Genomic DNA, 461,373 nt, shown 5'->3' with positions numbered 1-461,373 from the left:
ATCACCGCGCTCTACTGTCTTGATGGATGGAGTCCCATTATCCTTCGCGCCTTATGGTCAACCACAATTGTCTATGGCACCTGTTTCAATGGGCAATATTGAATCTGTAGACGTTGTTCGTGGCGCAGGTTCAGTCCGCTTTGGGCCTCAAAACGTGGGGGGAATTATCAACTTTAATACCCGTGCAATCCCTGAAAAACTATCAGGCTCTGTTGGTTTAACCACAGAATTCGCCACAGGTACCGACCAACTCAAGTACAGTCCAAACCTGTTTATCGGCGGTACTATGGATAATGGTTTAGGTCTTGCGCTACTTTATTCAGGAACCAAAGGAAATGGCTATCGCGAAGCCAATAACGACATAGATATTGATGACGTCATGTTAAAGTCGTCATATCAATTTACAGATGCAGATTCGATTGCACTTAATCTGCATCATTATGAAGGCCGTGGCGAAATGCCTGAAGGCTTAACGACTGCGGATTATGCCAAAAACCCATACCAGTCAAACCAATACCGTAACTATTTTGCTGGCCGTCGTTCAGATGTTTCTGTTAAATACAGCCATAAAGATGAACTCAATAACTTTGAAATCCTTGGTTATTATGTCGATTCATTCCGTACCAGTGATCTAGAATCAGCTGTAGAAGGTACTGCAAATAGTCGAATTAGTAACTCTCCACGTGATTATAAATATTTTGGCATTGAACCGCGTTATTCACGCGCCTACACTTTGGGTAATATGAATAATGAAGTCACTGTCGGTTATCGCTACTTACAAGAAGACAGTTCAGAGTTTTCTGGTCGTACAGCGCCATATAATACTGCAACAGGCACACCGGGTGAACGTCTTGCCAACACCACTAGTGAAGGTGGAACCAAAGCGCATGCCGTGTATATTGATAACCGTTTTGGTCTAGGTGCACTAACCATCACTCCGGGTGTACGTTTTGAGTCTATTAAAACCCATAATGATTATACCGCTTATCAAAATGGTAAATTTATCAATACGGTGCATCCAAAAATCAATTCTGATGAGTTTTTACCAAGCCTTGCAGTGCAATACAATTTCAATGAACAATGGAATGTCTTTGCCAATGCAGCGGTTTCTTTTGGTCCTCAGCAATATAACCAGTTGGCTAAAGTCGAAAGCAACAAAGCTGTAACCACTTTAGATGGTCTGCATCCTGAAAAATCCAACAACTATGAAATTGGTACAAAATATCTCGGCAACGGTTTAAATGCTGAATTTACAGTGTTCTATTTAGACTTCGACAAAGAGCTATCACTAGAGCGCCCAGACACTATTGGAACAGGCATTTGGACCAATCTGGGGGCAACGACTCATAAAGGCGTAGAACTCGGTCTAAGTTATGACTTTGGCAACCTCTATGACTCACTTCAAGGCTTAAAAGTCTATAGTAATTATACCTTTACCAAAGCAATGTCTGAAGCAGGTAAATTTGCTGGTAAGGACTTACCGTATTATTCACGACATGTTGGAAATTTAGGGCTTGGTTATAGCTTTGACAAATGGTCTGTCAATGCAGATATGTTTGCTCAATCTAAACAACATGCGCCGGGTTCAGGCAATGTTTACCAAACCGTTGAAACGGCAGATGGTCGTACTGGTGATATCCCGGGTTATTCAACTTTTGCGGTACGTACTGGTTACGATTTTGGACAAGATTTTTACGGTTTAAAAGTTGCTGGTGGGATTAAAAACCTATTTGATCAAGAATACTTTACTCGTTCATCTGACTCTACAGGTGGTAAATACGTAGGACAGCCACGTACTTTCTATCTACAAACTTCTGTTGATTTCTAATTTTTTGAAAAACTTGTAGATTTACAAAGCATTTAAAACTAAAGCGCTAATCTCATAGATTGAGATTAGCGCTTTTTAATTACTTTTATTTGAATATATTCTATGATTATTCTCTTAAAATAGCAGTTAGAACAATCTGTAATGGAATACGAGACAATACTTCTGAGTTTAGGCTTCTTCGCTTTTTGTGCGGGTTTAATTGATGCTGCGGTGGGTGGAGGTGGATTGGTCCTACTCCCAGCATTAATGCATGCCTTTCCCAATCAAAGTCTCGCCACAGTTTTTGGAACCAATAAAATCATTGCCATGGCAGGCACTGTATCTTCTGCATTTGCTTACTTTAAGAAAGTTACGATCAATTGGAAACTTATACTACCCACAATGTTGGCAGCATTTATATTCTCTTTTTTAGGTGCAATGTCAGTTTCGTTGATACCTAAAGAGTTGATGCGTTATATCGTATTCTTTCTGCTGATCTTGATTGCAATCTACACCTTTGCCAAAAAAGACTTAGGTAAAATCCATACTGTGTTACAGACGGGTAAAAAGGAAATTGCGTTAGGTTTATTTTTTGGCGCCTTAATTGGATTTTATGATGGAATTTTTGGCCCAGGGACAGGCAGTTTTTTACTCTTTCTGTTTGTGAAAGTATTTGCTTTTGATTTTTTAAATGCTTCTGCATCTGCCAAGTTGGTCAATGTCGCCACCAATATTGCTGCCATGTTTTTCTTTATCCCTTCTGGGCATATTTTATGGATGGCTGGCATCATTTTAGCAGTTTGCAATGTTTTAGGCTCACTTGCGGGTACTGCTTTAGCATTTAAATATGGGAGTGGTTTTATTCGTATTTTCTTTTTAATTCTACTGGTGTTTTTAATTGGCCGAATGGGCTATGACTTATTTTTCAGTTAGCCATTGATTCTATAGTCAACCTGTCAAAAACTCAGACATAAGAATACAATTTCTCTCAATTAATATTTTTTAATTAAATCAATTGTATGGGAAAATAAATTGTTTGATTATAAAAAAGCTTGCAATGCCACACCTTACATTCAAAGTTTAAATCCCTTTGCGTAGGCGATGCCTCACTTTTCAGAGATGAAAAGATACCGTCTTAACTGTCAAGCAAATTATTTAAGGATTCATGCCTTATAATTTGCCTGATAAGGTTGTTGGTTTTTAAGAACACCATAGCAAAGATGAATTAACTTTCGCATAGCAGCAGCAATCGCTACCATTTTAGTTTTCCCTTTCGCTAAGAGCCGTTCGCTCAACTCTTTAATATGAGGATTGTACCGAGTTGCAACAATGGCAGCCATATATAAACCCGATCGAATTTTAGGTGAACCGGCTTTAGATAAGCGACTTTTTCCAAGCACAGAACTACCAGATTGTCTATGAATGGGAACTAAACCCACAAATGCAGCAGCTTGGCTTGCTTTTTCAAAAGAATGAGCACGTAAAAAAACAAGCATTAATAAACTGGTACGCTCAGCAATTGCTGGAATGCTTTCAAGAAGTTTTTGATCACGTTTAAGCTCATGGTCTTGATCAATATGGTTTTGAATTTGTGTATCTAGATTCTGAATTTGCCTAGTTAATGATTTAATATTGGTCTTAATAGACTTTAAAATTGGTACAACTATTAGAGTGGAGTTTGCTTTTTCCAAACGATTTTGTTCACGTTTTAAGTCGTTCGCAAGACTTGACCTTCTATCTAATAAAGCATTGAGCAATCGGATATTATCAGGAGTGGGTTGCCATAAATGTAAATCTACAGTCATTGCAAATCTCGCCAATACTTCACTATCGATTTTGTCAGTTTTATTAAGCTTAGAGATACTTTGAGCAAAATATCGAGTACGGGCTGGGTTAGCCACACAAACTTGAAATTTTAAATCAAATAAAAATTGAGCTAACAGTTCATGATAGACGGATGTTGCTTCCATTAAGGCTCTAGTTTCTTCAGCAACAAGACCAAAACGATTTAACCATGATAACAATTGATGAAATCCTTTATTGCTATTGGAAAAGCATTTAGTTTTTATTTTTCCACTAGAGTCATCAAGAAATAAACAACAATCGAATTTAGCTTTAGAAACATCAATGCCAAGATAAAACATAGCTTCACCTAATTATTGCTTGAATTAATATTAAAAAACCACAGTCTTTTCTTGTGAATGCAGCATCAAAGTGCTTAGCTACCGTCCAGATTTATGTCAGTGGTTAGGTGTAAATTGTAGGTTTAATCTTTTCAGGAAACTCGAAGTTTTAGTGACAAACCAAACTCTACAATTTACGTGTAGTGATAGCTAATCACTACAAAGAACAAGATACAAGATGACAAAAATCTTTTGCAGGGCGAGGGGCTACGTCCTGTACCCCCGCCCTACGGCGACATCCATGTCGCCCCACGGTAGGATCACCATCTAGGGTTCAAAAATACAAAAAATAAATTGATACCCAACGGTTTTTAAAAGTTCATAGAAAAATATAAGCTTCATTTATGGTCAATGACTTGATGCAAATCACTTGTATGAATAATTAATTGATTTGACTATAAATACATGCAAATTGAATAGAGCCTGCCAGAATAATAGTTCCTAAACTGAGGCCATAAAAAATGTTCAATAAACATTTTTCCAAAAATTTAAATCTTTTCAGCTTTATCTAAAAAGTATTGTGTGGCTTCAGTTAAATCCATATCTAATTCATTGGCAATAATGGCTAACCACCAAACACATTCACCTAACTTATGCTGCAACTCTTGCTGAGCATCGCCGTTGTGTAACCACTTCCCCGTCTGCGCCATGACTAATCTCCCAACCAATCCAGCATCAGATAAAAATGCCAACGCATCCTCTTGCACTGTCCATTCAGCATGATGATTTATTCGCTCTAGCTCATGATAACGTTCTCTGATTTTTACGGAACGTGCTACAACCTCATCAACCGTTATTTTATGATCCATCATTTTGCTCGTTTAAAAATTAGAGCTTACTTGATTTTGTAAAATTGATTCGATTAGAAATGTAATGCGTTCAAAATTGAGTGTGTAGCAATAATCGCTATTGATACACTTTTTATGAGTGAAGCGTTCAAACATAATTTTATAAAATGATTTTTCTCAAAAAAGCTAAGTAAAATCAGGACGTGCCCAGCGTTCACTCATATGCCAATTGACCAGATCAATAGCTGCATCACTTTCTAAAAATTCATTTTCATCTTCTAAAGCATCTTCAATCAACTGATATAAGTCATTGTCTAAATCATCTGAAAATTGTTGAAGTAAATCGGTAATCGAGTTGGCGACCAAAATCCCAACATCATATTCATGATCAATAAAGATCACTTGGCCAATTTGACCTACGGCGGTGGGTGCTAAATCCACATACAAACCTGTTCGCCCACCATCATGAGCAAACTGAATCCAATCTCGATGATGGGCGTTGGTTGGATTAATTTGTGGGTCAGCATGTTGAAGTACAAACAACTCATCAACGAGATCCGCAAGATCAGCACGTTTATTTTCAATATTGGTCAGCGATAAAAATTCCATACCATAAAATAAACTGCCTAAATTTTCCTCTTCATTCATCCCATTATGCCAACAGTACAACTGTTTAAAATCATCAGGTAAATGTTTAGAAAGTCTTTGTTCAAATTGTTCTATATCTGAAATACTTGCCGCAGGATTGAGTGATTGATTTGCGATCTTTGCAGCATGTTGCACTAACCAATTTTGTATATTTTCTAATTGTTTTTGAATCATGTTCTTCTCATTTATCTTAGGGTCTGTTGACATTTCATAAATGGCTTGCGTTGTAGGCTAAAATTGAGCAGGCAAGGCATGAAACGAAGAGAATAGCGAGACTATTTTCGAGTTTCATAACACAGGCTGAGATAATTTTAGCCACAACCCTCCGGGACTAGAGTGTTTTTTGCCGTTACGAGTTACCTTGCGAAACGTTGTTTCTCATCATTTAGAATGACTAAATTTCATACCCCGCGCCTAGTATCACCTAAAAAACACTCGCAGTCGCAAACGTAGACGAATTGTCAACAAACCCTTATAACAGTCAAATAAACTTTACTGAAAAACCCAATCATTGACAATAAAAAAGCCACTTAAAAGTGGCTTTAGCTTTAGCAAATCAACTATTTTTTAAATGGAAATGCATATTTCACAATACGTCCAAGGACTTGACCATATTGCTTAAACAAACTTGCATTGTTGTAGTTTAAACCATACTTTTTACATACCGCTTCAACTTTAGGCGCCATTTTACGATAGCGACGAGCAGGTACTTCAGGGAATAAATGATGCTCGATTTGATGGCTCAAATGACCTGTCAAAATATGAAATGCTTCTGAACCAGTTAAATTCGAAGAACCGCGAATCTGGCGCATATACCAATGTCCACGACTTTCATCCTGTAAAACAGTTTTAGGGAACACTTCGACATCTTTGGTAAAGTGACCACAGAAAATGATACTAAATGTCCAAATATTACGGATCCCATTGGCAACTAAATTACCTGTAAATACAGGTAAAGCTGCGGGGCCAGCAATCACGGGGAAGAAAAGATAATCTTTAAAAAACTGTTTACCAATTTTCTTCTGAGTCGGCTTCCACTCTTGTTTAAACTGCGCCCAAGTTTTACGTTTATAAACTAGTTTGCCAATTTCAAGGTTTTGAACCGCAACGCCCCATTGGAACAATAGACAGAACGGAATTGCGTATAAAGGTTGCAATAAAAAACCCGGTTTCCAACGTTGTTCTGGGAATAAACGCAATAAACCATAGCCGATATCATCATCCATCCCTTTGATATTGGTATAGGTATGATGCTTATAATTATGGGTCTGACGCCAGTTGTCAGAGGTTCCAACAATATCCCATTCGTAAGTTGTACCTTTAAAGCGTGGATCATTCATCCAATCATATTGTCCGTGCATGACATTATGACCGAGTTCCATGTTTTCCATGATCTTTGCAAAGCTCAGTAAACCTGTACCAAGTAACCATGCTGGTGGGAACCAACCCGCAAATAAGCATGCTCGGCCTAAAATACTGCTATAACGAATAGCGGCATATACTTTTTTGATATATTTGGCATCTTTTTCGCCAATATCATCTAAGACTTCTTGCTTAATCGCATCCAACTCGCGCGCTAAAGCATCCAGCTCAGTCTGGGTCAGTTCACGGTTTTTGGTGTTTTTAAAATATTGAATTTTAACTGGCATATTCATGATAAAACTCGCTTAAAGATCAATAACTAAATCAGTTTTGGCAGTATTCACACAAATTCTCAGTAAATTATTCGGTTCAAAATTTTCTTGACCATTGACTAAGTTTTTTGTGGCACCCTGTGCTTTATTACACGCGCATTTATTGCAAATCCCCATTCTGCAACCATGTTCTGGTTTGATATTTTGTTGTTCTAAGCCAACTAAAATGGCTTGACCTTTGGGGATTGCAACCACTTTATTGGATTTGGTTAATGTGACATTGATAAAACCTGTGTCATCAGAAATCACGGGGCTTAGGCTAAATGCTTCGCTTTTAAGTACTTTGGCCTGTTCAAACAATTGTTCAGCTGTTGCCACAAAACCTGAAGGACCACATACATACACTGTGCTTTGCTCAAGATTTTTAATGATATGTAAATATTCATTATTTAAACGTGCGTCTGCGGGTACTTCTTGGGTATAGAACACATCAAATTTAAAATCAGGATACTGTTGGGCTAATTGCTCGAACTGCTGTTTAAAGGCAACGTCTGCATTTTTCTTAACCCAATACATCAAATGCACTGGCTGACGATCAAGCTGCTGGTTCGCTGCCAATGCCTGAATCAAGCTATACATCGGCGTAATACCACTGCCCGCAGCGACCAGAATCAATGGACTGACAACTTGAGGCAATAACATATCGCCATAAGGTCGACCGAATTCAATCACCTCACCCACTTGGGCATGTTCAAACAACCAGTTACTCACAATGCCTTTTTCTACTTTTTTTACAGTGAGTAATATATGTTGCGTATCTAATTGAGTCAGACTATAGGTACGTTCATAACGACGACCATTAATTTCGACAGTGATCGGATGATGCTGCCCAGCTAACCCCATTTTAAACAAACGGTTAATTTTGATGGTTAAGCTGATCGTATCTGCGGCGGATTGTTCTTTTTCAACAATTTTCCCCAAAGCTTGTTGAACTGACCACAATGGATTAATTTTCTGTAGCCAAAAATTAGTCGTATTAGCCCCTAACACCATATCAAATATAGCGTTTACGGGAGATTTTTGCTTTTCAATAGCGTGCATACTAGGCTCACCATCTGAGTGATTTTTAATTATTATACACATGTATATATATTTGTATATACGTGTGTATTGTATCTAGACATTTCATTTATGTAATGACAAAGGCTATAATGAAGAAAATATTTTAACTATTTGATACTTTATGAATCCAACGTCCGTATTACCTCAGAACCCAGCTACCCTTCAAGATCAAATTCATGAGCTTGAAAAAGTTTCTGTACGTACTGTTGGACGCAAAGCGACAATTACCAAAGAAGAATTATTCCAAGCCGCCTTAAATTTGATTGGACCACAAAAAAGTATTTCCTCTTTAAGCTTAAGAGAAGTTGCCCGTGAAGCTGGGATTGCGCCAAATAGCTTTTATCGTCACTTTAAAGATATTGATGAGTTGGCGATTGAACTGATTGATCGTTCAGGTGTGGTACTGCGTCAAATTTTGCATGAAGCTCGAATCAAGGCAATCAGACAAAGCAGTATTATTCGTAGTTCAGTTGAAGTATTTATTGAACAGCTAGATGCCGATGAAGGCAATCTAAGCTTACTACTGCGTGAAGGTTATACAGGATCAAAGCAATATAAAATTGCCGTAGACAAACAACTTAATTATTTCCAACAAGAACTTCAAGATGATTTGATTCGAATAGAGCGCATCAATCACAGCAAATTGACTCATCCTGATTTAGTCGCTAAAGCCATTACTCAGTTGGTATTTAATATGGGTGCCAAGGTGATTGATTTGCCGATTGCTGAACGTAAAGAAGTCGCTGAACAAACCATGGTGATGATTCGTATGTTACTCGAAGGTTCGCGTCATTTAGACGAAGCGCAAATTAAATAATACCTATTCCTTCATAGCCTATTAAATACAAGTATCAAGACCTAATGATCAGTCACAATCAACAAAATATTCATGTAGGCATACTGGGTGTGACTGGCCGCATGGGACAAATGCTGGTTCAGGCCTGTCTCAATGCGGGACTAAACATTACTGTTGCTACAGCAAGAGTTGCAAGTGCAGCGATTGGTCATGAACTAGGGCAATATCTCAATCTAGCACCATTAAATGTGCTTATTTCAGATCGTTTGCAAGACGTCATTCAGCATTGTGATGTAGTGATTGATTTCACTACAGCAGAAGCATTATCGCAACATTTAAAAATTTGTCAGCACGCTAAAAAGCCGATGATTATTGGTATCACTGGTTTATCTGAGCAATTAAATCAACACATTGCTCAAGCCGCACAAGATATTGCTATCGTGCATTCAGGCAATTATTCCATTGGCGTCAATCTTAGTGTTGATCTGGTTCGAGTTGCTGCCCAATTATTAGGTACAGGATTTGAAGCTGAAATCATCGAAGCGCATCACCGGCAAAAAGTAGATGCACCGTCAGGCACTGCATTGATGTATGCAGAAGCGATTGCTCAAGTCAGAACGAAATTGCTCAATGATTTAGCGGTCTATCAACGCCATGCTCAGGTTGCTGAGCGAGCACCCCAACAGATCGGCTTACAAGCCATACGTGGTGGAGACATTGTTGGTGAACATAACACAATATTTTATGGTCATGGTGAACAGGTCGAAATCAAACATATTGCAAGCAATCGGATGAACTTTGCGACTGGTGCAATTCGTGCTGCAATGTGGTGTATGTCTCAACCCGCTGGCTTATATAACATGCATGACGTGATTCATTTGAATCACTCGCTTTAATAGCGCTCTATGTACTGCTCAATATACGCAGCATTAAAATTTTTCTGATCAATCGCATGATAGTGATCTTTTATCTTTCTATAACGTTTTTTTAAAGACTTTTCACCCAGTATTCAGACCAAATATTTTCACATTGAATTAAGCTTTGTATTTAAAAATAGCTATCTCACCGCGAGTTAGAGTGATATAAATCTAACTTGGTATTTTTATATTCCCCTATACATCAATTGTATAATTGAGCTCTATTCACATGAAACTGTTAAATGATCGTCAAAGTATTATTGCAAGTTACTTACTCATGCTGATCTTTTTGTCTTTACTGATTCCCTTGCATCTCTTAGCGTCATTTTTTGCAGGTTTTGTTGTTTTTGAAATCATCAATAGTTTAGGTAGCATTACAGAGAGATATATTGATGGTCAAAGAGCGCGCCTGACCATTAGCATTATCCTAGCCATTTTTATTATTTCTTTGATTGTGCTCAGCATTACAGGATTAATCAGCTTTGTTCAACATGATTTGCAAGGTGCGGGAATCAATGCCATCAGTGACCAAGTCGATAAAACCTTACAAAAGCTACAACTTGAAGTGGCACAATATATTCCCGGATTTATTCCTTATTCACTCACTGAATTAAAAGATCAAACCTTTGATTTAATCAAAGATAATTTATCAACCTTAAAAAGTACCGGAACAGGCTTTTTACATAATTTAGCCACTATGTTGATTGGTATGATTGTGGGGATCCTTGTCTCATTAAACCAACTGCGCCCACAACCTGATCAGCCAGAATTTAAGCGTGCCATGATCACACGTATTGAAAACCTTTCTTCATCTTTTAAAAATGTGGTGTTTGCTCAGTTTAAAATTTCGTTAATCAATACCTTTTTATTTTTGATTTTCTCTCACCTGATCCTCCCTGTTTTTGATATACACTTACCATTTGCCAACACCTTAGTGATCCTGACTTTTATTTTTGGATTAATTCCAATTGTCGGAAACTTACTCTCAAATACCATTATTGTTATGGCAGGTTTAACCATTTCAGTATCGACCGCTGGTATCGCATTACTTTATCTGATTTTTATCCATAAACTGGAATACTTTATTAATGCCAAAATTATTGGCACAAAAATCCATGCAGCATCATGGGAAGTGTTATTGGCAATGTTAGTGTTTGAGTCGTTCTTTGGCTTAGCGGGTTTAATTGTTGCACCCATTTTCTATGCCTATATCAAGTTAGAACTTAAACAAGCGGAAATGATTTAAAGCTGAAATGATCTAAAACATAAATCATTTGAGTCATCAAGAAACCCTTCTTTTTAAAGGTGTGAAGTATTCCTTTGTAAAGAAGAAAATTAAAAAAGCCTGAACTGATCAACCTTACCATTCAGGCTTTTTCCTAATAATACCAATGCAGTTAAAAACTTTTATTCCCAGACCACTTCTCGTTTCTGTTGTGCCCAAGCGTCTAAAAATGGCTCATAACGACTTTCAATTTTATTACGTTTAATTTTCATTGTTGGGGTAAGTAAATCATTTTCCATGGTCCATGGTTCATTGACTACGACAAAGAAGCTGATTTTTGCATGGGGCTCAAGTTCTTCATTAACCTTCACTCTTAATGCTTTTAAGGCGTTTTCAATTTCATCTCGCTTCGGGTTCTGCTTCAGACTGTTACGAATATCTTCAGCCAACATAATAAAGGCAACTGGTTGTGGTTGGCTTGAACCACCAATACATACAGATTCTATTAAGGCCTGATTTCCGATTTTTTGCTCAGTCGGAACTGGCATGATGTATTTGCCTTTACTTGTTTTAAAAATATCTTTAATTCGACCCGTAATTTTTAACCGCCCTTCTGCATCGATCTCGCCCAAATCCCCAGTACGTAAAAATCCATCTTCGGTCATATCTTCTGCAGTTTTTTCAGGATTTTTATAATAGCCCAACATAGTTCCAGGGCTTTTTACCAGAATTTCACCATTTTCATCAATTTTACACTCCACTTTAGGTTGGGCATGCCCCACATAACCACTGGCAAACTGCCCCACACGTGTCACATGCGAATAACCACAATTTTCAGTCATGCCATAGACTTCAAGTAACTCTAAACCTAAATTTCGATACCATAAAATAATATCTGTAGGTAATGGTGCCGCAGCAGTAAATGCATAACGGACATGATTTAGCCCGAGTTTAGTGAGTAATTTCTTTTTAACCAATTTACCCAACACAGGTATTTTGAATAAAATCTTTTGTATATGGAGCGGTATTTTTTCATTAACCCCCAAATAAAACTTGGTCCATAAGCGTGGTACCGAAAAGAATAGTGTGGGTTTGGCACGATTCAAATCTTCGACAAAGGTTTCAATTGAATTTGCAAAATACACGGTAAAACCGCAAACCATCAATGAAGATTGAATAAAAATACGCTCAGCAACATGTGCAAGTGGTAAATAAGATAAGGCCCGATCAGATGTTGTCACTTGATAAGTCAATCTGAGTTCACGAGCGCCAGATAAAAGCGTCGCAAAACTTTGCATAACCCCTTTAGGCACACCCGTACTGCCAGACGTATAAACGATGGTCGCTAAATCATTTTTATTGGGTAATACCGGGTTTTCTAGTGGCGCAACAGATTGCACAATATCATTCCATTGCGGTGCGTCGAATTCAGGTGATAATGCCAAACGCACACAAGCTAAATCTTGTGGAATGATTGTTTTTACCTCATTCCAGCTATCCGCTTTACCGTCCAATTTTCCAATAAATAAGAGTTTTGCTTCACTGTGGTTGAGTACATAAGCTGCACCTTCCGCATTGAGTGTTGGATAGAGTGGGACTGAGATATGACCTGACATCCAGATCGCTAAATCTGCCATAAGCCAATGCGCACTATTTTTACCATAAATTGCGATCGCACTCTTTTCAGGCAAGTTTAAAGACTGTAAATAACTCGCCATACTGCGAACTTGTTGTGCAACTTCCGACCATGTGTAATGCACCACATTGCCATTGGCCAATGGTTGCACAAACACATCTTTTTGCGGTAATTGCTTTTCCCAATGAAGTAGATAGTGCACATGGGTATCATGAAACTCAACAAAATCCTTGTTTTCCATATCATTTCTTCCATTATTTTAAGTTTTTATCTTGGCTATAGACGGTTGCTTTAGAACTTGTCTATTTGGATACACAATACTGAATGATCAAATTACATGGGTGAGTAAACTTTATCTCTAAGGAACAAATCGAGATCAAAGTACACTATTTTAATAGCATAAAAACGGTTGCGATGTATACAACAAACTCCCTGTAAATCCTTCATTGATTATTGTTGTAAAGTAGATCTCATCCAATGATACATGGCGTTTCTATCGCGTGGTGACATTGATGCATGGTCTATAGCCCCTCATACAAGATATGACCATATAAATGGTGCAATAATAGGAATTAATTTTTATAAATGGTTATAACTTTTACATTTAAAATCAAATAAATAAAAATAACCCTATAATTGATTATTTAAATATGCATAACATATACATCAAAAAAGCTCCCAAAGGAGCTTTTAGAATCTAGATAAAATTACACTAAATTAAGGTTTAACCACAACCAATACCTGAATCGCTTCTGGCGTCACAGAAACACCTTCCAATAGGCTTAAACCTTCTTTCTGGAATTTCTGTAAACGTTCAATTTCATCTGCACGGATACTTGGATTAAATTGCTTTAAATAGCTTAAACGATCAATTTCATATTGCCATTTGCTACCATAAATTTCTTTAGCTTGCTCTTTTAACTGCGGTAAAACACCTTTTGCAATATCTAAAGCTTGTGCATAGCGTTCTTCAATCACTTCACGACGTGCTTTCACCACTTGGCGACAGCTGTTGCTATCTAAATGATGCAAATACGGCTTAATAATTTCTGGATCAAGCTTAGCCGTAATATCCTGACCCGTTTCAGTCAATAACACTCGGATCAATTGTGTCGGCAAACTTGAAGGTAAATTTAATGCCTTCGGTGCAACCACATCCACTTTAAACCAAACTTCCAACAAGATCGTGCCTTGTTTAAGTGCATTGGTTTTAAGAATCGCAACATTGGTACTACCAAAAGATTGAGTCCGGATAATTTCCATCACACTTTCAGTAAACGGATGTTCAAGTGTTAAATATTGCGCGTCTTCACGGATCTGTGCTTGATCACGATAGAAGGTTGCAGTCATGCCCTCTTCGTCAATATCCAAACCTTGCACTTGCATTTGATCGGTTGGTTTAATAATCACCGTACCATTGCTTTGCTCATCAAAGTCAATGTTAGTCGATGCCATAAACCGCTTCATAAACATTGGTAACAAAGTATTGTCATCATAGTCTTCAAGCGCAGTAACAATTTCTTGTGCCACGATCGGACGACATGAGTTGTATTCCAATAAACGGTCACGACCATCTTGCAATTCAACTTCAAGTGCTTGACGCTGTACATTGACCGCTTCAAGAAGTTCTTCAAAGGCTTGGCCTTTATCATCCAATAAGCAATCTTTTAAATCGACAATAAAGTTTTCTTGTAAGGTTTGTGCTGTAGGCGAAATATTACTGAAAATATTCAGCGCTTCATTGTACCAACGGAACATACGCTCTTGCGCTGTACCGACAAGATAAGGCACATGAATCTGAATACGGTTTTCCTGACCAATACGGTCTAAACGACCAATACGCTGTTCAAGTACATCTGGATTTGCTGGCAAATCAAACAACACAAGGTCAGAAGCAAACTGGAAATTACGCCCTTCTGAACCAATTTCAGAACACAGTAAAATCTGTGCACCATAAGAATCTTCAGCAAAATAAGCCGCTGCTTGGTCACGTTCCAATAAGCTCATGCCTTCATGGAACATTGCGGTGCGGATACCCGCGTGGATACGTAAAGCATTTTCAAGTGCTTCAACAACTGGACCACTACGTGCAATCAGCAATACTTTTTTATGTTTTAAATCAGAACGTAATCGTTCCATCAACCACATAACACGTGGGTCTGTTTCCATCCATGCGCCATCAAGTTGCAGCTCTTCTGGCCACATTTGTTCGCGTAATTTTCCATCTTTAGACCAATTTTCTGGTGCTGGTAATGGTGCTGGTTGGCAATCACGTCCTGGGAAACCTTGAATTGCTTCACGGGTATTACGGAACAAGATACGACCAGTGCCATGACGGTCTAAAAGTTCATGAATTGCGCGGAAACGATGTTCAGGCTGATCTTCAATCGGATGACCTAATAATTTTTCAACCGCTGCCAAATGTTCCGCTTCAAGTGGCAAATCTGACATCAACACTTCAGCAATTTTAGCAGTGTGATGATATTGCTCTTCTTCATCAAGGAAACGATCAAGCGAACTAAAACGTTGTGGATCAAGTAACCGTAAACGGGCAAAATGGCTTTCTACACCTAACTGTTCAGGTGTTGCAGTTAAAAGCAGTACACCTTCAGTTTTTTCAGCAAGCTCTTCAACAAGGTCATAACGGTCATTACCGCCTTCCTCTTCACTCCACATCAAATGATGCGCTTCATCGACCACCAATAGATCAAAACCAGCTTCAATGGCTTGCTCACGCAAATCATCATGGTCAATCATCAAATCTACTGAAGCAATGATACATTGTTCAGTCAGGAATGGATTGAGTTCAGGATCATGTTCTTTGATTGAAGCTGTACGAGTCAGATCAAACAATGAGAAATTCAAATTGAAACGACGACGCATTTCAATCATCCATTGATATTGTAATGAATCTGGCACAAGAATCAGAATTCGCTCAGAACGACCGGTTTTGAGTTGTTGATGGATGATGAGTCCCGCTTCGATTGTTTTACCTAAACCGACTTCATCTGCAAGTAATACACGAGGTGCAAATCGCTTACCCACTTCATGGGCAATATACAGCTGGTGTGGAATCAAGCCTACACGCGCGCCAACCAAACCACGTAATGGTGACGTTTGCATATTGGCTTGCATTTGCATCGCTTCAATACGTAAGTCATACCATTCTTTATAGTCAATTTGGCTTGCCAATAAACGTTCTAAAGGCTTTGACAATTGAATTTGTGCGCCAATACGCGTTTCGTTTAATGCTTTCTTCTCTTGTTCACCATTATCCAATGTACGAATAACATTGTAACGAATCACACCACTGCGATCGTCTAAAGACTCGACAATCCACTTGATGCCTTCTTGGTCTTGAACTTCATCATTGATATTAAAAACAATACGAGATAATGGGGCATTATTACGTGCATAGACACGAGTTTCGTCACTTTTTGGAAAAAGAATACTGATTGAACGTTCATCGACGTCAATCAATACACCTAAACCTAACTCAGTTTCTGTGTCCGATAACCAACGTTGACCTATAGCAAATTGTTGCAATTTTTCCACCTTTATCTCATGTTAGGGCTAAAACACGGTTGCTCAAATCAGGAGAATATTTGAACAAAGTTTATACCCATTACGCAATACTTTTTGACATAAAGCTCATTAAATTTTGAGCGACTTAATTTCAACTTAAAAATCTAAACTAAAACGGAACTGGACAATCAAATTGTACAAGCTCCTCTGTTTTAGGATGATGAAAACTCAGTTGTTGTGCATGTAGACAAAGTCGTGGCATAAGCTGCTGTTGTTCTACAGTTGCATATAAAGTATCACCAATAATAGGATGTCCTAAATATTGCATATGCACGCGTAACTGATGTGACCGTCCTGTAATTGGTGTTAACTCAACACGGGTTACAGCCTGTCCTTGAATTTGAAAATGTTGGGTTGCTTTCCAATGTGTTAATGCAGGCTTGTTATGTTCTGGATCTGCAATATGTAAGGGTGGATGTTCTGGATCATAAATCACAGGAACATCAACTGTGCCTTCACCATGTAAAGTGCCAGCAACAACAGCTTGATAGGTTTTAGAGGTTTGACGTTCTTGAAACTGTCTAGAAATACTTTTTTGTCCCCATTTACTCAGTCCAAATACCAAAATCCCAGAGGTATCGCGGTCTAAACGATGAATGAGTAAAGTCTTAGGCTCGATTTTTAATAATCTGTTGATAACACAATCTTGTAAATCTGCTGTTTTTCCTGGAACTGTGAGTATACCTGCTGGCTTATGGATCACCATAAAATCATCATCACGATGGATCAGGTGTTCGGTTAGAAAATTACTCAAAGTTCAGTTCCAATGATCACGCAAACAAGCAGGCAATTCTAAGAATCTTGGAATGAAATTACAATCAAAATTATCTGATTTATTCGATTATTCTAAAGAAAGAATAATAAATCGTACAATTGCTTTAAATTCATTGGCAATTTACAAGACAATCAAAAACTTTAGATACATTTTGCCAATCAATTGTGGGGAAAGTGGATTAATTCATTGAAAAAATAAATTATTGTCTATTTTTTGGTAAGTTAAAAACTTAACACCCTATTTTTTTAATGGTATAAACAATACCTTAAGATTAAATGAGCAAAATATGAATAAATTAAATTATAAATCTACATTGTCCATTTGTATTATTTCCGCATTTGCCATGACCGGCTGTGCAACTTCAACCCTTTTAAAGAAAGACAATGGTGTTCGTACCCGTAATGTTCAAACCGTATTGGTCAATGATACGGTTTTAGCATTTGGCAAACCATCACAAGCAATTTCGGCCCTACCTTCTGACAGCATTGTCATTGCAGGGCAAAAAAATAGTTATGTCATCACCAGTGGTGGTGCTCGATTTGTCAAAGTGATCACAGGACTTGATCCAAAATTTATTCAAATTGATAAAGCGCTGACCTTCAATTCAGAAAAAAATGATGGGCATTTTTCAGGAACCCTACCACTCAAATATGTCAAACTTTCTGAAGATGTCACTAAACAAGATCGTGCATTCTTTATTGAAAATGGTGCAGAAGAATGTACCACCTCAAGTGATCAACGTCTAAAAGCGCAACGTTTCTGTTTTAACATTACCTTATCTGGTCTGGTTTACCCTTCTGCTTCTAATATTTCATCCCTAAAAGCACTGAGTAAACCCTATCAAGTCAGTATCTATACCACTCAAGAGGTAAAAGATTACTCAAAGGCTGGCAGTAAAACTGCAGATAAACTGGTGTTATTCCCTTTTGCTGTCGCTTTTGATGTAGTGACGTTACCGTTCCAAGCGCTTCATAAGATTTTTGATTGATTGAAAATAATTCAGGATATTGCATACAATATCCTGAATCTTAGCAAATATAAAAATACGATTCTCAATAGCATGATTCCACTTTCTTTTAACTATCTTTGGATTTTCTTTGTCGCTGGCTTTGGGACCATTATTTTTAGTCTATTTGCGATTGGATTAATATTTAGCTCAAAATTCAGAAATACCCTTAGGCATGGCAATATTTTTATTCAGTCTCTATTTGTCTGTAGTGTACTCTGCGTTTTTTTGAGCTTGATACTTTATTTCCTTGTTCTATATACAAAAAATGAGATTGAAAAAGAGCATCATTCCATACATAAAACATTAAGTTCGCCTGAGAAAATTTTAGGCATTCAAATGCCACAAGGGACTGAACTTGAATTATTTGCACCCGATCAATTGACCTCATTGAGACAAGCCAAATTTCCCCAACCCGTATTATTTGGAAAGCTGCAAATTAACAGCATGAAAATTCCTCGTGGTATTGATTTGGAACTTTTTGATGATCGTTCAACCACATTAATGGGTACAGGTAAGGATACGATCGAAGGTTGGAATTGTCAGCTGATGAGCTATATTCAAGTCTATTTAGATGATGCTGGCAACATCATTGGTTTAGAGCACTGTAATCTTGCTCAAGATACGCAGCTAGAAAATATTATACTTGTGGCACAGGCAGATATTGAACGTTCTAAATATCAAAAATATCCAGACAACTTTGTTTCTACAGATTACTGGCGGATTCACAATCCTCTCACCCAATACAAAGCTGTTTCCCTACAATGGGCAAATGTCTATTTGGATCAAAATAAACAACTCATCGGAATTGAAAATGGCACACTGACAGAAAAATTAACCTTAGGCGATATTCAATATCCAGCAAATACTGAATTCAATTTATTGGTTCATCCTTTAACACAAAATGAAACTTGGTTATTTACCCCGCCCAGTGATCAAAATGCGGTTGCTCGCAATGGCAAAGTCTATACGCATGATCAAACGATTTTTCAGCGCCCTAATGGCAAAATTGAACAAATCCTCAATAGCAATGATCCTAGAATTTTAGCCCGAAGAATGAATCACTAATGCTTAAATATTGATATTCCCAACAGTATAGGCATTTTTCAAGGTCTTTTATTTTTATCTCTAATATTTATTTACAATTATTCATTTCAATTTTCAAATTCTTGACCACATGCTTCGTGTATAACAATTTACTGCCATTTAAAGAGCAATAGAAGTTTGCTAGCCTAATTTACAAGGTCAAGAACTGGCTTTTAAACGAGATCAGCACGCATAAAATTAAACGCAAAGTACCAAAAATTAGATATTTTTTTTAATTTTTAAGCCGATTGATAAAAAAACAAACAAATTCACAAAGATTCTGTTGTAAAAAGCAACAAAATCTTTATAATCCAACTAAACAGACAAGTCTGTATAATTTGCTGAAAAAACGAATGACCAGTGCATTCAGAGGGTATAAGAATAAATATAAGAAGATGCTCCAAGCATCTCTTTACCGGATGATTTATTGTTATAACAATAAATCATCCGGTATATAAAAAACTTATCAGCAAAGCGCGATTCACTTCAAGTGGTCGCGCTTTTTTATTTTCAAGTTTGAGTGGTAAATTGAAAAGTCAAACAAGTACAGCGCATATTGGCTATGTTTGTAGTCTGCAATTATTCAACAAACTTAAACGTTAAACTGTACTCGGTTGGGTTAAAGCCAATTCCATCTGAATCAGGGTTTCTACCCGTCTCCAATAATCATCCAAACACACTTGCTGAGGATCTATTTGCGCCTGAATCGTCATTCCGTCAAGAAGACTCGACAAGAAAGAAGCGAGTTGAATATCTTGTTTAACACCTAAATGACGCAACGCATTACTCAAATGCCCTTTTAACCATTCTTTATAGTCAGTCGCAGGTTGAAGTGATGACGGATAAACTTTTGAAATTTCTTCTACGGCTTTTTGGAACATACAACCATTAAAATCTTCACTATGAAACCAGGCGTTATACCAAGTGAAGATGGCTTTAATATGAGATAAATAATCTTGTGGATCACATTTAGCGATTGCAGCATCTAATGATTCTTGCAAATTGAGATTTCTCGTGACCAAACATTCTTCAATCAATTTGGCTTTAGATGGAAAATATTTATAAAAAGTCATTTTTGCAACGCCAGACTCACTAATAATTCGGTCTATACCGATAGAATTATAACTATATGTATTAAAGAGATTCAACGCTGTATTAATGATGTCCTCTTTTTTTGACATTTGTTTATACCTGATGTACAAAAATTTAAGATTAAAATTAAAGCATTAGCTTATAAGAACAGCACATAAATACGAATTACTTCAAGTGTATGCTAAGAATTATATCTTAAATTCATATGAATACTGAGTTTTTATAAAAAAACATCAAGATGACAAAGGCAAGTATATGAAATATAAAATATTAAACCTGTATAAATACTAGCAAAACAAATTGTTTTTTACTATTATAAAAACGGCAAAATTAAAATTTTAATGCAGCATATGAGCATATTATCTTTCACGCAATCTGAACATACTCGTTTCGAGTTGCTGCATTTCATTCAAAATTCCTTGCAACCTGAATTATGGCAGCAAAATACTCAAGCTATCGCAAATTTAAAGCGACAAACACACTGTCATGTTTTATTTAAGCACCCGATATTAGTCCAGTTGAATCAAAGCCAGTTGACGCTTGAACAGCTTAAATTTATTCATATTAATTATTTTACGGCGATTGTTAAAAATTTTACAGATGCACTAAGCATGGTAATTTATCAAGCCGTTAGCCTCGAAAAAAACCATAATATTCATCCAGAAAATAGGATTGCAGCGAAAATATATGCACGCTATTTACTATCGCTCAACTTAATTGATGAACTGGGTTTCAATACACACCAACTCGAAAAAAGTGCTGCATCCAAATCACATCTGGTTTATTTTTTAAAATTGATGCAGCAGTTGGAATTAGATCCATTGGATCAGCAACAGACTGAAATAGACGCTTTTGCATTGGCCCAATTTATTCACCAACATATCAATTCTTATACAGAATTATTGCTTATTTTGGCGTGTACAGAGCTGCAAGTCATAAAGTTTAGTGAAGCACTCCGTAACAACATGTCGATTTACAACAGTAAATTTATTGAAGGTTACTACGCTTGTCATGGTTTGGCTGATCAAAATGACGCGACCCTTGCCAATGATGACAACCATCAAGATGACATTTGGACCCTACTGATACAATGCTATGATCAAAACGACCAACAGTATTTGGACCAAGTCCAGTCTGAGTATTTAGCACTCTGGAATAATTTCTGGAGCAAAATGGCAACGCGTATAACTGAAATTTAAACGCTTACTTCATGATGGTTTTTTGATCCCATTGCTGAGATCAAAAATACCTTATTGTGGATTTATTGAGCGTCATTGTAAGACGTGTTGAGTCGGCATATTTTGTTTACGTTCTTGTAGTGCTTTCTTCATCACCTGATAACCGCCGGTTAAGCCTAAAGTCGCCATAATCACAGCCACAATAATATCTGGCAACATGCTTCCTGTACCAAAAACCCCAATTGCTGCAAAGATTACGGCGACATTTCCAATCGCATCGTTACGACTACACAGCCAAACAGACTGCATATTGGAGTCACCATCTCTAAAAGCGTAAAGCACAAGGGCTGAAATCACATTGGCGATTAAAGCCAGTATACCAATCGCTCCCATGGTAATCGCTTCTGGCGGAATCCCTTTCGTATAGGCATAGATCGTTTTGCCGATCACTACAAAACCAAAAATTGCCATGATTGCCCCTTTAAATAAGGCAACGGTCGCTCGCCAATACAGCGTTGCGCCTAATACTGCTAAAGAAACGGCATAATTGATGGAATCACCAAAGAAATCCAGAGAATCGGCCCAAAGTGCAGAAGAATGTGCATACGCCCCACCAATCAGTTCAACAAAGAACATGGCAAGGTTAATAAACAATGCAATCCACAAAGCCGTTCTAAACTTGCTATTTGGTTTCTGTGGTGCAGGTTCATGACTACATGTACACGCCATGACACTTCTCCTTGATTCAATATAAATGGGCTGATCTGCTTATTTTTTTCAGTCAAGTTGGTGCTTTAAAGAAAATCAGCACATGCTTCAACAATGATGAAAAATTCAGCTATACTGCTATTTAAAACTATGGAGTTAGTCCAAGGTCAAGTTGATTCAGGAAAATAAACCATGCAGCAATACTTAATTAGTGATCTCGCTAAAAAAACTCAGCTGTCGACGGATACTGTGCGGTTTTATGAGAAAAAAAATCTGATCAGATCCAGTTATCGTGCAGATAATAATTATAAATATTATGATGATGAAACATTAAAGCGGCTTATTTTTATTAAACGTTGCCGCGCATTAGATATGACCTTACATGAAATTACTCAACTTTTAGAGCATCTACAACATCCTGAACAAGGTTGTAAAATCATTGACCAATTGATTGAAGAACATATTCGACATGTAGAAACTCGAATATATGAATTACAACATTTTAAATCGCAACTGCATGAATTACGTCAATCCTGCTCCTCGAACACCACCATTGATCATTGTCAGATTGTCAAAAAACTTGAAGCATCGGAATAATTTATATTGTGTTGAATGGGTCTTTCGGCTATTCCCTCTGCTGATTGAGCCCATGTGCCGATTTAAAAACAGTTTTGCGCAGCCATAGCGAAACACTAACCAACGCAATCAATACAGGGACTTCAACCAAAGGACCAATAATCGTGGTAAATGCGACAGGTGAAGCCAATCCAAATGTTGCAATGGCAACAGCAAGTGCCAATTCAAAGTTATTTCCCGCTGCGGTAAAAGAAATCGCTGTAGTTTTAGGATAATCATTGCCCATCCACTTGCTCATAAAAAAGCTCAGGAAAAACATCACCACAAAATACAGGGTTAATGGGATGGCAATTCGCAATACATCGAATGGTAGGCTAACCACATCCGCCCCTTTTAAACTAAACATCGCCACAATGGTAAATAACAATGCCAATAAACTCAGCGGACTGACTTTAGCGATAAAGGTTTGTTGATACCAGTCTAATCCTTTGCGTTTAACCAGAATGATCCGACTTAGAAAGCCCAATAAAAATGGGATACTTAAATAGATTAAAACCGCATGTGTAATCGTCCAAAAGCTGACATCAATAACTTTTCCTGCTACACCAAAATACGGTGGTAGAACTGTTAAAAACAACCAAGCATAAGTACTAAAAAAGACAATTTGGAAAATACTATTAAAAGCGACTAAAGCTGCGACATATTGATTGTCACCACCTGCTAAATTATTCCATACCAAGACCATCGCGATACAACGCGCTAAACCAATCAGAATTAAACCCGTCATATATTCAGGATAAGCATGTAAAAACACCATCGCTAAAACAAACATCAGGCACGGCGCGATTAACCAGTTTTGTAGCAAAGACAGCGCCAGCATTCGTTTGTCTTTGAAGACTTGCGCTAAGGTCGCATAATCCACTTTGGCAAGTGGCGGATACATCATCAAAATTAAACCTATTGCAATAGGAATATTGACTGAATCTAGGCTTAAACGATTTAAAGCCACCGAAGCTTGCGGGAAATATAAGCTGATGCAGATTCCTAATCCCATCGCAATAAAGATCCATAAAGTTAAATTGCGATCTAAGAAAGAAAGCCGCGAAGTGGACTGATCTGAGTTCATAACAGCTTACTCACAACAGCTGTTGATTTGGATCAAGTCTGAATTACCCATCGCTAAATTCGCAGTTTGTGCTGCAATTATGTTTAATACAGCATTGGCCCATTCTGGTAATTCAGGATTTAAACGGTAATACACCCATTGGCCTTTGCGTTGATCAAGTAAAATGGACAAATTTCTCAACAAAGCCAAGTGTCTAGAAATCTTTGGCTGGCTTAAATTTAAGGCTTCAGTGATTTCACAAACACAAACGTTCCCCTGTGCCAACACAATTTTTAAAATATCCAAACGAGTTGGGTCAGATAAGCACTTAAAGAAATCGGGTTGATCCATCGCAATTACTCAATTTTATGGTTTAGCATATTCACTATTGCGAATATACGTATATCCATATATAAATGCAATATTGCTTTTTAACAGAGAATCGATCAATGTCATCTCAAATTAAGATTTATCATAATCCTGCCTGTGGGACTTCACGCAATACCCTTGCACTCATTCGAAATGCAGGTGTCGAACCTGAAGTGATCGAGTATTTACAGTATCCGCCAAGCAAGGCTCAACTCATCGAGTTGATTCAGCAATCTGCTTTGTCGGTACGAGATGCAATACGTAAAAATGTTGATGTTTATAAAACCTTAAAACTAGATCAAACAGAATGGGCTGACGATCAGCTGCTTAATTTCATGTTGCAATACCCGATTTTAATCAACCGCCCCTTTGTCATGACTGAATTGGGTGTTCGTTTATGTCGACCATCTGAATTGGTTTTAGATCTCTTATCTGCGCCACAACGTGCTGCTTTTAGTAAAGAAGATGGTGAAATTATTATCGATCAGCAATTAAAAAGGCTTAAATAATTTTTTAGGGTTTTTCAAAACCCCCAATTAATTAAACATAAAATATTGAATATTAATAATTTTAATAAAAATTCATCCAATTAATCCTGAGTGTTTTACTAGGTTGAATCTTATTTTCAAACCCTTACAATAAAACCATATTTTTAGTATGCCTTTTAAATTTATATGAGCATCTCACACATTACTGAACTCCTATCACCAGCTGGATCATTGAAGAATATGCGTTATGCATTTGCTTACGGTGCCGATGCGGTATATGCAGGTCAACCTCGCTATAGCTTGCGAGTTCGTAATAATGAGTTTGATCATGATCATTTAAAAATAGGGATTGCTGAAGCGCATGCCTTAGGCAAAAAATTTTATGTGGTGGTGAATATTCAACCACACAATGCTAAATTAAAAAATTTTATTCGTGATCTTGAACCTGTGGTCGCCATGCAACCTGATGCACTGATCATGTCAGATCCTGGCTTGATCATGCTGGTTCGAGAAAACTTCCCACAAATATCCATTCATCTGTCTGTACAGGCAAATGCGGTCAATTGGGCAACCGTGAAATTTTGGAAAAATATGGGACTCACCCGTGTCATTTTGTCACGTGAGTTATCTATCGAGGAAATTGAAGAAATTAAACAGAATGTACCCGATATGGAAATCGAAGTTTTCGTACACGGTGCACTCTGTATGGCTTATTCCGGTCGTTGCTTACTTTCAGGCTATATGAATAAACGTGATGCAAATCAAGGCGCTTGCACCAATGCATGTCGCTGGGAATACAATATTCACGAAGCAACAGAAGATGCATCTGGGGATGTCATTCCAGTCCAACAACTGGAGACAGCATCAGACTGTTGCAACAATAAAGATGCCGACGAGCAACACGCCATACAACAACATCAATTTGGCGAACCGGTTTTATTACAACGTCATAAAGAAGACATGTTTGCTGCTGAAGAAGACCAACATGGCACTTACTTTATGAACTCTAAAGACTTACGTGCAGTTCAGCACGTAGACCGTCTAACCAAGATGGGCATCCATTCCTTAAAAATCGAAGGACGCACCAAATCTTACTTTTATTGCGCCAGAACAGCACAAATTTATCGCAAAGCGATTGATGATGCGCTACAAGGAAAACCCTTTGATCGGGCGTTAATGTCACAACTTGAAGGTTTAGCCAATCGAGGTTATACCGAAGGTTTCTTACGCCGTCATGTCCATGCTGAATATCAAAACTATGCAACGGGATCTTCTCAGTTTGATCATCAGCAATTTGTTGGTGAAGTGCTTGAACGCAACGATGATTACATCAAGATTGAGGTAAAGAATCGTTTTGTTGTGGGTGACTCTATGGAACTCATGACCACATCTGGCAACATCACATTTATTCTTCATGAAATTTTAGATAAAAACAGACAACCGATCATAGATGCAAAAGGCTCAGGATATATTGTAGAAATTCCAATTCCTGCCGATATTGATATGCAATATGCCTTATTAATTAGAAACTTACCAAATTCGACTGCTGATATTTCAGCATCATCATTGGCTTACCAAGCAGTTTAGGATATCGAAATGGCTTTAATGATTACAGACCAGTGCATCAATTGTGATATGTGTGTACCAGAATGCCCCAATCAGGCAATTTTTGAGGGCGAAAAGTTCTATGAAATTGATACACAGCGTTGTACTGAATGTGTCGGATTTTATGAACATCAAACCTGTGTGGATGTCTGTCCGATTGAATGTATTGTTCAAAATCCACAACATATAGAAAGCAAAGCGCAATTATTAAATCGCTTTCATTATCTAAGTTTGTTTGGTTAAGACAAAATGCGACACCAATTCTAATCTTGGAACGTATTTTGCTTAGTTAACGCATAGGTTCAAATAATAATAACAATAAAGAAAATGGAGCTGAGCTGTATGGCAACACAGCTCATGAAAAGGGGAAAACAACAACATTAGGGAAAAGCCAAGGTGTATTTGGGGAACACTTTGGCTTTTTTCTTATTTAAAAAATCACCTTTGATTTTAATTTCAAGATAGGCAATATAAGCAAAAAGCTAAGCGACGAAAAAAATTCATAGATCTTTATTCATGGGCAAAATTTTGCGAAAACTTCTCCTTACACCACTGTTTGACTTCATTTACAATAAAATCAGCATCTGGCAAAGTTAAAAAATAGTAATTCCATGCCGTTTCAACACATGGCGATACAATTTTCAGTCGCCCATGTTGTAAATCATTGGCAATCGAAATGCGGCTTAATAATGCAATACCCTGTCCAGACAATACAGCCTGAATTGCATGACTTTCTTGCGTATAAAATACCTGCGCTTGCCCTGCTTGAATATGTAAGCCTTGTTTTTCAAACCATTTCTGCCAATTGACTCGATTTGGACAGTATTCGTCTCCCCAGGTAAAGTGAATCAATGGCACAGTCGTCCAGTTCATAGTTGCAATATCCAAAGAGGGATGCCCGACAGCCACATATTCATCAACTGCAAATAATTCTGCATCAACATCTTGATAGCCCCCTGAACCATACCGAATGGCCAAATCATAGAGACCAGACGTCATGTTGACGAGGTCATAACTTGCATGTACCCGAAACATAATATTGGGAAAGCGACTTTGTAACTCTGGCAAATAGGGAATAATCCACTCACTTGCAAAGGATGGTGTTGTCGTTATGGTAAATAATCTTTGTTTATTTTGCTCAAGTTGAAACAAAGCAGTTTGAATCTGTCCAAAACCTGATTGCACATGCTTAAGTAAATACTCTCCTTCTGGCGTTAGGCTAATCGAGCGTGTACGCCGTTCGAATAACTGTATATTCAATTGCTGTTCCAGCTTCTTGATACGATGGCTTAAGGCGGTAGGTGTTAAAAACAATTGGTCTGCTGCTTTTTTAAAGCTGAGTTGTTCAGCGACATGCTGAAAGGCCAACAATTGCTCCAAGGAATTATGCAAAACCACCGAAGATCACCATATAAAATATAAATGAATTAGATTCAGTTATAACATGTATTTTTATCGTTTGTTGTTTTTTCCATATTCTATAAAAATCAATTTGAACAAACAACAAATTGAGTAATGATCATGGCAAATATACTTAAAATAGATACTAGTTTAAGAACAGGTATTTCAGGTACACACCCACATGGTTCTTTAAGCCGACGCTTAACCGCATTATTTATTGATCAATGGAATGAAATTGATTCATCTGTACAAGTTAAACATCGTGATTTAGGTCAAAACCCACCACCTTATATTGATGAAGAGTGGATCATTTCTGAATTTGGCTATGCAGAATCTGAAGAAAAGGCACAACAACGCCTACAACTGAGCAATGAGTTTATCGAAGAATTACATTGGGCAGATATTATTGTGCTTGGCGTACCGATGTATAACTTTGGCCCACCTGCACATTTAAAAGCCTATATTGATCACATCGTGAGAATGAATAAAACCTACTCATTTGATCTTAGCAAAGAGCAACCGTACTCAGGGCTGTTAGATCATCAAAAAACCATGATTATCCTTTCTGCCCGTGGTGGACATGACTTTGATTCAGCTGATGCGCCATTTCCCAATCATGCTGAACCCGCAATAAAAACAGCATTCAATTTTATTGGTATCGAAAAATTTCATGAAATTGCAATTGAGTATCAGGAATTTGGTGGCGAGTTGTTAGCACAATCGATCCAAGCTGCAGAACAAAAAACCATTGCACTTGTTCAAGATTTGCAACATTAACAAAGCTTATTTTCGCAAGCTCTATTCAATAGTATTCAATCTCCAACACAAAAAAAGGAATTGAGCTGTTAGCAACTCAATTCCTATCAAGGGTAAAACATGAGATAAATGTTAAGACAAGCCAAAGTGCTCATAACGGCACTTTGGCTTGCTTGTCAACGTGCAATCATTGAAAGATTATTGACCTGAACGAATGATGTAATCGAATGCAGATAAAGAGGCTTTTGCACCCTCACCAGCCGCAATGATGATTTGTTTATAAGGCACTGTTGTACAGTCACCCGCAGCAAATACACCTTTTACATTGGTTTCATTACGATCATTTACCACAATTTCATTACGGTTTGAAAGCTCTACAGCAGTTGCTTTTAAGAAATCTGTGTTTGGTAATAAACCAATTTGTACAAAGATTCCCGCAAGTTCAATGGTATGTAGTTCGTCTGTTGCACGGTCTTTATACTTCAACCCTGTCACAATCGAACCATCACCAATCACTTCTGTAGAGAGTGCATTCAAAATCACCGTGGTATTTGGCAAACTATTCAATTTATCTTGAAGCACTTGGTCAGCACGAAGTTGAGTATCAAACTCGATCAATGTGACATGTTCAACAATACCTGCAAGATCAATTGCGGCCTCTACACCTGAGTTACCCCCACCAATCACGGCAACCTTTTTGCCTTTAAATAATGGACCATCACAGTGTGGGCAATACGCAACACCACGTGTTTTGTACTCTTTCTCACCTGGTACATTCATCTCTCTCCAACGTGCACCTGTAGATAAGATGACCGTTTTTGATTCAAGTTTTGCACCATTTTCCAGTTCAACTTCAACTAAACCATGAGTTGTTTGATCCGCACCAACAATGTTTTTCACTTTTTGTAAGTTCATAATGTCCACACCGTACTCACGTACATGCGCTTCCATATCTGAACCAAACTTAGGACCTTGTGTTTTTTGTACTGAGATAAAGTTTTCAATATCCATGGTGTCCATGACCTGACCACCAAAGCGCTCAGAAACAATACCTGTGCGAATCCCTTTACGTGCAGCATATACCGCAGATGTTGCACCAGCAGGCCCACCACCAATCACCAATACATCAAACGCGTCTTTAGCATTCAGCTTTTCAGCATCTTTAGCCGCAGCACCGCTGTCCAATTTCGCAACGATTTCTTCCAAAGTCATACGACCTTGACCAATATGTTCGCCATTTTGGAAAACCATAGGTACAGCCAAGATTTTGCGCTCTTCAACTTCATCTTGGAAGAATGCACCATCGATCATGGTCGCTGTAGTGCCAGGATTATTAATTGCAATCAAGTTAAGTGCTTGAACAACATCTGGGCAGTTGTGACAGCTTAAAGAAACAAATACATCAAAATTTGCAGTCAGGTTTAAACCTTTAACTTGAGCCAAGATTTCATCAGAAACTTTTGGCGCATAACCTGAAACTTGTAATAAAGCTAAAATTAACGAGGTAAACTCATGACCCATCGGTAAACCAGCAAAGAATACACGAGGTTGTTCACCTACTTTTGCAATACCAAAGCTCGGTTTACGATCATTCTGACCATCGAAACGTGCAGTCACTTGATCTGACAGCGCAGCAATTTCAGTCACCAATTCTTTAATTTTATCTGACTTATCAGAACCATTTAAAGAAGCAACAATTTCAATTGGGCTCTCAAGACGCTCTAACAATGTTTTTAATTGAGCAGAAGTATTTGTATCTAACATGCTAACAATCTCCAAGGGAGTAAATTTCTTTCGTTGAATGTATATTACGTCTATTTAAAAAATAGATAAAACAGTTTGTTTTTATTAAATCAATCGGTTTTTTAGTTTAATAAAAATCAGCCACGTTCTCATCAGCATATCCCCCATTCTCAAATTCAAACTCTTTAATGCTGGTATATATATGGGCATTGGCTAGAAAATCAATAGCCATCCTCCCGACTTCCTCGAAACTTAAAATTAGATTAATTTTCAACAAAAATAATATTTCTTCGACCATCTCTCTACAAAAAATCATGCGCAGCCAAGCCACAAAGTTTTAAGCTAAATTTATGTTGTGGTTTCTCCAATTAAGTACAACAAGGTGTACTTATTCACAATTCCTGTATAAATAAGTGAAGAGGTAAAACAATGAAAATAGAGTTCGTATTCGATATCGTCTATCCAATGAGTTATGTGGCGTTTGAAAAACTCAAACAACATTGGAATCAACCCATGGCGAAAAAAATCGAATTATTACCTGTGCAAGTTTTACCAGAAATTCCAGAACAAGGCTTAGATGTTTATCAATACCTGACTGAAAGATATGGAACCAAAGAAGCCAATCGTAAACTTGATATGGCAAAATTTGCGGCTTATAGTCAAGATTTAACCGTGGATATTGAGCATATGAAGCGTATGCCCAATAGCCGTTTAGCCCATCAGGCGATATTGGCTTTAGATAATATCTTTGACCAATTCGCGTTAACGCAGGCTTTATTCCATGCCATATTTGCCCATGGTAAAGACATTGCCAACCCTGAAGTGCTGAAACAAATCATTGAAGGTATGGGCTTGGATGGTACGAAAGTTCTACGTTCTATTCAACATAAGGAAATCGCAGACAAACAAACTGAGATTACTCATTATGTACAAGGTTTCGGTAAACATCCTACGCCTTACTATATTGTGGATGGTGAAATTTGGGATAAAACCTTTGATACCTTAGAACTCAAAGACCTGATTACCAACCGAGCGAAAGATGTCGCTTAGGACAACGAGATTTAATTTTACAGCAATAAAAAAGCACTTTTGCTCATCGCAAAAGTGCTTTTTTATCAGGATTTTTACAAAGTATAAGCTTTGAAGTATTGCACTAACCGATACGATGACCAATTCGGTGTAAACGTTTGGCAATTCGACTTGCCACCCAATAAATCATCAAGCTAAAAAATAAACTGAGTGCTGAAATTCCCCATAAAACCTTTTCAACAATGTTCGACCAAAAGCTTGCACGACTCACTTGCGCTTCAACCCCTTGCGCAATCGGGGAAAGCGCTCGATTAAATACCTGATGTTGAATTGTCCATAATTGCTCAGGTTTAAAGCCGTATTCTAAAAAGCGCGAATCAGATTGCTCCGCTTTAATCAATTTTTCTGCATAAACCGTAGCCACGACCTTATCAACTGGTTTATGCATCAACGCGGTTTGTGCCAATAAATAGCTTTGTACTGTTTCAGGCGCATCCGATCTTTGCAGATATTGATAAATAGCGCTTTGCTGAATGTTTTGATCATATTTTATAAATGATTTTAACTCTTTGTCTTCATCATCTTTCAGATCATATTGCACATAAGTCAGACCAGACCAGAGTACAATCAAGGATAACAGCCATGCTACAAATTTAAGGATAAAAGATTGAAAGCGGACTTTAAAAAAGCGAACTTTTTTTAATACACCCACAATAATAAACGCGCCAATAAAAGACACTATTAATTTTAAGATCAACCAACCCAACCATGACAATGCATTCATGAGGTAGTCTGGTTGATGGATATATTCTCTTAACTGCTGATCTAGAATATATGGCAAGTGCAATTGATGAACCTGTTGTGCCACACCAAACAAGTTAAAAACCAATTCCTGTTGAAAAAAAACAGAAACTAAACTTGCGATACCCACAGAGGATAAAACCACAGCCGAAACCATCAAATTCCGCTTTCGATGCTGAAGTATTTTTAATCCATGTTCGATCTGTTGAATATCTACAGGATATTGAGTTTTTTCAGTCAACCTTTACACCTTTAGATGAGATTGTGCCAAGATTTAAGCTTTGGCTTAGGATTGATGTGTACTGGTATCTAATACCAACTGTTGCAAATTCGATTGAAGCGCTTTAATCCGAGTCGAAGCCTCTTCACGTTTTTGCATGCCCTCTTTCTGAATTTGAATGACATCATTTACAGTTTTAATCAGGGTATTTTGAACATGTTCAAGCGTTTCAATATCAATCACTGAACGTTGATTGGCTTTGGCAGTATCCACAGAATTTTGATGAAGTAAATCTGCATTGCGTTTTAATAGCTCATTGGTTGCATCATCAATCGTGTTGGCAAGTTGTACACTATTACGTTGCTCATTTAAAGAAATCGCCAAGCTGATCTGGTTTTTCCATGCAGGTAACGTAATATTTTTAATCGCATAAAATTTATCGACCAACATCATATTATTGGATTGAATAATACGAATCATCGGTAAGGTTTGCATTGCAGATTGTTGCAAGACTTGTAAATCACTGACCCGCTTTTCTAAATTGTTGGCTAAATGGTTAAGGTCATAAACACGCTGATTGGTTTTAGGATCTTGCTCTTGCTGAGATAAAGTGGCAATTTCTTGCTGCACTTCAACTTGCTTGATTCGACCTGCGGCAATATAAATACCCAACTGTCGATATTCCTCTTGAACCCCATTAAACATACGATCTAATGTATCTACCCGCGCTTTTAAACCTGTTTGTGATGTTTCAATTTCCTTGACCAATGAATCTATTTGCTCTTTGGTGGTATTAAAATGTTGATCGAAACTTTGCTTAGCACCTTTAAACTTACTGAGTATGCTTCCAATAAATCCTGAATTTTTTGATTGATTCAAAATGCTGGATGTATTCAATTGCTGAGCAACTTGCACAACTTCATTTAATTTTTGCCCAGTCACATCTAAGTCTTTATTTTTGACCAAGTTGAGTAATTCATCTGTATATGAGGATGTTTTGGTCGCAATATTTTTACCATATTCAGCTACGGATGCATGATTAATATTGGCTAGGTCTTTATGCGCATTAACAACCTCATTAAAATCTTCGGTGTTTAAACCTATTTCTTTCAAATTCAATTGTTCAAACTTTTGTAATTCCAACGGCGTATTGGATTGTTCAGTTAATGCTTGATGATTCGAATCACTCATACTTCTATCCTATTTATTTTCTAATGATTTCTTTAATGATTGAATTAATTTATCACGACTTTTATCCAATTCTTCAGTCGTTGTAAAAGAATTCTGCGCACTACTCTGTTTGACATGATATTGCCATGCAGGAATCAGCACATGTTGAGCTTCATTAAAGCGATCAAGCAAGCTCAATGAAAGTTGTTGTGTTAGCTGCATTTGTGCTAACGCAATATCATTACTGGCTTGTAGCGTTTGTAGCGTATTGACCTTCTTAGACAGCCGATCTGCAAAATTATCCAAGGGATGACGATGTTGTACAAAAGCAGGATATTCATGTAAAAATTCCTGCGCTGCACGAATATATTTCGCCATTTGCTCTCTTAAGCCATTGGCTTGCTGGAATCTTGCTTCCGACTTTTGAATTTCGATTTGTAATCTTTGACTCAAATGTTTGGCTTCATCAATTAAACTTTCTAAATCATTTAAATATTTGACTTGTCCAACACTAAACTCCAAATCCAAGCCTAACCATTTTTGTATCGCATTGAATTTACGTTGATTTAGCTTTTTCTTGGATGCAGATAATTGCTGAATAATTTGTGCAATAATTTGACTCAGCTTTTGCGTCAAACTTGGATCAATGGCTTTTAACAGTACCGATTGTGCTTGAATCAACTGATCGGCATACAAATTCAGTCGTGTTTGATTGTCGAGTAATGGAACCAAATCATTTCTTTTAATCGAAAGTAATTCATCAGAACTACATGAGATCTGTTCAAGCGGTGTAAGTACAGTAAATTGCTTCATATCAGTTCAAAATGAATAACTTTTCAATGATTTAAGGGAAATCAGTCAACAAACCCTTTCTATTTAAAACTTATAATACAAATTAGGAAGAAAGCCCATACAAATAGCAAAAAACATACAGATAGCAAAAAGCCAGTTTCTAAAAACTGGCTTTTTGCTATAACACAATGCGTTAAAACGATTATTTTAGGTATATTGAGTTTCCTGTTATTGCTTTGACTGTCTATTCGCTTGATAACGACGATAACCTGTCAGCCCTAACAGCCCAAGAAGACTCAACCAACCCAATGAACCACCGCCACTGACCCGTGGGCTTCCTGGCGCAGTACCTGAGTTTTTCAAAGTAACAGTAGCCGCTTCAACACTACTATTTTCAGGAGTAGAAATTTTCCCATCCGCATCATACACATAGTAGGTAAATTTATAACTAAATGGATCAAGTGTATTTCTGAGTTGGATATGGATTTTGCCACCATAGCAAGTATATTTATTGTCGCTACCAGGACAAGGCCCACTACGATCCGCGGTAATGACCACAGGATCGAGGTTTTTACCAATTCGAATTGGCAATTCAACCCCATCTGTATTGACATAAAATTTTGGTTTATTCGGCTTCTCTGTTAATGCAGCAGCATTACCATCACCATCATCATTTGCATATTGCAGTAGATCTACATCAATCGCTTTGGTTGAGCCTTGTTCAATATTAAATGTTGCATCTTTAGCAATAGGTGCAATATTGGTAAAGCTTCCAATCACATAGGCTGAAGAGCTAATGCTTGGATCTGTCTTTAACTCTAGTTTATAGCTACAGAATTCATTGTCACCTGATGGTGTAACATTGTCATCTATACGCCATAACATAATTCTCTTTAAGTCTTTATTCCATACACAATCGAATTTTGGCTCTTTTTTACCTACAAATTGTTTCTTATCATTTAATACGCCGACACCAAGTGGTTCTACAATCACATTATAATTGTCTGCACTTAAATGTTTTACCACTCGCACATCATTACCAGTAGCGTCTTTGGTTATAATTTCCGCAGGCAAATTGGCTACAAAAGGATCAACAAAGATCGTGCGATATTTCTGGTCTGATTTGGTGTATTTGATTAAATTACTATACAACTCTGATTGAATTTTATAAAAAGGAATATATTCTTGTTTGGTCGCTGGATCTGCAATCAACTTATTATAATTATCCAATATGTTTTGATAAGAATTAAGTGCCACAACAACCGAAGTATTACTTGCACTCAGGTTATTGGCAGTGAGACGTAAAACCTCTGTCGAGCCAATATCACATGAGTTTGCCACATCATTGGGACCATTTGAGTTCTCCGCAATCACGCGTGTAACACCACGCTGATCAACGCCACTACAGCCCGTATAACCAATATCAACCAAGTCTTTGTCTGTGCCTAAATTTTTAGGAAAATACATCGGCATAAAGCCTGTAGACTCACTCGGCGGTTCTATCTTATTTAAAATAGTCGTAAATGCAATATTACTCACATCAAATGTATGATCTTTATCCTCTTTCCTTACTTCCTCTGCAACCTCACATTGATCATCACCAGCAGCCAATTTTAAAGCATTGTATGTAAGCACTACACCTGAACCTTCAACTTTACTCACATCACCATTTGCATAACGGCAAGATTTTCCAGTATTGTAAGCCAAAATATTATTACTTAATGCTTTTATACCATTGTAACCATACAATAATGTTGCCCAAGCATTATTATTGACAATGGTATTACTGATTAGTGATAAAGAAGAAATATCACTAAAGTTAACCTTTCCTTGTGGTGTCAATTGGCTAAATTGAATGATACGACCTTGACTTGCACTTGCGATATTGTCAGTAATCGTATTTGCAGTAAAGGTCACTGTAGGTTGCCCACAAAAATTAAGCATGCTTAAACTATCTGCAGCACCATTACCAATAAATGTTACCCCACTCACGGCGATATTACGTTTGGTAAACTCTAAATTATCAGCACAGGTCATTCCAAGTACACTGCCCTGTTCAGCTTTATTAGCCTGAAATACACCATAATTTATGGTCAGAGAACTTGAAACATCATTTAAATAAATTGCCCCACCTGCTTTCGCATTGGAATCTATAATATTTACATTATTTAAGGTGAGTGCACCGCCAGCATAAATTGCTCCACCCACATTATTATTGCTGTCATTTAAACTCGAGCCATTTTTTAAAATTACATCATTCAGCGTTAGACTCGGCTTATTTTCATAAATGGTATTGAAAATACGTGAGTTACCTTGACCTGAAATTGTGGTTCTTATTGGGGTTGCAGCAGGGAAATTATTGGTCAATACATCTGGGCGACTATAATCACCTGGCTCTTTACCAATGATAGAAACATCTGAGTTGGGTCTTAATTCTTTAGTCAGCTTATATTCACCTGCTTCCAACTGAATCACATTGGGTACTGTTGAATAAACCTGTCCTGCACTACAGCCACCATAAGCTTTATGTGTTGCGGCGGCGTGTAACGCTTCTCTTAATGAACACTTGTCAGGATTTGTCCCATCCTCATCATCAAAGGTGGTTACATAAATCGTTTTATCTTCTGCCGCCATCAAAGACATGGTCGACAATACAACAAGTGTCAGAAATCCTTTTTTATAATTTTTCATGTGCAATCCTTTACTTATGCTTGATCCGTCGATAGCCAGCTAAACCAATCAGTCCAATGATTGAAAGAAATCCTAAACTTCCACCAGAGGTCTTTACTTTATAGTTTTTAAAATCATCTGGCTTTCTTTGTACAATTCGTGCAGGAATCGTAATATAAGGATTATCCGATTTATTAAAACTTGTGGTCGATGTCACCACATTAATTTTAAATTCATCTGAACCTTGCCATTGACCGTTCGGTGTATACACAATATCACCTGCCTGATTTATCGTCATGGTGCCTTTAGATGGCGTATTGGTTTGAATAATCTTTAAACAACCTATTTGCCAAGGCTTACCATTGTCATCCAATTCGCGATTAAAAATTTGTTTACACTTTTCAGCACTAACAAGTTCACCATCTTGTAATTGATCAGAGATTGAAAATTTAGCTGTTTCACCATATAAAATATCTTGCCCTACGGTCGAAATGTTTCCAAGATCAATCACCAGTTCAATCGCACCACGATCACATAATTCTGAATTGGAATTTCTCTGTTTACTTCGCTGGTCAAGAGTCGAACAAGCTGTTATTTTATCTTGAGGTTCTGGACCATGGTTAATAATCACAGAATCTTCAGCAGAATTATAACTCGGTAAAATTCTTGGTAAAAAATAACCTAAAGCTACACTCGGTGCCTCAGTAAATGGGCATAAAATCCCATTGCTACTATAGTCACACTTGCCTTCTGTGGTACTTCCAGCAATCAGTTGTATATTGCCCAAAGCTGTCGCTTTAAGACCATTACATCCTGAAGAATAGAGGTTATTTTTGATCTGCTCTGCTTCACCGCCAGCTACAATCGTACAATCTTGTGTACCATTTTTGGCAATAATACTATTTGCGACAAAACCTTTCTTTTGAGGGGCGTCTACAATAAGGCCCATGCTATTGAGGATCATGGTGATATTATTGAGCTGCATAGCATCGTAGACTTTAACCACATAGCCTTTATTGTTAAAAATCGTACTATTTTCAATCCCATAGGGCGCATTAGAACCAAAGGCTTTTAGTGCATCTTCAGAAAATTGATTTTGTGTTTCAAAGTTTGAACTTGTAGCATCAGTAACTTCATTATCTCGAATCAATGATTGTGTGATAACAAATGCAGGTAATTCAGTATAAATTACACCACCTTTTTCTGCTTTATTGCCTTTGATTAAGGTCTTGTTAATAGCAACGATACTTAATGCGGTATTCGCAGCATAAATACCTGCATTATAGATTGCACCACCTTCTTCAGCATGGCCATCTAAAAGCTGGCTATTACTTATCCCCAATGCTTCTTTGTTATAGATCAGGCCGCCTTGCTTAGCACATACATCTTGGCCACAGCCTTTCAGGGTAATTTCATCAAATGAAACTTTCAGCATTGCAGGTGGTGTCTCTGCTTTCTCATCTATATCTTTTTCGATCTGAAATAAACGTTCTTTTCCAACCATTTTAATAATGGCATTGTTTTTACCTACAAGCGTTTGTGTATTATTTACGTTACTTTCATAGGTCGAACCAAATGCGACATCCTTTAATATTCGGATTTGCTTATTCAGTGAATACTCTTTATTGCCTTGTAATATAATTTTTGCAGTCACCTCTTTGCCGCCACCACAACCATTATAGCCAGCTTCAGGCATTCCCTGATTGACGTATTCAACTGCTTCTCTTAATGAACACTGATTATCAGCTTTTACAATATCGTCTGTGGTAGTCACAGTAATATTTGCACTAAATGCCTGACCAGTAATACATAATAATCCTAAGCCTATGCCCCGTTTGAGCATTATAGTCTCCTTGATTTCTTTTAATTATTTCTTATTAGCCAGCATTACGCTTTGCTATCAGTCCTTTTTGCGTACTTTGTCACACACAATAAAAATTCTCAAGAATTTTCATCGGCCGATCTATTGACTTCACTTCTTGTGTTACGCGCACTCAACAATAGTAAAAATCAACTATTGTCGATATTCATCAATCAATGCATAGAGCTGTCTTAAAGTTGCATGAGATAATTTAGTCTTCTCACCCTTTAATAACTTTTCTAGCTGTTCAACAGACTGAAGTAGTGTACTCGTTTGATGTGGCCCATGTAATAGCAAATATTCCGTTATTTGTGGGTCAAAATGTACACCCCGACGTTCCAACACAGAATGCAATAAAGCATGTCGATCTGCATAGGACTGTCCACTCGGTACTTTTACACTGACTGCCTGAGTAAGGCGAGATTGTAGGTCTGGTAATTCTAGCTTTAATTCTATCGGCGCAAATCGTGATGAAAACACCAACTGTCCGCCATCTTCGTTATTGTTATTAATCAGATGAAATACCGCTTTTTGCCAATGTGGTACACCACTAATAGCCTCGATATCATCCAAGGCAACCAAATCATAGCTTTCTAATGAGGTAATTGCCTCGATGGGCGCATCAAGTAATTCTAACAGCGATACTTTAATCGCAGATTTGCCAATCTCTAAATAAGAATCGCAAATCGCCGTGAGTAAATGACTTTTTCCAGTTCCAGCACCACCATAGATGTAGAAACGATTCATCAGCCCTGCATGAAGCTGACGCACAGCATCAATTACAGGTCCCCAACCTGGCCCAGAAAAATCACTAATTCTGGCATCCAGTTGTGGTTCTATATCCAACTGTAATTGACGCATATATTCAAATCATTCCTAAAGTGGATTTTGATCATTTTTAATCGATTGATCAGTATCTTGCGTGTTTTTAACTTCAATATCAAGATCAACTTTGTCGCTTTCGACTGAAATTGTTTCAGTAGTGCCATTATTTTGTATGGTCACTAAAGTATCCTCTGCTTTAAAGAACTGACTTTCTTGATATAAATCTTTGAGATGCTTGAGTAAAACCACGATAACAGCTGCAACTGGCAGTGCGATCAACATCCCCACAAAACCACCCAACTGAGCCCCCGCAAGTACTGCAAATACCACAGCTACAGGAGATAAACCAATTTTATCGCCCAATAAGAACGGCTGAAGAATATATCCTTCGATGAGCTGCCCTACACCAAATACGGCCAGAACCATTAATAAATGTTTTGGATCTAGACCAAACTGGAAAAAACAAGCAATCACTGCCGCAATAATTCCGACACCAAAGCCAAGATATGGAATGATACTGCACAGCCCCGCAATCATACCAATAATTAATCCGACCTCTAAACCCACCAACTGCAAGCCTACGGCATAGACGATTCCCAATAAAATCATCACAAGGAACTGTCCTTTGACAAAAGCCCCCAAAACACTATGACATTCACCAACAATTTTAAGTACATTGCTTTCATATTGACGAGGAATAAAACTTTTCAAGTGTTCCAACATCCGCTTCCAATCAAGCAAGAAATAGAATGCAATAATTGGAATTAAAACAATTGTTCCGCCGATCGAAATAAAACTCAGTCCAGATTGGGCAATTTTTAAAGCCATCGCTTGGATACTGTCCGCACTATAGTTGGTCTGAACATACTCCATCACTACTTTAGAAATTTGGTCTGTATCCAATTCCATATGTTCAACATTGAAATTGTTGGATAACCACGGTAGGAAAGTAGAATTCACCCAATGTATTCCCGCAGGAATACTGTCACGGGCATAAATTAATTGTTTCCAAACCAAGGGCACAACAAACCATATTGCCCAAGTCAGTAACACGCCTATTCCAATAAAGACCACCGAAATAGAGAGCCACCTTGGTAAAACTTTTGACAGCTTATCCACCACTGGACTAAATAAATAGGCAACCAGAAAAGCCGCAACAAAAGGAATCACTACAGGTTTTAATAAATATAAAATCCATAAAACTAAAGCAATTCCAGCAAGGATAAAAATTCGTTTTAAAGTCCGATCGTGCATCGAATCACGCCTTTTTCAAATTTATTCGTTATGGAGGGGAAAATATTTTCATAAAGATAGCATTTTAGTGCAGAAATAACATAAGAGTTTCGTATATTCGGGTATAATCCCCGCGCGAATGCGGAGACTTCAATTATGAGCAACTCAACTTCTACCCCAAACACTGGTTTAAGCTATAAAGACGCTGGTGTCGATATTGAAGCGGGCGACGCACTTGTCGATCGAATCAAATCTGTCGCTAAACGTACAACACGCCCTGAAGTAATGGGTGGTTTAGGCGGCTTCGGCGCACTTTGCAGAATCCCTAAAGGTTATGAAGAACCTGTTCTTGTATCTGGTACAGATGGTGTCGGTACAAAATTACGTTTAGCATTGAACTTAAATCGTCATGACACGATTGGTCAAGACTTGGTTGCAATGTGTGTAAACGATCTTCTTGTATGTGGTGCTGAACCTCTATTCTTCCTCGATTATTACGCAACTGGACATTTAAATGTTGATGTTGCTGCAAATGTTGTGACGGGTATTGGTAAAGGTTGTGAGCTTGCAGGCTGCGCATTGGTCGGTGGTGAAACTGCTGAAATGCCTGGAATGTATGAAGGTGAAGACTATGACCTCGCAGGCTTCTCTGTGGGTGTAGTTGAAGCAAGCAAAATCATTGATGGTACCAAAGTAAAAGCAGGTGATGTTCTAATCGGCTTAGCCTCTTCTGGTGCACACTCAAACGGTTATTCTTTACTTCGTAAAATCTTAGACGTGAAAAACGTCGATTTAACTCAAATTGTAGATGGTCGTCCGCTTGCTGATGTTGCAATGGAACCAACACGTATTTATGTAAAACCAGTGCTTGAACTGTGCAAACAAGTTGATGTCCATGCAATGGCACACATCACAGGCGGCGGTTTACCTGGTAATTTACCTCGTGTACTTCCAAATGGTGCTCAAGCGGTGATTAATGAATCGTCTTGGCAATGGCCTGAATTGTTCAAACTTTTACAACGTGAAGGTGCTGTAGAACAATTTGAAATGTACCGTACATTTAACTGTGGTGTGGGTATGGTCATCGCAGTTGATGCTGCTGATGCTGACAAAACTATTGAAGTTTTGACTGCTCAAGGCGAAAAAGCATGGACAATTGGTCATATTCAAGAAAATGCGGCTTCTATTGAAGGCGCAGATGAAAAAATTCGTGTGATTTTTGCATAAGTCTCTCACATGATTAAAATTGCTGTACTTGTCTCAGGCAGTGGAAGTAACCTTCAAGCCTTGATTGATGCCAATCTTTCAGGGCAAATCGTGGGGGTCATTTCCAATAAACCTAAAGCATTTGCCTTAGAACGCGCTGCAAAAGCAGGCATTGCAACCACGGTGATTGAGCATAAACACTATCCTGATCGTGAAACTTTTGATGCTGTCATGCATCAACAATTACTGGATTGGGATGTTGATTTAGTCATTCTCGCTGGTTTTATGCGTATTCTCAGTGCCAAATTTGTCCAAGCATGGGAAGGGAAAATGGTCAACATCCACCCTTCACTATTGCCCTATTACAAAGGCATGCATACACATCAACGTGTTTTAAATACCGGTGATGTTTTACACGGGTGTACTGTGCATTATGTCACTGCTGAGCTAGATGCTGGACAAGCGTTAACTCAGGGTGTTTTAACAGTCGATCTACATGATAATGTGCAATCCCTTGCAGCACGTGTACATGTACTTGAGCATTTAATTTATCCTCAAGCAGTTGAGTGGATCTGTAACGGCACCATTCAACACTTGGAAAATGGTCAGGTTTTATATAAGGGACAAGCACTTAAACAGCCAATTCAATTTTGCCAGCTTTAAGTATTGCTTGATTTAAAATACTGTCGAAAAAAATGCATCCTCGGATGCATTTTTTATGGCTAAACGAAATTTTTTGTGCAGTAACCTTATATAACAATAGGTTTATAGCAGCACAGTCGCTTGAACTGCTGCGTTTGACATAAAAAGATTTGAATCAATTTATGGGAAAAACAGCTGACTTTTTAGCGATAGGTCCTAATAAAAAACCTTTATTTAGCGAGAGGTACAACCTGCCACTCATTCAACGACTGATTAATGGGTATTAGATAAATTCTGTTGAATCAGCTTTTTAATTAATTCAACTGTTTCAACTGGATGTTCCAAAGGAAACATATGTCCTCCAGCCGTCAGGGTAAAAGGAATATTAAATTTCTTTTTGGCAATTTGTGGAAATTTACGTTTTAAAAAAGGACTCTCTGAACCAATCACCAAATTTACAGGAACTTGTGGCTGTGGATGCGGTAACCACCAATAAGAAGGACCTGTTCTAAAAATTGCAACTTCAACATCTTTAGGAATAGTTAAAGTTACGCCACCACGAACATGGTCTTCTGTTAGCGCATAATCGATATAAGCCTGAAAGCAATCTGCATCAAAATGCTGATAAAACCCCTTTGGACGTAACAACTCTGCGGCTTGTTGACGTGATTCCCAATGATCTCGACGGCGTATGCTGAGATGCGCTGGTGTCATTGCATCGATTTTTTGAGGATAAAATTTCTTTGCAAGATTAAAAACCAAGGAGGCTGTCCCCATAATCAAAGGAGGATCCAATAAAATTGCTTGTTCAAATAAATCTGGGCGCTTAAATGAAGCCAAAAAGGTTGCCACAGCGCCTAATGAATGGCCTAAACCAATTACTTTACGTCCATTAGACTGTTGCACAATACTATCAATCACTTGATCTGCAAAATTCGACCAATTGCTATCAATCGGATAACGTTGATCTGTACCTAACAGAGAAACATAAATCACATCATATTGATCTTTCAGTAAATCAAACAGTTTGGTATAGACTGGAGATGGCACACCATTGGCATGGGCAAAATGAATAACAGGTTTCATGTGAGATAGGCTAACCATGTCTTGCTTTACACTCTAAATATGATGAATTGAAAATACTGTAGCTGATAAATAGGATTCAGTTAAACATTTTAAGTGAACTCCGTGCTCTTGTTTTGCACTTAGTAATGCCACTCAAATGAATTAAACAGGTTTAAAGCAGTTATAAAGGCTTAAGCTAACAAGAAAATAGCGCTTTAAGATTGTGCTTGGCTTAATTTTTCATTTTTCTTTTTTTTCATACACTTTGTTTTTACTTCATACAGGTTGGATCAGTAAACAGCAATGCTACCACTATATTACTGTTTACTGATCCATAAAACCTAGACTATTGCATTTTCACATCTTGGTTCATACCAAGTTTTTGGCTCACAGCTTCACCTAAGCCATTCCCCATTTCTGAACCTAAACGGCCTAGAACGGAGTCAAATGGGCTACGCTCAACTGTATAATTGACTGTCTTTTTCACTTTTAGTTCGCGTTTCAATGTTTCGATATTTCCTGCTTTATCTGCGATACCCAATTTAATGGCTTGGTCACCTGTCCAAAATAAGCCAGAGAAGATCGCTGGATCTTTCGATTTCAGCTTTTCACCACGGCCTTTTTTCACAGCATCGATAAAGTGATCATGAACATTGTCCAATAAAGCTTGAATATGCGCACGTTGTTCTGGATTAATCGGCTTGGTCATACTGAGTATGTCTTTATTACTTCCCGAAGTCATGGTACGGTCTTCAACACCTAATTTTTGGGCTAAACCATTTACACCATAGTTCGGCATAATTACACCGATTGACCCCACCAAACTCGATGGATTTACCCAAATTTCATCTGCTGCTGATGCAATATAGTACGCACCTGAAGCACCCATATCACCAATCACAGCATAGACTTTTTTCTCTGGATTCTGTTTTTTAAGATACTGAATCTCTTGCCAAATATCATCAGACTGAACCGGTGATCCACCAGGTGAATTCACATTCAATACAACAGCTTTGGCAGACTTTGCTTCAAAGGCTTTCTTTAATGATTTAATCGTATCAGTACTATTTACGCCTTGACTGCTTGAATCAATCGTACCAACAATATTGACCACGCCTAAATGATTCTCTGAGGTTATTGTTGCATCATCTGAACCAGATAATGAACAACTCTTACCCAGTGCAACTAAGACAAACAGAATATAAAGAAAAGTGAGTATTTTAAAGAAGATCCCCCAACGACGAGTACGACGTTGCTCTTCAACTGAAGCAAGCACAGCTTTCTCTAAGATCTTCCATTCCTGACCTGTAGGCTGTTGACCCGCAGAGGAATTCAAATTTGTATTGTCATTTTGAGGTTTCGGCGGCCAATCTGACATTTATACCATCCAAATTAATTATTCATGCTTCATTATATACACGGAATCCGTATAATCTATTTAATCATTACGATTTAACTTATAATAATTTGCTAAATCTCACCATTACTTAACTTCTGCATTAATTTTAGATCCAGATGACTGATAAACATAAGACTACAACTTCGCGACTCCTCAATTTTTTCAGCCGACTGCCGATCCCAATCGCGCGTTTTATCGCGCGTATTTTGGCAGGACTGGTCAATTTATTACATATCACAAAAACATCTGAAACCATTCGTCTAAATATTGAAATTTGTTTTCCAGATCTTGACAAACCTAAACGCGAGAAAATTACAGAACAGGCGATTCGTAACGAACTCCAATCTTATATGGAGTTCTTTACGGTTTGGGGTAGTTCCAATCAAAAAAATATCGATCGTATTCATCATGTTGAAGGTGAACACTATTTTCATGAGGCCATTGCTGAAAAAAAAGGGCTGGTATTGATCGTGCCTCATTTCGGTACATGGGAAATTATGAATGCATGGTTTGCCCAATATACCCAAATGACCATTATGTATGAACCGATTAAGGATGAAAGTGCGGATCGTTTTGTACGTGCAGCACGAAGTCGTGAAAATGCCACATTGGTTCCAACAGATGAGTCTGGGGTACGACAAATATTTAAGGCGTTAAAACAAGGTGGTACAACTGTGATTTTGCCTGACCATTCACCTCACCAAGGTGGAGAACTGATTGAATATTTTGGGATTCCACTCTCTTCGAGTAATTTAAGTGCCAAACTAATCCAAAAAACCAAATCCAAAGCACTTTTCTTATATGCAATCCGAAACGACAATCAAGGTTTTGATATGGTGGTTCAGCCGATTGATGAAAATATCTATCAGGTGGATGCCAATCAAGGCACACATATCATTTACACTGCGCTGGAAAAATTAATCTGCCAATATCCAGAACACTACCACTGGAGTTATAAACGCTTTAAAGCTCATCCAAAACTTAAACAAATTTATAATGTACCCAATAAAGAAGCGATGGAAATGGTCACTTCAGTCCGCAATGATGCGATTACGGAAAGTGAGCCACTTTAAAGTTTGGCGATAACCGGTCACCTCCATCTGCCCTTGCGGATTTAGCTTAAATTGAATAGAACCTTGTTCAATCGTGGTTTTGACTGGAATGTTCAACACCTCTAACCGTTTCAATACAATCGGATGTGGATGGCCATAACGGTTGGCATATCCAGCCGATACAATCGCAAGTTTAGGTTGTAACTGCTTTAAAAAGGCATAAGAAGAACTATTTTTACTGCCATGATGACCCAGTACTAAGACATCGACCTTTAAATCGGGATATTGTGTTAACAGCTTAAATTCTGTTTCCCATCCTGCATCCCCCATCAATAAAAAGTTTTGATATGACTTTGACTGAGGGACTTGGATATAGATCACACAAGACAGTTCATTTCGATCATAGGCAGCTTTACTTAGGCTATTTTTATCAGGTGCCAAAACTGAAATTCGAACATCTTCATATTGCCAATATTGTCCTTGATGGCAATAGTCAAAGTCATACAGGTTAAAACGTGCATCTGTTTCATTTGAATAGACTTTGTTCATTTTGATCACTTTCTCTATTTCTGCAAATGCACCACTATGGTCTTGATCTAAATGCGTCAAAACCACCTGATCCAATTGGGCAATCCCTTGTCGCATCAGATATGGAATGATGACATTTTTGCCGATACTAAATCTTGCTTCATCAAATGAACCGCCTGTATCAATCAGCATTTTATGTTGGGGTAGGTTTAAAAAAATAGCCTGCCCTTGCCCAACATCTATGATATCCAGTTGAAATATTGCAGAACTCTTATGCGAGATCACTAAGGGGATTAAACAGAGTATTGCCCAAAATTTTGGCAGCACACCTTTGGGCAAAAATAAAATAAACACAGCCAAAGCAATGCAAACGATTTCTAGAGAATTAAATGCCCACCAATTCAATTTAAAATTGAGTAGCTGATCTAATCTTTCCAGTAGGTACAGCAACATAGACAATAAAAGATCAGAAATCGTGAAAAGCCATAATCCCAAAGGTTCAAATAGCATACTTATACATGCGGCCAACACTTCAATGGGGACAATCAGTGCACCGATCATTGGAATTGCAAGCAAATTGCTCAAAGGTGTAATCCACGAAAATTGTTGAAAAATCCACAGCACCATTGGCAGTAATGCAATAAATATTTTCCATTGTGAATCAATTAATACCCGTATAAATAGCTTGGTCTTGGTCTTCCATGTCTCTACAGTTGGGAGAGCATGTTGTTGAACCGTTTGATAGACGCGAATCAAAATAAAACATGAACCAAAGGACAGCCAGAAAGCAGAAGATAAGATACTAAAAGGATCAAGCAGCAATAAAATACTAGCGGTCAATAATAAATGTTTAAGTGGTTGAATTTTTTGCTTGAATAAAATAATAACGCTTAGGATTGAGACTGTTAGCATGGTTCTTAATGCAGGAATTTCAAAACCAACAAAAGCACTATAAAACACCACACAGGCTAAAAATGGATAAACCAATAAATAAGGTTGTGGAATATTCAAAAAAATCTGTGGATAAACTTTTTTAATGATTGAATTAAATAGAAAGCAAAACAATGTTGCAAAAATTAATACGTGCGGCCCAGAGATTGCAAGTAAATGGGAAATACCCATGCTCTTAAACAGGTCTTGAGTTTCATTTGCCAAGAGACTTTCATCCCCTGTCAATAATGCGAGGACTAAACCCTTATTTTTTAATAAAGAATCGGCAATTAAATCGCGAAACTTTAAACGTAAGTTCTCGATACTAAGTTGAATTCTATATCGCACGCTATTTTGTTGCTCAACAAAGCTGCTATAGCCCAATTGCTTCACTTGATTTTCATCGATATGTTCAACTGACTGGGGCTTGAATACAGCCAGAATATTTTCTTGTAGAAACCATTTTTCTTTATCAAACACCCCAGCTACAGCATAACCATGAATCGGTTTGATATGCCCTGTAACCCGATAATATTGTCCCAGCTGGATCATTTCAGACTGTGAACCATCCAGATACATCAACATTTGTCTGACTTTGTTGGGTTCGAGTAGCAATACTTTTTGTTGGATACGCTGTTGAGCTTTTGGCAATTGAGTATTGGAGGATGAGTCTGTTTGCTTAATGCTATTTATGTTAGAAATATAAATAATTTTTTCAATTTGATGAGGTGGTGTATCACGTAAACTTAATCTTTTTTCGAGTGCGGAATCTGCATAATAAAAACCAAGGAGACCACTTGATATCCCCACAACACTGAGAGAAACCAACTTAAATACAACAGAATTGATCAAGCTATAGTTTAAGCATCGACCTACACATAACACTAGGCTTAATGCTAAGCTGATCCAAATCAAGAGATTTAAATAAGCGGGTGAATAATATCCCATAAACGAGATACCCAATATCCATCCGATTAAAGCAATGTACATATACATAGTTTTCTATTTATTGTTTTCAGTGTTTATTTATTGATTAAGCCCAATCAGATTGGGCTTAAGTCTAAAAATTATACATCAATTCAGCATGATATCATCAAAATAAATGCTGACTTAACCATCGATCCAGATACCATCTTGCATATGTAGGATTCTATCAGCTGATTTTGCCAGTTGCTCATCATGCGTCACAATCAACATAGCCATATTAAATTCCTCACGCAAATCACGCAGTAATTCAAAAATAGATTTTGCTGTTTTCCGATCCAAATTCCCTGTCGGCTCATCGGCTAACATCAACTTCGGTTGTGTGACCAAGGCTCGTGCTAAAGCCACACGTTGACGTTCACCCCCCGATAGCTCACCAGGTTGATGCGTTAAACGATGTGATAATCCAACCCGTTCAAGCAAATATTCAGCACGTTCTTTAACCTTTTTATATTCGGCATCTTTTCTTAACATCAACGGCATCGCGACATTTTCAAGCGCAGTAAATTCAGGCAATAAATGATGAAACTGATAAACAAAACCTAAATGTTCATTGCGTAAAAAGCCGCGTTCAGCTTCACCTAAGTTATCAAAACGTCTGCCATTTAAATTGACAAGACCTTGGGTAGGACGATCAAGTCCGCCCAAAATATGTAAGAGTGTGCTTTTACCTGAACCACTTGAACCCACGATAGAGACAAACTCACCTTGCGCGACTTGCAAAGATAAACCTGTAATCACGTCTACATGCGACTTACCATCCGTAAACGACTTATAGATATTTTGTGCCTCTAAAACCACTGGACTTTGTGTAGCACTATTCATAACGAAGCGCCTCTGCAGGTTGAATTTTAGCTGCTCGCAATGCAGGATAAATGGTTGCAATAAAGCTTAGGCCCAAAGACAAGCTGACAATCACCACTACATCTTGCCATCTTAAATAAGAAGGTAAGTAGTTGATAAAATAGGCATCGAATAAATGTAATCCAAATGCAGTATTCAACCAGCCAATAAAGTTACTGATTCCTAATGCAGAGATAATCCCCAAAATTGCACCAGCAACCGTTCCAACCACACCAATCACAGTCCCTTGCACCATAAAAATGCGGGTAATTGTTGCTGGTGACGCGCCTAATGTTCTTAGAATCGCGATATCTGATTTTTTATCCGTCACAACCATGACCAATGAAGACACAATATTAAACGCAGCAACAAGCACGATGAGGAATAACAATAGACTGACCATTGCCTTTTCCATTTGGATTGCGCTGAATAAATTACCATGCGTATAGGTCCAATCTGAGGCATAGAAACCGCTCGGTAACTCACGAACAATTTCATTGGCAACCTGTGGCGCTTGGAAAATATCATCCAATTTCATACGCACACCTTGTGCACCATCAGGTAGACGTAATAGCGTAGATGCATCATTGAGTGCGATGTAACCTAAACTCGAATCAACTTCCGCACCAATACTAAAAATACCGACAATTTTAAAACGTTTAAAACGGGGTACAACGCCTGCTGGCGAAGGAGTTGCTTCAGGTAAAACCAAGGTAACATTGTCATTTAGACCAAGGCCTAACGCATCAGTCATTTGTTTGCCTAGAACAATGCCATATTCACCTTTTTTTAGTTGATCTATGCTACCTTCCACCATATGATTTTGGATAATTGAAACCTTCTTTTCATATTGAGGTTCAATACCGGTCACCATGATCCCAGCGACTTGTCCTTGTGCGGTAAGCATACCTTGTAGTTGTGTAAATGGAGCAACACCAGTTACATGCTTATGTTGTTCAATTTTCTTTGCAAGCACAGGCCAGTCTGTTAGAATTTGTGTTGAAGAAACAGTGGCTTGAGGTATCATACCTAAAACACGGTTCTTTAACTCTCGGTCAAAACCATTCATAACAGATAAAACTGTAATCAGTACAGCAACCCCTAAGGTTAGACCGATCATGGAAACCAAAGCGATAAAAGAAATAAAGTGATTACTACGCCGTGCGCGAGTGTATCTCAACCCTATATACAGCGAGATTGGTTTAAACATACCATTCTAGTCCGAGGTGTTTTATGGAAGCGTTACAGCATCAAAATGAAGCAAATGAACGTCGTGTCATGTCACGAATCGATGCTGCGTTAAGGATCAACTATCAAATCATTTCTGAAGAAGTTGCGCTGAACGATCCATATGATGCTAATTTTGTATTACCGCGCTATTTTCTACTACTTGCAGAATTAGATCAATTTGATCATGCACTTCACTACGAATTAGAACAATTAAATGAAAAAGATCAACAAATTGCTCGAATCTTATCCTTATTCAACCAAAAGTTAAACCTTATTACTGGTTCTCTTTACGATTCTATTGTACAAACCATGTTACCAACGCCACAAAAAGTCAATTTTTCTGAAAGTGGCTTTAGTTTTACCAGTCAACAATACCTGAAACAAGGTAGCTTTATTCATGTCACCCTGAGTCATCCTGAAAATTTCTTCCATATTGCAGCAACTGCACAAATTGCGTACTCAGAACCTGCTGATAATGAGCAATATCGTGTAGGTGCTTACTTCATTACTTTACATCCACAAGATAAAGTCAAACTGGCTGAATGTATTCAACAGAACATCACCCTACAAAATAATTGATATTGCACATATGGACTCTACTTTATTCGCTTTTGCCTTGATTGCCTTAGGTATGGCACTCACCCCTGGCCCAAATATGATTTACCTGATCTCAAGGTCCTTGTGTCAGGGCAAAACTGCGGGAATGGTTTCATTGGGCGGCACAGCGCTCGGTTTTATATTTTATATGCTATGTGCTGCTTTTGGGATCACCGCTTTATTAATGACCATTCCAATTGCATACGATGTTTTAAAAATTGCTGGTGCACTCTACTTAATTTATCTTGGCTGGAAAGCAATTCGCTCTCCTCACTCGCCTTTTGAGATTGCCAGTCAACAGTCTTATTCTAATTCAAAACTATTTTTGATGGGCTTTTTGACCAATCTACTCAATCCTAAAATTGCGATGATGTACTTGGCTTTACTGCCACAATTTATCAAACCACACCAAGGCGATGTTTTAGTGCAAACGCTGAGTTTAGGTTTTGTGCAAATTGTGATTAGTCTACTCGTCAACATGCTGTTGATTTTTACTGCCAGTTCATTTACCCAATTTTTAAATCGTCATGCACTTTGGCTAAAAGTACAAAAATGGTTTATGGGTACGGTATTTTTTGGCTTAGCAACACAAATCATGCTGAGCTCCAAAAGATAAAACCAAACAACCTAATATAAATTTAAATGTTTTCAACAAGATGTAGCCGAACCAGCTATATAGTAATACGTATCAACGTATATCCAATGATATCCATCTTAGCCACACCCATAAAAAAACGACTCAAAGTGGAGTATTTACTTTGAGTCGAATGTACTGATTTAAAAAGTTTCTTTTTGATAAGCAATTATTCTGCCAACTTATGAATTCGCTTGGCATAACTTGAATGGGCAGAATGATCAAGCTTAGTCAAAATACCATCATCCCCCAAGATACGACGGGCACCTGTTTGCGCCCATTGCGGCAATAGAGCATAAGCACTATGTACTGTTTGCAAGTAATCAGGTACCGCAATAAATAACCGCGGCTTAATTAAAGCACTCACAACTGCATCGGCAACCTGCTGTGGTGTCACCGCTGGAATCGTTTTTGCCGCATTTTCTGTTCCAGCGGTGAGCTCTGTTAGCACTTTACTGGGTAAAATTGCAGTGAACTGAATAGCAGAATCACGAAACTCACCTGCAACTGCTTCGGTGAGACCAATCACAGCAAATTTAGTCCCTGAATAAACCGCAGAACCTGGTAAGGCAAAACGCCCTGCAAGTGAGGCGATATTGACAATATGGCCTTGTTTATATTTAAGCAATTCAGGAAGTGCCAATTGCATACCAATGATGACACCACGAAAGTTAATATCGATTTGTGCATCTGCTAAAGCGGGATCTTCATCCAGAAAAGCCCCCATCGGCATAATCCCCGCATTATTCACTAAAGCATAAAGACTGCCATAATGTTGAATGGTGTTTTGAATAAATTGAGCAAATGATTCACGATCACGCACATCCACTTTAAAAGCTTTGGCACCAATACGTTGTGCTTCTTTTTCAGCAAGTGCTAAATCGAGATCACCAATACTGACTTTTGCACCTTGTGCAATTAAAGCTTCCGCGGTAGCTAAACCAATACCACGTGCGGCACCAGTAATCGCAATCACTTTATCTTTTAATTTTTGTTTTTTAAACATTGCGTTATCCTTTATTTAAAATCTTGGTAAATTTCACATCCATACTCTTTTATAGGCTTGCCTCTTTTATGGACACGCCTCTTTTATAGACTGGAATATGATGAAAGTTAAAATCTCTTTTTCATACAACATCTTCTTGCTTTAAGCATGTGCTTGGTTCAGCTTGATGATCAATCAGATACTCAGCTAAATTAAAATGTTTCATCTTTTCTCGGAGTTTATAGGTTGACCATGGCCAAACTGTACTGTTACGTCCATTGCGATCAATAAAATAGCTTTGACATCCACCCTTATTCCATACTGTGGTTTGCAAAGCTGCTTGGACTTTTTCATTAAAAACTTTGGTGATTTTGGGATTTGGTTCAATGGTCTTGATGCCCAATTGAATTGACTGTTTCAAAGCATCGATAATGTAATCAAGCTGAGCTTCAATGATAATAAATGCTGAGGAACTCACAGCGACATTTGGACCAAACATCAGAAAGCCGTTTGGACAATTTTCTACCATTGTCCCCATATAGCCCTCAGGACTCCCCTGCCAAACATCTGACATACGCTGTCCAAAACGGTTATAGACACGATTGGCGATTGGCGGTTCTGCAATTTCAAACCCCGTACCCAGAATAATTACGTCAGCTTCACAATGTTCACCATTACTTGCAATTAAGGTATTGCCTTTAATTTCAGATAAACCGCTGGCAATCACTTCTACATTGTTTTGTGCTAAAGCAGGATACCAATTGTTAGATTGCAAAATACGTTTACAACCAATAATAAAATTGGGGGTTAATTTTTCTCGTAGTTGTGGGTTTTTAATATGGTAATTTAAATGCCATTTGGCTAATTTTTGAAATTGCTTCATAGCCGCAGGACTTTGAATTCCACCATTTATCGTTTCAAAAATTCCATAGACTGAGCCTCGCATCAGCTGTTGAGTCAGTGGTAACAGCTTAAACATGGCACGAACGGGTGCAAGTAATGGCATGTCAGACTTTGGCAAAATCCATTGTGCAGTACGTTGAAAGATCGTCAGTTGTTTAACTTGGGGTTGAATCTGCGGAACAAACTGGATGGCCGAAGCACCTGTTCCGATCACCGCAACCCGTTGAGCTGTTAAGTCCAAATCATGACGCCATTGTGAAGAATGGAAAATTTCCCCTTTAAAAGTTTCAATACCTTTAACATCAGGCAATACAGGTTCATGCATAGGGCCACAAGCAAGAATTGCAAATTGAGAACGCAACTCGCCCTGTTTGGTTTGAATAATCCAGCAATTTTCCACATCGGACCACTGTGCTTGTAAAGCTTCACGATTCAAATGCACATGTGGCATGACCTTGTACTTATCGACCACATCAAATAAATATTGTTTAATTTCTTTTTGCTGTGCAAAGACCCGTGACCATGCAGGGTTTTGTTCAAAAGAGTATGAATAGAGCGCGGATGGTACATCACAGGCACAACCCGGATAGGTATTTTCACGCCAGACCCCGCCCATTTCAGCAGCCTTTTCCAGCAATATGAAATCTTCAATCCCTGCTTGTTTTAATTTGATCGCAGCACCTAGACCAGCAAAACCACCACCTACGATAATCACTTTATAAAAGTTTTTATCTTTGGTACTTTTTTTCATTTGTTCCATGTTGAAAATCGCTTAGAATATAAACAATAGGAATACAATGTCAAAAACGGAATGACTTGTCAATTTCCATTGTTTAACAATTTTGAATATTTATTTGGTATTCTTTGCCTATGAATGAACCAACTTTAACTCGTGCAGAACGTCAACGTATCCAATTACAAGCTGATATTTTAGAAGCTGCGTTTTTAGAATTTTCTGAGCGTGGATACCATCAAACAGCAATTTCAGATATAGCCAAACGCTTAGGCATTGGTCATGGTACTTTTTATCGCCATTTTGAAAATAAACGCGATATCTTGCAGCATGTTATTTCTGATACCATGCAAAAAATCATGGCGTTGCTTACTGGTGAAAATGCACCTCAAGCAGTGAATAATATTGAAGAGTACCGTGAACAATGTCAGCGAATTTCTGAACGCTTCCGTCTTTTTGCACAAGAGAATCCTCTAACTCTAAAATTATTATTACTTGAAGCAACCTCGATAGATGCTGAAATGACCAGATTTATTCAAAACTTGATGCAAATGGCGGGTATTTTTACTGCCAACTATTTAAAGCATGGGGTAGATTCTGGCTTTTTTCGTGAGAATTTAGATTGTGAAAATACGGGGCATAATATCATTGGGATGATTACCAATGGGGCTTTACGCTTTTTAGCCAACCCTGAAGATCTTAAAGGTTTAAAAAACTATGGCGATTCGATTATTGAATTAATCATTGGCGGAGTTGCTAAGGCATCAGCCTGATTTATAGCAATCAACAGAATATAAATTAAACTGTTTTCTTTATCTCATTCAATCCTACGGGTTATGGTTATTTTGTGAAGACATGAATGTCACCCTTGGACGGAGATATAGCCTCAACACAGTTTTTCACTTTTTATCCTAAGATTGAAATAATACTTTAATTTACTTAAAAACTGTCCATAATCTATGTTATGGACAGTTTTTTAAAGAGAAAAACATACAATCATATTGAAGATAAGTTTGCATTTTTAAATGCTATTTTTTATAACGAATACAATTACGCCCATCTTTTTTTGCCAGATATAAATATTCATCAGCAGCTTTAAACACCTTATGGATGTCGGTAGAAATTTCAGGCCAATGCGCTATTCCTATCGACACGGTAATCGCAGGTATTTCTCCGATTGGCGTTACTTCTAATGCCTGCCGAATCCGTTCTGCAATATTAATGGTTAAATTTTGGCTATCGATAGGGCTTAGAATCACAAATTCTTCCCCACCAATCCGACAACAAACATCAATACTTCTGACACAATCTTTAATATTTTGTGCAGTCTTGGTCAGGACTAAGTCGCCTTTTTCATGTCCATATTGGTCATTAATTTTTTTAAAATAATCGATATCTACGGCGATAATTGCAAACGGTGCATCATTTTTCATTAAACGTTCAATATGCAACTCCATCCCTCTACGGTTATAAAATCCTGTTAACGGATCTGTATTTACATAATGATTAAGTGTGGAGATTTTTTTCTTAAAATTTGAAGAGCTCTGTAACAGTGAGCGTTTAAAATTTCTCACCTCATAATATAAGGCATCTACATTTTTAATTTGAGTTGCGGTCTCTGGATTATTGAGATGACTCGCCATGGTTGCTAAGCGGTTTAATGGTGCTGAGATATAATAGGATATCTTCCAAATAATCAAAAAGATTAAAATATAAAAACCAAGCATATAAGCAATAATTTTATAAATCAGATACGGAACTTTTTCTAAAAGCTTATGGGTTGGTTGTTGCGAAACAATGATCCAGTTGGTATGGCTTACTCGGGCAAAACCCGCTAAATTATCTACCCCTTTACTATTGATCAGTCTTATTTTTCCAATCATATGAGTAGACATATAGTTAAGGCCGGTATTGTCTGTTGCAAGAGTACCGATTCGACTCGCATCGGGATGAAAAATAATTTTTCTATTGCTATCCAATACATACATATAGCTGTCTTTATAGTTAAAGCTCAGTGTTAATAATTCATTAATGATATTTTTTTCTTTTAAATAAATTGCCCCACCAATAAAGCCCAGATATTTTTTGTTTTTATCAAAAATAGGCTGTGAAATAAAAACAATTAAATTGTTTTTGATTGAGTAATATGGGCTTGTGATCACCGTGTTTTGCGTTTCAATGGATTGTTTAAACCCAAGTGTTGTATTCACCACATTTTTATTAATGGCAATTTTTGACGGTGAATAATTCAGTACATGCCCGTATTTATCTGAAATAATCACACTGTCAAAGTAATTCGATTGAAATTTAAGTCGGTCTACTTCTGACTGTTTAAATTGCTCGTCATTAAATGAATCCCCCAGTAAAGTGGCACTATAATTTAACTGCTTTAATACAGTCTGAATTTGAGAATCCGTTTTTTGGGCAATCTTAGTGGCATATTCCATATTTACTGAAAGAGAAGTATCTAATAGTTCTTTTTTTTGAATAGAATAATTCACGAAAAGTGAAGCAATAAATAGAATGGCGATGCTGAATATTGCTAAAAAAAGAATAAGTTTTCTCAGATTTAACTTTAAACAAAATATGAGTTTTTTCAGTTTCATGAGGTCATTTGCAAAACAGCATTTGATTGAATTTTATTCTTTTTTACTTAGTATTACTACAATATTTTTACCATTGTTTAATTTATTTTCATGATTTTTAAATGGTTTCCCTTCACATCATTTTTAAGAAAATTTCTTGAAGATAATCATCTGGCTTTGGTCAATGGTGTTTTAGCGACTTTAACTCAGTATATAAACCATGCGAAAGTGTGCAAATGACGAATATATTGCCTCATAAAAATAAACTGAATAAGCTGTAAATTAAACCAGAAAAATACCTGTATTATTTTATTTCCCCATGGCTATATGCCTTTACTATAGGCACTACAGATATCATGAGGCTAACTAAGAATTGCTTGAAGTTGTACATCATTTTAGTGTGTTTCGAAAGTCATATGTTCTATTGAGTGAAATGCTTAAAATGATTTAAATCACACTATTATCTTTGTTTATTTTAACTGTTCCACCCTAGAAAAATTTAGGGAAAAACAAATAGAAAAGACACATGAATAAGAATTATTTTGCTCAATGGATGTATGCGCCTTTGAACAGAATATTTTGATCATCGTTACCTTCTAAAAATGATACTCTCGCCAACCGTATCTGACAGTTATCCATTTTATCGTATATCTGTCAGATTAAAGCTATATTTGGCTTTTAAGGATCACAAACCATCTTTGCTCTGTTTACATCCAATCACCATAATACTCGTAATAATATCACCTGGACCCGTCAGTGCTGTGATATTACAAAGGTATTGAGCATGCTCTTGTACAGCATTTTGATAGTACCCTGTTGGACGATATTGATTTTCATAAATAGCGCCAACAACCCCTTGTCCGCCGGTTTGACCCACGACACGCTGACCTGCATATTCAGTTCCCGTTTGTACAAATTGCTGTACGACACGTTGTGAAACAATCGAATTTTCCCACATTGCAGAGCCGCCCAATTTACTCGCTGGGACGCGATAAGTTGGTGAGCCAAAGATTCCGATTGCTTTATTTACATGTTGCCCAACCAATTTATCAGCAGCCTGTTGTACAGGATTAGGTGTTGAAACACAGCCTGTGAGTAACAAGCCGAAAGTAAATACAGTCCAAATAGCTGCGGCTCTATGTTTACCCCCTCTATTCTGGTGTTGTCGGCTATTGCTTGTACTGGTTGTCAATTGTTGTTTACTGATCATAAGAAAGTTTCCTTTTGCTTACGCTGGTGATTTATCTACACTAAAACCAATAAAATTTTTTATAAAACACTTCGATGCTTTAGACATCATGAGCAATCATAAATTATGGATCAAGATAATACTCAGCCCGCACATTGCCTTGTTCCAACTCATAAGCGCGTTCAGCCACACGTTCAAGCGACTGTCGGTCACAATCCAATGCGGTCAAGTTTTTACCTGAAGGTTTAACTGCATTTTCATCATCAAATGCAGCTTGATCGCATTGATCATCTTTAAAATTTTGCAAAGATCGCCACTCTGCTTGAGCATCAGTTAATCTGCTTTGTTGATATGCAGAGAGCTTAGGTGCTAGTTTTTTTACAGCCTGATTTAATCTTTCATTCTGACCTAAATGCTCTGCACTGATACACAGTTGCTTGTTCCCTGTGGTTTTTGCTGTATTTATACAGCTTTGGTAGGTTTTTGAGTATTGCAATGTCGGTGCAGCTGATAACAAAGTCGCAAAGCTACATAAGCTAGCAATGCTCAAAATATAGATGTATTTTGAGTATATTTTATTCATATTCTTAACTACTTTCTAAAAAGGTTTATTGCAGAAGTGTCTATAATTTATTCACATACTAGATATACTTTATAGTTTAATTCATGTGAAATTAAAACTATAAAAAGGCAAATACTTTACAAAATTTAAGCCATTTTATTCAGACTATATTTAGGTTTATCCATACAATTCGACCTTGCTAAAATTAAGACTATGAATTTTTTATCACATTGTATACTGAGCTAAAATAAAGCACTGCTTGGCCTGTAGTGCAAGATATCGCGTGAGATCAGCGTGTTGCTACTATCTAATTAACAGCACAAATCTATATGCAAAATAAGGCAGTACAAAGTTGATGCTAAGATGAACTCATATTTTTGAGATGTTATTACTGCGCAATACAAGACGCTATATAAGATAATTATTATTCAATAGATTGTGTAAATTCGCTGTTTAAATAGACTGTTAAAATACGTTTTAAACAGATAAAAAAATGACCTTAGCGAAGATACGCTAAGGTCACGCTTACAACAAGTAAATTAGCCTGGGAAAATACCGCGTTCCATACGTGCTTTTAAGATACGCTCACAACCTAAAATAAAGGCAGCCGTTCTTAAACTACATACTTTATCATTTGAGGTCTGCCATACGTCATTAATCGCTTGAACCATTAATTTATCGAGTCTTTGGTTGATTTCTTCTTCCGACCAGAAGTAGCTCGACATATCTTGAACCCATTCAAAATAACTCACCGTTACACCACCCGCATTACAAATCACATCAGGTACAACCGTAATACCACGTTGGATTAAGATATCATCTGCTTCTGGATAAGTTGGACCGTTTGCACCTTCAAGTACCAATTTTGCTGTTAATTTCTGTGCGCGTTCAACCGTGATTTGACCTTCCAATGCGGCAGGAATCAAGATATCCATTTCAACATCCCAGAAATCCTCATCACTAATCGCTTGAGCACCCGCAAAGCCACCCACACCTTGATTGCTTTCTAGATAGGTTTTTAAAGCTGCCAAATCAATACCTTGAGGGTTGTAAATAGTCCCTGTATGATCTTGAATCGTTACAATAATAGATTTTGAATCAGCAAATAGATATGCAGCTTCACTACCAACGTTACCAAAACCTTGGACAGCAACTCGTGCACCCTCTAAAGGAAGTTTAATTTTTGCAGCAACTTGTTGACCAGTAATAAATACACCACGGCCTGTTGCTTTAATACGCCCTAAAGAACCACCTAAATGAATTGGCTTACCTGTAACAACACCTGTTACGGTATGGCCTTGACCCGAAGAATATGTATCCATAATCCAGCCCATAACGTTGGGATTGGTACCAACATCCGGCGCTGGAATATCTTTTTGTGGGCCAATGATATGACTAATTTCACTAGTATAACGACGTGTTAAGCGCTCTAACTCACGTGGAGAAAGCTGGCGAGGATCAACACGAACACCACCTTTTGCACCACCAAAAGGTAGATTTAAAACCGCAGTTTTAATGGTCATCCATGCAGAAAGTGCCATCACTTCATTGAGATCTACATCTGGATGGTAACGAATACCGCCCTTACCTGGACCACGCGATAAGTTATGTTGAACGCGATAGCCTTCGAAATGACGGATTGTGCCATCATCCATCACAATCGGCACATCGACAATCAAAGCACGTTTTGGTCGCTTTAATGTGTCGACATAATCTTTCAGATGTTCTAAATATGGTGTAACTCGCTCGATTTGTTCGAGGTAGGTAGACCATGGACCGTTATTTTGAGAGATATAAGATAAATTAGACATACTTTGCTTATCCTTTTGATGAAGTCACTTGAATCATCAATCAAATATGTAGTTAAAAATGATATAAGCGGCTAATTTGGCAGTTCTGTTGTCCAAATCAAACCGCGGATTACATTCAGCCACATCAAAAACTTTGATCTTGCCAGTTTTTTTAATGGCTTCTAATAATGGGTCAAAAATAGATAAATCGATTCCTTTCACCGCAGGTGCGCTGACACCCGGCGCAATGCTAGCGTTAAATACATCAAGGTCAACCGTAATATACAAATAGTCTACTTTTTTAATAAAATTATTTATTCTTAAGATTAAATTTTCAACATTTTGCAGTTTTAATTCATAATCGTAAATATAATTACAGTTTAAACGCTCTGCTGTGTCAAACAAAATTTTAGTATTTGAATGCTTGGCAACACCGATACACATGTAGTTAAATTCTTGATGAAACTGTTGTGATAGTTTAGCTGCATTTAAAAAAGGTGTGCCTGAAGTGACCTGTTCAGCTTCACGTAAATCAAAGTGTGCATCGAAGTTAATAATGCCGATTTTCTTATTCAGATGATTATTTTGAATGTATTGAAATAAACCAGAAAAACTGCCAAAGGCAACTTCATGCCCACCGCCTAACACAATCGGCTTCATATCGGAATTTAAACTACGTTCGACTTGATGCGCCAATTCTGCCTGTGCTATTTCAAGTTCAGCGTTGTCACAAAGCACTGTGCCTAAATCGATAATGGTCACAGGCTGATGTACAGGTAAATTTGCCAATTGAGCACGAATCATATCTGGTGCATCTGCTGCACCTAAGCGTCCATGATTGCGTTTAACACCTTCATCTGAACTAAAACCAATAAAAGCAAAAGATGCCTGATGACTGGTATTGATCACTTGATGGAGACGAAGATGTGCATCACCTTCCCCATCTTGTCGTCCTTGCCACTTAAATGAATGATTCATTATTAATATCACTCTATAAAAATTAATCTCAAGCTGAGATCAAGATTTCATTTCCATGTTGGATGATTCGTTTTGATAAATCACCGCCCAACCAATACACAATCTCAGAAGGATGCTCAATATCCCAAGCAATAAAATCCGCCACTTTACCCTGTTCTAAAGTGCCATGCGTGTCTTGTAAGCCGAGTGCATAAGCGGCATGTGTTGTGACACCTGCGAGAGCTTGTTCTGGTGTTAAACGGAATAATGTACTGCCCATATTCAGCATTAAACGTAATGACAAGGCTGGTGATGTTCCTGGATTTAAATCACTGGATAATGCGATACGCACACCATGTTGCTGCAAACTGTCTAAAGGTGGATACTTGGTTTCTCTTAGAAAATAGAATGCTCCCGGCAATAACACTGCAACTGTGCCTGAAGCGGCCATGGCTTTGGCATCCGCTTCGGTCATGTATTCCAAATGATCTGCGGATAAAGCATGGTAACGCGCAGCAAGTGTTGAACCACCGAGAGAGGAAAGTTGTTCTGCATGTAATTTAACGGGTAAGTTTAATGCCTGAGCTGCTTTAAAAATACGTTCAACTTGCGCAGGTGAAAATGCCAAATGCTCACAGAAAGCATCGACTGCATCGACTAAACCTTCTTGATGCAGTTTGGGTAACATCTCGGTACAGATATGCTCAATATAAGCATCACTTTGATCTTGATACTCAGGTGGCAAAGCATGCGCTGCCAAACAGGTACTTTTTACGGTCATCGGTAAAGTTTGAGCGACTTGACGAATCACACGGAGCATTTTACGTTCATTGCTATAGTCCAGACCATATCCCGACTTGATTTCAATGGTGGTTACACCATCTTTAAGCATACAACGAATACGTTTGAGTGCCGAAGCAAGGAGCTGTTCCTCACTTGCTTCACGTGTTGCTCGTACAGTGCTTGCAATACCACCGCCACTCGCTGCGATTTCCGCATAACTGACACCTTGCAAACGTTTTTCAAACTCAACACTGCGATTTCCGCCAAATACACTATGCGTATGACAATCAATTAAACCAGGAGTCACCCATGCGCCATTGAGGTCAATGATCTCAGCATAGTCATCTACAGGAACATCTTTTTCTGCACCAATCCAGTGAATATGTTGTGCTAAAGTGACGATTGCAGCAGATTCAATACTGGAATATTGCCCATCTTGCATAGTTGCAATATGACAATTTGTCCAAAGTTTTTTCATTGACATTTCCTCTTGCTGCCCATGCGTTAATCACGCTTGGGCAGCTTCAGTTTCAGCTTTCCATTTCGACGTTTTGTTGAAGATCTGGTTTATCTTTTACTGAGTTTTGCTTGGGCTTCACCCATATCGTATAAGCAATCCAAAGTAAAACTAACCATGTTATACCGACATAAAGTGCAGGTCGCGAGTCTGGGAAATATCCCATCATGGCTAAAATAAACAACATAAATACAATGGCAAATGCAGGTGCATAAGGCCAGCCAATCACGGGGAAATCTAATGCTTTAATTTCTGATTTAGACAATTTACGACGCATACCCACTTGAGAAAGTAAGATCATCAACCACACCCAAACCGTTGCAAATGTTGCAATTGAGGCGATGATAATAAATACATTTTCAGGGATCAGATAATTAAGCACGACGCCGACAAGTAACACACCAGCCATCACCACCACAGTCATCCAAGGGACACCATTACGTGAAATTTTCTGGAACACTTGAGGTGCTTGTTTATGCTTAGACATACCATACAGCATACGCCCTGCACCAAATACATCACTATTGATCGCGGAAATTGCAGCTGTAATCACCACAATATTTAAAACAGTTGCTGCAGATTTGATGCCTAAGTTTTCAAAAATTTGTACAAATGGACTGCCTTGGCTACCAATTTGATTCCATGGGAAAATCGACATCAATACAAAAATTGTCAGAATATAAAAAAGTAAGATACGTACAGGAACCGCATTAATTGCACGTGGAATCGACGTTTTCGGATCTTGTGACTCACCCGCTGTGATCCCAATGATTTCGATGCCACCGAATGCAAATACCACAACAGATAAACAGGCAACTAAACCCATAATCCCATTGGGCATAAAACCCTCATGAATCCATAAGTTTTGAATACCAGGTACAAAGCCTGTGTGATCTGCATTGAAGCCATAGATCATTAGACCAAAACCACCCAAAATCATGGCAACAATAGCGCTGACCTTGACGATGGATAGCCAGAACTCGACTTCACCAAAGACTTTAACGTGGATCAGGTTAATTGCCCCTAAGAACATAATCAGCGATAAAATCCAGATCCATCGTGGCACATCGGGGTACCAAAACCCCATATAGATACCAAAAGCAGTCACGTCAGCCAAGGCGACAATGATCATTTCAAAGACGTAGGTCCAGCCTGTAGTAAAACCTGCTAAAGGACCAAGATAATTCGAGGCATATTCACTAAAAGAACCTGATACGGGGTTATGAACAGCCATTTCCCCTAATGCTCGCATCACAATATAAATTGCAATCCCTGCAACCATATAAGCAATTAAAACAGACGGACCTGCCATTTTAATTGCCGTTGCTGATCCATAGAAAAGCCCCGTGCCAATCGCTGAACCCAATGCCAAAAAGCGGATATGACGGGTGTTTAACCCCCGCTGTAATGTGGAGTGTTGTGACATTATAATCTCCAATCCTTGAGGAAATTTAGTTAGATTCGGTCACTCCATGTGACCGTTTTATTGATCACACTTCAGACAAGCTCGGTAGTAACTTCGCAATCAGCAGTTCGTTCAGACAACCACTTGCGAGCAATTCACTTGCTTGTTCGATATCTGGCGCGAAGAAACGATCTTCACTGTAATACGCCACTTGATCACGCAGAATTTTGCGGGCACGTTCAAGTTTAGGAGAGCTTTTCAATCCTTCACGGAAATCAAGTCCTTGACATGCACCTAACCACTCAACTGCGAGAATGCCGCGAACGTTATCAGCCATATACCACAAGCGTTTTCCTGCATTAGGCGCCATGGAAACATGGTCTTCCTGATTTGCAGAGGTCGGTAAACTATCAACACTGGCAGGATGTGCAAGTGCTTTATTGTCACTGGCTAACGCAGCGGCTGTTACTTGAGCAATCATAAAGCCCGAATTCACCCCACCATTGGCAACCAAAAATGGAGGAAGCTGTGACATATGGCGATCCATCATCATCGAAACACGACGTTCAGACAGTGAGCCAATCTCAGCAATCGCTAAGGCCAAATTATCAGCAGCCATTGCCACGGGTTCAGCATGGAAGTTACCTGCTGAGATTACGTCACCTTCTGCTGCAAACACCAATGGGTTATCTGAAACTGCATTCGACTCAATCGCTAATACTTCTGCTGCTTGACGAATTTGCGTTAAACAAGCCCCCATTACTTGAGGTTGGCAACGCAGTGAATATGGGTCTTGAACCTTGCTACAATCTTCATGTGAATGTGCGATTTCACTTGATTCAGTCAATAAGTCACGATATGCAGCGGCAACATCAATTTGACCACGCTGACCACGAACTTCATGAACACGTGCATCAAATGGTGCACGTGAACCGAGCATAGCTTCAACGCTTAATCCACCACAAACGGTCGCAGCAGCAAATAAATCTTCTGCTTCAAATAGACCACGTAATGCGTATGCTGTTGAAACTTGTGTACCATTTAAAAGTGCCAAACCTTCTTTGGCCGCTAAAGTAATGGGTTCTAATCCTGCAATTTTAAGTGCTTCAACTGCTGGTAACCATTCCCCTTTATAGCGTGCTTTACTTTCACCGAGTAAAACCAGAGACATATGTGCAAGGGGTGCTAAGTCACCTGAAGCGCCGACTGAACCTTTTAATGGAATATGCGGATAAACTTCTGCATTGATCAAGGCAAGGATTGCATCAATCACTTTAGGACGGATACCAGAAAAACCACGTGCCAAGCTATTGGCCTTTAACAACATAATTAAGCGAACCATCGCATCATCTAAAGGTACGCCCACACCAGCGGCATGAGAAAGTACCAATGAGCGTTGTAACTGTTCTAAGTCTTCAGGGGCAATTTTAGATGAAGCGAGTAAGCCAAAGCCAGTATTGATACCGTATGCTGTACGTCCTTCATTCACAATTTTTTCGACACATGCAACACTTGCATTGATGCCAGCATAAGCACTGTCATCCAGTTTAACTTTGATTGGATTTAAATACGCTTGGCGAAGATCTGCGAGTGTGAGCTTGCCTGGTTGAATTAAGAGTTCCATTTTGACGTCCTGTTTTGCGCTATATTGTTCTCTTACGATGCTGTTTACACAATTGCAAAAAGCATCGTAATGTCCTTGTCTTTTATTTGGTGATCATCGGCAAGTTCAAACCTTGCGCTTGGGCACATTCAACAGCGATATCATAACCAGCATCTGCATGACGCATTACGCCTGTTGCTGGGTCATTGGTCAACACACGAGCAATACGTACTGCTGCTTCATCTGTACCATCACAAACAATCACGACACCTGAGTGTTGAGAGAAGCCCATTCCTACACCACCACCGTGATGTAATGAAACCCAAGTCGCACCACCTGCTGTATTAAGTAAAGCATTCAGCAATGGCCAATCAGATACTGCATCAGAACCATCTTGCATTGCTTCAGTTTCACGGTTTGGACTGGAAACTGAACCTGAGTCTAAATGATCGCGACCTATGACGATTGGTGCTGAAAGTTCACCACTACGTACCATTTCGTTAAATGCCAGACCTAATTTTGCACGCAAGCCTAAACCAACCCAGCAAATACGTGCTGGTAAGCCTTGGAAGCTAATCCGTTCTCTTGCCATGTCTAACCAACGATGTAAATGTTCATCGTCTGGAATCAATTCTTTAACTTTTGCATCTGTTTTATAGATATCTTCTGGATCACCTGAAAGTGCAACCCAACGGAATGGTCCAATACCACGACAGAATAATGGACGGATATAGGCAGGTACAAAACCGGGGAAATCAAATGCGTTTTCTACGCCTTCTTCCTGCGCCATTTGACGAATATTATTGCCATAGTCAAAGGTTGGAACACCCATTTTTTGGAAATCCAACATCGCTTGTACATGCTTTGCCATAGATTGTTTTGCAGCTTTTACCACTGCTTCTGGCTCAGTTTTGGCACGTTGACGATATTCGTCCCATGTCCAACCAATTGGTAAATAGCCATTGAGAGGATCATGTGCGCTGGTTTGATCCGTTACCATGTCCGGATGAACACCACGGCGAACCAATTCAGGTAAAATCTCAGCTGCATTGCCATGTAACGCAATCGAAATCACCTTGCCTTCTTTGGTATAACGGTCGATACGCGCCAAAGCATCATCTAAATCTGTAGCTTGCTCATCGACATAACGTGTACGTAAACGGAAATCAATACTGGCTTGCTGGCATTCGATATTGAGCGAGCAAGCGCCTGCCAAAGTCGCAGCTAAAGGCTGAGCCCCTCCCATTCCACCTAAACCAGCAGTCAACACCCAACGACCTGTTAAATCACCGTTGTAGTGCTGGCGACCAGCTTCAACAAAAGTTTCATAGGTGCCTTGTACAATGCCTTGGCTGCCGATATAAATCCAAGAACCAGCGGTCATTTGACCATACATTGCCAAGCCTTTGGCATCTAGCTCGTTAAAATGTTGCCAATTTGCCCAATGTGGAACTAAGTTTGAATTGGCAATAAGAACACGTGGTGCATCTTTATGTGTTTTGAACACACCAACGGGTTTACCTGATTGAACCAATAAAGTTTCGTCATTTTCTAAAGTTTTAAGTGTTTCAACAATCTTGTCATAACATTCCCAATTACGTGCAGCACGACCAATACCACCGTAAACAACAAGCTCTTTTGGATTCTCTGCGACATCAGGATCAAGATTATTCATCAACATACGCAGTGGAGCTTCAGTCAACCAACTTTTTGCATTGAGCTTAGTACCACGAGGTGCGCGAATTTCTACATCACGAAATTTTGTTGTCGTTGTTGTCACAATAGGACTCCTTCCTTTGAGTTTAAACCAGCAAATTAAACTGCATTCACTGTATAGCAATGTACTAACTTGTATATACATCTATATACTACACAAATCTTTAATATTGAAAAGATGCTTTTCTAATTATTTTTAAAAAATTTTATAAACATATAAAATAAATAGATTTATTTTTCATAAAAATAAAAAAACGCAGACAACTTCAGGTTGTATGCGTTTAAGTAAAATCAATAAAATTTAGATTTTTGTGAGTTGTATTAGACAAGTTTGCTTTAAAAATTGCTGATTTAATGTGATAGCCTGCAATGATTTTTCATTTTCAAGTTTAAGGCTGTCCTGATGTTGCAAATGAAAAATCTGTTGACCAATTTCGATAACTAAAACTTCAACACTCTGATTAAAAATAAACATCACGTCAGAGGATATGGGGATTTCTAAAGCTTCTGGAGAGAAAATCCATTGATATTGTGCATCAAATTTTTTCGGATTATAAATCAAATTAAAATCGCGAATGTGCCCTGCCAGCAATTCACAACTGACCACACTGTCTCCACTAAACTCGATGGACTGCAATGTTTTTAAATGCTTAAAATCATCGTCTATACACAGTGAAATACCTTGACCCTGCAATACCGTCAAAAAGCGATTCATCCCATTAAACTTGGAAAAATCACCTGATGTTTTCACATCGGCCATCGAAATCCGCCAATCAAACTCAGCTAAGCTTTCACCGACACTACGGGCGATTTCAAGCGTATAGCCTTCACCATTTTTCCATCGCATTTTCTTATAGTCGCAGGCTTTTAAAAGCTCAATCATTGGGTAAATTTACCTTCCAAATAATAACGACTGCCAGGATAAATCAGCCTTGCACTGGAAATCAGTTGTTTATTGGACCATGTTCTGCGACGGATCAATAAACACGGCTCTGTTTTAGTTATTTTTAACCATTTACATTCTTGTGCTGAAGCAAGAATCGCAGTAACCACATGCTCACCTTCAGTAACAGGTGCTTTTGACATTAAATAGGCATTAGGCGTGATTGTTTTAAAATCTTGTGCCAAGTAATCTGGAATCAGTACGGGGTCAACTAAACGATCTTCGATCTGCACAGGCACATCATTTTCATAATGCACAATGATCGAGTGAAATAAGCGTTGTCCTTCTCGTATTTGCATTAACCGACTTTGTTCTTGATTGGCTTGAATTTGTTCAAGTACCAATACTTCAGCATGATGTTTATGATTTCTCGCAATAATTTCTTCTGCAATATTGTTCACATGAAATAATGCTGTACGACCTTGCCCTTCAGCCACAAAAGACCCAACACCTTGTATGCGAACCAATAAGCCTTCACTGGTCAGTTCGCGCAATGCACGATTGACTGTCATACGACTACAACCCAGTAAATTCACCAACTCACTTTCTGAAGGAATTTTTTTATTTACAGTCCATGTTCCTTCATAAATTTTTTGTGAAATCATTTGCTTCACGCGCAAATACAAAGGAACAGGACTATCTTCTTCTAGAGATAAGTCTAGATCATTGTGCTTTGACGCTCTTGACATTGGCTAAAACTCATACAAAATATTCGAAATCATTGTATCTTGAGTCGATGTTATTTGTATATACAAGCCTATACAAATAATCAGGATAAAATATCCATTACTCATCAATATCATTCAACTTATATCAATTTAATCATACCAAGTCTGTTTATAGCATGGTGATAACAATACCATTACCAAGTGAAGATTTTGCTTTTTACTCGTTTTTGTACATGTTGTTGCTATCGCGTGGCGACATAAATAAGGAGGCTTTTGCCTCCTTATTTATTCAATCAAATTAAAAAGTCTTTCTTAAACTCAACCAGTACTGGTGATTATCGCGGTCTTGCAACTGCTCTGGGGTATTTCCAATTGGAAAGGCAACTTCTGCATTGGCTTGAATATTCCATGCACTCGTCCAATTCAAACCTAAACCTGCACTACTGATTTGAACTTGATTATCGCCTGTTACACCTGCCCAACGCTTGGCATTCAATGTGACTTCTGCTGTATCGATAAATACTTTCGCTGTGAGCTGATGCTTTGCATCGGCAAACAGACTTTGTCTCAGTTCTGCCGTGGCCAAATAACCTGTAGAGCCTGCAAATTGACTCGATTCATAACCACGAACATTAAATGGACCACCACCTAGATATTGCTCTGCACTGTCTAGATTATATGGACTGTATTGTGCATAAATCCCCAAATAACCTTGTGTGCCCTTATTACTCAGGTTTTGTAAGCGTGACAGATTCAATGTAGCACTATAGTAGTCTCCAGCCGTCTTCGCTGTTTGCGCATCTAACGCCGCGGCATCATCATTTTTAAATTTCACACGACCATAACTGGTTGAAGCACCATACTGGGTTAAGCCTCCACCCAAGAATTGATCAAACTGAGAGCCATCCAGTCGGGCAGTCACCACATCAATATTTCGATGTTTGTAATATTGGTTGAGCTGAATGTCATCTTTCAGTTGTTTATGATCGTATTGTAAGCTGAGAAGGACTTCTGCATTGTTGGTCAATAAAGCGGGTTGGCTAATGAATACACTACTTTGTGCAGCACTTCCTTCTGCACCAATGTTTTTCAGCTCTTTTCCAAGTTCATAATCTAGATAAGAATAACTTGCGCCTGCCCGAGTACCCATTCCTGTAAAAGTAAAGGCATAACCCACACGTCCATAGTTCATGCGTTTACCCGCAGTCATCACATCTAAACTCAGTTCATCCCCTAAGCCTGCAAGATTGTTGGCCGAAATTCCAGCGGTTCCACGCACTTGACTGGTATAGCGATTACCAAAGTTATCTGCGCCAATATAACCATTCAACATGGCTGCATTTTGCACTTCAACATTCAGTCGACTACTTCCGACTGTTGCACCAGGGGTCAAAACATTTCGGGTATTGACCCCATTTAAACGATTGAGCAGTTTGAGTTGTTGTTGCATCTGGTCACTGTTGATCCTCTCACCTTGTTTTAGCGGCGCAACGGTTTGCTCTATGAGCCAGTTTTGCGTTCGACTTTGATTGTCAATCTGGGTTTGATCATAATACGCTTCGAGTACATTGATACGTACTACGCCCTGACTTAGATTCTGTTGAGGCAGATAAGCTCGGCTGTAGGCATAGCCTTGTTGTTGGTAGTAAGTGGTAATCTTTTGCGCAACTTGCCAAAGTTGCTGAAGACTCAATTGTTTACCTTCGGCATCCGCCACTAAGTGATGCAATTGCGCTGTGCTAAAACGACTATTTCCAGTGATTTCAATTTTGCGTACAGAGATTTGGATATCAGGTGAATTAGGTACGTTATTGCTTGCTGAACTTTCTACCTGAACAGCAGCCTGTGGTTCAAGGCTTTGTCCTTGTTGCTGTTGTTGTAGCAGTTGACCCGCATTAGGTGCTGGCGCTGCATAGTTACTGCTGGTCAAAAGCATCAGACAAGCAGCCACAGATGTTGCCAATATATTGTGTTGTTGTTTCATCAATTAGTGCTCCCCTGCCAAAATTTGAATACCTGCAGTGTTAACTCCACCTTGGCGTACATCTAAATCAACTGTCTTTAAGACGTTATTGGTTTCAGGCAAATAACGAGGTCGTTTGAATTGTATGGCTTGTAAATACGCTGCTGGGGTTAACAGATAAATATCAGCTGTGGTCACAGCGGTGGTATCCACAAGTTTGTAGTTTTGAGCATCTAAGCCACCTAGACTTAAACCTGTAATCGATACATTTTTTGCTTGCCCTGTGGTCGCACTGTCAAATTGTCCTGTTGCTGTTGCAACGTTTAAATTATCCCCAGCGTAGATGCCGTTGAATTGTGCGTTGCTGAGATTAAGCTCAGCGGCAGTTAATCCATTATAAGTACGATTGTTGGCCGTAATTCCAGCAATGTTTTGAATATTGGCTTGGCGAATATCTGCCGTAGTTTGTGCAGTGTTATTCACCAACTCGTAGTTGTGTGCATCTGCACCACTTAAACTGACACCCTGAATCGAGACTTGTTTTGCTATACCCACATTTTTATCACTGAATTGTCCAGTTGCTGAAGCAACTTTCAATTCATCGCCTGCAACCATACCGAGGAATTGTGCTGATCCAGTATTTAATGTTGCGTTGGTGGTTGCATCATAAATACGATTATTGGCGCTAATGCCTGTCACTTGGTTAATTTTAGCTTTCGCAATATCCAATGCACCATCAACAAAACTTAGCTCATAGTTCTTGTCTACACCCGTTGCGCTATTGCTGTATTTGCCAGCATCTTTAGCCGTAACAGTTGCTGAAACACCTGATAAGACTGATTCAGTTTCACCATTGACCAAACCTACCGCACTAAAGCCAGCAGCAGTTTGATCTTTACCGTTATAGACTGTATTTAAACTATTGGCGGTCACAGTGGCTTTCGCTTTAGCGATATCTAATGAGCCATCAATAAAACTAAGATCATAGTTCTTGTCGAGACCTGTTGCAGTATTGGTGTATTTGCCAGCATCTTTAGCAGTCACCGTTGATGAAACACCTGATAAGACCGATTCGGTTTCACCATTGACCAAACCTGTTGCACTAAAACCAATAGCCGTTTGGTCTTTACCGTTATAGACTGTATTTAAGCTATTGGCGGTCACAGTGGCTTTGGCTTTGGCGATATCTAAAGAGCCATCAACAAAACTTAACTCATAGTTTTTATCTATACCTGTTGCAGTATTGGTGTATTTGCCAGCATCTTTGCCAGTAACCGTTGCGCTTACACCTGACAATACAGATTCGGTTTCACCATTGACCAAACCTGTCGCACTAAAGCCAGCAGCTGTTTGACCTTTACCGTTATAGGTGGTTGATACACTATTGGCAGTTACAGTGGCTTTGGCTTTAGCGATATCTAATGAGCCATCGACAAAGCTTAGCTCGTAGTTTTTATCTAGCCCTGTTGCCGTGTTGGTGTATTGACCTGCATCTTTAGCAGTCACCGTTGCACTGACACCTGACAATACCGATTCAGTTTCACCATTGACCAAGCCTGTTGCAGTAAAGCCAGTAGCTGTTTGATCTTTACCATTATAAGTAGTTGATACACTATTGGCGGTCACAGTGGCTTTAGCCTTAGCAATATCTAATGAGCCATCAATAAAACTAAGATCATAGTTCTTATCTAGACCCGTTGCAGTATTGGTGTATTGGCCAGCATCTTTGCCGGTAACCGTTGCAGTTACACCTGACAATACCGATTCTGTTTCACCATTGACCAAACCTGTCGCACTAAAACCAGCAGCTGTTTGATCTTTACCGCTATAAACCGTATTTAAACTATTGGCGGTGACAGTGGCTTTAGCTTTGGTGATATCCAAAGAGCCATCAACAAAGCTTAGCTCATAGTTTTTGTCTAGACCCGTTGCACTATTGGTATATTGACCTGCATCTTGAGCAGTCACAGTGGCTGAAACACCTGAGAGTACTGATTCAGTTTCACCATTGACCAAACCTGTCGCACTAAAACCAGCAGCTGTTTGATCTTTACCGCTATAAACCGTATTTAAACTATTGGCGGTGACAGTTGCTTTAGCTTTGGTGATATCCAAAGAGCCATCAACAAAGCTTAGCTCATAGTTTTTGTCTAGACCCGTTGCACTATTGGTATATTGACCTGCATCTTTAGCAGTCACAGTGGCTGAAACACCTGAGAGTACTGATTCAGTTTCACCATTGACCAAGCCTGTTGCAGTAAAGCCAGTAGCTGTTTGATCTTTACCATTATAAGTAGTTGATACACTATTGGCGGTCACAGTGGCTTTAGCCTTAGCAATATCTAATGAGCCATCAATAAAACTAAGATCATAATTCTTATCTAGACCCGTTGCAGTGTTGGTGTATTGACCTGCATCTTTAGCGGTCACCGTTGCACTGACACCTGAGAGTACTGATTCAGTTTCGCCATTGACCAAACCTGTCGCACTAAAGCCAACAGCTGTTTGATCTTTACCGTTATAGACTGTATTTAAACTATTGGCGGTCACAGTGGCTTTAGCCTTAGCAATATCCAATGCACCATCAACAAAACTTAAATCGTAATTTTTGTCTAGACCCGTTGCACTATTGGTATATTTGCCAGCATCTTTAGCAGTCACCGTTGCAGTTACACCTGATAGTACCGATGTATCTTCACCATTCACCAAACCTGTTGCACTAAAGCCAGCAGCTGTTTGACCTTTACCGTTATAGGTGGTTGATACACTATTGGCGGTGACAGTGGCTTTGGCCTTAGCAATATCCAAAGAGCCATCAATAAGCGTCAAATCATAGTTCTTGTCTACACCTGTTACTGTGTTGGTGTATTGACCTGCATCTTTAGCAGTCACCGATGCGCTTACGCCTGAGAGTACTGATTCTGTTTCGCCATTGACCAAACCTGTCGCACTAAAACCAGCAGCCGTTTGATCTTTACCGTTATAGGTGGTCGATACGCTATTGGCAGTTACAGTGGCTTTAGCTTTCGCAATATCTAATGAGCCATCGACAAAGCTTAGCTCGTAGTTTTTATCTAGCCCTGTTGCCGTGTTGGTGTATTGGCCTGCATCTTTAGCAGTCACCGTTGCGCTTACACCTGAGAGTACTGATTCATTTTCACCATTGACCAAACCTGTCGCAGTAAAGCCAGCAGCAGTTTGATCTTTACCATTATAGGTGGTTGATACACTATTGGCTGTGACTGTGGCTTTAGCTTTGGCAATATCCAATGAGCCATCAACAAAGCTTAGCTCGTAGTTTTTATCTAGACCCGTTGCCGTGTTGGTATATTTGCCTGCATCTTTGGCAGTCACCGTTGCTGAAACACCTGATAAGACTGATTCAGTTTCACCATTGACCAAACCTGTCGCAGTAAAGCCAGATGCGTTTTGGTCTTTGCCGTTATAGGTGGTTGATACGCTATTGGCAGTTACTGTCGCTTTAGCTTTCGCAATATCTAATGAGCCGTCAACAAAACTTAGCTCATAGTTATTGTCTACACCTGTTACTGTGTTGTTGTATTTGCCAGCATCTTTAGCAGTCACGGTTGCTGAAACACCTGATAAGACTGATTCAGTTTCACCATTAACTAAACCTGTCGCAGTAAAGCCAGCAGCAGTTTGATCTTTACCGTTATAGACGGTATTTAAACTATTGGCGGTTACAGTGGCTTTAGCCTTAGCAATATCTAATGAGCCATCAATCAGCGTCAGATCATAGTTTTTATCAACACCATTCGCTTTATTGCTATAGCTACCAGCGTCTTTACCTGTTACTGATGCTGTAACACCTGAGAGTACTGATTCAGTTTCACCATTGACCAAACCTGTCGCAGTAAAGCCAGCAGCTGTTTGGTCTTTGCCGTTATAGACTGTATTTAAACTATTGGCCGTAACAGTGGCTTTAGCCTTAGCAATATCCAATGAGCCATCAACAAAACTAAGTTCATAGTTTTTATCTGCTCCACTGGCTTTATTCGCATAACTACCTGCATCTTTAGCAGTCACCGTTGCAGTTACACCTGATAAGACTGATTCTGATTCACCATTGACCAAGCCTGTTGCAGTAAAGCCAGATGCGTTTTGGTCTTTGCCGTTATAGACCGTATTTAAACTATTGGCAGTTACAGTGGCGTTGGCTTTAGCGATATCTAATGAGCCGTCAACAAAATTTAGCTCATAGTTTTTGTCTATACCTGTTGCGGTATTGGTATATTGGCCTGCATCTTTAGCAGTCACCGTTGCCGAAACACCTGATAAGACTGATTCAGTTTCACCATTGACTAAGCCTGTCGCAGTAAAGCCAGATGCGTTTTGGTCTTTACCGTTATAGGTGGTTGATACACTATTGGCTGTTACGGTGGCTTTAGCTTTGGCAATATCCAATGAGCCATCAACAAAGCTTAGCTCGTAGTTTTTATCTAGACCCGTTGCCGTGTTGGTATATTTGCCTGCATCTTTGGCAGTCACCGTTGCTGAAACACTGGATAATACGGATTCTGTTTCACCATTGACTAAACCTGTTGCAGTAAAGCCAGATGCATTTTGGTCTTTACCGTTATAGACCGTATTTAAACTATTGGCTGTGACTGTGGCTTTAGCCTTCGCGATATCTAGTGAACCATCAATCAGCGTCAGGTCATAGTTTTTATCAACACCATTCGCTTTATTGCTGTAGCTACCAGCGTCTTTACCTGTTACTGATGCTGTAACGCCTGTGAGTACCGATGTATCTTCACCATTGACCAAACCAGAAGCACTAAAGCCCGTTGCTGTTTGGTCTTTACCATTATAAATCGTATTTAAGCTATTGGCTGTGACTGTCGCTTTAGCCTTAGCAATATCCAATGAACCATCAATCAGCGTCAGGTCATAGTTTTTATCAACGCCATTCGCTTTATTGCTGTAGCTACCTGCATCTTTAGCAGTCACCGTTGCTGAAACACCTGATAAGACTGATTCAGTTTCACCATTGACTAAACCTGTTGCAGTAAAGCCAGCAGCAGTTTGATCTTTACCGTTATAGACCGTATTTAAACTATTGGCGGTCACAGTGGCTTTGGCCTTAGCAATATCCAATGAACCGTCAATAAAACTAAGTTCATAGTTTTTATCTACTCCACTGGCTTTATTCGCATAACTACCTGCATCTTTGCCTGTGACAGTTGCCGAAACACCTGTCAATACAGTTGTAATTTCACCATTGACTAAACCAGAAGCGCTAAAGCCAGCAGCAGTTTGATCTTTACCGTTATAGACCGTATTTAAACTATTGGCGGTCACAGTGGCTTTGGCTTTAGCAATATCCAATGAACCGTCAATAAAACTAAGTTCATAGTTTTTATCTACTCCACTGGCTTTATTGGCATAACTGCCTGCATTTTTAGCTGTGGTTGAAGCAGTAACAGCAGTCAGTACTGATTCTGTTTCACCATTGACCAAACCTGTCGCACTAAAACCAGCAGCCGTTTGATCTTTACCGTTATAGACCGTATTTAAGCTATTGGCCGTTACAATGGCTTGCGCTTTATGAATTGTTGCGCTTAAACCTGTAGGCTGACTAAAAGTATAATTTCCTGCATCCGTACCTGTTAAGTTATAGCCTGTTAAGATCACAGACCTGATTCCTGCATTCTTATCTGTAAATGTTCCTATCCCACTACCAGTCAATCCAACAAAATCTCCAGCAAACGGATTGATTGAAGCAGTGCCATTTAAAGTCGCAATAGCCAAACCATCATAAATTTTATCTGCAACACTTATTCCATTAATGGTTAAAACTGCTGGCGTTATATTGGCTTTAAGATTTGTCGGCTGTAGCAAGGTGTAATTTAAAGCATCTGTTCCAGTCAGCGTATAACCCGATACAATCACATTTTTATTATTGCCCACATTTTTATCAGTAAATGATCCCAATCCAATACCCGAAAGTGTCACTGAATCACCTGATAGCGCTGTCACTCCCGCAGTACCCGATAAGGTTGCTACTTTTGATGTATCATAGACTTTGTCAGCAGCGCTCAAGCCATTAATATTTAAATCTCTTTTCGCGATTGTTAATGAACCTGATCCACCATTTTCTTTATAAATTACATCATCGCCAAACTGTGTTGTATTTGCCGCGATTGGAACACCACTAATCAGGATTGAGCCATCATTTAAACTATAAATCCCTGCATTTTTACTGGTTGTCTTATAATTTAGCCCTGAAGCCAGCGTTCCAGAAGCTATCGATCCATCATAAATTTTGTCAGAAAAATTAGCGACAATTTCTGTGACCAAGGGCCTAAGGAAATGACGTAGTAACGGCGCAGATCGTCCTTCATAAATACGCCAAACTTTTCCTGTACCACCTGCATCATCAATATCCCAACCTGCAAAAGTAGAAATTTGCTGAAGTTCTGTTGTAGTTTTTCCTATACCACCAGCACTGCTTGTTCTTCCAGAAGTACTGGTGTTCCAGAAACTATTTGTGGTTGTACCATTACCACCGCCAACGAGACCACCAACATAGTCACTCCCAGTCACACTTCCAGAAGAATAGTTTTTGTCAACATTTCCACCATTGAACCCAACCAATCCTCCAACATACTGATTTCCGATGACTGTACCTGTTGCATAAGAATTGTTAATTTGTCCTGATATGCCACCAATTAAACCGCCAACATAATTATTTCCTGTCACAGCACCTGTTGCAAAAGAGGAACTTACAACACCATCACTATAACCAACCAGACCACCAATATAATTATTATTCGAATATTTGCCTTTTACAGTCACATTGGCATAAGAATTTAAAATATTTCCAGAATTATAGTTCCAGCCCACCAATCCGCCATATTGCTCGGTATTGCCTGTGACTAAGCCTGCATTGACATAAACATTATTAATCGTGCCAAGATTAATCCCCACGATCCCGCCTGTTTTTCCATAACCTGAAAAACTTATATTATTCAGTCCAACATTTTGTATAAGTGTATCTTGATGCGTAATCGCAAATAGTCCAATCCCCTGATACAAAGATTCAATACTTAATCCACTAATCGCATGCCCTAATCCATCAAATCGCCCACGAAAAGCCTGTTGTGATAAATCCATTGGACTTAAATTTGCATTATAAAAACCAATTGGGTCGAATCCAGTATAACCATTCCACTGCCATGTACTGCTGGCATCTATGTCTGCACCCAACACATAATTACCACTCAGGTTACCGTTGATCCCTTGTAAATCTTGACTTGTAGTCGAACCCTGCGCACCTAAAGCCGTAATGACTTGATAGTTAATGGTAGCAGCTGTTCCTTTTTGGGTACTAAAATTCTGCCCAGCCTTTAAGTTTATTTTTGCGCCATTGTTAATATAATAATTTGCGCTGGTATTGGCCGTGTTTTGTCCATATATCAAATTAAGTTTGCCACTATTATTGGTCGCTGTGATGTTGGCATTAATGTTGATGTCATTTTGTGCATTTAAAGTCAGGCTGTTCGCACTCCCCCAAGTCACATCAGCATTAACATTGATATCACCCTTCTGGTTACCCGTAGTGCTGGTTAGCAATATGACATTACTGGTTGCAAGACTGCTTGCTAAAGTAGTTGCGCCTATGCCGCTACTGCTTGCTGATGCATTACCCGAATTAATACTGAAATCGGTAGGGTCGATCAACCAGTTTCCAGTTTTCCCTCCATCAGAATGAGAGGACACTACTGTACTATTCTCAATCTTTACTTGAGCTGCGGAGGTTTCAATAAACCCGCCATCTTGACCATTTTTCCCTTCAGCTTTAAGCAGACCACTGACATTTGTTTCACCATTTTGCATATCACCTAACAAAATGATTTCACCTTTGGCATTTTGGCTTAAGCGATTGGCTTCAATAATCCCACTATGATTAACCACGGCTTTACTTAAACTGTCTTTGGCTTTTGCAGTTAAATATACAGCCCCATTATCGGCAAGAATTGCACCACCATTGTCCACCAAGCCTTTTAATACCCCTTGATCAACTTGGTACTGGGTGAGTGAACCATCCTGTAAAGCAAGAGTGACTTGATTGGCAGCGGTGAGATGAGTAACGCCATTCGGTGTCACAATAGAGCCGGTATTTTTAACATTGGGCGCAATCAGCGCAACCGTTCCACCTGATAAAGTTTGAATAGTACCGTTATTTTCTATCGTTGCTGTGCTATTGGCATTGGCTTTTAAAGTATATTTGCCATTTTGAATATCCGCATCGTTCAAACTTAAAGTTGAAGCAACCAAACCACCAACATTCACTTGAGCCGTCTTAGAAAAAACCACACCATTTGGATTGAGTAAAAACACCTGCCCATTGGCATTTAGACGCCCCATAATCTGCGATGCATTGCTATCCAAAACCCGATTAATGGCTATAGATGACTGGTTTTGCTGATTAAAATTAACCGTCGCATCTTGACCAATATTAAAAGTATTCCAGTTGGTCGAAAGATTTTGACTATTTTGATGAATATTTAAAACGTTGCCATTTTGGGAAATGTTGGCTGAACCTTGAGTGATATTGGCGCCTGTAGGCAGTTCAGTATTAGAAATTGCGGCATAAATCGATAACGGCAATAAAGCCAGCCCCCAAAAAGCCAATCGGATTAAATTTATCCCTGATGCTTTGTGAACACCGCCCTTCAGTGCGTTTTTATGGTCTGCAGTATTTTGTGAAGTGCTATGATTTTTCGCCAATTCTGAAACGGCTTGCCAACACCTAAGTTGTGAATTCCAAATAACTTTATAAATTTTATTCATGATAATCCCCAAATCTACTTTTTGATCAAATATCAATCATTAGATCAAATGGGGAAATATAGAGATATACCTGAAATTGGGTATTTTGCATGTATTAATTCACGTTATATATAACACAATATACACTGAATGAAATTATTCAGCGTTTATTGGAAAGAAAGCCCTATGCATCAGTTTTAAGCTAAACAAGCAATATAAAACCATGTTGCAATAAAAAAGCACCCGTAGGTGCCTATCTGATTATTTTCAATCAAAAGGTTAGTAATTGTGGATCAAGCAAATCCTTGATCAGATCAGATTGCAATACAGGTATATCTTGCGCTGATAGATTTTCAGCTTTATTAAAAGCGACCAATTCAGTATTTTTAGCATCATCGACAATGGTTGTAGCACTTTGATCAATTGTTCGAGCAAGCACATCATCAATCTGATTTGTAGTTAAATCATTAACTGAAGTCTTTGCCAACAATTCATCGACTGAAATGGCCGTGCTGTCATAAGAATTGGTATTGGCTACCTTGATATCGTCAACTTTGGTATTCTCAAGTGCATCTTGCAGTACAGTCGCTATGCTTGTACTGAGAATAGCTGAACTGCCAGCTATAGCAGTATGATCTAAATCTGAAACATTTGAATGGAGCTGCGAAAATTGATTTTCTATTGGTGTCGATTGCCCTAATACTTGAGCGCTACTTTCTGGCTCAGAATTTAAAACACCTGACCCAATCGCATCAGCACTTTTAGCTGAGTTAATATTTGAATCAGCTAAATCAGCATGAAAAGCTGACGCTTCATCAAAAACTGCCATTTTTGCAGCGATTTCGACTACAGTAAATGTTCGTGCATCACTCACTAAACTGGTATTCCCTGCTTTATCCGTTTGTACAGTGGTAATACTGTGACTCCCCAGAGTTAAATCATAAGCAAAACTATATGACCATTTACTATCTGCACCGACTGTGACCGTTCCAATCGCCTGATTATTGTCATAAATAATCAAAGTTGCCCCAGCTTCTCCGGTTCCCGAAATCACAGGCCGCTTGTCATCTGTGGCCCCATTTGCAGCAACAGAACCTACAGTTGCCCCCACATCATCAACCACATCTGTGATTTTCGGACTAGCAGGTGCGGTTACATCTTTGGTACCTGTTACAGAGCTAAGCGCTGACTGATTTCCAGCTGCATCTGTTGCATATACACTGCCAACTTTTGCTTCGGTCAACGCTGTTGAAAGTGTGACAGAATAATTTCCATTTGCATCCGTTGTTGCTGTGCCTAATAATTTATTTGCACTGTCATAGACTGAAATTTTGGAGTTTGCTTCAGCGGTACCCGTGATCACAGTGCCTTCAGCATTTAAATTGGCCACGGGTTTATCTGGCGCTAAAACATCTTGTCCAGCTTTAATTTCTACAGCACTCGACTTATTTCCAGCAGCATCTTCAATAATAATTTTGCCAGTCTTGCTTGCATCTAAAGCAGGAGAAATGGTGATATTGAATTTACCATTGGCATCTACAGTACCCGTTGCAATCACCACACCTGTTGAATCTTGAATAATCACTTTAGCATTTGCTTCTGCGGTTCCGTGTATTGAAGTCCCTTCTTTAGATACCTCAAACTTGGGTTGATCAGGTGCGATAGTATCTTTACCCACTTCAATATTATGTTTTTCTGATTTATTTCCAGATGCATCAATCGCTTCGACTGTACCGATCTGGCCTGCGGTTAAAGCAGGAGAAATGGCAACAGAAAATTGTCCCTGTGCATTGGCTTTAGCAGTACCAATCAGTTGACCTGCTGGGTCATATACATTAATTGTGGCATTCGCTTCTGCTTTACCAGTAACAATATTTCCTTGCTCATTTAACTGCCCTTGAGGCTCATTGGGTGCAATGGTATCTTTCGTGCCAACAACCGAGGTATAGGTTGAGGCATTTCCAGCTTTGTCTTTTGCATTGATATAATAAGTATTGTTGTTCAGCAAAGCCTCTGGCAATGTCAAAGAATAATTTCCATCTTTATCGACCACGGCTGTAGCAATCACTTTCTGGTTTTTATCAATCACATAAATAGTCGCACCCGCTTCAGCGGTACCCTTAATTTCAGTCCCCTCTGCATTCAAAGTTGCCGTCGGCGTTTTCGGTGCAATAATGTCGGTAATACCCTTTGATTGATTACTGCCCCCATCATCAATCAATGCCAAACCTAAACCAATTGCAGAAACAAGACCAACACCTGCTTTCACTGCACTTGAAGAAAATAGATTTGAAAATGAAAACTCAGGGGTTGAGTCTTCGTAGGCAGAGACTTGTTGAACAGCCGCAGTGTTGGCGCCTTCATAGAGTAAAGTGTCGAGTTTTTGCAAACCGCTATAGTCTGTAAATTTTCCATTGGCATCAAAGTGAGCAAGTGAGAAACTTCCATCTGCTTTGGGGAACGTTAAAGAATGCGTTGTGGTTGAATTGGCTTGAAAAAAACCCTCTAAAACAATTTGCTCACCATTGTTTAAACTAATAATCAGCTTATCGCCTAATCGCTCTAGTGTTTTCACATCTTGTTGTGTGACACCAATTTGAATAATAGCAGGTTGATCTAAACTGACCGTTTTTGCTTGAGAATCCTGTAGTAATATTTTGTCTTGTTTTGCAGCGACGACTATTCTTGTCATTTATACCTTCTATTGATTTAAAGTGTATTTTTTGAAAATTATACAGAAGGTATTTATATATACAAACGACTTAAACTGATTTCTGAATTATTTATAAAAATAGAAAATTCAGATACTTAAAAATAAGTAAGATAGCGCACAAAATCTTATTTAAACAATAAATATCCAGCATTCTTGTTGTTCACATATAACTTCACTCTTTAACAAAGCGCTTGAGCAAATTGTGGGGCATCATCCAAAATTTCAAACCAAGCAGCTTTGTTGTCAGTAAATGCATGTGAAACAATCTTGCCTTGAACAGGCTCATTTACAATGCCTACACGTAATCTCACGACCTCAGGTAGGTCTAAACGCGCACTAAATAATGGGGATGCACATCTTTTACAGAAGGTTCGCTTTTTATTTTCAGTGGCATAATATTCTTGAAACAATGCCTGTCCTTGAACAATCTCTAAATCTTTAGTCTGGATAGGAGCAATCGCCACAAATGCTGAACCTTGGGCTTTTTGACATTGCTGACAATGACAGACAAATATTTGAGGAATTTCACTATGAATTCTCAGTTGAATACCACCACAAAGGCATGAAGCTGTATACATTTTTATTCCTCTATATTGTGAGTAAACTCATTTTATCGATCAATTGTAACGCTTATAACTTATAAATAATCAAATGGATAACGTGAAAAAAGTTCAGGATGGATACGATTCACGGTATCTTGAAATTGCTCCAACTCCACCTTAGATAATGGATTTTTATCCAAGTGTTGTTCCAGCGCTTGCAGAAGTAAAGCAAATTGTAAAAATTGAAAAAAGTTGATTTGCATCGACTGAAACTGATCGCGTTTTAAATTCTCATCTAAGTCCATACCTAAATCATGATCATAGAATAAAATATCAAAACTATTCCGATCTAAAAACCATTCATCACCTTGACCTGTACGACCAATTTTCCATAGTTGTTGGGATAAATTTTCCACATGCTCTGCGAAATACTGGTTTTCCTTTATCGTAGTTTCATAGCCAAATAAATCAATATCAGGGGTAATTTCAGTATCGCTACACTGTCCTAAAAATTCGAGATAATAAGGATCTTGAAGAAAAGTCACAGTACTTTGAATGGGTTGAGTTCGCGGATTAAAGAGCTTAAGTATCTGTTTAAAATTGGTTTGCAGTTCAAACATTATGCGATCTCAAGGGTTGTTTTTGTTCTAAGCTTTTTGTTCCAAGTCATGCGCTCGATAAGACTTTAACGCCTCAATTTCAGTATAAATACTCGCTTGCAATTGATCACGAAATACAATCATATCGTCCATGTTTTCTATCTGGTCAATAGATAATCGTGGCATAAATTTAAAATAAAAAGGGATTCGCTTTGGAATAATATGCTTTGGAATCGAAGGAATAACTTCACCTTGTCTAAGCAATGAACCTATTTTGGGATTTGATAATATTTTATTAAACCACTTTTGTTTAAGCAGTACGTTTACGTCAAAAGCTAAATCAAAAACTTCATCACCACCTAAAGCCACAAAAGGAGCAATGTCATAACCAAATTCCTGAGCCAACTTTAAGAAACCAAAGCGTTGCTTCCAGATCAGTTGATAGGCTTCACCTTTACGTTTAATGACTTCTCGACCGCCGCCTGGAAAAACCAGAATCGAATAACCTTGTCGCATCGCTTCTTTGGCATATTCTTGTACACCATCAACCCCACCAACACGTTTAACCACTTCTTTCCAAATCGGAATATGAAAATGCATATGATCAGCTAAACTGACCACTGCGATTTTATGTTCTGTAAATAAATAATCAATCAGAATCGGAGAATCTAAAACACCATAGATGGTGTGATTACCGACATACATGGCTGGTTTATTCGGCACTAAATTTTCAGTACCTAAAAATGTTGGACGAAAGTAAAAGCGCTGTAAGCTGCTTATTAATCGAATCAATTTAGCGTTGTGTCGTATTTTCAAGGTTTTTTCAGTCATGCTGTATCTCTACAAAATACTTTTCAACATTATTTGATCTTAGCCTTAAGCGTATGACTCCTCCATTTTCAGGGAAGAGCTTTACACAAATAAAATAACTTAAATTCTTGACAATCTCCCCCCTCTTTTTCAAAGTAGCTGAACTGCGCTTTTCGCGGCGCAAGGAGGGAGATTTTAGAAAATTATAATTTAAGCAACATGCTTTTGCACAAGGATTGAACCCACAGAATAACCTGCACCAAATGAACACAGCACACCATATTCACCATCATTCACCTGATCAGCACTACGATGTAATGCAATGATCACACCTGCTGAAGACGTATTGGCAAACTCATCTAAAATGATTGGTACCAAATCAGGATCCGCTTCTGCAACTTCTTTGCCTACAATGAGTTTTAAAATTAATTCATTCATATTGGCATTGGCTTGATGCAACCAAAAACGTTTTACGTTTTCAGGTTGAATACTGTTCTTTTCCAATTGTGTAGAAATAATTTTCGCAACCAATGGACACACTTCTTTAAATACTTTGCGGCCATCTTGACGGAATTGCTTATCATCACGAGAAGTTAATTCTGAACCATTTAAGAAACCAAAATTATTTCGGATGTTATTGGAGAATTGGGTAAACAAATGGGTATCTACGATTTCAAACCCTGTTTTGCTGTCCGTTTCTTCAATAATTGAAGCTGTTGCAACATCACCAAAAATAAAGTGACAGTCACGTGAACGATAGTCAGTATGGCCTGAGGTAATTTCCACATTAACCAATAACACACGACGTGCACCCGTTTTTACAGCATCATAGGCTTGTTTTAAACCAAATGTAGCAGCTGAACACGCCACATTCATGTCATAGGCATAGCCCTGAATACCCAATGCAGTTTGAATTTCAATTGCAACAGCAGGATAAGCACGTTGTAAATTTGAACAAGCCAAAATCACCACATCAATGTCTTCTGCAGTTACGCCTGCATTTTCCATCGCTTGTTTTGCCGCAATTACGCCCCACTCTGCTTGGATTGAAAGCTCTTCATCTGAACGTTCTTCTAAACGTGGACGCAAGCGATTAATGTCTAGGACACCTGATTTTTCAATGACATAACGACGCTTTACACCTGAGGCTTTTTCAATAAATTCTGCACTTGAACCACGACGGGCAACAACTTCACCCGCTTCAATTTTTTCAGCATTTTCACTGTTAAATTGTTCCACATAAGCATTTAAACAATCCACCAATTCTTCATTGGTAATCACTTCTTCAGGATGGTACAAACCTGTACCTGTAATACGGATGCCCATGTAAAACTCCTTTTTTAAATTCACAAATATTTCAAATTATTTCTATTCTAACCGATTCCAAGCTTTTCCCATACTTTTTGTATTCTGGTTGACGAAATCGGCATCTTGGTTTTCATTGGTTGAGAAAATAATGAAATACGTAGTTCCTCAACCATGAAGTAGACTTCTTTAACACGAACATCCGACTTAAACTTAAACAGTTTATCCATCCAAGGATCTACTTCTTTAATTGCAGCATCATCACGATTTAGATTATTCGGCAATCGATCTAAACGCAATAACAATGCTTTTAAATAACGTGGATATTCCTGCCAAATATCGGAAGATTTTGAATAAACAAAATTGGATAAGTTCATTAAATCCAGTTGATCTTCAATATCATTCATATTTTTAGCAAATACATCTTGATCCAACATCAACAATTGCTGGCGTATTTCCTGCCATTGAATATAAATTTCACTGATCAGCTTTAATGCTTCCTGACCATGACTTAAAAATGACTTTTTCACATCTGCCATGACTATCGCAAATTCTTCAGCATTAATGGGTAAATCTTGAATTGCCATTTGTAATGTTGCGTACACCAACATTTGCTCAAGTTGCGCTTTATCACCCAAAGGAGAATATGCCAATGCCAGTGGCTTGGAAATTTGCTTTTTCAATTGACGAATCAAATCCCCCAATTGCATATGAATCAAACGAATTACGCCTTCACGGTGCTGCTTAATCGCTTCACTTTGATCATTAAAAGTCTGAATCACAATACCAGAGTCATCTTTCAACTCTAACTTAGCAAAGTCTTTGCTCGGGACCAGTGCCTGATATTGTTTAACCACAACCCCTGTCACCTTCTGAGAGGCCTCAAATACAAAGCTTTCAGGAAAAGTAGTAAACTCACCTTTTAACTGTTTGACGGGACTGTGTGTTTCAGTTCGACAACGTGCTTTGAGTTCGGCAAGATCACGGCCTTTTTCAATCACGCGGCCTTTTTCATCAATTACTTTGATAAATGGAATTAAGTACTGATCAATACGTTCAAAAGAAAAATCTTTACTGGTAATTTGTTCACCACGTAATTGAAATGCCAAAAACTCAAAAATATGCTGATGCAAATGTTGTGCATCAATTACTTTGATCAATTTATTGGCTGTATCTGGGATCGGCACCAAATTTCGACGTTTATCTTTTGGTAAGGCTTTTAATAACGCTTCGATTAAATCCAAACGCCAACCCGGAATTCCCCAAGACCAAATATTTTCATCAACTTGCGCTAAGGCCTGTACCGGAATTTTTACTGTTGCGCCATCTTCATCATGACTTGGATCAAAACGATAGCTGGCAGCTAAACGTAATTGTCCATTATGTAAATAATCTGGAAATTGTTGCGTGGTTGGACGATCATTCATCCATAAATCATCATCATCAACAAACAGATAACGAGGATTCTGCGGCTCTACTGTTGCTCGCCAATCTTCAAAACTACGCCGACTGGCAATTTCTGTAGGTACTTTTGCGGCATAAAACTGATAAATGGTTTCTTCATCAACGACCAAATCACGACGACGCAGTTTGTCTTCCACACGCTCAACTTCTTCAAGCTTTAATAGGTTGTGTTTTAAGAATGGTGGCGTTGTTCCCAAGTTTCCTGTGGTTAGTGCATCTCTTAAGAAAATTTCATGCGCAGCCAACTGATCCACTTTTTCATAATTGGTGGCGCGCTTCGGTTCAATGATCAGCCCAAATAATGAAATCTGATCATAAGCATTGACCACACCCGGTTTTTTCGCCCAATGTGGCTCAAAATAATGATGTTTTAATAAGTTAGGCGCAGCTAAAAGAATCCACTCAGGCTCAATTTTTGCCAGTGTGCGTAAATACACCTGTGAGGTTTCGACCATTTCAAATGCCATCACCCATGGGGTATTGGTTTTATGTAAGGTCGATGCAGGAAAAATTCGGGCTTTTTGCTGACGAACTGCCATAAAAATATTACGTTCGTCAGTTTTATTGGCAATAAAAGACAATAACCCTGTCAATAAAGCACGATGTAAATTTTCATAACTGGCTGTCTTTTCATTGAATGAAAGTTTTAAGCCCTGTGCTAAATCCAGTAATTGTTCATGCGTTTTCTTCCACTCGCGTAAGCGCAACCAGCTAAGAAAATGCTGTTTGGCAAAATTACGTCTTTTGCTTTCACTTAAAGTTTCACGATTTTCAGTCAGTGTATTCCACAGTTTAATATAGAATAGAAAATCTGAATCTGCTTCTTTAAATAATGCATGTTTTTGATCCGCCTGCATTTGCTTATCAGCAGGACGCTCGCGTGGGTCTTGTACTGCAAGCGCAGCAACAATAATTAAAACTTCATTCAGCACCCCAAAATGAGCACCACCGAGAATCATCCGTGCAAGGCGTGGGTCTATTGGCATTTTTGCCATTTGTAGACCGATTTTGGTTAAACTGTTGTTTTGAAGTTCGGCTTTTTTAGTAGCAGGTTGAGCAAGTTTTTTTACTTTATCACCATCTACTACTCCCTGTTGGGAAACCGCACTTTCACTTTGTGCAACCACTTGAGGAAAATTATTTGAATTTTGCACTTCATGGATAGCACCTAATTCAATCAGCAACTTACGTCCATCATTGACCAAACGATGGTCTGGTGGCTCAATAAAATCAAAATCTTCTACAGCACCTAAACCTAGACTTTGCATCTGTAAAATAACCGATGCTAAATTGGTTCGTTTAATTTCGGGTTCAGTAAAATCTGGACGACTTTGAAAATCATCTTCACTGTATAAGCGAATGCAAACACCTGGTGCAATACGACCACATCGCCCTTTACGCTGGTTTGCAGCAGCTTGAGAAATCGCTTCAATTGGTAAACGCTGCACCCGTGAACGATAGTTATAGCGAGAAATACGCGCAAAGCCACTGTCGATCACATAACGAATATTCGGTACAGTCAACGCTGTTTCAGCGACGTTGGTCGCGATGATAATACGTCGCCCACCACCAGAGGGATTAAAGATTTTCTGCTGTTCGGCTAAAGCTAAACGTGCATATAACGGTAAAATTTGCGTGTGTTTAGGACCAAATTTTTGTAAGGTCTCTTGTAGTTCTCGAATTTCTTGTTCAGTGCTTGAAAAAATAAGAATATCCGCATGTTCAGGATGTCCTTTAGATTCAGCATCCTTAAAACATTCTTCTACAGCTTGTACCACTGCGCGTGGTAAATTTTCTTCAAAATCATCAAAGTCATCATCATCACTGCCGCCGATCGTCATCTCAGAAATTGGACGATAACGCAGTTCTACTGGAAAGCTACGTCCTTCCACTTCAAAAATCGGTGCGCCATTAAAATATTCGCTAAAGCGATTCACATCTAATGTCGCTGAAGTAATAATGATTTTTAAATCAGGGCGCTTTTTTACCAGTTGCTTCAGGTAACCCATGATGAAGTCAATGTTTAATGAACGCTCATGCGCTTCATCAATAATAATCGTGTCATATTTATTTAAATAACGATCATTAGAAAGTTCAGCAAGAAGAATACCGTCCGTCATTAAGCGAACGATTGAATCATTTGATCCTTGTTCATTAAAACGCACTTTAAAACTGATGCTTTCACCCAGCTTCTCACCGACTTCTTCAGCAATACGTTGCGATACACTTCGTGCTGCCAGACGTCGAGGCTGAGTATGACCAATCATCCCAGTTAAACCACGACCTGCAAGCATTGCGATCTGTGGCAATTGTGTGGTTTTACCAGAACCCGTTTCCCCTGCAACAATAATAATCTGATGCTTTTGAATCGCTTCAATCAGTTTATCTGCATACTGGGTAACTGGTAGATCCTGATTGAGTTTAATTGTCGGTAGACTGGCTAATCTTTTTTTGACTTGATGATTTGATTTCTCAAATAGTTCTTGGAATTTTTCAGGATGAGCATCTTTTCCTTTTTTCAGTCGATTTAAACGATGGCGATCTCGTACCATAACCCATTGATCGACATTTAACTGATTTGGCACAGATGCATTATCCTAATACTTAAAATTGAACGGAATATTTTACGCTGTAAAGCACACGAGAGATAGTCCAATCAAAGTGAATTCATGTTTACGTTATACATGTATTATAAAAATAATATTTAAAAGCTGCTAAAGTTCACTCAACCAAGCAACTGTCTGTGGCTGCAAATACTCATATAGACCTAGATCTGTTGCGGTTGATCTACATCAATCAGGTAGCTTGAGGTGATGCTTAAGTACAAAACAGCACCACCCATATCATTGCACGCTATACAACATTGAAATGTGATGGAGTTAAAATTCAATTTATCTTATATGAACAAATTCTATACATTGAAATAAATTTTATATCTTTTTTAGAAATCGCCCTTGAAATATAGCCCCAGAAGCATCATGTTTGTAACAGATTAAAAAAGGATGCTTTGTCATTCAAACATCATCTTTATTTGCTTTAGTTGATGAAATACTGACAAAACAACGGTTTTTGGTAAAATGTATCTGGAGCACGCTAATTTGATTTTCCGATCTTAGCGATAAAAAAATACTATTTCCCCAATAATCTAAAATTCATTATTCTAGTTAAATATTAGATAAACACCTCAATCATGGAGATAATGATGAGCTTAATTAATACTGAAGTTAAACCTTTTAAAGCACAAGCTTTCCAAAACGGCCAATTCATCGAAGTTACAGAAGCCGATCTTAAAGGTAAATGGTCTGTAGTTTTCTTCTATCCAGCTGACTTCACTTTTGTTTGCCCAACAGAACTTGGTGACCTTGCTGACAACTATGCTGAATTCAAAAAATTAGGCGTTGAAATCTACTCTGTTTCTACAGATACACACTTCACGCACAAAGCTTGGCACGATTCTTCTGAAGAAATCAAAAAAATTGAATATGTAATGGTTGGCGACCCAACTTGGGTTCTTGCTAAAAACTTCGAAGTTTTAATTGAATCTGCTGGTCTTGCTGACCGTGGTACTTTCGTTATCGATCCTGAAGGTAAAATCCAAATCATCGAAATCAATGCTGGTGGTATTGGTCGTGATGCTTCTGAACTTCTTCGTAAAGTTAAAGCAGCTCAATATGTTCACGGTCATCCTGGCGAAGTTTGCCCAGCGAAATGGAAAGAAGGCGATGCAACTCTTGCTCCTTCAATCGACTTAGTTGGTAAAATCTAATTCTTGAATTAGATTAAACACATAAAAAACCACGCTTTTTAGCGTGGTTTTTTTGCATTAGATTTTATGTATAGGTTTTTTGTGTTTGTAGATTTTTATTTAATGCGACCAAATTGCAATTTCATATCCATCTAAATCTTTAAAATGAAAACGACGTCCACCTGGAAAACTAAAAATCTCTTGTACGATGGTTGCACCCGCCTCTTTCACACACGTTAAGCTTTGTTCTAATTGGGCACTGTACAAAACAATTAATGCACCACCAGAACTTTGCACATCATCAGACTGAGCAAAGCCCCCTTTTATCTCCCCAGAATCAAACTCACAATATTCAGGGCCAAAGTCGGTGAAAGTCCAGCCTAAGTTTTGATAAAACCTTTTACTTTGTACGACATCTTTCACCATAAATTCAATATAGTTAATGGAAATTTTTTGACGAGCCGCTGACTGATCCATCGATGTTTCTCCTTAAATTTATAAAATATTGTTCTACAGAAAACAAAATATGAGTCAATTGATAATACATTTAAACCACTGAATATAGGATAGCAAAAAATTATTTTTGCGTTGTTCTACTCAAATGATCAACTTGCTTGAGTAACTCAGGAATACGATATTTCCCATACATGGACTGTACATTATGTTTTGCTTGCGCTAGTTGTATGCCGATGGCAGAGACATATAATGGCTTAACACTTTGTCCACGTAAAATTTCAAATTCCTTTGGCGTTCCTCTAAACTCATTTTTGGCCACTCCAATCACAGGGATTTTATCAACTAAGGCAGCATATAAGTGCTGTCCTAAACCTGCTGTTTGTTCAGCGCCTAAATAGACATAGCCATCAATCACAATCATATCGATGGGTTCTTGCACCAAATCCAATAACGTTAAAATACACGGCAATTCACGTTTATAAAATTGACCTGACTCATAGTCAGCAATTGGTTTGATGGTGATAAGGTAATGATTCAATACAACTGAACTCGCCCAAGATTCAAATACTACACCAGCAACTTGTGCAGAGTTATCTGTATAGGCAACGTCTATTGCAAGAATCATGATCTACCTCTTAATGACTAATTAATGACTAAAATAAAATACCAATTTTCTCATTTACTGATGATTTTTTAAGTGTTTATCTTACCCAGAATCTGTAATGTCAAAATATGAATATCTTTAGCAGAATATAAACAGCTTTATTTACAAAACCACTATACATTTCTTTAAGTGAATAGACTAATTTCAAAAGATACAGAATACATTTTTCTGTAAAACAATCAAAAGTTTAAGGGGTTGCTTATGGGATCAATGATTACCGTGACTTCTTGGAAGTACAATGCTTCTTCACGGTATTTAAAAATTTTTTATAACAATGGTTCTGGTGAACTTTACCATCCTGTCCCAGAATTTATATACAATAATTTACTACGATGTAGTGATAAAACAGCATTCGTGCATAAATATCTAGAATACGATTTACATTTTAAGCGACTTTCAATTTTATAGTTTTTTAAGAACTGTGCTTTTAAAGCAAAGTCAGGGAGATTTCTCCCTGATGTAAAACTCGGTTAGTTTTTAAATGTCACCACAAACAGACCAGACCCAATCGACAAGGTTGTGGTCATAAACCTTTCATCTCGTTTAACTTCCATGATAAAGCTCTTTACTTCAGCAGCATGTGATATCACATTATCTACAATCAATACCCCACCATGCTCTACAAGCATCTTCTGTAAATATATCCAGTAATTTAAATAAGCATTGCGTTCAGCGTCCAGTAGAATAAAGTCATATTGTTCCTGACACTGTTCCAAGTATTTTTGTGCATCCCCTACCCAAAAATCAATCACGTCATCAACCTGTAACTCTTGAGCATGCAGTTGTGCTTGCTGAGTTCTTTTTTCATCGATCTCTAGCGTTGTCACCTTGGCACCTGTGACTTTGGCTGCATCCGCAAGCCACAATGTAGAGTAACCTGTTGATGTCCCGATCTCTAAAATTTTCTTAGACTGTTGAATTCTCACTTGCATGGCTAAAAACAATGCTGATTCAGGTTCGATATTTCGATAGCGTTTAATACGATCACACTGTGTAGCATCAAACTTAATAAAGGATTGATATAGTTCATTCAATCGTTGCAAAAATGGGTTACTTAAACTCATGTTTAGATCTTCCTTTTCACTATCATTGTTATTATTTCAATCATTTACGTCATTGCTATGACAATACATAGCTTTTGACAAGTTACATCGTTACGGTTTATTACGCGACTTTATCATTCAATAAAATCTAGCAAGTACAACTCAAACCTCATGTAAAAATTCAAATCTTGCTTGGACTTGACCATTTTCTAATGTGACTTGCTCACAAAACATTTCATAAGGTCGAACCCAGATTGAATAATCATCATATAAACATTGGTAAACCACAACTTTTTCACGGGTTTCACTGTGCGTTGCGACATGAAAGACTTGGTATAAATTACCTTTATAATGTTTATAAATTCCAGCTTTTAACATCTACACTCAACACTCTAAATACGATATCTATGTTATACAGGATAGCCAAAGAAAAAACTCGTCCGTAGACGAGTTTTTTATGCTTTTCAATTTTTAAATTAAGAAAAGTCTAAGCCTTTTTCAAATGCTTTTAACTCGTGGCGAGCCATTGCTAAGTTTGATTTAGAACGATCTAAAACAAGATAAAGGAATAAGTTTTCATTTGAATCAAGTGGGCGAATCAAATGATACTGTTTACCTAATGTAATTAAAATATCTTCAATTACATCATCTAATTTCAGTGCTTTTGCTACTTTACGCTTAGCACGAACAACTTCAGTATTACCTGCAGCTGCTAATTCTAAGTCTAAACCTGCACCTGCAGTCGCTAAAGATAAACCACTTTCGCTATCTACTAATGCAGCACAAACGAAACCATCGATATCAGTTAATTGATCTAGTGTAATACGAGCCATGAGCATCCCCGTTTCTTTCAACATTGTTGTTCGCTTTAGTAATTCAATTTTTATTTTGCTTTACTAAAACACTTTACTATTTAGCTAAAAATATTCATTTCTAACTAACATGGATAAATTAGTATTCTTTTTTTGAATACCCATTTAATTTTATTTGATAATCAATTTTAGTTAATTATTTCCCACACTCATTTTAATAGCATAAAAAATATTAACTATTCAATAGAAATTTAAAAAATAAATGACTAATTTGACTATTTAAAACTTTTGAAAAAACCCAACAAATACCAGATACAAAAAACCCAGTACAAATCTCATTTTTCAAAAAAAATGCAACTGAAGTTACATTTTTCACAATGGCTTATCTATATATTTCTCATCAGTAATTCTGAAGTAGATTTAAGCTCATAGAGCATCTGTCCCAATAAAATATCTTTGTTGGTCATCGCCACTAAAACCAGTGGATGCTTTGGATGAGGAATGGCTGTCAAAAGTGCTTTTCCGTTCTCAGCATCTAAGGTAATTGTTTGACATCCAACAAGATTGATTTCTGAAACAAATGCGGTTACTAGGGCTAAAATCGAACTACTCACTGCGGCAATCTTTCCAGAATTGCTAATATTTTTCTTGTTGACTAAAGCAATTTCAAACCCATCAGAAGTACACAACATGATGAACTCTACACCACTGACAGAGTTCAAAAGCTGCCTGATTTGTTTTTCAGCATATGCTACAAAATCATCAGGTACTTTTCGAGATGTGTTTAGGTCAAGCATATTCAAGAAAACCCCATAAATTAATTTGTAAATTCAGCATTTTCAAAAGCCGAAAACACAGGTTTTTCAGACTTTTTCCAGCAACAGAATTATTTGATATACTTCACATTTTACACTCAATTCTATCTGTTTTTATTGGCTTGTAAACATGTTTTTTCACTTTTAATTTAATTTTTTGAGCACTGATATTGCGCCACAAAGCTTCAAATTGTCAGATTTTTTTCAACAAGGTCACTTTCAAATAACTAATATCATAAATTGAGTGGATCTTAAACCTTATCTTGATTTAATTTTAACGATACAGCATTAAAACAAGCTTAAATTTTACCATTGTTTATTTTATTGATATTGGCAGTTAAACTATAAAATCAGTTTATTGATATTATATTAAGCTTTTATTAAAAGCAGATTTGTGCGCTATTATTCGATATAAGATAAATTGATCTTATAAAAACTTTACATTTTATTTTTTGATTTGGTTATTTTTTGTGTTTATATTTATTTCATCCAACTGCTGGATGCCAAAAATTAATTTAAAAAAGGTACAAGACAATGAATAAACTTCTACTCTCTCTTGGTCTGATTGCAACGATTGCACTTGTTGGTTGTAATAAAGATAAAGCGCCAGAAACAGGGGCGACCACAGGTGAACATGCTGAAAATGCCGTAGAACAAGCAAAACATGATGCAGAACATGCCGCTCAAAATGCAGCTGATGCGACGGCGAAAGCTGCGGATAATGCAGCAAATGCAACTGCGACTGCTGTCGATCATGCCGCTGATGCAACTGCACATGCTGCCGATGCAACTGTTGATGCTGCTAAAGATGCCACTGCAACTGCCGCTGGTGCTGTTGAAAAAGGTGCTGCGGACGTTAAAGAAAAAGCAAGCCAATAGTTTTAATCTGAAAAAAAGCTCCTAAATATAGGAGCTTTTTTATATTTGTCATATATTTAGATTATCAATGAATCAGCTTTCAGTTACTTGGAGTTTTGTTTATGCCACATTCTCATCACCTAGAGCAGCATTTTATACAACGTACAGGCTGGTTAAGAGCAGCGGTCCTGGGTGCAAATGATGGCATCATTTCTGTGACCAGTTTAGTGATGGGAATGGCAGCGAGTGGTGCGTCTAGTCACACGCTATTGATTACCTGTATTGCGGGATTGATTTCAGGTGCAACCTCAATGGCTGCCGGTGAATATATTTCCGTCAAATCTCAATCAGATATTGAAGCGGCGGATTTAAAAATCGAAGCTCGCGAATTAGAAAAAAACCCGCACTTAGAGCTTAAAGAACTGACTCACATTTATATTCAACGCGGTTTAGATCCCGAATTGGCACATCAAGTTGCTGTTCAACTCACAGAAAAAGATGCCTTAGAAGCGCATGCACGGGATGAAATTGGGATCAATGAAGCAACTGCGGCAAGACCATTACAAGCTGCTGGTTCTTCAGCCTTATCGTTTTCAATAGGTGCTTTGTTTCCGACATTGTCGATTTTGTTTAGTCCAGAAGCGTATTTAGAGAAGATTGTTTTGGTGGTTGGTATCTTATCGCTGGTCATACTCGGTGCCTTATCCAGCTATTTTGCTGGTACATCAATACTCAAGGGTAGTTTCCGTGTGGCGGTATGGGGAATTATCGCAATGGCGTTCTCAAGCTGGATTGGTTCTCTGTTCCAAGTCACTCCGATGTGATCTAAGCCTCTATAAAATAAGCTACACTCTAAAGGTGTATTTGAATTATATTTTTATAATAAATACCGAACATAATTTGCTTATTGCAATTGGCTTGGGCAAAGTAACTTAAAACTCAAGGAGCTTAAGTATGTCTTTATTAGAACAATTAGGGATAAAACATCCCATCTTACTTGCACCAATGGCAGGCGTTTCTACCCCACTATTGGCAGCGGAAGTATCAAATCAAGGGGCTTTAGGCGCTTTAGGACTCGGTGCAAATACCCTAGATTCTGCACTTCAGCAAATTCAAGAAACCCAAGCGTTAACACCACATCCTTTTCAATTAAATTTTTTCTGTCATGAATCAACAGCATTAAACACTGAATCTAATACGCTGTGGAGTCAACATTTAGCCGCTGAATTTAAAAAATTCGGCGCAAATCCTCCCACAGAATTAAAATGCATCTACCCGAGCTTTAAAGACAATGATGATTTTTTAAACCTGTGTTTAGATACTCAACCCAAAGCGGTAAGTTTTCATTTTGGTATCCCGCATCAATATCAAATTCAAAAATTAAAACAGGCCGGTATCATCACTCTAGTTTCTGCAACCAATCTGGCTGAAGCGCTGGCTATTGAAGAAGCTGGGATTGATATTATTGTGGCTCAAGGTATCGAAGCAGGTGGGCATCGCGGTATTTTTAACGCTCAAATTGATGGTGCAATTAAAACCTCAGATCTAGTCACACTTATCAAAAAACATAGCTCGCTGCCTGTCGTTGCAGCAGGCGGTATTATGAATGGGCAACAAGCCAAAGCCATGTTAAATCTTGGTGCTGATGCCGTGCAATTGGGAACAGCTTTTGTGCAATGTAAAACATCAAACGCCAATGTAGCATATCGCAAGGCCTTATTTGATCACCCACTCACTCAAATTACCTCAAGCATTTCAGGTCGCCCAGCACGTGGTATCATCAATCATTGGCAAGCGAGGATTGATCAGCCCGACCGCCCGCATGTAGCCGCCTACCCTTATGCTTATGATTTGGCAAAACAGCTAAATGCTTTCGCGGTGCAACATGGTGATACTGGCTTTGGTGCATTTTGGGCTGGAAGTAATGTTGGCCAGATTCGTGAATTAGAGGCTCAGGATCTGGTTAATCAATTGGTTGTGGAAATGAACCATTCTTAATGCTCAACTCAGCTGTCAATAGAAGCTGAACTGCAACAGCTTCTATTTATATTGATTATGCTTGGCTTTGTTCAACCAACATATACACCAAATCTAGTTCAGGACATGCATACCCCAATCCTGTCATTGCAGCAGTAATTTGCCCACGATGATGTGTGCCATGATTAAATACATGCATAAGTGTCGCAGCATAAGGCAAAGTCAGTTGTTGTCCAGAAACGCGTTTATAGGTTAAATCTGCATTTAAGGTTTTTTCATCTAACTGCTCTAGAAACTCAATCCAATTTTTTGACTTCTCTTGTAATTCATCCAGTAATGCTGTCTTTTTAGTTTGGATCATTGTATTTAATGCAATTGCAGGTGATATCCCCTGCTTAAAGCGTGAATACCAGAGATAATGTTCACCCAACAATAGATGATTCAAGGTGCCAACAATGCTTTTAAAGTAAAGACCAACATCTTTGTTAAAATCATCATCGGATACAGATTTTAAACTTTCACAAAGACGCTGGGTTGCCCAGATATTGTATTGTGCCAGTATTCTGAAAGAGTCTTTATTCATGACTTAAATAAACCATCATTGTGGGTATATGAAATATAATCAGCTTGATAAAAATGCCATTTTGACTAGAATAGCGACAAAATCAATAAAGCTAGCTTGATGCTCATGTTAAATCAAATTTTTTGCCAATCGGTGAATCATTTTCCACTTATTTGATTAAGTTTTAAATTTTTTAACAACTTATTCAAAATACAAGTGAGATTTATCATGTCTGCATATCATCAAATACGTGCGCTATATGACCGTGACACGATTACAGTTTATCAAGCCTATAACCAACAAATTGCACAATTGGCGGTACAACAACAAAAGTTTGTTTCGCCCTTTTCCTTTCACAGAATGACATGGATAAAACCTTCATTTTTATGGCTAATGGAAAGAAGTCATTGGGCAACAAAATCCAACCAAAATCATATTTTGGCAATCCGTATCAAACGTGATTTTTGGGAATATTTACTCCAGCAAAGTATCCATACCGACCCGACACTCTCTGCGCATAAAAATGGCGAACACTGGTTTGAATCTTTTGAAAATGCCAAGGTTCATATTCAGTGGGATCCTGAACGGAATTTAAAGGGAACTAAGCTTGAACAGCGTAGTATTCAAATTGGGATTAGTCGTTTTTTAATTCAAGCGTTTAACAACACGGCGATTCACTCAATCCAAGATATCACGCCTCTTGTAAATAAGATGGCGCAATTTCGACGTCTAGGACAGTATAAACACGCTGAAAAGCTCTTGCCTAAACAACGTATTTATCCTTTAAACGATGCATTAAAAAAACATTTGGTGATTGGTTGATTCAGTATGGGAGTTCGCTTCCATACTAATTACACCTTATTGATTACACATCCAATAAATTTAGCGACTCAACCTGTACATCACTCATCGTATTGCCTTGTTCAAGCAAGTGATTAAAGTAAGCCTCAACAACTTTTGCTTGTTCTATCGTGCTTTCCACTTTGTACATATTTTGACGGAATTCATTACTAGAATGTAAGCCTTTGGTGTACCAAGCAATATGCTTACGTGCAATTCGGCAACCCGAGTATTCACCATAGAACTGATAAAGTTCAGACAAATGGCCCAGTAATACGTGTTTTACTTCTTGAATATCTGGTGCTGCTAAATATTCACCGGTTTTTAAATAATGGGCAATTTCACGAAAAATCCACGGACGCCCTTGGGCCGCGCGCCCAATCATAACGGCGTCAGCACCAGTATAGTCCAATACATATTTAGCTTTCTCTGGACTGTCGATATCTCCATTGGCAATCACAGGAATAGAGAGCATCTGTTTGACTTCTTTAATCAAACTATAACGTGCCGTATTTAAATACATATCCTCACGGGTCCGACCATGTAAAGCTAAGGCTGCAATTCCTGCTTCTTCTGCTCTTTTCGCCACACGGATAATATTCTCATGGCCATTTAAAAAACCTAACCGCGTTTTTAACGTCACAGGCACATCAACCGCTTTTACCACTGCATCTAAAATTCGGGCAACCAAATCTTCATCTTTCAGCAATGCCGAACCTGCCAGTTTATTACAAACTTTTTTTGCTGGGCACCCCATATTGATATCAACAATTTGCGCCCCATTTGCAACTTGATAACGTGCTGCCTCAGCCAACTGATCTGGTTCAGACCCTGCAATTTGTGCTGAAATCGGTGCTAATTCACCATCAAAATTTGCCCGATATAAACTCTTTTTGGTCATACGTAAGGTCTGATCAGAGGTCATCATTTCACTTACCGCATGCCCAGCACCAAAGTATTTGCACAGTGTCCTAAACGGACGATCTGTGACTCCGGCCATAGGTGCAACGATTAAATTATTTGACAGTTGATAAGGACCAATATACATATATATTCATACATTTTTAGACCTTCATAGTATACTGCATCTGCCATAGTGGCTCATCATTTTCTGAGTATGTTTTCTTCGACATGAAAAAATTAGTTCGACATCACGCATTTCTTAAATCTTTCAGCGTGTTAGCTCTTTCTTTAAGCCTAGTCGCTTGTGGTAAAGGTTCGTGGTTTGCCAATGAAGATGATGAACAATTAAAACAAGAGCAAATCAGAAAACTGATTCCAAATCGTGTCAATCAACGTGACTCGTGGGCAAAAGACATCTACGATATTTCCAATGAATTAAAAATCCCAACCAACAAAGAAAATATCTGTACCATCATTGCAGTGGTTGATCAGGAATCTAACTTTGTTGCCAATCCTGTCGTGCCAGGTTTGGGGGATAAAGCGGTAAAAGAAGTCACCACACGTTTAAATGAAAAGTTTGAAGATAAACTTGGAACCACAATTGGTGGCACGGTTGCTTCATATTTTGAGAATGTTTTAAAAAATCAGCCCTCACCTGATGATAACTATTTAAAACAAATGAGTCGTGTCCGCACTGAAAAAGATTTAGACGTACTTTACCGTGAAATCTTTGATTATATGGCAAAGCATTATCATGTGAGTGCGCTGACAGGTGCGGCCAAATTTGTTGGACAAGATATTGCTGAAAAAATGAACCCAATCACCACATTAGGTTCCATGCAGGTTCATATCAATTATGCCAAAGAGCATAAACGTACCAGTATGAACATCAATGAATTACGTGATGATCTATATACTCAATTTGGAGGTTTATACTATGGAATTCATCGTTTAATGATGTATCCAGCAGATTATGATAAACCGATTTATCGTTTTGCTGACTATAACTCAGGCATGTATTCGAGCCGAAATGCCGCTTTTCAAAAAATGATCGATAAGCTCACTGAAGCTGATCTGGCACTCGATGGTGATTTACTTTCGTATGATAAAAATGGCGCCCCGCGTCCGGCAATTACAGATACAGAAAAAGCCCTCACTGCTTTATTTTCAAAAAATAATATTTTAGTCACACCAAGACAACTACGTAGTGATTTAAAAGACGAGAAGCAGCAAGATTTTGAAAAAACTCAAACCTATATTGCAGTGACTAAACTTTATAAGAATAAAACAGGCAAAGATCCAATGTATGCGATAATGCCTGAAGTTGTCATTTCTGGGCCTAAATTGAGTCGTGATTATAATACTAACTGGTACGCAAGCCGCGTAAACGGACGATATGAAACATGTATGCACCGAGCAAAACGTTTAAAAATTTAGCATTATTTGATTTTGACGGAACCTTGTGTAAAAAAGACAGTTTCACAGGGTTTATTTTCTATGCTTTATCAAAAAGACATATCGTAAAGCAAGGCATTAAAATTTTACCGTGGATTCAGGCTTATTATTTAAATATCTATCCTGCCAACTCCATGCGTATCAAATTATTTAATGCAATGTTTAAACAAGCCGATGCCAATGAAATTCAAGATATTGCAAATGAATACGCTCAACGTTTAGTTCGACAACTAGATCAAAATCTTTATCAACAGTTATTAAAACATCAGACGAATGGCGATGATGTTGTTTTGGTTTCAGCATCTGTAGATATTTACCTCAAAATCATTTGCCAAATCTTAGATATCGATTTGATCTGTACTGGAACTGAAGTCATAGATGGCAAATTTACTGGCAACTATTCCACGCCAGATTGCAGTTGTGAACAAAAACGACTTCGTATCTTAGAAAGATATGATTTAGATCAATATAATAAAATATTCGCCTATGGGAACAGTGAAGAAGATTTAGATATGCTTCATTTGGCCGACTATCAATATATGGTTGGTAAGGATCAGGTTTTACCCTATTTAGAAGATGAAAAAAAATTTGCGTAATTCAGCACTGAGATTTTTCAATGTCCTATATCAATATCATCATGCCACTCTCTGAATTCTATCCCTATATTCAACACGAGTTAAAGAAATATCAAATTGAAATGGCAATAGAATATTTTGATTCAAATCATAAAATTCAAATGAAAATTGCCACGCCTGATAATTTACAAGAACAACTTAGCCAATATGATCATCCTAATCTTGGCTTCTATTTTCTCGATCAAGCTCAAAACATCAGTAAAGATAAAATCTACAAAGATGAATACTGTATATATGCGATTGCAGGTGAAGGTGGTCGAGAAACAGAGGATACGTTAGAAAAAATAAGTTTAAGAATCATCTCAAAAACACCCGATAAAAATATTAAAAGTTTTTTTAGTGCGATCAAACGTAAATTAAATAACGATGAAAATTTTGGCAAAGGTGTACAAGGAGGCTCTCGCTTCCATGATCAACATTTTTACTTAAAGTCATGGGTCGGCCATAAAGTTTTTAAATCCGATCTATACAACGAAAAAGCACCATTAATCATACCCAAATAAAAACCCCGCCAAAGCGAGGTCATATTTCTTAGAAATCTTAAAGCCAATCAATAAATCGACATGTGATTACGATGAATCATTTCTAAAGAACGTGCTTCACCTAGCACCTGATACACTTTATCCGAAGCCAAACCTTTGACAGTTTCAGCAGAACGTGAACTAAAGTTCACCCGTCCAACCGCGACTCGATGACCATACTGATCAACACATTCCACAACATCACCACGATCAAAATGCCCTTCAACAGCTTTTACCCCGACAGGCAATAAACTACGATGGTTTTCTTTAATGGCTTTGACAGCACCATCATCTAAAACCAAACGCCCTGCAGTTTGAAGGTGTGCAGCTAACCACTGTTGATGTGCTGTAACACGGTCATCGTCGGTAATGAATAAAGTACCCAATAATTCACCCGCCATTAAACGAGCCAATACATTGTCACTTTCACCACTGGCAATCAGCGTTGGACAACCTGACTTGGCAGCCAGACGAGCAGCGCGAACTTTAGTCAACATACCACCACGACCAAACTTACCACCACCGCCTGCCATATCAAACAAGGTTTCATCCATTGCACGAACAGTATGGAACAATTTTGCATTTGGATTAGAACGCGGGTCTGAATCAAACATCCCTTGCTGATCAGTCAAAATGATCAGTAAGTCTGCATGAACTTGCCCTGCAACCATTGCTGCAAGCGTATCATTATCACCAAAGCGAATTTCATCAGTAGACACTGTGTCATTTTCATTGATTACAGGAATCACTTTCCAATCAATTAAATTTTGCAGTGCATCACATGAGTTAAGGTAACGACGGCGATCCGCAAGATCATCATGAGTTAACAAGACTTGCGCCGTTTGGATAGAATGCTTTTCCAACACGCTTGACCACGTATGAATTAGCCCCATCTGACCAATGGCAGCACAAGCTTGTAGACTGGGTAAATCGGTGGGTCGATTCTCTAGCTTCATACGAACCATCCCTTCAGCCACAGCACCTGAAGACACAAGAATAATCTCGTGTCCTGCATTGTGTAGATCTGCAATTTGTTTCGCCCAATGCGAAATTGCATCCAAATCTAAACCTTGCCCATTTGCTGTGAGTAAAGATGATCCGATTTTAACAACGATACGTTTTAAAGCCTTGAGCTGACGTTGCCCATCTACCACTTCTATCATCTTGTCCTCGGTCTTTCTTTTCTAAATGGGTATCTTTAGAAATGATAGATACCCTTAGAAATTAGCGTACGTAGTACACTTCCATTTCGCCATCATCCTCGCCATCGTCATCCTCATCATCTTCTTCCTCTGCCAAAATACCAGCAAGACGTTGTTGACGACGCATTTCACGATAAGCTTCTTTTGCAGCAATCGTTTGCTCACGTGTTTCAGCTTCAAGCTGATCACGGAATGCTTTCATTTTCGCTGCATACTCTGGATCTTCGTCTTCCAACTCACGTTGTTGCTCGATTTGATCCATGAGGTAATACACAACAGGTTTGGTACCTTCCTCAAGCAAGCCTGAAGTTTTAAATACAGGACCATCCCATTGTAATTCTTCAAGAATATGATTACACCATTCTTCTTGAGTATCATCAGTTAATTGATCAAGTTTGTTTAAAACAAGAACAATCGGTAATTGAGCCAATGTTGGTGAGAATTTTTTCAATTCTTCCACAATCGCTTTGGCATTGTAGGCAGGATCTGAACCATCAATCGGTTGTACATCGACAATATGCAAAAGAATACGTGTACGTGCCAAATGCTTAAGGAAGCGAATCCCTAAACCAGCACCTTCCGCCGCACCTTCGATCAGTCCAGGAATATCCGCCATAACGAATGAACGATGACGATCCGCATCGACCACACCTAAGTTCGGTACCATTGTTGTAAATGGATAATCTGCAACTTTTGGTTTAGCTGCAGATACTGCACGGATAAAGGTAGATTTACCTGCATTCGGCATCCCCAATAAACCTACATCCGCTAGAACTTTTAACTCTAAACGAATTTCACGGTATTCACCTTTGATACCATGTGTACATTTACGCGGAGAACGGTTGGTCGATGATTTAAAATGAGTATTCCCCAAACCACCATCGCCACCATGTGCAACTAAAACCTTTTGGCCATCTTCAACCAAATCACCAATAATATCGCCAGACTCTGTATCTACAATGGTTGTTCCTACTGGAACTTTCAGAATAACTGATTCACCACCACGACCAGCACAGTTTGCGCCAGCACCGTTTTTACCACGTTCAGCGCGAAATTTACGGGTATAACGATAATCTACTAAGGTACTGGTATCGTCGTCAGCTTGAATATATACGCTGCCGCCACGACCACCATCACCACCATCTGGGCCACCAAATGGTACAAATTTTTCACGGCGAAAACTGGCTACGCCATTGCCACCGTCGCCAGCCTCTACGGTAATGACTGCTTCATCAACAAAGCGCATGCTGCCAATCCTCTAAAATCTTTAAAACCCCATATTCTGCCATATTTTCAAAAATTTCTCGAATAGTATTATTCAGCTAAGCATGAATTTTCTTAAACATTTATTGTGAGAGGCTTGATAATGCATATTTTTATTCGATTTCGATTGTTTTTTATTCACATATTTTTCTATAATCAGTTAGCTGAAAATCAATAATTCAAAATTAAATCACGCTTATTTTAATGAATCTCACAATTTCTGTTTATTCGCATGCATTTTTTTGATTTTCGAACTTATACATTAATTTTAAGGAACACTCATATTGTCTATCGTCCAACTCAGTGCTGCGCTTGGACCCGCAGAATGTGAACTCGCTGTAAAATATACGCTTGAAGAAATACGCAAAGAAGCCAAAACAAAAAAGATCCGTCTCCAAACAATTGAAAGCCATACGACTCAATATGGTTATTCCTCGGTACTGCTCAGTGTCAATGAGGATGCCCGAACATGGCTCAATACTTGGCTCGGTACAATTCAATGGACTTTTCAAAGTCCAATTCGTCCACAACATAAACGTAAAAACTGGTTTGTAGGTATTGCGCTTTTCGATACACCGTTGCAACTCCCTGCAGATGACACCATCACTTTTCAGGCCTGCCGTGCTTCAGGTGCTGGTGGCCAGCATGTCAACACAACCGACTCTGCTGTCCATGCAACGCATGTTGCATCTGGAATAAGTGTAAAGGTCATGTCTGAACGGAGCCAACATGCCAATAAACGTGTGGCAAAAGAGTTGATTGCACTCAAACTACAACAACAGATGGAGAGCCAGCAAGCCCATCAGAAACACGCTCAACATTTACAACACGCGTTGATCGAGCGAGGCAATGCTCTACGCAGTTTTAAGAAGTAGAAATATTTTAAAAAGAGAATTACATGAAACAAAAACACTATAATTTAAAAAGTTTAGATAGCGAAATTTTAGATATTACAGCTATTGATGCAGATACATGCAAAATTTATATCGTCACCGAAAAAGGCTATTTATATTGCTACAACTTAACTCAACAGCAATTACAACAGTTATCCATAACGCCCCTTCCGCTTCCAGTTCTAAATAATCGAGAACTCCGTCATTACGGTACCCCTAAATACCAAATTAAATGTAGTGCCAATGGGAAATTTATCGCAGTTTATATCGATCATGGGCGATTTGGAGTTGTAATAAATACCCAAACACTGGAAACAGTTCTACACATTGATAGTCAAAATTATTATGAAGATACCGTATCTTTCTCATTGGCTTTTGCACAGTTCAATTCACAAGATATTTGTATTTATAGAAGTGACTGGAATCGACTTGAAGCATTTAATTTAAGCACAAATCAGCTTTTGACTGAGCGCTATATTGCAGCTTATGAAACTGAACCTCCTAAACACTATTTAGATTACTTTCATGGCGCGTTATATGTCAGTCCAAACAATGATTATATTTTAGATGATGGTTGGATATGGCATCCTGTAGCTTCTCCCAAAGTTTGGTCACTCAGTCAATGGTTTAAACATAACCCTTTTGAAAGTGAAGATGGCTCAAGTGTCCAAACATTATGTTATCGAGAAAACTGGAATGCTGTAATGTGCTGGCTTGATGATCAGCATGTTGCCATTTGGAATATTGAACTGTGGGATCAAGAAGAGTTTGACCTTAAACCTGAACCTAAAAATCGATCAGGAATACATCTTCTTTCACTCGCGAAAACTACGTGGGATGATGATTATTCAGCAAACTATTGGGAAATGCCCGAACAAACTCAACAAGTTTTTAATTTATATGCTGATCAAAATTTATTAATAATTGTAGGCGATAAGAAGATTACGACTTATGCCATTGCTGATCGAATCTTGTTAAATCAAATCGACAATTCACGTCCACAAAAGCAGCATAAGAGTAGACAAAGCTTACTGTCTTTTGCAAATAAAACCATTTATGAAACAAGCTATATCTAAATTTTGGCAATAAAAAAGGAAGCCTGAGCTTCCTTGATTTACAACACAATAAAATTAAGACTTCTGCAAATCCAATTGAGGTTGATTTGATTCTTCAAGCATTTTACGATCCACTTCAGCTGGGTTATTTAAAGCATCATTGAGCTTATCAACATCCAGCTTTCCGACCCACTTGGCAACCACAATCGTTGCCAAAGAGTTACCCACCAAGTTAGTCAATGCACGTGCTTCTGACATGAAACGGTCAATACCTAAAATCAAAGCCAAACCAGCGACTGGGATATTGCCTACAGCAGCCAAAGTTGCTGCCATGACAATAAAGCCTGAACCAGTTACACCTGCTGCGCCTTTTGATGAAATCAACAAGACTGCAAGCAAGGTAATTTCATGCCAAATATCCAGTTGAGTATTGGTTGCTTGTGCAATAAAGATCGCCGCCATAGTCAAATAAATAGAGGTACCATCAAGGTTAAATGAATAACCTGTTGGAATTACCAAACCAACCACAGACTTTTCACAGCCAGCAATTTCAAGCTTTTTCAGCATACGCGGTAATACAGATTCTGAAGACGATGTACCCAATACAATCAGCAATTCTTCACGAATCATACGAATCATTTTTAAAATACTAAATCCGCAGAAACGACTGATCGAACCTAAAATAATAAAGATAAACAACAAACACGTGATATAGAAACAAAGAATTAACTGTGCAAGTTGCGCTAAGCTACCAATCCCATACTTACCAATGGTAAATGCCATCGCACCAAAAGCACCAATTGGCGCAAGTTTCATGATCATATTCACGATGTTAAAGAACACATGCGAAATTTGATCAATCAATCTTAATACTGGTTTTCCAGCATCGCCCAGTTTATGTAATGCAAAACCAAACAATAAGGCAAATAAAAGAACTTGTAGAATTTCACCTTCTGCAAATGCACCCACAACGGTATTTGGAATGATATGCAAAAAGAAATCAACGGTAGACTGTGATGCACCTGATTCCACATACTTACTGATACCTGTGGTATCTAAAGTCGCAGGATCAACATTCATACCAACGCCCGGTTTGGCGATATTGATGACAACCAAACCAATAATCAGGGCAATGGTAGACACGACTTCAAAGTATAAAAGTGCAATACCACCGGTCTTACCCACTGATTTCATGCTTTCCATGCCCGCAATCCCACTGACCACGGTACAGAAAATCACAGGGGCAATAATCATTTTAATGAGCTTAATAAAAGCATCACCTAAAGGTTTGAGTTGTTCGCCTAAACCAGGAACACTTTTCTCTACACCATTGATCAATTGAGTACCACTTGGAAAGTAGTGCCCTACAATCACACCCAAAATAATGGCAACAATCACTTGAAAATAGAGTGACTTATACAGCGGTTTCTTAGCCATGATAATTACTTCTTTCTATATTTCTGTTTGAAGAAATATCCAATGTTAATGCTACCATTTGCTGACACAGCCCAAAATCCCGATAAAAACTTCTGGGAAGTCGGTTTTTAGCAAATAAAAATCCCTTCAGAAAACGACAGTTTTCCAAAACAATGACAACGAATGACGATGTTTAAGATTTATTCTCGCTGGCACCTTGGCCAAAAGAATAAATACAGAACAGGAGATAAAAAAATAAAACGCTCTTCAAGGCTATTTTAATTAATTTTTGATGATCAATCTCTATGCAAATGTTAATTTCGCCTAACATCTGTGCAATTTATGCTTAGACCTTAGTCTAATATCGTCTATATCTATACGATTCAGATCCATTTATGGCATAGTGTATTCCACTGTCTCCTCTCCCTTGATCCATTTGACATGAATACAAAACGCAATCTTTATAAAGACTTTGAACATCCTTTTGCGCAGTTTGTGCGAATTGTCGGTAAAGGGAAAAATGGTGCACGATCATTAACTTATGATGAAGCTTATCAAGCTTTTTCAATGATTTTGAAAAATGAAGTCTTAGACGTACAACTTGGCGCATTTTTAATGTTGCTTCGGGTCAAAGAAGAATCTGTAGATGAACTGACAGGTTTTGTCCAAGCGACCAAAGACCAATTGAATTTTCAACCACTTGCTGTGGATTTAGATTGGTCATCTTATGCGGGTAAACGCAAACATTACCCGTGGTTTTTATTGGCAGCATTAACACTTTCAAAGCATGGTTATAAAATCGTGATGCATGGTGCATCAGGCCATACCATGAACCGTGTCTATACTGAACAAGTCTTAGAATACTTGGGCTTTCCAATTTGCCAAAATGAAGCACAAGTCAAACATCAACTAGACACGCAAAATTTTGCCTATTTGCCTTTAAATGTAATTTCTCCGATCTTGGCAGATTTGATCAATCTTAGAAATGTGATGGGTTTACGCTCCCCGATTCACACACTGGCTCGTTTGATTAATCCATTCAATGCCAAAGCAACCTTACAGGCAATTTTCCACCCTGCTTATCGTAGTTCACACCAACAAGCTGCCTTTCAATTAGGTTATAAAAATAGTGCTGTGATTAAAGGTGAAGGTGGCGAGTTTGAGCGAAATCCTGATGCAAAAACCCTCATCTGTGGCATTCAAGATGGTGAACTTTATGAACATGAATTGCCTAAATTAACCGATAACCGTAGCCCCACAGAAGAACAGCTTGATCTCGCTGTTTTTAAAGCGGTTTGGGAAGGCCAACAAGCACATGAATATGGAGAAATTGCCATCACTGAAACAATGGGCATTGCTTTATATACCATGGGTATTGTAAATAACTATCCAGAAGCCATGAGTAAAGCAAAGCACCTTTGGAACACGCGTTTCTAATTTCATCTTTAAACACAAGCGTGAACGTTATTGATCACGCTTTTGGATAAAATAAAAATCAGCCCAATAGGGATAACTTTTCCCAGAAGAATGAATATTGATGAGTTGCAACTGATCACCCACTTTGACATCGATATTATTGGGTTGATAAGGACCAGATAAATAAGCATCTTTTTGCTTACCAATCAGACTTAAACAATACAGATGATGGGTTTTTATCTTTTTTGATGCGTCGGCTGTATAAGCATTACGGATCTTGATACCAATTAACAGCATGGGATAACCATCATTTTTAATTGATGTATATTGTGTGACTGGCATTTGGAAATTTTGACTTGCGGTTACGGTAACATCTAATAAACATTGAATACGTCTTGCATCACTTGTTCGCTCAGCGAATGCACTGGTCGAAATTGCAGTGATACAGAATAAACTGAGTCGAGTTAGCGTTATTGTTTTTAGTCGCGTTATTGTTTTGAGCAACTTGAGCATTTTAGCCTCTTTATCGTTTTTAAGATTTTTATCATGCTGAATATCTTTATCACCTTATTACGCACTTCTCGTTTGAACGTATTTATCGTTTTAACATATTTATCGTTTTAACATATTTATCGTTTTAATATCATCATGATTGAAACAGTTTAAATTTTATTGTTTTTTAAATTGAGTGTTTGAATCACAAAGTGAAACTACTCTGTGATTCAAGGGATCTTTTGCTCAGTTAGATAAAACGAATCGGTTTAAATTCTGGCTCAGGCACATGCGAATCACATTCCTCACCTTCTTCTTTATGCCCTTTATCGATATAACCTGTACGTTCTTTTTCAGGTATATTCTGATGTTCCCAAGCAATCACTGCTTGCATACAGGTTTGACGTTGCTCAGCAGTCAACGCCACACCATTTGGCCATTTACCAATTTCTACCGCAGTTTTTAAACGCTCAACAATATCAGCATCTAAAATAGAAAGCATCTGTTCAATATTCATGGTCAATCCCGCTGAAAAGAATCAAAATCTTGATTCCAGCCAAGTTTAGTACGACAAGCCATATAGAAGTCATAACCTGGTGGATGTAAAAGTATTAGTTTGAAGGGATGTTTACGAATATGCAAACTATCACCGACATTTAATGAAACGCTATGCTGACCATCGGCACTGACCATCGGCAACACCCGGTTTTCACGGATCAATATCTTAATTTCGCTTTGCCCACCCACCACAATCGGTCTTGATGACAACGTATGTGGGTGCATTGGAACCAAAGCAATTGCATCCATACTTGGATGTAAAATTGGTCCACCACCAGATAAGGCATATGCCGTTGAACCTGTCGGAGTCGATACAATTAAACCATCGCTGTGTTGGCGATAAACATATTGCCCATCAATGTTCAGCTCAAAATCAATCATATGTACAGATTTACCAGAATGAAGTACCACATCATTCAAAGCAATTGCATCATAAATTATTTCATTTTTACTGCGAATTTCAATTTCCAATAAAAAGCGACGATCAAGCTGAAACTCACCTTTTAAAACTTGATCTAACTTAAACAACACTTCAGTCGGTTTAATATCTGTTAAAAACCCTAAACGACCGCGGTTTACCCCAAGTACAGGAATATTGTATTTTACCAAGGCACGTGCAGCATGTAATAAAGAACCATCACCACCCACGACAATAACCAAATCAACCACTTCACCGAGCAGATTCTTACTGACAGTTTGTGTATTGGTATAAGGTACAAGTTGTGCTGTAGCTGTATCAAAAACTGGATGCAGCCCCAAACTTAATAAATGATCGTGTATAAGACAAAGCGTATCAACCACAGATGATTTATCTGGTCTTCCAATTAAACCGATATTACGAAAGGTCTTTGGTGAAATTTGCACAGATGCGGTAGCTCCACTGAAATTCTGAGATATAATAGCACTCTCAGTATATGTTTATAAAATCATTCATATACGAAAAATAACGAGAATGTTTAAAAAGCCTTTAAATTTGTGTATTTCACAGATTTATTATTGCAAAATTAAGAAAAGCTTCGCATGATTAGCGAAAATAAATTTGGGTATTATTATCTGTATATGAAGACCGAACGTGGTATAGGCTTAATTGCACTGATTTTTTGTGTATTAATTATTGCAGTATTTCTCGCATTTAGCGTCTACTTAATTCGCCTCGACAATGTTATTCGAGATAAGTTTGAAGGCAATCGTTGGGATATTCCTGCGAAAGTATTCGCTCGCCCATTAGAAATCTATGCAACTGCGCCAATTGCCCAAATAGAGTTTGAACAAGAACTCAAATTACTCGGTTATAAAAACAGTGATAGCTATACCAAATCGGGAACCTATATTACCCAACCGAATACAATTTACGTACATACACGTGGCTTTGACTTTGGTGACAGTGTAGATCCAGAACAAGTCCTACAAGTGACCTTTGCTGGTGATACAGTTACAGATGTAAAAGCCACCAAACCGACCAATACGGGAATCGCACGTTTAGAACCGATGTTGATTGGTGGTATCTACCCGCAACACAATGAAGACCGCGTCCTCATTAAATTAAATAAAGTTCCTAAACCTTTGATTGAAGCTTTAATTGCTACAGAGGATAGAAACTTTTATCGTCATCATGGTATTTCATTCCGTGGCACAGCGCGTGCGTTACTCAGTAATGTGACTGGTGGTAAACGTCAAGGTGGTTCAACACTCACTCAACAGTTGGTTAAGAACTTTTTCTTAACCCCTGAAAAGACCTTAAAACGTAAAGTGAATGAAGCCCTGATGTCGCTGTTATTAGAGCTTCATTACAGCAAAGACGAAATTCTAGAAGCCTATTTAAATGAAGTGAATTTAGGTCAAAGTGGTAACTATTCTGTCAATGGTTATGGCTTGGCTTCACAATTCTATTTCGGCTTACCGCTCAGTGAATTAAATATTTCACAACAAGCATTTTTGGTTGGTTTAGTTCAAGGGCCTACTCTATTTAACCCTTGGAAAAATCCTGAAGGCGCAAAAAAACGTCGCGATATTGTGCTGAACAATATGTTGGTGATGGGATACTTAGACCAAGCGCAATATGAAAAAGAAATTGCACGTCCGCTCAATGTGGTGCGTAAACCAACATTAGGTACAGCAAGCTTCCCAGACTTCTTAGATATTGTACGTCGTCAACTTAAAACCGAATACCAAGAGTCAGATTTAACCAACCAAGGTTTAAGAATTTTTACGACACTTGATCCAATTGCACAAACTAGAGTGCAAAAGAGCTTTAGAGAAACGGTAAGCCGTTTAGCCAATGCGAACCCCGCAAGACTAAAAGACCTACAAGGCGCTGTTTTAGTTACTCGCCCTGAAAATGGCGAATTGATTGCTGCTGTTGGCTCAACCCAAGACTTTACTGGCTTTAATCGTACTGTAGATGCGAAACGTCAAGTAGGTTCTTTGCTTAAACCTGTGATTTATTTAAGCGCGTTGGAATCAGGTCGTTATAACTGGGCATCACAAATTGAAGATGCGCCAATTAGTTTACCTGTCAGTGGTAATCAAACCTGGACACCAAAGAACTATAGTGGAACAGGTCATGGCTATGTTCCGATGTCTCAAGCCTTAGCAAACTCTTATAACTTGTCTGCTGTGCGTTTAGGGAACGAATTTGGGATCTCTACATTTAGCAATAACTTGTCTAAATTTGGGGTGACCTCAAAGATTCCAAACTACCCGTCTATTTTCCTTGGTGCGGTTGATATGTCGCCAATGGAAGTGATGAGTATTTATGGTAACTTTGCAACAGGTGGATTTAAATATCCAACCAAAGCGATTCGTACTGTTGTAGATTCTAATGGTCGTTTATTGGAACGTTTTGGTTTAAATGTACAACAAACCATAGACCCTTCTGCTGCTTTCTTATTGAACTTTGGCTTACAACAAGTCATGTCGGCGGGTACAGGTAAAGCAGCTTACAACACATTACCTGCTGATCTCAAACTTGCGGGCAAATCTGGTACAACCAACGATACCCGTGATTCTTGGTTTGCTGGATATTCAGGCAATAATTTAGCAGTGGTGTGGTTAGGCTTAGACAACAATAAAATCACTGGGCTTACAGGTTCATCAGGTGCATTACCTGTCTGGATCAATGTCATGAAGCAATTACGCCAAAAACCAGTGAATTTACGTCAAACAGATGATATTTCATGGCAATGGATAGACTCTCGAACTGGGGAGCTTTCAGCACAAGGCTGTGAAGGCGCACTATATATTCCATTATTACGCCACACTGTCCCTAATCGTGCGACAGAGTGCGGCATGCCATATTATCAAGTTGATCCTCAATCCACACCTGATACGCAACAAAACACTTCACAGCCGCATTCAAGTGATAGTATAGAAAACTATATTCGCGAAAGTGAAGACAGTTTAGATCAGGACTCAAGAGGTCATGTGATCTCAAGTGGTAGTTATAACAACTAATCTAAACGTGTTGAATATACGGGTAAATTGGCTTTTAAATAGGAATTTGTGATGAAACGAAATGTAAGCACAATCGCTTATATTCTAAGTTTAAGCGGAATATTAACTTTGGCTGGGTGTCAAACAACGCCCCAACAAAATTCTAAACCGAGCAAATCTGTTGAAAAGCCAAAATCTGAACAACCTGACCATCGGGTTGCTACACCAGATGGGGTAAAAATTACCCCTTATGAACGCCCTGAAATTAAACGTGAAAAAGTTCCTGTCGTGATTGCACCACAATCCAAGCCTCAAACACAAAAATTTGAGGATGGGGAAAATATCCCAGCATTTAAACAGCTCATCCAACAAACTCGAACTGCATATCAAAAGGGCCAGTGGGATGAAGCTGAACGTTATGCAATCCATGCACAACGTATAGCACCACAATCAGCACAAGTGTTCTCTTATTTGGCTCAAATTGCCAATCAGAAGAAACAATATGCGAATGCTGAATCTCTAGCGCGACGTGGTTTAAGTTATGCGCAAAGTCCATCCCAAAAGAAAACTTTTTGGAATGTTATTTTGCAGGCTGCTCAGCAATTAAAAAATCAACAGACCATCGCAGAAGCGCAAAAACAGTTACAACGTTTATAACTGTTTAAGCCAATATCTCTGCTCGATTAAAAATTTCGAATCCCAGCAATCCCGTATGCATAATGCTGTTGTGCAATCGCTAAATCAGCTTGGCTTAATCCCCCCAATGCAAAGACTGGTAAATCACAGGTCTTGGCATATTCAGCAAATTTTTCCCATCCAAGTGCATTGGCTTCAGGATGGGTCTGGGTTGCAAATACTGGACTTAAAATCACAGCATCAAAACCCAATGTCTGTGCTCGCTGTAAAGATACCAGATCATGACATGCTGCTATACAACGTAGACCGATTGGTAACTGCTCGATGTGTAAATCCATCAATTGATGCTGTTTATAATGTACAGCAGCTATACTTTTTTGAAGATGCTCAGGCAACTGTTGCCATAGCTCTATATTGACGATCAAGCGAGATAAGGCATTTGCAGCTAACTGCGAAATTTGTGTTACAGCAACCTGATCTGCAGTCGTTCTAAAATAAAAAAATTGCGCGTTGTCATCTAGACTTTTTTCTATGCTCAATGCTGAAAGATTGTCGGAGATTTTAATTTGATGCGCCCAGTACAAGCGTTGAATAATCGCTTGATTGGCTTTGGGGAAGTTCAGCGCGAAGAGTTGATCACGTCCATACCATGTCCAAGGTTTCTGAATATCATGCAAATATTGTTCAGGAACCGTGGCATGAAAAAGATGGAGAAACACTTCAACATCATCATAAACATGATGAATTACATCAAAAGCATGCCATTGCTGGATGCCAATTCCCACTTCCTCAAAGATCTCTCGACGACATGCTTCAACAGGCGTTTCCCCTGCTTCAATTTTGCCACCAGGAAATTCATATTTATTGCCCTGATGCTGATCTGCATTGCGCCAACCGACCAGCACTTTCCCACGATAAAGTAATAAAGCGATAGCCACATGAATACTGGGTTTAGACATAAAAATCGACACCTGAATTTTTAATGAATTGTAAGCAATTATAGAAATTTTATAAATGATAAAAATTATCGTTGACAGACCTATTCGATAATGATTATCATTTAAATCACTTAGACAGCACCCCACACGGAGTAACAATAATGAACGCACCTTTTAGCCTATTCACACGTAACACTGAAGCTCACCAATCTCTTCCGATGTTACATTCAAATAACTTATTTGCATTAGGGCGCGAAATTCGCATCATGCATGCTGGAGAAGAATATCGCTTACGTTTAACACGTAACAATCGTCTAATTTTGACCAAATAACTATAAAAACATTAAGTTAAAACAAAAAACGTGGGAACAAGCAGTATGAATCAGCGCATACTGCTTTTTAATTTTGTCAGCTGATTTTTAATGCTTGTCTATTGATTTTTATACAACACCCTATCTCTATAAAACGATCCAATGAAATGTTAAACATTCAATAAAAATGCCCGATTCAATCGCACAGCTTTAACGTAAATAAACGCAAACGCTCAAACCGCCATATTTGGAAGCAGCAAACTGAATCTGTCCATGATGTAAATCGATCACCTTTTTACAAATTGACAAACCTAAACCTGAACCTTGTGTTTTGGTCCCCAACGCTCGGTAAAAACGTTCACCTAAACGATCTAAGATGTCTTGAGGAATACCCTCACCATCATTTTGAATTTCAAAGCTATTGCTATTGTTTAAAGGTCCAATCTGAATATAAATATTGCCCTGTACTGGCGTATAACGAATCGCATTATCGACAAGATTGCGAATACAAATAAACAGTAATTCTTCATTTACATAGACCTGAACATCTTCACTTTGAATATGAATCTGAACCTGTTTTTCGTCTATAAAAGGATCTAAACTATTTAGCACATGCTGAGTCATTTGCTCTAGACTTATCCAAGTCTTCGGTAATTCACTGGCATCCGCTGGATCTAATCGTGCCAAAAGCAAAAGATTTTCAAGGACCAGCGTTCCTCGATTCACATCATTTTGAATACTATTGAGTTGCTGATGAATCTCAGGAACCTCTACATATTTGCGTTGTAATAACTGCAAACGCATTTGTATCGCAGAAAGCGGCGAGCGCAATTCATGTGATGCATCTGCGGTAAAGCGTTGTTCAGCAATTAAAGCTTGATCCAGACGAGCAAGCATTTGATTGAGCTGATTGACCATTGGCTCAAGTTCTTTAAATGCTGGCTGCTGCTGAATTAAGCTGAGATCATTGGCATTTTTCTCTGCAATTTCTGTCGAAAGCAGTTGAATAGATTTAAATTGTTTTTTTACAGAGAAATGTAAAATCAGCCATTGCAGCAACCAGAGACTCAATAAAACCAATAAATAGCTGATAAAACTTTGCAATAAGTCTTTAAAACGGACACTTAAGGGCTGTACAACATAGACGCTTAACTGAGAATCTTGATCAATTGCTCGGTAACTACGTAACAGCTTATTTTCTGCCCAAATAAATGCATATCCATTGTCTTCACCCTTCGCCAGAAGATTGTCATGCCCTTGTTGCAAATCAAATTCAGGTGATTGGGTCAACATCACCTCACCATTCATCAATCGGTACTGAATATCAAATTCATCACTTAACTCATCCAATTGAAAACCAGACGTCGCACTTAAATCTGAAATCAGAAGCATATCTGCAACTTCATCCATGATTTCATCTTGTACCTTCATGTTGTGATAAATCGAAAGACTGACCAAAAGTATCAGCGCAAAAACACCTGCCACAATTGAACTGAGCATGGAGGTCTTAATCAGCTTGGTTTGTAGTGATACTGCCTGGGTCATATTCATCCTATTGAAATCATTCAAAGTACTTGGTGAAATACTCAATCTTGCTCTTTATTCATACGATAGCCCAAGCCACGGATTGTTTTAATCAAATGTCCGCCGATCTTCTTACGCAATTGATAGATATAAACTTCAATCGCATTACTTTCAATTTCATCCCCCCAAGCATAAAGAGATTCTTCCAATTGCTCTCGTGTCACAATATGTTCAGGCTTTTGCATCAATTTATATAAAATTTGAAATTCTTTTGCGGTGAGATGAACAACTTGCTGATCTTGAAATACCGTTTTTGCTTGAGTATCTAGCACTAAATTTTCATATTTTATTTCATGTAAATTTGTGACTTGGGTTTGTCTGAGTTGTGCCCGTACTCGGGCAGATAATTCTTCTAAACTAAAAGGCTTTACCAAATAATCATTTGCGCCGAGATCCAAACCTTGCACACGATCTTGAATACTATCTCTCGCTGTAAGAAAAATCACAGGAATTTCTGGAAATTGACGTTTTAACAGTTTAAGAATTTCATCGCCAGTGGCTTTGGGCAAACCACGATCTAGCAAGATGCAATCATATTGATGCTGTTCTATGGCTAAAATTGCATGATCACCACGTTCGACCCAATCTATATTGTAGCCATCCATTTCCAACCAAGATTTAATACTTTCAGCTTGTGAACTATCATCTTCAGCGAGCAAAATTCGCATAGACCATCTCTCTTTTAGGCAGATAAAGCCTTGATCAAAATAAAATCTGCACTTTGTTGCTGTTCATACTTGTTGAACATAGGTAAAGACCACATGCATACACATGTAGTCTTAGAGAATATAACGAGAATCTGCGGTGATTTGTTTTAATGGATAAAATAATTAAAAATTCACGGCATCCACATCAATTTCTACACGTTTTGTCGGTTTATAGTCGATATCGACCTCACCAAACAATGTCACTGTAGCATTTGCCGCGATCGGTTTACCTTGCCATAATTCATCATCAATATCGACAGTAATGCTACCTGTGCTATCACGGAATTGATATTTTTCATCACCGATTGCTTTGACCACGTTGCCACGAAGCTGCACTTTGGTATCATCTTTCAATGTTAACGCTTGTTTTACTGTGGTTAAACTTGGTGTAAGCGCTGATTGATTTACTGCTGTGTTTGCAGTGGCAAAACTTGTTAAACCAATCAAGCTTGTGGTTAAAATTGTTTTCGCAATGATGTTCATTGTTGTGTCCTCATATCGGTTCATCGTTTCGATAGAAGCATTAAAACAAACCAACATGAGGTGAATCTTAGGATTTCTTCATTTGCTCTTTTAAGTCAAAATTAATTTAAAGGCACAACTCTAAGGACTTCTTCCAGCGTTGTTACGCCTTCCAATACTTTCCGTGCACCAGCAATTCTTAATGGTTCAATACCCTCTTTTTTTGCCTGCATTTTTAAATCATCTAAAGTCACGCCCGCACTAATTCGCTGCTTTGCTTCAAGGCTAATCGGCATAAACTCGTAAATCCCGACACGACCTTTATAACCTGTTTGACGGCATTCCTCACATCCAACTGCTTTATATACAAAACTAGGCATTTTGGTCTGATAGCCAAATGTCAAATGCTTCCACTCTTGTTCATTGATAAAGGTTTCTTGCTTACAATGTGGACAAAGCTTACGCACTAAACGCTGAGCCAATACTCCTAAAATCGTTGCAGCGGTTAAAAAAGGCTGCACGCCTAAATCATGCAAACGTGTCAGACTTGATGGTGCATCATTGGTATGCAGAGTTGAAAGTACTAAATGACCTGTTAATGCTGCCTGAATCGCCATGTTGGCAGTATCTTGGTCACGAATTTCCCCAACCATAATAATATCTGGATCTTGACGCATCAATGCACGGATACCATCGGCAAAACCGAGCTCAATCCCTTGATTGACCTGCATCTGGTTAAAACTTGGCTCCAACATCTCAATCGGATCTTCAATGGTACAGACGTTCACTTGTTCGGTAGCCAATTGTTTTAACGAAGAATAAAGCGTGGTGGTTTTACCCGAACCAGTGGGACCAGTCACCAAAATAATGCCATGACTATGTTGCGTTAAAGCATGCCATTGTGCCAATAAATGTTCATCAAAACCCAATTGTTGAAAACTTCGCACCAAAACTTCTGGGTCGAAAATACGCATCACCAACTTTTCGCCAAAAGCAGTCGGCAATGTTGAAAGACGTAACTCGGTTTCTTGCCCTTTCGGTGTACGTGTTTTTAAACGCCCATCCTGAGGTTTACGTTTTTCTGCAACATTCATACGACCTAAAATTTTAATCCGTGAAATAACTGCGGTTAAGGTATTGGCTGGCATATTATAAATCGTATGCAGTACCCCATCGATACGAAAACGAATTTTGCCTTTTTCCTTACGCGGTTCTAAGTGAATATCACTTGCACCTTGCTCAAAAGCAAACTGTAAAACCCAATCGACCAGTTTCACAATATGCTGATCATTGGCATCAGGATTCTGGGTATCACCCAATTGTAAAAGTGCTTCTACACCTTTATTTTCTTTATCATAGGCACTGGATTTTTGCGAATTGCTGACCGCTTTACTGACTTGATAATACTCAGTTAAATAACGTTGTAATAACTCAGGATTTAACACCACTTTTTCAATTTTTTTGGGGCTTAAACTACGTTCTAAATTATGTACCCAATCCGTCATAAAAGGCTGTGCTGTACCAATCAGAATTTTATCGGCACTGACCTCAACTGCTAAAATTTTATTTCTTATTGCAAACTCTTGCGACATGACATTGGTCAGTGAAGTCACATCGGCCTTTAACGGATCAATTGTAAATGAATTGAGTTCGGCTTTTTCAGCTAACCATTCTGTCAGTGTGGTCAATGTCAGTCTTTTAACTGGATTTTTAGCATCGACGAGCTTAAAGCTGGCTATCCATTGCAAAGGATGCCACTTCAACTGATCGCGTTGTCGATGCGTGGTTTGTACCAATAGTTTTTCACGTTCTGTAATACGACCATCTTTTAATAATTGTTCTAAACACCAAGCTGTATCGATTTCAAAATTAAATTGCATTGTTATATCCCCGAAACTCAATCTACTATAACAAAATTAATTGTTGTATTTCTTGGATTTTCTAAATTCAATAATGTATTTAACGTAAGGCTAAAAAATAAACTTTTGTTTTTCTAAAACTTTGCGATACATTGAAATCATTCTATTAATTCATGGTCTTATTTGGAGAGCACTATGAATTTTATATCGCTATATCCATTTTCATTTGGCTCTTATACCGATTTCCTCACCATCATTGCGGCTGCATTGGGTTGTGGTCTACTTATCGGTCTTGAACGTGAACGAAGTCAGCAACGTGAAAATCAAAATAGTTTTGCAGGTTTAAGATCATTTGCCATTTGCGCTTTACTTGGCGCTGTTTGCTTTTTGTTTGGTCCCTATTTTGGCATTGCGGGTGCATTCATTACAGGTGGTATCGTCATTTATTCTTTAAAGAATCAAACTGATGATCCCGGTGTAACCACTGAAATTGCATTTATCCTCACTTATTTTATCGGTGGAATGTGCGTTTGGAATATTTCTTTTGCCGCAGGTTTATCGGTCATCCTCACCGTGTTGTTGATGACTAAACACTCTATGCATGGCATTGCTGGGAAATGGATTACAGAATCTGAATTTAAAGATGGAATTTTCTTACTGGCATTGTTATTAATTGCATTGCCACTGACACCAAACAAAGCTTTGTGGGGTGCTGTGCTTAACCCCTATGTTATTTTAAAATTACTCACCTTAATCTTGGCGGTGCAAGCACTTGCACATATTGCCAAACGATTATTGTCATCAAAAAATGCCATGCTATTGTCTTCGCTTGCTTCAGGTTTTGTTTCCAGTACCGCTACCATTGCCAGCTTAGGATTAGAAGTCAGAAATGGGCGTGCAGATGCCAAAGCCAATGCAGGGGCAGCATTAATGTCTTGCGTGGCAACCCTACTACAACTCATAATTATTGTGATTGGTGTCAGTATTACTTGGTTCAAACTCATTGTACTGCCCAGCCTAATCGCTATCGCGATCCTGACCATTTTTGCCTTATGGTTTATGCGTCATACACAACCGATTGAAAATAATCAACTTACTGATAGTCGTATGTTTAGTCTAAAAGAAGCAGCCATTATTGCAGCGTCGTTAACCTTGATTCAGGCGGGTGTATATGGGCTAAATCTTTTATTGGGTGATGCGGGTTTAATTGCAGGTACGCTTTTGGCCTCATTATTTGAAATTCATGGTGCTTTGGCCACGATTGTCATTCAGGGAGAACCGAGTAATCATATCTTATCTCTCGCCTTTGTTTTAGGTTTAGCAGCACATGCCATTGCGAAATCGATCAATGCATTTTTAAGTGGTGGCAGTCGCTATGCCTTGATCTTTGCTCCAATTCAAATTTTGCATATGACGATGTTTATCATCGTTTTTGTTTGGGTTCTTCAATATTAAAAGCACTTTTTTTGCAAGGATGAAATTGAAAAGCAGCAAAATCATTTTAAGTTTTCGATCAATATATAATTATAAAAATTAACAGAATTTTAAAATTTCATCAAAAAAACATTGAAAAAATAAAATGTTTAAATATGATGACAGCGAGAATTTTTATACTCATAAATTTTAATATTTTATAATTTGGAATAATTCATGAAAATTAAATTACTGTCTTTTGCCGTCATTTCTTCATTATTTTTAAGCGCATGTGGAGGTGATTCAGATGCTGGGGATTATACAACAAACAACGAATCTGAATGGTTTGGATATGAAACTGGCGCTTCAACTCAAGACATTAACCTCTTTACTAAAGTAAAGTTTAGCTTTAACAATAAGCAGATGTACATCAATGGTGAATATAACGTAGATGGTTCAACACAGTTCCTTTCATCAGATCTTTTAAGTGATTATCTAGCAACAGATGGGCTCTATGATGCACCTAAAAGTAAAACTGATTTGGGCTATCAATATGCAACGTTGAAATCGAAAACAGCGACAGTTTGGACATTTACACCCTATTCATCTCGTAACTATAACCAATTGGAATTAACTGAAAAATTTGAAACAGTCAACTTAACAGGCAAAGCAATTAGTCCATACATCAATGGATTTGAGCATTATGCTGGTTCAAATATAGCACTTAGCTCAGTAGTTGGCGCTTATTCTTCATATTATGTGCAAAAACTAAAAGGTAAAACATTCCCGTCTGGATCAACGTGTTTACGATCAATTTCCTCTTCAACAAATACAAACTTTGCTGATTTTTATTCAGGCTATCGTCTGAATAATTACGACCCATCAAAATATTTTAAAGATGGTTATATTTCAACGGCGCTAGGAAAGTTCAACTTAGATTTATCCAGAGATATGCAACTGAATACATCAGTTGATGCCGTAGCTAAAATCGGCTCTGACTATTACCCAGCAAGTTATTATACTGCGGGTGAATATGACATACTTGCAAACCAAATTAAGCAATATGAACGAGATTATCAAGATGCTGTTGCTGAGTCTGGTAAAAACAGTATAAATGCGCAGTTAGCAGAAGCTTATCTAAATGGCTTAAAGTCAGAATGTACGCTGTTTAACAAAACAGCAAGTGTTGCAATTGATGCTGTAAAATAAAAGATATTCTTTTATATAAAAGCACTGACTAAATCTTATTTTTAGTCAGTGCTTAAAATAATTTACTCGTTTCATTTTATAGGTAGAAAAACAACAAAGTTAAAAATCACAGCCTATTTAACAAAATCTACAACCGTCTATTTCACAACAGCCTAACGATATTTACCAAATACTTTCCAGAGATTGTTATCCGCTAAAGGATCAGCATAACTATCATTACGTGGCTTGCGTGGCTTATCGCGGGCATCGACCAATTCAAAATCTTTTTCAGTGCTCAGCACTAAACCATTCACATAAAATCGTGTTCTCGTATATTCACTTTGTCCATACTGAAAAATATAGGTTCTTAAATCAATGAATTCACGATGCGCAACCAAGGCTGCGGTATCATCACTGTTTAACCACTGCGACATATTTTTAATTTGGCTGGGTTCAAATTGCCCACATTTCTCAACCAGTGAAGCAATCCCACGAAAAGTTTTTGATTCTTTAGCACGGGTTTTATTAATTCGAATTCGATCTACATGAAAAAAGAACAAAGGTAAATTTAAATGGCTGGGTAATTGAGCCACATCTAAAGCCTCATCCTGCATAAAAGGTTGATACAAGGTTTGTGCTCTTTCAAGCAATCCAAGCCACTGTTTATAGTAGGCCTCTACTGCGGATTGGGTTCCATAATAAATTGGCAAACCTTCAACATTGCTCAAATCTACAGGCGGCCAAATATTTTGGCGTAATAATGCAATATCACTTTTCAAGCTTTGTATGGCAATCGCATCTTGCATTATCTACTCCTTGAGTATTTATTAAGCTTAGGCTATTTGAGTATGCTATAGTTATATCAATGAAACAAGTCTATGAAAAGGAATGATAATGTCCGAAAATAATGATTTTTTTGAAGAAACTGAAGAAGTTGAATCTGACGAATACTTTTATGAGCGTGCTGATGAATTTATTGCTCTCGCCAATCAATTTGCAGATCAAAATCATCAAGTTTCGCATTTGACAGCACATCCTGGAAAGATCAGTGCTTCATTTATGTATGCCAATGCCCGTTATAGTATTTGGCATGCAGCTTGTGCCTACAATCAAGCGCCAGATTTTAAAGCGGATCGCCAAGTCATCTTAGACTATTATGTAGAACAATTTAAACTCATGCTTGAAGATCATCTTGATGAATATCAAGAAAATTTTGACAGCTATTTTACAAATTCAGATACAGAAGAAGTAAAGCGTTTCGTTTAACCCTTGGATTGCCTATAATAGCCCACCAATGAAATACGCTATGTGGAAAAGTCATGTCTCAAAAAATCGATGCTACTGATGTCACCGAAGAAGAAGCTTTAAATGCTGTTTTTTTTGAGCGTGCGGATGAGTTTATCAAACAAGCCAATGAGTTTTGCCGCCCAGCGAAAGGACAGCAACCTAAGCCAGAAGAACTTCGTGGACAAGTCAGCTCAGCAATGCTCTTCGCTACTGCACGTTTTAATACTTGGGTTGCTGCAAACACCTTTAAAGATGGTGATGAAATGCGTGACGCCAAAGAACAAGTCATGTCTTATATATTGCAACAATTCCAAATGATGCTTGAAGACAATTATGATGAATATTGTGAGCAGTTTGAAAATTATCTCCGTTTCCGTAAAAACGAAGATTTTCATACCCACAAACATGATCATGATGGCCATGATCATCAACACTGATTGAATTAATTCATCTTAGATCAATCAAAGCATTGATAAAATAGCCTCTTCAATGAGGCTATTTTTTTATAACAATTTATGGCAGTCATCCCAAAATAATAAAATCAACTGATTCCTCCAATGGCTTTACCGCTTAAATTTTACCAAGTGACAATATTCACCTTTTATAAAATTCATGTATTGTATTTTGATAATAAATAACAATTTGGACGTTATATGCAAGATTTGAATTTTCCAATCATTGACCCACATATTCACCAGTGGGATCCCTACAACACCCCTCATGCAGCAGCATTTGCGGTAAAGCTTTTGGGCAAGCGTCCATTCCTACTCGATAAAATGGTGCGTTTAGTCAAAGCTAAAGATTTGATTGAAACGGTTGGACTAACTGAGCACATCACCCGCCCCTATTTACCACAAGACTATAAACATGATCTTGGCTCATATACAGTCGAACAAGTGGTACATATTGAAGCCAGTTGGGCCAAACAGAAAGGTAAAGCTGTTGTGGGTGAAACAGAATTTATTGAATCCTTACCCTTTAATGAAAACACCGTAAAACTTGGTGGCATCGTGGCTACCGCCGACCCATGCGATCCTAATTTCAAAAAGATTTTAAAGTTACACCAAAAAGCATCTAAACGTTTGCGTGGTATACGCCGTATGGCTGCCTTTCATGAAGATAAAGGCGTGCATAATTGGACAGATCTCCCGCACCTGTATACCGAGAAAAAGTTCTTAAAAGGCTTTGAACAACTCGCGCAACATAATCTGAGTTTTGATGCTTGGGTGTATTCTCATCAAATTCCCGATGTAATTGAGCTGGCAAAAAAGTTCCCAGAAACCTCAATTGTTTTAGACCACTTTGGTACACCAGCAGGCTTGTTTGGTAAAATTGGACAAAATACAGGCTTGTCTAAAACAGCACGTGAAAATATTTTTTATCAATGGCAAGATGCTATTGCTGAATTATCCGCTTATCCAAATGTATATACCAAAATGTCTGGTCTATTTATGCCAGTGCTTGGTCATCAATTTTATAAGAAAAAACAACTGGCTTCTAAGCAACAAATCACTGATCTAGTTGCACCACTGATTCTGCATGCTTTGGAAAGTTTTGGCACCTATCGGGTGATGTTTGCTTCCAATTTCCCAATGGATCGGGTCAATACCAGTCTGGTGAATATCATTGATGCGTTTAGTGATATCGTGATGCAATATGATGAAAATGCACTGGAAAACATCTTCCACCATAATGCCAAACAATTTTATCGTTTGTAATTTTACAAGATAAAAGAGGTGTTTACTTAAACACCTCTTCAAACTTATTTACTGACGTTACTGATGCGTATAATTTTTTAAGTAAAGCAGTTTAATTAAATTGAGCAAGAAAGGCTTGAATTGCATGTCGTGCAATTTCAGCATCTTCAAATGATTTCACTCCTGAAATACCCACTGCACCAACCAACTGCCCTTGATACAAAATAGGCTCACCACCTTCCAACATCCCTGAGCCGCTCTGCATGGTTAAAAATCCCATTTGACCATTTTTGATAAGGGTCTCATATGATCCTGACGGTCTACGGCTTAATGCAGAGCATCTGGCTTTGTCCAAACAGAATTTCGACGTCAATGCAGAAGCGCCGTCCATACGCTTCATTGCCAATAAATTGCCCGTTTCATCAACGATAGCAATACTGACATTAAAAGCATGATCAATTGCATATTGATGTGCTTTATTCAATAAAAACTCTGCATCAGATAAGGTTAAATAGTGTTTGGTTTGCATATTTTCTTCCTGAATTATAATGTCTAAAATCACAAAAAAGCCTGTAGTCCTTAGACTACAGGCTTTTATTCTAAATCAAACTTGATTCAAAAAGACTGTCCATTCTGCTCATTTATTCAAGCAATCGAAGCGGCCTTAAATCCCCTTAAGCTTGCATTTCAGCAAAGACTTGTTTAGCCATATCAATGGTAAACTGAATATCTTCATCACTATGTGCAGCTGAAATAAAGCCTGCCTCAAATGCAGATGGAGCAAGGTTTACGCCACGATTTAACATCCCGTGGAAGAATTTACGGAATGCTTCAATATCGCATTTTAAAATATGGTCAAAACTGCTAATTTCGGTTTGATCAGTAAAGTAAAGGCCGAACAAACCACCAGCTTGTTGAGTAAAGAATGGGATTCCAGCTTCATCCGCAGCCGCTTGTAGACCCTGTAATAATTGATCTAATTTTGCAGACAAATCGGTGTAGAAGTTAGGTTGGCGAAGGGTTTCAAACATTTTGATCCCTGCTCGCATAGCCAATGGATTACCCGACAAGGTTCCTGCTTGGTAAACCCCACCTAAAGGCGCGATACATTCCATGATTTCACGTTTTCCACCAAATGCACCGACTGGTAATCCAGCACCAATGATTTTACCCAAAGTCGTTAAATCAGGTTTTACATTATAATATGCTTGCGCACCACCGAGTGCTACACGGAAACCGGTCATCACTTCATCAATAATAAATACTGATTTGTATTGATCACATTGCTCACGAATCGTTTCTAAGAAACCTTTGATTGGTTTAACCAGATTCATATTTCCAGCAACAGGTTCAACAATCACCCCTGCAATCTCTTGACCATATTTCGCAAAACAAGCTTTAACAGCTTCAATATCATTATATGGCAAGGTCACCGTATGCTTGGCAAAATCAGCAGGTACACCCTTTGATGTTGGCTCACCCATAGTCAACATGCCTGAACCCGCTTTAACCAATAAAGAATCTGAATGTCCGTGATAGCAACCTTCAAATTTCACAATCATGTCACGACCTGTATAACCACGCGCCAAACGAATAGCTGTCATGGTTGCTTCAGTACCTGAGTTGGTCATACGGACCAATTCAATTGATGGCATGATCTCACAGATCAAATCAGCCAGTGTGGTTTCATGTACCGTCGGTGCACCAAAGCTTAAACCATCAACTGCTGCTTCTTGTACTGCTTGGATAATATCAGGATGTGCATGACCTAAAATCATCGGCCCCCAAGAACCCACATAGTCCACATAGCGCTTGCCGTCGACATCGTATAAATAAGCACCTTTGGCTTTTTCGATAAATACTGGCGTACCACCCACCCCATTAAACGCTCGTACTGGAGAATTCACTCCACCTGGAATATGTTTACTGGCTTGTTTAAACAATTGCTCTTGTTTTGGAGATAGGCTCATAAATCGACTCAATCCTGTAGAATACTAAAATTTCAAAATGATATAAAAAATCACGATACAAATTAAGATTTTGCAGTTTCTGCAAATAACTGTGCCCAAGCTGCGACACGGGCAGGAATATTTTCAACTGATAGAGCTAATATATCACTAATCACTGCGCAAAGGTCAGCACCAGCCTCAATCACAGCTTGAGAATTTTCAACCGTTAAACCGCCAATGGCACAAATAGGTAAATCAAACTTTTTAGATGCCTGCTGTAATGTCGCTAGACCAATATTACCAGCTTCAGGTTTGGTCGATGTTGCATAAATTGCGCCAAAAGCCACATAGCTTGCTCCTTCAGCGATTGCTTTTTCAGCCAACTCAATTGAGTTTAAGCACGTTCGCCCAATGATGACACCTTGTGGTAAACGTTGCACTGCATCTGAAATTTCACCATCAGATTGCCCAAGATGCACACCTAAACTAAATTGTTCAGCTAAATCTAAATCATCATTAATCAAAAATGGTGTCTGATACTTTTCACACAGTTGCTTGATCTGCTTCACTTCATTGGCTTGGTCAGATTGAGCGACTTTTTTACGGCGATACTGAAGAATAGCGACTTGCTTAGTGCTTAAAGCAACTTCGAGTTTTTCTAATAATAATTGGATTGGATCGTCGTTGGTAATCAGGTAAAGACCGCGCATTCAATATTCTCAAACAATCAAATAAATGGATTATAAGCAAGTTTTCTCAGCGAAGACGTGACAAAAACAAAAAAGCTTAGAAATCTCTAAGCTTTTTTGTTTAATTTATTACCATACTGACAAGATTAGCTTTCAATTTTATCTAGACTACGGTCTTTTAAACTTAAATTGCCACGTACAATATCGGAAAGCATACGCCAGTCAGAAATAAAACTATAAAGTGGTTGCTTAAAGCTTGCTGGCTTATTTTTCTCAAATACAAAATGCCCCACCCAAGCACATGCATAGCCAGAAAGTAGTCCATAGGCCACGTATTTTGCTTTACGTTGACGAATTGCTTTGCTAAAGAAATAAATACCGATACTACTTCCAGCTGCATGCAAACGGCGACTCATCATGCTACGGTGTTCAGTTAAATAAAAACGATAAAATTCTGAATAGTTTTTAATTGGTAATTCAAACTTCGGGTTTTGCGCTAATTCCGATTTAGGCTCAACATACGCGTTCATGATCAATCATCCTGTTTTATTTTTAATCAGCTTAGTTTATTTTATGCTGCAATAACAGCCAAATTCAATATCAAGTCTGTTGACAATTCATCTATATTTGCGACTTCAAGTATTGCCCAGACCATACAAGTCACGAAATAGGAAATTTTGTCATTCTAAATATTTAATTAGTAACGATATAGCGGTAAAAAATACTCAAATGGCATGCTATACAAGTCTTCTGATGACACATTTTAAGTTACAATGCCAGATTAAACATTCAAGAATGTTTAACTCTCTAATAACCATGATTAACACTTAGGACCCTCACATGCTTGAAGTTGAATTAAAGTTTCAAATTCCGGAAGCCCGCCGCAATGCACTCCTTAAAGCATTAGATCCTAAAAAATCCCAAATTATTCAATTACAAGCAAAATACTACGACACACCTGATCGTCAGATGTCCCAACACGGCGCTGCACTACGTCAACGCTTAGAAGGGACGCGTTGGGTACAAACATTAAAAGCAGCGACTAAAAGCCATTTACAACGCTTTGAAGACAATATTGATTTAGGTGAGCTTGCTGAAGCCCCAAGTTTAGATATTGATATTTACCAGAATAAACCCGAAGCACTTGCTGTTTTAAAAAATGCATTGGGGGATAAGTTTGACGAACTCCAATTACAATTTGAAACTGACATCCAACGTACCATCCGTGTGATTCAGTTTGAAGATGCTGAAATTGAAATCAGTCTCGATATTGGTGAAGTCCGAACTGAAACCTCCAAACAAGAAATTCATGAAGTAGAATTTGAATTAAAAAGTGGCTCAATTCAATCACTTTTAGCCTTTAGTTTTGAATGGGTTAAAAAGTATCACTTATGGCTCGATGTACGTAGCAAAGCTGAATTTGGACACTTATTGACTGTGGATCAAAAAGTCAGCCCAGCACAGCTCAGCAAAGAAACCATTTTAAATAAAAAAGACACTGCAGATAAAAATTTACGTGTGCTTATTGCCAGTCAATTACAACATTTATTGCCAAATATTGCCGCGATTTCTGCACAAGTTGCCCAGCCTGAACATATTATTCAAGCACAGACTGCCCTACACCATTTACATTTAAGTCTTTCTCTATTTAAAGATTGGACAGATACCAAAACGGATAAATGGTCACACCAACTTTCAGCGTTTGAGAGTCATTTTAAAAACTTACAACATTTTGAACATATGCAACGCACATTAGGTGCGTTACTGCAAAATCCGAAAACAGCGCAAAGTTTAGATCGGGATATTTTGTATGCTAACGAAAAACTCATCAATTTGGTCAAATCGACTCAAAATGTACAGCACTATTTAGAATTACTCATGTTCAGTTTAGGACAGTCTGCGAAAGCGCCAACCCATGACTTAAAATGGTTTGCGCAAAATACATTGCAAAATCAGTATCGACAGCTACAAGAAAGTTTAAATGAAGCAGATCTTTCCGACCTTGAAAGTTTAGAAGCACTGGCTCAACATTTAAATGAATTAAAATTTAGCTTTCCGATCCTAACCAATATCTATGATGTTAAGAACTTACAAAAATATGCAAAATCTTTAAATGATGCTCAACAAGCATGTGAGCAATATCAAGTGCTTGCTTCATCATCTTCTTACCTACAACAAACCGACCTAGAAGCCAGTGATTGGTTTGCCTTAGGCTGGCTTACCGCAAAACAAGAAGCTTATGCGGAAAAACTGCTTGAAGCGACGGAACAGTTCTTGGTTAGCCGTAAGTTTTTAAAATAAATCAACAGCGAGAAGAGATGGTTTTATTGAATAAAATCATCTCTTTAAATACTGCATAAAATTGAATATTTGTAGTCGCGTGAGTATTCACGTTGCGAATTTGTAATCATTCATTAAAAACTCAAAAAAAACAATTTATCGGATTAAAATCGAGAGAATAAGTAATAAAAATGGAACGGGAAGTATGTTTGAAATTGAATTGAAATTCCAAATACCTGAAGAAAAGCAAGAAATGCTCATTAAAGCGTTTCAAAGAAAAGATACCAATATTCAGCACCTACAAGCCAAATACTATGATACGGCACAATTTATTTTGTCTGAACATTCCATTTCGCTTCGTCAACGCCTTGAAGATGATCAAGAAAAGCAGCAATGGGTACAAACCCTCAAACTCCCAACAGAACAAAGGCTTAAACGTGCTGAATTTGAGGAAAATATCGAAAGCGCGGAAACAGGATTAGATCTAAAAAATTATCTCAGCAATAAGCATATTGCTAAAAATATTAAACACTTATTAGAGCAATATAAAGACGGATTAGAAGTTCAGTTTCAAACAGACATTGAAAGAAAGCTCAGCTTATTTAAATTTCAAAATAGTGAAATTGAAGTCAGTTATGATCACGGTCATATCATCGCCCATCAACAGCGTCTCGAATTACGTGAATTAGAATTTGAACTGAAACAAGGTACTGTTCAAGATCTTATTTCTTTTATCTTACCTCGGATGAAACGCTATAACTTATGGCTTGATACTCGTAGCAAAGCGCAACAAGGTTTTCAGCTTGCACAAAACTCTCCAGACAATCCCGTACAGTTGCAAATGCCACTTGTTCTTGATCCCAAAGATCATCCTGAAAATGCATTAAAAAAGATCGTAAATAATTGTCTATCTCATCTACTTCCTAACAGTACAGCAATTGCATCTGGAAATTTTAATTCCAAACATATTCATCAGGCACGTGTGGCAATTCGCCGCTTAAGAAGTGCTTTAAAAACCTTTTCGAATTGGTCTTTGCATATCGACCCCACTTGGCAAACCCAGTTAACTGAATTGTTTAGGCAACTCGGTTCGGCTCGTGATTTAGATATGATTCGAGAGGAGTTATTACCTCAGCTTGAAGCTGCTGGTGCGCCTAAGTTTAAACTTCCAGAACCACAAGATGTCGACTCGCAAAAATTAACCAAACTGTTTAGATCTTTTAATTTTAATTATTTGGTCCTATCCCTGATTCAATTTATTGCCCAAGAATCAAGTGAAAAATCTCAAATAGCTGTACATAAAGCAGCATTTAAAAAAGTTAGACAATTACATCGCAAAATTCAAATTGATGCAGAAAACTATTTAAATTTAGACATCGAAGCACGGCACCGTACTCGTAAAAACTTAAAGCGTTTGCGTTATAGTATTGAGTTTGTTGCATCATTATCAGATAAAGGCCAAATCAAAAAATATTTAAAAGCCATAAAGCCTGCTCAAGAAAGTTTAGGGCTCTACAATGACCTGATTGTTGCTGAAGATGTGTTAAAAAAATTGGTCAAAGCAGAACCCCAAGTCTGGTTTGCTTTGGGCTGGATTGCCGCAGAACAGCAACGGCTTTTGTTGAAATCACAACAAGATTTGCTGCAGTTTGCCAAGACAGCCGTTTTAGAGTAATTGTAGCTACTATCCTGCTCTTTAAACCGAGATGCTCCGATCACAGCGGACAAAAGCGCATAAGTTTTTAAGCAGGATATGGAATCACGTTTTCAATGACTAAACGACTCAATGCCCTGAATCAGGATCGCTTCTTCAGCACAGCTAAATTTAATATTAAATTGCCCAAAACGCATCCCATAAATACGTGCATCATCATGCTGATAAGCTGGTCGAGGATCTAAAGCCAGTACCGACTCAAGTTCAGCGATATATTTTAGATCCATGTCAGCTGTTTGAAGAAATTTACTTTTTAATTGCTGTGCATGCTCAGACCAAATAACCTGTTTAGGCACAGGCTCATACTGGGCATAACCACTTTGCGCCGCATCCACAGCATCTGAATAATGAATATAAGGTTTAATATCAACAATCGGCGTACCATCTAAAAGGTCACTGCCTGTCACATATACACGAACTGCATTCCCCTCTTTTTTGACGGCTTTAAGTTGTACTACAGATAAACCAATCGGTGCTGGACGATACATACTGCGTGTTGCAAATACACCGATTTTTTTATTTCCACCTAAACGTGGAGGTCTCACTTGAGGGCGGAACTTATCTTTATCTTGTTGATTTTTATTGTCATGAAACTGCCAGATCAACCATAAATGACTAAATTCCTCGATTCCCTCAAATGCTTCCAAGACATTGTAGGGTGCATGCATTTCGATAAAAGACTCCACCTGAACCAGATTTGGTTGTCGAGGAATACCAAATTTTTCAACATAAGGAGAATGCATAATCCCAATAATCGGGAGACTTAACTCAGTCATAATCATTTTTTCTGATAAGTTCAATTAAATATATTCAGTTTATCGAGAATGATTTTAGATTAGAATAGCAGGCTGTTCTAATTTGATAATTTATTGAGACCTTTAATGGCTGCTTTCAACGTCGAAAAGATTACTCACGTACACCACTGGAATGACACTCTATTCAGTTTTAAGACCACACGTGATACTGCATTACGTTTTAAAAATGGTCAATTTGTGATGATTGGTCTTGAAGTCAATGGTAAGCCTTTAATGCGAGCATATTCTATTGCAAGCGCTAACTACGAAGAAGAATTAGAGTTTTTCTCAATTAAAGTGCCTGATGGTCCTTTAACTTCTATTTTGCAAAAAGTAAAAGTTGGTGATGAAATTCTAATTTCTAAAAAACCTACAGGTACTTTAGTGCTTGATGATTTGAATCCGGGTAAAAACTTATACCTTCTTTCATCGGGTACGGGGCTAGCACCTTTCTTATCAACGATTCGCGATCCAGAAACTTATGAACGTTTTGAGAAAGTCATCGTGGTACATGGTACACGCTTTATTTCTGAATTGGCTTACCAGGACCTGATTCTCAACGAACTTCCAAACAATGAGTTTTTTGAAGAGCTGGGTATTAAAGACAAATTGGTTTACTACCCAACTGTGACCCGTGAAGATTTCCATACCCAAGGTCGTGTAACCACTGCGATTGAATCTGGTGCCTTATTTGAAAAAATTGGCTTACCACGTTTTAATCCTGAAACTGACCGCGCAATGCTTTGTGGTAGCCCAGCATTCCTTGATGATGTTGTCGAGCTCCTTGACCAACACGGTCTGAAAGAATCACCTAAAATGGGTGTTTTAGGCGACTACGTGATTGAGCGCGCTTTTGTTGAAAAGTAATTTATTTTTCAAGCAGCGTTAAATTGAAAACCGAGGTTTAATTCAATACCTCGGTTTTTTTACGTTTAATGAATATAAATCAATACAGCCTGATTCCTGAATGCCGCTTCTTGATAGAATTTTTTTAAGTCTTGAAAATACGGCAAAATATACTTTAAACCTTCTTCACTGTCTTCATCCCACATATTTGGATAAATATCAGCTTGGTCCAAGGCTTCAATATCATATTGGCTTGAAAACTGATGATCACTGACCTGCTCTATTGCGGTTTCAACTTGCTTCACTTGCTCCGCTGTCAAATATCTGGCTGGACCTATTCCTAAATCCTCACCAATTTCCTCACCACCGAAAAAAACCTTCGCTAAAGGACCTTGTCCTCCATAAGAATCACCATTTAAGATGAAATGAATAGCATGCCATGCCTTATCCAAATCTAAAGCTTGAGATTGTTGATCTTTTTGATCACTATAAACATAGGCTTCAAGTAAGTTTGGTGATTGAATAAAGTGTTCTAATTGTTGCGTTGAAATACTCAGTAAATTGCCGATCATTGACATTGTTTTCACTCTTTTTTCATTATTCTTCAAATTTATAAATTAAAAAACCATGCATGTATAGGGTCTGTTAACAGACCCTATAGTTTTACTTAAAAAATTTGTAATTTAAACGATCAATTTAAACCTTTCTGAGCTTGACCATATTGGTCAGCCATTACTTCAACCAATTGATCAGGTTTAATATACTTCTTAATCACAGCATCCACATCTGCTTTGGTCAGTTGAGCAAACTCTTGATCTCTTAAAGCACGACTATCCATTTTCTTATTGCGTTCAAGCTGGCTGTTTAACATACGATGAATCACACGCTCATCTTCTAAAGACGTCACACGTTGCTTCATGATATTGGCTTTAGCCGCTTCCAACTCTTGACTGGTTACTCCTGTCGCTAATAAGTCATTCAGCACTTTACGCACCACTTGCGATACTTCAGCAGATTTTCCTGCTGTGTAATTGGCTTCGATCGACAATGCACCCGCTTCATTAAAAGAGTCCAAGTTTAATTGACTACCAAAACCATAAACCAACGCATTTTTTTCACGAAGCTCTTGTCCTAAACGTGAAGACAATTGCGAGTCACCCAAAATATAGCTAAAGACAATCAATGCTGCGGCATCTTTATTGTCTACACCTACAGGCAAGGTCTGCAAAGCTTGATAACTACCAAACTCACGCTGTTCTGAAAGGGCATGCACTTTCTGCGCTTTATAAGTGGTAAATTCTGTTGATAGACGCTGATAAGGTTGTTTAGCTGACCAATTGCCAAATTGTTGCTCAAGTAATTTTTTGATCGGTTTTGCATCATACTGCCCAGTGATAGCAATAAAGGCATGATCCATTGCAAAGTATGTTTTATATAAATCGACAACTTGTTGGTTGCTTGCTGCTTGAATCTGTTTTTTCGCCAGTTCTGGTTCAAAATGATAACGTAAATCACCCGGCTGATAGGTTTCAAGTAAGCGTGCAATGGTTAAAGAGGATACTGTTTCAGGCTCAGTATATGGTCGATCCAAACTAGATAAGCTTTGTAATTTAATTAAATCAAATTGTGATTGTTCAAATTTAGGGCTCTTCATCACCGACACGATATATTTAAAGAACTCTTCAAATTTTTCTTTTTTCGCTGAAATTTGAATAGTAATCCCGTTATCCGATGCCGTTGCAGTTGCTCCACCACTTGCTTCAATGGTTTTATCTGCAATGTTCTGTAAGCTATATTGCTCAGAAGCACGTAATAATAAATAAGCCGTAAAATCGAGGATTTGTGCCTTATTCATTAAAGATTCAGCTGTACCAAAATTAACCTCAATGGTTGCATAGGTTTTATCATCACGTGTCGAGGTTGGGAATAAAGCATACTTCATTCCATTTTTTAAAGTGCCACGTTGAATCTTTTTCTCCGTTGCAGTTAAATATTGTTTTGATTTTTCAACATATTGAGCAACTTCAGCTTGATAAACACTGACATCTTTTAACGGTTCTACTGCAGCAGCTTGTTGATCTAAAGTTTTTGGTTTTTCAGCAGCTTGCTTTTGCTCCAAGGCCTTTTTCTGATCTTCAGGTGTCGGTTGAATATCACCATTAAAACGGTGCTGCTCAGTTAAAAATGCTTTTAAAGTTGCATTAGTTTCAGCTACGCTTAACTTTTGAATGGCTTGTTGATCTTTAAAATATTGTGCCCAATTGCCATGCGATGACACCACATAATCACTTAACATACCACCGACAGCAGCAGCACTGGTCAATAAACTTTCATTGGCATTCTGGATCAGATTTTTAACCCGTTTTAATTCAACATCATCAAAACTTTTATTTTTTTCTACACCCGCAATCAACGCACTGTCAATTTTTTGAGCATCATGGTTTGGTGCATAAATTGCCCCCATAAATACCAAGTTAAAATCATCATCTAACCATGTTGTAGACTGGACATTGGTCGCAACGCCAGTTTCTACCATGCTGGAATATAGATGACCACTCGGTTGTAAGGTATATAAATATGGTGCAAGTGCTAATACTGGCTGAATTTTTTCATTCTTACCATTCATATAAATATTGAATTTGGCAAGATCACTGCCCTTTTTCACCACAAAATTACGATTTTTTATGGTTGAAGAATCAAGTAAAGGTACTGTTGCTTGTTCAGGAATCTTACGTGCAGCTATCGCACTAAAGTTTTTATCAATGGCTTTTAAAACTTCTGCTTTATCAAATTTACCAGCAATCACCATCACCGCATTATTCGGTGCATACCAGTCTTTATAGAATTTGTTCAATTCATTCATTTTAATTGACTGTAGTTCAGCAAGATCACCGATCGGTAAACGACCTAATGACTTGTTGCCATAGGCTGCTTTCCACATTTGATCCATCAGCACAGCAAAAGGCTGATCCATACGCACTTCGCGTTCACGCATCACAATATTGATTTCTGAAGGAACGAATTGTTCTTGAAGCACCAATTTGTCCATACGTTGTGACTCTAAATAAATCACTTCGTTTAAGGTATTTTGGTCTGGACGTACAATATTGGTATATTTAGTCGAATAATAATCGGTACTGGCATTGGTCATTAACGTATATTGATCTAAACGGCGTTGAAATTCTTCGCCTTTTACATCTTGTGTGCCTTTAAACGCTAAATGTTCAAGTAAATGTGCAAGACCACCTTTGCCTTGTGGATCATTTAATGAACCGGTCAAATAAACCGTATTCATAAAGACTTTACTTTCTTTGTCATTCGGTGCAAGTAAAACTCTAAAGCCATTCTCTAGCTTATATTCTTCGATATTATGTTCAGATTTAACCAGGATGGCTTGAGCAAAACTAGACGCACTAAAACCAAGAATACAAAGCGACAAGGTGAGTTTTTTCAACTGCATGAGCATAGGAGAATCCAGAATTTTTTAAATTTTAAACAGTTATAAGCTAAACATCTTAAGAAATTCTGAACAAAATTTATAGTAAAGTTTTGAAAAAAGAGCCGTTTATTTCAACGGCTTTTGTAATGATTTGAGCATCTCTAGCTTAAAATCAATTTAAATAAAAATCTCAGCTTGCATAAATAACTGTGCATAACCTGAAATTTCGATACGTTGACCATCCTGAATATCACAAAACAATTTTCCACCGCGCGCTGATGCCTGATAACCGATAAGTTGTTTTTTACCCAGCTTCTCAGCCCATAAAGTCGCTAAACCAGTATGCATTGAACCTGTTACAGGATCTTCATCTATCCCTTTATGCGGGGCAAAATAGCGAGCCACATAATCATAATCGTTTGAAGCTGCGGTAATGGTCACATCATAGCCTGCAGACTCCGCAGTTAATGCGGTACTCACATGATATTGTTCTGCAATTTTTCGGATATTGGCTAAGTTTGGTGTTGCATTTATCACGTCTTGTGCAGATTCACAAACTAAAATATACGCTTGCGCATTGAGATAGACTTCTTTAAAAGGCTGATCAATGACATGATTCAATAATTCTGGATAATCGATCATTTTTTGCGGCTGACGAATCGGGAAATTCATCTGGATCTTTCCATCCTCAGCTTGCTGGATGATAAAAATCCCCAAATCTTTAACATGAAAATGAATTGTCTTCGCTTGGCTATAGTCTTTAAATAAAACAAAAGCTGAAGCTAAAGTTGCATGCCCACAAAAATCGACTTCAACTTGTGGTGTGAACCAGCGAATTTGATAATTTTCATCATCAATGCGTTTTACAAAAGCAGTTTCTGCCAAATTATTTTCTAAGGCAATATTTTGCATCAAAGCATCATCCAGCCAGTCATCTAAGACCAATACAGCAGCAGGGTTACCCTTAAACAATTGTTGTGTAAAAGCATCAACTTGGTACATTTTCATTGTTAAAACTCCTCATTTTAATCTATTCTAAGTGATACTAAAAATGATTACAGATACAGTCTATGTTTTAAAATGGTTACAGTTAAAACTTGAGCTTGATCGTATAGACCATTTAAAATACAACTGTTTTATAGATTCATTTGAAGTTTATAACCTACCCTAGATCAATAATTATGGAATAAGCACGATGAAAATAAGCATAAAACTCCAAAGCGTCGTTATAAGCAGCCTAATCCTATGTTCTCCACTGACTTTTGCAGCCGATACCATTTGGATTGCTGGAACCACACATAAAGGGACAGTGACCGTACCTATAGAGAATGGCCCTAATGTGGTTTGGAAATGCGACGGTACTGTATGTCGAATGTCTGGTCCTTGGGGCAATCAACTTTCAATAGACTCATGTCAAAGTTTGGTCTCCCGAGTTGGGAAAATCACCTTCTATAAAAATTCTGCTGGAAAAATTTGGACAAAAAATTCAAAAGAATTGGCTGAGTGTAATCAAGCAGCAAAATAGAACCTTTTAGCGTCAGCAGGTCATCATATTTATCAGCAATATGATCGTGATAAACTGCTATTTATAGTCGAGAATACTCTGACTTGTTTTAATGAATCAGCGCTTAATGAATATGCGTTTAATGAATCAGAGTATGTTTGATAAACTTGAGTTGAAAAAAAACACCTAAATTTAATTTAAGTGTTTTTTATGGCATTTAAATAATATAGAAAAATAAGTTAACTATGTTTTAACTCGTCTCTCTCATCTGAAAGTAAAATGCTTTGATCTGTCTGTCCCATCAATTGACTGGTCACAACACCTGCAGTCATCGAACCATCAACATTTAACGCAGTACGCCCCATATCAATCAAAGGCTCAATGGAAATCAGCAAAGCCACCAAAGTCACAGGTAAACCCATAATCGGTAAAACAATCAGTGCAGCAAAGGTTGCGCCACCACCGACACCTGCAACGCCAATTGAACTTAAAGTCACTACGCAAGCTAAAGTTAAAATCCAGATCGGATCAAGTGGATTAATCCCCACTGTTGGGGCAACCATCACCGCAAGCATTGCTGGATATAAACCCGCACAACCATTTTGTCCAATCGTTGTACCAAATGAAGCAGAAAAGCTGGCAATAGACTCAGGCACACCCAAACGGCGAGTTTGTGCTTCAATATTTAATGGAATACTTGCCGCACTCGAACGACTGGTAAAAGCAAAGGTTAATACAGGTAAAACCTTTTTAAAGAATCGGATTGGGTTAACGCCTGTCAGCAATAATACGATTGCATGTACCGCAAACATGATGGCTAGTCCCAGATAAGAGGCAACCAAGAAACCACCAAGATTAACAATATCAGCGGCTTTAGAACTTGCCACGACTTTCGTAATCAAGGCAAATACACCATAAGGTGTAAGCGTCATCACCAATCGAACTAACTTCATCACCCACGCTTGCAAAGTATCAATTGCAGTGACGATACGTTGTCCCTTTTCGGCATCATCTCTGATCAGGTTAAGCCCTGCCAAACCGAGCATCGTAGCAAAGATCACTACACTAATGATTGAGGTTGGATGTGCTCCAGTGAGTTCAGCAAATGGATTTGTTGGCAAAAAAGATAAAATAAAATCAGGTACATTTAAGTCTGTGACTTTACCAATATATTCAGATTGAATTGCTTCAAGACGTGCTGTTTCCTGTGTCCCTTGTACAAGACCCGCCGCACTTAATCCAAATAGATTGACCACAAACACGCCAACCAAAGCGGCAATAAATGTGGTGATTAATAATGTACCAATACTAAAAATACTAATCTTGCCTAATGACGATGCATTATGTAACTTAATCACAGCACTCAGGATAGAGACCAGCACTAATGGCATCACCACCATTTGCAAAAGCTTAACATAACCATTTCCAACGATATTAAACCATTGAATAGACTCAGTTAAAATTTCAGAATTTGTACCATAAACCCAATGTAATCCTAGCCCAAATACCACACCTAAACATAAACCGGCAAACACTTTTTTAGCCAGACTCCAATCTGTCTTTCTGGTTTGCATCAGCAATATGATCAAGGCAATGAATATGACAATATTCAAAATGAGCGTATAGTTCATTCGAGTTCCAATAGTTTTGATCGTTTTATTATAAGCTTATTGTGAAATATCCAATAGTCTTTAGCATTTTTTGATATTTAAGTGTTGTTTTCTCAACATACACTATTAATAATAAAAACATCACTTTAGCGCACTCATGAATTTTTTGTATAAGCTTATACAAATAAAGACTAACACTCAGAATATAGGCCATCTCATGAATTCACATATCCAAACTGTTGAACTTTCTAAGGCTTATCGCCTGTTAAATCACGGTCCAACCGTGCTTGTCTCAGCCCAGTATGAAAACGAAAACAATGTTATGGCAGCAGCTTGGGCTTGTGCCTTAGAACTTGTGCCTGCCAAAGTGAGTGTAGTTCTAGACAAAAGTACAAAAACTCGTGAATTAGTTGAAAAGTCAGGGCATTTCATCCTACAGGTACCGACACTCAAACAACTTAAGCTGGTACAACAATTAGGCTCAATCAGTCAGTTTAATGATCCTGAAAAACTCTCACACTGCCATACGCCACTTTTCCAATTTGAGGGATTTCAGCTCCCTGCGGTTGAAGGCTGCGCTGCATGGTTGATCTGTGAACTGATTCCTGAACCGCATAATCAACAAAGCCATGATTTATTTATAGGCAAAGTCGTCGCTGCGTATGCGGATGATCGCGTATTCCGAAATGGCCATTGGTATTACCATGAAGTTGGCGCTGAATGGAAAAGCCTACATCATGTTGCAGGTGGACATTACTATACGATCGGAGATCCTGTAGATGCCAATCTATAATCTATAATCTATAATCTATAATCTATAATCTATAAGCTTAATCCTTACGAAATTTGCTTGTCGATGGGCCAATCTGTTTTAAATCATGTTTAATTCATAATTGTTCAATAATCTAAACAGACTGAGCCCTTCATATTAATCATACATATCCTGCAATAAGCTGCGATTTTACCAACTGGTTAAGTTGTGTGAGTAAGCCCTGATTATTCCCAAACTAAATACTGATTATTTATTGTCATTTTTTTAAATTCACCTTAAGGTGAATTAACGGAAAATGGATAATCTGCACAATGACCAAGATCGGATCGAATAAAATTCAGCTGAGTATCTTTCTATGCCTGTGTATGTGTTTAGGCATTGGCATTCTCCGATTTTCCTATACTGCATTATTGCCCTCTACCCGTCTTGCTTATCATTGGGACTCCAGTTTTGCCAGTATATTAAGCAGTGCAAATCTGCTGGGGTATTTAATTGGTGCATTGTGGGCAATGAAATTGCCTCAAAACTTTACCATGCCTCGATATATCATTTTGGCGGCATTTTCTGGAACGGTGAGTTTACTCAGTTGTGCTTTTTCAGGTCTTCCCGAAAGCTGGTATGTCTTTTGGCGTGTCATTTCTGGCATCAGTGGTGGCTTATTGATGATTCTAGCACCCAGTATCGTTGCACATTGCAGCAAAGCTGAAGAACGTTTAACCATCAACTTCATTGGCTTTAGTGGTATTGGCATTGGGGTATTATTGGCAACCCTGTTTTTGCCTTATCTCGACAGAATCAACACACAATCTGCATGGATGATTTTATTTGCATTCTCTGCTGTCATTTGTTTGATCATTGTTTATTTACTCAATCTGTTTAAAAATCATCTAGATCATATCAGCGTAGCAAACAATCAAACGGGGACAGTCAATGGTATGTATTTTAGTTTGCTGATTGTCTATGCATCTAGTGCTTTTGCCTATGTTCCCCACTCATTGTTTTGGATTGATTATCTTAAAAACCCCCTGCATCTTAATCTATATCTTATTAACTTGAATTGGATTTTGTATGGTTCAGGCAGCGCCTTAGGTGCAATCAGTGCTTACTTACTGGCACGAAAATTTGGCAATTTTACCGCATTAAAAATATTATATAGCCTATATATTTTGGCAATCTTTATTGCGATTTTTTCAACCCATCCAATCCTTACCTATACCTCATCCTTTTTTACTGGTTTGCTTAATCCTGCTGTGGTTTTCCTTACTTCATATACCATTTTACACCTTTATCATGTGGCCTATAAAAAACTATGGAGCATAGCAACATTAGCTTTTGCTGTGACTCAATTGGTTGGTGGAATCTGTTTTAGTAGCTTGCAACATTGGGGTGTTTCCTATCATCAGCAATTTATACTTGCCTCATGTGTACTCGCTGTAGGTACAGCACAATTTTTTATCTATTCTCTAACCCATCAAACACAACTGCATAAAAGCTAAAATAAATAATCAAGTTGCGTGAATCATATTGCTATTAAAAACTTCTCCACCCCTTTGAAAAAGATCAGGATGAGGGTGCTTTATCTTAATCTATGCTTTAAAAAAGGACAGATGAAAGAAGCCTAGTGCTTCGTTTTAGAATCGCGCCAATTTAAACACGCTAAGCTTTATCCACCGTAAAATAATCGGCTTTGCACAAAGAAATAATTTAAATATCAGTCTCAAACACATAAGTTTTAGCTTTCACTTAAAGCACTTTGCTCACAGTTATTGACCATTTGGCATATAAATTGCTCTTTGTAATGCAGGGATGGCAAAATCATAAAGGTTTTAAGATGAATACTGAAATTAAAAAAATTCAACCTGAAGATGAAGTTTTAAGTGCGGGAAAGAACCTGACATTTGGTTTACAGCATGTACTCACCATGTATGGTGGTCTGATTGCAGCACCTTTGGTCGTAGGTACGGCGATTGGTCTAAATGCAGCTGAAATTGCCTTATTAATTACGGCGTCTATTCTTGTGGGTGGTTTGGCAACATTACTACAAACGCTTGGACTAAAGTGGTTTGGTGCAAAACTTCCAATTGTACAAGGCACTTCATTTGCTGCTGTCGCAAGCATGATCGCGATTGGTACAACTGGGGGAAATATTCAAACGATTTTCGGTGCTGTGATTGTCAGTTCTATTTTCGGGATATTGATTACTCCATTTTTCTCAAAAATAGTGCGTTTCTTTCCACCGATTGTGACGGGTTCAATTATTACCATTATTGGGATTTCACTTTTACCTGTTGCAATCCGCTGGATTATGGGTGGTAACCCTAAAGCACCCGAATGGGGCTCACTGGAAAATATAGGGATTGCAGCCTTTACCCTCGGTGTACTACTTGTGGTGAGCCGCTTTGGTTCAGCTACAATGGCGCGACTAGGCGTACTCATTTCAATTATTGTTGGTGCAATTTTTACCATCCTGCTTGGTGTTGCTGACTTTTCAAAAGTGGGCAATGGTGATTTATTTGCTTTCCCACATCTATTTGCTTTTGGTCTACCCAGCTTTGAAATGTCCGCGATCTTAACCATGTGTATCGTGACCATCGTGATCCTTACTGAAACAACAGCCAGCCTATTAGCGATTGGTGAAATTGTTGATACAAAAATGGATAGTCATCGTTTAGCAGATGGTTTAAGAGCAGACATGCTATCTTCTGCGATTGCGCCATTATTTGGTTCATTTATGCAATGTGCATTTGTCCAAAACGTGGGACTGGTTGCCATTTCAGGTGTTAAAAGCCGTTTTGTGGTAGCAACAGGTGGTGCTATTTTAGTTGTACTGGGTTTATTACCGATTTTCGGACGTTTAATTGCTGCGATTCCGATGCCTGTTTTAGGTGGCGCGGGTATTGTTTTATTTGGTAGCGTTGCAGCAAGCGGTATTCGTACATTATCAAAAGTGGATTATCAAACCCAATCCAATCTCATTATTGTTGCTGTGTCGATCTGTGTCGGCTTAATTCCTTTAATCAGTCCTGATTTCTTTCATGCATTTCCCAAAGTATTCCAAACTTTATTTCATTCAGGAATAAGTGCGACGTGTATAGCAGCAGTATTACTCAATATTTTCTTTAATCACCTTTCATTTGGTAAAAAACCTGTTCGATCTTCAGTCAAAAATGTACAAACGGCCATACATTAAGATAAAAAAAGCAGAGTTTTAATAAAAACTCTGCTTTTTTCTTTCTATTTAACTGCTAAGAACAGCAAATGATTGGATGCTTTTCTTAAAACCATTATTTTGTGGTTGGCATATGCTTTTTAATAAAAGCAACCAATTCAGGATTCTTTTCAACAATCGCTTGAGTATGACTCGCATCTTTCACAGGTAAGAATGTTACATCAGTACCCATATCTTTTAAGCGTTGTTGTAATGCTTCTGTGACAGGATAAGGTACAGCCATATCAGCAGTTCCCTGAATAATCATCACAGGACTATTAATTTTCTTGGTTGCAGGTTGGTTCTCAGCTAAGAATTTTTTTACCGTCGGATTTTCTTGGAAATTATCGACTAATCCAGGATAGTCTAAAACAGTTTTTCCGCCATTCTTAACAATATAATCACGGATATCATCGGCAAATTTATTATGCAATTCATCTAGACATAAGCCATTTTCACCCGTTGAACCTTCCGCAAATTCTGCAATATTTTTTGAACGATCTTTGAAAACTTCTCGATAATTAAACTTAGGTTCATAGGCAGTCACACCAACTGTGGTATAAGCAGCATATGCCAATAATTCAGCATAAACTTCAACAGCAGTACCTACTGGGGCTGTTCCAGCTTGTTCTTTTTGAAGGATATCTCGAATTGCTTGTGGCGCAACGACAGAAATAATATAACCCAAACTTGAGGCAGGTGCGCCTGCGACAGCACCTTTGTAGTTGGAGTCGGTATTGGAAAATTCAGCAGTTCCTAAAGAACCATGCCCACCCTGCGATTGGCCAACAGACATCCACTGACCATTGATCTGATTACCATAGCGCTCTTTATATGCTTTCACTGCATAAATCGCTGAATTTGCTTCACTCTTTAAATTTAGATATGGATGCATACCCGGTGTGCCCAAGCCTTCATAGTCTGGGGCAATAATCACATAACCCTCATTTAACAGACTTTGTGCCATATTTTTAAATCGCGGATTAAATTTATTTCGACTTGGCGCACAACTATCACCCACACCCACTGTACCATGTTCCCAAACTACAACTTTCCAACCATCTGCAGGTCGTGTTGTTTTGGGAATAAAAACCATGGCTGTGGCTTTCTTGGTTTCACCGAGTACATTCGGCATATTATAAGTCATCACTTTGACTGATGTAGCCTCATTGATCACATCTGAATTATATGTATTTTCAGATACATAATTCTTATTTGAACCCCAGTTATTCCAATTATTATCGTCATCATTACATGCAGTTAAAAATAATACTGAACCGCAGGTCATTGCCAATAATGTCCGTTTAAATAATGCTTTCATTACTAAGTCCTCAGTTTTTATTGTTTGAACAACTCCGTGTTCAAGCTACTAATTAAACATAAAAAAATGTATCTTGCTAGGATACTTTTAACCAAATAGTAAAATAATATATAGATACAAATGCTTATCTTTAATTTAAATTCGCATAAACCAAATTCATGCAATAGAAACGCCAGCATCAGTCATTAAACCATCCCACAGATTACGCAGAAATACATCATTGTGGATCATAGAAATAGCTCAAAAAAAAATGCGATCTCGAATGCCTGTTGAGATAAATAGCAATCATGCTTCGTAAATAGCCTTGATCAAAAGCCAATCAAATCTTCTATAAAAGTGTATAAATTGAGCATATATAAATATAAAAAAGCAGAGCTTCGATGGAAGCTCTGCTTTTTCTATAAATTGCTATTCCCTATTTAACCACCAAGAAAACCAAATAATTTGATAATTTTCTAAAAACAATTATTTCGTAGTCGGCATATGTTTTTTAATAAAATCAACCAGTTCAGTATTCTTCGCTATAATCGCTCCGGTATGGGTTTCATCTTTCACAGCTAAGAATGTGACATCTGTTCCCATTGCTTTTAAACCTTCTTGTAATTTATTTGTAACCGTATAAGGCACAGAGGTATCAGCAGTTCCCTGAATAATCATCACAGGTGTATTAATTCTTTTCGTTGCAGGTTGATTATCTACCAAGAATTTTTTCAAGGTCGGATTCTCTTGGAAATTATCGATTAAGCCTGGATAATCTAAAACGGTTTTACCTGCATTTTTAGCGGTATAGTCATTAATATCATCGACAAATTTTTTCTGCAAATCAACAAAGCATAAGCCGTTCTCCCCCGTTGAACCTTCTGCTAATGCAACAATACTTTTTGAACGCTCTTTAAACACATCTCGATAATTAAACTTAGGCTCATAAGCGGTCACGCCAACAACGGCAAACGATGTATAGGTCAATAACGTAGCATAAACTCCAGCTGCAGTACCTACTGGTTTTTTCCCTGCTTGCTCATCTTGGAGAATATTTTGAATGGCTTTTGGTGCAACATCAGCAATAATTTCCCCCAAACTTGAGGCTGGTGCGCCTGCCACAGCACCTTTATAGTTGGCATCATTATTGGAAAACTCTGCCGTACCTAAAGACGCTTGTCCGCCCTGAGATTGCCCGACCGACATCCATTGACCATTGATTTTATTACCATAACGCTCTTTATATGCTTTCACTGCATAAATTGCTGAGTTTGCTTCGCTCTTTAGATTTAAATATGGATGCATACCTGGCGTACCCAAGCCTTCATAATCAGGGGCGAGAATCACATAGCCTTCTTTTAATAGGCTCTGTGCCATCGGTATAAATCGATCATTAATTTCATTTCTACTCGGTGCGCAACCATCACCCACACCTACAGTACCATGCTCCCAAACCACTACCTTCCAACCATCAGTAGGTCTCTTGGTTTTTGGAACAAAAACCATTGCTGTAGCTTTCTTAGTTCCACCGAGTACGTAGGGCATATTATAGGTCATGACTTTGATTGATTCAGCCTCAGGCATGCGACCTAAATTATAGGTACTTTCAGACACATAATCTTTATTTGAACCCCAGTTATCCTTGTTATCATCATCATTACATGCAGTTAAGAATAATGCTGAACCGCAAGTCATTGCCAATAGGGTTTGTTTAAATACTGCTTTCATTACCAATTCCTCAATTTTTTTATTGTTTGAACAGCTCCGTGTTCACCCTTAATTAAGCATAAATAAATGCGTCTTGCTACAATATTTTTTAATAAAACAGAGGAATATCTCACATTTATAAATTATTATTTTTCTTTATCTCGTGAAATTTCATCAATATTTTGTAATATTATAAATACAGATGAAATTCCAACAGTGGTTTATTTTAATAATTTAAAATCAAAATAATGCAATAAAAATACCAACAAAAATGGTTAAACCAACCCAACGGTTATGTCTAAATGCCCAAAAGCATAGTTGTGGATCGCGCGCTTTGGTTTTTGTCCATTGATAAATAAAATCTGCAACAACCAATAACAAGGCAATCAAGCCAAATGGAATCAATAAATTTTCTAAATATAATGCTGTACCAATCAACAATACACTGGTCAATTGCAATAAAGAGATGATCTGAATATCGTATTTTCCAAAAAGAATGGCAGTTGATTTCACCCCAATTTTTAAATCATATTCACGATCTGTAATTGCATATTGGGTATCATATGCCACCGTCCATGCTAAATTGCCAAAATAAAGCAACCAACAGGTCCAGTCTAAAGGTTTCCCCATTGCGGTAAACGACATCGGAATCCCCCAAGAAAATGCCATCCCTAAGACCACTTGTGGTAAATGGGTATAACGCTTCATAAAGGGATAAATAAAGGCGAGGACTAATCCTGCAAGCGCGCAATAAAAAGTTGCGATCGGTAAGAAAAACAAAGTACACGCACTGGCCGCCACCAAACCCACAAACACCCAGACTGCTTCTTTGGCTGAGATCACCCCAGTAGCTAGTGGACGATTTTTAGTTCGTTCCACATGTGCATCCACTTTACGATCAGCAAAATCATTGATCGCACAACCAGCTGCGCGCATAAAAATTGTCCCCAAGACCATTGCAACCAGTGTCACAATATCGGGGATACCTTCTGCAGCAATCCATAATGCCCACATGGTCGGCCATAAAACCAATTCTGTCCCAACTGGTTTATCAAAACGACACAGATAATAATAAGCTTCTAAGCGTTGTTGCCAAGTGGTGTGTTGCGCGATCGACATAACAGTCCTTCAATACTCTATTTTGAAATATGCTGTTGTTGCAAAAATTGCTCAAAGGCAGGTAAAAAAGTCTCTTGAACAATAAATTTACAACCATGCCAAGTATAACAACTTTGACGTGTCCAACCTTCTGCTAATTTTAAAACACGCCGTTCACACAACGGATTGGTACGTTGAAATAAAAATTTTCCGATCGGTTTGGTTCGAATATGCTTAAACAAACGTGCTTTGCCATGGATACTGAGAATGGGAAAAATACTTTTTGCTTTGACCCATGGCTGTGCATCACAACCAAATAAGTAACTTTCACGTACCCATGAGGTATGTTGCTGTGGCATCTGCATCCATTGACTATCCAGCACACTCATTCTTTGATAATGCTCTTGAATCGGTTGAACTTTAAAAACACCACCCGCGACATCAGTCAACTGCTGAGTCAATGAACCTTGTGCATACAACCATGTTTTTAATTCAGGAGGAAACGTCTTATCCCGTATTGTGCATGATTGTTTCAATGTTCAGCCCTTCAAATTTTGGATGACTTAGTGTAACTGAAATTTTTTGTTTTGTTTAAATTGATCTGCTAAATACTAAATTTGCATGAACAATCCATCAAAAATAAAAACAAAGAAACGCGAGATTCAAGTGAAAATTAAGATAACTTTATTTCATCAACTTCGCACCAACTGGTTTTCTCTTTTAATCACTATTTTGATTTGTATCACTTTCTGCTACATTTTAAATATTAACACTGATCTCAGGTATTTTAGGGCCTCGCATAATGAATATAAAAACAGCATTACAACTCAGCATTTTATGCATTCCTTCAACATATAGCTTTGCACTTAACTTATCCAATTCACCGATTCAACAAGTCACACTGTATCCTACACTGGCAAAAATTGAACGAACCATTCCTGTACAAGCAGGAGAACAACTTGTCACATTGAATGGCCTTGCGGCAAACTTCAATATCGATCAACTGCAATATCAAAGTAGTAATATTGAAGTCAATGCGGTTTCTCATACAGATAGTGCACTGGATAAACCCGCTGGAAATGAGTCTTCTCAATTGCGCAATAATATAGAGGATATTAAAAAGAAAATTTCTGAACAAAACTCAATTATTCAAGCGGCTGAATTACAAAATAAGTTTTTAGAAAATGTCATTAAAGGCTCTGCACCTAAAGTACGTAAACAAGCCTATGAGGCATTTATTGCGATTGATCAAGCCAAAGCAGAAAAAGAAAAGTTACAACAACGTTTACAAGAACTTGAACAAGATTTAAATGCCATTGGCGACAGTGAGTTTAACCAACGCACACTTAAGTTTTATGTTAACGCCCCGCAACGTGGTGAAATTAAAATTAGCTATATGGTGCCTTATGCACGTTGGCAACCGATATATAAAGCCGAATTAAATACCCAAACCAAGCAAATTAAACTCACCCGTATGGCAATGATTGCACAAAAAACTGGTGAAGACTGGAACAATGTTAAATTGGCATTGTCCACAGCAACACCGCAAAACTACGTTCAACAAGTGCAGCCACAACAATGGTGGGTCAACTATTATGAACCAGAACCTGTACGACCAATTTATCCCGTTGCACCAGCGCCTATGGCTTTAGCTGAAATGAGTTATGATGAAAAGTCGACAGCTAAGGCCAAAAAAGCCCCGCCTCAATTTCCACAATTTCAAGCGGCTGATTTAAATTTTAGCACTGAATTCCGTTCAGAAACCAAAGCCTCCATTCCCAGCAGCCAACAGCAAATCTTTTTACCTTTAAGTACTGAACAATATGCCGCAAAACTTTCAGTTTGGGCAATTCCTAAGCAAAGCACTCAAGCGACAATTAACGCTGAAATTTCAAAACTTGATCAAAATTGGCCTTCTGGAACAGTAAAACTTTATCGTGATGGCGACTATATTGGACAAAGAGCTTGGAGCAATAGCGCAGATGAAGCACTTCAAATGAGCTTTGGTACAGATGATCAAATTCAAGTTAAAGTGACTGATTTAACCGACAAAAAAAATCCAGTCAAAGGTACTCAATCGGAAACCATCCGAAAACAGCAATATTCAGTACAAAACTTACATAGCTACCCAATTCAAGTTACGATTTTTGAAGCTGAACCACAAAGCCAGAACGGTAAACTCAGCACACAATCGACCTATAATATCCCACCGACTGCAACACAATGGAATGGGCAACCCAATATCAACCAATGGCAAATTGATTTAAATCCGAAGCAGATTTATAAATTAGATATTCAGCATCAATTTAAATATCCAAGCAAAGGAAGAACTTCAGGGTTTTAACTTTGGTTTTTATACAAAATTTAGCCCAGTCATGACTGGGCTTTTATTTTAATCAGCTAAATGCGGTTAATTTTGATAGGTATTAGAGATAATCGCCTTCTCTTTCAGGCTGATATAATATTTTTTCAATTTTAACTTTCATCAAGTGACCATCTGGTTGAGGCCATTCGATTTCCTGTCCTTCAGCCAAGCCAAGAATTGCCGTACCTACAGGTGCAACCACATTGACCTGCCCTGCCTCACCACGAAAATCATGCGGATAGACCAAAGTAATTTCGGTTGCTTCCGTAGAAGGAGCAATGGTGATTAAAACCTTTGCATTCATCGTCACCACATTGGGCGGCATATCTTGAGGCGCAACCACATCTGCTCGTGCCAATTCCTCTTCTAAATGCTGCATTGTCACAGTCAACTTCGACTGATGTTCCAACATCGTTTCTAAGCGATGTAAATCTTGTTCTGAAATAATAATATTTGGTTTACTAGCCATGTGCCTAATTCCTTCGATCTTTCACATCATTTGGGTATAGCAGCGATGTTTATAATGGGTCTGTTGACATTTCATAAATGAATTAAGCCACAAGCCGTAAATTTCAGCATGCAACCTGTATGTCGGAAACGTGAAACGAAGTATCAATAAACTCCAATAATCTACTTCTTTTATAACAGATATTTTCTGCAATGTTTAAGCTTTTCAACTTATTGAACAACCATAAAAAAGCCCCCTTGAGAGGAGGCCTTCTCAAGTTAATGCTTATTTAGCATAAACGGGGAATTTTGCACAGACTGTTTCAACTTTCGCTTTAACCGCATTGATAACCGCTTCATCACCTTTTGCATCGAGGATATCCGCAATCCAACCTGCCAAGTCGCGAACTTCAGCTTCACCAAAACCACGTGTTGTTACTGCTGGCGTACCGATACGGATACCAGAAGTGACAAACGGAGAACGTGGATCATTTGGTACCGCATTTTTGTTGACCGTAATATGAGCAGCGCCTAACCAAGCATCAGCATCTTTACCTGTCACATCTTGCTTAATTAAAGACAACAAGAATAAATGGTTTTCTGTACCACCAGATACAACATCATAACCACGTGAAATCAATACTTCAGCCATCGCTTTAGCATTTACCACCACTTGTTTTTGATATTCTTTGTATTCAGGCATCATTGCTTCTTTAAAGCAAATTGCTTTTGCTGCTATCGCATGAACCAATGGACCACCTTGGTTACCCGGGAATACAGCAGATTGAAGTTTTTTCTCAATTTCTTCGTTTGCTTTTGCAAGGATTAAACCAGAACGTGGACCACGCAAAGTTTTATGCGTAGTTGTGGTTGTTACATCAGCAATTTGCACTGGACTTGGGTATACACCAGCAGCAACTAAACCAGCAACGTGAGCCATATCTACAAATAAGTAAGCGCCAACTTTATCCGCAATTTCACGGAAACGTTGCCAATCTACAATTTGGCTATATGCAGAGAAACCCGCAACGATCATACGTGGTTTATGCTCTACAGCTAAACGCTCAACTTCTTCGTAATCAATTTCACCAGTTTCTACGTTTAAACCATATTGAACAGCATTATATGATTTACCAGAGAAGTTGACTTTAGCACCATGAGTCAAATGACCACCATGCGCCAAGCTCATGCCTAAAACAGTATCACCTGGGTTAAGTAAAGCAAGATAAACTGCTGAGTTTGCTTGAGAACCTGCATGTGGCTGAACATTTGCATAGTCAGCACCAAATAATGCTTTAGCACGATCGATCGCCAATTGTTCGATCACATCAACATATTCACAACCGCCATAATAGCGCTTGCCAGGGTAACCTTCCGCATATTTGTTAGTGAGTTTTGACCCTTGTGCTTCCATAACAGCTGGTGAGCAATAGTTTTCAGATGCGATTAACTCAATATGAGCTTCTTGACGGGCATCTTCTTGAGTGATTGCTTGAGCAATTTCTGGATCAAATTCAGAAATAGAGATATTGGCGAACATTAGCGAGGTCCTATGAATTAGGGCTTTTAAGCCGTGCTAAGATTGCGCGTATTGTAGCATGAAGTTTGTAATTAAACAGAATGAAGTTTGCGCCATTTTAAATAAAAATGGCTCATGTTGAAAACATAAGCCATTTGCTCAAATCTAAAATTTAAAGTGTTTATTGTGCTGCAAACATTCCTTTTACATCAGCCACAATATTGTCGATATTCAAAGCATAAGCCGTACTATGATCCCAAGTAGGATTGGTAATGTAATTCACCTGCGTCGTCAGTGCTTTCGCCGTACCGTATAAAGTATCTGTTGCCACTTTCGGTACAGTGGTATCTGCACCACCCTGATAGATAATCACAGGTGTTTTAACTAGCACTTGCAACGGTTGCGAATCTTTCTCTAGGAAAGTTTTAACAGCTGGCAAAGACATAAAGGTATCGGTTGTTCTTGGATAATTTTTCAATGAGCCATTGACTGCCGCATATTGCCCCATTGCCACGCCAAACTGTTGACCAAGTGTATCATAACAAACGGATTCAGCATTTTTTGCGATTGCATCGGTTGGCACTTTGAATACTTGGCTATAGTCTAAAGTTGGGTTTGAATTACGTAAACCCGCTGCAATCAACGCTGTAAATGTATCCAATGATGCATAAACTGGAATTTGTTGCGCTGCTGGTGCATCTGCAACTGATAATTGCCCCGCATTTAAAATCAAACTCAATTGTGAAGCAGGCGCGACTGCAACTGTACCTTTATAATCTAAATTGGCACGATCAGCATATTGTGCAGCACCTAAAGCTGCTTGACCGCCTTGAGAATGCCCAACAGTGACCCATTTTTTCGATACTTTATTGCCTAACCAATTACGTGTTGCAACCACAGCATCTGTAATCGAGTAACCTTCACTTTTTACATTTAAGAATGGATGGAGTTCAGTTCCACTTGGCTCCCCTAAACCTTCATAATCGGGTGCAACAACCACATAGCCTTCTGCAAGGAATTTAGAAATCATTCCTTTAATATAAACATTCATTGCGTTACGGCTTGGTGCACATATATCAGCGACACCAGTTGTACCATGTGCCCAAACCACGATAGGCCAACCTGAAGCTGGTGGTGCAGTTTTAGGAGTAAATACCAATGAAGTTGCTTGTACTTCAGTTCCCTTCACCCCTTTCATTTTATAGGTCATTACTACACTATCTGCCGCCACAGCAGAAAAATCAGTCTTGGTATATGCTATAGGTGTGCCAACAACAGGGTTTGCGATAGTGTTTAGATCCGTATTTGAAGGTGATTCATACGAGTTTCCCCCACTACCACCGTTATTACACGCGGATAAAACCAAACCTGAACTTAGAATTAAAATTGATAATGCATTTTTTTTCATGTGACTTATTCCTTAAAGCACAATTTTTTTAAAGTTATATATACGGCTGAGCGCGTATAATTCTTTCATAAATACGTCAAAAAAATCTGTTATACAAGTTTTTTTCTTATTATTTTTTAAACATTATTCAATAGATTAAAATGTGTGTCTTCTTTCAAAATAGAAAGCAAAGCAACAGCAATTTTTTAGCCTTTGATGGCAATATCAGAATTTAAACTTTTTAAATATTAAATTTTTTCACAATTAAAATCAATTACATAAAAATTAATAAAAAATATTTTCCAAGCTGTAGCTTATTTTGATTTTCATTTTATTTCTAGCTTATATCTTATTGCAACGATAACCGTTCGCCTCTGTAGAAAACATTGAAGAATCATGCGAAGTATAAATAGCAAGATCAAATAATTATTTTTCTAGCAATCTTTTTTATGAGATTCAAACATAGGTCACAAAAATGCCCTTATCAACCAGTAATAAGGGCATTTTTTATTGTTACAATAAGTACTCAATACTCAAAAGATTAATCAGCAAGTAGGCCTTTTATATCGTTTAACAAGTTTCCATTTTGAACATTAGCCGCATGTATAGTGACGTGCCTCCAAGTCGGATCAGTTCGGTAATCAATTTTGGTGTTTAAAGCACGTGCCTTCTCCACTAAAGCATTGGTTGCCTGTGGGTATACGATAGTATCCGCTCCCCCTTGATAAATAATAATTGGGGTTTTTACTTGCGTTTGTAGTGGTTGTGAATCCTTATCTAGAAATTGCCTTACAATCGGATTATTTTTATAATCCGCTTTTTTACGCTGTGAAAAGTTGACTAAACGGCCAAATGGCTGTTGAATTGCTATTCGGCCACTAAAAGCTGTTATCAACCCTACAAGACAACGTTCTTCTGCTCGTGCAGCAGGGGTATCATATGGCGTATTAAATATATTGGTATAAACAGGCTCGTTTGGATAAAGACTTTTCATCCCCGCAGCCATAAAAGAGGTTAAAGCATCTAAAGTCGTATAACCGATAATTTGGTCAGCTCTAGTTTTATTCGCCATATCCGCTTCTGTTATGTTTTCAAGCATTTCTAAATTATTTGCTGGCGCCAAAGCAACAGCACCCTTATAGTCCATATTGGCACGCGCCGCATATTCTGCTGCGCCCAATGCGGCATGCCCCCCTTGTGAGACGCCAGCAGCAACCCATTTGTTGGATACTTTATTGCCTAACCAGCTTTTGGTTGCCACCACTGCATCGGTAATTGAATAGGCTGCACTTTTTAAATGCAAAAATGGATGCATTTCCTGACCACCTGGCTCTCCCAAACCTTCATAATCGGGTGCGACTACAACATAGCCTTCTTTAACAAAGCTATCGATCATATCATGAGTAGATCGATCCACACCTAGAATTGTAGTGGTGATTAATTTCATTCGACTCGGTGCACATTGGTCAATAACACCTGTTGTACCATGTCCCCAAGCCACGATTGGCCAGCCGCCAGCTGGCGGTGCAGTTTTAGGCGTAAATACCAATGCTGTTGCCTGAGTTTCTGTTCCTTTGATGCCTTTCATTTTATAAGTCATCACTACACTGTCTGCAGCATTTGGTGGATTTTCTGCTGCGCTCTGATATGCGCTTGGTGTGCCCACCACTGGGTCTTGAATATTGTGGACATCTACATTTGGCTTATCTTCAGGTGGTTTTTCGTCACCCGGTTTTTCATCGCCTGGCTTTTCGTCACCCGGTTTTTCACCACCTGGCTTTTCGTCACCAGGCTTTTCATCTCCTGGCTTTTCGTCACCAGGCTTTTCATCTCCTGGCTTTTCGTCACCAGGCTTTTCATCTCCTGGTTTTTCGTCACCAGGTTTTTCATCTCCTGGTTTACCCTCAGGTGGAATTATGTCACCTGGCTTTTCTACAATCGGTTTTTCATCATTTGAACCTGTGGATGAATTATTACTGTTTCTATTGCCATCACAGCCAGTCAGTAATAGACCAGATCCTATCAACATTATTGAGAGTAAATTCAATTTCATTTGATTCATCCTTGCATATAATATTTTTTATTGCATCAGTGTCAGTAAATTTAATTTGCTAACTCTAATTAATGGATCGCCAACCTAAGACATAATGCATGTTTATTTTATTGTTACATTGCATTGAACGTTTTTTAAGCTAAGCTTCATTATAATTATGCGAGAAATTAAAATTTAGCAAGTAAAATTTAATAATAAAAAATTTCAAATTATTTTATAAATCAAGATATTATTGTTAGATTCACTAAAATACTATTGTATTTATAGAATCTTATATTTATTATTTACCCTAAGTGTTATATATCGCATATATTCTGCAAATACTGTGAATTAGGGATGTGACGCAAATATACTTTTTATTGTTTTATTTTAAATAAATTCTTATCAACAACCATCGTATGGTTTATGTTTCAATCAATTCAAGATGATTAATGTTTAGATTTTTTAGCCAAAATATATTAAAAACCAGCCCAGATAATAGCTAAACAATAGAAATAATCAATGACCAAATCAAAACAAAGTTTTTCAATTCATCATTTTTCTAAGCTTTAAATATAGGGTTTAAGGCTATAAAAAACACCCTTATCACGGATAATAAGGGCACTTTTACATTGTTACGGTCAACATTGAACAATTAATTGGCAAGCAAGGCCTTTATATCTGTTACTAGCTGGCCGTTTGTAACATTCGCAGTGTATATACTAAAGTGATCCCAAGATGGATCTGTTCTATAATCAATTTTAGTGGTTAAAGCACGCGCCTGTGCCACCAAGGCATCTGTTGCCTGCGGTAATACAACATTGTCGCTACCGCCCTGATAAATAATAATTGGGGTTTTAATCAGACTTTGTAGCGGTTGTGAATCCTTTTCCAAAAATTGCTTTACGATTGGATCATTTTTAAAGCCTTCCTGTTTACGCGAAGAATAACCTTTAAGACTCCCTTCATTGTTCGTCATATATGTGCCTATATCGCTCAAAAATTGAAACCCTAAGGGGACAAGACAAAGCTTTTCTGCTTGTTCGGCAGTTTTATCTAGTGGTGACTTAAATATTTTACTATATACCGGCTCAGTCGGATAAAGGCTCTTCATCCCCGCAGCCATAAAGGCAGTTAAGGTATCTAAAGCGAGATAACCGAATGTTTTAGGCAGTGTCCCATCCTCCATGTTCATCAAAGCCATTTCTGACAATTCCTCAATCAATTTTAGATTATTTGCGGGTGCCAGTGCGACTGCGCCTTTATAGTCCATATTGGCTCGCGCTGCATATTGTGCTACACCTAATGCTGCATGACCGCCTTGTGAGTGCCCCGCAACTGCCCACTTATTCGATGCTTTGTTGCCTAACCAACTTTTGGTTGCCACCACCGCATCTGTAATCGAATAGGCTTCACTCTTTAAATTTAAAAATGGATGGGTCTCCTGCTTGCTCGGTTCACCGAGACCTTCATAATCTGGTGCGACCACCACATAGCCATCTTTAACCAAACTATCGACCATGTTATAGATAGAGTTATCTTGTACACCTAAAAACGTAGTCGTAATTAATTCCTTTGTACTCGGCGCACAATCATCAGCGACCCCCGCAGCACCATGTGCCCAAGCCACAATTGGCCAACCTCCAGCAGGTGGTTCAGTTTTAGGGGTAAATACTAATGCGGTTGCCTGAGTTTCTTTCCCTGTGATGCCTTGCATTTTATAAGTCATCACCACACTCTCAGCTGCATTTTCTGGACGACTTTTTGGGGAGTTTGGCATATATGGTTGTGGTGTGTTCACCACTGGATTTTGAATATTGTTTATATCTGCGTTTACATTTAAAGTTGTGGATGGGCTATCACTCTTATCATCACTACCATTACAGGCACTCAGCAATAGGCCTGATCCAATCAACATGATTGAGAGTAAGTTTAATTTCATTTGTTTCATCCTTGTATATAATATTTTTTTGTATTTTGAATGAATATTTGATAACAAAATTGAATTAACTTAAATCGTCCAAAAGAACTAATTTATTAAAAAATTTTAATGATGATATATAGCTAAGCATAAAAAAGTTTGCTACACAGTAAAAAATACGCAGGAACTCTTTATATTTAAATCCTATTCTAATAATCTTCGCCAAAAAGCCCTAGACGACTATAAAGAATGCCAAAATAAATCTAAAACTTAGACTATCTTTAACATCACAAGAACTACCCGAGAAGATTGAATTCAACTTGGAAATCTCAAAGAAAATACTAAGCGACCGTATTCTAAAAAAGCAGATCGAGCTTATAAATTTAAAGACGCGCAAGCATTTAAAATGCTTTGTAGAAATGACTCCCTTTACTCAAGCTAAAAATCTTGTACCTCTTTTTGAGCAGATTTTTGGCTATTCAGCCTCTTATCCAGATATCTTGTATGCTTAAAAAAATCAGGCTGATCACATAAAAAGGAGTTTTCTCTACCGACAAGCCAACCAAGTAAGTAGAGCCTTTTGTCAGTTGGCTTGAATATTTGTTAAAAGGATTACAACCTGCCCGATATTTATTGATAATAGATAATGTTGCAATTCATAAAGCTAATGATGTGGAAGCGGTCGCAAGAAAATATCAAATCAGGTTGGCGTATTTACCTACCTTTAGCCCTGATCTAAATCCAATTTTTATTGTTTAAATTTCAACCAACTTAAAGCGATTAATATCTATGCTTTTTATTCAACACATATTTAAAACCAATACTGATGATGACTAAATCAAAAACCGATGCTGATTTTGATAGAAATAATCAATGACTCATTCAAAAACAAGTCACTCAAATATTATTTTTCAGATTAATTAAAGACCAATATCAATAATAAAAAATGATCATATTGAGTGAATAATATTGATATTAAAAGTGCCTTCTCATGCTGGGAGAAGGCTAGAATGAGGGAGATTTTAGGTTAAGCTATGTTTTAAAAAAGGACTGATAAAAGGAACCTATTTTTAGAACTAAGACACACTCAAAAAATTAATTGGCAAGTAGCGTTTTAACATCCGCTAGCAACTGCCCATTGTCAACATTAACCCTGTATACGCTAAAGTGATCCCAAGTCGGATCCGTTCTATAATCAATTTTGGTGGTTAAAGCACGTGCCTGTGCCACCAAGGCATCTGTTGCTTGAGGCAATACGATATTGTCGCTACCGCCCTGATAAATAATAATCGGGGTCTTAATTACAGTTTGCAACGGTTGTGAATCCTTTTCCAAATATTGCTTTACAATTGGATCATTTTTAAAACCTTCCTGTTTTCGCGAAGAATAACCTTTTAGACTATTTTCATTTGCAAGCGCATATTGTGATACTGGTCCCCCCATAAATTCAAAACCCAAGTCAAAAAGACAAAGCTTTTCTGCATTCTCAGCAGCAAATTTATCAGTCGGTGACTTAAATATTTTACTATATACAGACTCAGTCGGATAAACACTTTTTATACCCGCAGCCATATAAGACGTTAGAGTATCTAGGATGGCGTAGCCGAGTGCTTGAGGGAGTGAAAAATCCTCCATTTGCGCTATAGCCATTTCCGACAACTCTTCAATCATTTTTAGATTATTTGCAGGCGCGGTGGCGACTGCACCCTTATAATCCATATTGGCACGCGCTGCATACTGTGCCGTAGCTAATGCCGCATGACCACCTTGCGAGTGCCCCAAAACAGCCCACTTATTGGACACTTTACTCCCCAACCAACTTTTGGTTGCAACCACGGCATCTGTAATTGAGTAGGCTTCACTTTTTACATGTAAAAATGGATGCATCTCGCTACCACTAGGCTCACCTAGGCCTTCATAATCTGGCGCAACCACCACATAGCCTTCTTTAACAAAGCTATCAATCATGTTATAGGTCGCTTTATCCTCGCCAGTTAAAATTGAAGTCGTAATTAATTTCTGTCTACTCGGCGCACAATCATCAGCAACACCTGCAGTACCATGTGCCCAAGCCACAATCGGCCAACCACCTGCGGGCGGTGCAGTTTTCGGGGTAAATACCAATGCCGTTGCTTGAGTTTCTTTCCCTGTGATGCCCTTCATTTTATAAGTCATCACCACGCTTTCTGCTGCATTCGGAGGAAGAGTATTATCTTTAATGACATACGGTTTTGGAGTATTCACTACTGGATTTTGAATCTTGTTCACATCCGCATTTACTTCTGCATTTACATTTGGACTTGTGGATGGATTATCCCCCTTGTCATCACTACCACCACAGGCAGTCAAAAATAGAGAGCATCCAGCCAGCACGACCGAGAGTAAATTTAATTTCATTTGATTTTTCCTTGCCTATAATAATTTTTCTCACATCAGTGTCAGCAAATTCTTTTTGCCAACCTTGATCAATTGATTGCCTGTCTTATGCACAGTAAAGACCTATTTTAAAACCACACCACACTGTGCAATATTTAAGAAAATCTGCATTATATTTATACTTGAAATATAAATTTGCAAGTGAAATTTAACATTAAAAAAACTTTAAATTATTCCTTAATCAATCAGATATTTAATATTAAATTCACAAAAATATTATAGTAATTATATAGATTTAAATTTATTTAAAAATCAACTCAAAGATGTTATGCAGTTCATATAATCCATAAATATCGTGAATTTTATTTATTATACAAATATGTTTTTAGTCGCTTTACTTTAAATAAATTCTTATCAATATTTATTTTTATTATTTAAATTTCAACCAATCCAAGGTGATTAGTATTTAGACTTTTTAATCAACGCATATTAAAAACCGATAGTGATGATGACCAAATCAAAAGCCAATGCTGATTTTGATAGAAATAATCAATGACCAAATCAAACAAAGTTTCTCAAGTCATCTTCCTTACTAAGATTAAAACATAGATTTAAAAATGCCCTTATCAACCAGTAATAAGAGCATTTTTACATTGCTACAATAAGTACTGAACACTCAAGATTAATTGGCAAGTAGCGTTTTAACATCTACTAGCAACTGCCCATTGTCAACATTCGCACTGAATACGGTGGTATGATCCCAATTTGGATCAGTTCGATAATCAATTTTAGTGGTTAAAGCACGCGCCTGCGCCACCAGGGCATCTGTTGCCCGTGGTAATACAATCAGGTCTTTGCTGCCCTGATAAATAATAATCGGAGTCTTAACCACAGTTTGTAATGGTTGTGAATCTTTATCTAGAAACTGTCTTACAATCGGATGTTGGGTATATCCCTGATTTTTACGTGGATAATCCTTTAAATCTCCCTTTGGTAAAAAGTAATTAACCATCGGCGTGGTAAAATTATTAACCATTTCTATCAGACATTGTGACTCTGCTTTCTCTGCAACTTTATCAGTCGGTGATTTAAATACAATACTATAGACAGGCTCGGCTGGATAAAGGCTTTTCATACCCGCAGCCATAAAAGCCAATAAAGTATCGAGTACTGCATAGCCTGAGATTTGACCAGACACGGCCCTATCTGCCAAAGCCATATCTGACAAGCTTTCAATCATTTCCAGATTATTTGCGGGTGCCATTGCGACAACACCCTTGTAGTCCATATTGGCACGTGCTGCATACTGTGCTGCACCTAATGCCGCATGGCCACCTTGCGAGACCCCAACAACGGCCCACTTATTAGATGCTTTATTGCCTAACCAGTTTTTGGTTGCAACTACAGCATCGGTAATTGAATAAGCTTCACTTTTTAAAATCAAAAATGGATGCACTTCCTGACCACTCGGCTCCCCCAGACCTTCATAATCAGGGGCAACCACAACATAACCATCTTTAACAAAACTATCGATCATTTTATGAGTAAATACATCTGGGAGGAAACCCTCCACGATTAATCGATTTCTACTGGGCGCACAATTATCTGCAACCCCTACAGCGCCATGTGCCCAAGCTACAATCGGCCATCCACCAAGAGGTGGTGCAGTCTTTGGGGTAAATACCAATGCAGTGGCTTGAGTTTCTTTTCCTGTGATGCCTTGCATTTTATAAGTCATCACCACACTTTCTGCTGCATTCGGTGGGTAATCTTGTTTATGTTGATATGCAGTTGGTGTCCCCACCACTGGATTTTGAATCTTGTTTGTGTCTGGATTTACATTTGAACTTGTAGATGAATTATCACGCTTTCCATCGCCATTACAGGCAGTCAAAAATGGAGACGATAATGCCAACAATACCGAGAGTAAGTTTAGTTTCATTTGATTATTCCTTGCCTATAAAATTTTTTTATCACTTCAGGGTTAACAAATTTAGTCTGCCAATCCTGATCTATTGATTACTCACCTTATACACAATGTACGTCTACTTTATATCGCACATCACACTGTATAATTCTTAAGCAAATCTGCATTATATTTATACTGGAAATATAAATTAGCAAGTGAAATTTAACATTTACAAATCTTAAATTATTGGATTAAAAATTCAGATAATCACGGTTTAAATCACATAAATACTATATTAATTATATAGTATTATATTTAGCTGCTCGGCATTTTAAAATCTTATTCAACTTATACAACCCACAAATTGCGTGAATTAAGATTGCTTTATAAATATGTTTTTGATCGCTTTATTTTTAAATAAATTATTATCAATTTTATTTTATTATTTAAATTTCAAATAATTTTAAGCTAGTTAATGCTTAGCTTTTTTATTGATTAGATATTAAAAATCAATACCGACGATAACTAAATCAAAAACCAATGTGAATTTTGATGGAAATAATCAATGATTCATTCAAACAAAGATGCTCAAATATTGTTTTATTAAGATTAGGCCATAGTGTTAAACGATAAAAAATACCCCTATTTTTAAAAATAGAGGTACTTTTACATTAAGAGAATTAAAACACACTCAAAAACTAATCAGAAAGCAAGGCCTTAACATCTTCTAACACTTGACCATTTTCAACATTTGCACTGAATACGGTTTGGTGATCCCAATCAGGATTCTTTCTATAATCAATTTTAGTGGTTAAAGCACGTGCTTGTGCCACCAAAGCATCTGTTGCTCGTGGTAATACAATCAGGTCTTTATCTCCCTGATAAATAATAATTGGAGTTTTAATCAAAGTTTGCAGTGGTGGTAAGTCTTTGTCTAGAAATTGCCTTACAATTGGATGCTGGGTATACCCCTCATTTTTACGAGGATATCCAACTAGACTTCCTTTATTATTCCTCCTATAAGTTAACATTGGTATCATAAAATTAAAAGCCATTGATTGAAGACATTGCTTTTTCTCTTCTACTTTCTCAGCAATTTTATCAGTCGGCGATTTAAATACGATACTGTAAATCGGCTCAGTCGGATAAGCACTTTTCATCCCTGCTGCCATATAGGCAGTTAGAGTATCCAGTACCATATAGCCATTCATTTGAGCTTGTACATCCTTATTATTCGCCAAAGCCATATCAGATAAACTTTCAATCATTTCCAGATTATTTGCAGGCGCCAATGCAATTGCACCCTTATAGTCCATATTGGCACGGGCTGCATACTGTGCCGCACCTAATGCTGCATGACCACCTTGCGAGGTCCCAACAACTGCCCATTTGTTAGATGCTTTATTGCCTAACCAGCTTTTGGTTGCAACTACTGCATCTGTAATCGAATAGGCTGCACTTTTTAAATTTAAAAATGGATGGATTTCCTGACCACTCGGTTCACCTAGCCCTTCATAATCAGGGGCAACCACCACATAGCCTGCTTTAACAAAACTATCGATCATTTTATGAGTATGCAGATCTTGGATAAAACCCACATCCACAATTAATGGATTTCTACTTGGTGCACATTCGTCGCTCACCCCCACACTACCATGTGCCCAAGCAACAATCGGCCAACCGCCAGCAGGTGGTTCGGTTTTAGGGGTAAATACCAAAGCTGTGGCTTGCGTTTCTTTTCCTGTAATACCTTGCATTTTATAGGTCATCACCACCCCCTCTTCTGCATTCGGTACAGTATAATATTCCTTATCGTAATTTTCTAAGACATACGGTTTTGGTGTATCCACCACTGGATTTTGAATATTGTTTACATTTGCATTTATATTTGAACTTGTGGATGAATTATCCCCCTTGTCATCACTACCACCACAGGCGGTGAGAAGTAGACCAGATCCAAGCAACATTACAGTGAGTAAATTTAATTTCATATGATTCATCCTTGTTTATCATTTTTTCTATCACTTCATTGCTAACAAATCATTTGTTAACACGATCCCCTTAGATTGCTGATCTTTTGCTTGATGACTTTTTAAATTACATCATAACTACACAATATTTAAGCTCAGCTTTATTATAATTTAGCCATAAATAAAAATTTGGCAAGTGAAATTTGATCTTTAAGTATTTTAAAATATTTAAAAAAATTAAGTAATTAATTCCAAATTCACTGAAAAAATGCTGTATTTATACAATTTCATACTCACTTTTACATTTACCAAGAAGCGCTTTATAATTCACATATTATCTAGATTTTGTGAATTATAACGTTAAGAAAATGCGCTTTCGATTGTTTAAATTTAAAAAAATCTTAACAATAACCACAATAATCGTTTAAATCTCAACCAATTTAAGATCATTAATCTATAGATATGTCAGAAAAAGCACATAAAAAATTGCGACCAAATACAATTAAATTCAAAACCATAACGTATCTCGATTTGATATTTCTGCAATAAAGCATCGCCTCGCTCAAAGTCTAAACCAGAGAAATACTACTTTTCCGAGACTCAATTCAGATTAACCATAGAAAATGCCTTGCTTTAGAAAGGTGAGAAATACTCACTCTCCAAGGGAGAGGATTTAAAAATCAAAAAATGATCTTGTTAAATGAATCATATCGGTATTGAAAGTACCTTCTCCCTTTTCAGGAAGAAGGCTAGGATGAGGGGAATTTATTGTTGATCTATGCTTTTAAAAAGGACTTATAAAAGAAGTCCTTTATTAGAACTAAAACACACAAAAATTAATTGGCAAGCAAACTCTTAATATCCTCTAGCAATTGTCCATTATCAACATTGGCGGTAAATGAACCAGTATGGTCCCAACTCGAATTGGTTCTATAATCAATTTTGGTGGTTAAAGCACGTGCCTGAGCCACCAAAGCATCCGTTGCTTGTGGTAATACAACTGTATCGCTACCACCCTGATAAATAATAATTGGGGTTTTAACGAGCGTTTGTAAGGGCTGTGAATCTTTAGTCAAAAACTGTCTTACGATTGGATCATTCTTATAGCCTTCTTTTTTACGTGGATAACCTTTGAGACTTCCGTTCTTAATATTATAAGCAGTCATTGGCAATATAAAAGCCGTTCCCATTGCTGCAATACATTCTCTTTCTGCTTTCTCAGCAATTTTATCAGTGGGTGTTTTAAATATAATACTGTATACAGCCTCGCTTGGATTTACTGCCTTTATACCCGCTGCCATATAAGCCGTTAAAGTATCCAGTGCAGCATAACCACCGATCTGGATTAACCCATCCGCATCCGCTAAAGCCATTTCTGACAGGTTTTCGATCAATTCCAGATTATTTGCCGGTGCCATTGCAACTGCACCCTTATAGTCCATATTGGCACGGGCTGCATACTGCGCTGCGCCTAATGCAGCATGACCACCTTGCGAGAGTCCAGCAACCGCCCATTTATTAGATGCTTTATTGCCTAACCAACTTTTGGTTGCCACCACAGCATCCGTAATTGAATAAGCTTCACTTTTTAAATTTAAAAACGGATGGATCTCCTTCTCGCTTGGTTCACCCATACCTTCATAATCAGGCGCAACCACCACATAGCCTGCCTTAACAAAGTCATCGACCATTTTTTGAGTATGCACATCGGCTATAGGCACAAATAATTTGTTTTTACTCGGTGCACACTTGTCAGCAACACCAGTCGTTCCATGTGCCCAAGCCACAATTGGCCAACCTCCTGCAGGCGGTGCAGTTTTAGGGGTAAAAACCAATGCGGTTGCCTGAGTTTCTTGTCCCGTGATGCCTTTCATTTTATAAGTCATCACCACACTTTCATCCGCATTGGGTGGAAGAACATCATTTTTAATATTATAGGGTACTGGTGTATTGACCACTGGATTTTGAATATTGTTCACATCTACATCTGAACCTGCCGATGAATGATCACTTTTGTCGTCATCACCACCACATGCAGTTAGAAATAAAGTAGATCCAGTCAATAACACTGAAAGTAATTTTAATTTCATATAATTCTTCCTTTTTATCTTTTTTCTATCACGTCAGCAGGGTCAACCCATCGTTTGCCAGCGCTGATCCAATAGATCACTCATCTTAGTTTAATGTTTATGTTGTTATTACTTCATAATACCTGGCAATATTTAAGCTAGGCTTTATTACAATTAAGACATAAATATAAATTTAGCAAATGAGATTTAATCTTTAAAACATATTAAATTATCTCATCAATCCAACTTTTTTATTTATCAATCAACTGAATTTAATGTATTTTTTTATGCACCAACCAGTATAAATTAATTTCATAATACTCAATTTTTAATATATTTTTCACAGTTTTAACGATGAATAGATTCTTATCAATGATTCATTTTATTATTTAAATTTCAATTAATTTTTAAGTACTGGTTTTAAGTATTTTTAAGACAATTCACACTAAAAAAACTGATTCTGCGTGAGATTTAAGCAAAAGCCAACACTTATCTTGATTTTAGATGAGTTTCGTTTGTATTTAGCGTCTAAAAAAGCTAGTTTAATAAGGCGCTCTTTCTTATCTATTTGTTGAGGAACAAAGGTATGCAAGCAATTATTCTAGATACTGAAACTCATACACTCAATGGATTGCCGATTGAAATTGCTTATGCACCGATTCAAATTCAAGAAGGAAAATTAAGCTTAGATCGGGAACAAATGTTCGATCAACTTTATAGTATTGGCAATGAAAAAATTTCTTTTGGCTCAATGGCCGTTCACCATATATTAGAGTCTGATCTTGTCGGGCAGCCTAATTTTTCCAGCTTTGAACTTCCTCAACAGACCCAGTATATCATTGGGCATAATATTGATTATGATATTCGCGCAATTCAACAATGTGGCGTAGATACTGCTCATATCAAAGCCATTTGTACACTGGCTCTTGCTCGTCTTGTTTGGCCTGATGCCGAAGCACACAATATATCAGCCCTGATTTATATGATCAGTAAAGGCAGTGAGAAAGCACGTGAAATGTTAAAAGGTGCACATCGTGCAGATGCTGATATTATTTTAACTGCAAATATTCTCATGCATATTGTTTATCAACTCAAAATTCAAAGCATTGAAGAATTATATAAAGCCTCAGAAGATGCACGTATCCCTCGCAGCATTAACTTTGGTAAGCATCGTGGGACAGCGATTGCAGAATTACCCAAAGACTATGTTCAATGGTTACTTCGTCAAGATGAACTTGACCCTTATTTACGCAAAGCTTTAGAGAATGCAAATATCGTCACACTTTAAGCTGGTGATTTGTAACAATAAAGTCATATTAGTGTAATTTTCATTCTTTACTCTAGGGTCAATTTATTGGGGAATAATTTGACTCATGGATCACTATTTTAAAACTGACTTGGGAATTCAGACTTTAAAACACCGCTCAATTCAACTCACCGCTCGCCAAAGACAATTACTGCTTCTTATCGGCACAGATGATTTTAAAATTTTGAATAGTGCACTAAAGCAACGGCTTGCAACACCAGAACTTATTCAACAATTAGAAGAGCTTGGTCTAATTTTTCAGAATCAAGTGAATGGAGTATCTCAAATAAAGTCAAAAATATCTTCAGAATCGTCCAAGATTGAACAATCAAATCAGCGCACTCCTTCAAATCTAACAACTGAAATTGGCTTTAAACCGTCGCCTAAAGCAGTTGAAAATCCAGCAATTATTAGCAATACACAGCTCAGTCAAAATACAAAATCAGCAGATCCACACCTCATCCAGCAAAGCGTTAGTACTGTCACACCTACACACGTAGCACATGCCGAAACTACGCCTGAACTGAATTATATAAATTTTGATGACATCAAACACAAAATGTCTACCCTGCTACAGACGCATTGCGGCTTGATGACCAAACAATTGGTCATGCAAATACAGCAGGCAAAATCAATTCGAGATATCAAATTTTGCCAAATGCAGTGGATTACCGCACTTCAAGAAAGTCGAATTTCTCCCCAAGAATTAAACCAAACCATGCAACAAATCAATTATTCACTACAACATCTACAATCATCTTAAACCGATCCTAAATATTTATTTCAATTTACCCACTTAGAATGACAAATGAAGTGCTTTAAAGTCATTCTAAGTCTTTTTATTTAAGGGTATTTTTGATTTATTTCCGAATATCAAAATCTTAAAGCCAAATAAGCTACCGCCAATAAATCAAAGTTTTATGTATATTGAGATGATTTATTAGGACAGTATTATCCCGACTTTGCAATTTTAAATGGGAGTAATACCGATTAATTTTTAAGCCGACTTAAGCGTATTCCCAGACATTCATATCTCTTTACAAAATCACATTGTCTGTTTTACACGCATTCTGTAGAATTATGGGCACGCCAATGATTTAAAACAATTAGACAATTATGACTCAATACCTTACAAAATCGACAAACCAAACAGCTTTAGAACTTTCAAATTTTTATCCAACGTTTGAACAATGTTTAAATGCTGTATCCAATATTAAATATCAAAAAGATTTACGTATCAAAAGCGATCCTATTTCATCTCAACATATTTTGGTTGAAAGCTATTCTCGAGGGACACTTCAAGATAAGTTTAAAATTGAAAAAAATGCAATTGAGCATGCAAACAAAAATCGTTTGGCCTTATATCATCTTGTTGCCGTCACACTCGATCATTTTAAAGCCGCTTAATATTTATATCATTTTAAACTGATTAAAAATAAAACGTGTTGGGCTTTTTAACCCAACACGTTTTTTAATTCACGATAAAATTAGCTGACTTGTTCAATCACACGATAAATACTGTCACTTTCTTTGCTTTCAAAAAGCAACTCAATACTCGGTAAGATTTTCTCACCATCCACAACAATATGATCAATTTTTTGGAACAATGATAAATTATCTGTGTCCTCATGCTCTTGCAGCTTATTTAACCAAGCCATCGCATTCAGCTCATTACTATATTGATCCTTGACCCTTACTGTAATCATTTCAGTCATTTTTCTGTCCTCTTTTTTATATACTGTTTTCTTATAGCATGCGCCAAACTAAAAATTAGCTTAAAGTTGTTAGATTTTATGGCAATGTTAAAAATTAGCTACATTACTATTTTTTCTATTTATAAAATAAATAGTTACTTTGAATACTTTGTGTAAATACAGCTTGATTCAATTATTTCATGACGTTTCAAAAATCAGAAAAAGAAAAGCCCGCATTTCTGCGAGCTTTTTATGTTGGAAAGCTAGTGCTTATTTTTTATTTGAACTGGAGTCACAAATTCAACAAGCCGTCATTGATCTGTCCAACTACTTCGTAGCGTCTTAGCGACCTACTGTAGTTTTAATATAGTCAGATGCGCTTTGATCTGCAAGATGCAGTAACATTATTGAACGATATCACAGCAATTTTGAAATTGAATATTTTTTTAATTGGTAGATAATAGATAAGTTTGATTGACTATAATTTAATATTGATCAACCCCAAAAAATCTCAATAACATTAAATAAAAACTTTGTATAATGATCATTTTCGTTTTAATACATTATTTTTATGTGCTAAAAAAAACTAGAAATATCAAATAAATATTACGGCTCGATAAAATATTTATAAACAGAGAAAATTGCTCTCTATTTATTTTTTGCTATAGGTAATTTAGTTGAATATTCAACATCATGCTTGTCTAAATATTCACGGATCAATTGACGAACAACCTGAGATGGTTTTAAATCTTGGCGATTACATAAGGCCTCAAAAGCTTCTTTTTTATTGGGATCAATCAAGATTGTTAATCTTGCCGTTTTATTTTCCATAGCTTATTCCCTTAAATTTATTAGAAATAGAATTGTAATAACATTTAAAATATTTTCAATGTTAATTTTTATCTCACAATACTCACATTTTAATATACACCATTGAATTTAAATTATTTATTTTCTGATTCCAGCAATAAATACAGTATAAATTATTATGCATGTTATTAAATATTTTGATTTTAAAGCGAAAAAATACCCAAAAGGCTATCGCAACAGCGCTGATGCAATAGCCAAACATTGATGCTTAAGAAAAATCTAATTCTTTTTCAAAAATTCTGAGTTCATGTCGTGCCATTGCCAAATTAGATTTTTGGCGATCTAATACTAAATATAAAAATAAGTTACTGTTTTTATCCAGAGGTCTCAATAAGTGATACTGCTTTCCAAGAGTAATTAAAATATCATCAATCGTATCGCGTAAATTCAAAGCTTCTGCTGTTTTCATTTTTGCTTTTAAAACCTCCGTATTTCCTGCAGCCGCAAGTTCCAAATCAATTCCTGCTCCATATGAAGCCAATGACAGCCCACTTGTACTATCGACAAGTGCTGTTGCAGTGAATCCATCAATTTCTGTTAAAGGTGTTAAGTCAATTTTAGCCATTTATATATGCCTTTTATTAAGTAGGGATAATATGAGCTGCTTTTAAAGCACCCTCATGTTTAAAAAGTATCATGAAATTATAATATAATATTATTTTATGATAATAATTTGTAACTTTTTTTAATTTAAACAAAGGATTAGGTTAATATTAATCTACAATTAAAATGTTTTATTTGGTCTAAAAATACTGATTAAATTTCAATCTTGTACGAAAAAGTATGAATATAAATATGAATAAACGACTTTTTTTTTGATAAATTCAAACACGATAAATTCAAAATATGCAATAAAATAATTTAAATACAAATATTTATTCTAAAACTCTAATTTACAGAGAAATTAACAAGGAAATATTTTAAATCTTTATTATTTCAAATATATACAATATTTATTAAGGTATTTATTATATTTCTTTTCATTAATATATTTAGCATGCTCTGCGATCAACATTATTTCCATATCAGAAAACAAGATGCTTAAAATATAGACGATGTACGCTATGTCATTGTAAAAACTACCTAGAAGAACGAGCTCTACTTTTCTGACAAGCTAGTTTTTTAGCCCCCTTAGTAGGATGTTATGTACTAAGCCATCAACCAAATTTTATAAAACTCCTGAATGTCTGACTCTAAAAACTCGTCACAGTCACTATCGTATACAAATGTTTTTTGTTCTAATAAATATTCAGCTTGATGTTCCATCAAGTATTTCTTTAAAAAGTTTTTAAATTCGTTGGCACGCTCTGGGAAAATATGTTCTCCATCATAAAAAATCATCATAATTACCTCTATAAAACCACTAAATCACCTGTCTAGTTTACACAAAAACAAGTCATGATTCAAACTAACAATAAATTAAGTGAAATATATCACAATAACTCAAAAATCTTTTATCAACAGAAATCGTATAAGATGCTTAACAATTTATAGTTTTAAATGAAGCTATTTTTTATCGATTAAAATATTGAACTTATCCTTTATGCTAATTGCTTTTTAATTATAAAAAATGAATCATATCAAGACGCAGCTTAGAACAACGTTAAAAAAATCCAACAATTATCATTTTATCCAATGATTTAATATAACCGACCTCTTAACAATGTGAGGTTAATTTTAGCGATATTCAAAAGTTGAAATAAGTGTATATTGGATAAAATACAAGCCAGTCAAAAGAGCGAATATGAAATTTGAAATAACCACAGAAATTTTAATCAACGCACCCATTGATATTGTTTGGAAAACCCTCACAAATTTTGAAGACTATAAAAATTGGAATCCATTTATCATCAATGTTTCAGGAGAAACCCATCAAGGTGGCAAGATCAATGTCACCATACAAAATGATGTGAAAAGTAAAATGTCTTTTAAAGCGCTTGTGCTTGAAAATCAGGAAAATAAACAATTTAGCTGGCGCGGAAAATTATTGGTGAAGGGAATATTTGACGGAGAACATAAATTTAGATTAGAGCAAATAGCCAATAATCAAACCAGATTGAACCATAGTGAAGCGTTTAGTGGCATTTTAGTCAAACCACTTCTTAAGAACTTACAAACAAAAACCAAGCCCGGTTTTGAACGAATGAATCATGCGCTTAAAGTAAAATTAGAGAATCAATAGAAGCCTTCACCGAGCACATCGACTAGAACTAAAAGCAACGTCACTTGCTCGCTATACTTGCAATCCAGCACTCTAGGAAGAATTATAGGATGAACATGGTGATGCCGACTTAGCTTTAGTGTTAGCCTCGATATTGGGGAATGGGTTCTATTCACTAGGATTTAAATTGGATGGTGGAGTCATCATAAACAATGAGCTTTTTTCAGATATCGGCTCATTAAATCCTCTATCGAAAGAACCGAGTAAGCACTATCCTAAAATACTTAGGTGGGGCTTTCTAAAAGCTTTTCAGCCTGAATGATCATAAATCAGTGTAACCTTACTGCTGACCTTATAACATCAAGTACTGAAATCATGCTGTATACGATTTCTAAGATGCTGCTTATTTTGCTTTGTTTATTTTTTCTTTAGACAAGATAAATAAATCTTCATTTAAATGAGCAAATCTTTCTGCTAACCATTCATGGGTATCATTGAGCGCTTGATTGTAAAAATGATGGCCAAACTCGTCTACAATAAAATCAAATAAAAACTGCGCTGGAAAGTTGCCTAGATCCAAGTCTAGTTCCTTTAAGGCGTATTTTTTCAATGAAAAAATTAATTGTTCACGAGTAAACTCATCAAATGTAATGATTTGCTTTTTAGCCATAGTCTTTATTCTGAAAATAACGAGAGCCCATTACAATACTTATTCAGTGCTTTTTCAATCTTATAGCGTCTTATCATGTCGTACATTTTAATTTTTCTATCGGCTTGAACACGTGCATAACCAAATATAAAAATCACTCAAATAGCCACAAATAAACTAATTTGAAGATAAACATCCTTTTTAGGATTTGATAGTAGGCAATAAATAAAAAAACATGACATTCACAGCACAGTAATAATAGATCAGAAAATCATCTTGAACAATTTTCTTAATATAAGATTATAAATTTTTTAAAACACCAATTTAATAAATTTAGCGTTTACGAATAGGCTTCTTTTATAAGTCATTTTAAAATCATAAATCGATGTAAAAGCCCCTCACCCTAGCCGTCTCCAAATGGAGAAGAAACGTTCAATATCAATATGCTTCACTCAACATGATCTTTTTTACTTATAAAAGAAATTAAATACATATATTGTTTTATAAAAATGATTAAAATTCTAGTAATTTATTTTATTTAGATGGTTCTTTCTTGAAATTCCGAATCTTCCTCTACAAAAAACACCTCATCAGTGCCAATTAAAGCCCATTGATATGTTCCAAATATTCTACTTAATTCCTGATTAAATGGATTAAATAGTTTGATTAAATTAAATGACTCATCATATTCTCCCACATATTGTATGACTGGAAACTGCTGAAATTCTTCATACATTTTATGCACAGTTACATTTTTAATCACCATTTAAACTCCTAAGTAAATTGAAAAAAGTTCCCTTCTTTCAATTTACACTTAACTCAATAAAAACCTAGATACTATTTTTTTTGCTCTTGGGTTTCTTCAACTTTCTTTGGCTGTGCTTGAGATGGATTACTTTGATTGCTATCAGGTTGTTTATTCTGATCTTTATTTGCTTGTTGCTGCTGCGGTGCTTGTGATTGATTGCTTTGATTAGCATCAGGTTGGTTATTCTGAGTGCTACTTGGTTGCTTGTTAAAATTTGACATAGTGATATCTCTTTTTTTTGTCATTCATATTAATGACTCATTCAAGATGCGCCTTTATTAAATGAATAGATAGTATTTACACGTATCAAGATATATTTATAACAACAACAGCATTGGTTTATATCAGTTATTTATTTTATTTAAATTCTATAATTGAAAATATATATAAAAATTTTATCATCCTCATATAAAAAATAGTTTAAATCTAAAAAATTATTCCACCTTACTACTTACTCATTAAAATTAAAATTTACAACATATTAAAATTTCGATATATCAATAATTATTAGAATCATATTGATATGGTCTACACATATTTTATTAAAAATAACTGTACAGAATAGCATAGATAGTGCAAATATTTAATAAAATTAATAAATAAATGTAGAAAATATTAAATAACAGGCGTTTTATCAGCAACAATTTTTTAAAATATTTCTATCTAAAATATAAAAATCAGTGCTAGTATAATAATTAGACACATAGCAAAAAATGTGAAATTTTATGAACTTTAATAAATATTTATATATAACGATTGGTATTATTTTGAATCAGCCTGCTTTTGCAAAATACTTCAGCAATTCTTTTGATGTTGCGACAAAGTTAATTCTTAATTTACCTGCCTTTGCTTTTGAAAAAAATTATAAATCCAATAACTTTCATTGGAATATTTCACAACAAGGCCCTGTTCTGGGCATTAATTTACCAATTTTTTGAGAGGGAATGATGATGAATAATGCTTTGAAAAAAATATTACTTGCTGCGGGCGTTCTAGTCGCTGCAGAAGTCAGCACTGCATGTACACGTGTAGTATATCTAGGTGACAATAATGAAGTGATTACTGCACGCTCTATGGACTGGAAACAAGACGTAGGGACAGATTTATGGATTTTACCCAGTAATGTCAAACGTACAGGCTTAGCTGGTCCAAATTCTATTCAGTGGGCATCCAAATATGGGAGCGTTGTGGCAACAGGTTATGGCGTATCCACAACAGATGGGGTAAATGAAAAAGGGTTAGTGGCTAACTTACTCTGGTTAGTCGAATCTGATTATCCAGATCCTAAAAAGAACAACAAACCACCACTGAGCATTTCACTGTGGGCACAATATGTTTTAGACAACTATGCAACTGTAGATGAAGCTGTACGTGCTTTAGAAAAACAGCCTTTTATTGTTGTTACAGATACTGTTCCAGGTGATACACGACTCACTACCCTGCACCTCTCTATTTCTGATGCATCTGGTGATAGTGCAATTATTGAGTATATTGACGGCAAGCAAGTGATTCATCATAACCGCAAATATCAGGTGATGACCAATTCCCCAACCTTTGATCAGCAATTGGCGCTGAACAGTTATTGGCAACAAATTGGCGGAACCGTCATGCTACCGGGAACCAATCGTGCCTCAGATCGTTTTGCTAGAGCATCATTTTATATCAATGCAATACCTAAAAATGCTTCACCTGAGCATTCTATCGCCAGTGTTTTTGGTGTAATCAGAAATGTCTCCGTACCCTTTGGATTAAATACAGCGGAAGAACCAAATATTTCTTCTACACGTTGGCGTACTGTTGTTGACCATAAGAGAAGCCTTTACTTTTTTGAATCTGCGGTATCACCCAATGTATTTTGGGTGGATTTAAAAGATATTAATTTCAAAGATGGACAAACCAAAAAATTGACCTTAGGTAAAGACCAAGCAATCACCTATTCTGGGAAATCAAATGCTTATTTTAAAGCATCAAAGCCATTTCAGTTTTTAGGAATAAATTGATTTTAAGCCATAGCTCACTGATTTTTTTATAAAGTGTAAGTATAGATACACATGTCAAACTCATGTACTTCAAATGAAATTCTGCTCAAAAGCAAGCCTCCTGAAGTGGAGGCTTGCTTAAAAATTTATGCCCCAGCAAAGCTTTTACCAGTTTATCCGCAATTGGACCGCTTATGCCCATTTCACTGACTAAGCCCAATAAGAAAAATTGGTCATTTCTTAGTAGTACTTGCTAAAATCGATAAAATAATAATTTAAAAAAATATTCAAATACACTATTTTTTAGCGGCAGAATTTTCTGCTTTTATAACGTCATTTTCATTTTGAAAACTTTCTTCATCTTTAAAAATTGCTTCAATTGATCGGTTAAATAATTTCGCAATTTTAAATGCCAAAGGTAAGCTAGGATCATAGCGCTGTTTTTCAATCGCATTGATCGTCTGGCGAGAGACTCCCAAATATTCTGCTAATTGTTGCTGAGACCAACCTTGCTGCGTTCTCAGTTCAGATAAGATATTTTTCATCGATAACGCCAACTCCCAATTGCAATACCAACACCCCACAACGTTGCCATTAAAGGCCATACAAAAAACATAGAAAGATGTGGAAAGCCAATATTTTCAAGAAATCCATAGCTAAATGTAATCAGTGCGGTACCTACGAATGCGAGCGCAAAAGCTTGTAATTGGATGTGTTGTTGCATTTCATCTAAGCGTGCTAATTGTCTGAGTACACTCCAACCCACCAAAATACAGGGAATTATCGGCAATAATGTCACAAAAATTTGTGTTGAATAACGGATATCGTCATTCTTTAAATAATTTAATGAACAAATAAGCACAACAACATAAAGCAGTATTGATGCACTAAACTCAATCAGAGATTTATATTTTTTCATACGGCAACCATGTAAAGTAAGCTTTACACAAATTTAGATCAAATAGCACCCCATGTAAAGCATACTTTACATATTGTTTTTATTTTAACTTAGACAACAAACTTGAAATGCGCCTTCAATTGTCATTTTTTCACAGCATTTATCCGCGCTTTGATTATAAATTTCTAAAGCTAACTGATTTAAAAGCATAAAAAAAACCTAGTAAGCATGAAGCAAACTAGGCTATAAACTTTGAATCTTTTTTCGTTGGTAGCGGGAGCTGGATTTGAACCAACGACCTTCGGGTTATGAGCCCGACGAGCTACCAGACTGCTCCATCCCGCATCAACGAAGCACCTTTATACGCCTTAAAGACAAGGAATACAACCTTTATTCTATATATGTTTAAAAGAATTATTGATTGGCATCCAGAACACTCTAAAAGCATTCATTGTTGACTGGTGATCGTATGCTCTTTTAACTTCAAAAACACAACGGCTTAACCTTTTACTTAAGATTAAAAACCGAATATTTCGATAGCGATCTATTATACTTTTATCCTCATCAAGGCATCTTTAGCGCTTACCCAAATAACAATTTAATTAAACCAGCCATTGATATAGCATTAGAAAGCCCACTAAAAAGTGGGCTGATTTTTTGGAGGCGCATGAATGATGTGTGAGTCGCACAACAATTCAAAAAAAGTATATCAGCCTTTATTTATTAATTAAATTAAACTATGTAACAAAAATTAGCCAAAGCGTGCTGCAATACAATGTTCAAATAAACAGCGAAGATTTGCCTTAGTCACTATATAAATTTAAGCGATTAAAAAACCACCCGTGGGTGGCTTGATTTAAATCATAGGTTCCAAAATCTTATAAATTTTACCATTCTTGCTGCTTTCAAAAAGCATTTCGAAGTTAGGACGCAAAAGTTCATTTTCAACGATAATATATTTGATACGCTCATGAGTTTTATTTGGATTTATCACAACATCATCTAATGTTGCCTCAACTGCGTAACACTTTCCAAATTGATCCTTTACATTTATGTCGAGTTTATTCATAAAAAACACCTTAAAAATTAAATAAAAACAGCTAAAACTGTTAACCAAAACATTCAATGATTATTAAATTTATGCTTGTACATCAAACGCAATTCAATATACTGCAAAAACAGTAAATTATTATAAAAATTTTTATTTACTTACATTTTAAGTGCTTATCAAAAAGATTGCTTCTTGATGCTACTCAGGTTTTTTAGGATCTATTGCTTTTATCTCCTTTAAATCATCAAGATGAAGATCAAAAATACTTTCAATCATTTTTACTTTGGATTCACTGGTATCCTCAGACGTTTCAATCAAGTATTTTTTTGTTTGTTGGGTAAATTGAAAATAGTCTTCATAATTCACTGTTCCATTTTTTATCAGAAAACCGACTAAATTTCCGATGAGTAATCGTGTGACATGGTCACCCTCTAAGGTTGCCTCAACCAGCTTCCCAGCTAAAATTAATTTTTTCATCGCATTACCATCCTTTGTATCGTTCACTTAATTTAACAAATTCATTTTTACTTGTCATATCAATAAAATATTCATTACTTAAGTTCGTTCAGATGTACGCTACCTTTTGGCTTCAATTACTGCAAATGCATCAATATTGATACTTCAACAATAATGCTCAGTTACTTGAATACAATTAAACAATTCCCTCCTTCGGTACTTGCAAAGCTGTTTTAAAAACCAATGTTCACTCTAGTATATAGATCAATCATCAACCTCAAAAATGGTTTTATTCTAAACATGCGCTGATCTGATAAAAAAAGCCTTACATTTCTGTAAGGCTTCACCTTAATTTTGCGCTGACTAAGGATTTTTGTTATTTATTATTAGTAAAATAACAATTTAAATTTACTTTAAAATTAAATCATCGTCAACCTTTTCATTAAATATAGAAAAAAATACCCACCGATAGAGTAAGTGGGTATGTAAACTTGTGATATATGTTTAGCTAAACTTAATTTATACAATATAAATCTCACTTTCAATACCATTCATCGGCTATTTAATTTCAAAACAACACTAATAAAAGACTTTAGATCAGAACTCCGTATGCTCACAAATAAGCACCATATAACAATAATAAAATGTGCATTCAATGCTACACAGAGCGGGATAGAATAAAAACATATACTACTGATTTTTAATGAATAATTTAAAAATATGGTGTAAAAATAAATTTGTAGGATTCTATCCTGTTATTCAAATTATTGTCGTTTATCAATCACATTGGATGAAAAAGACACTATATTTATCTCGACTATTTTACTGCGTTTTTATTATTAAATAACAGATGTATAGTATGCATGACCATTGGAGAGAGTGGTCCATACGACAATAAAGAAACGCTACACTAGCCTGCATGATGCGGGTTTCTTTTTGTTTATTGATCTAGAAATAGCACAGCAGCCATACAGTACCCCGCATAAAAAAGACGAGATTTACACAGCAATTGATTAGATTTGCTTAAATTTTTGCCGATAGGCGAATGATTGATCTTTTAAATAGGTCCAGTGTTTTAATAAGAATATATAGTCAAATCGCCTAATTATTCATACAAATAATTTTCATCAAGTCATTGTTCATCAATGAAGCTTAAGTTTTTGTATGAACTTTTAGAAACTGTTGGTTATTAATTCGTTTTTGTGCTTTTGAATCATAGATGGTGATCCTACCGTGGGGCGACATGGATGTCGCTGTTGGGCGGGGGTACAGGACGTACCCCTCGCCCAACGGAAGATTTTTGTCATCTTTTCATCTCTGAAAAGTGAGGCATCGCCTACGCAAAGGTATTTAAACTTTAAATGTAAAGTGTGGCATTGCTAACTTTTTAATCAAATTATTTTTACATGCTATTGATTTAATTAAAAATATTGATTAAGAATAATTATATTATTGTGTCTGAGTTTTTTGACAGGTTGACTATAGAGAACGTTATAGAAATAATTGAAATGTATAAATTAAAATAAAAATTTAGAGCTAAAAAAAGCACGATACCGTGCTTTTTTTACAACTTACGCCAAATTATAGCGGAGTAATGTTTACAGCGTTAGGACCTTTTGGACCTTGAGTGATACTGAATTCAACTTGTTGACCTTCAGCAAGAGTTTTGAAGCCAGAGTTAGCGATTTCGCTGAAATGAGCAAAAACGTCTGGACCTGATTCTTGTTGAATGAAACCGAAACCTTTAGTTTCGTTGAACCATTTAACAGTACCTTTAACAACATTTGAGTTTGACATAATCAATCCTACTGAGATTTAAAAATTTTAAGCCATTTTATGACTAGTGATAACGTCGAAAATAATAAAGAATTGAACTTAAAATCTGAATAAAACGAAGGATTATGACTAAAACTGCGATACTTAGAGAAGATTTACCAAAACATGACTTTTTTCTAGTTGGCTTTACTTTACAGGAAAAAAATAAATAAGCAAGCTTTCTTATAAATATTTAACTTTATTATAGAATAAAGAGTAACTTATCTATTTAGAACAGCTCTCATGTGAGAGCTTTCTCAAATAACTTACTTTCTCGATCATTGATAGAAAATCAATTCGCTTTCTATTTCACAAGAAAAAAACCAATGTTCTATACATCAATTTTTCTTATGCTTACTTTAGGGTTACTTTTTAAATGGCCAGCGGAGTTGAGCCAAATATTGGTTGGGTATTTGACTACGCACACCAACTTGATCAGCTTTAATTTTTTGATCTTCATAGTGAAAACTTCCAAACAAGATGTCCCAAAATATGAACACTTCTCCGAAATTCTTACGACCAAATCCATGTTTATGATGGATGCGATGTACTTCAGCTACAGCAAAAATATATTTGAAAGGACCAACACGATAATCAATATTTGCATGTTGAAAAAACAAATGCACTGCCATAAATATCATCCAACACCCAATCAGTAAACTTGGAGCACCCAAAAGCGCGAGGATGATCAAACTAGGCCCAGCAAGTACGATTGCACTCAGTGGATGCCGCTTTTCAGCATTTAACCAATATAAACGGCGTGATTGATGGTGAATCGCATGTAATTTCCATAAAAACTGATATTTGTGGCTTAGGCAGTGCATGAACCATAGTCCAAAATCAATCACCACAGCAACAATCAATATCTGCCAAAATACCGAAATATGGTCGGGCCATAATCGTGGAATAAACCGGAAAAGATTAAACCATTCGATAATTTTTGAGACAGAAACGATCAAAAATAAATTAAAAATTGCATGGATGATATCTGTAACAAAATCTTGATATGTATCCAACCATTTTGCTTGATAAGGCAAAGAATGCTCAACCCATGCAATCATTACGCCACTTAGCAAGATGAATAATATTGAACTTGGCCAATACGGAACTTGCCCTGAGACGATGAACATCATCATCCATACGGTTAACAGCATACAAAGCGGATAAAATAAATATCGCAGAGATATTTTAACAAAAGCGCTCATTTATAACTCCAATCAACAGAATACGTTTTGGGAGTATGCTGACTGGCTGGATAGAAAAATTGAACGAAACCGCTATATCTCTTATAGCTTTTGATCCGACAAAAGCAATATTGGCATTTGCTCAATGGATGGAATAAATTTTAATAGTGAAGGTTGAATGCCAAACATTTGTTTGCAGGTTCGACTAAAATGCGCCTGATCAGAAAAATGAGCGTGATGAGCGATGCTGGTTAAATTAATATCCTGATCTATGGCTTGAAAGCTTTGTAATAAGCGTAACCATTTCCGATAACTACGATAAGAAATACCAAAATTATCACTAAACCAATGACTAAAACGGCTTTCTGAAAGATTGAATTGTGAGGCGATTTGTTTCACTGTCAAATTCTGTTGGTGGTTGAGAATAAGAAATTTTGCAAGACGCTCTTCTCTAACTGACTGAGCTTTGAAATTAGATTCACTGCAATAACTTAAAAGCTTTTGGAAAGATTCAAATGTTTGATTTTGTTCTATAAAATACGCTCTAAGAATAGACACCAAATTTTCAGGTAATAGCGTAATCGACGAGTCTTGTTGTGAGGAAACTTGTAAATAATGCTGTATGACATCAGCAAGAAAATGTGTTTGATCAATATAGATCGAACAGTAAGTTCCTGGTTGCAAATGATGTAAAGTATTTGCTGCGATATAGACCCCACTACTCCATATACAATAATCATCAGCAATAACTTGAATCCGCTCTCCCTGTTGTTTTGCAAAGCTTAACTGATGTGCGTGATGACGATGTGGAGAGTTATCACCAACAGCTCCCTCAAAATAGCCAATGCCATATCCAATTGCTATTCTGCCCATCCAATATTTAGCAGGTAATTTATATAGATTAGATTGAGCCATAGAATACTTAAGCTAAAAGTGAAAACTCATTAAATAACACTATTCTACTTATCTTCAAATACCCAGCATAAATAAGCAGATTGATTGAGTGCGCTTTTTATATCTTTGCTATTCTAAAGCGCTTAAATTCAATGCAATAAATTTTAAGCATAAAAAAACCTAGTAAGCATGAAGCAAACTAGGCTATAAACTTTGAATCTTTTTTCGTTGGTAGCGGGAGCTGGATTTGAACCAACGACCTTCGGGTTATGAGCCCGACGAGCTACCAGACTGCTCCATCCCGCATCAACGAAGTGACTTTATACGCCTTAAAGGCAAGTAATACAACCTTTATTCAATATATATCTCAAAAAGCCCTATTTAAGTATTCTATTCACACAATATTTATACTTTTATGCATTGTTTTCAGGTGTGCTTAGAAAAATATAAAAACAGAGAATTTCGGAGTGATTAGATTGAATCTCTTTTGCCAGATCCATAACATCATATTTAGCACCAAACATCGCTAATCTCTATGCCATGACCCAAGTTGTTAAAGAGCAAAGTTGTTTTTAAGCACCTATCAACATATTAAAATTCATAAAAGCCCACCTTTTGATGAGCTTTTAGGTCCATTTGTATTTACTTATACACCCATATCCCTAAAGGGATATTACCAAATAAATGGATAAGTAAAGTAAGAACAATAAACATAGAAAAGAAGAATGCGATGTTTATAGATTTAGATATCATGTAATCACCCTTATTTTATTGTTGTTGCTTTTTTATACACTAATAACGTGAAATTTTCAATCATTAATGTGGATAAATAAATCACATTAAAATCTATCGCTTAGTAAGCTGCTTAAATAGTAAAACATTTTGCAATAATTACTTCTCTCTTTCCTTTTCTTATTGATACTTCCCTGTCTATAAATACCTGTTAATTGTTATAAAAAAAGACGCTTTAAGCGCCTAACCACAAACTTCATTATTTCTCACTCATTTCAACTTATATTGCTTATTCAGCTACTCAATCTCAAAAAAATGCTTTTCTGTGACTATTTTTATCTTTATTTCTTTATAATATCTAATCATTGGGTCATTCACATCTTTGCTGATTTTATCTAAAAACTTATTCTCTTTCATTAATTTAGAATAAGTTTTATAACCAATAACTAATCTTTGTGGATCCTTACTTTCTTTAAAATCATCAATTTGCTTATTGAGTTCTTTTAGATCGATACCCATGTTGGCTCCCCTCAATTGTTTTAAGCAATATAACACTCATTTATGACATTTTTTTGGCGCGTTAAGAAAAATTAAGCGATTAAAAATGCCTCACATTTCTGCAAGGCATTCTTCAATATTTTGCTCTATCTTTCATCAATATTTAAAAATAGCGGTGACTTCACTCTAGTGACTACATCAACTTATGACTCAGTGATAAATAAGGGATGATTCGCTTTATAAATCGCTAATTTTTTTATTTCATTTTCTAGATAGCCTTGTGGCTCTTCTTTCCATGTCACTTTTCCACTATCAAAATCAGAGTTACTTAAGGCCCAAGAGGAAATTAAACTGTAAATAAATGTATTATCAGCAAAAATTAATTTTGTTCTATTGCTCTTATCGCTGGTAAATACTTTGTGTGTAGGTAAAGACCCAAATATACCCACATGGGTATACAAATATGTAAAGGTTTCATTCATCGTAATGATTACTCTTGTCGTTAATCACTATACTACCGCATTCAGCTCTATTTTATGAACTTTGAGCAAAATTCAAAATCCTTAACCGCTTAAGGATTCTATTAAAAAAGCAGCCCACTAAGGCTATGCTATGAATAATTTAAACATTAAGGCAAAAAAAAACCTGCATCTTTGGGGAAAGAATGCAGGCAAAAACCGATTATTCGGTAATAGGAGGAATACCTACTATTTTACTAGGGTTTCATTTTATTTGTCAGTGGCAATATATAACAAGTGCTATAGCTTGCTTTTAATTGGTGAAAAATACTCAATATAAAGGTGAATAAGAAACTTAAAATCTATAGATATTTAGCTTAATCACAGTATTACAAATGATTTGATAGATACGTGTTTTACTTAAGTACTTTGTATTCTGCTACTAATTTATGCTTTTTAGGATCAATCTTATCGAGTGGTTGGCTATAAAAAACTTCACCAACAAAGCAACTCTATTTAAAGTATTTCCAAAAGATCATCCAATTTTTAATGTTCAAATTACTTTTATATTTTTTCAATTTTAAAAATTACGAATAGTCACCCATCAATTGCTTATATTGATCAATTCATAACTTTCATCGTGATGTTGATTCTAATCCCCCTTAAACCTTACTCAAGTCTAAAATTGTCATGTTGCCCCAATACACTGCACCTGTATCAATGTAGTAGCAATTATCTCGCTTGATGGGCGTTGTTGTGACGGTATGCCCCATGATGACCAGGTCCACACCTTGAACTTTAGTATATTTCAGATTCTCTAAATCAAAGCGTTCTCTGCCCCACATTGCTGCCTCAGTAGGTAGTCGCTTAGCTTCAATTGCATATCTGACAGCATCAAAATCATTAAGATTACGCTTAAACAACTCCCAATCATTTTGCTCAATATGCCCATGTACAAAGCCAAACTTGCGACTGTGATGTGTGATTTCAAGTGCAATGGGTAATTGATTAAATTTGTTTATAATTTTATGTTGAGTTTGGGCATCCAAATCATAAAACCACTCTCCGCCATTGGCGATATGACAACGACCAAAAGAATCGTTAAATAAGCCTTTAATACATAAGTCCTCATGATTCCCTCGAATTGAAGTAAACCAAGGTTCATCGATTAGATTCACACATTCAATATTTTGAATGCCACGATCAACCAGATCACCAACAGCAACCAATAAATCATTTTTAAAGTTAAAATCTATTTCAATCAAACGATTCATTAGCAAGTCGTAACAGCCATGAATATCGCCAACTACATAGAGCTTACCTTTGATTGTTTTATTCCAAATTTTGACTAAGTTCATGTTTCTGCCCTCTTAAGTGGATGTTAAATCCATCTACTACAATGTCCTGTGTGTAAAATTGTTTTGTTGTAAACCACATTGATGTATAAATAATTTTATTTGCATAGCTGTGGCTAATTGATATGAGCTATATATCTCAAGATATTCATCACTGGATTTTGAGTAAAAGCTCAAATAAAGCTTTGGGAAATATGAATACTTAGAATGGCGTGTTGTTTTGATAAGTCTTATATAGTCAAAATGGCAATATCTTCATCTTCTAATTAAGCTATTTATAAAAGTATAAGCCCCTGCCATCATTTTTTAGCTTTTCTGGATTTTTCTTATAAGCTGAGATTTATATTCTTATCGTTGTATCTACTTAACAATGCAATTTTATTTTTAGGGTACATTAATAAAAAAATAACTATTTAATAATTTAAAAAAATACTTGTAATGCAGCCTGTAAAGCAATAATTAAAATTATCCATTTTAAATTCTTTGATAGAATCATTTTATCATATTCAAAATAATATGAAATTTGATTTATTAATGCGACAGAAGCTCAAAATGAAAGAAAAAAAGATTGTTATTGTTGGTGCTGGTATTGTTGGCGTTACCCTTGCATGGTTTTTCGCCACTTATTCCGATGCAGAAGTGACATTATTAGATCAAAAGCAGGCAGGAAGCGGTGTTTCCCAACATTCTTTTGCATGGCTTAATGTTTCTTATGGACGTCCTGATTCCTACCAAAAACTACGATCAAAATCCTTGAATGAATGGCGAAGATTAGATGCAGAGATGCATGGCGCATTGAAAATTGATTGGCGAGGTGCCATTAGTTGGCAGGAAACGAATGCAGAGACATTACAATTTATCCAATCCCACAGTGAGCTGTCTTTTAATGTCGAATCTTTAACAAAAGAGAATCTTGCAAAAAAAGAACCTTTGCTTGATAAAGCGCCGAATGTGGTTGCATTTGCTGGCGAAGAAGGTGCGATAGATCCCATCTGGGTGATTCAAACATTGCTTCAAGATGCCATTAAAAAAGGTGTAACTTATTGTCCAGAAACGGAAGTTTCTAAAATATTACAAAATGAATCAGGTCAAACGATCGGTGTACGTAGTCAAGATAAGGATTATGTTGCGGATAAAGTTGTTTTAACAGCGGGAGTGGTCAATAAGGATTTGCTGCAAACCATCAATATCGAATTACCTTTAGCATCTTTGCCAGCTATTATTATTCGCTTTAAGCATGAAAAATCAGATCAATTCGCACAGCATATTATCTCGACACCAGAGATGGAGATTCGCTCGATTGATTCAGAACATTTTTTAGCTGCAGAAGATTATATCGATGACACAGCAGTCAATACGCCAGAACTGATCGCTCTGAATGCTTTAAAAACTATTCAGGCACATTTTAATACGATAGCACCAGCATTAGCATCATCTATAACTGTTGATCACGTGGCTGTAGGAATGCGCCCTATCCCATTCGATGATATGCCCATTGTTGGTACGATGAATGATGACTCTGGACTTTATCTCATTTCAATGCATGCAGCAGTCACTCTCGCGCCTTTAATTAGTCGCTTGGCTATGCAAGAAATTTTATATGAGCAAGAAAGTCCTGAATTATTTTCTTATCGTATCACGAGATTTCAGTGATTATGTGCCGATTTTACGTCAAAATAACCACCAAATTATTGATTTTATTAATAAATTTGGTACGCCCAGCGGGACTCGAACCCACTCCACAGGCTTCGGAAACCTGTACTCTATCCAGTTAAGCTATGGGCGCTTAAATTGAGAAGGCACATCATAACAAAAAAAACCGCGAGGTAAAGCATTTATAAAACAACTCTTTTGATTGATGCTCATGCTTTAAGCAATGTTGCATATTTGCAATGCAGAATTCCTCCTAACTTACTTGGTTTATTTAAAAAGATCGCTCACAATACACACTCCATAAACCAAGTGAGAATTTCATGACTGATGCTCTGACGTTAAGAGATTTATCTAAAACCTATAGAAATGGATTCCAAGCACTCAAAGGAATCAATTTGACTGTTCCAGAAGGAGAGTTTTATGCACTTTTAGGACCAAATGGCGCTGGTAAATCGACAACAATCAGTATTATCAGTTCCTTGGCGCGGAAAACTTCAGGTACTGTGGAAATTTTTGGTCATGATTTAGATACCCATCCTTCACATGCAAAACAATGTCTAGGTGTCGTTCCTCAGGAATTCAACTTCGGGCAATTTGAAAAAATCTTTGACATCTTAGTCACTCAAGCGGGTTATTACGGCATTCCGCCTAAAATTGCACAACAACGTGCTGAAGAATATTTAGAAAAATTAGGTTTATGGGATAAGCGTAATACTCAAGGGCGCATGTTGTCTGGTGGTATGAAGCGCCGTTTAATGATTGCGCGTGCCATGATGCATGAACCTAAACTTTTGATTTTAGATGAACCCACTGCAGGTGTAGACATCGAGTTACGCCGTTCAATGTGGGATTTCCTTACAGAAATGAATGAAAAAGGCACTTCGATCATTTTAACCACGCATTATTTAGAAGAAGCAGAAATGCTTTGTCGTCAGATTGCGATTATTGACCGTGGTGTTATTAAAGAAGATACCTCGATGAAAGCGTTCTTAAACCAATTGAGTGAAGAATCTTTTATTTTCGATTTAGAAAATCCGATTGAACCAATCATGATTGATATCATTGGTGTGAAATTTAATCTGATTGACCCCATGACCTTAGAAGTCACGATGGATAAAGCGCATTCTTTAAATGATTTATTCCAGCTTTTAGAAGCGCAAGGTATTCGTGTTCGCAGTATGCGTAATAAATCAAATCGTCTTGAAGAGTTATTTGTGAAACTGGTTGAGAAAAATCTTGAAGGAGTTGCAGAATGAATTTTACTCAACTACGTATTGCACTCTATACATTAGTTCAAAAAGAAATCCGCCGCTTTATGCGAATTTGGCCGCAGACTTTATTACCGCCTGCGATCACCATGAGCTTGTACTTTGTGATTTTTGGTAATTTGGTCGGTTCTCGTATTGGACAAATGGGTGGATTTAGCTATATGCAATTCATCGTGCCGGGTCTCATCATGATGGCGGTGATTACAAACAGTTATGCCAATGTGTCTTCAAGTTTCTTTAGTGCTAAATTCCAAAAAAGCATTGAAGAACTGATTATGAGCCCAGTTCCACTACATATGGTCTTGTGTGGTTATGTGATTGGTGGTGTTGCCCGCGGTGTTCTTGTTGGGGCAATTGTCACAGCAATGAGTTTGTTCTTTACTGACCTTTATATCCATAATATTTTCGTCACGATATACACCGTTATTATTACCTCACTACTGTTTTCTTTAGGGGGTTTTATCAATGCTGTATATGCAAAATCGTTTGATGATATTTCGATTATCCCAACCTTTGTATTAACACCCCTCACCTACTTAGGCGGTGTGTTTTACTCGATTAGTGCTTTAAGTCCATTTTGGCAAAATCTGTCTTTAATTAACCCGATTGTATATATGGTCAATGCTTTCCGTTTCGGAATTTTAGGTCATAGTGATGTCAATGTTTCATTGTCTTTACTTATTGTGACTCTATTCTGTGGCGTACTGTATGCGATTGCTTACTATTTACTTTCTCGTGGTTCAGGAATGCGTGAATAATGTCTGTTGAAAAATCTTTATTGGGTAAAGAAACCGATTACCCAACTACCTATCAACCCGAAGTTCTTTTCCCGATCGCGCGTGCACAAGCGCGTGAGCAATATGCGGATGTAGCGGGTATATATAAAGGTCAAGATTGGTGGCATGTATTCGAAATTTCTTGGCTAAATAGCAAAGGAATCCCGCAAGTTGCCATTGGGCGTATTGCACTCCCAGCAACATCACCAAATTTGATTGAATCAAAGTCGTTAAAGCTCTACTTTAATAGTATGAACTTTACCCAGTTTGACTCTCATCAAGCTTTTATCAATACCGTTGAAAAAGACTTATCTGCTGCTGCACAAGCCCCAGTGACGCTAACTTTATTTCAAGTTGATGATTTAGAGATCAGCAAACCAACGGGTATTTGTATTGATGATCAAGAACCTGACCAGCTGGTCAATCATCCAGATGCAAGCCTTTTGGCCTTTGATCAAGAAAATACACAACACGGTGAAAGCGTTGAAATTCAACTGTATTCACACTTATTAAGAAGCAATTGCCCTGTGACTGGACAACCCGATTGGGGCACTGTTTTTATCCGATACCAAGGCGAAAAACCTTGTTATCGTAGTATTTTAGCTTATATTATCTCGTATCGTCAGCATAACGGTTTTCACGAACAATGCGTGGAACAAATTTTTGCCGATATTTGGCAAAATTTAAAACCTGAAAAGCTGATGGTGTATGCAACATATACACGTCGTGGCGGTTTAGATATTAACCCATGTCGTGTATCTGATGAATCATGGATGCCAAGCCCAATTCGATTGGCGCGACAATAAACATTGAGGTTGAAAACATGCCTTTTTTTGGTTTTGTACCTTCTGAAGAACTATTAAAGAACATTCAGACCGGTATTGAGAAAAAAAACTCTAACGAACCACTTTATCCTTTACGTGATCAAACTGCCTTACTCATTAATGAAGAAATTATTGATACGCTTTTGATTGAACTTGTTCGTCGCTTCCCTGCAAGTGACAAACGAGATACTGCTGAAAAATTAGCAGGCTATGTCAAATCGACTGTTGCTGTGTTACTTAAACAATTGTTAAGTAAAGCAGACAATGATGTGGTTCGTCAGTCTGTAGAGTTTTCAGAACGTAGCCTATTTAAAGATCCACAAGGTCAATTCCGTGTCGGTGTGAATTTAGACGCAAGTTTAGTCACCAATCTCAAAAATAGCTTTGCTGAAGTTCAAGCAAATGGGGATGTAAATCGCGCTGTATTGTCTGAACAATTCAAACAATTCTCAGATGCGACGATTAACCATTTCATGCGTGATTTTAATAAAACGCTGGATTTGGGTATGATCAAACGTAAGGCTGCGGATATTGGTGCTTCTGCTGTAGGCAAAGCAGTGCATATGGCAATTGATAAGTTGATTCCAAATTTAAATAAAGATGAAATCACAGCTGTAGCAGAATATTACGATACTTTATTTTTTAATTGATCGTTAAAATTCAATTGGATTTTTAAATATAAAAAATGCCCTTCTTGGTAAGGGCATTTTTTTACATTTATCGAGTTATACTTTTTAGCTGTAGTAATTAACCATTAAATTCATAAACTTAAAACCATGATAAAACGCTATTCCTTGATCTATCTAAAACCTATTCAAATTCAAAACCATTTAATTCAATCTATTTAACCCACTATTTTCTAATTTAAATATTTCAACCTCAAAATAATCACAAAATTCAGCTCATAATTTTGTTGCAAAGTATTGATATTCATTGCCTTCGAGGGGGATTGTGATAGCATGCGCAAAACACATTTCCCGCACAAAATAGACCAATGGCACCAAGCTCTCAATATAAATTTTTACGTCAATCTCCTCGTGATGGTCTAAGTACTGCCATGATCCCCTCACGCTGGCAAAAACTCCATATTGACCCTTGGTTGAGTTTATTTCTAATCTTAAACGCGATGCTCGGTTTAACCGTCCTTTATAGTGCGTCTGCACAAGATATGGGGCTGGTTTCCAAACAAGCCATGAGCTTTGGTATCGGTTTTCTCGTCATGTGTGGTTTAGCCCAAATTCCTCCTAAAGTTTATCAAGCTTTTGCGCCTTACTTTTATCTGTTTGGACTGGTCTGCTTAGTCGCAGTTAAAGTGTTTGGTGAGGTTCGCATGGGTGCTCAACGCTGGATTGGGATTCCGGGTTTTGGCAGCGTGCAACCCAGTGAGTTTTTAAAAATTGGTATGCCATTGATGATTGCATGGTTTTTATCTCGTAATCCTCTACCGCCTAGTTTTAAAAATGTGTTTTTATCACTGATCATGATTGGCATTCCTTTTATCCTGATTGCAGAACAACCCGATTTAGGTACATCACTGCTCATCTTAGCCAGTGGGATTTTTGTGCTATTTCTGAGTGGTCTTTCTTGGAAAATGATTTTAGGTGCAGTGAGTGCTGTTGCTGTGGTGATTCCAGTCGCTTGGGAATTTCTACTACATGACTATCAACGACAACGTGTTTTAACTTTATTTAATCCAGAAGCCGATGCCTTAGGCACGGGCTGGAACATCATTCAGTCTAAAACAGCGATTGGTTCGGGTGGCTTTATGGGTAAAGGTTATTTGGAAGGCACTCAATCGCACTTACATTTTTTACCTGAAGGCCATACTGACTTTATTATTGCCGCATTTTCTGAAGAATTCGGTCTGATTGGTATCCTACTTCTGATCATCATTTACTTTTGTATTATCTTTAGAACCTTTCAAATGAGTCTACAATGCTTCCATAATTTTGGGCGCTTGGTTGCTGGTACTTTTGCTTTGTCATTTTTTGTTTATGTATTTGTAAATGCGGGCATGGTCAGTGGTATTTTACCTGTAGTCGGTGTGCCATTACCTTTTATGAGTTATGGTGGTACTGCAATTATTACTTTAATGGCCACTTTTGGCATTGTGATGTCTATACATACACATCGTTAATTTTTTATCATAAATAATTAGGAAATATAACCTATGTTTACTTTTGGGCTTTTACAGAAGGTTAAAAACATCACTTTTTGTGCAGCTGCATTTTCACTGACCAGTTTCTGCCAAGCCAATGATTTTGCCAGCAACCCTGAATACAATAATTTTAAAGCCAAAACCATGCAAACCTATGGTCTAAGTAGCGAACAAATTGATTGGGCAATGAACGGCTCACGCAATTTACCCAATATCATCAGCATTATGGAACGACCAGGTGAAAGTAAGCCTTGGTACCAATACAAAACTAATTTTTTAGCTGAAGGCACCATCCAACGTGGTGTGCGTTTTAAACAACAATATGCAGATACACTAAATCGCGCAGAACAGCAGTTTGGGGTGCCTCAAGCAATCATCCTAGGCATTCTAGGGGTCGAAACAGGTTATGGCTCAAATAAGGGCTCCTTTATCACCCGTGATGCACTTGCAACCCTCGGTTTTGGTTATCCCCGCCGTGCGCAATATTTCCAAGATGAGTTGGGTGCTTTAATTGCATGGTCATATAAAGATGGCGTTCCAACCAATTCGATTGTTGGGTCTTATGCAGGTGCAGTAGGTTATCCGCAATTTATGCCAAGTAATGTGTCTAAATTTGGCGTGGATTACGACGGAAATGGTCATGTTGACTTACGTAACTCTGCGGTCGATGCGATTGGTTCGATTGCTAACTATCTGGCTCAACATGGCTGGCAGCGTGATCGCCCTATTGCGTTTTTAGCGCGTTATACAGGGAACAATCCTGAAGCGGTTATTGCAAAAGATTTAACTCAGCCTGTTCCCTATGGATCACTTAAAAATTTAGGGATTTCTCCATTAAATCCAATCGTCAAAATTGATGACTTAGATTTGGTTAATGTGATTCAATTACAGGACAGCAATGGCCCTATTTATTATATTACTTATCCTAATTTTCAAGTGATTACGACATATAATAGAAGCCGTATGTATGCCACTGCTTTATGGCTTTTAGGCACCGAAATTGTAAGTCGTTAAGACTTGCAATTTCCTAAATAATAAATAAGTCAAGATTTTTTTATGTTAATTTGATCACATTTAATACTTTTTTCACACCTTGTTACAATATTGATTATTTTTTAATCAAAACCTGTAAGAATTTGTCCTTTTTGTAACTGTTTCTTAAATAATGCTAGACACATTTATTCCAGCTTGAATATTATCCTTTCCGTTAAATGCAGTTGCACAAGTGAATTTACAGACCTCTATGGTTAATTTTCAGCGACTTAGAAAGTTAAAATTGAGGTTCCAAGGAGTTAAACGATGCATGCTTCACTAAAATATATGATGGCCCTGACCATGGGTCTGAGTATGACGCAGGTCAACTCAGAAATGGTTCAGTCATCATACTTAAACAATGATTCGGATAGTTCGAGTCTAGCTTCTCGTGTGATTAGCAAAGATTCAACAAATTTCAACTCTCATTTTTCAAACCTAAACAGTTTGTCAATTACTGAACGTTCTGGCGATCAAGTCCGTCGTCAAACTATTGCAGCAAAGATTCAAGTTCCTGAAGATGAGCCTTCAGTAATTGATAAACTTAATGAAGTTGCTTCAAACACAGTTCGCAAATTTAGCCAAACTGGTGTTGCATCTTGGTACGGTCGTCAGTTCCACGGCCGTAAAACCGCAAGCGGTGATACATTCGATATGAATGATTTGACTGCTGCACACCGTAGCTTGCCATTAAACTGCTTTATTCGTGTAACCAATAAAGACAATGGTAAAAGCGTAGTGGTTAAAGTCAACGATCGTGGTCCTTTCCATGGTAACCGTGTACTTGACCTCTCTTACGGCGCTGCTAAGCGTTTAGGTATTACAAATTCAGGAACAGCACGCGTTAATATTGAACGCGTAGATGGTCCAAACTCGTAAATCACTGCATGCATTTAACAAAAGCCACTTTCCAGTGGCTTTTTTATTATAAAAATAAAAATATAGATGTCCGAATTGCCCCCTTAACTTTCCAGTTATGCCCCTTTTCTTTCAATGCATTCCAGATAAAATAAAATGTGAGTCGATACAGGATGTATCACTAAACAGAAAACGAAAACCGAAGTTTAAATTCTAAAAGTAAAAAAGTGAGCCATGCATGGACGTGAACAGCAAAACGCCAAACTTCGCGCATACATCCCTCAGCAAAACCCAAAAAGTAATCGCACTTGGTTTTGCCACGCAAGGCTTGGGTTATGCCAGCGTCATGACCGCGCTTCCCACAATCAAAAGCCGATTCAGACTTTCAGATGATCAACTGTCAATTATTATCCTTGGTGTCTGTATTGCAGCAGCACTGGGTTCTATTTTGGCAGATCGACTTGCTGTGAAACTAGGTTCAAGGCTTGCAATTGTCATTGGCTTGCTATTTGAAGCCATCGGTATTGCAATTGCAGCATTTAGTCCCAGTGTCATGATCATGGTCGCTAGTTTTTTACTTTATGGGCTTGGACTCGGATGTTTAGACGCTGCATTGAATATGCAAGCTGTCATGATGGAACAAAAACTTGGGAAAAGCGCCTTGGGCGGTTTCTTTGCCTGTTATACCGCTGCTGCTTTCCTTGGCGCGTTAATCATGTCCGCAACGGTCTCAACCACACTTGGGGCAACAGCGGCATTGTGCATTGCTGTCATGATGTGTTTGATTACATCGCAAGTGTCAAAACGTTGGTTATTTCAACAAAAAGAAAATGCTGCCCTACATCCTCAACAACGATCACCAATTCCGCATAAACAATTGCTTATTTTTGGTGTGATCATTCTCATCGCCTTTACTGTCGATTCAGCAATCAGCACGTGGAGTTCAATTTATCTTAAAGATATTTTAGCAAGCTCAGCCACAGTCGCCCCATTGGGTTATGCCGCATACCAAATGGGTATTTTGCTCACCCGTTTAAGTCTGGATTATCTTTTAAAATTTAAAAGCGCTGCATGGGTTGCCTTCATCACAACGCTGATTGGCGCAACAGGCTGTGCCATAGCTGGCTTAGGGCATTCATTGGCGATTGTCATTGCCGGTTTTGCGCTGGCTGGTGTTGCTGTAGGCGCATTAGTCCCGCTGACATTTTCAGCAGCAGGTCGTTTAGATGAAAATCGACGTGATGAAATTATCGCACGGGTGAATATTTTTAATTATGGCGGGGCTGTAGCAGGAGCTGTAATTGTTGGCTTACTTGCTGCTCCTATCGGTTATGGTCCCTCATTTATTGGTTTAGCACTGGCGCTGTTATCTGTGATTTATTTTAGAAAAAGATTTATTTAGGCTGTATATAAATAAAAAATCGTTTAGGATGAATAAAGATCATTGCTCAAATGCAAAAACACTTATCATTTTTTAAACACATATCAAACCTATACGCAGATCAAAATCTTTGCTAGTTTGAATAAAATAAACAATATTTAATAAAACAAATTTGGGGATTATTCATGTTTCAAATCAGTGGCCCATCAAAACTTGTCCGTGCAATTGCACCCATCATCTGCTTAATTGGCCTTGGCTCGCTTAGCGCATGTACCACGATATCTCCAACAAACACGAATACCCCCGCTGATCTTGCAACCTTGACGCAAACAAACACGCTATTTTACGGTGGCTCAATTTTAACTATGCAAGGCATGTCACCCCATTATGTCGAAGCGTTGCTGGTCAAGGATGGAAGAATTGTCTTTGCAGGTGATTTAAAACAAGCGCAAAAATTAAAACAAAAAAATACCCAAGAGGTTAACTTAAACCGTCATACCCTGCTGCCTGGTTTTATTGATGCGCATAGCCATTTAAATAGTGTCGGTCTACAGCAAACTGTGGCAAATCTCTACCCTACGCCCGATGGTAACGTTTCAGATATTGCATCATTGATTCGTGAACTTTCATTATGGCAACAAAACAATCCTGACTTTATCAAAGCAACCTCAGGTTGGATTATTGGAAATGGTTATGATGATGCCCAAATTAAAGAAAAACGGCATCCTACAGCAGATGATTTAGACTTGGTTTCCACCAATCACTCGATTATTGTTTTACATCAGTCAGGACACTTAGCCTCTGTCAATCATAAGGCTCTTGAACTTTTAAACATCAATAAAAATACACCCAATCCAACTGGCGGGATTATTCGTCGTAAAGCAAATTCTCAAGAACCCAATGGTGTACTTGAAGAAGCTGCTGTTTTTTCAGCAATGGCAACTGCGTTTAGCAAAGTTCCACCTGAAATCATGCAAAATATGGCAAAAACAGCACTGAATACCTATATCAAAAATGGCTATACCACTGTACAAGAAGGTCGTGCAGATCATGGTACTGCTGAATTATGGCGAAGTTTTGCGGCCATCAATCAATTGAATATTGATGTCGTGGTTTATCCAGATATCATCAATGAAAAAGATTACATGCTGAAAAATGGCAGTAGTCTCAATTATCAAAATCATTTTAGAATTGGGGGAGTTAAAATCAGCCTAGATGGCTCCCCACAAGGCAAAACCGCATGGCTAACGCAGCCTTACTTCATCCCACCAGAGGGAAAACCTAAAGACTATCGTGGTTATCCAGCCTATCCAGATACAAAAATGGTTCAAGATGCAATTAATCTGGCTTATAAGAATCATTGGCAAATTCTTGCACATGCCAATGGTGATGCTGCAATTGACCAATATCTCGCAACTATTGAGACAGCCAACGCACAATATGGCCAAGCAGATCGCCGCAATGTGATTATTCATGCGCAAACCATGCGTGAGGATCAATTAGATCAAGCCAAGAAATTAGGGCTTATTCCTTCGTTCTTCTCATTACATACTTACTACTGGGGCGATTGGCATAAGCATGAAACGCTCGGCGCAGAACGTGCCAACCGAATTTCCCCTACAGGTTCTGCATTAAGAAAAAATATGATTTTTACTGAGCACCATGATGCTCCAGTCATCCCTCCTAAAAATATGATGGTGATTGATGCAACCGTCAATCGTACCACCCGTTCTGGAGATGTATTAGGTGAGGATCAAAAAGTCAGTCCTTATATCGCATTAAAATCAGTCACAGATTGGGCTGCATACCAATACTTTGAAGAAAAAGACAAAGGTACTTTAGAAAAAGGCAAATTGGCGGATCTTGTGGTGATAGATCAAGACCCATTAAAAGTGCCCACTCAAAAGATTAAAGACATCAAAATATTGGCAACCTATAAAGAAGGTCAATTGATTTATCAAAGTCCCCAATAAGGATCATTAAGGGATAGTAGAGATAGGACATGCTTAATCCGAAATTTTTATTCGTACTATTGGGCCTAAGTGGTTTTGCTTATGGAGATATCGCTATTTTCAAAGCCACTTTTCCTGATCTAAAAACCAACCAAGCACCTCACCCACAACACCAACTTGAACAACTTCCCGCAGCCACCCTCAGCAATAATGTAACAGTGGATACCTATATTGCTGCAATTCCCAATCCTTTTAACGATACAGGATTCTACAAAGATGATGCCGTCTGTAAGATCAACAACACCCAGCAAGTGAAATGTCAGTTCCGTTATAAATTATCTGCGACTCAAGCAAAAAACTTTAAAATCATCTTACTGCCCGGTATTGGCCCTGTACTTCTCCCCATATCATGGCAAGTGATCAGCACGGATATGGGACCTTCTGGCGTTGCGTATGCTGTGCTGGCAAGCCGTAAAAAAGATGAAGTCATCACCATTTATAATTCTTCCGCGTGTGCTGGCTGTGCCATGCATAGCGCAAGTTTATATTTCCCCAATGTGAGAAAACTCAGTTTAGACAATGAATTTGGAGCCATTGAAGATAAAAACCATCTGTTAAACATCGTCAAAGCCAATAAAAATAAAGTGTATTTTAGCTATCAAACTCCCAACTATCCCAACAAAACACATGGGATTGCCTATTATGCCGATGAAAGTGATGGCAACGATGTCACCAATTTTCAGGAAATCAAAGTCACACTTAAACCAGAACATCAAACTTGGGCTCGTGATATTTTAAATTTCTATCAGGCCACACATTGAAATACCCATGACCAGCACTTGGTTTTATTTAAAGCCGCTATTTTGACCAAAACATTATTCTGATTTATATTGTTTTCAGCAAAAATAAATATAGCCAACCACATGCATGGAGCGCCAAATGAAAACAATCACCGAATGGTTCGATGAATATAGCGAAAGTCATCAAAACAAAACCAATAAAGCCATCCATTGGGCTTGTGTCCCCGCGATTTTATTTGCCATCATTGGAATTCTTGCACATTTTAGTGCGTTACTTACCACACTGCTTCTGATTTTAACCCTCGTTTTCTATGCCCGTTTGGATATTGTTCTTGCTGTTGCAATGACCGCATTAATTGCAGTCATGGCATGGATCATTTACTTACTTCCTGCCGGTGTTGGCTTCTATATTGGGGTGTTTATTTTGGCTTGGATTGGTCAATTTTATGGCCATAAAGTCGAAGGTAAAAAGCCTTCTTTCTTTAAAGACCTTCAATTCCTCCTCATTGGCCCTGTATGGTGTATGGATGCCTATCTTGGTAAAGTACTACCCAAATGGAAAACACGCCAGAAACTGGCTTTTTAGCGCAAATAAACCAGAGGGAAAATCCAATTCGGCTTTTCCCTCCATTTTTTTCAATTTAACAGATAAAATAACCCGTAAAAGCACAATAAACTTAAAGCTAAATTGACTAGAATTTTCTTAGAAATAAGTGCTAAAACAACACAGATCATTGCTGTTAAAAAATAGGCATCCAAAGGCAATGCACGCAATTGATCTCCATTGAAAAATACAATTGGTGCACAAATTGCAGTCAGCAAACATGGCGCTGAATACTGCAACATATTTCCAATCACACGAGGTAATTTCAGGGCGATTTTAGGTTCCAAGAAAAAGTAGCGGTTAATCAATACAATGGCTGCCAAAGTTAACAATAAAGTCCATGTCATTTTACTACGCCTATGTTTTTTACTCCGACGATCTTTGCCATACACATCGCACCAAACATCCCCAAAATCCCGGATAGCACAATACCCCCTTCAAATTGAAAATATTTAAAAATACAGGCAGATAGCAAGGTACACATGACGCCTACCAAAGTTGCGCTATTTTTCACCATAGGCACAATAATCAAAATAAATACCGCAACAATTGAAAAATCTAAATGTAAGCTTTCTAAATTTGGAATTGATTTAGCCAGTACAATACCCAACACACTAAATAGGCACCAAGCCAAATAAAAACACAGCCCAGCACCAAACAAATAAGCAAAGCTGCGCTGTTTATCTTTGCCAATGCCGACAGCAAACAGTTCATCTGTCAGCAAGAAGCCAATTAATATACGTTGCTTAAACGGAAAACGACTGACATCTTGGCGAAAATTAAGCGCATAAATTAAATGCTGACTGGTTAAGAAAAATACCGTAATCATAATCGTCAAGGCAGATGCTTGTGACATGACTAAACCTAAACTCACCAACTGTGCTGCACCTGCAAATACAACAGCGGACATTGAGAATGCTTGTGCAAAGCTTAATCCAGCATTGATTGCCATTGATCCAGCCAAAATACCCCAAGGCAGTACGGCAATAGATAAAGGTAAAATATCGACCACACCTTGGAAAAAAGCCTTTTTATTTTGCTTAGACTTCAGCTCAATGTCGGCAGTATAAGATTCAAATTGATCACTCATTTGCAAAATCCAAATCTAAGAATTTAAGCAGTATCTTATAAATGATCAGTGATCGCTTGGATAAAATTGCTATTTGGTCAGGGACTGTAGAACGTTTAAATGGCTATTCCCGAATACATTTATTAAATATTCAATGTGCTTAAATATTGAGAAGGCGTAACCCCGACTGCCTTTTTAAAATGTCGATTAAAATGGCTTTGATCTGAAAAACCACTATTTTGGGCAGTCATTGCAATACTCTGACCTTGTTTTAATAATTGGCGTGCTTTCTGTAAACGGACCTGAACCAACCAACTATGTGGTGGTAAGCCCGTATATTTTTTAAATTCACGTAAAAAATGCCAAGGGCTTAATCCTACATATGTCGCCAAATCAGTGAGCGAATAATCATGCTCAGGAAAACTGCTTAATAAATCTTTAACTATTTCAACTTTCCGTTGTGCTTCTGGTAATTCAGCAGGTGTTAATTTGGCACGACCATAACGACTGATTAAACGGGCTAAAGTGGATAAATACATACTCTCTTTCAGTAAAGTATTTTCTTTTTGTTCTAATAAATCAAAAAGTAAACAGAGTTGCTGTGCCAATCCAACATCTTGCACAACTGCTTGTGGGAACCACGGTACGCTATTTTTAACACTAAAAAAATCTTGCCCTGCATCTAACAACATTTCTGGTGTTGGATAAATTGCACGATATTTCCAGCCTGACTCGACAGCAGATGAACCTGTATGAATTTCATCAGCATTGACTAAAATAATGTCGCCCTTCGGTGCTGTATGTAACTGCCCAGTCCGATAAAAACTCTGTGCACCATCTTCAATCACACCAATACAATAACCTTCATGCACATGCTTTGAAAATTGCTTATGGTGATACTGTGCTTTTAACAACTCTAATCCACCCAATTCTTTTAGGTGAAAGTAGCTTGCCCACTCCTGCATTTTTTCTATTCAGACTTTTGATAATAATTTAAAAATAGCATGTTTATAAAAAGCGTATAGAACAAAATTGCTATCTATACGATTAGACATGGAAAATACAAAGATCTTTTGTGCACATAAGAAAATAACCAATAGATTACTGATAGGTTTTTCCATTATGTTTTAGCCAACCATCTTGATGACGACGCTTTGGATCATGGTGTGTCCAGTGCATTACGCCACCTTGATTGCTATATTCATATTCGCCAAAAAATTCGACAGTATCGCCTTTGCGTAAATTATCTATGCGTGGTGCTAAATCAATATTATGTGCAACCAATACAGTTAAGCCATTATCCAATGCAAGAATAAATTTTTGATGGCGCGAACCTTCATTATCATCACGCAACACAGCTTTTACTCGACCGATGGATTGTACTTGAACATTACTAAGCTTTGCCTCATAGGCTTTTCGAATAACCTCAAGACCATTTTGATTTTGACTATTGGCAGACGGCTTATCTTTAAATTGGTTATCTTTACCCTGCTCATCCACATGCTGTGTATTGCCTTGTGAATGATTGTTTTGCTGATCGATCGATTCAACTTTAGAGGGTTCAGTTGTTTGATTTTTTTGTTGATTGAGATCAACACCCAGATAAGCTGCGACGATCACTGCAATTACAGCACCAATACCAAGTTGTGTTTTATTTGCCATAAAGTTTGAGTCTAATCAATGTTCATGGTGGAATTATAAAAGAATAATCTTTTAGAAATGTATGAATTAATTCTTCTAAATCTACTTCAATTAAATTACAGACAAAAAAAACCCCTCTAAAGAGGGGTTTTCAATAATTATACTCAGTGAGTAAAAATTATTTAGCAGCCGCTTGAGCAGCAGCAACTTCTTCTGCAAAGCTCATTTCAGCTTTCTTCTCAATACCTTCACCTACTTCGAAGCGAACGAATTGAGCTACAGTTGTTGCAGTCGCTTTCAATACTTCAGCAACTTTTTTGTCGTTGTCGATTACGTATTGTTGACGCTCAAGAACAACTTCGTTCAAATATTTTTCAACTGAACCAGTTACCATTTTTTCAACGATGTTCGCTGGCTTACCAGATTCAATCGCTTTAGCTTCTGCAATTTCTTTCTCTTTCGCGATAAGATCAGCAGAAACATCTTCAGCAGTTACAGCAACTGGGTTGAACGCAGCAACGTGCATTGCAATACCTTTACCAGTTTCAGCAGAACCTGTGTAAGAAACAACAACACCGATTTTTAAACCGTGTTTGTAAACTGCAAGGTTTTCACCTTCAACAATTGCAGCACGACGAACTTGGATGTTTTCACCGATTTTTTGAACAAGCGCAATACGAGCTTCTTCAACAGTTGAACCATCTTCAAGTTTTAATTCAGCAATTTGAGCAGCATCAGTTACACCAGCAGCAAGTGCAGCAGCAGCAACTTTCGCAGAGAAACCAGCAAAGTTTTCGTCTTTAGCAACGAAGTCAGTTTGACAGTTTACTTCTAAAAGAATTGCTTTATTACCTTCTTGAGCAATTGTGATCGCGCCATCAGCAGCAATGTTACCAGCTTTTTTAGCTGCTTTTGCTTGACCTGATTTACGAAGATTATCAATCGCTAATTCGATGTCACCGTCTGCTTCTGTTAATGCTTTTTTGCATTCCATCATTGCAAGACCAGTACGGTCACGTAATTCTTTTACCATGCTCGCAGTAACTGCAGTCATGTTGTTCTCCTAAATACGGTAGAATATGAATCTGTTCAACAAAAACGGCCCAAAGGTTCCTCTGGGCCGTTTTGCTTTCTCGACGCTCAATTTGTCATCATTTTAAATCACAAAAATGACAAGCTTGCGTCAAAACGCATTAAGCCTCAGGAGCTTCTTTCGCAGCTTCTTCGCCTTTAGCTTGAGCATTCGCTTGAGTTTGAGCGTATTCTTTACCAGCAAGAATTGCATCAGCCATTGCAGAAGCATAAAGTGTAACAGCACGGATCGCATCGTCATTACCAGGAATAACGAAATCTACGTTATCTGGGTTAGAGTTTGTATCAACGATACCGATTACTGGAATACCAAGGTTTTTAGCTTCTTTAATCGCGATTGCTTCGTGATCAACGTCGATGATGAACAATGCGTCAGGTAAACCACCCATGTTCTTAACACCGCCTAAAGAGCGTTCAAGTTTTTCCATTTCACGAGCGCGTTCTAATGCTTCACGTTTAGTAAGTTTAGCAAAAGTACCATCTTGTGATTGAGTTTGAAGATCTTTCAAACGGTTGATTGACTGACGAAGAGTTTTCCAGTTAGTCAACATACCACCCAACCAACGGTGATCAACATAAGGCTGACCAGCGCGTTGAGCTTGTTCACGAATGATGTTAGAAGCAGCACGTTTTGTACCAACGAACAATACTTTGTTCTTTTTGCTTGCTAGATTGTTAACAAAATTCAAAGCATCATTTAACGCAGGAACAGTATGTTCAAGGTTGATGATGTGAATACGGTTACGCGCACCAAAAATGTATTGACGCATTTTTGGGTTCCAGAAGCGAGTTTGGTGACCAAAGTGCGCGCCAGCTTGAAGAAGGTCGCGCATGCTTACGTTGTAATCTGCCATTTTCTTTACCTTAAAAGTTTGGGTTAGGCCTCCATATGTCCGCATTCTCCACCCTTTCAGGCACCCAGAGTAATGTGACGACATATGTGCGGATTTTTAAATTACCCTTATCAATATTTCCATAAACCATTCACAAAGAAAGTCACAGAAAGCATTTGATAAATTGGGCGGCTATTTATACCATAGTCACATACAAATTTCCAAAAGTTTTTAAAGATCATGAACAGTACTTACGAAGCACCACGTCGATTAATCAAAACCGCAGATGAAATTGAAAAGATGCGTGTTGCAGGTCGATTGGCTGCAGAAGTTTTGGATATGATCAAACCGCATATCAAACCAGGTGTCAGTACACTTGAATTGGATACGATTTGTCATGACTATATTGTCAACAAACAAGACGCTATACCAGCATGTTTAGGCTATGGCGCTGCACCTGGTCGCCCTGCATTCCAACATGTGATTTGTACCTCTGTAAATCATGTGGTATGTCACGGTATTCCATCTGCAAGTAAAATTTTAAAGAAAGGCGATATTCTCAATATTGACGTGACTGTGATTAAAGATGGTTATCACGGCGACACCAATATGATGTATGTGGTTGGTGGTGAAACATCGATTATTGCTGAACGTTTATGTAAAGTTGCTCAAGAAGCAATGTACCGTGGTATGGAAACGGTGAAACCGGGTTCAACCATTGGTGATATCGGCGCAGCGATTCAAAAATATGTTGAATCAGAACGCTTTAGTGTGGTGCGTGAATATTGTGGTCATGGTATTGGTACAGTATTCCATGATGAGCCACAAGTCCTTCACTATGGTCAACCTAATTCAGGTATGGTTTTGGAAGAAGGTATGACCTTTACCATTGAACCAATGGTCAATGCGGGTGTTTGGCAAACACGTTTAATGGGTGATAAATGGACGGTGGTGACCAAAGACCATAGTCTTTCAGCTCAATACGAACATACCCTGCTGGTGACCAAAGACGGTGTAGAAGTTTTAACCGCACGCCCTGAAGAAGATCTATCTCGTTTTCAAAAATAACGAAAGTCATTGACTAAAATGACTTATGCTGCTTAACAAAAGGTCATATTCATATGGCCTTTTTTTATGGCTTAAGTTTTTCCTTGTCGGCCAAGTCAATGTTTTAAGGTTACTTTTAACCGAGATCATGGCGTATTTTTAGCATGTAATATCATGACAACACGATTACAGTTGTATTACATTTATAAACTTATGATAAATAAAATATTAAAAAAAGAACATTCACTTAAAAAAAGCCTTTGTAAAGACTACATTAATTAACAGCAAAAACTTCTAATAATAAAAACGCATAAAAATTAGTATCAATTACGGACATGGAGTCCAAACCTATGAAAAAATCATTACTTTGCATCATGACCTCATGCATGACTTTACCGATGATGGCCCATGCAGATTCACCCTATTTTAGTCTGAAAGATGGTGATGGATTTAAACGCTTTTCTGTTTCAGCAGGTTGGCTACATGCAATGCCGCAAGGTAATCCCAATGGTGTAAACATCAATACCAGTGTTAAGAAAGGCGATTATGCGGTTGGTGATGTGCAACTTGACACTGTGACCAATGCAATTGCCAATACCGAAGAAGGTGCCGCCAAAAAAGAAAAGTTATTGGGTGTGGCAAAACTTGGTGAAACTTTAGGCTTAATTAAAAATGGAACATTAACCTCAAACATGAGTGGTAAAGCCAATATTACCAGCTTAGAAAGTTGGAATAATGCAGATGCAGGACTGAAAGCAGATAATGTTGATACCTTAGGGATCATGGCAAATTACTTCTTTACCGATAATATTTCATTAGAATTTAAAGCAGGTATTCCACCCAAAGTTGATATTAAAGGACAAGGCCAGATTAATGCCCCTGTACTTGGTATTGCGACACCTGAAGGTAAGCTGGATACACCGATCATTGGAGGAATTGCCAATGGCTTAATTAATGGCATTGGTGGTATTCCTTTAGATACACAAATCCCGATTACCAATTTAGAGCAATCGAAAAAAGCAGCATCTGCAACAGCATGGTTACCTGCCGCAGAAATACATTATCAATTTGGTAAATCTGGTGTAAATAAACTTAGACCTTATGTCGGCGTCGGTGTCATGTATGCGCATTTTACCAATGTAAAAATTGACTCTGGTATCAACAAAGATTTAATTGCTGCAGGCCATATGGTTCAAAATGTTCTTGATGGTCAGGCAGGTGCAGCTTTAGAAGGAAAAACATCATCAGCTGATCCTCGCGTTAAAGTAAAAGCCGACGATGCCATAGCGCCTATGGCAACACTGGGTGCAACCTATGATTTTAATGATCGTTGGTTTGGAGTAGGCTCTGTCACTTATGCACCAATGAGTGGTGATGTCAAAATCACTGTCATTGACAACAATACAGGGAAATCGCTCATCGGCGCTAAAACCAAAATTGATATTGATCCTCTAATTACTTATGTCGGTGTGGGTTATCGTTTCTAAAAGCTAAATTTATTTTCATTAAAATGTGTTGATTGATCACTAAAATTTATCGATTGATAAATTTTTATTCTATCGCTAAGTCCCATTGAATCATCTACAATTCTCATATGATGATTCAATGGATAGCTTATGTCAGTACAACAGGACGACACGCGTTTCTCTAAACCACTCATTTATATGCTCATTGGAAGTGCTTTTATCTTGGCACTCTCTTTAGGTGTACGTCACGGTTTTGGGCTTTATCTTGTGCCCATGAGCCATGAGTTTGGTTGGAGTCATCAAGTTTTTAGTTTAGCTATTGCCATACAAAATCTATTCTGGGGCGCAGTACAACCTTTTACTGGCGCGCTTGCAGACAGATATGGGAGTAAGAAGATTGTTGCAATAGGCGGGGTACTCTACACCATTGGTCTATTGTTAATGTCCATCAGTTCAAATGTACTGTTACTGGATATCAGTGTCGGCTTAATTATCGGCTTAGCCCTCTCTGCAACATCATTCTCAGTATTACTTTCGGCCGTAGGACGAGCAGCGCATCCAAGCAAGCGCAGTATGGCAATGGGCATTGCCAGTGCAGCAGGTTCATTTGGGCAATTCATTATGTTGCCAACCACCCTGCTTCTCATTAAAAATTTCGGCTGGTCATCTGCGCTGGTCATTACAGCAATGCTGATTGTGTTGATTGTTCCATTGGCATGGATGCTTAAAGCACCTATGTATGTACCACCAAATGCAATTAAACAAGCGATAAAACCCAATTTAAGCTTTAAACAGATTCTTAAAATTGCCTTTCAGCATAAACCCTTTTTATGGTTGGCCTTTGGTTTTTCAGTGTGTGGGTTCCAAGTGGTTTTTTTAGGCATTCACCTACCAGGTTATTTGATTGATCATGGTTTTGATGCCTCCACTGGAACGATTTTTCTTGCATTGGTTGGTCTATTTAATATTATCGGAACCTATACCGCAGGTTGGCTTGGTGGTAAGTATTCTAAACCGCATCTGCTTATGGGTTTATATGGTTTACGTGGCATTGCGATTGTTGCCTTTCTCATGCTGCCGTTAAGTATTTGGACTGTTTACGCCTTTGGTATCGTTATGGGGATCTTATGGCTTTCGACTGTACCTCTAACCAACGGCATTGTGGCCAATATGTTTGGTGTAAAATACTTAACCATGCTAAGCGGCCTAGTGTTTTTCACTCACCAAATCGGTTCATTTTTTGGTGGATGGCTAGGCGGTTTAAATCATGATATAACGGGTAATTACAACATCATTTGGGGATGCTCAATTGCCTTGTGTGTAGTCGGCGTTATTGTGCATTTCTTTGTCAATGAAGAGGCTGTGGTTAATGACTAATTCATTCTCGTGGTTCAAGCTCAGTATCTGGTTGGTTATTGTTGTTCTGTTCGGGCTGTCAAGTATGCTGTGGTTGAACACGCCTGAATTATTTGAATATTTTAATATGGCTTTTTGTGCGCATTAACCAATTATCCAATACCTAGATTGCTTTGTTTCAAAGCCCTAACTGCTTTTAGGGCTTTGTTTTGTAATCATACACCGTTCAACATTTTTAATTTAAACCTTGTTGAAACGTGGATTATTTTTGTTTTAAACCTTTTAGCTAGAATTAAAATTTACATCGGTTGAATAAGCTGCTATCTCTGGATGCATCATTAAAAATTACCACTTTGATTATGCAACTTAGCCTCTATCATCTCACGCACTCACGATCACAACGAATTCTATGGCTATTAGAAGAATTAAATTTGCCTTATCAGCTTAAAATCTATACCCAGCATATTTTAGAGCATGAAGATGCTGAATTAAAACAGTTCAATCCTGAGGCTAAATTTCCAACCTTGGTCATGACAGATCTTCTTGATCAAACAACAACGGTACTGACAGAAAGCTCAGCAATCATTGAATATTTAAGTTTTAGTACGCAAAAGTTTGGTATACAAGGTTTAAATCAGCAAGAGATCATAGACTTTTATTTTTGGAAAAACTTTGCAGATTCTAACTTCATGCCAAATTTAGCCCTTAAACAAATCTTTTATCAGTTGGTCCAACGCACACCCTTTCCGATACACATTTTGACAAGACTGCTTAAACATGGATTTGATCGTGGCTTTCTTAATCACACTTTAGCGCAACAACTACAATCGATTCATTTGCAATTAAAAAATAAAGCATGGATTGCTGGAGGCTCTTTCACCATCGCAGATCTGTTACTTTGGTTTCCACTGAAAGCCTGTTTTGAACTTCACCCAAGATATCAAAAGTTCACAGAAATTCAGCGCTATCTTTTGCAAATAGAAAGCAGACCCGCCTTTCAAACGGCTTTAGTGAAAGGACAATGGTCTGCTGACACATTTAAATCGTATTGGTCTAAAGCAGACCAGTAGCACGCTTAAAAAATCAATTTTCAAAGTCGCGACTATGCTTTTCTCAATCTTTATTAGGCTGATTTGCGTGAGTTCACTCGTCCTTGAATCACCGCTTTGATATTATTTTTTGCATAATTAAAGAAAACCTTGAGTGGAGAAAGCTTAGGATTTGGCTTCTTCCCTTCACCAATTGCTTTAAACTGAGCGGCATACCACAGGATTTCCATGATCGCCATTTTATCAACAAAAGGAATACCCGTTTTGATCTGCTCTACTGCATATCGAACGTCCTGACCTGCAATCAAGTTGTTGCTGACTTCAGGTTCTACCGCAAGAGGACGTGCAATCCCAATAAATTCACACGCACCACTGTCTAAAGCCGCATTCATACCTTGTGCTGTACGGAAACCACCTGTCACCATAAGATGACATTTGACTTCTTTACGAATTTTTTCTGCAAAATCTAAGAAATATGCTTCACGTGCAATCGTACTTTGCTTACGTTTATCCGCTTTTGCGCCTGCCATTGCTGGTGCTTCATAGGTACCACCAGAAATTTCGATCAAATCGATCCCTGCTGTATCAATGGCTTTAAATACTTGAACCACTTCTTCTTCTGTGATTCCACCACGCTGGAAATCTGCAGAGTTCAGTTTGACTGAAATAATAAAGTTTTCTGAGGTTTTAGCACGCACTGCAGCATAAATTTCTAATAAGAAACGCATACGGTTTTCAATCGAACCACCCCATTGATCTTGACGTTTATTGGTCAATGGTGAAAGAAATTGACTGATTAAATAACCATGTGCACCATGTAATTGTACACCTTCAAAACCTGCTTTTTCACAGATCCGCGCAGCTTCAGCAAATCGTTGAATGATATCTAAAATTTCTGCTTCATTAAGTGCACGTGGTGTACCAAATGTCGTTGCCAACATTGGACTAAAAGGCACTGCTGAAGGTGCCACTGTTTCTTTATTGAGTCCTTTTGGACATTGGCGACCTGGATGTGATAACTGAATCAATTGTACCATCCCGTGCTTTTTACCCACATTTGCCCATTCAGTCAATTTGGCAAGATCACGCTCAGTTTCAACTACAACAACACCCGGCTCATTCTTGGCACGGAAATCCACCATTACATTCCCCGTAATGGCACAACCCAAGCCGCCTTTCCCCCAAGCATCATATAAACCTAAATGCAATTGGTTCGGTTGCCCTGCATGATTGGCCAATGCTTCACTCATTGCACCTTTAATGATTCGGTTTTTAAATCGCGTGTTTTTTATTTCTAATGCTTGTGCAAGATGGCTCATGGTCAAATCTCTTTAGTGATTAGAGCTTTTACTCTAATTTAAATTTACAATAGTTCAAGCGTAAATCTGACAATGCATTTTGTCAACTTTGTTAATGTGAATATTTTTTAAACCAAACCATCTATACAGCGTTAATACTGACTCGCTGCAATTAATCGCTTGGTATAGTCATTTAAAGGTTTATCAAATAAGGCTTGAGTGTCTTGAAACTCGATAACTTTAGCATCTTTTAATACCAAAACTTTCTGACAAAGTGCTTTTACAACCTGTAAATCATGACTAATAAACAAATAACTCATTTGATAATCCTGTTGCAACTGGCGCAGTAATTTTACAATCGCACGTTGTGTGGTTCGATCAAGAGCTGAGGTTGGTTCATCGAGAATCAGTAATTTAGGGCGTAATACCACTGCACGGGCTAAAGCCACACGTTGCCGTTGACCGCCAGACAATTCATGCGGATAACGCTGTTTAACTGTTATCGGGAGCTCTACTTTGTCTAAAATTTCATTGATACGAATCAACATTTCAGCTTCTTTTAGATGTTGTAACGCCAAGCCCTCTCGAATAATCTGGTCGACAGTCATGCGTGGATTTAAACTGCTTAACGGATCTTGGAATACAATTTGAAAATTGGATCGAAGCGGACGTAATTTACGCTGACTCAATCTGTTCAAGTCTTGATTGAGTAGAAAAACATTGCCCGAGCACTGTATCAGTCGTGCGATTGCCAGCGCCAAAGAGGTTTTACCTGAACCGCTTTCTCCGACAATGCCGATGGACTCAGCGCGATCTAAACGTAAATTGAGCGGTTGAACGGCAACAAAATAATCTTTAACTCGATTAAATATGCCCTTTCTTATTGGAAATTTCACCCCAACACGATGTAGAGATAAAACTAAATTACGTTTATGCGGTAAAGCATTGGCTTCACCAAAATCATGATCCAATAAATATTGGGTATAGCTGGCTTTAGGGTTTTGAAAAATATTTCGAACTGTGCCTTTTTCTTCAACCTGCCCCTGATTCATCACAATCACCTGATTGGCATATTTACGTACCAAATTCAAATCATGACTAACCAAAATCATGGCCATTTTATGGTTTAGAATAAGCAGTTGTAATAAGTTTAAAACTTGCGATTGTAATGTGACATCTAAGGCTGTTGTCGGCTCATCTGCGATAATAATTTCAGGCTTTTGTGCCAAAACCGATGCAATCAAAACACGTTGTCGCTGACCACCCGATAACTCATGTGGATAACGATTCAACTTATCCTCAGGTTCATCCATTCCGACATCACACAATAAGTCATAGACACGTTTTCTAACTTTTTCCTTGGACATCCCGTCTAGAAGTAAAGTCTCACCAATAATCCGCTCAACCTTGTGTAGCGGGTTGAGTGCAGTCATCGGTTCTTGAAAAATCATGGCAATTTTTTTACCACGGATCGCCAACTGCGCATTTTGATTAAGAGACAATAGGTTTTGCTCATCATATAACGCTTGTCCAGTCACAGTTAAATTTTCAGGAAGTAAGCCAAGTAAGGCTAAACCACTGATTGATTTGCCTGAACCACTCTCCCCGACAATCGCAACAGTTTCCCCGACATGTAGGTCAAAGTTAAGATTATTGACCAGCACCTCTTTACGCTGATTTTCAATATGCAGATGTTGGACAGACAACAACAAAGATGGATCATTTTTGACGTCTTGGATCGAATGCATCGCGTGTCGCCTCCCCAATATAAATCAATAAAGATAGCACCAAGGCCAAAGTAAAAAATCCTGACAAAGCCAGCCACGGCGCATTTAAATTATTTTTACCTTGTAATAACAATTCACCGAGGGAGGCTGCATCTGGTGGTAGCCCATAACCTAAAAAATCCAATGCAGTAAGTGCGGTGATATTTGCAGTCAGCATAAATGGAAGTTGAGATAAACTTGAACTGATCACATTGGGCAAGATATGTCGGAACATAATCACCAAATCACTCACTCCTAAGGCACGTGCTGCTTGAACATAATCTAAATGACGGGCGCGAAGAAATTCTGCACGCACTATACCGACCAACTCTGTCCAGCCAAAAATCAACATAATCAGAAATAGCCAATAAACACTCGGGGTAAATATACTGACCAAGATGATCACCATAAATAAAGTCGGCAAACCACCCCAAACTTCAAGCAGACGTTGCCCAATTAAATCTACCCATCCGCCATAATAGCCCTGTATCGCCCCAACAATAATTCCAATAAATGCAGCAAATAGTGTCAATGCCAAACCAAACAACAGTGATATGCGTAGACCATAAAGAATACGGGTAAATACATCACGCCCTTGATCATCTGTACCTAACCAGTTTTGTGCAGTGGGTGGCGAAGGAACAGGAACGGCTAAATCCAAATTGGGGGTTTGGTAGGAGTAACGGACCAGCGGCCAAATCGACCAACCTTTTTCATCAATCAACTGCTGAACCACCGGATCACGATAATCAGCTTCTGTTTCAAAGACCCCACCAAAATGTGTTTCAGGATAAGCCTTTAAAACTGGCATGTAATAATGCTGATCGTATTTGACCAATAAGGGCTTATCATTGGCAATAAATTCGGCAGAAATTGAAAGGATAAATAAAACGATAAATACGATGAAACAGACAAAACCCAAGCGATTTTTCTTAAATTTCTGTATTCGTGCTTGCATGATCAGTGACATTATTTTGCACCTCTCGATTCAAAATCAATTCGCGGATCAATCACACGATAAACCACATCACAGATCAAACGTAAAATCAGCCCAAATAAGGTCAGAAAGAACAAAGCGCCAAAAATCACTGGATAATCACGTTGTTGTACGGCTTCAAAACCCAGCAAGCCTAAGCCATCCAAGTTAAAAATAATTTCAATCAGCAGATTTCCAACAAAGAACACCCCAACCAATACTTCAGGCAAACCGGCAACAATCACCAACAATGCATTGCGAAATACGTGTTTATATAACACGTCATTTTCAGTTAAGCCTTTTGCTCGTGCTGCAAGCACATACTGCTTATTGAGCTCTTCCATAAATGAATATTTAGTCAGATAGGTTAAACTTGCAAATCCGCCCAACACCATGGCGAGCAAAGGTAAAGCCATGTGCCAAAAATAATCTGCTATTTTTTCAAATAAATTGAGACTGTGAAAGTTGTCTGAAACAAAGCCTTGTAATGGAAACCATTGTAAATAAGAACCGCCAGCAAAAAATACGATCAACAATATTGCAAATACAAAAGCGGGAACGGCATAGCCCACAGCCAAAAGTAATGAGGTTGATTTATCAAAAAATAAGCCATGCTGCTTGGCTTTTTTAATCCCTAAAGGAATTGAGATTAAATAAATTAAAAAAGTGCTCCACGCACCCAAGGAAATGGTAACTGGCATTTTTTCCCATAACAGCTCAGTCACCGGCTTATCTTTAAAAAAACTTGTACCAAAATCTAAAGCTAAATAGTTTTTTAACATCAACCAGAATCGTTCATGTGCAGGTCGATCAAAGCCATACTGCTGTTTGATTTTATCGACCATATCTTCGCTTAAGCCCTGTGCACCACGATACTCATGGTTATTTACCGAAGATGATAGCCCCCCAGCAGTCATGTTGACTCCTTGGAAGTTTTCCGCTTGTTGAATGGCTTGTTCAACAGGCCCACCAGGTGCAATTTGAACCACAACAAAATTGATCAAGAGAACAAAGAACAATGTCGGGATGATCAGTAACAGCCTTTTGAGTATATATGTGCCCATTGAAACGATGTTCCTTATGACCTCATGAGGGTAGATATGTCAATTTAAACATCACTCACGTTGAGCCACTGATGTTTTAACCATGAAGATTTAAAATTATGCTTTTAAAATGCTCGATTTTTTAAATATTGCTCTACTTTTTTCGCTTGATCTGCATCTACCCACCAATATTCTAAACCGAGGGATAATTTTGGTTTAACTTTGGGTTGCTGATACATATTCCAATAAGCATACCAGTTTTTATCATTGCCATAAGTCAGAATTTGATAATAGCCTGCACGTAATACCCGATCCAGTGCTCGGGTACGAAGCACCAATTGTTCACGGTTCGGTGCGTAAATAATCTGTTGAATCAGCTGATCGACCACTGGACTTTTAACACCTGCATAATTGTAATTGCCCACTTCATCGGCAGCTTTACTGCCCCACATCTGTGCCTGTTCAGCACCTGGTGTTAATGATTGCGGCATATCGATAGCGGTCATCTGAAAATCTAAACGGCGCATACGCTCTGTATATTGTGGTAAATCGACTTGACGAATATTTGCCTGAATCCCAAGTTTTTTTAAATTACGAATATATGGCAACAAAGTCCGTAGCGCGCCATCTTGATGAATCAGAAATTCAATTTGAATGGGGCGACCTTGTCTATCCACCAATAGTCCATTGTGAAAACGATAACCCGCCTTTAATAACATCGAACGTGCAATCAATAAATTCTGTCGGTTAAAACCACTGGCATCTGAAACTGGATATTTCCAATCTGCCAATACACCTTGGCGTTGTAATGCGGGCAATTGCTTTAAATAAGGCGTTAAAATTTCAAGTTCTTTCGCGCTTGGCTTTCCAGTCGCAGCAAGCTCACTGTTTTGAAAGTGGCTTTGCAAGCGAATATTTTGACCATATAACAATGCTTTGTTGATCCATTCAAAATCATAAGCATAGGTTAATGCTTGGCGAAAATTGAGATCATTGAATGGCGCCTTTCGGGTATTAAAAACCAAACTTTGCGTGAGTGCTGGTGTTTCAATCTTAGAAATATACTTTTTCACCAAACCTTGTTTTACCGCAGGAAAATTATATTCGGTGACCCAATTACGGGCATTTTTTTCTTGATAAAAGCGATATTGTCCAGATTTAAACCCTTCAAAGGCGATTTCAGGGCTTCGATAATAAACATATTTCATGTGATCAAAGTTATAACGACCACGATTGATGGCTAAGTCCTTTGCCCAATAATTTGGATTGCGCTTGTAGCTAATACTGCGCCCAGAATCAATACGCTCAATCAGATAAGGCCCCGATCCTAAAATCGGTTGCAAGGTCACTTTGCTATAGTCTTTATTTTTCCAATCTGCTTTTGAATAAATCGCAATTTTTGCCAAAATAAAGGGCATGTCTGCATTGTGGTCTGATTTAAATGTCATTTTCACTTGGTATTTAGACAATACCTCAGTCTTGGCTAAATCAGACAAATACATTTGAAAGCCTAGATTGGCTTTGCTTTGAATGGTATCAAAACTAAATTTGACATCCTCAGCCGTGACGGGTGAACCATCACTAAAACGGGCTTTAGGATTTAAATGGAAAATAACAAATTTGGTTTTAACAGGATCATAAGTGACTTTTTCAGCGAGAAGCGGATATAACACACCCGGCTCATCCAGTGAGCTATCCATTAAGCTATCAAATAGATAATTAATCCCTTCAGTTGAACTGCCTTTGCCATTCATACTGTTGAGATTATCAAAGGTGCCTATACTCGCTGTACTGATATAGCCGCCTTTGGGTGCATTGCTATTAGCATAAGGCATCGCCTGAGCTTTGTCATACTGTGGAGCATTATGTACAGCAATATATGCTGTTGTCTGTAGAGCAGCATCAACATTTAAGCTTGCAACACATAATCCCAATGCCAGCCCGATCGGGCTGACACATGCAAAACTTAGGCGCATTCCCCTATTTTCCTTTATTCAAAAAAGTTTTTGAAATGTTAAGCTTTAAACGTCGCTCCAATAAAATGGCGCTTAAAGATTCGGAACTTTAATAATGCTGCCAATGCGTAATGATGCGTTTGGTTTTAATTCATTCATCTCAGCAAGTGCACTGGTATCAATCCCAAACTTGCTGGCTAAACGAATCAGTGAATCACCGCTTTTCACTTTGTATTCAGTCACTGTTTTAGGAATACGAATAGATTGCCCACGTTGTAAACCCGCACGTGGGCTCAGATCATTCAATTCAGCCAGTTCTTGAACTGACATGCCAACACGATTTGCAATCGCATTTAACGACTCACCAGACTTCACCGCATAGCTTTCAGTATTCTTACTCGAAGCTTTAGCTGTTGCTTTCGCAGTCGCCTTTAGGTCTTCTTTTTCTTTAGATAGCGTGGATTTACTGGGTAATTCCCCATCAAGCTTTAAGCGTTGTCCAATATCCAAAGCCTGATTACGCGACAAACCATTTAATTCACTTAAATAAGACAATTGCAGTTTATATTTTTTTGCAACGCTTGCCAGTGTTTCACCTGATTTGACCACATGGATATCTTTGCTAGCGCCTTCTGATTTCGCCTCATTTCTCGCTTGTACTTTTTCTTTACTGCTGGTTTCAGGCGTGCCAGTCAACTTCAATTTCTGCCCAACAAACAAACCAGATGTGCTCTTTAAACCATTTAAATCGGCTATTTGGTTAACTTGCAAATTATATTTATTTGCCAGCGCAATCAGACTATCACCAGATTGCACAGTATAGGTTTCTGGTGTTGTTGTTCCAGCAGGGATCTTAATGATTTGACCCACTAGCAAGTTTTTAGATGTCGAAATTTTGTTTAACTCGGCTAATTCTGCCAAGCTTAATTTAGACTGAACCGCAATACTGGATAAACTGTCGCCACTTTGAACTTTATAGTTCTCAGTTTTATAGTTTGTTTCAGCTTTCACATTCTTAAACTTACTTTGATCAATCACTTTAGAGTCAAGTTTAGCTTCTGGCTCATTGACTTCATTGAGTGGCACATTGATCTTTTGCCCCACAAATAAGCTACCTGAAGTATCTAGCCCTGGAGTCAAATCAGCGAGTTCATGTACAGATAAAGCATAACGATCGGCAATTACTTTAAGATATTCGCCACGTTTAACTGCATAAGCCTTGGTCTTGATTTTTGCAACAGGCTTAGAGGTATCTGCACGAACCACTGCTTTATTGATTTCAGATAATTTATCATCTGAAGCATCTTTAAGCTTTAATTTCTGACCGACAAATAAATTACTGTTGGTATTCAGATTATTATAATTTGCCAATTGTGAAACAGATAAATCAAACTGATTTGCCACACTGGTTAAACTGTCATTTGGTTTAACCACATAGTTGGCTGGAGCTGAATCCGTGCTTTTGCGAGAAACCACAGGGGTATCAATTTGTGGTTTGGCATCATATAAATACAAAGTCGCGCCAACAAATAAAGTTCCGTTTGGATCAACTTGGTTCCATTTGGCAATATCGCGCCAATTTACGCCATTCTTTAAAGCAATCGTTGCTAAAGTATCCCCTGCCAAAACAGTATAAGTACTGCGTTTACCTCTTGGTGGTTCAACCACAACTTCAGTTTCGGTTTTCTTAAAGTTCTTATCTTGATTCAGTTTGGCTTCTTCCGAGTTTGCAGGTGTGGTATCTGCTAAACCTTTAGGATATGAAAATCCAACCGTATTTTCTTTACCTTGAACCTCAGCAACAGATTGACTGGTTTGAATTGCAGTCAGCTTAATTTTACCATCATACGGGTCAAGCACTTCTGTCCCTTGTGGTGCAATCGCCTTAATCTCTTTAACCACTTCTTCTTTTTCAGCTTGGGTGGCTTGAGGTTCTAAAACTTGTTTAACCGTTTCCTTTTCACCTTCAGCTTTTACTGCGGCAAGAATTTGTGCTTTTTCACGTGCAGAAATTGGCGGCTCTGCAGCAACAGGTTTCACATTGGCTGCATTGGTCACAGCAACAGGAATACGTGGCGCACTTGGAATATCAGCATTAGCAGCAAATTGCGCTAATGCATCCGAGCCTTGTGGTGTATTTTTGAGCGTACTCAATGAACCTGTGGTTGTCGTGGTGGTTTTTGCTGTTGTTAAAGCAGGTGGCGTCGCTTTACTTGGAGTAATCGATTGAGTCACTGTCGAGGTGACCGCTGTAGGCGTTAAAGTCCGTGTAGCTGTGGTTGGCGCAGTATTGCTTGCCCATAAACCGCTATCAGAACCCGGTTTTAACGCTCTTAGTTTTGCATCGACGGTTGGACTAAGATCCGCAGGAATCAAAATACGTAAGGTACTCGATGGATCAACAAATTCACCACGATGACCAGGGTTTAAAGCATATAATTCAGCACGACTTAAATTGGTAATTGAAGCAATTTGATTGAGTTGTACGCCCGGTGGAACTGCAACTTCTCTAAAGTGCGGACGATTGGCAATCGGCGGTAAACTCACCCCATATTTAGATGGGCTTTTAATAATCTGCGCCACGGCTAAAAAGCGTGGTACATAGTTCATGGTTTCTTGCGGTAAACGCAATGACCAATAGTCTGTTGGTAAGCCCGCAGCTTGGTTACGGTTAATCGCTTGCTGAATACGCCCTGGACCTGCGTTATAGGCAGCCAAAGCCAACTCCCAAGAACCGAATTGATTATATAAACTGCCTAAAAATTCATAAGCGGCACGTGTTGATTCAACCACATCACGACGCCCGTCGTATAAACTGGTTTGTCTTAAACCATAGATTTTCCCTGTACTTGGGATAAATTGCCACATCCCTGCTGCAGCGGCACTACTGGTTGCTGCTGGGTCATAAGAACTTTCAATAATCGGCAACAGTGCTAATTCAGTAGGTAAACCACGGCGTTCAGCTTCTTTCACGGTATGGTAAAGATAACGTGATGCACGGGCACTTAGACGGTCAATATAAGGTTGGCGTGAAACAAACCAGCTCCGTTGCGCATCAATACGAGGATCCCAATGGTTTTCATCCATTTTAAAACCAACTGACATCCGCTTCCATACGTCACCATGTTTTAAAATCAGTAGGCGATCGCCCTCTACCGCGCGTATATCAGTTGCAGAAAGTAGATCTTCTAGAGAATCCAGACTGCTGGCATCTAACATGCCTGCTGACTTTGATGTTTGAACTTTTGATGTTGTCGACGTCGAAGAACACCCTGCAGTCAACCCTAATGCTGCGAATGCAGATGTTAATAAGGATAATTTAAAGAAAACAGTCGCAGTAGGTTGCCACACCATTGTGGTAGGTTTAAACATAAGAGTTCCGAACAACATTTAGTAAATTATTTTATCATTGCCATTTTAGTAGAGCTAAACGCGCTTACAAGGCAAATTTTGAATGCGAATTGCATACAAATGTTACAAGAAATTAAAAAAATCTCAGTTCATGCGTAGAAAACGCCGATTTGCGTATACAATAAATTCTTAAACCACGATGTTCAACTCTTAATTCACTTTCATTGGTTATTACTATGTCACAAACAATCACACTTTATGTCGACGGTGCTTGTAAAGGCAACCCAGGTCCTGGTGGCTGGGGCGCTTATATCATCACTGAAACAGAAGAACATAAGTTGTGTGGTGGTGAACTGGATACAACCAATAATCGCATGGAACTTACCGCAGCCATTGAAGGGATCGCATTTTGCCCAACCGAAGCAAAATTAGTGCTTTGGACCGATTCCAACTATGTAAAACGTGGTATTACCGAATGGATTGAGGGTTGGAAAAAGAAAAACTGGAAAGATGTAAAAAACCCAGATCTTTGGAAAAAACTCGATCAAACCTGCCAAGGTCGCGAAATTGAATGGAACTGGATTAAAGGCCATGCTGGACATGCAGGCAATGAAATGGCAGATCAATTGGCGAATTTAGGTACACAGCAAATACTCGACGCAAAAAAAAACACCACTGCGCCAACCAAACTGACTGAATCCTTGGCAGTGGCTGATGATAAAAAAAAACATGAAAAAGACTGGCTGCTTGACGATCCCTTTGGATTTGACCTGATTGAATCAGAAGAAATGATAGAATCGGAAATTAGCCCTCAGCAGGATGTTATGCCAGCTCATGAAATTGAGATGGAACAACCATCTAACCAAGATATCAATGAAAATGATGAGCCAGCAATGAGCCAACCCGCAATGCGAGATATTCATCCACAAATTGTGATTACACCTGCGACGGTCCAGTTACATGGTCCTAAACAGTTTATTCTGGATACCGAGACCACCGGTTTCTATTATCAGGACAGTGACCGAATTGTTGAAGTTGGCGCAATTGAAATGGTCAATCGTAAACTGACTGGCAGTTCGATTCATATCTATATTAATCCAGAAAAACCAGTTGGCGACTCAGAAGCCATCCATGGTATTACCGATGAGTTTTTAAAAGATAAGCCAAAATATAGCGAAATTGCGCAAGTTTTATTTGACTACTTAAAAGGCAGTGAAATTATTGCGCATAATGCAAGCTTCGATATGAACTTCTTAGATATGGAGTTCAAGCGCAGTGGTCTACAGGCACTCTCAGAAGTATGTGAAGTGACTGATACCTTGGCGATGGCGAAAAGCAAACATCCCGGACAAAAGAACTCTTTGGATGCCTTAGTTCGCCGTTATGAAATTCCGCAACGAGATCGTACTTTCCATGGTGCCTTACTCGATGCTGAAATTTTATCTGACGTTTATCTCGCCATGACAGGCGGCCAAGTATCCTTTGACATGGATGCTCTTTCTGCACATACTGATCAGGCGCAAAGAAATACAACTCGGAAAAAAATTGAAATCAATGCCCCAATCATTTTGCCTTCAGATGAAGAATTAGAAGCACATGAGAACTGGGTCAAACAATTTCAAGAAAAACATGGGGAAGCCTGCATTTTTGCAAAATAAAATTTGAAATTGATGGCTATTTTTTCTGTAAAGATGGTCTTCTTCGGCTATATTAAAACTTAGAAAATTAGCCTCATTTTGAGGCTATGAAATAAAACATTCAGATACCCAGGATAGGTGCAGATCAATGTCTTACCAAACCTCTATACATTTTGATCCGACAGCATTACTTATTATTAAAAAAGAAGTCGATAATTCAATTTTACAGGTAGAATCTGCTGTCAGTAGTTTAGTTGAAGACCAAACTTTACCCTTCGGTATTGATGATGCTTTGCTTCAATTTGAACAATGTGTAAATGTGCTGATGCTCATCGATATGCCGCATGTTGCTAAAATTGCGCAACTCTCAGCGGCGGTGATGCGTAAAGTGATGCAAAACCCACATGAGATCAATACTCAAGAAGTGATTGCTTTGAGTGAAGGCACCACCATGCTCAAACGCTATATTGAGTTTATTTGCCTTCGTGAAGTCAGAGCGCCACAATTTTTGCATGACACTTTAAATCGCTTAGAACTTTCTTTAGGTCTAGAGCTAACACCAGAAGGTCAAGCAATTATTCCACTGCTCGACTGTGTAACACCGAATTTTAACTTGCCGCAATCACCTGAGTTAGAGCATTCAGTATATGTTCATAAGCTGTATAAATTGTGCTTACACAAGCTGCTCAAACAGCAAGAAACAGATTTAGATTTACAGGGTATCAAACTGGTTGGGTCTTATTTGGCAAATGCAGCCAAAGGCCAAGCAAGTGAGCAATATTGGGCTTTGGTTTCAGTTGCTTTAAATCACATTGAAAACATCATTCTCAATGATACACGCCTCAGAACGCTAATCAGTATTGAAACCAATATGTCTTTATTCTTTAAAGATCTAAGCGGATTCAATCCATCTTTATTAGATACAGCCAATATTTTGAGTATTTGTATCAGCCAAGAAGATGAAATATCACAACACATCCGCGAACAGATTAATGTTGGCGAAGATATTCTGACTGACACTCAACTACAAATATTTAGCCGCCATTTATATGGCCCTGACTTTGAAACCATTCATAGTGTGAGCCAATTAATTACGGACGAAATGTCGCAAATCCGTAATGATATTGAGTTTAACTACAAAAATATGAGTGATGAAAAAACCCAAGAATTGAAAAGCAAACTGACCGATCTTGCGCATGTATTTAAAGTCTTGAATCTTAATGAAGCCTATAGCGGACTGAAACAACAGGCTGACCTACTGTCTCAAGACAACATGCTCAAAGATGAAAATTATGCGCAACAGTTGATGAACAGTATTTTATCCGCGATGAATTCGATTGGTATCTTAGAGCGTAATTACACATCGAGTCGTTTACAGTTAAAAGTGAATAACTTGCAGATTTCATTAGATCGTCTAGATGAAGCACATGCAGCATTATTGACTGAGACCAAAGCGCTGGTCGATTTAAGCTCACAAACATTGGTGCAATATTTACAAGATCCTCCAAGCACAAGTTTAGACCAACTTCCATCACAATTAAGTGAAATTGGTGGTGCACTGTTGTTCCTTGCGGCAAAAGATGGTCAAAAAGCATTGTTGCTCTCTGCGGAGTTTATTCAAACGGGTCTTAACAAAGAGCACGTGTTTAACCTTGCACAAGTCAATAAACTGCTTGATGTTTTAGCCAGTGCAGACATGATGATTGAAAATCTACAAAACAAACAACCTGTTTTACAAGCCATGTTTGATGTAGCATTAACAAGTAGTCAAAATTTAAAATCGGTAGCCTAATGTCAGAATTATCACTTGCATATATCTTTCACCATCAACAACTTTTAGTGGATGAAAATTTACAACTGCCTAAAGTTGAAAAGTTAGCAAGTGATATCAGTTTTAACTCGGGTGATCAGATTATTGCCCGAGATCTATTTATTGAAGATCAAATTCCAGAGGGATATCAACTGATCCCGATTCGTCAATTGATTTCACAATGGACCAAATCTGAATTTGAACAAGCCAGTCGTGCTGTACAATTGCTAGAGTGGCGAAGAAACCATAAGTTTTGTAGCCACTGTGGACACGAAACCGAAGTTCATCCCACTGAATATGCCATGGTCTGCCCTAGCTGTCGTTATCATCAATACCCGCGTGTACAACCGTGTATTATCACCGTGATTACTCGTGGTGATAACGAAATTCTACTGGCAAAAAATGCCAAGAATAAAAGCAAGATGTATGGCCTTATTGCGGGTTTTGTTGAGGTCGGTGAAACACTAGAGGAAGCGGTCAAAAGAGAAACGTTGGAAGAAGTTGGCCTACATGTCAAAAATGTCCAATATTTATCCAGCCAACCTTGGCCTTTTCCAAGTAATCTTATGCTGGCCTTTAAGGCTGAATATGAATCTGGTGAAATCGTCTTGCAAGAAGAAGAAATTAGTGAAGCTCAGTTCTTTAAGTTTGACCAGCTACCCGAAACGCCTTTTAGTGGCAGTATCGCCCATGCCATGATTGAACATGTGATTCACAATAGACCAATGCATAAAGACTGATCTTGATTGAGACATGTTCAAATCAAAAATGCCTAGCGATTGCTAGGCATTTTTCATTGCTTCATTTAAAACCTTAATAATTTCAGGTCGGGTTTTATAGAATCGACTAAACAAACTTGAAACACTGCCCATAATTGAAATATGACCAGTTTTAGGAATCGTGTAAATTTCACAATGATTGCCTTGTTCAAGTAATTGCTGTTTAAAATCTAAAGAGTTTTTAGCTTTAACGATCTGATCATTTTCTGCCAAGAACAAATAATGCTTTACCTCATTTTTTTCAACAAAATAATACGGCATTACCTGTTGATAAGGGATACTTTGATCAAAGGCATTTTCGGCTAAAGCATCGCCTTTATAATCAAAATGATAAGGTCCAGCGATTCCAATCAAAGCTTTAATATTTTGTTTGATGGTCAGTTGGTAGTGCTTAGGATGATAAAGCAAAGACGCAATATTAAATGCGCCTGCTGAATGCCCCATCAAGGCAATTTTATCCATTGAAATACCGAAACGTGCTTGTTGTTGCTCCAAATAATTCAATGCAACAGCAAGATCATCAATATAACTTGGAAATTTATGCTCAGGTGCCAAATGATAGTTCAGCACTGCCACGTTATAGCCAAAACGGCTAAACGCCTCGCCTACAAATTTATAAGCACTTTTATCGCCATGACTCCATGCTCCACCATGAACAAAAAGAATCAGCGCATTTTGTTGCTTTTTATTAGAAATATATAAATCTAAACGTTGTCTCGCCTTTAAGCCATAGGCAATATTATGCTGAATGGAATAGCCCTTTTTAGGGGTCAAGCCATTAATGGTAATACTGCCTAAATCGTATAAACGAAAATCTTGATAGTGCGATTTAAATTGAGATTTTAGGTGTTCAAACTGCTTTCCAAATCTAACTTTTAAAACTTTTAACCTATTGTTGAATAACATTATTATTTGGCTCTGTAGCATTAGGATCAATCGCAACAGGTGTCTGTACATCAGGTTGTTGTTGTACATTATTTACCACAGGTGCTGTGAAAGATGAAGTTTGGACTGAATTATTCGCTTGTTCGATGTTATCAATCAAGGTCACAATTTTAGTCACATTTCCAACTTTTTGTAAAACATCATTTAAATCTGCAATTTCAGCATTGTTTAAACGACCTAAAACATACAACACGCCGTCTTCTGTATGAATCAAGACTTTATTGTCTGAAACCACAGGCGCTTTCATCACTAAACCACGAGTATTCACAGTAACTGATGCATCTTGCATGATGGTGCTATAACCGATTTGATTGCCTACAGTCAGGTAATTATGGACTGCTTTTACATCGCTCATTGCTCGTAGATTATCTTCTGCCAACTGTTTTAAATGTGCATCTGGCACTTGCCCTGTCAGTAACACATTGCTATGAAAACTATTAATATTGACACGAGATTGCTTAAATCGAGCATCCAACTTATACAAGTTGATTTTCGCAGTTCGCTCAATAGAAGAATCAATAAACACTTGTCCTAAAGATCGAACACCACTATCTGTTCCCACTGGTGAAGAACCAGTACCACCTGAGATAAAACTCGCGCAACCAGACAAACTTGCTACACACATCATGGTGATGACAATACGTTTTAACACTCAGCAAGACTCCTATTAATTTCAGCCTGCTAAACAACCCATTTAAACGTCGTTAACATGCTGGAAAATATATTTATTTTTGAAATAACCGTACATAAATTTCAGTCACAGATTAATCAAGTCTGCATCTAAAGTAAATGCATTTTCAATCCAAGATTGATCATAAGAGATTTTACTGAGGTCTTGCTGTACGTTTTTTGCAATTTTATGATGTAAATCAAAACCAATCACATCGAAACGGCAATAATATTGTTCATATTGTGGATGTTCTTGTAAAAACTTAAACGCCGTTTTAATCATTTTTTGTTGTTTTGATTGATTTACCGTTTCAAAAGCATGCCCCATCTGTGTTGGAGTTCTTGCTTTCACTTCAACAAAAATTAACTCTTGTTTAGACTGCGCAATAATATCTATTTCACCAAAGCGCGAGAAATAATTCAATTTTAAGATCTCGTAGCCATGTTGAAGCAGTAATTTCACTGCTTCTTGCTCCGCCCATTGTCCTAAATTATTTTTTGCCATGAGAAACCTGTCATCACAAAGGCACTAAATTATTTTTTGAGCGTTCAAAGCATTGCGGAATACGCTCAACACGATTGCCATCAATTTTAATTTTTCCAGTGCGCCCATTAAAGGTTAAGCTTTTTACATTCGGATCCAAAACAAATTGCTCAGCAATATGCCAAGCATCTCCACCAAAGGCATATAAACGCTGATACGGCAACGAGGTCGGTTTATCTTTATAAGCTTTGACCACATCATCCCATTCGGCGATGTATAAGGCTGGAACATCACAGAATTTCATCCCTTTAGGCAAGGCCTTTTTTTCATCAACAGCAATGGCTTGGGTATAAATTTTTTTCTTCTGTAATTTAGGAAAACTAGTCAACCATTGGTTTGAACCTAACAATAAAATACCCTCTCGATCCGAAATCGACTTTGGCATATGCTCTACAGGATCAACTTCCCCCATATAATTGGCAAATAATGCATTTAAAAAGTTAATAGATTCTGCTTCTGTGCCTTTTTCACGCACCACATAGAGTTTGCTGACTTTATCATGCTGGATATAGTCAAGCAGTGCCAAAGCATCGTCATTTTTAGAAAGGCTATACTGCCAAACACTTTTATAGCTTGGATAAACTTCATTAAGTGCCAATACAGGTACTTTAGGCTTTAAATTAATTAAAGCCTCAACATCAGGACGAGCCAAAGGCCCAATAATCATTTTAGTCTTTTTATTGACATGCTGCTTTAACAGCGCTTTGATGGTCTTTTGATCTGAATCGACAAATTTTAAGGGTATTTCATTCTTTGAGGCCTGCGCGGCACTTAATATTCCTTGTTTAATACTCAAACCCGCTCGCGACATAGGGCCTGTTTCAGGTAATATAACCAGAATTTCTGCGTGAACTTGGATTGTAAATCCAACCATTCCCAACACAACCACTCTTTTAATACTGTTCAACACTAACTTATTCTTCATGGAGACCTTTATGAGTGCTCAATTATTCGTCGTAGCGACCCCAATTGGGCACTTAGATGATATGACTTTTCGTTCTATTGAAGTTTTAAAGTCTGTTTCTGTTATTGCGGCAGAAGATACACGTCAATCTGCTCAATTATTAAAGCACTATAATATCTCAACTCCGCTCACAGCGTGTCATGATCACAATGAAAGTAACAAAATTGATATACTTATTGAAAAATTAAAAAGTGGTCAGAATATTGCATTGGTCAGTGATGCTGGTACACCATTGATTAGTGACCCAGGTTTTAAATTGGTCCGTGCTGCTCAGGAGAATGGTATTCGCGTCATTCCTGTACCGGGTGCATGTGCTGCTATTGCTGCGCTAAGTGCGGTGGGTTTACCCAGTGATCGTTTTAGCTTTGAAGGCTTTTTATCGTCAAAACAATCGCAACGATTGATTCAATTAGAAAAATTAAAACATGAATCACAAACCATGATTATCTATGAAGCGCCTCATCGTATTTTAGACAGTGTCAAAGATATGGCTGATGTTTTTGGTGCAGATCGACCTGTGGGTTTTGCACGTGAAATTACCAAAACATTTGAAACGATTAAAAAGATGACTTTGGGCGAGTTGGTCACATTTATTGAAAATGATCGCAACCAGCAAAAAGGTGAAATTGTTTTAGTTATTGGTGGTGCACCAGATGCCAAAGATCAAGATGTGGAACAAGAGAAGTTAGATCAACTTTTAAATCGCTTATTACAAGATTTATCAGTCAAAGCGGCATCACAACTTGCTGCGGATCTAACCGGCATCAAAAAGAAAATCGCCTATCAACGTGCTTTAGAGCTGACTAATCAACAATAATTTTATTTTTTGAGTTGAGAAATGTATATATAAGCATTTCTCAATCTGCTTTTCTACAAGCGACTGGTTGTTCTAGTCACTTTCACCACTAAACCTTAATCTCTATACGATAAATTTTAATCCTACACTGATCAATCTGGCACGTATAAGCGCTGACACAGAAAAACAAATAATCAAAAGTACAACATTACTGAACTGATGATTTAATCAGGCATACACTTAAAGCAACCAGCAAGGATCCATAAAAATAAAATAGTTCATTAAAAGTTCAAGTAAAAAGTCACAAACACTAAAACTTTTTAAGATTGAGATTTAAACATCTAAAAATAGACAGCATTCCAACCAAATTTAAAAAAGCACCTTTCGGTGCTTTTAAAATCAATCTTTAGCAGATTCATCTGGTGGAACTTCGGTAATTCTCCCACCACGCGCTAAAAATGCAGCGACTTCATCTTCCAACGCTTCACGCTGTCTTTTTTTCGCTGTCACAGTGAGTGTTTCAGCTTCAGCCAAATCTGTATCTGAAACTGTAGAATCACTTGCCGCAGCGCCTTTTTCAGCCGCTTTAGCTTCATCATCGTCTACTGCATGATCTTCTGAATTATCATCATAATCATTTGTATCTGTCATCTTTAACTCCCCATCAATGACGTCAATGTACCATCCGAAAAATGGTGATGTTTTACAGAGAAATGTATCAAGCTCTTCGCCATTCGACTAGTATCTAGATACACAAAATCGTGTTTTTTTTCATCAAATTCGTAATGTTGTTTAAATGATTGGTTAAAAAATATCAGAAATCCAATTAAATGGCATATTGCGTGCTTTTTAAAGTTGCCAGCCCATTGGCTTGTGCTATAAATTGATCTTTTAAAAATGGCATATTTTCAACTTGTTTTAAGCCAAAGTTACGCGCCCAAACCAATGGAAATATTTCCGCAGTTTCTACAAAACCAATCATCGACATGCTATGCATCATGGCATCATTTTGCCCTTTGCGTTGGTGTTCATAACGCTTTAAGGTTTGTTCATGTGCCCATACGCCACGCTGTTTATCTTTAAGTAATACATCACACAGAATAGCAGCATCTAAACACCCGATATTTACGCCTTGCCCAGCTAAAGGATGAATTACATGCGCTGCATCACCAATCAAGGCCAGCCCATCTTTTACATAACGTTGTGCCGCACGCGCCTTGAGTGGAAATTGAGCCCGTGGTGTCGCTTCAACGATCTTACCCAACATATGATGACTTTCACGTGTCAGTAATTCACAAAAATCAGCATCATCTAAGCGCGCATATTCTTCTGCATAATCATCAGGTAAGGTCCAAACGATTGAAATCCAGTGTTCAGCTTGTTCTGGCTTTAAACTCGCCATCGGTAAAAATGCCAATGGGCCTGTCGGATGGAAAATCTGACGAGCCACATATTGGTGTGGTTGTGTGGTACGAATCGCACAGGTCAAGCCTGCCTGTTGATAATCTAAAACATCAAGATCGATAAATGCTTGATCACGAACAAATGAATTTGCACCATCTGCACCAATCACTAACTTGGTTTTTAGCTCAGTCCCATCTGCAAGTTTAATGATCCAATAACCTACCCCCTGCTCTACTCGCACAACTTTAACTTGAGTACGATAATCTTGCAATTGCTCCAACATTTCCTGTTGGATGGCAAGGTTTAATAAACTTGGTTCAACCATTGAACCTAAGCTTTGCTCAGCTGTAGGAAAGTTTTCTGAGGCTTGCCCAAAATTAATTTCGCCATAGCCATTTTTATTCCAGACTTGCATGCCTGTATAGGGCATTTGGCGAGCGATTTTTTCCCATACATTCACCGTTTTTAACAAGTGAATCGTGGCTTGGCTCAAGGCTAAAACCCGCGGATTAGCAACAGCTAAAGTCTTTTCAGCATCTAAAATAGGGGCTGCATCTAAAACAGTGGCTTGCACACCACCTTTTGCTAGAAGTAATGCGGTTAAGCCACCCACCAGACCACCACCAACAATCACCACATCTAACATATCTTGCTGTGTCATGCTTTTAATCCCATCGCATAATTGGCAACCAAAGGTTTAATCCCCGGAATCACATCAAAAGCCACCAAGCCAGTATTACGCAATAATTTCAAGACTGGATTTTGATTACTAAATCCACGCACTACAGAATCACAAAATTTAATCACACGCTGCTGATCAGTTAAGCGAGATTGTTCATAGGCCTTTAACATCTCAGGTTGACCAATATCATCAGATTGCGCAATTTGCGTTGTGATATAACGCATCAGCACATCTGCATCACGCATACACAAGTTAAAACCTTGCCCAGCAACAGGATGAATGGTATGTGCAGCATTGCCCATCAAAATTACCCGACCCACCGCTTGTTTTTCAGCAAGTACTTGTGCCAATGGGAAGCTAAAACGTTTGCCTGTTTTTTGGAATTTTCCTGCACGATCACCATAAGTTTGCTGTAAAGCATCGAGGAAATGTTGGTCATTTTCATCACCTAACCATTCATCTTCTGTGCCTTTTTTTACCGGCCAAACCACTGAACGACGACATTCCCCCGGCAATGGGAGCAATGCCAATGGCCCTAAATGGCTAAAGCGTTCAAAGCCCACTTGATGATGTGGTTTAGAGGTTTGTACTGTTGTGACAATTGCCACCTGATCATAATCATGCACATCCACCCCAACACCTAAAGCTTGGCGACAGAAAGAATCACGACCATCCGCAGCAATCAACAATTTGGCTTTAAGTGAATGGGTATATTCTTCACCACGATTGGCTTCAACATATACATAGTCACCCTCTTGTTTTAGTGAAGTGACTTGTACACCGTCAATCAATTCAATTAAAGCTTGCTGGCGAACTTGAGTCAGTAGTACACGGCCTAGCCATGCATTTTCAATCACTTGCCCAAAACTTTCGACTTTTTCTTGATCTGCGACTAAGCGTGCTTTACCAAAACTGCCTTGTTCAGTGATATGTACTTCGAGAATAGGAGTCGCATGTTCTTGTAAGGCATCCCAAAGACCAAGTTTTTGATAAATTTGTACGGTACGACGTGATAGTGCGGTATTTCGTGCATCAAAACTGGAATGATAAGGTGCAAGATTGGCATCATCATAATTTGGATATTTCACAGCCTCTAAAAGCTTTACCGCAATATTGGCTTTTGCCAACATTAGAGCCAAGCTCAGCCCAACCATTCCACCGCCGACGATGATGACTTCTTGTTGCATGCTTTTATCCTTTCTATATGTGATTCAGCGTACTGAATACTTATAATCTTGATTGATTTCATATTACATCAAGCAAAGTCATTTTTATATTGAAATAGGAAATTGTTGGCTGTATTTGTACTGAATCAATACGCTATTTTTAACATAAGTATGAAAAATGAGAATTTCAGTCAAAGAATTAAGAGTGTTATTTAGCTCGACCGATATGGCACCTTAAAGGTATTGTTTAAATATGCAGCATCAATAAAAGTACTGACTCATTACTTGAGTATTGTTATTTGTAAACTTACTTGACTGGCATCTATTTTTTAATTGATTTCAATCATAAAAGCTAGACAATCTCTCTGATTATCTCCCAAAGCTGGAAATATAGCCCAATGCTTTAACAAGGTTGTTTCAGTAAATCCTGTTTCAATCAGAACGTTTCGTGATTTCAAATTTTCTGCATCACAAAAAGTCTCAATTCTTTTAAGCCTACTGTTATTTTTTAAATAGACAATGACAGCAGTGATTGCTTCCCTCATAAAGCCCTGCCCTTGAAATTTACCTCCAAGCCCAAAATGAATTTCACCATGATCTCCTTTGTGAATAAACATCACAAGCCCCATGGCTAAATTGGTTTTGCGCTCACCAATAATCCAAGCAAAATCTTTATCATTATTTTCCCATTTTGTACCACTCCAATTTTCAAACATACACTTGGTTTGCTCAATATTGACATGTGGTCGCCTTTGTAAGTATTTCGAAGACTCCCTGTCTCCGCAATACTCATGAAAAAGTGAGATTTCATCACCGTGAACAAACTTGCGTAAAATCAAACGATTTGTTTCTACTGGCTTAGCTAAAACGGTGTAAGTATCCATACATACTCACCTTTCAAATTAAAAACTTATACTGACTTTGCCATCAACGCTTCAATATCTTCAATCGACTTCACCACATTTTTGGTCAAGACCAATGGCCCCTGTTCAGTTGCAACCACATCATCTTCAATCCGGATACCAATACCACGCCATTTTGCATCCACTGTTTCATCATCAGGTGCGATATATAAACCTGGTTCTACAGTAACAACCATACCCTGCTCATAGCTACGCCATTGACCATTTTCATCTTTATATGCACCAACATCATGCACATCCATACCGAGCCAATGCCCTGTACCATGCATATAAAACTGACGGTAGCGTTCAGATTCAATAATTTTATCAACATCACCTTGCATAATACCAAGGTTGACCAAACCTTCCACCATGATCCGTACTGCAACATTATGCGGTTCTTTATAAGAATGACCGATTTGAATTGCATCTATCGCAGCAATTTGTGCATCTAAAATAATTTGATATAACGCTTTTTGTTCAGGGCTAAACTTACCATTTACAGGGAAAGTACGGGTGATGTCTGAGGCATAGCATTCATACTCAGCAGCCGCATCAATCAACACCAAATCACCATCTTTTAGGGGTTGGTTGTTCTCAACATAATGTAAAATACAGCCATTTTTTCCACCACCCACAATACTGTTATAAGCAGGAACACAACCACTCTGACCAAAGATATAATTCAACTCAGCTTCTAAAGCATATTCCATCATGTCAGGATGAACTTTTTGCATGGCACGCGTATGCGCATCTGCGCTGATATTTGAGGCAATTTGCATCAATTCAATTTCTTGATCGGACTTATGCAAACGCATTTCATCTAAAATTTGATCAAGTTGAATCAACTGCGATGGAACGCCAAAACCACGTCCAGATTCATTGGCTTTAGTGATCCAAGTACTGACCTTGGCATCAAAATCTGATCGTTGACCAATACGATAGAATAATTTTTCTTTATTTAAAATTTTAGCAATAATTTCTTCGTCAAGCAGATCAATCGCATAAGCTTCATCTGCTTCATAATCATCAACCGCACCATCAATTCCAGCGCGGTAACCATTCCAGATTTCCATCTCGCGATTACGTTCACGACAGAACAAGCTATAGATATATTCCTCACCAGTTTCATCTGTCTCTATGACTGCAACTGCTTGTGGCTCTGCGAAACCGGTTAAATAGAAAAAGCTACTGTCCGTACGAAACTTATAATCAGCATCTCGGTTACGCATGACTTCTGGACTGGTTGAGATAATTGCAATGCTATTGGGACCCATTTGTTCAGCGAGGCGGTCACGACGTTCCTGAAAATCTGCTTGAGTTAATTTCATTCTCTATTCAGCTTGTATTTCAGATGATTAATTTGGAAGAAGCTTTAACTTACAATTACGCTTAGATGAATGCAAATACAGATGACTCAATATTTGCATATTTTAAAATAATTTTATTATTTCTCTTGCTCTACGCTAAATCGCGACAACAGAACAAGCAAATCATTCCAAATTAAAAAAAATTAACCCTTTACATCACTACTTTATTCAACTTCGATGTTCTTAAAGCGAATAAAAAAGCACTGTAAAGGGCGCTGTAAAACTGGCTGCTCATCAAACATAGATGTTCTCAAAGTTTAAGTTTCTTAGCTTTTTTCTTAGTTTTAGCTTGGGCGATGTGGAGTAAACATCTCTACAACATTGTTACTTTCAGAAGCATCAATTGCTTGTTTCATTTTGCTATGAAAATTTTGCAATAAAGGGCTTTCAGATACTGGAACTTTTTTTCGTCCCATTGATAATGACACAGGGATCAAGCGTACAAATTCATACAACTCAAGATAGCTTGCTTCGCCCTCATCATCATCATCTGATTCATCAAACTCAACAGACGCGACATCTTGTAAACTTTCAATGAGTTCTTGTTCATCTGCGCGAATATGCCCAGAAGCCAAACCAAAGCCAAGCACAACCCCTGCACACCAATCTGCCAGTGATTGCACACGCTCAGCCAATGTATGCTCATCATCTGGAAGCATTGGAAGATAGTCTAAATCATCACCTGAAAGTGCATGTGATACGTCCTCGGCTTCATCAGACAATAGCGCAAGCGCTTCATCGTCTAATTTTGGCACATCAAGCGTAGATAAAATTTGTAACCATTCATCTCGAGTCGGAACTTCAGTAACACAAACTATACCTGTCAGTAAGCCATGTAACTCACTCGGGCTTGAAATTTCCTCAATCCCCTCAAAATTTTGATTCCAATCTGACCAACCTGAAATATCGTCTTGCATTCGTTTATCCAATCTCTATACTTCTGTATATATTACCTTTGATTGCAAATCTGTGCGACCCGTTATGTTAGAACAATTACAGCGTCTACAGACGCATATTGGTGTTTTAAAAACACGAATTGAAACTGTTGAGAAAGAAAATGCATCGCTGTTAAAAGAAAAGGATAACAGCGAAGAGCAATCTCATGCTCAAATTAGCCATAAAAATAGCATTATCACCCAAAAACAAGATGAAATTGATACGCTCACTGAGCAACTCTCTCAGTTACAAAATCAGTTTCAACAGCTCAATACAGATGCCACATCTTTAGCTGAGCGTTATGGGCGTTTGGAAAAAAGCTGTACCGATTTAAAAAATCGTTTTCAGGAAATTTTGGCTGAACGTAATGAATTGCGTGTGGTTAAAGAAAAAATGGCAAATGAGCAGCGCCATCACTTACAAGACATCAAAGGTCTTCAAGATGAGCGTGAACGTTTAATTCAAAAAAATGAACATGCCAAAACAAAAGTGGAAGCCATTATTCAACGCCTTTCGATTTTAGGGACTGAACAAGATCATCATGCGCAAGAAATCCAACAGCTTGCTCATCCATCAGAATCTAATGAGGAAGTATGAGTATGACTGAACATGTGACTGTAGAATTACGCTTAATCGAACAAAGTTTCCGTTTAGGCACCACAACAGATAAGCAACCAGAACTCGAACGTGCTGGTCGACTTTTAAATGAAAAGTTTCAAGAATTCCGCCGTAAAGCCCCCAATGTTGAACACAATAAATTGGTAATCATGGTGGCTTTAGAACTGATGCAAGAAGTTTTAGGCATGAATAAATCGTTACAAGAATATGCACAATGCGAACGTTTATTAGCGACCATGTTAGAAGATGTTGAAAAAGCGGGATAAACCGCTTTTTTTTCGTGCAATTGATTGGTTTTTTTATGCTGTATTTATAAATTATGAGCGTTGGTGATTTGCCACAATCTCCAAATTATGTATACTTAATATAACTCTAGGGTGTTCGCCAGTACGTCTATTCCCCTGCCGATACTTAAACTTATGGATGTGTTCTGTATATTTTGAGTGTATGCCCACCTTGAGTGGGAAACCCATTAAGTGTACGTCGCGTCCACCTTGAACTCATCGGGTTCAGGGTAACGACCATGCAGCGGCATCTCTGGAGTGTTTTATTTTAAATAATAACAATAATTTATGTGGTTTTAATCTGTCTTACTTTTCCAAATAAATCATTTTTCTTATCATTTTAGCCCTCATCTCATATAGTCCCTAGAGATGTTATATATGATTGCTTAATATTGGCCCCTGTTAGCGCGTTATTATGACTTATACGAGATATAACATTATTAAGACCTTTGTAGACTCTCTTTCATTTTCATCATTAAAAATATTTTATAAATATCAAAATCTTATAGGCTTTTCTTTACGAGTTATCAAAAACTCTAAATCATATATTGCTAAAAAAATTGCCTGATGGACGTACATGCCGAATGACATAGGTACACATGGTATTTGGACTGTTGATGAAGCAAGAGAAATGCCCAAGAATACTTACTTATGATTTGAAAAGGTATAGATTAAAATGCAGAAAAAATAGATTCTAAGAATAATGTAAGAAATGGCTATATTCAAATAAGCTTTGATGATCTTAAAAACCATGGATATAGTTGAAAGCAAGGTCTTATCATATTTATCAAAAAAATTAATTAAAAATAGATTGTACATAAAACCAAAATCCACTAGAAATGCTTTAGCTGACTGGCATCAACATATCGAACATTTTTAAATATCGTTAATCAGAATTTAAAATAAATAACAGACTCTACCACCATATAAGAAATCCTCATAAAGTATTTTGATATAGTATAATGCTTATATACAGTATTAATTTTAAAATCAATTAAAACTCACTAAGAGTAAATTATTTAAGAAGCTTTTTCCGATACTGGAGTGGACTAAAACCTGTCCAATCTTTAAAAGCTCGGATAAATGAAGTTTGCTCACGATATGAAAGTAATATAGATATATCTAGAATACTTAAATTATTATCTTCCAAATATTCAAAAGCAAGATCTCTTCGAACCTTATTAAGCCTTTCTCTAAAAGTATAACCATGCTCTTTTAATTTAGATTGAAATTTTCTCGATGACATACCAATTTTTTTTGAAATATTATCAATATTAACATTACCTTGAAGAATTGATTTTATCATTTCCTTTTGAACAAATTCATCAAAAGAATCAAATTCCGGCAATTCACTCAATAACATTTCAGCCTGATTATTCAGTATTCTATTTAAATATGGGTCTGCTTTATATATTTTAAATTCTAAATTACTTACAGGGAAATGAATACTAGTTCTCTTCTTATTAAACTCAACGGGACAATCAAAAAAATTAGTATATGGTTTTATATTTTTAGGTTTTTCAGAAACAAATTCAACCCTATTCATTCTCAAGTTACAAGGTCCGATTAATTCATTCGTGAAATTTAAAAGAATACCAATTATTGTTTCATCTAATGTCTGTCCAAATTTGCAATTAGAATTAAATTCCCAACTTATAATTATTTCATTATCCGAAACTCTTGCGTCCACATCCATAAAGTCATAGCATAATCTTTGATATTTTAAAAATAATGGCAAAGCTTCTGATAAGCTGTCACAAGTTAGCACAATATATCCCAATATACCGAGGTTAGATGGTTGGACTAATTTTGCTATTTCCAAACCAAGCGCATCACAGGGTAACTTTGCTTCTATTTGCTCTAAGAGAAATAGGCATTCCGAAAGAGGAATTCTTTCATCAATATTATTCCTTGAGTTTACAGCGTCAATTTTTAATCCATTCTTAAAAGAAAAAAAAACTAACAGATTAATCAAACCACTTGTAACTGATTTCATAAAATAACGACACACTCCTAATCGTATCTTACTTATGTTATATTTTAAAAATGACTATATTTTTAAATCATTAAATTTATTTTAAAGTTACAATCCAAAATTTAAAAAAAATTCACACTAAATTTTAACTTACAAAAAATCACTACACCACTTAACTCACAATAATTAAATATTCAATAATTTAAAAAAATCTTAACTGCACTTATCAACAACCCTATTAATCAATTGCTGAAAATTAATTAAAGTTTAACATTAAATTCATAAAACCATAAACAACCAGAATATACTTTTTTTAATTACCAACACTTATATATCGAAATCTGAAACCCAAAACACCTTATAAAATTAGAATAACATTCAACATAATTATCGTTTTTATTTTATTAAATAATTATCATTTTACGATTTTTTTATTATCATTTTGTGCCATTAACTTAATGAATAAAATGATAATTTATAAAAAAAATGACAAGAATTTTTTTACTTTTAATTATATTATTTCCAATTTGGAGATTGACATGAACTTATTCAACCCGCCAAAATATATCAGGCAGTTTAAGCCTCGCATAGGAGAACCTAGGTTTGTAATATTATGTTCTTTTGCTTGCTCTGCGAGAAGACAAAATTTTAGTAAAGATGATGTTTCTAAAATAATTGAAAAATCCAAAAATTTAAACTATGAAAGTTTCATTATATTAATTAATTCACACACAAAATAGATACTATGAATTTAAATACTTTTGAAAATCGACTTTATTATTCTGTAGTTTCAATATGCGGAAATACAACCCAAGGAACTGGATTCTTTTTTGAATATACTTCATCAAATAAATCCAGATTTACATTTATTATTACTAATAAGCATGTTGTTTCGAATTGTTCTTTTGGTGATATGACTTTATTAGCTTCAAAATACCCCTTTCCGAACAAGGAAATACTTAATGGATATGTTTTCAACATTCATATTCCAGAAAATAACTGGGAAAATAGCTGGTTATTTCATCCTGATGAATCAATTGATATTGCAATTATGAACTTCACACCTATTGAAAAAGCCAGTAAAAATAGAGGTGAATTTTGTTTTTATACATCTTTATGTAATAAAGATTTTTTACACAAAAATGATCTTAATAATTTTTCAGCCATTGAGGAAATATTAACGGTTGGATATCCTTTTCAATCAAATAATAATATGAAGCATTTTTATCCTATTGCAAGAAGAGGAGTAACTGCTAGTCCTATTTATCTTAATAAAAATAATGAGACTAAATTTCTCATTGATTCTCAAATTTTTAAGGGTGCAAGTGGAAGCCCTATTTGCCTTAAGAGTCAAAAAAATAATAGTTATTATCTAGCTGGATTGCTTTGTGGCGCAAAAATAAGAAATGACGATAACACACCATTGAATTTAGGAGAGTGTATTTTTTCAGATTATATTGAACAAACTATCTTGTACCATCTGCCACAACTAGAACATAATTTTATTTAAATATAATTATTTAAGTAAATATGAGAAACTTTCTAATCGTTGTACTCATGGCCCTCAATAAGAGGGCCTAGCATCATTCATTTTTATGCATCAAATGTATATCTATCAAATGCATTTACCTTCCTGTAATTTGTGAGATATAAGTAAAATGATTCAAGAATTTCGTAAAAGCTGTATTATGAAAATTTCTAAATTTAATAAAAATACTAAACTAAAAAAAGCTTCATCAAAATTTCATCAATATATTTATCATTATCTTTTAATGCTTTTTGTTCGATCCCATAAGTTTCAAAACCAAATTTTTTATAAAGATGAAATGCTGCCTTGTTGTCATCTGCTACAGTAAGTAAAATTTGTTCCACATGCTTTTTGCTATACTCTACGATTGCATTAAGCAGCTGACTTGCAATACCTTTTTGTTGAAATTCAGGCTCAATAAATACACTTGATAAATATGCTTTATGAGAAAATTTTGCTCCAATTTCTTGTGTTATTGTAGCTAAACCTATTATTTCATCTTTATGATACACACCAAATACAGTTGAATTTGATAAACAAGCTTCAAAAAAAATTAAAGGCTTCCCTACCTCAGACGTGTAAGTAGATCCAAACATTTTTGGTGCTTTTTCTAAAGCTGATAATCTGATCGTTCTGAAATCTTTAAGCTCATTTATACTTAAAGTTTTAATTTCAATATTTAACATTTTCTTATATTTTAAAAATTTAACATGTTTAACTTTAGCATAGAGTACTTACCCAAATTCAAAAAACTGTAATTCAACCTCTCATCCAAACTTGTTGAAAACAATCAGCTCTTTTTACAGGATAGCCCTCACTCAGAGGGCAATGAGTAAAGATATGCTATCTAAACATTACTTTACTAAACATAGGTTAAGTAAGTTTTAGTTCGGATAGGTATCATTCTACGATTTGATATGTGAAAGTTTATCTAAAGTTCCGCATAAGCTATATTATCTTAATTTAAGGAAATTAAAAAAGAGGAATTCGGGTGATGCTAGAAACAGAGCGTCTCATACTTAGACAATGGCAAGAAAGTGATTACCTGCCTTTTATTAAAATGGGTAAAGATCCTGAAGTAATGAAATATTTCCCCAACAATCTTACTGAAGATGAGAGTCTTAAAATAATTCAAACAGTTACAGAAATTATTGATAAGAATAAATGGGGAGTTTGGGCTGTAGAATTAAAAGCGAATCATAAATTTATTGGGTTTATAGGTCTGCATAATCAACCTCTACAATTTGATTTTTCACCTTGCGTGGAAATTGCTTGGCGTTTGGCAAAAGAATATTGGAACAAAGGTTATGCAACTGAAGGAGCTAGAGCTGTTTTAGAATATGCTTTTAATGTATTGCACCTAGATAAGGTCGTTTCATTTACAGCCAGCATCAATAAACCATCAGAATCAGTAATGAAAAAGATAGGTATGACAAAAGTTAAGGCGTTTAATCATCCAGAGTTTTCTTCAGCTCCAGACCTTGAAAAACATATTTTATATGAAATATCTAAACCTGATTTAGCATAGTGGGCGATATACAAATTAGCCCTCACTCAGAGGGCGATGCTTCATTTAATTTTTCTTTATCAATTCGCTCTGCATCAGCTCGTTCTGCCATTTTTGTATATTCTCTGACGCAATAGCTGAGTACGTTTGATTCAATTTTGATGTACACAGTTTTGGCTTTGCTGGTAGCGCTGGATAAACGACCGTTTGCAACTTTGAGTTGCTTTGACAAGCTTTCAGTGCGGGCATTAGCAAGGCGATGCTCTGACACAATTTGTTTAATTTTGGCATTATAGTTTTGTTCCGCTTTAATTACGGTTCAGACCATTGTTTTTCTTTGATTGCTAAGTCTGCTTAGGGTAGCCATCCGAAACTATTTACTTAAACGCTTAATATCTATAAACATTCTTTATAGTTCATTGTGAAACTTTTCAAAAACTCACCTTTAGCATTATTTAATTGATAAACAATATTGCCTTGTGTTGTTTTTTTAAATACTTCAGACTCAAATAAATCGCTTTTACTACAGATGTTATTTTTGGACAGATTTTTATACTTGTTTTCATCAAATTTCTCTCTTAGATCTTTTGTAGACTCAATACTCTTTAAATCAGAGACAAGCAACAATCCATTGCTAGTCAATCTAATTCTAGAAATGTTTGTTAAATCATCTGATTGATTGGGCTTAATTCTCGAAAAACTGTGATTAATCGCTTTGACTAAACCATTATACAATTCGAGATTGATGATATTGAACTGACCATCAACTGCACCGGCTTGCAAAAAAGGTTCGTCTAATGGGCTTTGCGCTTTCAATTCAGCACATAGTAAAAAACTGAGTATAAACAATAAATATCGCAATGTAGTTCTCCTCATCAATGATCCAGCTGTTGAAACAAAACACTGCAAATACAAGTTTAAGCGAGTGCATAACAATAACTAGACCCGCAATATCAGTATACGACCACAAACTTATTGGTACTTACTGCCTATTCCCTCCTTTATCCATTAAAAGAAAAAGTGAGAAAACTGCGCATAGGTTCAAAATTAATTCTTTCATACACTAAAAAGCTCATCTTTCGATGAGCTTAAATTTAAAGTTATGAGTTGTTCCACTCATTAGATTGAACACCCAACTCATCATCACCAGTCATCAAAACTGCTGTTAAAATTGGAACCGCTAAAATCACTGGAAAAAAGACAATCCATAGATCAATGGATAGCTGATTCGAAAAAACAAAATGAATCATGATCGCAATTAAAGCCAATATTCCAAATAAAATACTTGCGAATCGAGTGGCAAATTTTAAAAGCATTTTTTATTCCCCTTGTAATTAAAAATTTTTACTCTATTTACTCTCATAGTTATGTCCTATTTTTAGAAATTAAGCAAAGCACTTTGAGATAAAATTGCCACTGTTTTGCGATATATTTTTAAAAACCTTAAAAAATATATGGATTTATATAAAAGCTGGTATTTTTTAATTTTTTTACTATTTCCTTATGTCTAAAATGCAATAAACCGATATCTAGAATGTAAGCGGCTCAGCCACGTTTTACATTCAATTGAATCTCCATCTGGAATGGAAAGTTGGTTTTTTAATGATTCGTTATTTCTGTTTAGATCGCTTGATATAGGCAAATAAGTTGAATTCTAAAATAAACACTTTTTAGCCAAGCTTTTTGCAACTTTTGGAAATGGACATAATGAATATCAATAGCTTGATGAATCACGAATCATATTGATCAGTGCTTTAAGTGTAGTGGATACATGACGATAGCCTGGATAATAAAGGCTAAGACCACGATAGACTGGGCTAAACCTTTCCAAAACGATGCTTAATTGTTGATTTTCCACAGCATTTTTTACCAAATGATCGGGTACAAATGCGATACCAATACCATCTATTGCGGCGTCGACCATTAATGTTTGATCTGTAAGTGTTAAAGGTCCTTTGACATCTATCTTTTCAATAATGCCTTTCATATCAAATTCCCAGCGAAAAATTAAGCCACTATCAAAACGGAAACGAATGCAATCATGTTCATAAAGATCATGCGGAACAAGTGGCGTAGAATTTTTTAATAAATAGTCTGGGGATGCGACAGCAACAAAGCGTGCGGTTTCAGTCAAACGGATTGCAACCATTTCTTTAGGTATATCGTCTGCAAGGCGTATGCCTGCATCAAAATTTTCCTCAACAATATTGGTTAATTTACCATCACAAACAATATCTAAATGAACCAATGGGTAACGTTGTAAGAACTTTTTAAGAATAGGTTTTAAAACCAACCTAACCGCCCCTTCACTGGCATTGATTCTAAGTACACCACTCGGCTGATCTCTAAAATCATCTAAATGATTTAGCGCATTTGAAATATTTTCCATGGATGGTCGAAGTGAATGAACCAATTGGATTCCGGCATCAGTCAAAGAAACACTGCGTGTGGTTCGATTAAAAAGCCGAACATTTAAGCGGCTTTCCAAACCTTTTATGGCATGACTAATTGCTGAAGGTGTGACGTTTAACTCAACCGAAGCTGCACGGAAGTTCCGATGAGAGGCCACAGATAAAAAAATTGTTAAAGCAAAGAGTTCACCGCTTTTCAATTGATGAGCCATTTTCACTATTCTATAAAGTTTTATGAGATTGTTCTCAATAATATATTTATATAGGCTGAATGGGTACTCAAAATTAATGACGATAAGGAAAATTACAATGCCCAAACATGGTAACTATGCTGTAGAAAAAATAACATTTGATTCACATGGTGATACAGTGGTTGGCGATTTATATAAGCCAAATACCGATGGGAAACTCCCCGCTGTTATTATTCTTGGGCCATATTCTTTTCAAAAAGAACAGGCACCCACTCAGTATGCGACACGTTTAGCAGATGAAGGTTTTATCACCCTCGCATTTGATCCAAGAACTGTTGGTGAGAGCCAAGGCATGCCACGTCGCCTTGAAAATCCAAAAATGAAAAATGAAGATGTCATTGCTGCAATTGATTACATCTTTACCCGTAATGATGTGGATACCAATAAAATATTTCTATTAGGGGTTTGCCAAGGTGGACCTGAAATGCTGGATATCGCATCTTATGAAGCGCGTGTCAAAGCCGTTGTTTCTGTTACTGGATATTATCGAGATAGAGAAACTGATTTATTTATGCTTGCGGCAGGTGTGACAGAAAATCCATTTGATATTGAATCTGCACCAACAATCGAAGAATTAGAAGCCTTATTAGCAATTCGTTTAAAGAAAGCACAGGATGCCAAAGTTCTTTACGAGACAACAGGTGAAGTGATCTATCAGCCACTCGTATCGCCAGACCTCGGTGATCGCGTTAAAGGCTCGAATGCAGGTTTACCTGGTCCAATTATATGGAGCTGGTATGGAGCATGGACGCTAAAAAACTGGGAGAATCGTTATGCGATTATGAGTGATCTTGATCATTTTTCTTATTCAACCGTAGCTGGCGTTGCAAAACTAAATAAACCCGCGCTTATCATTCATTCAGATACCTGTATGAATCCAGCAGCAGCTCGTCGTCATTTTGATTCAATTCCTACATCAGATAAAAAGCTTATCTGGGAAAATGGAACCAATCATTTCCAGTATTACGAGCAACCCGATATTGTAGATAGAACAGTTGCACATGCGACAAATTGGTTTTATCAACATCAAAATTAAGATCAAATACGCTATCGTTTAATATTATAAAAAGTCCTTTAAAAAGCTTTTATCACTGTATCGACAATCAGTTAAGCATGATTAAGTTTTACGATTGCCATACCCATATTAAAAAACCACCGAATCGGTGGTTTTTCATTAAATTTAATGTACTGCTTCTGCTGAGGATTCTTTATGCTCATCATCTTTGGTTTTGGCTAAATTTTTACCCTTGGTTTTCTGAGGATTATTTTTATGTGACTGATAGTAGCAAGCAATTGCAATTCCAGTCCCTAATAATGCTACGGTCTTTAACATGATATACCTCATACTGAATTGAATAACGTCTATTAGGAATAACATCAAATTTCTAATAAAGTATTTCGATATGTGAGTTATGCAAGTTTATGTGAAACTTTATTACATTTGATTTCAAAGATTCAGATAAATCATCGAAATTTCAGTGTTATGGCTGATTTAAAGTATTTCCACATTTAACCAAACAGTCACATGGTAAGTTTTTATTATGAGATTTTAATTCCATTTAATCATTTTTAAAATTATCGAGTATTGATCAATCAACACAAATCAGAAATCATTCTTTAACTTTCGATACCTTTTATATTACCTTTTATATTCTTTCACCCATATAAAAAGCCCATCTTACGATGAGCTTTTCTAAAACATTGATTACGATTTAGATCGCAATACGATAAAGTTGATTTTGATTAAGATAGAAAGATGAACCATCAATATTAAATTGACGATCGTCACCAGATTCTAATTCAATCTTTTTCCCTACTTCGACCCAACTCATACCAGTACGGTTGCTTTGTTGTCTTTTTAAAGGAACGATCTTTACGCGAATTTCATCGCCATTTACTGCAGAGGCTATTGTCCAGCCATTTAAAATATTCATTTTTTCACTCAATTGTTTTGAGCTTTTGCAAACAGAGAAGTATTTAACTATTAAGACCAACAGATATATTTTTGGAACTAACGATAAGAAGGCATCTAACCTTAATTTAAACTTTTGATATTTACATCAGCTTGATATTGCAGAAGTCAGAGTTGAAGCCAACCTTCAAGTCATGCTTATATATTAAGCACATCTGCTTTAGTATTTTTCATATTACGCCAATTCAGCAGATTATGCAACTTAAATAACATTTGATTATTTTAAATTAAAAGTTCTTCTTTATATAATGGCTTTGTGATGTTTATGTACAGGGCTAGATTTAAAGATTTTCTATATCGCCATTTAAAACAATACCATACAAACATTTGATATTTTTATAAATATATTTTGTCGATATAAACTCAGTTTAGCCAACATATCTCCACATATGGCTCTCACAACTACCTTAGTGTAAGTGGATTAAAAGGCTATTATCCAGACTCACTTCACAGTTAAGAAGATTATAATGTCATTTAAAAGTTTTTCGCAAAATTCAGCTCAAGCAAATTCTGATACTAAAAACGTTGAGCAAACTCCGCCTAAAGATGCGCCACAAGCAACTCCTGGTGCTACACCACCTAATCCAAATCAGGACAATAAAGAGGTTAAGCAACCTGATACAAATAAGCCTAAATAACACCAAGGGCTTTTGATATTTCATAAATGGCTTACGTTGTAGGCTAAGAATGAACAGACCTTAAAGCTTAATCTATAAAAACTTACCGATGTTTGGTAAGTTTTTTTTCGTTGTTAGTTATATAAATTCAGACTGTATCAACTCAAAATATTCATTTTTCTTCATGATGTAAAAAAGCCCACAATAGTGCGGGCTTTTATAGATCGGCATGCTGCGATCTCATGCTCGGCGTTAACTGCTTAGGTTTTAAATCTATTTAGAGGGAATACGCAATTCCTGTAACAACCTAAACACTTCCGTTTCGCTTACGGATTCGATCAAAGCTAAGTTAACACAGATCAGCAGATGAAAGCAGATAAAATATATTTGATTACGCTTTATTTATTCAATCCTCATAATTCTAAATTTAAATCATAAAGTTTTATCCATATAAGGCCAAAACTCTTAGTGAAATTTAAAATACAGGTGCTCGTTCAAGCCCGAATAAATAACATAACCAATTGATTTAAGATAAAAAACCTATTGATTTCCAGCATTTAAATGCCCCTACTCTGCGCTTTACAAAGAAGGGTTTATTTTAATTTTAGTGATCCACTGTAAAACCATTAAAAGAGCAATGGTCTCAATAAAGATGCAGCCATGCTTAGCCGACAAAGCGTAAGCCCACACCCGGTTCAGTCACAATATATTTGGGTTGTACCGCATTATCATTCAGTTTTCCACGCAATTTGGCCACTAAAATTCTTAAATAGTGGGTATCTTCCTGATGAGTAGGCCCCCATAAATCACTGAGAATTTGTGGTTGAGTAATCAACTGCCCTTTATGTTGCGCCAATAAAGTCAGCAATTGATATTCCTTGCGTGTCAATGAAATCAGTTGTTGGTTAAGAAACACCTGTCTTTGGGCAAAATCAATTTTTAAAAATCCATCATCAAAAAAAGCGGACTCTACAGCAATATTTTGAAATTGTCTGAGTAATACACGGATCCGTGCCATCAGCTCCTGAACACTAAAAGGTTTCGTCACATAATCATTGGCGCCAGCATCCAGTAATTTAACTTTTTCCTCTTCATTGGAACGTACCGACAAAACAATCACAGGGACATGTGACCACGCTCGCAACTCAGACAAAACTTCTAAACCATCTAAATCAGGTAACCCTAAATCTAAAATAATTAAATCAGCGCCTTGCAAAGCCAAAAGCTCTAAGCCCTTTTGACCATTTTCAGCCAGTAGGGTTTTATAGCCCTGTGCTCTAAGCGCAATATCGAGAAACTTACGAATTTGAGTTTCATCATCAATAATCAATACATTGGTCATGGAACTTGTCGATACATTATGTTCTGGCATGCTTTTTCCTAAAATCAATATGTGCGCTTATCCAATCTGCTGAATTGGCAATTGCATACGGATGCAGGTGCCTTGATTATTCTTGGCTGAAGATGCCGAAATTTTACCCATATGCGCACCAATAATGGCTTTAACAATGGTTAAGCCCAACCCCGTACCATATTGCCCGCGATCGCCACGTTCCATAGTATAGAACATATCAAAAATTCGCTCTCGTTCATCTTCTGGAATGCCTAAACCTTGATCACTAATTGAGATTTCAATTTCGTTTTCATTGAGTTGTAAAACTTTAATCGTTACCGCTTTATTTTCTGGAGAAAACTTGGCTGCATTTTCCAATACATTAAAAATCGCTTGTTCAATCAAAGCTGCATGCACAAATAGGCTCAAGGTTTGCTCAGGTAAATCAACCTCAACGAGACTATGCGGCATATAACGTTTTAAACGGCGTACCGCTGAACCAATCAACTCATCAACACCAATCCAGTCACGTTTAAGACTTAAACCTTCATGGCCTAAGCGGGTCATATCCAATAAATTCTGAATATAGCGATCCAGTCGTTCGCCTTCTAAATGAATGGCTTCCAACAAACTGTCTTGATCTTGTTCATCCATCGAATGACGATAATTGCTCAAAGTATCAGCTGCTCCAATCATAGAGGCTAAAGGTGAACGTAAATCATGAGAAACGGAGGATAACAAGGCCGAACGTAATCTCTCGGTTTCTGAACTGACATTGGCGATTTCCAATGCTTTAGTGAGTTGGGTTCGAGAAATCGCTTGAGCAATATATTCAACCATGGTTTCAGTCAGTTGCTTCTGTTCAGTATTTAAAACCGATACATTTTTAAGAAACTTAACCCCGACCACACCAAAACACTGTTTAGACGCCAATAATGGTAAAAACCACCAATCATTTTCGGTTAAGGTTTGGGTAAACCTTCCCGATGGTTGATGGTTCTTAAATGTCCAATCTGCTGAAATTTTTTCTTTACTGTTAATGGCTTCAAGTGAAGATGTTGAAGATTCTGGGAAGTAAAACCAAATCTCTGCATTTAAATTTTTACTTAAGCTGTGTTCAGCAATCTCCTGCACTTGCTTTAAATCAATTGCGATAGACAGCTTTTGACCTAAATCCTGCATAATACTGTTATAGCTATTGGCAGCCTTTAAAGCTGTTACTTGTTCTCTCAGTCTTGATGCCAAACGGCTTGAAATCAATGCAGCGCCTAAAAAAGCAACCACGGTAATCACACCCTGATGTGCAGAAATTTGCAAAGTGAATTTGGGTGAAATAAAGAAAAAGTTATAAGCCAAAAAGAACAACAGTGCCGAAAATACCGCAGCCAACATGCGTGTCTTAGATGCCACAAAAACCACAGCAGTGATAAAAATCACCGAAAGCTCTTCGATTCCTAAATACTTTTCACCTAAGCTGGCAATCACAATACTGATCACCGTGGTTGATATAACGAACAATATTTCTCTAAGATTTAGAAATGCATGCGTATCCTGAAAAAATGATTGCTGACGATGTTCTGCAAGAATGGGGACGATGCTCAACTCAAAACTTGGCTGGTACTTAAGTAATTGATCAACAAAATTTACACCCCATACATTTCCCCCCCATACAAAGGCTTTACGATGCGATTGTGCCAATACCAAGGTTGAAATCCCTCGATCCATCACATAGTCAAAAAGGGTTTTTGCATGTTGCTGACCATAAAGGATTTCCGTCATCCCACCCAATTGACGAGTTAAGTTTAAGGCACGTTCAATTTCTCGACTGGATAAACTGTCTTGTTTTTCAGTTATTTTTGAATCTTTAGAAAAGACCACCACCGTCCAGTTTGCCTGCCGATTTTCTGCAATACGACAACCTGCCCGAACTAAAGCCTCCGCCTGTCCATTGCCCTCAACCATAATTAAAATATGGTTTTTTAAAGGAATGGGGACTAGCCCTTGTATAGCAAAATTTTCTCGAACATCGGTATCAACATGACTGGCAACCGTTTGCATTGCCAATTCACGTAATGCAGTCAAATTTGAACTATTAAAGAATCGTTGCAATGCCTGTTCAGCTTGCTCAGGCACATAGACTTTGCCCTGATTTAAACGCTCAAGTAATTCATTGACAGGTAAATCAATTAATCGAATATCACGAATCCGCTCAAAGACCCGATCAGGTACGGTTTCAGTCACCCGAATACCCGTAATTTGATAAACCACATCATTTAAACTTTCTAGATGTTGAATATTCATCGTGGTAAATACATCAATACCCGCATCCAGTAATTCATTGATGTCTTGCCAACGTTTTTCATGACGACTATTTGGCATATTGCTATGCGCAAATTCATCCACTAAAACAATGCTGGGTTTGCTTGCCAGCACAGCATCAAGATCCATTTCTTCAAGATAATGCCCTTGATACTCAATCGCCTTTCTTGGAATAATCACCAAACCCGAGATGAGGTTTTCAGTTTCAATGCGACCATGGGTTTCAACATACCCGATCACAATGTTAATCCCTTGCAAAGCCAATTCGTGTGCACGCACCAACATTGCAAACGTCTTTCCCACACCGGGTGCAGCACCTAAAAAAATGGTGAGGCGCCCAGATTGATAACGCTGAGTGTGTTGTAGCAAAACATCTGCTTTATTATTTCTATAATCGCTCATCGCCGTCTGCTTGTTTAAAAATTACATCACTGTGGTGTTTCTTTGCTGCCATTCAATACAGCAAAGAAACACAGAAAAACCGTCGTTTGATTCAGCTTGAATCATCTACAATCTAAAAGAGGGAATATTGTAAATTTATACGAAAATAAAATCCCAACAATGCCCACTTTTCAACAATCATAGAGAATCAATTAGATCAGCACAGATTCATTTTACTTTGCTGATCTCAATCCATTTATTGAGTTCCAATTTGATCCAAAGCCAAATTTAATTCAAGTACATTGACTCTGGCTTGCCCTAAAATTCCAAATGTCGGTTGTATACTATTTTCTTGCAGCAACCTTAGCACATCCTGTTCTGGCAAATGTCTGGCTTTGGCGATACGTTTTACTTGAATCATTGCAGATTGCACACTGATTTCAGGATCAATTCCACTGCCTGAAGCTGTGACCAAATCCGCAGGAATCGCGCTTTTTTCAATGTGATCCTGTATCGCAATTTTGTTTAAACGCTCCTCTACTGCTTTATGTAAATCAGGATTGGTTCGTGCCATATTACTTCCCGCCATTGCCATTGGATCATAATTGGCAGCAGAAGGTCGTGGATGGAAATATTGCGCTTGTACAAAAGGCTGTGCAACCAGTTTAGAACCGACAACTCGGTCATTTTCAACGATCAAACTACCATTGGCTTGTTGATCAAAAAGCACTTGTCCCAACCCTGTTGCCGTAGCACTGTAGACAAAGCCACAGAGACCCAATGCGACAATGGTTAATCCCAGCGATGCGCGTACTAGTCCAGCGAATGATGACTCAACCAATCGATTATTTTCAGTATTCATTTTAATCATCCTCAAAATTTCTAAAGTGCCAATAAGGGGCTGATCATCAGATCAATCAGCTTGATCGCAATAAACGGCAACAACACACCACCCACACCATAAATCAGCATATTTCGACGTAATAATTGCGTCGAAGTTGAAGGTTTAAACTTCACTCCACGTAAAGCAATTGGAATCAATAATGGGATAATGATGGCATTGAAAATCAGTGCTGAGAGAATTGCACTTTCTGAACTTCCCAAGCGCATCACATTTAAGGCTTGCATTTGAGGGATGGCTGCGACAAATAAAGCAGGTAAAATGGCAAAGTATTTGGAAACGTCATTGGCCAATGAAAAGGTGGTCAATGCACCACGCGTAATTAACTGCTGTTTACCAATCTCAACGACCGACAATAATTTGGTTGGATCTGAATCCAAGTCCACCATATTGCCCGCTTCTTTTGCCGCTTGGGTCCCTGAGTTCATCGCCAAACCAATATCCGCTTGTGCCAAAGCAGGTGCATCATTGGTTCCATCGCCAACCATGGCAACCAAATGACCTTTATTCTGTTCATGACGAATACAATTTAACTTATCTTCTGGTTTTGCTTCAGCAATATAATCATCGACACCTGCTTCAGCTGCAATGGCAGCAGCAGTCAGCGGGTTATCCCCTGTGACCATGACAGTTTTAATACCCATTTCACGTAAGCGAGCAAATTTTTCCTTGATGCCTTGTTTAATTACATCTGAAAGTTCAATCACCCCCAGAATATTTTGATCCTTTGCCACCACTAACGGCGTTGCACCTTTTGAAGCAACCAGTTCAACCCGCGTTTTAAGCTCACTATGATGTTCAATATTCTGTGAAGCAAATTTAACAATCGCATCTACTGCCCCTTTACGGATTTGCTGCCCATTGAGTAAATTTACACCTGAGATTCGCGTTGCGGCATTAAAGGCAATAAACTCGGCCTGTTCAGGTTCAACAATATGTTCACCTTGCTCTTTTGCCAAAACCACAATGGATTTACCCTCTGGTGTTGGATCTGCAAGTGAGGTCAATATCGCAGCTTGACGCAGTTCCGACTCAGTCACACCTGTCAGTGGGAAAAATGCTGTTGCCTGACGATCACCATAGGTGATGGTTCCTGTTTTATCGAGTAACAATACATCCACATCACCCGCGACTTCGACAGCTTTACCTGATTTGGCAATCACATTGGCTTTTAATGCCCGATTCATCCCCGCAATACCAATTGCAGGCAACAAGCCACCAATGGTGGTTGGAATCAAACACACCAATAAAGCCACCAATAAAATCGGGTTAATTTCAATTTTTAAGAAATGCCCAATAAAAGGTAAACTCACCACCACCGCGATAAAGGTCACGGTCATCACAGTCAGTAGAATACCTAGTGCGATTTCGTTTGGTGTTTTTTGACGATTGGAACCCTCAACCAAAGCAATCATTCGGTCAAGAAAGCTATTACCCGCTTCGGCCGTCACCTGTACCACGATACGATCGGTTAAAACTTTAGTTCCCCCAATCACACCCGACTTATCTGTACCTGCTTCACGTAAAACTGGTGCTGACTCACCTGTTACCGCAGCTTCATTAATGGTCGCAAAACCATGAATAATTTCACCATCCGCAGGAACAAGTTCCCCTGCACGGACTTCAATCAGATCATTCATTTTTAATAAAGTTGCAGCGACTTGCACACCCTCTAAGTCATCCTTAGCACTGAGTCGACGTGCGGTTAAGTTTTGACGTGCTTGTCTCAAGGAGGAGGCTTGACCTCGACCTTTAGCTTCGGCAATGGCTTCAGCATAATTGGCAAATAATACGGTGATAAATAAAATTAACGTCACCGCTAAACCAAATACAGTATCGGCTTGACCCGTTAAAGTACTGACCAGTGTGATAATGGTACCCAGCCATACGATCGCCATCACTGGATTTTTTATCGCATGTTGCGGTAACAATTTAATCAAAGCATTTTTCCAAGCTTCAGCTTGGAATAAAGTTGATGATTTATTTTGTGTAGATTGTTTTGAATGATTCATGTTATTCACCCTAGCCTTGTACCAATAACAGCTGATCAGCAATCGGTCCTAAAACAAGGACTGGCATAAATTGTAATAAGGTCAGCATCACCACAATGGCAATCAGGGTGAAAGCAAAGGTTGGTGTTTCCACTTTTAAACTACCACTACTTTCAGGAGCTTGACGCTTTGCAGCTAAACGCGCAGCAATCATTAAAGGAATGATCAATGTTGGAAAACGTCCAAGCAGTAAAGCAATCACACAGCTCACGTTCCACCACACGGTATTGTCTGCTAAACCTTCAAAACCAGAACCATTATTGGCAAAGGCCGAAACATACTCATACAACACTTGTGAAATGGCATGGTATTGCGGATTACTATTGCCTGTAAGTTCTGGGAAAAACAAAGCGATTGAGCTTAAACCGAGAATCGTAATCGGCTGAATCAAAATCACCACAGCAAGTAATTTGATTTCTCCTGCTTCGATTTTGCGACCAAATAGTTCAGGCGTACGCCCTGTCATCAGACCCGCAATAAATACAGCCAAAAACAAATAGATCATAAATTGTTGTAAGCCACAGCCAATCCCGCCCCAAATCGCATTAATCAGCATATTCGCCAGTGCCACCAAACCTGTTAATGGCGATGCGGAATCATGCATCATATTGACTGAACCATTATTAACCTGTGTGGTGATGGCGGCCCAAAGTGCAGAAGATGCCTCGCCAAAACGCACTTCCTTCCCTTCCACAGCGTAAATTTGCATCGCGGTAGATGACAGGCTTTCAGACCAAATTGCCGCTGTAGCTGAAACAACCGACATCAGCAACATTGAGCCAAAAACAAAGCCAGCAAATTTTGCGCGTTTGGTTAAAAAACCCAACATAAAAATCACGGCGACAGGGATAAGTAGAATCGCGATCATTTCTAAGAAATTTGAAAATGGGGTTGGATTTTCCAATGGCACACTACTGTTAGGTCCATACCAACCACCACCATTACTACCCAATTGCTTAATCGCAACCATGGGTGCAACTGGACCAAGTGGAATTTTTTGTGTTTTTAATTCAGCAGTTTGGTCAATGACTTGAACCTCTGGCCCACCTTGAAAGGTTGATGGCACACCTTGGCTATTGAGTAATAATGACCAAATCATACATAACGGAATTAAAAACCGAAAGGTTGGGCGGATTACATCGGCCCAATAATTGCCCACATTGATTTGTTGAACTTTATTTTTAAAACTCAGGTTTTGATCGGTTTCTGACAACCGATTCGATTGCGGATAAAACAAGGCACGGACGGTTGCCACCACCATTGCCAACCCCATCATTGGCGTAATGATTTGCAATCCAACAATACCAACCATCTGTGATAAATATGACAGTTGCGCCTGACCTGAATAGTGCTGTTGGTTGGTATTGGTCAGAAATGAAATCATAGTATGCAGGGCTAAATCCCATGACATATTCGGTGCATTATTTGGATTGAGTGGCAAACTTGCTTGGCACATAAACAACAGCCAAGTCACCAATCCGATGACGATACAACTCACGACAAAGCTGAGTGAATAGGTTTTTGCATTCATCCCTTGATCAGGATGTGTACCCAAAACACGATAAATCGGTTTTTCAATCCAGTTAAAAATTGGATCAATTTTCATTTCTCGGTTTTGCATAATACAGGCAAGATATTTCCCTAAAGGAAAAGCCAAAAGCACCACAATCACCAAGACTAAGATAAACTCTAACATGACATTCCCCCCCAACTTGATTGGCTCAAATTAAAAATGTCGATATTGCAATGATTTATATGTTTTTGAAGTACGCATAATTTTGGATGCTGTACTTGTTGATGCGCTATATATTTAGCACTCATCTTTTTCATCCTAAACGCTGGGATATTCCACAACTCAGTATCCGAAAATACCCCGTAAACTCTCTATTTACAGTCAGATCAGCCGCGTAAAAATTTCGTAAAATTTTGTCTTTTTTGATTTATAAACAGCGTTAAATACATTACAAAGGTTCAAATTTTAGAACGCTTGTTTATTTTATTTATGGAAAATTTTGAACTGCTTAAAGCATTGTTTTTGGGGTTAATCGAAGGCTTAACTGAATTTTTACCCATTTCAAGTACAGGACATCTGATCTTATTTGGTCATCTCATTGATTTTCACTCAGATTCGGGACGTGTGTTTGAGGTGGTGATTCAGTTGGGGGCAATCTTGGCTGTATGTTGGCTGTATCGACAAAAAATCATCGAATTAATTCGCGGCTTTTTCTCAGGCGATGTAGCAGCCAGACGTTTTGCGATTAATGTCTTAGTTGCATTTATTCCTGCGGTGGTGATTGGTGTCTTAGCAGTAGATTTTATTAAACAAGTGCTGTTTAGTCCTTTGGTTGTGGCTTTTGCTTTAATTATCGGGGGCTTCATTATTTTTGCTGTAGAAGCTAGAAAGTTTGAACCTAAAACCATTGAAGCCACAGACATTACCTTAAAACAGGCAATTCTGGTTGGGTTTGCTCAATGTCTTGCTATGATTCCGGGAACATCACGTTCAGGCGCCACCATTATTGGCGGGATGTTGTCTGGTTTATCTCGTAAAGCGGCAACCGAATTTTCATTTTTCCTTGCAATGCCAACCATGTTAGGCGCAGCAACCTATGATTTAATTCGAAATGCCGATGTTTTAACCTCAGATAATCTGATTAATATTTCAGTGGGTTTTGTGGCTGCATTTATTGCTGCGCTCTTGGTAGTCAAAGCTTTGGTAAAATTTGTTGAAAAACATACGTTGAGAGTGTTTGCTTGGTACCGTGTGGTATTGGGTATTATTTTACTGTTTGTATTTTTATAATTATGTGAATTGAAGGCAGATCAATTTAAGTCTGCTTATGTTATTTTTTATCGTATTGACCCACTTATCTTGTGGGTCTTTTTTTTGCTTAGATGTTTATATTTAACTGTGATGGTTATTTAACAGACTTCTTTTATCCATCATTTTTAAAAGCATCAATCAACATAAAAGCGTCCTCATCCTAACCTTCTCCCAGCGGGAGAAGGGACTTTCAATCCACATATGATTCACTCCACATGATCATTTTTTGATTGATGAAAGCTCTTTAAGAGTAAATATTAAAAGACTGAAAAATTCAGACTAAAATCCTCATACTGTCTATAAAGACAAATTATCAGCTTAGATAAAGCCACTCAATTGTTGATATATTTGATCAAGCCTTTGATGATCTAATTTTCAAGTATTTTCATCTTCAGGAATATCTTCAAAGTGTTTTTCATCATTAAAACCATTTTCATAACCAAAGTCATTTTGGCTATTAAATGAATATTCACGATCATTTTCAAAGGTGTTGTAACTGTGTTGATGATCAAATTTTGCAAGGGAGGCTTTAATATTTGAACGAGGATGGCGTGTAGGCAAAACAGTAGAAATTGAATGTTTATAGATAATTTGCATTTGCCCTACACTGTTCCTTAGTAACACGACATATGAATCAAAAGATTCAATATGCCCCTGTAATTTAATCCCATTGGTCAGAAAAATAAAAACTGGAATATGCTTTTTTCGGAGAGAATTTAACAGCGGATCTTGTAAGGTTTGAATTTTAGACATATTACGCTCCCAAAACTTTTAAATACTTAAAAAATATCGTTTTTAAATAAAATTTATAATTAAACGCATCCTGCGAATTTTACTTTATAGATGAACCAACTTTGCCATCTATCCCCTAAGCTTTGAATTTCAACATGAATCTTTTATTGTGTTACTTACTTGCTGTCGCAGAGGCAACAGGCATCGTCATGTTTGAATGATCCATTTTCATCATCACATGTGCCATATCAACCCCACTCGATTGAGTTGTTTGTGCCATTTCAGTTGAATGTACATGCTGTTGTTCTGCATGTTCATTGTTAGACTTTTTGATTTCATGCTGCGCATTACAAGGCTTTATAGAGCATTGCATTGGCATTTTTTCTGCAGTTTGAGGATCCGTTTTATTCGGCATTTTAGAGGCATCTGCCCAAGATTGAGTCGCAATTATCAGACTCCCCATACAGACCATGTTGATTAAACTGCGGGGTAAAATCGCTCGCATTTGTACCTCTCCAAGCTTGAGATTCTTAAGTGGTACAATAAATCGAACTATTGAACATTAAGATGACTTGAAAATGACATTTATGTAATCTATACCTTTCTTTAGTTTTATCACGCTATTATATTTTTAAAGAGTATTCTAGGAAGCAAACATGAGAATATTATTAGTCGAAGATGAGCAAAAAACTGGGGACTACCTTAAGCAAGGTTTATCTGAAGCAGGTTATATTACTGACTGGGTTACAGATGGGCTCACAGGTAAACAGTATGCACTTTCTGAAGATTACGATGTCATCATATTAGATGTGATGCTACCTGGGGTAGATGGCTGGCATATTATAGAAGCTGTCCGTAAAAATGGAAAAACCATGCCGATTTTATTCTTAACAGCGCGAGATCAAATTGAAGACCGCGTAAAAGGATTAGAGTTGGGTGCGGATGATTACTTGGTAAAACCTTTCGCATTTGCTGAACTTCTCGCAAGAATAAAAAGCTTACTTCGTCGAGGACAGCAAAGAGAAGACAGTAACTTAATTAGTATTGCCAATCTTGAACTTGATATCAGAAAACGGCGTGTAACGCGTGAAGGACAACGTATTGACCTGACCGCGAAAGAGTTTGCATTGATGGAATTATTTATGCGTAGACGTGGTGAAATTTTGCCGCGAGCGCTGATTGCCTCACAAGTTTGGGATATGAACTTTGATAGTGACACCAATGTGGTCGAAGTTGCGATTAAACGTTTAAGAAATAAAATTGACAGTAACTTTACACCTAAACTGATTCAGAATATTCGAGGAATGGGTTACGTTTTAGAGGTTGAAGATGAGGCGTAAGCTGTTCAATGCGATTAGTTTCCGAATCGCCATTATTTTTTCCCTCTCCACTGTAACGATTTTAATTATTATGGGCTTCGTGATACACCTCGGAGTCACACAACACTTTGAAAGTGAAGATCGAGTACTCCTTGAGGGGAAAATTCAGCTTATACAAAATCTATTAAAACAGAATCCAAGCAACTCTAAAGAACTCAATGTTGCATTAAAAGATTCTCTTATTGGACATGATAATCTGATTGTGCAAGTTGAACGACCGTTGAATCAAATTGTATTTAATTCTGCACAAATGGCGATCGCACCACAGGTCATTGCCAACCCAGATCTGGATCAATGGATTAGATGGGAGGTCCAAGATAAAAATTATCGTGGATTAGTCTATCAAAATATTTTTGAAGATGATGAAGATGCACAATCTACCCAAATTATTGTTGCGATTGATACTTCAGAACACATGCTTTTTTTAAATGCATTCAAACGTCAACTGGTTTATATTTGTTTAATTGGTGCACTTTGCTTAATGTTTTTAGGATGGTTTGCGGTTTGGCGAGGATTACGCCCGATCAAAAAAATAGCGGCAGTTGTAGAAGGGATTTCAGCACAAAATTTATCTGAGCGTTTAGAAGTTGAGAATACTCCAACAGAATTAAAATCACTGACCATCGCCTTTAATGAAATGCTTGACCGCTTAGAGTTTGCTTTAGAAAAACTTTCCGACTTTTCATCGGATCTTGCACATGAAATTCGCACGCCTATCAACAATTTAATGACACAAACCCAAGTATGTTTGTCTCGTAGTCGAGATATCGATGCCTATAAAGAAGTCTTGTTTTCAAACTTAGAAGAGTTTGAACATCTGGCAAGAATCGTTTCAGATATGCTGTTTTTGGCGAAAGCAGAAAATGGCCTTAACCTTAAAAATGTACAAACCATTCATTTATACGAAGAATTCAACACTTTGTTTGAGTTTTATGATGCTTTAGCAGCCGAAAAATATATGACCTTTCATCTGGTCGGTACCGGAAAAGTCAATGCAAATATTGCGATGCTACGCCGTGCGTTGAGCAATTTAATCTCCAATGCTATTAAATACAGCAAGTCGAACTCTGTCATTCAGATTAAATGTCAACAAACCGCAGATCACACCAGTTTTTCAATTGAAAATGAAGGCCCTACCTTATCCCCTGAACAATTGTCTCGGCTGTTTGATCGTTTCTATCGAACAGATACCTCTCGTCAACGTGTTGAAGATGGTACAGGTTTAGGGCTTGCAATCACCAAGTCTATATTGACCTTACATGGTGCTACTATCCAAGCAGAATCACGAGATGGTTTAGTGATTTTCACGGTTGTTTTTAAAAATGAATATCTTCCAACATGATATACAAAGCAAAAGTATTTTAAATAAAATTACATCTTTAAGCAGCTGTTAAAAATACAGCTGTAAAAAGTTGAACTACAGATCAATTATTAAAAAAAATAAACTTTTCCGACTAATGTGTGTTTAATTTGCCTTAAAAATCTTTTAATATCCCCTATTGTTTAGTTTTTCTAAATAACAAAAGTGTAATTTTAAAGTCATTCTGATGTCTATCACCCTCTTTAATAATCAAGGTCTAAACACAACAGTAAAAGGAACATTCAATGAAATCCTCGCAAAATAATATGACCAAACTACGTAGTGTTTTGTTTGGTGCAGTGATACTCATTAGCGCAACCAATGCTATAGCTCATGTTGATTTAACCAGCAGCACACCAGCAATGAATGCCTCCATTACCACTGCACCTAAAAGTTTAGTGCTTAATTTTAGTGGAGAAGTCATGTTAATGAATATTAAGTTACTGGATGCACAAAGAACCAATATTCCACTTAACTATAAAGTGAATCATGATCTAAAAAAAATATTTAATGTTCCTGTTCCCGAGCTTAAAAAAGGCAAATATTTTGTTGTTTGGACAACAATGGGCAAAGATGGCCATAACATGAACAATGAATATAGCTTCACGATTAAATAAAACCAAAGAAATTGCAGATTGATGAACAACATTTCAGCAAGTGACTGAACTGTTGTTAGGGTTTGTTGGCATTTCATCAATAGTTTGAGTTGTCGCAAACTGAGGCGAATTGTCAACAGACTCGAATAAAGGAAAAAAATAATGTTCGAATTCTGGATTTGGTCAACTTGGCTAACAAAAATCACCTTATATCTCAGTACTGCTTTTATGATTGGCGGTGCTTTTTGTTATTTTTTACTCTGGCGTTATACCAGCATAAAAGTAACACTACTCAAATATATGCACTTAGGTGCGACATTAGGTCTGGTTGGAAGCACTTTAGGCTTTTTTATTTTAGTAGGTAGCTTTGCCAACGCGGGGCTTTCCGGTATTTTTGATCAAACCTATCTCAATATTCTTTTAAATACAGACACTGGGCAAATACACATTGTCAGAATCATCAGTTTTGCCTTAATTTTTCTGCTTTTAACGATCAAATTGGGCAAAAAAACCACTCACATCGCCACTTTTGAAAAAATACTATTTGTTGTGTTGCTTATCCCAATTCTTTATAGCTATTCTCAAATCGGGCATGTCACCAACCTACCATTTTTTGCTCAAATTATACTCAGCATTCATGTTTTTTTCATGTCGTTATGGATGGGCTCACTCTATCCTTTATGGAAAATGAGTCATAAAATCAGTGGTCGATCGTTAAGAAAACTCATGGAGGCATTTGGACGGATTGCAGCCTTTGTTGTCGGAGTATTAATCCTCTGTGGTATCACCATTGCATTATTTTTATTTAAGGATTTGAATACTTTAATCTATACCTCATATGGTCATGGTTTTGTTCTTAAACTGGCATTTGTGGGGAGTATTTTATTACTTGCTGCTTTCAATAAATGGTTTCTTACTCCACGACTTGAAGAACCTTTATTTGCGCAATATTTAAGTTGTGCCATTTTATTTGAAATGTATTTGGGTTTATTGATTCTACTTACCACAAGTTACATCACCACAGTGGTTGGGATTGATTAAAAAATACGGATATGAATAAACATCTAGAGTATAGCTTTAGATGATTTTTCAAATGAGATGAAACCTTATAAGTCATTGAATTGAGAAGATTCCATAAAAGTGAATTCATCTGACTGGAGAGTTTGCACTGCCGCATCTTACCTTCAAAGTTTAAATACCTTTGCGTAGGCGATGCCTTACTTTTCAGAGATGAAAAGATAACAAAAATCTTCTGTTAGGCGAGAGGTACGTCCTGTACCTCCGCCCAACGGCGACATCCATGTCGCCCCGCGATAGAACGATCATGTATAATTAAATAATAATAAAAGCAAAAGTAGCTTAATTTCTATGAACTGATTATTTTTTAATTAATTCAGGAGATAGCGTCATAAACATTAAATAAAACATCGTTCAAAAAAATATATTTTTAGGGGCTGTTCACAAACTAAATTTCTATCTACAACAAGCTGTTATAAAAACTTGAATTGTTTTACTTGACCTTACCATTATGTCAAAGTTTAGGATTTAGATCATGGAATAAGACTTATAGGTATGACTTATGGAAAATAGATCACAAGATCGTGTTTCTGATTTGAAAAGTAGTTTACAAATCAAGGGCATGAGCTGTGCAAGTTGTGTCAGTCGAATAGAAACAGCGCTTAAAAAAGTCGATGGCGTCACTCAAGCATCCGTGAATTTAGCCACTGAACGTGCTGATATTACATCGAATATCAGCATTGATCGCCAAGCACTGATCAATGCGATTGAACATGCTGGATATGAAGTTGCTGATGCAGCCACTGAATTATCTATTGATGGCATGACTTGTGCCTCATGTGTCAGTCGTGTTGAAAAAGCGCTCAAAGCCGTTCCCGGTGTCAAAGAGGCAAATGTAAATCTTGCAACTGAACGAGCAACAATCACTGGCACAGCCAATGTTGCAGCTTTAATTGCAGCGATTGATAAGGCGGGTTATGACGCCAAACAAATTCAAAGCGCTATTCCAGATCAAGCAGAACATCTCGAAAAAAAAGATCAAGAACGTGCTGAACTAAAACGAGACCTTATACTTGCCACGATTTTTGCGCTGCCAGTTTTTATTTTAGAAATGGGTTCACACCTTATTCCCGGCATGCATCACCTGATTGCTCAGACCATCGGGGTACAAAATAGCTGGTATTTACAGTTTATTCTGACCACACTGGTGTTGGTGATTCCGGGGCGTAGATTCTATATACATGGTTTACCCGCTTTATTGCGTTTAGCACCAGATATGAATTCATTGGTTGCTGTAGGTACCTTGGCAGCATATCTATTTTCCATCGTCGCAACATTTATGCCCAGCATCTTACCAGCTGGAACAGTCAATGTTTATTATGAAGCCGCTGCGGTTATCGTTGCCTTAATTTTACTCGGTCGTTTTCTTGAGGCAAAAGCCAAAGGGCGTACTTCTGAAGCTATTCAACGCTTAGTCAGTTTACAAGCCAAAGTTGCACATGTTTCTCGTGAAAATCAAATCATAGATATTCCGATTGACCAAGTTGTAGTTGGTGACTTTATCATTGTTAAACCGGGTGAACGTGTTCCTGTAGATGGAAAAGTTATTGAAGGCAAAAGCTTTGTCGATGAATCGATGATTACGGGTGAACCCATCCCTGTCGAGAAAAAAGTAGACAGTGACGTTGTCGGTGGTACCATCAATCAAAATGGCACCTTTAGCTTTAAAGCTGTCGCTGTAGGTGGCGAAACCATGCTTGCACAAATCATTCGTTTGGTTGAGCAAGCACAAGGCTCGAAAATGCCGATCCAAGCTGTGGTTGATAAAATTACCTTATGGTTTGTACCTGCTGTGATGGCTGCTGCTGTACTGACTTTCTTGATTTGGTTGATTTTCGGCCCTTCCCCTGCTTTAACTTTTGCTTTGGTCAATGCTGTTGCTGTGCTGATTATTGCCTGCCCTTGTGCAATGGGTTTAGCAACCCCAACTTCAATTATGGTCGGGACAGGACGTGGTGCCGAACTCGGCGTACTGTTCCGTAAAGGTGAAGCATTACAACTACTGAAAGATGCCAAAGTGGTTGCTGTAGATAAAACAGGTACATTAACTGAAGGTCATCCTGTACTAACAGATTTTGAGGTCACTGAATTTTTTCAACGTGATCATGTCTTAAGTATGGTGGCAGCCGTTGAATCTCGTTCTGAACATCCAATTGCCAAAGCTATTGTGGATGCTGCAACCAAAGAAAACCTAACCTTACCCAAAGTCAATCAATTTGATTCTGTGACAGGTATGGGCGTCTATGCAGCTATAGATGAAAATGGCGAAATTCATATAGGTGCGGATCGCTATATGCTGCAGCTCAATATTGATATTTCACCTTTTGCAAGTGCGGCACAACGTTTAGGTGATGAAGGCAAATCACCACTTTATGTGGCAATCAATGGCAAGCTGGCAGGAATTATCGCGGTTGCAGATCCAATTAAATCAACCACGCCAAGTGCAATTAAAGCCTTGCATCAACTCGGTCTTAAAGTTGCCATGGTCACAGGTGATAATGCCCGTACAGCCCAAGCGATTGCTCGACAATTGGGCATTGACGAAGTGATTGCGGAAGTTTTACCTGAAGGAAAAGTAACAGCGGTACAAAGCCTTAAAGCAAAATATGGCAATATTGCATTTGTCGGTGATGGGATCAATGATGCCCCTGCTCTGGCTGAAGCCGATGTTGGGCTTGCCATCGGTACAGGTACCGATGTTGCAATTGAGTCGGCGGATGTTGTATTGATGTCAGGTAACTTGCAAGGTGTTGCCAATGCCATTGCTTTATCAAAAGCCACTATCGGCAATATTCATCAGAATTTATTCTGGGCATTTGCATACAATACCATGCTGATTCCAGTTGCGGCTGGACTACTCTATCCTGCTTATGGAATCTTACTTTCGCCAATCTTTGCAGCAGGTGCAATGGCTTTATCCAGTGTATTCGTCTTGGCCAATGCCTTACGTTTACGTCGCTTTCAACCCGCTTCTACTTTCGAGTAGCAGCTTGTAGAGAGAATCACCATGAATATTGGAAAACTGTCTCAAACTGTTGGAATCTCTGCCAAAATGATTCGTTATTATGAACAAATTGGTCTGATTCCAGCCGTGGGGCGAAGTAATGCAGGATATCGCTCTTATTCCGACCAAGATGCTGAACGGCTCAAGTTTATTCGAAGCTCAAGATCGCTCGGCTTCTCGGTTGCAGAAATCGCAGATCTTCTGGATTTATGGAACAATAAAAATCGACACAGTGCGGATGTAAAGCAACTCGCGCTCTCGCATATCGAAAAATTGGAAATCCGTATTACTGAATTGCAGAAGATGACCAATACTTTGCAAAACCTCATCAATTGTTGTGCGGGTGATCATCGACCGAATTGTCCAATTCTTGAGGGTTTGCAAAAGCAGGATATTGAGCTTCAGGAAAGCTACCATCAAAATGATTCTCTCTCTGTTTCTCCACTTGCGCAGCAAAAAGTTAAATAAGGTTTAAAGCTTTTTTAAATCCTCTACTGATCAGTTTAGGATTTAAAATCCTCCCCCCTGCAAAGTAATACTTCTCACCTTTGAAAATGGGGAGTTTTCATTAATAAAATGAATTGAGTTTTATGCAGCTCTCTTCTTTTTTCAGCGCAACGGGGCTTGCACTGCCTCATATTACAGTGAAAGGTTTTGAGTAATTTATGCAGGCAATGCCTTACTTTTGAAAGATCAAAAGTAACAAAAATCTTTTGCTGGGCGAGGGGCACATCCTATACCCCCGCCCAGCGGCGACATCCTTGTCGCCATACGATATAGTCAACCTGTCAAAAAGCTCAGACACAAAAATTCAATTCCTCTTAATTAATATTTTTTATTAAATCAATTACATAAAAACAAACTGTTTGATTATAAAAAAGTTAGCAATGCCACACCTTACAGTGAAAGGTTTAATTTAACTTGCGTAGGCGATACCTTACTTTTGAAAGATCAAAAGTAACAAAAATCTTTTTTTGGGCGAGGGGTACGTCCTATACCCCCGCCCAACGGCGACATCCATGTCGCCACACGATAGCCACACCATGTATGATTAAAAAAGCAAAAGCGACATAATTTATACTTCTCTTATTCAATTTTAAACCCATAAAAAAACTGCAATCGCTTTACGATTGCAGTTCCATTTTTTAAACAGTTTTAGCTTACTTCAGACTATAGGCAATCACATAGTCACCATGATCAGGAGATTGTCGAGCACCGCCCGCAGTCACCATCACATATTGTGTACCTGTTTTAGGTGAAACATAGCTGATTGGCGTTCCTTGGCTACCGACAGGTAAACGTGATTTCCACAACTCTTTACCTGAAGATGAATCCAAGGCACGTAAGTAGTAATCTTGCGTTGCTGCAAAGAAGACTAAACCACCTTGTGTTGCCATTGGTCCACCAATGGTAGGCATACCAATCGGTGCTTTTAATCCCATTTTTATCCCCATAGGTCCAGTGTCTTCGACTGTTCCCATCGGTACTTGCCAAGCAATCTGGCGAGTTTTCATATCAATGGCAGTCATGGTGCCATAAGGCGGTTTTTGACATGGGATATTCAACTTCGACCAGAAACGATCTTTATTGACTTTATAGGGTGTACCTTTCATCGGTACAGCACCCATACCTGTATTGACCTTTTCACCACCATTTGCCTGAATTGCCAAGTCTTCAGGGGTTTGTTCAACCAACTGAATCCATAGACCTAAACGCATATCGTTGACAAACATATATTGGTGGCTTGGATCAAAGGCAATACTGCCCCAGTTCATCCCACCCAAAGAGCCGGGGAAGCTTAACGATTTATCTGTACCCGGTGCAGTATATAGTCCTTCATAACGCATGGATTTAAAGCCGATACGACACATCAGCTGGTCAAACGGTGTTGCGCCCCACATATCCGACTCAGTCAAAGTTTGATTACCAATTTGTGGCATTTCAACAGAACGTGGCTGAGTTGGGCTATATTGTTCACCCGGAATATTGGCAGCTTTAACAGGCTGTTCAATTACCTTGGTTAATGGTTTACCTGTTAAGCGATCCAATACAAAGAATTGTCCAGATTTGGTTCCAATCACCACAGCAGGTTGATTCTTACCACCTTTCATTGGGAAATCAACCAAGCTTGGTTGCATCGGTAAATCAAAATCCCATAGGTCATTATGAACAGTTTGATAGACCCATTTTTCTTTACCTGTGCTTGCATCTACAGCCAAGATAGATGAATTATATTTATGATCCAAGGGTTGACGGTTGCCTCCCCAAACATCCACAGATGAGCTACCCATTGGCATAAATACCGTGTTCATTTTTGGGTCATACGACATCGCAGCCCATGAGTTAGCTGAACTGCGTTTATAGGTTTCGCCTTCTTTTAACACATGGTTTGGATCAGGATTTCGTGGATCAAATGCCCAGCGTAATTGACCTGTGATCACATCATAAGCACGAATCACCCCACCCGGCATATCTGCGGCAAGGTTATCTGCAATACGACTACCTACCACAATCACTGTACCTGCAATAGTCGGTGCAGAGGTCACTTCAAAACGTGGTGCGGTAGTGCCTTCACCCAAGCCTTTAAGTAAGTCAACCGTTCCATCTACACCAAAATCTTTACAACGCTCACCGGTGTCAGCATTGACCGCAATTAAACGGCCATCTGGTGTGTTGGTATACACACGGCGTAGACAAGCGGTATTGTTTGCAACAGCTTGAACAGGTGTTGCACCTGCCAAGGTCGGTTGGGTTAAAGGTTCAGTTGAATCGAAGTAAGCCACACCACGACAACGTTCCCATGCATCCGATTTAGAATTTACTTCGGCTTTCCAAAGCTGTTTACCTGAGTCAGCCTCTAAAGCAAAAATATTGTTATGTGGCGTACATAAGTAAATCTTGTTGCCCACCTGTAAAGGGGTCATTTGATCTTCTGCACCGTTGCCTGAACCTGTGGTGAAATCACCTGTACGAAAACGCCATGCTTCTTTGAGTTGATGGACATTCTCACGGGTGATTTGATCAAGTGCAGCAAAGCGACTGCCGCCAGAATCCTGACCATAATGTTGCCAATTGCTTTGTTGCTGGTCTGCTTGAACAGGAACCAATGGCAATGCCTGACCTGAAGCTGCAACCGTTGGATGCGGTTGGAACATTTGATAAAGCCCAATCAACATACCTAAAACCGTGAGTGCACCCAAGCCATAAGCTGGCAAGCTTGCACTCGGTTGAAACTGGTAACGGCGAATCGCGGGCAAAGTAAACATCAATGCTGCAAATACACCTGCTGGAAACATCAGTCTTGAAAATAAAGGCCAAAATTCCCAACCTGCATCCAGCAATGACCAGATGATGGTGCCCACAAATACCAAACTAAATAGCCAGACACCCAGTGTTTTTTTCTTAAATATAAAAATTGCTGATGCCAGTGTGAATACACCAGAAATCACGAAATACCATGATCCGCCCAGTGTTGCCAACTTGGCTCCGCCTACAGTAAAGAATAACCCTGTCACAAGCAAAGCCAAACCTAAGATAAAACACCATATTTTTAATACGGTATGTGTCCTTGTAGATTCGGTCATACGTCATACTCCTAAATTAGAAATTCACACGCATGCTTAAACCAGCAACCCATGCATCATCCACTTCTTTTACACCCGCAGGCTGATGGATATATTGTAGGTTTGGTCGTAGCATGATTGCAGGTGACCATTGATAGGTATAGTTCAATTCAACATTGAGCTCATCACGTTGCACAGGCACATAATCTGTTGCAAACCTATCGTACTGGTCATAACCACGGCTGTTATTGGTGGCAATCTGACGATCTTTATAACGATCATTGACCATATAATTTGCAAGCCCAAATCCAATTGAATCATTGGGACGAGTGTCAAAAGGCCCTTTGTACCAGAGTGCAAGTTGTTGGGTACTTTGTACTGCCGTGGTGGCTTTATCATTGACAACGGCATTAAAGCTCACGAACAAACCACGTTTAGGGTCTTGCCCTTTTTGGCTCAGTTGTTGTTGTGCATTGAGCCAAAAACTATGTTTGCTATCATGTACTTTTCCTGCAATCGCAATATCGTTGGCTTCAGCTGTCGAGTACAACGCACCGACTTTATACTCGCCTGCTAAACCATCAAATGCTGCTAATTTTGGGCGCCACGCTAGTTCTACTGGAATAGTGGCACCTTTGACATTGCGCATATCCAAGTTAAAACCATCGTTTTTGCCAGTTTTAATGTTGTCAGGATTGACTTCATAAATACCGACACCGAGTGTCCACTCAGGTGCAAATTGATACTTCACATTGGTTCCCCATAAACCTACGGGTAAGTTGTACCAAATCGAACCAATGGATTTGCCCAGTTGTCCACCACAAAGTAATAGGTTTTGAAACTCACATTGTGAACCATTAAAGTCATCCGACATGCCCATACGACCAATCTTGAATTGAACCGTATTGTCAGCAAAGCCCTTTTTGACCCATGCTTGGGTCAGGCGCCAGATTTTGCCTCGTCCATAAATTTCTTGTGAATTGCCTAAAGCACCAGAACGTGGGTCTTTAATGCTTTCTAAAGTTAAAGCATTACCATCACGTTTGGTGATTAAGATATTGGCTGTGGTGTCTTTCCAGCCCGCGATTTTATTTAAATCAAAGTTTGCACCCAACGCCAATTGCGCCGCATTTTCAAAGCTGTTGTTGTCGTGATAGCCCCCGTCTAAATTGGTTGCAGCTTGGCTCATAATAGAGGCCGTAAATTTATAGCCGTCTTTTTCCAGTTGTTGGCGTTGCCCATTCCAATCGCCCAATAACCATTGACGATCTTGTGACCAAGCTTGCTCAGCAAAACTACTCTGAGCCATACACAATGCAACGGCTAAACAGCTCAGTTTGATCGATAATCCATTTAAACTCATATTACTTCCTTATTATTTGTTATTTCAGTTTTACCGCTGAGCTAAGTTCAGATGTTGCGCCTAGACGATCTGTGATATTGGCTGTGATTGATGCAACTTTCATTGTCGGTTTCCAAGTCACGCTTGCTGTGCCTTGGGCATTGGTTGCAACAGTACTTGAGCCTAAATAAAACTCGGCTTCATTTGAGCTTGCTTGTGAGTTGCCAAAAAATTCAACTTGATAACGTTGATTCGGTTGTCCTTTTACCTCTACCGCAATTTGACCTTTTGCTAGGGTCAATTTAGGTGCTTGAATATTTTGATTTGGTTGTGGATTACAGCCTTGTTCATTGGGTTGCTGGCAGGTCTTTTGTAAGTTTGCTGGATCAATTTTTACACCATGACCACGTGAACCGACAAAGTGCGCATGTTCTAATCCCGGAATATCAAAAATAATTGCACCTAAACGTTGATTGGGCACACAGCTTCCCCCCGCTTCACAGCGTTTGATGTCTTTGCCATTATTCCAAATTTGATTTTTGGTTAATGTGATACGTGCATTGGCATCTTTTTCTGAACGAATCGCAACTCCAACCCGATTACCATGGACTTTATTGCTGTCAAAAATATTGCCATCACCCGTCAGGTTAAAACCGTTGGAGTTATTGGTGAGTTCGTTATAGGCAATATAATTGCGTTTGCCCCAGTTGATCTGTAAACCATCTGAATAGTTTTCAAACTTGTTGCCAATCACGGCATTGTCATTGCCCCATAGAATTTCAATGCCTTGTGATGGCTCTGGGTTTGCAGCAGTTGAAATAAAGTGGTTATTGGCAACCAAGTTAAATGCAGCACCACGGGTTAACTCAAGTCCATCACCATTGTCTTGGAAATAGTTATTCAGTACTTTGTTGTTATTGGTGGTGGTCGCAGTCGGATTACCTTTACCATCATCCCCTGTCAACATCACCCCTGCACCGCCATAGTTGTGCATAATACGGTTATTTTGGATCAGGTTATTGCTGGCACGGTTCATCAAGATCCCAATACAAAAACGACGAATCTCTAGTCCTTGAATGCTGACCCCGTTGATGTCACGTAACACAATTCCCGGCAAAGTTGTGGTACGAACATTGGTTCCGAACTGCCCTTCAACAGCCCCCGGACAAGCTTCAACCCCTGTACCTTTAATATAATTTGAGCCATCAATCGCGATAAACTCACCTGTTTTTGCCCACTGTGTACCGATGATTTTTACTGGTGCTTTAATTTCTGGCAGTGGGCTGTTGACCTTAATGGCATAAGGCGCTTGCCCAACCGCTTGAATCAAAATCTCACTGGTTTCACTCGGCTTGCTGTTGACTTGCTCAATCGCCCAACGTAGTGAACCTTTTTCACTATCATCCTGATAGCGATCCACGACATAGCTTTCCGCCATTGCCAAACCAGAAACCGCTAAGCCAAGTGCCAACGTTGTTAAACGTAATGAAATCATTTTCATGTCTAAAAATTCCTTTTAATTTATGGTGTAGGTTGAACGGTTTTTAATAACTGTTTCAGTTGGGTCACATCAATTTGACCGGGCGCAGAAGCTTCACCGATCATGCCAAAACTAAAGCTGCCGCCCATATTGGCTGTGGCAATTCGAGAAATCGTGCCGAGTTTGCCCATCGACATGGTGAGCAATGGTTTTTTAGATTGCTGACTGACTTTTAAGGTTGCATTCATCAAAGTAAATACATCTTGTTTGCTTTGTGGCATCACTGCAATTTTAAGAATATCTGCACCAAGCTGATCTTGTTTAAGCAAGCGTTGAACGATTTCTGCTTCATCAGGGGTCTTTTTAAAATCGTGATTGGACATCACAATCAATACTTTTTTCTCATGTGCCAATTTAACTGTGCTTTTCACCACTTGCGGATCTCGGAACATTTCCACATCCAACATGTCCATAAAGGGTTGGCGTAAATAGGCTTGATAAGTTTTGCCATAATCCGCATCACTGATGGTCAGTTGCCCGCCTTCGTTATGAGTGCGAATAGTGGCAATCACTGGTTTAGACCCTAAAATCTGTTTAAGCTCATGTCCTAAAGCAATCACTTGCTTAGTGTCACTGGCAAAGTTGAGCAGATCTATGCGGAACTCAGCCAAATCCGCATCTGGATTATTGGCAATGATTTTTGCCTGTGCTAAGGCTTGTTCTTTGGTTTTTGCTGTAATCGGGACAATGGTTTTTACTGGGAGTTTTGCCAGTTCTGCAAGTTCAACTGGGCTTGGTGAAACAGGTTGCGCCTGTGTCATTTGAAAGGTAAATATGGAGCTAAGTGCAAGCGTCAATGCTGCAAATTTTTGTAGTTTCATTTTTCATCTTCCTGAATAAATTATCCGTTTGTATATTGCGATTTCATTTAAGTGCTTTTCGTCGATCTTAATCCCTCCTCATCCCTCCCTTGCGGAACCTCAATCGTTCCTTAGCTTTTAAAAAAGAGGAGTATCGCGAATCTCAAGACTTAGATGATTCCAAAACAAGACCTCTCTTTCAAAAAGAGAGATCTTGAGGATTGTTAAATATCAAAAAACACGGTTTCGTCTTCACCTTGAATACGAATATCAAAGCGATACACGATTTCACCGTCTACTTCACTGCGTTTTGCAATCAGGGTTTGGCGGCGGACTGCCCACTCAATACTGTTGAGTACAGGATCATTGGCGTTTGCTTCAACTTCATCGTCAAAATAAATACGGGTATGCAAACCAATGTTGATTCCACGAGCAAATAGCGCGACGGCAATATGTGGTGCTTGGGTTGAGCCTTTACGCCCTGCTACAGCCCCCGGTTTAATGGTGTCAAAACTCCAAAAACCAGTTTCAAAATTTGCGCCTGTACGCCCCCAACCCTGAAAATGAGCATCGGCTGTTTTGCCTTGGGTATCGGCCTGACTTGGATAAACCCCATTGGCATCGGCTTGCCAGATTTCCAATAAGACATCTCGTAATGGCAAACCCAGCCCATCAAACACTTGACCTTCAATACGGATGCGTTGGCCTTGAGTATGTTGCTTCACCAATTGGTTATCGAAGCTATGTTCAAATACTTCAATATTGGCTTGTTGTGGCAATAAACCGATATGTACATAAGGACCACCTGTTTGTGATGGGGTTTCCTTAATTTCCTGAAAATTCCATGCATTCATTGTCTGAGTTCCTTAAGTCAAATCATTTTCAAAATAAGTCGCACGACGACCACGCAGGTGAATATCAAAGCGGTAACAACGACTATCTGATTCTATGAAATTGTTTTTATCTTCTAATGCGATCAAGGCACGACGCTGATCTTCAGATGGAATGGTTTTTAAAATCGGGCAAGTATCTATCAGGGTATCGCCCTCAAAATAGAATTGCGAAATCAAACGTTGTGCCCAACCATCGGCAATCAATGAAAAATGGATATGCGCTGGACGCCATTCATTGATTCGGTTACGCCACGGATATGGCCCCGGTTTAATGGTACGGAAAATATAAAAACCATTTTCATCGGTTAGGGTACGACCACAGCCACCAAAGTTAGGATCCATTGCGCCAATAAATTTGTCATTTGGATGGCGATAACGACCTGATGCGTTGGCTTGCCAAACTTCCAATAAAGCGTTTTTTACAGGGCGACCAAACTGGTCACGTACATAACCATGCACAATAATTCGCTCACCGACTGGGAGCCCTTCTTTGGCATAGTTCAAAATCAAATCATTGTCTTTTGCACCAAAAATTTCAGGTGAAAAATGCGGTGAAGTGACTTCAGTTAATGTTTCATTAATCGAGATCAATGCATTTTTGGGCGAGCGTAATACACTGGTTTTATAGCCTGGTGTATATGCTGGCGGGTGATCTTCTGTATTCCGTTGCGGATATGCACCCAATGTATGACTTAACATGCCTATCTCCTTAATCCTGTTGTTGTGCAGCGACAGGTTGCACTTCTATTCCAAGTTCTTTAAAAACATCTTCAGCCATGTGCATTGCAGCATTTGCGGCTGGCAGTCCCGCATACAATGAGCTGTGTAAAATCAGTTCTTTGAGTTCGTCCTTGGTAACGCCATTGTTAAAGCAAGCACGTAGATGCATTCTGAGTTCATCTTCTCGTCCCAATGCCAACAGAATAGCAATGGTGACTAAACTGCGGGTATGCCGTGGTAAACCTTCACGTGACCACACCTCACCCCAAGCAAAACGGCTAATAAAATTTTGAAAATCTTGGTTAAAGTCATTCAAGTTTTCTAAAGAACGCCCGACATGTTTTTCACCCAATACTTCGGTGCGGACCTGTAGCCCTTGTTGGTAACGTTGTTCATCATTCATTGAAATTTCCCCTCATTGCGATCTTCTGTCTGATCTTGAGAAAGTTAGGTTGCATCGGTATGCGCCACTAAGGATTTAACAAAAATTGCCACAGCCGCAGCGGTTGCAGGAATCATCAATAAGCTTAAAATTGCGGTAAAAGACCAATCATTGCCGAGTAAAACAGCACCAATCCAAGCGCCAAACACTGCGCCAAAACGACCGATGCCTGTCATCCATGCCACGCCAGTTGCACGACATTGAGTTGGGTAAAAACGGGCACTTAACGCGGGCATTGCAGACTGCGCACCATTGATTGCCACACCTGCACATAACACCAAAATCGCCAATAATGTTGGGTTGCTGAGGCTTTGACCTACGGCAACCGCAAATAAGCCGGCGATAAAATAGAATGCTGAGATAATGCGGTTTGGGTTAAAACGATCCATTGCCCAACCAATAAATAACGCACTCAACACACCACCAAACTGGAATAGACCGCCAATAAATGCTGCGCGTTCCATGGTTGCGCCCGTTTCACGCATCAAGGTTGGTAACCAACTGGTGAGCAGATAAATCACCACCAAGCCCATGAAATAGGTTGACCATAACAGCACCGTGCCTTTGGCAAATTTTTGCGAAAACAGCATGCCAAATACATTTTTCTTTTGTGCCACAGCAGACTGTTCTTCTGGGATATAAAAGCTGTCTGCAAGCTGTACTTTTTCAGGGGCAATATGGCTTAGAATTTTGCGAACTTTTGCAGCATCACGACCTTTGACAATCAAGAAGCGATATGACTCAGGTAACAGCACAATCACTAATACCATCAAGATCAACGGTGAAATACCACCAAGTAGAAATAAGCTGTGCCAACCAAAGGTAGGAATCAGCCAACTACTGACAAAACCACCTGTTGCCATACCTAAGTTATAGCCACAAAACATACAGGTCACGAGCAGTGAACGAACACGATTCGGGCAGTATTCTGAAAACAATGTGGTGGCATTTGGCATTGCTGCGCCTAGGCCAATACCAGTTAAAAAGCGCAGTACAACCAAACTGTCTAAGTTTGGCGCATATGCTGAAGCCAAGGTAAAGCCACCAAAGATCAACATTGAAATGGTTAATACAATCTTGCGTCCAAAACGATCCGCGGTAGGTCCTGAAACCAATGCACCAATGATCATTCCACCCAGTGCTGCACTCATCACAGGTCCAAGTTGAGAGCGATCAATCCCCCAATCCTGTGCCAAAGCGGGTGCAATAAAGCCCATTGCGGCCGTATCGATTCCATCAACAAATACAATCAGAAAACAAATGATTGCAATCATCCATTGATACTTGCTGATCGGTGCATCATTAATGAGTGCCTGAGCATCCATACTGTTTTTTGGGGCAGCAAATTCCTGTGCCATAGTTGCCTCCTTGTAGGCGAATTCCTTTCTAACCCTAGACGGTTATATGTTCTGAATAAACTTGGACAATGTCTGATTGAACACTTGTGGTTGTTCAATATTGGACAAATGAGAAGCTGCCAAGATTTCAAGTTGACTGGTTGGAATGGATTGATGCATAAACGCTGCATCCTGAACCGTCGTTACAGGGTCATATTGACCTGCGATAATTAAAGTTGGGATTTGAATTTGATTGAGCTGATCTCGAACATCTGCATTTGCCAATGCTCGACAGGCATTGGCATAGCCTTGTGCTGGTGTCACAGCCAAACTTTGTATAGTTTTTTGAGCAAGCACATCATGTGCATAATCAAAATGCTCACTAAACCAACGGGTATGTGTGGTTTTTACAATTTCAGCCAGCCCATCTTGCTCAACGCTATCGGCACGGGTATTCCATGCTTCAGCTGTACCAATTTTGGCGGCTGAGTTTGCCACAGTGATGCTATAAAAGCGTTCAGGGTATTGAATTGCCAGCGTGAGTGCAGTGATGCCACCCATTGAAATTCCACAAAAATGTGCTTTTTCAATATGCCATGTATCTAAGATATCAATCACATCGTCGGCAAAGTTTTGCAGTGTACTGTTGGCAATCACATCACTCGCACCATGCCCGCGAGTATCATAAGTAATAATCTGATAGTGTTGCGCCAAAACATCTACTTGTGTTTGCCACATCCCATGATCCGTTCCGAGTGAGTTGGAAAACATGATCACTGGGGCATCTTTTACGCCTTGGATTTGAACGGCAAGTTGCTGTCCTTGACGATTTTTAATTTTCATACTGACTTTCATGGTTTAGACACCCCTTGTGCTGCTTGTAGTACGGCATCAATTTGTGCCTGAATATTGCCCAAGTAAGCGGCTGGTTTAAAAATCTCATCTAATGCCTGTGCACTTAGATGGACATTCACCTCAGCCATTGCGGACAATACCGTTTTTAAATGCTGCTGCTGTGCGATGGCTTGCTGGCAAGCTTGCTCAACCAAATGATGCGCATTTAAGCGTCCAATTTTGGGTGCCAGTGCCATCATTGCTGCTTCTGCCATGATCAAGCCCTGAGTACACTCAAGGTTACGCTGCATGGCTTGTGCATCGACTTGCATATGTTCAAGTACATCTATCGTGCGTTCTAAAGCACCTGCACATAGCTGGAAAATTTCAGGAATTACTAACCATTCTGCATGCCAAGTGCCTAAAGCACGTTCATGTTCTTGCAGCATATTTTGGTAGACACTTGCCATTAATGCTGGGACACGGTTGGCTGCTGCAAGGACGCAAGCTGCTGCAACTGGATTCCGTTTATGTGGCATGGTGGATGAACCACCACGACCTTTTGCAGTGGGTTCAAAAACTTCAGCAATTTCAGTTTGCATCAGCAAAGACCAGTCTTTTGCCATCTTGCCGACATTACCGACAATCATGGCAAGCACACTGGCAATTTCAACGATGCGGTCACGTTCACCGTGCCATGTACACTCAGGCGAGGTTAAATTTAATGCCACAGCATAGGCTTTAACCACCGCTGAACCTTGATCTTGTAATGATGCCAATGAGCCGACAGCCCCACCGAGTTGAGCAGTAAGCACTCGGCTTTTCATCTCGTGTAGACGGTCAAGATCACGTTTAAATGCCGCAGCCCAACGTGCAAACTTATGCCCTAAGGTGATCGGTAAAGCTTGTTGTAACCATGTGCGACCGATCATGACTTGATTACGATACTGTTGTGCTTGGTCTAATGAAACTTGATACGCCTGTTGTAATTGTTTTTCGATCAGCCCCAAGGCATCACGGCATTGCAGAATCGTGGCTGTATCAATAATATCTTGGCTGGTTGCGCCCCAATGCACATAACGCGCTGTGTCTTCATCGTGTTGTTTTACAATCGCAGTAAATTGCTTTACGAAAGGAATCGCAATATTTCCCGCAAGTGCTGTGGCAGTTGCCAATGCTTCAAAATCAATTTTGGCTAAGGCCTGTTGTCCAACTTGTTCAATGATGCTGGCTGCGGATGTTGGAATCACACCCACTTGTGCCTGTGCTTTTGCCAAAGCCACTTCGGCTTGGATCATATAAGCCAATAAGGCATGATCACTAAAGATTGCTGTGACATCAGGCTGATAAAATAAGCTGGCGTATAACTGGCTCATCAGATACCTCACTCAACACGTTGAATAATTAATGCAATACCCTGCCCCACCCCAATACACATTGAACATAAGGCATATTCACCCTTGATCTGTTCAAGTTGATTTAAGGCAGTGGTCACCAGTCTGGCACCTGATGCACCCAAAGGATGACCTAAGGCAATCGCCCCACCATTAGGATTGACACGTGCATCATCATCTGCCAAACCCAAATCACGGGTTACGGCCAAAGCTTGGGCGGCAAAAGCTTCATTTAGCTCAATCACATCCATTTGTTCTAAGCGAAGATCAGCTTGTTTAAGCAGTTTCTTGATCGCAGGCGCAGGTGCAAAGCCCATAATTCTTGGTTCAACACCGACTGTGGTTGCTGCAATAATTTTGCCACGTGGTTTTAATTGGTATTTTTCTACAGCTTCATCTGAGGCGATCAGTAATGCTGCCGCACCATCATTAATCCCAGACGCATTTCCCGCCGTGACCGTACCATCGGCTTTGACCACGCCTTTAAGTTTTGTCAGTGCAGCTAAAGTGGTTGATGCACGTGGATGTTCATCGGTATCCACAATCACAGCATCACCTTTACGCTGTGGAATAGTGACAGGCACAATCTCGTTTTGAAAAAAGCCTTGAGCTTGTGCTGCCGCGGTACGTTGTTGGCTGTTTAGCGCAAATTGATCTTGATCCGCACGGTTAATATTGAATTGTTCTGCCACGTTTTCAGCAGTTTGTGGCATGCTGTCCACACCATACAATTCTTTGAGTTTTGGGTTGATAAAGCGCCAGCCCATGGTGGTGTCTTCAATCTTTTGACTACGTCCAAAAGCACTGTCCGACTTGCCCATCACATAGGGCGCACGGCTCATACTTTCTACACCACCGGCAATGATTAAATCTGCTTCATTGGCCTTGATGGCACGAGCTGCCATGGCAATCGCATCTAGTGATGAACCGCATAAACGGTTGACAGTGGTTGCTGGCACTTGGTATGGCACACCAGCCAATAATGCTGACATACGCCCGACATTACGATTGTCTTCACCAGCCTGATTGGCACAGCCATAAATCACATCATCAACTTGCTGCCAATCTACCGTTGGATTACGTTGTATCAATGCTTGAATTGGAATTGCACCGAGGTCATCTGCACGGACTGGCGCAAGACCACCAGCATAACGACCAAATGGGGTACGGATGGCATCTATGATGTAAGCGTTTTTCATGTTGTTTATATCCTTAAATAATCTCCCTTGCGCTGCTACAACCGCAGCTCACCTCTTTGTAAAAGAAGAAGTTCCCCTCTTTCATAAAGAGGGGTTAGGGGAGATTTAATCATTCCGTAAGGAGAGATTTAATCATTCCGCAAGGGAGGGATTTATTATCCCTGTGTCGCATCAATCAATTGAGCACCCGTCAAAGCCTGTAATTCTTCAAAGCTCAGACCTGCAACTTTTTCAAGCACTTTTAAGCCTTCTGCAGTCACATCAATCACGCATAGGTCGGTATAGATACGATCAACACAATGTTTACCTGTCACTGGATAAGTCAGTTCTTCAACAATCTTAGGTTCACCTTGCTTGGTCACATGGTCGGTGGTGATAAAGACTTTCTTGGCCCCTACAGCCAAATCCATTGCACCACCCACCGCAGGAATCGCATCTGGCGCACCGGTATGCCAGTTGGCAAGATCGCCATTGGCTGCCACTTGAAATGCACCCAATACAGCAATATCCAGATGTCCACCACGCATCATGGCAAAAGAATCACCATGATGGAAAAATGAGCCACCCGTTAGCATGGTGACATATTCTTTGCCTGCATTAATCAACTCAGGATCTTCTTCACCTTTGGCGGGTGGAGGACCAAAAGCCAATAAACCATTTTCAGAATGTAGAAATACATCTTTATCTGTTGGCAGATATTTTGAAATCTTGGTTGGTAAACCAATGCCTAAATTGACATAAGCACCATCGGGAATATCTTGGGCAACACGTTCAGCAATTTGGTCACGGCTTAATTTTTGGTAGCTCATTGTTATTCTCCATTACCATTGGCTGCATCAACTGCAACCACATGCTGAACAAAAATCCCTGGGGTAATAATATGCTCAGGATCGAGTTGACCCAATTCAACCACCTCTGAAACCTGTGCAATGGTGACATCTGCAGCCATCGCCATGATTGGACCAAAGTTACGTGCTGATTTGTTATAAACCAAGTTGCCCCAACGGTCGCCGTGATGTGCTTTAATCAGTGCGAAGTCTGCTTTAATCGGATATTCAAGCACGTAGTCTTTGCCATCGATATGACGAGTTTCTTTGCCGTCTGCCAATAAGGTGCCAAAACCTGTTGGGGTAAACACCGCACCTAAACCCATTCCTGCGGCTTGAATACGACACGCGAGATTGCCTTGTGGAACCAGTTCAAGTTCGATCTTGCCCGCATGGTAGAGTTCATCAAATATCCAAGAGTCCGACTGACGTGGGAAAGAACAAATGATTTTACGGACTGCACCTGATTTAAGCAGTTTAGCCAGACCATAATCGCCATTGCCTGCATTGTTATTGACAATCACCAGATCTTTAACGCCAAGTTCAATCAGCCCATCGATCAGCTCTGCGGGCTGTCCTGCTGTTCCAAAGCCACCAATCATAATGGTTGCACCATCTTTGATTTGTGACAGAACCTCGGTCAATGAGGTGGCGCTTTTATCAATCATCTGACTACTTCCTGTACTATGAATCACTCATTTGTTTCATCCTAGAAACCGATGAAACTTAAGTTGAGTGTTTTGTTCGGATTTCTTATCTTCATTCTTGATAAATTTTGTATTTACTTCTAGGCTTAATGGGAGGTTTTGTTCGATCACTATTTTTTATGTTCGATGATCGCACATTATCCCACTAAAATAGTCTGATTTTGATTGAGCATAATTTTAATGCAACTGGCTTTTAAAGAAGGATCTACGTTATGGACAATGAACAAAAAAAAACCACTAGTTTTATCCATCATACTGAAAATAAAAAAATTATTCGCCATGAAGATTTTATTGCAGGGATTGCAAAAGGTTTGGCGATTTTGGAATGTTTTGGACCTGAACGACACCGCTTTAACATCAGTACAGCAGCAGAGAAAACAGGAATGACCCGTGCCGCAGCGCGTCGCCATTTACTCACATTAGAATACTTAGGCTATTTAAACTTTGACGGACATTATTATTATTTAACCCCGAAAATTCTCAAATTCTCTGGCGCTTATTTAGATGGCTCCCCTTTACCTAAAATTTGCCAACCCTTATTAAATTTATTGACCAACCAAACCTCGCTGATTTATTCCGTGATGGTTCTCGATGGTTATGAAGCAATTACCATTGCACGTAGTGCTGCACACCAGCAAACAGACCGTGTTAATCCCTATGGCTTACATTTGGGCAATCGTCTGGCTGCACATGCGACCTCTGCGGGGAAAATTTTATTGGCGCATTTAACAATTGAAGAACAAAAACAGTGGCTGACCCAGTATCCATTAAAACGTTTCACTAAATACACTCATACAGAAAGTGCTGCCTTTATAGAATTACTGCATGAGATTAAAGAACAAGATTGGTGTTATTCCTGTGAAGAGCACGAATTGGGGGTGCATGCTGTGGCAGTTCCAATTTATGACTCAAATGCGGTTGTTGTTGCCGCACTCAATATTGTCTCCCCTACTATACGCACCACAAAAGATTATTTAATTACGCATATTTTACCGTTACTGCAAGAAACAGCGCGGGATTTACGCCAAGTGATTTAGCGTCTGTTGAGATAACAAATTTGAGGGAGTTTCAAGGATGCTTTCCTGATCTATATACATCACCTGTGTAATTGTATGGCGACCTCTTTTTCATGACAAAACCTACTTTGCGAAGAAGACACTTTGCCAAGTTTGCTAAATATGTTTTTTACATATGCCATTGATAAATTGTCTGTTCACACTGTTTGCTCAATAACACGTGCTGTTCTCGTTCATGATCCTGTTGTTGATGCTTGTGTTCTAAATGCGTGTCCCCTAAATGTCTGTGTTGGGAATGCGCTGCTAAAGAATGCTGATGTTGAGGTTGATTGTGCTGAGATGAATGGTGCTGAGAAGCCCCATGATCACGTTCACAATCATGTTGGTGAAATGACTCTGGTTGTATTGAATGATCTGGTTCCACATCATCTTTTCGAATACAACAACCCGCAACATATTGGCTAGTGCCATCCAAATAAAACTCTTCTTTCCATACTGGAACTTCATGTTTTACCCGTTCTACTGCTTCTTCACAGGCAGCAAATGCTTCACGGCGATGCGCTGCATAAGCAATCGCAATAATGGCTTTTTCACCGATGTTTAAAGCACCAATACGATGAATAACCCGTACATAAGCCACCGCAAATTTTTGTTGAATCTCTTGCTCAATTTGACGAATCATTTTTTCTGAAACAGGTGCATAGGCGGTATATTTCAGTGCTTTGACTGCTTTGCCTTCATGGTGATTACGTACTGTTCCAATAAAGATGCCAATCCCGCCGCATTCAGGAAAGTCTTGAATCGGGTCAAAACTGTCTTGGCTTAAAGGGGTATCCTGAATTCTATTGAATTGTTTAAGCGTCTGTTCAAATGTATGCATATCAACCTCCCGCAACAGGTGACAGTAAAACCACGGTGCTGTCCGATGTTAATAAGGTCTGACGTGGGATAATGTCTTCGCCTATTGCACATGCACAACGCTCAAGCATGTTTTCTGCATGTGGATAAGCGCGTACCACATACTCCAAAACATCCGAAAGCCTCATTTTAGACTCACATTGCAGGGTTAAATCATTCGGCAGTAAACGCTCAATTGCACCGAAGCATTCAATTTTTACGGTCATATGCTGCTGGATATCTTTGAATTGATTGGCGATGTTTGCCGAGTCTGGTGTATTTAAAATTTTAAATTGATCTGACATATTAACCTCCAATCATATACATACTGATTTTTCGAGATGATGAATGTTTTGATTTTGGCTGCTGATAAATCTCATCAAAGCCTTGTTTTTTCTGCCAAATATAATCAGACAAAGTATCTTGTAATTGTCTATGCTGTGGCGACTCTAATGTTATTGGCGAATATACAACTGCATTTGGTGAACTGGTTTGCGCTAATTCGAGAGGCTCTAAAATAGCTAAATCCTGATCCAATGCCTTAATTTGCGCTTTTAACTGGATACCCTTTTGCGCAAATAGACAATTATAAAAATCACCTTGTGCAGTTAGGCGTACACGGTCACATGTGCCACAAAATGAATTGGTAATGGTCGAAATGATGCCAATCGGATAACCATCAATAAAATACTGTCGTGCAGGCTCGGAAGATTGTCCTTGCTGTAAAGTGACAACAAAGTCTTGCTGTAATTGAGCTAAAATTTCTTGTTCACTGACAATATCGGCTTGCGACCAAAGACCAGCGCCATCCAAAGGCATAAACTCAATAAATCGCACAGTAAAATGGTGTTGAATTGACCAGTGTGCTAAGGGCAAAATCTGATCGTCATTGACGCCTTTGATCAATACAGCATTGATCTTAATCTTAAAGCCTGCTTGTTGTGCTGCGACAATGCCCGCTAATACGGGTTGTAATTGTTTTTGAGTCAGTGCCTTAAATTGTGCTGGATCTAGACTGTCCAGACTGATATTTAAGTCATCTAAACCCGCTTTTTTTAACTGGCTTGCGTATTGTTTAAGATAGTGTGCGTTACTGGTCATTGAGATACGTTTGAGTCCCAGTTTTCTTAATTTTTGTAGTTGCTCAATAAAGTGCACCACACCTTGACGCATTAACGGCTCACCACCTGTGATACGAATCTGTTCAATGCCATACCGCACCATAAACTCACAAAACACATAAAGTTCTTCAAAACTGAGTAAATCGTGTTTTTTCATCCATTCAGGATGTTCGGGCATACAATAGACACACTTAAAATTACAGCGATCTGTCACTGAAATTCGGAGTTTACGCTTGCTACGACCATATTGATCGACAAAAGCCGTACCCACTTCATATTGTGTCATTGCATTCATCTATACATCCCAAGCATGGTTTAAGTTCAAGAATTTTTTAACTTAAAATCTGCGCTATTTTATTGATCTTGAAATTGCAAGAAGTGTTCCAACTTTGACCATTCACCAATGCGCTTCAGCTAAAACCTGCCTGAGCTAACTCAAAATCAGAGGTTTGCAAAAATTTAGCCCAAACCAAGCCATTCAATGTAAAAACTTGAGTTGTTGATATTGCTGTAATTCGTCCAAAGAATTGATGCTGTGAAAAAATAGTGCATGATTTTCAAATAACGCTTCCTGAGCGTGCAAATCAGAAAAACATGCCTTTAAACTGCGTTGTCCTTGTTCAAGATGAGTGCAGATTTGATTTAAAGCACTGCGCTTTAACAAGCAAAATGGATATAAGGCTTTGCCATTGATATTGACATAAGCCACTTGTGCCAAAGGATGACTCGCTAAAGCCATATGTAAGCTTTCAAGAACATCAGGTGGAATAAAGGTCACATCACAGGGCACAAAAAGTACATAGTCAGATGTCACATAAGACCATGCACTTTTTATTCCCATCAACGGACCATAAAAGCCTTTTTCATCATCCTGATAGCAATACAAACTGGGAATAAGTTTTTGATAAATTGAATAATCACGGTGGCTATTGACCCAAATCTGCGCGACTCGATTTTTTAGTTGTTGGTGGATCTAAGGGGCTGTTGACAATTCGTCTATGTTTGCGACGACGTGTGTTTTTTAGGCGATACTTGGCAGGAAATACGAAATTTAGTCATTCTAAATAAGTAGTTCGTAACGACGTAGCGGCAAAAAACACGCTAGTCCCCCGCTGCGCCTTGCGCTGCAAACAAAGCAGTGCTTTGTTCTTGCTCAGGGTTGTGGCTAAAATTATCTCAGCCTTCGTTATGAAACTTGAAAATAGTCTCGCTATTCTCTTCGTTTCCTGCCTTGCCTGCTCAATTTTAGCCTACAACGCAAGCCATTTATGAAATGTCAACAGCCCCCCAATTGAATTTGATCATCAAACTTCTGTAACAGTTTATTGATTCCATTCATACGCCTTGCCTGACCACCTGCAAGAATGACAAGATCAGTCTGTGGATATTGGCTCGGTCTTCTCGATTTTATGAATCTTTTCATTGTGTAAGCTCCGCTTGACAGGCTTTAATCAATCCGCGAATTTCAGGTAAACATGAACCACAATTACCGCCTGCTTTTAAACATGCAGTCACTTGTTTTTCATGATTAATATTGTTTTCTTTAATGGTTTGAATAATTCGATTTTTGCCCACTTTAAAACAACTACACACCAACGGCCCATCACTATTGCCCATCGACATGGCTTGTCCAGCAAGTAAGGCTTTACGATGCATCGCACTTAAACGATCACGTTTAAATAAGCTGGCAACCCAATCACGATCAGGCAATAAGGCTTTGGGTGCGATATATAAACTTGCAATAAGGCGACCTTCTTTTAACACTACACTATGGCTGATATGTGCAGTTTGATCTTCCAAGTTCAGCCATTCAAAACTCTCATCTTCAAAGGGTAAGAGTTGTTTGAGATGTTGGGTGGTTTGGGTAAAACGACGACGATCCGCCAATTCATAGCGCACTGCTTTGGCGGTCTGAATTTTTGTCCACCACACCGTATTTTCGATGCTATTTTTAACAATATGCTCATAACCTTCACGAACATAAAATACCCCTTGCCATTGGGTATAAAATGGCTGAATCAGCACAGGAGTATGTTTAAATTCTGGCTCGCCTGAAATTGCATCTACCACGGGATTGACCACTTTGCCAATACGAGCATCTGAAGCAAATTGATCATTCCAATGAATCGGGGCAAAAATCTGCCCCCGACGGATATTGTCACTGAATACAGTTCGCAATACACAATTGCCCCAAGCCGATTTGATTTCGACCAACTCGCCTTCTTTCAAGCCATATTTCAATGCATCATTGGGGTGAATTTCACAAAAGGGTTCTGCTTTATGGGTGCTTAAATTGGCAGATAAACCTGTGCGGGTCATGGTATGCCACTGATCTCGAATCCGTCCTGTATTAAGGATTAAAGGATATTCAGCAGTGCTTTGATGGACTGGATCTATCGCCATTGTGGCAATAAATTTAGCTTTGCCATCTGCATGACTAAACTGCCCCTGCGAAAACAATTGTGCGTATGCATGCTCAGCCTGATTGCGCATGATCACAGGCCATTGAATGGGTGCCAATTGATCATATTCATCCAATGAAAGATCAGTTAAACCTTGTAAATTGAAGTAACGAAAGCTTTGTGCATTTGATCGCGTATTAATCTCTGCATTTTGATACGCAGATAACTGTGTATGTTCTTTAAAAATCTCGTGGCTATTTGCAAAATCAAAGCCAGTAAATCCAAGTTTTTTAGCCACTTGTGCCACAGCCCACCAATCCGCTTTGGCCTGCCCAGGCGGGTCTAAAAAAGCACGTTGTCTTGAAATACGGCGTTCTGAATTAGTGACCGTGCCATCCTTTTCGCCCCACCCCAATGCAGGTAAGAGCACATCAGCAAACTGAGTGGTGTCGGTATCTTTGCAAATATCGGATACCACAACAAACTCACAAGTGTTTAGCGCACGTTTGACCTGATCGGCATTGGGTAGGCTGACCACGGGATTGGTCGCCATAATCCAAATGGCTTTAATCTTGCCACTTTCCACTGCTTCAAAAAGATCAACGGCTTTTAATCCAACCTGTTTGGCAATGCTTGGACTGTTCCAAAAACTTTGCACAAGCTGTTGATGTTGCTGATTGTCTAAGTCCATGTGTGCTGCCAGCATATTGGCAAGCCCACCCACTTCACGCCCGCCCATGGCATTGGGTTGTCCTGTCATAGAGAACGGTGCTGCGCCCAACTTTCCAATTTTGCCCGTCAACAAATGACAATTAATGATGCTATTGGCTTTGTCCACGCCACGTGAAGACTGGTTTACACCCATTGAAAATAGGGTCATGACTTTTTCAGTTTGGGCAAACTTTTCAAAAAAGAGCTGGAGTTTTTCTAGCGAAATTCCTGTTTTCACTGCAACATCTTGGAGATCTGTTTCAGCTTGCGAACTTTTGAGTGCCGTCTCTAGCCCTTGGGTATGTGCCTCAACAAATGCGCTATCGGCATAACCCTGTTGATATAAATATTGTAATAACCCATTAAACAAGCAAACATCTTGACCAATCAAAATAGGCAAATGTAAATCAGCCGCTTCACATGTGGCGGTAAAGCGTGGATCGATCACCACCACAAATAAATCACTTTGCTTTTGTTGTCTTAATTCTTTGGCTTTCATGATGCGTTGATACATCACGGGATGACACCATGCTGTATTTGAACCGACCAAAATCACCATGTCAGTATGTTCAAAATCATCATAACTTGCAGGTACCAAATCCTCACCAAAAGCACGCTTATGTGCGGCAACCGCCGAAGACATACACAATCTTGAATTGGTATCGATATTGGCTGTACCTAAATAGCCTTTAACGAATTTATTCACCACATAATAGTCTTCCGTCAACAACTGACCAGAAACATAAAATGCGACACTGTCACGACCATATTGCTCGATATAGTGTTGGAATTTATTGGCAATTAAATCTGTTGCGCTATCCCAATCTGTGACTTGCTGATGGGAATGACGTCCAAGCATCGGATGTAAAACACGTGTGCCCAACCCCAGCGTATCGGCTAAATTACTGCCTTTAATACACAGTTTTCCGTAATTCGAGGGATGATTGACATCGCCAACCACAGACACTTTTTGTCCTAGCGTGGTGTCTTGCACTGTTGCTGTGACACCACAGCCTACACCACAGTAAGGACAAGTGGTGTGTGTGCTTGTGATCTTTTGTTCTGTGGAGCTCGGCAGTTCCACTAAAGGGATACTATTCATTGCTGCTGTGCTCCTCAATGCTATACATTCACTTAAATATGGCTTTCATTTTTAATCTCCCCCTGCTGTTAAAATGAAGAGGGTTAAGCGATATAAATCAGCCTGCTTTTTTTAATGCAAAATCCCGACCAAATAACAATTTATTGCGAATCGAAGAAATTGGGGTTTGATCAGCAATCAATTCAGCGTACCAAGTACCATCCTCTGTATCACCAAACAGTACTGCACCCACGACTTTATCTTTTTGAATAATAATGCGTTTGTAGATTTGACGTTTTTCATCATTCAGAATAATGTCTTCAAAACCTTCTAGCGGTTGACTGTTTTCTAAATCAATGCGGCCTGCTGAGAAAACATCACAACCACTAACTTTTAACTGGGTTGGAACAGTCGGTGCTTTAAAAGTTAAACTGCCGTGTTCGGCCAAATGTGATGCACAGATAAAGGCTTGACCCCATAAAGGTTCTACCAAACCAAACGTTTGGTTACGATGCTCAATACATTCACCCACTGCATAAATACTTGGATCATAAGTTTGCATGGTGTCATTGACCAACACACCGCGATTACAGCGTAAACCCGAGCTTTGTGCCAAAGCCATATTTGGGCGAATACCCACGGCAAAAACCACCAGATCTGCATCTAAAAGTGTGCCATCTTTTAACCGAACCTGGGTGACATGACCATTTTCACCGAGTAATTCTTCTGTATTGGCTTCGGTGATGATCGAAATGCCCTTTTGTTCAATTGCTGTTTTCAACATTTGACTGGCTTTGGCATCAAGTTGGCGATCCATAATGCGATCCATCAAATGCAAAACCGTCACATTCATACCACGTTGCTTTAAACCATATGCGGCTTCTAGCCCCAATAGACCACCACCAATCACCACGGCATTGTTTTTAGATTTGCAGTAGTCGAGCATATTATTGACATCATAAATATCACGAAAACTCAACACGCCATCTAAATCTGAGCCTTTGACTGGTGGAATAAATGGTTTTGAACCCGTTGCTAAAATCAAACGGTCATAGCTCACCACCACACCTTTTTCGGTATAGACCTGCTTACGTGGACGGTCAATACGTACCGCAGCATCACCCGCAATAAAGCGAATATTTTTATCGGCATACCATGAATGGGGATGTAGCATAATGTCGTCAATGGTTTTATCCCCTGATAAGACAGGCGACAGCATAATCCGGTTATAATTACCCCAAGGCTCCTCACCAATCACCGTCACCTCATAACGATCAGGTGCCATATCCAGCAAATCTTCCAAGCAACGCATTCCTGCCAATCCGTTCCCCACCAGAACTAAATTGATTTTTTCCTGAGCCATACCATTATTGGTGATATAGGTTTTTTGTGGGGTTGGACTGACCCAAACACGACCATTTTCAATTTTGCTTGGAAAAACCAATAATTTTTGATCTTTGTCTTCTAAACAACGGCCTGTTGCTAAACTAAAATGTTGCTTATAAATCGGTGATGCAACTACACGTTCACCTTGTAAATCACCAATAATTCCACGCGACATGACAAAGGCTTTACTGAATGGGTCTTGGTTGCTCAGCGCATATACACGCTTTTCACTGCCTACCCGAAAAATAGCCACTTGTTGTTGCCCGAGTAATGCGCCTACACCTGTATTGGGCGTAATGTCTTGCAATGCACAAATATCCAGCCAATCGAGTTCATTCATATCTTTTAAAATGGTCATTGTATTTATCCTTTTAACAACGTTGATCAGATCTTCCACCAGACTTGTTTTTAAGCTGTGGAATAAGGCCAATAAACCCAGTATTCATATGCTTCAACCTTATGCTTCAACTACAGGAATACGGCTCTGATCACGTTCTGATTCAGTTTTTGGGCGAATTTGCCCACGGACTTGGGCAAACTGAATATGTGGGTCTTGCTGTTGCTCAGCTTTGGCATTAATAAAGGTCACAAAACGTTTACGTACTTCAGGATCTTCCACCGCAGTGCGCCATTCATCTTGATAAGTGCCGACCACATGGCTCATTCGACGTTCAAGTTCAGCAGCAACTCCTAAGGAATCATGCACAACAACATCTTTAAGATAATCCAAACCACCTTCCATATTGTCACGCCATACTGAAGTCCGTTGTAAGCGATCCGCTGTTTGGATATAGAACATAAAAAAGCGATCGATATATTGAATTAAAGTTTGCGTATCTAGGTCAGAAGCTAAAAGTTCTGCATGGCGGGGTTTCATTCCTCCATTGCCACAAACATATAAGTTCCAGCCTTTTTCAGTGGCAATCACCCCAACATCTTTGCTTTGTGCTTCGGCACACTCACGGGTACAGCCCGAAACAGCCATTTTTAATTTATGTGGGGAACGCAAACCTTTGTAGCGATTTTCAAGGAGGATGGCTAAACCGATCGAGTCATCGACACCATAACGGCACCATGTGCTCCCAACACAGGATTTAACGGTACGTAATGACTTGCCATAGGCATGACCAGACTCAAAACCAGCATTGATCAATTTTTCCCAAATTTCAGGCAATTGATGGACTTGTGCTCCAAATAAGTCTACCCGTTGCCCACCAGTTAACTTGGTATATAAACCATATTCTTTGGCAATCTGCCCCACTGCAATCAAACCATCTGGGGTCACTTCACCGCCTGCCATACGTGGTACAACAGAATACGAACCATCTTTTTGAATATTGCCTAGATAGTAGTCATTACTGTCTTGCAGCCCAGCATGATTTGCGGTGAGAACAAAGTCATTCCAGCAAGATGCCAAGATATTGGCCGCAGTCGGTTTACAAATATCACAACCTAAACCATGCCCATGTTGTTGAATCAAATCATCAAAGCTTTTAATTTCATTGACCCGTACCAAGTGATACAACTCTTGGCGTGAGTAAGCAAAATGTTCACAAAGATGATTATTGACGGTTACCCCTTGGCGTTGTAATTCAGATTTTAAAACTTGGGTCACTAAGGGTGCACATCCACCACATGCGGTTGCGGCTTTGGTACATTTTTTTAACGCACCTAATGAGGTCGAACCCTCTGCAATAGCACTACAAATATCTGCTTTAGACACGTTATTACATGAACAAATCGTGGCACTGTCTGGCAATAAATCAACACCACTGCCTCCCGCTTTTGCTGAAGATTGTGCATAGCCCGGCATGATTAAACTTTCTGGATTTTCAGGTATAGCCAATCCATTGAGCATCATTTGCAATAAGTCGTTATATTCTTTGGCGCAACCGACCAGTACCGCGCCTAATAATTGGGTTTTCTCTGCATTGACCACGATCTTTTTATAGACCATTGCATCTTCATCAGCATAGAAATAGCTCAATGCATTTGCGGTCATGGCATGCGCATCGCCTACCGATGCCACATCGACACCCATCAGTTTTAACTTGGTGCTCATGTCTGCGCCAGCAAATGTACTACAACTTTGTTGCATCACATGTTTTGCTGCAATCCGTGCCATGTCATAGCCGGGCGCGACTAAACCATAAATTTTATTGTTCCATAAGGCACATTCACCAATTGCATAAATGTCTGCATCTGAGGTTTGGCAGTAATCGTTGATTACGATACCGCCACGTTCACCCAAAGCTAAACCACTTTGACGCGCCAATTCATCACGTGGGCGAATCCCCGCTGAAAATAGAATAATATCTGTTTCAAGTTCTGAACCATCTGCAAACTTCATCACATGGGTGCTGTTCACGCCGTCTTCTATAGACGAAGTGGCCTTTTGGGTATGGACTTTCACGCCTAAATTTTCAATCTTGGCACGTAAAACTTTTCCGCCCAAATCGTCAATTTGTACTGCCATTAAACGAGGTGCAAATTCAACAACATGAGTTTCTAGGTCTAAATCTCGAAGGGCTTTGGCCGCTTCCAAACCGAGTAAACCACCACCAATCACCACACCCGATTTTGCCGATAAACTCGCTGCCCGAATCGCATCCAAGTCATCAATGGTGCGGTAAACAAAACAGTTGTTACGGTCGTGACCTGAAATTGGTGGAACAAAAGCATAGGAACCCGTCGCAAGCACCAATTTGTCATAGCTAATCACATCGCCATGATTGGTGGTGATGGATTTATTGCAGGTATCTATATCAGTAGCTTTGGTGTTTAAGCGCAGGTCGATACCATAAGCATCGGCAAAGTCAGCACGACAGAGGGTTAAATCTTTTGCAGACTTCCCTGTAAAATATTCAGTCAAATGTACACGGTCATAAGCTAAACGGGGTTCTTCTGCCAAAATCGTGATTTCAACTTCATCACCTGCATGTTCCAGCACAGATTCAATAAATTTGTGCCCAACCATTCCATGACCAATCATCACTAATTTCATATCGATTCTCCTTGATTCTTGCTGTTGTTATTCACTTAAGTCGCACTGTTTTGTTTAAGACTTACAGCATTTTGTTCCATGCTATTTCGCTCAAGCACCGCAGCTTCAAATAACTTTTGCTCTTTCTCTTTATGTTCAACCGAGAAACGGATCATCAATACACAACTTGCAGCAATCACCACCAAACCACCTAAAACCATCAGTGTTGTTTGAATATCCAGCATGCCTTTTAATAAGAAACCTGCAGCAACAGCACCGACGTTACCGCCTGCACCGATAATGCCAGCCACACCACCCAAAGCATCACGGTCAATAAATGGAACCAGTGCATAAGTCGCACCGCAAGCCATATGGGTAAATAAAGCAAATACGGTCATGACCAGAATCGCCAGAATTGCGGTATTCATTTGAGAAAAGACAATCAGAAATACGCCTTCTAACAGGATCATGGCAAACAATACTTTAGTACGACCATCGAGACCTTTTTTAGTCGCCACCTTGTCTGAAACAATACCGCCAAGTGCACGGGCAAACAGTGCCAGTAAACCAAAAATCCCCGCGGCCATACCTGCTTCTTTTAAACCAAATTTGAAATGATCCACGTAGTACATTGCGACAATGTTGTGAATAAAAATTTCGATACCAAAACAAGCTGCATAAGCACCAAACAGAATCCAAACACGATAGTTTTTTGCAGCATGCAGCAAAATCGCCATACCCCCTTTTTTATCGCTGCCCACATGCAGACCTTGTGCACGAAGTTCTTTAAAATCACCTTGTGGGCAATCTTGAGTAAACTTCCAATACATTGCACCGACGATTAACATCATCACACCAGGTACAATCAGCGCAATTCTCCACCCCATGGCTTGTTCAACACCAAACATCACCAGTGCAGCAAGCATCAATGGCATCAAGGCTTGAGTTGCTCCACCACCTGCATTACCCCAACCTGCGGTGGTTGCATTTGCAGTTCCCACCACATTTGGCGCAAACATAATACTGGTGTGATATTGCGTGATGACAAAGCTGGCACCAATAGCACCTATCAATAGACGGAAAAATAGAAAGGATTCATAACTATTGGCAGATGCCACACCAAATACAGGAATACTGCCGATAATCAGTAATGCAGTATAGGTTTTACGAGGACCGTATTTATCGCATAAAGGTCCGACGATCAGACGTACTAAAATCGTGATGGCCACCGCGGCAATATTGATATTGGCAATTTGATCTTTCGTCAGATGAAATTCACCTGCAATCACTGGCATTAACGGCGCACAGGCAAACCATGCAAAAAAACAGACAAAAAAGGCGAGCCAACTCATATGGAAGGCCCGCATTGCTGCGCTGCTAAAATTGAAAAGATGAATTTTTGTTGCTTTTTTCGCATCTAAATTTGAAGACATAGCTTCGATCTCCTGAACTGAACGCATATAAGTTGCTGTTATGCACGAGGCATATCAGTAACGATCAGAACGGACGTCGTTGGCCGTCTTACAAATTTTGAAAGTCTTCTTTGACTTGTTTTAATCTATGCATGCTTCATGCCAATTTTATATTTTTGGTTGTTTATGGTTTTATTTTGCTTAAATACTCAACACTTATGATTGAATGGTTGTCGCTGAATTGCACGATCAAAGGTCATGCTATTTATCTGTGCGGATAAAATCTAAAGCATAGAACTGCATGTTTAGGAGGCAAATTGCGTCAATAAAGTGCATCATTTTTCTTTAACATTCCATGACTATGATTTTAAACAGCAATTTCAAGCTGAGATATTGGCATCTAAATTGCTTATATGCTGAAAGTTCATGTCAGGACATACTTGAGTAGCGACATGCCAAAATTAAGAATTGCCCTGATCGATGATGATATAGAACGGGCGTCTTTTATCAAATCGTCTTTGATCGAACATGGTTTCGAGGTGGTCGCATGTCTGATGATTGACCATTTAAACAGTACCGATCTTCAACACTTACATGCCGATGTGATTTTGCTGGATATGGATCATCCACACCGAGATATTATTGAAAGCTGTGTAAGTCAGTTTGATTTGCCCACAGTACTTTTCACTAAAAACTCGCAAAAAGACACCATTAAAAGTGCCATTGAAGCGGGTGTAACCGCCTATATTGTCGATGGGATTGATCCTGAAAAACTGGAAAGTATTTTAGAAATTTCGATTGAGCAATTTAAAAAACATAAAAAACTGTTAAAAGATCTCAATGAAACCAAATGCAAACTAGCAGACCGTAAAGATATTGAAAAAGCCAAAGTGATGCTGATGCAGATGCATCAAATTGAAGAAGAACAAGCCTTCAGTTTGTTACGAAAAAATGCCATGAGTCACCGTATCACCATGGGGGAAATGGCAAGAAAGTTAATCGATGCTCAAGCCTTGCTCCAAGCTAATTTCAAGGAATAAACAATGCATACACTTGAAACCACGGACATTCAATTAGGTTATATTCCTTTATTGGATTGCACTGCAATACTTTGGGCGCAGCATCAAGGCTATTTCACTGAGCAAGGACTCAATGTTAGGTTGGTGAAAGAGCCATCTTGGGCCAGTCTACGTGACCGTTTAGCTTTTGGTATTTTAGATGCCGCACATTGTCTTTCTGCCATGCTTCCCGCTGCTGCGACAGGCAATGATCAACTGGGTATTCCCTTACAAACCTCATTGGTGTTGAGTACCAATCGTGCATTTATCAGCTTGAGCCAAAAATTGTGTTATGAATTAAAAATTCACACGCATGATAGTGCGCAAGCGTCAGCAGCTAAAGTGGTTCAAGCCTTAAAACAAGGCGATAAAATACAACTGGCCCATGTGTTTAAACAGTCCATCCATCATTATTGTTTAAGAGAATGGTTGGCTTTGGCAGACCCAGATTTGGCAAAAAAATATCAACCCTCCACACTGCCCCCGTCCTATATGGTGGATGCGATTTCATCACAACTCATTGATGGATTCTGTGTCGGTGAACCTTGGAATATCCAAGCGCAGATTGAAGGTTATAGTTATGTGATTGCCGAGAGTAAACAGATTATTCCTGAAGTGGCGGATAAAGTTTTGGCGACCACCCATGAATGGGCGAACAAGCATCCGAATACCTTAAATGCATTGCAGACCGCGATTCAGCAAGCACAGCATGATTTAAGCACCTTGCAATCACTACAACCCATATGGCACATGTTAGAAGACAGCGACATTATCCGCTTCAACTGTTCACATTTGGTGCATACCTATGCGTTTCATAAAATACAAAATATTATTCGCTCTTTTGGGACACAGGACTCACCTAAACCAGATGATTTTGAATGGATTATTCAACAAATGTGTAAATGGGATAACTTAGAACTCGATACAGCACAAATCAAAAATATTTCGATACAGTGCACGGGGCGTTTAATTGAATAGGTTGCTGATTGAAATGCTCATAAGCCATACAACATATTTTATTTACAAGGATGCAGGAAACAAGATTCAAATTGTGCGACCAATTTGCAGTGTCGAGCTAACTGCACCATTATTCAGCATTCACTTATTTATTAATTGCTGTACTTCATAATCAGCCAAACATACATCGAACAAATCAGCCTGCTGCACTTTCCGCAACCCATTGTGAAAATTTACTTGGAACACCTTTGGTATTTTCATCAAAGCCAAAGAACTTAACACCATCTTCAGTATCTGAATAAGCTGCCATGACTTTACCTGTTTTGGTATTGATCGCAATGACAGCCTTACTTGCACCCGCCCCACGTGGATCATAACCACTGCCTACCAGCCAATCACCTTGACGCTGCATTGCACTGGATACCACTAAAGCTGAAGTGATATTTGCATATGATTTACCAACTAATTGCTGAAAACGAGCTTTCCAAGGTGCTGCCTGTATAACGTCATGCGGGTGTTTACCATCTGGTTTCGCCATACCCGTTGTTGAAACAGGACGTGTACCGCACTTGCTTTTGATTTCTGACTCATAGCCGATATTACCAACTTCTTGTACATCGATAGTACGCCCAACCTTATCGGCACAGTCAGCCCATTGTTGTGGTGTTTTTGCCTGTGCAACAATTGGCGTAATCAGCATGCCCGCCAGTAAAAAACTAACAATTTTCATGATTTATTTCCTTTAAACTTTAAATATGTATTTAATTTAACATCGCGATAACAATGCGCTTTAATAACCTGAGCTTTTAACCAGTTTAGGGGTATCGGCTTTTTGAACTGATACCAATTTTGCCAGATCAGTACCATCACTTTCGCCCTTATAAACCGCATATTCTCCAACCGTTACAGTTGCATGTCCTGTATAGCCAATATAGCCTTCCTTAGGTCTTTTGTTGAGTTTCAATGCCTGAGCTGCCTGTTGAGTGTCACTGAAACAAAACCAGCGTGAACGGCGATCATCCGGCTTACGCGGTATCAACTGATCTGAAGGTGCACTCGGATGAAAACAGATAACATCACCTGCCACTTCATCATCAAAATAATATGAATATTCTCCATTTACTGTAATTTGACCACGATATTGATCAAATTCCTGTGTGCTTTTTTGCAGTTTCAAGGCATCTGCATGTGCAAACAAGGGCAAAGCTAAAATACTGCCCAGTAAAAAATTAACCGCTTTCATCATTTTTATCCTTTAAAAAGATCCGATCTTTTATTTAAATATATTTTACTTCAAATACTTATCTCGGGTTTATCACAATAGGCTATGTTACTTAAAGCAGAACCGCTATGTATTACCACCAATAAAATATACTGGCGCCCGGCTCGTAATAAGTACTACATGCTGAGTAAACCACTTTACACTCTTGCTTGTTTTTACTTTGACATTCATAAGCAGCTAATGCTTTGGCGCCTGCGGGCGTACGATCAATTCTAATCACAGACTCTTGACCACCTTGAGTCGGATCAGCCAAGGCAACACATTTATTGTTATAGGTAAAGATGACTTCACAATTTTTACCTCCCTTTTTTTGGCAATTTTCCAAGGCTACTTTTTTTGCCCCACGTTCGGTTCGTGTCGCTTGGGCATAACCTGTAGGTCGAGAAGGTGCTGCCTTATCTTCAGCAATCGCGCCCCAACGTTTTTCCCAAAGTGAGGGTTCCCATTTATATGTGCCACCACCGCCACCGCCATTACTTCCGCCACTTGGAATCGGTGCACACCCTTGCAGGCCTTGCCCACCAATTGGATAATAACCAGGAGGACAATTGCCCTCTGCAGCCACATGGCCTGACCACATCAAAACAACAAACGCCAACACAAGCGTGTTTGCAATCCCCATGAATTGTTTAAAATAGTGTTGCTCTGCGATCGTGAATGTTTTAAACATAATAAAAGCCCTCATGGCCAATAACCATCAATAAATTGAATGATTTTTACCTAAAAAAATAAACAATATATGATCAATTTTCTATCATCATTCTGATTGATGAAATGTTAAAATTTTATCTAACGTTCAAACTTAGATTAAAACTTCTACAACTTTTTTCTGCAAGCCCTTTTTTATTCATCAAATTTTTTCTAAGCATTACGAACAAGATTAAAAGTGAATTTATCCAGCATAAATATTTAAATCATGTGAAAAATCAATACAAAAACATATTTTTAAAACAACAAAAATACAGATAAACTTAAATACGCAATCCTTTATTAAATCGCCAGTAAACATGCAACACATATAATGACCAGCCTGAATTGTGAAAAATAGTGCAATTTGATCACTCATCGGATTGTCTAAAAGCAGACTGACCGATTTGAATAAAGCGATAAAACAAAAATCGTCATGTATTTACATAGCAAGGAATGAAATGAAACTGACTAGGATAAGCACTTTACTGATATTGCCCATGGTATTAACCGCATGCCAATCCAGTACTGTAAATAAGCTGACAAGAGATCTGCCTTCCCCAGATGGACGCTTTCATGTGGAAGTTCTTCAGTGTCGAGCCAATGATGCAATGTTTGGTGATGCAACCCAAGTTCAGGTTTCCGTTCTAAAGAAAGGCGAAACTGAAAAATGTCGATCATTTATTCATGCATTGGCGCAATTCGATGTAAGAACCATCGACTTTGGCGCCAAAGATAATGCTTTACACATGGAGTGGCTGTCAGACACTGAACTTAGTGTATGGCATCGTAGTTTTGCAACATCTCAAGGAAAGAATTATATAGGGCCTGATGTACAGCAAAGCCAAGCTAATTCTCCAATTAAAGTGATTTTTTCGCCTTTGGCTGCACAAATTGGAATGCCATCTCAGATAAAAAAATAAAGCGTTATACACAATAAACCGATGTATAAATCGTCTAGTTTTGAGTGCTGTTGTGATACAGCTGACGCTTATGGGTTAAGTCTGTCTTCCGAGCTATAGTCAAAGCACCTAATTATTCATACAAGTGATTTGCATCAAGTCATCAAGCATAAATGAAACTTATGTTTTGAATGAACTTTTATAAACAGTTGGTTATCAATTCATTTTTTGTACTTTTGAATCCTAGATGATGATCCTAACGTGTGGCGACATGGATGTCGCGCCCTTGTGTGTGGGAATGCGGAGGTACAGGACGTACCCTCGCCCAACTCCAAATATCCTATTTCATCAAGAATTTTATATCGAACTCAGCTTAGATCTATAAATGCAATCAGTATTTTTGATCAAAAAACCGTACCAACTCATATCAATATCAGTTAACAACGCTCTACACAACACATCTAAAAAGAAGCCCTTCGACTAATCATATTAATTCATATACTTTTCATAAAAAAAGATAAGGTCGTCAAATACAAAATAATCAGGCACAAAATACAAAGTTATCTATTGTGATGTACGTCACTATAACCCTGCATTTATTTAAGTACATTACTATTTTATTAAACAGTGCGACTAAATGTAATTTATTGAAATCATAAAAAATGATTTTAAATAAATATTAAAAATCAACCTTCAAAAATGAATGGGTTTTACTATGAAATTAGCTCTATTAAGTACTGCAACTTTATCTGCGTTAACGCTTTCTGTTTCAGCTTTTGCTGCTGATCCTGTAACAGTTAACGGCGGTACAGTACATTTTACTGGTGAAATCGTAAATGCAGCATGTGCTGTAAGTACAGAATCTTCAAATCAAACTGTTGATTTAGGCCAATACCGTACTGCACGTTTAGCTGTTGCTGGCGATAAAACAACTCCAGTACCGTTCCAAATCAAACTTGTTGACTGTGATCCAACAGTTCAAGCAACTGCTGCTGTTGCATTTTATGGTCAGTCTGTAACGTCTAATGCAAACTTACTTTCAGTTGCTGCTGGTGGTACAAACTCTACTGCTGCAACAAATGTAGGGATTGAGATTGCTGATGACACTTCAAAAATCTTAGGTGTTACTGGTGCTAGTTTCTCTACTCCTAAAACATTGATCACTGGTGACAACACACTTCAATTCAGCGCTCGTTATGTCGCTACTGGTGCATCTACACCTGGTCAAGCAAATGCTGATGCAACTTTTGTAGTGAAATATGAATAATTTATCTGCCTAAGATAATTATTAACTATTTGATTACATGAGCTTATTTACCATGAAAAAGTATATAACCCTGATTGTTGGAATATTAGTAAGTACTCCTATTTACGCAGAAAGTTATGTATTTGGTGGAAGAGCTCATTTTCAGGGAGTTTTGATAAATCAAAGCTGCTCAATCTTGATTGAGAATAATGCTGCTGTATCTATTAAAACTCCCAATTCTCCAATACAAATCAATTTTTCATTATGCCCTGTGAGCATCTACGACAATCTTGCCATTGGTTTATCTCAACAAAACAAGCCAACCCATGAGATGTTTTATACAGATCCAAAAGCAAGAAATGATTTTGATATTCATCAAGAATTAAACATTCAAGGTCTTGAACAGACCCGTCTGAATCAGAAATTTATTCGACAAATTGATCGACCTGAACGTTATGACAGTTTCGCTAAAAATAGGATTGGTATTCTTCTCAACCAAACTCCTGAGAAGTCATCCGCTCAAGCATCAAATATTTTAATTTCTGTTTTTTATCCATAAATGAATTCTAAGGACTTATATGAAACTGAACGTATTTAAAAATGGTGTTCTTAGTATAACCTTAGCCTGCTTAGCATCTACCAGCTTGGCCAATAACAACATTATTGGCGGTATTTCACTTGGGGCAACTCGTGTTATTTACCCAACCGATGCCAAGCAAGTTTCATTGGCTATTGTCAACAGCAACAATAAAGAACGCTTTTTAATTAACTCATGGATTGAAAATAATTTAGATGAAAAATCAAAAGATTTTCTGATCACTCCGCCCTTATTTGTCGCAGAAGCAAATAGCGAAAATACATTAAGAATCGTCAATGTTGCCACCAACTTAGCACAAGATAGAGAGTCGGTTTTTTGGGTCAATGTCAAGGCAATTCCTTCGATCGATAAATCGACTTTGACTGACAAGAATATTTTACAACTTGCTGTTTTATCTCGAATCAAACTGTTTGTTCGACCAATAAATCTAAAAACTAAACCTGAAGCCGCATTAGAAAAACTTAATTTTTCAAAATCAGCAGAAGGAATCATGGTGAATAATCCATCTCCATATCATGTTTCTTTTGTGAACGTTTTTGTTGATAACCAAAAAGTGCCAAATGTGATGGCGAGTCCTTTTGCCCAAACAAAAATTTCAGCGACTTCAGGCAATAAACTGAGTTATCAAACGGTCAATGATTACGGTGGTTTAACGGCTAAAGTTGATTTAGAACTGAAGTAATAATTATGAATAGTCTATTTTCAATGCCATACAATGTTGTATGCGTAAGGAGAAATATCAAGCGATATCCAGTGGGTATCGCAGTGACTATGCTGATTTCAATCGTAGTCCCAAGAATCAGTCATGCAGAACAGGTGTTTAACCCTGCATTTTTAACAGATAATTTATCCAATTCACAAATTTCTGATTTAAGCAGATTTGAGAAATCGACCCATCAATTGCCGGGCGTGTACCGAGTTGATGTGTATGTCAACGATCAATATGCGTTTACTCGCGACATCAATTTTATTGAAAAATCAGCCATTCAGGACACTACGGGTTTATTTCCGTGTTTAGACAGCAAAACATTGCAAGGGTTTGGAGTCAATATTGCCCAATACGAGCAATTGTCCAGCTCAAACCCACAATGTGTAGATTTTATTTCAATCATTGACGGTGCAAACAGCCACTTTCAATTTGATAAACAAAAATTATTAATCAGCTTGCCTCAAGCATCTTTACGCAACCAAATTCGCGGCTATATTCCACCCGATCAATGGGATGAAGGGATTAACGGCTTTTATACTAACTATAATATTTCGGGTTATGACAACTCTAAAACAGATACCAACAGTTTATTTTTACGTCTGGATAATGGACTGAATATTGGCTCATGGCAGTTCCGACATTCAGGAAGTTTTAACGCTAATTCGCACAATGGTAAAACCACAAATCAATGGAATAATTTAAACACCTATGTACAAAAAACCATTATTCCTTTAAAAAGCCAGCTGGTGATTGGTGATGGTTCAACCAGTAGCGAAATCTTTGATAGCTTTGGTTTTCGTGGCGCACACTTGTCAACCTCTGAAGCAATGTATCCAGACAGTCAGCAAGGTTATGCACCGACTGTTCGTGGGGTTGCAAAAACCAATGCAAAAGTGGTGATTAAACAAAATGGTTTTGTGATCCATCAGGTTAATGTCGCACCTGGTCCATTTCTTATCCAAGATTTAAATCCAACCTCAATCAGTGGTGACCTTTTGGTTACGATTGAAGAAAATGACGGTTCGATTCAAAGCTTTCAAGTGCCCTATTCAAGCCTTCCAGTGCTACAACGTGAAGGACGTACAAAATACAGTCTGGTGATTGGTGAGTACCGTAGCGGATTGGATTCTCAAGATAATCCGTCATTGCTACAGGCAACAGCAATTCACGGTTTAAAAAATGGTATATCCGTTTATGCGGGGACACAATTATCAGAAAAATATAAGAGTGCATTGGTGGGTCTAGGTGCTAACCTCGGCGATTATGGTGCTCTGTCTTTTGACCTTACTCATGCGGACAGCGAGTTGGCGGATCGATCCACGAGCAGTGGGCAGTCTCTGCGCTTTTTATATTCAAAATCATTATTAAGCTCTGGAACCACCTTCCAGTTATTGGGCTATCGTTATTCCACCAAAGGTTTCTATACCTTAAATGATGTTGCTTATAATCGTATGAGTGGCTATCACGTTTCCGAAACTCAAGACGGAAATCAAGCCAATACCCCGATCATTACGGATTACTACAATTTATATAATTCTAAAAAAGGTCGCTTTGAAGTCAATATCTCGCATTCACTTGGCAACTATGGTTCTTTATTTGTCTCCGGAAATCAGCAAACCTATTGGGACACCAACAAAAAAAATGAATGGGTTCAAGCGGGTTATGCAAACTCATGGAAAGCACTGAATTATTCATTCTCAGTCAGCCGTAACAAATATTCTGAGATTAATCAAAGTGACACCATGTATGCCATGAATATCTCCTTCCCATTGGACAAGCTATGGCCGAAAGCGAATTTCCGCAATCATCCAATCCAAAATGCATATAGCACTTTTTCGACCACACAAAATTCAAATGGGAATGAGTCCTATATGGCAGGTTTAAGTGGCACCTTACTGAAAGATCGTAATTTAAGTTATAGCATCAATCAGGGACAAGTCAGTAAGCAAGGCGATATTGGTTCAGTCAGCCTAAATTACAATGGCAGTTACGGTACTGTAGGTGCAGGTTATAGCTACGAAAAGAACTCAAATCAATTTACCTATAACGCATCTGGCGGTATTTTAGCGCACCGTGATGGGATTACCTTTGGTCAACCGTTAGGTAGCACCTCAATTTTGGTCAAAGCACCCGGTGCAAAAGGTGTAAATATCGAAAACTATACCGGCGTTAAAACCGATTGGCGTGGATATGCCATCGTTCCTTATGCCACTGAGTATCGTGCCAATCGTGTTGCACTCAATTCAAATACTTTCAGTAATAATCTCGAAATCAGCAATAACGTTGAAAATGTCGTTCCAATCAAAGGGGCGATTGCCAGAGCGACGTTTAATACCAGTTTAGGTGTTAGAGCACTTATCACCTTATCGCATAACGGCAAGTTTATACCGTATGCAAGCAGTGTAATCGAAAAGGAAAGTTCAGCCACCAGTATCGTTGCAGATGATGGACGAGTTTATTTAACAGGACTTCCGCTCAAAGGCACACTGCAAGTGAATTGGGGTGAATCTGCTGAAGGAAAATGTTTGGCAAACTACGATATTTCAGACATGGATCTCAGCAAACCCGTTATTCAATTTGATCTTGAATGTCAATAAGGAGAGATCATATGAAATTTAAGCTTTTAATTTCCAGTATGTTGTTGCTTACTTCTGCCCCATCTTTTGCAGTTGTCTGTTGGAACAGTAAAGGGAACGGTGTGGTGGATGAAGTTTTTTATGATCTATCCAATAGTTTCAACAGCTCCAATAATGCTGTAGGTAAAATTGTAGAGCTTAAAAGAAACTTTAGTTCACAGGTCTATGGAACCTGCCCAGTTCATAACTCCAGTATTAGTCGAAATAGAACCATGCGTAGTTATGTTTCTGACCACTCTGTGGTAGAAACCATTGATCGATATAAATACTTGCCGATCAACGATTATTTGGTCGGTGCCATGAAAATTACCGATAGCTTCGCAGGAGACTTTTATCCGCCTGCAAACTATGTACAGATGGGTACAGACCCCAATGTAAGTAGAGGTCAACCCTTTGGTATTTGGGATTCAAACTTTACCTTCCGCCTCAAAGTGATTAAACCTTTTATTGACTTTGTGCCTATTCCGAAAAAAACCATGTTTACTGTGTATGTCACAACAGGTTCAGCAGATCCTTTAAGTATCCCTGTTTATAAGATCAGTTACAGCGGTTCTATTACGGTTCCACAAAGTTGCAAAATTGGCACAGGTGACTTTTTAGAAATTAAGTTTGGGGAAATTCCAGCCTATGCCTTTAGTCAGGCAGGTCCAGGCAATAAACCCAACAATGTCAATAAACAGAGTCATACCTTAGCAATTCAATGTACCAATATTGATGCCCAAGCAATGCTGACACTTCGGCTTGAGGCTGAAAAAGCCACTGGAGATATGATGATCTCAGATAATCCAGATATTGGCTTTAAGATGTCAGATCAAAACGACAATGTGTTATTGCCCAATAATATCAATAGTGTGATTCCGTTTAATCTCAATCAACAACCAGCCAACGTGACCATCAAAGCTTGGCCCGTCAGTATCACTGGAAATAAACCAGTAATTGGTCCGTTTAAGTCTAGAGGATATCTCAGAGTGGATTTTGATTAGGAGACCACCATGAAAAACAGAGCAAGATATATGGCAGTTGCCACAACGATATGTTGTTTAAATATTCATCAACTCTCTCATGCTCAAAATAGCAATGTAGAGCTGGGTCGAGTGAATATTGAGCTTTCAGGGATCGTGACGACAGCAACATGTGGCGTGTTAAGTTCTGAACAAGATAAATATATACAGCTTGGCACTGTTGCCAGCAAAGACTTACCCAGTGTAGGCAGCCAATCGAAGCCTACACCAATCCATTTTGAGATGAGTAACTGCCCACCGAATGGATCTGTGACCATCACTTTTGAAGGGCCTCGAAATAACGAAAATGCTGAACTTTTAGCGCTCGATGCCTTAACCAATAAAGCTGAAAATATTGCCATAGAAATCCGAGATCAAGATAAAAAAAGACTGCCTTTAGGTAAGAAAAGCGAAGCCTTTAGTACAGATATCAATGGCAATGTTTCAGCACTCTTTTATGCAAATTATATTGTGACCAAAGCGCAAGCCCTTGCAGGCATTGCAAATGCAAATGCTCAATTTTCTATTCAATATGATTAAACGCATAACGCGATTCATGATTGACGGTTAACACGATTGAATATTCAAACTCTTTAAGGCGAAGCATTAAGAATTCATCATTCTTATTTGAACAACATAGAAAATAGCTGACAACTTTTATCTATTTTCATCATTCAAATCTCCGCACCGCTTTAAAGAAAAATGAATAGCGCGAATACAAAGACAAATCTTTGATTACTTTAAATAAAAAATAAATACACAGAAACATCGAATGAGTATTGGGAGAATTCATGAAAACTTTTTTTAAAATAAAAAGTGTGAATAAAGGAATGGCACTTTTATTAGACGATTTCTGTAAAAAAAAAGGCTTAGATGTTTCAAGCGATGCTGAATATTCACTCAATGATCACATTCCATTTGGAGAATGGCTTAAGAGAATAAAACAAATCAATAAACAATTTCCCCAAATTGGTGTTGGATTAGACATTGGTGCTTTAGCTCAGCCAAAACATATCGGCATTGTGGCTTATATGGCACAATCAAGTGACACTTTATTTGACTATATTGAAATACTGTCTCAATACGAAAAACTTTGGTTTAACTACATCCCCAAAAAAGTCCAGCTTGACGAACACTACTTTTCAATCTCGTGGGACAAACCCGCCTATTTGCAAGTGGGTTTATATATTGAAGAAACCACCATCGTTGAAGAAATACAGGTATCTACGCTCTATCACCATTTCCAACAACTCATTGATTCAGATGAAAATATTTTTCATCGTTTAGAGCTTGCGATACCTAGGCCCAATGATATAAAAAAATACCAACAACTGTTTAAATGCCCCATTAGATTTAATGCGAAAAAAACCCAGATTGTTTTACCCAACTCATTATTGGATGTCCAATTAAAATATTATGACCCTATTCTTTTAGACATATTATTGAATCATGCCGATATAATGCTCAGTAAAATGCCACAAGAAGATTCTTTTTTAGAGCTGATCACACTAAGGACGATACAAGCACTTGAACGCAATGATGTGCAAATTCAATCTATCGCAAAATCATTAAATACCTCTGCCCGCATGTTGCAAAAAAATTTAAAAAGCAAAGGGCTATCATTTAAAGACATCCTCAGTAATATTCGTCAAAATTTAGCCAAAAAACATCTTCAAAATCCTACAATCTCCATTACAGAAATTGCTTTTTTACTCGCCTATAAAGATCAAACCTCGTTTAATCGTGCTTTTAAAGACTGGAATGGCGTCTCACCTTCCATGTGGAGAAAACAAAACATCAATAATAAACGCGATATAAATGAAAAGTTTGACACGGAACTCGATAGGTTTGATGCCTAACTGGCTAAAATCGCTTAACTCACGATAAAGTAACGTAGATGACATAGCTTAAGTTATTGATTTTTTACTTTTAATAAATGAAATTATAACAAGCAAACTTTGTACTGCTGGTTTTACCCTTAACCGACAAAGTTTGCGTGTTTTCCTGTGCTGTTGAATGATGATTTAATCCAAATGGACTGCCATACGCTTCGCGGTTTTCTTCTTGCGTGTCACCATAAGACCACAAATCACCACGATGGAGGTTACCCCTAAGGACAAAGTCGTTTCATAGCTATATTGAGGCGATAAAAACATATAGCCCAATACACTCATAATCACCACAATGACAAACCATGTCAGCCAAGGAAATAACCACATTTTAAAGGTCACTTGAGCGCCTATTTTTTCCAGTTTAGCTCTTGAACGTAGTTGAGACACAGCAATGACTAAATAAACCACCAAAGCAATTGAACCGGTTGTTGAAAGTAAAAATCCAAAAACTTGTCCTGGGAACATATAATTCACGGCGCAACAAATCAGTCCAACCAAGGTTGAAGCAAACACTGCGATTGTTGGTACACCTGTATCATTAATTTTAGTCACAACTTTCGGGGCTTCTTGACGCGCGCCCAATGCAAACAGCATCCGTGAAGAAGTATATACAGCCGCATTCATACAACTTGCCACCGCAATAAACACCACCATGTCCATAATCAATTTGGTTTGCGGCACATTGAGGCTGACCAAGACATATTGAAAGGTCCCTAATTTTTGTAAATCGGGTGAACGCCAATCGACTAAAGCTACTGCTAAAAAAATTGAAACGACAAAGAATAAAATGATGCGATATAGCACCAAATTGGTGGCACGTTTAATTTTCTCTTGTGGATTTTTAGACTCTGCCGCAGCAATCGACAGAATTTCAATCCCAAAAAATGAAAATGCCGAAATTAAAATCGCCGAAAGAACACCACCCATTCCATGTGGCATAAACCCGCCATTGGAAAATAAATGCCCCACACCACTGACATCACGAGCCAAAGGCCAAAGACCGAATACAGCCGATGCACCAATAATAATAAACAGCACTATCGCAATCACTTTAATTAAAGCGAACCAAAACTCAAACTCACCAAAACTTTTGGTACTAAAGAAATTGGCTAAACTGAGTAAAATAATAAAAGCAAAGGCATAAATAGCACTGGAAACTTGAGGAAACCATGCATGTAAAATTTCAGCACCGGCAATTGCTTCGATGGGGATCACCAAAACCCAAAACCACCAATACAACCAACCCACGGTAAAGCCTGCCCAAGGACCAATTGCTTTACGCGCATAGGTAGAAAATGAACCTGTATCTGGTTGTGCAACGGCCATTTCACCAAGCATACGCATCACCAGAAAAACGATAATACTGGTAATAATATAAGCCAGTACAGCAGCAGGACCTGCTTTGGCAATGGCAGCTGAAGAGCCGACAAATAAACCAGCACCAATAACGCCACCGATACTAATCATCGTGATATGTCGGTTGGAAAGTCCTTCACCTAATTTTGTTGTTTTAGCATCATTCATATTTTATTCCTTAAAAATACTTTTAAAATCATGATTTACATTGTTAAATCCTTATTAAAAAGAGAGAAAATCAATGACTTCCCCTCTATGACAGCAAAAATTAATTTAAAGTCGGCATCGAAAATTGTTTGGCTTCACGAATCTGTGTAGATGGCCAACGTTGGGTAATGGTTTTACGACGTGTATAGAAACGCACTCCATCTGGCCCATAGGCATAGAGGTCACCAAATAACGAACGTTTCCAGCCACCAAAACTATGATATGCAACAGGTACAGGCAATGGCACATTTATACCGACCATTCCCACTTGAATGTGGTGACTAAAATAGCGCGCAGCCTCCCCATCACGGGTATAAATACAGGTACCATTTCCATACTCATGGTCATTAATCAGTTGCATTGCTTCATGCATGGTTTCTACACGAATCACTTGTAAAACAGGGCCAAAAATTTCTTGCTGATAACTGGTCATGTCTGATGAAACCTGATCAATCAGCGTTGGGCCAACAAAAAAACCTGTTTCATAACCGACAGGTTTGGCGTCACGACCATCGACAACGATTTTAGCACCTTGGCGTTCAGCACTTTGGATAAAAGCTTGAACTTTATCTTTATGTGCTTGAGAAATGAGCGGTCCAAAGTCATTTTGTTGATCTGTATAATGACCAAACTTGAGTTGTTGCATTTCGTGAGTCAGTTTTTCAATCACCAGATCCGCAATTTCATCGCCAATTGCCACGGCAACAGATAAAGCCATACAGCGTTCACCTGAGGAGCCAAAAGCTGCACCTAATAATGAGTTCACCACATTATCAATATCCGCATCGGGCATGATAATCGCGTGATTTTTTGCCCCACCTAGTGCCTGACAGCGTTTGCCTGCTGAAGTTGCTGTACGATAAATATATTCAGCAATCGGGGTTGAACCAACAAAGCTGATCGCTTGAATATTTGGATGATGTAATAAGGCATCCACTGCTTGTTTATCACCATTGATGACGTTAAACACACCATCGGGTAAACCTGCCTGTTTAAGTAATTCCGCCAAATATAATGCTGCGGATGGGGTTTTTTCAGAAGGTTTTAAAATAAAGCAGTTTCCGCAAACAATCGCCATTGGGAACATCCACAATGGCACCATTGCTGGAAAATTAAATGGTGTAATCCCAGCAACCACGCCTAAAGGTTGAAATTCACTCCATGAATCAATATCTGGGCCAACATTTTTTGAGTATTCACCTTTTAAAAACTCAGGTGCACCACATGCATATTCAACATTTTCAATTCCGCGTTGTAACTCACCTTGCGCATCATGGCAAATTTTTCCATGTTCCTGTCCAATCAACTCACAGAGTTTTTCAGCATTGTCTTCTAGCAGTTGTTTAAACTTAAACATCACTCGTGCACGTTTAATCACAGGGGTATCACGCCATGCTGGAAAAGCCTGTTGTGCAATGTGAACCACGTGATTGACTAAGTCGCTATCTGCAAGCGCAACTTCTTTGCTGATCGCACCAGTGGCTGGGTGGTATACAGCTTGTGTTCTTGAGGTCTTGCTTACAAGTCCCCCTTGAATAAAATGCCCAACCAGTGTGATCGGTTGCACTGCTTCAACTGTTTCGGTATTAGACGGCTCGCCATCACTAAAATTTTCTAAATTGTTCATTACTTTTCCTTGTCTATGGTCTATCTGTTCCGTGTAGCTTTGCTTAGGGGGCTCACCCAAGTTATTTCACCTGATAAAGTGCTTCACCTACGGCATTCATCAAGCTGCTTAATTGCGCTTCTGTGCTGTTAAACATAGGACCAAACTGAAGGGTATCCCCGCCAAAACGCACATAAAAACCTGCTTTCCACAGCTTCATTCCAATTTCAAAACCTCGAATCGTGGCATCACCATCACGCGGTGCCAATTGCAAGGCACCAATCAATCCGCAGTTACGGATGTCGACAATATGGGGGGAACCTTTTAATTCATGGACAAGCTTTTCTAAAATTGGCGCTAAGTCAGCAGATTGCGAAATTAAATTTTCTTTTTCGAGTACATCTAAGGTGGCGAGAGCAGCGGCACAGGCAACAGGATGGGCCGAATAGGTATAGCCATGGGTAAATTCAATCGCATGTTCAGGTAGCTCTTGCTGCATAAACGCATTGTAAATTTCATGACTTGCCACCACACCACCTAATGGAATTGCGCCATTGGTAATCTGTTTAGCAAAGGTCAAAAGATCTGGTGTAACTCCGAAATGTTCAGCCGCAGTCCATTTACCGATACGCCCAAAGCCAGTGATCACCTCATCGAAAATCAGTAAAATATCGTGTTGGTCACAAATTTCTCGAAGACGTTGTAAATAACCAACTGGTGGCACGATACAGCCTGCTGAACCTGAAACAGGCTCTACAATCACTGCTGCAATATTAGAAGCATCATGTAATTCAATCAGTTTGAGCATTTCATCGGCCAGCTCAACCCCACCTGTCTCTGCACAGCCTTTGGTAAAACTTAAATGCGCTTGTAAGGTATGAGGCAAATGATCCACATCCATCAATTGACCAAACATTTTACGATTTCCACCAATGCCGCCGAGACTGGTCCCTGCCACGTTTACACCGTGATAGCCACGTGCCCGCCCAATCAATTTGGTTTTGCTTGGTTTGCCCTGAATACGCCAATATGCACGTGCCATCTTGATCGCAGTATCCGCAGACTCTGAACCAGAATCGGTAAAAAATACATGTTGCAGTTTTTCCGGCATCAGCTGAACAATTTTTTCAGCCAATTGAAAAGATAAAGGATGTCCAAATTGGAATGCAGGTGAATAATCCAATTTTGCCAATTGTTTACTCACAGCCTGTTGGATTTCAGGTCGTGTATGTCCTGCACCACAGGTCCATAATCCTGACAATGAGTCATAAATCTCTCGTCCATTACTGTCAACTAAATACGATCCTTTTGCGCCCACGATCATGCGCGGATCTTTATGAAAATTACGATTTGCAGAAAATGGCATCCAATGGGCTTGATAATTTAAATTCATCTGCTCATTTGACTGACTGGCTTCCAGTACGTCATCGCGGTCATTTGATGTATCGATATCAAACATAAGTACTCTTCTTGTTTTGTGGTTATCTCTTGAGTGTACAAAGCGAGATAGTTTTGATAAATTCAAAATATCTTGAGTTTAGATATAAAAAAGCAAAACTAAATGAAACCCAAAAAATTAAATCAAGTTACTGATTTTGATATAAAATTACTTAAAATATTTAAAACAGTCTGTGACTGTCACAGCTTCACTGCTGCTGAAAGTATCCTAGGGATTAGCCGTTCTGCGATAAGTTTGCATATGAGTGATCTGGAAAATCGCCTAGGGATTCGCCTCTGCCAACGCGGTCGAGCAGGCTTTTCCATCACCGATGAAGGTCGGGAAGTTTTAGAATATATAGAAGTACTGACCGCTTCGATTGAGGACTTTCGTGCGAAAATCAATCAAATGCATAATCAGCTCAAAGGTGAATTTAATATTGGTATTATTAATAACTTAGTCACGATGCCCAGTGCTTATATCACCAATACATTGGCGCAGCTTGCGGAAGAAAATACTGAGGTGGTTATTAATATTAGTATGAGCACACTGTCAGATATTGAGTGTCGTGTTTTGGACAATCGATTACATGCTGGGGCGATTCCTTTGGTCAGTCCATTGTCAGGCCTCGATTATTTTCATTTATATAATGAAGAGTCTTCCCTATATTGTGGACAAAACCACCCGCTGTTTCAGCATTTAGGTGAAATCAGTTTAGATGACTTAAAACGATGCAATACAGTACTTCCGAATTACGCCATTACCCCTGATGCAATGAAGTTGCATCAACGATTGAACTGTTCCGCCACAGCTAGTGATCGAGAAGGTATCGCCTTTCTGATTCTTTCAGGAAAATTTATGGGGTTTTTACCCGATCATTATGCGAAAAAATGGGTTCAAGATGGTTTGATGCAACCGATTTTACAAGAGAGAATGCATTACAGTACGCCGATCTGTCTAATTACCCACAAAGGAAAAAATTACAATATTATCTTAAAAACCTTTATGGATATATTAAATAAAACCATTCAACCGATAAAATAATATACAAAGATTTAAAACAGTTTTAAAATTCGATTATTTTTAATACACATTAAAATATAATCCAACTAAAATAATCAGATTATATTTTAACTTATCACACAGCATAATTTTTAATTTATGTTATTTACATCACAAATTAATAGGCTTAATAATAATCTACCACCAGTATTTTATGCTGATCACTTTCTAAATCTTGAATTTTTAAATGCGCCACACTATTGGCCTTTTTATCAACTAAGTTATTGAAATTAAAACTATCTATTGTGGTGGTTTTTCTCAGCACATCAATCGTATTATCAATCGCTTTGCAATTAGAATTATTAGAATCCTTTTCACATGTAAATTCTACAATCTGCCCTTGAAAATGAATCTCCTCTGCATAAGTGGCTAAACTTAAACTCGATATCGTTGTAAATGTTATTAATAAAAAGGATAGTTTTTTATTTAACTCCATCTCATTCCCCTCTAAAGAAATGGTGTAGTTAATTAATTACATAACCTTATTATTAATACAAGATTTTCCAATCAATAAATAAAAAAATAATTTTAAAAAATATGATTCACGTCAATTAATCATATTCAATTGTGACGGTTGCCATAGCTCGGACTTTTCCGGGCATCACTTTAGTTGCAGTCTGATAGTAACGCGCAGTCATTGGCACATTGTATTGAATATTATCATTTGACTTTAACGTGCCTAATTCTAGCTTGTCATTTTTAGCAATCACTTTATTCGAGTTTTTATATTGAGAAAGCAATTGTACGCCAACACCTGATGCATTACTTCCCGCAGCAGCATTGTTGCTAATAACATTTGTGGTATTGGTTACAGCATCATAATCAAAGCTTAGGCTGATTTTATTGCTTTCTTCATAACCCGTTGGGTTTTTTCCACCATTACACAAAATGTTGAGATCAAAGGCTTGCTCACCTTGCGTTGAGCCGACACCTTTAAAATCAACCTTATTTACCGTTGGCAGTGTCACCGTTTTATTAATATTGCCTTGGATTTCACATGATGAAGAAGCAATGGTAATCGCATTACCATATACCGTACTGGTTAAAAAAGGCTGATTCGGATAACCAATCACGTTATAACGACTATATTGTCCTGGGACCAATGCACCTGATCCTGTGGATGGTGCAGTTTTAACAATTTCTACAACGAAATATCCAGGCGATAAACGATAAGTGGTATATCTAGATAAACTTCTGGTATAAGGGTAATAACCTGAAAAGTTAGAATTATCTGCCGCTTCTCGGTATAGACGAATACCAATTCCTTCAATATTGGTACTATAAATTGAATTACCTGATGGGCTTATAGGATATCTCTGTTGCAAGACGGCTTCAATTGTGCCTGCTGAAGAATCACAAGAATATGTAGATCCATTCGATGAAATTGGAAATGTCGCTTTACGTAAAATCGTTCCAACGGCATCACTCGGTCTCACCACAACACGACCAACAGACATGCTCACATCTTGTGGTGTAAATCCACGTTGGGGTACACAAGCTGCATATGCGCCTGAACTCACGGTCCCAGCAATGAGCAAGAGCATACGATTTAAAACTTTAACGTTCATTGACATACACCTTCCGCCATAATCATATTTTGCTTTTTGTCTGCTGCTTGCGCAGAAACGTCATATTGAATTCGGCATTGTTCGTTGGCATTTTCGCCCCATTTCACTGTAACCGAGTCTGCAGTGGTATTGGTTCTTAAGTAAACCATACTTCCTTGCGCAACCATTCCAATATTTTCACCTTTTGTATCAAATACTTCTGCTGCAAAAGGTAAAGTTTCACCATTTTGTTTTTTGCTGCGAATATAAATTGCTTTACCAGTTTTCGTCGCAAAACTCACTTGTGAAATTGAACCTGCATAAGGTGCGATACGCTGACTTGTACCATCTAACTCTACATCTGTCGACATTCCTTGAGGATCAAGGCTAATGTCATTTAAACGATATGGGGTTACATATGGAATCACCGCATAACCAGATTTATTGATACTTAAACCTGTCGCATTATTCACTTTTGCACCAGCAGCTTCAGGTGCATACACCAATACCATGGTTTGCCCCTGATCTGGTCCAAACAAGACACCTTCAGGATGAGCAACAATATTACCACGTGCAGTCAACATGGCTTGTTGATAACCGTCAGCAGCACTGAATGAACCACCAACAGTCGCGTAGTTGGTACGATACTGAGCATTTAAATTGGCGCTTGGATTATCACCATAGCGCGTCGATACAGATGTACCATAGTTAAAACGATCGCCAACCACACCACTTACACCGACAGTCGCATTATCTTGCGTCATAATCGAGTTAAGGTTCGCTGAGCTTTTCTTAAATGAAAGTGGTAAGGACATGGTCAACATATACTCAGTATCACTATTGCTGATACTTGTAGCATTGTTTTCAACAATACGTTTAATTGCTGACAAACCATAAGTCAAACCACGATAGTTGTTGCTATAACCGACTTGATACTGGCGGGTTGTTTCCTGACGATTCCAGTAATCTACCCACGAACCTGTTGCATAAATGTTGCCAAAATCACGTGGTAAACCCTGATTTAGGGTGATCTGAAATTCACTGCGCTGTTTACCTACGTGAGCTGAGCTAATACCTTTATTGTCAAGGTCTTGTACCAATATCGCATCACGTAACTTATAAAAGTTTTCTGTAGAATAACGATATGCAGCTAAGGTCAAATTGGTATCTGTCGGTGTAATTAATTTACTATAACTGATACGGAAACTTTGCCCACTTTCACTTTTACGACGTTCAAAATCTGCTTGTGAATGCGTTACATCAAGTGCTATTGCGCCAATCGGTGTTGCAAAAGCACTGCCCAATGTCACTGCTGAATAGTCTTCTGAGAACTGTACACCACCATAAGCCGTGATCGAGTTGTTGATACCGCGTTGATATTTCCCTTGTACAATAAAAGGATCTAGATCGATATCTTTATCACGGAATTGACCCATTGACACAGAATAACGGCTCATTCCCGGACGGAGCATTTGTACAACAGATGCATAAGGAATTGAATAGCGTTGAATCTCACCATTGGCTTCTAAAATAGAAACTTCGAGTTCACCACCAAATCCTGTCGGATAGAGGTCATTGATTTCAAAACTACCTGGTGCAACCGTTGTTTGATAAATCAACTGACCTTGCTGACGTACTTCAACCTTGGCATTGGTTTTTGCATTACCGCGAATACGAGGTGCATAACCAATCATACTGTTGGGTAACATACGGTCATCACTGGAAAAATCGAAACCACGATAACCAAATGAATCAAAGATTTCACCGTCGGTAAAGCTTTCACCTAAAGTCAATACGCCACGGTATTGCGGGAATGCGCGTTGCACATAGGTGTTAATCGCGTCATAACTGGATTTAGATTGATTATCTGTGGTGGTGCGATCTTGCCATTGCCATTGACCATTATGGCGCAATTGCCAACCTGCCAAATTTGCACCAGCAGTTATCGAAGTAAAGGCGTTGGTAGTTTCTTGGCCACCTTGGGTTTGATTAAATGTTTTATATGCGCTGGCATTATAAGAAAGAAATGCAGCATTGATGCCACGATCCCAAACACTAGGGTCGACATAGCCTTGCGCATTTTTTTGCATCGCAACTTGCGGAATCGAAATATCGACACGTAAACGTGAAGTATCAAATTCATAAAACGAATCTTCAACCCACTGTTCAATTTTCTGACAACCAGTCAAAGCAAAACTTTCGCCTTTTTTTAACACGTCTGCTTTAACGCCGTATTCTAATAATTGGTTTGAGCTAAAGCAGGTAAACGCATTTTGATTATTTTCAGTCGCTTTAAACACCATACGGTGTTTACCAAACCAGTTACCATTGACATAAATATCCACATTATAGTCACCTGGTAACACAGGATTGCCATATTTAAAGCGATTTACATCTATCTTTTTGGCATCGCCAATTAAAAAAGCCGAATCAAATTCTGCTTCTGCAGCAGTCGGAGACTTTTCAGCCTCTTTTAAGTCAGTTTCAGATGCATTAACTAAAGCAGGAATGCTGAGCGTAATAACCCCACAAGCCACATAATAACTGATATGTCGCTTGATCCACTTGTAGCTTTGTTCATTTTTTTGCATAAAGAAGTCTGCCTATCAACAAATGAATAGGTTTTTTTACTCGCTTACTCTCAGATAAATGAAATGATTAAATCATCATTACGAAGGCGCTTTAAATTCCTTGCATTGAAGAAATTTAAAGACTTGTTCAATCTATTAAAACTTAATATTTCGCTCTACACGACCACCATAATCATTGATCGTGGTAAAGGTCATCTTAGCAACATTGGAATTTTTTAAACTCACCGTTCCATCAGAAAATGGTTTCAACATTAAGCCTTGAGAAATCAAATCAACGCGTTTGCCTGATTGATCTTGCATAATAGAGGTCAAGGTAATATGAAATGGTGTTGGGTTTTTTACGGTTAACTGAGTACCGTTATTGCTCCACTGTAATTTTTCAGGTGCCAAAGCGACATCTTCTTTAAGTCCAGCTGGGCGATAAAAAAACTTAATACGCGATCGAATCGCAAGTTGTAAAAAGTTATCTGGTACAACATTCTGATCTTTCGCAGAAGGCTTTGGTGGAATATCGAGAATATTTAACCAAAATAGCGTTTCTTGAGTTTTACTTAACTCATTTGCATTCGGCAAACTAGTAATACGTAAAGACTGCCCTTTTTTAGCTTCCACACGCGATATAGGCGGTGTAATCATAAAAGGCGCTTTCGATTGATCTGGAGTAGATTTCGCATCTCCTTCATCAATCCATGCTTGAACCAATGCAGGATTATTTCCGTTATTACTTACCTGTAAAGTAATTTCACGTGCATCAGATGGATAGATGACACGAGTACCATGAATGATGATTTCAGCATTCGCTGCACCAAACGGAATTAAAAATGCGAGTAAACCTTTTTTAAGAAAGGAATGATTCAAGAACATAACGATTATCTCTATATCTAAAATAAAGTAAAAGAGCTAGGTTGCCAGACAACCTAGCTCCGTACCATTCAATAAAAAATTATTGATAGATAATAGTATATTGAACAGATGTTGTTACTTTACCAGCAGCAGATGCATCAGTTGCATAATATTCAGCATAGTAATTAAGATCAGCTGCACCTTTATCCGCAACATCTACCCATTGAGAGTTAGTTTGCGCGCCAGAAGCACCAGCAGCAAGTACAGGAATAAATTGGTTATTTGAACCTAACAATTGAACTTGAACGTTTTTCGCGCCAGTTGCATCTGTATTGTTTAAACGACCAGTACCAAAATCAACTGTTGAACCTGGTTCAAAATAAGTTGCTACTTTGCCTTCAGAGCAGTTAGCCAAGTTGATTGTGAATGGCGTACGACCAGCGATATCACCAGTTTTAGCAAGAGTTTGCTTAGAAACTGTAGGAAGCGTTACAGTGAAATCTTTACCTTGTGGAGTCACGATATCACAAGTTTTGTCAGTTACTAGACCATTGATTGTGATTGTGCCGTCCGCTGCGAAAGCGCTAGACATTGCTAAAATTGAAACTGATGCTGCTAAAAAAATATTTTTCATACCAAGTATCCTATACAGACAAAAAAATGATTCGTTTCGGTCGTTGGCTATTATGCACACTGAAACAAAAATGTAAACAATGTCACACTTTATACAGCAAATAGATACAAGCGTATATAAATTTGTATTTTTTGAGCAAAATATTTTAATTATATATTTCAGTATGTTAAATAATTATTAAATTCATATTTCAGTTTTATTTAAAGATTTTTTTTTTGTAAATTTTACATAAAAAATTGAACTTCACGTTATTTCAGCATCAATTTAGAATTAAATTGATGCGTTTAGCTCATGCTTTTATGTAAATTGATCTCATCGACCCTATTCCAATTTAGCCATGTATATTTAGAAATTTAGGCTAAAAATAGCAATTCAAAAACTTACCTTTATGACTCCACAAAGTCCATCAAACAAGGCATATCCATGCTTTAGGCACTGTTTTAATCATTGATGTTGCGCTTCAATTCTGTATTTTCGCTGACCAGCGTTTGCCAAGTAACGCTGTTAAGATGCCCGATCATGGTATTTATATATGAGTTTAAGGAATGAATTTTTCAAAACAGTCTATATGATATTCAAATTTTTACTGTTCAAAATCATATAAATATTTTTTCTCATAAAAATGTGAATTAGTTAACATATTAATATTTGTGTTGTGTTTGAACCTATTTCTGAACAATCTATTCAGGACTACACCTCTTCACCTGTATTGTTTTTCTCACTTTATCTAGATAATCGCCTACATCAACATCTACAACCGCCCAGATAAAGCCTTTAAAATCTTCATCATTAAGAAACTTACTTACTTCTGATGCCAATGGAATATTTTTGCCATCTTCTGCAAGAATCTCCAAATGATCTGCAATTGCTTCCTTAGCATTGCTTAATGCTTCTTCAAAAGTATCACCAGCAGAAAAACATCCCTGAATATCAGGAACAATCACGCCATAGGCTTCATCATTCGAACCTTTTTCTACTGCAATTGGATATAACATACTCACCTCTTTTAAAGAAAATGAAGCTTGGATGCAGTGGGTCACTCAAGACCTGCTTGCTTTAAGATGCTTTTAACAGTTCCAGTTGGTAAATCTTTTTTAGGGGGAGGTACTGTGACTAGCCCCATTTAAGTCAGATCTTTTAAGTGCTGTATCTTATATCTGTATTCAAATAATAAATATTTTCTCTTTAAAAACGCTGACAGTTTATTTACCCAAAACTTCATTTCAAATATTTAAAGCAGTAGCAGATGCTATTTAAATATATTATCAATAGCTTATACTGATCTTTTTAAAATGATTTTTACTCCTATTCAACATAAATTCAGATAAGTAAAATTATTTCAGAATAGTTTAAAGTTAATTATTTTTAGTATTTTAAATTTAAAAATTAATCAAATGTAATTCTGACCTGATTTTAAAATAAATTTTAGCTCAACACGCTTAAATCTAACATTAAGGCAACTAAGCTTTCAAATAAAAAACTTATAAAAAAATCACTTTATATAAAAGATTAAAATTCTTGCATAGTTGACGTGATTTTTTAAATTCAATAAAGAATTATAAAACCTTAAATCAGCCAAAATAAAAATCTTAAACCCTAAAATATTTATTAGAAAGTATTTTGAATGTTATTGTTTAGCTATCTACAAAAATCCGAATAAATTTTAAAACAATCAATCACAACCTCAAACCTAAAAACACTTAACTTCTAACTTATGACCGTAAATAAAATTAATTAAACCATTAACGGCTTAAATCTATAACATATGGACTAGAACCATATAAAAAAATGATTTTCTTTTCCTCATGTTCGATTTTGTGAATTTCATAATCAATCAATCCGTTTACAGAGCTAATTTCAATTTCATTGGCATCATCAACAATTCTCGACTTATTATTTAGGCAATATTTGAGTTGAACAACGAATATCTTATCCAGATTGCTCATTTGTTTTGCAACAACCAATCTACTTGTTTTAGCCTTGTTATTCATTTGAACGTTCATAGTCATTTAATCCTCACCAATAACGTGGTCTGATGATTTTGAAAGTAGTCTTTGAATGACTGTTCTTGTAACTGAATACTGCTTAGCTAAAGAATAGACACTTTGACCATTTTTAAACTTTTCTAAAACCTCATCTTTCTGGGCTTTATTCAAAATTTCTGGCCGACCGACTTTGTTTATATTCTTGTTACCAATCTTTCTATTCGATTGAAGTTTTCCATCGAAGTCAGAACAGATTTTTAGAAAATGAAAAAAAATCTTTTTTATGTCTCCTTTAATCTCTTTCTTTGAAAATTCCAAACAGACTAAACGTATTCCCTTTTTAAAAATAAAATTGACACTCGAATATATTTCTTTGAAATCACTACCCAAAGAATCTATTCCATCTATTAATAAAAGATCTCCGCTTTCCAGTGTGTAATTAATCAAATTTATAAGCTTATGCCTAAATTCTAAAGGTATACCTATTTTCACCTGTTCAAATACAAGCCTATTTTTCGGTATTTCATAACCATACCCAAGAATATAGTCAGCATAATTAAATTCATCCATTGAGAATTCATCAATTCTGAAGTATGCATAAGTCCGCACAATAAGCCCTCTTCAAATAATAACAGTTATATTCAGTATTTTTTAGAAAAACAAATATGTATAAAACATACAATTGATTTAAAACACAGCCAAATAACCACCCACCATTATAATAAATAATTATTTAAATCCATATTTTAATTAAAAAATTAAAACACAAATTAAGACCATAAAAGAATAGTCGAAAAACAAAAAAAACAAATATTGTGCCAATGCCAGCACCTTTAAACACCTTCACCAAATTATTTTAATATTGAGATATTTCACATAAAAAATGCATAATAAAAAATAAAATACACTTGTATATGTATAATAAATAATTTTAAGAAAGGGTTTAAATAAAGTGAACAGCTACCATATTTTTATAAAAAAATATAATTAAAGAGAGTTTTTATTTAATATCAATAAAAAAATAAACTGTAAAATTACCACTTAATAAAGCCATGATAAAAATGATTATCATGGCTTTATATCGTCAAAACTCAACATTTACCGTTATGGTGTCTGAATAATTACCAGCCGGCAGACTTGGTGAATTCGTGTCCAGAACTTTTGCAGTAAAGGAAAAACCCTGCTGGTTGGTATTATGCTGCCCCGGATTCGTTGTCGCCTCGAGACTTGACCAGCGTTCATTGCCATTACTGCCCCAACGTTCCGTCGTTGCATTTTTATAAATCTCATAGCGTAGAAAATTATTGCTATTACTCGCCTTCATTGCACGTTGATTGCCAGTTTGTGGATAGAGTCCATTATTTAAACCAACATAATAAGGTGTATATACTGAGCAACGTACGCCTAGAGAGGTTTGAACTGGTGTAAAAACATCTGCAAAAGGTGATGTTCCAAAATTAACAGCATTGGTGGAAATACGGCAATCAGGTAAAACGTCAATATATAAGTTCAAGTTTGCATCACTCCCGGGGCCCCAATTAAACCCGATCCCCAAAAAGCCTCGGCTAAAACCAGGGCTTTCAAAAAAGGCTCCAATCCCGAGCGCTGCGACGGAAGGTACAGAGTAATACCATTTGACTTTAAAAGGTTTGTTCGCTGTATATCTCCCAGGTGATACAGTCTGTCCTGGGTTAATTTCAGCATAAAATGGTAAAGAGCCATCTACGCCAGAAAAGATTTTAAGGAGAGTAAACGTACTCATATCAATTTCTTTACCCAGACCAATTGCTTGATTATTAGTATCCAAATAATTGACAAACAAAGTTTCACCCGTCAGGCTATTTACATAATTGTCTGGTATTTGATCAACCCGATACTTCAAATAAGTCATATTCGCAAAAGCCATACTAAACCCTTCACACCTTAAACCCGCACTAAACTGATGGGATTTAGTTCCTTGCTCCGTCAGCGTCATAGATGAAATCGTACCCATAGAAACATTACCACTTGAGGTGATAACACAAGCCGCTTGACTCTGAGCAGTAAGCAATATCAACCCAGAGAATAATAGACCTGCAGGCATTAATTTTTTTAAAGTAATCATGGTTGAGCCACCTCACGACAAACAACCGACTTAACCACTGCAATCTGTTGTTGCGCTTGTTTTAAATCCAACGAAAAGTTTGCTTCACATATGCGCTGATCTGATAGTTGCACCCGAATGCTATTTTCTGCACTCAGATCTTCAAGATAAGCAATTCCATCCATTCCCACATAACTCGATTCTTGATCGGCTCGATGTACCACCGCACCCACTGGAATCGCTTGCCCATTGCTTTGCACTAAATACACATTCGCCGCATAAGACTGTTTGATTGGGAAGCCAATCACCACACCTGAACCTCGTTTTGCTGCGATCCGATTTTCAACTTGGGTTGCATTAAAGTTGGAAGGTAAATCGATCGGGTTGATGCTGTATTTAGCCGCGTAATAAGGCGTCACTGACGGTACAAAAACATAGCCCTTAGCGTTACTCCGCCCCACTAGACTGTTTTCATAATGCACGGGTACATCTGCAACTTTATTAGTATCAATCAAAGCAAAAGATTCACCCAGTCGATTGGCAACGAAAACATTGCCTGACATCAACACCACCGAACCGGAAAGTCCAAACCAATAGTTGTAATCATTGCTACCCGACATACCGACATCGCTATTAAAATATTGGTTACGGTAGCTCACACGTGCTTGATTGTAGTCATCGCTGTTTTCATTAAAACGTCGACTTAAATCAACACCAACACCACCTGCCAACGGTGTGCTACGGTTAAAGTTGACATAACCATAATCACCACTGGATTGTTGGCTATAACCTAGACTGGCAGTGGATCTGCTCTTGGAGAAGGGAACCGACAACTGAAATGCAGCACTCCAATCTTTTTCCACAAAATCCCGATTGGCACTTAACGACACTGTCGCACCACGCATATAAGACGGGAGTATCGGTGCCCACGACAGATTCATCAGTTTATTTTTAATGTCACGGTTCTTGGTCTGGATATAAGCCACCCCAAAAGTCCCTGATTTATCTGTGGCAAAATACGTGTTGGCAACCGAACTTTTATGATTGTTGGCTGAGATCAAATTGCTATATTGCAAGCGTGAAAGATCATAATAACCCTGATCACGTTGGGTATGATTGAGACTAAATCCAAAACGCTGCTGGTTATAGCTATAGCCTAAAGTATATTGATTTCCCTTTAGGTCTTGACTACTGATTCGATTAAACTCACGATCTGCCCAGCTTTGAGTTGCTGAGCCACTTAATACCCCAAACTGATTTAGCTTAAGCACTGAACCGAGTCCAGCCAACTGAATTGAATCTGATAGTTCAACCCGCCCTTCAGCCGTGAGCCAATCGTTAATCCCGTAACGTACATCCGCCGAACTGGCAAATTTGCCATATTCAAAGTTTTTTATTCCATAATCTTCGCGGATCTGCCCCATGGACACGGAATAATCCAATAATCCGGGTTTAAGCAAAGTATTCGAAATATAAAATGGCACTGATGTTGCCACCTGACGACCCACGCTGTCGGTGGTGACAATCACCGCCTCGCCTTTACCGTTGACAAACGGAACATTATTGAGAATAAAAGGACCAGATTGAACATCAGTTGAATTGGCTTTCTGTCCATTGATCAATAAATCTACGGTACTTGGTAAGGCCGCTTCGCCTTTAAACTGAGGTAAAGGATAGGTTATCAAATCTGGACGGGTACCAAAATTACGCTGGAGCTGTAATCCACCTAAACGCACTGAACTTCCCCATGCGTTTTTACTTCCCGTAATCACATCACCTGCTAAGAATGAAAGCACACTGACAGGATCATCATATTGCCAAGTTGTGTCATAACGACGGTAGCCATCATTGTTTTGATTGGATGAGTCAAAATCAGTTTTGCTATAAACCCCTGAATTTCTTAGTACCCCATAAGGTGAGAAAAAGCGTTGCTCTGTAAACAGCGTACTGCTATAGCCACCATTCTCTGGGCGGTAAGTATAAAAGTCATAGTTATTTAATAAACCGATACCCGACTGCGCTGTTTCAGGTTGATACCAAGAATCTAAGCCGCGTATCTGCACCGGCATCCAGCTAGCAGGTAGATCCAGACTAAAATACTGTTGCGCTGAATTGTACTCATACTTTAATTCTGGGATCTGATTGAGACTAACCCAATCTGCAGCCTTGCCCGAAAAGCCGAGTGTAAACACATCCAGATCGGTCAGGTTTTTTTCTGATTGTTGCTGCAGTGCATCCGTAGGCAGCTTAATCTGTAACTCATCTAGTTTCGATTGCTGGATAAAATAATGATCTCCTTTGACAATGACGGGGATCACTTGTCGCGTCGAATATTGATTGATCACCAAGTCCAGATAGAGCTTAAATAAGCTATTCACTTCTGAAACATCTCGTGGTGGCGGGGGTAAACCATTTGCATAGACATTGCAGCTCCACAATGGGATATTCGCAAACAATATCAACGTCAGGCTTTTGCATAAAAAGGAAGGTGAATTTAACCCTGATAGATAACCCATTTATCCTCCCCCTTCTTTTTTAATCTCGATCAAGTCTTGTTTCGCCCCTGAACTGTCAACCCCATACAAGCTGGTTTGACCACTCAGGCTATTCACAAACTTGTTGTCCAAATCAAACTTCATGGTGCTGTTTGCCAACACATAACCAAAGGTGGTTTTGCCAAAAGCCATTTGTTCTGAAGTCGGGGTTAATTTAATGCCCGATAGCCTTGAAAATTTTGAACCGGTATTTTTAATATAAAGCTCGGGTTTGCCCTGTTCATTATTCTTGATCCACCAACTTAATATCGGTTTCGCCAAGGGGTTTTTAGCATTGGCTTTTTGTGAAACTTCGGTTAAACCACTGCCAAGCCCTTTGCCATAGGCAAACAAAGGAATGGAATAACGCATCTGAAAACTGACCGTAGATACTTCTTTATCCTTTTCTGGATTGAGCTTAATCGGTAATTCATCAACAATAATTCGATAGGCCAGTTCTTTGGCATCAGGTACAGCAGCCGAGCGGGTTAAACGCAACATATGCTTTTCACCCGCTTTAATCTTTGCCACGGGTGGACTCGGAATAACCTCAGTTTGCTCCGCATAAGCATCTTGCTGATGATTCTGATCCCATTTAAATACCCGAATCTGTACCATGGCATCAGAGTTACCGGTATTTTGTAGCCATACTGCAGTGGCTTTTTCGTTTTCTTCAATTTTTGGATAGATTGGCCAGATTAAAAAAGTGGCCTGTGCGAATACCGGTGAAGTAACCATCAATATCGCGGCCGCAGAGAAAGTTCTGCCCGACCATATTTTCATTTTATTTAAGCTCATAGAATCACCATGTAATCGTTATTGCGACCGTATCTTTATAAAGGCCTGCTGATCGTGGTTGATTGTTATTATTCAAGTCTGCAACACCGTAAACTGCAAAACCCAGTACGGTGTCCAAAGCAGTTGTTGCCGTGAGTGGATAAGTGTCTCCACTGGTATATTCACGCTGAGAATTACTGTCTTGATAAAGCTGATAAGACACAAACTCATTCTGCTGTTCATGTTTCATCCGCCGAAAGTTATTTGAAAAGTGATCGCCACCATTCAACATCACCTGTACGGGTAGCCGTGCAGTACATTGGATATTCCAACTTTGTGTCGTATTGATCACTGATCCACTCAACTTTCCCTGCGTCACAACAGGATGACGACCAAAATCCAGTTGTTGTTCAACATTGCTTAACCCACACCCATTAGCAATGGTTGCTTGGACTGTAAAAGTTGCATCTGTTTCAGCATATACCCACTGCACAGCCAACATCAGCAGAACACTTAAACCTATTTTTTTCATGATTTCGTTCTTTAAAATTCGATGGTAATTGGAATAGTGTCGGTATATTGCCCAAGCGAGACTGACCGACCATTATTAACAGTTTGGCCCATGAGATTAAGCGTTTGCGGCTGACCATTATTGGTCAAAGTAATGGATTGATTGGGTTTGAGTGCTTCGCGAGCAGTTCCATATAAGATGTTGTAGGCAAGAAAATCTGTGCCATTGCTGATTGCACGAAAATAATTTGCGCTAAAAGGCGCTGGAACCTTGCTGTCATTCTGACCCGCACCAAAAGTAACTTTTATTGGGGAATTTCCAGGGCATTGAATGGTCAAACCTGAAGTAGAAGCATTACTTAAGCTGGTCTCAATCACTTTATTAAATGTGGCTGTGGTTTCTCCGAAATCCAGTTGACCAAAATTCAAACCATTTGTTCCATTATTAACAGACTGATTATTAATTTCACATGAGGGTTCTAATTCAATCTGTAAGTTTAATTTGGCTGCCAACTGTGCTGCACTGGTAAATGACGAAATAAAACCACAAACCAGCAATCCCACGCATTGTTTAAGTAACAGGTGCATACGTTCCTCCTTAAAACAGGCCTGTTCAACAACAAGCCTGTTCACTGTTACGTATACTGATTAGAAATTAACAGTCACCAATAAAGTGTCTGTATAATCACCCTGTGCTTTTGCAGTGCCGTTGTTCGCAGCAATTGCACCAAAGATTGGAACTTCTTGAGATACACCTGTCGCAGCAGTGAAAGTCTGAGCTGTATTAATGACATATGGATTGGTACGTGCTGCATCACGATAAACGTTATAGCTGACTACATCTGCGGCAGTTGTATGTTTAAGACTACGATCAGCGCGTTGACCACCATCAATGGCAACAGTAAAGTTAACATCTGTTGTACCATCACATTTCACATTGAGATGGCTGCCCGTACCAGATGAAGCAACTTGTGCAGTAAGGGTATTGGTCCAAGTGCCAGAAGTTTTACCAAAATTCAATTCACCAAATTTGTTGATATTGCCATTCACTGTAGAACCTTCAACAGTACACCCTGTTGAAACATTCAGTTTTACATCAACCTGACCCGTCACTGCTGCTTGTGTAGTCGCGATATACCCTGTACCCAATAAAATAGTAAGGGTTAGTTTTGTAAAAATATTCATATTAAATCCCATGGTATGTATTATTTATTAACTTTTACACAAGAAGTGTGAAAGCATCTACATAATTACATGTGATAAATATGCGTTCAATAAATACACTAAAAAACACCATCGACTAAATATAAGTTTTTATATTTTAAAATAAATTTTCAAATCAATATGAATTAAATTACACCAAAGATTTAAACATATAAAAAACACTAAAATAATTAAGATTATTATAGATATATGCTTATATATAATTAACTACAAACCCAATATTTACAAACATGCTGAGCAAAAAAAACCCATTCAATTTTTAGGGGGAGAATGGGCGACGATATGGCATTATAACATGCTGATCGAAAACTTTTAATTGACAAAAAGATAAAATTCGTCAATTTAAATTTCAATAATTTAACTTAAATATAATTCTATAAAAATTCATCTCCTTCTTGTGCTTCCAATACATTTTGTTCTTCCACTCTCAGCGAAATATGTAAACCTAATGCAGCAACGGCATTATAAATAAAATCATTTTCCATAATATCCAAGTAAAAATGACTTTCCCTGCTCACTTCCTCATAAAGCCATGTGAGGTCATGTCGATTATCTTTCATACAACTCTGTTTAAAATCACCCAGCTCACCATCAATCTCTTTTCTCAGCATTCGAATAAAATGCTGACGAGATGCCTGATTATTAACCGCATAAAAAAAATGAGAGTTTTCATCCATTCCTTTATGAAAAATCATTTCATAGATCTTTATCATACACACCCACTATTTATGAGTAGAGTTGTTTATCGCTCAATAGGTTGATGAAAAATTTTCCATTTCAAATTCGTGGGTATTATTTATCACCAAACTCATACTATTTCAAAGTTAAGTATTTAATTTCACTGAATTAAATACACAAAAAACATAAAGCAAGTGTATAATTATTATGAAATTATTTACTAGCAACAATCTATTGATCGCCGGTGTTTTGAGTCAATATCCATCCTATTTCATCAAAATAAAAATATGTTATTCTATGAAAAAAAATAAGACCAATTGTAAATTAAATAAAAAATCTTTTATTTATCTATATTCCAGATGAACAATAATAAAAATACAAAACAATAGAATAAATTTATATTTTTTGAGAAATTAATCATATATAATATTTCCAAAATAAAAACCAAAGCATTATAAACACCAATCTCAATAAGAAATAAATTTTAAAAAATACTTATTATGTGACAATTAATCATTGTAAAAACCTTTAAAACAAAAATCAAAAAATAACAAAAATAAATTCATTTTTATAAAAACAGCCAAGTATTAGAACATAAAATATTACATAAATATTCAATAAATTAATCTTATCCATTAAAAAACTTAAACCTCAAATAAAAATTAGCAACCCCTAAAATTAAATTTAAAAATTACATTTACATACAAATAAAAAACAATCAATATCAGAGTTATATTCATAATAAAAACCTGATAAAATACACCTTAAAGTTAAGCTTCCTTACCCACACAAAGATTAAATATGAAATTAAAAAATATCAAAACTATACTGTTTTTATATTTAAAAATAACTTAAAAAAATTTAATAGTCCACTAAAATAATAAAAACAGATCATAAATTCAAAGTTAAAATAACAAGTTGGACAAAGGTTTTACTTATAAAAAAGATGAAATCGAAATTTATTTTCAAAATTTTTATGGTGATGATTCTTGGTTTTTATTTGAATTATATTCTTTTTAGAAGCAAAATAAATCTGATTTAGATAAATTAAGAAACTTGATGGACAGTTAAGCTCATATTCGTTTTAAACTCAATGATGAGTCTGAAATATTTTTAAACGAAATCTCAGAAATATAAAAGATCAAATCATTTTACGAAGATTGTTAATCAGCCACTTGTAAGCTGAGTGTAAATTATCCATCAATTTGATTTCCAAACGTTCTCATGATGAAGTAGATCAAGCATTAAAATTGATAAGAATAAAATTTTTACCCATTCGTTCACGTCCATAGATGAAAAAATGAGCATGGAGAGTGAGTCAGATTGGTATTGGACGTTCCTCTCGCGTTGGGAAAAGACGAGGATGAGGGCGCTTTTGTGTTGATCTATACTTTTAAAAAGAACTTATAAAAGAAGCCTATTCAAAATATCACGTTAAAAAATCTTATCTTAATTGTCTTTTCGATATTGGCGTAGCGTATAGCCTGTATGCTTTTTAAAATAACGACACATATAGGAAGCGTCATTAAAATGCATCTGGTCAGCAATCACTTGAATTGAGAGTGTATTCATTTTAAGTCGTTGTTTAAGATTAACAATTACCAGCCGATCTATCAGCGTTTTAGGGCTATCATTAAAAATTTGCTTACACAATTGCGATAAATAGTAGGGACTAATGTTTAAGGCTTGTGCATAAAACAAAACCTCCCGTTCAGCGTGACAGTGTATTGCGATCATTTCCCAAAACTTCCAACATAATCTTTCTTTTCTTGTGTACTCATTCTTGGCTAAGGTCTTTTTGTGATTGACGATTTCAGACAGTACCAGAAAAAAATTTTGCAAGTGATTGCATAATAATGTGCGCTGATACTGTTCTGTGGATTTAATAATAAAATCGGTTTGAGATTGCCATATCTTGATTAAACCTGCCTGTTCGGTATTGGGGGAAAAATGTGGCATTTGATTGAGATAAGCAAATAAAGCGTTTGGTAAAACAGCGGCAACTTCAGCAGCAAAATGACGATTAAATATACAATAATTACAAGAAAAATCAGCCGATTGGTTTTTTATAATAGTCAATGAATCTTCTGCAAGAACCAAAAAATCACCTGCTTGCAAATGGTAACTTTTAAACTGAATGCTTAAATCAGCATGGCCTTGTGTAATAAAAATAAGTGAACAATATGCTAATAGCAAAGGCTGGTTTAACGAATCACTTAGATGACTTGTTCCCCATAAATAATCTTTTGCATTTTGACGAAGATAATTTAGATCACTTTGCATTTTGAATAAAATTTATTAAATATCTGCCTAATTATAATGATTTTGTTTTGAAAAGCACCGAAATTGCCAAAATATGCGCATAGGAAGCAGTCCCTATAATACGTATAGTTCATTTTGAAATGAGATGAATTTTATAAGAGGCTTTAAAAATATGATTTTGACAACTGAACGCTTAGTTTTACGACCTTGGCAGGAAAATGATGCAGAGAGTTTATACGAATACGCAAAAGATGAACGCGTTGGGCCAATTGCGGGCTGGCCCGCACATGAAAGTCAGGCACAAAGTTTAGAATATATTCAGACAGTTTTTGCACATGATGAAGTCTATGCGCTTGCGAAAAAGCAAGACAATCGAGCCATTGGCATGGTCGGTCTACTGATTGGGCAAGACAGTAATTTTGATATCGCTGATAATGAAGCAGAAGTTGCTTATTGGATTGGTGTACCCTTTTGGGGAAATGGTTTTATACCTGAAGCGGTTAAAGCAGTCATGCAACATGCCTATGAAGATTTGCAATTACACGCTTTATGGTGTGGTTACTTTGCAGATAATGAACAGTCACATAAAGCACAAGCAAAGTGTGGCTTTAAGCATCATCACACTGAAACAGATAAATATAATCAGTTTCTAGCGGATTACCGCACAGAGCATATCAGCTATTTATCACGTGAAGAGTGGGTCAAATTGCCTGCACATTACAAAGTAAGCAAATACATGGATTAGAATCAATTAAAGTTAACAAACATCAGAGATATTAATAAATAAATTAAGATCATCTTCTGAACGATTCATATGAAGCGAGAGAGCTTATTGATCTCTCTGATGCAGCTATGTAATTAAATTTTTTGAAGAACTTTAAGTAAGGGCGAGATTCGCCCCTTACTTTAGTAATTCAAATTCACGATAAGTAATGCCAATGCTGCTGGAATCGCTTGTATGTAAATAATTTTCTTACTTGCCGTTAAGCCGCCATAAATCCCAGCAATCAATACACAGCCCAAAAAGAAATTTGCCAGTGGTAAGGCATAAATTACAGGTGCACATAAAGCCCAAAATAAGCCTGCTGCTAAAAAGCCATTATATAAGCCTTGATTTTGTGCCATGACTTTGGTGAGCTGTGCTTTTTCAGGCGTATTCCCAAATGCTTTTAAACCGTATGGTTTATCCCATAAGAACATCTCTAAAACTAAAATATACACATGTAGCAGTGCAATTAAGACAATTAAAATTTGTCCAATCATCGTTTTCTTCCTTATTTTAAAAACGCTGATAGATCAGTCTCGCAACTGATCTATGCCAAGTACATTTATGGTTTTAATAACACTTTGCCTTGGCGTGCACCTTCAGTTGCTCTGGCTGCTGCTTGTTGAATTTGATCGAAACTAAATACACCTTCAACAGGTAATATTAATTTTTTCTGTGCAGCTAAAGTCACCAATTCTACAATTAACTCTTTTTTGCGTTCCGCAGACAATTGCTTATTGACCACACTTGCCCAGAAGCCTTTGACTGTCGCTTGTTTAAAAATAAGATCACCTGATGAAATTTGCATCAGTTCACCCGTCATACTACCAAATGAAACCAAGACACTATTTTCACTGAGTAAAGCTAACATTTCACCACTGGCTTTACCGCCAATCGAATCTACCCCAGCGATTAAAGGTTGATCTGCATGTATCGCTTTTACTTGATCTTTCCAATCCGCTTGATCAGTCGCCACTACATTTTGAATACCTAAACCATTCATTTCTGCAATCGCATCACTACGGCGAACCAAATGAATGACTTTTTGACCACGGGCGTTTGCAATCATCGCAACAGTTTTACCCACAGCGCCATTGGCTGTGTTTTGGATAAGCCACTGATCTTGTTTTAAATCAATAAAATCTAACAGCATCAGTGCACTAATCGGCATACCAATCAATTGAGCAGCGGTTTCATCATCTATTGCATCAATTAAAGGCACAACACCATGTGCAGGTGCAATAAAGTATTCAGCCCAACTGTCGTGGACTGCTGCAACTGCAACACGCTGCCCGACGGACACTGCATCGACACCTTCACCGACAGCATCAATCACACCAACAGCTTCACTCCCACCAATCGCAGGAAGTGTCGGCTTGTAGCCATAATTGCCTCTCACCGTCCAAATGTCATGGTTATGCATTGGAGATAAAATCATTTTAATACGAACTTCGCCTGCTTTAGGCTCTGGCTTTGGCATGTCTGCAGATGCTAATACGTCGACAGGTTCGCCAAAAACTTGATGAATAATACTTTTCATTTGTTGTTCCTATATAGGTTTTAGTAATTGCTGTGTGGTTTCTAAAGCCAAATAAAGTGGTTGTTTGTTCTGCGCCAGTTTCGCCAATAAAGCTGCGCCTAACCAGAGTTGATACATGGTTTGTGCCATTTTCTCAGGCTCAATATGTTGTGGAATTGAGCCATCCTGTTGCCCGTCACTGAGTAAATTTGCAATGCGTTCTGTCAGCTTTGTCACACCAAAATTTAAAATCTGACGCATATCTTCCGATAAATCAGAGACCTCTGCGGCAAGTTTTACAATCAGACAATTCTCAGCCCAGCCACCATCGTTATGGCATGGATCATCAATCCATGCTTGCCAAAGCGCAACTAAGCGCGCATAAGCACTCCGCTCTTCTTGTAGAATCAATTGATCGATTTTCACTTTATAATCAGCAAGATATTGCTGTAAAAGTGCACAACCAAATGCTTCTTTGGAAGCAAAGTAATAATAGAACGAACCTTTGGGTACACCACAAGTCGTTAAAATTTCCTGCAAGCCAACGCCAACAAAACCTTTATGTAATACCAGCTTAAAACTGGTATTTAAGATATGCTGGCGAGTCGCTTCACTTTTATCTGATCGTTTCATGTACACACTATAAATCAATAATAGACCAGTCGTCTATAAATTTATAAAAAATTTAATTAAGTAAGATAGTCGAAGGGCTTAAGTGCTTATTAGAGAGTAAATTAGATTATTATTTGAGAGGATGGCTGAAAATATCAGCCATCCTTCAATTGATTTAGAACTTTGCACGTAAGGTAAGCGTTGCATTTCGAGGATTACCAAAACGAATAGTTCCATCGCTATAAATTTGTGAATAATATTCTTTGTCAAAAATATTATTGATATTCAATGCAATATTCACTTTATCACTTAGTGGATAGCTTGCCACCAAGTTAGCAATCGTATATCCGGGCTGACTATAAGGATGTTCGCTATAACGACCCACTTTCCAAGTACTTTGATAATTTGCACCGCCGCCTAGGATTAAATTATTAGCAAATTTATAGGTCGCAAATAAACGTGCAATATGTTCAGGCGTATCCTCATTAAAAACCAAACCTTGATTTGTAGGGTCGTTCGCATATTCCGTAGTATTGTATGTGTAGCCAAAACTCAAATTAAGATTGGGTATAATTTCACCACGAATCTCAGTTTCAATCCCTTTACTGATCACCTCACCCGATGCAACATTACAATAAGCCTCACCACCATTAAATGGGCATTGGCCTTTGGTGCTTTCATCTCGTATTGAGCGATTAATTTGGTTGGTTTTAAACCCTGCAACTGATGCAATTAAACGATCATCCCAAAGCCCTGCTTTTAACCCGATTTCATAAACATTCCCCTGTACTGGATCAAGTAATGTCTCATTACGATCTTTGACATTTTGCACAACAAAAGTATCGGTATAACTCGCATATGCAGTCAATGCATCATTGATAGCGTAAGTAAGCCCAAAGTATGGTGTTAAAATATTTGATTTCTTATATTCATTGACACTTTCATAATTGCTTTGGCGCACACCTGCAATAACTTTCAGCGGATCAATAATATTTAAACGCGTGGTGAGGTAGTATCCTGTCTGGCGTACCTGATCAGTGCTGGTATTTTGATAACGTGGTGCGATATAAGGTAACTGATAAGGACTGTAATTTTTAATATTGACGTATAAATAGTCACGCGTCGGTGTTTCCCCTCCGCCAACTAAACTATAATCTTCTAGCACTTGGTCCCAACTTGTCCATGCACCTGTAATATTACTTTTACTGTGATTTGCACCAAATACCAAGTCATGCTCACGACCGAATAATTGATATGTCCCTTTTGCAAAAAAATCATAAATATCTAATTTTTGCTCATAGTTATATCCGTACTTATAAACAGTTGCTAAAGCATCATCAGCACTTGTGGTTTTTGGAGCCACGCTCAATGAAGTAAATGCCATATCCATGGCATAGTTTGCCTTCATATAGCTGGCTTTTACTTCCCATCCATTATTAAATTTATGGCTTATATCTAAGAAAGCTTGTGTATTGGTTTTATCCCAAAAATCTCTGTAATCACAACCACAGTTGGAATTATCGATACCTATTTTTTGACCATTGAAATAGTTAGGAATTGTATTGACGGGAACTGCATGTTCACCTTGACGTGAATATCCAATATTCAATAGCGTATTTTCAGTTAAATCACTGCTCACGATTCCATACAAAACATTAGAATCACGAGTAACAGATTTCATAAATGAATCACCATCTTGACCTGCCACCACTAAACGACCACGCACACTTCCAGATTGATTCAACGGACCAGAAACATCCATTTCTCCACGTACAGTATTCCATGAACCATAACTGACAGCGCCACTCGCCTGAAAAACTTCTGTTGGTTTTTTACGAATAAGATTAATTGCACCAGACGGGTCTCCTGAACCTTGCATTAACCCTGCTGCCCCTCGTAATACTTCAATACTTTCAATGGTTGCCATATCTGGTTTAGAGGAGGTGACATTACTTGCATTTACAGCAACACCATCATATTGCAATATATTTGAATTCCAGCCATCTCCAACATTAAAGCCTCGGATAGAAAAGTTGGTCCTCTCCGTATTATCCCCTGTAAGCAAAATCCCTGTTGTATTTAAAAGTGCATCACCCAAATTTGTTGCACCCATATCTTCGATTTGTTTGCGGGTAATCACTGAAACCGATTGTGGGGTTTCTTTTATACTCAAATCGAGTTTAGTCGATGTACTGGCATTCTTTTTAGTGTAGTTATTTTCTGTATTGTTTTCTGCTGTGACAACGATCATGGGTAAAGCATTTGTTTGTTCCGTTGTTGCTTCTGTCGCAGCATAAGCTGTCCCAATCCAACAACTATAAAGTGCAAGATAAATTGCACTTTTAGCAAAAATTCGATTTTGAGAAATCCATTTATTCACGAAATAAAACTCTTAATCTAAATAAAAATCATTATCGTTATATTTCACATAAAAACAACATATATCTCTATATTTCTCCATTATTTTACATTTCAAATTCGTTTTGTTAGACAAAGCTATAAAAGGAACAGCCTCTCAATCTGAAAGGCTAAAAAGATGGTTTCTCGATGATATTACTGAATAAACTTTGACATGGCCTGATGTGTATCCCTCACCTCAGCGTAAATCATGTCATCGCATTTATTTGATAATTACCTCAAAAAATATGAAAACCAATAAATAATTATTAATACTTTTCAAGCAAACCAATAACCCCAGTCGCGATCATATCAATCGCAATTGTGCCAATTAACAAGGCAGATAAACGTCCAACAATATCAAAATAGCGATCAATATATTTTGCATGGCTATAACGTAAATGGTCATGCCCATACTTCATGATCATTAAAATGCCACAGCTAATAAATAAGGTAAAAGCAATCAACACAGCGGATTCGAGTAAAGACATACTCGCTCCTGTTACGACAGCCGCACTGATTGTGCCAGGACCAATCATAAATGGCATCGCCATGGTACTGGCCAAATGCGCAGGCGTTCCTCTCATTTCTCCGATGGTATCTGCGCCTTGAAATACAAAGCGATAACCAATCACTAAGAAAATTAATCCGCCAAAAATCTGAAATGACTCAAAACGAACATTTAAATAAGTACTAAAAATGGCTTCACCACCCCATGCAAAAAGCATAAAAACCACATAAGCAATCAAGGCACCTTGAGCCAAACCTTTATTGAATACATGGGTTTCAGTATGGCGAATCATCCCGATCATATAGATACTCATTAAAAACGGATTGAGTAATGAGAAAAACAAAACAAATGGATGGATATAATTTGAAAACATAATGGCTTTCCATAAAACAAAATCAGGAAACAAAATCAAAAAAAGAGCTTACTTTGCTAAAATTGTACTTCTCAACAAGGGGATACTTTGTCTAACTAATCATTAAAATTGTAAATTTTATTAAGATTCAGTCACTTATTTTTACAAAAAATATAATCAGGACTTACACAAACGGGGTTCAGCAACGAGTCAAGGACTTGCATATATGAAACGAACAGAGATATTCAATAATTTTCAATGTCCATTTATAAATGGAATTTTTCTGCACAATGAAGAAATATTTGTTCTCGATTATAGAAACAAAGATAACGCAACTGTGGATATCGTAAGGAAATTAAATTTCTTTGATGACGACGTGAAGAAAACGGATCTTATTGATTTTGATTATATGGGGCAGATTAGTTATGCAGACTATCAGATAAGATATGGTGAGGGTAGTTTTGGTGGGGATGGTGTAGTCGGTCTGTTTTTAAAAAATGAGTTACAGTGGTTTTTGTTTTTGGAGAATAGTAACCCTTTTTGTAAGGCGATTATTAAAGACCATATTGTTTTTGTTCAAAGTACCAATGGAGTGATATTCTCAATTCCAATCGATAATCCTCAGCTGTTGCAGGTTGTCAAAAATCCTGATTTTTTATAATTCGACTGTATAAGCATAAGTTTTATATGAAATATTTTTTTGATGTGTTTTGCTGAATTGTGAGGATCAATGTCTATCCATTGCTTTAGTCACCATCCTAATACCCTGTTTCTAATCTCAGTATTTTTTTATCTTTCAATTTATTTGTAAGTATTGTTAAAACAAATTTAGCTAAAAGAAACACAACTGTTATGCTCAAGCCTTTTGATTGATTTATATACGTTAAACTTATTACATAATTGCATCAGATCTCATACATTTTGTTCATGATTACTCAACACATAAAATTCACAAAAAAACTAAAATTATAATCAATTGATATTTATTAAAATTCTATGACATTGAAATCTTAAATGTAACCTAGCGTTATATTTTTTAATCATTTCTGCTCATGATGAATTTTTTTTGATTGTGTTTTAAAGAGTTTTTTTAACACTGTCATTCATTAGGATTAAGCCATTTATGTATAAAAGAAAAATCAAACCACTTGAAATCGATGATGTCGAAATTATTGATTATGATAAGACTAAAAAAGCCATTAAAGCCGCAGCTTTAGGGAATGCCATCGAATGGTTTGATTTTGGTGTGTATGGCTATGTCGCTTATGTATTGGGTAAAGTCTTTTTCCCCAATTCATCACCCAGTATACAAATGATTGCGGCCCTTGCCACCTTTTCTATACCCTTTATATTTCGACCTTTGGGTGGATTATTTTTCGGGCATTTAGGCGATAAATACGGTCGTCAAAAAATTCTGGCAATCACCATTATTATCATGTCGGTCAGTACCTTTGGTATTGGTTTGATTCCATCTTATGAAAGTATAGGGATTTGGGCCCCGATTTTGCTACTCATTGTAAAAATTGCTCAAGGCTTTTCGGTCGGAGGAGAATATGCTGGAGCAGCAATATTTGTCGCGGAATATTCTCCAGATCGAAAGCGTGGTTTCATGGGAAGCTGGCTGGATTTTGGTTCTATTCTAGGTTTTGTTGTTGGGGCGGGTGTCGTTTCAATGATCAGCTTTTCCATGGGCGAAGCCGCCTTTGTCGATTGGGGCTGGCGTATTCCTTTTTATTTAGCGTTACCGCTGGGACTGATTGGCTTATATTTACGTCACTCTTTAGATGAAACTCCGACGTTTCAGGCGCATGCCGAAGAACAATCACAATCGAAAAAACCGCAAAAAGTGGGTTTCAAACAAATTTTCCGTGAGCATAAGCGCAGTCTATTGGTCTGTGTCGGACTCGTACTATGTACCAATGTCACCTACTACATGCTACTCACCTATTTACCAAGTTATTTCTCACATAACTTAGGCTATTCAGAAAATCACGGCGTTCTGATTATTATTGCAGTAATGGTCGGAATGCTCTTTGTACAGCCGTTTGTAGGCATGCTCAGTGACAAAATTGGTCGTCGCCCATTTGTCTTTGCAGGAAGCATTGCACTGATTGTCTTGTCATACCCAGCCTTTATATTGCTCGCCACAAATAATGTTTACTTAATTTTCTTGGGTCTATTGATGTTGGCACTTTCACTCAATATGTTGATTGGAATAATGGCTTCAACCCTACCCGCATTGTTTCCAACTGAAATTCGTTATAGTGCGCTTGCAATCGCTTTTAATATTTCAGTGGTCATCGCAGGTTTAACACCCACCATCACAGCAACACTGGTTGAAACCACTCAAAATATTATGGTGCCTGCCTATTATCTGGTGATTTGTGGTTGCTTCGGTGTGATTACTGCGATTTATCTTAAAGAAACAGCCAACTTACCGCTCAAAGGTGCAAAACCAATGGCCGTTGATACTGAAGAGGCTGAAGAGCTTCTCGAACAATATCATGGAAATATTGAGCAAAAAATCGAAAAAATTGATCAAAAAATTGAAGAGTTGCAAGAAAAGCGTGATCATCTCGCCAAGCAGCATCCTGATATTGATTAATGATCTTAAATGGGCTTATTCAGCATGATTGTGTTGGATAAGCCATTCAGTACAGCCTGATAACAACCACACTCAAAAGCATATGTTTAAACTAAGCAACATTATACTTAACCTCCCTTTTCAAAAAAGGGAGGAGTAGTTGCCTAGTTTAATATTGGTTTCAAATAAGTAATTTCATTACTCACCTTGATTCACGACTTAATACTTATACTTCACACTAACCATAAAATTACGTGGCTCACCATAGACCCCAGAGTTATAGAAGCCGATGTTGGTAAAGTAATGCTCATCAAAAATATTATTCAAATTAATCGCAGTACTCAACTGTTCATTAAACTGGTAATTGGCCATTAAATCGACCAATACAAAGGCTTTTTGATCAATCACTTCACTACGTTTTTTGACATTGTTATACACCGTTTGCCATCCGTGGTTCTGCCAACGCACATTCCCGCCCACGCTTAAACCTTCGAGTTGCTGATCAAATTTATACTGGGTAGAGATATTAAATTGATGTTCTGGTTCCCATGTTGAAATCTTTTCACCATCATGGTCCTTGATTTGCTTATAGGTATAACCACTTTGCACTTGAACATTGGGGAAAACCTCACCAGAAGCTTCAATTTCTACCCCCTTAGTTTTGGCTTTCGCACCAATCCATGCAAAATCAACAGCGGGATTACTTGGCGCACCATTATAAACAATGTCCTCAATGGCACGATTGGATTCATGGATTTCAAAATAAGCGATACTGGCATTTAACTTGGCATCATCGGATTGAAACTTAAAGCCGCCTTCGTAGTTTTTACCTTCGTCTGGATCTAGGATTTTATTGGCTGACGACTTATACCAGATATCATAAGGCATAAAGATATCGCTGAGGCTGGCATAAGCACTGACTCGATCAGTAATGTCATAGACGACCCCAACATAGGGAATGAAGCGATTCTTTTCCTCAACCACACCTTGTAAGCCTTTCATTTTATAGTTGATCATACGGGTGCCTAAGAGCACCTTTAAATCATCCGCCAGATTTAAACGTGTACTGGCGTAGGCACCATATTGTGAAGTACGGTCATGGGTATAGGCATTTGGCTCACCCCAATTTGGCTGTGCAATATTGCCATCCCATTGGCTAAAATCGGGAATATGTGAATCATAACCCTGCATGCCACCATACCAATCTTTCCCCTTCCAACGTGAATAAGCTCCACTTGCGCCTAAGACCAAATCATGTTGCCGACCAAGCAGCTCAAACTTACCTGTGCTATACAACTCCAATGAATCACTGACAGTACGACCGATATATTGAGAAGGCCAAAGATTAGCAGAACCATCTAATTTAGGATAATAGCCTTGGATGGTGCCTAGTGTTGCATCATAGCCATTAATTTTATGGTCATATTGCAGAGTCAGTGCCCAATCGTCATTAAATTTATGATGTACATTGGCAAAAATGGTACGGGTATATTGTTTCCATTCACTCCAATTGGCACCATTATTAAAGGAGCGATCTGGATCAGGATTACGTTCCCCTTCACCATTAAATAAAGGAAAAGAGCCTGACCATGTCGATGCTTTAGGGTCATTGTTCTGGTAATCAGCACCCAGTGTAACTAAAGTTTTATCGCCTAAATCTGCTTCGACAATGCCATAAAATACAGCACTTTTACGTTCATAACGATCCATAAAAGATTCTTTGTCTTGACCCGCAGCCACAAAACGTCCACGAATAGTTTGCTCATCATTGAGTGAACCACTGACATCTGCCATAGCACGGTAATTATTCCAAGAACCTGCGCTTAAACTCAGCGATGCTTGAGTCTCTGCAGTGGGTTTTTTACGTACTAAGTTGATGGTTGCTCCTAAAGATCCCACCCCTGTAAGTAAGCCCGTTGCCCCTTTGAGTACTTCGACACGGTCATAAATAGCAGAATCACTGAGCGTATTACCCGCAGCATAACCGACATTTCGAGTCGTAGAAGGAATGCCATCATATTGGAAATTATTAATGGCAAAACCGCGTGAGTAATAACTGGTCCGTTCACTGTCGTAAGCTGATACGGTAATCCCGGGGGTATGCGACATGACTTGATCAATATTATTTAACTGAAAATCATCCATCAACTGTCGCGTAATCACACTAATGGTTTGTGGTGTTTCTTTCGGTGTAAGCACTAAACGCGTGGCGGTGGCAATTTTACCTGGCGTATAAGAACCACTATTTTCAGTAATTTCCCCCAACTGATTGGCAGTCACGACAATGGTCTCAAGTTTCGCTGCTGGATTATCAGCGTGAGAATTTGCTGCCACGGCTGAATCCGTTGCCGTGTTTGCAACTGTTGTGGTTTTCGACATCTGACGTCGTTCAATTCGCCACACCCGTGGACTTTGTTGAACAAGCTGTAGATCTGTGTCTTTTAATAACTGTTGAAAACCTTGAGCAATATCAAAACTGCCGCTTAAACCGTTGGTTTTATACCCCTGCGTCAGTTTCGGATCAAAAGACAATGCAATATTAGACTGTAGAGCAAAATTAGAAAGTGCTTGTCCCAAATCCCCTGAAGCCACTTGATAATGCTTTTGAGTTGCTGCTGTTTCAGCATGGCTAAATGCACTGACACCCAACATGCTGCTCAGTACCAATAAATGCATGACAGAATAACGCATTTTTTTCTCGCGGCTTATTTTATATGGCTTCGATTTTTTCAATTTTTTTGCGTGTTGCAATGCTAGAGACACCATAACCCCCTATTGAATACCAATGAGTTCTCTTATTAGCCTTGCCAGTTGAGTTTTAAAAAAGTGTCAGCCTTAAATTATTTTTTTTCACCAATACTGACCCAATAGCCCTGTGCATAGCGATTGATGTCTAACTTATAGGTGACAGCCAACATGTTATATAGCGTTGGCAAATCATTGATTGGATAAGTCCCTGATATTTTAATCTGAGCAATATCATCATCTAAAGCAATATAACCCTTTTGATATTTTCCTATACGCTGTACGAATTCAGACAACGGCATATCATTCACGATCATCCAGCCTTGCGTCCAGCTGTTGCGTGTAAGATCAGCACTTGTAACCTCAGCCACCTGCTCGCGATTCAAATGACTTTGCTGACCCGCCGCAACAATCACTGTCTGAGTTGGATGACGTTCTGGTTGTAATTTCACCGCACCTTGCTCGACGAATACCCAAGACTGCTTTGAATCAAGCTCTACTGAGAATTCAGTACCCAAAGCCTGCATTTGCCCATGTTGAGTTTGCACAAAGAATGGGCGTTGTTGTTGATCTTTCGCAGTTTTAATCCAGATCTGACCTTTTCTTAGCACGACATTACGTTGCTTAGCGCTATAGTCCAGATCAATTGCCGATGCACTGTCTAGATACAGCTCACCACCATCAGGGAGTTTAATTCTTTCAATTTCGCCTACTTTTGTACGATAGTCTGCCGTCCATTGTTGCTGCTGATTTAAGCTATAGCCTAAATACAGTGACGATAGACACGCCAAAACCCACATATAATGACGGCGTTTTCTCCATGAAGATGATGTGCTTTGCTTTAAAATAGGCCGCGCCACTTCGGTTGGCAGTTGATCAAAAGTATGATGCAGTTGCTGCATTTTTTGCCAAACTTTGGCATGTACTGAACTTTGCTGCTGCCAGATCTGCAATTGCTGTAATTCTTGCGGACTCAACTCGCCTTGGCTTAAACGCATACACCAATCAGCCGCTTCATTTAAAATTTGTTGCGTCTGTTGTTGATCTTGTTTTGAGTCTGATTTTTGATTGTGTTGTTGTTCAGATTCATTCTGCTTTGACATTCGCTTAGTCGTCCAGCATGGCAGACAGACAATGTACATACGCTTTTTTCATATAGCGTTTGACTGAACTTAGGGAAATATCCAATTTGACTGCAATCTCATCATATTTCAGCCCTTCAAGCTGCGCATAGAGAAAAGTATCACGTACCACCGCAGGCAGTTGCTCTAGCAATTGTGTCACTTCAAGCAAACTTTCGATAATCAAACAGTGCTGTTCTGGAGAGATTTCTTCGAGTTCAGGTTGTAGCGCCAACACGTCTAAATATGCCCGCTCAATATGCTTCCGTTGAATCCAATTGATCATCAAGCCTTTGGCTACAGTGGTCAAATAAGCACGTGGTTGCAATAATTCAATTTGCTGACGTCGTGCCATCACTCTTAAGAAAGTATCTTGTGCCAAATCAGCTGCATCAGAGCTATTGCCTAACTTTTTATATAGCCATGCATATACCCAAGAATGATGTTCTTGATAAAGTTGAGCAATATCATGATTGGGAAGCGACGCAGACATGGAAAAAGTTTATTTAAGCGAATGATAATTATTATCAGTAATTTAATGGCTAAATTCAATCATTATTTTCATCTTAACTATGTCCTTGTCCAACTCGCATTTTTTGCACAAACCAATCTGTAGCAGCTTATTTAGCTTTGCGGTTTAAATTGGACAGCCCTGAATGTCAATATATGCATACACTATTATTTGCTGACGGCAAAATCCTCAATCACCACGTGAAGTAGGCGAAGAAGTGATAAAAAAATTGGTGACTATACATTAAATGAAATTAGCTAGATTGGACATATTTTATGAGTGAAAGCTTGCAAAATATCACTTCATCTTAAAGTACTTGTGTGACACCAATAAAAATTTTCAACGCTTAAAAAACAGACACAATCCTAATCAAATTAAAAGACATTTCATTAATTAACAATAAATATCAATATGCTAAACAGAAATATTATGTTGACTCAGTTTTTGTATTAGATTAGTATTTTTAATGTAAATAATTATCATTATCATATAGCCAACAAAGCATTGTCCTTTCTAGCCACGATGATTGTCCATTTTTTTATCAAGCAAAGGATAAAGCAATGTTGTTATCTAAAATGAAAATAGGTCATAAAACCCTGATTGCCAGTTCAATCTGTACCATTCTTACAGGTTGTGGTGGGGGTGGCAGTGGTAGTGGAGACAGCAAACCGAACAATACTGCCCCAACAATTGATGCGATCAGCCCAGTGACCGTACAAACACTAGATAGTAAAAAAATTAGCGTTACGGCAAAAGATGCTGAAAACAACGCGCTTACCTATAGCATAAAAACAGCGCCAAAATTAGGCACTGCAAGCATTGACAGTAAAACAGGTGTGATCACTTATATTGCAGGCAATGTGGTTGGTGCAGATACACTTGTGGTAAGTGTCAGTGATGGTTCACTGAGCACAGATCTGAGCATTACGATTAATACTCAAGTTGAGTCGGTGTTTGATTATCAATTCTACAAAGTCACCAACCCAGAAACAGGTAATTCTCAAATTGTCCGTTATGACCCTAACAACGGCAAAGAAGAGTATTACAGCAGTATCAGCAACGTGATTTTAGGCAATCGTGTCTTTGTGATGAGTGCGGCAAAAGATGGCGATAAAACAGTTTATAAAAAACGTGAATATGGTATTTTCCTTGACCCAAATGCATCTAAAGAAATACGTACTTACACTCCAGCTGGCAAAACAACCGCAACTGAATATACATTCTATACCGACAATATTCTGAAACGTTTTGATGCAAGCAATCCAAACAGTCAAGCCACCATTTTTAGTAAAACATCATTACCAGCAACATTAACAACTGCAGGAATGACCGCGATTGGTGATACACAAACCATGTATCTCAATGAAACAGATATTGATAATTCTTATGTGCAATTGCGTACTTTTGCCAAACTACCCGATATTTTTAGAGGCGAGCTGTCTGACAATATTAAAAATGCCTATATCACTGTGCGTTTATCAGATGGCAAAGTGACACAGGGTCGAACCATTAAACAGGTTGTCAATAACACGACTGGTAAAACTGATTCAGTATTGGTCAACTACAGTGCTGCCTATGTCAAAGGAAGCTACCCAACCGCAAGTAATGAAGCTGCACGTTTACAAAGCTGTACCGTTGATTTGGTCACCTGTACTGATATTGGTGGAGGAACAGGTCAATACTACTTCTTAGCACAAAATGATAGCCATATTTATCTGGCAAAAGAAGGGGTAAAAACACTTTATGCTTATGATAAAACTGCAAAAACCTTAGCGAATGTAACAGGTGCAGAATATCCTGCAAATTATAATCCTGAACATCATCAACTTAAATTTGGTGGTGGACATGGTGGCGCGGGTATCTTTAGTAATTTCTTTAACATGCCAAATGTAGTCGATAATTTGGCAGAAGGTAATACTGGTTATTTATTGATTAATTATAACCTTGATACACAAAATGCCGTGTTCACCCATCAAGTATTTCGTGAAGCCTATGTCTATAAAAATGCCGAGATTCTTAAATTAACAGGCACCAGCGCAAGCAAAATTTATGATAATGGCACTGGTACGGATTTAGCCAATAATTCAGGCAATGTGGCTTTGTCATATAATCTGAACCTAACTGCGGTCAAAAATGGCTATTTATTTGTCGAAGCGGCCAAGCCATCTAAAGACAAGATGAACCTCAACTATCAACAAGGCTGGTTAAATACTGCAACCACAACCACAAAAACAGCATTGGATAATGCTGTCATTGATCAGGATATTCCATACTTTACTTCAATGCGGGTACCTGCGGTGGCCGTAGGTGATTATGTCTATGTCAATGAGACCAATCCAACTGCCACAGCAACCCGTGTTTATAACGTTTATAAATTACCACTCAATGCGCCAACAGCCAGCAAAACCAGCGTCACCCCAACGTTTGGCCGCATGTACTTTGAACGCACTGCATTCCGTGCCAATGGCATTTATGAAGGCAATGTATTGTTATGGAATAAACGTGCCAATCAGGCAACGGATACAGCTGACACAGTCGGTAGTATTGTCAATGCCACCACGGGCAAACTCATGGGTAACATCAAGGATTTAGAGGGTGGAGGTGGAATTACCAATGTCACTGCTGACGCTTCAGGTAATGCCACTTTGGCTGGGATTGGTGGTCTATTTGGCTTGCATATGACAGGTACTCATACGGGTGTTCCTTTACTGACCAGTGGCTTCTCGGAAAATGAAAAATCATTGAAAAGAGTCAATCAAATTAATGGTTCTTGGATCACTGACTAGGCCATACATACTCATTCAATCGGGTTGCTGTTTCCATTCTTAAGATGGGGCAGCAACCCTGCGTTTATTTTGACTGGATTTCTGTCATGAACACACCTCCCTTTCTCCCACGATATCTATTATTGGCCATGTGTATTGCTGGTGGATACTCTCCTTTCTATCATCTCTATGCAGCAGAAAATAAGAAAGATACCGATATAAATGATGAACACCCCACTAAACTACCTGTCATTGAAGTCACAGCAGAAAAAGTCCTCAAGGCAGAGCGACAAAATCAACAAGAAATGTTTAACAAACCCTATTCCAAACAGATCATCAGTCAGGAAAAAATTCAACAGGAAGGCTTAGCCGATGTCAAAGAAGCGATTCGGGATATTCCGGGAGTTTCCATTACCGAAACTGGGGCTTTCGGTAAAAATGTAAAAATTCGTGGTCTGACTGGGCAACGCGTGGTCAGTGTTGTTGATGGCATCAAAATCGCCAATCAAGGTTTAGACCATTCAGGTTCTGGTGAAATCAATCAGGTGGATATTAACAACGTTGAAATGATTGAAGTGGTAAAAGGTAGTCCTGCGGTGATTTACGACCCGGGTGCATCAGGTGGCGTCATTATCGTCAAGACCAAACCTGTACAAATGAGTCAAGGCATCGGGGTCAGTCAAAAATTCGCTTATGATGAGGGTTATGACAAAACCAGTTCGACCACCAGTCTAAACGCAGGCATGGATAATTTTGGTGCAAAGGTCACTTATACCAAAGAATCGTCCAATGACTATCGGGTCCGTGGTGATGCTGATAAAAAGTATGCGATTAGTAAAACCAATGCATTAAATGCCGTGAATAGCACAGTCACCGTCAAAGATTTGGGTTATGACGCCGAATCACTGAGTGCCAAATTATCAGGAAAATTTGCTACAGATAGCCAGATTGATCTCGATTATGATCAATGGATCGGTAAAGATATTGCATCAGCACATGGGAATACCATGCAAGATGCAATGGTGATGCTGTTGGCACGCAAAGAGCGTGAATCAAAATCCATCACTTATCGTAAAGACAATCTGGGTATTTTTAATAACTTCTCATTTAAATATAACAAACAGTCCTTATTAGAACGCCAACAAGAAGGCGGTTACACCGAAACCTTAGACAGTGATAATTTTAACGCCAATCTATTTTTAAACTGGCATCAATTACAAGCCAGTTTTGGTCTGGAAGCTGTTTTAGATAAAGCCGTCACTGCGGTGTATTCTGAACAAGATTATTATGCAGGTTTTACGAATTTAGAATATGACTTCGGCACATGGACAGGTTTTGCAGGAGTACGCGCCAATTATTGGGCAACCCGACAAAAATTACTGCCAGGTGCAAATGCTGAACTTGCCTCACAACTCATCGGTATTTCAGGAATTACCCCTGAAAAAACCATATTCGAACCAACATGGGCACTTGGAGCACAATATCACCTCACCGATACTCAAAATATTTCTGCCAACATCAGCCGTACTTTCCGCGCACCTGATTTGTATGAACGCTATACGTTTGGTGGCTTTTTGGGTGGAGGTTTAGCTTTACAACCTGAAGAAGGCTACCATGCCGAAGTGGCTTGGAAATACCTCAATGATCATTGGGCCTTAAATACCAGTGTGTTTTATAGCGACTTTGACCAATATATTTGGACGAAAACCAATCGTAGAGTTATTGATCGAGCGGGTTTAGAAAGTTGTATTCGTATCGGTAAATGCAATATAGCGACAGGCGATTTTAATGATCGTGAATCTGACTTTTTCCAAGACACCACCCGATATTATAATGCCGACCAAGTCAATAATTGGGGGATGGAATTCAGTGCCAATTATATGGATGAAGTGCATGACTTTGGTATTTCAGGTAGTTTTAATAAAATTGATTCTGAAGATGTTTTTGTACAAGCTGCGGCACATCCAATTGATATTAACAGCCATTATAAATATACCTTTAGCCAATTGCCGTTACAGCCATGGGTGAAAGGCAAAATTCAGACCGTATTTAATGAACCTCAAGTCATACAAAAAGGCGGCTTTGATTCTTATACCATCGGTAGCCTGTATGCGGGTTTTAATCATAAATATGTCAATTTAAGTGCGGGGATCCGTAACCTCGGCAATACCACCTATAGAGCTGCGTATAGCGGTTTAAATGGTCTGGAACGTACTTATTTTATCAATGCTGAATTTAAATGGAATAATTATAAATGAATGTAAATTTTTGGGTTGTTGCCCTCGCCTGTAAAAAGAGATTCAACATGATGATCATCTAACTCAATCTGATCTGTTCTATTTCAATCCAAAATTTATATAGAGTCCGTGAGACAAAATCTAAGCAAAAAAAGACCCTTAAAAATTTAAGGGTCTTTTTCAATATTTGGCGGAAGCGGTGTCCGTATAACACTTGTATTCGTTGTGATGGCATACTTTTAGCTATGTCTCTGACAGCTTTAATGAGGCAGAAATGATAATTTTTTTGTCAATTTCACATCTCGTTCACACCGATTTATCTACAGTATAAATAAGATTCAAAATGGATAATGATCGTGAAAAACCCAAAAAAAATCTTTGCCTCTATGTTGGCACTGATGTGTTTATCCGGATGTAAAAGCATTCCAAGTTATTCCTCAGATTATAGTGTCGCCAGAAATAATATTACGGGTATGACATTGACAGAAACCCAAGCATTAGAGATTGGTACTCGTTTCATATCTACCTTCAATACTTTAGGTACACCGGAATTCATAAATAAAGCCAGTTCTCTGTATGCAGAGCACCTTTTTATCAATGACACACTTTCCCAGTTCTCATCAAGACAAAATTTACTAGAACATTTCAAAGGTATGAATAAGCGTGTTAGCAATGTCAAAGTAAAATTATTGAACACTACCTATCAGCAAGATTCTGCATATATACATTGGTATATGGCTTATGAGTTCAAAATTTTTGGTGTGCAAAGAAAAATGGCATCATATGGCATTAGTGAAATTAAGGTAAATAAAGATAACCAAATTATTTTTCAACAAGACTTTTGGGATCCTGCAAATGGTCTATATCGTCAATTGCCTTATGTAGGAGGTGCTTATTCATGGTTATTAGCATTCAAAAAATCATCTTAAGTATTGTGTGTATGACTGGTTTATCCATCAGCACGTCAACAACTCATGCTGCCTCTATACAACAATGTGCAACAGCTGCCCTTTTAATCGGGAAAAAACAAGTCGGTCAAGTAAGCTACTTTGCAGAGTCTTGTAAAAAAGCCTGGGATATGCAAAGTATTCAAATGAATTTTTCTTATACTCAAGATATTCCAGAATGGGCATTTAAACGTGCAGCCACACATTTTTTAAAGAAAAATATTCCTGATTTTAAAGAGACATCTCCCCTGAACCAAATTACACAGCTTTATAAACCAGTTAAAAATGGCGATTTATACACTTTAAGCTACGTCCATTCATCCCACACATTAACCCTTTTACTGAATCAGAAAACATTAGGTCATCTCCAAAATGATCATGCCAATCAATATTTTAAAATTTGGTTAGGTTCACAGCCTTTTAATGCTAAATTGAAACAACAGCTCTTAAATTAACGACATAAAGTTATTGTAATGACAAAGCATTTTATCCTTATGGTCGAAGACCATTACGAATTAGCATCTACCCTCTGTGAGTTTTTAGAAGCACATGGTTTTGTAATAGATCATGCGCGTAATTTAGACACAGCTCGAAATTTATTAAAACACAATCCTTATCACATTCTGTTATTGGATATTAATTTACCTGATGGCTCAGGTTACGATCTCTGTCATTGGTTAAGGAAAGAACAAGGCTTAGATATCCCCGTACTCATGCTCACAGCACGTGATACCTTAGATGACAAAATGAAAGGTTTTAGTTCAGGTACCGATGATTATTTGGTCAAACCATTCGACTTTAACGAATTGGTTATGCGAGTTCGGGCTTTGATTAAAAGATCAATGGGTGAGGTTTCTAATAGCCAATTACAAATTCACGACCTAATTTTAGATAGTGCACGACAAACTATTAGCCGAGCTGGTCAAAATATTGAACTTCCACCAATTCAATTTAAGCTCTTGAAGTTATTGATGAGAAACTCACCTAAAGTCATTACTAAACAAGAAATTGTAATAGAATTATGGGGTGATACAGAGCCTGAAAGTGATGCACTGCGCAGCCATATTTATAATTTACGTAAAATGGTTGATAAGCCTTTTGATCAGAAATTGATTCATACAGTGTCAGGTGTTGGCTTAAAAATTTCGCTTGAACTAGACTCACTTAGTTAAGATAAACCACCACGACCAATCCCGTGGAAGGCATTAAAGCAATATCATTGTGAATAGTTAAATAATATTGACGATCAAACAACTCCACACGCCAACCCAATTGCCTAGACAATTTCTGTACTAATTGTAGTCCAATACCATGCCCTTTGGTTTGTAACTTTAATTGAGGGCAAGATAACTCGTGTACTTTAACGTCATTGGGTAAATTGATGCCTATACCATTATCGGCGATCAGGACTTTATTTTTTTGCACAATAATATCAATTTCTGAACCTTGAGAATAATTTAAGGCATTACGTAAAATATTGCCAAAAACCATTTTTGTCATAGATGGATACAATAGCCGTGTCTGTTCGTTCAGATCCTGTTGAAGATTGATCTGTATTCCCTTGACCTGCCCCACACTTTCTAAATCAACTTGTAATTCATGTAATATATTGAATATTGATCTGTATTCTGGAGTGAGCGTATTGGTGGTATTACGCGCAATTGCCAATAAGGTATCAACCAGTAACTGCATATCTTCAATGGTATTACCCAGACGAATAAAAGCTTTGTTATCGCCATAACGGGCTTGGCAAAGCTGAACATTGCCTTTTAGAACTGTTAACGGTGTCCGTAGTTCATGACTAACATCACTGCTAAACTCACGTTCACGATTAATAAATTCACTCAAAACCTGATGATATTTTTCTAATGCTTGTTTTAAATATTCTGCTTCCATATTTGCATCAGTGCTGATGTCTTTAAAAGGTGATGCTTCTTTGTTCTGATGTTCCCAATCGATGTTTTCTAAAGCATTGGCAAGTCGAGTGATCGGAGAAAAATAACGACGCGCACGCCGATTCCACCACCACAACACACTATAAAGTACAAACAAACTCAGCATTAACGGTGCTAAACCAAACAGCCATATCAGTTTATTGACATTACTTTCACCAAAAACCAAAAGAACATGCTGCCCATTACGCTCACCATAGACGGTCATACGTTCTTTACCATCGACAAAATGGCGACCAACTCCTGCTTTTAAATGCATGTTTTGAAAGCTGGTGGGGGTTACATTACTCCAGCGATATCCATATAAATTTTTGGTGTCAGGCAAATCTGCATTTGGATTACGTTCCACGCGCATCCAATAATGTTCCATTTCCTGTTCAAGCGCAGTTTTCAATAACGTGCCTTTAATCACCCATGCACTACATGCAATACCAATCACAATCGACAAGGCGATCAATCCGATTTGCAACCAGTAATAACGATTAAAAACTTCACCCAAGGGATGAGTACGGTTGCCCTTAAAAAGCCTCAGCATAAATATATCCCTTGTATGACCCACTGAACAACACATTCAATTTAGATTATACGGCTTTCTTATGAAACAAAAAGTGACCAATCACCCATTCTTGCCCTTGTTCAAAACCAAACAGTTCAGCACAAGCCATGAAGAAGATTCGCCAACGTTGCCACCAAGCTGCTGCATCTTTGCCATAGGTTTTTTCAAATAATGGTTTTAAACGTTGTTGCTGTCGATCCATATTTTCAAGCCAAGCATTCGCCGTTCTTTCATACTGCGTACCTGACCACTGCCAATGCTGTTCTAACTGCAAGTGATCTTGAAAATGTAAGAAAGTTGATGCAGATGGCATCAGGCCACCACTAAAAAAGTATTTCGACATCCAATCATATTCATTTTTAATTTCAAATGGATAATGCAAAAAACGATGGCAAAAAATATGACACCACAATAATCCATCAGGTCTAAGCCAAGTATTTATTTTTTCAAATAACTTTTGATAATTACGCACATGCTCAAACATTTCCACCGACACCACACGATCAAATGAACCGCTTTCAAGTTCTAGCACATTGACATCGCAGGTGATGACCGTCAAATGATTGAACTGTCGTAGTTTAGCTTGTTGTTGAATATAGGCTCGTTGGGTTGTGGAGTTCGATACAACAGTAATCTTTGCATTTGGATAATGCTCTGCCATCCATAAACTTAAAGATCCCCAACCACAGCCAACTTCCAAAATATGTTGACCATCTTTTAATTGTGCCCGTTCACAATAACCTGCTAAAGCCAATTCTTCGGCTTCATCCAAACTCGTTTGAGCATCGCGAAATAAACTCGCACTATATTTTAAGCGTTTACCCAGTACTGCCTGAAAAAACTCAGTGGGAAGCTCATAATGCTGTTGGTTGGCCTTATCCGTTTCAATCGCAATTTCACTGCACTTTAGCATACGCAGGACATCCATATAACGCTTGCTGCCCTGTTCAGGATCATAACGACCTTCTTGAATTAAGCGCTTTTTACTTAAGCTCCGTATCGCTGCACGTATCGCCTGATCTGGAACCAAGCCACTTTCGACCAGTTTTAAAGACTGCTGAATAATAAAATCCATGTTGTGATCTACTCTTTAGGTTGCCACGGAATAAACATTGACGTTCGTTGTTGATAATCTCGGTAATTTTGACCACGATGACGTAATGCTTGTTGTTCGCTAAACGGAATACCTGTGATGTAATATAAAAATGCCCACATCAGTAATGGATAAATCCATAACAGATAAAGCCCTGCGGCCAAACCTAAAATGGGGTAGGCAAACCAATGTAACCATTCAAAAAAATAATTTGGATGCCGTGAATACTTCCATAAACCTTGATCCATGGTTTGACCGTGATGATCTGGGTTCTGTTTAAAATGATACAGTTGTTGATCAGCCGTGCTTTCACCAATGAAAGCCAGCAACATAATGATTATCGCAACGACCAATGCCCAATTCGTCCATTCATTCCACTGTGTAGCTGGGGAACTCAGTAAGGACAGCATAGGGTAAGAAAACAAAAGCGCCAGTCCTGCTTGAAACATAAAAAAGCTCAAAAAGCCCAGATGTTTAAATTGCCCCATTGCACGACGCATATTGGCATAACGACGGTCTTCTTCTGTTTCATGCCAGTAACGGCGCACTAAATGCGAAGTCAAACGTAAGAACCAAATGCTGCTTGCAAGTCCAATAAATATACGTACAGCGATAGGTGCTGTATTCAGCAAAAATGCTGCAATGATGACATTCAGCGTAATACAGAAACTCCATGCAACATCGACTAAACCTGCACGACTGTTATAGGTCACGATGAGCCAACATATCAGCATAATCACGACATCTAGTAACAACAACTTGAGTAACATTTTGCTCACCCCTTGGCATATCCATGGATGTTTAAAAGTTAATAAACGTTGGCTTCAAACAACATATGCACATCACTAATCACTCCTTCTTTAAAACCGCCCTCGCAATAGCACAAATAAAAATCCCACATCCGAATAAATTTTTCATCAAATCCAAGTGCTAGAACCTGTTCACGGGCAGCTAAAAAGTTTTTCCGCCAAAGATGTAATGTTTGTGCATAGCTTTGCCCAATATCTTCTAAATGTTTTAAACGCAATTTTTGTTCAGATGCAGTTTGAGTTAATACACTGATGCACGGAATAAAGCTGCCAGGGAAAATATAACGTTTAATATAATCCACAGTTTTTAAGGCTTTTTTATAACGTGCATCCTCAATGGTAATCGCTTGAATCAGTCCTAATCCTTGCGGTTTCAACAAACTGCAACATTGTTTAAAATAGGTTGATAAATATTGCTCACCTACTGCCTCAATCATTTCAATGGAAACCAGTTTGTCGAATTTACCTTCCAGTAAGCGATAATCTTTTAATTGCACTTCTACCCGATGTGCTAAACCTGCTGCTTGAATCCGGGCTACTGCTTCATCATATTGCGCTTGTGAAATAGTAATCGTAGTCACTTTACAACCATAATTTTGTGCAGCATAAAGGGCAAAACCACCCCAGCCACTACCAATTTCGACCAAATGATCCATCGGTTTTAGTTGTAATTTTTGACAAATCAAATCTTTTTTATACTCAGAAGCTTGCTCCAAAGTCATTTCAGCATCTTTAAACACAGCACTGGAATACATCATTGATGGATCAAGAAATAATTTAAAGAAATCATTGCTCAGGTCATAATGATCTGCAATATTTTTACGGCTGCCATCAATTGAGTTGTTGCGTTTTTTATACCAAGCTTTTAAAAAAAATTGACTTGCCTGAGCAATAATATTTTGATTTAGCGTATCCAAAAGATCACGATTACGTGCCAAAATTTGAATCATCTCAACCAAATGATCAGTACTCCAATAACCTCGAATATAGCCTTCGGCTGCACCTAAAACGCCATGCTTAAAAATCAAGTCCACCAGTTTTTTATCATGAACCTGAACAACCGCAATTAACTCCATATTGTCGCCGACAAAACCATTCCACACCCCTTGAAATATAATTTGACCATGACGGAGCTTTAATAAACTTTGTAAAACCAAAGGCAGTGAGTCTTGTTCAGTGGAAATAAGTGCTTTCATGGCATTGTTTTTCCTTTGTCTTTTTTAGGATGTCGATAAAATGGTACTTTTTTCCTCCATAAGCGAAAAGCATTCAGATAAATTCCTGCCATCATTTTGAAAGGTTCAAAGACACTGTAAATAGCATATCGATGCTGCTGTGAAGAAACTGTGATGGGTACTAATAAAAATTGCATAGTCGCGTCAAATTGCAGTACATCTTGTTGAAAAAGTTGCATATGAATGACATTTTGCTGGCTAGAAAAACTAAAATTCCACAGGTAATTCATGTCCATTGGCATAAAAGGCGAGACATGAAATGATTTTTTAAACTTGAATCGATAGCTGCTAAACTGCGAATGTTGTACTACTTTGTTACGACAATCATGCACATATACTTTACGTTCATCCCACGGCGTGTTGGTTATTTCACTCAGAATAAACAGTGGCTGTTCATGGGCATCAAAAATAAAATAAAAAACCACTGAGTTAAAACGAAAACCTAAAGTCCGCGGTAGCGCTAAAACTCGGATCTGTGTATCTGAAGCCACTAAACTATTGGCTTGTTTTAATATTATTTTTTGAATCTTTTGCCGAATTGAACCATGTTCTTCGATTAAAAAATCATTTGGATCAAGTTTAAGCAGATTCCATCGGCTAGATGACCATAAATAAGATTGCTGGGTAATAGATAGGATTTGATCTGGATCAAACCATAAATAATTCAACTGAGCTTCAAATTTATGTGACTTAGGCAAATAGCGTCGATGCCGTATCACTACAGGGGCTACAGCGAGTTTAGTCATCAACATTGCCTACTCCTAAATCACATCAGCCATATGTTTTTCTAATTGCTCTACTACTTGAGCAGCACTGCGTACCCCATCCTCATGGAAACCCCAGCCCCAATAAGCACCGCAAAATGATGTTCGATTTTGGCCATTAATATCTGACCAACGTTGTTGCGCTTCTATAGCTTGAGCATTAAATACAGGATGGCGATAATCACGTTCGACTAAAATTTGCTTTGGATCAATTTGAAAGTTAGGATTCAACGTTGCAAATATTTGTGTTTGACAGGATAAATTTTGTAGTTTGTTCATCCAATAACTAAACGCGTAATGAACCGTAGACTTCGAACTTCTTCTATCAAAATTAGCTTGATCTGCAGTAACATGCACATGCCAACTCGCCCATTGAGATTTACACTTTGGCATAATAGTCAAATCACGATGTAGCACCATTTTGTTATCTTGATAAGCAAAATTAGACAACACCTCTTGCTCTTGTGCGGTAGGATCATTTAATAACTTTAGGCTATCATCGGCATGACTAGCAAAAACCACCCAGTCAAATTGCTGTGCATCACATTCTGTTTGCACAATCACTTGATCAGCTAAGCGAGACACACCGATCACCGCCAGTTTTTTAAACTCAATATTTGCTGACTGCTGCTGGATGGCTTGAACATAACGTGCAGAACCACCTTTGACGGTTTGCCATTGTGGACGATCTTTAAGCTGTAACATGCGATGATGTTGAAAAAAGCTCACAACGAATTTATAAGGAATTTGTCCCACTTGATCAATTGGACATGACCATAATGCCCCACACATTGGATATAAATGCTCTCGGCGAAAAGCCTCGGAATAAGCATTTTGATTTAAATAGGCTTCAATACTCAATGTCGTATCATGCTCATCCACAATGACGTCTTTATTTGCGGCATAAAATTTAAAAAGATCAGAGAGCATGGCTCTAAAATTAGATTTTAAAAAGTTTTGTGGCCTGCTCAGCAAAGAAATTTTTTTCGACGGATTATATTGTAATCCTGAGACCTGATTATTGACTGAAAAACTCATATCACTGTTTTGTGCTTTTACTCCTAGCTCGGTGAGCATATTGCTAAACAATGGATAATTATAATTATTGAATACGATAAATCCGCTATCGATAGCGAGTTTTTGCTCATCAATCATCAAGTCATGAGTATCAGTATGTCCCCCAAAATAATTATTTTTTTCAAATACAGTTACCTGATGATGCTTTGAAAGTTTCCATGAGGCATACAATCCAGAAACACCTGAACCAATAATCGCAATTTTCATGTAGATTCCCCAGTTGAATTTTTCTTGGTCTTTGTTTTAATAAATATGTTTACTTTACTTGCTGATTGAGCAATTTTACTGACCTCATACACTCGTGCAGGTATTGGTTTCAACCCCCAGACCAAACCGACCCAAGACATAATTTTTAGAACATAGTAGGTGATATCAATTTGCCACCAATAAAAACCTTGTCTTGCACTTCCTGCATAATAATGGTGGTTGTTATGCCATCCCTCCCCCAAAGTAATAATAGATAAAAATAAGTTGTTTCGACTTTGATCTTCTGTTTCAAAATCTCGACTTCCATATAAATGCGCCAGAGAGTTAATACATAACGTCGCGTGAATTAATAAAACTGTTGAAACAACGAACCCCCAAACCAACAGCTGTAAACCTGATGTTGCAAGTGATGGATATACGACCGCCAGCCATTCACCTAAAGCATAAATCGCTACTGCGGTAAGAAGCACAATGATCAAACTAAAACGATCCAACCAAACTAGTTCAGGATATTTGAGCCAATCTTTAATCACCTCTTTACGTGTGGCAAAATTATAATCATTTAAAAACCACCCTATATGGCTGTACCAAAAACCATGTGTAGACGAGTGTGGATCTTGTGCTGTATCCGTAAATCGATGATGATAACGGTGATGCGCTGCCCACCACAATGGTCCACGCTGGGCACTCATTGTTCCAATCAATACAAAAATAAATTGAACGACTCGAGAAGTTTTAAAAGTCTTATGAGATAAATAACGATGGAAAAATGCAGTAATAGAAAACATCCGAATCAGATAAAACATCAGCATAAAAGCAAGGGCAAACCAAGATATCCCCACATAAAAAACCGCCAGACATGCAATATGCAGAATGATAAAAGGAATAATACGCACCCATTGAATCTGCTTATTCTCAGATGAAATGGACTGTGCCTGAATCGGTTTGGACCAACTGTCTATCCACTGCATAACACGATTCAACATAGACTGATCCTAATTTTCTAATCATCAGATTTTGTATAAAAGAGTTTAATCAATTCGAAATGAAATTTATGTGAAGTAAATAATTTTTTTAATGGTACTGACAACTGAATGGAGCTAACAATGTCAATTTTTAGACCTTTTATTTCACTTTAATACGATACCCTATTCAGGCTGTGAACAGAATATAAGGAACAAAAACAATCAACTTGATATTATAAAATGATTATATTGGTTTTATATTCAAAAAATAAAACAGATCTTTAGGCTGATGCTGGTTATTAAAAAAATAATTCAAATTATGACACTATTCAATAACTCGAAGTAATGGCTTGCTTACCTTATTCACAGCAACTTGAGCGCAAGCAACTTTATATTGAAAGAGTCTTTACTAGCTACTTACCGTCATCAAACTTTTTAAATGCTTTAGAGAGCTGACTTAGTGTTTTAACTTGTTTTCCATAGCGGCGGCATGAACGGCAAAGCAATAAATGAATTTGTAAATTGCCCTGCTCTCGAAATTGAAGTGTTCGGTCTAATCTTTCAGATAATAACTGGGTGGCTTGGCGACAGGTTAACATGAGCAATCATCCTTCAATAACCATTTATTTTCTAAACATTCACGCAATCTTGTTCGACTTCTATACATGAGCACATTTAAATTAGTCACAGTAAGTCCTAGCTTTTCACAAATTTCATCTGAACTGAGTTCAATCATTTCTCTGAGCATGAAAACTTGTGCATATTTGGCTGGTAAATGATTCAAACAGGCATCAAAAATAAGCCAAAAATCTTGTTGTTCCAATATTTCTTCTGGACTGGGCCATGCTTGAGGTGCTTCATATTTATTCCAATGTCCAGAAGCATCAAATAATGCATCTATACTTTGTTCACTGTCTTCGTCATTAAACAATTCACTCATCGTCATTAAACGAGATTTTTGCCGAATTAAATCAAAAATCTTATTTTTTAAAATCGCAAAAACCCACGTTTTAAAAGCTGCTCGGCCAGTAAAAGAATCAATATGTTGAAATGCGCTCATTAATGCTTCTTGAACAGCATCTTCAGCCTGCTGTAATGATGACAGTTGTAGAATTGCAAACTTCAACATTTGTTGTCGTAATTCTATTACAAAGGCTAGATTTTGTAGTTGTTGTAATATTTCTTGATTCGCATTTGCAGGCTCTACGCTCATCCATTTTCCTCATCATTTTTATGGGGTAGATCTAACAATTTCAATCGAATTAATAGTACTTTTAACTCATCGATCTGAGTTTGTATTTGAATGCTAGAAAAATCAGGAAACGTCGCTTTTATTAAATTTCCAATATCTTGTTCAACTAACTCTTGTTGATTGAGTTGTTCAATCACCACAGCGAATAAAACAGATAAGCTTTCTACGCAGATATTATCTTGATCATTTCGCCAAACCAATATAACACTAGGCATAGGCTCAGCTTCAGCAATGATCATGCTTGACGACCATTGATAAACTGGATATTGATAAACGAGCACCCAGACTTGAGTATTTAACTGCCATTCACTCCGCCGAGTAAGGGTGTTTTTTTCAATTTCAACTGTATCTAAATAGAGTTCAAGCCATTCAAACTGTAAGAGCTCAGCTAACCAAGGATATTCTTGTAAACTGGGATGTTGGCAATCTGTCAGATACTCCCTAAATTGTAAGGAAATATCATTATAAAATGGTGAATCACACTGCCCTTTTTGAAAAAATTCAGTTAATAGCTTTTGCCACTGTATCTCAGGTAATATTGCACGAGTAATGGGATAGACCAAATCAATAAAAGAACAAACATTATTAAAAAGTAAATCTCGATAAATCTGCATCCGTTCCGCAGGAAGAGCTTTGGGTAACTCAGATTGAGGAAAGCGAATCCAATTACAAAACTGCAGCTGTGAAGCTTGGAAAGATATTTGCTCTGTTTTCATCACCGCTCTCCTGCTGCTGAATTGTTTTAATTCTCGTCATTTCATCTTGTAACTTTTGCCATGATGGAATATTAAAATCACGCTCAAGTAATGTTGGTTTTACGCCACACACTTGATAAGTATATTGTAATAATTGCCAGACAGAATCGCATACTTCTGCACCATGAGTATCAATCAATAGATCTGGTTCAACTTGTTCATGCCCAGCAATATGTATATAACGAATCCGCTGTTTTGGCATTGCTCGAATAAAGGCATACCCATCACTGCCGTGGTTTATACTGTTTACATAGACGTTATTCACATCGAGTAATAACTCGCAGTCCGCCTGCTGAAGCACTTCAGATACAAAATCGGCCTCACTCATTTCAGCATTTGGCATCAAATAGGTTGAGACATTTTCGATCACCAGCCTTTTGCCTAAAATATCTTGGACACGTAAAATACGTTCTGCTACATATTTAACTGCCGCCTCAGTCATTGGAATTGGCATCAAGTCGTATAAGTAACCACGATCATGGGTATAACTTAAATGCTCGGAATAAATCGGGATATGATAATCATCTAAAAACCCTTTAATTTTTTGAATAAATTCTAAATTGAGTGGATGTGGCCCACCAATGGATAAAGACAGCCCATGACAGATTAAAGGTGCTTTTTCTACACACCGAGCTAATAACTTTGCATGCCGACCACCAAAACCTATCCAATTTTCAGGCGCGATTTCAATAAAGTCTGGCACTTTTTTAGCACTTAGAAACTCATCAATAAAATCCCTTCTTAGCCCAAGACCTACACCAGCCAAATTAACCATGGTGATACTCCAACTTTGGAAATGATGCCGTCTATGTGATTCACAGCGACATCATTGTTTAACTGATTGACTATTTACTACCACACTTGCCATCAGCAACTTTTTTATCAGCACCACATTTCGCATCCGTTGCTTTCTTCGTTGCACCACATTTACCATCTGCTGCTTTTTTATCAGCACCACATTTTGCTTCAGCCGCTTTTTGTGATTTCGTCATTTTGTTCGATCCACACTTGGCTTCACCACATTTTGCATCACTGGCTTTCTTCGCATGGGTTTCTGTCGCATGCGTTGTTGGGGCTGCTGATACTTGAGTTACACCAGCTACAGATAAAGCTAGCAGTGCTGCGACTGATGTGATTGAGTTGAGTTTGTTCATTGTTCTATTCCTTTAAGATAATTTACCGTGTTGTACTCAGGTACATATAGTTAGACGACTTAAACTGCCATTTATTACAGTCCAAATTAAAAATTGTGTAAGAAACACAGTTATCACCCGACTAATTACTATTCAATCGCAGTTGGTGTGAAATTATCGTGAACAATTTTATTTATGCTTTATCAAAAAATTACCAAATATTTTGTGGTCTCATAAAACATAGTGATGGTATCGCAGCACTTACACTGAGACTTTATTTGGTCCCTATATTTTGGATGGCAGGTACAAATAAACTTGCGCATTTTCAACAAACAGTGGAATGGTTTGGTAATACAGATTGGGGCTTAGGTTTACCATTCCCGACATTGTTAGCAACCCTTGCCACTTCGGTTGAAATTATAGGAGCAATTCTATTAGCCCTTGGTTTCTTGACTCGCTTTATCAGCATTCCACTCATTATCACCATGCTTGTTGCCATTGTTACAGTACATTTACCTAATGGATGGCAAGCAATTGCTGATCCCAATGCTCCATTTGCTAGTGCTCAAGTCTTCGCTTCTACTGAAAAATTAGAAAAGGCGCGTCAAATCTTAGAGACGCATGGAAATTATGATTGGTTAACCTCAAGTGGATCATTTGTCATTTTAAATAATGGTATTGAGTTTGCTGTAACTTACTTAGTCATGCTGTTAGCATTAATTGTGCTCGGCGGTGGGCGCTATCTAAGTCTAGATTATTGTGTGAAGCGTCTATTTTTAAAAGAAAAAGTGTAAAAAGAATTATAGCTAAATAATTAAGGTATCGAATATTGCTTTAATTTAACTCATCTCAAAACTTGCATTACTAAAGCAGCCTTACCATCTGATCTTAAGCCATTTGATTAAGTGCAAATGAGACAAATTATATAAAGATATTAAAACAAAAATAGAAGAAGCAATTTCAGTAATAAAAGTTTAGGACTTAGATTCAAAAAGTTAATTATAAAACAGAGAATTAAACAGGAGTCTAAATCTATCTAATCTATTCTAATTCTGCTCTATTCAATCCAGAGTTTTATGTGGGACAAAAACTTAGGTAAGAAAAAAGCCCTTGTATTAACAAGGGCTTTTTTAATATTTGGCGGAAGCGGTGAGATTCGAACTCACGGAGGACTCACACCCTCGTCGGTTTTCAAGACCGGTGCATTAAACCGCTCTGCCACGCTTCCAATGGCGGCTATCATATAAATAAAATTGCGACTTGGCAAATCTTTTTCAGTATTTCTTCAATCAAATGTACAAAATAAAGTCAAATCTCGCTAATTTGATGAATATTCAAGCTATTCATAACGAATTGAATTGATATACCAACGTTTTTTCCCTGACGGTGTATCCACTTCTGCCTCGTCATCGACTTGTTTAGACAGTAAAGCTCTTGCCATCGGTGAATCAATTGAGACATGTTGCGGATGATGATCATAAATTTCATCTACCCCGACCAGACGTATGGTTTTTTGTTCTCCTTCGTCATTTTCTATTTCAACCCAAGCACCAAAATACACTTTACCTGCTTGTTCTGGAGAAAAATCGATAATTCGTAATTCTTCTAAACGCTTCCCCAAATAACGTACACGACGATCGATTTTTCGAAGCAGCTGTTTATTATACTGGTAATCAGCATTTTCAGAACGGTCACCTAGGCTGGCAGCCCATGTCACTTTCTTGGTAATTTCAGGTCGCTCTTCGCGCCAGAGATGTTGTAACTCAGCGACCAACAGATCATGCCCTGAACGGGTAATTAAATTAGATTTCATGATTTAAAACCATTTAAAATACATATGCACTTGATACTTATTTTTTAAAAAATGTTGCTACAGTCTACAGCCAATAGCGTAAAGATGTCAGCTCAAAAATAGCGCATTTTAAGTTTTAAAAAGCAATAAAATCGTTTTTTTCCTATTTAAATTCAGGCAGAAAATTCAATCGGAAAACCTTTTAAAAGCGGTAATTCTTAACTTACATTTGGAACATTTGCTTACAGTTTTTGGCAGCGTATTTCAGTTTTAAAATTCCTACAATTTTTAAAAAAATATTTCCTTAAAAATCATCATCTTAAATATTTTAAATTGATCATTTTTCATACAAAGTTTGACAGATCTAAAAACCGCCTATATTATGCGCACATGTTTTATGAGTTTATTTTTTTAATTTTGTAGTTTTTCTGCAAAATCTTTCTATCCCACATGTCATTTTTTGAATGACGTTCATGACTGCCCACCCTTATTGAATTTACCAACTATAAGAAGTTTTTAAGCGTTTTTGTGCTTATTACTTTTTAGGGCAATAAATTACTTGTAGCGGAGACAACATGCACAGTAGTTCAACCTCTGGGTCGAGGCTTAGCCTTAACTCATTTTTTCGTGCGCTGCCAATCAAAACTTTAGTTTTATCCACTGCATTAATTCCTTTTAGTATTAATGCGAGTAAGAACAATCAATACAATGCTGTAGTTAATTCGAGTAAATTGACTGTAGTTGCGGTTTCCAATCCAAGCATCGTGTTTAAGGATGGAGACTATAAGCATGGCTTCGGCTATGACTTAGCCCATAACTATGCTGAAAGTTTAAACGTTAAACTTGAGCTTAAAACTGTTTCTGACAATGCAACAGCATTGAAAATGGTTGCTCAAGGTAAGGCGAATTTTGCGATTACCACCGCAAATATGCAAAGTATCGAAGCAGAACGCTTAACCTCTTTTTCAGCAAGCTGTGGTGATTTCAACAGTTTAAAAAGTAATGGTTTAAACCCAGAATTAAATTGGGTGTTTAAACAAGCTGAAGATCCATTAACAGCAACAGCAAGTGGTTTCATTTGCCAAAGCAAACAAAATGGCTCAACCCAGCAACTTGCCTCATTTTATAATCGTAATGTCGTCAAGAAAGACGATTGGAACGTGATTCAACGTGACTTAAGTTCTCGTCTACCGATTTATAAAGCCAGCTTTAAGCGCTCTGCACAGCAATATGGCTTAGATTGGCACCTACTTGCTGCAATTGGTTATCAAGAATCATATTTAAAACCAGACTCTGTTTCTCCCACAGGTGTCCGTGGTTTGATGATGTTGACCAATACCACCGCCAAAGAAATGGGTGTCAGTAATCGTAGTGATCCCGCTCAGAGTATCCAAGGCGGCGCAAAATATTTTGATATGATGTTGAGTCGTTATTCTTATATTCGTAATCCAGATCGTCATTGGTATGCTTTGGTTGCATACAATATGGGTCCTGGTGCAGTTGAAGGTATTCAAAAGCGCATCAAAGCACAAGGTAAAGATCCCAATGACTGGATGAATCTTTATAATTATTTGACACGTAATCAAGCAAGTAATGGTCGTTATAAACAAGCAGTACAGTATGTCACACGTATTCGGGCTTATTTAGAACACATTAAAACCACACCTCGATTACTAGAAATTTAATCTGTATTTTAAATCGATTGGATTTGTAAAAATCAGGCAATAAAAAAGCTTACTCTCGGGTAAGCTTTTTTATTGTAAAAAGATTAAGCAGTTTGCTCTAATACTTTCTTAAATAAATCTTTTTGCTCTTGGCTTGGCTTGGCTGTTTGTAAAGCCATCAATTGAGACATATCACCTTGAACTTTGATTTTGCCTGTCATAAATGCTTGCATTGCAGCAGCCATATCAAATTCTAAGAATACTTTACGAAGTGTTTCAGCATCCATGTTCAATGTTGTTTTCGCATTTGCAGAACTACCTTTGACGATTTTTCCGCCGTCTAAAGCAAGCTCTGTGTTGCCATCTGCATCTGCAACAACCAAATTAATTGCTAAACCTGAAAGTGCTGGTGGTAAGTTTAAATCACCTGCTTCAGCAGTTAATTTTTCAACATTTGCAAACCAATCATCAGTTAAAAATGCAGGCATGTTCATTCCTCAAATTATTTATTCAATTTATTGTGTTATCTATCCAGACAACATCAGGTTGAAGCAGTTTTGCTTGCCCAATGTTATAGCATGATAATTTCAATTTGGGCTAAAGTTTTTTGTACGGACTGTTCATGTTTTATCGGTTTTATCGTTTTATTTTTTTAAATCAGGCACTCATCTCAATATGAATGCCCGATTCGTTCATTTAATTGGCAAAAAAGATCAATCTGCTGCAAAACTAAGATTTACAACATCTAAACGCTTTTTCATTTCTTCCGTATCACATTTCATATCGAATTCGCGTTCTTCATCCAATTTTTCAAAATCAAATAAATCACGGTCAGCCAATTGAGATGGTGAAACATTCTGCAATGCACCAAAAATACTGTGCAAGCGTTTTGGATATTGCTTATCCCAACCACGTAGCATATCGTTTAACATGGCACGTTGTAAGTTTTCCTGAGAACCACATAAGTTACATGGAATGATCGGGAATTTACGAATTTCAGCATATTTGATGATGTCTTTTTCTTCGACATAAGCCAAAGGACGAATCAAAATGTTCTTTTTATCCGAAGACAATAATTTTGGCGGCATCGCTTTTAAGCTACCACCATGGAATAGATTCAAGAAGAAGGTTGCAATGATATCATCGCGATGATGACCCAATGCCACTTTGGTCGCGCCAATCTCTTGCGCAAAACCGTAGAGTGAGCCACGACGTAAACGTGAACACACCGCACAGTAAGTTTTACCTTCAGGTGTCAAACGTTTGGTGATGCTATAAGTGTCTTTTTCCAAAATATAATAAGGAATATTGTTTTCTTCCAAATATTTCGGTAACACATCTTCAGGAAAACCTGGTTGTTTTTGATCCAAGTTCACTGCGACAACATCAAAGTTGATCGGTGCAATACGTTTAAATTGCAACAGAATATCAAGCAAGGTGTAACTGTCTTTCCCACCAGAAACACAGACCATTACCTTATCGCCTTCCTCAATCATTTTAAAGTCACGAATTGCATGGCCGACTTGACGACGAAGTTTTTTCAAAAGACGATAATAAGCTGAACTTGTTGGAAGCTCTGGTTTAAAATTAAATCCTTGTTCGGACTCAACTGGCGAGTACATAGACGAGATAAACCCATAAAAAAATACTGGGCAATTTTATCTGATTTGAACGTTAACCGCATCTAAAGATTTTTTTATTTTGCATCAATTTTTATCTGGTCATCTTCCTGTCGTATTTCCACATTTAAAATAGACGGCTCAGTTCATTTTTTAGCCGAAGTGCTTATCTTTTGGACTTTTCCACAGTTTTCCACAAAACCTGTGGATAAAATTGTGGATTGTTTGGGGCTTGACAAAGTTTTCTCACGCAATGATGGGCATTCTCTTTAGATTGGTCATTTTTTAACCATTATATTTTATATATATTTTTCAATTGTTTAGCATAGTCAATAAATATATTTTAAAAAAAATATAAAATTTTTTTTGATTAATATGCCAACAAATAGCACTTGCTTTTTCGCGATTGTATTGTTAAAACTCAATTCATAGTTTTTCTTGTTCAATAACTTTGTTAAACTCCCAAAAATTGGGGAAATATTTTAATTACTACAAAATGAAAAAATTAATTACGGGTTCGCTAGTGTCTATTTTAGGGTGTATGAGCTTTGCTTCATTTACATCGCAAACGTTTGCAGGTCAAATTTATTTCTACAAAGACCAAAATGGGACAACCTTACTAACCAATCGCAAAAATTCGGATCGTTCACTGCAAAAAGTCAAAGTGACTTATTATAAAGACAGTAATATTCACAGTTATAGCAACTGGGGCAGCTCAGAATCCGCAGTACTGCCAAGTTATAGTAAAAGTAAAAACTCCTTTGACAGTATTATTCGTCAAGCTGCGCAGACGCATGGTGTGTCTGAAGGCTTAATCAAAGCAGTAATGCATACTGAGTCTGGCTTTAATACCAATGCCCGTTCTCCTGTCGGTGCACAAGGCTTAATGCAACTGATGCCTGCAACGGCTCGTCGCTTCAATGTGTCTAATTCTTATGATCCACAGCAAAATATTTTTGGTGGTGCCAAATATCTGAGTTGGTTAATGAAACGCTTTAATGGCAATACCAGTTTAGCTTTAGCGGCTTATAATGCTGGTGAAGGGAATGTCGACAAATACGGCGGTATTCCTCCCTTCCGTGAAACCCAAGACTATGTCAAACGTGTTACCAGTCGTTTAAACAACCTCTATGCTGGTGGTTTAAATTTATCTGCAAATAATATTGGCTCTTCAACCAGTACTGGACAAATCATTGCCCAATCAAATCAAAATGATTTCTCCAATCAAGTAGAGCCAACACCGCAAATCAACAACAGTTCAAATATTCAACCCTTAAAATACAGTTCTCGACCAATTATTATTGCTTCGGATGGAACATACACAGATGCTCCTGCGGGTTCTTATTCAACAGCACATGCCAGTGCGACAGCACAAATCACCATTGGCAACTAATCACTTAAGCGCTTAATATCCCCAAAATTATGTTGCTAAAATAGTAAATAATGCACTTAATTTGTGCAATTACATATTTTCAACAAATTGCTGAAAAAAATAATGTTTTCTCTAATACAGAGAATCTTTTTTTAACTTGCCTATTTTTTTAAATAAATTGCTTATCCACTATCCATTTCATTTGAATTTGTTATTTTTTGCCCGCTAGATTTTTCCCATTATTCTTGAATTTTAAGCATCTAAACCTCATATTGAATTTCATGATTTATTTAATACGTCATATTATTTATTATTTATAAGAGGATTCTCTCCATGATGCGGATTGGTTTGTTTTTGCTAACCAACCTCGCGGTACTGGTTGTAGCTGGCATTATCCTATCATTATTAGGTGTTGGTAGTTACTACGGCGCTGGCGGTCTTAAATTAGGCAACCTGATGGTCTTCTGTTTAGTGTTTGGTATGGTAGGTTCTTTAATCTCCCTATTTATGTCCAAATGGATGGCCTTAAAAACCACAGGTACTGAATTAATCGACCCGAATGCTCCTCGTAACCAAGCCGAAGTTTGGTTATTACAAGAGGTTGCTCAACTTTCACAACGTGCTGGTATTCAAATGCCAGATGTTGGTATTTTCCCATCTTATCAATCCAATGCATTTGCTACAGGTTGGAACAAAAACGATGCGCTGGTATCGGTTTCAACAGGTTTGCTTGAACGCATGAACAAAGATGAATTGCGTGCCGTGCTTGCGCATGAGATTGGTCACGTTGCCAATGGTGACATGGTCACATTGTCCCTTATTCAAGGTGTAGTGAACGCTTTTGTAATGTTCTTTGCCCGTGTGGTTGGTGATTTTATTGACCGTAATGTCTTTGGTCGTCAAGATGGTGAAGCGCCTGGATTGGCTTATTTTGCAATTACCATCGTGCTTGATATCGTTTTCGGTATATTGGCTTCGGCAATCGTAATGTGGTTCTCTCGCTATCGTGAATACCGTGCAGATGAAGCTGGTGCTCAACTTGCAGGTAAAGAAGCCATGATTTCCGCTTTATTGCGTCTACAGGCTGAATCTGAAATGCCAGATCAAATGCCGAAAGAAATGAAAGCTTTTGCGATCGCAGAAGGTAAAGAGCAAGGTTTTAGTTTGGCTGCTTTATTCCAAACTCACCCAAGCATCGAGCAACGTGTTGCCGCTTTACGCCAACTCAATTTACCTTAATCTATACACGCTCGCTCAATCGTAGTGATCATTAGAAAAACAAAGCCTCCAATATGGAGGCTTTGTTTATGTGCACATCATATTTTTAATTTTTGCTTGTTCAATATTTAACGTGCAATTGCTATCTTTCTTATTTATTTACTATCTTTCTTTCAATACCAATACGAGGAATTAATCTAATTGGATACAACGGATTAAACTTCCATTCGGATCAATCACACAAAACATATCAATTTCTTCGAGATACTGGATTTCTGTTATTCGTGCTTCTGGGAATTGTGCCCAATCTAAGCCTTGCCAAAAATGAAACAGATCTTGCAAGACATGTGTTCTTAAGCAGGCACTAAACCATGATTCTTTTGGATTTAAATTGGGGTGATGGAAAAACTCAACCAGCAAACTGTCTTTACTTAAGATCATCCATTCTGCGGACTGATAATCACACTGAAAGCCTAAAAATGCATAAAATTTACGAGTATGATCAAAATCAATAGCAGGAAGGTTGGCCGAAATATAATCTTGCATGATCACCTCTGTATTTTAATATCTACATTTTCAAATCAATTCAATGTTGAAATTTAAGCACGATAGCTTTGATACCAATCCCATAACATATTTACGCCAAACCACATCGCAAGTCCAATCAGGATCAAAACAATCAAGCCTAAAATATCGGGAATATGAATCCAAATCCAAGCAATGACAGGATTACGCCAAAATGCAGATTGCTGTTGCTTTTGTTCTAGTTTCTCATGTAAAAATGGGTGAACCACATGATCATCGCTATAAATCTGATATTCTTCTTGAATATGATCATGTACAACGTCTAAAGCTCTACGACTGGGCCGAATAAAAATATCAAATAAAGTACCAGCGATCGGTATACACCCCACAACGCCGTCAATCACAGCCAGTTTTAATACCCCATTAAGCTTTGCTTGAGGCACACCAATCTGTTTGGCTTTATAAACCGCATAACAGGTCAGCACAAAACCTGCGACATCACCAGCAATCGGTATAGTACTGAGTGCAGCATCTGCCCCAACCCCTTGTTTGGTAAATGGAATACGCACCACTGAATCCATCATATTGGCAAATTTAGCCAAATCTCGTTCAAGTTTAATGACTTCTTGAGTAGATAATTTTTTTTCTGTACTCATAAAGATTTCAATCTTTTTGACATGGTTAAGTTAAATTGATCATACCCAATAAATTCAGTATGTTGTGTATAAGTTTAATATTTACAGTAGCAAAATCTTATCAGCGTTATAAAAAAAGCTGAGCCCTCTTTTAAAGTACTCAGCCTTTTCGGATATACAACGGGATTAATCTAAGAACTTAACCACAGTCCCCGGTTGAACCTTACGACCTAAATCATTGGCATCCCAATTGGTCAAACGAATACAACCATGAGAAGCGGTCTTTGAAATTAATGAAGGATTCGGTGTACCATGAATACCAAATGTCGGTTTACTTAAAGCAATCCACATATTGCCAACAGGACCATTTGGACCAGGCGGTAATGCCAGCTTTTGACGGTTGCTCCCTTGAACAAAGTTCTTCGGGTTATAACCATAGACAGGGTTTGCGGCAACTTTAATCACCTTATGCGTCCCTTTCGGGGATGGTGTACCAGAACCCCCAATTGTGGCAGGAAAAGATGCAATCATTTGATTTGCACTATTGTATAAATAAAGTTGTCGAGCAGGCTTATGCGCAATAATTAAGGCCACACCTTCAGGCAAATCATTGCGTACAATCGGTACATTGATGGTTTCGCCTACTTTTTTAAAGTTAGCTTTTGGATTGAGTTGTTTAAGAAAGTCTTCATCAATATGAAACTTTTCACCTAACATTTCACTCACACGGGTGTAATACAGACCCGGCATTTTTGCTTGTTGGGCATAATTTCGCGGAATTGATTTGGCATAAGGCCCTTTAATATCCGCTGCAGTAATTTGATAAGTTCCAAACGCTGCGGATTTTTGATTTTTTAACAAACTGTCCCAAGTCTGTTTATCCAGTTCACCACTAATCGGTAAACTTTTAATCTGTTGATACGCAGCAAGTGCTTTTAAAAAGTTCTTGCCACTTTTACCGTCGATTGGCCCTGGCGAAGCATGTAAATTATTGAGCATCACTTGTGCACGGGCATAAACAGGGAATTGCCCTCTGCCAATATTTTCAGACCAATTGGCGGTATTGATACTATTCACTGACCAATCTTGTTTTAAGTCCGCTTTTATCGCTTCTTGACTTTTATCAGCTTTTACATTTTGTTTGGCAAAAATTTGACTTTGAATATTTAAACCCACAAGACACATGATGCAAATCAGGTTTGGCAGAAACTTGCCCATATAAAGCTCTCTATTAACTCAATATTATAATTGATGTACTTATCTAATAAACTATTGTATTACAGATACATAGTATACTGATCTCGAACAATAAAAGCGACGTCACACACACCTTGAACGATCATTTATATTCTCAAGGCTTTAAACACAATTGTATAAAATCAATAGTGTGTTTATTCATAAAATGAAAATTATGTATGCTGGAAGTTTATCTTTGTATGACTTTATTATCATTTTTTAAGAAAAATATGCAATAGTACATTTTGACTATTTAATCATTTAAAAACGGTAATTTTAAAATAAATTCAAATTAAGCAATTGAAAATCATTGCCATGTTATACAATTGTAGATTTTCTACTCAGCATTAGCACCCAATCATGACACACACATGACCAATCCGAACAAAATATAAGCTTTAGATTTGTTTTTAATCATTTAATTTGAATTATTGATTAGAAATAGCTGTTATCATTTTAAAGTGTTATAGATTATCATCTCATTTATTTTGTCAGTAAGAATTGCCTTGAATACGATCACTTTGCTTCAGCCAGATGACTGGCATGCCCACCTGCGTGATGGTCTTGCCTTAAAACGTACAGTTCCAGATCTAGCCAAACAATTTGCCCGTGCGATTTGTATGCCGAACCTCGTTCCACCTGTGAAAACTGTAGATGAAGCGAATGCTTATCGTGACCGTATTATGGCACATGTCCCTGAAGGGGTTGATTTTGACCCACGTATGGTACTGTATTTTACCGACCATACTTCTCCAGATGAAGTTCGCAAAATCAAAGAGTCTCAATTCGTCAATGCAATTAAACTCTATCCTGCTGGTGCAACAACCAACTCGGATAATGGTGTCAGTGACATTCGTAAAGTCTATGCAGTGATTGAACAGCTTGAAGAACATCAAGTACCATTACTATTACATGGTGAAGTTACTCATCAGCATGTGGATATTTTTGATCGTGAAAAACGCTTTTTAGACGAAGTACTTTCACCGTTACTGAAACAATTTCCGCAATTAAAATTGGTGTTAGAACATATTACCACCAGTGAAGCCGCGCATTTTGTGCTTGAACAAGATCGTAATGTTGCTGCGACGATCACACCACAACATTTACTGTTTAACCGTAATGATATGTTGGTCGGTGGTATAAAACCGCACTTTTATTGTTTACCGATTTTAAAGCGTCAAACTCATCAACAAACTTTACTTGAAGTTGCCACAAGCGGTAGCCCTAAGTTTTTCTTAGGTACTGACAGTGCACCACATTCTAAAAATGCCAAAGAAAATGCATGTGGTTGTGCAGGTTGCTATAGTGCACCTACAGCAATTGAGCTTTATGCTCAGGCTTTTGATCAAGTCAACAAAATCGAACGCCTAGAAGGTTTTGCCAGTATGTTTGGTGCAGACTTCTATGGTTTGCCTCGCAACACAAATAAGATTACCCTTGTGAAAGAAGATCAGGTAATCCCTGAAAGTTTAGATTATTTGGATGGTGAACACATTATTCCACTTTATGCTGGAAAAACCATCCAATGGAGAAAGGTGTGACAACTGAAACATTACCTGTGATTGGACAACGCTTTCGTGGTTTTTTACCCGTTGTGGTTGACGTTGAAACAGCAGGTTTTAATGCAGATACCGATGCATTGCTTGAAATCGCATGCATTCCGATTGTGTATGATGCTGAAGGAAAATTTGTTCCAGGTGAAGCACATCATGCACACATCAATCCTTTTGAAGGTGCAAATTTAGATCGTCGTTCTTTGGATTTTATTGGTGTAGATCCATTTAATCCAATGCGTATGGCAATGGCTGAAGACGAAAAAACAGCATTAAAGCGTATTTTTAAGGCGGTTAATGAAGTACGTCGTCAGCAACATTGTACTCATGCAGTCTTGGTCGGACACAATGCCCACTTTGATTTAGGCTTCCTAAGAGCTGCAATTGCGCGAACTGGCAGTAAAAATCAAAACCCTTTTCATAGTTTTTCTGTATTTGATACTGTGACTTTAAGTGCGGTCATGTTTGGTCAAACTGTTTTGGCTAAATCATGTATTCAAGCTGGAATTGAGTTCGATGGTAAAGAAGCACATTCTGCCTTATACGATACTCAAAAGACGGCTGAACTGTTTTGCTATATTTTGAACAAACTCGCACCTCACTTACTTGACAATTTGGTGGCGGATCAATAAGATATCGCCATCTTCTAAACGACCCTATCGTCTAGAGGCCTAGGACATCGCCCTTTCACGGCGGTAACCGGGGTTCGAATCCCCGTAGGGTCGCCATCTATTTATTCTTATAAATCTTTTCTCTCTTTTTAGATTTTCTTGATTCAGTTATTTTATTTCATCCCTTTTCTTTAGACTTTAGAAGCTGATGGCTTATTTTATTTTGTCAATTTTGGCATTTTAATCTAAAATATCTCTTTAAAGTTCAATGACATCAAATATGCAATCACCTGATCAATCGAATCAGCACACTGTCGCTGATGGGCAAACTATTGTCTTAAAAAGATCCATGACCAAACGCCATCTAATTATGTTGTCATTAGGCGGTGCGATTGGTACAGGCTTATTTTTAAGTTCAGGTGAAGTGATTGCACAAGCTGGGCCGATTGGTGCAGTGATTGCCTATATCATCGGTGGTTTAATTGCCTATATGGTGATGCTGTGCTTAGGCGAACTTGCCGTCAATCAACCTGTGACCGGATCTTTTGGTGCTTTTGCAGCTAAAAATATTGGACCGGGTACAGGCTACATGGTGTCGTGGATGTACTGGCTGGGCTGGTCTGCCACCTTGGGGACTGAATTTACTGCGGCAGCCATGCTGATGCAGGAATGGTTTCCAACAACCTCCATCTGGTTATGGACCTTGGTCTTTATTGTTGCCGTCTTGATTTCCAATCTAACCTCAACACGCTTTTTTGCAGAGTCAGAGTTTTGGTTGTCTTTTGTTAAAGTTGCAACGGTACTGGTATTTATCTTACTTGGCCTAACCGCAATATTTGGATTAATTCCCTTCCATGGTCATGAAACTGCACCTTTATTCAGTAATTTAACCGCACATGGCTGGTTACCCAATGGTTTATTTCCTATTTTTGCCACCATGCTGATTGTAAATTTTGCCTTTAATGGTACTGAGATGATTGGAATTGCTGCTGGTGAAACTGAAAATCCTGAAAAAAATGTCCCGAAAGCAATTCATGCTTCGGTTTGGCGGTTAATGATTTTCTTTGTCGGCACCATTATTGTCATCAGTTCATTATTACCCTATCAAGATGCTGGCCTAGCCGCGCATGGTGAAGGGATCAGTAATAGTCCCTTTGTTTCTGTATTTAACTTGATTGGAATTCCTTACGCAGAAGACATCATGCGTTTTGTGATCATTACAGCACTTTTGTCCACTGCAAATTCAGGCCTATATGCGGCATCTCGTATGATGTGGGCGCTTTCAATTCAAAAACAATTACCTCGAATTTTTTCCAAACTGACCAAATCAGGTACCCCCGTTGTTGCAATTTTTGTGACCATGATTGGGGGTTTACCCGGTTTACTGTCGGAGCAATTTGGCGCAGATGTCATCTTTAAAAATTTACTCGGTGTGGCAGCATTTACCATGGTTATCGTGTGGATGAGTATTTGCTGGAGTCAGTTTAATTTCCGTCGTAAATGGCTGGCCAGCGGTAAAACACTGGCTGATTTAAAATTTAAAACGCCGTGGTATCCTGTTGTACCAATTCTTGGCTTTATTACTTGTACCGCAACCGGTTTAAGTATGGCAGCAGATCCGGAAATGCTTTCTGGCTTTATTGGTTGCTTAGTGTTTATGGCAGCATGTTATGCAACTTATTACTGGCTTTATCATCAGAAAAATTAAGTCGCATTGTAAATCACTGATCAGCCCGTATTCATATGGGTTTTTATGCTGTCAAGTCATTAATCATAAATGAAGCTTATGTTTTTGAATGAACTTTTAAAAACTGTTGGTTATCAATTCATTTTTGGTATTTTTGAATCCTAAATGATTATCCTACCGCGGGGCGACATGGATGTCGCCGTTGGGCGGGGGTACAGGACGTACCCCTCGCCCAATAAAAGATTTTTGTCCCTTTTTATCTCTAAAAAGGGAGGCATCGCCTACGCAAAGCTATTTAAACTTTGAATGTAAAGTGTGGCATTGCAAGCTTTTTATAATCATATAGTTTATTTTTATATACAATTGATTTAATTATAAATATTAATTGAGAGAAATTATATTCTTGTGTCTAAGATTTTTGACAGATTCATTATATTTTAGGCTTTTAATCCGCAGCATAATTTTTAGGTTAGCAGTATATAAATCAAGCAGTTTTCATTTGATTTGGATTCTTCTAGAAACAAAAAATAGCTTTATGGCTAAATTAAAAACAAATACATGATAATTCGCTTATAGATTCATCAGTTAAACGCTTTTTCGATAAATCCATTTTGACAAAAATGTCTTTTATCCTTAATATACGCATCACCTCATTACGACCCTATCGTCTAGAGGCCTAGGACATCGCCCTTTCACGGCGGTAACCGGGGTTCGAATCCCCGTAGGGTCGCCATATTTGAGATTGTTTCCAACATAAAACTTTCTCGTAAAAAAGCCTGAGCAATACGACTCAGGCTTTTTTATATCTATCGTATTTTAAAGCAGTTAAAAACCACCATCCCCTCATAATTAAAAGATTGTTTTTTCATCGATAATCTGAATTTTTAATTTAAAATAATCAGTGCAGAGTTAAATATAAATAATTGATTTAAATATTTATTTATAAAAACCATAAAATCACGGTGATTTATAGTATTGCTTATTGAGCATTAGCAACACTCAATCATTGCACTATTTATGAATTGGGCTAAAATAGCGCGCTTCTTGTTTTATTTCCATCTGAAGCTTATGCAGTCATCACCAAATCAAAATGATGCTCAGGTATCATCTAATTCTTCACCACTCAAACGAGCAATGAGTACTCGTCACTTGGTGATGATTTCGCTTGGTGGTGCAATCGGTACAGGGCTTTTTTTAGGTTCTGGTGAAGTAATCTCACAAACGGGTCCGATTGGTGCCATTATCTCTTACATCCTCGGCGGTGTAATTGCCTATATGGTGATGCTGTGCTTAGGTGAACTTGCGGTTCATATGCCTGAATCTGGTTCGTTTGGTACTTATGCGCAACGATACATTGGTCCAGGTACAGGATACACGGTCACATGGTTGTATTGGCTGACATGGTCAGCAACACTAGGCACTGAATTTACTGCTGCGGCTTTGTTAATGCAAGAATGGTTTCCGCATATCTCGATGTGGTTATGGACCCTGATTTTTGCAGCAATCGTGTTTGGCTTAAATATGAGCTCAACCAAATGGTTTGCCGAATCTGAGTTCTGGCTCTCTTTGGTTAAAGTCATCACGGTAATCGCTTTTATTCTTTTTGGTCTATTGGCAATTTTTGGGATTTTAAATTATCAGGGACATACTTCAGCACCGTTATTTAGTAATTTGACTGATGAAGGCTGGTTCCCACAAGGTCTATTCCCAATCTTCACCACCATGTTAATCGTGAACTTTGCCTTCTCTGGTACTGAGTTGATTGGCGTTGCTGCGGGTGAAACTGAAGATCCTGCGAAAAATGTGCCTAAAGCCATCAATACTGCTATTTGGCGTTTATTGATTTTCTTTGTCGGTACAATCATTGTCATTAGTGCATTGCTACCTCACCAAATGGCAGGATTACATGCTGAAGGGGTCAGTAGCAGCCCATTTGTTACCGTATTTGATCATATTGGTATTCCATACGCAGAAGACATTATCCGTTTTGTGATCATCACTGCATTGTTGTCTGCGGCTAACTCAGGGCTATTTGCAGCGTCACGTATGATGTGGTCGCTCTCAGCCAAGAAACAGCTTCCAGCATTATTTTCTAGGGTCAATGCACGCGGTATTCCATATATTGCGGTGATTGTCACCATGTTCGGTGCATTACCTGGTCTGCTTTCAGAGCAATTTGCACCTGAAACTATTTTTAAAAACTTGTTGGGTGTGGCTGCGTTTACCATGGTTGTGGTGTGGATGAGTATTTGTCTGAGCCAATTTAATTTTAGACGTCAATGGTACAAACAAGGTCATACCAAAGCTGAATTAGGCTTTGCTGCACCATTGTTTCCAATTGTGCCGATCTTAGGTTTTATCTTCTGTTTAATTACCTGTATCAGTATGGTATTTGACCCTGAGATGGTGGTGGGCTTTATTTGTTGTTTAATCTTTATTGCCATTTGCTATATCAGCTACGCATTTTTATATAAAGATCAATCACAACCCTAAACAAGATCTAATTGATCATGCCTAAACAAAAAGTGTAGCCATTGGCTACACTTTTTGTACATTCATAGATAGTCAAAATCAGTTTAAACTCGTAATTTAATAGCTAAACATAACAATCTATAAAAACCCCAATGAAGATTATTTTTATTCATGGTATGAACCAGCAGAATTATAATGCTGAGAGTTTAAAGCAACATTGGGTTGATATTCTTCAACAGGGAATCGATGAACTTAAACTGCCTATTTCAACAACACAATTAGATATTCGCTTGGCTTTTTATGGCGATTTAATCAGCAAACACCAATTAAGCAATCGCTTTGACTTAGAAAGCTTTCTGCCTAAATCATGGGTAAACTTTCACTTTCATAAACATACAACAACGCCAGCCACAACAACTTTAAATGTCGCTCCCGCAATTCCAATACTGCCCTACTTCATGCCTGAGCATGACTTAAAACTGTCTAAACGCTTGTATTTGGCTTCGCAATTGTTAAAAGATAAGGCACTCAAAGAGTTCTCTTTAATTTTAAATAATTTTCCAAAACTCCATGAAAGTCTGATTCATAAATTTCTGATCGAAACTTATTTATACCTCGCCAATCCTCAGTTTATGGATGAAGTGCATCAACGGATACTAGCCAGCTTAGAACCCGATCAACCGCATATTATTGTTGCGCATTCGTTAGGAACCGTGATTGCCTATAATCTTTTACAACAGCTGCAAGCAAACTACCAGATACAACGCTTTATTACCTTAGGCTCACCACTCGCCTTTAAAGTGATTCAGTCTAAACTAACACCACCCATCAAAAGACCAAATTGTCTAAATGGTGATTGGCATAATTTCTATTCACCAGATGATTTTTTAACCGCTTTTCCGTTGATCAATGCACCCTTTGACTTTCAACCCGCGATTTTAAATACCGCGATTTCAACGTTTATTCATACTCCTCATCAAATCGCGGGCTATTTACAACATCCTGCGGTGATTCAAAATATTTTAGATCCCATTCTGTCCCCCAAGCCGTAATAATGGTCTTAATTTTAACCACTTTGCTCATATTGCTTTGTTTTTATCCATATAAACGCAATTTCAGTTTTTATTGTGGAAAAAAGTTTGACACCTGCCTGTATTCGCCCTAATATACGCCCACCTCTGAAACGACCCTATCGTCTAGAGGCCTAGGACATCGCCCTTTCACGGCGGTAACCGGGGTTCGAATCCCCGTAGGGTCGCCATTAATTTAATGGTTTAGTTTCAAGTGTTTGCCTCAATTTATTGACCCTATCGTCTAGAGGCCTAGGACATCGCCCTTTCACGGCGGTAACCGGGGTTCGAATCCCCGTAGGGTCGCCACATTCAAGAATGTATGTATATACCGCTTCTTATAAAAAGCCTGAGCATCATGACTCAGGTTTTTTTATGCCTGCTATATTTCCAATCAATTCAAGCCAGCAACCGAGTCAACCATTTTCAGTTTCTTTGAATTAAAAATTGCACTTGGCGCAATCACAGTTTCTTGCAATGGAATATGCTGTCCATAGCGTTGTTGCATAAGTGCTTTAACACTTCGATCTATGAGATCAAAACTTTGTAATTTTTCCAAGGGCGCCAATTCTATTCCTAAAGCGTATTGATAAGCTTTCCATACAATTTCAGAGCAATAAATTGCGTCATCATTCCATTCAAAATAAACATCATAGGGTTTATTTAAATAAGTCTCGGCCTGTTTGACTAACTTGTGCTGTTGCTCTGCAGTTAATTGAGGTTGATAACGCTTTACGACATAGGCTTTATTTACACCACGATTGATCCATTGTTGAAGCGGTGTATATTTCACAGGCTGAATCGCCTCCAAAACCAAAGCTTGACCTTGTTTCATTACGATCATTCCCATGTGGCTATATGGCGAATGGGTGGCTTTTTGGATCACAAGACTTTGTGCAGATTTAGAAGTATGAAAAATAATATCCCCTGTCTGATACTCTGCGGCATATATCGAGTTAACGTAAAACAACACTGTCAGCAACAAGAGTTTGAACGGTTTTCTTAACATCATTTAAATCTTAATTTTGATCTTCTTTATCTTGGATTTAATCTAACAGAGTAGTAAAGCATTGCCTAAACTTTGCAATAAAAAAGGAGCAAAATAAACTTTCATTTTGCTCCTTTAGCTTTTAATTCAAATCAAAAACATCAGCTGTTTGTGATTTTGCTTTTGACTTATATACCTCATCAAGACAAGAGCAAAACCCAATCATTCATCATTTAAAGCACATTCAAAACTACTTGGGGTTTGACCACATCGAACCTTTTTCAAAATTTTCATCATTGTTGGGTCATAGAAGCCTTCTTTGGTCATCTGAATACGTGCTTCACGCATAATCTTAATATAGCCTGGTTTATCTGCTTCACGAATATCAAACCAATATTTATCTGGAACTTCTCGCTCCAGTTTATCGACAAACTGAAATGCTGGGCTGAGTTGTTTAGAAATCATTTCCCGTGCGATTGGTCCCATACCTGCAGGGAACTTATTCCGATGCATGATTAATGTGCCTGTGACCTGTATCAAAGGAAAGCGAATAATACCACCAACCACATTGCCATTTTTATCGGTCATGCCCTTTTTCAATTCTAAAGGCTTAAATAACAAAGCAGGCCCCGCCATAATATCGACTTCTTTGTTATTAAACTTTCCACCCACGGTTAAGAGATCAACAGAAACAGGTTGTGCACCAACATTTTGCACCAACTTCTTTTGAGTACCGTCAAAGTTCATGACCGCCACTTTTTTCCCTGCTGCTTTTGATAAAGTATCAATACGGCGATCATTGACCATGATATACGCAGCACCTAAAGGAACAATCCCCACCACTTCATAATCACGATTGACCATTTTTGCATCGTACTCAGGCCGTGCAAGTAACTGGATCACGGTGGTTAATTGCTTATAGTTTTGTACTGCCCCAATAGCATCAATACTGCCAACAAACGGATTAAACTGACGTGCACGAATGTTACTGATTCCAGCACCATCACAGCGTTTACTTCGGAAATCCTCAGTCAATACACGTTCATCGGTATAAACTCTTAAATTAATATCCGTAGAAGCAGTTTTCTTTAATTTTGGATAATTTAAATCAATATGCATCGACAATTTGGTTGGACGGGTAATTTTCATATCTACCCCAAATTCCTTAGCAATCTGTGTAATTCGTGGCAATTCACTGATATAACTGGTCGCTTGTTCAAAAGCTTCACTATTGGCGCCATCAGGAGAATACACACACAGCGTGACTGTTTTGGGAATCTGTTGCCAAACTTTTGGATCATTCATTAAGGTTTTAATTTTATTCTTTGAATGTGCAGATAACTCAAGATCCAGTTTTGGCGCTGCTGGAGCGGCATAGCTCATCAGCGGTAAACTGCTTGCCAATGCAAGCATTGAGATAACAAACCGTCGTGACAAGGTATGAGATTGTTGTTTTAGCTGACTTTGCATGGTGTTTTCCTGTTTATTTTCGTGCTTATCCATAATCATCACTCACGTGAATTTCTTCTCAGCCTAATTGAAGTGCTTCCATTTGCAATTGACTGAGCAAAATCCTACATTTGTCAGAATAGATACTCTGGACTTAAAATGCAGAACATCAATATTTAATCTTGTTTTATCAAACGATTAGAATAATAGCTTAAAACCACCCATTTATCGCAAACTCTGATGAATAAAAGATAATCAAAATAAAATCTTGATCATTTCCTTATAAATGCTGTTTATCAATTCATTGTATACTGGCAACAGTTTAGTTTTAGCATTCAGAACATGGATCAAAATTCACAACTGCGTAGATCTTTAAGACAACAACGACAAAAGCTGACCCGCAATCAACAAATGGTCATTGAATTGCAATGCTTTAAACAGATGCTACGCCATCGCCATTTTTTCAATGCGCAGAAAATCGGATTATATTTAGATGCTTTTGGTGAAATTCAAACCAAATTGCTTATCGAATATTGCTGTGCGATTGGAAAAACCGTGTATTTGCCCATGATCTGCAATATGAACAAAAAACTGGTTTGGGTCAAAATATCAAATCGGCAGTTTCGTAATCGTCGCTTTTCTTTACATCGTCTTGGGATGCTAGAACCTATGGCAAGTCGTGCTAAACATATTTCAATACTCGATCTGGTGATCATGCCTTTATTGGCTTGTGATTTAAAAGGTAGTCGTATGGGTATGGGAGGCGGTTTCTATGATCGAACGCTTGCATCAGCGACACACCGCCCACATCGGCTTGGTTTAGCCCATGATTTCCAGTTACTCACCCATGAGCTTAAAAGAAATCCGTGGGATCAGCCCTTAGACAGCCTAATTACTCCAGCAAAAACTTATTATTTTCGCCGTTAAATTGACCAATAAATGCAAATAGGTTTATTTGTTAATCAAATAGTTGCGATTTTTTAAACTTTTTATTTGGCAAAGCCCTTGTAATTTTTGAAATACACATCACTATAAAAAACATGGCAACACCGTTGTCACTCATTAGGAGTGCCCATGTCTGAGATTATTATGAATCAAGAAAACTTAGAGCCACAGGTTCCAAGTGTATTACCGCTTTTAGCGTTGCGTGACGTGGTTGTGTACCCACATATGCAAATTGCGCTATTTGTGGGTCGTGAAAAATCGATCAATGCAGTTGATGTGGCTCGTAACAGTGACAATTTAGTATTTGTAGTTGCGCAAAAAGATTCGCTTACAGAAGAAATTGATCACGACAACTTATATCAATATGGTACCGTCGCAAAGATTGTACAAGTTGTGAATCATGAAAATGATGAAAACTGTATCAAGGTACTGATTGAAGGCTTACATCGTTCTAAGCTGGTTGAAATCATCGACAATGATGAATACTTATCGGCTGAACATGCATTAAGCCCAATGACGATATCTGTAGATAAAGATACTCAAGCAACACGTGTAGAAGAATTACGTGCACTGTTTTCACAGTATGCAGAAGCCAAATTACGTAATGCACGTGAATTGATTGCAGCAGCAAATAAAATCGACGATTTATTACAATTGTTGTTCTTTGTTGCAACCCGTGTACCTTTAAATATCGATGTAAAACAAAAATTCCTAGAGCACGATGAGTTTGAAGCACACTTACAAGAGCTAATGACTTATTTATTGCAACAATCTGAAGAACAACAGATTGAGCAAACATTGCATGACTCTGTAAAACGCCAAATGGAAAAGAACCAACGCGAATACTTCCTCAATGAGAAGATGAAAGTCATTCAGCGTGAACTTTCCGATATGAATGGTGGTGCGGAAGATGATGTTGCGGAAATTGAAAAACGTTTAGCGGAAGCTGATTTACCTGAACATGTGCGTAAAAAAGCTGAAAATGAATTCCGTAAACTCAAAGCCATGCAACCTGCGTCAAGTGAAGCTGCTGTTGTACGCAACTATATCGAGGCGATTTTAGATACGCCTTGGAATAAAGCCAGCAAAGTCAGCATTAACTTAGCCAAAGCTCAGGAAATTTTAGATACAGACCACTATGGTTTGGATGAAGTTAAAGAACGTATTGTTGAATACCTTGCGGTGCAATCACGCGTGAAAAAACTTCGTGGTCCAATCCTTTGTTTAGTTGGTCCTCCTGGTGTTGGTAAAACCTCACTCGGGGAGTCAATTGCCAAAGCAACTGGTCGTGAATTTGTTCGTATGGCACTCGGTGGTGTCCGTGACGAAGCAGAAATTCGTGGTCATCGTCGTACCTATATTGGTGCGATGCCGGGTAAAATTGTGCAGTCATTGACCAAAGTTGGCGTTAAAAACCCACTGTTCTTGCTCGACGAAGTGGACAAAATGGCACAGGATTATCGTGGTGATCCAGCTTCTGCCCTGCTTGAAGTACTTGATCCATCACAGAACAACAAGTTTAACGATCACTACTTAGATCTTGATCTTGACTTGTCTGAAGTGATGTTTATCTGTACTGCAAACAGCATGAATATTCCTGAGGCTTTATTAGACCGTATGGAAGTAATTCGTTTGCCGGGTTATACCGAAGACGAAAAAGTCAATATTGCAGATCGTTACCTTGTTCCAAAAGCAATCAAGAACAATGGTTTGCGTGGCAAAGAATTGACTGTTCATGAAGAAGCGATTCGTGACATTGTACGTCGTTATACCCGTGAAGCTGGTGTACGTAGCCTTGAACGTGAAGTATCGAAGATTGCACGTAAAGTGGTGAAAGAATCAGTCAGTAAGAAAGCGAAAAACTTACATATTGATGTCACTGCTGAAAACTTACCTGAATATTTAGGCGTGCATAAGTTTGATTACGGTATGGCGGAAGAAGAAGCTCAAGTGGGTCGTGTAAATGGCTTGGCATGGACTTCTGTCGGTGGTGAGTTACTAACCATCGAAGTTGCAGCTGTAAAAGGTAAAGGTAAATTTATTACCACGGGTTCACTCGGCGATGTAATGAAAGAGTCGATTACTGCGGCAATGACTGTGGTTCGTACACGTGCTGATGAATTGGGTATTGAAGCTTCTCGTTTTGAAGAAACTGACGTACACGTTCACTTACCTGAAGGTGCGACACCGAAAGATGGACCATCTGCAGGTTTAGCATTAACCACTGCCCTTGTTTCGGCATTCACAGGGATTGCAATTCGTCCTGATATTGCAATGACAGGTGAAACCAGCTTAGGTGGCCGAGCAATGCGTATTGGTGGCTTAAAAGAGAAACTTTTAGCAGCACATCGTGGTGGCGTTAAACTGGTGTTTATCCCACAAGAAAACGTTCGTGACTTAGCTGAAATTCCTCAGAACGTGAAAGATGGTTTGGAAATTAAAGCGGTGAAAAGTATCGATGAGATTCTTCCAGTTGCTTTGGTTGAACAACCTACGCCATTGGTCAAAGCACCAATCGTTAAAGCGGTTGATGAAGGTAAAAAAGCTGCACGTCATTGATCCAATGATCGAAAAAGAGAACGCTTCGGCGTTCTTTTTTTATGTTTATAATCTATTGTTTCTTTAAGTTTCCCTTAGAATATTGATTAAAAAATAAACTTATTTACAAAATACAGCTACGCTTGAGTTAAGTTTGTCATAAGCTAATCACAATAAAGTCTAAAAATAGAGTTTAAAGGCTCAACTGCCCTTAAGCTTATAAATACAGCCATGTATGGTTATAAAACCGATAACAGCAAAATAAAAGGACACGTTTATGTCAAATCCAGTGTGTTGGTTCGAAATCTATGTCAATGATATGGCACGGGCAAAATTATTTTATCAAACGGTGATTGGTTCTGAGCTGAGTTTACTTAGTGATCCAAACGATTCATCGGTGGAAATGTGGACATTTCCATCGGATATGAGCCAATACGGCGCAACAGGCTCATTGGTTAAAATGGAAGGCATTTCTGCTGGTGGAAACAGTACAATTGTCTATTTCAGTAGTGAAGATTGTGCCATTGAAGAAGCCCGAGTAGCAGCCGCTGGTGGTCAAGTTCATCAAACAAAAATGTCGATTGGGCCTCATGGGCATATTGTTTTAGCCATTGATACTGAAGGCAATATGTTTGGTATTCATTCAATGAATTAATGGTGAGTGAACATAACGACTGTTGCTAATTTAAAATTGGCAACTAGACTGGTTGAAAAATACACAAGTATCCTCATATATAAATTATACAAGTATGCGCGCTGTAAGTGTGGTTACTTAACGTTGATTTGGTCTCCAGACAGATCTACGTTAAAACACAGTCCTACCCATTTTGGACTGTGTTTTTTTATGGGTAAATTAGAGACTGATTACAAAAGCTTATCTTAGAGAAAGTATCTATTGGCTTAAAGCACATAGAGTTATGATCGGTTCTGCTGCCATTGTGCATATTTTTGACTAATCACGACTGCCATCAAATCATAATTGTCCCATGTATCATCCACAGCATAAGTATCTGTCAAACCTTTAGCATCAACTAAGGTTTCATCATAATCTTTAAAATATTCATGGCTCTCATAATAGGCTTGGGTAAATTCAAAGCCTTGTTCATTTAAATCTTCTTCCCAAAATTTTTCATCACACATATTGATCAAAAACTGCCGTCCAGTCATTTGACGTGTGCGGACTTGTTCTAATTCATCAACACTTTCTTCTTGGTGAAACTCACCTTCCAATTGGTTATTGATAATCCAGGCTAAATAAATTCCAATATGTGTCCCACCATTTTCATATGGAAAGCCTGCTTGCTCTGCGGATTCGCCATGCCAATCAATACGATCTATTGCCATTATTTATTTTTCCTTGTGATTATTTATTTAGATCTTTAAACAGTATAAACACTTATTTTATATTTTTTAATCCAAAAACTAAGCAATTAAAGATAAAAAAAGCCCTAAAATTAATTCAGGGCTTTGCTCTAAGCTGTAAAAAGAAAAGCAGATCAACCTTGGAAATAACGTAAATCTAAACGACCTTCATAAACGGTTGCAGTCGGCCCTGTCATCCAAACCACATCGCCTTCTTTCCATTCGATTTGTAATTTACCACCAGCCAACTCAATTTCGACATTATTGGCAAGTAAACCACGACGCATTCCAGAGACTGCGGCTGCACAAGCACCTGTACCACATGCCATCGTTTCGCCCACACCACGTTCAAACACACGTAAACGCGCATGCTTTTCATCAACAATTTGCATAAAACCAGCATTCACCCGTTGTGGGAAACGCGCATGTGCTTCCACTTGAGGGCCAATTTTGGCAACATCTGCAGTTAAAACATCGGGAACGATTGTCACCGCATGTGGATTGCCCATATTGACCACATCAATAGTCAGCAATTCATTATCTTTCAATGCGATGTCATACAATGCATCTGGTTCTTCTGCAAGAAATGGAATCTCATTGGGTAAAAATTTTGGATAGCCCATGTTGACACGCACCCAACCATTTTCGCCCAACTCAGGTTCGACAATACCAGCGCTGGTTTGAACTTTAAAACGTTTTTTATTGGTCAACTGACGTTCAAAAACAAACCGCGCAAAACAACGTACGCCATTGCCGCATTGCTCTACTTCTGAACCATCAGCATTGAAAATACGATATTTAAAATCAACATTGGGAAAATCTGGTGGTTCAACAATTAACAGTTGATCAAAACCAATCCCGAAATGGCGATCAGCCAAACGGCGAATGGTCATCGCATCAAAAAATGCACGCTGGCTGATTAAATCAACCACCATAAAGTCATTGCCCAGACCATGCATTTTGGTAAATTCTAATAACATTTAAAATGGCTCCTTAAGGCAATAAGCTTTCATTTTCCCAAAGTGATTCAATGGTTTCTCGCTTACGAATCACATACGACTGGTCAGCATCGACCATGACTTCAGCAGCACGACCACGGCTGTTATAATTTGAACTCATAACAAAACCATACGCACCTGCGCCTAAAACAGCAAGATTGTCATTTTCCTGAATGGCAAGTTCACGTTCTTTACCGAGAAAATCGCCTGTTTCACAAATGGCACCCACGATATCCCAAGTTTTTGCTTCAACATCTGTACGCGATACCACAGCTTGAATGTCCATCCACGCTTGGTAAAGCGATGGACGAATCAAGTCATTCATTGCAGCATCAATAATTGCGAAATTACGATAATTGGTTGGTTTTAACAAATCAACTTTCGTCACCAATACCCCAGCATTTGCTGAAATACTCCGCCCCGGTTCCATATAGACTTTTAAGCCTAATTTCTCTAAAGCTGGACGCATTGCGTTGGCATATTCTGCAACACTTGGCGGTGTTTCATCTTTATAGGTCACCCCTAAACCGCCACCAATATCGATGTGTTTCAGCTGGATGCCCAATTCTTTTAATTTTGCAATCATCATAATGACGCGGTCAAGCGCATCTACGAAAGGTTGTGTTTCAGTTAATTGCGAACCAATGTGACAATCGATCCCAATCACATCAAGGTTGGGTAAAGACGCCGCATATTGATAGGTTTCAAAAACTGAATCTGATGGAATACCAAATTTATTTTCTTTTAAACCTGTCGAAATATACGGATGGGTTTTCGCATCTACATCTGGGTTTACCCGTAACGAAATCGGAGCTTTTTTGCCTAAACCTGCCGCAACTTTCTGGATACGATCAAGTTCAGCATGAGATTCCACATTAAAGCACGCAATCCCCACTTCTAGGGCTTTTTGAATATCTGCTTCTTGTTTGCCTAAACCTGAGAATACGATTTTTGTAGCATCTCCACCTGCGGCAAGGACTCGCGCAAGCTCACCACCTGTAACAATATCAAAGCCTGAGCCTAATTTTGCCAATACATTCAATACCGCAAGATTTGAGTTTGACTTCACCGCAAAACAAATTTGATGATCGATAAAGCTAAATGCCTGATCCATATCCAAATAATGCTTTTCAAAAGTTGCCTTTGAATAAACATAAAGCGGTGTGCCATATTGCTGCGCGAGTTGATCTAAAGAACATTGCTCTGCATGCAATACCCCATGAATGCGGGAGAAACTCATGAATCTATCCTTTCAATGAAAGTGTAATTAGGTTTAGTTTGAAGTGGCTTGAGACGCTGGCACAGATTGATCTGCAATGGCTGTCTGATCTTGCACTTTTGCCTTGCTTTGGGCAGCTTTATTGGCATCTTTTGAATAAAGCAAATATTTGGCACGTTTGTCATAGTCTTGACTGTTTGCCAACTGCAAATTGCCTGATTGACCACAACCCACCAACACCGCACTTGCTAAAACTAAACCGATGCCACAAATTGCAAAACGCATTTGTTCACCTATTTCCAAAATTTTCGTCAGTATACCTTATACCTTGAATCTAAAATATAGACCAAAGCGGAAGCCTTAAAGCTTAAAATGAGAATTAAAAAAACGCCAGTAAATTACTGACGTTTTCTTATCAATATCATTGAAATCGTTAATGACTATTTTTTCTTATAAAAACAGAAATAACCAATCGCAAGGATAATGAGCCAGATCGGACTGACCATCAATGATTTCATTGTATCTGGTTCTAATGCAAGAATACCAATCGTACCGACAAAGAAAATGATCACGATATAACAAGTAATCGGTCCACCTGGTAATTTAAACACTGATTTTGCATGAAGTTCTGGGCGTGTTTTGTAGTACACCAAGTAACTCCACAAAATAATGATCCATACCAAGATAAACAAGATCGTGGATAGTGTGGTTGCTAAAGTAAATGCTTCGACTGTGTTTGGAACGAAATATTGTAATGCCGCACCACCCAATAGACATACACCAGAGAAATACAAAGCATTCGCTGGAACTGCACGTTTATTTAACAGACCAAATGCTTTAGGACCTTGGTCTTCACGAGAAAGACCAAACAGCATACGACTTGTTGAGAAGACACCACTGTTCATTGAAGACATTACAGAAGAAAGGACCACCAAGTTCATAATGATTGCAGCCGCAGCAATTCCCGCTTGACTAAACAAGTTCACAAATGGGCTAACTTTAGGATCAATCATATTCCATGGTGTAACTGACATAACAATCACCAATGCCAATACATAGAAGAAAATAATACGGATTGGAATTGAGTTAACTGCTTTAGGTAAGTTCTTCTCTGGATCTTTGGTTTCTGCTGCGGTGGTACCAACAAGTTCAACACCGACAAAAGCAAATATGGCAATTTGGAAGCCTGCTAAGAAGCCTTCAAAGCCTTTCGGGAACATTCCCCCATGATCCCAAAGATGGGTAAATGACGCCACTTGACCTGTTGCCGCCGAAGTAAAGCCAGTAAAAATCATCCAGAAACCCACCAAAATTAACACCACAATGGCAATAATTTTGATCAGTGCAAACCAGAATTCCAATTCACCAAACAGTTTTACTGTGACTAAGTTCAACCCTAAAATAAAGAAGATCGCGGCAACACTGATCATTGCCCCTTCAGTTGGGGTAAAGGGCACCCCATTATTGAAGAACTGTAAGTAATAGATAATTGCAGATAGATCTGCGATACCAATTGTGATCCAGCACAGCCAATAAGTCCATCCGACAAAATAGCCGGCCCATGGTCCGATCAAATCTGTAGAAAAATCAATAAATGACTTGTATTGCAAGTTTGAAAGTAACAGTTCACCAAGCGCACGCATGACGAAAAAAACCATCAAACCAATGATCATGTAAATAAATAATATGGATGGTCCCGCAAGACTGATCGTCTTCCCTGAACCCATAAATAAGCCTGTCCCAATCGCACCACCAATTGCAATTAATTGTAGATGACGATTCGATAAACTTCTTGCTAGTTCACCTGTTTCCGCAGAAGAACTGAGGTTTTCATTTGACATTGTTATATTCTTCTCTCAGATTTCGTTGTTTAAAAGTAGCTTAAAACAAAAAAAATAAAAAAGCCTTTTTCAATGAATACTTAAAATATCTAAGTTTTTTCATCTTTTAGCTTATTTAATAGTCAAACGACTATCCCTTACCTTTCTTATTTTTACCGTTCCTTCGATTTGCAGTTTACGTGCCAAAATAGTTTTTGGCGAGATGTTAAGCAAAAAATTGTATTTCAATGGCGCTATTGGTACATTCAGCACATCATTCAAAAGGTGAACGCACTCAAAATGGGCAAAGTCAAAACTGTTTATCGTTGTGAACAATGTGGTACAGACCATCCAAAATGGGCAGGTCAATGTTCAGACTGTGGTGAATGGAATTCTCTGACTGAAGTGCGAATTGAACCTGTCGTATCACATCGTGCCAAACCTATGGGCGGTGGGTATGCTGGACAAGCAGCCAATGTCACCTTGCTTAACCAGATTACCGTGTCCAATGAAACACGTTTAGCTACGGGTATTGGTGAATTTGACCGGGTACTTGGCGGTGGCTTAGTCACAGGTTCTGTCGTCCTGATCGGGGGTGACCCCGGTATTGGTAAATCGACCATCCTATTACAAACCGCAACGCATATGGCTGCTGCGAAGAATTCAGCGCTCTATGTCACAGGGGAAGAATCACTTTCACAAGTGGCTTTACGTGCCAATCGTCTTGACTTAGCTACTGATAAATTACAAGTCATGGCAGAGACGTGTGTAGAACGAATTTGTGATACCCTCGCACAATTGCGCCCTGCCGTTGCCATCCTTGACTCAATCCAAACCTTATATACCGAAACCTTACAATCTGCTCCCGGCGGTGTTTCGCAAATTCGTGAGTCAGCTGCACTATTGACTCGATTTGCAAAAAATAGTGGTACGGCGTTATTTCTTGTTGGTCACGTCACCAAAGAAGGTGCCTTGGCAGGTCCACGTGTACTTGAACACATGGTCGATTGCGTACTGTATTTTGAAGGGCAATCTGACTCCCGCTACCGTATGATTCGTGCTGTCAAAAACCGTTTTGGTGCGGTCAATGAACTTGGTGTATTTGGCATGACAGATAAGGGCTTAAAAGAAGTCGCCAATCCGTCTGCCATCTTTTTAAGTCGTTATGATGAAGCGATTCCCGGTTCAGTGGTGATGATCAGTCGTGAAGGTACACGGCCATTATTGGTTGAAGTTCAAGCACTGGTTGATGACGCGCATGGACAACCGCGTCGGGTCGCACTGGGTTTAGAACAAAACCGCTTAAATATGTTGCTTGCAGTCATGCATCGTCATGGTGGTGTGCAGACCTCTGGACAAGACGTTTATGTCAATGTCGTGGGGGGCTTGAAAATTACCGAAACAGGTTCTGATCTTGCGGTACTTTTGGCCTGTGCTTCAAGTTTACGCTCTAAAGCTTTACCACAACAATTGGCTGTGTTTGGTGAAGTGGGTCTATCAGGTGAAATACGCCCTGTTCCCAATGGACAAGAACGCTTAAAAGAAGCCATAAAACATGGTTTTAAATACATCATCGTACCTAGAGGCAATGCACCACAAAAGCCTATTGCAGGTGTACAAATCATTGCAGTGGCTCGACTGCATGAGGCATTAACAGAAGCCATGCAATTGAGTGATGAAGTCTAAGCATCCCATTTATAAAATAGGACCAAGCCTTACAAGGAAGTAAGCTTGCTTTGATAATTAGCTTAAATAAAAATTTGCCTCTTCTCCCTCATTAAATGAACCCTCACAGATCTAATAAAAATTAAATCTCTGACTAAAGTTAAAACAACAGTTTTGCTTTAATCATTTTTATAACGGATTGATCGATCGATATTTATTCAAATAATTTAAAGGTAAAGACTGGGTACTACACGCTATAAACTATCCATTAAATCATGAGAATTTTTATCATAAATTGCTGCACTAAATTTGTATATCACAGCACAATTCCACCGATATGATAAAAGCCTTTTTAAATTGATAGTTTTAATTATTTCAATAGATTAGAAAATCCGTATTGGACTTTAAAAGCCCAGCAATATATTCGTTATGTTTATGTGAATATATGTGCAAATAAATCTTAAAAACATTGAAATTCTCTTAAAAAGACTGCATAAAGAGAACTATGAAAAGCAATTACAGTAATGTGCTTGCACTCATATTCATCAACATATTTTTTTAATATAGGTAGATTCAATGGAAGTTCGACAGCGCGGCTTGGTCGCAGGTATTTTAATGGCAACTTTGGCTGTAGCACCTTTGGCTGAAGCAAAACGTGCAGGTGGTGGTAAAAGCCATGGCATGAGCCGTTCTTCGAGTTCAAGTCAGTCTTATTCTCAACCTCGACAAGTTACGCCTGCTCAACAACCAACGCCTGCTCAACCTGGACAACAAAAATCAGGTTCTGGTGTAGGTAAAATGGTTGCTGCTGGTGTTGCAGGTGCAGCAGTAGGTGCGATTGCGGCAAATGCAATGGCTGATGATCATAATGGTAATGCCCAAGCACAAACCAATGATGCTGAATTAGCGAAACAACAAGCAGCTGCTCAACAAGAAGAGAAAAAAGGTGGAATTTCAAGCTGGATCTGGTTAATCCTGATCGCAGGTGCTGCATTCTTCTTGTTCCGTAAATTCGGTGCAAAAAAAAAATTAGCCAGCAATAATCCGTATGCACCAAATAGCACAGGTCCAACATCTGCGCCATTTGGGCAAAACAATACGGCACGTAGTTCAAACGACGCGACCAATATTTTTGGTCAGTCTGTCAATGGTGGTACTGCAACACAAGCACCGTTTGGCGCAGCGTCTATGCAGAGTGGCAATCAACTTCCGGATGGAACTGAACCTGCTGCTTTCTTGCGTGTTGCTCGTCAACGCTTTAACCATATTCAGTCAATGAACTCAGTGAGCAATATTGCTGAAATTCAACGCTATTTAACAGCCGATCTTTATCAGTCAATGTACAGCGATATCATGGCAAACCAAGATCAAGATGTGGCTGAGTTTTCAAACTTAAATGCATTGGTATTGGATAGCGCGACAGAAAATGGACAATACGTGGTGAGTGTTCGTTTTACAGGAACTGTCAGCGAAGACTTAAATAGTCAACCTGTACCGTTCTCAGAAGTATGGCACTTTGTTAAACCAGCAGGGTCTACGCAAGATTGGTTAGTTGCTGGGATTCAACAAGAAAGTTAATTGAATAGCGTTTTATTGCAATAAAAACAGTGCTTCGGCACTGTTTTTTTGTTTTAAAAATATAGGAGATATTGATGATTTTCTATCGAATAGATTAAATCAAGACGGAAATAGTTTTGTTGAGATGCAGCCATTCGTTTAAAATCACTTTGTCTTTATAATCAAAGCTAATTAAAAAAATGGGATAAAACAAATGAATAAAATAATCTATAGTCTAATTCTCAGTTGTAGTGCACTTTCAAGCTTTAGCTTTGCCTGTGAGCCAGCTTCTTTAGACTGGGAAAATTTTCATAAAACCTATGATTTAAATAAAAATAATACCTTTGAACTCAATGAATTTTTAAAGGTTAAAGACTTTGAACCCTATCCTTGGCCAAATGACAGGCAGTTTCAAGGCAAAGATAAAAACATTAAATTATTTAACTATCTAGATGAAAATCAAGATGGAAAACTCACAGACGATGAAATTATCAAAATTTACAATGTATTACCTAACCCTTGTGCCAATTGGCCTGATAAAGCTTGGTGGAAATTTTGGTAAGTGAACATTCAACATATATACCCTAAACTGTTTTTACTTTTTTAGTTCATTTAATCATACATGCAGTCGTTATCGCATGCCGATATGAATCAACAACTACGAACGCTCTATTCGCCAACATTGATAAAGTCATTCAAATACGTAATCTCAAATAAAAAAGCCCTGATGAATCAGGGCTAAAATTTTCGCGATACTTAACGTCGTGGTAAAGGGATAAATTGTGAGTCAGCACTTTGAACTTTACGCTCACCCACTTTAACCGTGAGATTGACGGTTTGTTCGCCACGGATGACTTCAACTTGAATATCCGTATTCGGCGCTTGGAGCGCAACATAATTAATTAAATGTGAGGTTGAGGTAATATCTTCATTATTCACTTTAACAATACGATCGCCCACTTTAATCCCCGCTTCCGCCGCAGGACCTTTTTTCAATACATCAGCAACCACAACACCTGGTTGACGAGGCTGTAATACATCCGCTTGCGTTGGTGGAACTAAACTAATGCCCATCCATCCACGAATCACACGACCATCTTTTAAAATCGAATTTAAAATTTGCTGACAGATTTTGGCAGGAATGGCAAAGCCAATTCCCAACGAACCACCTGACTGTGAGAAGATTGCAGTATTAACACCAATCAAATTCCCAGCCACATCAATCAATGCACCACCCGAATTACCCGGATTAATGGCTGCATCTGTTTGAATAAAGTCTTCGTAAGTATTGATACCGAGATCAGAACGACCCGTTGCAGAGATAATCCCTTGCGTTACCGTTTGCCCGACACCAAATGGATTTCCTATTGCCAATACAACATCACCGACTTCATTGCCACTCAATTTAAATGGCAAGACGGGTAATTCTTTCAATTCAATTTTGATCACAGCCAAATCTGTATCAGGATCCGTTCCGATTACAGTGGCTTCTGCACGACGACCATCTTGCAAGGCAACAACGATTTGATCTGCTTGAGCAATCACATGGTTATTTGTCAAAATATAACCATCTGGACGCACAATCACTCCAGAACCTAAACTGTTTTCATTCTGGTTTTGATTTTGTTCAGGGATCTGATTTCCAAAGAACTCTCTAAACGCAGGATCATTGAGCAATGGATGATTTTGTTTTACTTTTTGAGTGGTAAAAATATTCACCACTGCTGGTGCGGCAACCTTAACGGCAGCACTATAGGACACCACACCACCCGTTCGAGATGTATTGACCAAAGGCTCAACTTTCTCAGCAGGCATCTTCACACCATCAGCAGCAATCGGTGCTTTGGGCTGTTGAAGTTTTTGCCAAACCACAAAACAAATAATAACCAGTATCAGTAAAACCCAAGGGAGCCAAGTAAATGAACGCCGCACGTTTTTATTCCTCTAAGAATTTTTTAATTCGTTGATGCAAAAGCAATTTGTATATTGTAAAGCAAATCAATCAAGAAACATAAAAAACACAAAGAGTTTTGTTCAGCTTTAGTTACAATTTAAAATATGTTTTGATGTTCTTAACACACTTCATTTAAATAAAGGTTATTCATGGCTTTACTCAAAGATATCATCCAGTGGTGTGATCAAACCTTAAAATCACATGAATTTAAAGATTACGCACCCAATGGATTACAAATCGAAGGACGATCTGAAGTAAAAAAAATTCTGTGTGCAGTCACGGCGTCACAGGGTGCAATTGATGCAGCGATTGCACAACAAGCAGATCTGCTCTTGGTTCATCATGGCTATTTCTGGAAAGGTGAACCCTATCCAATCACAGGTATGCGTGGCAAACGAATCAAAGCATTAATCCAAAATGATATTTCACTTGTTGGATACCACCTCCCCTTAGATTCGCATCCAATATTGGGGAATAATGCAATGATTGCCAAAATCCTGGGGCTGGAAAACATTGAAGCTTTAGACCCAAGCGAACGCAATCCGATTGGTAATATTGGTTATTTAAAAAATCCGATCTCACCAGAAGATTTTAAACACCTTCTCACTGAAAAATTAGGCTTTGATACCATTCATCTCAATGCAGAAAAATCATTGATTCAAAAAGTCGGATTTTGTACAGGTGGAGCACAGGACTTTATAGGCAAAGCGGCAGCGATGAATTGTGATGCCTATATTTCAGGTGAAGTCAGCGAGCGTACTTTTTATGAAGCCAAAGAGTTAAATGTGCATTACTATGCATGTGGTCACCATGCAACAGAACGCTATGGTGTTCAACAACTTGCTCAAGCGATCGCGGAACAGTTCAATATTGACGCTATTTATTTCGAACTCAACAACCCGATTTAAGCGCTATCCTAAAAAATGTAGCGCATTTTTTGGCAAATATTGCTCTGACGATTAGACACTTTTCCATAAAAATGCGATGTACTTTTTAGATTTTCTATATACGTATTAAATCGAAATAAATTGTGTATTGTTATTTAACATCTTGCACAATTGTTGAAAGAATCCATTACAATAAAGCCACTTAATGTTAAAACCCAGCTAAATGCAAGGAATTTAAAACATGACAACCATTACTTTACCTGCTTTACCATACGGCTATGAAGATCTTGCGCCGCACATAAGCAAAGAAACTTTAGAATTCCATCATGACAAGCACCACAATACTTATGTTGTAAACTTAAACAACTTAATCAAGGGTACTGATCTTGAAGGTAAAACTTTAGAAGAGATCATTGTTGCTGTTGCTGGCGATGCTTCTAAAGCAGGTGTATTCAACAACGCTGCACAAGTTTGGAACCACACATTCTACTGGAACTGTATGGCTAAAAACGGTGGCGGTAAAGCAACTGGCGCTTTAGCTGCTAAAATTGATGAAGCTTTCGGTTCTTACGAAAAATTCGCTGAAGAATTCGCTGCTGCTGCAACAACTCAATTCGGTTCAGGTTGGGCTTGGTTAGTTGCTGATAAAGTGAATGGCGAGCTTTCTATTCTTAAAACTTCAAATGCAGATACTCCACTTGCACATGGCAAAGTAGCGGTACTTACAATTGACGTTTGGGAACATGCTTATTACATCGACTTCCGTAATGCTCGTCCTAAATACATTTCGACTTTCCTAGAAAGCCTTGTAAACTGGGACTATGCAAACGCGAAATATGCCGGTCAAGAAGCTGGTGTTGAAAAATAAGATCTCAGCATTTTATTTTTGTATAAAGGCCATTCTTTTTAGAATGGCTTTTTTATGCGATTTAATTTTTTTCAATTCGAATATGATCAATCCTAATTACACAGTAAAAGCAGATTCAATAAAAATCTTTTATAGTTATGCGATGCTTAGCGCCATTCAGATCCCTTGTTATCTCTATATTGCCGAGTCAGACGATATCAGCTTCACTTTTATTTTTGTGGTCCTGTTTTGGCTGTTTATTGTATTGTTTGAACTTATTTCATTGTCTTTGCTGATCAAACATGGACGACCACAGATACGTTTTCATTCCGAGTTTTGTCAAATTCAAATGCACGCAATAAAAATCACCTTTGATTATGCACAGATTTCCGCTTTCAGCATGCGTAAAATACAGCAAGAACATCGAGGCTTTTCTTTTGGTATGTGTTACGAACTTGAGTTAATGTTTATTGATCAAATTATGCAACAACATTTTTTGTGGAAAAAAGCCTATAGGGTTAAAAATATAGTGATTTCATCAAACTTACTTTTTAAAAATATTCAAATCTTAGAAATCGCGATTATTTTTAGCGCTTTAGTCCGAATGAAACCATCACAACGAATACAAACCCTTCTGCAACTGCAACAAAATTTAACCACTTATGATCATCTAATCTCGAATAAAGAACTGGAAAACTTTAAAAATAATCAATATATATACAAACTCTTTAAATTCGGACAATAAAAAAACATTTAAGCCTTTTTTCTTATCATTTCACTTGACCACTTTGGCTTTCATCCATAAAATGCGCATCAGATTCTCCAATAGCTCAGTCGGTAGAGCGACGGACTGTTAATCCGCAGGTCCCTGGTTCGAGCCCAGGTTGGAGAGCCATCTATTCTTCCATAGCTCAGTCGGTAGAGCGACGGACTGTTAATCCGCAGGTCCCTGGTTCGAGCCCAGGTGGAAGAGCCAGATTCTAAAAAGCCCACTCATAATGAAGTGGGCTTTTTTATATCTTTATTTTCTATAAAGAAAAGATTTAACTGCTTTTCGGCTTACACCTAAATTTTAGAACGTTTAAAACAACTTTGCTTTTATTCAGATTTACTTTTATTCAGAATGATCAAATATTTAGCAAATAATGCTTTTTTATGATGAATTTAACAATTTTTCCTTGACCCATTCCCATTTCATCCCTAAAATGCGTTCCAGATTCTCCAATAGCTCAGTCGGTAGAGCGACGGACTGTTAATCCGCAGGTCCCTGGTTCGAGCCCAGGTTGGAGAGCCAGATTTTAAAAACCCACTCATGATTGAGTGGGTTTTTTCTTGTCTATACGATACCGATCGCTTATGTCTCTCGATTTACATCAAATTTTATTTTTATTGATTGGCAGTATCGCAACCATTGCTTTATTGCTTGCCTGCTTTGGTCAGTATTTATTTCGAAATAAACATTATTATGCAAAACGTGTGATCACCCCTTTTGAACAGAAAATGTTTTTCCGTTTAAATGAAGCCTTTCCTCAATATCATGTACTTGCGCAAGTCGCTTTTAGCGCGTTAATTGATTGCAATCAATTTAAATTGCGTTCCAAATTCAATCGTAAAGTGACCGACTTTGTGCTACTCGACAAACAGCTTGAAGTGATTGCTATTATTGAACTCGATGATCCCAGTCATCTTGGCAAAGAACATATCGATGCACAACGTGACGAGATGTTAGAACAAGCAGGTTATCAGGTATATCGCTATACCGATATTCCCAGTTGTCGAGATTTAAGAAAAGACATTGCGGATTGAACATGATCAGCCAAGCATTTCTAAAGCTAACCATTCAGCCATGTCTTATAAAATAATCGATGCAATACATAAATAAACGATAACACCTGTTGCATCACAAATCGAAGTGACCAAAGGTGCCGAAGCACTTGCGGGGTCCAGCTTTAAACGATTCAATATAAATGGCAGACTCATCCCAATTAAGCAGCCCATCAGTACTATACCCATCATACTTAAAGCTAACACCAAAGCGACCATTGCATCGCCTCTAAAGTAGCCAAGAATGGACACCGCAATTGCCATTGTTCCGCCCAAACATAAACCGACCAAGCTTTCACGCCCAATCAGATACATCCAATCTTTTAAATGTACATCACCCGTCGCCAATGCCCGTACCATTAAGGTGGCCGATTGTGAGCCGGCATTCCCGCCACTCCCGACCAAAAGCGGCAAAAAGAATACCAGCACAATATTCTTTGCAATAATATCCTCAAAATGGGCAATCCCGAATCCAGACAATAAGCTACCAAAAACCAAAATCACCAACCAAAATACCCGTTTTTTATACAGGTAATGAATCGGCGCTGTCTTAATGCTCATTTTAGGAGACGATGAGACTGCACTGGATTTTAAAAAGTCTTCTGTGGCTTCTTCAGTGACGACATCCATGGCATCATCATAAGTAACAATACCTAAAAGACGTTGTTGCTCATCAACAATTGGCAGCGCAATAAAGTCATAATAATGCAGCTTTTCTGCAATGCTTTCTTGGTCTTCATTCACGTCCCCGACAATCAAATCCGTACTCATGACTTCAGCAATGGTTTGCTCAGGCTCAGCAAGAATAATTTCACGTAAGGACACAACCCCGAGTAACTTGCCTTGTGCATTGACCACATAAATCAAATAGACCGTTTCACGATCTGTGGCAATTGCTCTAATCTGCTTAATAGCTTGTGTCATGTTCAAATCAGGTGACAATGTCACATAATCTGAACTCATGATTGCACCAGCAGACTCTTCTGGATATCTGGCTAAATGTTGGATCTGCTGTTGTATTTCAGGGCTTAAATCGGCATAAACAGCTTGCTGTAATGTATAAGGCAAGTACTTAAATAAATCAGTACGATCGTCCGAATGCATATCAGAAATGATATTGACCAGTATCTGTTTTGGTAAATGTTCAGAAATTTTAAGTTGTTGTTCGAGTGATAAAAACTCAAGAATATAGGCAGCATTGGGCAAATACTCCACCAATGCCAGCTGTTCATTTAAAGATAAATCTGCCAAAATTTTCGCGATATCGGCATCATTGATTTGTTCAAATTGTTTTTCAATGAGATCAAATTGATGGTTTTGAATGGCTTTTTCTATTTCTGAAACGAGTGCCAAAGAAAATTGCATAGGATGATCCAAATTCCATCAAACTTTTGCCACATGTTGGACTGCAATCCCACGAAAATAAAGATGTTTTTTGTTGTGAAACATATTTTAAAGATTCTATATGATTTGAAGCTTGCTCAATCCTCATCAAAGAGCATTGAACAAGCGAAGCTCATCAATCAACACCCTTACTCAGAGGGTGCTTTTGATTTAAAAATTGAACGAACCAGCACATACATAAATGGGATAAACAGCAAAACCAAAACTGTTCCGAAGATCACCCCACCCAATACGCTTACCCCTATTTCTTGACGGCTGGCAGCACCTGCACCAAATGCAACAACCAAGGGAATAATCCCCGCACCAAAGGCCAAGGATGTCATCAGAATTGGACGTAACCGCAATCCTGCGCCTTCTAATGCAGCGGCAATCGCTGTTTTACCTTTTTCCTGTGACAAGGCAGCAAACTCAACAATCAAAATCGCATTTTTACACGACAAACCAATCGTGGTCAGCAATGCAATTTGAAAGTAAATATCATTTGGAAAACCTGCCAATTTACTAAAAATAATATTACCTCCAATCCCCAAAGGAATTGCTGCTATTACAGCAGTTGGAATCGACCAACTTTCATATAAGGCTGCAAGGCAAAGGAAAATAAAGCCGATCGAAATCAAATACAGTAACCATGCTTGGCTACTTGATTTTTGTTCTTCAAATGACAAGCCACTCCACGCAACATCTATTCCATCTTGTTGACTAATCAAGGTCTGAATATCTTTCATGGCTTGACCTGAACTGGTATGCGCCGCTGCATTGGCTTCCATTTGCAAGGCGGTATAACCTTGGAAACGATTGACCACATCTGGCCCACCTTCCCAGCGCGTCGTTGCGAAATTGCTAAATGGCACCATCTGGTTCTGTGCATTACGCACTGTCCATACCTGTAGATCTTCAGGCTTTGAACGAAACTCTGCATCGCCCTGCATCATCACTCGTTTAATTCGTCCACGATCAATAAAGTCATTTACATAAGAGCCACCCCATGCTGCTGACAAAGTATTGTTAATCGCGGTTTGACTCAGCCCATTTGCCAATGCCAATTTTTGATTAACATCAACTTTTAACTTAGATTTATCGGGATTGGATTTTTTATCCAGATTCTCAAAGGATTGGAACTGTTTGGCTTGCGCCTGCAATGTACTGAATTGTTGATCTAAATATTTTCGTCCTTGACCGTTAATATCCTGAATCCAAAATTCTAAGCTATCACTATCCCCTAAGCCATTTACAGAAGCAGGCAAACTGACCGTAATCCGAGCATTGCGATCTTGACTAAAATACTTTGTCGCACGTTCACGAATCGCTTGCGCAGAATTTTGTGTACCTGAGCGATCATCCCAATGCTTTAAAGCCACAAAGCCTGTTCCTAAATTTTGTCCTGTACCCGAAAAATTACGCCCATAACGAATCAAGACAATATCAACATTCTGTTTTTCATGCTCAAGGAAATATTTTCGAATATTTTCCCCAACCACCTGACTACTCGACATCGGTGCACCATCAGCTAAACGGAACTGTACACTCAACATGCCCTGATCTTCACTTGGAATAAAACTGGTGGGTAAAGCCCGATAGATCAGTGAAAATACCGCAATCAAAGCCACAAAAATCGTCAAAATCACCCATTTCAAATTTAAGGTCTTTTGAATCAGGCGAATATAACCTTGTCTTAGATTTTCGAGTTTAAGATTGAACCAAGTGGCCCAACGCATAGGTTTAGGATTAGGTTTTAAAATAATGGCACAGAGTGCTGGGGTTAAGATCAATGCAACCAACAATGACAAGGCCATTGCCGCCACTAAGGTGATGGAGAATTGACGATAAATTACACCTGTCGAACCTGTAAAGAACGCCATCGGAATAAATACTGCCGTCAAAACCACGGTAATCCCGATCAATGCTCCTGTCATTTCCTGCATAGACTCGATAGATGCCTGTTTTGCAGTTAAGCCCTGCTCATGCATCAAACGTTCGACATTTTCCACCACCACAATGGCATCATCGACCAGTAGACCAATTGCCAACACCAAGGCAAATAAAGTCAATGTATTAATACTCATACCGAGCACATTGAGTACCGCAAAGGTACCTAAAATCACAATTGGTACAGTAATGGTTGGAACCAGCGTAGCACGCCAGCTTTGTAGGAAAATAAACATGACCAGAACCACCAATACGATGGCTTCTAGTAAGGTTTTGACCACCTCTTTAATCGATTCTTGCACAAACGGCGTGTTATCTCGTGGATAAACAATCTTATAGCCTTGTGGCAGTTTTTCAGAAATCTTTGCCAATTCGGCTTTAATTAATGCAGAGGTTGCTAAAGCGTTTGCACCTGAAGATAAAGAAATCCCCATGCCCGATGAAGGGTAACCATTAATGGTATTAAACGACTGATAATTTTCTGCACCCAACTCAATACGCGCCACATCTTTTAAATAGATATAGCTACCATCGGTATTGGATTTAACAATAATATTTTTAAATTCGTCGACTGTTCTTAAACGTGAACCAGCGGTGACTTTTGCATTTAAATATTGGTCAGCAGTTACCGGTAAATCCCCCACACCACCAGCAGCAACCTGTGTATTCTGTGCTTCTATTGCTGTGCGAATATCACTGGGCATCAATTGATACTGTCGCAGTAAATTCGGATTCAGCCAAATTCGCATGGCGTATTGAGAACCGAAGACATCAACTTCACCAATCCCTTCAATCCGTGATATTTCTTGTTCTATATGGTCAGATAAATAGTCACCTAATTCGATATTGTTACTTTTACCTGTTTCATCATACAAGCCCACCACCATAAAGGTATCGCCAAGCGATTTATTCACCGTTACACCTTGACGCTGTACATCATCTGGTAAGCGGTTGAGTACACCATTAATACTATTTTGGACTTGAACTTGTGCAGTATCTGGATCCGTTCCGTTTTCAAAACTGATACTAATTCTGGCACGACCCGATGAGTCACTACTCGAACTAAAATACAGCAGGTTGTCGATCCCTTTAATTTGCTGCTCTAAAACCTGAGTAACACTCTCTTCAACAGTTTCAGCATCTGCGCCTGTATAAGTTGTAGAAACAGTAATCCTTGGCGGAGCAATATCTGGATATCGCTCAATTGGTAAATTCAAGACTGAAAATACGCCTAAAGCCATGACAATAATTGCAAGTACACAGGCAAAAATAGGACGTTGAATAAAAAATTTTGAGAGCATCAGAGTAGGTTCTGCGTCAAAGGATTGAGGTAAAGTTGTTGGAGCAATTAAATCGACTTTATATGGATATTCTGTGACTTAAACTAAAAACTCAAGGAAAAATAACAGAAAAGCGAATGATAAGTTTAAATATGAAGAAACTATGAAGAATTTTTTTCTTCTAGGCATAAATCTACCAAAAGCATTTCATTAATTTTTCATCTTGATGTCATCACAGTGTCAATTTAATGACATAAGCTATGCACAGTTTCCATATAAGAATTTGAGAAAAATATGATTAAAAATACTGGGTTAATGATCAGTATTATGGCGCTATTAACCGCTTGCGATGATGACGATAAAAAATCAGAAAACGTCACACCAGAATACAAAGAACCTAAAATCATTATTGTTGGTCATCGAGGTGCCAGTGCTTTACGCCCCGAACATACCCTTGAAAGTTATCAAAAAGCCATTGATGATGGTGCTGATTTTATTGAGCCAGATTTGGTATCGACCAAAGATGGCGTATTGGTTGCACGTCATGAAAATGAAATTGGTGGCACAACCAATGTCAGCACATTCAGCCAATTTGCAGATCGTAAGAAAACAAAAATCATCGATGGGACATCATTAACCGGATGGTTTACAGAAGACTTTACTTTAAGTGAATTAAATCAACTTAAAGCCCGCGAGCGTATTCCAGCGTTACGCCCAAACAATACCCAATACAATGATCAGTTGAATATCCCTACCCTTGAGCAAATTATTGAACTGGCGGAAAAGAATTATAAAAAAACCGGTAAAGTGGTTGGGCTCTACATCGAAACCAAACACCCAACATATTTTCAAAAATTAAATTTAGCCATGGAAGATCCATTGCTGAAGACTTTGGCAAAGTACCAATATAGCCGTGAAATTGCACCGATTTATCTACAGTCTTTTGAAGTCAATAATTTAAAGTATTTTAAGGACCAATTGACAGCGCATAAAAGTTTAAAGCATGCCAAAATCATTCAGCTTTATGATGATAAGAAAATCAGCCCAGCAGATTATGTCGCGCAAGGAATTAAAACCACTTATGGCGATATGGCCACAGCACAAGGTTTAAAAGACGTCGCCAAATATGCCGATGGTGTTGGTCCATGGAAACCCTATATTTTTAATGATAGCTATACTGCACCCTCTTCTTTCGTTACAGATGCGCATGCAGTGAACTTAAAAGTCCATCCGTATACTTTCCGTCCTGAAAATAATTTCCTTGCCAGCAATTTAAAATGTAGTACAGCTGAAGCAGATGTAGCCAAGCGTTGTGAAGCTGGCGCAAACAAAGAATATGAGATGTATTTTAAAGCTGGCGTGGATGGTGTATTTACCGATGATCCCGGTTTAGGTCGTAAAGCTTTGGATGCGTACTGGAAAGCCAATCCAAATACCAAGTAACAGCTGATTTTTTCAAACAAATAAGCAAATGATTCAAACATTTGCTTAATTGTTTCTAAACTTGGTGTTTTTTGTTTAAAATTAATTCCGATTTAAGTTTAGAATAATACACTTCTTAAAAACTTTAGCTGCTTTGATTTATGAGTGATTATTCTCCATTTAAGGGTACGACGGGTTTCAAACGCATTCTCAATGCGACAGGCTATTCTTTAGCAGGATTTAAAGCTGCATACCAAAATGAAGCTGCTTTCCGTCAGATTGTTTGGATTAATATCGTTTTAATTCCGATTACGTTTTTTGTCGATGTCTCTTCTGTTGAACAGGCAGTGATGATAGGTGTGTGCTTACTGGCAATCATTGTAGAATTGTTTAATTCAGCATTGGAGGCTGTGGTTGATCGTGTTTCTTTAGAACGCCATCCATTGTCTAAAAATGCCAAAGATATGGGAAGTGCTGCACAGTTCGTAGCTCAAGCCATTATTTTCTTTACTTGGGTCATTATTCTTTTTAGATAAGTTATTTTTTCTAGATCAAATAATCTTGTTAGGTAAGTATTCTTTTAAAAAATTAGAGAATATTGACATTCCCCCACAGGTAAAATGTCAATTCATAAAAATTGATAACAGCCTAATTTTGCTTTACTGCACTTATCCAGTCTAAGCACCACGACCTTTTAACTCGAACAGCGCACTTTGAGCTTAAAATTATCTCTGTAAACAATGGATTAAAGTGATGGTTGTGGAATTGGGATATTCTTGTCAATTTTGTCAGGTCGATTGAGTTGCATAGAACAATTACTATATCCCCATTTGGTGACCTTACCTTGTTCAAGCATAAATTTCCTTGTACAAGCATTCCAGCCATCATTATATGAAATAATTTTTGCACCATTTGGGAGTGCATAGCTTCTATACGGTGGTCCCCATTTACTGATCAGTTTTTCTTCTGTACTCCCCACCCAAGACTGCATCAAATCATTTCTTGTTTCGAGTCTTTGCCCCATGATACTTAAACATCCTGTTAGCATCTGGCTGATTGCAATAATGAAGATTAATCTTTTCATTTTAGTTCCCCTCAGTTTTCGTGTTGTATTTATATTTACCGAACAGTACAAAAGCATAATAAAAAACACACAAAAAGACAAGGATGAAACAACTTACATAAAAAATCCCCGCATAAAGCGAGGATTTTTTATGATCTGAGATCAGAATGACTTACATCATTCCGCCCATACCACCCATGCCGCCCATATCAGGCATAGCAGGTTTGTCTTCTGAGATATCAGTAATCATACATTCAGTTGTTAACATTAAACCAGCAACAGATGCAGCGTGCTCAAGTGCAGAACGCGTTACTTTAGCAGGGTCAAGGATACCCATTTCTAACATATCGCCATATTGTGAAGTTGCAGCATTGTAACCAAAGTTACCTTCACCGCTTTTCACTGCATTGATCACAACTGATGGCTCATCGCCCGCGTTAGACACGATTTGACGAAGTGGCGCTTCGATTGCACGACGCAGGATGTTCACACCTACAGTTTGGTCATCATTTGCACCAACAAGGCCGTCAAGTACTTTAGCTGCACGTACCAACGCAACACCACCACCAGCAACAACACCTTCTTCAACCGCAGCACGCGTTGCATGAAGCGCATCGTCTACACGGTCTTTTTTCTCTTTCATTTCAACTTCAGTTGCAGCACCAATTTTGATTACAGCAACACCGCCAGCGAGTTTAGCTACGCGCTCTTGAAGTTTTTCTTTATCGTATTCAGATGTTGATTCTTCGATTTGAGCACGAATTTGAGTTACACGTTCAGCAATTTGATTTGCATCACCAGCACCATCAACAATCACAGTATTTTCTTTAGAAATCGTGATTTTATGTGCAGTACCTAAATCTTGAAGTGTTGCTTGCTCTAAAGACATGCCCACTTCTTCAGAAATCACAGTAGCACCTGTCAAGATTGCGATATCTTGAAGCATTGCTTTACGACGATCACCAAAACCAGGTGCTTTAACCGCACATACTTTGATGATACCGCGCATGTTGTTTACAACAAGTGTTGCAAGTGCTTCACCCTCAACATCTTCAGCGATGATGAGTAATGGTTTACCTGTTTTTGCAACAGCTTCTAAAACTGTAATCAATTCACGAATATTACCAATTTTCTTATCAACAAGAAGAATGAATGGATTTTCAAGTTCAGCAGTCAAAGTATCTTGTTTGTTTGCAAAGTACGGGCTGATATAACCACGATCAAACTGCATACCTTCTACAACATCAAGCGCATCTTCAAAGCCTGAACCTTCTTCAACAGTAATCACGCCTTCTTTACCAACGCGTTCCATTGCTTGCGCAATCAACTTACCTACAGTTTCATCAGAGTTTGCAGAAATCGAACCGACTTGTTCAATTGCTTTAGTATCAGAAGCTGGTTTAGCAGTTGCTTTGATATTTTCAACAACAGCTCTAACCGCAAGGTCGATACCACGTTTCAAATCCATTGGGTTCATACCCGCAGTGACAGATTTGATCCCTTCATTTAAAATCGCTTGAGCAAGGACAGTTGCAGTTGTTGTCCCATCACCTGCGATATCATTGGTTTTTGAAGAAACTTCACGAACCAATTGCGCACCCATGTTTTCGAATTTGTCTTTTAAAGAAATTTCTTTAGCAACAGTTACACCATCTTTAGTGATGTGCGGTGCACCGAAAGAACGATCAATAACCACGTTACGACCTTTAGGGCCTAAAGTTACTTTTACTGCATCTGCAAGTACGTTTACACCCGCGATCATTTTTGAACGCGCTGAATCACCAAATTTTACGTCTTTAGCTGACATACTAAACTCCAGATATCTTTATAAATTTTAAATTTTGACCAATATGTTTGGATGAAAACCCATCTCAATGGCAGAAGATTAACCTTCCAATACCGCTAAAATGTCAGATTCTTTCATCACAAGAAGTTCTTCACCATCAACTTTAACTTTAGTACCCGCATAAGCACCAAACAGTACGTTATCGCCGACTTTAACGTCTAAAGCGCGTACACCGTTATCAGTGATTTTGCCATTACCTACAGCAAGAATTTCACCTTGAGCAGGCTGTTCAGCTGCAGAAGTACTTAAAATCAAACCACCTGCTGTTTTAGTTTCTTTTTCAACACGGCGGATCACAACGTTGTCATGTAAAGGACGAATCTTGCTCATTTCTAACTCCATAGACATTTTAAAATGTCATTGATTACTCAGCGAAGATGACTTCTTATTCCTAGGTCATCGACAAAATATTTGTATGTCACATTTGTGGGGATGGAAATAAACGCTTCAAGGGGAAAACGAAAAAAAATTTATTTAATTTGTATGTTTTTTCTTCTTTTGTATCAAATCATGTCTAATTCAGAATTTTTTAGCGCAGTTTTGGCAATAAATTCCTGTAATTGTTCATCAAAAAAATAATGTTCAAAGCGCCCATCTTGGTGAATCACATTAAAGCTATTGGGTATATTTTTATGCAAACGTCGAGAAACTGCTGTACCCGCATGAACCTCATAAACCGGTTGTTTTAAATTTAGCGCAAAGGCTTGATTCAGATCATAGACCGCAACTAAATGTAAATGACCGTGCAATAAAGCATACAGTTGATGTTGTCCCCATTCTTTAATGGCAAACTGCCCTAAAGCTGGACAATCTTTTAAGTGATGGTCTTCATTTGATGTATAAAAAGGTTGATGACTAACGATTATTTTTAATTTATTTTTTGGTGCATTGGCCAACAACTGATTTACATTTTGAATTTGCTCAAAAGAAATATGTCCGCGTGTGTGATAACGGCGACGAATACTGTTCATGCCAATTAAATAAAAATGCTCTGTAAATAAGCTGCGTTCTAAACTGCCAAAGAACAGTTGATATAAGCCAAATGGTCTAAAGGCACGATTCCAGACATGATACAAAGGAATATCATGGTTGCCAGGCACCACAAAATAAGGGATGTTTAGTGATTCTAAAAACTGCTTACATGCATAGAATTCTTTAAATTTAGCACGTTGAGTTAAATCACCGCTCACCACAACCACTTCTGGTTTATGCACAGCACAAAACTTTTGAATCGCCCGTATACACTCTGGACGCTCAGTACCAAAATGTAGATCAGACAGATGCAATAACATGCGGCACCATAATTTTTAAAGCATTTTTTTCTACGTGTAAGGTTAATGGGGTCGTCATTGAAACAATTTCTCCATCGACAGCAACGGTCAGTTTAGGCTTTTTTGAATAGACAATGACTTTTTGTGCACCAAAACTATACACATCGGAAGCGTTTTCCAATTTTCCACGAATGGTTTGAAACAAGGTTTTAAATAAAGTGGCTTTATCTCCTTTGGCGATCACCACACCGGCAATCTCCCCCACCTCTGCACATTTCGAAATTTTTAAATTTAATTCTTTTAATTGCAGTTGATTATTACCAAAAAAAATCAGTGGTGTTTTTACAGGATACTTTTGCCCATCTACTTCGATCTCTAATTTGAGTTCTTTACGATCACGAATCAGGACATCCAAACCAGACGTATACGCATTTAAAGGAAAGCGTCCAAACCGACGATTATATTCTTCACGTTTTTTAATAAACAAAGGATATAGACCTAAACTGGCATTATTTAAATAAATTTGATCATTGATACAGGCCACATGTGAGGCACGCGGCTCCCCTGTGGCAATCACATTGGCTGCCTCTAAAATATTCAAAGGGATATGTAGAACACGCGCCACATAATTAAAAGTACCTAAAGGTAGTATTCCCATAGGAATTTTTTGCTTTAACATTTGCGAGGCGACTGCATTCAACGTACCATCACCACCAGCAGCGACAATGACACCACAATCTGAGTATTGTGCATGACGTTGAAAGATTTTTTGCATCAGGGTTTTTATATCAGGCTCTGAACCAATATCAAAAACTTGAATTTCAAAACCATGTGAAGTCCAGATGGTCATGAGTTTTTCATAAATATCATCTTTCTGATTGGCATGAAAACCTGACTTTTCATTGTAAATCATTGAAAGAGGCTTGAGTTCTGTGTCCATAAGCTTGATTATTTTGAAGTATTTGCACTAATTTCGTCGATTTTCTAAACAAATAAAAGCACCTTTATGTAAAATTCGAATTATACCCATTTATTAAATCAATAATTAATTTAGTAAATCTTATAATTTCAACTTATTGTAAACTATTATTATTTACAATTAAAATACCCTACATTCTATTTAAAAATACCAATAAAAATCAAACAATAATCCATGTTAGATAATACAAATCAAACACTTAGTGAAAATTCGAGCATTGGTATCTTTTAAGCCTTTAGTCTTATTTTTTTTATGAATATATGTTTTAATACCACCACTTTTTTTCATACTTAAATTTGAATGTAGTATCCCTTCATTCAGATTATTATTTGTACACAAAATTGTACATATTTTAGATAGGCCTCACCATGACCCAAGTGAACGCACCAGAATTCGTTCGTCATCCCAAGCTCATTGCATGGGTTGAAGAAATTGCTAAATTAACTAAACCTGCAAAAATTGAATGGTGTGACGGAAGCGAAGAAGAGAATCAACGTTATATCGACTTGATGATCGCTAACGGCACTATGCAAGCGTTGAACCAAGAAAAACATCCTGGTTCTTATTTAGCGAATTCTGATCCGTCTGACGTAGCGCGTGTTGAAGGTCGTACATACATCTGCTCTGAAAAACAAGAAGATGCTGGTGCGACAAACAACTGGGAAGCTCCTGCTGAGATGCGTACTCGCCTTAACGGTTTGTTTGATGGTGCAATGCAAGGACGTACCATGTACGTGGTTCCATTCTCTATGGGTCCATTAGGTTCTCACATTGCTCACATCGGTATCGAAATTACAGATTCTCCTTATGTTGCTGTAAGTATGCGTAAAATGGCTCGTATGGGTAAAGCTGTTTATGACGTACTAGGCACTGATGGCGACTATGTTCCTTGCGTACATACTGTTGGCGCTCCGCTGGCTGAAGGTCAAAAAGATGTTGCATGGCCTTGTAACCCAGAAAAATATATCGTGCATTATCCAGAAACTCGTGAGATCTGGTCTTACGGTTCAGGATACGGCGGTAACGCATTATTGGGTAAAAAATGCCTTGCTTTACGTATTGCATCATCTATGGGTCGTCAACAAGGCTGGTTAGCTGAACACATGTTGATCCTTGGCGTGACCAATCCACAAGGTGAGAAACACTACATTGCAGCAGCATTCCCATCTGCATGTGGTAAAACCAACTTTGCGATGTTGATTCCACCTGCAGGTTATGAAGGTTGGAAAATTGAAACTGTAGGTGACGATATTGCTTGGATCAAACCAGGTGAAGATGGTCGCTTATATGCAATCAACCCTGAAGCTGGTTTCTTTGGTGTCGCACCTGGTACAAACATCAAAACAAATCCAAACTGTATGGCGACACTTCACAAAGATGTCATCTATACAAACGTTGCTGTAACAGAAGATGGCGACGTATGGTGGGAAGGTTTAACCAAAGAAGCGCCTGCTAACTTGACCAACTGGAAAGGTCAACCGCATGTTGCTGGTGAAAAAGCAGCACATCCAAATGCGCGTTTCACCGTTGCAGCGGGTCAATGCCCTTCTATTGATGCTGACTGGGAAAATCCAGCTGGCGTACCAATTTCTGCGTTCATCTTCGGTGGTCGTCGTGCAGATACAGTACCTTTAATCTCAGAAGCTTTTGACTGGGTTGATGGTGTTTATAAAGCAGCAACAATGGGTTCTGAAACAACTGCAGCTGCAGTAGGTCAACAAGGTGTTGTACGCCGAGACCCATTTGCAATGCTTCCATTTGCTGGCTATAACATGGCTGACTATTTCTCTCATTGGTTAGAAATGGGTGAAGAAGTTGGTGCTAAAGCGAAAGCTGCAGGCAATAAACTTCCTGGCATTTATAACGTAAACTGGTTCCGTCGCGATGCTGAAGGCAACTTTGTATGGCCTGGTTTTGGTCAAAACATGCGTGTGCTTGAGTGGATCATTGACCGTTGTGAAGGTCGTGCTGAAGCAGTGGAAACACCGATTGGTTTTGTTCCAACTTATGAGCAATTGAACTGGACAGGTTCTGACTTCACTAAAGATCAATTTAATCTTGTGACTTCTCAAAACAAAGATCAATGGATCAAAGAGATTGAGAGCCACACTGAGTTATTTGATAAACTTGGTGAGCGCTTACCAGCTGCACTTAAAACTCGTCAAAATGAGCTTTTAGAGGCTGTTAAAAAATCTGCTTAATCGCTAAAAATTAAGACATACAAAAAGACCGCTACATAGCGGTCTTTTTTGCTTAGTGTGATACAGTTCACTTTATTGCTTTGGTATTCATTACAATTATGTAATAAAAATACAAATGATTACTGTTTCCATGTACAAAATTCATATTTTCTCTATAATTCAAACATTACTTTATTTTATTGATTTTTTTTAATCATGTTAGAAAATATTATTTATTCGGCAAAAGTTATTAGAGCCAAATTTGTCTCAGATAGACGTTATCTCACCAAAAGATTTATTGCTAAATTGGGTTATACCCCGAACTTTGATCAGCCTAAAAGTTTCAATGAAAAAGTCACCGCCAGAATGATCTATGAAAGAGCACCTTTACATACGAAATTAGCAGATAAATTTGCTGTACGCGAAATGCTTGCAGAGAAAATTTGTTGTTCCCATTTTGTTCCACTGATTGGTGTATATAAGTGCTTTGAGGAAATTGACTTTAATCAACTTCCTAACAAGTTTGTTTTAAAATGCAATCATGACAGTGGCAGTGCGATTGTCTGTAATGATAAAGCGCAATTTGATATCAAAAAAGCGCAGCATAAACTCAATCACCACCTTAAACAAAATATGTATTTTAGAAAACGAGAATGGCATTACAAAGATATTGTTCCTCTAATTTTGGCCGAACAACATATTGATTTATTTGTTGATCAAGACAATAAGCTGACCATTACAACATGCCGTGTTCATTGTTTTGAAGGTCAGCCTCGATATATTGAAGTCGATGTACAAGACAGCCAAGGCGTGGATTATTCAAATATGTATGACACATCTTGGGTGCTGCAACCCTTTACCGTTGATCTAAAAAGCAATACGCCAAGCTGTTTAGCACGACCGCAAAAATTAAATAAAATGCTTCAACTGTCAGAAGATCTTTGTTTTAAATATGGTTATAGCCGAATCGATTTCTTATTATCTCAAGACGATGTTTTCTTTAGTGAGATTACCTTAACCCCCAACGCAGGTCGTATGGTCATCACCCCAAGTGAGTGGGATGAAAAGTTAGGCGCTTTATGGCTGACTGATTAAGCCGAGCAAAAAGACCGACGTGTTCGGTCTTTTTTGTGATTTAATGCAACCATTCAATATCTAAAAATAAGCGCAATGACAGCAATTAAAAACATTACCACAACTCAACCTTATCTAACGCTGTTACCTGACCACGGAGTCGTCTTCGCCCCTTCAAGTCTATTTCTAGCTCAGCATTTACTTCCACTTATTTCAATTGATTTATCTGCAATCAATCCAGCATGGCAAGGAAAAATTCATTTGCTCAATCCGATTGAGCCTTATGAATGCTATATCGGAAGTGATACCACAGAATTTTCTGATGCATTTGCCAATGAAAATTGGTTTATTATGCAATTAAATCAACAAAATCAATATGAATGGTTAGCAAACAAAAGATATTTTGCTTTAGAGAATCCTGATTGCGAGGCCGATCTAAAAACCCATCATAAAGAAATGTATGAAGATTACTTGCAGCTTAAACAGCGCTTTGCTGAAACTGGAAAAGTCATTTCAACATCACGCATTGAATACCAAAATGATTCTGCAACAACCCTGCTTGACCAATTAGGAGGTGAATGTGGTGGTGGAAACTGGACTTATCCAATTGATGAACATTTTGATTTACGCTACATCAACGCAGACCGCGATGATCAAGAAGTTCATATTTATGACCGTGATGGCAAGCGTTATTATTTTATTGCAGCTGTTGCTGGCTGGGAATATTGTTCACATGGGGCAGATTGGATTTTAATGTATTACCAACCTGAAACCCGACGCGTTTTATATACCTTTGATTGGTCATAACGTACCTTGTGCAAAGCTATATATTTTCCACTTTTGCTTAGGCAACATCTTTCTGTAAGCGGCGTTCATGCAATTCAAGCAAATATTCATCCAATGCTTGAATTTCAGCTTCGGTAAATTTTAAATATAACTTGCTACGGCGCTTTAAAATATCCTGACTGGTGATCGCCCACTCTTGGTCAACCAAATAATCGACCTCTTGGGCATATAAACCATGGCCAAAATCTTGACCAATTTCATGAACAGATGTCGAATGATTTAAAAATTTCCATGTATAAGTTCCATAGGCATGTGCCCAACGGCTTGCAGTTTCATGATCAAGCCCTTTGATTTTATTTTGAATTTCTAAAACCAATCCATCAATTGAAACTAAATTCTCAGCACCTGGCAGTAATGATTTTTCAGTCCAAGCTTTCCCAGCGTTAGGGAAGAACTTCTGCAAATGCTCCATGGCAGATTCAGCCAAGCGTCGATAGGTAGTTAACTTGCCACCAAACACAGAAAGTAAGGGTGCATCATTTTCATGATCTTGTGATAAAGCCAAAGTATAGTCACGGGTGATTGCGGCTGGATTATCAGACTCATCATCACACAATGGACGTACCCCTGAGAATGTCTGAATAATATCGGCTTGAGTCAGTTGCACTTTAAAATGATCATTGGATACATCAAGCAGATAATCAATCTCTTGCTGACTAATTTCAACATTATTCGGATCTGCTAAATATTCACGATCAGTTGTACCAATCATGGTGTATTGATTGAGATAAGGAATTGCAAACACGATACGTTGATCATCATTTTGCATAATAAAGGCTTTATCACCGTCATATATTTTCGGCACAATAATATGACTGCCTTGAATGAGGCGAACTCCATATTGCGATTTTAACTGAAGCTCTTGCTTAATGAATTGTGCAACCCAAGGCCCCGCAGCATTGACCAAAGCCTTCGCTTGTATGTGATAAATGCCCTGCTCATTTTCAAACTGGATATTCCATAAACCATCTTCACGCTGTGCTGAAATACAGCGTGTTTGCGTAACCACAGTGGCATTTTTTTCACGTGCTTGCACTGCATTTAAAATCACTAAGCGTGAATCATCTACAGCACAATCTGAGTATTCAAATCCGCGTGTGATCTCTGTTTTTAGTGGGCTAGTATGAGGATCAAATTCAACCAAATGTGAACCTGCAAGCTTCTCTCTTTTGCCCAAATGGTCATATAAAAACAGCCCCGTACGAATCAGCCAAGCAGGACGCAAATGAGGTTGATGTGGCATGATAAAACGCATAGGACGAATGATATGCGGTGCTTTTGCCAGTAAGACTTCTCGCTCAGCCAAAGCTTCTCGCACTAAACGAAATTCTTTATGTTCCAAATAACGCAGACCACCATGGATCAACTTACTGCTTGCAGACGAGGTATGGCTGGCTAAATCATCTTTTTCACACAAAAATACAGATAAACCACGCCCAGCAGCATCATTGGCAATACCAACACCATTTATTCCACCACCAATTACAGCAATATCATAATAAGTTTGTTGCTCATTGATTTGTGTCATAAACACCACCACCTTTGATCATTTGCATATATTCACAACCATTTGTGAGAATATATTTTCGTTTGTTTTCATTTAAGAAAATAATAGATAGTTTTTTAATCGATGTCTATCAAAAAATGATCAATTTCACGTTTATCATGTTTTCACTATGAGTTTTAAAATTAGCCTAAACCACAGTTAAAGCCACTTCTGCTGCATGAATTTGTTTTAAATAATTTTCAGTGGGCACTTTATTGGTAAAAAGCCGATCTATTTCAGAAAGATGGCCTAAGCGCATCATTGCATGACGACCAAACTTGCTCTCATCCGCTGCTAAAAATACCTGCCGAGCACCTAAAATAATTTCTTGCGAGACAGACACTTCTTGAAAATCGAAATCGAGCATGGTTCCATCTTCATCAATCCCACTAATACCAATCAGGGCATAATCAACTTTAAACTGTTTAAAAAATTCAGAGGTGGCTTGCCCTATCACACCACCATCGGGGCGCACTTTTCCGCTGGCAATCAGTACTTCAAAATCATCATTCATACTCAAAATTTTCGCCACATTTAAATTATTGGTGATCACTTTCAAACCGCGATGTTGCAATAAAGCATGGGCAATAGCTTCGGTTGTTGTACCAATATTGATAAACAAAGATGCATGGTCTGGAACTGCGTTTGCAACAGCTGTTGCAATGCGCTGTTTTGCCGCTAAATTATGGCTGATCCGTTGACTATACGCGGTATTGGTGACGCTTGAGTCTACCGCAGCGCCACCATGATAACGACGTAATAGTCCGGCATCGGCCAATTGATTGATATCCCGCCGTACAGTTTGTGGGGTAACTGCAAAATGCTGTGCAATCTCGTCAATACTGACGTATCCCCGAGCCTTAACCAACGCTAATGTTTGCTGTTGTCGAATCATCAAGTCCATAGATGTGAAACCTTATTGTTTTATTTTCAAAAATGAACATTTAGCTGTTATAAATAGCATGACTGCTTACTGTACGACTAGATTAAATTTTTAAATTCATTCAACTCAGCTTATTAAATTGTGTACATTTCATACATTTAAACGCAAACAAACATGCTTTAACTTTAAGCTAAATTCTTATAATTTATAAAATATTTCAAATTAAATAGCTGTTTTAAAAAAATTATTCATTTATTTCTAAAATTTCTCATTCTAGATCAACAATAAACCCTCAATACAGCTAAGACCAAAGTCTAATAAGGTCTGCTTTCATTCAAGCGTATAACGAGCATTGTAATTATTTGTATCTCCCTCGTCATACTGACTGAAATTCTCTCTGTTTGATTTTTCTGCTTTGATTTTCATCCAAAATGAAAGTTAAACAGGCTGTATTTTGCATATTCTTTTGGAGAATTGCTTTGTCCAATTCATCTCCTCAAGTTGCCACTTCGCAACTTGATAGAAAAACTCGTTTCAAATCTATACTTGGTGGTTCAGCTGGTAATTTAGTCGAATGGTATGATTGGTATGTCTATGCCGCATTTACCCTCTATTTTGCCCCTGTATTCTTTCCTGAAGGTAATGAAACGGTCAAACTTCTCCAAGCTGCTGCAGTTTTTGCTTTAGGCTTTTTAATGCGTCCGATCGGCGCATGGATCATGGGCGTTTATGCTGACCGTAAAGGTCGTAAAGCGGGTTTAACACTTTCTGTTTCATTGATGTGCATTGGCTCATTAATCATTGCTTGTGCGCCATCTTATGATTCAGTCGGAATGTTTGCTCCTGCACTACTTTTATTTGCGCGCTTATTGCAAGGTTTAAGTGTTGGTGGTGAGTATGGCTCTAGTGCCACCTATTTAACTGAAATGGCGGGTAAAAATCACCGCGGATTTTTCTCAAGTTTCCAATATGTCACCCTGATTTCAGGTCAATTACTTGCACTCTGTGTACTGATTATCCTGCAACATAATCTTTCTGAAGAAGCCTTACATGCATGGGGATGGCGTGTCCCTTTCTTTATCGGTGCGTTACTCGCAATTGTTGTGTTCTGGATTCGTCGTGGTCTGGTTGAAACAGAATCATCTAAACAAGCGCAACAACAAGCTAAAAATGGTGGTGAAACATCTGGTGCTTTGGCCTTATTCACCAAGTATCCTAAACAAGCATTTACAGTCATTATGCTAACAGCAGGCGGTACCTTAGCCTTCAATACATTTACGACTTATTTACAAAAATACTTAGTCAACACTTCTGGCTTTGAAAAAACCACCGCAACTGAAATTACCACAGCTGCAATCTTTATTTTTATGTTGATTCAACCTGCAGTCGGTGCACTTTCAGACAAAATTGGTCGTAAACCAATTATGATCACTTTTGGTGTACTCGGTGTGTTATTTACCGTTCCTATTTTCAATGGTTTAGGCTCGACAACGGACCCTAAAACGGCTTTCTTCTTATGTATGAGTGGTATGGTCATTGTGACTGGATATACAGCCATTAATGCGGTTGTAAAAGCTGAATTATTTCCACCGCATATTCGCGCTTTAGGTGTTGCCTTGCCTTATGCACTTGCCAACACTGTATTTGGCGGTACGGCTGAATTAGTTGCACTAAGCTTTAAAAATGCTGGGCATGAAAACTATTTCTTCTATTACATTACCTTTATGATCGGTTTATCTCTAATCACCTATGTGTTTATGAAAGATACCAAAAAACATAGCCTGATTACAGATGATTAATTCAAAGTAAACTTTGCAATCTAATTCATTTAAAACAGCTTTTTTATTCACATGAAAAAGCTGTTTTATTTAAGCAATTCACTTATCGTGAAAATTGCAAAGCTATGGCATACTAAAAATAATTCAAAAAGCTAGGACTTTAAAAGATGAAAAAAATCACTTATGCAGGTTTAGGATTAATCGTTTTAGCTTTATCTGCATGTCAAACAACCCCGCGTCAATACAATGGCGTAACCGGTTATCAAATTGAAAATCAAACAGCAGATAGTGCAACACTTGCGTATACCCTTTCAGGTCGTGCTGATCGTGATTTGGATGCGGATAAATTACAGCGCGCATGTCAAAAAGTTTTGGGTGCAAACAAAAACTATAAAATTTCTGTATTAAGTACCAATGAAATTATCAATCCGCAAACTGCAAAAGATCAGGCTGGCGTTCAACTTGGGCATAGCCGTACATCTTTTGGGCTTTCCAACACGCCAAGTCTAAATAACAGTGAAGATTATGCAACACGCCAAGCCTTAGATACCCGCCCAAGCACTTTACATGTAGTACGTTATACCTGTTCTTGATTTAAGAGATTTGTATTACAGAATAAAATAAGACGCTGTCATAGCGTCTTATAAAAACTCACATTTCTAAATTCTTTGGCTTCATCTAAATCAGGCCAAGTGGTTGCACTTCGTTCATCCAATTTTTGGTAATTCGGATGACTAAAGTTTTTCACTCGGCTATCTGCCACCCATACTTCTGGTGCAAATTTTAAAAATTCATCCAAGAAGAACCTGTTAGATTGATCATATAAAACATCGGCAGCCAATAAGACATCAACCTGTTCGGCTTTATATAAATCATCAAGATATTCAAGCTCTACATCATTAAGCAAAGCATTTTCACGACAAGCATCCAAACTTATTGGGTCGATATCACAACAGATGACACGTTTTGCACCTGCCATTTTGGCTGCAATTGCAACCACACCGGATCCAGCACCAAAATCCAGCACAACTTTATCTTTTACATGCTGTGGTTCTGCAATCAGCCATTGTGCCATTGCTAAACCAGAAGCCCAGCAAAAAATCCAATACGGTGTATCATTCCAAATACGGCGAATCACCTCATCATCCAAACGATCTGTTGGAAAAACTGGTGGAATCAACCATAACGAAATTGGGCTTTCAGGCAACTGCTGTGCCAATAATTCGCATTGAGGAATTACTTCATGCAAAGCATCAAGTAAATGTTGCGGGGCTTTAGAAAATTGATAAGTACAGCTCATGCAAAATATGACCAAAATTATTATTTTGATATTGAGGAAATACAGCTTCTTCCTCATATTCGATAGACAGTAACACCATGTGCTAAGGTTCGAGACGATACTTCTTGTTAAGTCTCAGATACAGATACTTAAAAGTAGATCTTAAACGCGTTAAGCCAATGACCATTAAACTAATGACAATATTGCCTACTTTTACTGAAAAATAAACATTGCTGTGTAAATGTAGGCTGAATTTAAGCACAGTGAATGCATGGCTTTCACTGTGCCCAGAATAAAAACAGGACTTAAGCTAACGCTTTTTCAGCTGCTTCCACAGTTTGACGAATCAATGTTGTGATCGTCATCGGGCCTACACCACCTGGAACTGGTGTATAAGCTGAAGCGACATCTTCAATACCGACCAATTGGATATCACCCACACCACCACCGTCACGAGGATGGAATCCAGCATCAACCACAACAGCACCTTGCTTAATCCAGTCTTTTTGGATTAATTCAGCTTTACCGACTGCACCGACAACTATATCAGCCTGTTTTACCAATTCAGCAAGATTTTGTGTACGAGAATGACAGATTGTCACTGTTGCATTGGCTTGAAGTAGCATCATTGCCATCGGCTTACCTAAAATAGCCGAACGCCCCACTACAACTGCATGTTTACCAGCAATTTCAATCTTGTTTTCTTGAAGAATCGTCATGATACCTGCAGGTGTTGCCGAACCATAAGCAGCCTCACCCATTGCCATACGACCAAAACCTAAGCAAGTTACCCCATCTACATCTTTTTCAAGTGAAATGGCATCAAAGCAAGCACGTTCATCAATTTGTTCAGGCACAGGATGTTGGAGCAAAATACCGTGAACATCAGGATTGGCATTTAATTTTTCAATTTCAGCCAATAATTGTTCAGTTGTGGTTTCTTTACCTAACTCTACTTTTAAAGAATCCATACCAACACGACGGCAAGCATTTCCTTTCATGCGTACATACGTCGCAGATGCACCATCATCACCCACTAAAATAGTCGCTAAAATTGGGGTACGACCTGTTTTTGCTTTTATAGCTTCAACACGAGTCAACAAGTCTGCTTCAATTTGTTTCGCTAATGCGCGACCATCCAATACCAATGCCACGGCACATCTCCAAAGTAGATATGAATCAATTTTGCAAATAATACATGATTATTTAGACAATTTTCTTTCATATGCTGAATTTATGTGCATATGCATGAATTATAGTATTGTTTTTTTTTCAAAGATTGCTAATATGTGCATCACCAAGACATGGCGGGGTGGCAGAGTGGTCATGCAGCGGACTGCAACTCCGTGTACGCCGGTTCGATTCCGACCTCCGCCTCCAATCTTGTAAAGCCCGAGTGGTGAAATCGGTAGACACAGGGGATTTAAAATCCCCCGCCCACAAAGCGTGCCAGTTCGAGTCTGGCCTCGGGCACCATTTTAATTCTTGTTAAAATGGTGCAATAAAGAACCCAGCGATAAGCTGGTTTTTTTATGCCTAAAATTTTATATTGTTTTTTATGTTAATATCCAAAGTGAAATTTAGATAAGCGAAGCCTATATGATTCAAAACAAGCAAGTTTCCCTCTATTTAAATCAATTACAACAACAATACCCACAAGCATTTAAGCGCAACTTTTTATTTTATAGTCAAATTAAAACCAAAGGGCTTTTAGATGAAGCAAAGGAGTTTATTCCTTGGATTTTGTCGATTATGATTTTTTGCAGCATCTATTTTAGTTTAGGTCAGTTTATTGCAAATCATTTTCCCAAATTCGATAGTTTTCAAGCCAATGGCATTGCCGCTTTAGCGATTATGTTATTTTTTATGATTATTGTTCCGATCATTATCAAACAAATAAAACACAGTTCGACGCATTTATACCAACAACTCAATAATATTCCGCTTAAGCTTGCGGTACTGATCGTCCTACAAGCACTCAATCTTTATTTTATAGAAAGCACCCTGCTGCAAGGTCTGTTATTTTTCTTTGCAATGAGCTTTGGTTTTGTCAAATTTTATAAAGAAAATTTATTTAGAGATAGCACCAAAGACACTGAATACTATCAATTACAACAAATTCGAAAAAGCTGTTTATGGGCTTATAAACAGGCTAAGAAAGCCAAATTCAAAATGCGATTCTTAGCCAAAGATTCTGAGAAATATCAATTTTATCAAAAGCGCTTAGTCACCTTTTTAGAATTACATTTAGAATTATTAAAATATGAAAATGAAATGTGTAAAACCTATAAATATGAAGATTTAGATGCCTATATGGACAGTATGATGTGATCCATCTATAGCGTTAAAAACACCGAGTCATCTTTGAACTCGGTGTTTTTTAGGCCTGAAAATTTATGCACTTTTCTGAACAGTCTTTACATCAACCAAATTGTTATTTAAAACCACTTGATGGGCACGAGCCGTATCCACTGAATAGGTTTTTTCCTTAATGCTATTTAAGAAAATCCAATCCGCTTGTACCTGTTGTGCTGTAAAGCTGACTTTTAAGTAGCCTCGCTGATTTAAATTGGTGTAATTCAATTCATCAATGAGTGTGGTGAAGGCCATTTCAAATTGTTGTAACTGTGCCAAAGGAATACTTAAATACTTTTCCATCCCAGGTGAAGAGACCGAACTGGTTGCCAATTCAACCCCAACAAAATCACCTGCTTGAGTATGCAAGTCAGCAGACCATGCATTATGGGTATCCCCCGCCAACACCACAACTTTCTTATTTAATGTTTTAAGTGTGCCATATAAAATTTCACGTTCTGCATAGTAGCCATCCCAAGCATCTAAATTATAGGGTGCAACTGTGGTTACACGGGCTTTTTCTGTAGCGGTTAATGTTGGATCACCACTTTTCAAACGAACTTTTAAAGTAACTAACTCGATGATCTGCTGATTCATTTTTGCCAAAGTTTCGGCTGTGACATTTCCACTGGTAATTGCAGATAAAGACAATAGCAATTCAGCAGGGATTAACATTTTTGCCATCAACACTTGCTGACCCAATACATTCCAAGTCGCTGTAGATTGTGCCAGTTTCTTTTGTAGCCACTCACGCTGGGTATAACCCATCAGTGTACGCGTAGTACTGGTTAAATCTGCCTGAAACTTAGCAATATCCAAGCCCGAAGCCATCATATAATTGGCATAATCGAGTTGCTTATCACGTGCCAAAATACGGGTATCTAACATGGTCAATTGTACCAATGAACCAAAGTCAAACTGGCGATAAATATTCAAGTGATCTGTTGCAGATACAGGACGAATCGGCATCCATTCAAAATAGGCTTGTAAAGCTGCCAATTTACGGTCTAAGAAATTACCCTCATTGGCTTGATGGTTCTCTGCACCGTCTTTCCATGCGTCATTTGCCAGTTCATGGTCGTCCCAAATCACGATAAAAGGATGACGGGCATGTGCGGCCTGTAGATCGGCGTCAGTATGGTAAAGTGCATAACGCTTACGGTAATCATCCAACTTGATAATTTCTTTATCATTGTCAGCAGCGAGGGTACGACCCAGCTTTACCGCCTCTTCTGTGGCATATCCATCTTTACCATATTCATAGATGTAATCCCCTAAATGGATGATCGCATCGACCTCTTGTTTTGCCATTTCCTTATATACATAGAAATAGCCAGCAGGATAGTTTGAACATGAACACACCGCAAACTGCACCGAGCTGGTGGTTTCAGGTAATGTTTTGGTACGCCCTACTGGTGAAATCACCGAACCAAATTTAAAACGATAATAATAAGTTTGCCCAGACTTAAGCTTGTCTGCATCGACCTTAATAGTAAAATCCTGAGCTGATGCTGTTTGTACTTTTCCAGTATTGATCACTTGCGTAAATTTATCATCTGTAGCAATTTCCCAAACCACTTCTAAACGCAAAGACGTATCCTGCGGGGTAATACGCGTCCACAAAATCACACGATCTTTTAATGGGTCGCCACTGGCAACACCATGTAAAAATTCAACTTTTGTTGTAGGAGATGTTGAATCGTTGTTATCACTCCCACAAGCAGTCAACGACACTGGTATAGATAATGCCCCAAAACTGGCTAATGACTTTTGAATAAGTTCACGGCGTGAAATTGAGTTTGGCATTGAAGTTGGTTTCCTCTAAGTTTTTTTATCCAATCAATTTAAAGGCTTAATATTTCGCTTTAATCTCAAATTGATGAAAAAATCATGACAAAATACCCATTCAACGGCTTAAAATGCTTTATTTTCAAACATAAGCACATGAATTGATTGAAAAGAAAGCAAATCGACATAAATACGCTTGCCAAGAGAAAAACTGTCCTTTATTATTGCGCACATGCCCGAGTGGTGAAATCGGTAGACACAGGGGATTTAAAATCCCCCGCCCACAAAGCGTGCCAGTTCGAGTCTGGCCTCGGGCACCATTTTAAATCTTATTAAAATGGTGCAATAAAGAACCCAGTGATAAGCTGGTTTTTTTATGCCTAAAATTTGTAAATCATCTATAAATCGCCAATTTACAAATAACGCAAAGTTCAATACGTCTTGCTAAAAAGCGTGGTAGCTCAACTATATTTTTCTGGTTATTTTTCATTAAAAAACTTATAATATAATGAATTTATATTAATTATTAATATTTTCATAAGCTTAATTAAACCAACACCATGTCTAAAATTACTCCTGAAACTCAAAAAGCCGCCCCTATATTTCCGCGAATATTCGCATTTATCATCGACTGTATTACCGTCGGCGTAGCCTGTTTAGTGATGGGTAAAATACTCTACCCATATTTTGAAAATTCTCCTTTTATTTTCCAATATATAGGTACGCTTCTCTGTCTATTTTATTTTGCTGCTTTTAACAGCCATATCGGTAATGGTAAAACCATTGGGAAAATCCTTTGCAAAATTAGGGTAAAAGATTTAAATGGTGCTTCAATTCCATTTATGCGTTCTCTGGTTAGATCAAGTATCTTTATCATTCCATTTTGCTTTGCTGGTTATTTACAAACATATTCAACTCAGCATCTTTCACTCAGCCTACTTGTGGCATTTTTTCAAAGTATTGTTTTTGCCTGTTTCTACTTGGCTATTTTTAATGGAAATAGCCAACAATCTCTGCACGACCAGCTCAGTAAAACTCAAATCCTTAGAAATGCTCAATCCAATATTCCACGCCAATCTGTATGGCGTATTCATTACTACATCATTGCACTGTTATCGATTGTGATTTTTTCCGTCAATTTATGGGGTTATTTCCAAAGCAAAGCAATGTCAGCCAATGATTTTAATTTGATCTCCGATGACATTAAAAATGCTCAAGTTGAAAGTCGCCATACATACATCGGAGAAGCCGAATCCACAAATCAGGTTTTTATTTTAAATGTGAGTCAGCCTGATTATCTGGATGACCTTGAGCGTGCCGAAACATTGCTAAAAAAGATTGATCAACAACACGCTGAGGTGTTAACGCAATACCACATCAATCAGGTGCAATTTAACTTTTCTTATCAATTTGGCTTGGCTAAATTATCAAAAACAACGCTTTATGATTATAAAAAGACGCCTAAAAGTAGCTTAAGTTATATTGGGGAGAGTACAAGGCTAAACCTTGGTTTTTAAACAAGACCTAGTCTCGTTGTTAAAGTTTAAATCTTGTAGATAAAAAAAGACCACGTTTTTGGAAACGTGGTCTATAAAAATGGTGGCTATGACGGGACTTGAACCTGTGACCCCCGCATTATGAGTGCGGTGCTCTAACCAACTGAGCTACATAGCCTAAAACTGTGCGCGCATTATCTGCTGTAAACAATGTTACGTCAAGCACTAATTAAAATAAAATTCATCGAAGTGAGCCGATAAGCCGGGTTCTGTCTAGAACGATCATTCCTCTAGGCGCATGATCACTCATACGCTCAAGCGACCTACCCGGATCCAGCATGGGCCATGCCTATAGGATCCCTATTTGGTCTTGCTTCCGGTGGGGTTTACCATGCCATGAACTGTTACCAGCCATGCGGTGCGCTCTTACCGCACCCTTTCACCCTTACCTTCCATTTCTCCGAAAAGAAACGATATTGAAGGCGGTCTACTCTCTGCTGCACTTTCCGTCGGTTCACACCGCCCAGGCGTTACCTGGCACCTTGCCCTATGAAGCCCGGACTTTCCTCCCCTGCTTCAATCACGGAGATCTCCACAGCAGCGATCGTCTGGCTCACTTCGGGGCGTATCCTAACAAATTTCTCGGCTAATTGCTTGCGCTTTTTTGAGCAATTAGTTTTTTATACTTTTCCATCAAGTCGTCTTGGCTCTCTACATGATTCGGATCGAGCGGAATACAGTCGACTGGACAGAAAAGCGCACACTGTGGCTGATCAAAATGCCCGACGCATTCTGTACATAGGTTTGGATGGATTTCATAAATCTCCTCCCCCATAAAAATGGCATCATTTGGACATACAGGCTCGCATACATCACAATTGATACATTCATCAGTGATAATTAAAGACACGCTACCAACCTTGTTGATGTTTACGATGGAAGGCTTCGACAACGCATTGAGGAACAAACTTTGCCACATCACCTTTCAATCGTGCTATTTCTCGAACCATCGTCGAAGAAATAAATGAAAATTGCTCTGATGGTGTTAAAAATACTGTTTCAAAATCATGATCAAGCTGACGATTCATATTCGCAAGCTGAAATTCATATTCAAAATCTGAAACAGCTCTTAAGCCACGTAACACTGCTGTAGCATGTTGTTCACGTGCAAAATTGACCAATAACCCATCAAAACCGACAAACTCAACATTGGGTAAATGTTTGAGTGATATCTTTGCTAACTCTACACGTTCTTCCAAACTAAAGACTGGATTTTTATGATGCCCAATTGCAATTGCGACCACAACTTCATCAAACATTCGTGAAGCACGTGCGACTAAATCAACATGGCCATTGGTAATTGGATCAAAAGTTCCTGGATAGATGACACGAGTTTTAGACATCCATTTGTACTCTAGTTTGTTATGTAGGGCTATAGTTTAACAAAAACTTAAATATTAGCGAATAACCTCTTTTGATTTAGCTTTGGCTTTAATTGTGAAATGACTTCACCTGAAGCCAAGTTTGAGGCAAAATAAGGCTATTCTTGGAATATTTGTATTATGTCGAAAAACATTGTCGTTAAAAAAAATAATAGTGGGACGATTGCACAAAATAAACGTGCACGCCACGATTATTTTATTGAAGAAAAATTTGAAGCTGGGCTTTCTTTACAAGGTTGGGAAGTCAAGTCATTACGTGCTGGGCGGATGACCATTACTGAAAGCTATATCACCTTTAAAAATAACGAAGCATTTCTCTTCGGTGCTCAAATTCAACCTTTACTTTCAGCATCTACGCACGTAGTCCCTGAAGCGACACGTACCCGTAAACTGTTGCTCTCGCGCCGTGAGCTTGAAAAGCTACTGGGTGCTGTCAATCAAAAAGGTTATACCTGCGTACCTTTGGCGTGTTACTGGAAAGGTCATTTGGCTAAACTTGAGATTGCTTTGGTAAAAGGTAAGCAGTTACATGACAAACGTGCCACTGAAAAAGATCGCGACTGGCAACGTGATAAATCACGAATCATGCATAAATAATCTGTTTGATATACGAAAACCTCCGAAATGGAGGTTTTTTCTTTTAGACATCTTTTTAACAGAATTTTAATGAGCCATAGCAGTTTGGAGCAAAGTCTTGATTTTTAAGTTGTAGATCCTTTAATGGGAAGTTTACTGATGTATTGGGCAAATTAATATTTCCAATTTCCAATGAACTACCAAATAGACAATCCAAAGCTTGACAAGATGGTACTGCGGTCGTTGACAAAGCCGTACTTAATGGACCGATCACTTGTCTTAATACATCATTAGTAATATCAATACGTTTTGATGGTGTAACATTGCCAATGTCGACAGGATCTTCAAATGCCATCCACCAGCCTCTTTGCGCAGTTACTTCTGCATTTGGCCACCATACATTTTGACTTTGTAGAGATAATGAAAAAGGATTATTTAATGGAATTTTATGGATATAACCTAGATTTTGACTAATAGACAAATTGGCCGTCAGCCCAGTAATATTACCGTTTACTTGTTTTTCTAAGTTTAAAGTCCCGAGTAGAGGAACTCTCACCCCAGCCTTTAGACGTCCTCCAAAATTCAACCGATCAATATTAGCTTTACCTGTTAAATTGACACTCGTTTGTCGTTTACCATTTATAGTCGTAGCATCAATTTGAATTGGCGCTGTTGTACTCTCCAAATTTAAATTGTAATCATTTGAAGAAAGCGGTAATCGCCCACAAAATACAAAAACACATATATCCACATTTCCAGTCACAGGCATTTGGGTATCGGCATAACTCATTCCACGACTATTTGTATATCCCATTCCCGTAGTTGCTTTCGTTTTTAAAAAGCCACTGAGAGAGTTAATCCCGTTCGGTGTATCTGAGTTTTCAGTACCTGCGGTCAACATTCCCAAAACTTTTTCAGCACTTAAACGTAGGCCAACCACCTCTCTTGTTGAAGCAGAATTGGGATCCTTTATCGCAAATTCTACAAATGGATTGGTTAATTTTGCACTTGAACCCACACGCCCTTCACGCGTATCAGCCAAACCTGAAAGACTCAGATTATCAATATCAATGTCGCAACCACCCGCCCCGTTTACCCCACCACAACCGAGCTGTAACTTTTTAATGTTGGCATTCAACTCAAGTTCGGCCTCAAGTCCGAGTTTATAAAAACCAACGCCTTGCCCCTGCATCTTATTGACTGAGTCATTTGGCGCAATATAACCCAAGCTCATCAGTGCCTGACCATGAACATCGGAAAGCTCAGAGTCATTCAATTGAGTTAAACTCTCCAAGTATAGAGAATTTGCAAAACAATGCATTGAAGAAAACAATCCAGCATAAATTACAACATTCTTTACGACTTTAATGATTTTCTTATCAATCATTCTATTATAGTTGATATCCATATCAGCTAATCTCATTTTATTATGAATAAAAAATATACTAAAATACAAATAAAGCAAATAGAAAAGTGAATTAAATATCTCAATACTATAATAATTATGCAAACCAAGATTACTTTCTCAATGATTCTAAAGACTTTTTATTGATATTTACTTATGTAACTAATTTTAATTATTGTATATTTATACTTAATAGTAATACAATCTACTTTTCAGCACATCGTATGGTTTTCAAGTCATCAAAGGGGTTATTGTAAGTCGTCATAGTTGGTAAAGAGATAAAGCTCAATCCTGATCAAACAATAAAAAAACCTCCATCTGGAGGCTTCCTTTAGTCTTAAAGGTCTAACAGAATTTTAGATTACCATAGCAATTAGGTGCAAAGCCTTGAGTTGCTAATGGTAAATCCTTAATTGGGAAATATAATGGATTTGAACCTGATAAATTAATTTTACCAATCTGAACCTCACGAAGACAAGAGATACCCAAAATACCTGGACATGTTACAGTATTTTCACGTTTACCCAGATAAGCATTTAAGCTTGGTATAACCTGTTTCAAGATATCATTGGTCACTTCGATCTGATTTTTTGGTATGACTTTACCAATATCAATTTCATCTTCTATGGCTAACCACCATCCTCTTTGCGCCGCAATTTCAGCATTTGGCCACCATACAGATTGTTGTTGTAATGATAGGGAAAATGGATTATTTAATTCTAAGTTATGAATATATCCTAAGCTTTGATTAATATCTAAATCTGCAGTTAATCCAGTTATACTGCCACTCGCATTTAATCGTAACAATGATAAATCGAACCCCCATAAGAATTGGTCTAATTGTACCTCTAAAAAATAGTTCATCAATTTTAGCTGTTCCAGTCAAAAGTGCACTATTCATACGATTACCGTATAGCGTTTTTGCATTAATCTGCAATGTAGCACCAGTCGATTGTAGTCCTAAATTATAGTTATTTGTTGCAAAATCCACTGTTGGAAAAATACCCATTTTGATAAAACCTCGAATAGGCATACCTGTATCATTAAATGTCATTGCTCTTGGAGCAGTGGATGCCGTTCCTGTGGTCGCCTTAATTTTGATTGCGCCACTTAAACTATTTATTCCATTGGGAAGATCAGAGTTCTCTATTCCTGTGGTTAATAAGCCTAAAACTTTTTCAGCACTTAAACGTAGACCAACCACTTCTCGTGTTGACGCAGAATTGGGGTTTTTTATCGCAAATTCTACAAAGGGATTGGTTAATTTTGCACTTGAACCCACACGTCCTTCACGCGTATCTGCTATACCTGAAAGACTCAGATTATCAATATCAATGTCGCAACCGCCTGCCCCATTTACCCCACCACAACCCAGTTGTAATTTTTTAATATTGGCATTTAAGTCAAGCTCAGCTTCCAGTCCAAGTTTATAGAAACCGACATCCTGTCCTTGCATGTTATTGATTGAGTCATTAGGCGCAATATAACTCAAGCTCATCAGTGCCTGGCCACTCACATCCGAAAGTTCAGCATCATTTAATTGCATTAAACTCTCAGAATGTAGAGTGCTTGCAAAACTATGGATTGAAGAAAACAATCCTGTACAAATGAAAACCAGCTTTGCAATTTTAATGATTTTCTTATCAATTGCTCGGTTTTTTTTGATATCCATACCATCTTCTCAGATCTTATTATGGATAAAAAATATACTAAGTGTTAAATAAAGAAAATAACACTTCGTCGTAAATATTTATATTTTATAATTTTTATATGATTTAATATCACTCTCATAATGATTCTAAAGGATTTTTTACTTATATTACTTTATGTAACTAATTTTAACAATTGTATATTTATACTTAATAGTATTGCAATAATCCGTCCAAAGCTGATCATAAATCACCAATGCATAATACGTTTTCAACAAGTGGATTATTGACTCCTGCGATATAACGCATATCAAGCTATACCTAATAAAAAAACCTCCATCTGGAGGCTTTCTTTAGTCTCAAAGATTTAACAGAATTTTAGATTGCCATAACAGTTAGGCGCAAAATCTTGAGTCGCCAATTTCAAATCATTAATCGGGAAATATAGTGGATTTGAACCTGATAAATTAATTTGCCCAATTGCCACCTCACTCGCAATACAAGATAAGCCAATTAAACCTGGACATTTCACAGTATTCTCAGATTTAGCAAGATATTCATTTAAACTTGGTACAACTTGTTTTAAAACATCATTGGTTACATCAATCGTATTTGATGGTGTGACTTTACCAATATCAATTTCATCTTCAATCGCTAACCACCACCCTCTTTGAGCAGCAATTTCAGCATTTGGCCACCACACAGACTGTTGTTGTAATGATAAAGAAAATGGATTATTCAATTGTAGCTTATGAATATATCCCAAGCTTTGATTAATATCTAAATTTGCAGTTAAACCCGATATGCTACCACTCGCATTCAATGTTAAAAATGATAAATCTATACCTGCAAGAATTGGTTTGATTGAACCTCTAAAAAATAGTTCATCAATTTTAGCTGTTCCAGTCAAAAGAGCACTCGTCATACGATTGCCGTATAAAGTTTTCCCATTAACAGCCAATGTAGCGCCAGTCGATTGCAATCCTAGATTATAGTCATTTGTCTGAAAACTTGTTGTCGGAAGAATACCTAATTTAATGTTCCCTTTAATAGACATATTTGTATCAGCATATTGTAAATTCCGTGCAGTCGTATTTGCACTACCTGTTGTTGCTTTAATTTTTAAAGCACCACTCAGGCTATTAATACCATTTGGCAAATCTGAGTTTTCAGTACCTGCTGTTAACAAACCTAATGCTTTTTCAGCACTTAATCGTAGGCCAACTACTTCTCGTGTTGACGCAGAATTGGGATTTTTTATCGCAAACTCTATAAATGGATTGGTCAATTTTGCACTTGAACCTACACGTCCTTCTCGGGTATCTGCTATACCTGAAAGACTCAAATTATCAATATCAATGTCACAACCGCCCGCCCCATTTACCCCACCACAACCGAGCTGCAATTTTTTAATATTGGCATTTAATTCAAGATCAGCTTCGAGTCCAAGTTTATAAAAACCGATACCTTGCCCTTGCATTTTATTGACTGAATCATTAGGTGCAATATAACTCAAACTCATCAGGGCTTGACCACTAACTTTAGAAAGCTCAGCGTCATTTAATTCAGTTAATCCTTCAGATTGAAAAGAGTTTGCAAAACAATAAACTGGAGAAAACAACAGACCATAAGTTAAAAACATCCTTATGATTTTAATTGTTTTTCTATCTTTAATATCCATATCATCTTCTCAGATTTTTTCTTATTGGTAAAAATTATATGAAAACGACAATAAAAAAAAGGCAAAACACAGTTTAGTCTTCAATTAACAAAACATTTCACTCAATAATTCAACTTTTGCAATGATTCTAAAGGCTTTTTATTTATGATGTTTTTTGTTTTTTTATGTAATTACACCGAACAACTACGGCGTAATTTTATTTATGAGTAACGCAATATACTCTCCAAACCATGTTGCGGTTTGCAAGTCACCAGAGGGTGGTGTAATTTCAACTGGTGCATTATCTGATTGTGTCATTAACCCTAAATAACCCGCCATACGGTTTAAATCAGTGGGTTTAACACCAGTAGGCATTAAAGGGAGTCCAGACCATAACATGCCATGTTGCATTGCAAAGATATTAATCTGTTGCAGTACAGATAACTTATCTCCACTTAAACCACCAGAGTTGGTAAATGCAGCAGCAAGTTTGCCCTGCCAATCACGATTTTTCCAACGTTTAGATGTAGAGTCCATAAACATTTTAAATGGACCTGTAACACTTCCCATATAGGTCGGTGAGCCAAAAATTATGGCATTCGCTTGATCTAAAATATCCCAATCAATATGCTCAATATCCATTTGATGAACAGTTACACCGATCTTCTCTGCACCTTGTGCAATATAATTCGCAACTTTTGCAGTATGACCAAATGGACTGTGGTAAACGATCGCGATAGATTTAGCAGATAAAGACATATCAATTGAAAACAAACAAATTTAGTCAAGTTTAACATCAATTCATTTTTAAACAATTCTTGTAATGTTCAGAAAACCTATGACATAGCGCTTAATACAACGATAAATCTATTTAAAAATAAAGATTTAATTCTGAATAAATACAAAAGTAGCCATACGCCCTGTTTTTGTATGGCGACGATAAGAATAGAAATCCTGATTTTGACGATAAGAACACTGATCTCCTCCTGTAACTACATTCACCCCATGTTGTTTAAGAATATAACGCGCAATCGCATACAAATCCGCATAGTGCTTACCTGCTTGCTCACCCTCTATAAATGCAGTGTCTAGTTCAGCATATTTAGAACAAAAAGCAGCTTTGACTTCTGCGCCAATTTCAAAACAAGGCTGGCTGATTGCTGCACCCAACCAAGCCCAAGTAGGTGGAGACTTCATATTGGCAATGGTATTTTCAATTATTCCCCCTGCTAAACCACGCCAACCTGCATGTAGGTTCGCAACCTCAGTGCCTGCGGCATTGCCTAATACAACAGGTAAGCAATCAGCAGTCATCATCATCAAGGCATGACCCTGAGACTGGGTGACCAAGCCATCCCCCTCCAATGCGGTAAATGTCATTTCTTCATTGATGGTATGACATATTGTGCTGTGGGTTTGCGTCATCCATGTAATTTTACTAACACCCAATTCTGCAAACTCATCCAATAAAATCATACGGTGTTGTTGTACCCGTTGAGGATCGTCATTTACATGCAATGCCAAATTAAAACCTTCAAGCTCAGGCTGTACAGATGGCAAAGCCTTTGGGTGATGTATATGTGTCTGGCCTGCATATACACCTTGAGGTAATCCTTGAACAAATTGCATGTGACGCTCATTGAAATATTTTTATTAAACTTATCATAAGCTGATTTAACAAAGCTTTTGAAAATCCTATTTTTGATTGAGTAAATTTTATACAAAAAACCAACAATTGTTAATTTATTCTAATATTATATTTAAAAAAAATTAAAACACACGGAGCGTGGATATGAAAAAAATTACATTGGCTATTGTTACTTCGTTTTTAGGCATAACTAATGCCCATTCAGCAGTTTGTGAGTATAAATTTGATGCAACTACTGAACAAGTTATTGTCGTCTATCCAGAGGTCGTAAATTCGCAAACATACACTCGGTTTCCTCAACAAAGTGGCTCGAAAGTTAGCTTTAAATTAACAGACGCCCCAATTAAAGCTTTTATGGCTTTTAATTCTAAACAAACCAATGCACTTAAAGGATTTATGAATAATTCAGCTATAGCTGTTGGAGACCAAATTATTCCATCTACAGGTATTATTGCTTTTGAACTCAACTTTAAAGTTCCAAAAGCTTTAAAAGAAAAGGGCAAATTACTATCTTTTCCAATTACGGTTTCAGGTAAATCACAAGACAATAAACAGACAAGTATTATTATTCTTTATATGAATAATCCAGATGAGACAAATACTACCAATTTTTTTGGAACATTTTTTCAACATGATCAATCCTCTATTACCCCTGAAAACTTTTCATCACCATTAGATGTGCAAAATACACTTGATGGTTATCAAAGAATGGGTATTTATATTAATCAATCAACAAACCAAGTGGGGCTAATCTTTAATCATCAAAATTATGGTTATATCGGGACACTCCCATCAAAACTAGACAACTTGTTTTTTATGATCCCTGTTGTATACGGTAATATTGCAGCATCAGATTTAAATCAGGAGGTATCAATTGAATTGGTAACAGATAAATCTAAATTTAAAAATACCTACCCAACAGGAACAAAAGATATTTGTGGGAACTAAATAATTTAGCTTAAAGTTTTATTTTTAATGAAATTTCAGAACTTAAGCAAAGTTTGATAAAAGAATAAAGTGAGAAAAACCATGAAAAAAATAAAGCTTGCTGTTTTACTGAGTTTGAGTGTTATCAGCATGCAAGGATTTGCACTATGTCGTTATGATTTAGAAGGATTCTTATCTGATCCATACAATCCTGTAGCACAAAAATTTCCTACAGTATCAGGTCAAAAAGTTTCATATAAAATTCTAAATACAACAAGTCCAATCACGTATTCTGCCAATCATAGTACATTGAAAATGACGAATAATACGATTACTGAAGGAGGATTAACATTACCTCAATTAGGCGTTATTGGACTTGAATTAAATACAGAAATTATTCCAACTGAATTAACAAACGATAGAAAAGAAACTAAAAATTATGGAATATTTGCCCAAGACAAAGATAAGAATATGCATTCAATATTCATCACCTATGCCAATAACACAGCATTAAGCTCTCAAGATAATAAAAAGAATGTAGTATTTATACTAATAGCTTCAACTCATCCAGACACTAAACAAACAGAAACTCTTTATGGTTATGGAATACCGATTGAGGGCATACCACAACAAAATCTTGGTGTTTACTTTAATCAAAATACCAATCAAATTGGACTGATTGTAAATAAAAACAACTTAGGTTATGTCGCAACTTTACTGTCTAAACCTAAAGATTTTACAGTAGCCCCACAAGTCAATTTTGAGGGTTTTGAAGCCAACTCTCCATATCTAAATAAAACTATGTCATTAGAATTGGTCACGGATAAATCAAAATTTACCAACACTTTTCCCACAGGAACAAAAGATGCTTGTGCTAACTAAATCAATGTATAAAACTGCTCTCATTGAGCAGTTTTATCATGTAAATCAATTAATAGGCTTTGTTTTCAGAGCGTAACACTTCAACCAACTCAACGAAATCATCTGACCATGGTGCTTCAAACATCATTTCTTCTTGTGTACGTGGGTGAACTAGGCCCAATTTAGAGGCATGTAAAGCTTGGCGTTTAAAGTTACGCAATGCACTGCTCAGTTTCTCAGAAGCACCTGCTGGAACTTTAACTCGGCTAACATAGACTGGATCACCCACCAATGGATAACCAATATAGGTGAAATGAATCCGGATTTGATGAGTACGCCCTGTTTCAAGTTGTGCCTGTACACGAGTGAAATGCTGAAAACGTTCTTTAACATTGTAATGCGTCACCGCATCACGACCACCCGGTAAAATAGCCATTTTTACACGATCTACAGGATGACGTTTAATCGGTTCATCAATCGTTCCACCTGCAATAATATGACCATAACAAATCAAGTCATATACACGGTAAACTGTTTTTTTAGCCAATTGTTTGCTTAAAGAAAATTGCGCTTCCAAATTTTTAGCAACAACCAATAAACCGCTGGTATCTTTATCAATACGATGCACTAAACCTGCACGAGTTAATTCAGCAGATTTTGGGTAATGATAAAGCAAGGCATTCACCAAAGTACCATTTGGATTACCCGCACCAGGATGAACAACCATACCGACAGGTTTATTGATGACCATAATATCGTCATCTTCATAAACAATGTTTAAAGGGATATTTTCAGGTTGTGCAGACGTTTGTGCTTCCAATTCAACATCTAAACATAGAAGTTCATTGCCTTCGCATTTATACTTAGGCTTGACAATGTTACCATTTACCAACAAATGACCTTCTTTCATCCACTGCTTGAGTTTTTCACGAGAAAACTCGTTCCAAACCAGTGCTGCGACTTGGTCAATACGTTGCCCTAAATAGCTTTCATCCAGTTGAAATTGCAACGATAAACGTGTTGCAGTCGGCGCAGAATTATGATTATCTGCATCCTCAGAATCTTCAAGTAAATTGAAATCATTTTCTGGGAAATTAGAATTAGAAGAGTGTGCTGAAGTCATTTGCTCATTCGGACAAAAGTGGTTTAATAGCGCAATTGTAGCCTATTGCCCGTATAAACAGAGGAATTTTTATGTCGCTACCACGTTATAAAGTCACAATGCTTGCTTTAACTGTAGGCTTAGCAACTGCATTTGTCGGCTGTAGCAGCAATCCGAAGAAGGATGTCGTTGATACAGGCCCGAAATCAAATGAGCAGACTTATTACAATAATGCGATAAAATCATTAGACCGTGGGCAATATGGCGATGCTGCAAAAGCGTTAGAAGCAATGGATACTTATTTCCCGACGGGGCAATATGCACAACAAGCTCAGCTTGAATTGCTTTACACAAAATTTAAGCAAAAAGATTATGAAGGCACAATTGCACTGGCAGATCGTTTTATTCGTTTAAATCCTCAACATCCGAATTTAGATTATGCTTACTATGTCCGCGGCGTAGCCAATATGGAGCAAAATTATGACAGTTTGCTTCGCTATACCTCATTAAAACAAGCACATCGTGATGTAGGTTATTTAAAAATTGCCTATCAAAATTTTGTCGACTTAATTCGTCGCTATCCTTCAAGCCAATATTCAGTTGATGCTGCACAACGAATGAAATACATCGGGCAAGAACTGGCTGAAAGTGAAATGAATACTGCACGTTTCAATATTAAACGTAAAGCGTATTTGGCTGCGATTGAACGTTCACAATGGGTGATTGAACACTATCCTCAAACGCCTCAAGTTCCTGAAGCCTTAGCAACAATGGCATATGGTTATGACAAGTTGGGCGATAAAGAAACCTCACAACAGTATATTGGCGTGCTTAAGCAAAACTACCCGAACCTTGTTAAATCCAATGGCGAAGTGAATATCCGCGCAGCACGTAAAGAAGCGAGCTGGTGGAACCGTGCAACATTAGGTATTTTAGGTCGTGGTGATAAAGCAGAAGTATCACAAGAAGCGAGTTCTGAAACATCTGATCAAACAGAACAAAAATCAAGCTTGTTAAATAAAGTGAGTTTTGGCTTACTTGATCGTCCAAATCGTGAAGTGTCTAAAGAGCCAGCACGTGCAGATGAAAGTTTGTATGATGGACAACGTAAATAAATATTGACTGCGACAAATCAAGACGGGTTTTTACCCGTCTTTTTTATTCATAGATATTTTTAGACTCAAAACTACGTTAAACTTTAAATTGGTTTAAACGATACATGACATTAAATTTATGGCTATTCCTCAGCACACGATAGATCAAATTTTGGATCGCACAGATATTGTCGATCTGATTGGTCAACGTGTGAAATTGAAAAAAACTGGTCGCACCTATTCAGGCTGTTGCCCTTTTCATCAGGAAAAGTCACCCTCTTTTCATGTCTACCGTGATAAACAGTATTATCACTGCTTTGGCTGCCAGGCAAATGGCAATGCCATTCGCTTCTTAATGGATATTGATAATCGAAACTTTGTCGATGTCATGAAAGAACTCTCCAGCCATGCAGGTGTTGAACTTCCCAAAGACAATCATGACAATAAAAAACTGTCGTATAAGCGTGAAGTATCCAAGCCTAAACCAGCAGTGAAGGCTGTAGAAGACAAAGTAGTCGATTCCAAACCCGCTGAGCAAAAAACAGATTCTGTTCAGCCACTTGAAATTGACCCTTTTGAAGCCTTTAGCCAATATCCAGATCCTGAGCATTTCGACCCAACCCAGTTTGACTCAGTAGGTTTTGATCAGCTCCCTCAAGATGGCAACCTTTATGATCTGTTAGAAAATATTGCGCAGTTTTATGAACGCCAATTACCAAACAGTAAAGTGGCACAGAATTATTTTAAACATCGTGGTTTAAGCGCCGAAACAATCCAATATTGGCGCTTAGGCTATGCACCAGAAGATTGGCAACATTTAGAAAAAGCTTTCCCACAAGATATTGAAGGTTTAAAACTGCTGGGTCTGATTCGTACCAGTGATAGTGGTCGTGACTTCGATTTGTTGCGTGATCGGGTGATTTTCCCGATTCGAGACAACAAAGGTCGTGTTGTAGGTTTCGGTGGTCGTGCATTGAATGACGAAATCAAACCTAAATATATTAACTCACCTGATTCTGAAGTCTTCCATAAAAACCAACTGCTTTACGGCTTGTATGAAGGTCGTAAAGACCGTGCGCAAAATTGGCTCATGGTTGAAGGCTATATGGATGTGATCGCCTTACAACAAAACGGGATTTCTGGTGCAACAGCAACATTAGGTACGGCCAGTAATGCAGATCATTTAACTATTTTATTTAAGCAGAACAATCAAATTACGATTGCATTTGATGGTGATGCCGCTGGACAAAAAGCAGCACGTCGAACCTTAGAAATTGCGCTACCGTTATTGAACGATGGTCGTGAACTTAAATTCTTTGTTCTACCCAAAGAACATGACCCAGATTCGTTGATTCGTAAGGAAGGTTTTGAAACGTTTCAACGGATATGGCAACAATCCCCTTTATTATCGGATTTCGTCTTTGCTTTATTGAGTCAAAATTATGATGTTGCTACACCTGAAGGTAAAAGTCAGGTGATGGCTGAACTCAATCAACTGACTGAATTATTGCCTAAACAAGGTTCTTACCGCTATTTATTAAGACAATTTTTTAAAGAAAAGTTAGGTTTTAATCGAAAATGGCAGCCTCAAGTCAGCTTAGATGCCTCATTGTCTTTTAATATTCGCACCAAAGATGAAGACTTTGCTGTGGCGATTTTGATGCAACATCCATTTTTATATATTCACTTTGAGGTATTACGTGCATTGATTCAACCAGATGAGTTATTGGCGCAAATCTTAGCGGTATTTGACCGTGTCTTTGATGATCTACCAGATGATCAGGAACTTGCAACCTATTATATTTTAGGTGCATGTGGTGCTTATCATTTGGAACTCTCTGAAATCATACAACGTACCAATATTCAGGCTTTGGCTGAAGCGCCTGAAATGGCAGATAAATTGGCTTCAGATTACTCTTTGGCCTTGCAAGAGAAATATTTAAAATTAAAGCTTAAAGCACCAACCTCATTGAGTGAATCACGTAATTTACGAAAACAACTCAATGAACTGACTAAACAAATCAGTTTAAAGTTGGTACATCATTAATTTTCTATAAACGCGTCATTGAGCTTATCAAGTATTTTGTAATACAAAAAATTCATATGGCTATTGGCCTCTTCCATTGAGGAGTCATAAGGCTTATATAGGTTTATAAATATACGTTTTTGAAAGTTTTCATCACTAAAAAACGCGTTGGTGGGGTAATTAGAATCTGAGTGTGCATTTATACTCTCGACCATAAGGGCATCAAATATCCGCCCTGAATAATCTAGATAAAAGCAATATAGTTTAGGTTTTTTGGGGTTCTTATAGCATCGATCAACGGAATCAATTACCCCCATAATTCCACCCTGCGTAGAGAGGCTATGTAGATCCTTGATGGCTTGGTTCAATAACACATCATTGTCGTTTACAGGCTTTGCGAAGCATTCTACTGACAAACACAATAATATAAAGATGTATAAAGTTTTAAGCATTTTAATTGCCTTCATTTCATTATTCTAATTAGATCACACGAGTATATACACCAATAATAGCTGGTGAAGCAAAAACATTAAATCAGATTCGTTTTAAAAAATAATCACTTTGCTTTTGGTTTTCTTTCTTGTTCAAAAATATCCTGAATATTTTCTTTCATCCATTCAAAATGTGAAGGATCTTCATCCTGTGCTGCATGGCGTAGCAAAATTGAAGATGGGTGCAATAACTTTTGCGTCAAACGATGTGCAAAATCCTCAAGTACATGTTGCGTATCCTCACCTGCCTGAATACGCTCTAAGGCATGCGACAACTCCATCTGACGTTGTTCTTCACCATGTTCACGAAACTGTTGAATCGTCCCACCAGCATCTTTTACTTTTTGCTGTGTCACCAACTGAGTTACCAGTTGATTGACCATAACCTCTGCTTCAACCGCAGCTTGACGTCGTTGTGCTAAATTTTCATCAATTACACTTTGTAGATCATCCACACCGTATAAATACACACCATCCAAACTTTCAACTTTTGGATCTATATCACGAGGTACAGCTAAATCGACCATAAGCATTTGTTGATAACGACGTTTTTTTAAAGCGAATTTCACATCTGCATAAGCAATGACTTGATGCAAACTGCCTGTACAACTGGAAATTACATCCGCACGATAAAGCTGAGTAGTGAGTTCATCAAATGGAATAATCTCCACTTCAACACGATGCGCTATTTCTTGCGCTAATTTCTCTGCCCGTTCACGGCTTCGATTACAAATCAGGATTTTTGCAACGCCCATTTCAGCCAAGTGTTTTGCCACCAAGCTGTTCATTTCACCTGCGGCAACCACCATGACGGTAAGCTGTTCAGGCTTACTAAACACTTGCAATGCGAGTTGCGCAACGGCATATCCCATCGAGACAGCATGACTGCCGACTGCCGTTTCAGAACGTACACGTTTGGCTGCATAAAAAGCATATTCAAATATTTGATTCAGATTTTGCGAAACAATTTCAGCATCTTTTGCGATTGATAGTGCTGTTTTAACTTGACCAAGAATTTGCGGTTCACCCAGCATCAACGAGTCTAAACCACTGGCAACCCGCATTAAGTGCGAAACTGCATCGGTATTTTCATAACGATATACATGATTTGACAATTGCTTTACATCAATACCATTGGTTTGGGCGAGCCAATTTAATACCATATCGGCATTTTCAGCCATGGCATAGACTTCAGTGCGGTTACATGTTGACACCACCACCATATCATTCAAATTTTGGCGAAGGCTTTCTACGGCAAATAAATCTTTTAATCGTTCTGGATTAAAAGCGATTTGCTCACGTAGCTCAACAGAAGCAGTTTGATGGTTGACACCCAATGCAAAGAAAGACATATCAGATCATCATTTCGCTAAATTTGTGCTATTGTGCAATAACGGTGTCATAAAAAGCATACTTGGATTCGGAAAAATTGCGTCAAATAAACAACCGCTTAAGCGGCATGACAATTAAGCAATATTCTACCACATTCTTACTGGTTGGTAGCATGGCTTCTAGTGCTCATATTAGAGCATCTGGAGAATTTTATCATGCTAAATATAATACTAATGCATTAAAACAAAGTATTATTGCTGAATTTTCATTGGCTTATAATGATACTGCAACTGCTTTACACAATTATACTGTGCTCGCAATTCGTAGTAATTCAACCACCATTAAGCAACGTGCCTTGAATGTTGCAATTGAACAAAACGATTTAAAAGCAGCTTTAGACATTGCCACCCATTGGGTTGTACAAGAACCTGAGGATGTTCCTGCAAAATTTTATTTGGCGCATATCGCGCTCAAATCACATGAATATGAACTTGCAGCGGAGACTCTGGATAGTATTCTCAATATTGACCCCAATGCTGATTTAGAAAAGATTTTAGAAGGAATTGCACCAGAATCAGAAGTAGATCGTCAAAATCTGCTCAATACGCTGAGAGCAAGTAAAGAAAAAAACAACCCTTCTGTTTTAATTCTAATAGCCGGTTTGGAAGCGCAAAACGATGAAATCGAGCAAGCCTTAAAAACCGTCAATAAAGCGTTAAAAAAACGTTCAAAAGTGACTGGCTTTATTCTGATGAAAGCCAATTTATTAGAGGCTTTGGGTGACCAAGAAGCGACTTTAAATTGGTATGATCGAAGCAGTCGTAAAAACAAGTACAACTATGATATCCGTCTGGCAGAAGTCAAATATCTGATCAAGATTCATCAATCTGAATTGGCGTTAAGCAAATTAGAATCGATTATCCAAGCTTGGCCAGATGCTGAAGAAGCCCTATTTATTGCAGGTTTAACTGCGATTGATTTAAAAAAGCTGGATCAAGCTGAACAATATTTAGTGGAGTTACGCTACTCGTCACGTTATCAAAACGAAGCATACTTTTATTTGGCAATAAATGCTGAACGAAAGCAAAATGATGAAACGGCAAAAGCCTATTATCGTTTGGTTGATGGGAACCTATATACGGTTTCACGCCGTAATCTGGTCTCGATTTTTGAAAGACAAGACAAGATGAATGATGCTTTGCGGTTTTTAACCCAAGAACGTGTCAATTATCCACAACATGCAAGTTTCTTATATCAGGCTCAAGCCGAAATTTTAAAACGCATGGGTAATAAAAAAGCAGCGCTGAGATTACTCACTGAAGCAGTGAAGAACTTGCCTGATGATCCTGAAATTCTCTATTCAGAAATACTGCTTCTTGACCCATTTGAAGATCGTGATTTACTTGATAAAGCATTGAAACAACTCTTAACTTTAGAGCCAAATAATCCTGCTTATTTAAATGCTTATGCCTATACGCTTGCGTTACAAAATAGACGTTTAGATGAAGCACGAAAGTATGCTGAACATGCCTTAGATTCTGCGCCAGATCAGGCCTCGATTTTAGATACGCTGGGATATATCACATTCTTGCAAAATGATTTTGATGCCGCCTCAAACATTTTATCGAAAGCTTATAATTTGAGTCATAGTGTAAACATCGGTATTCGATATGCAAAATCGTTGTATATGCAAGGTGCCTTAGCTCAATTTAATGAAGTGTTACAACAACTCAAACAAAATCATCCAAATGATCCTCAATTAAATCAATTAGATTCATTAATATTACCGCAACATATTAAAAAGAGTTAATGACTTGTATGCGTCACATTCCACAGATCTTTTGTACCCTAACTGCTGTAACCGCTTTTACCCTCACAGGTTGTCAACAAGTTGTAAAGCCAGCACAGACCACACCAACGCTTACAGCACCGACAGATGCCACAACGCCCCCACAAAAACCGTCAAATCAATTTAATCTTGAAGGGAAAATTGGGGTAAAAACACCTAAACAGTCTGGCAGTGCGTTCTACACATGGACACAAGACCAACAAGATTTTAACATCCAGTTGAATGGGATTTTAGGTATTGGCAAAACCATTATTGAAGGGAAATCTGGGGAAGTTACCCTAAACAGCGCAAAAACAGGTTCAATTTCGGCTGAAACACCAGAAGAACTGCTTGAAAAAGCCACAGGTTGGACTGCACCTATTACCCATATTGTCGATTGGGTTCAAGCCTATCCTGCCACTGAAAATGCACAAATCACAAGAGACAATACTCAACGTATTGCTCAAATCATTGAAGATGGCTGGACTGTAGATTTTAGTTATAACAATCAAGCGAGCTTGCCCAATAAGCTGATTTTAAAACAACAACTTGAATCTGGTCAGGAAAATCGTATTACAATGGTAATTCAAAACCGCTAAATCTATACCTTAGACAATGAAATCTATGATTCGTGTTCCCTCTCCAGCAAAATTAAATTTGTTTTTGCATATCACAGGTCGTCGTGAAAATGGCTATCACGAGTTGCAAAGTATTTTTCAGTTGATTGATTTGTATGACTGGTTAGAATTCACCCAAACAGAACATTCTCAAGCAGAAATCAGTCTTGAAGGCTTTAGTAACGTCGATTTGGAACATAATCTGATCTATAAAGCGATTCAAATTTTAAAGCCTTATGCCACTCAACAGACTGGTTTAAAAATTCGTATCGAAAAGAATATTCCAATGGGTGCAGGCCTAGGTGGTGGTTCTTCCAATGCAGCCACTACATTGATTGTGGTCAATCAACTTTGGCAATGCGGTTTAAATACTGAACAACTGGCTGAGCTTGGGGTTAAATTGGGTGCAGATGTTCCAATCTTTGTTCATGGTCGTAATGCTTGGGCGGAAGGTATAGGTGAACACTTAACATTCATAGACTTAGATCAAAAACAATACATTGTGTTAAAACCTGATTGTTTTATCAGCACTCAACGACTTTTTTCGCAAAAAACATTGACAAGAGATACGAAGCCTACTAAATTTTGCGCCTATCAGCTAAAGCCATCCAATTTTAGAAATGATTTTGAGCCACTGGCAAGAAATTTATATCCTGAAGTTGATGAAGCAATGCAGTATTTAGATCAGTTCGGTACAGCAAAGCTTACAGGTACAGGTGCTTGTGTTTTTGTTGAAGTCACTGAACAAATGAAGATTGATGATATTTTAAATCATTCACCCTGCAAAGCCTATTTGGTCAACAGTTTGAATGAATCACCACTCACTCATTTTACAGTGTAATGATAGGGGCGTCGCCAAGTGGTAAGGCACCGGGTTTTGATCTCGGCATCCGTTGGTTCGAATCCAGCCGCCCCTGCCATCATTTTTCATCTGTAGATCGTTGTATTTTAGGGGCGTCGCCAAGTGGTAAGGCACCGGGTTTTGATCTCGGCATCCGTTGGTTCGAATCCAGCCGCCCCTGCCATTAAATACAACATCAAATTAGGGGCGTCGCCAAGTGGTAAGGCACCGGGTTTTGATCTCGGCATCCGTTGGTTCGAATCCAGCCGCCCCTGCCATTTTCTCAAAAAAGACAGAACATAGTAATTTGTATTTAATGTTGATTTACCTTGACAGAGACATACAAAAACACTAAAATTCTGCCGCATTAGGGGCGTCGCCAAGTGGTAAGGCACCGGGTTTTGATCTCGGCATCCGTTGGTTCGAATCCAGCCGCCCCTGCCATCTAATTCAAATCTGCCAACCGCCAAGGGTGCTTCATGCCCAATCTTGTCGTTTTTAGTGGAACTGCGCATCCACAATTCGCCCAAAAAGTCGTTAGCCATTTGCACATCCCTCTGGGAGCTGCTGCTGTAGGTAAATTTTCTGATGGTGAAATCACTGTCGAAATTACTGAAAATGTGCGTGGTAAAGACGTGTTTATCGTACAGCCCACTTGTGCCCCTACGAATGATAACCTTATGGAAATCTTAGTAATGGCAGATGCTTTGCGTCGTGCAAGTGCTGGTCGTATTACTGCTGTAATTCCATACTTCGGTTATGCACGCCAAGACCGTCGTCCTCGTTCAACTCGTGTTCCAATTACTGCAAAAGTTGTAGCAGACATGCTCACCACTGTGGGGATTGACCGTGTTGTAATGATCGATTTGCATGCTGACCAAATCCAAGGTTTCTTTGATATTCCTGTAGATAACATCTACGGTACACCTGCTTTGCTTGCTGACTTACGTCAACAACAACATCATAACTTGATGGTGGTTTCACCTGACGTTGGTGGTGTGGTTCGTGCACGTGCTGTTGCAAAACAAATGGGTGATATCGACCTTGCAATCATTGATAAACGTCGTCAAAAAGCTAATGAATCACAAGTGATGCATTTGATTGGTGATGTACGTGATCGTGACTGTGTGATTGTTGATGACATGGTTGATACAGCTGGTACTTTGTGTAAAGCTGCCGACGCACTTAAAACTTTTGGTGCTCGTAAAGTGGTTGCTTATGCAACGCACCCTGTACTATCAGGTAAAGCACTCGAAAATTTAAGCAAATCTGTAATTGATGAATTGGTTGTTACTGACACAATTCCACTTTCAGATGAAGCATTAAAACTTGGTAAGATTCGCCAAGTTTCAGTAGCAAGTATGGTTGCTGAAACAATTCGTCGTATTAACAACGAAGAATCTATTAGCGCAATGTTTGATTCTTATCTATAATAGCGCCAAATTTTCAAAGCCCTACTCTTTGGTAGGGCTTTATATCACTGGGCTGGTCGAAAGTTCAGTCAATTACACTCAATGAGGAAATGTCATCATGGCAAACTTCGTATTAAATGCAGTAGCACGTGAAGAAGCAGTTCAAGGGAAAGGTTCGAGCCGCCGCCTTCGTCTTCAAAATAAAGTTCCAGCAATCATCTATGGTGGTTCTGCTGAACCTGTAGCGGTTACTTTAGAACTTCGCGAGCTTGTTAAAGCTTTAGAAAATAACTCTTTCTTTGAAGAAGTTATTGATCTTAACATCGAAGGTAAAGTTGAAAGCGTTAAAATCCAAGCTTTACAACGTCACCCAGCTAAAAACACACCAATGCACGCTGACTTTAAACGCGCATAAGTGTTAAATGGTGTAAATGAGTGAGTAAACTTTCACTGATTATTGGTTTGGGTAATCCAGGTTCTGAATATGCCCAAACCCGCCATAATGCAGGCTTTTGGTTCGTCGAACGCCTTGCAGAACAATATGGTATTACATTAAAAACTGATTCAAAGTACAAAGGAATCAGTGGTCGCGGTAATATTGAAGGACAAGATGTTCGTCTACTATTACCCACAACATTTATGAACCTTTCTGGTCAAAGTGTTGTTCCCTTTGCAAAATTCTACCAAATTAAACCAGAAGAAATTCTCATCGCTCATGATGAACTGGATATGAATCCGGGCGTCATTCGTTTAAAAACTGGCGGTGGACATGGTGGTCACAATGGTCTACGCGACATTGTTCCTCATATTGGTTCTAATTTTCATCGCTTACGTATTGGCATTGGTCATCCCGGCGCTAAAGAGAAAGTTTCAGGACATGTACTTGGTAAAGCACCAAGCAGTGAACAGACTTTAATGGATGATGCAATACACCATGCTTTAGGCAAAACAAAATTATTGGTTAATGGTGAGATTCAGCAAGCAATGAATCAAATCAATGCTTATAAAGCATAATTTAAACCTAAATTTTATGTTCTTTGTTCAACAATTTTTCTTGCCATGATTCATTTTTAAGAGCAAAATGCGCTTTCAAATGCATCCCCCCATTGAAAATTGTTGATTCAACACAAGATAACAATTGTAAGGGCTACTCTGGAGACGCAAATCATGCTATCTCGTTTATTAAAAGCAAAAATCCATCGTTGTGTTGTTACACAAGCAGAATTACATTATGAAGGTTCTTGTGCAATCGACGGTATTCTTTTGGATTTAGCTGGTATCCGTGAATATGAAGAAATTCATATGTGGAACGTGACTAATGGTAAGCGCTTTACAACCTATGCGATTCGTGGCGAAGAAGGTTCAGGCATCATTTCAGTCAATGGTGGCGCTGCACTTCAAGCTGATGTTGGTGATTTAATGATTATTGCCACATTTGGTGATTTTACCAATGCAGAAGCTGATGCGCATAAACCACGTCTTGTATATGCAAATCCAGACAATACAGTAAATCACACAGCAAACTGTATCCCTGTTCAAGTTGCATAATTGCACACAGATGATTCAAGACCCGCAATGTTGCGGGTTTTTTTATGCTTACTCTACTTATGACGATTTATCTACAGAACGAAATCCATCACGCCAACGTTGTTTATTCTCACACTCCAGATCTTGTAAATGCTCTCCTCGTAAAGATGCAAGAATCGCATTGCCCTGCTGATCCACCTTAAACTCAGCATATTTTGCTTGCTGATAACATTCAGCTAAACCTTCTGCAAATAAAAAGCTATTGGATGCAGGATAAAGTGATCTATGCCGATTATCAGGGTTTTTCAAAATCAATTTTACAGTTTGCGCATCTTTAGGTTTTTCAAAATAAGTATGTGCCACCTTTTTCTGTTGATCCAATTCAACATAAGCCGTAACCGAAGGCTTATTTTCAATCACTTGATCAAAATAATGCCCCGAAAAAATATGATTTTCATCACTATCACTTGGATCTACATTGTTCTGATCGCCCTGATTTAGTTTTTGCGGTGCAAAGTAAAGTTGATAACTCAGCACCATATAATCACCTTGTATTAACGAACGTGGATCAACAGGTTGTAAGTGAACATATATACTCTGACTATTCTTCAGATGCTGTTCATTCTTAAAAATGATGCCTAGAAAAAGAGCAATACAGATTAAAGCAAGACAAAGAGGAATGAATTTTTTCATGTATTTATTCCCTCTTTTGATTGGAATTTATGCAGCACCCAAGTCAGTATCAACAAAATTAATCCTGAGCTAAAAATACTTAGACTTTTAACGAGGAAGCTAACATTCAACGCGTAGTAAATAAAGCATAAGGTTAACGCCAAAGTCACTAAAGCGAAACCATAGACAATCTTATCGTGCTGTGACAATGCCCATGAAAGTATGGCGATACAAATAAAAATTTCAAAATAGCCATAAAATATCAGTACTGCAGCAAAAGCCAATAAAATCAATTGAGCAATCAAGCTAAATTGATTGCGAATCCTCAACACCATAAACAAAGCCAACCACAAAATAGGCAGCCCCAAGTTGAGAATAGGAAGGTGTCTAATTTTCTCTAATTCATATTGTCCAAATAGTGTATAGAAACCCAAGGATGAAAGAATAATCAATAAATTAGCCAATGCTAAACTGCGTTGATATTGACTGGGTTTAATACGATGCACCCAAATCATTACCAGATAAAACCCATAACTTAGCAAGACCAGAAATGCAAAATTTTCAACAAAACCATGAAATCCAAGCAGAACGTTTAAATCCCAAATCAACGCAATACCTGATAAATATAAGGCAAATAGTTGGATAAAAATAAAGAACCAATGACTGCGAATAAAATAACTGAGACACAGCATGGCAAATTGAATAAAGAAAATTGGAAAGAATTGGTCAGTTAATTCAAATGTGTGGAAAATCACAGCATTTTGCCCTGCGACCCATATACAATAAGCAAACTGCCTTAAAAATAAAGCTTGTTTGCTTCTTAAAATAAAGGCAGCCAATACCACAAAAACTGCCCCCATGATCAAGGAGAAATTGCCCCAAAATGCCAGCATTAATGATGCCAATAAAACACCTGCAATCCATGCACCCACTGCGATAGGAATATTGTTAAATTTGTTTTGTGGGATAAACTTAATCAATAAAAAAGTAATCAATGCAAACCAAGCGAAAACCACCAGTGCAATTAAAAATAATCCGAGCACTTCGGATTCACGAAACAGACTATTCATCCATTTGAAAATCACCAGCGTAAACGTAATCCCTAAACCTACTGCTGAAAGCACACTACATAACTGATCTCTTTTTCGATAAAAATAAGTTAATGCAACAGAAAGAAGAAAAAATGATGATATTAAATAAGCGATCTTAAGGTCTATCCATGTAAAAATCATGGCTGTGGCGAATGCTAAATTACCGTCACCATATAAAAATAGCACCATATGCCAAATTGAAAGAATGCCAAACCATAAGACAAAGAGATAACGCAGCTTTTGATAACAACGAAGACAAAAATAAAACTGAAATAATGAAAGGAGATTTAAGCTAAATAAAAATGTGACAGGATATTCATCAGCCCAAAATGTTTGTTTAAAAAACAAAAATAAGGTGAGTTGGCTGACAATACAGAGCAATGTAAAAACACCAATATTTGGACGATACAACCACGGCAGTAATAAAATAGACCAGATTAAAAATAGTAAATAACTATCTGCCCCTGTTTGATAAATTTGACCAATGACAGCCAAACTTAAACCAATCATCAAGCCACTTATTGTATGCAAACACTGGACTAAATAATCATGTTGAACTAAAAAAATACTGGCTACAGCACTGAGTAACAAGAATATTTGTGGAATTGCCAATTGAAAAAACTGAGGCAACATAAACCAATTTGCAGCGGTCAGATATAAAATACTGACTGCAATTAGAGCAAATCCTAAAACCTGTAAGTGTTTAACAAAGTCATCATTACGCCATGAATAGACATCTTGCTGAATCGTGATCAAGCTGAGTCTCCTTATTTTATGCTTTGCTATTTGTTGATCACTATGACCACAAATATTCTTTTAAATGTATAAGTTTAATTATTTTCTATAGCAACTATTGTTCTATCTATAGTACTGATCATTCTAAAAAAAAGCATCCATTTAGTAAAAAAGTGTCTATAATAAATGCACATCGCTTCAGGGCGGGGTGTAATTCCCCACCGGTGGTAAATTGGACGGATTTTCAATTCTGAGCCAACAGCCCACGAGCTTATCACGCTTAATCGTGATTCGCAGATTTGGTGAAATGCCAAAGCCGACGGTATAGTCCGGATGAAAGAAGACGACGTCACAGCTTAAAAATTTCAATATTCGCTATTGGAAAAGGTTTTGTAACGCCACTATTTCAAATGTCCTGAAATGTTCAACCGTATTTTAACTTTACGAGAGCGTTTCAATGTCTAGTTTAATTCAACCCGAAATTTTCTTTTCTGCACTATCCCCAGCAGACCAACGTATCGAACAAGCAATCGAAGATATGCGCCAAGGCAAACCTGTTTTGGTCATGGACGATTTTGATCGTGAAAATGAAGCAGATTTAATTGTTGCAGCAGAAACCCTCAATGTTGAAACCATGGCACGTATGATTCGTGATGGTTCAGGTATTGTCTGCTTAACCATTACCGATGATTTAGCAGATCACCTCGAACTCCCACCGATGGTTCAGGACAATTCAAGTCAATTTAAAACGGCTTTTACCATTACCATTGAAGCAGCACAAGGTGTAACAACAGGCGTTTCTGCAAAAGACCGTACCACCACTATTCATGCTGCAATTAAAACAGGTGCTGTCGCAAGCGATCTGAATCGCCCTGGTCATGTTTTTCCATTGCGTGGTCGTAATGGTGGTGTATTAACCCGTCGTGGACATACAGAAGGTTCTATTGATTTGGCACGTTTAGCAGGTTTAAAACCCGCTGGTGTGTTATGTGAAGTGACTAATCCTGATGGAACAATGGCTTCAGGCATTCAAGTTTTAGCATATGCACAAACGCATCATTTAACGCTTATTACTATTGAAGAATTGGTTCAGTATCGTTTAAAACACAATGTCTAAGAAAATACGTTAAGTCATCTCATTTAGACAGAGTAAAAAAGCCAGTTCAAAGATTTGAACTGGCTTTTTAATATTAATTAGGTGTTCTGGGTTAAAGTACGATGAAATGACAGCGTCAGTTTTTGTTTTAATTTTTATAAACGGCACTGATTAAATCAAGCTGATGAATAATAAATCATTGAAGAAATAAGTTTAAACATCTTCCAAATGTAAAATACTTTGACGAATACCATCTGCACGTAACCATGCGAAATCATAACTTGCATTGGCCAATGCCAATACACGACGTTCAAACTCATCCCAAAGCGGTTTTACCTGTTTCGCTTGAATTCCCAAACCACTCTCTTCTGCGAGATGTTTATTTTTTTCACAAATTTTTAATGCATGATACAACTTGCGCCCTTTAGAAGCAGAATCCATCACTCGTATACGTTTACCCAAAATAAAACCTTCAATATGTCTTAAATCAGCAAAAGGTAGCATCGGAATTAAAATTTGATCAAGCTGTGCATCCAGCCTCTTCCAAACGGCTAAACGTTGCGCTGAATCATATGTATTCCATTGGATCACTTCATGATTAAAACGACGGCAACCACGACAAACAGAATCACCAAATACCGTTGAACAACGACCAGCGCATGGCGTTAAGGTGGGTATCCGACGTTCGTTACTCAAAATTTACTCCTTACATCAACGATGTGACACACTTTTTCGGCACGAAATAATCATTTCGCAATACTATATATGGTATATAAAATATTTTAAAGCACTATATTTAGTATGAAAACCCATATTTTTTTCAGGGAATAAAAAAACACTACAAAGACTAGGGTTTTCTCGCATATTCATGTAAATCACGCTAAAATATGCGCCTTAAATTTTATTCTATCTTAAATATTTGGAGTACTCCATGAACGCTACTGTAGAACAGCTTGCACCTGTAGAACAGCAAGCGACCTCTGGTTGGGTTGTTGCAGCACTTTATCAATTCAAAGAAGTTCAAGATCCTGCTGATCTTCAACAACGTCTTTTAGATTTGGTAAAAACCATCAACCTTTGCGGTACTCTTATTATTGCAGGTGAAGGAATTAACGGAACTGTTGCTGGCGATCGTCAAGCGATTGATGTCATTCATCAATTCTTATTGAATGAAGGCTTTAATAGCATGGAATATAAAGAATCACATAGTGATGAAAAGCCATTCCGTAAAATGAAGATTAAGCTAAAGAACGAAATCGTAACTTTAGGTGTAGAGGTGAAACCTCGTGATCTTGTTGGACATTATCTTGATCCAAAACAATGGAACGAACTGATTGCGCGTGATGACGTGATTTTGATTGATACACGTAATGATTATGAATATAAAGCGGGTACCTTCAAAGGCGCGATTGATCCTAAAACAGAAACCTTTCGTGAATTTCCAGAATACGTAAAAAAAGAACTCGAGCAGCATAAAGATAAGAAAATTGCGATGTTCTGTACAGGCGGTATTCGTTGTGAAAAATCAACATCGCTACTGCTTCAAGAAGGCTTTAACGAGGTATATCACCTTAAAGGCGGTATTTTAAAATACCTTGAAGAAACCCCTGCTGATGAAAGTATGTGGGAAGGTGAATGTTTCGTATTTGATGGTCGTACTGCGGTGACACATGGTATGGAAGAAGGCGAAAATATTAAATGTCATGCATGTGGTTGGCCACTTGTTCCTGAAGAAGCCGAGTTGCCAAGTTATGAACATGGTGTTTCTTGCAAATATTGTATTGATAAAACATCTGAGAAACAAAAAGAAGGTTTCCGTATGCGTCAATCACAAATTACTGCTGCAAAACGCAAACGTCTTTAATCTTTATCAATTTTAAAATGCTTCACTCAACCGCAGCTTATTGGCTGCGGTTTTTATTTAGATATTTTAACAACACAACAAATTCTCACTATATTTTGATAAATGAAAACCATACCATGTTCATAACGCCCTATTTTTATATATAAAATGACTGATTGGATTATTTCGATCATGGAGCAACTTGGTTACTTCGGTATTGCTCTTTTGATGTTTTTAGACAATGTTTTCCCACCGATTCCCTCAGAAGTGATTATGCCATCAGCTGGGTTTGCTGCATCTAAAGGTCAATTGTTATTATCAGGTGTGATTATCGCAGGAAGCATCGGTTCACTGGTTGCTGCAGCATTGTTGTATTGGGTTGGTCGAAAAATCCCGAATCAAAGCCTTTTTAATTGGGTTGACCGCTACGGTAAATATCTTTTTATCAAATCTGAAGATGTCAAAAAAGCTTTAGATTGGTTTGAAAAATATGGACATCGCGTGGTTTTCTTTGGACGAATGGTTCCTGCAGTTCGTTCTTTGATTAGTATCCCTGCAGGCATGAGTCATATGCCCTTTTGGAAATTTATGCTGTATAGCAGCGTAGGGACAATCATCTGGACCACTTTTCTTGCATGTGTCGGTTATTATTTTGGAAACAATATAGAACTCATGCAACAAATTTTTAGTCGCGTGGGCTATGTGATCATTACCATTGTCTTAATTTTAGTTGCTTATTTTTTCTATAAAAAATCAAAAGCACGCTAAAAATTATTATGCTCCCAGCATTCAGTTAAAACACACTATTTGTGTGCATTGAGATTTGTATGCATTGAGTCAAGCAGACAAATTTGTGTTTGCTTAGCCAAGCTCTGTGTTCTTAACATTAGCCCTTTTAACATTAGCTGTCTGACAAATAATCAGCGAATTCCCAAAATAACCACAAAAACATTAGAGCTTTCATTAATCAAAATGATCATGTGAAATGAAGCTTGATAGTTCCTTCTCGCTTAGGAAAAGCTAGGATGAGAGGCACTATCTGTTGATTTATGGGTTTTAACAGGCTTTATAAAAGAAGCCTATTGTTTATATTTTCTCACTCTCTCCATTTAAACCAACGCCCACCCACTTAAATACTCTTCAATATATAAATAGCCCCACTGTATTAAAACTGTTCAATCGATATAAATAGATCGTAAACAATTGGTACACACCTGATGTGACCAAAACATCCGATCTATTAAGAAATTTGAGTGAATTCAAAGCTAAGCAGTATACATTCCAAAAAATCATACATTAGCCCAATTTATTATCACTTTAAATCAATACAAATATATGAAAAATATAAAAATAATTAAACATATCCAAAAAAGGATGTATGAGTGAATGAGATAATTGCAGTCATTCTAATCACCTGTTTAGCGGTGATTAGTCCTGGCGCTGATTTTGCTATCGTGACACGAAATAGTTATTTATATGGACGAGATATTGGATTAAGTACAGCACTAGGAATTGCTTGTGGTGTCTGGATACATGTCGGATATAGCCTACTTGGCCTAGGGTTTTTAAAAAACCACATGCCTTATCTTTTACAGACAATTCAATATATTGGGGCAGCTTATTTAATTTATCTCGGCTTTAAAACATTCACACAGGCAAAAATAAAACTGGATGAAAATGGTGTTGGTATTAGCATTTGGCAAGCGTTTAAACATGGTTTCTTAACCAATAGTCTCAATCCAAAAACAACTTTATTTGTGATTAGTTTATTTGCTCAGTTGATGACTTCTACAGGAAATTCGACCATTCAGCTTTTTGCATATGGTGCCTTTATTTCGTTGAGTCATTTTGTTTGGTTTGGCTTGATTGCCTTATTTTGCGCACACCCCAGCATACGAAATAAAATTTTAGATCGTCAAGTTGTGATCAATCGTGTGATTGGCCTTTTACTGTTTATTTTAGGTTGTAGTCTGTTATTTGCACGATTTTAACTATTGACCTAAATCACCAATAAAAAAAAGCATGCCACTTTTCAGTGAGCATGCTTTTTTTTACGCGCAAATTAATTTGGTGTGTGGTACATCAAATAAATTTCATTTAGATTTTCAGGAATTTCTTCCGCAATCTCGTCCATTAACTGACCATTGCGGCGGAAAGATTCCATTTGAGGATCTTCATCATCAATACCACTGAACACCATCATTGGTAGTGTGAGATCGACAACTTGATCTTCATATTCTGGTGCAAACCAAGCTTCTTCATTCAGGAACATTGCATCGACAAAGCCAACACTCCAGTCGCCTAAGCTTGATTCAACATCAGCTTCTTCAATTTCAAAAGGAAATGTAATTCCTTCTTCATTGGCTAAGTTTTGACGAATCGCTTCAAGCCATGCTTTGATTTGTACAATGATTTCTGCTGGAACTTTCTTTTGATTATTATCAAATAGCTCATCAAGCCATTTATCAAAAGTAGGACCAACCGCAATTGCGCACAAGAAACCATGAGTCGCTGCGAAATCTAGACCAAATTCATTTTGGTCACCATCTAGATAATCACTCAGTAGGTCTAAATCTAAAGCACTCATTTTGTTTCCAGTAAATTTGTATCAGATTTAAGCATAGCATTTTCCCACGCCATGCCCAATGAATTTTTAATCTTCGTCATCAAAATCATCGTCATCATCAATGTCATAATCAAAATCTTTTAAATCTTTTTCTAAACGACGTTGAGCAAGTAAATCATCGATCAAACGTCGCTTTTCTAAAGATTCTTTGGCGCTAATTTTGCTTGATGACTCATCGAAACTAACATCATCATCACCGTAGTTATCATCTAGTTCAAAATCTGTAGAAGACACTAAAACTACCTCATAATGAAAAAAAGTGAATGGGTCTAGGCGCTATTTATCTGTCTTCAGAAAACTTGTCAAGTTTTTTCCGTTTTTTTTACATTTAAATGCGAATTTGGGCTTTTTTCGGGGCCTATTTTATGTAATGATATAATCCACCCTGCGTCTTACTATTTTATGACATTTTCTGAATAGAAAACGCATGGGATGATCTTGAAAATAACAATTTCACCCCCCACCTATTTGATTGAATTTAAATTCTAAATATTTTATCGGACAGTTTTATGCTGATTTCTTCCGATGGAATATACGAGCTATTCAAAGATATATTTTTAGAGATTGTGTGATTACACACGGTTTTTCATTGCCACAGATTCAACGAGAAGAGAGTAAAGATGAGCGAAATGCATTCCCCTACTTCCCAAGTAGCGGCTCTTATTAGCCGAGGCAAAGAACAAGGTTACTTAACCTACGCTGAGGTTAACGATCATCTCCCAGACTCGATCACCGAAAGCGAACAGATTGAAGACATTATCCAGATGCTTCAAGACGTTGGTATTCCAGTTCATGAACGTGCACCTGAAACTGACGATGCAATGTTCGAAGGGAATAGCGAAGCTGGCGATGAAGTTGCAGAAGAAGAAGCTGCTGCAGTACTTGCCTCTGTAGAAAATGAACCAGGTCGTACCACTGACCCGGTGCGTATGTATATGCGTGAAATGGGTACCGTTGAACTTTTAACACGTGAAGGCGAAATTAGTATTGCCAAACGTATTGAAGAAGGTATTCGTGACGTTTTACATTCAATTGCTTACTGGCCAAATGCTGTAGAAGTTGTTTTACAAGAATATAAAGATTACGAAACTGGCGAACGTCGCCTTGCCGATATTTTATCAGGCTATTTAGATCCTGAATCTGATGAAGTGATTCCAGAAGTTTTAGAAGATGAAGCTGAAGTTATCGTTGAAGAAGAAGATACTTCTGCAAAACCAACCAAAGAAGTGAAGTTGGATGATGAAGACGAAGAAGAAGAGTCTGAAAGTGATGACGATTCTGAAGGCGAATCTGGTCCAGATCCTGAAATCGCGAAAGCGCGTTTTGAAGAGCTAGAAGCTGTTTGGAACAGTGCAAAAGTCGCAATTGCTCAACATGGCCGTAACAGTACTCAAGGTACTGAGGCAATGGAAGCATTGGCAACTGTGTTTATGATGTTTAAATTTACGCCACGTTTATTTGACATCATCTCAGAAATGATTCGTGGTACACATGAACAAATTCGTACCTCTGAACGTGAAGTGATGCGTTATGCAGTTCGTCGTGGTCGTATGGATCGTACACAATTCCGTACATCGTTCCCGGGTCAAGAATCAAATCCTGCTTGGTTAGATGAACAAATTGCAAAAGCACCTGCTGAACTAAAAGGCTATTTAGAAAAAGTTCGTCCAGATGTATTGGCATTCCAACAAAAGATTGCTGATATTGAAAAAGACCTTGATCTAAACGTTAAAGAAATTAAAGACATTTCTAAACGTATGGCAATTGGTGAAGCCAAAGCTCGTCGTGCCAAGAAAGAAATGGTTGAAGCCAACTTACGTTTGGTAATTTCAATTGCGAAAAAATACACAAACCGTGGTTTACAATTCTTGGATTTGATTCAAGAAGGTAACATTGGTTTGATGAAAGCGGTAGACAAGTTTGAATACCGTCGTGGTTATAAGTTCTCGACCTATGCAACATGGTGGATTCGTCAGGCGATCACCCGTTCAATCGCGGACCAAGCACGTACGATTCGTATCCCTGTTCATATGATCGAAACGATTAACAAGATCAACCGTGTATCTCGCCAATTACTTCAAGAAATGGGTCGTGAACCGACTCCTGAAGAATTAGGTGAACGTCTAGAAATGGACGAAGTTAAAGTTCGCAAGGTGCTTAAGATTGCCAAAGAGCCAATTTCTATGGAAACGCCAATCGGTGATGATGAAGATTCTCATCTTGGTGATTTCATTGAAGATAGTAACATCACTTCACCAGTCGATGCTGCAACTTCAGAAGGCTTAAAAGAAGCAACACGTGAAGTACTTGAAAACTTAACTGAACGTGAAGCGAAAGTCTTAAAAATGCGTTTTGGTATCGACATGCCGACTGACCATACTTTGGAAGAAGTAGGTAAACAGTTTGATGTAACACGTGAACGTATTCGTCAGATTGAAGCCAAAGCTTTACGTAAACTTCGTCATCCTTCTCGTTCAGAACACTTACGTTCGTTCCTTGAAAATGACTAAGTTGAATTTGTTCAATCTATGAATACTTTCGGGACTTGAAAATCAATCGAGTAACCCCATTAAGTATTTAAGAGAAACACAATGCCTGCACTTATGCAGGCATTGTTGATAAATTAGAGGTGAAAAAATGTTAGACCGCACTCCATCTCGCGAATTACAAGAAGATCTTTGGATTTTTCCAATGGATTACCCAATTAAATTGATTGGTAATGCGGGTGAAGAATTACGTGGTGCTGTAGTTGAAATTTTGGTAAAACATTTCCCTGAATTTAATGAAGCGACACTTGTTGTACAACCATCACGTACTGGTAAATATCATTCGATTACAGCTCAATTACGTTTTGAAGAGCTTGAGCAAGTGCATGCCTTGTATGCTGACCTTGCTGCTTGCGAACATATTCGTACTGCCTTGTAATGCTGAAATGAATTAAAAACACGCCACAATGGCGTGTTTTTTTTGCACCATGATTTTATCGAGGAATATGCCCTGCTGGTTTATTTGCAAATGATCAGCAATTGCTTTCACTTTTTCAAGCTAAATTTCTTTATAATTAAAGCGATTTCTATATTTTAAGGACACTTGTCTGTGAACGATGCTGTTCTAAAACCACATCTGATTATTCGTCAATATCAAGACTTAACGCCTTATGCCGAGCGTTTTCAGGAAATGAAATCTTTTACTGAACAACGTGATGAAAATTCTCCAGATCAACTTTGGATCTTGCAACATCCTGACGTACTGACTCAGGGGCAAGCAGGCAAACCTGAACACATTTTAATGCACAGTGATATTCCTGTTGTTCAATCAGATCGTGGTGGACAAGTTACCTGGCATGGTCCTGGTCAAATGGTGATTTATTTCATGTTTGATTTAAATCGCTTGAAATGGAATGTGCGTACATTGGTCACTTATGCAGAGAACTTAATGATCAATCTGCTCAAGAAATATGATGTCGATGCCTATGCCAAAGCTGATGCACCTGGGGTTTATGTCGATGAACGTAAAATTGGCTCACTGGGTTTTAAAATCCGCAGAGGGCGTAGTTATCATGGTTTAGCATTAAATGTTGATTGTAACTTAGATGGCTTCCATACCATTAACCCATGCGGTTATGCTGGTTTAGAAATGGTGCGTGTCTGTGATCTGATTGAAAATTATCCTGATTACAAGCAATTATCAAAAGATGTGATTGAGTATTTTCAACAGAGTGGTTACTTTAGTGATATTGAAGTCATAGACAAAAAATCAAATGACCATGAAGTCATTCACAAATAAATCGCTTTATTTTTATCTGAAAACAAATTAGAGTAATTACTCTAAAATAAAAGTACAATTTTATATAAGGGACTAGCGAGTGATTTCAAGTAAATCTATCAAACCCGCTTTAGAACAAGCCTATGTCAAACTCATGATGGATGTGATTGGCAGAGGTTTGGTCATGGCGAGTCAAGTTGATGATGAAATTAAACATGAAGTATCTGTACTCCCTGTTGGTTTTACATTATCAATGAAAGTTTTTCCAAATGGCGCTTCATTTATTGCCAGAGTCAATCAAAACAAGCAGCTTGAACTGGTTAAATCTTTAGGCGGTAAGCCTGATCTATCGATTATTTTCAAACATGTTCATCATGCTTTTTTAGTATTTTCATTTCAGGAAAGTACAGCTCAAGCTTTTGCAAATGACCGTATGATCGCAGATGGAGATGTGGCACATGCCATCCGTTTAGTGCGTTGTCTAAATAAAATGGAAGCATTAATTTTACCTAAACTGGTCGCTGAACTCGCGGTAAAAGAATACCCATCAGAATTAAGCTTAAAAGAAAAATTAGCGGGCGCTGCAAATATCTACCTTAAAGTTGCCCAATCATATCTAAAAGGGAGTGCTTAACACATGGCTAAACCATATTACGAATTTTTCTGTCCTGTAAAAGTGATCGCTGGTCATGCCGCACTCGAACATATTCCTTTCGAACTTGCATCATTAGGCGCTAAACGTCCAATGATCATCACCGATAAAGGTGTGCGTGCAAATCACCTTTTAGCGCCGATTGAAGCTGCATTTGAATCTACCGATATTGAAATTGGCATTATTTTTGATGACGTTCCGCCTGACTCAAGCCTTGAAACAGTTCGTGCTGCAGCACAAGCGTATCGTGAAAATAACTGTGATGCGATTATTGCTGTGGGTGGTGGTTCGGTTATTGATACCTCTAAAACAGCCAATATTTTAGTCTCCGAAGGTGGCGATGATTTACTTAAGTATTCAGGCGCACACAACCTCCCTCGCCCACTTAAACCATTTTTTGTGATTCCTACGACATCAGGTACAGGTTCAGAAGTGACATTAGCTGCGGTCGTATCAGACAATCAAAAAAATGTGAAAATGGCATTTGCCTCGAATTACCTCATGCCACATGCGGCTATTCTTGATCCACGTATGACCCAAACATTGCCACCACATCTGACAGCAATGACAGCGATGGATGCCATGACGCATGCTGTTGAAGCCTATACATGTATTGCAGCCAATCCAATTTCTGATGCGTATGCAACTGCTGCCATCAAAAAAATCAGTACAAGCTTATTTGATGTACTGGATCACCCTAGTGATGCAACAGGTCGTTTAGAACTTGCACAAGCTTCCACCATGGCTGGCATTGCATTTTCTAACTCGATGGTTGGTATTGTACATTCTCTTGGTCATGCTTTAGGTGCAGTAGCACATTTGCCCCATGGCTTATGTATGAACCTCTTTCTTCCTTATGTTTTGGAATACAACAAGGAAGTGAATGGTGACAAGATTGCCGACCTATTATTACCGCTTGCTGGTGCTGATATTTACGCACAGACCCCTGCAAACCAGCGTGCGGATAAGGCCATAGAGACCTTAAACACCATGCGTGATCGTGTCTATCATTTGACTAAGCTTCCACGTACCTTGAGTGAAACAGGTAAAGTTACTCAAGCACAGCTGGATGAAGTTGCCGAAAAAGCGCTCAATGATGGCTCAATCATTTTCAATCCGAAAGAAGCTACCCTTAAAGATTTAAAGTCAATCTTAGAAAAAGCTTGGTAATTGTCTAAAATTGCGACAATATAGAGGGAGCTATTGGCACGAAGTCTATGTTTGCAGTGATGTAGTCCACAGATGAAATGTTGACAGCCCCCGATAGTAAATAGCCTGATGTTTATCTAAACATCGGGCTTTTATCTTGCAGAATGGGCAGTCACTTATTTTTTGATCAAGATGGCACGTTTTCTGCTAAAAAAGCCAACAAAGTTACTGACAAATGTGACCTTTTAGAGTAGATTGGCGCACTTTTGTTTTATTCTTAGGGGGGATCGTTCGTCTCAAACGATCCTTATAAATATGACTGATCCTTGATCAACGATTAAGAGGATAACGCCGTTGACAGATATCTCTGGGACTCAATCCACAGCAAAACTGAAAAAAAATCTTGTGCTGTGGCATATTATCATTATTGGTCTAGCGTATATTCAGCCACTTACCTTATTTGATACCTTTGGTTTAGTGTCAGACGGAAGCCATGGACATGTTCCAACTTCTTATATTTTTGCGCTTGTTGCCATTCTCCTGACCTCTATCAGTTATGGTCATATGATCAAGCGCTACCCTTCGTCAGGGTCTGCTTATACCTATGCGCAAAAATCGATTCACCCAAATGTCGGCTTTATGGTTGGCTGGTCTTCTTGGTTAGATTATTTATTATCTCCACTCGTCAACATTATTTTGGCTGATATTTACTTAAGAGCCTTATTCCCAGATGTGAATAACTGGATCTGGGTTATTGCACTGACGGCAATTATGACTGTGATCAACTTGTTCGGTTCACGTTTTGTTGCTCGATTTAACAGTACCATTGTTGTGGTGCAACTTGCGATCATCTTCTATTTTGTTTATGAAGTTTACTTACTGTTAACTCAGGGCATTTACGCAGATGGCACCTTAAACCCAGATAAAGCTGAATTATGGTCACTTGCTCCATTCTGGAGTGAAATGACTGCAATTGGTGCATTAATCGGTGGTGCAACGATTCTTTGTTTCTCTTTCACAGGGTTTGATGCGTTATCATCCCTTGCAGAAGAAACCAAAGATGCTGAAAAAACCTTACCAAAAGCAATTTTCTCTACAGCGTTGATCGCGGGTATTATCTTTATTTTTAGTACCTATTTTATTCAGCTATTTTTCCCAAGTAATGCCAATCTTTACTTTAATCCGCTGGATGAATCTCAACCTGTGATGCTTGAAGCACTTGGCAATGCAACCATTCTAACGGCAATTACAGGCATCGCATTTAAAAAGTTAGTATTGTATTTTGCAGTGATTGCTGTACTGGCTTCTGGTATTTCTGCACACGCTGGAGTATCACGTTTGATGTATGTAATGGGTCGTGATGGCGTCATTAACAAAAAGATTTTTGGTCATATCAGTCCAAAATTACATACCCCAACTTATAATATTTTGATTGTCGGTATTGTTGCGTTATCAGCGGGTTTCCTTGACCTTGAACATATTGTCAACTTAATTAGCTTTGGTGCTTTAACTGCATTTAGTTTTGTGAATTTCTCGGTGATTTCACGCTACGCCTTACGTGATGGTAGAACAAAATCACTGAAAGAAATCATCAATTATGTGGTGATTCCTTCTCTTGGTTTTGCCAGCGTGTTCTTGATGTGGTTAGAAATTGATGAAATGGCATTAAAACTCGGGCTTGCATGGGCTGTATTAGGTGTTGCCTATTTAGCCTATAAAACTCGTGGTTTCCGCTACCCTGCACCACAACACAATGAACATGAATAATTGATTATTGCGAGTGTAATCAAATAAGAAAGGCGCTTTATGCGCCTTTCTTATTTTGTTCATATCAACTGCAATTATGCTGCAATAAATTTTTCCGTAATCGCTTTGATACGTTTTGCATATTGTTTTGCAGTCTCTAAATCACCGCTTGGAATTTCATCAACACTGGCATCAGCAGGCGATTGAACCAATAAGCCCACAGAACCACCTAAGCTATTCACATCCTGACGTGTAGCGCTTTTAGTGTTTGATGGTGCTAAACCAAGACTGACCCAAATACCACCATGTTGTGAAGCCAAGGTATGTAACGAAATTAATGTCACTTGCTTATCGCCATTCATACTTGCGCTGTTGGTAAAACCACCGAAAACCTTGTCTGCCCATGCACGAGTAAACCAACGCTTAGAAGATGCATCTGCAAATTTTTTAAATTGCCAAGGCACACCGCCCATGTAAGTTGGCGCACCAAATACGATTGCATCAGCAGTATCTAAAGTGTCCCAATCCTGATCTTGAATATTGCCCTCTTGATCCACTTCAATGAGCGTTGCCTGAATTTCATTGGCAAAAGTTTCTGCAATGACTTTG

Annotated in this window: 401 protein-coding genes, 19 tRNA genes, 2 other RNA genes, 6 pseudogenes and 1 riboswitch (2 of these 429 only partly in view); of the genes and pseudogenes, 173 read left to right on the top strand and 255 right to left on the bottom strand. The window is 38.1% G+C overall.

Annotated features, from left to right (window positions below):
* Together AS4_RS07210 and AS4_RS07205 are read left to right on the top strand one after the other, a co-directional pair.
* A protein-coding gene (locus tag AS4_RS07210; RefSeq protein ID WP_096733686.1) for a TonB-dependent receptor family protein crosses the window boundary here: on the top strand, positions 1–1,828 show its 3' portion. It extends 377 nt beyond the left edge of the window; 1,828 of the gene's 2,205 nt are visible here — the last part of the coding sequence; its start codon lies beyond the left edge, outside the window; the stop codon is at positions 1,826–1,828.
* A 141-nt stretch (positions 1,829–1,969) separates the two neighbouring features.
* Complete coding sequence (locus AS4_RS07205) at positions 1,970–2,740, top strand: sulfite exporter TauE/SafE family protein (RefSeq protein WP_096733685.1); 771 nt, start codon at positions 1,970–1,972, stop codon at positions 2,738–2,740.
* A gap of 230 nt (positions 2,741–2,970) precedes the next feature.
* On the opposite strand, the gene AS4_RS07200 is transcribed toward AS4_RS07205, so the two are convergent.
* The 5 genes from AS4_RS07200 to AS4_RS07180 all read right to left on the bottom strand — a co-directional run bounded on the left by AS4_RS07200 (position 2,971) and on the right by AS4_RS07180 (position 8,161).
* Positions 2,971–3,951 (bottom strand): IS110 family RNA-guided transposase, encoded by a 981-nt coding sequence (locus AS4_RS07200; RefSeq protein ID WP_096733684.1) that lies wholly within the window; start codon positions 3,949–3,951, stop codon positions 2,971–2,973.
* 527 nt (positions 3,952–4,478) lie between these two features.
* Positions 4,479–4,799: a nucleoside triphosphate pyrophosphohydrolase family protein gene (locus tag AS4_RS07195; protein ID WP_096733683.1), complete on the bottom strand. Its 321-nt coding sequence runs from the start codon at positions 4,797–4,799 to the stop codon at positions 4,479–4,481.
* A gap of 165 nt (positions 4,800–4,964) precedes the next feature.
* Positions 4,965–5,600: an SMI1/KNR4 family protein gene (locus AS4_RS07190; RefSeq protein WP_096733682.1), complete on the bottom strand. Its 636-nt coding sequence runs from the start codon at positions 5,598–5,600 to the stop codon at positions 4,965–4,967.
* 386 nt (positions 5,601–5,986) lie between these two features.
* Positions 5,987–7,081: a fatty acid desaturase family protein gene (locus tag AS4_RS07185; RefSeq protein ID WP_096733681.1), complete on the bottom strand. Its 1,095-nt coding sequence runs from the start codon at positions 7,079–7,081 to the stop codon at positions 5,987–5,989.
* Positions 7,082–7,093: 12 nt separating this feature from the next.
* Complete coding sequence (locus AS4_RS07180; protein WP_096733680.1) at positions 7,094–8,161, bottom strand: ferredoxin reductase; 1,068 nt, start codon at positions 8,159–8,161, stop codon at positions 7,094–7,096.
* A gap of 142 nt (positions 8,162–8,303) precedes the next feature.
* Here AS4_RS07180 and fabR point away from each other — a divergent pair, with 142 nt between their 5' ends.
* The 3 genes from fabR (at position 8,304) to AS4_RS07165 (ending at position 11,141) form a co-directional block, all read left to right on the top strand.
* Positions 8,304–8,999, top strand: a complete 696-nt coding sequence (gene fabR, locus AS4_RS07175; protein ID WP_096733679.1) for an HTH-type transcriptional repressor FabR — start codon at positions 8,304–8,306, stop codon at positions 8,997–8,999.
* Between the two features lie 44 nt (positions 9,000–9,043).
* Positions 9,044–9,874: a 4-hydroxy-tetrahydrodipicolinate reductase gene (dapB, locus tag AS4_RS07170; protein ID WP_096733678.1), complete on the top strand. Its 831-nt coding sequence runs from the start codon at positions 9,044–9,046 to the stop codon at positions 9,872–9,874.
* A gap of 250 nt (positions 9,875–10,124) precedes the next feature.
* Positions 10,125–11,141, top strand: a complete 1,017-nt coding sequence (locus tag AS4_RS07165) for an AI-2E family transporter (RefSeq protein ID WP_096733677.1) — start codon at positions 10,125–10,127, stop codon at positions 11,139–11,141.
* Positions 11,142–11,302: 161 nt separating this feature from the next.
* Here AS4_RS07165 and AS4_RS07160 read toward each other — a convergent pair whose 3' ends face one another.
* The 3 genes from AS4_RS07160 to AS4_RS07150 form a co-directional block, all read right to left on the bottom strand.
* Positions 11,303–12,997: an AMP-binding protein gene (locus AS4_RS07160; protein ID WP_096733676.1), complete on the bottom strand. Its 1,695-nt coding sequence runs from the start codon at positions 12,995–12,997 to the stop codon at positions 11,303–11,305.
* 476 nt (positions 12,998–13,473) lie between these two features.
* On the bottom strand, positions 13,474–16,311 hold the full coding sequence (gene rapA / locus AS4_RS07155; RefSeq protein ID WP_004721713.1) for an RNA polymerase-associated protein RapA: 2,838 nt from the start codon (positions 16,309–16,311) through the stop codon (positions 13,474–13,476).
* A gap of 139 nt (positions 16,312–16,450) precedes the next feature.
* Positions 16,451–17,095 (bottom strand): RluA family pseudouridine synthase, encoded by a 645-nt coding sequence (locus AS4_RS07150; RefSeq protein ID WP_004721716.1) that lies wholly within the window; start codon positions 17,093–17,095, stop codon positions 16,451–16,453.
* Between the two features lie 307 nt (positions 17,096–17,402).
* Between AS4_RS07150 and AS4_RS07145 the strand changes: the two genes are divergently transcribed.
* Together AS4_RS07145 and AS4_RS07140 are read left to right on the top strand one after the other, a co-directional pair.
* On the top strand, positions 17,403–18,104 hold the full coding sequence (locus AS4_RS07145; RefSeq protein WP_004721717.1) for a YidX family protein: 702 nt from the start codon (positions 17,403–17,405) through the stop codon (positions 18,102–18,104).
* 357 nt (positions 18,105–18,461) lie between these two features.
* Complete coding sequence (locus AS4_RS07140; RefSeq protein WP_227548137.1) at positions 18,462–19,190, top strand: hypothetical protein; 729 nt, start codon at positions 18,462–18,464, stop codon at positions 19,188–19,190.
* A 617-nt stretch (positions 19,191–19,807) separates the two neighbouring features.
* Here the strand turns inward: AS4_RS07140 and AS4_RS07135 are convergent.
* On the bottom strand, positions 19,808–20,389 hold the full coding sequence (locus tag AS4_RS07135; protein WP_096733674.1) for a TetR/AcrR family transcriptional regulator: 582 nt from the start codon (positions 20,387–20,389) through the stop codon (positions 19,808–19,810).
* Positions 20,390–20,650: 261 nt separating this feature from the next.
* Between AS4_RS07135 and AS4_RS07130 the strand changes: the two genes are divergently transcribed.
* Entirely contained in the window at positions 20,651–21,499 is an 849-nt protein-coding gene (locus AS4_RS07130; protein WP_096733673.1) for a hypothetical protein, read from the top strand.
* Positions 21,500–21,571: 72 nt separating this feature from the next.
* Here the strand turns inward: AS4_RS07130 and AS4_RS07125 are convergent, their stop codons facing one another.
* Positions 21,572–22,207, bottom strand: coding sequence for a cation transporter (locus tag AS4_RS07125; protein ID WP_096733672.1), 636 nt, complete (start codon positions 22,205–22,207; stop codon positions 21,572–21,574).
* 171 nt (positions 22,208–22,378) lie between these two features.
* On the opposite strand from AS4_RS07125, the gene AS4_RS07120 reads away from it, so the two are divergent.
* On the top strand, positions 22,379–22,783 hold the full coding sequence (locus AS4_RS07120) for a Cd(II)/Pb(II)-responsive transcriptional regulator (RefSeq protein ID WP_004721728.1): 405 nt from the start codon (positions 22,379–22,381) through the stop codon (positions 22,781–22,783).
* Positions 22,784–22,811: 28 nt separating this feature from the next.
* Here AS4_RS07120 and arsB read toward each other — a convergent pair whose 3' ends face one another.
* Together arsB and AS4_RS07110 are read right to left on the bottom strand one after the other, a co-directional pair.
* On the bottom strand, positions 22,812–23,888 hold the full coding sequence (arsB, locus tag AS4_RS07115; RefSeq protein WP_096733671.1) for an ACR3 family arsenite efflux transporter: 1,077 nt from the start codon (positions 23,886–23,888) through the stop codon (positions 22,812–22,814).
* A gap of 6 nt (positions 23,889–23,894) precedes the next feature.
* On the bottom strand, positions 23,895–24,218 hold the full coding sequence (locus AS4_RS07110; RefSeq protein WP_096733670.1) for an ArsR/SmtB family transcription factor: 324 nt from the start codon (positions 24,216–24,218) through the stop codon (positions 23,895–23,897).
* 98 nt (positions 24,219–24,316) lie between these two features.
* On the opposite strand from AS4_RS07110, the gene arsC reads away from it, so the two are divergent.
* The 3 genes from arsC to AS4_RS07095 all read left to right on the top strand — a co-directional run bounded on the left by arsC (position 24,317) and on the right by AS4_RS07095 (position 26,572).
* A complete protein-coding gene (gene arsC / locus AS4_RS07105) occupies positions 24,317–24,745 on the top strand; it encodes an arsenate reductase (glutaredoxin) (RefSeq protein WP_096733669.1) in 429 nt (142 codons plus the stop codon).
* Between the two features lie 165 nt (positions 24,746–24,910).
* On the top strand, positions 24,911–26,311 hold the full coding sequence (trhP, locus tag AS4_RS07100) for a prephenate-dependent tRNA uridine(34) hydroxylase TrhP (RefSeq protein WP_096733668.1): 1,401 nt from the start codon (positions 24,911–24,913) through the stop codon (positions 26,309–26,311).
* A 9-nt stretch (positions 26,312–26,320) separates the two neighbouring features.
* Positions 26,321–26,572, top strand: a complete 252-nt coding sequence (locus AS4_RS07095) for a YfhL family 4Fe-4S dicluster ferredoxin (RefSeq protein ID WP_004721738.1) — start codon at positions 26,321–26,323, stop codon at positions 26,570–26,572.
* Between the two features lie 267 nt (positions 26,573–26,839).
* On the opposite strand, the gene AS4_RS07090 is transcribed toward AS4_RS07095, so the two are convergent.
* A complete protein-coding gene (locus AS4_RS07090) occupies positions 26,840–27,727 on the bottom strand; it encodes a LysR substrate-binding domain-containing protein (RefSeq protein ID WP_171478419.1) in 888 nt (295 codons plus the stop codon).
* Positions 27,728–27,850: 123 nt separating this feature from the next.
* On the opposite strand from AS4_RS07090, the gene AS4_RS07085 reads away from it, so the two are divergent.
* Positions 27,851–28,507 (top strand): FMN-dependent NADH-azoreductase, encoded by a 657-nt coding sequence (locus AS4_RS07085; protein WP_096733667.1) that lies wholly within the window; start codon positions 27,851–27,853, stop codon positions 28,505–28,507.
* Between the two features lie 177 nt (positions 28,508–28,684).
* Here the strand turns inward: AS4_RS07085 and ahpF are convergent, their stop codons facing one another.
* Positions 28,685–30,250 (bottom strand): alkyl hydroperoxide reductase subunit F, encoded by a 1,566-nt coding sequence (gene ahpF, locus AS4_RS07080; RefSeq protein ID WP_096733666.1) that lies wholly within the window; start codon positions 30,248–30,250, stop codon positions 28,685–28,687.
* 408 nt (positions 30,251–30,658) lie between these two features.
* Here ahpF and AS4_RS07075 point away from each other — a divergent pair, with 408 nt between their 5' ends.
* The gene (locus AS4_RS07075) at positions 30,659–31,279 is read left to right on the top strand and encodes a DsbA family oxidoreductase (RefSeq protein ID WP_004721747.1); all 621 of its coding nucleotides are present in this window, start codon (positions 30,659–30,661) and stop codon (positions 31,277–31,279) included.
* Positions 31,280–31,382: 103 nt separating this feature from the next.
* Here AS4_RS07075 and AS4_RS07070 read toward each other — a convergent pair whose 3' ends face one another.
* From AS4_RS07070 to cxpE, 7 genes are all read right to left on the bottom strand, one after another.
* Entirely contained in the window at positions 31,383–32,300 is a 918-nt protein-coding gene (locus AS4_RS07070; protein WP_167468936.1) for a hypothetical protein, read from the bottom strand.
* Positions 32,301–32,345: 45 nt separating this feature from the next.
* Entirely contained in the window at positions 32,346–33,470 is a 1,125-nt protein-coding gene (locus AS4_RS07065; protein ID WP_004820278.1) for a toxic anion resistance protein, read from the bottom strand.
* A 9-nt stretch (positions 33,471–33,479) separates the two neighbouring features.
* A complete protein-coding gene (locus AS4_RS07060) occupies positions 33,480–34,262 on the bottom strand; it encodes a hypothetical protein (RefSeq protein WP_004820275.1) in 783 nt (260 codons plus the stop codon).
* Positions 34,263–34,469: 207 nt separating this feature from the next.
* Complete coding sequence (locus AS4_RS07055; protein WP_096733664.1) at positions 34,470–36,932, bottom strand: CSLREA domain-containing protein; 2,463 nt, start codon at positions 36,930–36,932, stop codon at positions 34,470–34,472.
* 10 nt (positions 36,933–36,942) lie between these two features.
* Entirely contained in the window at positions 36,943–38,754 is a 1,812-nt protein-coding gene (rbtA, locus tag AS4_RS07050) for a rhombotarget A (protein WP_096733663.1), read from the bottom strand.
* A gap of 171 nt (positions 38,755–38,925) precedes the next feature.
* Positions 38,926–39,633, bottom strand: a complete 708-nt coding sequence (hda, locus tag AS4_RS07045; protein ID WP_004721759.1) for a DnaA regulatory inactivator Hda — start codon at positions 39,631–39,633, stop codon at positions 38,926–38,928.
* A 15-nt stretch (positions 39,634–39,648) separates the two neighbouring features.
* Complete coding sequence (cxpE, locus tag AS4_RS07040) at positions 39,649–40,851, bottom strand: chloramphenicol efflux transporter CxpE (protein ID WP_004721760.1); 1,203 nt, start codon at positions 40,849–40,851, stop codon at positions 39,649–39,651.
* Between the two features lie 135 nt (positions 40,852–40,986).
* Between cxpE and purM the strand changes: the two genes are divergently transcribed.
* Positions 40,987–42,057, top strand: a complete 1,071-nt coding sequence (purM, locus tag AS4_RS07035) for a phosphoribosylformylglycinamidine cyclo-ligase (RefSeq protein ID WP_004721761.1) — start codon at positions 40,987–40,989, stop codon at positions 42,055–42,057.
* 9 nt (positions 42,058–42,066) lie between these two features.
* Positions 42,067–42,699: a phosphoribosylglycinamide formyltransferase gene (gene purN, locus AS4_RS07030; protein WP_096733662.1), complete on the top strand. Its 633-nt coding sequence runs from the start codon at positions 42,067–42,069 to the stop codon at positions 42,697–42,699.
* A 252-nt stretch (positions 42,700–42,951) separates the two neighbouring features.
* Here the strand turns inward: purN and AS4_RS07025 are convergent, their stop codons facing one another.
* Entirely contained in the window at positions 42,952–43,764 is an 813-nt protein-coding gene (locus tag AS4_RS07025) for an alpha/beta fold hydrolase (RefSeq protein ID WP_167468935.1), read from the bottom strand.
* Positions 43,765–44,089: 325 nt separating this feature from the next.
* A complete protein-coding gene (gene sppA, locus AS4_RS07020) occupies positions 44,090–45,121 on the bottom strand; it encodes a signal peptide peptidase SppA (protein ID WP_034613188.1) in 1,032 nt (343 codons plus the stop codon).
* A gap of 137 nt (positions 45,122–45,258) precedes the next feature.
* Here sppA and AS4_RS07015 point away from each other — a divergent pair, with 137 nt between their 5' ends.
* Complete coding sequence (locus AS4_RS07015; protein ID WP_096733660.1) at positions 45,259–46,215, top strand: lysophospholipid acyltransferase family protein; 957 nt, start codon at positions 45,259–45,261, stop codon at positions 46,213–46,215.
* Here AS4_RS07015 and AS4_RS07010 read toward each other — a convergent pair.
* The 3 genes from AS4_RS07010 to AS4_RS07000 form a co-directional block, all read right to left on the bottom strand.
* Entirely contained in the window at positions 46,174–48,642 is a 2,469-nt protein-coding gene (locus AS4_RS07010; RefSeq protein WP_227548136.1) for a DNA internalization-related competence protein ComEC/Rec2, read from the bottom strand. The genes AS4_RS07015 and AS4_RS07010 overlap by 42 nt on opposite strands.
* 120 nt (positions 48,643–48,762) lie before the next feature.
* Complete coding sequence (gene lolD / locus AS4_RS07005) at positions 48,763–49,461, bottom strand: lipoprotein-releasing ABC transporter ATP-binding protein LolD (RefSeq protein WP_096733658.1); 699 nt, start codon at positions 49,459–49,461, stop codon at positions 48,763–48,765.
* On the bottom strand, positions 49,454–50,689 hold the full coding sequence (locus AS4_RS07000; protein ID WP_004721775.1) for a lipoprotein-releasing ABC transporter permease subunit: 1,236 nt from the start codon (positions 50,687–50,689) through the stop codon (positions 49,454–49,456). Before AS4_RS07000 ends, lolD begins: the two co-directional genes overlap by 8 nt.
* 23 nt (positions 50,690–50,712) lie before the next feature.
* Between AS4_RS07000 and AS4_RS06995 the strand changes: the two genes are divergently transcribed.
* On the top strand, positions 50,713–51,288 hold the full coding sequence (locus AS4_RS06995; RefSeq protein WP_034613173.1) for a PilZ domain-containing protein: 576 nt from the start codon (positions 50,713–50,715) through the stop codon (positions 51,286–51,288).
* A gap of 10 nt (positions 51,289–51,298) precedes the next feature.
* Positions 51,299–51,922: a LysE family translocator gene (locus AS4_RS06990; RefSeq protein WP_096733657.1), complete on the top strand. Its 624-nt coding sequence runs from the start codon at positions 51,299–51,301 to the stop codon at positions 51,920–51,922.
* A 187-nt stretch (positions 51,923–52,109) separates the two neighbouring features.
* Here the strand turns inward: AS4_RS06990 and AS4_RS06985 are convergent, their stop codons facing one another.
* Entirely contained in the window at positions 52,110–52,946 is an 837-nt protein-coding gene (locus AS4_RS06985) for an SDR family oxidoreductase (RefSeq protein ID WP_096733656.1), read from the bottom strand.
* Between the two features lie 121 nt (positions 52,947–53,067).
* Positions 53,068–54,588, bottom strand: coding sequence for a flavin-containing monooxygenase (locus AS4_RS06980; RefSeq protein ID WP_096733655.1), 1,521 nt, complete (start codon positions 54,586–54,588; stop codon positions 53,068–53,070).
* 110 nt (positions 54,589–54,698) lie between these two features.
* Between AS4_RS06980 and AS4_RS06975 the strand changes: the two genes are divergently transcribed.
* Positions 54,699–55,334, top strand: coding sequence for a TetR/AcrR family transcriptional regulator (locus AS4_RS06975; protein ID WP_096733654.1), 636 nt, complete (start codon positions 54,699–54,701; stop codon positions 55,332–55,334).
* A gap of 255 nt (positions 55,335–55,589) precedes the next feature.
* Here AS4_RS06975 and AS4_RS06970 read toward each other — a convergent pair whose 3' ends face one another.
* The 19 genes from AS4_RS06970 to AS4_RS06880 form a co-directional block, all read right to left on the bottom strand.
* Entirely contained in the window at positions 55,590–57,167 is a 1,578-nt protein-coding gene (locus tag AS4_RS06970) for a sensor domain-containing diguanylate cyclase (RefSeq protein WP_034617569.1), read from the bottom strand.
* Between the two features lie 664 nt (positions 57,168–57,831).
* The gene (locus AS4_RS06965) at positions 57,832–58,356 is read right to left on the bottom strand and encodes a hypothetical protein (RefSeq protein WP_096733653.1); all 525 of its coding nucleotides are present in this window, start codon (positions 58,354–58,356) and stop codon (positions 57,832–57,834) included.
* 103 nt (positions 58,357–58,459) lie between these two features.
* Positions 58,460–58,918, bottom strand: coding sequence for a lysozyme inhibitor LprI family protein (locus AS4_RS06960; protein ID WP_197724427.1), 459 nt, complete (start codon positions 58,916–58,918; stop codon positions 58,460–58,462).
* Positions 58,919–59,436: 518 nt separating this feature from the next.
* Positions 59,437–60,708, bottom strand: coding sequence for a Glu/Leu/Phe/Val family dehydrogenase (locus tag AS4_RS06955; protein WP_004721791.1), 1,272 nt, complete (start codon positions 60,706–60,708; stop codon positions 59,437–59,439).
* Between the two features lie 36 nt (positions 60,709–60,744).
* Entirely contained in the window at positions 60,745–61,665 is a 921-nt protein-coding gene (gene hutG, locus AS4_RS06950) for a formimidoylglutamase (protein WP_096733652.1), read from the bottom strand.
* A gap of 28 nt (positions 61,666–61,693) precedes the next feature.
* Positions 61,694–62,905 carry an imidazolonepropionase gene (hutI, locus tag AS4_RS06945; RefSeq protein ID WP_096733651.1) on the bottom strand — a complete coding sequence of 404 codons (1,212 nt, stop codon included), beginning with the start codon at positions 62,903–62,905 and terminating at the stop codon, positions 61,694–61,696.
* Positions 62,906–62,957: 52 nt separating this feature from the next.
* Positions 62,958–64,370: an amino acid permease gene (locus AS4_RS06940; RefSeq protein ID WP_096733650.1), complete on the bottom strand. Its 1,413-nt coding sequence runs from the start codon at positions 64,368–64,370 to the stop codon at positions 62,958–62,960.
* 64 nt (positions 64,371–64,434) lie between these two features.
* Positions 64,435–65,973, bottom strand: coding sequence for a histidine ammonia-lyase (gene hutH, locus AS4_RS06935; RefSeq protein WP_056515934.1), 1,539 nt, complete (start codon positions 65,971–65,973; stop codon positions 64,435–64,437).
* A gap of 82 nt (positions 65,974–66,055) precedes the next feature.
* Positions 66,056–67,732, bottom strand: a complete 1,677-nt coding sequence (gene hutU / locus AS4_RS06930; protein WP_096733649.1) for a urocanate hydratase — start codon at positions 67,730–67,732, stop codon at positions 66,056–66,058.
* Between the two features lie 237 nt (positions 67,733–67,969).
* Complete coding sequence (locus AS4_RS06925) at positions 67,970–68,551, bottom strand: HutD/Ves family protein (protein ID WP_096733648.1); 582 nt, start codon at positions 68,549–68,551, stop codon at positions 67,970–67,972.
* Positions 68,548–69,300, bottom strand: a complete 753-nt coding sequence (gene hutC, locus AS4_RS06920; protein WP_096733647.1) for a histidine utilization repressor — start codon at positions 69,298–69,300, stop codon at positions 68,548–68,550. Before hutC ends, AS4_RS06925 begins: the two co-directional genes overlap by 4 nt.
* A gap of 277 nt (positions 69,301–69,577) precedes the next feature.
* A complete protein-coding gene (locus AS4_RS06915) occupies positions 69,578–71,263 on the bottom strand; it encodes a ShlB/FhaC/HecB family hemolysin secretion/activation protein (protein WP_096733646.1) in 1,686 nt (561 codons plus the stop codon).
* Positions 71,264–71,266: 3 nt separating this feature from the next.
* Positions 71,267–80,059, bottom strand: a complete 8,793-nt coding sequence (locus tag AS4_RS06910) for an MBG domain-containing protein (protein WP_096733645.1) — start codon at positions 80,057–80,059, stop codon at positions 71,267–71,269.
* A gap of 250 nt (positions 80,060–80,309) precedes the next feature.
* Entirely contained in the window at positions 80,310–82,730 is a 2,421-nt protein-coding gene (blp2, locus tag AS4_RS06905; protein ID WP_096733644.1) for an Ig-like repeat protein Blp2, read from the bottom strand.
* Between the two features lie 200 nt (positions 82,731–82,930).
* Complete coding sequence (locus tag AS4_RS06900) at positions 82,931–83,329, bottom strand: GFA family protein (protein WP_056515949.1); 399 nt, start codon at positions 83,327–83,329, stop codon at positions 82,931–82,933.
* Between the two features lie 59 nt (positions 83,330–83,388).
* The gene (locus AS4_RS06895; protein WP_004721815.1) at positions 83,389–83,913 is read right to left on the bottom strand and encodes a hypothetical protein; all 525 of its coding nucleotides are present in this window, start codon (positions 83,911–83,913) and stop codon (positions 83,389–83,391) included.
* Between the two features lie 27 nt (positions 83,914–83,940).
* A complete protein-coding gene (locus AS4_RS06890; RefSeq protein WP_096733643.1) occupies positions 83,941–84,723 on the bottom strand; it encodes a lysophospholipid acyltransferase family protein in 783 nt (260 codons plus the stop codon).
* Positions 84,724–84,912: 189 nt separating this feature from the next.
* Positions 84,913–86,028: a beta-ketoacyl-ACP synthase III gene (locus AS4_RS06885; RefSeq protein WP_004721819.1), complete on the bottom strand. Its 1,116-nt coding sequence runs from the start codon at positions 86,026–86,028 to the stop codon at positions 84,913–84,915.
* Positions 86,029–86,075: 47 nt separating this feature from the next.
* Positions 86,076–90,056 carry a DUF3418 domain-containing protein gene (locus tag AS4_RS06880; protein ID WP_096733642.1) on the bottom strand — a complete coding sequence of 1,327 codons (3,981 nt, stop codon included), beginning with the start codon at positions 90,054–90,056 and terminating at the stop codon, positions 86,076–86,078.
* A gap of 617 nt (positions 90,057–90,673) precedes the next feature.
* Here AS4_RS06880 and ahpC point away from each other — a divergent pair.
* Positions 90,674–91,237, top strand: a complete 564-nt coding sequence (gene ahpC / locus AS4_RS06875; protein ID WP_004721823.1) for an alkyl hydroperoxide reductase subunit C — start codon at positions 90,674–90,676, stop codon at positions 91,235–91,237.
* A 99-nt stretch (positions 91,238–91,336) separates the two neighbouring features.
* Here ahpC and AS4_RS06870 read toward each other — a convergent pair whose 3' ends face one another.
* Together AS4_RS06870 and AS4_RS06865 are read right to left on the bottom strand one after the other, a co-directional pair.
* Positions 91,337–91,693: a VOC family protein gene (locus AS4_RS06870; RefSeq protein WP_096733641.1), complete on the bottom strand. Its 357-nt coding sequence runs from the start codon at positions 91,691–91,693 to the stop codon at positions 91,337–91,339.
* 100 nt (positions 91,694–91,793) lie between these two features.
* Entirely contained in the window at positions 91,794–92,297 is a 504-nt protein-coding gene (locus tag AS4_RS06865; protein ID WP_096733640.1) for an endonuclease V, read from the bottom strand.
* Positions 92,298–92,537: 240 nt separating this feature from the next.
* On the opposite strand from AS4_RS06865, the gene AS4_RS06860 reads away from it, so the two are divergent.
* The gene (locus tag AS4_RS06860; RefSeq protein WP_004721830.1) at positions 92,538–92,744 is read left to right on the top strand and encodes a KTSC domain-containing protein; all 207 of its coding nucleotides are present in this window, start codon (positions 92,538–92,540) and stop codon (positions 92,742–92,744) included.
* Between the two features lie 62 nt (positions 92,745–92,806).
* Here AS4_RS06860 and AS4_RS06855 read toward each other — a convergent pair whose 3' ends face one another.
* The 4 genes from AS4_RS06855 to AS4_RS06840 all read right to left on the bottom strand — a co-directional run bounded on the left by AS4_RS06855 (position 92,807) and on the right by AS4_RS06840 (position 94,988).
* Entirely contained in the window at positions 92,807–93,400 is a 594-nt protein-coding gene (locus tag AS4_RS06855; RefSeq protein WP_034612124.1) for an O-methyltransferase, read from the bottom strand.
* 141 nt (positions 93,401–93,541) lie between these two features.
* Positions 93,542–93,757, bottom strand: a complete 216-nt coding sequence (locus tag AS4_RS06850) for a DUF1653 domain-containing protein (protein ID WP_004820203.1) — start codon at positions 93,755–93,757, stop codon at positions 93,542–93,544.
* Between the two features lie 98 nt (positions 93,758–93,855).
* Positions 93,856–94,212 (bottom strand): hypothetical protein, encoded by a 357-nt coding sequence (locus AS4_RS06845; protein WP_004721834.1) that lies wholly within the window; start codon positions 94,210–94,212, stop codon positions 93,856–93,858.
* A gap of 365 nt (positions 94,213–94,577) precedes the next feature.
* Complete coding sequence (locus AS4_RS06840; RefSeq protein ID WP_004721835.1) at positions 94,578–94,988, bottom strand: roadblock/LC7 domain-containing protein; 411 nt, start codon at positions 94,986–94,988, stop codon at positions 94,578–94,580.
* Positions 94,989–95,540: 552 nt separating this feature from the next.
* Between AS4_RS06840 and AS4_RS06835 the strand changes: the two genes are divergently transcribed.
* The 3 genes from AS4_RS06835 to AS4_RS06825 all read left to right on the top strand — a co-directional run bounded on the left by AS4_RS06835 (position 95,541) and on the right by AS4_RS06825 (position 97,862).
* A complete protein-coding gene (locus tag AS4_RS06835) occupies positions 95,541–95,885 on the top strand; it encodes a hypothetical protein (protein ID WP_004820201.1) in 345 nt (114 codons plus the stop codon).
* A gap of 101 nt (positions 95,886–95,986) precedes the next feature.
* Positions 95,987–96,688, top strand: a complete 702-nt coding sequence (locus AS4_RS06830; protein WP_004820198.1) for a VIT1/CCC1 transporter family protein — start codon at positions 95,987–95,989, stop codon at positions 96,686–96,688.
* A 130-nt stretch (positions 96,689–96,818) separates the two neighbouring features.
* Positions 96,819–97,862, top strand: a complete 1,044-nt coding sequence (locus AS4_RS06825; RefSeq protein ID WP_096733639.1) for an NAD(P)H-dependent flavin oxidoreductase — start codon at positions 96,819–96,821, stop codon at positions 97,860–97,862.
* Between the two features lie 55 nt (positions 97,863–97,917).
* Here AS4_RS06825 and AS4_RS06820 read toward each other — a convergent pair whose 3' ends face one another.
* Positions 97,918–98,424: a DinB family protein gene (locus AS4_RS06820; protein ID WP_034612147.1), complete on the bottom strand. Its 507-nt coding sequence runs from the start codon at positions 98,422–98,424 to the stop codon at positions 97,918–97,920.
* Between the two features lie 207 nt (positions 98,425–98,631).
* Between AS4_RS06820 and AS4_RS06815 the strand changes: the two genes are divergently transcribed.
* Complete coding sequence (locus tag AS4_RS06815; RefSeq protein WP_034612150.1) at positions 98,632–99,225, top strand: DUF4291 domain-containing protein; 594 nt, start codon at positions 98,632–98,634, stop codon at positions 99,223–99,225.
* A gap of 43 nt (positions 99,226–99,268) precedes the next feature.
* On the opposite strand, the gene dusB is transcribed toward AS4_RS06815, so the two are convergent.
* Positions 99,269–100,291, bottom strand: coding sequence for a tRNA dihydrouridine synthase DusB (gene dusB, locus AS4_RS06810; RefSeq protein WP_096733638.1), 1,023 nt, complete (start codon positions 100,289–100,291; stop codon positions 99,269–99,271).
* 83 nt (positions 100,292–100,374) lie between these two features.
* On the opposite strand from dusB, the gene AS4_RS06805 reads away from it, so the two are divergent.
* From AS4_RS06805 to AS4_RS06795, 3 genes are read left to right on the top strand one after another with little or no spacing between them, the layout of a single operon-like run.
* Complete coding sequence (locus AS4_RS06805; RefSeq protein ID WP_096733637.1) at positions 100,375–101,583, top strand: DUF1615 domain-containing protein; 1,209 nt, start codon at positions 100,375–100,377, stop codon at positions 101,581–101,583.
* On the top strand, positions 101,550–102,197 hold the full coding sequence (locus tag AS4_RS06800; RefSeq protein WP_004820178.1) for an HAD-IB family hydrolase: 648 nt from the start codon (positions 101,550–101,552) through the stop codon (positions 102,195–102,197). Before AS4_RS06805 ends, AS4_RS06800 begins: the two co-directional genes overlap by 34 nt.
* Before the next feature lie 20 nt (positions 102,198–102,217).
* Entirely contained in the window at positions 102,218–102,739 is a 522-nt protein-coding gene (locus tag AS4_RS06795) for a hypothetical protein (RefSeq protein ID WP_096733636.1), read from the top strand.
* A 47-nt stretch (positions 102,740–102,786) separates the two neighbouring features.
* On the opposite strand, the gene proB is transcribed toward AS4_RS06795, so the two are convergent.
* Together proB and cgtA are read right to left on the bottom strand one after the other, a co-directional pair.
* Positions 102,787–103,920 carry a glutamate 5-kinase gene (gene proB / locus AS4_RS06790; protein WP_004721861.1) on the bottom strand — a complete coding sequence of 378 codons (1,134 nt, stop codon included), beginning with the start codon at positions 103,918–103,920 and terminating at the stop codon, positions 102,787–102,789.
* A 61-nt stretch (positions 103,921–103,981) separates the two neighbouring features.
* Complete coding sequence (cgtA, locus tag AS4_RS06785) at positions 103,982–105,205, bottom strand: Obg family GTPase CgtA (protein ID WP_004820174.1); 1,224 nt, start codon at positions 105,203–105,205, stop codon at positions 103,982–103,984.
* 301 nt (positions 105,206–105,506) lie between these two features.
* Between cgtA and prfH the strand changes: the two genes are divergently transcribed.
* Both prfH and AS4_RS06775 read left to right on the top strand, forming a co-directional pair.
* On the top strand, positions 105,507–106,097 hold the full coding sequence (gene prfH, locus AS4_RS06780; protein WP_096733635.1) for a peptide chain release factor H: 591 nt from the start codon (positions 105,507–105,509) through the stop codon (positions 106,095–106,097).
* Positions 106,098–106,120: 23 nt separating this feature from the next.
* Positions 106,121–107,191: a hypothetical protein gene (locus AS4_RS06775; RefSeq protein WP_096733634.1), complete on the top strand. Its 1,071-nt coding sequence runs from the start codon at positions 106,121–106,123 to the stop codon at positions 107,189–107,191.
* Between the two features lie 54 nt (positions 107,192–107,245).
* Here AS4_RS06775 and AS4_RS06770 read toward each other — a convergent pair whose 3' ends face one another.
* Positions 107,246–108,607, bottom strand: coding sequence for a dicarboxylate/amino acid:cation symporter (locus tag AS4_RS06770; RefSeq protein WP_096733633.1), 1,362 nt, complete (start codon positions 108,605–108,607; stop codon positions 107,246–107,248).
* Between the two features lie 420 nt (positions 108,608–109,027).
* Here AS4_RS06770 and AS4_RS06765 point away from each other — a divergent pair, with 420 nt between their 5' ends.
* A complete protein-coding gene (locus AS4_RS06765) occupies positions 109,028–110,023 on the top strand; it encodes a glycosyl transferase family protein (protein WP_096733632.1) in 996 nt (331 codons plus the stop codon).
* A 27-nt stretch (positions 110,024–110,050) separates the two neighbouring features.
* Here AS4_RS06765 and AS4_RS06760 read toward each other — a convergent pair whose 3' ends face one another.
* From AS4_RS06760 to AS4_RS06750, 3 genes are all read right to left on the bottom strand, one after another.
* Positions 110,051–110,515, bottom strand: a complete 465-nt coding sequence (locus AS4_RS06760) for a hypothetical protein (protein ID WP_096733631.1) — start codon at positions 110,513–110,515, stop codon at positions 110,051–110,053.
* 229 nt (positions 110,516–110,744) lie between these two features.
* Positions 110,745–111,011 carry a YeaC family protein gene (locus AS4_RS06755; protein WP_004721875.1) on the bottom strand — a complete coding sequence of 89 codons (267 nt, stop codon included), beginning with the start codon at positions 111,009–111,011 and terminating at the stop codon, positions 110,745–110,747.
* A gap of 2 nt (positions 111,012–111,013) precedes the next feature.
* The gene (locus AS4_RS06750) at positions 111,014–111,916 is read right to left on the bottom strand and encodes an NAD(+) kinase (RefSeq protein WP_004721877.1); all 903 of its coding nucleotides are present in this window, start codon (positions 111,914–111,916) and stop codon (positions 111,014–111,016) included.
* Positions 111,917–112,111: 195 nt separating this feature from the next.
* On the opposite strand from AS4_RS06750, the gene mrcB reads away from it, so the two are divergent.
* Both mrcB and AS4_RS06740 read left to right on the top strand, forming a co-directional pair.
* Complete coding sequence (gene mrcB / locus AS4_RS06745) at positions 112,112–114,505, top strand: penicillin-binding protein 1B (RefSeq protein ID WP_035371136.1); 2,394 nt, start codon at positions 112,112–112,114, stop codon at positions 114,503–114,505.
* Positions 114,506–114,556: 51 nt separating this feature from the next.
* Positions 114,557–115,141: a tetratricopeptide repeat protein gene (locus tag AS4_RS06740; protein WP_096733630.1), complete on the top strand. Its 585-nt coding sequence runs from the start codon at positions 114,557–114,559 to the stop codon at positions 115,139–115,141.
* A gap of 26 nt (positions 115,142–115,167) precedes the next feature.
* On the opposite strand, the gene AS4_RS06735 is transcribed toward AS4_RS06740, so the two are convergent.
* Positions 115,168–116,079 (bottom strand): NUDIX domain-containing protein, encoded by a 912-nt coding sequence (locus AS4_RS06735; RefSeq protein ID WP_096733629.1) that lies wholly within the window; start codon positions 116,077–116,079, stop codon positions 115,168–115,170.
* 140 nt (positions 116,080–116,219) lie between these two features.
* On the opposite strand from AS4_RS06735, the gene hemP reads away from it, so the two are divergent.
* On the top strand, positions 116,220–116,390 hold the full coding sequence (gene hemP / locus AS4_RS06730) for a hemin uptake protein HemP (protein ID WP_004721884.1): 171 nt from the start codon (positions 116,220–116,222) through the stop codon (positions 116,388–116,390).
* A 189-nt stretch (positions 116,391–116,579) separates the two neighbouring features.
* On the opposite strand, the gene AS4_RS06725 is transcribed toward hemP, so the two are convergent.
* The 4 genes from AS4_RS06725 to AS4_RS06710 all read right to left on the bottom strand — a co-directional run bounded on the left by AS4_RS06725 (position 116,580) and on the right by AS4_RS06710 (position 121,002).
* Positions 116,580–117,914 carry a sensor histidine kinase gene (locus AS4_RS06725; RefSeq protein WP_096735490.1) on the bottom strand — a complete coding sequence of 445 codons (1,335 nt, stop codon included), beginning with the start codon at positions 117,912–117,914 and terminating at the stop codon, positions 116,580–116,582.
* Between the two features lie 41 nt (positions 117,915–117,955).
* Positions 117,956–118,621, bottom strand: coding sequence for a response regulator transcription factor (locus AS4_RS06720; RefSeq protein WP_004721888.1), 666 nt, complete (start codon positions 118,619–118,621; stop codon positions 117,956–117,958).
* A 162-nt stretch (positions 118,622–118,783) separates the two neighbouring features.
* On the bottom strand, positions 118,784–119,143 hold the full coding sequence (locus AS4_RS06715) for a NirD/YgiW/YdeI family stress tolerance protein (protein WP_096733628.1): 360 nt from the start codon (positions 119,141–119,143) through the stop codon (positions 118,784–118,786).
* Positions 119,144–119,244: 101 nt separating this feature from the next.
* Positions 119,245–121,002 (bottom strand): GspE/PulE family protein, encoded by a 1,758-nt coding sequence (locus AS4_RS06710; RefSeq protein ID WP_004820151.1) that lies wholly within the window; start codon positions 121,000–121,002, stop codon positions 119,245–119,247.
* A 174-nt stretch (positions 121,003–121,176) separates the two neighbouring features.
* On the opposite strand from AS4_RS06710, the gene AS4_RS06705 reads away from it, so the two are divergent.
* Both AS4_RS06705 and AS4_RS06700 read left to right on the top strand, forming a co-directional pair.
* The gene (locus AS4_RS06705) at positions 121,177–122,436 is read left to right on the top strand and encodes an MgtC/SapB family protein (protein ID WP_096733627.1); all 1,260 of its coding nucleotides are present in this window, start codon (positions 121,177–121,179) and stop codon (positions 122,434–122,436) included.
* A gap of 195 nt (positions 122,437–122,631) precedes the next feature.
* Positions 122,632–123,603, top strand: a complete 972-nt coding sequence (locus tag AS4_RS06700) for a hypothetical protein (RefSeq protein WP_034612195.1) — start codon at positions 122,632–122,634, stop codon at positions 123,601–123,603.
* 152 nt (positions 123,604–123,755) lie between these two features.
* On the opposite strand, the gene AS4_RS06695 is transcribed toward AS4_RS06700, so the two are convergent.
* Positions 123,756–124,388, bottom strand: coding sequence for a hypothetical protein (locus tag AS4_RS06695; protein ID WP_096733626.1), 633 nt, complete (start codon positions 124,386–124,388; stop codon positions 123,756–123,758).
* Positions 124,389–124,476: 88 nt separating this feature from the next.
* On the opposite strand from AS4_RS06695, the gene AS4_RS06690 reads away from it, so the two are divergent.
* The 3 genes from AS4_RS06690 (at position 124,477) to AS4_RS06680 (ending at position 126,587) form a co-directional block, all read left to right on the top strand.
* The gene (locus tag AS4_RS06690; RefSeq protein WP_096733625.1) at positions 124,477–124,848 is read left to right on the top strand and encodes a DUF3144 domain-containing protein; all 372 of its coding nucleotides are present in this window, start codon (positions 124,477–124,479) and stop codon (positions 124,846–124,848) included.
* Between the two features lie 53 nt (positions 124,849–124,901).
* Positions 124,902–125,306 (top strand): DUF3144 domain-containing protein, encoded by a 405-nt coding sequence (locus tag AS4_RS06685; RefSeq protein ID WP_004820141.1) that lies wholly within the window; start codon positions 124,902–124,904, stop codon positions 125,304–125,306.
* A 216-nt stretch (positions 125,307–125,522) separates the two neighbouring features.
* The gene (locus tag AS4_RS06680) at positions 125,523–126,587 is read left to right on the top strand and encodes an amidohydrolase family protein (protein ID WP_096733624.1); all 1,065 of its coding nucleotides are present in this window, start codon (positions 125,523–125,525) and stop codon (positions 126,585–126,587) included.
* Positions 126,588–126,678: 91 nt separating this feature from the next.
* On the opposite strand, the gene AS4_RS06675 is transcribed toward AS4_RS06680, so the two are convergent.
* The 4 genes from AS4_RS06675 to AS4_RS06660 form a co-directional block, all read right to left on the bottom strand.
* Entirely contained in the window at positions 126,679–127,095 is a 417-nt protein-coding gene (locus AS4_RS06675) for a GlcG/HbpS family heme-binding protein (protein WP_004820137.1), read from the bottom strand.
* A 145-nt stretch (positions 127,096–127,240) separates the two neighbouring features.
* Complete coding sequence (gene hemL / locus AS4_RS06670) at positions 127,241–128,536, bottom strand: glutamate-1-semialdehyde 2,1-aminomutase (protein WP_004721899.1); 1,296 nt, start codon at positions 128,534–128,536, stop codon at positions 127,241–127,243.
* Between the two features lie 62 nt (positions 128,537–128,598).
* The gene (thiE, locus tag AS4_RS06665; protein WP_096733623.1) at positions 128,599–129,225 is read right to left on the bottom strand and encodes a thiamine phosphate synthase; all 627 of its coding nucleotides are present in this window, start codon (positions 129,223–129,225) and stop codon (positions 128,599–128,601) included.
* A 125-nt stretch (positions 129,226–129,350) separates the two neighbouring features.
* The gene (locus tag AS4_RS06660) at positions 129,351–129,734 is read right to left on the bottom strand and encodes a DUF962 domain-containing protein (protein ID WP_096733622.1); all 384 of its coding nucleotides are present in this window, start codon (positions 129,732–129,734) and stop codon (positions 129,351–129,353) included.
* A gap of 310 nt (positions 129,735–130,044) precedes the next feature.
* Here AS4_RS06660 and AS4_RS06655 point away from each other — a divergent pair, with 310 nt between their 5' ends.
* Together AS4_RS06655 and AS4_RS06650 are read left to right on the top strand one after the other, a co-directional pair.
* Complete coding sequence (locus tag AS4_RS06655; RefSeq protein ID WP_034612221.1) at positions 130,045–131,505, top strand: CYTH domain-containing protein; 1,461 nt, start codon at positions 130,045–130,047, stop codon at positions 131,503–131,505.
* A gap of 184 nt (positions 131,506–131,689) precedes the next feature.
* Positions 131,690–133,159, top strand: coding sequence for a CYTH and CHAD domain-containing protein (locus AS4_RS06650; protein WP_096733621.1), 1,470 nt, complete (start codon positions 131,690–131,692; stop codon positions 133,157–133,159).
* Positions 133,160–133,251: 92 nt separating this feature from the next.
* On the opposite strand, the gene tsaA is transcribed toward AS4_RS06650, so the two are convergent.
* Positions 133,252–133,980 carry a tRNA (N6-threonylcarbamoyladenosine(37)-N6)-methyltransferase TrmO gene (gene tsaA, locus AS4_RS06645; RefSeq protein ID WP_096733620.1) on the bottom strand — a complete coding sequence of 243 codons (729 nt, stop codon included), beginning with the start codon at positions 133,978–133,980 and terminating at the stop codon, positions 133,252–133,254.
* Between the two features lie 99 nt (positions 133,981–134,079).
* On the opposite strand from tsaA, the gene AS4_RS06640 reads away from it, so the two are divergent.
* The gene (locus tag AS4_RS06640; protein WP_004721908.1) at positions 134,080–134,859 is read left to right on the top strand and encodes a ferredoxin--NADP reductase; all 780 of its coding nucleotides are present in this window, start codon (positions 134,080–134,082) and stop codon (positions 134,857–134,859) included.
* Positions 134,860–134,924: 65 nt separating this feature from the next.
* On the opposite strand, the gene AS4_RS06635 is transcribed toward AS4_RS06640, so the two are convergent.
* The 3 genes from AS4_RS06635 to AS4_RS06625 form a co-directional block, all read right to left on the bottom strand.
* Complete coding sequence (locus tag AS4_RS06635; protein WP_096733619.1) at positions 134,925–135,416, bottom strand: YfbM family protein; 492 nt, start codon at positions 135,414–135,416, stop codon at positions 134,925–134,927.
* 113 nt (positions 135,417–135,529) lie between these two features.
* Positions 135,530–138,304 carry a M16 family metallopeptidase gene (locus AS4_RS06630; protein ID WP_096733618.1) on the bottom strand — a complete coding sequence of 925 codons (2,775 nt, stop codon included), beginning with the start codon at positions 138,302–138,304 and terminating at the stop codon, positions 135,530–135,532.
* Between the two features lie 150 nt (positions 138,305–138,454).
* On the bottom strand, positions 138,455–139,285 hold the full coding sequence (locus AS4_RS06625; protein ID WP_096733617.1) for a PhzF family phenazine biosynthesis protein: 831 nt from the start codon (positions 139,283–139,285) through the stop codon (positions 138,455–138,457).
* A 187-nt stretch (positions 139,286–139,472) separates the two neighbouring features.
* Between AS4_RS06625 and AS4_RS06620 the strand changes: the two genes are divergently transcribed.
* Entirely contained in the window at positions 139,473–139,802 is a 330-nt protein-coding gene (locus tag AS4_RS06620) for a hypothetical protein (protein WP_096733616.1), read from the top strand.
* Between the two features lie 218 nt (positions 139,803–140,020).
* On the opposite strand, the gene AS4_RS06615 is transcribed toward AS4_RS06620, so the two are convergent.
* Positions 140,021–141,412 (bottom strand): L-cystine transporter, encoded by a 1,392-nt coding sequence (locus AS4_RS06615; protein WP_096733615.1) that lies wholly within the window; start codon positions 141,410–141,412, stop codon positions 140,021–140,023.
* Between the two features lie 196 nt (positions 141,413–141,608).
* Here AS4_RS06615 and AS4_RS06610 point away from each other — a divergent pair, with 196 nt between their 5' ends.
* The 3 genes from AS4_RS06610 (at position 141,609) to AS4_RS06600 (ending at position 145,353) form a co-directional block, all read left to right on the top strand.
* Entirely contained in the window at positions 141,609–142,184 is a 576-nt protein-coding gene (locus AS4_RS06610) for a flavin reductase family protein (RefSeq protein ID WP_096733614.1), read from the top strand.
* Positions 142,185–142,474: 290 nt separating this feature from the next.
* Complete coding sequence (locus AS4_RS06605) at positions 142,475–143,659, top strand: YbfB/YjiJ family MFS transporter (RefSeq protein WP_096733613.1); 1,185 nt, start codon at positions 142,475–142,477, stop codon at positions 143,657–143,659.
* 335 nt (positions 143,660–143,994) lie between these two features.
* Positions 143,995–145,353 carry a nucleobase:cation symporter-2 family protein gene (locus tag AS4_RS06600; RefSeq protein WP_096735489.1) on the top strand — a complete coding sequence of 453 codons (1,359 nt, stop codon included), beginning with the start codon at positions 143,995–143,997 and terminating at the stop codon, positions 145,351–145,353.
* A gap of 94 nt (positions 145,354–145,447) precedes the next feature.
* Here AS4_RS06600 and AS4_RS06595 read toward each other — a convergent pair whose 3' ends face one another.
* From AS4_RS06595 to AS4_RS06580, 4 genes are all read right to left on the bottom strand, one after another.
* Complete coding sequence (locus AS4_RS06595) at positions 145,448–146,692, bottom strand: alpha/beta hydrolase family protein (RefSeq protein WP_096733612.1); 1,245 nt, start codon at positions 146,690–146,692, stop codon at positions 145,448–145,450.
* A gap of 465 nt (positions 146,693–147,157) precedes the next feature.
* A complete protein-coding gene (locus tag AS4_RS06590) occupies positions 147,158–148,399 on the bottom strand; it encodes an alpha/beta hydrolase family protein (RefSeq protein WP_096733611.1) in 1,242 nt (413 codons plus the stop codon).
* A gap of 219 nt (positions 148,400–148,618) precedes the next feature.
* Positions 148,619–149,497, bottom strand: a complete 879-nt coding sequence (gene ubiA / locus AS4_RS06585) for a 4-hydroxybenzoate octaprenyltransferase (protein ID WP_096733610.1) — start codon at positions 149,495–149,497, stop codon at positions 148,619–148,621.
* Between the two features lie 17 nt (positions 149,498–149,514).
* On the bottom strand, positions 149,515–150,012 hold the full coding sequence (locus AS4_RS06580) for a chorismate--pyruvate lyase family protein (protein WP_096733609.1): 498 nt from the start codon (positions 150,010–150,012) through the stop codon (positions 149,515–149,517).
* 266 nt (positions 150,013–150,278) lie between these two features.
* Here AS4_RS06580 and AS4_RS06575 point away from each other — a divergent pair, with 266 nt between their 5' ends.
* The gene (locus AS4_RS06575) at positions 150,279–151,820 is read left to right on the top strand and encodes a DUF4139 domain-containing protein (protein ID WP_096733608.1); all 1,542 of its coding nucleotides are present in this window, start codon (positions 150,279–150,281) and stop codon (positions 151,818–151,820) included.
* 82 nt (positions 151,821–151,902) lie between these two features.
* Here the strand turns inward: AS4_RS06575 and rnk are convergent, their stop codons facing one another.
* The 5 genes from rnk to AS4_RS06550 form a co-directional block, all read right to left on the bottom strand.
* On the bottom strand, positions 151,903–152,310 hold the full coding sequence (gene rnk, locus AS4_RS06570; RefSeq protein ID WP_004820092.1) for a nucleoside diphosphate kinase regulator: 408 nt from the start codon (positions 152,308–152,310) through the stop codon (positions 151,903–151,905).
* Positions 152,311–152,574: 264 nt separating this feature from the next.
* The gene (glyA, locus tag AS4_RS06565) at positions 152,575–153,828 is read right to left on the bottom strand and encodes a serine hydroxymethyltransferase (protein ID WP_004820090.1); all 1,254 of its coding nucleotides are present in this window, start codon (positions 153,826–153,828) and stop codon (positions 152,575–152,577) included.
* 160 nt (positions 153,829–153,988) lie between these two features.
* The gene (locus AS4_RS06560; RefSeq protein WP_096733607.1) at positions 153,989–155,215 is read right to left on the bottom strand and encodes an alpha/beta hydrolase; all 1,227 of its coding nucleotides are present in this window, start codon (positions 155,213–155,215) and stop codon (positions 153,989–153,991) included.
* 520 nt (positions 155,216–155,735) lie between these two features.
* A complete protein-coding gene (locus tag AS4_RS06555; protein ID WP_096733606.1) occupies positions 155,736–157,247 on the bottom strand; it encodes a prolyl oligopeptidase family serine peptidase in 1,512 nt (503 codons plus the stop codon).
* A gap of 634 nt (positions 157,248–157,881) precedes the next feature.
* On the bottom strand, positions 157,882–159,168 hold the full coding sequence (locus AS4_RS06550; RefSeq protein ID WP_096733605.1) for an alpha/beta hydrolase: 1,287 nt from the start codon (positions 159,166–159,168) through the stop codon (positions 157,882–157,884).
* 570 nt (positions 159,169–159,738) lie between these two features.
* On the opposite strand from AS4_RS06550, the pseudogene AS4_RS22195 reads away from it, so the two are divergent.
* A pseudogene (locus AS4_RS22195) lies at positions 159,739–159,906 on the top strand (transposase); the annotation flags it as partial.
* A gap of 336 nt (positions 159,907–160,242) precedes the next feature.
* Here AS4_RS22195 and AS4_RS06535 read toward each other — a convergent pair.
* The 4 genes from AS4_RS06535 to AS4_RS06520 form a co-directional block, all read right to left on the bottom strand.
* Complete coding sequence (locus tag AS4_RS06535; protein WP_096733603.1) at positions 160,243–161,544, bottom strand: alpha/beta fold hydrolase; 1,302 nt, start codon at positions 161,542–161,544, stop codon at positions 160,243–160,245.
* A 661-nt stretch (positions 161,545–162,205) separates the two neighbouring features.
* Entirely contained in the window at positions 162,206–163,465 is a 1,260-nt protein-coding gene (locus AS4_RS06530) for an alpha/beta hydrolase (RefSeq protein ID WP_096733602.1), read from the bottom strand.
* 665 nt (positions 163,466–164,130) lie between these two features.
* On the bottom strand, positions 164,131–165,423 hold the full coding sequence (locus tag AS4_RS06525) for an alpha/beta hydrolase (RefSeq protein WP_096733601.1): 1,293 nt from the start codon (positions 165,421–165,423) through the stop codon (positions 164,131–164,133).
* 815 nt (positions 165,424–166,238) lie between these two features.
* Positions 166,239–167,492, bottom strand: coding sequence for a serine aminopeptidase domain-containing protein (locus AS4_RS06520; protein WP_096733600.1), 1,254 nt, complete (start codon positions 167,490–167,492; stop codon positions 166,239–166,241).
* Between the two features lie 565 nt (positions 167,493–168,057).
* On the opposite strand from AS4_RS06520, the gene AS4_RS06515 reads away from it, so the two are divergent.
* The 3 genes from AS4_RS06515 (at position 168,058) to AS4_RS06505 (ending at position 170,184) form a co-directional block, all read left to right on the top strand.
* A complete protein-coding gene (locus tag AS4_RS06515; RefSeq protein WP_096733599.1) occupies positions 168,058–168,759 on the top strand; it encodes a DUF3820 family protein in 702 nt (233 codons plus the stop codon).
* Between the two features lie 85 nt (positions 168,760–168,844).
* The gene (locus AS4_RS06510; RefSeq protein WP_096733598.1) at positions 168,845–169,540 is read left to right on the top strand and encodes a hypothetical protein; all 696 of its coding nucleotides are present in this window, start codon (positions 168,845–168,847) and stop codon (positions 169,538–169,540) included.
* A gap of 353 nt (positions 169,541–169,893) precedes the next feature.
* On the top strand, positions 169,894–170,184 hold the full coding sequence (locus AS4_RS06505) for a hypothetical protein (RefSeq protein WP_004721964.1): 291 nt from the start codon (positions 169,894–169,896) through the stop codon (positions 170,182–170,184).
* A gap of 80 nt (positions 170,185–170,264) precedes the next feature.
* Here AS4_RS06505 and AS4_RS06500 read toward each other — a convergent pair whose 3' ends face one another.
* The 4 genes from AS4_RS06500 to AS4_RS06485 all read right to left on the bottom strand — a co-directional run bounded on the left by AS4_RS06500 (position 170,265) and on the right by AS4_RS06485 (position 172,685).
* Positions 170,265–170,492: a hypothetical protein gene (locus tag AS4_RS06500; protein ID WP_004721965.1), complete on the bottom strand. Its 228-nt coding sequence runs from the start codon at positions 170,490–170,492 to the stop codon at positions 170,265–170,267.
* A gap of 627 nt (positions 170,493–171,119) precedes the next feature.
* Positions 171,120–171,302, bottom strand: coding sequence for a ribbon-helix-helix protein, CopG family (locus AS4_RS06495; RefSeq protein ID WP_096733597.1), 183 nt, complete (start codon positions 171,300–171,302; stop codon positions 171,120–171,122).
* Between the two features lie 247 nt (positions 171,303–171,549).
* Complete coding sequence (locus AS4_RS06490) at positions 171,550–171,906, bottom strand: hypothetical protein (protein WP_096733596.1); 357 nt, start codon at positions 171,904–171,906, stop codon at positions 171,550–171,552.
* 584 nt (positions 171,907–172,490) lie between these two features.
* Positions 172,491–172,685, bottom strand: coding sequence for a hypothetical protein (locus AS4_RS06485; protein WP_004721972.1), 195 nt, complete (start codon positions 172,683–172,685; stop codon positions 172,491–172,493).
* A 400-nt stretch (positions 172,686–173,085) separates the two neighbouring features.
* On the opposite strand from AS4_RS06485, the gene AS4_RS06480 reads away from it, so the two are divergent.
* A complete protein-coding gene (locus tag AS4_RS06480) occupies positions 173,086–173,523 on the top strand; it encodes an SRPBCC domain-containing protein (protein ID WP_096733595.1) in 438 nt (145 codons plus the stop codon).
* A gap of 382 nt (positions 173,524–173,905) precedes the next feature.
* Here AS4_RS06480 and AS4_RS06475 read toward each other — a convergent pair whose 3' ends face one another.
* The 3 genes from AS4_RS06475 to AS4_RS06465 form a co-directional block, all read right to left on the bottom strand.
* A complete protein-coding gene (locus AS4_RS06475; RefSeq protein ID WP_096733594.1) occupies positions 173,906–174,172 on the bottom strand; it encodes a DUF2164 domain-containing protein in 267 nt (88 codons plus the stop codon).
* A 517-nt stretch (positions 174,173–174,689) separates the two neighbouring features.
* Positions 174,690–174,917 carry a hypothetical protein gene (locus AS4_RS06470; RefSeq protein WP_096733593.1) on the bottom strand — a complete coding sequence of 76 codons (228 nt, stop codon included), beginning with the start codon at positions 174,915–174,917 and terminating at the stop codon, positions 174,690–174,692.
* A gap of 71 nt (positions 174,918–174,988) precedes the next feature.
* Complete coding sequence (locus AS4_RS06465) at positions 174,989–175,180, bottom strand: hypothetical protein (RefSeq protein WP_096733592.1); 192 nt, start codon at positions 175,178–175,180, stop codon at positions 174,989–174,991.
* 504 nt (positions 175,181–175,684) lie between these two features.
* On the opposite strand from AS4_RS06465, the gene AS4_RS06460 reads away from it, so the two are divergent.
* Both AS4_RS06460 and AS4_RS06455 read left to right on the top strand, forming a co-directional pair.
* Complete coding sequence (locus AS4_RS06460; RefSeq protein WP_096733591.1) at positions 175,685–175,897, top strand: hypothetical protein; 213 nt, start codon at positions 175,685–175,687, stop codon at positions 175,895–175,897.
* Between the two features lie 12 nt (positions 175,898–175,909).
* On the top strand, positions 175,910–176,959 hold the full coding sequence (locus AS4_RS06455) for a linear amide C-N hydrolase (RefSeq protein ID WP_096735488.1): 1,050 nt from the start codon (positions 175,910–175,912) through the stop codon (positions 176,957–176,959).
* 275 nt (positions 176,960–177,234) lie between these two features.
* Here the strand turns inward: AS4_RS06455 and AS4_RS06450 are convergent, their stop codons facing one another.
* The 12 genes from AS4_RS06450 to AS4_RS06395 all read right to left on the bottom strand — a co-directional run bounded on the left by AS4_RS06450 (position 177,235) and on the right by AS4_RS06395 (position 186,282).
* Entirely contained in the window at positions 177,235–177,483 is a 249-nt protein-coding gene (locus tag AS4_RS06450) for a helix-turn-helix transcriptional regulator (protein ID WP_096733590.1), read from the bottom strand.
* Positions 177,480–177,857 carry a hypothetical protein gene (locus tag AS4_RS06445; protein WP_034618282.1) on the bottom strand — a complete coding sequence of 126 codons (378 nt, stop codon included), beginning with the start codon at positions 177,855–177,857 and terminating at the stop codon, positions 177,480–177,482. Before AS4_RS06445 ends, AS4_RS06450 begins: the two co-directional genes overlap by 4 nt.
* Before the next feature lie 247 nt (positions 177,858–178,104).
* Positions 178,105–178,181, bottom strand: a tRNA-Met gene (locus AS4_RS06440).
* Positions 178,182–178,692: 511 nt separating this feature from the next.
* A complete protein-coding gene (locus AS4_RS06435; RefSeq protein ID WP_004721987.1) occupies positions 178,693–178,905 on the bottom strand; it encodes a hypothetical protein in 213 nt (70 codons plus the stop codon).
* 180 nt (positions 178,906–179,085) lie between these two features.
* Positions 179,086–179,364: a hypothetical protein gene (locus AS4_RS06430; RefSeq protein WP_096733589.1), complete on the bottom strand. Its 279-nt coding sequence runs from the start codon at positions 179,362–179,364 to the stop codon at positions 179,086–179,088.
* A 1,560-nt stretch (positions 179,365–180,924) separates the two neighbouring features.
* A complete protein-coding gene (locus AS4_RS06425; protein WP_004721990.1) occupies positions 180,925–181,140 on the bottom strand; it encodes a cold-shock protein in 216 nt (71 codons plus the stop codon).
* 383 nt (positions 181,141–181,523) lie between these two features.
* Complete coding sequence (locus AS4_RS06420) at positions 181,524–182,363, bottom strand: sterol desaturase family protein (protein WP_096733588.1); 840 nt, start codon at positions 182,361–182,363, stop codon at positions 181,524–181,526.
* Between the two features lie 81 nt (positions 182,364–182,444).
* Positions 182,445–183,257, bottom strand: a complete 813-nt coding sequence (locus AS4_RS06415) for a helix-turn-helix transcriptional regulator (RefSeq protein WP_096733587.1) — start codon at positions 183,255–183,257, stop codon at positions 182,445–182,447.
* A gap of 208 nt (positions 183,258–183,465) precedes the next feature.
* A tRNA-Met gene (locus tag AS4_RS06410) sits at positions 183,466–183,542 on the bottom strand.
* 723 nt (positions 183,543–184,265) lie between these two features.
* Positions 184,266–184,487, bottom strand: a complete 222-nt coding sequence (locus AS4_RS06405; RefSeq protein ID WP_096733586.1) for a hypothetical protein — start codon at positions 184,485–184,487, stop codon at positions 184,266–184,268.
* Between the two features lie 182 nt (positions 184,488–184,669).
* Positions 184,670–184,948 carry a hypothetical protein gene (locus AS4_RS06400; RefSeq protein ID WP_034614323.1) on the bottom strand — a complete coding sequence of 93 codons (279 nt, stop codon included), beginning with the start codon at positions 184,946–184,948 and terminating at the stop codon, positions 184,670–184,672.
* A 638-nt stretch (positions 184,949–185,586) separates the two neighbouring features.
* Entirely contained in the window at positions 185,587–186,282 is a 696-nt protein-coding gene (locus AS4_RS06395; protein WP_096733585.1) for a metallophosphoesterase, read from the bottom strand.
* Between the two features lie 549 nt (positions 186,283–186,831).
* On the opposite strand from AS4_RS06395, the gene AS4_RS06390 reads away from it, so the two are divergent.
* A complete protein-coding gene (locus tag AS4_RS06390) occupies positions 186,832–187,932 on the top strand; it encodes an NAD(P)/FAD-dependent oxidoreductase (protein ID WP_167468934.1) in 1,101 nt (366 codons plus the stop codon).
* A 57-nt stretch (positions 187,933–187,989) separates the two neighbouring features.
* Here the strand turns inward: AS4_RS06390 and AS4_RS06385 are convergent.
* Positions 187,990–188,065, bottom strand: a tRNA-Arg gene (locus tag AS4_RS06385).
* 187 nt (positions 188,066–188,252) lie between these two features.
* On the opposite strand from AS4_RS06385, the gene AS4_RS06380 reads away from it, so the two are divergent.
* From AS4_RS06380 to AS4_RS06330, 11 genes are all read left to right on the top strand, one after another.
* Complete coding sequence (locus tag AS4_RS06380) at positions 188,253–189,188, top strand: ABC transporter ATP-binding protein (protein WP_004722000.1); 936 nt, start codon at positions 188,253–188,255, stop codon at positions 189,186–189,188.
* Positions 189,185–189,958, top strand: coding sequence for an ABC transporter permease (locus AS4_RS06375; RefSeq protein WP_004820027.1), 774 nt, complete (start codon positions 189,185–189,187; stop codon positions 189,956–189,958). The genes AS4_RS06380 and AS4_RS06375 overlap by 4 nt, the downstream gene beginning before the upstream one ends.
* The gene (queF, locus tag AS4_RS06370) at positions 189,958–190,782 is read left to right on the top strand and encodes an NADPH-dependent 7-cyano-7-deazaguanine reductase QueF (protein ID WP_096733583.1); all 825 of its coding nucleotides are present in this window, start codon (positions 189,958–189,960) and stop codon (positions 190,780–190,782) included. The genes AS4_RS06375 and queF overlap by 1 nt, the downstream gene beginning before the upstream one ends.
* A gap of 17 nt (positions 190,783–190,799) precedes the next feature.
* A complete protein-coding gene (locus AS4_RS06365) occupies positions 190,800–191,450 on the top strand; it encodes a hypothetical protein (protein ID WP_004820022.1) in 651 nt (216 codons plus the stop codon).
* A gap of 344 nt (positions 191,451–191,794) precedes the next feature.
* Complete coding sequence (gene rodA, locus AS4_RS06360; protein ID WP_004722007.1) at positions 191,795–192,937, top strand: rod shape-determining protein RodA; 1,143 nt, start codon at positions 191,795–191,797, stop codon at positions 192,935–192,937.
* Between the two features lie 33 nt (positions 192,938–192,970).
* Positions 192,971–193,972: a lytic murein transglycosylase B gene (gene mltB / locus AS4_RS06355; protein ID WP_004820018.1), complete on the top strand. Its 1,002-nt coding sequence runs from the start codon at positions 192,971–192,973 to the stop codon at positions 193,970–193,972.
* Between the two features lie 285 nt (positions 193,973–194,257).
* Positions 194,258–194,869, top strand: coding sequence for a septal ring lytic transglycosylase RlpA family protein (locus AS4_RS06350; RefSeq protein ID WP_004722011.1), 612 nt, complete (start codon positions 194,258–194,260; stop codon positions 194,867–194,869).
* 217 nt (positions 194,870–195,086) lie between these two features.
* Complete coding sequence (locus AS4_RS06345) at positions 195,087–196,250, top strand: MFS transporter (protein WP_096733582.1); 1,164 nt, start codon at positions 195,087–195,089, stop codon at positions 196,248–196,250.
* A 164-nt stretch (positions 196,251–196,414) separates the two neighbouring features.
* Positions 196,415–198,202 carry an amidohydrolase gene (locus AS4_RS06340; protein WP_096733581.1) on the top strand — a complete coding sequence of 596 codons (1,788 nt, stop codon included), beginning with the start codon at positions 196,415–196,417 and terminating at the stop codon, positions 198,200–198,202.
* A 29-nt stretch (positions 198,203–198,231) separates the two neighbouring features.
* Positions 198,232–199,002, top strand: coding sequence for a DUF4850 domain-containing protein (locus AS4_RS06335; RefSeq protein WP_096733580.1), 771 nt, complete (start codon positions 198,232–198,234; stop codon positions 199,000–199,002).
* 118 nt (positions 199,003–199,120) lie between these two features.
* Positions 199,121–199,567, top strand: a complete 447-nt coding sequence (locus AS4_RS06330) for an Mpo1 family 2-hydroxy fatty acid dioxygenase (RefSeq protein ID WP_096733579.1) — start codon at positions 199,121–199,123, stop codon at positions 199,565–199,567.
* Between the two features lie 50 nt (positions 199,568–199,617).
* Here AS4_RS06330 and AS4_RS06325 read toward each other — a convergent pair whose 3' ends face one another.
* The 6 genes from AS4_RS06325 to rpsB form a co-directional block, all read right to left on the bottom strand.
* Positions 199,618–199,932: an AzlD domain-containing protein gene (locus AS4_RS06325; protein ID WP_096733578.1), complete on the bottom strand. Its 315-nt coding sequence runs from the start codon at positions 199,930–199,932 to the stop codon at positions 199,618–199,620.
* Positions 199,929–200,675 (bottom strand): AzlC family ABC transporter permease, encoded by a 747-nt coding sequence (locus AS4_RS06320; protein WP_096733577.1) that lies wholly within the window; start codon positions 200,673–200,675, stop codon positions 199,929–199,931. The genes AS4_RS06325 and AS4_RS06320 overlap by 4 nt, the downstream gene beginning before the upstream one ends.
* A 122-nt stretch (positions 200,676–200,797) precedes the next feature.
* Positions 200,798–201,619 carry an AraC family transcriptional regulator gene (locus tag AS4_RS06315; protein WP_004722023.1) on the bottom strand — a complete coding sequence of 274 codons (822 nt, stop codon included), beginning with the start codon at positions 201,617–201,619 and terminating at the stop codon, positions 200,798–200,800.
* 136 nt (positions 201,620–201,755) lie between these two features.
* A complete protein-coding gene (locus AS4_RS06310; RefSeq protein WP_096733576.1) occupies positions 201,756–202,316 on the bottom strand; it encodes a DUF3465 domain-containing protein in 561 nt (186 codons plus the stop codon).
* A gap of 157 nt (positions 202,317–202,473) precedes the next feature.
* Positions 202,474–203,349, bottom strand: a complete 876-nt coding sequence (gene tsf / locus AS4_RS06305; protein WP_004722025.1) for a translation elongation factor Ts — start codon at positions 203,347–203,349, stop codon at positions 202,474–202,476.
* A gap of 139 nt (positions 203,350–203,488) precedes the next feature.
* Positions 203,489–204,241, bottom strand: a complete 753-nt coding sequence (rpsB, locus tag AS4_RS06300; RefSeq protein WP_004722027.1) for a 30S ribosomal protein S2 — start codon at positions 204,239–204,241, stop codon at positions 203,489–203,491.
* A gap of 219 nt (positions 204,242–204,460) precedes the next feature.
* On the opposite strand from rpsB, the gene map reads away from it, so the two are divergent.
* From map to AS4_RS06280, 4 genes are all read left to right on the top strand, one after another.
* Positions 204,461–205,288: a type I methionyl aminopeptidase gene (map, locus tag AS4_RS06295; protein WP_004722029.1), complete on the top strand. Its 828-nt coding sequence runs from the start codon at positions 204,461–204,463 to the stop codon at positions 205,286–205,288.
* A gap of 329 nt (positions 205,289–205,617) precedes the next feature.
* A complete protein-coding gene (locus tag AS4_RS06290) occupies positions 205,618–206,754 on the top strand; it encodes an OmpW family outer membrane protein (protein ID WP_096733575.1) in 1,137 nt (378 codons plus the stop codon).
* Positions 206,755–206,883: 129 nt separating this feature from the next.
* Positions 206,884–208,110 carry an MFS transporter gene (locus tag AS4_RS06285; RefSeq protein ID WP_096733574.1) on the top strand — a complete coding sequence of 409 codons (1,227 nt, stop codon included), beginning with the start codon at positions 206,884–206,886 and terminating at the stop codon, positions 208,108–208,110.
* Positions 208,111–208,448: 338 nt separating this feature from the next.
* A complete protein-coding gene (locus AS4_RS06280) occupies positions 208,449–209,159 on the top strand; it encodes a glutathione S-transferase family protein (protein WP_096733573.1) in 711 nt (236 codons plus the stop codon).
* A gap of 53 nt (positions 209,160–209,212) precedes the next feature.
* Here the strand turns inward: AS4_RS06280 and AS4_RS06275 are convergent, their stop codons facing one another.
* The 6 genes from AS4_RS06275 to AS4_RS06250 form a co-directional block, all read right to left on the bottom strand.
* The gene (locus AS4_RS06275) at positions 209,213–210,457 is read right to left on the bottom strand and encodes an NADH:flavin oxidoreductase/NADH oxidase family protein (RefSeq protein WP_034614284.1); all 1,245 of its coding nucleotides are present in this window, start codon (positions 210,455–210,457) and stop codon (positions 209,213–209,215) included.
* A gap of 131 nt (positions 210,458–210,588) precedes the next feature.
* Complete coding sequence (locus tag AS4_RS06270) at positions 210,589–212,184, bottom strand: dipeptide ABC transporter ATP-binding protein (RefSeq protein WP_096733572.1); 1,596 nt, start codon at positions 212,182–212,184, stop codon at positions 210,589–210,591.
* On the bottom strand, positions 212,156–213,172 hold the full coding sequence (locus AS4_RS06265; protein WP_096733571.1) for an ABC transporter permease: 1,017 nt from the start codon (positions 213,170–213,172) through the stop codon (positions 212,156–212,158). The genes AS4_RS06270 and AS4_RS06265 overlap by 29 nt, the downstream gene beginning before the upstream one ends.
* On the bottom strand, positions 213,172–214,242 hold the full coding sequence (locus AS4_RS06260) for a microcin C ABC transporter permease YejB (protein ID WP_004722041.1): 1,071 nt from the start codon (positions 214,240–214,242) through the stop codon (positions 213,172–213,174). Before AS4_RS06260 ends, AS4_RS06265 begins: the two co-directional genes overlap by 1 nt.
* Positions 214,243–214,346: 104 nt before the next feature.
* Positions 214,347–216,197, bottom strand: coding sequence for an extracellular solute-binding protein (locus AS4_RS06255; protein ID WP_096733570.1), 1,851 nt, complete (start codon positions 216,195–216,197; stop codon positions 214,347–214,349).
* 72 nt (positions 216,198–216,269) lie between these two features.
* Positions 216,270–219,548: a LysM peptidoglycan-binding domain-containing protein gene (locus AS4_RS06250; protein ID WP_096733569.1), complete on the bottom strand. Its 3,279-nt coding sequence runs from the start codon at positions 219,546–219,548 to the stop codon at positions 216,270–216,272.
* A 215-nt stretch (positions 219,549–219,763) separates the two neighbouring features.
* Here AS4_RS06250 and dnaQ point away from each other — a divergent pair, with 215 nt between their 5' ends.
* The 3 genes from dnaQ (at position 219,764) to nudC (ending at position 223,714) form a co-directional block, all read left to right on the top strand.
* On the top strand, positions 219,764–221,185 hold the full coding sequence (gene dnaQ / locus AS4_RS06245; RefSeq protein ID WP_096733568.1) for a DNA polymerase III subunit epsilon: 1,422 nt from the start codon (positions 219,764–219,766) through the stop codon (positions 221,183–221,185).
* Between the two features lie 127 nt (positions 221,186–221,312).
* Positions 221,313–222,956: a chemotaxis protein gene (locus AS4_RS06240; RefSeq protein WP_096733567.1), complete on the top strand. Its 1,644-nt coding sequence runs from the start codon at positions 221,313–221,315 to the stop codon at positions 222,954–222,956.
* Positions 222,956–223,714, top strand: a complete 759-nt coding sequence (gene nudC, locus AS4_RS06235; RefSeq protein WP_004819980.1) for an NAD(+) diphosphatase — start codon at positions 222,956–222,958, stop codon at positions 223,712–223,714. The genes AS4_RS06240 and nudC overlap by 1 nt, the downstream gene beginning before the upstream one ends.
* Positions 223,715–223,756: 42 nt before the next feature.
* Here nudC and AS4_RS06230 read toward each other — a convergent pair whose 3' ends face one another.
* The 4 genes from AS4_RS06230 to AS4_RS06215 form a co-directional block, all read right to left on the bottom strand.
* Positions 223,757–224,659 carry an alpha/beta hydrolase gene (locus AS4_RS06230; RefSeq protein ID WP_096733566.1) on the bottom strand — a complete coding sequence of 301 codons (903 nt, stop codon included), beginning with the start codon at positions 224,657–224,659 and terminating at the stop codon, positions 223,757–223,759.
* Complete coding sequence (locus tag AS4_RS06225; protein ID WP_004819975.1) at positions 224,643–225,350, bottom strand: BON domain-containing protein; 708 nt, start codon at positions 225,348–225,350, stop codon at positions 224,643–224,645. The genes AS4_RS06230 and AS4_RS06225 overlap by 17 nt, the downstream gene beginning before the upstream one ends.
* A gap of 105 nt (positions 225,351–225,455) precedes the next feature.
* Complete coding sequence (locus AS4_RS06220; RefSeq protein ID WP_096733565.1) at positions 225,456–225,872, bottom strand: YraN family protein; 417 nt, start codon at positions 225,870–225,872, stop codon at positions 225,456–225,458.
* Positions 225,873–225,885: 13 nt separating this feature from the next.
* Positions 225,886–226,836 (bottom strand): penicillin-binding protein activator, encoded by a 951-nt coding sequence (locus tag AS4_RS06215; protein WP_096733564.1) that lies wholly within the window; start codon positions 226,834–226,836, stop codon positions 225,886–225,888.
* A 10-nt stretch (positions 226,837–226,846) separates the two neighbouring features.
* On the opposite strand from AS4_RS06215, the gene rsmI reads away from it, so the two are divergent.
* Positions 226,847–227,692 (top strand): 16S rRNA (cytidine(1402)-2'-O)-methyltransferase, encoded by an 846-nt coding sequence (gene rsmI, locus AS4_RS06210; protein WP_004819970.1) that lies wholly within the window; start codon positions 226,847–226,849, stop codon positions 227,690–227,692.
* Between the two features lie 378 nt (positions 227,693–228,070).
* On the opposite strand, the gene AS4_RS06205 is transcribed toward rsmI, so the two are convergent.
* The 6 genes from AS4_RS06205 to AS4_RS06180 all read right to left on the bottom strand — a co-directional run bounded on the left by AS4_RS06205 (position 228,071) and on the right by AS4_RS06180 (position 234,112).
* A complete protein-coding gene (locus AS4_RS06205; protein WP_004722066.1) occupies positions 228,071–228,322 on the bottom strand; it encodes a hypothetical protein in 252 nt (83 codons plus the stop codon).
* 175 nt (positions 228,323–228,497) lie between these two features.
* Positions 228,498–229,736: an FAD-dependent monooxygenase gene (locus AS4_RS06200; RefSeq protein ID WP_096733563.1), complete on the bottom strand. Its 1,239-nt coding sequence runs from the start codon at positions 229,734–229,736 to the stop codon at positions 228,498–228,500.
* Complete coding sequence (ubiH, locus tag AS4_RS06195) at positions 229,733–230,944, bottom strand: 2-octaprenyl-6-methoxyphenyl hydroxylase (RefSeq protein ID WP_034614245.1); 1,212 nt, start codon at positions 230,942–230,944, stop codon at positions 229,733–229,735. The genes AS4_RS06200 and ubiH overlap by 4 nt, the downstream gene beginning before the upstream one ends.
* A gap of 308 nt (positions 230,945–231,252) precedes the next feature.
* On the bottom strand, positions 231,253–231,807 hold the full coding sequence (locus tag AS4_RS06190) for a GNAT family N-acetyltransferase (RefSeq protein WP_096733562.1): 555 nt from the start codon (positions 231,805–231,807) through the stop codon (positions 231,253–231,255).
* A gap of 26 nt (positions 231,808–231,833) precedes the next feature.
* A complete protein-coding gene (pepP, locus tag AS4_RS06185) occupies positions 231,834–233,156 on the bottom strand; it encodes a Xaa-Pro aminopeptidase (protein ID WP_096733561.1) in 1,323 nt (440 codons plus the stop codon).
* Positions 233,157–233,479: 323 nt separating this feature from the next.
* Positions 233,480–234,112: a UPF0149 family protein gene (locus AS4_RS06180; protein WP_096733560.1), complete on the bottom strand. Its 633-nt coding sequence runs from the start codon at positions 234,110–234,112 to the stop codon at positions 233,480–233,482.
* A gap of 64 nt (positions 234,113–234,176) precedes the next feature.
* Here AS4_RS06180 and AS4_RS06175 point away from each other — a divergent pair, with 64 nt between their 5' ends.
* The 3 genes from AS4_RS06175 (at position 234,177) to ssrS (ending at position 235,297) form a co-directional block, all read left to right on the top strand.
* On the top strand, positions 234,177–234,728 hold the full coding sequence (locus tag AS4_RS06175; RefSeq protein WP_004722081.1) for a hypothetical protein: 552 nt from the start codon (positions 234,177–234,179) through the stop codon (positions 234,726–234,728).
* A 2-nt stretch (positions 234,729–234,730) separates the two neighbouring features.
* Positions 234,731–235,015, top strand: coding sequence for a cell division protein ZapA (locus tag AS4_RS06170; protein WP_004819948.1), 285 nt, complete (start codon positions 234,731–234,733; stop codon positions 235,013–235,015).
* 100 nt (positions 235,016–235,115) lie between these two features.
* Positions 235,116–235,297, top strand: a non-coding RNA gene (ssrS, locus tag AS4_RS06165) — 6S RNA.
* A 751-nt stretch (positions 235,298–236,048) separates the two neighbouring features.
* Here ssrS and AS4_RS06160 read toward each other — a convergent pair.
* A complete protein-coding gene (locus tag AS4_RS06160) occupies positions 236,049–237,029 on the bottom strand; it encodes an AraC family transcriptional regulator (protein ID WP_096733559.1) in 981 nt (326 codons plus the stop codon).
* 724 nt (positions 237,030–237,753) lie between these two features.
* On the opposite strand from AS4_RS06160, the gene AS4_RS06155 reads away from it, so the two are divergent.
* Positions 237,754–238,518, top strand: a complete 765-nt coding sequence (locus AS4_RS06155) for a trypsin-like peptidase domain-containing protein (protein ID WP_096733557.1) — start codon at positions 237,754–237,756, stop codon at positions 238,516–238,518.
* Positions 238,519–238,724: 206 nt separating this feature from the next.
* Here AS4_RS06155 and AS4_RS06150 read toward each other — a convergent pair whose 3' ends face one another.
* Positions 238,725–239,222, bottom strand: a complete 498-nt coding sequence (locus AS4_RS06150; RefSeq protein ID WP_096733556.1) for a GNAT family N-acetyltransferase — start codon at positions 239,220–239,222, stop codon at positions 238,725–238,727.
* Positions 239,223–239,530: 308 nt separating this feature from the next.
* On the opposite strand from AS4_RS06150, the gene AS4_RS06145 reads away from it, so the two are divergent.
* Positions 239,531–240,064: a GNAT family N-acetyltransferase gene (locus tag AS4_RS06145; RefSeq protein ID WP_096733555.1), complete on the top strand. Its 534-nt coding sequence runs from the start codon at positions 239,531–239,533 to the stop codon at positions 240,062–240,064.
* A 22-nt stretch (positions 240,065–240,086) separates the two neighbouring features.
* On the opposite strand, the gene AS4_RS06140 is transcribed toward AS4_RS06145, so the two are convergent.
* The 4 genes from AS4_RS06140 to AS4_RS06125 all read right to left on the bottom strand — a co-directional run bounded on the left by AS4_RS06140 (position 240,087) and on the right by AS4_RS06125 (position 242,666).
* Positions 240,087–240,314 carry a hypothetical protein gene (locus AS4_RS06140; protein ID WP_096733554.1) on the bottom strand — a complete coding sequence of 76 codons (228 nt, stop codon included), beginning with the start codon at positions 240,312–240,314 and terminating at the stop codon, positions 240,087–240,089.
* Positions 240,315–240,439: 125 nt separating this feature from the next.
* Positions 240,440–240,904 (bottom strand): hypothetical protein, encoded by a 465-nt coding sequence (locus AS4_RS06135; protein ID WP_227548135.1) that lies wholly within the window; start codon positions 240,902–240,904, stop codon positions 240,440–240,442.
* Positions 240,905–241,143: 239 nt separating this feature from the next.
* Positions 241,144–241,359: a hypothetical protein gene (locus AS4_RS06130; protein WP_096733552.1), complete on the bottom strand. Its 216-nt coding sequence runs from the start codon at positions 241,357–241,359 to the stop codon at positions 241,144–241,146.
* A 398-nt stretch (positions 241,360–241,757) separates the two neighbouring features.
* A complete protein-coding gene (locus AS4_RS06125) occupies positions 241,758–242,666 on the bottom strand; it encodes a LysR family transcriptional regulator (protein ID WP_096733551.1) in 909 nt (302 codons plus the stop codon).
* Positions 242,667–242,763: 97 nt separating this feature from the next.
* On the opposite strand from AS4_RS06125, the gene AS4_RS06120 reads away from it, so the two are divergent.
* Complete coding sequence (locus tag AS4_RS06120) at positions 242,764–243,741, top strand: alpha/beta hydrolase (RefSeq protein WP_096733550.1); 978 nt, start codon at positions 242,764–242,766, stop codon at positions 243,739–243,741.
* Positions 243,742–243,885: 144 nt separating this feature from the next.
* Here AS4_RS06120 and AS4_RS21715 read toward each other — a convergent pair whose 3' ends face one another.
* Together AS4_RS21715 and AS4_RS06115 are read right to left on the bottom strand one after the other, a co-directional pair.
* Complete coding sequence (locus tag AS4_RS21715) at positions 243,886–244,038, bottom strand: hypothetical protein (RefSeq protein WP_167468933.1); 153 nt, start codon at positions 244,036–244,038, stop codon at positions 243,886–243,888.
* A gap of 379 nt (positions 244,039–244,417) precedes the next feature.
* Positions 244,418–244,639 carry a hypothetical protein gene (locus AS4_RS06115; protein ID WP_004722098.1) on the bottom strand — a complete coding sequence of 74 codons (222 nt, stop codon included), beginning with the start codon at positions 244,637–244,639 and terminating at the stop codon, positions 244,418–244,420.
* A gap of 505 nt (positions 244,640–245,144) precedes the next feature.
* Between AS4_RS06115 and AS4_RS21710 the strand changes: the two genes are divergently transcribed.
* Complete coding sequence (locus AS4_RS21710) at positions 245,145–245,315, top strand: hypothetical protein (protein ID WP_004722100.1); 171 nt, start codon at positions 245,145–245,147, stop codon at positions 245,313–245,315.
* 643 nt (positions 245,316–245,958) lie between these two features.
* On the opposite strand, the gene AS4_RS06110 is transcribed toward AS4_RS21710, so the two are convergent.
* The 5 genes from AS4_RS06110 to kdpA form a co-directional block, all read right to left on the bottom strand.
* Positions 245,959–246,666 carry a response regulator gene (locus AS4_RS06110; protein WP_034618127.1) on the bottom strand — a complete coding sequence of 236 codons (708 nt, stop codon included), beginning with the start codon at positions 246,664–246,666 and terminating at the stop codon, positions 245,959–245,961.
* A gap of 27 nt (positions 246,667–246,693) precedes the next feature.
* Positions 246,694–249,348 (bottom strand): sensor histidine kinase, encoded by a 2,655-nt coding sequence (locus AS4_RS06105; protein WP_096733549.1) that lies wholly within the window; start codon positions 249,346–249,348, stop codon positions 246,694–246,696.
* Between the two features lie 235 nt (positions 249,349–249,583).
* Positions 249,584–250,189, bottom strand: coding sequence for a potassium-transporting ATPase subunit KdpC (kdpC, locus tag AS4_RS06100; RefSeq protein ID WP_096733548.1), 606 nt, complete (start codon positions 250,187–250,189; stop codon positions 249,584–249,586).
* Between the two features lie 20 nt (positions 250,190–250,209).
* Positions 250,210–252,240 (bottom strand): potassium-transporting ATPase subunit KdpB, encoded by a 2,031-nt coding sequence (kdpB, locus tag AS4_RS06095; protein WP_096733547.1) that lies wholly within the window; start codon positions 252,238–252,240, stop codon positions 250,210–250,212.
* A gap of 10 nt (positions 252,241–252,250) precedes the next feature.
* Entirely contained in the window at positions 252,251–253,975 is a 1,725-nt protein-coding gene (kdpA, locus tag AS4_RS06090) for a potassium-transporting ATPase subunit KdpA (protein WP_096733546.1), read from the bottom strand.
* 306 nt (positions 253,976–254,281) lie between these two features.
* Between kdpA and AS4_RS06085 the strand changes: the two genes are divergently transcribed.
* Complete coding sequence (locus tag AS4_RS06085; protein ID WP_056516247.1) at positions 254,282–255,082, top strand: undecaprenyl-diphosphate phosphatase; 801 nt, start codon at positions 254,282–254,284, stop codon at positions 255,080–255,082.
* Positions 255,083–255,478: 396 nt separating this feature from the next.
* On the opposite strand, the gene hfq is transcribed toward AS4_RS06085, so the two are convergent.
* Together hfq and AS4_RS06075 are read right to left on the bottom strand one after the other, a co-directional pair.
* The gene (hfq, locus tag AS4_RS06080) at positions 255,479–255,856 is read right to left on the bottom strand and encodes an RNA chaperone Hfq (RefSeq protein WP_096733545.1); all 378 of its coding nucleotides are present in this window, start codon (positions 255,854–255,856) and stop codon (positions 255,479–255,481) included.
* 151 nt (positions 255,857–256,007) lie between these two features.
* Entirely contained in the window at positions 256,008–256,340 is a 333-nt protein-coding gene (locus AS4_RS06075; protein WP_096733544.1) for a hypothetical protein, read from the bottom strand.
* 151 nt (positions 256,341–256,491) lie between these two features.
* Between AS4_RS06075 and AS4_RS06070 the strand changes: the two genes are divergently transcribed.
* The 6 genes from AS4_RS06070 to cueR all read left to right on the top strand — a co-directional run bounded on the left by AS4_RS06070 (position 256,492) and on the right by cueR (position 263,719).
* Positions 256,492–257,175 (top strand): heavy metal response regulator transcription factor, encoded by a 684-nt coding sequence (locus AS4_RS06070; protein WP_004722117.1) that lies wholly within the window; start codon positions 256,492–256,494, stop codon positions 257,173–257,175.
* Entirely contained in the window at positions 257,165–258,556 is a 1,392-nt protein-coding gene (locus AS4_RS06065) for a heavy metal sensor histidine kinase (protein WP_096733543.1), read from the top strand. Before AS4_RS06070 ends, AS4_RS06065 begins: the two co-directional genes overlap by 11 nt.
* A gap of 263 nt (positions 258,557–258,819) precedes the next feature.
* On the top strand, positions 258,820–259,191 hold the full coding sequence (locus AS4_RS06060) for a copper resistance CopC family protein (protein WP_096733542.1): 372 nt from the start codon (positions 258,820–258,822) through the stop codon (positions 259,189–259,191).
* Between the two features lie 141 nt (positions 259,192–259,332).
* Positions 259,333–260,211, top strand: coding sequence for a copper resistance D family protein (locus tag AS4_RS06055; protein WP_096733541.1), 879 nt, complete (start codon positions 259,333–259,335; stop codon positions 260,209–260,211).
* A 538-nt stretch (positions 260,212–260,749) separates the two neighbouring features.
* Positions 260,750–263,233, top strand: coding sequence for a heavy metal translocating P-type ATPase (locus AS4_RS06050; protein WP_096733540.1), 2,484 nt, complete (start codon positions 260,750–260,752; stop codon positions 263,231–263,233).
* Between the two features lie 21 nt (positions 263,234–263,254).
* Positions 263,255–263,719 (top strand): Cu(I)-responsive transcriptional regulator, encoded by a 465-nt coding sequence (cueR, locus tag AS4_RS06045; RefSeq protein WP_034618209.1) that lies wholly within the window; start codon positions 263,255–263,257, stop codon positions 263,717–263,719.
* Positions 263,720–264,411: 692 nt separating this feature from the next.
* On the opposite strand, the gene AS4_RS06040 is transcribed toward cueR, so the two are convergent.
* From AS4_RS06040 to AS4_RS05980, 13 genes are all read right to left on the bottom strand, one after another.
* Entirely contained in the window at positions 264,412–266,835 is a 2,424-nt protein-coding gene (locus tag AS4_RS06040) for a glucose/quinate/shikimate family membrane-bound PQQ-dependent dehydrogenase (protein ID WP_096733539.1), read from the bottom strand.
* A 16-nt stretch (positions 266,836–266,851) separates the two neighbouring features.
* Entirely contained in the window at positions 266,852–268,177 is a 1,326-nt protein-coding gene (locus AS4_RS06035) for a carbohydrate porin (protein WP_096733538.1), read from the bottom strand.
* A 19-nt stretch (positions 268,178–268,196) separates the two neighbouring features.
* Positions 268,197–269,657 carry a right-handed parallel beta-helix repeat-containing protein gene (locus AS4_RS06030; protein WP_096733537.1) on the bottom strand — a complete coding sequence of 487 codons (1,461 nt, stop codon included), beginning with the start codon at positions 269,655–269,657 and terminating at the stop codon, positions 268,197–268,199.
* 20 nt (positions 269,658–269,677) lie between these two features.
* Positions 269,678–270,517, bottom strand: a complete 840-nt coding sequence (gene aroD, locus AS4_RS06025) for a type I 3-dehydroquinate dehydratase (protein ID WP_096733536.1) — start codon at positions 270,515–270,517, stop codon at positions 269,678–269,680.
* A 203-nt stretch (positions 270,518–270,720) separates the two neighbouring features.
* Entirely contained in the window at positions 270,721–271,350 is a 630-nt protein-coding gene (gene pcaG / locus AS4_RS06020; protein ID WP_034617756.1) for a protocatechuate 3,4-dioxygenase subunit alpha, read from the bottom strand.
* A 12-nt stretch (positions 271,351–271,362) separates the two neighbouring features.
* Positions 271,363–272,088, bottom strand: coding sequence for a protocatechuate 3,4-dioxygenase subunit beta (pcaH, locus tag AS4_RS06015; RefSeq protein ID WP_004722139.1), 726 nt, complete (start codon positions 272,086–272,088; stop codon positions 271,363–271,365).
* A 10-nt stretch (positions 272,089–272,098) separates the two neighbouring features.
* Complete coding sequence (gene pcaC, locus AS4_RS06010; RefSeq protein WP_004722141.1) at positions 272,099–272,512, bottom strand: 4-carboxymuconolactone decarboxylase; 414 nt, start codon at positions 272,510–272,512, stop codon at positions 272,099–272,101.
* Positions 272,513–272,556: 44 nt separating this feature from the next.
* A complete protein-coding gene (locus tag AS4_RS06005; RefSeq protein ID WP_096733535.1) occupies positions 272,557–273,909 on the bottom strand; it encodes an MFS transporter in 1,353 nt (450 codons plus the stop codon).
* A gap of 42 nt (positions 273,910–273,951) precedes the next feature.
* Positions 273,952–274,731, bottom strand: a complete 780-nt coding sequence (pcaD, locus tag AS4_RS06000) for a 3-oxoadipate enol-lactonase (protein ID WP_096735487.1) — start codon at positions 274,729–274,731, stop codon at positions 273,952–273,954.
* An 8-nt stretch (positions 274,732–274,739) separates the two neighbouring features.
* The gene (gene pcaB / locus AS4_RS05995; RefSeq protein WP_096733534.1) at positions 274,740–276,098 is read right to left on the bottom strand and encodes a 3-carboxy-cis,cis-muconate cycloisomerase; all 1,359 of its coding nucleotides are present in this window, start codon (positions 276,096–276,098) and stop codon (positions 274,740–274,742) included.
* 8 nt (positions 276,099–276,106) lie between these two features.
* Positions 276,107–277,315: a 3-oxoadipyl-CoA thiolase gene (pcaF, locus tag AS4_RS05990; protein ID WP_096733533.1), complete on the bottom strand. Its 1,209-nt coding sequence runs from the start codon at positions 277,313–277,315 to the stop codon at positions 276,107–276,109.
* 155 nt (positions 277,316–277,470) lie between these two features.
* Positions 277,471–278,124: a 3-oxoacid CoA-transferase subunit B gene (locus AS4_RS05985; protein ID WP_096733532.1), complete on the bottom strand. Its 654-nt coding sequence runs from the start codon at positions 278,122–278,124 to the stop codon at positions 277,471–277,473.
* A 2-nt stretch (positions 278,125–278,126) separates the two neighbouring features.
* On the bottom strand, positions 278,127–278,810 hold the full coding sequence (locus tag AS4_RS05980) for a 3-oxoacid CoA-transferase subunit A (protein ID WP_096733531.1): 684 nt from the start codon (positions 278,808–278,810) through the stop codon (positions 278,127–278,129).
* Positions 278,811–279,061: 251 nt separating this feature from the next.
* Here AS4_RS05980 and pcaU point away from each other — a divergent pair, with 251 nt between their 5' ends.
* Entirely contained in the window at positions 279,062–279,886 is an 825-nt protein-coding gene (pcaU, locus tag AS4_RS05975; protein ID WP_096733530.1) for an IclR family transcriptional regulator PcaU, read from the top strand.
* A gap of 148 nt (positions 279,887–280,034) precedes the next feature.
* Here pcaU and AS4_RS22190 read toward each other — a convergent pair whose 3' ends face one another.
* The 9 genes and pseudogenes from AS4_RS22190 to AS4_RS05930 all read right to left on the bottom strand — a co-directional run bounded on the left by AS4_RS22190 (position 280,035) and on the right by AS4_RS05930 (position 291,879).
* Positions 280,035–280,745: a molybdenum cofactor biosynthesis protein MoaE gene (locus AS4_RS22190; protein ID WP_096733529.1), complete on the bottom strand. Its 711-nt coding sequence runs from the start codon at positions 280,743–280,745 to the stop codon at positions 280,035–280,037.
* Between the two features lies 1 nt (position 280,746).
* A complete protein-coding gene (locus AS4_RS05965; RefSeq protein WP_167468973.1) occupies positions 280,747–280,989 on the bottom strand; it encodes a MoaD/ThiS family protein in 243 nt (80 codons plus the stop codon).
* 79 nt (positions 280,990–281,068) lie between these two features.
* Positions 281,069–282,178 (bottom strand): GTP 3',8-cyclase MoaA, encoded by a 1,110-nt coding sequence (gene moaA, locus AS4_RS05960; protein ID WP_096733527.1) that lies wholly within the window; start codon positions 282,176–282,178, stop codon positions 281,069–281,071.
* A 183-nt stretch (positions 282,179–282,361) separates the two neighbouring features.
* Positions 282,362–282,856, bottom strand: a pseudogene (mobA, locus tag AS4_RS05955) (molybdenum cofactor guanylyltransferase); the annotation flags it as partial.
* A gap of 303 nt (positions 282,857–283,159) precedes the next feature.
* Positions 283,160–283,306, bottom strand: coding sequence for a hypothetical protein (locus AS4_RS05950; RefSeq protein ID WP_406565192.1), 147 nt, complete (start codon positions 283,304–283,306; stop codon positions 283,160–283,162).
* The gene (locus AS4_RS05945) at positions 283,303–286,098 is read right to left on the bottom strand and encodes a nitrate reductase (protein WP_096733526.1); all 2,796 of its coding nucleotides are present in this window, start codon (positions 286,096–286,098) and stop codon (positions 283,303–283,305) included. Before AS4_RS05945 ends, AS4_RS05950 begins: the two co-directional genes overlap by 4 nt.
* Positions 286,099–286,195: 97 nt before the next feature.
* Positions 286,196–287,821: a nitrite reductase small subunit NirD gene (gene nirD, locus AS4_RS05940; protein WP_096733525.1), complete on the bottom strand. Its 1,626-nt coding sequence runs from the start codon at positions 287,819–287,821 to the stop codon at positions 286,196–286,198.
* Positions 287,822–287,920: 99 nt separating this feature from the next.
* Positions 287,921–290,467, bottom strand: coding sequence for a nitrite reductase large subunit NirB (nirB, locus tag AS4_RS05935; RefSeq protein ID WP_096733524.1), 2,547 nt, complete (start codon positions 290,465–290,467; stop codon positions 287,921–287,923).
* Between the two features lie 35 nt (positions 290,468–290,502).
* Positions 290,503–291,879, bottom strand: coding sequence for an MFS transporter (locus tag AS4_RS05930; protein WP_096733523.1), 1,377 nt, complete (start codon positions 291,877–291,879; stop codon positions 290,503–290,505).
* Between the two features lie 431 nt (positions 291,880–292,310).
* On the opposite strand from AS4_RS05930, the gene AS4_RS05925 reads away from it, so the two are divergent.
* Positions 292,311–292,898, top strand: coding sequence for an ANTAR domain-containing response regulator (locus tag AS4_RS05925; RefSeq protein WP_004722169.1), 588 nt, complete (start codon positions 292,311–292,313; stop codon positions 292,896–292,898).
* Positions 292,899–292,901: 3 nt separating this feature from the next.
* On the top strand, positions 292,902–293,894 hold the full coding sequence (locus AS4_RS05920; RefSeq protein WP_096733522.1) for an ABC transporter substrate-binding protein: 993 nt from the start codon (positions 292,902–292,904) through the stop codon (positions 293,892–293,894).
* 175 nt (positions 293,895–294,069) lie between these two features.
* On the opposite strand, the gene AS4_RS05915 is transcribed toward AS4_RS05920, so the two are convergent.
* The 3 genes from AS4_RS05915 to AS4_RS05905 all read right to left on the bottom strand — a co-directional run bounded on the left by AS4_RS05915 (position 294,070) and on the right by AS4_RS05905 (position 295,825).
* Complete coding sequence (locus AS4_RS05915; RefSeq protein ID WP_096733521.1) at positions 294,070–294,603, bottom strand: hypothetical protein; 534 nt, start codon at positions 294,601–294,603, stop codon at positions 294,070–294,072.
* Positions 294,604–294,663: 60 nt separating this feature from the next.
* A complete protein-coding gene (locus tag AS4_RS05910; RefSeq protein WP_227548134.1) occupies positions 294,664–295,116 on the bottom strand; it encodes a hypothetical protein in 453 nt (150 codons plus the stop codon).
* A gap of 112 nt (positions 295,117–295,228) precedes the next feature.
* The gene (locus AS4_RS05905; protein WP_096733519.1) at positions 295,229–295,825 is read right to left on the bottom strand and encodes a DUF4189 domain-containing protein; all 597 of its coding nucleotides are present in this window, start codon (positions 295,823–295,825) and stop codon (positions 295,229–295,231) included.
* 478 nt (positions 295,826–296,303) lie between these two features.
* Between AS4_RS05905 and AS4_RS05900 the strand changes: the two genes are divergently transcribed.
* From AS4_RS05900 to AS4_RS05865, 8 genes are all read left to right on the top strand, one after another.
* Positions 296,304–296,765 (top strand): hypothetical protein, encoded by a 462-nt coding sequence (locus AS4_RS05900; RefSeq protein WP_096733518.1) that lies wholly within the window; start codon positions 296,304–296,306, stop codon positions 296,763–296,765.
* 694 nt (positions 296,766–297,459) lie between these two features.
* Positions 297,460–298,011 carry a type 1 fimbrial major subunit FimA gene (fimA, locus tag AS4_RS05895; protein ID WP_016539504.1) on the top strand — a complete coding sequence of 184 codons (552 nt, stop codon included), beginning with the start codon at positions 297,460–297,462 and terminating at the stop codon, positions 298,009–298,011.
* Between the two features lie 52 nt (positions 298,012–298,063).
* Entirely contained in the window at positions 298,064–298,549 is a 486-nt protein-coding gene (locus AS4_RS05890; RefSeq protein WP_096733517.1) for a hypothetical protein, read from the top strand.
* Between the two features lie 19 nt (positions 298,550–298,568).
* On the top strand, positions 298,569–299,270 hold the full coding sequence (locus AS4_RS05885; protein WP_096733516.1) for a fimbria/pilus periplasmic chaperone: 702 nt from the start codon (positions 298,569–298,571) through the stop codon (positions 299,268–299,270).
* 5 nt (positions 299,271–299,275) lie between these two features.
* Complete coding sequence (fimD, locus tag AS4_RS05880; protein ID WP_096733515.1) at positions 299,276–301,894, top strand: outer membrane usher protein FimD; 2,619 nt, start codon at positions 299,276–299,278, stop codon at positions 301,892–301,894.
* Positions 301,895–301,905: 11 nt separating this feature from the next.
* Positions 301,906–302,916, top strand: coding sequence for a fimbrial protein (locus tag AS4_RS05875; protein WP_096733514.1), 1,011 nt, complete (start codon positions 301,906–301,908; stop codon positions 302,914–302,916).
* Positions 302,917–302,925: 9 nt separating this feature from the next.
* Positions 302,926–303,474: a fimbrial protein gene (locus tag AS4_RS05870; protein ID WP_096733513.1), complete on the top strand. Its 549-nt coding sequence runs from the start codon at positions 302,926–302,928 to the stop codon at positions 303,472–303,474.
* A gap of 251 nt (positions 303,475–303,725) precedes the next feature.
* Positions 303,726–304,793 carry a helix-turn-helix domain-containing protein gene (locus AS4_RS05865; RefSeq protein ID WP_096733512.1) on the top strand — a complete coding sequence of 356 codons (1,068 nt, stop codon included), beginning with the start codon at positions 303,726–303,728 and terminating at the stop codon, positions 304,791–304,793.
* Positions 304,794–304,958: 165 nt separating this feature from the next.
* Here the strand turns inward: AS4_RS05865 and AS4_RS05860 are convergent, their stop codons facing one another.
* The 3 genes from AS4_RS05860 to AS4_RS05850 all read right to left on the bottom strand — a co-directional run bounded on the left by AS4_RS05860 (position 304,959) and on the right by AS4_RS05850 (position 309,454).
* Positions 304,959–306,350, bottom strand: coding sequence for an amino acid permease (locus AS4_RS05860; RefSeq protein WP_096733511.1), 1,392 nt, complete (start codon positions 306,348–306,350; stop codon positions 304,959–304,961).
* A 100-nt stretch (positions 306,351–306,450) separates the two neighbouring features.
* A complete protein-coding gene (locus tag AS4_RS05855) occupies positions 306,451–308,016 on the bottom strand; it encodes a CoA-acylating methylmalonate-semialdehyde dehydrogenase (RefSeq protein ID WP_096733510.1) in 1,566 nt (521 codons plus the stop codon).
* Between the two features lie 61 nt (positions 308,017–308,077).
* Positions 308,078–309,454: an aspartate aminotransferase family protein gene (locus AS4_RS05850; RefSeq protein ID WP_096733509.1), complete on the bottom strand. Its 1,377-nt coding sequence runs from the start codon at positions 309,452–309,454 to the stop codon at positions 308,078–308,080.
* Between the two features lie 102 nt (positions 309,455–309,556).
* Between AS4_RS05850 and AS4_RS05845 the strand changes: the two genes are divergently transcribed.
* Positions 309,557–310,477, top strand: a complete 921-nt coding sequence (locus AS4_RS05845; RefSeq protein ID WP_034614012.1) for a LysR family transcriptional regulator — start codon at positions 309,557–309,559, stop codon at positions 310,475–310,477.
* A 145-nt stretch (positions 310,478–310,622) separates the two neighbouring features.
* Here the strand turns inward: AS4_RS05845 and AS4_RS05840 are convergent, their stop codons facing one another.
* From AS4_RS05840 to AS4_RS05760, 17 genes and pseudogenes are all read right to left on the bottom strand, one after another.
* Positions 310,623–310,931 carry a hypothetical protein gene (locus AS4_RS05840; protein ID WP_096733508.1) on the bottom strand — a complete coding sequence of 103 codons (309 nt, stop codon included), beginning with the start codon at positions 310,929–310,931 and terminating at the stop codon, positions 310,623–310,625.
* A gap of 115 nt (positions 310,932–311,046) precedes the next feature.
* Complete coding sequence (locus AS4_RS05835; RefSeq protein WP_096733507.1) at positions 311,047–312,063, bottom strand: fimbrial protein; 1,017 nt, start codon at positions 312,061–312,063, stop codon at positions 311,047–311,049.
* Positions 312,060–314,633, bottom strand: coding sequence for a fimbria/pilus outer membrane usher protein (locus AS4_RS05830; protein WP_096733506.1), 2,574 nt, complete (start codon positions 314,631–314,633; stop codon positions 312,060–312,062). Before AS4_RS05830 ends, AS4_RS05835 begins: the two co-directional genes overlap by 4 nt.
* Before the next feature lie 135 nt (positions 314,634–314,768).
* The gene (locus AS4_RS05825; protein WP_004722241.1) at positions 314,769–315,497 is read right to left on the bottom strand and encodes a fimbrial biogenesis chaperone; all 729 of its coding nucleotides are present in this window, start codon (positions 315,495–315,497) and stop codon (positions 314,769–314,771) included.
* A gap of 79 nt (positions 315,498–315,576) precedes the next feature.
* A complete protein-coding gene (locus AS4_RS05820) occupies positions 315,577–316,110 on the bottom strand; it encodes a fimbrial protein (RefSeq protein WP_096733505.1) in 534 nt (177 codons plus the stop codon).
* 713 nt (positions 316,111–316,823) lie between these two features.
* Positions 316,824–317,105 (bottom strand): annotated as a pseudogene (locus AS4_RS05815) (type II toxin-antitoxin system HicB family antitoxin); the annotation flags it as partial.
* Between the two features lie 41 nt (positions 317,106–317,146).
* Positions 317,147–317,230 (bottom strand): annotated as a pseudogene (locus AS4_RS05810) (type II toxin-antitoxin system HicA family toxin); the annotation flags it as partial.
* A 622-nt stretch (positions 317,231–317,852) separates the two neighbouring features.
* Positions 317,853–318,113 carry a hypothetical protein gene (locus AS4_RS05805; RefSeq protein ID WP_227548133.1) on the bottom strand — a complete coding sequence of 87 codons (261 nt, stop codon included), beginning with the start codon at positions 318,111–318,113 and terminating at the stop codon, positions 317,853–317,855.
* Positions 318,114–318,119: 6 nt separating this feature from the next.
* Positions 318,120–318,704, bottom strand: a complete 585-nt coding sequence (locus AS4_RS05800; protein ID WP_096733502.1) for a recombinase family protein — start codon at positions 318,702–318,704, stop codon at positions 318,120–318,122.
* 475 nt (positions 318,705–319,179) lie between these two features.
* Positions 319,180–320,199, bottom strand: coding sequence for a Csu type fimbrial protein (locus AS4_RS05795; RefSeq protein ID WP_096733501.1), 1,020 nt, complete (start codon positions 320,197–320,199; stop codon positions 319,180–319,182).
* Positions 320,196–322,694 carry a fimbria/pilus outer membrane usher protein gene (locus AS4_RS05790; RefSeq protein ID WP_096733500.1) on the bottom strand — a complete coding sequence of 833 codons (2,499 nt, stop codon included), beginning with the start codon at positions 322,692–322,694 and terminating at the stop codon, positions 320,196–320,198. Before AS4_RS05790 ends, AS4_RS05795 begins: the two co-directional genes overlap by 4 nt.
* Positions 322,695–323,495 carry a fimbrial biogenesis chaperone gene (locus AS4_RS05785; protein ID WP_096735486.1) on the bottom strand — a complete coding sequence of 267 codons (801 nt, stop codon included), beginning with the start codon at positions 323,493–323,495 and terminating at the stop codon, positions 322,695–322,697. It abuts the gene before it with no gap.
* 19 nt (positions 323,496–323,514) lie between these two features.
* A complete protein-coding gene (locus AS4_RS05780) occupies positions 323,515–324,021 on the bottom strand; it encodes a Csu type fimbrial protein (RefSeq protein ID WP_096733499.1) in 507 nt (168 codons plus the stop codon).
* A gap of 11 nt (positions 324,022–324,032) precedes the next feature.
* Complete coding sequence (locus tag AS4_RS05775) at positions 324,033–324,587, bottom strand: spore coat protein U domain-containing protein (RefSeq protein WP_096733498.1); 555 nt, start codon at positions 324,585–324,587, stop codon at positions 324,033–324,035.
* 60 nt (positions 324,588–324,647) lie between these two features.
* Positions 324,648–325,184 carry a Csu type fimbrial protein gene (locus AS4_RS05770; protein ID WP_096733497.1) on the bottom strand — a complete coding sequence of 179 codons (537 nt, stop codon included), beginning with the start codon at positions 325,182–325,184 and terminating at the stop codon, positions 324,648–324,650.
* A gap of 413 nt (positions 325,185–325,597) precedes the next feature.
* Positions 325,598–325,936 (bottom strand): hypothetical protein, encoded by a 339-nt coding sequence (locus AS4_RS05765; protein ID WP_096733496.1) that lies wholly within the window; start codon positions 325,934–325,936, stop codon positions 325,598–325,600.
* 1,414 nt (positions 325,937–327,350) lie between these two features.
* Positions 327,351–328,184 carry a helix-turn-helix transcriptional regulator gene (locus tag AS4_RS05760; RefSeq protein ID WP_004722263.1) on the bottom strand — a complete coding sequence of 278 codons (834 nt, stop codon included), beginning with the start codon at positions 328,182–328,184 and terminating at the stop codon, positions 327,351–327,353.
* Between the two features lie 151 nt (positions 328,185–328,335).
* Between AS4_RS05760 and AS4_RS05755 the strand changes: the two genes are divergently transcribed.
* Positions 328,336–328,908: a GNAT family N-acetyltransferase gene (locus AS4_RS05755; protein ID WP_096733495.1), complete on the top strand. Its 573-nt coding sequence runs from the start codon at positions 328,336–328,338 to the stop codon at positions 328,906–328,908.
* Positions 328,909–329,069: 161 nt separating this feature from the next.
* On the opposite strand, the gene AS4_RS05750 is transcribed toward AS4_RS05755, so the two are convergent.
* From AS4_RS05750 to AS4_RS05730, 5 genes are all read right to left on the bottom strand, one after another.
* On the bottom strand, positions 329,070–329,426 hold the full coding sequence (locus tag AS4_RS05750) for a DUF1304 domain-containing protein (RefSeq protein WP_096733494.1): 357 nt from the start codon (positions 329,424–329,426) through the stop codon (positions 329,070–329,072).
* Between the two features lie 65 nt (positions 329,427–329,491).
* The gene (locus tag AS4_RS05745; RefSeq protein WP_096733493.1) at positions 329,492–330,469 is read right to left on the bottom strand and encodes a zinc-binding dehydrogenase; all 978 of its coding nucleotides are present in this window, start codon (positions 330,467–330,469) and stop codon (positions 329,492–329,494) included.
* 9 nt (positions 330,470–330,478) lie between these two features.
* Entirely contained in the window at positions 330,479–331,081 is a 603-nt protein-coding gene (locus AS4_RS05740) for a TetR/AcrR family transcriptional regulator (protein WP_096733492.1), read from the bottom strand.
* Between the two features lie 154 nt (positions 331,082–331,235).
* On the bottom strand, positions 331,236–333,440 hold the full coding sequence (locus AS4_RS05735; RefSeq protein ID WP_096733491.1) for a TonB-dependent siderophore receptor: 2,205 nt from the start codon (positions 333,438–333,440) through the stop codon (positions 331,236–331,238).
* Positions 333,441–333,726: 286 nt separating this feature from the next.
* Positions 333,727–334,341 (bottom strand): MarC family protein, encoded by a 615-nt coding sequence (locus AS4_RS05730; protein WP_034615920.1) that lies wholly within the window; start codon positions 334,339–334,341, stop codon positions 333,727–333,729.
* Positions 334,342–334,546: 205 nt separating this feature from the next.
* Here AS4_RS05730 and AS4_RS05725 point away from each other — a divergent pair, with 205 nt between their 5' ends.
* Both AS4_RS05725 and proP read left to right on the top strand, forming a co-directional pair.
* On the top strand, positions 334,547–334,981 hold the full coding sequence (locus tag AS4_RS05725) for a hypothetical protein (RefSeq protein ID WP_096733490.1): 435 nt from the start codon (positions 334,547–334,549) through the stop codon (positions 334,979–334,981).
* 462 nt (positions 334,982–335,443) lie between these two features.
* Positions 335,444–336,925 (top strand): glycine betaine/L-proline transporter ProP, encoded by a 1,482-nt coding sequence (proP, locus tag AS4_RS05720; RefSeq protein WP_056516445.1) that lies wholly within the window; start codon positions 335,444–335,446, stop codon positions 336,923–336,925.
* Positions 336,926–337,123: 198 nt separating this feature from the next.
* Here proP and AS4_RS05715 read toward each other — a convergent pair whose 3' ends face one another.
* The 3 genes from AS4_RS05715 to AS4_RS05705 form a co-directional block, all read right to left on the bottom strand.
* On the bottom strand, positions 337,124–339,670 hold the full coding sequence (locus AS4_RS05715) for a TonB-dependent siderophore receptor (protein WP_096733489.1): 2,547 nt from the start codon (positions 339,668–339,670) through the stop codon (positions 337,124–337,126).
* A 74-nt stretch (positions 339,671–339,744) separates the two neighbouring features.
* Entirely contained in the window at positions 339,745–340,752 is a 1,008-nt protein-coding gene (locus AS4_RS05710) for a FecR domain-containing protein (protein ID WP_096733488.1), read from the bottom strand.
* 4 nt (positions 340,753–340,756) lie between these two features.
* Positions 340,757–341,263, bottom strand: coding sequence for a sigma-70 family RNA polymerase sigma factor (locus tag AS4_RS05705; RefSeq protein WP_034615906.1), 507 nt, complete (start codon positions 341,261–341,263; stop codon positions 340,757–340,759).
* A gap of 578 nt (positions 341,264–341,841) precedes the next feature.
* Between AS4_RS05705 and AS4_RS05700 the strand changes: the two genes are divergently transcribed.
* The 5 genes from AS4_RS05700 (at position 341,842) to AS4_RS05680 (ending at position 348,402) form a co-directional block, all read left to right on the top strand.
* The gene (locus tag AS4_RS05700) at positions 341,842–344,067 is read left to right on the top strand and encodes an Ig-like domain-containing protein (RefSeq protein WP_096733487.1); all 2,226 of its coding nucleotides are present in this window, start codon (positions 341,842–341,844) and stop codon (positions 344,065–344,067) included.
* Between the two features lie 86 nt (positions 344,068–344,153).
* Positions 344,154–346,304, top strand: a complete 2,151-nt coding sequence (locus AS4_RS05695; RefSeq protein ID WP_096733486.1) for a TonB-dependent receptor plug domain-containing protein — start codon at positions 344,154–344,156, stop codon at positions 346,302–346,304.
* Between the two features lie 329 nt (positions 346,305–346,633).
* Positions 346,634–347,212, top strand: coding sequence for a DUF2358 domain-containing protein (locus AS4_RS05690; protein ID WP_096733485.1), 579 nt, complete (start codon positions 346,634–346,636; stop codon positions 347,210–347,212).
* Entirely contained in the window at positions 347,182–347,685 is a 504-nt protein-coding gene (locus AS4_RS05685) for a chalcone isomerase family protein (RefSeq protein WP_096733484.1), read from the top strand. Before AS4_RS05690 ends, AS4_RS05685 begins: the two co-directional genes overlap by 31 nt.
* 18 nt (positions 347,686–347,703) lie before the next feature.
* Entirely contained in the window at positions 347,704–348,402 is a 699-nt protein-coding gene (locus AS4_RS05680) for a response regulator transcription factor (RefSeq protein WP_096733483.1), read from the top strand.
* On the opposite strand, the gene AS4_RS05675 is transcribed toward AS4_RS05680, so the two are convergent.
* The 12 genes from AS4_RS05675 to AS4_RS05620 form a co-directional block, all read right to left on the bottom strand.
* Positions 348,395–349,717 (bottom strand): sensor histidine kinase, encoded by a 1,323-nt coding sequence (locus tag AS4_RS05675; RefSeq protein WP_096733482.1) that lies wholly within the window; start codon positions 349,715–349,717, stop codon positions 348,395–348,397. The genes AS4_RS05680 and AS4_RS05675 overlap by 8 nt on opposite strands.
* 46 nt (positions 349,718–349,763) lie before the next feature.
* Entirely contained in the window at positions 349,764–350,813 is a 1,050-nt protein-coding gene (locus tag AS4_RS05670) for an SAM-dependent methyltransferase (protein WP_096733481.1), read from the bottom strand.
* An 8-nt stretch (positions 350,814–350,821) separates the two neighbouring features.
* Positions 350,822–351,601 (bottom strand): DUF1295 domain-containing protein, encoded by a 780-nt coding sequence (locus tag AS4_RS05665; protein WP_096733480.1) that lies wholly within the window; start codon positions 351,599–351,601, stop codon positions 350,822–350,824.
* Positions 351,602–351,639: 38 nt separating this feature from the next.
* Positions 351,640–352,836: an SAM-dependent methyltransferase gene (locus AS4_RS05660; protein WP_096733479.1), complete on the bottom strand. Its 1,197-nt coding sequence runs from the start codon at positions 352,834–352,836 to the stop codon at positions 351,640–351,642.
* The gene (locus AS4_RS05655) at positions 352,833–353,627 is read right to left on the bottom strand and encodes a DUF1365 domain-containing protein (RefSeq protein WP_096733478.1); all 795 of its coding nucleotides are present in this window, start codon (positions 353,625–353,627) and stop codon (positions 352,833–352,835) included. Before AS4_RS05655 ends, AS4_RS05660 begins: the two co-directional genes overlap by 4 nt.
* A gap of 9 nt (positions 353,628–353,636) precedes the next feature.
* Positions 353,637–354,923 carry an NAD(P)/FAD-dependent oxidoreductase gene (locus AS4_RS05650; protein WP_096733477.1) on the bottom strand — a complete coding sequence of 429 codons (1,287 nt, stop codon included), beginning with the start codon at positions 354,921–354,923 and terminating at the stop codon, positions 353,637–353,639.
* The gene (locus tag AS4_RS05645) at positions 354,920–355,909 is read right to left on the bottom strand and encodes an acyl-CoA desaturase (protein WP_096733476.1); all 990 of its coding nucleotides are present in this window, start codon (positions 355,907–355,909) and stop codon (positions 354,920–354,922) included. The genes AS4_RS05650 and AS4_RS05645 overlap by 4 nt, the downstream gene beginning before the upstream one ends.
* A gap of 392 nt (positions 355,910–356,301) precedes the next feature.
* Positions 356,302–356,487 (bottom strand): zf-HC2 domain-containing protein, encoded by a 186-nt coding sequence (locus AS4_RS05640; RefSeq protein ID WP_096733475.1) that lies wholly within the window; start codon positions 356,485–356,487, stop codon positions 356,302–356,304.
* Positions 356,481–357,101, bottom strand: a complete 621-nt coding sequence (locus tag AS4_RS05635; RefSeq protein WP_096733474.1) for an RNA polymerase factor sigma-70 — start codon at positions 357,099–357,101, stop codon at positions 356,481–356,483. The genes AS4_RS05640 and AS4_RS05635 overlap by 7 nt, the downstream gene beginning before the upstream one ends.
* Positions 357,098–357,856, bottom strand: a complete 759-nt coding sequence (locus AS4_RS05630; protein ID WP_096733473.1) for an HvfC family RiPP maturation protein — start codon at positions 357,854–357,856, stop codon at positions 357,098–357,100. Before AS4_RS05630 ends, AS4_RS05635 begins: the two co-directional genes overlap by 4 nt.
* The gene (locus tag AS4_RS05625; RefSeq protein WP_096733472.1) at positions 357,807–358,670 is read right to left on the bottom strand and encodes an HvfB family MNIO-type RiPP peptide maturase; all 864 of its coding nucleotides are present in this window, start codon (positions 358,668–358,670) and stop codon (positions 357,807–357,809) included. The genes AS4_RS05630 and AS4_RS05625 overlap by 50 nt, the downstream gene beginning before the upstream one ends.
* 70 nt (positions 358,671–358,740) lie before the next feature.
* The gene (locus AS4_RS05620) at positions 358,741–359,049 is read right to left on the bottom strand and encodes an HvfA family oxazolone/thioamide-modified RiPP metallophore (protein ID WP_096733471.1); all 309 of its coding nucleotides are present in this window, start codon (positions 359,047–359,049) and stop codon (positions 358,741–358,743) included.
* Positions 359,050–359,207: 158 nt separating this feature from the next.
* Between AS4_RS05620 and AS4_RS05615 the strand changes: the two genes are divergently transcribed.
* Positions 359,208–359,822: an HvfX family Cu-binding RiPP maturation protein gene (locus AS4_RS05615; RefSeq protein ID WP_096733470.1), complete on the top strand. Its 615-nt coding sequence runs from the start codon at positions 359,208–359,210 to the stop codon at positions 359,820–359,822.
* Positions 359,823–360,166: 344 nt separating this feature from the next.
* Here AS4_RS05615 and AS4_RS05610 read toward each other — a convergent pair.
* Positions 360,167–360,256: transfer RNA gene (locus tag AS4_RS05610), tRNA-Ser, on the bottom strand.
* Between the two features lie 111 nt (positions 360,257–360,367).
* A complete protein-coding gene (greB, locus tag AS4_RS05605; RefSeq protein ID WP_004722375.1) occupies positions 360,368–360,841 on the bottom strand; it encodes a transcription elongation factor GreB in 474 nt (157 codons plus the stop codon).
* Between the two features lie 554 nt (positions 360,842–361,395).
* On the opposite strand from greB, the gene AS4_RS05600 reads away from it, so the two are divergent.
* A complete protein-coding gene (locus AS4_RS05600) occupies positions 361,396–362,505 on the top strand; it encodes an MltF family protein (RefSeq protein ID WP_004722376.1) in 1,110 nt (369 codons plus the stop codon).
* An 83-nt stretch (positions 362,506–362,588) separates the two neighbouring features.
* Here the strand turns inward: AS4_RS05600 and AS4_RS05595 are convergent, their stop codons facing one another.
* On the bottom strand, positions 362,589–362,972 hold the full coding sequence (locus AS4_RS05595) for an SCP2 sterol-binding domain-containing protein (RefSeq protein ID WP_004722377.1): 384 nt from the start codon (positions 362,970–362,972) through the stop codon (positions 362,589–362,591).
* Between the two features lie 225 nt (positions 362,973–363,197).
* On the bottom strand, positions 363,198–364,106 hold the full coding sequence (gene ttcA, locus AS4_RS05590) for a tRNA 2-thiocytidine(32) synthetase TtcA (RefSeq protein WP_004722379.1): 909 nt from the start codon (positions 364,104–364,106) through the stop codon (positions 363,198–363,200).
* Between the two features lie 538 nt (positions 364,107–364,644).
* On the opposite strand from ttcA, the gene AS4_RS05585 reads away from it, so the two are divergent.
* Entirely contained in the window at positions 364,645–365,496 is an 852-nt protein-coding gene (locus tag AS4_RS05585; RefSeq protein WP_406565194.1) for a lytic transglycosylase domain-containing protein, read from the top strand.
* A 312-nt stretch (positions 365,497–365,808) separates the two neighbouring features.
* Entirely contained in the window at positions 365,809–366,714 is a 906-nt protein-coding gene (htpX, locus tag AS4_RS05580) for a protease HtpX (RefSeq protein WP_096733468.1), read from the top strand.
* Positions 366,715–366,885: 171 nt separating this feature from the next.
* Here htpX and AS4_RS05575 read toward each other — a convergent pair whose 3' ends face one another.
* From AS4_RS05575 to AS4_RS05565, 3 genes are all read right to left on the bottom strand, one after another.
* The gene (locus AS4_RS05575) at positions 366,886–367,239 is read right to left on the bottom strand and encodes a bleomycin resistance protein (protein WP_004819718.1); all 354 of its coding nucleotides are present in this window, start codon (positions 367,237–367,239) and stop codon (positions 366,886–366,888) included.
* A gap of 53 nt (positions 367,240–367,292) precedes the next feature.
* On the bottom strand, positions 367,293–367,874 hold the full coding sequence (locus AS4_RS05570) for a DUF4112 domain-containing protein (protein ID WP_096733467.1): 582 nt from the start codon (positions 367,872–367,874) through the stop codon (positions 367,293–367,295).
* Positions 367,875–368,039: 165 nt separating this feature from the next.
* A complete protein-coding gene (locus AS4_RS05565) occupies positions 368,040–369,071 on the bottom strand; it encodes a L,D-transpeptidase family protein (protein ID WP_096733466.1) in 1,032 nt (343 codons plus the stop codon).
* Positions 369,072–369,595: 524 nt separating this feature from the next.
* On the opposite strand from AS4_RS05565, the gene pyrC reads away from it, so the two are divergent.
* The 9 genes from pyrC to AS4_RS05520 all read left to right on the top strand — a co-directional run bounded on the left by pyrC (position 369,596) and on the right by AS4_RS05520 (position 376,791).
* Positions 369,596–370,630: a dihydroorotase gene (gene pyrC, locus AS4_RS05560; protein WP_096733465.1), complete on the top strand. Its 1,035-nt coding sequence runs from the start codon at positions 369,596–369,598 to the stop codon at positions 370,628–370,630.
* Positions 370,615–371,274, top strand: coding sequence for a ribonuclease T (gene rnt / locus AS4_RS05555; protein ID WP_004722393.1), 660 nt, complete (start codon positions 370,615–370,617; stop codon positions 371,272–371,274). The genes pyrC and rnt overlap by 16 nt, the downstream gene beginning before the upstream one ends.
* A gap of 20 nt (positions 371,275–371,294) precedes the next feature.
* Positions 371,295–371,370: transfer RNA gene (locus tag AS4_RS05550), tRNA-Glu, on the top strand.
* Positions 371,371–371,533: 163 nt separating this feature from the next.
* Complete coding sequence (locus AS4_RS05545) at positions 371,534–372,961, top strand: amino acid permease (RefSeq protein ID WP_096733464.1); 1,428 nt, start codon at positions 371,534–371,536, stop codon at positions 372,959–372,961.
* Positions 372,962–373,597: 636 nt separating this feature from the next.
* A tRNA-Glu gene (locus AS4_RS05540) sits at positions 373,598–373,673 on the top strand.
* A gap of 335 nt (positions 373,674–374,008) precedes the next feature.
* On the top strand, positions 374,009–375,433 hold the full coding sequence (locus tag AS4_RS05535; protein ID WP_034618380.1) for an amino acid permease: 1,425 nt from the start codon (positions 374,009–374,011) through the stop codon (positions 375,431–375,433).
* Positions 375,434–375,564: 131 nt separating this feature from the next.
* On the top strand, positions 375,565–376,464 hold the full coding sequence (locus tag AS4_RS05530) for a lipase family protein (protein WP_096733463.1): 900 nt from the start codon (positions 375,565–375,567) through the stop codon (positions 376,462–376,464).
* Between the two features lie 133 nt (positions 376,465–376,597).
* Positions 376,598–376,673 (top strand) — tRNA-Glu (locus AS4_RS05525).
* A gap of 42 nt (positions 376,674–376,715) precedes the next feature.
* Positions 376,716–376,791: transfer RNA gene (locus tag AS4_RS05520), tRNA-Glu, on the top strand.
* 85 nt (positions 376,792–376,876) lie between these two features.
* Here AS4_RS05520 and AS4_RS05515 read toward each other — a convergent pair.
* Positions 376,877–377,491 carry a YiiX family permuted papain-like enzyme gene (locus AS4_RS05515; protein WP_096733462.1) on the bottom strand — a complete coding sequence of 205 codons (615 nt, stop codon included), beginning with the start codon at positions 377,489–377,491 and terminating at the stop codon, positions 376,877–376,879.
* A gap of 201 nt (positions 377,492–377,692) precedes the next feature.
* Entirely contained in the window at positions 377,693–378,883 is a 1,191-nt protein-coding gene (locus tag AS4_RS05510) for a putative solute-binding protein (RefSeq protein ID WP_224965497.1), read from the bottom strand.
* A gap of 378 nt (positions 378,884–379,261) precedes the next feature.
* Here AS4_RS05510 and AS4_RS05505 point away from each other — a divergent pair, with 378 nt between their 5' ends.
* The 3 genes from AS4_RS05505 (at position 379,262) to AS4_RS05495 (ending at position 383,057) form a co-directional block, all read left to right on the top strand.
* Entirely contained in the window at positions 379,262–379,846 is a 585-nt protein-coding gene (locus AS4_RS05505; protein ID WP_096733461.1) for a 5-formyltetrahydrofolate cyclo-ligase, read from the top strand.
* 147 nt (positions 379,847–379,993) lie between these two features.
* Positions 379,994–382,423: an endopeptidase La gene (gene lon / locus AS4_RS05500; protein ID WP_096733460.1), complete on the top strand. Its 2,430-nt coding sequence runs from the start codon at positions 379,994–379,996 to the stop codon at positions 382,421–382,423.
* A 256-nt stretch (positions 382,424–382,679) separates the two neighbouring features.
* Positions 382,680–383,057 carry a VOC family protein gene (locus AS4_RS05495; RefSeq protein WP_004722409.1) on the top strand — a complete coding sequence of 126 codons (378 nt, stop codon included), beginning with the start codon at positions 382,680–382,682 and terminating at the stop codon, positions 383,055–383,057.
* Positions 383,058–383,317: 260 nt separating this feature from the next.
* Here the strand turns inward: AS4_RS05495 and AS4_RS05490 are convergent, their stop codons facing one another.
* The 5 genes from AS4_RS05490 to AS4_RS05470 all read right to left on the bottom strand — a co-directional run bounded on the left by AS4_RS05490 (position 383,318) and on the right by AS4_RS05470 (position 387,822).
* Positions 383,318–383,746 (bottom strand): DUF7832 domain-containing protein, encoded by a 429-nt coding sequence (locus AS4_RS05490; protein ID WP_096733459.1) that lies wholly within the window; start codon positions 383,744–383,746, stop codon positions 383,318–383,320.
* A gap of 152 nt (positions 383,747–383,898) precedes the next feature.
* The gene (dapF, locus tag AS4_RS05485) at positions 383,899–384,744 is read right to left on the bottom strand and encodes a diaminopimelate epimerase (RefSeq protein WP_096733458.1); all 846 of its coding nucleotides are present in this window, start codon (positions 384,742–384,744) and stop codon (positions 383,899–383,901) included.
* Between the two features lie 13 nt (positions 384,745–384,757).
* Positions 384,758–386,002, bottom strand: a complete 1,245-nt coding sequence (lysA, locus tag AS4_RS05480; RefSeq protein WP_034617487.1) for a diaminopimelate decarboxylase — start codon at positions 386,000–386,002, stop codon at positions 384,758–384,760.
* A 33-nt stretch (positions 386,003–386,035) separates the two neighbouring features.
* Positions 386,036–386,266 (bottom strand): hypothetical protein, encoded by a 231-nt coding sequence (locus tag AS4_RS05475; RefSeq protein WP_004819690.1) that lies wholly within the window; start codon positions 386,264–386,266, stop codon positions 386,036–386,038.
* Positions 386,267–386,421: 155 nt separating this feature from the next.
* Entirely contained in the window at positions 386,422–387,822 is a 1,401-nt protein-coding gene (locus AS4_RS05470) for an amino acid permease (protein ID WP_004819689.1), read from the bottom strand.
* A gap of 279 nt (positions 387,823–388,101) precedes the next feature.
* On the opposite strand from AS4_RS05470, the gene radA reads away from it, so the two are divergent.
* The 3 genes from radA to AS4_RS05455 all read left to right on the top strand — a co-directional run bounded on the left by radA (position 388,102) and on the right by AS4_RS05455 (position 391,585).
* The gene (gene radA, locus AS4_RS05465) at positions 388,102–389,487 is read left to right on the top strand and encodes a DNA repair protein RadA (protein ID WP_004722416.1); all 1,386 of its coding nucleotides are present in this window, start codon (positions 388,102–388,104) and stop codon (positions 389,485–389,487) included.
* Positions 389,488–390,042: 555 nt separating this feature from the next.
* Positions 390,043–391,044, top strand: a complete 1,002-nt coding sequence (locus tag AS4_RS05460; protein WP_096733457.1) for a Tim44 domain-containing protein — start codon at positions 390,043–390,045, stop codon at positions 391,042–391,044.
* 193 nt (positions 391,045–391,237) lie between these two features.
* Positions 391,238–391,585 carry a calcium-binding protein gene (locus AS4_RS05455; RefSeq protein ID WP_096733456.1) on the top strand — a complete coding sequence of 116 codons (348 nt, stop codon included), beginning with the start codon at positions 391,238–391,240 and terminating at the stop codon, positions 391,583–391,585.
* Between the two features lie 194 nt (positions 391,586–391,779).
* Here the strand turns inward: AS4_RS05455 and AS4_RS05450 are convergent, their stop codons facing one another.
* Positions 391,780–392,955: a S1C family serine protease gene (locus AS4_RS05450; protein WP_004722420.1), complete on the bottom strand. Its 1,176-nt coding sequence runs from the start codon at positions 392,953–392,955 to the stop codon at positions 391,780–391,782.
* 171 nt (positions 392,956–393,126) lie between these two features.
* On the opposite strand from AS4_RS05450, the gene AS4_RS05445 reads away from it, so the two are divergent.
* The 7 genes from AS4_RS05445 to AS4_RS05415 all read left to right on the top strand — a co-directional run bounded on the left by AS4_RS05445 (position 393,127) and on the right by AS4_RS05415 (position 396,517).
* Positions 393,127–393,885 (top strand): Nif3-like dinuclear metal center hexameric protein, encoded by a 759-nt coding sequence (locus AS4_RS05445; RefSeq protein WP_096733455.1) that lies wholly within the window; start codon positions 393,127–393,129, stop codon positions 393,883–393,885.
* 220 nt (positions 393,886–394,105) lie between these two features.
* The gene (locus AS4_RS05440; protein WP_004722425.1) at positions 394,106–394,732 is read left to right on the top strand and encodes a superoxide dismutase; all 627 of its coding nucleotides are present in this window, start codon (positions 394,106–394,108) and stop codon (positions 394,730–394,732) included.
* A gap of 142 nt (positions 394,733–394,874) precedes the next feature.
* Positions 394,875–395,456, top strand: coding sequence for a hypothetical protein (locus AS4_RS05435; RefSeq protein ID WP_227548131.1), 582 nt, complete (start codon positions 394,875–394,877; stop codon positions 395,454–395,456).
* A gap of 74 nt (positions 395,457–395,530) precedes the next feature.
* Positions 395,531–395,606 (top strand) — tRNA-Asn (locus AS4_RS05430).
* Between the two features lie 5 nt (positions 395,607–395,611).
* Positions 395,612–395,687: transfer RNA gene (locus AS4_RS05425), tRNA-Asn, on the top strand.
* A 242-nt stretch (positions 395,688–395,929) separates the two neighbouring features.
* Positions 395,930–396,005, top strand: a tRNA-Asn gene (locus AS4_RS05420).
* A gap of 62 nt (positions 396,006–396,067) precedes the next feature.
* The gene (locus AS4_RS05415; protein ID WP_096733454.1) at positions 396,068–396,517 is read left to right on the top strand and encodes a DUF2726 domain-containing protein; all 450 of its coding nucleotides are present in this window, start codon (positions 396,068–396,070) and stop codon (positions 396,515–396,517) included.
* Positions 396,518–396,562: 45 nt separating this feature from the next.
* Here AS4_RS05415 and mgtE read toward each other — a convergent pair whose 3' ends face one another.
* Both mgtE and AS4_RS05405 read right to left on the bottom strand, forming a co-directional pair.
* Positions 396,563–397,900, bottom strand: a complete 1,338-nt coding sequence (gene mgtE / locus AS4_RS05410) for a magnesium transporter (protein WP_096733453.1) — start codon at positions 397,898–397,900, stop codon at positions 396,563–396,565.
* Between the two features lie 167 nt (positions 397,901–398,067).
* Positions 398,068–401,166: a multidrug efflux RND transporter permease subunit gene (locus tag AS4_RS05405; protein WP_096733452.1), complete on the bottom strand. Its 3,099-nt coding sequence runs from the start codon at positions 401,164–401,166 to the stop codon at positions 398,068–398,070.
* Between the two features lie 273 nt (positions 401,167–401,439).
* Between AS4_RS05405 and AS4_RS05400 the strand changes: the two genes are divergently transcribed.
* Together AS4_RS05400 and AS4_RS05395 are read left to right on the top strand one after the other, a co-directional pair.
* Complete coding sequence (locus AS4_RS05400; protein ID WP_096733451.1) at positions 401,440–402,588, top strand: glycerophosphodiester phosphodiesterase; 1,149 nt, start codon at positions 401,440–401,442, stop codon at positions 402,586–402,588.
* 140 nt (positions 402,589–402,728) lie between these two features.
* Entirely contained in the window at positions 402,729–403,103 is a 375-nt protein-coding gene (locus tag AS4_RS05395) for a diacylglycerol kinase (protein WP_056514297.1), read from the top strand.
* Between the two features lie 209 nt (positions 403,104–403,312).
* On the opposite strand, the gene AS4_RS05390 is transcribed toward AS4_RS05395, so the two are convergent.
* The 5 genes from AS4_RS05390 to AS4_RS05370 all read right to left on the bottom strand — a co-directional run bounded on the left by AS4_RS05390 (position 403,313) and on the right by AS4_RS05370 (position 407,687).
* Positions 403,313–403,651 (bottom strand): hypothetical protein, encoded by a 339-nt coding sequence (locus AS4_RS05390; RefSeq protein ID WP_096733450.1) that lies wholly within the window; start codon positions 403,649–403,651, stop codon positions 403,313–403,315.
* Positions 403,652–403,802: 151 nt separating this feature from the next.
* Entirely contained in the window at positions 403,803–405,437 is a 1,635-nt protein-coding gene (gene groL, locus AS4_RS05385) for a chaperonin GroEL (protein ID WP_096733449.1), read from the bottom strand.
* 78 nt (positions 405,438–405,515) lie between these two features.
* Positions 405,516–405,806, bottom strand: coding sequence for a co-chaperone GroES (locus AS4_RS05380; protein ID WP_004722444.1), 291 nt, complete (start codon positions 405,804–405,806; stop codon positions 405,516–405,518).
* Positions 405,807–405,979: 173 nt separating this feature from the next.
* Positions 405,980–406,768, bottom strand: a complete 789-nt coding sequence (locus AS4_RS05375) for a metallophosphoesterase family protein (RefSeq protein WP_096733448.1) — start codon at positions 406,766–406,768, stop codon at positions 405,980–405,982.
* Entirely contained in the window at positions 406,749–407,687 is a 939-nt protein-coding gene (locus AS4_RS05370) for a diacylglycerol/lipid kinase family protein (protein WP_004819665.1), read from the bottom strand. Before AS4_RS05370 ends, AS4_RS05375 begins: the two co-directional genes overlap by 20 nt.
* A gap of 407 nt (positions 407,688–408,094) precedes the next feature.
* On the opposite strand from AS4_RS05370, the gene AS4_RS05365 reads away from it, so the two are divergent.
* The 3 genes from AS4_RS05365 (at position 408,095) to AS4_RS05355 (ending at position 411,787) form a co-directional block, all read left to right on the top strand.
* Positions 408,095–409,927, top strand: a complete 1,833-nt coding sequence (locus AS4_RS05365) for a phosphoenolpyruvate carboxykinase (GTP) (RefSeq protein WP_004722449.1) — start codon at positions 408,095–408,097, stop codon at positions 409,925–409,927.
* Positions 409,928–410,122: 195 nt separating this feature from the next.
* Entirely contained in the window at positions 410,123–411,001 is an 879-nt protein-coding gene (locus AS4_RS05360) for an ATP-grasp fold amidoligase family protein (protein WP_004819661.1), read from the top strand.
* 75 nt (positions 411,002–411,076) lie between these two features.
* Positions 411,077–411,787 (top strand): hypothetical protein, encoded by a 711-nt coding sequence (locus tag AS4_RS05355; RefSeq protein ID WP_096733447.1) that lies wholly within the window; start codon positions 411,077–411,079, stop codon positions 411,785–411,787.
* A gap of 37 nt (positions 411,788–411,824) precedes the next feature.
* Here AS4_RS05355 and glpD read toward each other — a convergent pair whose 3' ends face one another.
* Positions 411,825–413,354: a glycerol-3-phosphate dehydrogenase gene (gene glpD / locus AS4_RS05350; protein WP_096733446.1), complete on the bottom strand. Its 1,530-nt coding sequence runs from the start codon at positions 413,352–413,354 to the stop codon at positions 411,825–411,827.
* Between the two features lie 166 nt (positions 413,355–413,520).
* Positions 413,521–414,276 carry a DeoR/GlpR family DNA-binding transcription regulator gene (locus AS4_RS05345; RefSeq protein ID WP_056514315.1) on the bottom strand — a complete coding sequence of 252 codons (756 nt, stop codon included), beginning with the start codon at positions 414,274–414,276 and terminating at the stop codon, positions 413,521–413,523.
* A gap of 458 nt (positions 414,277–414,734) precedes the next feature.
* On the opposite strand from AS4_RS05345, the gene AS4_RS05340 reads away from it, so the two are divergent.
* Complete coding sequence (locus AS4_RS05340; RefSeq protein ID WP_096733445.1) at positions 414,735–416,054, top strand: MFS transporter; 1,320 nt, start codon at positions 414,735–414,737, stop codon at positions 416,052–416,054.
* Between the two features lie 146 nt (positions 416,055–416,200).
* Entirely contained in the window at positions 416,201–416,626 is a 426-nt protein-coding gene (locus AS4_RS05335) for a hypothetical protein (protein WP_004722461.1), read from the top strand.
* Positions 416,627–416,664: 38 nt separating this feature from the next.
* Here the strand turns inward: AS4_RS05335 and AS4_RS05330 are convergent, their stop codons facing one another.
* On the bottom strand, positions 416,665–417,333 hold the full coding sequence (locus AS4_RS05330; RefSeq protein WP_096733444.1) for a class I SAM-dependent methyltransferase: 669 nt from the start codon (positions 417,331–417,333) through the stop codon (positions 416,665–416,667).
* A 284-nt stretch (positions 417,334–417,617) separates the two neighbouring features.
* Positions 417,618–418,466 (bottom strand): bifunctional methylenetetrahydrofolate dehydrogenase/methenyltetrahydrofolate cyclohydrolase FolD, encoded by an 849-nt coding sequence (folD, locus tag AS4_RS05325; protein WP_004819653.1) that lies wholly within the window; start codon positions 418,464–418,466, stop codon positions 417,618–417,620.
* A gap of 152 nt (positions 418,467–418,618) precedes the next feature.
* Between folD and AS4_RS05320 the strand changes: the two genes are divergently transcribed.
* The 3 genes from AS4_RS05320 to AS4_RS05310 all read left to right on the top strand — a co-directional run bounded on the left by AS4_RS05320 (position 418,619) and on the right by AS4_RS05310 (position 419,643).
* A tRNA-Cys gene (locus AS4_RS05320) sits at positions 418,619–418,692 on the top strand.
* Between the two features lie 10 nt (positions 418,693–418,702).
* Positions 418,703–418,788: transfer RNA gene (locus tag AS4_RS05315), tRNA-Leu, on the top strand.
* A 123-nt stretch (positions 418,789–418,911) separates the two neighbouring features.
* Positions 418,912–419,643, top strand: coding sequence for a hypothetical protein (locus AS4_RS05310; RefSeq protein ID WP_096733443.1), 732 nt, complete (start codon positions 418,912–418,914; stop codon positions 419,641–419,643).
* Positions 419,644–419,706: 63 nt separating this feature from the next.
* Here AS4_RS05310 and AS4_RS05305 read toward each other — a convergent pair whose 3' ends face one another.
* On the bottom strand, positions 419,707–421,473 hold the full coding sequence (locus AS4_RS05305) for an alkaline phosphatase D family protein (protein ID WP_096733442.1): 1,767 nt from the start codon (positions 421,471–421,473) through the stop codon (positions 419,707–419,709).
* A 216-nt stretch (positions 421,474–421,689) separates the two neighbouring features.
* Here AS4_RS05305 and AS4_RS05300 point away from each other — a divergent pair.
* Both AS4_RS05300 and AS4_RS05295 read left to right on the top strand, forming a co-directional pair.
* Positions 421,690–421,775: transfer RNA gene (locus tag AS4_RS05300), tRNA-Leu, on the top strand.
* Between the two features lie 240 nt (positions 421,776–422,015).
* Complete coding sequence (locus AS4_RS05295) at positions 422,016–422,972, top strand: RDD family protein (RefSeq protein ID WP_096733441.1); 957 nt, start codon at positions 422,016–422,018, stop codon at positions 422,970–422,972.
* Positions 422,973–423,052: 80 nt separating this feature from the next.
* Here the strand turns inward: AS4_RS05295 and AS4_RS05290 are convergent.
* From AS4_RS05290 to coaD, 4 genes are all read right to left on the bottom strand, one after another.
* A tRNA-Met gene (locus AS4_RS05290) sits at positions 423,053–423,129 on the bottom strand.
* A gap of 64 nt (positions 423,130–423,193) precedes the next feature.
* Positions 423,194–423,571: RNase P RNA component class A (gene rnpB / locus AS4_RS05285), an RNA gene on the bottom strand.
* A gap of 26 nt (positions 423,572–423,597) precedes the next feature.
* Positions 423,598–423,861: a YfhL family 4Fe-4S dicluster ferredoxin gene (locus AS4_RS05280; RefSeq protein WP_004722473.1), complete on the bottom strand. Its 264-nt coding sequence runs from the start codon at positions 423,859–423,861 to the stop codon at positions 423,598–423,600.
* 1 nt (position 423,862) lies between these two features.
* A complete protein-coding gene (coaD, locus tag AS4_RS05275; protein WP_004722475.1) occupies positions 423,863–424,354 on the bottom strand; it encodes a pantetheine-phosphate adenylyltransferase in 492 nt (163 codons plus the stop codon).
* Positions 424,355–424,513: 159 nt separating this feature from the next.
* On the opposite strand from coaD, the gene smpB reads away from it, so the two are divergent.
* Positions 424,514–424,990: an SsrA-binding protein SmpB gene (smpB, locus tag AS4_RS05270; protein WP_004722477.1), complete on the top strand. Its 477-nt coding sequence runs from the start codon at positions 424,514–424,516 to the stop codon at positions 424,988–424,990.
* Between the two features lie 55 nt (positions 424,991–425,045).
* On the opposite strand, the gene AS4_RS05265 is transcribed toward smpB, so the two are convergent.
* The 5 genes and pseudogenes from AS4_RS05265 to pgeF form a co-directional block, all read right to left on the bottom strand.
* Entirely contained in the window at positions 425,046–426,377 is a 1,332-nt protein-coding gene (locus AS4_RS05265) for a hypothetical protein (protein ID WP_096733440.1), read from the bottom strand.
* A gap of 342 nt (positions 426,378–426,719) precedes the next feature.
* A pseudogene (locus AS4_RS05260) lies at positions 426,720–428,046 on the bottom strand (hypothetical protein).
* Positions 428,047–428,390: 344 nt separating this feature from the next.
* Complete coding sequence (locus AS4_RS05255; RefSeq protein WP_096733439.1) at positions 428,391–429,704, bottom strand: hypothetical protein; 1,314 nt, start codon at positions 429,702–429,704, stop codon at positions 428,391–428,393.
* Positions 429,705–429,887: 183 nt separating this feature from the next.
* Positions 429,888–430,442 carry a flavodoxin family protein gene (locus tag AS4_RS05250; protein ID WP_034617506.1) on the bottom strand — a complete coding sequence of 185 codons (555 nt, stop codon included), beginning with the start codon at positions 430,440–430,442 and terminating at the stop codon, positions 429,888–429,890.
* Positions 430,443–430,568: 126 nt separating this feature from the next.
* Positions 430,569–431,312, bottom strand: coding sequence for a peptidoglycan editing factor PgeF (gene pgeF, locus AS4_RS05245; RefSeq protein WP_096733438.1), 744 nt, complete (start codon positions 431,310–431,312; stop codon positions 430,569–430,571).
* A 163-nt stretch (positions 431,313–431,475) separates the two neighbouring features.
* On the opposite strand from pgeF, the gene AS4_RS05240 reads away from it, so the two are divergent.
* Together AS4_RS05240 and AS4_RS05235 are read left to right on the top strand one after the other, a co-directional pair.
* Positions 431,476–432,279, top strand: a complete 804-nt coding sequence (locus AS4_RS05240; RefSeq protein WP_096733437.1) for a DUF4882 family protein — start codon at positions 431,476–431,478, stop codon at positions 432,277–432,279.
* An 81-nt stretch (positions 432,280–432,360) separates the two neighbouring features.
* A complete protein-coding gene (locus tag AS4_RS05235; protein ID WP_096733436.1) occupies positions 432,361–433,140 on the top strand; it encodes a DUF4882 family protein in 780 nt (259 codons plus the stop codon).
* Positions 433,141–433,189: 49 nt separating this feature from the next.
* Here AS4_RS05235 and rluD read toward each other — a convergent pair whose 3' ends face one another.
* Positions 433,190–434,242, bottom strand: a complete 1,053-nt coding sequence (rluD, locus tag AS4_RS05230; protein WP_004722483.1) for a 23S rRNA pseudouridine(1911/1915/1917) synthase RluD — start codon at positions 434,240–434,242, stop codon at positions 433,190–433,192.
* 71 nt (positions 434,243–434,313) lie between these two features.
* Here rluD and AS4_RS05225 point away from each other — a divergent pair, with 71 nt between their 5' ends.
* Positions 434,314–435,336 (top strand): outer membrane protein assembly factor BamD, encoded by a 1,023-nt coding sequence (locus tag AS4_RS05225; RefSeq protein ID WP_096733435.1) that lies wholly within the window; start codon positions 434,314–434,316, stop codon positions 435,334–435,336.
* 118 nt (positions 435,337–435,454) lie between these two features.
* Entirely contained in the window at positions 435,455–437,362 is a 1,908-nt protein-coding gene (locus AS4_RS05220; RefSeq protein ID WP_096733434.1) for a DNA primase, read from the top strand.
* 535 nt (positions 437,363–437,897) lie between these two features.
* Here AS4_RS05220 and hemA read toward each other — a convergent pair.
* On the bottom strand, positions 437,898–439,184 hold the full coding sequence (hemA, locus tag AS4_RS05210; protein WP_096733433.1) for a glutamyl-tRNA reductase: 1,287 nt from the start codon (positions 439,182–439,184) through the stop codon (positions 437,898–437,900).
* Positions 439,185–439,291: 107 nt separating this feature from the next.
* Here hemA and AS4_RS05205 point away from each other — a divergent pair, with 107 nt between their 5' ends.
* From AS4_RS05205 to panD, 11 genes are all read left to right on the top strand, one after another.
* Positions 439,292–440,974 carry a tetratricopeptide repeat protein gene (locus AS4_RS05205; protein ID WP_096733432.1) on the top strand — a complete coding sequence of 561 codons (1,683 nt, stop codon included), beginning with the start codon at positions 439,292–439,294 and terminating at the stop codon, positions 440,972–440,974.
* Positions 440,975–440,982: 8 nt separating this feature from the next.
* A complete protein-coding gene (gene lolB, locus AS4_RS05200) occupies positions 440,983–441,591 on the top strand; it encodes a lipoprotein insertase outer membrane protein LolB (protein WP_034617524.1) in 609 nt (202 codons plus the stop codon).
* Positions 441,592–441,616: 25 nt separating this feature from the next.
* Positions 441,617–442,450: a 4-(cytidine 5'-diphospho)-2-C-methyl-D-erythritol kinase gene (gene ispE / locus AS4_RS05195; RefSeq protein ID WP_096733431.1), complete on the top strand. Its 834-nt coding sequence runs from the start codon at positions 441,617–441,619 to the stop codon at positions 442,448–442,450.
* Between the two features lie 4 nt (positions 442,451–442,454).
* Positions 442,455–442,529, top strand: a tRNA-Gln gene (locus AS4_RS05190).
* Between the two features lie 30 nt (positions 442,530–442,559).
* Positions 442,560–442,634 (top strand) — tRNA-Gln (locus AS4_RS05185).
* A 19-nt stretch (positions 442,635–442,653) separates the two neighbouring features.
* Positions 442,654–442,728: transfer RNA gene (locus tag AS4_RS05180), tRNA-Gln, on the top strand.
* Positions 442,729–442,819: 91 nt separating this feature from the next.
* Positions 442,820–442,894 (top strand) — tRNA-Gln (locus tag AS4_RS05175).
* Between the two features lie 35 nt (positions 442,895–442,929).
* Positions 442,930–443,883, top strand: coding sequence for a ribose-phosphate pyrophosphokinase (locus AS4_RS05170; protein WP_004722497.1), 954 nt, complete (start codon positions 442,930–442,932; stop codon positions 443,881–443,883).
* Between the two features lie 97 nt (positions 443,884–443,980).
* Positions 443,981–444,277 carry a 50S ribosomal protein L25 gene (gene rplY, locus AS4_RS05165; RefSeq protein ID WP_004722499.1) on the top strand — a complete coding sequence of 99 codons (297 nt, stop codon included), beginning with the start codon at positions 443,981–443,983 and terminating at the stop codon, positions 444,275–444,277.
* A 20-nt stretch (positions 444,278–444,297) separates the two neighbouring features.
* Positions 444,298–444,876 (top strand): aminoacyl-tRNA hydrolase, encoded by a 579-nt coding sequence (pth, locus tag AS4_RS05160; protein WP_004722502.1) that lies wholly within the window; start codon positions 444,298–444,300, stop codon positions 444,874–444,876.
* Positions 444,877–445,029: 153 nt separating this feature from the next.
* Positions 445,030–445,410 (top strand): aspartate 1-decarboxylase, encoded by a 381-nt coding sequence (gene panD, locus AS4_RS05155; protein ID WP_004722504.1) that lies wholly within the window; start codon positions 445,030–445,032, stop codon positions 445,408–445,410.
* 57 nt (positions 445,411–445,467) lie between these two features.
* Here panD and AS4_RS05150 read toward each other — a convergent pair whose 3' ends face one another.
* Together AS4_RS05150 and AS4_RS05145 are read right to left on the bottom strand one after the other, a co-directional pair.
* Positions 445,468–446,082, bottom strand: a complete 615-nt coding sequence (locus AS4_RS05150; RefSeq protein ID WP_096733430.1) for a GDYXXLXY domain-containing protein — start codon at positions 446,080–446,082, stop codon at positions 445,468–445,470.
* The gene (locus AS4_RS05145) at positions 446,079–447,908 is read right to left on the bottom strand and encodes a DUF2157 domain-containing protein (RefSeq protein ID WP_096733429.1); all 1,830 of its coding nucleotides are present in this window, start codon (positions 447,906–447,908) and stop codon (positions 446,079–446,081) included. Before AS4_RS05145 ends, AS4_RS05150 begins: the two co-directional genes overlap by 4 nt.
* A 170-nt stretch (positions 447,909–448,078) precedes the next feature.
* A riboswitch (FMN riboswitch) is annotated at positions 448,079–448,236 on the top strand.
* Positions 448,237–448,344: 108 nt separating this feature from the next.
* On the opposite strand from AS4_RS05145, the gene ribB reads away from it, so the two are divergent.
* Positions 448,345–449,004, top strand: a complete 660-nt coding sequence (gene ribB / locus AS4_RS05140; RefSeq protein WP_004819596.1) for a 3,4-dihydroxy-2-butanone-4-phosphate synthase — start codon at positions 448,345–448,347, stop codon at positions 449,002–449,004.
* Between the two features lie 192 nt (positions 449,005–449,196).
* Here ribB and AS4_RS05135 read toward each other — a convergent pair whose 3' ends face one another.
* On the bottom strand, positions 449,197–449,679 hold the full coding sequence (locus AS4_RS05135; protein ID WP_004722515.1) for a DUF1289 domain-containing protein: 483 nt from the start codon (positions 449,677–449,679) through the stop codon (positions 449,197–449,199).
* A gap of 235 nt (positions 449,680–449,914) precedes the next feature.
* On the opposite strand from AS4_RS05135, the gene trhO reads away from it, so the two are divergent.
* The 3 genes from trhO to AS4_RS05120 all read left to right on the top strand — a co-directional run bounded on the left by trhO (position 449,915) and on the right by AS4_RS05120 (position 452,817).
* Positions 449,915–450,847: an oxygen-dependent tRNA uridine(34) hydroxylase TrhO gene (gene trhO / locus AS4_RS05130; RefSeq protein WP_004819595.1), complete on the top strand. Its 933-nt coding sequence runs from the start codon at positions 449,915–449,917 to the stop codon at positions 450,845–450,847.
* A gap of 171 nt (positions 450,848–451,018) precedes the next feature.
* Positions 451,019–451,594 carry a DedA family protein gene (locus tag AS4_RS05125; protein ID WP_096733428.1) on the top strand — a complete coding sequence of 192 codons (576 nt, stop codon included), beginning with the start codon at positions 451,019–451,021 and terminating at the stop codon, positions 451,592–451,594.
* 614 nt (positions 451,595–452,208) lie between these two features.
* A complete protein-coding gene (locus AS4_RS05120) occupies positions 452,209–452,817 on the top strand; it encodes a LysE family translocator (RefSeq protein ID WP_167468932.1) in 609 nt (202 codons plus the stop codon).
* Between the two features lie 71 nt (positions 452,818–452,888).
* Here the strand turns inward: AS4_RS05120 and AS4_RS05115 are convergent, their stop codons facing one another.
* Both AS4_RS05115 and AS4_RS05110 read right to left on the bottom strand, forming a co-directional pair.
* Positions 452,889–453,413: a YecA/YgfB family protein gene (locus AS4_RS05115; protein ID WP_004722523.1), complete on the bottom strand. Its 525-nt coding sequence runs from the start codon at positions 453,411–453,413 to the stop codon at positions 452,889–452,891.
* 66 nt (positions 453,414–453,479) lie between these two features.
* The gene (locus AS4_RS05110; protein ID WP_004722524.1) at positions 453,480–453,686 is read right to left on the bottom strand and encodes a PA3496 family putative envelope integrity protein; all 207 of its coding nucleotides are present in this window, start codon (positions 453,684–453,686) and stop codon (positions 453,480–453,482) included.
* 383 nt (positions 453,687–454,069) lie between these two features.
* Here AS4_RS05110 and rpoD point away from each other — a divergent pair.
* From rpoD to AS4_RS05080, 6 genes and pseudogenes are all read left to right on the top strand, one after another.
* Positions 454,070–455,962 (top strand): annotated as a pseudogene (gene rpoD, locus AS4_RS05105) (RNA polymerase sigma factor RpoD); the annotation flags it as partial.
* A 127-nt stretch (positions 455,963–456,089) separates the two neighbouring features.
* Positions 456,090–456,377: a YbeD family protein gene (locus tag AS4_RS05100; protein WP_096733427.1), complete on the top strand. Its 288-nt coding sequence runs from the start codon at positions 456,090–456,092 to the stop codon at positions 456,375–456,377.
* Between the two features lie 171 nt (positions 456,378–456,548).
* Positions 456,549–457,238 (top strand): lipoyl(octanoyl) transferase LipB, encoded by a 690-nt coding sequence (lipB, locus tag AS4_RS05095; protein ID WP_096733426.1) that lies wholly within the window; start codon positions 456,549–456,551, stop codon positions 457,236–457,238.
* A 79-nt stretch (positions 457,239–457,317) separates the two neighbouring features.
* Positions 457,318–457,851, top strand: coding sequence for a hypothetical protein (locus AS4_RS05090; protein ID WP_096733425.1), 534 nt, complete (start codon positions 457,318–457,320; stop codon positions 457,849–457,851).
* Between the two features lie 3 nt (positions 457,852–457,854).
* Positions 457,855–459,039, top strand: a complete 1,185-nt coding sequence (locus AS4_RS05085; RefSeq protein WP_096733424.1) for an iron-containing alcohol dehydrogenase — start codon at positions 457,855–457,857, stop codon at positions 459,037–459,039.
* 333 nt (positions 459,040–459,372) lie between these two features.
* Positions 459,373–460,785, top strand: coding sequence for an APC family permease (locus AS4_RS05080; protein WP_096733423.1), 1,413 nt, complete (start codon positions 459,373–459,375; stop codon positions 460,783–460,785).
* Between the two features lie 74 nt (positions 460,786–460,859).
* Here AS4_RS05080 and AS4_RS05075 read toward each other — a convergent pair whose 3' ends face one another.
* Positions 460,860–461,373: the 3' portion of a flavodoxin family protein gene (locus tag AS4_RS05075; protein WP_096733422.1), read on the bottom strand. The gene runs 44 nt beyond the window's last position; the window shows 514 of its 558 coding nt (coding positions 45–558); its start codon lies beyond the right edge, outside the window; its stop codon occupies positions 460,860–460,862.

The sequence above is a fragment of the Acinetobacter guillouiae genome (genome assembly GCF_002370525.2).
In the GTDB taxonomy this organism is placed as follows: domain Bacteria; phylum Pseudomonadota; class Gammaproteobacteria; order Pseudomonadales; family Moraxellaceae; genus Acinetobacter; species Acinetobacter guillouiae.
This window is presented reverse-complemented; position numbering and strand designations above follow the sequence as displayed.

Bases quoted from the DNA above. Each gene is read 5' to 3' on its own strand.
- AS4_RS07205 (WP_096733685.1), top strand. From the start codon at position 1,970: ATGGAATACGAGACAATACTTCTGAGTTTAGGCTTCTTCGCTTTTTGT.
- AS4_RS07200 (WP_096733684.1), bottom strand. From the start codon at position 3,951: ATGTTTTATCTTGGCATTGATGTTTCTAAAGCTAAATTCGATTGTTGT.
- AS4_RS07195 (WP_096733683.1), bottom strand. From the start codon at position 4,799: ATGGATCATAAAATAACGGTTGATGAGGTTGTAGCACGTTCCGTAAAA.
- AS4_RS07190 (WP_096733682.1), bottom strand. From the start codon at position 5,600: ATGATTCAAAAACAATTAGAAAATATACAAAATTGGTTAGTGCAACAT.
- AS4_RS07185 (WP_096733681.1), bottom strand. From the start codon at position 7,081: ATGAATATGCCAGTTAAAATTCAATATTTTAAAAACACCAAAAACCGT.
- AS4_RS07180 (WP_096733680.1), bottom strand. From the start codon at position 8,161: ATGCACGCTATTGAAAAGCAAAAATCTCCCGTAAACGCTATATTTGAT.
- fabR (WP_096733679.1), top strand. From the start codon at position 8,304: ATGAATCCAACGTCCGTATTACCTCAGAACCCAGCTACCCTTCAAGAT.
- dapB (WP_096733678.1), top strand. From the start codon at position 9,044: ATGATCAGTCACAATCAACAAAATATTCATGTAGGCATACTGGGTGTG.
- AS4_RS07165 (WP_096733677.1), top strand. From the start codon at position 10,125: ATGAAACTGTTAAATGATCGTCAAAGTATTATTGCAAGTTACTTACTC.
- AS4_RS07160 (WP_096733676.1), bottom strand. From the start codon at position 12,997: ATGGAAAACAAGGATTTTGTTGAGTTTCATGATACCCATGTGCACTAT.
- AS4_RS07145 (WP_004721717.1), top strand. From the start codon at position 17,403: ATGAATAAATTAAATTATAAATCTACATTGTCCATTTGTATTATTTCC.
- AS4_RS07140 (WP_227548137.1), top strand. From the start codon at position 18,462: ATGCCACAAGGGACTGAACTTGAATTATTTGCACCCGATCAATTGACC.
- AS4_RS07135 (WP_096733674.1), bottom strand. From the start codon at position 20,389: ATGTCAAAAAAAGAGGACATCATTAATACAGCGTTGAATCTCTTTAAT.
- AS4_RS07130 (WP_096733673.1), top strand. From the start codon at position 20,651: ATGAGCATATTATCTTTCACGCAATCTGAACATACTCGTTTCGAGTTG.
- AS4_RS07125 (WP_096733672.1), bottom strand. From the start codon at position 22,207: ATGGCGTGTACATGTAGTCATGAACCTGCACCACAGAAACCAAATAGC.
- AS4_RS07120 (WP_004721728.1), top strand. From the start codon at position 22,379: ATGCAGCAATACTTAATTAGTGATCTCGCTAAAAAAACTCAGCTGTCG.
- arsB (WP_096733671.1), bottom strand. From the start codon at position 23,888: ATGAACTCAGATCAGTCCACTTCGCGGCTTTCTTTCTTAGATCGCAAT.
- AS4_RS07110 (WP_096733670.1), bottom strand. From the start codon at position 24,218: ATGGATCAACCCGATTTCTTTAAGTGCTTATCTGACCCAACTCGTTTG.
- arsC (WP_096733669.1), top strand. From the start codon at position 24,317: ATGTCATCTCAAATTAAGATTTATCATAATCCTGCCTGTGGGACTTCA.
- trhP (WP_096733668.1), top strand. From the start codon at position 24,911: ATGAGCATCTCACACATTACTGAACTCCTATCACCAGCTGGATCATTG.
- AS4_RS07095 (WP_004721738.1), top strand. From the start codon at position 26,321: ATGGCTTTAATGATTACAGACCAGTGCATCAATTGTGATATGTGTGTA.
- AS4_RS07085 (WP_096733667.1), top strand. From the start codon at position 27,851: ATGGCAAATATACTTAAAATAGATACTAGTTTAAGAACAGGTATTTCA.
- ahpF (WP_096733666.1), bottom strand. From the start codon at position 30,250: ATGTTAGATACAAATACTTCTGCTCAATTAAAAACATTGTTAGAGCGT.
- AS4_RS07075 (WP_004721747.1), top strand. From the start codon at position 30,659: ATGAAAATAGAGTTCGTATTCGATATCGTCTATCCAATGAGTTATGTG.
- AS4_RS07065 (WP_004820278.1), bottom strand. From the start codon at position 33,470: ATGAGTGATTCGAATCATCAAGCATTAACTGAACAATCCAATACGCCG.
- AS4_RS07060 (WP_004820275.1), bottom strand. From the start codon at position 34,262: ATGAAGCAATTTACTGTACTTACACCGCTTGAACAGATCTCATGTAGT.
- AS4_RS07055 (WP_096733664.1), bottom strand. From the start codon at position 36,932: ATGAAAAATTATAAAAAAGGATTTCTGACACTTGTTGTATTGTCGACC.
- rbtA (WP_096733663.1), bottom strand. From the start codon at position 38,754: ATGCTCAAACGGGGCATAGGCTTAGGATTATTATGTATTACTGGTCAG.
- hda (WP_004721759.1), bottom strand. From the start codon at position 39,633: ATGCGTCAATTACAGTTGGATATAGAACCACAACTGGATGCCAGAATT.
- cxpE (WP_004721760.1), bottom strand. From the start codon at position 40,851: ATGCACGATCGGACTTTAAAACGAATTTTTATCCTTGCTGGAATTGCT.
- purM (WP_004721761.1), top strand. From the start codon at position 40,987: ATGAGCAACTCAACTTCTACCCCAAACACTGGTTTAAGCTATAAAGAC.
- purN (WP_096733662.1), top strand. From the start codon at position 42,067: ATGATTAAAATTGCTGTACTTGTCTCAGGCAGTGGAAGTAACCTTCAA.
- AS4_RS07025 (WP_167468935.1), bottom strand. From the start codon at position 43,764: ATGAAACCTGTTATTCATTTTGCCCATGCCAATGGTGTGCCATCTCCA.
- sppA (WP_034613188.1), bottom strand. From the start codon at position 45,121: ATGTCAGATTGGCCGCCGAAACCTCAAAATGACAATACAAATTTGAAT.
- AS4_RS07015 (WP_096733660.1), top strand. From the start codon at position 45,259: ATGACTGATAAACATAAGACTACAACTTCGCGACTCCTCAATTTTTTC.
- AS4_RS07010 (WP_227548136.1), bottom strand. From the start codon at position 48,642: ATGTACATTGCTTTAATCGGATGGATATTGGGTATCTCGTTTATGGGA.
- lolD (WP_096733658.1), bottom strand. From the start codon at position 49,461: ATGAATAGTGCTACACAAAGTCCAGTGGTTTTAGAGGCACAAAATATC.
- AS4_RS07000 (WP_004721775.1), bottom strand. From the start codon at position 50,689: ATGTTTAAACCAATCTCGCTGTATATAGGGTTGAGATACACTCGCGCA.
- AS4_RS06995 (WP_034613173.1), top strand. From the start codon at position 50,713: ATGGAAGCGTTACAGCATCAAAATGAAGCAAATGAACGTCGTGTCATG.
- AS4_RS06990 (WP_096733657.1), top strand. From the start codon at position 51,299: ATGGACTCTACTTTATTCGCTTTTGCCTTGATTGCCTTAGGTATGGCA.
- AS4_RS06985 (WP_096733656.1), bottom strand. From the start codon at position 52,946: ATGTTTAAAAAACAAAAATTAAAAGATAAAGTGATTGCGATTACTGGT.
- AS4_RS06980 (WP_096733655.1), bottom strand. From the start codon at position 54,588: ATGGAACAAATGAAAAAAAGTACCAAAGATAAAAACTTTTATAAAGTG.
- AS4_RS06975 (WP_096733654.1), top strand. From the start codon at position 54,699: ATGAATGAACCAACTTTAACTCGTGCAGAACGTCAACGTATCCAATTA.
- AS4_RS06970 (WP_034617569.1), bottom strand. From the start codon at position 57,167: ATGAAACTGAAAAAACTCATATTTTGTTTAAAGTTAAATCTGAGAAAA.
- AS4_RS06965 (WP_096733653.1), bottom strand. From the start codon at position 58,356: ATGATCAGTAAACAACAATTGACAACCAGTACAAGCAATAGCCGACAA.
- AS4_RS06960 (WP_197724427.1), bottom strand. From the start codon at position 58,918: ATGAATAAAATATACTCAAAATACATCTATATTTTGAGCATTGCTAGC.
- AS4_RS06955 (WP_004721791.1), bottom strand. From the start codon at position 60,708: ATGTCTAATTTATCTTATATCTCTCAAAATAACGGTCCATGGTCTACC.
- hutG (WP_096733652.1), bottom strand. From the start codon at position 61,665: ATGAATCATTCATTTAAGTGGCAAGGACGACAAGATGGGGAAGGTGAT.
- hutI (WP_096733651.1), bottom strand. From the start codon at position 62,905: ATGAAAAAACTTTGGACAAATTGTCATATTGCAACTATGCAAGATGGG.
- AS4_RS06940 (WP_096733650.1), bottom strand. From the start codon at position 64,370: ATGTCACAACACTCCACATTACAGCGGGGGTTAAACACCCGTCATATC.
- hutH (WP_056515934.1), bottom strand. From the start codon at position 65,973: ATGGAACTCTTAATTCAACCAGGCAAGCTCACACTCGCAGATCTTCGC.
- AS4_RS06925 (WP_096733648.1), bottom strand. From the start codon at position 68,551: ATGATTGAGCTTTTAAAAGCCTGCGACTATAAGAAAATGCGATGGAAA.
- hutC (WP_096733647.1), bottom strand. From the start codon at position 69,300: ATGTCAAGAGCGTCAAAGCACAATGATCTAGACTTATCTCTAGAAGAA.
- AS4_RS06915 (WP_096733646.1), bottom strand. From the start codon at position 71,263: ATGAAACAACAACACAATATATTGGCAACATCTGTGGCTGCTTGTCTG.
- AS4_RS06910 (WP_096733645.1), bottom strand. From the start codon at position 80,059: ATGAATAAAATTTATAAAGTTATTTGGAATTCACAACTTAGGTGTTGG.
- blp2 (WP_096733644.1), bottom strand. From the start codon at position 82,730: ATGACAAGAATAGTCGTCGCTGCAAAACAAGACAAAATATTACTACAG.
- AS4_RS06900 (WP_056515949.1), bottom strand. From the start codon at position 83,329: ATGTATACAGCTTCATGCCTTTGTGGTGGTATTCAACTGAGAATTCAT.
- AS4_RS06895 (WP_004721815.1), bottom strand. From the start codon at position 83,913: ATGTTTGAACTGCAAACCAATTTTAAACAGATACTTAAGCTCTTTAAT.
- AS4_RS06890 (WP_096733643.1), bottom strand. From the start codon at position 84,723: ATGACTGAAAAAACCTTGAAAATACGACACAACGCTAAATTGATTCGA.
- AS4_RS06885 (WP_004721819.1), bottom strand. From the start codon at position 86,028: ATGGGCATCCGTATTACAGGTACAGGTTTGTACCATCCTGAAGAAGTG.
- ahpC (WP_004721823.1), top strand. From the start codon at position 90,674: ATGAGCTTAATTAATACTGAAGTTAAACCTTTTAAAGCACAAGCTTTC.
- AS4_RS06870 (WP_096733641.1), bottom strand. From the start codon at position 91,693: ATGGATCAGTCAGCGGCTCGTCAAAAAATTTCCATTAACTATATTGAA.
- AS4_RS06865 (WP_096733640.1), bottom strand. From the start codon at position 92,297: ATGATTCTTGCAATAGACGTTGCCTATACAGATAACTCTGCACAAGTT.
- AS4_RS06860 (WP_004721830.1), top strand. From the start codon at position 92,538: ATGGGATCAATGATTACCGTGACTTCTTGGAAGTACAATGCTTCTTCA.
- AS4_RS06855 (WP_034612124.1), bottom strand. From the start codon at position 93,400: ATGAGTTTAAGTAACCCATTTTTGCAACGATTGAATGAACTATATCAA.
- AS4_RS06850 (WP_004820203.1), bottom strand. From the start codon at position 93,757: ATGTTAAAAGCTGGAATTTATAAACATTATAAAGGTAATTTATACCAA.
- AS4_RS06845 (WP_004721834.1), bottom strand. From the start codon at position 94,212: ATGGCTCGTATTACACTAGATCAATTAACTGATATCGATGGTTTCGTT.
- AS4_RS06840 (WP_004721835.1), bottom strand. From the start codon at position 94,988: ATGCTTGACCTAAACACATCTCGAAAAGTACCTGATGATTTTGTAGCA.
- AS4_RS06835 (WP_004820201.1), top strand. From the start codon at position 95,541: ATGAATAAACTTCTACTCTCTCTTGGTCTGATTGCAACGATTGCACTT.
- AS4_RS06830 (WP_004820198.1), top strand. From the start codon at position 95,987: ATGCCACATTCTCATCACCTAGAGCAGCATTTTATACAACGTACAGGC.
- AS4_RS06825 (WP_096733639.1), top strand. From the start codon at position 96,819: ATGTCTTTATTAGAACAATTAGGGATAAAACATCCCATCTTACTTGCA.
- AS4_RS06820 (WP_034612147.1), bottom strand. From the start codon at position 98,424: ATGAATAAAGACTCTTTCAGAATACTGGCACAATACAATATCTGGGCA.
- AS4_RS06815 (WP_034612150.1), top strand. From the start codon at position 98,632: ATGTCTGCATATCATCAAATACGTGCGCTATATGACCGTGACACGATT.
- dusB (WP_096733638.1), bottom strand. From the start codon at position 100,291: ATGTATATTGGTCCTTATCAACTGTCAAATAATTTAATCGTTGCACCT.
- AS4_RS06805 (WP_096733637.1), top strand. From the start codon at position 100,375: ATGAAAAAATTAGTTCGACATCACGCATTTCTTAAATCTTTCAGCGTG.
- AS4_RS06800 (WP_004820178.1), top strand. From the start codon at position 101,550: ATGTATGCACCGAGCAAAACGTTTAAAAATTTAGCATTATTTGATTTT.
- AS4_RS06795 (WP_096733636.1), top strand. From the start codon at position 102,218: ATGTCCTATATCAATATCATCATGCCACTCTCTGAATTCTATCCCTAT.
- proB (WP_004721861.1), bottom strand. From the start codon at position 103,920: ATGATAGAAGTGGTAGATGGGCAACGTCAGCTCAAGGCTTTAAAACGT.
- cgtA (WP_004820174.1), bottom strand. From the start codon at position 105,205: ATGCGCTTTGTTGATGAAGCAGTCATTACCGTAGAGGCTGGCGACGGT.
- AS4_RS06775 (WP_096733634.1), top strand. From the start codon at position 106,121: ATGAAACAAAAACACTATAATTTAAAAAGTTTAGATAGCGAAATTTTA.
- AS4_RS06770 (WP_096733633.1), bottom strand. From the start codon at position 108,607: ATGGCTAAGAAACCGCTGTATAAGTCACTCTATTTTCAAGTGATTGTT.
- AS4_RS06765 (WP_096733632.1), top strand. From the start codon at position 109,028: ATGAATACAAAACGCAATCTTTATAAAGACTTTGAACATCCTTTTGCG.
- AS4_RS06760 (WP_096733631.1), bottom strand. From the start codon at position 110,515: ATGCTCAAGTTGCTCAAAACAATAACGCGACTAAAAACAATAACGCTA.
- AS4_RS06755 (WP_004721875.1), bottom strand. From the start codon at position 111,011: ATGAATATTGAACAGATGCTTTCTATTTTAGATGCTGATATTGTTGAG.
- mrcB (WP_035371136.1), top strand. From the start codon at position 112,112: ATGAAGACCGAACGTGGTATAGGCTTAATTGCACTGATTTTTTGTGTA.
- AS4_RS06740 (WP_096733630.1), top strand. From the start codon at position 114,557: ATGAAACGAAATGTAAGCACAATCGCTTATATTCTAAGTTTAAGCGGA.
- AS4_RS06735 (WP_096733629.1), bottom strand. From the start codon at position 116,079: ATGTCTAAACCCAGTATTCATGTGGCTATCGCTTTATTACTTTATCGT.
- hemP (WP_004721884.1), top strand. From the start codon at position 116,220: ATGAACGCACCTTTTAGCCTATTCACACGTAACACTGAAGCTCACCAA.
- AS4_RS06725 (WP_096735490.1), bottom strand. From the start codon at position 117,914: ATGACCCAGGCAGTATCACTACAAACCAAGCTGATTAAGACCTCCATG.
- AS4_RS06720 (WP_004721888.1), bottom strand. From the start codon at position 118,621: ATGCGAATTTTGCTCGCTGAAGATGATAGTTCACAAGCTGAAAGTATT.
- AS4_RS06715 (WP_096733628.1), bottom strand. From the start codon at position 119,143: ATGAACATCATTGCGAAAACAATTTTAACCACAAGCTTGATTGGTTTA.
- AS4_RS06710 (WP_004820151.1), bottom strand. From the start codon at position 121,002: ATGCAATTTAATTTTGAAATCGATACAGCTTGGTGTTTAGAACAATTA.
- AS4_RS06705 (WP_096733627.1), top strand. From the start codon at position 121,177: ATGAATTTTATATCGCTATATCCATTTTCATTTGGCTCTTATACCGAT.
- AS4_RS06700 (WP_034612195.1), top strand. From the start codon at position 122,632: ATGAAAATTAAATTACTGTCTTTTGCCGTCATTTCTTCATTATTTTTA.
- AS4_RS06695 (WP_096733626.1), bottom strand. From the start codon at position 124,388: ATGCAAGATGCGATTGCCATACAAAGCTTGAAAAGTGATATTGCATTA.
- AS4_RS06690 (WP_096733625.1), top strand. From the start codon at position 124,477: ATGTCCGAAAATAATGATTTTTTTGAAGAAACTGAAGAAGTTGAATCT.
- AS4_RS06685 (WP_004820141.1), top strand. From the start codon at position 124,902: ATGTCTCAAAAAATCGATGCTACTGATGTCACCGAAGAAGAAGCTTTA.
- AS4_RS06680 (WP_096733624.1), top strand. From the start codon at position 125,523: ATGCAAGATTTGAATTTTCCAATCATTGACCCACATATTCACCAGTGG.
- AS4_RS06675 (WP_004820137.1), bottom strand. From the start codon at position 127,095: ATGCAAACCAAACACTATTTAACCTTATCTGATGCAGAGTTTTTATTG.
- hemL (WP_004721899.1), bottom strand. From the start codon at position 128,536: ATGAGCCTATCTCCAAAACAAGAGCAATTGTTTAAACAAGCCAGTAAA.
- thiE (WP_096733623.1), bottom strand. From the start codon at position 129,225: ATGCGCGGTCTTTACCTGATTACCAACGACGATCCAATCCAATTATTA.
- AS4_RS06660 (WP_096733622.1), bottom strand. From the start codon at position 129,734: ATGAACGCGTATGTTGAGCCTAAATCGGAATTAGCGCAAAACCCGAAG.
- AS4_RS06655 (WP_034612221.1), top strand. From the start codon at position 130,045: ATGCTTGAAGTTGAATTAAAGTTTCAAATTCCGGAAGCCCGCCGCAAT.
- AS4_RS06650 (WP_096733621.1), top strand. From the start codon at position 131,690: ATGTTTGAAATTGAATTGAAATTCCAAATACCTGAAGAAAAGCAAGAA.
- tsaA (WP_096733620.1), bottom strand. From the start codon at position 133,980: ATGATTATGACTGAGTTAAGTCTCCCGATTATTGGGATTATGCATTCT.
- AS4_RS06640 (WP_004721908.1), top strand. From the start codon at position 134,080: ATGGCTGCTTTCAACGTCGAAAAGATTACTCACGTACACCACTGGAAT.
- AS4_RS06635 (WP_096733619.1), bottom strand. From the start codon at position 135,416: ATGTCAATGATCGGCAATTTACTGAGTATTTCAACGCAACAATTAGAA.
- AS4_RS06630 (WP_096733618.1), bottom strand. From the start codon at position 138,304: ATGCTCATGCAGTTGAAAAAACTCACCTTGTCGCTTTGTATTCTTGGT.
- AS4_RS06625 (WP_096733617.1), bottom strand. From the start codon at position 139,285: ATGAAAATGTACCAAGTTGATGCTTTTACACAACAATTGTTTAAGGGT.
- AS4_RS06620 (WP_096733616.1), top strand. From the start codon at position 139,473: ATGAAAATAAGCATAAAACTCCAAAGCGTCGTTATAAGCAGCCTAATC.
- AS4_RS06615 (WP_096733615.1), bottom strand. From the start codon at position 141,412: ATGAACTATACGCTCATTTTGAATATTGTCATATTCATTGCCTTGATC.
- AS4_RS06610 (WP_096733614.1), top strand. From the start codon at position 141,609: ATGAATTCACATATCCAAACTGTTGAACTTTCTAAGGCTTATCGCCTG.
- AS4_RS06605 (WP_096733613.1), top strand. From the start codon at position 142,475: ATGACCAAGATCGGATCGAATAAAATTCAGCTGAGTATCTTTCTATGC.
- AS4_RS06600 (WP_096735489.1), top strand. From the start codon at position 143,995: ATGAATACTGAAATTAAAAAAATTCAACCTGAAGATGAAGTTTTAAGT.
- AS4_RS06595 (WP_096733612.1), bottom strand. From the start codon at position 146,692: ATGAAAGCATTATTTAAACGGACATTATTGGCAATGACCTGCGGTTCA.
- AS4_RS06590 (WP_096733611.1), bottom strand. From the start codon at position 148,399: ATGAAAGCAGTATTTAAACAAACCCTATTGGCAATGACTTGCGGTTCA.
- ubiA (WP_096733610.1), bottom strand. From the start codon at position 149,497: ATGTCGATCGCGCAACACACCACTTGGCAACAACGCTTAGAAGCTTAT.
- AS4_RS06575 (WP_096733608.1), top strand. From the start codon at position 150,279: ATGAATATAAAAACAGCATTACAACTCAGCATTTTATGCATTCCTTCA.
- rnk (WP_004820092.1), bottom strand. From the start codon at position 152,310: ATGGCTAGTAAACCAAATATTATTATTTCAGAACAAGATTTACATCGC.
- glyA (WP_004820090.1), bottom strand. From the start codon at position 153,828: ATGTTCGCCAATATCTCTATTTCTGAATTTGATCCAGAAATTGCTCAA.
- AS4_RS06560 (WP_096733607.1), bottom strand. From the start codon at position 155,215: ATGAAAAAAAATGCATTATCAATTTTAATTCTAAGTTCAGGTTTGGTT.
- AS4_RS06555 (WP_096733606.1), bottom strand. From the start codon at position 157,247: ATGAAATTGAATTTACTCTCAATAATGTTGATAGGATCTGGTCTATTA.
- AS4_RS06550 (WP_096733605.1), bottom strand. From the start codon at position 159,168: ATGAAATTAAACTTACTCTCAATCATGTTGATTGGATCAGGCCTATTG.
- AS4_RS06535 (WP_096733603.1), bottom strand. From the start codon at position 161,544: ATGAAATTAAATTTACTCTCGGTCGTGCTGGCTGGATGCTCTCTATTT.
- AS4_RS06530 (WP_096733602.1), bottom strand. From the start codon at position 163,465: ATGAAACTAAACTTACTCTCGGTATTGTTGGCATTATCGTCTCCATTT.
- AS4_RS06525 (WP_096733601.1), bottom strand. From the start codon at position 165,423: ATGAAATTAAATTTACTCACTGTAATGTTGCTTGGATCTGGTCTACTT.
- AS4_RS06520 (WP_096733600.1), bottom strand. From the start codon at position 167,492: ATGAAATTAAAATTACTTTCAGTGTTATTGACTGGATCTACTTTATTT.
- AS4_RS06515 (WP_096733599.1), top strand. From the start codon at position 168,058: ATGCAAGCAATTATTCTAGATACTGAAACTCATACACTCAATGGATTG.
- AS4_RS06510 (WP_096733598.1), top strand. From the start codon at position 168,845: ATGGATCACTATTTTAAAACTGACTTGGGAATTCAGACTTTAAAACAC.
- AS4_RS06505 (WP_004721964.1), top strand. From the start codon at position 169,894: ATGACTCAATACCTTACAAAATCGACAAACCAAACAGCTTTAGAACTT.
- AS4_RS06500 (WP_004721965.1), bottom strand. From the start codon at position 170,492: ATGACTGAAATGATTACAGTAAGGGTCAAGGATCAATATAGTAATGAG.
- AS4_RS06495 (WP_096733597.1), bottom strand. From the start codon at position 171,302: ATGGAAAATAAAACGGCAAGATTAACAATCTTGATTGATCCCAATAAA.
- AS4_RS06490 (WP_096733596.1), bottom strand. From the start codon at position 171,906: ATGGCTAAAATTGACTTAACACCTTTAACAGAAATTGATGGATTCACT.
- AS4_RS06485 (WP_004721972.1), bottom strand. From the start codon at position 172,685: ATGATGATTTTTTATGATGGAGAACATATTTTCCCAGAGCGTGCCAAC.
- AS4_RS06480 (WP_096733595.1), top strand. From the start codon at position 173,086: ATGAAATTTGAAATAACCACAGAAATTTTAATCAACGCACCCATTGAT.
- AS4_RS06475 (WP_096733594.1), bottom strand. From the start codon at position 174,172: ATGGCTAAAAAGCAAATCATTACATTTGATGAGTTTACTCGTGAACAA.
- AS4_RS06470 (WP_096733593.1), bottom strand. From the start codon at position 174,917: ATGGTGATTAAAAATGTAACTGTGCATAAAATGTATGAAGAATTTCAG.
- AS4_RS06465 (WP_096733592.1), bottom strand. From the start codon at position 175,180: ATGTCAAATTTTAACAAGCAACCAAGTAGCACTCAGAATAACCAACCT.
- AS4_RS06460 (WP_096733591.1), top strand. From the start codon at position 175,685: ATGAACTTTAATAAATATTTATATATAACGATTGGTATTATTTTGAAT.
- AS4_RS06455 (WP_096735488.1), top strand. From the start codon at position 175,910: ATGAATAATGCTTTGAAAAAAATATTACTTGCTGCGGGCGTTCTAGTC.
- AS4_RS06450 (WP_096733590.1), bottom strand. From the start codon at position 177,483: ATGAAAAATATCTTATCTGAACTGAGAACGCAGCAAGGTTGGTCTCAG.
- AS4_RS06445 (WP_034618282.1), bottom strand. From the start codon at position 177,857: ATGAAAAAATATAAATCTCTGATTGAGTTTAGTGCATCAATACTGCTT.
- AS4_RS06435 (WP_004721987.1), bottom strand. From the start codon at position 178,905: ATGAATAAACTCGACATAAATGTAAAGGATCAATTTGGAAAGTGTTAC.
- AS4_RS06430 (WP_096733589.1), bottom strand. From the start codon at position 179,364: ATGAAAAAATTAATTTTAGCTGGGAAGCTGGTTGAGGCAACCTTAGAG.
- AS4_RS06425 (WP_004721990.1), bottom strand. From the start codon at position 181,140: ATGTCAAACTCAAATGTTGTTAAAGGTACTGTTAAATGGTTCAACGAA.
- AS4_RS06420 (WP_096733588.1), bottom strand. From the start codon at position 182,363: ATGAGCGCTTTTGTTAAAATATCTCTGCGATATTTATTTTATCCGCTT.
- AS4_RS06415 (WP_096733587.1), bottom strand. From the start codon at position 183,257: ATGGCTCAATCTAATCTATATAAATTACCTGCTAAATATTGGATGGGC.
- AS4_RS06405 (WP_096733586.1), bottom strand. From the start codon at position 184,487: ATGGGTATCGATCTAAAAGAACTCAATAAGCAAATTGATGATTTTAAA.
- AS4_RS06400 (WP_034614323.1), bottom strand. From the start codon at position 184,948: ATGAATGAAACCTTTACATATTTGTATACCCATGTGGGTATATTTGGG.
- AS4_RS06395 (WP_096733585.1), bottom strand. From the start codon at position 186,282: ATGAACTTAGTCAAAATTTGGAATAAAACAATCAAAGGTAAGCTCTAT.
- AS4_RS06390 (WP_167468934.1), top strand. From the start codon at position 186,832: ATGAAAGAAAAAAAGATTGTTATTGTTGGTGCTGGTATTGTTGGCGTT.
- AS4_RS06380 (WP_004722000.1), top strand. From the start codon at position 188,253: ATGACTGATGCTCTGACGTTAAGAGATTTATCTAAAACCTATAGAAAT.
- AS4_RS06375 (WP_004820027.1), top strand. From the start codon at position 189,185: ATGAATTTTACTCAACTACGTATTGCACTCTATACATTAGTTCAAAAA.
- queF (WP_096733583.1), top strand. From the start codon at position 189,958: ATGTCTGTTGAAAAATCTTTATTGGGTAAAGAAACCGATTACCCAACT.
- AS4_RS06365 (WP_004820022.1), top strand. From the start codon at position 190,800: ATGCCTTTTTTTGGTTTTGTACCTTCTGAAGAACTATTAAAGAACATT.
- rodA (WP_004722007.1), top strand. From the start codon at position 191,795: ATGGCACCAAGCTCTCAATATAAATTTTTACGTCAATCTCCTCGTGAT.
- mltB (WP_004820018.1), top strand. From the start codon at position 192,971: ATGTTTACTTTTGGGCTTTTACAGAAGGTTAAAAACATCACTTTTTGT.
- AS4_RS06350 (WP_004722011.1), top strand. From the start codon at position 194,258: ATGCATGCTTCACTAAAATATATGATGGCCCTGACCATGGGTCTGAGT.
- AS4_RS06345 (WP_096733582.1), top strand. From the start codon at position 195,087: ATGGACGTGAACAGCAAAACGCCAAACTTCGCGCATACATCCCTCAGC.
- AS4_RS06340 (WP_096733581.1), top strand. From the start codon at position 196,415: ATGTTTCAAATCAGTGGCCCATCAAAACTTGTCCGTGCAATTGCACCC.
- AS4_RS06335 (WP_096733580.1), top strand. From the start codon at position 198,232: ATGCTTAATCCGAAATTTTTATTCGTACTATTGGGCCTAAGTGGTTTT.
- AS4_RS06330 (WP_096733579.1), top strand. From the start codon at position 199,121: ATGAAAACAATCACCGAATGGTTCGATGAATATAGCGAAAGTCATCAA.
- AS4_RS06325 (WP_096733578.1), bottom strand. From the start codon at position 199,932: ATGACATGGACTTTATTGTTAACTTTGGCAGCCATTGTATTGATTAAC.
- AS4_RS06320 (WP_096733577.1), bottom strand. From the start codon at position 200,675: ATGAGTGATCAATTTGAATCTTATACTGCCGACATTGAGCTGAAGTCT.
- AS4_RS06315 (WP_004722023.1), bottom strand. From the start codon at position 201,619: ATGCAGGAGTGGGCAAGCTACTTTCACCTAAAAGAATTGGGTGGATTA.
- AS4_RS06310 (WP_096733576.1), bottom strand. From the start codon at position 202,316: ATGGCAAATAAAACACAACTTGGTATTGGTGCTGTAATTGCAGTGATC.
- tsf (WP_004722025.1), bottom strand. From the start codon at position 203,349: ATGACTGCAGTTACTGCGAGCATGGTAAAAGAATTACGTGACCGTACT.
- rpsB (WP_004722027.1), bottom strand. From the start codon at position 204,241: ATGGCAGATTACAACGTAAGCATGCGCGACCTTCTTCAAGCTGGCGCG.
- map (WP_004722029.1), top strand. From the start codon at position 204,461: ATGAACAGTACTTACGAAGCACCACGTCGATTAATCAAAACCGCAGAT.
- AS4_RS06290 (WP_096733575.1), top strand. From the start codon at position 205,618: ATGAAAAAATCATTACTTTGCATCATGACCTCATGCATGACTTTACCG.
- AS4_RS06285 (WP_096733574.1), top strand. From the start codon at position 206,884: ATGTCAGTACAACAGGACGACACGCGTTTCTCTAAACCACTCATTTAT.
- AS4_RS06280 (WP_096733573.1), top strand. From the start codon at position 208,449: ATGCAACTTAGCCTCTATCATCTCACGCACTCACGATCACAACGAATT.
- AS4_RS06275 (WP_034614284.1), bottom strand. From the start codon at position 210,457: ATGAGCCATCTTGCACAAGCATTAGAAATAAAAAACACGCGATTTAAA.
- AS4_RS06270 (WP_096733572.1), bottom strand. From the start codon at position 212,184: ATGCATTCGATCCAAGACGTCAAAAATGATCCATCTTTGTTGTTGTCT.
- AS4_RS06265 (WP_096733571.1), bottom strand. From the start codon at position 213,172: ATGTCACTGATCATGCAAGCACGAATACAGAAATTTAAGAAAAATCGC.
- AS4_RS06260 (WP_004722041.1), bottom strand. From the start codon at position 214,242: ATGGGCACATATATACTCAAAAGGCTGTTACTGATCATCCCGACATTG.
- AS4_RS06255 (WP_096733570.1), bottom strand. From the start codon at position 216,197: ATGCGCCTAAGTTTTGCATGTGTCAGCCCGATCGGGCTGGCATTGGGA.
- AS4_RS06250 (WP_096733569.1), bottom strand. From the start codon at position 219,548: ATGTTTAAACCTACCACAATGGTGTGGCAACCTACTGCGACTGTTTTC.
- dnaQ (WP_096733568.1), top strand. From the start codon at position 219,764: ATGTCACAAACAATCACACTTTATGTCGACGGTGCTTGTAAAGGCAAC.
- AS4_RS06240 (WP_096733567.1), top strand. From the start codon at position 221,313: ATGTCTTACCAAACCTCTATACATTTTGATCCGACAGCATTACTTATT.
- nudC (WP_004819980.1), top strand. From the start codon at position 222,956: ATGTCAGAATTATCACTTGCATATATCTTTCACCATCAACAACTTTTA.
- AS4_RS06230 (WP_096733566.1), bottom strand. From the start codon at position 224,659: ATGTTATTCAACAATAGGTTAAAAGTTTTAAAAGTTAGATTTGGAAAG.
- AS4_RS06220 (WP_096733565.1), bottom strand. From the start codon at position 225,872: ATGGCAAAAAATAATTTAGGACAATGGGCGGAGCAAGAAGCAGTGAAA.
- AS4_RS06215 (WP_096733564.1), bottom strand. From the start codon at position 226,836: ATGAAGAATAAGTTAGTGTTGAACAGTATTAAAAGAGTGGTTGTGTTG.
- rsmI (WP_004819970.1), top strand. From the start codon at position 226,847: ATGAGTGCTCAATTATTCGTCGTAGCGACCCCAATTGGGCACTTAGAT.
- AS4_RS06205 (WP_004722066.1), bottom strand. From the start codon at position 228,322: ATGACAGATACAAATGATTATGATGATAATTCAGAAGATCATGCAGTA.
- AS4_RS06200 (WP_096733563.1), bottom strand. From the start codon at position 229,736: ATGACACAGCAAGATATGTTAGATGTGGTGATTGTTGGTGGTGGTCTG.
- ubiH (WP_034614245.1), bottom strand. From the start codon at position 230,944: ATGCAACAAGAAGTCATCATCGTCGGCGGTGGAATGGTTGGGCTGAGC.
- AS4_RS06190 (WP_096733562.1), bottom strand. From the start codon at position 231,807: ATGGATACTTACACCGTTTTAGCTAAGCCAGTAGAAACAAATCGTTTG.
- pepP (WP_096733561.1), bottom strand. From the start codon at position 233,156: ATGAAATTAACTCAAGCAGATTTTCAGGAACGTCGTGACCGCCTCGCT.
- AS4_RS06180 (WP_096733560.1), bottom strand. From the start codon at position 234,112: ATGCAAGACGATATTTCAGGTTGGTCAGATTGGAATCAAAATTTTGAG.
- AS4_RS06175 (WP_004722081.1), top strand. From the start codon at position 234,177: ATGTTAGAACAATTACAGCGTCTACAGACGCATATTGGTGTTTTAAAA.
- AS4_RS06170 (WP_004819948.1), top strand. From the start codon at position 234,731: ATGACTGAACATGTGACTGTAGAATTACGCTTAATCGAACAAAGTTTC.
- AS4_RS06160 (WP_096733559.1), bottom strand. From the start codon at position 237,029: ATGAAATCAGTTACAAGTGGTTTGATTAATCTGTTAGTTTTTTTTTCT.
- AS4_RS06155 (WP_096733557.1), top strand. From the start codon at position 237,754: ATGAATTTAAATACTTTTGAAAATCGACTTTATTATTCTGTAGTTTCA.
- AS4_RS06150 (WP_096733556.1), bottom strand. From the start codon at position 239,222: ATGTTAAATATTGAAATTAAAACTTTAAGTATAAATGAGCTTAAAGAT.
- AS4_RS06145 (WP_096733555.1), top strand. From the start codon at position 239,531: ATGCTAGAAACAGAGCGTCTCATACTTAGACAATGGCAAGAAAGTGAT.
- AS4_RS06130 (WP_096733552.1), bottom strand. From the start codon at position 241,359: ATGCTTTTAAAATTTGCCACTCGATTCGCAAGTATTTTATTTGGAATA.
- AS4_RS06125 (WP_096733551.1), bottom strand. From the start codon at position 242,666: ATGGCTCATCAATTGAAAAGCGGTGAACTCTTTGCTTTAACAATTTTT.
- AS4_RS06120 (WP_096733550.1), top strand. From the start codon at position 242,764: ATGCCCAAACATGGTAACTATGCTGTAGAAAAAATAACATTTGATTCA.
- AS4_RS21715 (WP_167468933.1), bottom strand. From the start codon at position 244,038: ATGTTAAAGACCGTAGCATTATTAGGGACTGGAATTGCAATTGCTTGC.
- AS4_RS06115 (WP_004722098.1), bottom strand. From the start codon at position 244,639: ATGAATATTTTAAATGGCTGGACAATAGCCTCTGCAGTAAATGGCGAT.
- AS4_RS21710 (WP_004722100.1), top strand. From the start codon at position 245,145: ATGTCATTTAAAAGTTTTTCGCAAAATTCAGCTCAAGCAAATTCTGAT.
- AS4_RS06110 (WP_034618127.1), bottom strand. From the start codon at position 246,666: ATGCCAGAACATAATGTATCGACAAGTTCCATGACCAATGTATTGATT.
- AS4_RS06105 (WP_096733549.1), bottom strand. From the start codon at position 249,348: ATGAGCGATTATAGAAATAATAAAGCAGATGTTTTGCTACAACACACT.
- kdpC (WP_096733548.1), bottom strand. From the start codon at position 250,189: ATGAATACTGAAAATAATCGATTGGTTGAGTCATCATTCGCTGGACTA.
- kdpB (WP_096733547.1), bottom strand. From the start codon at position 252,240: ATGAATCATTCAAAACAATCTACACAAAATAAATCATCAACTTTATTC.
- kdpA (WP_096733546.1), bottom strand. From the start codon at position 253,975: ATGTTAGAGTTTATCTTAGTCTTGGTGATTGTGGTGCTTTTGGCTTTT.
- AS4_RS06085 (WP_056516247.1), top strand. From the start codon at position 254,282: ATGGAAAATTTTGAACTGCTTAAAGCATTGTTTTTGGGGTTAATCGAA.
- hfq (WP_096733545.1), bottom strand. From the start codon at position 255,856: ATGTCTAAAATTCAAACCTTACAAGATCCGCTGTTAAATTCTCTCCGA.
- AS4_RS06075 (WP_096733544.1), bottom strand. From the start codon at position 256,340: ATGCGAGCGATTTTACCCCGCAGTTTAATCAACATGGTCTGTATGGGG.
- AS4_RS06070 (WP_004722117.1), top strand. From the start codon at position 256,492: ATGAGAATATTATTAGTCGAAGATGAGCAAAAAACTGGGGACTACCTT.
- AS4_RS06065 (WP_096733543.1), top strand. From the start codon at position 257,165: ATGAGGCGTAAGCTGTTCAATGCGATTAGTTTCCGAATCGCCATTATT.
- AS4_RS06060 (WP_096733542.1), top strand. From the start codon at position 258,820: ATGAAATCCTCGCAAAATAATATGACCAAACTACGTAGTGTTTTGTTT.
- AS4_RS06055 (WP_096733541.1), top strand. From the start codon at position 259,333: ATGTTCGAATTCTGGATTTGGTCAACTTGGCTAACAAAAATCACCTTA.
- AS4_RS06050 (WP_096733540.1), top strand. From the start codon at position 260,750: ATGGAAAATAGATCACAAGATCGTGTTTCTGATTTGAAAAGTAGTTTA.
- cueR (WP_034618209.1), top strand. From the start codon at position 263,255: ATGAATATTGGAAAACTGTCTCAAACTGTTGGAATCTCTGCCAAAATG.
- AS4_RS06040 (WP_096733539.1), bottom strand. From the start codon at position 266,835: ATGACCGAATCTACAAGGACACATACCGTATTAAAAATATGGTGTTTT.
- AS4_RS06035 (WP_096733538.1), bottom strand. From the start codon at position 268,177: ATGAGTTTAAATGGATTATCGATCAAACTGAGCTGTTTAGCCGTTGCA.
- AS4_RS06030 (WP_096733537.1), bottom strand. From the start codon at position 269,657: ATGAAAATGATTTCATTACGTTTAACAACGTTGGCACTTGGCTTAGCG.
- aroD (WP_096733536.1), bottom strand. From the start codon at position 270,517: ATGAAACTACAAAAATTTGCAGCATTGACGCTTGCACTTAGCTCCATA.
- pcaG (WP_034617756.1), bottom strand. From the start codon at position 271,350: ATGAATGCATGGAATTTTCAGGAAATTAAGGAAACCCCATCACAAACA.
- pcaH (WP_004722139.1), bottom strand. From the start codon at position 272,088: ATGTTAAGTCATACATTGGGTGCATATCCGCAACGGAATACAGAAGAT.
- pcaC (WP_004722141.1), bottom strand. From the start codon at position 272,512: ATGAATGATGAACAACGTTACCAACAAGGGCTACAGGTCCGCACCGAA.
- AS4_RS06005 (WP_096733535.1), bottom strand. From the start codon at position 273,909: ATGGCACAGGAATTTGCTGCCCCAAAAAACAGTATGGATGCTCAGGCA.
- pcaD (WP_096735487.1), bottom strand. From the start codon at position 274,731: ATGAAAATTAAAAATCGTCAAGGACAGCAACTTGCCGTTCAAATCCAA.
- pcaB (WP_096733534.1), bottom strand. From the start codon at position 276,098: ATGAGCCAGTTATACGCCAGCTTATTTTATCAGCCTGATGTCACAGCA.
- pcaF (WP_096733533.1), bottom strand. From the start codon at position 277,315: ATGAAAAACGCTTACATCATAGATGCCATCCGTACCCCATTTGGTCGT.
- AS4_RS05985 (WP_096733532.1), bottom strand. From the start codon at position 278,124: ATGAGCTACCAAAAATTAAGCCGTGACCAAATTGCTGAACGTGTTGCC.
- AS4_RS05980 (WP_096733531.1), bottom strand. From the start codon at position 278,810: ATGATTGATAAAAGCGCCACCTCATTGACCGAGGTTCTGTCACAAATC.
- pcaU (WP_096733530.1), top strand. From the start codon at position 279,062: ATGGACAATGAACAAAAAAAAACCACTAGTTTTATCCATCATACTGAA.
- AS4_RS22190 (WP_096733529.1), bottom strand. From the start codon at position 280,745: ATGCATACATTTGAACAGACGCTTAAACAATTCAATAGAATTCAGGAT.
- AS4_RS05965 (WP_167468973.1), bottom strand. From the start codon at position 280,989: ATGACCGTAAAAATTGAATGCTTCGGTGCAATTGAGCGTTTACTGCCG.
- moaA (WP_096733527.1), bottom strand. From the start codon at position 282,178: ATGAATGCAATGACACAATATGAAGTGGGTACGGCTTTTGTCGATCAA.
- AS4_RS05950 (WP_406565192.1), bottom strand. From the start codon at position 283,306: ATGAAAAGATTCATAAAATCGAGAAGACCGAGCCAATATCCACAGACT.
- AS4_RS05945 (WP_096733526.1), bottom strand. From the start codon at position 286,098: ATGAATAGTATCCCTTTAGTGGAACTGCCGAGCTCCACAGAACAAAAG.
- nirD (WP_096733525.1), bottom strand. From the start codon at position 287,821: ATGACCATTTTAAAAGATATGAATGAACTCGATTGGCTGGATATTTGT.
- nirB (WP_096733524.1), bottom strand. From the start codon at position 290,467: ATGAAATTAGTGATGATTGGTCATGGAATGGTTGGGCACAAATTTATT.
- AS4_RS05930 (WP_096733523.1), bottom strand. From the start codon at position 291,879: ATGTCTTCAAATTTAGATGCGAAAAAAGCAACAAAAATTCATCTTTTC.
- AS4_RS05925 (WP_004722169.1), top strand. From the start codon at position 292,311: ATGCCAAAATTAAGAATTGCCCTGATCGATGATGATATAGAACGGGCG.
- AS4_RS05920 (WP_096733522.1), top strand. From the start codon at position 292,902: ATGCATACACTTGAAACCACGGACATTCAATTAGGTTATATTCCTTTA.
- AS4_RS05915 (WP_096733521.1), bottom strand. From the start codon at position 294,603: ATGAAAATTGTTAGTTTTTTACTGGCGGGCATGCTGATTACGCCAATT.
- AS4_RS05910 (WP_227548134.1), bottom strand. From the start codon at position 295,116: ATGAAAGCGGTTAATTTTTTACTGGGCAGTATTTTAGCTTTGCCCTTG.
- AS4_RS05905 (WP_096733519.1), bottom strand. From the start codon at position 295,825: ATGTTTAAAACATTCACGATCGCAGAGCAACACTATTTTAAACAATTC.
- AS4_RS05900 (WP_096733518.1), top strand. From the start codon at position 296,304: ATGAAACTGACTAGGATAAGCACTTTACTGATATTGCCCATGGTATTA.
- fimA (WP_016539504.1), top strand. From the start codon at position 297,460: ATGAAATTAGCTCTATTAAGTACTGCAACTTTATCTGCGTTAACGCTT.
- AS4_RS05890 (WP_096733517.1), top strand. From the start codon at position 298,064: ATGAAAAAGTATATAACCCTGATTGTTGGAATATTAGTAAGTACTCCT.
- AS4_RS05885 (WP_096733516.1), top strand. From the start codon at position 298,569: ATGAAACTGAACGTATTTAAAAATGGTGTTCTTAGTATAACCTTAGCC.
- fimD (WP_096733515.1), top strand. From the start codon at position 299,276: ATGAATAGTCTATTTTCAATGCCATACAATGTTGTATGCGTAAGGAGA.
- AS4_RS05875 (WP_096733514.1), top strand. From the start codon at position 301,906: ATGAAATTTAAGCTTTTAATTTCCAGTATGTTGTTGCTTACTTCTGCC.
- AS4_RS05870 (WP_096733513.1), top strand. From the start codon at position 302,926: ATGAAAAACAGAGCAAGATATATGGCAGTTGCCACAACGATATGTTGT.
- AS4_RS05865 (WP_096733512.1), top strand. From the start codon at position 303,726: ATGAAAACTTTTTTTAAAATAAAAAGTGTGAATAAAGGAATGGCACTT.
- AS4_RS05860 (WP_096733511.1), bottom strand. From the start codon at position 306,350: ATGAATGATGCTAAAACAACAAAATTAGGTGAAGGACTTTCCAACCGA.
- AS4_RS05855 (WP_096733510.1), bottom strand. From the start codon at position 308,016: ATGAACAATTTAGAAAATTTTAGTGATGGCGAGCCGTCTAATACCGAA.
- AS4_RS05850 (WP_096733509.1), bottom strand. From the start codon at position 309,454: ATGTTTGATATCGATACATCAAATGACCGCGATGACGTACTGGAAGCC.
- AS4_RS05845 (WP_034614012.1), top strand. From the start codon at position 309,557: ATGAAACCCAAAAAATTAAATCAAGTTACTGATTTTGATATAAAATTA.
- AS4_RS05840 (WP_096733508.1), bottom strand. From the start codon at position 310,931: ATGGAGTTAAATAAAAAACTATCCTTTTTATTAATAACATTTACAACG.
- AS4_RS05835 (WP_096733507.1), bottom strand. From the start codon at position 312,063: ATGAACGTTAAAGTTTTAAATCGTATGCTCTTGCTCATTGCTGGGACC.
- AS4_RS05830 (WP_096733506.1), bottom strand. From the start codon at position 314,633: ATGCAAAAAAATGAACAAAGCTACAAGTGGATCAAGCGACATATCAGT.
- AS4_RS05825 (WP_004722241.1), bottom strand. From the start codon at position 315,497: ATGTTCTTGAATCATTCCTTTCTTAAAAAAGGTTTACTCGCATTTTTA.
- AS4_RS05820 (WP_096733505.1), bottom strand. From the start codon at position 316,110: ATGAAAAATATTTTTTTAGCAGCATCAGTTTCAATTTTAGCAATGTCT.
- AS4_RS05805 (WP_227548133.1), bottom strand. From the start codon at position 318,113: ATGAACGTTCAAATGAATAACAAGGCTAAAACAAGTAGATTGGTTGTT.
- AS4_RS05795 (WP_096733501.1), bottom strand. From the start codon at position 320,199: ATGATTACTTTAAAAAAATTAATGCCTGCAGGTCTATTATTCTCTGGG.
- AS4_RS05790 (WP_096733500.1), bottom strand. From the start codon at position 322,694: ATGGGTTATCTATCAGGGTTAAATTCACCTTCCTTTTTATGCAAAAGC.
- AS4_RS05785 (WP_096735486.1), bottom strand. From the start codon at position 323,495: ATGAAAATATGGTCGGGCAGAACTTTCTCTGCGGCCGCGATATTGATG.
- AS4_RS05780 (WP_096733499.1), bottom strand. From the start codon at position 324,021: ATGAAAAAAATAGGTTTAAGTGTTCTGCTGATGTTGGCTGTGCAGTGG.
- AS4_RS05775 (WP_096733498.1), bottom strand. From the start codon at position 324,587: ATGCACCTGTTACTTAAACAATGCGTGGGATTGCTGGTTTGTGGTTTT.
- AS4_RS05770 (WP_096733497.1), bottom strand. From the start codon at position 325,184: ATGAATATTTTTACAAAACTAACCCTTACTATTTTATTGGGTACAGGG.
- AS4_RS05765 (WP_096733496.1), bottom strand. From the start codon at position 325,936: ATGATAAAGATCTATGAAATGATTTTTCATAAAGGAATGGATGAAAAC.
- AS4_RS05760 (WP_004722263.1), bottom strand. From the start codon at position 328,184: ATGCAAAGTGATCTAAATTATCTTCGTCAAAATGCAAAAGATTATTTA.
- AS4_RS05755 (WP_096733495.1), top strand. From the start codon at position 328,336: ATGATTTTGACAACTGAACGCTTAGTTTTACGACCTTGGCAGGAAAAT.
- AS4_RS05750 (WP_096733494.1), bottom strand. From the start codon at position 329,426: ATGATTGGACAAATTTTAATTGTCTTAATTGCACTGCTACATGTGTAT.
- AS4_RS05745 (WP_096733493.1), bottom strand. From the start codon at position 330,469: ATGAAAAGTATTATTCATCAAGTTTTTGGCGAACCTGTCGACGTATTA.
- AS4_RS05740 (WP_096733492.1), bottom strand. From the start codon at position 331,081: ATGAAACGATCAGATAAAAGTGAAGCGACTCGCCAGCATATCTTAAAT.
- AS4_RS05730 (WP_034615920.1), bottom strand. From the start codon at position 334,341: ATGTTTTCAAATTATATCCATCCATTTGTTTTGTTTTTCTCATTACTC.
- AS4_RS05725 (WP_096733490.1), top strand. From the start codon at position 334,547: ATGAAACGAACAGAGATATTCAATAATTTTCAATGTCCATTTATAAAT.
- proP (WP_056516445.1), top strand. From the start codon at position 335,444: ATGTATAAAAGAAAAATCAAACCACTTGAAATCGATGATGTCGAAATT.
- AS4_RS05715 (WP_096733489.1), bottom strand. From the start codon at position 339,670: ATGGTGTCTCTAGCATTGCAACACGCAAAAAAATTGAAAAAATCGAAG.
- AS4_RS05710 (WP_096733488.1), bottom strand. From the start codon at position 340,752: ATGTCAAAGCAGAATGAATCTGAACAACAACACAATCAAAAATCAGAC.
- AS4_RS05705 (WP_034615906.1), bottom strand. From the start codon at position 341,263: ATGTCTGCGTCGCTTCCCAATCATGATATTGCTCAACTTTATCAAGAA.
- AS4_RS05700 (WP_096733487.1), top strand. From the start codon at position 341,842: ATGTTGTTATCTAAAATGAAAATAGGTCATAAAACCCTGATTGCCAGT.
- AS4_RS05695 (WP_096733486.1), top strand. From the start codon at position 344,154: ATGAACACACCTCCCTTTCTCCCACGATATCTATTATTGGCCATGTGT.
- AS4_RS05690 (WP_096733485.1), top strand. From the start codon at position 346,634: ATGATCGTGAAAAACCCAAAAAAAATCTTTGCCTCTATGTTGGCACTG.
- AS4_RS05685 (WP_096733484.1), top strand. From the start codon at position 347,182: ATGGTTATTAGCATTCAAAAAATCATCTTAAGTATTGTGTGTATGACT.
- AS4_RS05680 (WP_096733483.1), top strand. From the start codon at position 347,704: ATGACAAAGCATTTTATCCTTATGGTCGAAGACCATTACGAATTAGCA.
- AS4_RS05675 (WP_096733482.1), bottom strand. From the start codon at position 349,717: ATGCTGAGGCTTTTTAAGGGCAACCGTACTCATCCCTTGGGTGAAGTT.
- AS4_RS05670 (WP_096733481.1), bottom strand. From the start codon at position 350,813: ATGGATTTTATTATTCAGCAGTCTTTAAAACTGGTCGAAAGTGGCTTG.
- AS4_RS05665 (WP_096733480.1), bottom strand. From the start codon at position 351,601: ATGTTACTCAAGTTGTTGTTACTAGATGTCGTGATTATGCTGATATGT.
- AS4_RS05660 (WP_096733479.1), bottom strand. From the start codon at position 352,836: ATGAAAGCACTTATTTCCACTGAACAAGACTCACTGCCTTTGGTTTTA.
- AS4_RS05655 (WP_096733478.1), bottom strand. From the start codon at position 353,627: ATGTTGATGACTAAACTCGCTGTAGCCCCTGTAGTGATACGGCATCGA.
- AS4_RS05650 (WP_096733477.1), bottom strand. From the start codon at position 354,923: ATGAAAATTGCGATTATTGGTTCAGGTGTTTCTGGATTGTATGCCTCA.
- AS4_RS05645 (WP_096733476.1), bottom strand. From the start codon at position 355,909: ATGTTGAATCGTGTTATGCAGTGGATAGACAGTTGGTCCAAACCGATT.
- AS4_RS05640 (WP_096733475.1), bottom strand. From the start codon at position 356,487: ATGTTAACCTGTCGCCAAGCCACCCAGTTATTATCTGAAAGATTAGAC.
- AS4_RS05635 (WP_096733474.1), bottom strand. From the start codon at position 357,101: ATGAGCGTAGAGCCTGCAAATGCGAATCAAGAAATATTACAACAACTA.
- AS4_RS05630 (WP_096733473.1), bottom strand. From the start codon at position 357,856: ATGAAAACAGAGCAAATATCTTTCCAAGCTTCACAGCTGCAGTTTTGT.
- AS4_RS05625 (WP_096733472.1), bottom strand. From the start codon at position 358,670: ATGGTTAATTTGGCTGGTGTAGGTCTTGGGCTAAGAAGGGATTTTATT.
- AS4_RS05620 (WP_096733471.1), bottom strand. From the start codon at position 359,049: ATGAACAAACTCAACTCAATCACATCAGTCGCAGCACTGCTAGCTTTA.
- greB (WP_004722375.1), bottom strand. From the start codon at position 360,841: ATGAAATCTAATTTAATTACCCGTTCAGGGCATGATCTGTTGGTCGCT.
- AS4_RS05600 (WP_004722376.1), top strand. From the start codon at position 361,396: ATGCACAGTAGTTCAACCTCTGGGTCGAGGCTTAGCCTTAACTCATTT.
- AS4_RS05595 (WP_004722377.1), bottom strand. From the start codon at position 362,972: ATGCCTGCATTTTTAACTGATGATTGGTTTGCAAATGTTGAAAAATTA.
- ttcA (WP_004722379.1), bottom strand. From the start codon at position 364,106: ATGTACTCGCCAGTTGAGTCCGAACAAGGATTTAATTTTAAACCAGAG.
- AS4_RS05585 (WP_406565194.1), top strand. From the start codon at position 364,645: ATGAGCTTTGCTTCATTTACATCGCAAACGTTTGCAGGTCAAATTTAT.
- htpX (WP_096733468.1), top strand. From the start codon at position 365,809: ATGATGCGGATTGGTTTGTTTTTGCTAACCAACCTCGCGGTACTGGTT.
- AS4_RS05575 (WP_004819718.1), bottom strand. From the start codon at position 367,239: ATGCAAGATTATATTTCGGCCAACCTTCCTGCTATTGATTTTGATCAT.
- AS4_RS05570 (WP_096733467.1), bottom strand. From the start codon at position 367,874: ATGAGTACAGAAAAAAAATTATCTACTCAAGAAGTCATTAAACTTGAA.
- AS4_RS05565 (WP_096733466.1), bottom strand. From the start codon at position 369,071: ATGGGCAAGTTTCTGCCAAACCTGATTTGCATCATGTGTCTTGTGGGT.
- rnt (WP_004722393.1), top strand. From the start codon at position 370,615: ATGGAGAAAGGTGTGACAACTGAAACATTACCTGTGATTGGACAACGC.
- AS4_RS05545 (WP_096733464.1), top strand. From the start codon at position 371,534: ATGCAATCACCTGATCAATCGAATCAGCACACTGTCGCTGATGGGCAA.
- AS4_RS05535 (WP_034618380.1), top strand. From the start codon at position 374,009: ATGCAGTCATCACCAAATCAAAATGATGCTCAGGTATCATCTAATTCT.
- AS4_RS05530 (WP_096733463.1), top strand. From the start codon at position 375,565: ATGAAGATTATTTTTATTCATGGTATGAACCAGCAGAATTATAATGCT.
- AS4_RS05515 (WP_096733462.1), bottom strand. From the start codon at position 377,491: ATGTTAAGAAAACCGTTCAAACTCTTGTTGCTGACAGTGTTGTTTTAC.
- AS4_RS05510 (WP_224965497.1), bottom strand. From the start codon at position 378,883: ATGCTTGCATTGGCAAGCAGTTTACCGCTGATGAGCTATGCCGCTCCA.
- AS4_RS05505 (WP_096733461.1), top strand. From the start codon at position 379,262: ATGGATCAAAATTCACAACTGCGTAGATCTTTAAGACAACAACGACAA.
- lon (WP_096733460.1), top strand. From the start codon at position 379,994: ATGTCTGAGATTATTATGAATCAAGAAAACTTAGAGCCACAGGTTCCA.
- AS4_RS05495 (WP_004722409.1), top strand. From the start codon at position 382,680: ATGTCAAATCCAGTGTGTTGGTTCGAAATCTATGTCAATGATATGGCA.
- AS4_RS05490 (WP_096733459.1), bottom strand. From the start codon at position 383,746: ATGGCAATAGATCGTATTGATTGGCATGGCGAATCCGCAGAGCAAGCA.
- dapF (WP_096733458.1), bottom strand. From the start codon at position 384,744: ATGTTATTAGAATTTACCAAAATGCATGGTCTGGGCAATGACTTTATG.
- lysA (WP_034617487.1), bottom strand. From the start codon at position 386,002: ATGAGTTTCTCCCGCATTCATGGGGTATTGCATGCAGAGCAATGTTCT.
- AS4_RS05475 (WP_004819690.1), bottom strand. From the start codon at position 386,266: ATGCGTTTTGCAATTTGTGGCATCGGTTTAGTTTTAGCAAGTGCGGTG.
- AS4_RS05470 (WP_004819689.1), bottom strand. From the start codon at position 387,822: ATGTCAAATGAAAACCTCAGTTCTTCTGCGGAAACAGGTGAACTAGCA.
- radA (WP_004722416.1), top strand. From the start codon at position 388,102: ATGGGCAAAGTCAAAACTGTTTATCGTTGTGAACAATGTGGTACAGAC.
- AS4_RS05460 (WP_096733457.1), top strand. From the start codon at position 390,043: ATGGAAGTTCGACAGCGCGGCTTGGTCGCAGGTATTTTAATGGCAACT.
- AS4_RS05455 (WP_096733456.1), top strand. From the start codon at position 391,238: ATGAATAAAATAATCTATAGTCTAATTCTCAGTTGTAGTGCACTTTCA.
- AS4_RS05445 (WP_096733455.1), top strand. From the start codon at position 393,127: ATGGCTTTACTCAAAGATATCATCCAGTGGTGTGATCAAACCTTAAAA.
- AS4_RS05440 (WP_004722425.1), top strand. From the start codon at position 394,106: ATGACAACCATTACTTTACCTGCTTTACCATACGGCTATGAAGATCTT.
- AS4_RS05435 (WP_227548131.1), top strand. From the start codon at position 394,875: ATGCTTAGCGCCATTCAGATCCCTTGTTATCTCTATATTGCCGAGTCA.
- AS4_RS05415 (WP_096733454.1), top strand. From the start codon at position 396,068: ATGTCTCTCGATTTACATCAAATTTTATTTTTATTGATTGGCAGTATC.
- mgtE (WP_096733453.1), bottom strand. From the start codon at position 397,900: ATGCAATTTTCTTTGGCACTCGTTTCAGAAATAGAAAAAGCCATTCAA.
- AS4_RS05405 (WP_096733452.1), bottom strand. From the start codon at position 401,166: ATGCTCTCAAAATTTTTTATTCAACGTCCTATTTTTGCCTGTGTACTT.
- AS4_RS05400 (WP_096733451.1), top strand. From the start codon at position 401,440: ATGATTAAAAATACTGGGTTAATGATCAGTATTATGGCGCTATTAACC.
- AS4_RS05395 (WP_056514297.1), top strand. From the start codon at position 402,729: ATGAGTGATTATTCTCCATTTAAGGGTACGACGGGTTTCAAACGCATT.
- AS4_RS05390 (WP_096733450.1), bottom strand. From the start codon at position 403,651: ATGAAAAGATTAATCTTCATTATTGCAATCAGCCAGATGCTAACAGGA.
- groL (WP_096733449.1), bottom strand. From the start codon at position 405,437: ATGTCAGCTAAAGACGTAAAATTTGGTGATTCAGCGCGTTCAAAAATG.
- AS4_RS05380 (WP_004722444.1), bottom strand. From the start codon at position 405,806: ATGAGCAAGATTCGTCCTTTACATGACAACGTTGTGATCCGCCGTGTT.
- AS4_RS05375 (WP_096733448.1), bottom strand. From the start codon at position 406,768: ATGTTATTGCATCTGTCTGATCTACATTTTGGTACTGAGCGTCCAGAG.
- AS4_RS05370 (WP_004819665.1), bottom strand. From the start codon at position 407,687: ATGGACACAGAACTCAAGCCTCTTTCAATGATTTACAATGAAAAGTCA.
- AS4_RS05365 (WP_004722449.1), top strand. From the start codon at position 408,095: ATGACCCAAGTGAACGCACCAGAATTCGTTCGTCATCCCAAGCTCATT.
- AS4_RS05360 (WP_004819661.1), top strand. From the start codon at position 410,123: ATGTTAGAAAATATTATTTATTCGGCAAAAGTTATTAGAGCCAAATTT.
- AS4_RS05355 (WP_096733447.1), top strand. From the start codon at position 411,077: ATGACAGCAATTAAAAACATTACCACAACTCAACCTTATCTAACGCTG.
- glpD (WP_096733446.1), bottom strand. From the start codon at position 413,354: ATGACACAAATCAATGAGCAACAAACTTATTATGATATTGCTGTAATT.
- AS4_RS05345 (WP_056514315.1), bottom strand. From the start codon at position 414,276: ATGGACTTGATGATTCGACAACAGCAAACATTAGCGTTGGTTAAGGCT.
- AS4_RS05335 (WP_004722461.1), top strand. From the start codon at position 416,201: ATGAAAAAAATCACTTATGCAGGTTTAGGATTAATCGTTTTAGCTTTA.
- AS4_RS05330 (WP_096733444.1), bottom strand. From the start codon at position 417,333: ATGAGCTGTACTTATCAATTTTCTAAAGCCCCGCAACATTTACTTGAT.
- AS4_RS05310 (WP_096733443.1), top strand. From the start codon at position 418,912: ATGATTCAAAACAAGCAAGTTTCCCTCTATTTAAATCAATTACAACAA.
- AS4_RS05305 (WP_096733442.1), bottom strand. From the start codon at position 421,473: ATGCCAAACTCAATTTCACGCCGTGAACTTATTCAAAAGTCATTAGCC.
- AS4_RS05295 (WP_096733441.1), top strand. From the start codon at position 422,016: ATGTCTAAAATTACTCCTGAAACTCAAAAAGCCGCCCCTATATTTCCG.
- coaD (WP_004722475.1), bottom strand. From the start codon at position 424,354: ATGTCTAAAACTCGTGTCATCTATCCAGGAACTTTTGATCCAATTACC.
- smpB (WP_004722477.1), top strand. From the start codon at position 424,514: ATGTCGAAAAACATTGTCGTTAAAAAAAATAATAGTGGGACGATTGCA.
- AS4_RS05265 (WP_096733440.1), bottom strand. From the start codon at position 426,377: ATGGATATCAACTATAATAGAATGATTGATAAGAAAATCATTAAAGTC.
- AS4_RS05255 (WP_096733439.1), bottom strand. From the start codon at position 429,704: ATGGATATTAAAGATAGAAAAACAATTAAAATCATAAGGATGTTTTTA.
- AS4_RS05250 (WP_034617506.1), bottom strand. From the start codon at position 430,442: ATGTCTTTATCTGCTAAATCTATCGCGATCGTTTACCACAGTCCATTT.
- pgeF (WP_096733438.1), bottom strand. From the start codon at position 431,312: ATGCAATTTGTTCAAGGATTACCTCAAGGTGTATATGCAGGCCAGACA.
- AS4_RS05240 (WP_096733437.1), top strand. From the start codon at position 431,476: ATGAAAAAAATTACATTGGCTATTGTTACTTCGTTTTTAGGCATAACT.
- AS4_RS05235 (WP_096733436.1), top strand. From the start codon at position 432,361: ATGAAAAAAATAAAGCTTGCTGTTTTACTGAGTTTGAGTGTTATCAGC.
- rluD (WP_004722483.1), bottom strand. From the start codon at position 434,242: ATGACTTCAGCACACTCTTCTAATTCTAATTTCCCAGAAAATGATTTC.
- AS4_RS05225 (WP_096733435.1), top strand. From the start codon at position 434,314: ATGTCGCTACCACGTTATAAAGTCACAATGCTTGCTTTAACTGTAGGC.
- AS4_RS05220 (WP_096733434.1), top strand. From the start codon at position 435,455: ATGGCTATTCCTCAGCACACGATAGATCAAATTTTGGATCGCACAGAT.
- hemA (WP_096733433.1), bottom strand. From the start codon at position 439,184: ATGTCTTTCTTTGCATTGGGTGTCAACCATCAAACTGCTTCTGTTGAG.
- AS4_RS05205 (WP_096733432.1), top strand. From the start codon at position 439,292: ATGACAATTAAGCAATATTCTACCACATTCTTACTGGTTGGTAGCATG.
- lolB (WP_034617524.1), top strand. From the start codon at position 440,983: ATGCGTCACATTCCACAGATCTTTTGTACCCTAACTGCTGTAACCGCT.
- ispE (WP_096733431.1), top strand. From the start codon at position 441,617: ATGATTCGTGTTCCCTCTCCAGCAAAATTAAATTTGTTTTTGCATATC.
- AS4_RS05170 (WP_004722497.1), top strand. From the start codon at position 442,930: ATGCCCAATCTTGTCGTTTTTAGTGGAACTGCGCATCCACAATTCGCC.
- rplY (WP_004722499.1), top strand. From the start codon at position 443,981: ATGGCAAACTTCGTATTAAATGCAGTAGCACGTGAAGAAGCAGTTCAA.
- panD (WP_004722504.1), top strand. From the start codon at position 445,030: ATGCTATCTCGTTTATTAAAAGCAAAAATCCATCGTTGTGTTGTTACA.
- AS4_RS05150 (WP_096733430.1), bottom strand. From the start codon at position 446,082: ATGAAAAAATTCATTCCTCTTTGTCTTGCTTTAATCTGTATTGCTCTT.
- ribB (WP_004819596.1), top strand. From the start codon at position 448,345: ATGTCTAGTTTAATTCAACCCGAAATTTTCTTTTCTGCACTATCCCCA.
- trhO (WP_004819595.1), top strand. From the start codon at position 449,915: ATGAACGCTACTGTAGAACAGCTTGCACCTGTAGAACAGCAAGCGACC.
- AS4_RS05125 (WP_096733428.1), top strand. From the start codon at position 451,019: ATGGAGCAACTTGGTTACTTCGGTATTGCTCTTTTGATGTTTTTAGAC.
- AS4_RS05115 (WP_004722523.1), bottom strand. From the start codon at position 453,413: ATGAGTGCTTTAGATTTAGACCTACTGAGTGATTATCTAGATGGTGAC.
- AS4_RS05100 (WP_096733427.1), top strand. From the start codon at position 456,090: ATGTTAGACCGCACTCCATCTCGCGAATTACAAGAAGATCTTTGGATT.
- AS4_RS05085 (WP_096733424.1), top strand. From the start codon at position 457,855: ATGGCTAAACCATATTACGAATTTTTCTGTCCTGTAAAAGTGATCGCT.